Source organism: Streptomyces sp. NPDC051677, assembly GCF_044453465.1.
GTDB lineage: Bacteria > Actinomycetota > Actinomycetes > Streptomycetales > Streptomycetaceae > Streptomyces.
In genome coordinates, this window is the sequence record NZ_JBITCT010000002.1 from 1 (window position 1) to 344402 (window position 344402).

Consider the following 344402-nt stretch of genomic DNA (forward strand, 5'->3'; position numbering starts at 1 on the left):
AACGTCACCCGCAGCCGCCTCGGACGCCTCGTCCGACAAGGCTTCCTCACCCAACCCGGACGAGGTCGCTACGAGAAACGGACTTAACGTCCACTGAGATGGGTGCGCTCCTCTGCATTGCGCGATGGGTAGTCTGGTTGACCAGTCGACTTGGCCAATTCGATAGATGGCGCTCATGGCGTACGAAGTGAAGGCACCCCGAAGTACGTACGCCTCGCCCAGACGGTCCAACGCCGCATCGAGGCTGGTACGTACCCGTCTGGCACGAGGGTGCCTAGCGAGAACCAACTGGCGCAAGAATTCGGGATGTCCCGCCCAACGGTCGTGCGAGCAGGTCCTTCACAACTCGGTCGTGGCCCGCGCCAGTCACCGTGATTGCTCATCAGCTGAGGGACCGAGGTTCAGCCCGAATTGAGCCGCGAGGTCCTACCAGGCGGGTCCACTGTCGGGAGCGGACCACTGCTTCAGCGCGGCCATGGAGTGTGTACTGCGTGCTACCCCGCAGACGCGGGGACTACGGACATCTGCCGGTGCCGGTCGTCCAAGACAGCGAGGTCCCCCGCGGGTGCACGGACGACTTGCCCTTGGCGTTGCCGGTGGTCATCTTGACCGAGCTACCCCTGCCGGCGCGGGGACGACTGGTACTCGATCTGCGCGCGGACCACGTGGGTGGAGCTACCCCCGCGGGCGCGGGGACGACATGTACCCCGGCGGAGTCTCCCCCAGCACCTTCGAGCTACCCCGCGGACGCGGGGACGACCGGCCGGAGTTCACGCGCGCGGTCGGTTCGGGCGAGCTACCCCCGCGGACGCAGGGACGACTCGGCGACCAGGTCAGCGTCGCGGGCACCGCCCGAGCTACCCCCGCGGGCGCGGGGACGACGCGGCGATCGCACCCGCCGAGTGCCTGACTCCCGAGCTACCCCCGCGGGCGCGGGGACGACGGGGGCTTCACCCTCGCCGCCGAGATCGCCGGGGAGCTACCCCCGCGGGCACGGGGACGACGCGGCCGAGGCGTGCGGGAAGTGCAAGACGCCGGAGCTACCCCCGCGGGCGCGGGGACGACGCGTGATCCGTGGACTCGGGGTACTGGATCCCTGAGCTACCCCCGCGGGCGCGGGAACGACACCTTGCCGTTTGGCATGTAGAGCCGCATCCGCGAGCTACCCCCGCGGGCGCGGGGACGACGTCGCAGGGTCGGTGAATTTCAGGGTGATGTACGAGCTACCCCCGCGGGCGCGGGGACGACGGCCCGAACGTCTCCACGACGCGTTTGTTCGCCGAGCTACCCCCGCGGGCGCGGGGACGACGCTCGCGCGGCTCCGGGACGGAACTGACCCCAGGAGCTACCCCCGCGGGCGCGGGGACGACCGCGCTCTGCGAGGCACGGCATGTGAGCACCCCGAGCTACCCCCGCGGGCGCGGGGACGACGCTCGCGCGGCTCCGGGACGGAACTGACCCCAGGAGCTACCCCCGCGGGCGCGGGGACGACCGCGCTCTGCGAGGCACGGCATGTGAGCACCCCGAGCTACCCCCGCGGGCGCGGGGACGACGTGTCGGTCCACCTTCGTCGGGGTCTCGGTAGCGAGCTACCCCCGCGGGCGCGGGGACGACCCGAGGTCCGGGAAGGGCAGCAGAACGTACGGGGAGCTACCCCCGCGGGCGCGGGGACGACCCGCCGAAGCCCTTCGAGAGCGGGATCCATGCCGAGCTACCCCCGCGGGCGCGGGGACGACCTGACCGACGGGGACCGCCGGGCCGTCCGAGACGAGCTACCCCCGCGGGCGCGGGGACGACGCCCGGTCGGAGGAGCCGGGGCAGGTCCCGCTCGAGCTACCCCCGCGGGCGCGGGGACGACTGCTGGACCGCGAGGCACGACGTCATCGCGTGTGAGCTACCCCCGCGGGCGCGGGGACGACACCGCGCCGGTGACGCTGAACGGGGCTGTGAACGAGCTACCCCTGCGGGCGCGGGGACGACCACCACCCGGACGTCACCGTCCTCATCGCCGACGAGCTACCCCCGCGGGCGCGGGGACGACCCGCGGGCGCCGATCCGCAGGGGCCGGATCCGCGAGCTACCCCCGCGGGCGCGGGGACGACCTGGTCGCCCTGTGGTGTGCGGCCGGAATCGTCGAGCTACCCCCGCGGGCGCGGGGACGACCCACGGTGGCGCCCAGGGAGGCCGCGGAGAAAGGAGCTACCCCCGCGGGCGCGGGGACGACGATCCCGCCACGTAGCCGGTGGCCGGGTTGATCGAGCTACCCCCGCGGGCGCGGGGACGACTTACTCCGCCTGTGCTTGGACACGAGGACGCGAGAGCTACCCCCGCGGGCGCGGGGACGACACCTTTTGACCTGCACAGTTGTCAGGTGATCGGGGTGTTTTGCTTGACGTCGTTCGTAGGGCGCCAGGGTTCGGAAGCGGTGCCTCGGGGGCGTGCCATGAGGGTGAGGCCGTCGAAGTCGATGGGGGTCCAACGATCTTGTCCGGCCGTGCGGACCGCCCATCCCTGTTCTGTTGAGGCAGGCTCGATCATGACGGCCTGTCCGTTGCGGATGCGTTCGCTGAGGACGGTCCAGAGCTTGTCGCGGATGCGCCGGTTCGGGGTTCCGACGTAGGTGCCGGGGGCGACTTCTATGAACCATCGTGTGAGGTGGCCTCGTAGGCCCGGAGGGGCGGCGATCAGTACGACGACTGTGGTGGCGACGCTCATGCGTTCGCCCCCTGTCCATAGTTGTCGTCGGGTTTCAGCGAAGGCGGTATCACGTCGAGGTGGTGATCTTCTGCGAAGGGGGTGCCCCAGTTGCGACCACTGCTGACGATTGTGTCTCCCTCGCCCCAGAGGCCCTTGAGGTCTTCGTCGAGGAGACTTGCGCCTTCGGGGATGAGGAGGTTCTTGATGTCTGCGACGACGCGGGGAAGGAGCGTGCCGTGCACGACGGCGTCGCGAAGGGCGGTGCGGGCGTCGCGTTCTGCGGTGAGGCCTTTGGCTGCGAGGTCGAAGGCCAGGGGGATGGTGAATTCTGCTTTGTACAGGTCGGCGATGTCCAGGACGAAGGAGAGGGCGGAGCCGGTGTGGACGAAGCCGAGGGCGGGACTCGCGCCGATGCCGGTGATCACGGCGTGGCAGATGCCGTAGAGGGCGGAGTTGGCGGCGGACAGCAGGCGATTGACGTCGTCGCCGGCGGCGAAGGCGTCGCCTGGTTTGTAGTCGCGTTTGTTCCAGGGCACGTTGGTGCGCTGTGAGTGCTGGGCGTAGAGCTTGCGAACGCGGGTGCCTTCGCGGCCGCGGAGTTGTTGGAGCGTGAGGCCAGCGGTGTCTTCGTCTGGAAAGCGCAGGTCGTACATGCGGCGGGCGATCGCGACGCGTTCCTTGGGTCGGGTGACGAGCCAGGCCTGCCTGAGCTGGAGTTGGGATCCTCGGGCTGTGCTGATGCCGGAGGCGTACAGGCGTACGCCGTGCTCGCCGACCCAACACACTGAGGTGGCGGAGTCGGCGAGCAGGGCGATGGCGGCGTGGGTGATGCGACTGCCGGGTCCAATGAGGAGGACGGCGAGGTAGGCGGCGGGGACGTGGACGACGCGGGCCTTGTTGACCAGGACGATGGCGTTGTCGTCGCGGTCGATGTGGCAGCGTTCGGCATAGAGGCTGGAGATGCGGTCCTCCAGCCGGTGGACGTCCTGTGGGCCGGTTTTCCACCAGGGGTCAGCCACGCGGTTCCTCCGCTGGGAGTGGGGCGAGGGTGAGCAGGCCCTGGCCGTATCCCTTGGCGGGGCCGATGCCGCCCAGCAGGGCGTTGCGCAGGGCGTCGGAGTCGGCAACGCGCAGCCGTCCTTGGAAAGTGGCGGTGGAGATGGTGAGGCGGGGGCCGTTGGGGCGCTTGTTGAAGCGCAGAAGGTCGCGGGAGATCAGGGATACGGCCGGGGCCGGGTCCAAGGGGACGTCCAGGGTGATGCCGGGAGCGGGCTCGGCGGTCGGTGCGGCGGGGATGGTGAAGCCGTTGCGTTGAGCTTGCTTGAGCAGCCAGCCGATCTGCTGGGCGGCAGTGCGGTGCGCGACGCGGAAGCCTCGGTACCGGCCGGGGGTGTCGGGGTTGTCTGCGCCGGCTTTGAGACGGGCGGTCTGTTCATCGCTGGGTTTGACGGGGCGCTGCACTGACTGGACCGGGTTGGCGGTAAGTCTGAAGGCGAACTCCCGTCCGACGACGATTCGTTGGAGCAGGGGCGTGTAGTCGGCGATGAGTGCTTCGCCACCGTCGGCGTCGGGCCAGCCGGCCTGTTCGACCAGGTGTTCCCAGGAGGGCCGGCTTTGGGTGAGCACGAGGATTTCGGCACGGTGAGCGGTGTTGGCCTCCAGCCGCCACAGGAGGCGTTCCGTGACGGGCTGAACTGCGAGGCCGCTCAGGATGGTTGCGTGCATGCGGTGGGGGTTGGACAGAAGTGCCAGCCCACTGCGGCGGCGTGGGTTGAGGGCGATTTTCGACAGGTACGGCATGGTGTCACCAGCCCAGCAGGGCGAAGGGGTCGTGACCGGGGCCCGTCTGGTCAGGTGCGGGTGGGAGGCCGGTTGCTGCCTCGTGGCCCGTGGGGATGGTCACCCAGCGATGCCGTACGGTGCGCCGGCGGAAGACGGTGCCGCTCTTGAGGTCGTAGGTGTCGGGCACGTCGTCGAGGTGGAGGTCGCCCGTTGGGTCCTCAAGGGTGACTTCGAGCGTCACTTGCGGGGTGCGGATCTGGCGACGACGGTGCTCGGAGGCCTGCCAGGGCACGTCGCCGAGGACATCGTTCAGGTCGGCGTGGTGGCGCAAGCCAAGGCTGAGGGGGCCGGTTGGGGGGCAGGAGCGGCGTCCGAGTGAGAGGGGGAAGGCCGGGTGGCGTACGGCGTGTTCCAGGCTCTGCAGGAGAGCGGCGGGACCGTGCAGGGCGGCGGTGAAGACTGCGTCCTGGAGGTAGTAACGCTGGGTGACGCCAGTGTACTTGGCTGGACTTGTCTTCTTCTGGACGCCCTTGGCGTCGACTTTCGCAGAGGGCAACGGAAGGCCTCGGTGGTCGCTGACGGTGTGGTAGTCGCGGAGCAGCGTGCCGGGCTGGTCGACGCGCACGCCCAGGCGCAGACCGAGCAAGTCGGTCAGAGAGGCGTCACGGGGGCGTCCTTCTGCTGCGGCGAGCAGGCCGAGGACCCCGGACTTGGTGGGCTGGGGCAGGGTGTCGCGGCGGTTGTAGCCGGATGGGCCGCCCCAGGACTGCAGGGGCGCGGCCAGCCGAAGGACGAGTACGGCCTGGTCGGTGGTCATCGGGCACCGGCCTGTGCGATCGGGGCCTCCGGAGCCTGGCCGTCGGCCAACCACGTGCCGACGAGGTCGCCCACCTGGTCGAGGAGGGCGGGGAAGGGCAGGGAGCTGCCGAAGGTGTCGGTGAGTTTGTCGGCTTCGAGGGCGTAGGTGGCAACGGTGCGGCTCGGAACGGTGCCCCAGGTCTGGCCGACGGAGGCGAGTTCGCCCGCCAGGCGTGCAGCGGATTCGGCGGCAAGGCCGCTGTGGCCGGCCACGGGTTCTTCGAAGGCGGAGACCAGGTTGACGGGCTGGTCGGTGCGTGCGGTGATCAGGACCAGGTGGGGCAGGGTGCGGTGGGCGAAGGAGTTCTGATGCCCGGTGGGCATGGATCGGGTGAAGGCATCGACGAAGCGGACGGCTGCTTCACGGGTGGCTTGCGCAGAGCTGAGGTTGTCACGCAGCTGGTGCACGCCGAGGACGGCGTAGCGGTAGAGCGTGGAGGAGTTGAACTCCACGGTGCCGATCATGCCCGCGCCGCTGTCCTCGATGTTCTCGTCGTCCACGGCCGTGTAGTAGTCGAACTCGGTGCGCACCGCATGGGTGGACAGGGCGTGGGCGACCTGGACGGCGGCGTCGACGTTCAGGGCGGGCAGGTCGGCGACCATGCGGCCGAAGAGCGCGACCTCGGTCGGGTGTCCGGTGGACAGGGCTGAGACCACAGACAGTTTGGCGACCTCCGCCTTCAACTCCTTCTCCGGCAGAGCGAGCAGCTCTCCAGCGCGCCCGTCGAGGAGGGTGACGAAGCTGTTGAGCTGCCGCTTCCCGAAGAAGAGGAGGTACGCGGACTGTTGCTCCTTTTTGGAGGACTTCGTGATGCCGAGTGGCTCCAGCAAGGCGGCGGCCAGGCGGTCCGCGTCGGCGGCTTCCAGACCCGCGCCGCCTTCGGACGCGGGCTGCGCAAGCCGCTTCGCGAGCAGGGCGGCGATCCGCTTAGTACGGGTGGCGCGGTCCGTGGGTGCCTCAGCCTTGGCGAACTCGATCCGGGTGGCGCGCTTCCACGCCTGAGAAGAGACGCGGGCACGGCGCGCACCGCCGTAGAGGGCCTGCTTCGGAGTTCCGGAGTCGTCACGGTTGATGTTCGACGGCGGCAGGCTCTGCAGGATGTGTACCTCGATGAACAGGGGGGGCTGGGACATCACGGGACTCCTTGGGTGGTGAAGACGTCCCATACGCGAGCGTGTGGGACGAAGGCGAAGGTTGAAAATCGCGCTCCCGTTCACGGTGGAAAGCGGCAGGCGTGGTGCGGGTGCCTGTCGACGACGGTCGGGGCACGCGCAGTGCCCCGGCTCCGGTGCGTGCCGGGAGTTGCCCTTTGTGCGCCGCCTCCTCCGATGGGCCGGGCGGGGCCCTGGCCATCGGCTGGTCAGGCGGGCGGCGTCGTGGTGTCGGTGTGAAAGTCGCGGTCCCACCGGCTGCGGATACGGGACTGCTCGTCTGGCCGTCGAGGGTCGTCCCAGTACCGCAGGGCATGACGCAGTGCGTCGTAGTCAAGGCCGATGTCTTGCTTACGCAGCAGCGGCGCGAGTCTTCGCAGGTGCTGGGCCAGTTCCCCGGCGTCGAGGGAGGTGAGCAGGGCTCCGAGTCTGCGTTCGACAGCCAAGCGGTCGGCGGCGGAGTCCCTCTCTTGGCCCTTGGCGTTGGCGCTGGCGAGGAGGCGGCGGCAGGCACTCCCAGGGCTGTGCCCGGGGGTGTGCACGCTAGTTTCTCGGCCCTGCTGGTGCACTCCGAAGATGGTGAGGGCGGCGTGCTCGGCCATGAGGTCCCGGGTTAGCGCACCCTTGTTCCGCAGCGAGGCGCCGATGCTCGTGCGGTACAGGCTCCACATGGCGGGCACCGTGCCGGCCTGACGGCCTGCCCCGGAGCGCAGCGCCGCCAGATGGACGCCCGCCTCGGCGAGTTGAGGGTCGAAGCCTGCCCAGTAGGGCTGGGCCGGCGCGGTTTCGCCGGAGTATGCGTCCTGTGGGGTATCTGCGGAGGAAGGGGCGTAGTACTGAAGGCCCCAAGCCCGCACAACCTGGCCGTTGTCTGCGCTCAGCCAGTCCCGCAGATCGTAGTAGAGGCGCGTGTAGTCGAGGCCGGTGTCTGTGCGATGCAGCAGGGGGATCAGCCCTCTGAGGTGCTGCACAAGCTCGTCGAGTTCCTGTGCGGTCGCGGCAGCCATCAGCCGACGCTCTGCGGCGTTGGACGACAGAAGTCCCTCGCGCAGGCCGCGCACCGCCGTGCCCAGTCCCACGCCCGGACGGTGGACCGGATCTGCCGAGGCGCTCTGGTGCAGACCGAACAGGGTGAGCGCGGCGTGCTCGGCCCGGTAAGAGTCGGGCAGCAGTTGACCGGACTGGTGGTCGTCGGTGAGCTGCACACGGTGCAGGTGCCGCATGGCGGGCGCGCCGCCCGGCTCACAGCCCAGCCCCTCCCGCAGCGCGCACAGACCACGCTCGGCCCACACCGGCACCGACTGGCGCCTGCCCTGCTCCTGCGAGCGTGCCGTTGCCGCCTGCGCGAATTCCTCCCAGAAGAAGGGGCGGTATCGCCGGTTGGACGTCGCTGTCACACCCATGCGGCATCCTCATCCTTCACGCCTCGTGCCTCGGCGGCCAGAGGCAAGATCTCGTTGAGCCTCTTGCGGAACACCCCCGTGGCCTTGCCACTGCGAAAGACGACCTCCTTGCCGTTCACCTTCTCCGTACGCCCCACCACAGCCCGCGCCGGGACGGCCGCCAGCAGCGTGTCCGCCTCTCGTACGGCTGCCTCGAACAACGTCAGCTCCCAGGCCCGCTGGGCCGTCTCCAGCAGGTCGTAGTCGTCGCCGATGGTGCGCAGCCCGGAGAGCAGACGCCGCATGACGGCGTCCACGGAGTGCAGCAGGCGCGTGGAAGGCCGTTCCCCCTTGTCTCTCGGCAGCGCCTCCCCGCCTGCGGCGCGCCGCAGGTCGGCGTACAGGCCGTCCAAGGCTCGCCCGGTTCGGTCGGCCTGCTCGGCGCATTCCAGCAGGGCCGCACGCAACCATTCGTCGGCGGCAACGAGGGAGACGACGGGCAGCGGGAGCGTGTCGGCGATGGCGTTCTCAACCACGGCAGACTGGTTGCCGTACTCCAGGGCGAAGGTCTCCACCCCCAGCGGGAAGTCGGCGGCCAGCACTTCGTCCGCACGCAGAGCACCGATCTGCCGCAGCAGCACGGACGTGTAGGGGCCGTCACCGGCCTCAGGCAGAGCGAGAGCGAGCAGAGCGCCCAGACCCTGCCAGGCCGCTCGGCCGGAGACATGCCGGCGCGGTCTGCGCGCCAGCTGCCCTGGCTTCGGCTTCGCCGTGTGGTTCCACGCCGTGTGAGGCTCGGTCTCGGGAGTCTGGGCCAGGCGATCCCCTGAGCAGACGATCACCTGCCGCACGCGCGCCCCCTGCCCGGTCTCCTCACGGATCAACCGGATGCGGCGCGACTGGAAGGTCAGCAAATCCAGCAGACCGCCAGCGGGACGGGTGGACCATTCGGGCCCGGCCGGGGACTTGCCGCCGGACGAGGCTGGGCGCTCGTCCCACGCCCACTGGGGACGGTCGGCCTTGTCCAGTCCGTCGGGCAGGATCGGCGTGTTCAGCAGCAGCGTCTCATACAAGGTACGGCCGATCGGGACGATCACCCCTAGCTGGCCGAGCGGGCCAGTGGGATTTCCGACCGTCTTGCCCGCCCTCGCCTGCGCGTCGCCGACGGCCCCGGTCTTGATGGCGGCGGTGTCCCAGCACTGGGCGTGCAACAGCCACAATGCCGCCTGCGCGCTCGTCAGATCCAGGTGGTCGGCCTCGCTTAGCGCGCTAAACAGCGGCACGTTGTTCCCAGAGGCGATCGACGGCACCAGCAGCGTGGAGGGCTTCGTCTCACCGCTCAGCGCAGTCAGACCCGCGACCTGCCCAAAGGGCCGCTCGCGGTCGAAGAGCCGGAAACGACTGCCGTACCGCCCGGTGAGGTAGTCGGTGAGTCGGTCCGCCTCCTCGGGCGAGAACCGACCCCGTTCGAACCGCTTCCCCCATTCCCGCCGCGACCTGGGAGCTCCCAGCGCGTCCAGAACCACCGGCAGAAGCAGTTGACGCAGCACCGCGGGCAACATCGTCGCCACCGGCACATCCAGTCGACGAACCGCGTGCGAGCTCGTCAACAGCTGCAACAGCCCGACGTCCTCAGCCTCGCTGTCCACGTCAACGGCGGATAACCAGGCCCCCTGGACGAGATCGCCCGTTGTCCCCACTGCAATCCCCTCTCAGCACGTGCGGCGGCACCCCTGCCGAGGGGCATACCTGCCGACACCCCAACATGCCGCTTTTGAGGGCAAGTTAGATGCTTTAATCGACCTGCACACGGTGGCACCCAAGGTTCAGTGCTTGCAACCGATTCGCGTAGATCCGTTGAAAACCTCAGCCGACCGACGGGTACGCTCCCGACAGCGCGGTGCCCTGCCCTCCCCGACACGGGGGTGTTCCCGTTCAGTGCTTCACGTTGTCCCCGCTCCTGCGGGGGTGCCGCCAACAGACGGCGGGTGCCGCGCCCAGCTCACAAACTCGTGACCACCAGGCCGAGTGCGGCGTCGTAGCCGACTCTCTGTGCCCCTACCACCGCCCAGCCGTCTGCCTCCAAGACCAACGCCCGGACGTGGCGCAGCCACGGATGGTCGTGCCAGCCCGGCAACGCGGTCAGCAACCGGTCGGCCTCCTCGGTAAGGCGGGCGGGCAGCCGTACAGTGCCGCCCAACAGCCGTTCGACCACAGGTGCGTCCAGGGCTTCGCCGTGCGTACCGAGCCGCGTCCCGTCAACGGCCGTATAACCGCCCGCGACGCGCCGCACGATGACGGCCTCGAGGCTGCGCTGACCGTCGCGCACCACAGCGGCGAGCTCCTCCTCGCCGCGCGCGCGGCTTCCGGCGTAGTGCAGGCCCTCCAACGTCATCGTGGCCCACTCCCGCGGCCGCGTCAGCAAGAACTCCTCGGCCCTGCTCTCGCGTAGGGCCTCCTTGGCCAACCAGGCCTCGCGTGTGGCCGGCTCCCCCCACCCGGCAGGCGACAACTCCTCATCGCCGTAGGCGCGCGCGACCAGATCCGGCACGTCCTTCGGGATGCTCCAGCAACCGCCCGTCTCCCCCTCACCCGCCTCTCTGCCATCCGTCGCGGAACCGTCCTCAGCCAGCGGACCCGCCGCTTCCGCCACAAGCGCAGCAGCCCGCAGCAACAGCCATTCGCCGTAGATCGCCTTCGATGCCGGCAGGAAGTACGGCCGCCCCTGAACACTGCAGGCCAGGCCCGTCACCAGAACGCGAGGAACCCGGTGCGCCTCCGGCCTGCGCGTCCCCTCGTGCCGGTGCAGCCGACCGAGGCGCTGCAGCAGCAGGTCCACCGGCGCCAGATCCGTGATCAGGACATCAGCATCGACGTCGAAAGACTGCTCGGCGAGCTGGGTGGCGATCACCACCATGCGCTCAGGCCGCTCGTCGCCGGCATCCGGCCCCATCAGCCGCAGGCACCGCTCCGTCCGCTCCGCGCGATGTGCCGCGCACAGCCGCCCGTGCAGAAGGTGCAACTCTCCCTCGAAGCCATCTGCGCCCAGTGCCTCGTAGATGGCCTGCGCTCGGTCAACCTGATTCACGACAACGAGTACGACTCCGCCGTCCGCCACCACTCCTCGTGCCGCTGCGGCCACCACCGCCCCGTCCTTGTGAACGTCCGGCAGCCACTCCACGACAACGGACTGCGACTCCCGCCAGGACTGCACAGCAAACCGTGAACTGCCCACCGACGGTTTGCCGTCCACCGCAAACGCCGTAGTGACACACGGGTATCCGGCCGGCTCCGGCACCGGCTGCATCACATCCGCAGATCCCAGCACACCCGCGAGGTAAGCATCGACGAAGCTCTGCCGCTGCGCCGGCGGCAGCGTCGCCGATAGCAACACCACCGGCACCTGCGCCTGCCCCAGCCACCGCAGTGCCTCCAGCAGAAACTGCCGCATGTAGATGTCCGCCGCATGCACCTCGTCCACGATCACGACCTTGCCCATGAGCCCTGCGAAGCGCAGCATCACGTGTCGTGTGCGCGTCGCCGCGTAGAGCAGGTGGTCGACCGTCCCGACAGCGAACGGGGTCAGCAGACCACGCTTGGCACCCAGCAACCACTGGGGCGGCCCGCCACGCTCGCGCACTTCGTCCATTGTGGCTGGATGGGCGGGAGCAGAGGGCATGCCGAATTCGTCGTCCTCGTCGATCGCCCCGTACACGTCCCACGGATCGGAGACCGATTCCTCTGTCTCCCCCGCCTGGGCGGATGGCTTCGCCTCCCAGATTTCCCGCCACCGCGGATTGAAGCGGCGTTTGCCGTGCAACAGCGCCACCTGCGTCTGAAGCTCCGGGTCGAACGAGCCAACCCACTCCAATACCTGCTCGTACATCGGGTCGCTCGTCGCTTGCGTCGGCATCGCCACAAACACACCGTCAAGCCCGAAACGTGCCGCCAGGACCTCCGCCGCGGCCAGTGCCGCCTTCGTCTTGCCCTCCCCCATCGGTGCCTCAACCACGACCAATCCCGGCACCGGCAACGACCACGCCCGCTCAACCAACTCTTTCTGCGAGGCCCGAGGCGTCACCCCCAACCGCTCCGCCAGCGGCGCAAGCGACGCGCGCGGTAGAGACAGATCTCGCCAACCGCCCCTCAACCTCAGTCGCTGCCAGGCGGTCTCGGCCCTCCGGCGCGCCTCCGTCATCGAAACGTTCCGGGCGTCCGACAGACCCTGGAAGTGCCGGCTGTCACTCGCGATCCAGTCCGCCATCACGATCAGGCCCGAGAGCGCCAGCTGCTCCGCCTTGTTCAGGGCCCCGACCGGGCGCGTACCCGCCAGGTCCTCAAAGCCCACCGCGCGCGTGAATACATCCACCAGCGCCCGCTGCGCCTCCGCCCAGTCCGCGCCCTTGCCTTGCACCTCCCGGTGCTTCGGCCTCAGGTCATTCATGGATGGGTACGCCCCGTGATGCCCTGCCACCAACGGCCACACCCAGGCGGCGGCATCTTCGTCCTCCCACTCCGCTCGCATTCTCGGCAGCAGCATCGCCGCGCCTGCCACATCGTGCCGCCACTGCCTCCTTTTGTCGGTCGGTAACCGCCCCCACGACAGCCCCGCCGCGAGCACTGGCGCAGCCTCTACTGCATCAATTGCCTGGAATGCCGGACACGCCTTACCGCAATCGTGGATACCGCACACCCACATCAACCACGCCCGGCCCTGACCGCCGCTGATCTGGTCGAGGCGCCGGCGAAAGGACCGAGAGAGGTACCCGTCCCACATCGCGCCGGCCACAGCAGCCGTATCGAGGAGATGCCCAAGCAGAATGTGCGTCCGCCCACCATTCCGCGCAGCCGACTTGCCCCACAGACGCGACAGCCGCGCGACGACGTCATCCGCCAGACCCATCGACCGCATCAACTCGACAATCGACCGCTCGCCCTCCACCGCCCCCACCCTCCACACGCCCCGCCTACAGTTGAGCGGCACCATAAACGGCGCCACTGACAACGACCTTCAGGAACGCAACGCATGACTAAGCAGCATGTAAAGAAAAACAGGCACCCCCGCTAGCATTCGCGCAGGTCACGAAGCGTCGTCCCCGCGCCTGCGGGGGTCGTTCGGAGAACGGCTTCCGGCAGTTCCGGCTGAACCAGTCGTCCCCGCGCCTGCGGGGGTCGTTCGGCGATCCCGTCCTCGGACTTCATCGCGGTTGCGTCGTCCCCGCGCCTGCGGGGGTCGTTCGCGCCATCTCCCGCCCGGCCGGCGGCGACTGCGGTCGTCCCCGCGCCTGCGGGGGTCGTTCCGTTCTGCGTTTTCCTTCGGCGTCCGGCGGGAGGTCGTCCCCGCGCCTGCGGGGGTCGTTCGAGCCATGATCCGTTCGTGGACTTCTGTGGACAGTCGTCCCCGCGCCTGCGGGGGTCGTTCGTGGGCCAAGGGCCGTCTCATGCTGGGCCTGGAGTCGTTTCCGCGCCTGCGGGGGTCGTTCGGCGTGCGCCTGGTGCGGCGACCCGATCGCGCAGTCGTCCCCGCGCCTGCGGGGGTCGTTCGGGCTCGCACGAGTCCACCCGCGCGAACATCGTGTCGTCCCCGCGCCTGCGGGGGTCGTTCACGAGACAGCGGTGTGCGTGCTCTGGCATCCAGGTCGTCCCCGCGCCTGCGGGGGTCGTTCGGCGGCTGGTGGCGATGCACGACGCCAAGGTGTCGTCCCCGCGCCCGCGGGGGTCGTTCGTTCGGTTCAACGGCAACACCAGCCCCCTCGACGTCGTCCCCGCGCCTGCGGGGGTCGTTCGCCGCTCACGACGCTCGCCGTCGGCGCAGCCATGTCGTCCCCGCGCCTGCGGGGGTCGTTCGATCGCCCGGTCCGGGTGGAACGGCGTCGGGACGTCGTCCCCGCGCCTGCGGGGGTCGTTCGGCGATCCTCGACGGCTCCTCGAACAGCATCTTGTCGTCCCCGCGCCTGCGGGGGTCGTTCTGCCGCGGTCGCCCTGCTTCTTCTCGTCGCACCGTCGTCCCCGCGCGTGCGGGGGTCGTTCCTCGCACTGGCCTTGCTGGCGCGGTCGGTCACGGTCGTCCCCGCGCCTGCGGGGGTCGTTCCTCGCACTGGCCTTGCTGGCGCGGTCGGTCACGGTCGTCCCCGCGCCTGCGGGGGTCGTTCGGAGTCGGGCGACCAGATACGCGAGCACTGCGAGTCGTCCCCGCGCCTGCGGGGGTCGTTCCGCGCGGTCGAACCATTCGAGCTTTCCGCGCTGGTCGTCCCCGCGCCTGCGGGGGTCGTTCAGCCCTGAGGGCGCGCCGCTGATCGGCGGCGAGGTCGTCCCCGCGCCTGCGGGGGTCGTTCTAGGCGAAGGCCCGCCGGCGGGGGGACGCTTCGGTCGTCCCCGCGCCTGCGGGGGTCGTTCGGGCAACGCCGACAAGACCGCCATTGCCATCGCGTCGTCCCCGCGCCTGCGGGGATCGTTCGATCCTGGGGAAGATCTGGCCCGCCAAGCACCAGTCGTCCCCGCGTCTGCGGGGGTCGTTCGCTCCTCGATGAGCTCGCCGCGCTCGGCTGGATGTCGTCCCCGCGCCTGCGGGGGTCGTTCGGCGACAACCCCACCCGCGCCCTCCGGCGCCGCGTCGTCCCCGCGCCTGCGGGGGTCGTTCGGACGTCACCACCTACGCCAGCCTCGGCTGGAAGTCGTCCCCGCGCCTGCGGGGGTCGTTCGTCGATCGAGCCTGGATCCCCGTGGCTGTTCTCGTCGTCCCCGCGCCTGCGGGGGTCGTTCGGTGCTGGACTTCGGGTGCGGTGACGGCCGTGTGTCGTCCCCGCGCCTGCGGGGGTCGTTCGTTGACGAGCGCGGCGAACGCGGCACCGGTCTTGTCGTCCCCACGCCTGCGGGGGTCGTTCGCGCAACACCTTCCACCCGCCCATCCACGCCGGGTGTCGTCCCCGCGCCTGCGGGGGTCGTTCCGCATCGCTGTAGTGCGGTCCCCGGTAGACACGGTCGTCCCCGCGCCTGCGGGGGTCGTTCTAGTCGGCAGGCAGCCGCACCTTCTCCGCTCGGGTCGTCCCCGCGCCTGCGGGGGTCGTTCGGCGCTCACCTGGATCAGCGCGTTATCCGTGCTGTCGTCCCCGCGCCTGCGGGGGTCGTTCGGTTCTCGCCACCCTCGACGTTCAGCCGGTCGCGTCGTCCCCGCGCCTGCGGGGGTCGTTCCCTCGCAGGCCCTTCCCCGTATCCCGGTGCACAGTCGTCCCCGCGCCTGCGGGGGTCGTTCGGGCCAGGACTACACACCCTTGCCGATCCAGGCCGTCGTCCCCGCGCCTGCGGGGGTCGTTCGGCGTGACCGTGGCCGTCATCGAGCGGCTGGACGTCGTCCTCGCGCCTGCGGGGGTCGTTCCACCCGGGACGCCGCTTCCTCGGACGCGGTCCTGTCGTCCCCGCGCCTGCGGGGGTCGTTCGAGTCTGCGCGTGCTGTCACGTCGCGGTCTGGTGTCGTCCCCGCGCCTGCGGGGGTCGTTCGCGCAGCATCTCCAGACGGGACGGCGATCTGTCGTCGTCCCCGCGCCTGCGGGGGTCGTTCGAACGCGTTCAAGAACGCGATGGTCCTCGGACTGTCGTCCCCGCGCCTGCGGGGGTCGTTCGCGCTCCGCGAGCACATCGCCAACCTGCGCAAGGTCGTCCCCGCGCCTGCGGGGGTCTTTCGTGCTGGCGGTGGATTTCGAGGAGGGCCAGCGCGTCGTCCCCGCGCCTGCCGGGGTAGTTCGCTCGGTTGGTCCAACACCATCGACGACGTGCCGTCGTTGCCGCTCCCCCCTGAGAATAACTCCCGAGCCCGTAGAACGCTGTCGTCGATTCAGTCAGCCTATCGCGCAAGGACTGCCAGACGTCGCGTTCTAAATTCGCAAGCAACGCCGAGAGGAGTGAGGTCATCAGCCTCACTCCTTCACTTACATTAGCGACGCCTGTTCACCCACAGCCGATTCCTTAGGCTGTACATACTCGGCTGCAACTTTAGGGGCATTGCGTTCCACGTGGAGCCACCAGGCGAACTGATAGTTGCGACAAGTTCGAAAGCGATATGAATTACGGCGCGGCTCACTCTCGGGAATGCTGTGCTCGCCCCATTCGGTGATGGGGCGAGCATTGTCGAGACGCACGTACAAGCCGGGCACCAGGGCGGACCCCTCCCATTGCTCTCCAGGCGCGGCCTCGAAGGCAAGATGCGCGTTGTCGATCCACTTCCAGGGGTTGGGCAGAGCGCACAGGTACCAGGCCAGGGGCGGGTTGTGCTCGGTCAGTTCGAGGGTCTGATGCCGGCGCCGGATGTCCAACCGGGGGCGGTCGGGCTGGCCGAAGCTACGCAGGCAGTGCTGGTCGAGGGCTACGTGCCGGACGCCTGCCAGCCACATGATCCTGTACTGAGTCCGCGATTCAATTTGCACCTTTATTCGCTGCGACATGCGCTCCCCATTCACCCGTTCAATCGGCGAGAGATTCATTTCTCCCTACTACCAATTTTATCAAATTTCCCACCAATTCCAGATGCCTGTCATGTCGGAAGCCATTCGGATAGGGCATGTTGAATTCCTCTTCGAGAGCCTTCTCGTATTCCCTCTTGGGGAGTGGAATGGGGCGGCGGCAGGTGGCCTTGATGTTGGAGCCGCTGAGGTCGGTGACCTGCACACTCTCGAAGTAGCGGCGGAGCAGCGGCTCCAGGGTCTCGGGGGTGTGGAAGCGGAGCTTCTGCCACTTCCCTTTGACGAAGTTCATCTCGACGTTGTCCTCGTCGAGGAAGCTCATCTTTGTGGTGGCTGTCTGGGAGGTGACCCGCTTGGCCTGCTCGTCCCGGAGTTCGCGGGCGAGGTTGCGGGTGCCGAGGCACACGACCCCGTCCGCCGAGCAGAGGGCGTTGACGGTGGTCATCACCCAGTGCTGGTAGTCGAGGGAGGTGGTGGCGTTGATGACGGAGTCGAGGACCACCACGTCGTAAAGGCCGTTGGCCTGGATGTCCTTGTCGATGTCGCGGATCATGCCGACGACGGCGCGGATGTCGACGGCGTACGAGCCGTCCCGGCAGCGATAGGGCTCGTAGTCATGGATGTTGAAGCCCTTGGCGCGCAGGTGCTTGGCGTAGTCGCCGTACCCAGCACCGAAGTCCACGACCCGGTGGGTGGGCTTGAGCCAGGGCGTGACCAGCTGGTCCCAGGTCTCGGAGCCGTAGGCGAGCTTTCCGGCCTTGGCTTTGGAGGAGAACTTGCGGAGCCTCTTGGGCTGCACGATGTGCTGGTTCCACACCGGGGCCTTGCTCTCGATGGCGGTCCAGTCGTAGACGCCGTACTCGCCGGTGAGGTCTGCGTGGAGCTGGGCGGCGTCGGCGGACGTGACGGTCCAGGCGAGGAGGTCGAAGCGGTTGATGGAGGCGACGACGGCGTATTCGGCGTTGAGGACGATGCGGCCCTGGTCGTCGATGACGACACTGCCCCAGGGGCCGTGGCCGGCGGTCATGTGCCCGATGGCGTTGACGAAGGAGAGGTTCTTTCGTTCGGCGACCCTGATGGACTGCCACGGAATCCACGACCAGGCGCCGATCACGCCTGGCTCGGCGTAGACGATGCTGGCCTCGGTCTCGACCCGGTTGTGCAGCAGGTTGAACTGGATCTCATCCTGCAACCTGACCTTCGTACCCAGCATGACCGCGGGGGTGTGCGTCAGGCCGATGGCCTGGAGGCCCTTGGTTCTCTGGTGGCCTGCGACCAGCGTGCCGTCGGCGTTGAGGATGACGGGCTTCACGACTCCGTGGCGGCGCAGTGACGCCTGGAGCCTGATGAACGCCTCCTCACTGAGGCGGCGCGGGTTGTAGTCGGCGGGGCGAAGCCGGTCGAGCGGGTACGCCTCGTAGAACGTCGTGGTGGGGGCGCTGCTCATGCCGCGTCACCCTCCTCATGGGCCTGCTGCAGGACGTGCCAGCCGAAGCCGAGGTCGCTGTTGGTGTCGTCCACGAACTTCGTGTAGATCGCGTTGAGGGCTTCGACCTCTTCGGAGGTGATCCGGACGCGCTTGGACTCCCACTGGAGGTAGCCCCACTGGAGGTAGTCGACGGTGGCTACGGCACCGGTGCCCGCGCCGTCGGAGGTGAGTTCCAGCGTCTCAGGCAGGGAGGTGTCGTCGAGGAGCCGGTCCACGCTCTCGCGGTCGTAGCCGGTACCGGCCAGGTCCGGGATGTCGGAGAGGATCTCGGCCAGGAGCACGCTGTCGTATCCGGCGAGGTCGTTGGTCCGGTTGTCGACGATGACGATGCGGGCCGCCGCGTCGTCATCGACGTCGACCCAGGTGACGGCGATCTGCTCCCAGCCGAGCTGCTGGGCAGCCGCGTACGTGTGGTTGCCCGCCAGGATCTCGTTGTGGCGGCCCGTGTGGGTGCCCTTGTTGACGACGATCGCGCGGTACTGACCGTTGACGGTCAGCGATTCGGCGATCGAGGGGAGGTCACCGTTGCGAGGGTTCCGGTAGTACGGAACGAGGTCCTCGGCGGGGACGGCGAGCGGCAGGAGCAGTTCGGGGATGTTGGCGGGCGTCGGGGTCACTGGGCGTCCCTTGTGTAGGCCGTTCCCCGCGCCCTACAGCTAGTTCAGACTAGACGATCAGCTGGGCCGCGGCGGTCGCTGTGGCGAGGGCTCAGATGGTCCGTTCGTCGCCGACCGCCCACCCATCGCCGAGCGCGGTGGATGACGGCGGTCGCCAGCCCACAGGCGGGGAAGGCCAAGGGGCCGGCGAGAAGGACCCCGCCGCCGAGCTGTACAACGACCCAGGCGGCAACGGCGATGGCCGCCATGAGTAGGACGGCCAACGCGTCGGCGACGAGGCGCAGAAGGGTGTGCATCACCGGTTGTTGCAGCCGCAGATGCCGGTCGGTAGGCACCAGGAGTCACAGGATCGGCACCACACCGCACCGGGTACGGGAGGTGTCCGGCGTTCCGGCTCTGCGGGTGGTGCTTGCTTGGCGCTCATACTCCACGTCGCTTTCGTCGTGCGGGAGTTGTGGCTGGTTCGAGTTCCGTGAGGTGCAGGTCCGCGTCTGGATCGGGGTTTCCTGGTACTTCGAGGCCCGGGTCACGCTCAGCGAGGGCCCTGATCGGCGTTCCGTCCCGCTCGACGAGGAGACGTTCGTACAGCGCGCGATCCTCTGGGTGCCCGGCGAAGTCCTCTGTGTTCATGGCGCTCCTGAGTGCACGGGGACCCGCCCCCGGCGTGAGGCGGGGACGGGTCCGGTCGTGATCGTGGATCTTGGCGGCGCTCCGGCGGCTCCGCTCAGGTGCGGGGCCGGTGCCTGGCGGGTAGGGCGCGGGGGATTGGCCACCCGCCAGGCACCGAAGGGGAGTGCCGCATGCCACGGCACGTTGGTGAGCCGGTTCCTCGGCTGAGGCCGCCCCCACCAACGAGATAGACCGTATCACACAGAAGTGTTGGGATCTATCTCTAGCCATGGTGCAGCCCCGTACTCGAACCCGTCGAGGGGCGCTGTGCCGTGGGCTGTCGGCGCGTCCGTGAGGAACAGCCCCTGCTGGGCCGCCGCGGGCTTTGCAGTGAAATCCTCGGGCCTGGGTGCCTGGGGGTTGAATCGAGAGGGCGGTGCGGGCTCACGGACCGGGATGACGGCGACCACCGTGGACACGCCGATCGGGAATGCGTCGTCGGGCAGTTCCGTGATGGTTCCTCGCGCCTCCCGAGCACGTGCCCGGAAGTCTTTGGCCTTTCGGTCACTCCGGTAGGGGAGGCTGCCGTACATGACCGCCACGACCAGGCCGCCCGACTGTACGAAGCGCAACGCCCGCTGGACGTGTCGGATGTCCTGCCGGTCAGCGAACGGCGGGTTCATGACGACTCGCTGGTAGCGGCGCTGCACCTTCACGCTGAAGAAGTCGGCGGCCGTGACCTCGCGGGCGTAGCCGCCGGCGCGGATGTGCTCGGCGCGAGCGGCGTCGAGTTCGATGCAGTCGACAACGGCACCGCGGGCAGCTGCGGCCTTGGCGATGGCGCCGCGTCCGGCCGACGGCTCCAACACCTCGCAACCGGCTTCGAGTTCCGCAAGGTCCAGGAGCTGTTCGACAAGGGGCTTCGGCGTGGGGAAGTACCCGCGGTCGACGTCGGTGATCACCTCGCCGGTGGCGAGCAGTCCCGCGATGGCGTCGGCAGCGGCGAAGGGGAAGATGTGGGCGCGCTGGTAGCGGTTCCAGGTGCCACCGACTGCCTGAAGGGCCAGGTTGACCCGGTCGTACATTTTACGGTCGAGCTTGCCCTTGAGACGGAGCGCAGGACCTTCGACCGTGGCGGAGCGGATGACCTTGAGAACGTCGGTATCTATCTTCACGGTCGTTTCCTCACTCGCTGGCAGTCTTGGCCGCGGCGGCGAGCAGTGCCGCTTCGAGCTCGACCAGACGGGCCGTAACCATGAGATGGGTGCGCACGTACACCGAACTACCGGCACCCTTCATGAGGTCGGAGGCGGCGAGCAGGGTGAGGTTGTATGCCTCGTTCAGAGCGGCCCCATCGTTGTCACGGCGCGCCTTGAACAGGTGCGCCGCAGCCTCGCGGACGAGCTGGGCCACGTCGGAGTCGTACTCCTCAAGGGCGTTGGCCGAGGCCGGCACGTCGAACAGGTTGTGGTTAATGTTGCGCATGGTCCGGATGTCGTTCATCGCTGTGAGGCTCCATAGAGAAGGGGGCGGCCCGCTGGGGGCCGCCCCGGGACGGACGGGTCAGGCGGCGACGGCGACCGGCTCGGCCGCCGCCCCGGCCTCCATGTCGTCCCCCTCCCGCTCCGCGGGGCTCTCGGGCTCCACGTCGACGGCCGGGGCGGCCTCGGTCTGCGCCTCCGCGTCAGCATCGGCGTAGGCGTCGGCGGCCGGGGCAGTCTCGGTCTCCGGGACAGACTCGGCCTGCGCCTCCGGCTCGGCGTCGCCCGCAGCCGGGTCCAACTGGGCGAGTACGGCGTCGGCGTCGGCCACCAGGTCGGGCGCTGCGGCGTCGGGGTTGACCATGATCTCGCTCGCGTCCGCATGAGCCTTCGCCTGGCGGAGCTGGAACCGGGCCTTCTGCACGACGTCCGCGACCCGGTCCATCTGCTCAAGCCGCTTGCCAACCTCCCCCGCCAGAGCGCGGGCCAGCTCCATGGGGTCTGCCTTGCCGATGCTGTCCAGCAGCGTCCACATCCCCTCGATCGCGTCGAGGTCGCTCTTGGTCTTGGCCTGCGCGCGGCTCCGCTCGGCCTTCTCCTCGGGGGTCATCTCGTCGACGTCAACCATGGAGTCCTGCGTGGCCGCCTTCTCCTGCTTGCGCATGGCGTAGGCGATGTGGACGAGCTGGTTGTCGTTCTTGTCGCCCTTCTTCCAGTCCTGGAAGACGGCCTTCTGGTTGTCCTTCGAGAGCGCAGCGATCTGGACGGCGGCCTGGGTGCCGATGTGCCCGAGGTCGACGGCCGCCTGGATCTCCGGGCGCAGGGCGAGCAGGGCCAGGCGCTGGTTGACGAACTGGACCGACTTGGAGAACGTCTTGGCGACGCTCGCGGGCGTGGCCCCCTCCTCCTCGTCCATGACCTTCTTGAAGCCGCGCGCCTCCTCCAGCGGGAGCATGTCCTCGCGGTTCAGGTTCTCGGCCATCGCCTTCTTGAAGGAGTCCATGTCGGTGATCTCGGACTCGCCCTCGGGCAGGAGGATCTTCGCCTCGATGGTGATGTTGTCCGCGAGTTCGTTGGCGCGGAAGCGGCGCTCGCCAGCGACAAGCTCGTAGCCCTCCTCCACCTTCCGGACGACGATCGGCTGAAGGAGGCCGTGCTCCTTGATCGACTCGGCCAGCTCCTTCAGCGCGTCCTCGTCGAAGGTCTTGCGGGGCTGGTTCGGGTTGCGGTGGATCTGACGCATCCTCAGGGTGGCGTACTTGTGCGACATTTTGGGCTCCAAGTGGGCGGTGAGGGTTCCCTTCCCCCTCTTTCTGGTTCTATTCTATATGCATTCGACGTATGGGTCCACAATTTCGAGAAGTTTTCGCAGGTCAAACGCATGGACGCGGACCCCCACCAGGACCCGCGCCCAACCATTCACATAGATCAACTTGCGGCGGCGCTACTACTCACACGCCCCGAGTCGCGGCCAACCCGCACCGGGTCGACGATCGCAAGAGCACCCAGTACACCGCGCGCCACCTCGTCATCCAAGATGAGATTCTCCGCACCACCCGATTCCTCCAGTCGGGCCAGCACTCGGTTCAGCTCGATCCCCACCGCACCCTCCCCGCGTTGCACCGTTCGTCCACTGCGGCGAACCCGGCTATTTAGATCCCTACACAGTCGAGTTGGAGGCACATATCAGCCAAAGGGCGCCGGCCACGATCTCACGGCCTGGGAAATGAGATGGGGAGCGGCGACCCGCACGCTGAGTGCACTCTCTATGACTGCTGGCTATCGATCTTGCTGGAGCCGTCACCTAATGTCAACCAACCTAGACATTAGACTGCCCTCCGAGTAGCACCCGATAATTGGCGTGCGTCATGACCTGCCTCTTGCCGCCCTACCGGGCCCGTCACGCCACCGAGGAGTAGCCAGCACAATGCCGCTCGGCCCGGACACCCCTCTCTCCAACAAGCTCGCCGTGTTGCTCGGCAGGAAACGCGGAGCGAACGGGAAGACCCCCAGCACGCGTGCCATCGCCGCCGCCACGGCCGAGACGCCCGGCGGCAAGCCAGTGATGACCCACCAGGTCGTGAACGACCTTCTGAACGGCGTCAAGTCGGACCCGAAGAGTTCCCAACTGGTCGGGCTCGCAAGGGCATTCGACAGTCCGGTAGCTTACCTACTCCCCGGTTACAACGGACTCACCTCCCTATCGGTCTACGAGGAGTACCACGACGCCCGCGAGGCATTGCGACTCATCCACGACCTTGGCGAAACCGGGGCTGCCGAGCTTCTGGAGGCCGCACGTGAGATCCGTCTTCGGCACGGCCACAGCAATCTCACCGTCCCAGAAGTGCCCGAGCAGCTTCCCCCTGCCGCTGAACCACCACGGCCAGGCCGACGGCGGCGCCTCAGTTTCACCGAAGCAGCCGAACGCGCCGTATCTGATCTGGAAGGAAACTGAACACCATGGACGGCATCGTCTTCGGACTGTGCACTCTGTTCGGCTTAGCGGGCACCGCTCTCTCCGGCCGCGAGGCTTGGCGCCAGCGCACCCGAAACGAATACCGCATCGCCCGCTTCACGCGAGCAGCAGCCTTCGGCGTCTGCACCCTGGGCGTAGCCCTCGCGGTGCCGTCAATTGAGGACTTGGTCGAATCCGCCACCGGCATGAACAACGCAGCCAAGCTCGGCGCGCACATCTGCGCTGTCCTGTGGTGCGGCAGTCTTCAGCTCATGCTCGTGGACTGGTCGTACAACCAGGAAGTCCTGAAGGCCAGCCTGTACGCGCGCGTCGCATTCGCCGTGTGCGTCCTCGCAGCGATGCTGCCGCTGTTCGTCAACACCACCAGCGAAGGCATGGAGTTCACGACTGAGTACGCCAGTGTGCCAGGCGTCACCGTCTACCTCATGGTCTACCTGAGCTACGTCGCGATCACCTGCGGCGAGATCGCGTTCCTGTGCTCCGGAATGGCTCTCATTGCCCGGCGGGGCGGACACAGCTGGTCGACTCGCGGGCTCGCGTTGTCAACGGTGTCTGCGCTTCTCGGTGTGGCTTACGCCGCCAGCAAGGGCTCATACCTGGTGACTCACTATCTCCGTCACCCGTGGTCGTTGGACATCGAGGAGATCGTCTCGCCAGTTCTGGCCGGACTTGCCGTGATCACCCTGATCACAGGTCTTACCATGGCGATGGTCGGCAAGCGTCTCGCCTCCCGCAAGGTACCCGTCTCATCCACCTGACAGGCTGGACAGCTTGCGCCAGTGGAGGACGACGCGCCCTGGCTCGACGGTTCGGACGCCGCGGGCGCTCGCGGGGAACACCTCGACGTTCGCCAAGAGCAACATGGCGATGGCCTTCTTCGACGCGGTCGGCGCAGTGTTCCACCACCTCACCAGGTCCTTCGCGTTACCCAGCGAGAAGCTCGCCATCTGCTCCGCGTACCGAAGTCGCGAGCGCACGGTCTTCAGGCTCGCGGTGAGCTCACGATCGGCAGCCACGAACGCATCGCCGCTGATCTGTCGCTGGCCGTAGAGCGTACCGGCCTCAGCGCGCCGTGCCACAAGGTCCTCGACCTCCTTGCTGAGCTGCTCAACCTGCTTGCGCACGGTGGTCTGGGCCTTGAGGATCTGGGCCCGAACGCCGGGCTTGAGGAGCTCCGCCACAACGTACTCACCGACGTGGTTCTCCAACAGATCGGCCTCGATCCGCACTTCGCCACAGCCGCCACGACCAGTCTTGTCCTTCGGGCGGCACCGGTAACCAGGTGTGCCTGCGTTGGAACGAGCGCCCTGAAGAGCATTCGTGCACTTGCCGCAGGTGGCGGCCCCGTCGGTGTACACGTAGTCGTACGGGGGGTCCGCATCGGCCGTCTTGCGGCTTTTCTCGCGCGCCAGGAGGGCCTCGAACTCTTCACGGGTGATGACGCCCGGGTGGCCGGCGTCAACGAGCTCACCGTCCTCGTAGCGCAGCCCCGCGATCGCCGGGTTGCGGAAGAGCCGTCCGACCGACGCGTCCTTCCACTCCCCGCCGAGCGTGCCCCGGTAGCCCTCACCGCTCGCCCATACGGCGATGTCCTGGTTGGACATGGACTCATCAACCAGGGCCCGACTCACCATCTGGCGCAGCGGGCCCACTTCGTCATCACGCAGCCGCTGACGCGACTGATCGTCGAAACCGTAGAGCCGTGGCATGCGGTGGTCCGTTTCTCGTCTGTGCGCCCCTGTAGCCGCCCGATCCTAGGCCACAGCTCTCGTACCGGAGCTATGACTCTGGAGATCGACAGACCCAGGGCTACACAGATCGCCGCTCCGGCAGCGTCACCCCGAGCACGCGCCAGAGTGCAGCAGTGGGAACTCTCACCGTGCTGCCCAGAGGCAGCGTCTGCACGGGGAAGGACCCCTGCTTGATCAAGTTGTAAGCCTTGTGCGTGCCGATCCCGAGCGCCCGCGCAGCTGTCGTGACGTTCACGGTCGGCGGCAGCGCGAGTAGCTCTTCCAGGGTCATCTGGCCGACCCCGGTGTCCGTAGCTACAGAAGCGTCCTTCGATGTCATTCCCGTTGTCGCGTTCTCCCCCGCGCCAACTTGCCATAAGAATACCCCAACGCTGGAGTGTTGGGGCAAGATAGACATCGGTTCGACAAGGACCGGCACAGAAGATCTACAAACGAAGGCCACGAAGGGGAGATACGTGTTCAACCCCAGCTATACGCGGCGCTGCGCCTGCCAGGAGCCCGCAGTTGGCGACGACGGCACGCCGATACTCAAAGCCAACGGGTCGCCGAAGCTGCGCAAGCTCGGCGCGAGTTGCCCGAAGCTTACAGAGAAGGGTCACGGCACCTGGTACTTCTACTTCGAGCTCGAAGCAGGCGAGGGCGGAAAGCGCGAGCGCGTCCGGCGCGGCGGATTCGCCAAGAAGGATGACGCGAAGGCCAAGGCGGAGGAAATCTACCGCAAGGCCGTCGGCGGCGCCGACGTCCTCAGCAACGCCACAGTCGGAGAAGACATGCGCGTGTGGATCAAGAGGAAGCGGCGCCTGGCCCGCACGACTGAGCATGGGTACAAAGAGCACATCACCCTCTACCTCGAACCGCACCTCGGCCACATCAAGCGGCGGGACCTCAGATTGCGCCACGTCGAGGCCATGTACGACGCGATTGAGCGGCAGAACGCCGAGCGGCTCATCCACCACGCAAAGGTGGTCGAATTACAGGAGGCGCGCGACGCCGCGCACACGGCCTGGGTTCGTGCCGCGGGGAAGAAGGAGGAGCGTCGCATCACGCGCCGGGCCTACCTTGACGCCAACGCGGCTCTCCGCGAGGAGCGCAAGTCCAAGCGGAAGATCACCAGCGCAGCGACCATGCACCGCATCAACGCCACCCTCAGCTCATTCCTCGGCAGCGGCGTGAAGAGCGGCGACTACTCGACCAACTGGGCGCAGCTCGTCGAGCTGCCGACGGCCAAGCGGCCGAAGGCGCTCGTCTGGTCACCGGAACGGGTCGAGGAGTGGGAGCGCACCAGCAAGAAGCCCAGCCCGGTCATGGTCTGGACTCCCGAGCAGACGGGGGAATTCCTCGACTTCGTCTGCGATGACCGACTTCACGCCATGTGGCACACCTTCATCTTCCGGGGGCCCAGGCGCGGCGAGATGTGCGCGCTCCCCTGGCCGGAGGTCAGCCTCGCCAAGTCCTGGTTCCGCATCTCGGCACAGATCGTGGAGATCGCCTACCAGCAATACGACGAAGCCCCGAAACAGGACAGCGTCCGCACCGTCACCTTCGACTCACAGACGGGTCAGCTGATCCGGGAGTGGCGGGACACTCAGACCAGGGAGCGGGAGCAGTGGTCGGGCGAGGAGGCATGGGTCGAGTCCAACCGGGTCTGGACTCACGAGAACGGCGAACCGCTACACCCTGACTGGATCAGCCGCCGGTTCAACCGGCTTGTCGAACTGTCAGGGCTTCCGCCGATCCGGCTGCACGACACCCGGCATCTGTCCGCGACGCTGGCGCTGCTGGGCAACGCGGACATCAAGGTCGTCCAGGAGCGACTGGGGCACAGTTCCGCCAGATCACCTCGGACACGTACACGAGCGTCCTGCCTCAGCTCCTGACCGCCGAAGCAGAGTCCACCATCGCGGTCGTGCCCCGTGCGCCGAAGAAGAGACGTCGGCAGGACGAGGCCACCAAGCCGAAGGATTCGGCCGAGGCCACAGAGCCCGAAGGCGGCGGAGAGGACGACGGGCCGGATGGGGGTCTGCGTCCCGCTGCGTGACCTGCGTCCCGAATTTGTCCTGTCGATCATGAAAACATGATCACCATGGGCCGCCAAGGCCCTCACACACTCACCCCCAGCCAGGGAAACGCCTGGTCAGAAGGTTTCTCCTCGCGTAGCGAGCAGTGGGGCGGGTGGGACTCGAACCCACGGCCGACGGATTATGAGTCCGCTGCTCTAACCGGCTGAGCTACCGCCCCATAGCGGCGTGTCGCGTACATGTGTGCGCGCCGTCTGCCGCAGCATAGCCGCTCATACGATCTCACGCTTCGGCTGGTGGACCTTGCACGACCATGAGGACTGCGCCCTGGCCTGCACGGTTCCCGTCGGCGTGACACCGACATGAAAAAGGACCCCCACGGGGTCCTCGTTCACGATGCTCCCCCGACTGGACTCGAACCAGTAACCTGCCGGTTAACAGCCGGCTGCTCTGCCAATTGAGCTACGGAGGACCGAGCTCCCCCGACTGGACTCGAACCAGTAACCTGCCGGTTAACAGCCGGCTGCTCTGCCAATTGAGCTACGGAGGAATGCCTCGTTGCATCGAACGTACCTACCTGGGTATCCGCCAGGGGGCGCTCGCTCGCTGCGACACATACATTAGCGCAAGCTGGGGGGTGCTCCGCCAATCGGTTCCCCCGGCGCGGTCGTGCCAGGGACCTACACGAGGGAAGGTGGCCGTCGTGCGCTACAAGCTCACGTTCGTCGTCGGGCTGGCTCTGGGTTACGTGCTGGGCACGCGTGCCGGGCGCGAGCGCTACGAGCAGCTGAAGAAGTCCGCGCAGCAGGTCGCCCAGAACCCCGCGGTGCGCAACACCGCCGAGACGGCCGCCCACCAGGGCCGCCAGTACGCGGGCAAGGCGTACCACGTGGTCAGCGAGAAGGTCGGCGACCACATGCCCGAGTCGGTCGCCGGCCGGGTCCGCGCCCTGAAGGAGCGCAGCGCCCACAACGGCGGAGGCGACGACTGGGGCACCAGCAACACGTAACAGCATCTCCGCGCGATCTCTGCGCGCGGGCGCGACCAGCCAGAACGCACCCGCCCCGCAAGAACACACCCAGTCGTACGCTCGCCACGGCCAAACCCAAGCGGAGTGTGCGGCAGAATTTTCGGTATGGGGATAGTCGCCGGGTTGGACAGTTCGCCCGATTTCACTCGTATCGTCGTCTGCGACGCGGACAGCGGAGCCGTGCTCCGGCAGGGATATGCGCCGCATCCGATGGATGGCGCCGAGAGCGGTGGGCGGCCCTCCGATGTCGATCCGCAGGCCTGGCTGCTGTCCCTGGGCGAGGCCGCGGGCGGTGGGCTGCTCGAAGGGGTGCAGGCCATCGGGGTGTCCTCGCAGCAGAACGCCGTCGTGCCGCTGGACTCGCAGGGCAACACCGTGCGCCCGGCGATGGTCGGCGGGGACAAGCGGGCGCAGGTCGCGGCGGCCGACCTGGTCGACGCGCTCGGCGGACGCGAGGCCTGGGCGCAGGCGGTGGGATGCGTGCCGCAGGCGGCCCAGCCGGTGACCAAGCTGCGCTGGCTGGCGAAGAACGAGCCGGACGCCGCCGCGCGGACGGCCGTGCTGCTCCAGGCCCACGACTGGCTGGTGTGGCAACTGCTCGGGCGGCCGGTCAGGAGGACCACCGATCGGGGTGGGGCCTCCGGGACCGGGTACTGGTCGGCGGCCACCGGCGGTTACCGGCCGGATCTCGTGGAGCTGGCGCTCGGTCACCAGGCCATGCTGCCCGAGGTGATCGGGCCGTCCGACGCGGCCGGCACGACGCCGGAGGGGCTGCTGATCTCCGCGGGGACCGGCGAGACCATGGCCGCGGCCCTGGGGCTCGGGATCGGGCTCGGCGACGCGGTCGTGTCGCTGGGCGCCTCCGGGTCCGTGATGGCCGTGCACCCCGAGGCGCTCGTCGACCAGAGCGGGATGATCACCTCCCTGGCGGACGCGACCGGCATGCACCTGCCCGTCGTCACCACCCTGAACGCCGTACGGACCCTGCGGGGCGCCGCCGAGCTGGTCGGGGCGGCCGATCTCCAGGGGCTGTCGGACCTGGCGATGAAGTCGACGCCGGGGTCGCACGGGCTGGTCATGCTGCCCTATCTGGAGGGCGAGCGGACGCCGAACCTGCCGCACACCGCGGGGACGCTGGCGGGGCTGCGGCGCGAGTCGATGAAGCCGGAGCACTTCGCGCGGGCCGCCTTCGAGGGCATGCTGTGCGGGCTCGCCGACGCGCTCGACGTGCTGCGCGGCCGGGGCGTGGACGTGCGGCGGATCTTCCTGCTCGGGGCGGCGGCCGAGCTGCCGGCCGTGCAGGCGGCGGCGCCCGCGCTGTTCGGGGCGCAGGTCGTCGTACCGCAGCCGGCGGACTACGCGGCGATCGGGGCGGCCCGGCAGGCGGCATGGGCGCTCGGGGTGTCGCAGGGCACGCTCGATCCGCGGAATCCGCCGGCCTGGCAGGGGGCGGCGGCGCAGGTCCTGGACCCGGGTGAGGAGCTGGCCGTGGGGCAGGCGGTGCGACAGCAGTTCGTGTCGGTGCGGGAGCAGACGCATCCCGGGGCGTTTCGCCCGTAACGCCCTCCTCGGGTCCTTCGAGGAAGGCCTTGAAAACACTGCTGTCGGCTTAATCGGTTGAGGTAACGCGGGTGGAGTGTTCGACGATAGGGGCCAGGGGCAACCGAATGCCCAAGCCCCGCCCGTCGACTCCGAGAGACGTAGCGTGCTCATACGACTGCTGAGGACGTACCTCAGGCCCTATCGAAAACCCATCACCCTGCTGGTGCTGCTGCAGTTCCTGCAGACCTGCGCCACCCTCTACCTGCCCACGCTCAACGCCCACATCATCGACCAGGGCGTCGTCGAGGGGGACACGGGATACATCCTGTCCTTCGGCGGCGTGATGATCGGCATCTCGCTGGCGCAGGTCGTGTGCAACATCGGCGCCGTGTACTACGGCGCGAAGACCGCCTCGGCGCTGGGCCGGGACGTGCGCGCCGGCGTCTTCGACCGGGTGCAGTCCTTCTCCGCCCGGGAGGTCGGGCACTTCGGCGCGCCCACGCTGATCACCCGGACCACGAACGACGTCCAGCAGATCCAGATGCTGGCCCTGATGACGTTCACGCTGATGGCCTCGGCGCCCATCATGTGCGTGGGCGGCATCGTGCTGGCGCTCGGCCTGGACGTGCCGCTGTCCGGGGTGCTCGTCGCCGTGGTGCCGGTGCTGGGCATCTGCGTGACGCTGATCGTGCTCCGGCTGCGGCCGCTGTTCCGGTCCATGCAGGTGAAGGTGGACACCGTGAACCGGGTGCTGCGCGAGCAGATCACCGGCAACCGGGTCATCCGGGCCTTCGTGCGCGACGAGTACGAGGAGGGCCGGTTCCGGAAGGCGAACACCGACCTGACGGACATCTCGCTCAAGACCGGCAACCTGCTCGCGCTGATGTTCCCGGTGGTCATGACCACGGTGAACCTGTCGTCGATCGCGGTGGTCTGGTTCGGCGCCCACCGGATCGACAGCGGCGGGATGCAGATCGGTGATCTGACCGCGTTCCTCGCCTATCTCATGCAGATCGTCATGTCCGTGATGATGGCCACCTTCATGTTCATGATGGTGCCGCGCGCGGAGGTGTGCGCCGAGCGCATCCAGGAGGTGCTGGACACCTCGTCGTCCGTGGCGCCGCCGGTGGCGCCCGTCACCGAGCTGCGCCGGCACGGGCATCTGGAGATCCGGGGCGCGGGGTTCCGCTATCCGGGCGCCGAGGAGCCCGTCCTCAAGGCCGTCGAGCTGGTGGCGCGGCCCGGGGAGACGACCGCCGTGATCGGCTCGACCGGCAGCGGCAAGTCCACGCTGCTGGGGCTGGTGCCCCGGCTGTTCGACGCCACCGAGGGCGAGGTGCTCGTCGACGGGGTGGCCGTCGCGGAGGTCGACCCGGTGCTGCTGGCGAAGACCGTCGGGCTCGTGCCGCAGAAGCCGTACCTGTTCGCGGGCACCGTCGCCACCAACCTGCGCTACGGAAATCCGGACGCCACCGACGAGGAGCTGTGGCACGCGCTGGAGGTGGCGCAGGCCAAGGACTTCGTCAGCAAGCTGGAGAACGGCCTGGACTCCCCCATCGCGCAGGGCGGCACGAACGTCTCCGGCGGTCAGCGCCAGCGGCTCGCGATCGCCCGTACGCTCGTCCAGCGGCCGGAGATCTACCTCTTCGACGACTCCTTCTCCGCGCTCGACTACGCGACCGACGCGGCGCTGCGGGCGGCTCTCGGGCGGGAGACCGCCGAGGCGACCGTCGTGATCGTCGCCCAGCGGGTGGCGACCATCCGCGACGCCGACCGGATCATCGTCCTCGACGAGGGCCGGGTCGTCGGCACGGGCACGCACCGCGAGCTCATGACGGACAACGAGACCTACCGGGAGATCGTGCTCTCCCAGCTCACGGAAGCGGAGGCTGCCTGATGGCCGGGCCCATGGGGCGCATGATGGCCGGCACCGGTCCCGACAACCGCTCGCTGGACTTCAAGGTGTCGGGCAGGCGGCTGCTCGCCCAGTTCAAGCCGGAACGGCTCACCCTCTACGCGATGCTGGCCTGCGTGACGCTGAGCGTCGGCCTCAGCGTGGTCGGGCCGAAGATCCTCGGAAAGGCCACCGACCTGGTCTTCGCGGGCATCATCGGACGGGAGATGCCGGCCGGGACGAGCAAGGAGCAGGTCCTCGACTCGATGCGGGAGCGCGGCGAGGGCGGCGTCGCCGACATGCTCAAGAGCACCGACTTCACGCCCGGCAAGGGCATCGACTTCGACGCGGTCGGCGAGGTCCTGCTGTTCGCGCTCGGCGTGTTCCTCGTCGCCGGTCTGCTGATGGCGGTGGGGACGCGCCTGGTCAACCGGGCCGTCAACCGCACGATGTTCCGGATGCGCGAGGACGTGCAGACGAAGCTGTCGCGGCTGCCGCTGTCGTACTTCGACAAGCGCCAGCGCGGTGAGGTGCTCTCCCGAGCCACGAACGACATCGACAACATCGGGCAGACGCTCCAGCAGTCGATGGGCCAGCTCGTCAACTCGCTGCTGACCATCATCGGCGTGCTGGTGATGATGTTCTGGGTGTCGTGGCTGCTCGCGCTGGTCGCGCTGGTGACCGTGCCGCTGTCGTTCGTCGTCGCCACGCGCGTGGGCAAGCGGTCGCAGCCGCACTTCGTGCAGCAGTGGCGCACCACCGGCAAGCTCAACGCGCACATCGAGGAGATGTACACCGGGCACACGCTGGTGAAGGTGTTCGGCCGCCAGGAGGAGTCGGCCGAGCAGTTCGCCGAGCAGAACGAGGCGCTGTACGAGGCCGGGTTCAAGGCGCAGTTCAACAGCGGGGTCATGCAGCCGCTGATGATGTTCGTGTCGAACCTGAACTATGTGCTGGTGGCGGTGGTGGGCGGGCTGCGCGTCGCGTCCGGCTCGCTCTCCATCGGCGACGTGCAGGCGTTCATCCAGTACTCGCGCCAGTTCTCGATGCCGCTGACGCAGGTCGCGTCGATGGCGAACCTGGTGCAGTCGGGCGTCGCCTCGGCCGAACGTATCTTCGAACTCCTGGACGCGGAGGAGCAGGAGACGGATCCGGTGGCGGCCGAGCGGCCGAAGGAGCTGCGCGGGCGGGTGGCGCTGGAGGGCGTGTCCTTCCGGTACGACCCGCAGAAGCCGCTGATCGAGGACCTGTCGCTGACGGTGGAGCCCGGCCACACGGTCGCCATCGTCGGCCCGACGGGCGCCGGCAAGACGACGCTGGTGAACCTGCTCATGCGGTTCTACGACGTCTCCGGCGGGCGCATCACCCTCGACGGCGTCGACATCGCGCGGATGTCCCGCGACGAACTGCGCGCCGGGATCGGCATGGTGCTCCAGGACACCTGGCTGTTCGGCGGCACCATCGCGGAGAACATCGCGTACGGCTCGGCGCGCGAGGTCACCCGCGGTGAGATCGAGGAGGCGGCGCGGGCCGCGCACGCCGACCGGTTCGTGCGCACCCTCCCCGACGGCTACGACACCGTGATCGACGACGAGGGCAGCGGGGTCAGCGCCGGCGAGAAGCAGCTGATCACCATCGCGCGGGCGTTCCTGTCCGACCCGGTGATCCTGGTGCTCGACGAGGCCACCAGCTCCGTCGACACCCGCACCGAGGTGCTGATCCAGAAGGCGATGGCGAAGCTGGCGCACGGGCGTACGTCGTTCGTCATCGCGCACCGCCTGTCGACCATCCGGGACGCCGACACGATCCTGGTGATGGAGAACGGCTCGATCGTCGAACAGGGCGCGCACGCCGACCTCCTCGCGGCCGACGGGGCGTACGCGCGGCTGTACCAGGCGCAGTTCGCGCAGGCGGTGGCCGAGGTCGACTGACGGTCGCCTCGTCCGGGGCTTCTCGGGGGCCGCTCGCGTCGGGTGACGGCGAGCGGCCCTGTCAGTCGAGGTAGCCCCGCAGCTGGTCCGCGAAGGCGTGGTCGCGGAGTTTGTTGAGGGTCTTCGACTCGATCTGCCGTATCCGTTCGCGGGTCACGCCGAAAATGCGGCCGATCTCCTCCAGGGTGCGCGGGCGGCCGTCGGCGAGGCCGTAGCGGAGCTGGACCACCTTGCGCTCGCGCTCCCCGAGCGTCGACAGCACGGCCTCCAGGTGCTCGCGCAGCAGCAGGAACGCCGCCGACTCGACGGGGCTGGCAGCGTCGCCGTCCTCGATGAGGTCGCCGAGGGCCACGTCGTCCTCCTCGCCCACCGGGGCGTGCAGGGAGACGGGTTCCTGGGCCAGCCGCAGCACCTCTCCGACGCGCTCGGGCGCCAGGTCGAGCTGGGCGGCGACCTCTTCGGGCGTCGGCTCGTAGCCGCGTTCCTGAAGCATCCGGCGCTGGACGCGGACGACCCGGTTGATGAGCTCGACGACATGGACGGGGACGCGGATGGTGCGGGCCTGGTCGGCCAGCGCCCGGGACATGGCCTGGCGGATCCACCAGGTGGCGTACGTGGAGAACTTGTAGCCGCGGGCGTAGTCGAACTTCTCGACCGCCCGGATCAGCCCGAGGTTGCCCTCCTGGACGAGGTCGAGCATGGTCAGCCCGCGCCCGATGTACCGCTTGGCGACGGAGACCACGAGCCGCAGGTTGGCCTCGATCAGCCGCCGCTTGGCCATCCGGCCCATGACGACCAGCCGGTCGAGGTCGACGGCGAGTTCGCTGTCCAGGTCGGGTGCGCTGCTGAGCTTCTCCTCGGCGAACAGGCCGGCCTCCACGCGCCGCGCCAGCTCGACCTCCTCGGCCGCGGTGAGCAGCGGGATCCGGCCGATCTCGCGCAGGTACTGGCGGAACAGGTCCGAGGAGGGGCCGCTGTTGTCGGCGGTGCGGGCGCGGGGCGGTACGAGGGGCTCGGGGGCCTCTTCGAGGAGCTCGGCGGTCGGCTCGGCCTCCTGCTCGGCCTCCTGCTCACCCGCCGTCTCCGGCTCCGTCGCGGGTTCCGTCTCCGGGTGGTGTGCGGCACGGTCCTGTGGCGGGACCGCGACGAGGACGTCGGTCTCGGCGTCGGCTTCCGCGCCGTCGGCCGTGCCGGTGGTCTTACCGGTGGTCGTGCCGTTCGTACTGTCGGCAGTGCGGTCGGTGTGGGTCAGGGTCTGGGTCTGGGTCTGCACGGGGGCGACCTCCAGGATGATCGCTGCTGAGGTGAGCAGCAGCGGTACTACGGGGGCGGAGTCGGCGGCCACGCCGCTGTCGTCCGGGATCGGCCGCGCTCCGAGGACTCAGGCACCGCAACCCAGTGTGGAGTACGACACATCACCGCCACGAGGGGCGTGCGGTGACTTTTTGCGTCCGACCCGTGACCGCCACGCGGTCACGGCCGTAAACCCGGATGCCCGCCCCACCCCTGGTCTGGGACGATGCGCCGGTGTCCGCCTCCCGGTACGAAACACACGTGACGGTCCACTGCCCCGGCCCGACCGAGTCGCGGCGGCTGCGCCGCTGGGCGGCCGCGGCCGGTCTCAAGCTGACGCACATCGTGCTGGCCCGTGGCCGGATGCGCGAGCAGCCCATGCTCACCCTGTCAGGTTCCCGGACGTACCCCGAGGAATCCGCTCGGGCGCGAGGCGTGGTGGCACGGCTCGTGGCGGACGGCTTCCACCCCGTGCGCGTGAAGATCGAGTCGACGCCGTGGGCTCCGGAGGTGCCACGCGAACCGTGCGGCGGCGGGCAGTACTTCGAGCACCACCTGAAACTGCTGCTCGACGCGGACGCCGACCTGACCGCGCTGGCGGCTCGGGTCGTCCCGTACGGCGCCCATCTGTCGTGGAACGCACGGCGGGTGGCCGGGGGCGGGCGGCACGAGCGTTTCGTGACCCAGCGATGCAACGGGGTGGACGCCGAGGGGGCGGGGCGGGCGCTGGAGGAGTTGCTGACGGAGTTGCGGGTGTTCGAAGTGCTGGATGCGGAGCGGGAGTTCGTGCTCTACGACAGTGACCTGTCGGTGGACGACGGGTGGATCGAGGAGACCGTGGGCGTGCGAGGGGTGCGGGGATGAGCGGGTCGTGGCAGGACTGGAGATGGTCGGGCGGCGAGTCGCCCAGGGAGCCACTTGACGACCGGGCACGCCTGGCCCAGCAGCTCCCGCGCACCGTGCGGACCGTGCCGGGCGAGGAGGTGACGCAGCGGCTGATCTTCGACCCGGCCATGAAGCAGTACCCGAACGCGTACCGCGCCGCCGACCCCGCGTTCGCCGACCCGGCGAAGACCGAGGCGTGGCGGGCGGCGCGGCGCAGGGCGCTGGACCTGGTCCTCGCCGCGATCTCCGACTCGGAGTGGGTGGACTCGCTGGTGCTGCGCGGCAGCGTGCTGATGTCGGCGTGGTTCGGGGGCGCCGCCCGCGAGCCGGGTGATCTGGACTTCGTCGTCATACCGCAGCAGTGGGGGATCGACGACCCGCGGACGGCCCGGATGCTCGACGCGATCGCGGCGGCGGCCGAGGCGCTGGCAAGCGCGCGCGGGCCGCATCTGGGGATCTCCGCGGCGGGCGCGGCGGTCGAGGACATCTGGACCTACGAGCGGGTGCCGGGCCGACGCATGGTGCTGCCGTGGTCCGCGCCCGGCCTGCCCGGCGGCCATGTCCAGCTCGACTTCGTCTTCAACGAGAAGCTGCCCGAAGCGCCCGAGCCGGTGGAGCTGCCGGGCGGGTCGGTCCTGCTCGCGGCGACCCCGGAGCTGTCACTGGCCTGGAAGCTGATGTGGATCATCAACGACATGTACGCGCAGGGCAAGGACCTGTACGACGCGGTACTCCTCGCCGAGCGGTATCCCCTGCCGTACGAACTGCTGCACGAGGTGTTCCGGCTCTCCGGCGAGTGGCCGGACCCCTCCCGCGAGAAGATCCTTTTCGAGGGCGTGGTCGAGGGGGTGGGGTACGTCGAGTGGAACCACTTCGTCGACGAGTACCCGCAGTTCAGGGACGATGAGCGGGAGTTCGCCGAGCGGCTGGTGCGGGCGGTGGGGGCGACGTTCGAGGGGCTGTCAGAGGGCGGCGGCGCCGTGCTCTCGTAGGGCCTGGTCGTACTGCTGCAGCACCCACAGCTCGTTCTGCACGGCGGCCAGTTGGGCGGGGTCGCCGCCTGCGCCCAGCCGGGTCAGCTGGGACTGGACGTCGCGGATGCGGCGCTCGACGGCGCGGCGGCGGACGGTGACCAGTTGGGCGCCGGCGTACATCTCGTCCACCGTCTTGCGCATGATCGGCTCGACGGCGAGTTCGGTCACCATGGCACGGACGGTGTCGTCGGGGGCGGCCTCGCGGACACGGATGAGGTACTCCTGGCCGTCCTGTACGCCCCACTCGGCGCCGCCCGCGTCCAGGACCGTCTGGCGTACGGCCGCGTAGGGGGCGGCGGTGAACTCGTCGACGCCGTACGCGTCGAAGGCCGGGGAGACCAGCTCCGGGCGCTGCAGGGCGAGCTTCAGCAGCTCGCGCTCGGTGGCGTAGACGGGGTTGCGGAGGGTGAGGGCGGGGCCGGCGGTGGCGGGGCGCGGGGCGGCGTCGTACTGCTGGCGGCTGCGGCTGCCCGGTGCAGGGCCCTTGCCGCCGCCGTCGCGGGCCCAACGGGCCAGCTGCGCGACCCTCTTGACGACGAACTGGGTGTCGAGGATGCCGAGCATGCCGGCGAGTTGGACGGCGACCTCGTGCTGGGCGCCGCTGTTCTTGATGCGGGCGACGATGGGCGCCGCCTCGTCCAGCGCGGCGGCGCGGCCCGCCGGGGTGTCGAGGTCGTAGCGGACGACGATCTGGCGCAGCGCGAACTCGAAGAGCGGGGTGCGGGGTTCGACGAGGTCGGCGACCGCCTCGTCGCCCTTGGCGAGCCGCAGGTCGCAGGGGTCCATGTTGTCCGGCGCGATGGCGATGTACGTCTCTGCGGCGAACTTCTGGTCGTCCTCGAAGGCGCGCAGGGCTGCCTTCTGGCCTGCCGCGTCACCGTCGAAGGTGAAGATGACGCGGGCGCTGCCGTTGTCCATCAGCAGCCGGCGCAGGATCTTGATGTGGTCGCCGCCGAAGGCCGTGCCGCAGGTCGCGATGGCCGTCGTCACTCCGGCGAGGTGGCAGGCCATCACGTCGGTGTAGCCCTCGACGACGACGGCCCGGCTGGTCTTGGCGATGTGCTGCTTGGCGAGGTCGATGCCGTACAGGACCTGGGACTTCTTGTAGATCGCCGTGTCGGGCGTGTTGAGGTACTTCGGCCCGTTGTCGGCCTCGTAGAGCTTGCGGGCGCCGAAGCCGACGACCTCCCCGCCGATGTCGCGGATGGGCCACATCAGACGGCCCCGGAAGCGGTCGATGGGACCGCGCCGGCCCTCCTGGGCGAGCCCGGAGAGGAGCAGTTCCTTGTCGCTGAAGCCCTTGCCGCGCAGGAAGCGGGTGAGGTGGTCCCAGCCCTGGGGGCTGTAGCCGACGCCGAAGTGGACGGCGGCGGCCTGGTCGAAGCCGCGCTCGGCGAGGAAGATCCGGCCGGTGTCGGCCTCGGGGCTGGTGGCGAGCTGTTCCGCGTACCACTCGGCGGCGATCTTGTGGGCCTCGACCAGGCGGATGCGTTCGCCGCGCTGGTGGGAGGGGTTGTAGCCGCCCTCCTCGTAGCGCAGGGTGATGCCGGCCTGGCCGGCGAGGCGCTCGACCGCCTCGGAGAAGGTGAGGTGGTCGACCTTCATCACGAACGTGATGGTGTCGCCGCCCTCCTGGCAGCCGAAGCAGTGGAAGAGTCCCTTGCTCGGACTGACCTGGAAGGACGGCGACTTCTCGTCGTGGAACGGGCACAGGCCCTTGAGGTTGCCGCCGCCCGCGTTACGCAGCTGGAGGTACTCGGACACCACGGCGTCGATCGGGACCGCGTCCCGTACCGCCTTCACGTCCTCGTCGTTGATCCGTCCAGCCACGAGGTGATTCTACGGGGCGGCTCCGACACTCCCGGGGCCCCTACGAGGCCAGGTCCTCCAGGGGAACGCGCGGGTCGGCCAACGCCTCCGTGTTCACCGGGGTTCTCGACGTGATCAGCTTCTGGATCGGCTCTGTGACGTCCCACACGTTCACGTTCATCCCGGCCAGCACGCGGCCCTCCTTGACCCAGAACGCGATGAACTCCCGTTTGCCGGCGTCGCCCCGGATCACCACCTCGTCGTACGTCCCCGGCGGGGCCCAGCCGCTGTACTCCATGCCCAGGTCGTACTGGTCGGAGAAGAAGTAGGGCACGCGGTCGTAGGCGACGTCCTTGCCGAGCATCGCGCGGGCGGCGGCCGGACCGCCGTTGAGCGCGTTGGCCCAGTGCTCCACCCGCAGCCGGGTGTCGAAGAGGCCGTGCGGGAAGGACGCGACGTCGCCGGCCGCGTGGATGTCGGGGTCGGAGGTGCGCAGCTGGGCGTCCACCGAGATCCCGCCGCCGTGGGCGCGGTCGGCGAGGGTGAGGCCGGCCGCCTCCGCGAGGCCGGTGCGGGGGGCCGCGCCGATCGCCGCGAGGACGTCGTGCGCCGGGTGCTCCTCGCCGTCGTCGGTGCGGGCGGCGAGGACCATGCCGTCCTGGCCGACGATCTCGGTGAGCCGGGCGCCGAAGTGGAAGCGGACGCCGTGCTCGCGGTGCAGGTCGGCGAAGAGGCCGCCCAGCTCCGGGCCGAGCACTCCGTGCAGCGGGGTCGGCTCCGGTTCGACGACGGTGACCTCCGCGCCGTACTCGCGGGCCGCCGCCGCGATCTCCAGGCCGATCCAGCCGGCGCCGGCAATCACGATGTGGCCGTTGTCACGGCCGAGGGCGGCCAGGACGCCCTTGAGCCGCTCGGCGTGCGCGAGCCGCCGCAGGTGGTGCACGCCCGCCAGGTCGGTGCCGGGGATGTCCAGCCGGCGCGGCTCGGCGCCGGTGGCCAGGAGCAGCTTGTCGTAGTGGACGAGCGTGCCGTCGTCACCGAAGCGGACCGTCTTCGCGGTGCGGTCGATCGCGTCGACGGTCTGGCCCAGGTGCAGCTCGATGTCGTTCTGCGCGTACCAGGCGGGCTCGTGCACGAAGACGCTCTCGCGCGACTCCTTGCCGAGCAGGTAGCCCTTGGAGAGCGGCGGACGCTCGTAGGGGTGGTCGCGCTCGTCGCAGATCAGTATCACGCGGCCGGTGAAGCCCTCCGCCCGCAGCGTCTCGGCCGCCTTCGCGCCGGCCAGGCCTCCTCCGACGATGACAAATGTCTGATCCGCGTCGACCACGTGATGCCTCCTCGTAAGCGTGCCGCCACATGCGAGCGTCCCGCACGCAGCGTGATGGGGGAAGGGGGACGTGCCCGATCAAGGCACGCCGGGGCTCGTTCGGGCCCGTTTGGGCGCACCGGACCGCCCTCGGTCGGCGTCTCGGTCAGGGTCTCTGCTGCCCCGTCAGACGGGCGTGCAGCGAGCGGGCGGAGGCGTCGGTGAGGGAGGCGATCTGGTCGACGACGACCCGCTTGCGCGCGCGGTCGTCGGGGGCCCGGTCGAACAGGGCGCGGAACTGGGGGTCGAGGCCGTCGGGGGCGCGCGCGGTGAGGGCCTCGGCGAGCTCGCTGATGACGACGCGCTGGTCGGCGCGCAGGCGTTCCTGCTCGGCGCGCTGCATGACGTACCGGTCGGCGACCGCCTTGAGGACCGCGCACTCCAGGCGCGTCTCGTGCGGGACGACGAGTTCGGCGCCGTAGCGGGTGAGGCGGCCCCCGCCGTGGCGCGCGCGGGTGGCCGCCTCGGCGGCGAGGCAGAAGCGGCCGATGAGCTGGCTGGTGGCGTCCTTCAGGCCGGCCTGGGCGACCGCCGTGCCGTCGTAGCCGTGCGGCCACCACTCCTGGTCCAGGAGACGGTCGAGGGCGGCGGCGAGTTCGGCCGGATCGGTGTCGTCCGGAACGTAGCGGCCGACGGCGACCCGGAAGACCTCCTGGCGTTCCGGTTCGGCGTGCAGGCAGCCCGGGTCGATGTGTCCCGCGTGCAGGCCGTCCTCCACGTCGTGCACCGAGTACGCCACGTCGTCCGCCCAGTCCATGACCTGCGCCTCGAAGCAGGTGCGCGTCCCGGGGGCCTCCTTGCGGACCCAGTCGAAGACGGGCCGGTCGTCCTCGTAGACACCGAACTTGGGGGACGCGGGGTCGGCGGGGTGGGCCCCCCGGGGCCACGGGTACTTGGTGGCGGCGTCGAGGGCGGCCCGGGTGAGGTTGAGGCCGACGGAGCCCTCGGCGGTGAAGCGCTTGGGCTCGATGCGGGTGAGGAGGCGCAGTGACTGGGCGTTGCCCTCGAAGCCGCCGCAGTCCTGCGCGAAGTCGTTCAGGGCCTGTTCGCCGTTGTGGCCGAACGGGGGGTGGCCCAGGTCGTGGGAGAGACAGGCGGCCTCGACCAGGTCGGGGTCGCAGCCCAGGGCCGCGCCGAGCTCGCGGCCCACCTGGGCGCACTCCAGGGAGTGGGTGAGGCGGGTGCGGGGGGTCGCGTCCCATGCTTCGGTGCGCTCGCCCGGTGTGACCACCTGGGTCTTGCCCGCGAGTCTTCTCAGCGCCGAGGAGTGCAGGACGCGGGCGCGGTCTCGTTGGAAGGCGGTACGGCCGGGGCGTTTGTCGGGCTCCGCCGCCCAGCGTTCCGTTGACGGCAAGTCGTAGGGCATGTTTCGACAGTAAGCGGACGTAGTGACAATCGGGCGCCTACTCGACTGCCGGGTTCGGCGGTTTGGCGGCTTATAGGTTGTTTGTTGCTGATCGCGCTCACGCGGCGGAGCCGCACATCGGCACAGCCCCGCGCCCCTTTCAGGCGGCGTTGCTCTTGCCGTCTGCCTGCAATGCCTGGTCGTAGCGGTGGAGCAGGAGGTCGGCCATCGCGGGGTGGGTGCCCAGTGGCTGCGAGGCGATCCAGGGGGCTGCTTGCGCGCACTCCGTTGCGAAGCGGCCGGGGGCCGTGAAGTAGGAGGCGACGGCCACCCTTTCCCGGCCCCTCGCCGCCAGTGCGCGCAGGGCTGTGGGGACCGTCGGGGTGGCTGTGGAGGCGTAGGCGGGGATCACCGGGACGCCCAGGCGGTGGGCCAGGAGGAGGGCGGTGCGGCGGGTGTCGACGGCCGAGTCGGGGTCGCGGGAGCCGGCCGCCGCGAGGACCACCGCGCTCGTCCGGCGTTCCGCCTCCGTCATGTCCGTGCGCCAGCCCGCCTCGGTCAGACGGGCGTGGAGCGTCTCCACCAGCAGGGGATGCGGGCCGAGCGGGGCCGCCACGCGCGTGCGTACCCGAGCCTTGGCGGCCATCTCGGGGATGTCCCGCTTGACGTGGTAGCCGCGGGCCAGCAGGAGGGGGACCAGGACGGCGTCCGCCGTGTCGTGGGCGTCGAGGTCGGCGAGGGTGTCCGTCAGCAGCGGCTCGTTGAGCTCGATGTGGCCGAGGTGCACCGGCAGGCCGGGGCGCTGCTCGCGGACGCGGTCCAGGAGCGTGCGGACGGTGCTCAGGGCGCGCGGGTCGCGGCTGCCGTGGGCGACGACGACCAGCGCGGGCGGGCCGGGTCGGCGGCGGCCGTCGAGGTGGACGAGGCTTGGCTGGCTCATGCACCGATCGTGACGGCACGAGGTTGCACTGCCGTTGCCTGACCGTCACGAGTTCTTTCCGGGGGTTCACGGCGGGCGGGGCGGCGGTGTGAGGCGTCGCTCGAACGCAGAAGCGAACCGGAAGCGCAGCGGACGCGAAACCGGATCTCTGTTCGCTGCGTCTTCCCAGGCCGAAGGGGTTGTCGACCCGGGGGGACACCGTATGAACATCCGTCGACCGCGGCTGCCGCGCACCCGTGCGGGACGGCGGCGGCTGGTGCAGGCCGTGATGGCGGGATGTGTGCTGGCGCTGCTGCCGTCCACCTGGATGTGGGTGACGACGGCGGACCGGCTCGGTACGACGGCGGACGCGCCGCGCACCGAGGTCGCCGTCGTGTTCGGCGCGGGCCTGTGGGACGGCGAGCCGTCGCCGTATCTCGCGCACCGGCTGGACGCGGCGGCCACGCTGTACCGGGAGGGCCGGATCAAGGTCGTGCTCGTGACAGGCGACAACAGCCGGGAGGACTACGACGAGCCCGACGCGATGCGCGCCTACCTGACGAAGCACGGGGTGCCCGACGCTCGGATCGTCAGCGACTACGCCGGTTTCGACACCTGGGACTCCTGCGTCCGTGCCAAGAAGATCTTCGGCGTCGACCGGGCCGTGCTGATCAGCCAGGGGTTCCACATCCGGCGGGCCGTCGCGCTGTGCGAGGCGGCGGGGGTGGACTCGTACGGTGTCGGCGTCGCCGCGAAACACGACGTCACCTGGTACTACGGGGGCGCCCGGGAGGTCTTCGCGGCCGGCAAGGCGGCCCTGGACGCGGTGTTCGAGCCGGACCCCCGGTTCCTCGGGCCCAAGGAGCAGGGCGTGACGAGGGCGCTGGCCGGCGGCCGGTAGCGGGGGCGGAGGCGGCCGGGTCCGGCGGGGCGTGGCGTGGCGGGCCCACACGGCAGACGCCGCACGACAGACGCCGCACGCCAGGCGCCGCACGCCAGGCGCCTCACGGCGGGCCGGGGTCGGCCGGGAGGGCACCACCACACCGCCGTAACAGGAGACCGCACGGGGTGTAACACGGCCGACGCACGCTGAGGCGTATGCGGACCACCTCGACACCCACCCACTGCCCGTACTGCGCCCTGCAGTGCGGGATGGCCCTGTCGCCCCTGCCCACGGGGGGTGTCGAGGTGGTCGAGCGCGCGGACTTCCCGGTGAACCGGGGCGCGCTGTGCGGCAAGGGCCGTACGGCGGCGGAGGTGCTCTCGTCCCGGGTGCGGCTGACCTCCCCGTTGGTGCGGTCCGGCGACGCGCTCGTGCCGGCCACCTGGGACGAGGCGCTCGACCGGATCGCCGGGGAGCTGGCGCGCGTGCGGGACGGGCACGGGGCCGACGCGCTCGGGGTGTTCGGCGGGGGCGGGCTGACGAACGAGAAGGCGTACGCGCTCGGCAAGTTCGCACGGGTCGTGCTCGGCACCTCGCAGATCGACTACAACGGGCGGTTCTGCATGTCGTCCGCGGCGGCGGCCGGCATCAAGGCGTTCGGCCTCGACCGGGGGCTGCCGTTCCCGCTGGAGGACATCCCCAAGACGGGGTGCGTGATCCTCGTCGGGTCGAACCTCGCCGAGACCATGCCGCCCTCGCTGCGGTTCTTCAACGAACTGCGGGAGAACGGCGGCACGTTGATCGTGATCGACCCGCGCCGCACGAAGACCGCGGAACAGGCCGACCTGCATCTCGCACCCCGGCCCGGGACGGATCTCGCCCTCGCCCTCGGCCTGTTGCACCTGATCGTCGCCGAGGGGCGCGTCGACGAGGAGTTCGTGCGGGAGCGGACCGTCGGCTGGGAGGACGCGCGGGCCGCGGCCATGGCGCACTGGCCGGAGTACGTGGAGCGGATCACGGGGGTGTCCGTTCCACAACTCCGGGAGACAGTGCGGCTGTTCTGCGAGCCCGAGACCGCGATGGTGCTCACCGCGCGCGGACCCGAGCAGCAGTCCAAGGGAACCGACACGGTCGGCGCGTGGATCAACCTGTGCCTGGCGACGGGCCGGGCGGGACGCCCGCTCAGCGGCTACGGCTGCCTCACCGGCCAGGGCAACGGGCAGGGCGGGCGCGAACACGGCCAGAAGGCCGACCAGCTGCCCGGCTACCGCAAGCTGGACGACCCGGCGGCGCGGGCGCACGTGGCCGAGGTGTGGGGCGTCGACCCCGACTCGCTGCCCGGCCCGGGACGCAGCGCCTACGAGCTGCTGGACGCGCTGGGCACGGACATCCGCTCGCTGCTGCTGATGGGGTCGAACCCGGTGGTGTCCGCGCCGCGGGCGGCCCATGTCGAGGAACGTCTGAAGTCCCTTGATTTCCTTGCCGTCTGTGACGTCGTCCTGTCGGAGACGGCGGCCCTCGCGGACGTCGTCCTGCCGGTCACCCAGTGGGCGGAGGAGACGGGGACGACGACCAACCTGGAGGGGCGGGTGCTGCTGCGCCGGCAGGCGATCACCGCCCCGGCGGGCGTGCGCAGCGACCTGGAGGTGCTGCACGAGCTGGCGGCCCGGCTGGGCGTCGAGAAGGGCTTCCCGACCGAGCCCGAGGAGGTCTTCGAGGAGCTCCGGCGAGCCAGCGCGGGCGGCATCGCGGACTACTCCGGAATCAGCTACGCACGGCTGTCCGAGGGCACAGGCGAGGGCATGTTCTGGCCCTGCCCGGCCGAGGAGGAGACGGACGCGGGGGGCGCGAGGGACGTGGCGAACGCGGGGGCCGCTGGGGCTGTGGCGGACGCTGGGAACGCGGGGGCCGTGGGGAACGCGGGGGCCGCTGGGGCTGTGGGGGCTGTGGCGGACGCTGGGAACGCGGGGGCCGTGGGGAACGCGGGGGCCGCTGGGGCTGTGGGGGCTGTGGGGGCCGCTGGGGCTGTGGGGGCTGTGGCGGACGCTGGGGCCGTGGGGGACGCGGGGGCCGTGGGGAACACGAGGGACGCTGGGGACACGAGGGACGGGGGGCGGGTCGGGCGGGGGCCGGGCGGCATGCCGCGGCTCTTTCTCGAGCGGTTCGCCACGCCGGACGGGCGGGCCCGGTTCGTGCCGGTCACGCACCGGCCGGCCGCCGAGGAAACGGACGACGACTACCCCGTGCTGCTCACCACCGGACGGGTCGTGTCGCAGTACCAGTCCGGCGCGCAGACCCGGCGCGTGGACGAGCTGAACGCCGCCGCGCCCGGCCCGTTCGTCGAGCTGCACCCCCGCCTCGCGGCGCGGCTCGGGGCGGCCGAGGGCGACCCGGTGGCGGTCGTGTCCCGGCGCGGGCGGGCCGTCGCGCCCGCCCGCATCACCACCGGAATCCGCCCGGACACCGTCTTCATGCCGTTCCACTGGCCGGGCGAGGGCCGCGCCAACACCCTCACCAACCCGGCCCTCGACCCGACCTCCCGCATGCCGGAGTTCAAGGTGTGCGCGGTCCGGGTGGAGAAGGCGGCGGCTCTCTAGACTAGGACGCCTCGCGGGGCAGGCGCAGGGCCAGGCCGTCCAGGACGACCTCCAGGCCGTAGGTGAACTTGCCCTCGCGCAGCGCCACCGGGTCCGTCGCCGCGGCGGCGCTCGCGGCGTAGTCGTCGGCGAGGTGGTCGTAGGGGGCGGCGGCCTGCTGGGCGGCGGGCATCAGGCGGGCGATGAAGTCGACCTCGGTCTCGCCGGAGCGGGCGACCGTGGTGAGCCAGGCAGCCTCGGTGGTGCTGACGCCGATGACGTAGCTGAGCAGCGGCTCGATCGCGCGGCCCGGCTCCTCGAAGCCGGCCGCCGTGAACAGGGCGGCCAGGCTCTCGGAGAAGGCCATCAGGTTGGGGCCGAGGTAGGCGAGGCCGGCCTGACCGAGGACCGAGGACAGCCAGGGGTGCCGTAGCGCCGTCGCACGGAAGGAGGCCGCGGCCTCGGTGACGGCGGCGCGCCAGTCGGGGCCGTCGGCGGGCGGGACGTGGATCTCGGCGGCGACCTCGTCCACGGCCAGCTCCATCAGCTCGTCCTTGGTGGCGACGTGCCGGTAGAGGGAGGTCGCGCCGGCGTTCAGGCGGGCGCCGAGCTTGCGCATGCTCAGCGCCTCGATGCCGTCGGCGTCCAGCATCGCGACCGCCTCGCGGACGATCGCGTCCTGGCTGAGCGCGGGCTGGTCGGGCTCGCGCTTCTGCCGGGTCCATACGGACGGGACAGGCTGCGGGTTCTTCGTCTTGGCGGCCACGGCTCCACTCCAGGTGCTCGGTCAGTCGGTCAAGGGGCTCAACGGGTCAACGGGTCAACGGGTCAACGGGTCAACGGGTCAACGGGTCAACGGTGTGGCGTACGTCGTGCGCTTCCAGCGTACAGAGTTAACCGCTTGCGCACATCGTTCCGGAATGCGTACAGTGTTCGCAACGGACGGAACACCGTACGCAGCCGCTGAAGTCATCGAAAGGACCGGACTTCCCATGCCGGATACCCGCAACCCACGCCGTTGGTGGATCCTCGTCGTGCTGTGCCTGAGCACTCTGGTCCTGACGATCGACAGCATGGCGCTGACCGTCGCGGTGCCCTCGATGACCGAGGACCTCGGCGCGAGCGCCCAGGACACGCAGTGGATCCTCGACTCCTACATCCTGGTCTTCGCCGGCCTGCTGCTGACCTCCGGAAGCCTCGGCGACCGCTTCGGCCGCCGGAAGGTGATGCTGATAGGCCTGCTGCTCTTCGGGGCGGCCTCACTGGCCGCGACGATCTGCACGAATCCCGGTGAGGTGATCGCCGTCCGCACCGCGATGGGCGTCGGCGGCGCGCTGATCATGCCGTCCACCCTCTCGATCCTCATCACCGTCTTCGACGAGGAGGAGCGCGGCAAGGCGATGGCGGCCTGGGGATCGGTGTCGATGCTGGGCCTGGTCGGCAGCCCCGTGCTCGGCGGTGTCCTGATCGACCACTTCTCCTGGCACTCGATCTTCTTCATCAACGTCCCGGTCGTCGCGCTGGCCGTCGTCGCCGCCGTGGTCCTGATGCCGGAGTCGAAGGCGCCCTGGCAGAAGCCGGACCCGCTGGGCGCGGTGCTCTCCGCGGTCGGCATGACCGCCCTGGTGTGGTGGATCATCGAGCTCCCGCAGCACGGCGCCTTCGGCGGCCGCTCGACCGTCAGCCTCGTGGTCGCCGTCGTCGGTCTGGCCGGCTTCGTGATCTGGGAGAACGTCACCTCCGCCCCGATGGTCCCGCTGGTCCTCTTCAAGCACCGCAACTTCAGCGGCGGTTCGCTCTCGCTGGCCCTGGTGCAGATCGGCAACGGCGGTCTGCTGCTGGTCCTCACCCAGTACCTGCAGTTCGTCCTCGGCTACTCCCCCGTCAAGGCGGGCCTCGCCTTCCTGCCCCTGGCCGTCGCCGCGCTGATCGGCAACGGCATGGGCGCCAAGTTCGCCGCACAGTACGGCAACCGCTACGTGATCCTGTCCGGCATGCTCGTGATGGTCGCCTGCTTCGCCCTGCTGACGACGGTCGACGCCGACTCCGGCTTCACCGTCCCGGCGATCGCCCTCGGGCTGCTCGGCCTCGGCGCGGGTCTGGCGATGCCGGCCGCGGTGGGCGCGCTGATGGGCACCATCCCCGCGGACAAGGCGGGCGTCGGCTCGGCCCTGAACGACACGATCCAGCAGGCCGGCACGGCTCTCGGCATCGCGATCCTCGGCTCCCTCCTCACCAGCGGCTACGCCGCCGAGATGCCGGCCGACGCCCCCGAGGCGGCCCGGCAGTCCATCGGCGGGGCGCTGGCGGTGGCCGGCGGGGACCAGAGCCTGGTCCGGGCGGCCCGCGAGGCCTTCACCGCCTCGATGACGACGACCTTCACGGTCAGCGCGATCGGTGTGCTGGCGGCGGCGGTCCTGGCCACCCTGGTGATGCGGGACCGCAAGCCGGAACAGCCGACGGCCTCGATCGACACGTCGGTGGAGGAGCAGGAGCTGGTCGCCTGACCGGCTGGACGCCCGTACCGAGAAGGCCGGCACCCTACGGGGGCGCCGGCCTTCGGCACGGCCGTCAGCCGATGGTCGTCAGCCTGCGGCCGTCAGCCCGCGGTCGTCAGCCGGCTGCCGTCCAGCCCGGGATCGCGGGCAGCACCTTCTGCGCCACGCGCAGCAGTGCCGCGTCGTCCGGACGCACGCTGTCCTGACGCCAGATGGCGAGTTCGTAGGAGCCGCCGCCGTCCTTGGTGTCCGGGGCGACGACCAGGGTGCGGGCGATGCCGCCGGGAGCGGTGTCGGACTTGCCGCCGCCCAGGTTGAACTGGATGGCGATCGTCTGGCCCGAGTAGAGCACCGCGGGGTGACCCAGGATCGTCTTCTTCTCCGCCTCGTTCAGCAGCTCCTCCGTCCCGCCGACCGGGAAGTCGTCGTAGGACCGCGAGAGCTGCACGGTGTAGGTGTCCAGCTGGACGGTCCCCTCGGGGGTCGGGGTCTGCGAGCCGCCCACCTCGACCGTGCCGTCACTGCCGTAGGCGGTCCGCGCGTGCTCGCGCGGGGTGCCGAGGAGCGTCGGCAGGTCCGCGCGGTTCAGCGCCGTGCACAACTGGGTCCCCGAGACGCGGTGCGCCGCCTTCGCGGCCCGGTCGGCCTTCTTGTCCTTGTCGTCGGCGGTGCAGGTCGCCGGCTCGTCGGCGGCCTTGGCATCGTTCTTCTGGATCACGAACAGCCCGCCCCCGAGCGCCCCGACCACGACCAGCGCCGCGATGGCCTGAGCCCATGCGTTCGGGCCCTTCTCGGGCGCGGAAACTTCCTCGACCATGTCCCCCATGTCCCCTATTACCCCCGGTACCCCCTGCTCGCGCCGGATGCGCGCTGGGGGAGCGTAGCGGGTGATCCAGCCACGCGGAAGGGAGTTGTTTCGGGGCGCAGCCGCCCCGCGCCGTGTGTACGCTCCGCTCCCTGGAGGCGCGCCGTGGCAGTCCTCGGCCGGTAGGCGCGGCGACCGCGCGGGTTCCGGGAGCGGATCGCCTCAGGACTTGAGTTCGGCGTCGGTGTAGTAGCCGCCCGCGACCAGGACGTACTCGTAGTTGCTCTTGTCGACGGTCGTCGGCTGGAGCAGGTAGGACGGCACGGTCTTGACGCCGTTGTTGTAGGCCCTTCTGTTGTTGATCTTCGGCGTCTTGCCGGTGAGGATGTCGTCGGCCATCTCCGCGGCGACCCCGGCGAGCAGGCGGAGGTCCTTGTAGACGGTCTGCGACTGCTCACCCGCGATGATCGACTTCACCGAGGCCAGTTCGGCGTCCTGCCCGGTGATGATCGGCAGGGGCTTGTTTCCGGAACCGTAGCCGTCCTCCTTCAGCGCGTTCAGGACGCCGATGGAGATGCCGTCGTACGGCGACAGGACCGCGTCGACCGTCTTGTTGCCGTACGACGCGGAGAGGATGCCCTCCATGCGCTTCTTCGCGGTGGGGCCGTCCCAGCGCAGGGTGGTGACCTGCTTGAGCGCGGTCTGGCCGGACCGGATGACCAACTGCTTGCCGTCCAGGTACGGCTGGAGAAGGTGCATCGCGCCGTCGAAGAAGTACTTGGTGTTGTTGTCGTCCGGGGAGCCGGCGAACAGTTCGATGTTGAACGGGCCCTTGCCCTTCTCCAGGCCGAGCTTGTCGATGATGTAGCGGGCCTGGAACCGGCCGACCTGCTCGTTGTCGAAGGACACGTAATAGTCGACGTTCGGGGTGCCGAGGATGAGCCGGTCGTAGGAGATCACCGGGATCTTGGCGTCGGCGGCCTGCTGGAGCACGCCGTTCAGCGATTTGTTGTCGATGGCCGCGATGATCAGTGCGTCGACGCCCTCCTTGATCAGGCTCGCGATCTGTGAGACCTGGGTTTTCGGGTCGTCCTGGCCGTAGACCAGCTTGGCCTGGTATCCGTCGCCCTTCAGGTCGTTGACCATGCTCTTGCCGTCGGTGAGCCAGCGCTCGGAGGCCTCGGTCGGCATGGCGATGCCGATGGTGCCGCCGGCCTTCTTGGAGCTGCCCGTGGTGCTCTCGCCGCACGCGGACAGGGTGAGGGCCAAGGAGGCGGCGCCGGCGATCGTGGCGAGCGCGGCTCTTCGGTTGCGCATGGTGATCGTTCCTCGTTCTTCTCGTCGTTGAGAGTGACGGCGTACCCGCGGACCGGACTCACGTGGAACGGCGCGCCGCGGCGGATCCGCCCACGGTCGCCGACGCCGTCGGGGACTGGGTGTGCACGTTCGGGAACGGGGAACAGGCAGCGGGTCGCGCTGGGACGACTGCGGGTCGGAACACCTGTGCATACGTCAGGCCGCACCATGGCGTTCCTGTCGCGTATGTACCGATTCCGGTGGTGCGCAGAGCGCTTGCCTTTCAGCCGTTCGAAATACCGTCACATGGTCGCAAGTTTGGCGCGAGATTAGGAGGGGGCGTGCAGAGTGTCAACTGTCCGAACAGAAACGGTTCCAGAAAGTACTGAAACCGCGGCGGCGACGACACGGCGGCCGCCCCGGTCCCGAGGACCGAGGCGGCCGCGTCACGTGCCCAGGAGCCTGCCCAGGAGCGCCCAGGAGCGTGCCCAGGAGCAGGTCGTCAGCGAGGTCAGTTCACGTTGACCGCGCTCCAGGCCGCCGCCACCGCGTTGTACTCGGTGCTGCCGTTGCCGTAGAGGTCCTTCGCCGCGTTCAGGGTCGCCGTCCTCGCGCCCGCGTAGTTCGTCGAGGACGTCATGTAGACCGTCAACGCGCGGTACCAGATCGCGCCGAGCTTGTCGCGGCCGATGCCCGTCACCGTGGAGCCGTTGTACGTCGGGGAGTTGTACGTCACGCCGTTGATCGTCTTCGCGCCGCTGCCCTCGGCCAGCAGGTAGGCGAAGTGGTTGGCGACGCCCGAGGAGTAGTGGACGTCGAGGTTGCCGACCGAACTGCTCCAGTAGTCGGCGGAGTTGCCGTCCTTGCTCGGCTTGTCCATGTAGCGCAGGGCGTCCCGGCCGAAGCCGGAGCGGACGATCTTCTCGCCGATGAGGTAGTCGCCGACGTCGGAGGAGTTCCCCGCGTAGAACTCCACGAGCGATCCGAAGATGTCGGACGTGGCCTCGTTCAGGCCGCCCGACTCGCCCGAGTAGGTCAGCGCGGCCGTCTTGGACGTCACGCCGTGGGACATCTCGTGGCCGGCCACGTCCAGGGCGACCAGCGGGCCGAGCTGGGCGCCGTCGCCGTCGCCGTAGGTCATGCAGAAGCAGCTGTCGTCCCAGAACGCGTTGTTGTAGGCGTTGCCGTAGTGGACGCGGTTGTAGGAGCCCTTGCCGTCGTTGCCGATGCCGTTGCGGCCGTGCACGTTCTTGTAGTAGTCCCAGGTCACGTCGGTGCCGTACTGGGCGTCGACGGCGGCCGTGGAGCGGTCGGCGCTCGCGCCCGTGCCCCAGTGGTTGTCCGCGTCCGTGAACAGGGTCGCGGGGGCGCGGCTGATGCAGATGCCGAAGATGCACAGGTCGGTCTTGTTGGCCGCGTCACCGGTGTAGGTGTTGCCGCGCGTCGGGTCCTTGAGCTGGTACGTCGAGCCCGAGAGGGTCGTCTCCAGCGGGACCGTGCCGCCGTACAGGGACTTGCCGTCGCCCGTCGCCGTCTCGATGGTGTCCCAGGCGTCGATCTGCGCGCCGGTGCGGGCATCGGTGAGCACCGCGCGGGCGACCGGGTTGCCGAGCGAGTCCAGGGCGACGACGTTCGTCCGCCAGGCCAGCTTCGGGGCGCCGTGCAGGGCGTCGACGACCAGCTGGGGCTTGGCCTTCACCTGCTTGAGCGGCTGGCCCAGGTTGGCCGCGCGCAGGGCGTTGACGGCCACGTCGGCGGCCTTGGGCGCCGACAGCTTAGGCGTGATGCTCGCCAGCGAGATCGCCGCCCGCGTCGCCCGGTTCGCGCTGCGGTAGCTGCCGTCGGGGGCCAGGTGGACGACGAAGTCCCCGCCCAGGACGGGGAGTCGGCGGTAGGTGCGGTCGTAGCGGACGTGCTGGACGCCGTCCTCGTCGACGACCACGTCACGGACGGAGGCGCCCTGCACGGAGGTGAGGCCCAGGGCCGCAGCGTGGTCGGCGAGGGCCGCCGCCGCGTTGTCCAGGGCGGTGGCCCGGGTCGGTCTGTCGGCCGCGTCGGCGACCGGGGAGAGTACGGCGGCCAGGAGCGTGGCCGTGGTGGCGGCGATGCCGGCGGTGGCGAGACGGGAACCTCGGACGTGCTGCCGTATCCGACTCATCAGTGTCTTCGGTCTCCTCGGGAAGGCGCCGTGGGGGCGCGTGTGGGGGTGGCGCTGACGTCGTCCTGGCATTTAAGGGGCCCTGACATGTCATGTCCATAGCGCCTACGCGGAAGACCGGTGTGGGGGCGGTGAGGGGAGAGAATCGTTTCTGTGACCGCCCCTGAACTCCCCTTCTTCGTCTACGGCACCCTCCGCCCCGGCGAGGTCAACCACGACGCCCTCCTGCGCGGCCGCACCCTGCGCGAGGAGCCGGCCCGGCTGAGCGGCGCGGTGCTGTACGACGGGCCCGGCTACCGTTCCTAGGGACTGAGCGGGAGTGAGTCCTGTTGCCAGGTCTCGTGCTCGGCCGAACGCCCCGGACGGTGTTGGGCGTTCTGGTTGCCCGCGTTCGCTCCGCGTCCGGGCGGCACGGATCGTGTCCGTGGTCCGGGGATGCGGGGGCGGGTTCCCTCACGCCCGGGAACACCTGGTCCGGCCTGGACGGTCCGATGCCCCACCGCATCACTCCGGTGCTGTGGGGGCGGTGCCGTCCGTCGCCGGATCGGGTGTCGCTGGGCGCGCCTTCCGATCGCCACGGCGGCAGCATCGTGGCGGGTGGTCTTCCTGGTCGTGGTGGTGAGGGGTTTCTGCCAGTGCTGGGCGCCCCACCGGCTGGTGTACGCCGGGTCGACGGCGATGACCGCGATGCCTGCCTGGTCGGCCATCGAGGACAGTCGGGCGCGGAGTTTCCCGGTGGGCATGCCGGAGATCAGCTGCCGGAAGCGTTTGCGGCGGCCGTGTTTCTCGCGGGTCTTCTCGGCGGCGAAGTCCAGGTCCTCCACCGCGATCGCCTTCACACCGCACGTGCGGGCCCAGTGCAGGAGGCGGGTGAGGGCGTGGCGGACCTGGGCGTCACGGTGCTCAGCGGCGCCGGTCAGGTCGTAGAAGAAGCGGCGCGGGCTGCCGGTCGGGTTGCCGTGGGCGTCCAGGCGCCAGGCGGCGAGGTGGTCGGCGTTCATGTCGACGCCGATCACGCCGTGGGCGAGCGCGGCCTCGACGGGGAGGGTGGGGGTGGGCGGGATCTGCCAGGCGGCGGTCAGGTACCAGCGGTTGCGGCCGGTGTCGTAGTGGATGCGGTAGGCGATCGCCCGGTCGGCCGCGACGCGGTCCGCCCATTCGGCGCCCCGGTGCGCGAACGCGACCCGGCAGGCCAGGACGTACCGGCCGTGCGGGGCGTTGGCCAGACGAGCAAGCGGGGCGGGCAGCTTGACGCTCACCTCGCCCTCGGGGCTGACGCGGATCGTCTCGTTGCCGTAGCGCTTGCCGGACTCCCCGTCCGCCTGGCAGAACCAGCGCTGCGCCTCCCACCGCCCGCGCCACGCAGACGTGGTGAGCTGAGCCGCCTCCAAGTGGTGGCGGGTGCGGGCCAGCCGTTTGCCGCCCCGCACGACGTGCACGAGTCCGGCCTCCCGGTCGGCCCGCGCGGCGGCCAGCCGGTCCTGCAGCACCCGCAGCCGCCGGGACTTGGCATGCCACTCCCGCCGCGACCGGTACCCCCCGGGCGCCTTCTTGGTTCCCTTCTGCCCGACCGGCAGGGACAGCCGGTCTTCGAGGGTGCGGATGCCGGCTTCCAGAGTCTGGATGTGCGCCGACTGGCCACGTCGGGCCAGCGCCCACTGCTCGTGCGAGGCCTTGGTGATACTGCCCGCCCACCGTGACGACGACAGCGGCGTCAGCTCCCGCTTGCGCACCGCCCACGCCTGACCGGAATGGTCCAGGCCGTCCCGGCAGCGCGCCTTGAGATCCTTCGAGGCCAGCGACCCCAGATGCGCTCCCACCAGCCGCAGCGCCTTCTCATCGCCGGGTGTCAACTGCTTGAGGCGGGTCCGCACGGCCACGCCACTGGGGCCGAACGCGACGAACGGCACGGCGATGCTCCTCAGTTCACCCACCCCGTCACCCCCGCCCGGCCCCACCCGAAGATCCCGTCGCCATGGGAAACGAGCCCCGCCCATGAAGGTCACGCATTCGATGAGAGAACGCCAGTACCCCGCTGAAACCGACACCACCGCCCAGGCACGTGACACACAGACCAGCAGCACTCACTCCCGCTCACCAAAACGCTCTTGAACCCACTCCAGCGGCAGCAGCTCCAAACCCCTACGCGGTCGAACAGCCGGGCGCTGCGGGCGCGTCCGTCGTCGGGGAGCTCGTGACGGCCCTCCCGGCGGTGTACGCACGGCTGCTCGCCGAGCTCGACCGGCTGGAGGAATACCGGCCGGGCGACCCGCGCAACCTCTACGAGCGCGTCGCGCGGGCGGTGCTCCGCGAGGACGGCTCGGCTCCCGTGCGCGCCTGGGTGTACGTCGCCGCGCCCGCCGTCGCCGCCCGACTGCGGGCCCAGCAGAACCCGGTCGAGGGCGGGGACTGGCTCGCGCCACGGTGACCCACTCGCGCGGCGGTGGCCGGTCACCCGTTCACACCCGCTGCGGAAGCTTTTCCTCACCTTGCCGCCAGTACGGCGATGACCTGCTGAAACGCAGGCAACGGCAGCCGTGCGCCATCGAATCTGACACCCATTCATCCCATTCCTGACGCGACATCAGCAAGCGCGCACGCGCCAGTGCGACTTACCTCGGAAGGGCACAGCACGTCGAAGACGCTCGAAGACGCTCGAAGACCTCGAAGGCCTCGACATCTCGACATCTCGAACAGCTCGTGAGGAGCACCGATGCGACGCACCACCCGGCTGCTGACCGGCACCGCGCTCGCCGTCACCGCCGCGGCCGGGTTCGCCGGACCCGCCCACGCGGCCGGTACGCGGGCCGGAAACCTGGAGGTGTACCCCTCCACCGCGGTGCCGGGCGGGCAGGTGTCGGTGAACACGGCGGCGTGCGGGAACGGCCGGGCGGCGGCGGGCGACGCCGGCGCGGTGGGCGCCGGTCGCTTCACCCTCGCGCCCAGCTCGCACGAGGCCGAGGCCACGGGTCAGTTCCAGGTGCCGCCGAGCGCGCAGCCGGGGACGTACGAGATCGTCGCGGAGTGCGGCGGGGACGGACGGCGGATCACCGGGGACCTGGTGGTCACGCTGGCCTCGGACCGGCAGCAGGTGGCTCCGCACGGAAGTGTGAAGACGGGGGTCGGCGGCGCACTGGGCCCCGACCCCGTACAGACCGCGGCCGGTGTGGCGGCTCTCGCCGTCGCCGCCGCGGGCGGTACCTGGCTCCTGCATCGCCGGGCGAGAGGCGACGGGTTCTGACGGACACCCTCCGCTGTCCGTCAGCCGGTACCGCATGTCCCCTCCCCCTCCGGGTCCGACGCCCCTCGCGGCCCGGAGGGGGGCACGGGGCGTCATCGAGAGGAGTTCCACGATGCGCCGCGAAGTCGGCAACACCGCGATAGCGGCCGTGACCGCAGTCGCCCTCTGCTCCGGCGCCTGGCTGCTGCACAGCGGCGCCGAGACGCATCCCCCGCCGCAGCCGTCCGCGGCCCAGGCCCGCTCGGGGAGCACGGACGTACGCTCCGTCCCGGCCCTGCCGCCGTCGCCGCCCGTCCGCATCCGCATCCCCGCGATCAGGGTGAACGCCCCCCTGATGGGCCTGGGCCTGACGGCCGGCGGCAGCCTGGACGTGCCGCCCCCCGGGAGGAAGAACCTCGCCGGCTGGTACGAGGCCGGCGCCACGCCCGGAGAGACCGGCACCGCGATCGTGGCCGGCCACGTCGACAACGCCGACGGCCCCGCCGTCTTCTACGACCTCGGCGCGGTGCGCAAGGGCAGCACCGTGGAGGTGGACCGGCGCGACGGCAGCGCAGCCCTGTTCACCGTCGACGCCGTCGAGGTGTACGAGGCCAGCCGCTTCCCCGACGACAAGGTGTACGGCGCGGCCGACCGGCCCGAGCTACGGGTGATCACCTGCGGGGGCGGCTACTCGAAGTCGACCGGCTACCAGGGGAACGTGGTCGTGTTCGCACACCTCACCGGGAACCGCTGAGCACAGGTCGGGCCGTCGCCCGGGCGCAGTCCAGCGCCTCGTCGGGCCATCGCCCGGGCGATCGACCGCGCGCAGGCCAGCGCCTCGGTGTGCGTGGTGTCGACCTCCAGGTCGTAGACCACACCCCGGTGCACGAGCTCCGCCTGCTGCTCGGCTCACCGGGAACCGCTGAGCACGGGGCGGGCCATCGCCCGGGCGATCGTCCGCGCGCAGTCCAGCGCCTCGGTGTGCGTGGTGTCGACCTCCAGGTCGTAGACCACACCCCGGTGCACGAGCTCCGCCTGCTGCTCGGCCATCCCCCGTACCCGGTCGCCGCGCGCGATCTCCCGGCCCGCCGCCACCGCGGCCTCGCACCGGACGCCGACCCAGAGCACGTCGAGTCCGGCGAGGGCCTCGCGCCACCCCTCCTGGGACCGCGCGCCGCCGAGGAAGACGTCGTCGATGATCACCCGGGCGCCGGCGTGGGCCATCGCGGCGATGCCCGTCACCCACGCCGCCTGCAGCGTCATGAACGCGTCGTCGACGCTCACCTCGCCGTCCGCTGCGAACTCGATCCCGGTGCCCGCCCCGGGCATCGCCTCGATCAGCGAGTCGACGCCGAAGGCCAGCCAGGGCTCCGGCAGGACCTCCTGCAGACACCGCACGATCCCCGACTTGCCGGAGCTGGAGCCGCCGTTCAGCACGATCACCTGAGTCGTCGCACGCGTCGTCACGCGGGTCACGGTAAGGGGCCGGCCCCGACTCCCCCACTCGTTTTCAGGCGACCCACTGGTCGTACGCCAGGTTCGCGACCAGTGCGAACACCACCGTCAGCAGGACGACCCGGACGAAGCCGCTGCCCTTCTTCAAAGCCGTGTGCGCGCCGAGCATCCCGCCCGCGAGGTTGAAGACGGCCAGCACGGCCGCCAACTGCCACAGCACGGCGCCCTGCCAGGCGAAGGTCGCGAGCGCGCCCGCGTTGGTACAGCAGTTGACGATCTTGGCGGTGGCCGAGGCGGTGACCAGGTCGAGGTGGAGGACGGCGGTGAGGGCGAGCACCAGGAAGGTGCCCGTGCCGGGGCCGATGAGACCGTCGTAGAAGCCGATGCCGAGGCCGGCGAGGGCGATGGCCGCCAGGATCCGGCGGCGGGAGGCCGGGCCGGTGGCGGGGGCCGTGCCGAAGGCGGGGCGCAGGATCACGAAGGCGGCCACGCCCAGCAGCACCACCATGATCACCGGTTTCAGCACCTCCGTGCTCATCCCCGCGGCGAAGAAGGCCCCGCCGGACGACCCGGCCAGCGCCGCCAGCCCGATCCGCACCGCGATCCGTACGTCCACGGGCGTGCGCCGCGCGTACGTCACCGCCGCGCCCGACGTGCCGACGATCGCGACCGCCTTGTTGGTGCCGAGCGCGGTCGCCGCCGGCGTCCCGGCCGGGAGGCCGAGCAGCAGCACGGGCAGGAGCAGCAGCCCTCCCCCGCCGACCACCGCGTCGATCCAGCCGGCCGCGAGAGCGGCGAGGCAGAGCAGCGCCAGCATGGTCAGGGATATGTCGGGCATGGTCAGGAACCCTATGCGACCGCGGCCGGGACCTGTGTGACGGCCGTGGGGAGCAACCCTCACACCCACCCCCCGCCCCCGCTGAGGGCAGCGTTCCTCGCGGGAAACAACCGTGATGCGGCCGGGTAACGTCGGCACCGCACGCTCCTGGACATGACCTCGAATTCGCGTGTGGTGGTGATCGGCGCCGGCCTCGCGGGCGTACGACTCGCCCGCCGGCTCGGCGAGCTGGGCACGCCCGCGCTGCTGATCGGCGAGGAGCAGCACCGGCCGTACAACCGGGTCCTGCTCGCCGAGGTGCTGGCCGGCCGGTACGCCCCCGAGGTGATCGCGCTGCCCGCGCCCGCCGGACTGGTCCGGGCCCGGGTCACCGGGATCGACCGCGACCGGCGGACGGTGGCCTGCGCGGACGGCTCGGAGATCGCATACGACACGCTGGTCCTGGCCACCGGCTCCAATCCGGTGCTGCCGCCCCTGCGCGGCCTGTTCAGGGACGCATACCTCGCCTCTGCCCGCCGGGCTGAGGAGCCGACCCGCTCTTCCGGCCGGGGGTCCGGGGGTTGTCCCCCGGGAAGGCACAGCACCCCTGACCACGTGCTGCCGGAGGGCGTCCACGCGTTCCGCACCATGGACGACTGCCTCGGTCTGTCGAAGGCGGTACGGCCGGGAGTGCGGGCGGTCGTCATCGGCGGCGGGCTCCTCGGAGTCTCCGCGGCCCGCGCCCTCGCGATGCGCGGCGCGCAGGTCGTCCTCGCGCAGCAGGCCGAGCGGCTCATGGAGCGCCAGCTCGACCCGGGCGCCTCGAAGCTGGTGCTGCGGCACCTGAAGGACCTCGGCGTCGAGGTCCACACCGAGTGCCGGGTGCGCGACGTGCGCTGCGTCGGCGGGGCCGTCCGCTCGGTCGAGATGGCCGACGGTTACACCCTCGGCGCCGATCTGGTGGTGCTGGCCTGCGGGGTCTCCCCGCGCGCCGGTCTCGCCAAGGACGCGGGGCTCGCCGTCCACAAGGGCATCCTCGTGGACGACGAACTGCGTACCTCCGACCCGCACATCCGCGCGATCGGCGACTGCGCGCAGCACGACGGCAACGTGTACGGACTGGCCGCCCCGGCGCTCGAACAGGCGGACGTCCTCGCCGAGTCGCTGACCGGCAGCGCCGCATCCCGCTACTCCGGCACCCGCGCCCTGACCCGGCTCACGCTCGCCGGGAACAGCGCCTTCGACCTCGCCGCGTTCGGCGAGACGGAGCCGCTCCCCGGCGACGACGTCGTGCAGCTCGCCGACGCCACCCGGGGCACCTACCGCAAGGTCGTCGTCCGCGACGACCGTCTGGTCGGCGGGGTCCTCGTCGGCGAACTCGGCACCGTCGGCGCGCTCGCCCGCGCCTGGGAGGGAGCAGAGCCGCTCCCCACCGATGGCGGCCCTTTGCTCCACCTGCTCACCAACGATGGAGGCTCCTGATGACCGCCACCCTGGGGGCCACCCCCACGATCGTGCTCGTCGGCCACGGCATGGTCGGCCAGCGCTTCCTCGAAGCGCTCGCCGAGCGCGGCCTGACCGCCACGCACCGTGTGGTCGTGCTCTGTGAGGAGCCGCGTCCCGCGTACGACCGCGTGGCGCTCACCTCGTACTTCTCGGGCAAGACGCCCGAGGACCTCTCCATGACCGACATGGCGTTCATCGAGACGCACGGCATCGAGCTGTACGTCGGCGACCCGGCGGAGACGATCGACCGCGAGGCGAAGCAGGTCACCGCCCGCTCCGGCCAGGTCTTCGAGTACGACACCCTCGTCCTCGCCACCGGCTCGTTCCCCTTCGTGCCGCCGGTTCCGAACAAGGACGCCGTGGGCTGCTTCGTCTACCGCACCATCGACGACCTGCTCGCGATCGAGGAGTACGCCAAGACGGCGACGACCGGCGCGGTGGTCGGCGGCGGGCTGCTCGGACTGGAGGCGGCCGGCGCGCTGAAGGGTCTCGGACTCACCTCCCACATCGTGGAGTTCGCGCCCCGCCTGATGCCCGTCCAGGTCGACGAGGGCGGCGGCGCGGCCCTGCTGCGCACCATCGAGGACATGGGCCTGTCCGTCCACACGGGCGTGGGCACGCAGGAGATCGTCGTCGGCGAGGACGGCGCGGTCACCGGCATGAAGCTCTCCGACGGCTCCGAACTCTCCACCGACCTGGTGGTGTTCAGCGCCGGCGTCCGCCCCCGCGACCAGCTCGCCCGCGACTGCGGTCTGACGGTCGGCGAGCGCGGCGGCATCACGGTCGACGAGCAGTGCCGCACGGTCTCCGACCCGCACGTCTTCGCGATCGGCGAGTGCGCGCTGGCCTCCGACGGCCGGGTGTACGGCCTGGTCGCCCCCGGTTACGAGCAGGCCGAGACGGCCGCGGCCACCATCGCCGAGGACGAGGCGGAGTTCACCGGCGCCGACCTGTCCACCAAGCTGAAGCTGCTCGGCGTGGACGTGGCGTCCTTCGGCGACGCGCACGGCGCGACCGACGACTGTCTCGACGTCGTCTACTCCGACTCCCGCTCGGGCCTGTACAAGAAGCTGGTCATCGGCCGCGACGGCACCCTGCTCGGCGGCATCCTGGTCGGCGACGCGGAGGCGTACGGCACGCTGAAGGCGTTCACCGGTTCCGTCCCGCCGGTCTCGCCCGAGTCACTGGTGCTGCCCGCCGGCGCCGGCGAGTCCGTCCAGCTCGGCCCGACCGCGCTGCCGGACGACGCGATCATCTGCTCCTGCAACAACGTCCGCAAGGGCACGATCCGCGCCGCGGTCACCGACCACCAGTGCACCACCGTGCCCGAGGTGAAGAAGTGCACCAAGGCCGGTACGACCTGCGGCAGTTGCGTCAAGGTCCTCGGCCAGCTCGTCACCGCCGAACTGGAGGCGTCCGGCGTCGAGGTCGACAAGGGCCTGTGCGGCTGCTTCGCGCAGACCCGCGAGGAGCTCTACGAGATCGTCCTCGCCCTGCGCCTCAACACCTACCAGGACCTCCTCGACCGCTACGGCCGCGAGGACGCCCGGGGCGGCGACGGCTGCGACATCTGCAAGCCCGCGGTCGCGTCGATCATCGCGTCCCTCGCCCCGACGATCGGCGCGAGCGGCTACGTCCTGGACGGCGAGCAGGCGGCCCTGCAGGAGACCAACGACCACTTCCTCGCCAACCTCCAGAAGAACGGCTCCTACTCGGTCGTCCCGCGCATCCCCGGCGGTGAGATCACCCCCGAGGGCCTCATCGTGATCGGTGAGATCGCCCGCGACTTCGGCCTCTACACGAAGATCACCGGCGGTCAGCGCATCGACATGTTCGGCGCGCGGGTCGAGCAGCTCCCGCTGATCTGGACCCGGTTGGTCGACGCCGGCTTCGAGTCCGGCCACGCCTACGGCAAGTCCCTGCGCACGGTGAAGTCCTGCGTCGGCCAGACCTGGTGCCGCTACGGCGTCCAGGACTCCGTCCGCATGGCGATCGACCTGGAACTGCGCTACCGGGGACTCCGCTCGCCCCACAAGCTCAAGTCGGCGGTGTCGGGGTGCGCCCGCGAGTGCGCCGAGGCCCAGTCCAAGGACTTCGGCATCATCGCCACCTCGGGCGGCTGGAACCTCTACGTCGGCGGCAACGGCGGCGCCACCCCGCGCCACGCCGACCTGCTCGCCCAGGATCTCAGCGACGCCGAGCTGATCCGCCTCATCGACCGGTTCCTGATGTTCTACATCCGCACCGCCGACCGCCTGGAGCGCACCTCGACCTGGCTGGAGCGGATCCCCGGCGGCCTGGACCACGTCCGCGACGTGGTCGTGGAGGACTCCCTCGGCATCTGCGAGGAGTTGGAGTCCCTGATGAAGGACCACGTCGCGCACTACGCCGACGAGTGGGCGACCACCATCAACGACCCCGAGAAGCTCGCCCGGTTCGTGTCCTTCGTCAACGCGCCGGACACCCCCGACCCGGTCGTCGGCTTCGTCCCCGAGCGCGACCAGATCAAGCCCGACCTGCCGCTGCTGACCATCGGCCACCGTCCCCTGGAAGGGAGCACCCAGCGATGACCCTGGCAATCGAGACCACCGACCTCAAGGTCCACCTGCGGCTGGAGGAGGGCGGCGAGGACTGGTTCACGGTCTGCGACCTCGGCCAGCTGCTCCCCGGCCGGGGCGTGGCCGCCCTGCTGCCCGACGGCCGCCAGGTCGCCCTGTTCCGCGACCGGGCGGGCGAGCTGTACGCCGTCGACAACCGCGACCCGTTCGGCGGCGCGGCCGTCCTCTCCCGCGGCCTGACCGGCGTCCACCAGGGCCGCCCGTTCGTCGCCTCCCCGCTGCTCAAGCAGCGGTTCGACCTGCGGAGCGGGGAGTGCCTGGACGACGAGACGGTGCGCATCACGACGTACGAGGTGCGGACGGCCTGACGGGCAATGGCTTCCGGGCGGACGGCCTGACGGGGGTCTCCGGGCGGACGGCCTGACGGGGGTTTCCGGGCGGACGGCCTGACGGGCGCGCCCGTCCTGTTGTCGCCTGCCGTCGTACCTGCCGGCGCACCTGCCGTCTGCTATCGGCGGCCGGGCGCGGCGGTCTCCAGGGGTCTGGCCGACCGGGGCGCGGGCACTCCGGGCAGGGCCGGTACCGCCGGCAGCCGGACCACCGCGTCGAGGCCGCCGCGCGGCGCAGGCCGCAAAGTCACCTCGCCGCCGCTCGCGTGGGCGAGGCGCTGCACCAGGGCGAGGCCCAGACCGGTACCGCCCTTGGGGGCGTCCGGGGCGCGCCAGAAGCGGTCGAAGGCGCGCCGACGCTGCTCCTCGGTCATGCCGGGGCCCTCGTCCATGACGTGCAGCTCGACCCACGCCGGACCGGCCGGACGGCTCGGATGCCGGTGCGGGAAACGGCGCTCGTGGGGCGTTCGGGGGGTCTGGTGGCGGGGGTCGATCGAGACCGTGGAGCCCGGCGGCGCCACCCGCAGGGCGTTGGAGAGCAGGTTGTCGAGGATCTGCTCCACCGCGCCGGGCAGCGCCAGCACCTCGCCCGCGTAGTCCCCGGCCAGCGCCAGCCAGACGCCGTGCTGCTCGTACAGCGGCGTCCAGGCGCGGTGGCGTTCCGCGCACACCCGGCCCAGGTCGACCGTCTCCCGTTCGGCGGCGCTCTCGTCGAGCCGGGCCATCGCGAGCAGCCCCTCGACCATCCGGGCCAGCCGGTCGGTCTCGGTCAGCGCGGCGGTGAGCGAGCCCCGCGCGTTCAGGGCGATGTCGTTCTCCAGGTTCTCCAGCCGCAGCCGCAGCGCCGCGAGGGGCGTCTTCAGCTGGTGCGAGGCCTCGCCGGCGAAGGCCCGCTGGGACGCCAGGAGGTGTTCCAGGCGGGCGGCGGTGCGGTTGAAGGTCGCGGCGAGGCTGCGGACCTCCGGCGGCCCCTTGGTGATCGCGACCGGCGTGGCGGCGCCGCCGACGGCCAACTCGTGGGTGGCGTGCTCCAGTTCACGGATGGGACGGCCGGTCCAGCGGGCGATGACGAACCCGAGGGCGGCGACCGCGGTGAGCGCGGCGAGGCCGCCGAGCGCCAGCAACAGCCACACGTGGTGGACGCGTTCGGACACCATCCGGGTCGGCAGGGTGATCCGGACGGCTCCCTGCTCCTCGACGCCGTGCCGGACCGGGGTGGCCACCGCCAGATACTGCACCCCGCCGATGGTGGAGGTGCGGACGTCGGCCGTCGCCGTCCCCTGGAGCGCGGCGGCGATGCCCGGCCAGGAGGCCAGACCGCGCTCCTCGCTCGCGGTGAGCGGATGCGAGCTGGCCAGCAGCGAGCCGCGCTCGTCGACGATCAGCACCTTGCCGCCGATGCGTTCGGCGCAGTGCGCGGCCCGCTCGGGCAGGTCCTGCGCCGCCCGGCCGGCCGAGATGGACAGCGAGGCGAACGCCGACACCGACTCGGCCTCGTCCTTCGCCGCGTTGATCACCCGCTCCCGCTCGCCCCGCGAGTACACGAAGCCCAGCGGGATCTCCAGACAGACCAGGACCAGCGCGGCGAGCGTGAGGTAGCTGAGCAGCAGCCGACGGGTCACCGGTAGGCCGCCGTGGGGTGGGGCTCGTCGAACTGGTGGGCCGAGGTGAAGTCGTGGGACGAGGTGAAGTCGTGAGCTTGGGTGAAGTCGTGGGCTTGGGTGAAGTCGTGGGCTTGGGTGAAGTCGTGGGTCCGATGGGGGTACGGGGGCGGGGGCTCGTATGCGGGGGGCATGGAAGCCTGCTGCGGCGCGGGGGCATGCTGCGGCGCGGGCGCCTGCGGAGTGCCCGGCGAGGTGGTCTGCACGGCCAGCCGGAAGCCCACCCCGCGCAGGGTCTGGATCCAGGCAGGGTGGCCCAACTTCCTTCGCAGGGTGGCCACATGGACGTCGAGCGTCTTCGTCGGCCCCTGGTAGTGCGGGTCCCACACCCGGTCGAGGATCTGCTGCCGCGAGTACACCGCCCCCGGATCCTCGCTGAGCAGCGCGAGCAGCTCGAACTCCTTGGGCGTCAGCGTCACCGCCTCCGGCCCGACCCAGACCTGCCGGGTCCGCCGGTCGACGACGAGGGGGCCGACGGCATCGCCAGTGGGTTGAGGCTGAGGTTGAGGCTGTGGCGAGAACTGGGGCTGCTGCACTTGCGGCTGGGGTTGCGGCTGTGGCTGTGGCTGTGGCTGGGCGTTGTAGCCGGGGGCCGTCTCAGTGAAGTCCCGCTCCTGCAGCCCCCGTTGGGTCCGTCGGGTCACCGCGCGCACCCGGGCCACCAGCTCACGCATGCTGAAGGGCTTCGCCAGGTAGTCGTCGGCGCCCAACTCCAGCCCCAGGACGCGGTCCGCCTCTTCGCCTCTCGCGCTGAGGATGATGATGGGGACGTCGGAAGCCTGACGGATGCCCCGGCAGACGTCGATGCCGTCGATGTCGGGCAACCCCAGGTCGAGCAGGACGACATCGCCGTACGGGCCCCTCAACCCCTCGTTGCCGGTGCCGACGTGATGCACCGTCAGGCCGAAGTTGCCAAGGCCCTCGACGAGCGGTTCGGCGATCGTCCGGTCGTCCTCGATGAGCAGGACTCGTACACCCATGCGTTCCCGTCTCTCCCGTGAACCGAATTCGCGTGTTCCGTGGATCCGTTGCTCCGCCACGCTACAAGAACGGTAAGAAAAACGCCGCACACCCCCCGGACAATGTGAGCAGCGGCTCAACTCCGGACGAAAACTGTCCCATTTTTGTCGCCGGTTTAGTGTTCCTCTAACCTTCGCCTGGCAAAGGCCCCTCTACGGTGATGAGGAACTGGTCGGACCCCCACGACGACCAGCTCTGACCTGGGAGGATCCATGAAGGCACTGCTGGACCGCGCCCGCTCGTTCAAACGACGGGTCGACTTCGAAAGCGGTGAATACCGGCGACTGGCCGAAGGCCAATATCCCGAGGCATTGTTCATCACCTGCTCGGACTCGCGGGTGATACCCGCCCTGATCACGGGCGCACGGCCCGGTGAGATATTCGAGCTGCGAAACGCAGGCAATATCGTTCCGCCGCACGGCCGGCAGGGCGCCTCGGGCGAGGCCGCCACCATCGAGTACGCACTGGAGGTGCTCGGCGTTCAGGACATCGTGGTGTGCGGCCACTCCCACTGCGGCGCGATGGGCGCCCTCAAGTCCGGCGACGACCTCTCCGCCCTGCCCGGCGTGGACGCCTGGCTGCAACTGGCCCGCCCGAGGCTGGCGCCCGTCCTGGACGGCGACGTCGAGGACCCGTCGATGCCGGACGTCGCCCAGCTGAACGTCGTCAACCAGCTGGCGGCGCTGCGGAGTTACCCCACCGCACGTCGGCATCTCGACGCGGGACGGCTGCGACTGCACGGCTGGTACTACGAGGTGGACACCGGCCAGGTGCACGAGCTGGACGCGGACGGCCTGTTTCGGGTGCACGCGGCATGAGCGGCGCCCACGCGACGAGGACCCGCGGCATGCGGGCCCGCGACCCCAGGGCTCCCGAGACCCCCACGGAGGACATGGCCGGTCACCCGGCGAAGCCCCAGCAGAGCCGGCAGGGACCGCGGGACGCCAAGGGTCCGAAGGCCGATCTCGCCACCGAGATCACCGCGTCCCTCGTCGTCTTCCTGGTCGCGCTGCCGCTGTGCATCGGCGTGGCCGTCGCCTCCGGCGTCTCCCCCGAGCTGGGCATCATCTCGGGCGTCATCGGCGGTCTGGTGGTGGGCGCGGCGCGCGGCAGCACGCTCCAGGTGAGCGGCCCGGCCGCCGGTCTCGCCGCGCTGGTCGCGGAGACCGTGCTGGAGCACGGCGTGGCCATGCTCGGCGTGATCGTGCTCTTCTCCGGGCTCCTCCAGATCGTCCTCGGCCTGGTGAGACTGGGCCGGTTCTTCCAGGCGATCTCGCTGGCCGTCGTCCAGGGCATGCTCGCGGGCATCGGTCTGCCGCTGATGTTCAGCCAGGCGTACCCGGCGATGGACGCGAAGGCCCCCGGCACCCCGCTGGAGAACATGGCCGGCATCCCCGGCCTGCTCGCGGACACGGTCGCCGACCCGCAGGCGCTGATCGCGGCGGGCCTGGGCGTCGTCACCGTCGTCCTGAGCTTTCTGTGGAAGAAGGCGCCGGGGCCGATCAAGAAGGTGCCTGCGGCCCTGGTCGCGGTGGGCATCGGCATCGCGGTGGCCGCGGCGCCGGGCGTGGACGTCAAGACGCTCCAGGTCGGCAACCTGCTGGCCTCGGTCGACGTCCCCGGACCGGAGCAGTTCGCGGGACTGGCGGACGCCGGGATCATCACCGCGATCCTCACCTTCACCGTGATCGCCTCGGCGGAGTCCCTGTTCACGGCCGCAGCGGTGGACCGTATGCACGACGGACCACGCACCCGCTACAACCCCGAGCTGATCGCCCAGGGCGCCGGAAACACGCTCGCGGGACTCGTCGGCGCACTGCCCATCACGGCGGTGGTGGCCCGTAGTTCGGCGAACGTCCAGGCGGGCGCCAAGACCCGGCTCTCCCGCACCCTGCACGGCCTGTGGCTGCTGGCCTTCGCCCTCCTGCTCCCCCAGGTGCTGGCCCTGATCCCGATCTCGGTCCTCGCGGGCGTGCTCGTGCACAGCGGCTGGAAGCTCTTCGCGCCCGACGAGTTCCCGAAGATGTGGCGGCAGGACCGCGGCGAGTTCGCGGTCATGACGCTCACCACGCTGGTCATCGTGGCGACGGCGCTCCTGGAGGGCGTCCTGATCGGCCTCGCGGCGGGCATCGTGCTGGCCGCGGTGCGCATGTCGCAGACGGTCATCCGGCAGCACATCGAGGACGACACCGCGAAGGTGGTGATGGCCGGCAACGCGACCTTCCTGCGGCTGCCCCAGGTCATCGAAGCACTGGAGTCCGCCGTCGAGGCCGGCAAACCCCGCATCCGGCTCGACCTCACCGGCGTCACCCACCTCGACCACGCCTGCCGCAGCCAGGTGGAGGAGTTCACCGCCCAGCAACGCGGCAAGGGCCTGCGGGTGGAACTGCTGATGCCGGGCCCGGCGAAACAAGCCCCTGCGGGGGCCGAGGGGCAGGTGGGGTCCGTGGGGCCGGTGCAATCAGTAGGGCCAGTGGGGTCCGTGGGAGCGATGGGAGCAACGGGAACAGCAGAAGCAACGGGAGCAACGGGAGCAACGGGAGCCATGGGGCCGGCGGGCGAGGGCATGGCCCCGGTGGCCGAACGCCCCGCGCCCCCGCAGCCCGACTCACTGCCGCGCCGCCGGCCCGTCCCGGCATCGGCCACCGCATCCGTCGCCGCGTCCGTCGCCACCTCCGCCCCCGGCCCCACCGCAGAGTGGTTCTACCTGGACACCACCGCCATGCCGGAGGACTTCGCGCAGAGGTACGTGGAGGAGTACGCGGACGCATACCTCCCGGATCACCCACAGGGCCACGAGCAGAACCACGGGCAGGGCTACGAGCAGAACCACGGCCAGGACTACCGCCAGGGCCGCGAGCAGAACCACGGCCGGGACTATCGCCAGGGCCGCGAGCAGAACCACGGCCAGGACTACCGCCAGGGCTACGAGCAGAACCACGGCCAGGACTACCGCCAGGGCTACGAGCAGAACCACGGCCAGGACTACCGCCAGGGCCGCGAGCAGGACTACGGCCGGGACTACGACCAGAGCCACGGAGGGGGGTACGCGCAGGGCTACTCCTCCTACTGACAGGGCCCGGGCGGACGGCGTAGGTACAGGTCACGTGCGACCGGCAGGCCGCACCACCCCCGTGCTCCCGCACCCCCGAACCCTCCGACGAAGCTGCAACCCCGGTGCGCGGTCCGGTGTCCCCCAGGACATCGGCCGCGCACCGCAGCGCGGTCGGCGGAGATCGGGGAACGATCATGAACCTTTCGCACGCCTCGCGCACCGCGGCCGTCCTCGCCGTGGCGGCGGTCACCACACTCACCGGAACCTCGGCACTGGCGTCGACACCGACACCGACACCGACACCGGCATCTGCGCCGGCACCGGCACCGGCGCCCGCGCAGGGCCGGGCGATCGACGCCGCCCAGGCCCACCGCAGCGCCCCCTACGCCTGGGCCACCCGCAGGGGCAGCACCATAGGCATCTACGGCATCGACATGCACGGCCAGAGCTTCACGGTCGGCGGCACGGTACGGATGGCCCTCTTCAGCGACGCGGGCCCGCGCGGGATCCCGGTCTGGACGAAGGACGCCACCGCCCGCCGGATCAACGGCCGCCCCGGCGGCTCCTTCAACGTGACGACGGGCCTGCTGGACTGCACCGCATACGGCTACGCGAAGGACTCGACGATGATGGTGTGGGACATCGCCACCGACACGTGGTCCAACAAAGTCCGCGTCTCCACGGGCTGCAACCGGTAACCGGCGCGGCCGAGTTCAGGCCGCTCGTTCGGCTCAGGCGCTCTGGCGGCTTAGGCACTCAGGCGGCTCAGGCTGCTCAAGCGGCTCAGGCCTTGAGCGCGGCGGCGTAGGACACCCCGGTCAACTCCTCGGAGGCGGCCCACAACCGCTCCCCCGCCCGGTCGTCGAGGGTCCAGGGCGCCCGCCGCGACGGTGCGGGCGCCCCGCGCCACATCGCGAGGGACGGTCCCGTGAACGAGTCCGGGCGGACATCGGGCGCGGTCGCCGCGTACAGGGTGGGCAGCGCGCCGGCCTCCGCCGACTGGGCGATCACCCGGTTGCCGAGCGCCATCAGCCGCTCGGCGGCCCGGCGCCCCTCGGCGCGCGGCCCGGCCGTCTGGAGGTTGGTCGCCGCGTACCCCGGGTGCGCTGCGGCCGCCACGACGCCGGACCCGGCCGCCGCGAGCCGACGCGCGAACTCGTGCGTGAACAGCAGGTTGGCCGTCTTGGAACGGCCGTAGGCAGTCCAACGGCGGTAGCGCCGCTCGGAGTTGAGATCGTTCGCATCGATGTTGCCCAGCAGGTGGGCCATGCTGGAGACGGTCACAACCCGCGCCCCGGACCGCACCCCGGACGACCGGCCCTGCGCGGCGAGCAGCGCGGGCAGCAGAAGCCCGGTGAGGGCGAAGTGCCCGAGATGGTTCACCCCGAACTGCGTCTCGAACCCGTCGGCGGTCGTGCCGTACGGCATCGCCATCACCCCCGCGTTGTTGACGAGCAGATCGAGCCGCTCGTACGGCAACGACTCGGCGAACTCCCGTACGGAGGCCAGGTCCCCGAGATCGAGCCGCCCCAACTCCACGCCCGCGCCTGGTAGTTCACCACGCAGCCGCGCGACGGCATCCCGCCCTCGCGCCTCACTCCGGCAGCCGAGCACGACCCGCGCACCCTTGCGGGCAAGCTCCCGCGCGGCGACGTACCCGAGCCCGCTGTTGGCCCCGGTGACGACAGCGGTACGACCGCTCTGATCAGGCATGTCACGCACACTCCAGCCGGCCATGACCGCACTCCTTCCATTGCACCCGCGCTCTCGCCGCAGCCTACGGCGACGACTCCAGACTGGATTGAAAGGAACTCGACAGCCAATCGGAGGAACACGGTCGGGCGGCGGCTCGTTACTCGCCAACGAAGTTCAAAGCAGAAGCAAAGCCGCACACCCACTGCGGCCACAGCTCACGGTGTTACGCCGTTCGCCGCCCGCACCCCACCCCGGAGGCACGTAACCATGACCCCCACCCCCTTCGCATCCCCGTCCCGCCGCACGTTCCTCGGCGGCACCGCCCTGGCCGCCCTCACCCTCACGGCCACGACGACCCCCGCCACAGCCGGCGCCACCACCCCCACCCCCTCCTGGCCCACCGAGTACCCCCTCCCCGACGGCTGGCTCCCCGAGGGCATCGCCATCGGCAGCAAGCCGTACGCCTACCAGGGCTCGCGCGCGAACGGCGGCATCTACCGCACCGACCTGCGCACCGGCGAGGGCAAGGTCCTGTACGCGGGCGGCGCCGGACAGGTCGCGGTCGGCCTGAAGCTCGACCACGACGGGCTGCTGTACGTGGCGGGCAGCACAGGAGTGGCACGCGTGGTCGACGCCCGCACCGGCACATTGGTGACGACCCATCAACTAACTGAAGCCGCAGGTCACTTCATCAACGACGTGACCCTGCTCGGCGACCGCGCCTGGTTCACCGACTCACGGGACGCGGTCCTGTACGGCGTCCCGCGCGGCCGCGCCGGCGGCGAGGTCCGCGCGCTCCCCCTCACCGGCGACTGGGTCCAGCTCCCCGACGTCAACAACGCCAACGGGATAGTCGGCACGCCGGACGGCCGCGGCCTGATCGTCGTCAAGAGCACACCGGGCGAGCTGTACAACGTGAACCTCAGGACGGGCCACGCCACCAGGATCACGCTGGTCGGCGCGCCGGACGTCGTCAACGGCGACGGCCTCTACCGCATCGGCCGCACCCTGTACGTCGTCCAGAACCGCCTGAACCTCATCAGCGTCTGGTCCCTGGACCGCACCGCCACCACCGCCACCCTGACCCGCACGATCACCGACCCCCGCTTCGACGTCCCCACCACTGCCGCCCGCTACGGCAACCGCCTCTACCTGGTCAACGCGCGCTTCACCAGCCCACAGCTCCCGGAGACGACGTTCACGGCGGTGGCGGTGACGATCCGACGCGACGAGGCAGCCAGTAGGTAGCCAGGCAGGCAGGCAGCCAGGCAAGCAAGCAGGCAGGCAGGCAGGCAGGCAGGGATGTCATCATGAACGCATGACGACCATCACCGCCTGCCGAAAGGCAGATGGCGCGTAGCCGCCCCGGCGCGCTGCGCGCCAACCAATCTCCCGACCCCCGCACCCGCGAGACTCCTCAGCCGGTACGCATCCACGGCCTCTCCGCCCACACCAGCCTCGCGATCCACCGCGTCGAGGACGAGAGCGGAACCTACTTCCTCTCCCCCGGCGCGACAGCGAGCGCACTGCGCCGCTACCGCAAGTTCGTGACGACCCCCGGCCGCGGCACTCTCTACCCCCGCGCCTCCGCATGCCCCGCCTGCCCAGGCTGCGGCCTCGACGACGTCCGCCACGCCCGAGACGTCCTGGCCGAGACGTTGCGCCTGCTCCCACCCAGAGCCCGAGCCGAACTGGGCCGCGCGGTAGCGGAGTTGGACCGCCGGTATCTGCTACGCACTCTGCCCGCACCCCGGTCGGGACCGGGCCCCTGGTGGCACCGTCGCCTGGCGGAGGGAGCGGAGGGCTGGTGACCGTCCGACCCAGGCGATGCACACAGAAAAGTCACAGATCAGCTACGTCACTTACACAGCCCTTAAATCGGCCATACCGTTCGTCCCCTCGCATCACAGATCGGGGGACCGCTATGAGCAATCCGTACACCGCCACGAACACCGCGCCCACCCAGAACCCCACGCCCCGCTGGGCCCGGAAGAGATACGTGCTGCCGGCCCTCGCTCTGGCCCTGTTCATCGGCGCGGGCATCGGCGCCGGCGACGGCGACAAGAAGACGGAGGCAAAGCCGACCTCGGCCGCACCCCAACCGACGGTGACCGTGACGACCACAGCCACGGAGACCGCCACACCGGAACCGGCGGCCACAGTGACGGCCACGGCCACAGTGAAGGTGACGGCGACGAAGACGGTGACGGTAACGGCGAAGGCCGCGGCGAACGACACGGCCGCCGACGACTCGGGCGGCTCGGACGACTCCGGAAGCGTCTACTACGAGAACTGCACAGCCGCCCGCGCGGCCGGCGCCGCTCCCGTACACGTCGGCGACCCCGGATACAGCCGCCACCTGGACCGCGACGGCGACGGAGTCGGCTGCGAATGAGAACCCGGGCGCTCAGTGGCAGGCGGGCAGGTGCTGGGCTTGGACGTAGCCCCAGCGTCCGGAGTTGGGGGCATAGCCGAGGATCCAGGACTTCGGGTGGTGGGTTCCGCAGCGTTGGGTGGTGATGTAGAAGGGATCGCCCGCCCGGACGTTGCCGATGGCGAAGGCCTTGGGGGCGTTGCGCAGTGTTCCGACGTGATGGGTGCCGATGCGCAGCATGGTCCGCTTGTCCTTCCCCGCGTGTGGGGCGCTGATCACCACGTCCTTGCTCGTCCCGCTGCCTCCGACGGCGCGTAGATCGGGCAGCGGCTGCCCGTGCTTGTTGTAGGCGCGTGGGTCGGCCAGACAGGACTTGGCAATGACCCCCCAGCTCGGCTCGCCGACCTTCGCGTAGTCGAGCACGAGCGCGTAGTCCTTGTAGGTGTACCGAACGCCGACGTTGTACGCCTTGCCGCGGGGCGAACGCCGTTGCTTGGTCCAGCCCCAGTCCGGAACCCCCGGCCTGGGGTAGTTGGCGTGGACCACGCAGCTCGCCCGGGTGAGAGTGGTCGCGTGCGTGTAGTGGTCACCGTTGGCGTCTTCGGCATCGGCGGTCGCGGCTAGGACGGACAGGGATGTTGCCAACGCGGTGGCGATGACGGCGAATTGCTTCCACGTTTGCATGTGGGCTCCTGACGGCGAAGTTGACCGTGACTGCCCACAGGGGGCGTTGCGTGCGAGGGAATCGCATCCGTTGCAGGTCCGCCGGGGACCCACAGGCCAATCAGCCAGACGAGTGACATGACCGTGGGGCGGCACCCCGTACCCCGGGATGCCGCCCCACATCACGTTCGACCGACGACCGTCAGTCCCGCCGGATCAGCTCTGGGTCAATGCGCCGCCCGATCAGCGGCAGGGATCCGAAGGCGGCGACCACGACGACCCCAAGAGCGCAGGCCAACAGCAGCGGCACACCACCCCCGTCCCAGAAGACCTCGCCACCGCCGCTGACGAGATAGCTGGACTCCGCCGCCTTCCCTGCGACGACCGCCAGCCCCAGACCCACGGCCAGTGGCAACACCACCTGCGCCACCTGCACAGCCCTCAACGTACGAGGCCGCGCACCGAGGAGAGAAAGAGCGGTCACCTGCGGTCGGCGCTCGACCGCACGGTCGGTGGCAGCTACAAGGTAGGCGGCTACGCCGATGATGAGGCCGAGGACCATGCCCATGGCGAGGATCGTCTTGACGACGGTGATCTGTTGAAGGGCTGTCACCACGACACCGGGCGTATCCACCTCGGCGGTGGGATCGACTCCGCCGATACCGTCCAGGACTGAACGGACGGAATCGGGCGCCGAGCTGCTGGCCAGCATGAGGGTGGCCCCCTCAGCTCGGAAGCCGTCAGGCAGGAAGGATGGAGGGATTACGACATCTCCACTACTCAGTGGAGAAATTCCTGTTTCATCATGGAAGATCACTTCTTCCTTCGGTACCCGTACAGTCATCACGCGCAGCTCCCCGCTCGCGTTCCTGAGATGGAACGGGAAACTTGCACCAGGCCGGCTGTCTTCGTTGTAGGTCTCCCTAGGGTTCACCACCCGGAAGGGCCGCCCGTCCGTACAGCGTCCGATGTACGGCACAGTCCCGCGAAGTTGACCGCATGTGGCGATCATGGCGTAGATCACTGGTGGGAATTCGGCTTCCGGAGATGACCAAGAACTGGCATACACCCCGTGTCCACGGACACCTTCTACCGCCTCGAAGGCCCGCTGCCGCGCCTGGGTGACACCGTCCAAAGAGAGTCCATATGACTGGACAGGCGAGGTGTGCTTGGAGACCTGATCCAGTTCGATGAGTACCCCCTGCGCGAGCGACGCCGCGTAGACGAGCAGTACGAGACCGGTCGCGACGCGCAAGGCCCCGCCTGGTTCCACCTCGTTACGTCTCATAGCCAGGCCGAGCGACAGGGAACTGGTGCGTGCCACCGTCCGGGACAGGCTCCGCGAGAGGATCGGGAGCGACAGCACGAGTCCGACGCCCACCAGCACGACGGAAAGCGGCATCAGGATCGACGAGACAGAGGTGTCCCGGGGCACGTGCCCCGTCGCGCCGGCCACGCAATACCCGGTGATGATGCCCAGTCCTGGAAGCAGCGGCAGCAGCCCCCACTTCGCGGGCGGTTTCTCCACCGCGCCACGCCTCACGGCCAACGGGTTCGCAGCAGCCTTTCTGGCTCCGACCGCGCCCGCGAACCAGGCGAGCGCCGGACAACCGATCAGGCAGATGAGGGTGGCAGACAAGGACAGCGATCCGTCGGACGGATACCACCGGAAGCCGGGAAGACCCACACGGGAAATGAGTTGATTGGCCATCGCATAGACGCCCAGGCCGAAGACCGCTCCGAGCAGTGCCGCTGCGACCGTCTCAGCCGCGTTGACACGCTGGACACCCTTCTTGCTCAGCCCGACCAACCGCAGTGCGGCGAGCCGTCGGGCCCGCGCTGCGGCCGACAATCGCGCGCATACCGACAGGTACACGGCCAGTGGAAGCAGCACGACACCCGCAAGCGTGAACCGCACGATATCCAGCGTCGAGGGCTCCACGGTTTCATCGTTTGTATATGGCATCCCGTAGAACTTCACGGGATGCCCGCCCTTCAGCTGGTCCCGAGCGACACCGATGTACGCGTACAGCTCATCGGGATGGGCCAGCCCTTGCGCGCCGATGAGTCCCCGTTCCCGCCCCGGCACGAGTTGGGCGAGTCCCGGCTCCTTCCTGAGCTCTTCGTGCAGTCGCGGCGACACGAACGTCTCGCCCGGAGCCGGCAGTTCACTCAGACCCGGTGGAGGGGCAATGGCGTAGGCACCTGGCGCGTGGAAGACGCGGGTCATGGGGCGGGAGCCGTACGGGTCCGTCAGGCTGACCTCAAGAGGTGCCCTGTTGGCGCCGACACAGAATTGGCGACCGCCGCGGCAATCCCCCTCACGTGCTGCCTTACGTCCGTCCTGCGCTGCCAGGATCCCTGGGATCGCAAGCACCATGGCCAAGCAACAGACACCGACGGCACTACCTCCGGCCATGAGGAGGAAACGCACACGGTTGGCCCGCCCACTACCCAGCAACAGCCGTAGGCCCAGCAAAAGTTCCTTCATGTCACCTCCCGCGCCGAGAGGACACCGTCGCGCATCGCGTATTGGCTGTCGGCCCGGGAGGCCACCTGGGCATCGTGGGTGACGAGCACCACGGCCGTTCCCTGGGAACGCGCCAGGGACAGGAACTCCTCCAGTACAGCGGTGGCGTTCGCGCTGTCCAGCGATCCCGTCGGCTCATCAGCGAACACCACTGCCGGCCGATGCACCAACGCCCGTGCGACCGCGACGCGTTGGCTCTGGCCTCCCGAAACCTGCGAGGGCCGTCGCTGCCGCAGGTCGGCGAGGCCCAGCCGACCGAGAACCTCCCCGGCGGCGGTCAGCGCCTCTGTTTTGCGCTGCCCTGCCAGACGCAGCGGCAGGGCGGTGTTCTCCTCCACGGTCAGCTCCGGGAGCAGTTCGCCGTATTGGAAAACGAATCCGAAACGCTCACGGCGCAGCTTGCTGAGTTCCTCATCGTCAAGTTCGCCGAGGGCGCGTCCCTCGAAGCGGACTTCGCCGCTTGCCACGGACAGGACTCCAGCGAGGCAGTACAGCAACGAGGACTTGCCGGAGCCGCTCTGCCCCGTGATCGCCACGACTTCGCCACGGCGCAGGCTGATTTCGGCGTTCCTGACAGCGGGCGTCTCACCGTAGAAGAGATCGACGCCCTTGGCGGACAAGACTTCTGACGTGTTGATGATGGCTCCCCTATGACGACAGGGAGCCCAAATGCGGGGCATCTGGGCTCTATGTACAGAAGGCTCTTAGTGAGCGGCCAAGTACTTCGCCGTGGGGGAGCAATTGTCAGGATGCAGACTGCCGCGGTCACGGCAGGCCCTAATCTCTGCCTTGGTGGTATAGCGCTGGGCGCCGTCCCAGTTCGAGTGGTGCAGGAAGACCGTCTTCCCTTGCTGGCCGTTGTAGCGCACCCAAGCGTGCCCCTCGACGCGAACCTGCATGTAGACGTTGTGACCGTCCTGCACGTCGGTGTCCTTCAGTTTGCCCTTCCACTCGAACGCCCCGTGGTTCTGATCTGCTGGATTGAAGCGGTATTCACCCTCAAGGAAGCGAACGCCCCCGGACTTCAACAACGGGATGGCTGGCCAGCCCCCCGCACCAACCGCCGTCCCCGCCCCCATGAGAAACGCCCCCGCTGCCAGCACTCCGGCCAATACCTTCCGCATTGCGCACCTCTCTGCGCCCGGCGGCCCCTTCGACCACCACTGACAACAGAAAGTAGTCGGTTGATCACGTGCTGAAACCTTCAGTCGTCCACCCACCATCACATCAGGTGATCGAAATCCAGACACCCGCGCTCAGATACAGAGCTGATCGAGCCATCGGAAGACCGACAACACAAGAGGACGGCACCCCCGCACAGGGTGCCGTCCTCCTTGGTGCGCCGGAGCCGCCGCCGATCGGTGAGGGTCGGGGACCGACGGCGGCTCCGGGGTTCGGTGGGCGCTCGGGGACTTAACCCGTCAGGGCAGCCTCCGGCTCAGCGGTGGTCGCTTCCTGCCGACTGGGTGGCCGCCCGGCCCGCCTCCAACCGGGCCACCGGGATGCGGAACGGGGAGCAGGAGACGTAGTCCAGGCCCACCTCGTGGAAGAAGTGGACGGACTCCGGGTCGCCGCCGTGTTCGCCGCAGACGCCGAGTTTCAGGTCGGGGCGGGTCGCCCGGCCCGCCTCGGCCGCGGCCTTGACCAGTGAGCCGACGCCGTCCTTGTCGATCGTCTCGAAGGGGCTGACGCCGAAGATGCCCTTCTCGAGGTAGGCCGTGAAGAAGGAGGCCTCGACGTCGTCGCGGCTGAAGCCCCACACCGTCTGGGTGAGGTCGTTCGTGCCGAAGGAGAAGAACTCGGCCGCCTCCGCGATCTGGGCGGCGGTGAGGGCGGCCCGCGGGAGTTCGATCATCGTGCCGATCGCCAGCTTGAGTTCGACGCCCGTCGCCGCCTCGACCTCCGCGACGACCTGGTCGGCCTCCTCGCGGACGATCTCCAGCTCCTGGACGGTGCCGACCAGCGGGATCATGATCTCGGCGCGCGGGTCGCCCTTGGCGTTCTTGCGTTCCGCCGCCGCCTCCGCAATGGCCCGGACCTGCATCGTGAACAGGCCGGGGATGACGAGACCGAGGCGTACGCCCCGCAGGCCCAGCATCGGGTTCTGCTCGTGCAGACGGTGGACCGCCTGGAGCAGGCGCAGGTCGTTCTCGTGGGACTCCTGGCGGGACTCGGCCAGCGCCACGCGCACCGACAGCTCGGTGATGTCGGGCAGGAACTCGTGCAGCGGCGGGTCCAGGAGACGGATCGTCACCGGGAGGCCGTCCATCGCCTCGAAGAGCTCGACGAAGTCCTTCTTCTGCAGCGGCAGGAGCTGCTTCAGCGACTCCTCGCGCTCCTCCTCCGTGTCCGCCAGGATGAGGCGTTCCACCAGCTCACGCCGGTCGCCGAGGAACATGTGCTCGGTGCGGCACAGGCCGATGCCCTGGGCGCCGAAGCGCCGGGCGCGCAGCGCGTCCTCGGCGTTGTCGGCGTTCGCGCGCACCCGCAGCCGTCGCTTGCGGTCGGCGAAGGCCATGATGCGGTGGACGGCCTCGACGAGCTCGTCGGCGTCGTCGGCGCCGGCGTGCATCCGGCCTTCGAAGTACTCCACCACGGGGGACGGGACGACCGGGACCTCGCCCAGGTAGACCTTGCCGCTCGACCCGTCGATGGAGATGACGTCGCCTTCCTCCACCACGTGGCCGCCCGGCACCGTCATCCGGCGGCGCTTGGTGTCGACCTCGAGCTCCTCCGCGCCGCAGACGCAGGTCTTGCCCATGCCGCGGGCCACCACTGCGGCATGCGAGGTCTTGCCTCCGCGGCTGGTCAGGATGCCCTCGGCCGCGATCATGCCGTCGAGGTCGTCGGGGTTGGTCTCGCGGCGGACGAGGATGACCTTCTCGCCCGAGCGCGACCACTTCACGGCGGTGTACGAGTCGAACACGGCCTTGCCGACGGCCGCGCCCGGCGAGGCCGCGATGCCCCGGCCGACCTTCTCCACCTTCGCGTCCTCGTCGAAGCGGGGGAACATCAGCTGGGCGAGCTGGGCGCCGTTGACGCGCTGGAGGGCTTCCGTCTCGTCGATGAGGCCCTGGTCGACGAGCTGGGTCGCGATGCGGAAGGCCGCGCCCGCCGTGCGCTTGCCGACGCGCGTCTGGAGCATCCACAGCTGACCGCGCTCGATGGTGAACTCGATGTCGCAGAGGTCCTTGTAGTGGTTCTCCAGCGTCTCCATGATCTGCATCAGCTGGTCGTACGACTTCTTGTCGATGTGCTCCAGTTCCGCGAGCGGGACGGTGTTGCGGATGCCCGCGACGACGTCCTCGCCCTGGGCGTTCTGGAGGTAGTCGCCGTAGACGCCCTGGTGGCCGGAGGCCGGGTCGCGGGTGAAGGCGACGCCCGTGCCGGAGTCGGGGCCGAGGTTGCCGAAGACCATCGAGCAGACGTTGACGGCGGTGCCGAGGTCGCCGGGGATGCGCTCCTGGCGGCGGTAGAGCTTGGCGCGGTCGGTGTTCCAGGAGTCGAAGACCGCGTGGATGGCGAGGTCCATCTGCTCGCGCGGGTCCTGCGGGAAGTCGCGGCCGGCCTCGGACTTGACGATCTTCTTGAAGCGGGTGACCAGCTTCTTCAGGTCCGCCGCCTCCAGCTCGGTGTCGACGGTGACCTTCTTCGCGGTCTTCGCGGCCTCCAGCGCGTCCTCGAAGAGCTCGCCGTCGACGCCGAGGACGGTCTTGCCGAACATCTGGATGAGGCGGCGGTAGGAGTCCCACGCGAAGCGGTCGTCGCCGGCCTGCTTGGCCAGGCCCTGGACGGACTTGTCGGAGAGGCCGATGTTCAGGACGGTGTCCATCATGCCGGGCATCGAGAACTTCGCGCCCGAGCGGACGGAGACGAGGAGCGGGTTGTCGGCCTGGCCGAGCTTCTTGCCCATCCGCTCTTCCAGGGCGTCGAGGTGCGCACTCACCTCGTCACGCAGTGCCGCGGGCTCCTCGCCGCTCGCGAGGTAGACCTTGCAGGCCTCGGTGGTGATGGTGAAGCCCGGAGGGACGGGAAGGCCCAGGTTGGTCATCTCGGCGAGGTTGGCGCCCTTGCCGCCGAGGAGGTCCTTGAGGTCCTTGTTGCCCTCGGTGAAGTCATAGACGAACTTCACGCCCTCAACGCTCGCGGCCTGCTCGGTTACCGGGAGATCTTTGTTTTCCGACACGGGTCTCGACTCCTCGAGGACGCGGTGGCTGCCCTGACGGCCAGGAACATACCCAGATCAAAGGCGTCTGGGTACGTCTACTCGCGCGTCATGTGCTCGTAACCAGTCGTCCGCCAGCGGATCGAAAGTCAAGGCTTGGCAAGCCCAGGGCAGCGGATGTTTTCACTTCTTGAACGCAAGCACCTCCGATGGGCTCCATTTTACGCTCACATGAGCGCCGCTCGGCACGATTGTCGCTCGATTGATTTCGATCGATGAACGATCAAGGGGTGGCACTCAGTGCCACCCCTTGGAGAAGTGCAGCGACCCATGATCCGCTCATCTGAGCACTTCCCCCCTCAGGGGTGGCGAGAATCACGCTTCAGCAGGCGGGCGGATTTCACCATGCGGACGCGTCTCCGGACGGAAACCCGCCCGTCATGCCGCCCGACACGGCACCCGTCGCGCCGCCCGACATGGCACCCGTCGTGCCGCCGGTCATGCCGCCCGCCATACGAGCGTGCCTCACACCCCCAGTGCCAGCAACCGCTCCTCCACCCGCTCCGGTGCGTACAGGTGCTCCACGACCAGCGCACCCGCTCCCACCAGCCCCGCCCGCTCCCCCAGCCGCGAGGTCACGACGTCCAGATGGGCCGTGGAGCGGGGCAGCGCCCGCTGGTAGAGCAGCTCGCGCACGCCCGTGAGGAAGGCGGTTCCGGCCAGATCCCCGGCGATCATCAGGACCCCGGGGTTGAGCAGCGTCACGACCGTCGCCAGCACGTCACCGACGCGGCGCCCCGCCTCACGGGCCAGCGCCGCCGCCTCGGGGTGCCCGGCGGCGAGCAGGTCGCGCACATCCGAGCCCGAGGACGCCGGTATGCCCGACTCCGCGAGCCGTCGCGCCACGGCGCCACCGCTGGCGACGGCGGCGAGACAGCCGTAGGAGCCACAGCGGCACAGTGCCTCCGCTCCCACCCGGATGTGCCCGATGTCGCCGGCGCCGCCGTCCACGCCACGGAAGATCGAGCCGTCGACCACGACCCCGGCGCCGATGCCCGTGGACACCTTGACCAGCACGAACGCCGAGCAGTCCACGTATCCGGTGCGCTGTTCGCCGTACGCCATGAGGTTGGCGTCGTTGTCGACGAGCACCGGGACCGCCGGCGCCCCGGTGCGCTCCGTGAACGCTCGCGCGAGGCGGCCCCGTATGTCGTAGCCGTCCCAGCCGGGCATGATCGGCGGCTGGACGACCCGGCCGGTCTCGCTGTCGACGGGGCCGGGGACGGCGAGTCCGATGCCGCAGACCTCGTCCGGCCGGTGGCCCGCCTTCTCCAGCAGCTCGGCGAACCAGCCGCCGAGTTCGCCGAGGACGGCGTCCGGGCCGTCCTCGATGACCAGGGTGCCGCCGCGCTCGGCCAGGATCTCGCCGGTCAGGGTCAACACGGCCGCCCGAGCGTGCCGGGTGTCCAGGTCCGCGGCCAGGACGACCGCGTGGGCGTCGTCGAACTCCAGGGTGATCGAGGGGCGGCCGCCGAGCGGGGAGTCGACCGGGCCGCCGGCGCCCTCGCGCAGCCAGCCCGCGCGGAAGAGACGCTCCAAGCGCTGGCCGACGGTCGCGCGGGAGAGGCCGGTGGCCTGCTGGAGGGCGCCTCGTGTCGTCGCCCGCCCGCTGCGCACCAGTTCGAGCAGATCCCCGGCGCTGGCCTGACTGCCCGCCCTGCCGGTCCGTCCCGAACGCCCGGTCATGCGCACCCCCTTGTGTTTCCCAAGCTTGCATTACATATTGAGTTTTGCGTGTTAAATAGACGTAACCCTACGGTAGCCGCTGCCGAACCAGTCGGCCTTGTCGTCTTCGGGGAGCCCCGAGTGGATCGCACCGCCCAGCTCATCGCCCGCCCGGCGGAGTACGCCGTTGCATACGATCCGGCGGCTCCGCCGGGCGCGCGGCGCCTCAGGGCACTGCGAGCCGGGGCGGCAGCCGTGCTGGAGGGCAACTGGACCGGCACGTCGACCGTGCCGTCGCGCCGGCTGTACCCGCACCAGTGGTCCTGGGACTCGGCGTTCATCGCGATCGGGCTCAGGCACGTCTCGCCGCGCCGGGCGCAGACGGAGCTGGAGACGCTGCTGGCCGCCCAGTGGGACGACGGACGTGTCCCGCACATCGTCTTCAACCCCTCCGTACCGCTCGACGCGTACTTCCCGAGCCCCGACTTCTGGCGCTCCTCGACCGCGGGACGCGCTGCGGGCGCCCCGCGCACCGTACAGACCTCCGGCATCGTGCAGCCACCGGTGCACGCGCTCGCGGCCTGGCTGGTGCACCGCGCCGACCCGGGGCTCTCCCGGGCGCGCGGCTTCCTCGCCCGGGTCTATCCCCGGCTCGCCGCCTGGCACCGGTACCTGCTGCACCGGCGGGACCTCGGCGGGGGCGGGCTGGTGTCGGTCGTCCACCCCTGGGAGCAGGGCATGGACAACGCGCCGAGCTGGGACGCGCCGCTCGCCCGGGTCACCCCGGCCCCGGCACGCTCCTTCCGGCGCGCCGACCTCGACCACGGCGCGGCCCAGGACCGTCCGACGGACCTGGACTACGGGCGGTACGTGCGGCTGGCCACGGAGTACCGAGACGGCGGCTATGCCGACGGGGGCGGGGAGTTCGCCGTCGAGGACCCTGCCTTCAACGCGCTGCTCATCGCCTCCGAACACGCCCTCGCACGGATCGCACAGGAGCTGGGCGCGGCGGCCGGCGCCCGCCACGCGCGCGCGGAACGCCTGACGACGGCCCTGGTCGAGCGGCTGTGGGACCCGGCGGCGGGCATGTTCTTCTGCCGGGACGTGCAAGGGGTGCGGGACGCCGGACAGGGCGGTCCGGGCGGTCCCCTCGGTGGTCCGGGCGGCGGTCCCGCCGGTGGTCCGGGCGGCGGTCCCGCCGGCGGTCCCGTCGGTGGTCCGGGCGGTGGTCCGGGCGGGGGTCCCGTCGGCGGTCCCGCCGGTGGTCCGGGCGGGGGTCCCGCCGGTGGTCCGGGCGGGGGTCCCGCCGGTGGTCCGGGCGGGGGTCCCGGCGGTGGTCCGGGCGGCGGTCCCGTCGGTGGTCCGGGCGGGGAGCTGATTCGTGAGCGTGGGGTCTCCGGGCTCGTGCCCCTCCTCCTGCCCGGCCTGCCGCGCGAGGTGGTGACGGCCGTCGTGGGCGCCCTGCGCGGCCCGCACTTCGGGCTCGGCACGACCACCCGCCTCGTCCCCAGCTACGACCTGCTCGGCGAGGCCTTCGACCCGCACCGCTACTGGCGCGGCCCGGCCTGGTTCAACACGAGCTGGCTGCTGGAGCGCGGTCTGCGGCTGCACGGCCACCAGGCCGACGCCGACGCCTTGCGCCGGGCGGTGCTGGACATCGCGGCCGGCTCGGACTTCGCGGAGTACGTCGATCCGTACACCGGCGAGGCCTGCGGCGCGACCGGCTTCAGCTGGACCGCCGCGCTCACGCTCGACCTGCTGCACCGAAGCGAAGCGATTGCCTTCAAGGGAGGGGACCGGGGATGACGGACCGGCATCATCTGCTCGTGTACGGCGGGACGTTCGCCGCCGTGGGCGACCGCGGGGACATCAGCGGCGTACGGGGCTCCGGCACGGCCTCCGGGTCCCCGGAGGGGTTATTCGTCCGGGACGCCCGGCACCTCAGCCGCTGGCAGCTGACGGTCGACGGCGCCGTGCCGGAGGCGCTCGCGCCGGTCGCGGACGGCGACGTCACGCGGTGCGTGCTCGTGCCGCGCGGCGGACGCAACGAGCCGCCGTCCTGCACGCTGTTCCGTGAACAGGCCGTCGGCGACAGCTCGTTCGTGGAGTCGCTGCGGGTCGTCAGCAACCGGCCGGTGCCGACGACGGTCCGGCTCGCGGTCACCGCCGACGCCGACTTCACCGACCAGTTCGAACTCCGCTCCGACCACCGCACGTACGCGAAGACCGGGGTCGTGCGCCGCCGCCAAGTCCTCGACGACGGAGTGGAGTTCACATACCGGCGCGGTGAGTGGAAGTCCTGCACGACGGTGACGGCCGAGCCCGCGCCGGACGGCGTCGAGGAGACCGGCACCGGGGCCCGCCGTCTGGTGTGGACGCTGGAGCTGGAGCCGCACGGCTCGGCCGAGCTGACCCTGCGGGTGATGGCCCGGCCGCACGGCGAGAAGCGGGCCCTGCGGGTGCCCCGCTCCCCGGCCGCGGTGGCGGAACAACTCCGGGTGCAGGAAAGCGAGTTCATGGAGGGCGTGGCCTTCCCGACCGGCTGGCCCGAGCTGGCCGCCGCCTGCGTCCGCGGGCTCGCGGACCTGGCCGCGCTCCAGGTGCAGGCGACCGGACCGGACGGCGAGGAGCTGCGCGTTCCCGCGGCGGGCGCCCCCTGGTTCCTGACCCTGCTGGGCCGCGACGCCCTGCTCACCTCGCTGTTCACCCTCCCCTACCGGCCGCGCCCGGCCGCCGCCACGCTGCTGGCGCTCGCCGCCGGGCAGGCCACCGAGACCGGCCGGGACTCGGTGTCCCAGCCCGGGAAGATCGTGCACGAGGTGCGGCACGGCGAACTGGCCCACTTCGGACAGGTCCCGTTCGGCCGCTACTACGGTTCGGTGGACGCGACCCCGCTGTTCCTCGTCCTGCTCGGCGCGTACGTCGAGCAGACCGGCGACGCGGCGACGGCCCGCCGCCTGGAGCCCAACGCCCGCGCGGCGGTGGGCTGGATGCTGGACCACGGCGGGCTCACCTCCCGCGGCTACCTGGTCTACCGCGCCGACAACGGCGGCCTGGCCAACCAGAACTGGAAGGACTCCCCCGGCGCCATCTGCTCCGCGGACGGCGCCCGCGCGAGCGGGGCGGTGATGGCGGCGGGGGCTCAGGGGTACGCGTACGATGCGCTGCGCCGTACGGCGTGGGTGGCGCGCACGGTGTGGCAGGACGAGACGTACGCGGCGCTGCTGGAGCAGGCCGCCGCCGATCTGCGGGACCGTTTCCAGCGGGACTTCTGGATGTCGGACCGCTCGTTCCCGGCGCTCGCGCTGGACGGCGAGGGCCGTCAGGTCGACGCGCTCGCCTCGGACGCCGGGCATCTGCTCTGGTCGGGCCTGCTCGACAAGGAGTACGGGGAGGCCGTGGGCCGACGGCTGGTGGAACCCGACTTCTTCTCCGGCTGGGGCGTGCGCACCCTCGCCGCCGGCCAGGCGGCGTACCACCCCCTGTCCTACCACCGCGGTTCGGTCTGGCCGCACGACAACGCGCTGATCACGCTGGGGCTCGCCCGCTACGGCCTGCACGACGAGGCCCGTACGGTCGCCCACGCGCTGGTCGACGCGGCGACCGCGACCGGTCACCGCCTGCCCGAGGTCCTCGCGGGCTACGGCCGCGACACACACGCGCAGCCGGTACCGTACCCCCACGCGTGCGTACGGGAATCCCGCTCGGCGGCGGCCCCGTTGGCGCTGCTCACGGCAGTCGGGGGCGCGTGACGTTCCCTCCCCGGGGGTGCTTGGCGTGACGTTTGCGCGGTGTTTGCCGAGCACTGGCCGAGGGGGCTGAACGCGGGCGAAGGGCAGGCCGTACGAAACTGTGGCGGATCCGACCCCCATCGGATCCGCCGAACCGCCGGGCTTCGTACGGAAGGACCCTCGGGTGCCTGTCTCCACTCACTCATCCCAACACCCCGCTCCAAACCCCCCCGAGGACGACCCCGCGACGACCCCAGACCCGCAAACCCTGACGGGAACCGCCGACCCGGCGAAGCCGACCCCGGAGCCGAAAGCCCCAAAGACGAAGGCTGCCGAGACGAACGCGCCAGAAACGGCGACCCCAGAACCTACGTCCCCGGTGACAGCGGAGTCCATGACAGCGCCCCCGGAGACAGCGGAGCCGGGGACAGCATCCCCGGGCGGTGCGGCCCCGGAGCCCGCCGCGGCCGAGTCGGGCGCGGCGGAGCCGAAGCCCCCGGCGGAATCGGCCGCGGCGGAGCCGAAGACCCCGGCGGAGTCGGCCGCAGCGGAGCCGAAGGCACCGGCGGAGTCGGCCGCAGCGGAGCCGAAGGCACCGGCGGAATCGCACTCGGCCGAGTCGAAGGCCCCGCCAGAATCGGGCCCGGCGGAGCCGAAGGCACCGGCGGAATCGGGCGCGGCGGAGCCGAAGGCACCGGCGGAATCGCACTCGGCCGAGTCGAAGGCCCCGCCAGAATCAGGCGCGGCCGAGTCGAAGGCACCGGCAGAGCCGAAGGCTCTCGCGGAATCGGACGCGGCCGAGTCGGGGACAGCGTCCCCGGGCGGGGCGGCCCCAGAGCCCGCCGCGGCCGAGTCGGGCCCGGCCGAGCCGAAGACCCCGGCGGAATCGCACTCGGTCGATTCGGAGGCCCCGCCAGAATCGGGCCCGGCGGAGCCGGAGGCCCCGGCAACGTCGGAGGCCACGCCAGAATCAGGCGCGGCGGAGCCGGAGGCACCGGTGGGATCGGGCGCGGCGGAGTCGGAGGCGGCGGCGGGATCGGGCGCGGCCGAGCCGGAGGCACCGGCGGAATCGGCCGCGGCGGAGCCGGAGGCCCCGGCAACGTCGGAGGCCACGCCAGAATCAGGCGCGGCGGAGCCGGAGGCACCGGTGGGATCGGGTGCGGCGGAGTCGGAGGCGGCGGGGTCGGTTTCTGCGGGCGGTGAGAGTTCGCGTGGGCGGGCGCGGGGGGTCAGGGCTCGGGTTGGGTACTGGTGGGGGTGGCGGGGGCGGCATCCTCGGGTTGCTCGGGTGGTGTGGTGGGCCGGGACCGTGCTCGCTCTGGTGCTGGTGCTCGGGGCGTTGGTGATGCCGAATCGTCTCTTCGCGGTTCAGGTGAACCGGTTCCTGCGGCTGCCCGGTGAGGCGATCATCGGTGCGGCCGTGCTGCTGGCGCTGCCGCGCCGGCCGCGGGTGGCGCTGGCGGCGCTGGCCGGCGCCGCGCTCGGGGCGCTGACCGTGCTGAACCTGCTCGACATGGGGTTCGTGGAGTACCTGGGCCGCGACTTCAACCTCGTCCTGGACTGGGGTCTGCTGGACGACGCCCAGTCGTACGTCGCGGACTCGATGGGCGGGACGGTCGCGCTCGCGGCGGCGATAGGCGTCGTCCTGCTCGTCGTACTGGTCATGGTGATCATGGCGCTGGCGGCGGTCCGGTTGAGCGGCATCCTGGTGAGCAACACCCGGCAGGCGACCCGGGGCACGCTGATCGCGGGCACCGCCTGGATCACGTGCTCCGTGCTCAGTCTGCAGTACGCCGGGATGCCGGTCGCCTCCGACCGGGTCGCGCACACGGTCGCCTCGGAGGCCCGGCGGGTGCGTGACACCCTGCGGGACGAGGCCGCGTTCGGGAAGGAGGCCCGCGCCGACGCGTTCGGCGCGACCCCGGCCGACCAGCTCGTGCCGGACCTGCGCGGCAAGGACATGATCTTCACGTTCATCGAGAGCTACGGCCGCAGCGCCATCGAGGACCCGGTCATGGCGCCGGGCGTCGACAAGACCCTCGACGTGAGCACGCAGGCCCTGACGAAGGCCGGCTTCCACGCGAAGAGCGGCTGGCTGACCTCGGCGACGTACGGCGGCAGCAGCTGGCTCGGTCACTCCACCACGCTGTCCGGGCTGTGGGTCGACAACCAGCAGCGCTACCGCACGGTGATGGCGAGCGATCACCTGTCCCTGACCAAGGCGTTCAAGAAGACCGGCGCCTGGGACACCGTCGGGATCATGCCGGGTGTGCAGAAGGGCTGGCCGGAGCAGAAGTTCTACGGCCTGGACAAGGTCTACAACGCCTTCCAGATGGGCTACCAGGGGCCGAAGTTCAGCTGGTCGACCATGCCGGACCAGTACGCCCTGGAGGCGTTCCAGCGGCTGGAGCACAGCCGCACGGACCGCGACAAGCCGCTGATGTCGGAGATCATCCTGACCTCCAGCCACCAGCCCTGGGCGCCGATCCCGAAGATGGTCGGCTGGGACGACCTCGGCGACGGCTCGGTCTTCGACGGCATCGAGAAGGCCGGCAAGAAGGCGTCCGAGGTCATCGCCAACAGCGCGAAGTCCAAGGAGGAGTACGGCAAGTCCATCGAGTACTCGGTGACCGCCCTCACCCAGTGGCTGGAGCGCTACGGCACCGACGACACCGTCCTGGTCTTCCTCGGCGACCACCAGCCCATAGCCCGGGTCAGCGGCAACAACGCCAGCCGGGACGTGCCGATCTCGATCGTCGCCAAGGACCCGAAGGTCCTCGACAAGATCGCCGCCTGGAACTGGACGGACGGCCTGAAGCCGGCCCACAACGCGCCGGTGTGGAAGATGAGCTCGTTCCGCGACAAGTTCCTGACGGCGTACGGGTCCACCCCGCACCCTTCCGGGAACTGACCCCGGTCGCCGGAATTGACCCCGGCCGCCGGAACCGACCTCAGCCGCCGGAGGTGTCCAGCTCCGCGTCCTCGCTGATCCCCGCGCAGTCGTAGGGGTCCTTCAGCCAGCCGTCCGGCAGGACGACCCGGTTGTTGCCGGAGGTGCGGCCGCGGGGGCCGTCGGCGCCGGTGGGCCAGGGCTGGTCGAGGTCCAACTCGTCCAGCCCTGCGCTCAGTTCCGCCAGCGAGGAGGTGATGGCGAGGCGCCCCCGCATCTCGGAGCCGACGGCGAAGCCCTTCAGGTACCAGGCGACGTGCTTGCGGAAGTCGATGACCCCGCGCGCCTCGTCGCCGATCCACTCGCCGAGCAGGGTGGCGTGCCGGACCATCACGTCGGCGACCTCGCGCAGGGTCGGCGCACGGAAGTCGTCCCGTCCCTCGAAGGCCGCCACCAGGTCGGCGAACAGCCAGGGCCGGCCCAGGCACCCGCGGCCCACGACCACCCCGTCGCAGCCGGTCTCGCGCACCATCCGCAGCGCGTCCTGCGCCGACCAGATGTCGCCGTTGCCGAGGACGGGGATCTCCGGGACGTGCTCCTTCAAACGGGCGATGGCCTCCCAGTCGGCGGTGCCGCCGTAGTGCTGGGCGGCCGTACGACCGTGGAGTGCGATCGCCGTGACGCCCTCCTCGACGGCGATGCGGCCGGCGTCGAGGTAGGTGATGTGGTCGTCGTCGATGCCCTTGCGCATCTTCATCGTGACCGGGAGGTCGCCGGCGCCGCTCACCGCCTCGCGCAGGATGGCGCGGAGCAGGTTCCGCTTGTACGGGAGGGCCGAGCCGCCGCCCTTCCTGGTCACCTTCGGGACCGGGCAGCCGAAGTTCAGGTCGATGTGGTCGGCGAGGTCCTCTTCCACGATCATGCGGACGGCCTTGCCCACGGTGGCCGGGTCGACGCCGTACAGCTGGATCGAGCGCGGCTTCTCGGTCGCGTCGAAGTGGATCAGCTGCATGGTCTTCTCGTTGCGCTCGACCAGCGCCCGGGTCGTGATCATCTCGCTGACGAAGAGACCCTTGCCACCGCTGAACTCTCTGCACAGCGTGCGGAAGGGCGCGTTGGTGATCCCGGCCATGGGGGCCAGGACGACGGGCGGCTGGACGGCGTGCGGGCCGATCTGCAAGGGGGACACGGGCGTGGGCATTGCTCCATTCTCACGCACCGGACGGAGTGCCGCGAAAATCATTAGTTAGGCGTACTATTCACGCATGCCCGAGCTCAGCCCCCGACGACGCCTCCTCGTCCTCGCGATCTGCTGCATGAGTCTGCTGATCGTGAGCCTCGACGTCACCGTCCTGAACGTGGCGCTGCCCTCGATGCAGAGCGACCTGCACGCCACCACCGCCGGCCTGCAGTGGACGATCGACGCGTACACGCTGGTGCTGGCCGCGCTGCTGATGCTGGCGGGCTCGACCGCCGACCGGATCGGCCGCAAGAAGGTCTTCATGGCCGGCCTGGTCGTGTTCTCGCTGGGCTCGCTGCTGTGCTCCGTCGCGCCGAGCCTGGAGCTGCTGATCGCGGCCCGCATGGTGCAGGCGGTCGGCGGCTCGATGCTGAACCCGGTCGCCATGTCGATCATCACCAACACCTTCACCGACCCGCGCGAGCGCGCCCGGGCGATCGGGGTGTGGGGCGCGGTGGTGGGCATATCGATGGCCGCGGGCCCGCTGCTGGGCGGACTGCTGGTGGAGTCGGTGGGCTGGCGCTCCATCTTCTGGCTCAACCTGCCGGTCGGCCTGCTGGCCCTGCTGGCGACCCTGCGCTACGTCCCCGAGTCCCGTGCGCCGAAGGCCCGCCGTCCCGACCCGGTAGGCCAGCTGCTGGTCATCGCCCTCTTCGGCTCCCTGACCTACGCGATCATCGAGGCGCCGGAGTCGGGCGCCGCGACGAGCGGCCCCTTCGCCGCCGTCGCGCTGGCCGCGCTCCTCGGCCTCCTGTGGTACGAGCCCCGACGCGACGAACCCCTCCTCGACCTGCGGTTCTTCCGCTCGGCTCCGTTCAGCGGGGCGACGGTCGTGGCGATCAGCGCGTTCGCCGCGCTGGGCGGGTTCCTCTTCCTCTCCACCCTGTACCTGCAGAACGTGCGCGGTCTGGACGCCCTGCACGCCGGTCTCTGGATGCTCCCCATGGCCGTGCCGACGTTCCTGTGCGCCCCGCTGTCCGGGCGGCTCGTCGGCAGCCGGGGCCCACGTCTGCCCCTGCTCATCGCGGGCGTCGCGATGTCGACGAGCGGTCTGCTGTTCGCCGCCTTCGACGCGGAGACGTCCGATGTGACGCTGTTCCTCGGGTACGTGCTGTTCGGCGTGGGCTTCGGTTTCGTGAACGCGCCGATCACGAACACGGCGGTGTCGGGCATGCCGCGCAGTCAGGCGGGGGTCGCGGCGGCCGTCGCCTCCACCAGCCGCCAGCTAGGCCAGACCCTGGGCGTCGCGGTCGTCGGCGCCGTCCTGGCGGCGGGCGTGAGCACCTCGTCGTACCGCGACACGTTCGCCTCCGCCGCCGTCCCCGGCTGGTGGATCCTCACCGGCTGCGGCCTGGCCGTCCTCGTCCTGGGGGCCGTCACCACGGGCCCGTGGGCCAGGCGCACGGCGGAACGCGCCGCCCAGCGCCTGCAGGCCCCGGAGATCCGGGAGACGACGAGCGTCAACGCATGAGCGCGCCCTGATCCGACGCAGTGCTCACATCGCTGTCGGAGAAGTCGAAGAGGGCGAGGGCGGCCACCCCGATGCCGAGCAGCGCCACCGTGCCTCCCCCGCCTGCGGAGACGGCCGCGAGCGGGGAGGCGCCGAGCACGGCCGCGGTGAGGCCGCAGACGAAGCCCAGCACGAGCGAGATCAGGACGCAGAACGCGAAAGCGATGAGCCTCTTCTGGTTGGCGCTCACCGATGCTCCTTCTTCTGGAGCAGGTGGCCGGTGAGCGCGGACGGGCCTCGACCGGCCACCCGCGCAGGCGGATGACATGTGCTCCCCCGTTCCCCCGCGTCAACCGACGCAGCTCTCAGAGGAGTTGGCCAAGTCGCCTTGCGCTCAACTCATTTGTAGCCCAACTCAGTTATGAGCCAACTCTTTTGCGAAGGTAGCACAGCGCCGGGCGCCGCGACATGCCCCGAAGTCATCGGGACAGCGGTCCGCCGACAGCGCCCCGGGCGAGTGCGTACAGCTTCTCCAGGCGTTCTCGGGTCTCCTCGTCCGTCGGGACGTACGTCACCATGCGCGCCCCGTGATCCGGGTTCAGCCAGAGGTCGGTGTGGGTGACGGTGAGGAGGCCGACGTGGGGGTTGCGGAACTGCTTGGTCTTGCCGCGGGACCCCACGACCTCGTAGCGCTCCCAGTTCTCGCGGAACTCCGGGGACTCCGCCTGCAGACGCTTGACCAGCATCTTCCAGGCCGGTTCGGAGAGGTGGCCGGCCATGGAGGCACGGAGTTTCGCGGCCATCAGGCGCATCGACTCGTCGAGGCGGACGACCGACTCGCGCCACTGCGGATGGGTGTGGATGAGGATCATGCAGTTGCGGTCCTCGGGCGGCACGGCGTCGAGGTCGCACAGCAGGTGGGCGTAGGTGCGGTTGTAGGCCAGGATGTCGTAGCGGCTGTTCTGGACGCAGGCGGGCATGGGGTCGAGCTGGTCGAGCAGCGTGCGTACGGCGTCGGAGATGCCGGTGCAGGAGGAGGCCGGGGTGGGGTCCGTGGAGCCGGCGAGCTGGAAGAGGTGGGCCCGCTCGCTCGGGTCGAGCCGCAGGGTGCGTGCAAGGGCGTCCAGGACCTGCACCGAGACATGGATGTCCCGGGACTGTTCGAGCCACGTGTACCAGGTGACGCCGACCGCCGAGAGGTGCGCGACCTCCTCGCGCCGCAGTCCTGGCGTGCGGCGGCGTGCTCCGCGCGGGAGGCCGACCTGCTCGGGCTTGATGCGCTCGCGGCGACTGCGCAGGAAGGCGGCGAGCTCGTGCCGCCGGACCTCCGAGCCGGCGGTCTCGCGGGCCGGCGTCCCGGTGGGCGTCTCGTAGGCCATCGTCGTCATGCCTCCAGCGTGCCGCCGCCCGGACCCTGTTGCCAGGTACTCCTTGTACCAGGATAAGAACACTCTGGTACCCGGCTGAAGGGCGGCGCAAGCTCGACGGCGTGACCGAGACAACGACTACCACCACGACCACCGCCACGACCACCGCCACGACCACCCGCCCACCGGGCGACCGTACTTCGGCGCCGGCCCACGCTCTCGGCTCCCTCGGGCTGTTCACCGTGCTGCTCGCCGCGGCACTCCCCCTCATCGACTTCTTCATCGTCAACGTCGCCCTGCCCACCATGGGCCAGGACCTCGCCGCGAGCGAGTCCGTCCTCGAACTCGTCGTCGCCGGATACGGGCTCGCGTACGCCGTGCTGCTCGTCCTCGGCGGTCGGCTCGGCGACCTGTTCGGCCGGCGCCGGCTCTTCCTCGGCGGCATGGCGGCCTTCGGCCTGACCTCGCTGGCCTGCGGACTCGCGCCCGACGCGTGGTCGCTGGTCGCGGCGCGGGTCGCGCAGGGCGCGTCGGCCGCCGCCATGGTCCCGCAGGTGCTCGCCACCATCCAGTCCACCACCGAGGGATCCCGCCGCGCCAAGGCCATGAGCCTCTACGGGGCCACCGCCGGGCTGTCGATGGTGGCGGGCCAGATCCTCGGCGGGGTGCTGGTCTCGGCGGACATCGCGGGCACCGGCTGGCGTTCGGTGTTCCTCGTGAACGTCCCGGTCGTCGTCGTGGGACTGGTCCTCGCCGTCCGCACGGTCCCCGAGACCCGCTCCCAGCATCCCGAACCGGTGGACGGGCCGGGCACGGCCCTGCTCGCCGTCGCCCTGCTGACGCTGCTCGCCCCGCTCACCGAGGGCCGCGCGGCGGGCTGGCCCCTCTGGACGTGGCTGTCCCTGGCGGCGTTCCCGCTGGTCGCAGCGGCCTTCTACGTCGTCGAGCGCCGCGCCGACCGCAACGGCCGTACCCCTCTGATCCCCCCGAGCCTGCTCGCACTCAGCACACTGCGGCGCGGTCTGACGCTCATGGTGCCGTTCTCGATCGGCTTCAGCGGGTTCATGTTCGTCGTGGCGGTGGCCCTGCAGAGCGGGGCGCGTCTGGGCCCGGTCCAGGCCGGTCTCGCCCTGGCCCCCATGGCCGTGGCGTTCTTCGTGGCCTCGCTCGCCGGCCCCCGGCTGGTGACCCGGTTCGGGGCGCGGGTGGTGACGGCCGGGTCGATGCTCCAGGGTGTCGGAATCCTTCTGATCGTGCTGACCGTGCGCGCCGACTGGCCGGACATCGGCTTCGTCGAGCTGCTGCCGGGCGCGGCGGTCGCCGGTGCGGGGCAGGCGCTCCAACTGCCCGTCGTCATGCGGATCGTGATGTCCGAGGTGCCGCCGGCCCGTGCGGGCGTCGGCAGCGGCGTGATGGTGACCACCCAGCAGACGTCGCTGGCGCTGGGCGTGGCCACCCTCGGCACCCTGTTCCTCTCCCTGGTCCCGGGGATGGGCATGCGGGACGCCCTGGTGACCACGCTGGCCGTGCAGTTGGCCGGGGTGGTCGTGACGGGGCTGCTGAGCCTGCGGCTGCCGCGCAAGGTGGGCTGAGTCCGGCGGCGTTCAGGGAACGGCTTGGACAACGCGTGGGGCCGGACCCCCTGTTGATGTTGGTCTTGCTGCACACTCCTTCCTGCACACTGCTTGCTGCGCGGGCAGACCCGATGCCCAGGACGCTCGGACGCTGGAGGCGTCATGCTGGAGATCAACACGAGCAAGGTGAGCCGCTGGGACCAGCACGGACGGGAGCACGTCGTCAGGGTGCAGCGGGCCGGAGTGCAGCGCACGATCAGATGTGACACGTGCGGCTGGCGCAAGGGGGCGCAGTTCCTGCCCTGGCTGAAGGCGGAGGAGCACCTCGCCGAGGCCCACCAGGCGACGGTGGACCCCTCGGAGGGCCGCGAGTCCGGATGACTTCCGGGCCTCGATGACTTCCGGGCCTCGATGGCTTTCGGGCCTCGATGACTTTCGGGCCTCGATGACTTTCGGCCGTCCGGGGAGTCGTATTCCTGAAGCGAAGGACTCCGCGAGGACGCGCACCGGAAGGCCGGCCATGAGCACTCTGCACAGGACCCTGCGACAGTACGTCGACGACGGCACCGTCCCGGGAGCGGTGGGCCTGGTGGCCCGCGGCGACGAGGTGGAGGTGGTGACCGTCGGTGCGCAGGACGCCGACGGCACGGCCCCGATGACCCGGGAGTCCCTCTTCCGCATCGCCTCGATCACCAAGCCGGTCACGGCGGCGGCGCTGCTGACGCTGGTGGACGACGGGACGGTCGGCCTCGACGCGCCGGTGGCCGAGTGGCTGCCGGAGCTCGCGGAGCCCATGGCAGTCCGGACGCCGTCAACTCCCGTCGACGACCTGGTCCCGGCGGCCCGTCCGATCACGGTCGAGGACCTGCTGAGCTCGCGCCCGGGCTGGGGCTTCCCGTCGGACTTCGCCCTCCCCGCCGTGCAGGCCCTCTTCGCCGTGCAGAAGGACGGCCGCTTCCCGCAGGCCTATCCCGACCCGGACGCCTGGCTGACGGACCTGGCCCGCGTCCCCCTCCTCCACCAGCCGGGCGAGGCCTGGCTGTACGGCACGGCGTCCGACCTGCAGGGCATCCTGATCGCCCGGGCGTCGGGCCGCAGCCTGCCCGAGTTCCTCGCGGAGCGGCTGTTCGAGCCCCTGGGCATGACCGACACGGCGTTCGAGGTCCCGAAGGGGAAGCGGGACCGTTTCACCACCGCGTACCGTCCCGACGGCGTGGGCGCGCTGGTGGTGTCCGACACCCCGGACGGCGAGTGGAGCAGCGTGCCGAGGTTCCCGTCGGGCGGCGGGGGCCTGGCATCGACCGCCGACGACTGGCTGGCCTTCGCCCGCCTCCTGCTGAACGCGGGCGAGGCCCGCGGCCGTCGCATCCTCTCCCCCACCTCGGTGAGCCGTATGACGACCAATCACCTGACGGCGGCCCAGCGCGACCTCGGCGCGCTCTTCATGGAAGGCCAGGGCTGGGGCTACGGCGGCCAGGTCGACGTCTCCCCCATCGACCCGTGGAACGTCCCGGGCCGCTACGGCTGGGTCGGCGGCACCGGGACGACGGCCCACATCGTCCCGCAGACGGGCACGGTCACGATCCTGCTGACCCAGGTGGCGATGGAGAACCCGACCCCGACCCCGCTGATGCGGGACTTCTGGCGGTGCACGGCCAAGTAGGGGCCAGGGAGCAGGGGTCAGTGGCAGTGGCCGTGCCGGCCGAGGGTCTCCACGGGGATCGCGCCGGGACGGGTCCACTGCGGTACCGGGCGGCTGGTCGGACCCCAGGTCGGGTTCCCGTCCGCGTCCGAGCGCCAGGACCAGCACGAGCTGCCGCCCGTGGGCCAGTCCTCCGGGTTGTCCTCCCATGCCTCGCCGCGGCCGTAGGGCGTCATGTCGAGCAGGCCCAGGGACCCGTTGACGCGCTCGTTGCCGCGGCCCGTCGTGGAGTAGGTGAGGAACACGCGGTCGCCGTCGCGCAGGAAACAGGTGAGGTATCCCATGCTGCCGCCGGCCGGACCGTCCACGCCCCGCACCGAGTACCAGGGCTGGGTGTAGCCCATGAACTCGACGAAGGAGGCCACCTCGTCCCACGGGCCCGTGGTCAGGACCGCGAACGACACGCCTCGGGCGTTGAGGTAGGCGGCGTCCTGCAGATGCCAGGCGGTGGTGGTGCAGCCCTCGCACTGCCCCTGGTGCGGCGTGCCGTCGTACCACATGTGCTTGTAGACCACGAGCTCGTCGCGGCCCTGGAACAGGTCGAGGAACGGGACCGGGCCGTCGGGTCCGACGACCTCGACCGTCCCGTCGAACTCCACCATCGGCAGCCGGCGGCGGGCCGCGGCGATCGCGTCGCCCTCGTGAGTGTGGGCCTTCTCCCGGACGAGCAGCTCGTCACGTGCGGCCTGCCAGGCAGCCAGGTCGACGACGGGCGGGCGGCCGGGCGGTGCGGTGGTCGGGTCGGTGGTCAAGGCTTCCTCCGGGGTGTCTCGTACCGGGTGAGCGTCGTACGACGTCGTACGACGCTCACCAGAACAGACTCACGACTCCGCCGAAACTCATCGGGTGGCGCAGCACGGAGTATCCCAAGAGGAGATGTGCGATACGTCCCCTTACGCTCCGAATATGCCCCCTACGCGTGCACGTACCGGCGTCATGGTGACGCTTCTCGGCCTGGTGGCGGTGCTCGGGATCGTGTGGCTCATCAGATCCGCCACCACGAACAGCGAGAACACCTCCGGCGTGGACACCCACACCAACTCGGCCGGCACGCCCGACGGCGGCGAGACCGGCGGCGGTGACGGTGACACCCCGGACGGGAACGGCGACGGAACGGCCACTGACGGCGGGGGGACGCCGAACGGGGGTAAGACGCCGGGGGGCGGGGGCCATCGGTCTGTCCACCTGAACGGCGTGAACCTCCAGGGCGGCGGAGACCGCGAGGGCTGCGTGACCGTCATCAACAAGACAGCCACCCCTGCGGTCATCGAGAGCGTCTCCTTCGTCTTCGTCGACCGGCCGCCGACGAAGACGACAGTCAGCTCCGACAACGGCGCGCACTGCTTCCCGGACGAAGCCCCGCCCGACCGCGACACCCCCTGCGACGGCCTCCGGCTGATCGAGGGCAAGCAGTGCCTGACGGGCGCGGTCCTCGCACCGGACGCCGGCCCTGGCGAGTACACCGTCGAGGCAGTGGTCCATACACGGTTCCAGTGCGACAACGACAAGATCGATCCGTGTGATGCCCTGAAGGGCAAGGTCAGCCCACCGCCCAGCCCACAGAACCCGGCGCTGATCCGTAGCGAGGGGGTCACCGAAGACGAGTCGCCCCTCCGGGCAACGATCGTGGTCGAAGGCAAGAGCTCCTCCCCGCCCGAAGACTCGTTCTCACCCGAGACCCCCTCCGTCCCCGAGATCTCCCCCTCCTCCGAGTCCGACAGCCCGCCGCTGCCCGACAGCTCCCCCTCCTCGGAGGGCGGAGAGGACGAGGAATGACGGCGACGGACCCGCCCGAACCCGGGTCCGCCGTCCCGGCCCGGGTCCGGCAGCTCGCGGAGGCGCTGGGCCCGGCGACGCTGGCGACGGCGCTGCTCTTCTACTTCGGCTATATCGCCACCCGCGCGCGGTACGCCTACTTCGGCGTCCCCGTGGACATGACCGGCCGGTCCAACCAGGACCTGATGCTGGACGGCCTGGAGGTGGTCTTCGTCCCGGCGACCATGATCTTCCTCGGCATCATGACGCTCGTCGGGATCCACGCCCTCACCCTGTGGCTGCTGAACCGCAACGCCGACGCGGAGGACGACAGCTCCGCCGCCGCCTTTCTCGCGTACGGCTTCCTGTTGGTCGGCGTCCTGCTGATCGGCAGGGCGCTGATCGGCATCTTCCTCCAGGGCCCCGAGGTCAGTGTGATCATCGGCGCCACCCCGCTGTCGCTGGCCTTCGGGCCGGCGGCGGTGGCGTACGGCGTCTGGATCCACGGCCGGCAGCGCGGGCGTCCGGTGCTGTCGCTGCGCCTGGCCAGGAACGGGGCGATGTGCGCGATCGCGCTGGGCGTGGCAGGGCTGTTCTGGGCGTCCACGCAGTTGGCGTGGGCGTACGGCACGGGCCGGGGCAAACAGGACGCGGACGCTCTCGCCGACCGTCCCGAGGTCGTCGTCGACACCAAGGAGCCGCTGGACCGGCTGCCCACCGGGGTGGGATCGAGCAAGCTGGGCGCGGCCGGGGAGAGCGGCCGGACGTTCCACTACCGCTACCGGGGGTTCCGGCTGCTCATGGCATCCGGCGGGCGGCTGTTCCTGGTGACGCCGCAGTGGCAGGCCGGCCGGGACCAGACGGTCGTCCTGCCCTACGGGGACGACATCCGGGTTCAGCTCCTCCCACAGTCCTGATCGTCAGGCCCTCGGCCCTTGAGCCCGCAGTCCGTGCAGCAGCAGGTCCACCAGGGCGCGGAAGTCGTCCTGCGCCCCGGGCCGTTCCCACTCCTGGAAGTAGGCGGGGTCATGGAAGCGGGCGGTGGCCTGGAAGACGGCGCGGGCGGTGGTCGCCGGGTCGGGGGCCGTGAACGCGCCCGCGGTCACGCCCGCCTCGACGATCCGGGCCAGCTGGCCGGTGAGGTCGTCGAGGTGTTCGCCCACCACCGAGCCGCTCTCGCCGGTCAGCACCATGTACGTGGCGAACAGCTCGGGGTCGCCGCCCGCCTTGCGGCGCTTGGCCTCGTAGAGCGCCGCGAGCCAGTCGCGCAGCCGGGTCTCCGGGTCGCGGGTCTCGTCGGCGGTGATGCCGGAGAGGGTCTCGGACGTGCGGTCCAGCCACCGCTTCGTGACCGCCTCGCGCAGCGCCGCCTTGGTGCGGAAGTGGCGGTAGACGCTGCCGTGGCTGACGCCGAGCGCACGGGCCACGTCGACCACGGTGGCCTTGGCCGGGCCGTGGCGTCGCAGCACGTCCTCGGTGGCCTCGAGGATGCGCTCGGCGGTCAGGGTCTCGGTGGTCGGTGGCATGGTCAGACCGTACCCGCAGAGCGGGTCAGCGCTCGCTGTCGAGGTGCGCCATCGCGGCGGCCGCGTAGCGCTCGCCGGCGGCCGCGTCGGCCGGGACGGCCTCCTCGATCGCGGCTCGGTCGGCGGCCTCCAGGACGACGTCCAGCGCGCCCAGCGACTCCGCGAGCCGCTCCCTGGTCCGCGCGCCGATCAGCGGCACGATGTCCTCGCCCTGGGCCAGCACCCAGGCGATCGCGATCTGCGCGACGGAGACGCCCTTCTGCTCGGCGATCTTCCGCAGGGCCTCCACCAGGTTCAGGTTGTGCTGGAGGTTGTCCCCCTGGAAACGGGGGGAGTGGGCCCGGAAGTCGTCGGCGGCGAGCTTGCGGTCGGCGGTGAAGTGCCCGGAGATCAGCCCGCGCGACAGCACGCCGTACGCGGTGATCGAGATCCCCAGTTCACGGGTCACCGGCAGGATCGACTTCTCGATGCCGCGGGAGATCAGCCCGTACTCGATCTGGAGGTCGGCGATCGGCGCGGTGGCGGCGGCCCGGCGGATCGTCTCCGCGCCGACCTCGCTGAGGCCGATGTGCCGGACGTATCCCTTCTCGACCAGTTCGGCAATCGCGCCGACCGTCTCCTCGATCGGCACGTCGGGGTCGAGCCGCGCGAGGCGGTAGACGTCGATGTGGTCGACTCCCAGGCGCTGGAGGGAGTAGGAGGCGAAGTTCCGCACGGCGGCGGGTCGACCGTCGTAGCCGGCCCAGGAGCCGTCCGGCCCGCGCAGGGCGCCGAACTTCACACTGGTCAGGGCCTGTTCGCGGCGGGCGGCGGGCGCGGTGCGCAGCGCTTCGCCGATCAGCAGCTCGTTGTGGCCCATGCCGTAGAAGTCGCCGGTGTCCAGCAGGGTCACGCCGGCCTCGAGGGCGGCGTGGATGGTCGCGATCCCCTCGGCCCGGTCCCCGCCGCTGTACAGCGCGGACATACCCATGCAGCCGAGGCCGAGGGCGGAGACGTGGGGGCCGGTGGTACCGAGGGTGCGGGTGGGGAGCATCATGCCCACCAGCATGGCATGACAGCTGACAGATTTCAATATCTGTCAGTCCATACTTGTCGACGCGACAGGCTTCACCCGCGCCCGGACAATGTGATTTGTCGGCGAACAGTCACCTCCGACCGGTTGGGCTGAGATGGTGCGGTCCGAACTCGACTGGGACGTGGTCCGCAACACCGGCCGGGTGGTCGCCGAGGTCAACGCCGACATCCTGCTCATGGTCGAGGTCGAGGACCGGCTCACCCTGGAACGCTTCAACAGGCAGGTCCTGGCAGGGTCGTTGGGGAAACAGCCGTACCCGTACAGCATGCTGATCGACGGCAACGACCCGCGCGGCATCGACGTCGGCATCCTCAGCCGCCACCCGATCACATCGATCCGCTCGCACATCTTCGACCTGCGGCCCAATGGCGAGCCCGTGTTCAGCCGGGACTGCGTCGAGTTCGAGATCGCCGTCAACGGGACCCCGTTGTGGATCCTCGGCAACCACTTCAAGAGCAAGCGGGGCGGCGGTTCGGCCGGCGCGGCACTGCGGCTGGCCCAGGGCGAGCGGGTCGCCCAGATCTACGGGGATGCCCTGCAGCGCTCGCCACGCGTGTTGGTCGCCGGCGACCTGAACGACTCCCCGGACAGCCCGGCGGTCAAGAAGCTCGCCGCCACCGGCGTGAAGGACGCGATGAGCCACCCCTCCTACACGGGCGACCTCGGCACGTTCGGGACCGGCCACTCGCTCGACCAGAAGATCGACTACCTGCTGTGCTCGCCGGAGCTGTTCGGCAAGGTGCAGCACGTGGACGTGGAGCGGCGCGGGGTGTGGGCGCCGAAGTCGTTCAAGTCCTTCGACACGGTGACGTCAAAGGCGGACGAGGCGTCGGACCATGCGGCGCTCTACATGGACGTCGACTTGTAGCAACAAGCGCGAGGCCGGCCCCGACGGGTTTCCCCGCCGGAGCCGGCCTCGTACGCATGACGCGTGCCGCAGGCGACCAGGACGTGTCCTAGCAGCCGATCAGACGGCCCGCGAGGTAGCCCTCGATCTGGTCGAGGGAGACTCGCTCCTGCTTCATGGAGTCACGCTCACGGACGGTCACCGCGTTGTCGTCCAGGGTGTCGAAGTCGACCGTCACGCAGTAGGGCGTGCCGATCTCGTCCTGGCGGCGGTAGCGGCGGCCGATGGCGCCGGCGTCGTCGAACTCGATGTTCCAGTTCTGGCGGAGGGCGGCCGCCAGACCCTTGGCCTTCGGGGACAGCTCCGGGTTGCGGGACAGCGGCAGGACCGCGACCTTGACCGGGGCGAGACGGTGGTCGAGGCGCAGCACCGTGCGCTTCTCCAGCTTGCCCTTGGCGTTGGGGGCCTCGTCCTCGACGTAGGCGTCGAGCAGGAACGCCAGCAGCGAGCGGCCGACGCCGGCCGCGGGCTCGATGACGTACGGCGTCCAGCGCTCGCCGGCCTCCTGGTCGAAGAAGGAGAGGTCCTGGCCGGAGGCCTTGGAGTGAGCGTTCAGGTCGTAGTCGGTGCGGTTCGCGACGCCCTCGAGCTCGCCCCACTCGTTGCCGCCGAACTGGAAGCGGTACTCGATGTCGGCGGTGCGCTTGGAGTAGTGGGAGAGCTTCTCCTTCGGGTGCTCGTACCACCGCATGTTCTCTTCACGCAGGCCCAGGCCGGTGTACCAGTTCCAGCGCTGCTCCATCCAGTACTCCTGCCACTTCTCGTCCTCGCCCGGCTTGACGAAGAACTCCATCTCCATCTGCTCGAACTCGCGGGTGCGGAAGATGAAGTTGCCGGGCGTGATCTCGTTGCGGAAGGACTTGCCCATCTGGGCGATGCCGAACGGCGGCTTGCGGCGCGAAGTGGTCTGCACCTGGGCGAAGTTGGTGAAGATGCCCTGGGCGGTCTCGGGGCGCAGGTAGGCGATGGAGCCGGTGTCCTGCGTGGGGCCGAGGTGGGTGGAGAGCAGACCGGAGAACTGCTTGGGCTCGGTGAACTGGCCCTTGTTGCCGCAGTTGGGGCAGTTGATGTCCGCCATGCCGTTCTCCGGCATGCGGCCGTGCTTGGCCTCGTACGCCTCTTCGAGGTGGTCCGCGCGGAACCGCTTGTGGCAGGAGGTGCACTCGGTCAGCGGGTCGGAGAAGGTGGCGACGTGACCGGAGGCGACCCAGACCTCGGGGGCCAGGATGACGGACGAGTCGATACCGACCACGTCCTCGCGCGACGTGACCATGTAGCGCCACCACTGGCGCTTCAGGTTCTCCTTGAGCTCGACACCCAGCGGTCCGTAGTCCCAGGCGGCACGCTGTCCGCCGTAGATCTCACTGCAGGGGAATACAAAGCCACGGCGCTTGCTCAGGCTGACGATGGTGTCGATCTTGTCGGCGGCCACGGTGCTCTCTTCATAACGACGACGGGCGACGAAGCGAGATGCTTCCAGCGAAGACTTCAGGGTACCGGCGGGGCCTCCCCCTCGACCAAATCGGTGGCCGTTCGCGGGGGCCATACCGCAGCCCTTCGGGGCTTACCGGGCCCTTACGCCGCCCTCACCCGGATCCTTGTTGACAACGGTTTCCATATTTGTTGAAAATGACTGTCATGAACGTACGACGACTCATATCCGGTACCGCGGTCGCCGCGGCCACCGCCCTCGGCCTCGGCGCCCTGTCCGCCTGCTCCTCCGACAGCGCGGCCGCGGCCAACACGGACAAGTTCGACGTCGTCGCGTCGTTCTACCCGATGGCCTTCCTCGCCGAGCAGATAGGCGGGGACCACGTGCACGTCACCAGCCTCACCGAGCCCGGCCAGGAGCCGCACGACCTGGAGATCAGCGCCAAGCAGACGGCCGCGCTCCAGGAGTCCGACGCGGTGCTCTACCTGAAGAACCTCCAGCCCTCCGTCGACTCCGCGGTGTCCCAGTCCGAGATCAAGACCAAGATCGACGCCGCCTCCCTCACCACGATGGAGAAGCACGGCAACGAGGTCGGCGGCCACGCGGCCGAGCACGACGACCACGAGAACGAGGAGCTGGCCGGCCTCGACCCCCACATCTGGCTCGACCCGGTCCGCTACTCCCAGGTCGCCCAGGGCGTCGGCAAGGCCTTCGAGAAGGCCGACCCGGACCACGCCGCCGACTACAAGACCAACACCGCGGCCCTCGTGAAAAGGCTCGACGCCCTGAACACGCAGTTCAAGACCGGGCTCGCGCACACGAAGACCAAGGTCTTCGTCACCACCCACGCCGCCTTCGGCTACCTCGCCGAGCGCTACGGCCTGACCGAGGAGGCCATCACCGGCCTCGACCCCGACTCGGAGCCCAGCGCCGCCCGCGTGAAGGAGCTTGAGAAGATGGCCGAGGCCGACGGCGTCACGACCGTGTTCTACGAGACGCTCGTCAGCGACAAGACCGCGAAGACCATCGCCTCCGACGCCGGACTGAAGACGGACGTCCTCGACCCGATCGAGGGCATCGTCAAGGGCAAGTCCAGGGGCACGGACTACTTCTCGGTCCAGGAGGCCAACCTCAAGGCGCTGCAGACGGCCCTGGGAAGCACATGACCAGTACGGAGGACGACGACATGGCCGAGCCCGTCATCACGATGCGCACAGTACGCGCGGACCTGGGCTCGCGCCCCGTTCTGCGGGGCGTCGACCTCACCGTGCGGCGCGGTGAGGTCGTCGCCCTGCTCGGCGCGAACGGCTCCGGCAAGTCGACGGCGGTGCGCAGCGTCATCGGCCAGGTGGCGATCGGCGACGGCGAGATCGAGCTGTTCGGCACCCCGCACCGCCGGTTCCGGGACTGGGCGCGGATCGGCTACGTCCCGCAGCGCACGACGGCCGCGGGCGGCGTCCCGGCCACCGTGACGGAGGTCGTCTCCTCGGGCCGCCTCTCCCGCACCCGCTTCGGCGTCTTCCGCAAGGCCGACCGGGAGGCCGTACGGCACGCCCTGGAGCTCGTCGGCATGGCCGACCGCGCCAAGGACAACGTCGACGCCCTCTCCGGCGGCCAGCACCAGCGCGTGCTCATCGCCCGCGCCCTCGCCGCCGAGCCCGAGCTGCTGATCATGGACGAGCCGATGGCGGGCGTCGACCTGGCCAGCCAGGAGATCCTGGCGCAGACGCTGCAGGCGCAGGTCACGGCGGGTACGACCGTCCTGCTCGTCCTGCACGAACTGGGCCCCCTGGAGCCCCTGATCGACCGGGCCGTCGTACTCCGCGACGGCTGCGTCCTGCACGACGGGCCGCCCCCACAGGCCCTCGGCCAGCACGCGCTTCCCGGCCACGACCACGTACACCCGCACGCACCCGCGGGCGCCGAACCGATCCGCACGGGACTGCTGAGCTGATGGACTTCCTGAACTACGCCTTCATGCAGCGGGCGCTGCTCGCCGCGATCCTCGTGGGCATCACCGCCCCCGCCGTCGGCATCTACCTCGTCCAGCGCCGCCAGGCCCTCATGGGCGACGGCATCGGCCACGTCGCCATGACGGGCGTCGGCCTCGGCTTCCTGCTGTCGTGGTCCCCGGTGTGGATGGCCACGGCGGTCTCCGTCCTCGGCGCGGTGGTCATGGAACTGATCCGCTGGTACGGCAGGACCCGCGGCGACATCGCCCTCGCCATGCTCTTCTACGGCGGCATGGCCGGCGGCGTGATGTTCATCAACCTCGCGCCGACGGGCTCCAACGCGAACCTGACGTCGTACCTCTTCGGCTCGCTCTCGACGGTGTCGGAATCGGACGTCACCGCGATCTGCCTGCTCGCCGCCTTCGTGGTCCTGGTCACCCTCGGCCTGCGCCGCCAGCTCTTCGCCGTCAGCCAGGACGAGGAGTTCGCCCGGGTGACGGGCCTGCCCGTGCGCGCGCTGAACCTGCTGACGGCGATCACGGCGGCGGTGACGGTGACGGTCGCGATGCGGGTGGTGGGCCTGCTGCTGGTGTCGGCCCTGATGGTCGTCCCGGTGGCCGCCGCCCAGCAGCTCAGCCGCAGCTTCGCCGCCACCTTCGCGATCGCCGTCGCGATCGGCGTGACGGTGACCATCAGCGGCACCGTGACCTCGTACTACCAGGACGTCCCGCCCGGCGCGACGATCGTGCTGCTCACCATCGCCGCGTTCGTCGCGCTGAGCGTGCTGGCCGCTCCGCTGGCCCGCCGCCGCGCCCGCGCACTGGCGGCGGCGCAGCCCGCCGGGGACCCCGCCGAGTGCGCAATTCCGGCCACCAGGAAGGCCGGGGACGGGATCGGCGTCTGACCGCGCACAGGCCGGACTGGCACAATGGCCGGGCAAGCGGCAGACGTGAGGAGGCAACGGTGACTACTGCTGGACCGCCCGTGAAGGGCCGTTCCACCCGGCAGCGTGCCGCCGTGGCAGCGGCGCTGGACGAGGTCGACGAGTTCCGCAGCGCCCAGGACCTGCACGACATGCTCAAGCACAAGGGCGACTCGGTCGGCCTGACCACCGTCTACCGCACCCTGCAGTCCCTCGCCGACGCCGGCGAGGTCGACGTCCTGCGCACCTCCGACGGCGAGTCCGTGTACCGCCGCTGCTCCACCGGCGAACACCACCACCACCTGGTCTGCCGCGTCTGCGGCAAGGCCGTGGAGGTGGAGGGCCCGGCGGTGGAGAAGTGGGCCGAGGCGATCGCCGCGGAACACGGCTACGTCAACGTGGCCCACACGGTGGAGATCTTCGGCACCTGTTCCGACTGCGCGGCCTCCGGCGGTTGAGCGGGGTGCGGTGACCCCGGGGTGACGGTCCCCGGGGGCTGCCGCCCCCAGGCCCCCGGTGGCTACGAGGTGGCCGGGTTCCCCGCGATGTCCCGCTCCATGGCGAGGAGGTCCTCGTTCGGGACGGCGCCGCCGAAGCGGCGGTCGCGGGAGGCGAACTCCACGCACGCCCGCCACAGGTCGCGGCGGTCGAAGTCCGGCCACAGCACGTCCTGGAAGACCATCTCCGCGTACGCGCTCTGCCAGAGCAGGTAGTTGGAGGTGCGCTGCTCGCCGCTCGGCCGCAGGAACAGGTCGACGTCCGGCATGTCCGGGTAGTACAGGTACTTCGCGAGGGTCTTCTCGGTGATCTTGGACGGGTCCAGCCTGCCCGCCTTGACGTCCTCGGCGAGCGCCTGCGCGGCGTCCGCGATCTCCGCGCGCCCGCCGTAGTTCATGCAGAAGTAGAGCGTGAGCCGGTCGTTGTCCTTCGTCTGCTCCTGGGCGACCTGGAGCTCCTTGGCGACCGACTTCCACAGCTTGGGCATCCGGCCCACCCAGCGGACGCGGATGCCGAGCTCGTCGAGCTGGTCGCGGCTCTTGCGGATGAAGTCGCGGTTGAAGTTCATCAGGAAGCGCACCTCGTCGGGCGAGCGCTTCCAGTTCTCGGTGGAGAAGGCGTACAGCGAGATGTTCCGCACGCCCATCTCGACCCCGCCCTGCAGCACGTCGAGGACCTGCTCGGCGCCGACCTTGTGGCCCTCGGTGCGCGGCAGGCCGCGCTGCTTGGCCCAGCGGCCGTTGCCGTCCATGACGATCGCCACATGCTCGGGCACCAGCTCACCGGGGAGCTTCGGCGGGCGCGCGCCGGACGGGTGCGGCTCCGGCGTGCTGTACTCCCGACGCTGCCGTCCCAGGAACCCGCGTACGACCATGTGTCTCTCGTCTCCTTCGTGCCTGTTGCTCTACGTGCTATTTCTCTACGTACCGGAGGGAGCGCAGGCCGCGCTCCAGGTGCCAGTGCAGGTAGGCGGACACCAGCCCGCTGCCCTCCCGGACGTGTCGCGGCTCGCACGCGTCCGCCGTCTCCCAGTCTCCCGTGAGCAGCGCGCCCAGCAGGACCAGGGTCTGCGGCGAGGGCACGACGCTGCCGGCCACCCGGCAGTCGGCGCAGACGGAGCCGCCGGCGGCGACGGAGAAGAACCGGTTGGGGCCGGGCATTCCGCACTTGGCGCAGTCGCCGAAACTGGGGGCGTAGCCGTTGACGGCGAGCGAGCGCAGCAGGAACGCGTCGAGGACCAGGTGCGGCGCGTGCTCGCCCCGGGCCAGCGTCCTCAGGGCGCCCACCAGCAGCAGGTACTGCTGCACGGCCGGCTCGCCCTCGTGGTCGGTGAACCGCTCGGCGGTCTCCAGCATGGCCGTGCCGGCGGTGTAGCGGGCGTAGTCGGTCACGATGCCGCCGCCGTACGGCGCGATGATCTCGCTCTGCGTGCACAGCGGCAGCCCGCGTCCGACGAGCTCGCTGCTGCCCCGCGCGAAGAACTGCACGTCGACGTGGGAGAAGGGCTCCAGCCGGGCCCCGAACTTGGACTTCGTCCGCCGCACCCCCCGCGCCACGGCCCGCACCCGCCCGTGCCCGCGGGTGAGCAGCGTGATGATCCGGTCGGCCTCGCCGAGCTTCTGCGTCCGCAGGACGATGCCGTCGTCCCGAAAGAGACTCATCGCACACCACCGAAACGCTCGCCCCGAAGCACACCCCGGCCCACCACACCCGGCACCCGGGTGCCCGGCACACTGCCGTCGTCGCGGAACAGGCTCATACGGCCCATTCTCGCTTACGCGGAGGGGGTGGCAGGACCGGGCCGACGGGATCCGTCGCGCCTCAGGCGAGCCAGGCGCCGTGCTCGTTGGCATCCCACAACTGGTTGAACCGGCGGACCAGCGACTGGACCTCGGCGGCCCGCGAGTTCACCGCCGTCGACGTGCTCATGTTCAGCCCGTCCGTGCGGACCTCGTACGACAACGCGTGGTCGAAGACGATGCAGTCGAATACCGAGCCCCGGCGCAGGTGGAGCGGCAGATCCTCCAGGGCCACCACCTTGACCTGGATGCCCAGCTCCCGCTGCTCCTCGCAGATCGGCAGGAGGGCGGCGAACTCCTCGGGCTGCTTCACGATGAACAGCCGTCGGACCGAGACGCCCCGTTCGAGGATCGCGTCGCGCTGGGCGTCCAGATAGCGTCCCGCCGGCTCGGTGCTCCAGAATCCGATGTCGACGACCGTGGTGCTGATGGCGTCGATGCTCGTGCTCGCGCATCTGGTGAGGGTCACGAGCCAGTCGTGGTTCTCGCCCGCGGACTCGGCACTGAGGTCGGCCAGGTCCTCTATCTGCCTGGCAAGGCGGTCGATCTCGGCGTGCATGAACGCGTGCAGGATCTCGGGTCCCATGGAGACGACCCTGGTGGCGCTCTCGGCGAGCCGCGGCACCCCGTCCCCGCGCAGCTTCTCCACCTCGTTGAAGAGCTTGCTCGCCGTCCCCAAGTCGGCGAACCGTCGGTCCACGGACTCCTGCACGGCGTGCAGCTCGTTCAGGAAGAAGATCAGGATCTGCACGATCAGCGTGATGCCGCCGCAGAGCACGGCCAGCACGAGTTGCCACGGGCCGTCCTCGCCGTACGGGTCGATGACGAGGGTCAGCAGGTAGACCATGCCGCCCACCACGACGGCTGGCAGCGCCTTCATCGTGTCTGCGGCTGGGTCGCAGGGTCCGGGCTCGGCTCGGTGGCGGCCTCCCACAGGTCGTTGAAGCGTCTGACCTGCCCGTCGACCCGACGGGCGTCCGCGTCGAGCCTGGTCTGGAGGTTGCTTCCCTGCCGGTCCGGTTCGAACTCCAGGTACAGCGCGCTGTCGAAGATCACGATGTCCCGTGCCGCGGTGTGCCGCTGCGGGGAGAGGACCATGAAGCGCACCTTGATGCCGAGGTCACGCTGTCCCTGGCAGAGCGCCATGAACCTGTCCATGAAATCGCGTTCGCCCTCCTCGGCAGCGTTGATCATGAAGAGACGCCGGATGTTCACGCCGGGTCCCAGCAGCGCCTGTTTCTGTGCGTCCAGGTAGTGCCCCGCCGGGTCGGTGTCCCAGAAGGGCCGGTCGACGGAGCTGCTGGTGGCGTCGATGGTGCGCCGGGCGCATTCGGTGAGCCTGATGAGCCACTCGTTGTTGTCCCGCTGCCAGTGGGCGGTCATACCGGTCAGGTCGGTGACCACCGAGGCAAGGCTCTCTATCTCGGCACGCGCGAAGGCCCGCACTATCTCCGGGCCCTGGCGTCCCACCTGGGTCGCGCTCTGGATCAGACGCCTCGCGTCACTGGTGCTCATGCCCGCCTGATCGAGCTCCTTCAACAGCCCGGCGGCCTCGCTGAGCTGCGTGAAGTGGTCGTGCAGCTCCCGCGTCCGGGCGCGCTGGCCGGTCTCCACCGAGTCCAGGCGTTTCTCGAAGTCGACCATGTACTGCACGATCAGCGCCGAGCCCCCGATGACGATGGACATCGCGAGCTTCCACAGTTCCTCCTGGGACTGGTCGATCAGGTTGGTGATGACATAGGCGACCGTGCCCACCACCACGGTGATCAGCGTCTTGAGCACGACGGGCGCTATCTGCACCCCGCTCCTCGTGCCCGGCTCTCCGTCCATACCCGCCCCTCCCCGCCAGGTGTTCGTAGATGGTGCCCGGTCAGCGCGAGGTCGGCACCTCGTTCGGCGACACGATTGCGTGGAGCGCCAGTTGATCGCGGATGCGCTGCGCCAGGGTGTGCCACTGCCTGCTGTAGCCCGGGTTCTTCTCCAGGTCCTCCCAGGCGGCGTGCAGGGTGCGGTCGACGCGGGCCCGCGGCATCCACAGGTGCAGCAGGTGGTCGACGAGCGGGCGCAGCACCTTCAGGACGGCCCGGTCGTCAGAACCGATCCGCAGTCCGTCGAGCTTGTCCGCGACGGTCGTCAGCAGCCAGTCGTGCAGGGCGAGGTCCTCGCACAGGCCGGCCGCGGCGGCGGGCGCGGTGCCGCGCGGCAGCCGCAGTTCAACCAGCCGCAGGCCGTGGTCGGCCTTGGTGAGGAGGAGGGACGCCCCCTCGCCGTCGGCGGCCGCTGCCGCCGTCCAGCGCAGGCTGGTGCCGGCGGTGGTGAGGGGGGCGTCGTGGTCGAGGATCCGATGCTGCCGGGAGATCCTCGCCAGCAGGCTCTCGGCGATCGATCCGAGGTCCAGCTCGCCCGGCCGGTCCGCCGTCAGGAAGCCTTCCGTGACCGACTTCCCGGGCAGTCGGCCGACCGGGACCAGGAAGCCGGGGCGGACCAGGTAGTAGCCCCAGGGCTGTCGCCGGTCGGGGCCGCAGGCGGGTGCGCAGAAGTACGCCGTGGACTGCAGGACCCGGCCCTCGGTGAGCGCCGCGCGGGCCGACACCGTGCCCACCGCGCGGCTGCGGGCCCCGGTGGCGGTGGGCAGCCGGCAGTCGACGCCGGTGAGGACGTCCGGGGAGACGGCGTGCCGGTTGGGGTGCCGGGAGACCCGTACGCGTTCGTCGGCGCGCAGCCGCAGCAGGTGTACGGCCGCCCGCTCGTCCACGGCGTCCCGGGTGGGCAGCAGGCAGGTGCGCACCTCCCCGCAGACGAGGACGGGACCCGAGGCAGTGCCCAGACCGCTCATGTCACAGCCCCGGCGGGAACACGTAGGAGGTGCGGTCCACCGGCCCGGCCGGCATGGCGAACCCCTCCGCCGTGGACCGGTCGGCGACCTGTCGGAGGGCCTCCGCCTCGACGTGGACCTGGTCGAGGATCACGCGTACGGCGTGCTCGACGGGCAGAAAGCGGGTGGGGAGCACGCTGCAGGTGAGGTACGCCGTGAAGGGCGCGGCCTGCGCGTTGAGGCGGAGCACGGGAGGCAGCGCGTCCCACTCGGCCGGGAATGCCTCGTCGTCCCAGGGGGTGGGCGTGAGCACGGCGCGGCCGTTGTCGCGCAGCAGTCCGAGGCGGACCAGCTGCCAGACGGAGGCGAGGAAGGCGCAGGACCAGGTGCGGTCGTCCTCGGGTCCGTTCCACAGTTCGACGTCCATGAAGACGGAGTGGCCGCGCGCGCCGGTCTCGCTGGGCGGCTGCCAGACCGTGCCGGTGGAGTCCAGGGCGGCGGAGGTGCGCTGGGCGGGGGCGCGTCGGCCGTTGGCGAGCCAGCCGGTACGGCTGACGGGCGGGCGGAAGCCGTTGCTGCCGGGCGGCGGCGACTCCACCAGGCGGTGCAGGACGGACTCGGCGGGTTCGGCCCGGTCCCGGTGCGCGGGGTCGGCTGCGGCACAGCCCGACTCGCGGGCCAGGTAGTCGATGGTCAGCCCGGCCTCGGCGGCGGCCTGAAGGAGCGGCGGGATCAACTCGGCGGGGGTGGCGAGCCGGGAGAAGTAGTCGTCGATCAGGAAGCAGGTGCTGATCCGGGGCCGCCGGCCCGCCGGGAGCGGTCCGAGGGCGGCCCGGGCGGCGTCCGCCCAGGGCCGTACGGCGGCGAAGTGGCGGCGCAGCCGGGAGGGCCCTTCTGCGAAGTCCTCCATGTACAGGTGGCCCAGTTCCAGGGAGAGGTGGGAGAACGGCAGGGATTCCGTGCGCGGTTCGGCGCTGGTCTCGCGGAAGACGGCCGTGGGCCGGTTCACAGCTCTCCCCAGTACCTGTCGTCGGTCAGCCTCTGGGCGAGGTCTCCCATGGCCTGCCAGGTCGCGTCGTTGGCGATCCTGCGGTCGTGCACGTCCTCGTCGGTGATGAGGCGCTCCTGCCACTGCAGGACGGGTTCCAGCGGAATGGAGGTCAGCGCCCGGGTCCTGCCGATGCCACGGCCGGCGGCGAGTTCCTCGAGTTCCTTGTCGCAGGTGCGCATCCACGCGTACTGCGCGGGCGTCACCTGCGACCACAAGGGCGACTCCAGATCCGGTACGGCCGCCCGGACGAAGCGGATCGAGCCGTTCAGCGCGTCGCGCCGGTGCCCCATCGCGACCCCGGCCTGCAGCATGCCCTGCTTTCCGTACACGAGTTCCGCCGCGGCCATCACGTGCTGGCGGGTCCAGCGGTGATGGACGAGCCACCGCGTGGTGAGCCCGCCGAGCCCGCCGCGGGGTGAGGTGGCGACGAGTGCCAGGTCCATCGCATAACTGCGTCCGGCGCTCAGGTCGACGACGATGACGTCGAATTCGCGTTTCAGGCCCAGGACGAGATCGACGCAGCGGTGGAGGTTCTCCTCGTCGGTGACGAATTCCCCGCCGGTGCGGTCGCCGGGCAGCAGGACCAGCCGGCCGGATCCGCCGGGCCGGTCCCGCAGGTCGGGGTGTTCGGTGCGGGCCCAGACGTCGACTCGCAGGGGTGTGCCGGTGTTGCCCTGCAGATACGAGTGCAGACCGCGCCCCTCGGCCTCGGAGAGGACGTCGGGCAGGTCGAACACGGCGGCCGCGGTGGGCGATCCGAAGTCGAAGTCCAGGTAGCAGACGTCGTCCCCGTCGAGGGCGCGGTGGTAGGCGAGGTTGGCGCTGGTCACGGAGCGGCCGGTGCCTCCCTTGTCGGAGGCGGCGAAGACGAGCACGGCTCATCCCTTCCAGGAGCCGGAGTCGCCCCGGGCGCGGGCGAGTTCGTGGAGCCGGGTGAGAACGTGGAGGGCCAGGGCGTGGGCGGTGCCGGGTTGTCTGTCGACCAGTTGCCGGGCGCGGCGCAGGTCGGCCTCGATGCCTCTGATCAGTTCGCCCTGGCTGCTCTTCGGGGCGGGGGCGCTCTGCTCCATCTGCTCCTTGCCGAAGAGGTGGGCGGCCTCGCTGATCGCCGCCTGGGCCAGCGTCGACATTTCGGCGCTGCGGATCGGGTGCTGGGAGTAGAGGGCGTGCGCGGCGACCATGCACTCGGTGACGCGCTCGGTGACGCTCCAGGACAACGGCTGCCGCAGGAGGGGCGATTCGGGGTAGACGGCGTGCACGTCGTCCCACAGGCCGACGCCCTCGCCGTCGGTGATCCGTCGCGCCCAGAGGTGGTCGAGGGTGTCTTCGGCGAGCCGCAGCAGGCGGTCGTGCGAGGCGATGTTCCTCGACAGCGAGCACAGTTGGACGGTCCGCTTGAGCAGGTGCGCGGAGAAGTCCGTCATCGTCCACTTCATGGCCGGGCCGAGCTGCTCGCTGCCCAGCAGCGGCAGGCTGACTCCGGGGTTGTGCAGGCCGATCGCCGGGTCGTCACGGGTGGTGCCGCTGGTGATCCGGCCGCGTTCCGCAAGGCGTTCCATGACGGCGACGGTGCGCGTGAGGTCGTCGTCGGTGGCGCGGCGACGCATCAGGTCGTAGACGAGGATGGAGGCGACGGAGAGGGAGAAGTACTCCGACTCCAGCTGCTGGAGGGTGGTGCGCCAGGGGATGTCCTCCAGCGGCCAGGTCGCCTCGTCGAAGCGGGCGATGGCGGACCAGTACTGCTGGGTGATCTCCCAGCGCAGTCGCAGCGCCTCGGCCAGCCTCTGCTGTTCGGCGGTGAGCAGGCCGAGGACGAGGGTGCGCTCGGAGAAGAGGTCCACGATGCCGTCGAGGGCGACGACGGTGAAGTACAGGTAGGGCACGGGGCGCGCGACGCCCTCGGGCTGTTTGCCGATGTCCTCGGCGGTCTTGGGCTCCACGTCGACCTCGGGTGCGCCCTGCACCAGGCTCCAGGCCCAGCCGCACTCGAAGAGACGGCCTTCGTTGCGGAGTTCGTCGGTGACGTCGGCGTCGAGGCCGAGGGTGACGCTCTCGGCGATGAGGGAGCGCAGCGAGTCGCAGCGGTCCTGGAAGCGCACGAGGACCTGCCGGTCGGAGAGCCGGCCCCGGCCGAGGAGCCGGGCGAGCGCCTGCCCCTGCCCGGAGGAGACGTCGACGACGTTGACGGTGAAGGAGCGCAGCAGACTCACCATGGCGGCGGTGAGCCGGGCGCTGGTGGCGTCCCTGAGCTGGTCGATCTTGGCGAGAGTGGAGGCCCGCGCGGTGTTGCTCCGGTACACCTTCAGGAAGCCGAGGGCAGCCAGGCACAGGGTGATCGACAGGGAGTAGGAGTCGACGACGCCGACGTTCCGCTGTTCCTCGGAGAGTTCCCGCTCGGGGTCCTCCGGGGCGAAGCAGTAGCCGCCGGCGAAGGCGGGGCCGTCCTGTCCGCGGTGCCGCTCCATGAAGTCGCCGAGGATCTCCACGAGTTTGGCGGGGATCTGTGTGGAGTCACCCGCGTTCTTCAGGGCCCGTTCCACGTCGAGCTGGATGGTGTCGGGGGCGTCCAGGCGGAACGCCTCCACTTCGGTGGCCGGGTACAGGAGGCAGAGCAGCCGCTCCGCGTCGGCCACGCTGCTGAGCCCGCCCCACTCACCCCAGGACCAGGTCCCCGAGTCGAAGGAGTGACGGGCCAGGGCCTGCCAGATCTCCAACAGGTGCTGACGCGGTTTGATCTGCATTCTGTGCCCCCTCACAGATCGCTTCACCCCGCCGAAGGGCCCTTCAGGAGTTACCCGTCCCACGGAAACCGCAAGCAAGAATCATGGACGTGTAGCCCGGCCGCACCTCCCCCGGCTCTCCGATCCGGTAGATGCGCAGGCCTTCGGCATAGCCCTTGATGCTGTCACGGATGTCGGATTCGCTCACGTCGCACGCGGGAAAGAGGGTTTCTCCCGCCCAGTAGCCCTCGGAGTGTTCCATGAACGCGGCCGCGAAAGGCGCACCCGGTGTCAGGGATCGCAGGAAGCACTCCACTCCCTTGCGGAACTTCTCGTAGGAGGTGGAAAGGGATTCGGCGACGAAGAACATGGTGCCGAGCTGCCACTGTTCCGGTCGGTCGACGAGGGCGAAGATATCGCCCTGCTCGACCCGGGCGACCTCGCCGAAGCGCTCCCACGGACCGCCGGGCATCGTGGCGTAGGCGTCGTCCAGGCACAGTTCCCGCCAGAAGGCGTCCCAGCCGTGGTCGTGCCTGTCGAACTGCTGCTTCAGGTAGTGCAGGTTCGGCGTCGACCGGTCCAGCAGGGTGATCTCGTCGCACCAGGGCAGCATCATGAAGCTCGGATAGAGATTGGCTCCGGCGCCCACGTCGATGCCCCGGACCCGCGGGCCTGGAGATCCACGGAAATGATCACTGAAGTGGGCGCGGACGATCGACATGATCTCCGCGTCGACAGCGAGCACGGTGCGGTAGTTCTTCCGGACGTACGCCACGGGGTCGAAAGCGTCCCACCGTGCCTCTGCGTTCAACTGCGCCGGATTTTCCGATGATCCGAAAGGCATGCCCCACGGTATCAACACCCCCAGGGACTTGAACGGCCCGTATCACCCGGCAATTCTGGTCCGATGCAAGCACTTCACCCTCTGGCCGTTTCGGTGAACAAGGCCGTCGAGACGGATCTGGCCGAGCTCGTCCGTGTGGATCACGAGGCCTTTCCCGAAGATCCGTATCCCGAGTCCGTCCTGCGCCAGTTCATGGACACCTACACAGACCATCTGCTGCTGGCGAAAAGTGACGGCGTCCTGTGCGGATACGTGCTGGCCACGCCGCCGTGCGAAGGACTGAGCTGGATCTTCAGCCTGGGCGTGGCGCCCGGCAAGAGGCAGCAAGGGCTGGGCCGGCAGCTGATGAAGGACGTGCTGGAGAACCTGCGGAAGGAGGGCGCGCACACGGTCAACCTCTGGGTCGACCCGCGCAACACCGCCGCCATCGGCCTCTACGAGTCCCTGCGCTTCGTGCCCGTCGGCGAGCCCCACGAGGACTACTTCGGCCCCGGCAAACACCGCCGCCTCATGAGACTGACCCTGTAAGGCAACCGATTCCGCCCATCCGGTGGTCTGGGGGGCGAGGAGGGTGCTTGATGCAGGCGGAACTAGAGGAGCGGTTCCAGGAGTTCGTCAGAGCGCGGTGGTCCCGGCTCGTACGGACCGCGTATCTGCTCACGGGGGACGTCCACCACGCGGAGGACCTGACGCAGACCGCGCTGGCCAAGGCGTACCGGTCGTGGCGGCGGATCTCGCGTGCCGACAACCCGGAGGCGTACGTCCGGCGGATGCTGGTCAGTTGCAACAGTGACCGGTTCCGCAAGCGGCGGGTCGCCGAGGCGCTGACCGCGGCGCCGCCGGAGCGGGCGGGGCGGGACGAGGGCGCGGGGCGGGTGGAGGAGCGGGGCTCCCTGCTGGCCGGGCTGGCCGAACTGCCCCCGAAGCAACGGGCGGTGGTGGTGCTGCGGTACTGGGAGGACCTGTCCGAGGCGGAGGTGGCCGAGGTGCTCGGCTGCTCGCCCGGCACGGTCAAGAGCCAGGCCTCGAAGGGGCTGGCGAAGTTGCGTACATATCCGGGGCTGGCTCCCGCCGGTCGCGCGGTGTCCGGCGGCCAGAGTCGGGCTCAGGGGCAGGGAGGCAGCCGTGGGTGAGGCAGAGAATCCGGAAAACCCAGAAAACCAGGAGGACTTCGGGTTCGAGGAGCGGATGCGTGAGCTGCTCGCGGAGGACGCGTACACCGTTCGGCCCTCCCCTGCGCCGTACCCGGCGATCCGGCGCCGCGGACTGGCCGAGCGGCGGCGGCGCGCGGCGGTGACCGGCGCGGCGCTGGCGACGCTGGCCGCGGTGCCCGTGGGGGCGTACGCCGTGGCCGGGGGGAACGGGGGGCGGGACGCCGACACGACGGCGGCGAGGCCGTCGGTCAGCGCCTCGCACAGCCCGGCCGGCGCCCCGGCCTCCACACCTGCCGGGCCCGCACGGCCGGCCACCGACGGGCAGTTGTTCGACGGGATCACGTTCGCGCAGGCTGCGGGCGGGCTGCAGAAGTGCATCGACTGGGACCGGAAGAACATGCAGTCGGCGCTCGGCGACGATGGTCTGGGCAAGGCTTCGGACTACCGGATCATCCTGGCGATCAAGAGCACCGGTGACTCCAACGCGCCCGGCGACGGCATGTACGTCGTCGCGGCCAAGGAGCGGCCGGCCGGCTACCGGGTGATCTGCAACGTCAGGGGCGGCGAGGGCGCGGGCATCAACTCCGGTTCGAACGACGGCGGTCCGCCGGACGCGGGCCCGGTCGTGGCCGACATCAACGGCGGCAAGCTGTACCAGCAGTCGTTCCTCGACAAGGGCAACTGGAAGCTGCCGTTCCGCTGGGGGTTCATCGGCACGGTCGAGCCGTCGGTCGCCAAGGTGACCGTCTCCTACGGCGACGGCAGCCCCGTCACCGCCGCCCTGGACCACGGCTGGTTCGTCGCCGCCGGCATGCTGAACCAGCAGGTCACCGTCGCCCCGCACATCAAGGGCTACGACGCGGCCGGCAAGCTCGTCTACGACTCCGACGACGACAAGTCCTACGAGCGGACGCTGCCGTAGGGGACGTTCATGGGACGGTCACGTCCGTCCCGGTGTCACCAGGCCCGACTCGTAGGCCACGATGACCAGTTGCGCCCGGTCGCGCGCGCCCAGCTTGCCGATGATGCGGCTGACGTGGGTCTTCGCGGTGAGCGGGCTGAGGCCCAGCGCCTCGGCGATCTCCGTGTTGGTCAGGCCGCGCGCGACCAGGGCGAGCACCTCGCGCTCCCGTTCGGAGAGCTCCTCCGGGCCGCCTGCCGTGGGCGGCCCGGAGGGGCTGCGCAGGAACCGGGCGATCAGGCGTGCCGTCGGGCCGGGCGACAGCAGCGCCTCACCCGCGGCGACCGTGCGGATCGCGTCCAGGAGGTCGGCGGGCCGGGTGTCCTTCACCAGGAAGCCGGAGGCGCCCGCGCGCAGCGCCTCGACGATGTTCTCGTCGGTGTCGTACGTCGTCAGGACCAGCACGCGGACCCCGGCGAGCTCCTCGTCGGCGGCGATCAGCCGGGTGGCCTCGATGCCGTCGAGGTCGGGCATGCGGATGTCCATCACGACCAGGTCGGGACGCTCCCCGCGGGCCACCGCCACCGCCTCCCGCCCGGTGCCGGCCTGGCCGACCACCGCCATGTCCGGCGCGGACTCGACGAGCATCGCGAACGCGGCCCGGACCAGCGTCTGGTCGTCCGCGAGCAGCACCCGGATCGGGCTCATCGGCCGGCCTCCGTCGGCAGTACGGCACGCACCTCGAACCCCTCCCCCTCGTCGTTCCTCGGTCCGGCCTCCAGTGTGCCGCCCACGCTGCGCGCCCGTTCCCGCATTCCGACGAGTCCGAACCCGGGCGCCTCGGCGCCGACGCCCGCACCGTCGTCGGTCACCGTCACCCGCAGGGCGCCCTGTTCCTCGTACACCCGCACCCCGACCGCGAGGTCGGCCCGTCCGCCGTGCCGGACCGCGTTCGTCAGCGCTTCCTGGACGATCCGGTAGGCGGCCGCGCCCACCGCGGGCGGCACCTCCCCCGCCCCCACCGACAGGTCGACGCTCGCCCCCGCCAGCCGGGCCGCCTCCGCGAGGTCGGACAGGCCGTGCAGGCCGGGCAGCGGGCCGCGGGCGTCGGGGGCGCCGTTCTCGCGCAGCACCTCCAGCGTCGTACGGAGTTCGCCGCGCGCGCTGCGGCAGGTCTCGGCGATGTCGTCGAGGGCCTTGGCGACGGCCGTGCGGTCGAGGCGGTCGGGGTCGGCGGCCAGGACGTGGGCGGCGACGGAGGTCTGCACGCCGACGAGGGTGATGGTGTGCGCGAGCAGATCGTGCAGGTCACGGGCGATGCGCAGGCGTTCCTCGGCGACGCGGCGGCGGGCCTCCTCGTCACGGGTGCGTTCGGCGCGTTCGGCGCGTTCGACGATGGCGGCGACGTACTGGCGGTAGTAGCGGGCGCTCATGCCGCAGAAGAGGACGGCGATGACCCAGCCGGAGATCCGCAGCACCTCCAGCACCCCGTCGGGGTTGGTGAGCGCGTTGACGATCAGCGTCACGCCGAGGACGCAGACGCCGGTGAGCAGCGTGCGGCGGGCGGTTCCGGTGCCCGCGATCGTGTAAAGCGCCACCATGGTCCCGGCGACGGGCGCCGCGTGGTCGTTGTCGAGGGCGTGGTACGGGACGATGCAGGCCACCACGGCGAGCAGGACCGGCATCGGACGGCTGCGCCGCCACACCAGGGGCACGTGCGCGGCGAGCAGCAGCGTCCAGCCGAGCGCGTCGGGGCGCGGCCCGTCGCCGCCGAGGAGGCCGAGGGCCGTGGCGAGGGCGGCGATCGCGGCGGCCAGCAGCGCGTCGGTGCGGGTGCGGTGCGGGGCCGTGCGGGGGTCGCGGTTGATCACCGTCATGATGCGTTCGGCCCGTCGGGAACGCCCTGGTGTCGTGGTTGCCTGCACGGCCTCATCCTGCGGCACGCGGACGCCCCTCCGACAGGGAGGGGCGCCCGGGTACTCACGTGAACTGCCGCTCGTGGTCGGCGACTTCGGGTTCCGGTGCCCGCGACAGACGGCCCGGCCACCACACCCGCCGCCCCAGCGCCACGCTCGCGCTGGTCACCAGGTAGGTCCGCACGAGGAAGGTGTCCAGGAGCACGCCCACCGCGATCACGAAGCCCAGCTCGACGAGTTGGACGAGCCCCATGTTCGTCAGCACGGCGAACGTCGCGGCGAGGACGAGGCCCGCGGAGGCGATGACCCCGCCGGTCGTGCGCAGCGCGGTCAGCGCGGCGGTGACGGGTTCGGCGCCGCGCACCGACTCCTCCCGCATCCGGTGCATCAGGAAGATGCCGTAGTCGACGCCGAGGGCGACCAGGAAGACGAAGGACAGCAGCCCCAGCCCCGGATCCGTGCCCTCGAAGCCGAACACCGGCCCGAACACCAGTCCGCCGATGCCGAGCGCCGCGCCCCACACCGCGACCACGGCGGCGACCAGCATCAGCGGCGCGACGAGCGACCGCAGCAGCACGATCAAGATCAGCAGGACGGCGACGAGGACGATCGGCACGACGATCAGCCGGTCGCGGGCGTTGGTGTCCACCAGGTCGATCTGCTGGGCGCTGGGCCCGCCGACGTAGGAGCCGGTCAACCGGTCCCTGAGGGCCTCGATGGTGGCCGTCTCGGCCGCCGACTGCGGCGGCGCGGAAGCCGTCACCGCGATCTCCGTCCAGCCGTCCCCGGTGCGGCCGGCGCGGGCGTCGGCGACGCCGTCCGTGTCGCGGATCGCGGCGAGCACGGCGTCGGTCCGGCCGGCCGGGGTCATGACCTCGATGGGCTGGGCGGACCGCTCCGGGAACGCCCCGGCGAGGGTCTCCATGGCGGCGACCGACTCGGGCCGGTCGACGAAGGCGTCCTGATCCTTGACCGCGCCGGGCAGGTTCAGCGCGCCGAGCGCCAGCGTGCCGAGCAGGACGGCGCCGGCCGCCAGGACGGTCCGGGGGCGCCGGCCGGCCGAGGAGCCCATCGCGGCGAACAGCGACCGGCGGGTCCTGGGCGTGCTGCCGAAGGCGGGCACCAGCGGCCAGAACACCCGGCGGCCCAGCACGACGAGGAGCGCGGGCAGCAGGGTCAGCATCGCGACGAGCGCGCACAGCACCCCGGCGGCGCCCAGCGGTCCCATCCCCCGGCTGGAGTTGAGGTCGGCGGCGAGCAGGCACAGCAGTCCGGCGGCGACGGTCCCGGAGGAGGCGAGCACGGCGGGCCCGCAGCCGCGCAGCGCGGCCAGCATCGCGTCGTACGGCCGCTCCACGCGCCGCAGCTCCTCCCGGTAGCGGGAGACGAGCAGCAGGGCGTAGTCCGTGCCCGCGCCGAAGACGAGGATGGTCATGATGCCCGAGCTCTGTCCGGACACCGAGGTGCCGAAGGCCTGGTGGAGGCCGTAGGCGACGCCCATGGACAGGAAGTCGGCGATCCCGGCCACGACGAGCGGCACCAGCCACAGCACCGGGCTGCGGTAGATGAGGATCAGCAGGACGGCGACCACGGCGACGGTGGTGTAGAGCAGCGGCCCGCCGAGCGACTCGTACACCTTGCCCGCGTCGGTGGACAGCGCCCCCGCCCCGCCGACCTCGACGGTCAACCCGTCGTCGCTGTGGGCGACTTGGCGTACGTCGTCGACGAACGCGTTGCGCTTGTCCTCGTCGGTGCCGGGCTCGTTGGTGACGACCAGGTACATGAGGGTGGCGCCGTCGGCGGACGGGACGCCCTGCGGCGCAGCGGTCAGCGCGTGGTCGCCCGCGATCCGCGCGACCTGCTCCCCGGCCGTCGCCCGGTCGGCGGCGGTGAGCCCGCCGGCCCGGTGGTAGACCAGCACCAGTTCGGTGCTCTCGCCGCCGGGCAGCTGATCCTGCAGCTTGGCGACCCTGGTCGAGTCGGCGCTCGCCGGCAGGTAGTCGGTGATCCGGTCGTGCTGCACATCGGCGAGCTTGGCGGCGAACGGCGAGGCGAACGCCAGCACAGCCACCCACAGCGCGAGCATCACCCAGGGGATGCTCTTCCTTTTCCCGGCCCCCATAAGACGGGCCCTCCCTTCGACACGGTCGTCCGGTTGCGTTCTCCAGACTTCCGGTACGCAGGGGGCGGTTCGTCGCACGCGAGGGCGAGTTCGGGGGTACTTCCGGGGGCGGCCGGGCGGCCGCGTTACTCCCTGGGGAGTATCAGGGTCGGGTCGGCTCGGCGTCAGGACGGGGTGCGGGCCGCCGCCAGCAGCCGGGTCACGTCGTCCGCGCAGATCGTCAGAGCCGCGCCCACCGTCGCGAGGACCTCGCGCTCGGCGGGGGTGTACGGGCCGTCCGCGAGGGCGATGCGGGCGCCCTGCAGCAGGATCGATTCACGGCCGGCCGACGCGAGGTGCGGGGCGAGGGGGTCGAGGGCCTCGTGGAGCTCTATGGCGAGGCCCGCGCCGTACGGTTCGCCGTAGCTGTGGCCGGTGTCGGCGGCGAGGGCGTCGACGAGGGCGGCGAGCTGTTCCTCGGTGCAGTCGCTGAAGCCGGCCGCGCGCACGGCGCCCGCCGCCGTCTCCAGGGACGTCCGGGCGCAGGCGCCGCCCGCGGACAGGACCGCGAGGGCGACGGTGTGGACGGCGTCGCGGAGCATCGCGGAGAAGCGGATGGTGGTGGGGTGGTCGAGGACGTCGGCGCCGAAGTGACGCCGGCAGGCGGCGCACTCGACGACCGGGCCGGTCTCGCCGCGCGGCACGACGGGCACGCCGAGGACGGTGAAACGGCGCCGGCCGGTCAGCCGCTGGTAGTTGCGGTCGCCGCCGCAGCCCGGGCAGAAGAACTCTCCGTCGCCCACGGTCGTCCACGCGGTGCGGGTGCCCAGGATGCGGGCAAGCCTGGTGACACGGCCGTCTCGTCCCCGTCCTGGCAGCACGTCGCACCTCCGTAGGCGGCGCGGCACCATCGCCGCGTCTGCGTGATGTTAGCCACATCAGGGAGGACTAGTCAGCACCCAGGACGAGACCTTTCCGTGACCTCCACGCCCCGGTGGCCGAAAACGACAGGGCCCTGGTCGCCGTATACGACGACCAGAGCCCCTAGGGCCTGTCCGGCGGATCATGCCGCAGACGCGGGGAATGGCACGCCTGCCTGCGGCGTTGTCGTCGGTTGCCGATGCTCCGCGTCGACGCCCTCCTCCGCCGTGCAGTCAGACGCACCATTCCCCGCTCACCTGCGTTGATCAGGTGCCGCTGCTTTCCTGCGACTTGATCCGCCGGACAGGCCCTGAACCGCCGGTCAGGCTGGTCAGCGGGTCGCGCGGTTGACGGCCGAGACGACCGCCTTCAGCGAGGCACGCGTCGTGTTCGCGTCGATGCCGATGCCCCACAGGACCTTGTCGTCGATCGCGCACTCGATGTACGAGGCGGCCTGCGCGGACGCGCCCTCGCTCATCGTGTGCTCCTGGTAGTCCAGCAGGCGTACGTCGATGCCGATGCCCTGGAGCGCGTGGAAGAAGGCCGAGATCGGACCGTTGCCGGTGCCGACCAGCGTCATCTCGGCGCCGTCGACCTCGGCCTCGACGGTCAGCGTGTCCACGCCGTCCTTGTCGGTCGTCGACTGCCCCGCCTTGAGCTGCATCCGCCCCCAGGCGTTGTCGGGGTTGGGCAGGTACTCGTCGCGGAAGACGGCCCAGATGTCGGAGCCGGTGACCTCGCCGCCCTCGGCGTCGGTCTTGGCCTGGATCAGCTTGGAGAACTCGATCTGCATCCGGCGGGGCAGGTCCAGCTTGTGGTCGTTCTTCAGGACGTACGCGATACCGCCCTTGCCGGACTGCGAGTTGACGCGGATGACGGCCTCGTAGGAGCGGCCGACGTCCTTCGGGTCGATCGGCAGGTACGGGACCGCCCACTCGATGTCGTCGACGGTGACGCCCTTCGCGGCCGCGTCGGCCTCCATCGCGTCGAAGCCCTTCTTGATGGCGTCCTGGTGGGAGCCGGAGAAGGACGTGTAGACCAGGTCGCCCACGTACGGGTGGCGCGGGTGGACCTCCATCTGGTTGCAGTACTCCCACGTACGACGGATCTCGTCGATGTCGGAGAAGTCGATCTGCGGGTCGACGCCCTGCGAGAACAGATTCATGCCCAGGGTGACCAGGTCGACGTTGCCGGTGCGCTCGCCCTGCCCGAACAGGCAGCCCTCGATGCGGTCGGCGCCGGCCATCAGCGCCAGCTCGGCCGCCGCCACGGCCGTGCCGCGGTCGTTGTGGGGGTGGACGGACAGCACGACGTGCTCGCGGCGGGAGAGGTTGCGGCCCATCCACTCGAAGCGGTCGGCGTGCGTCGACGGGGTCGAACGCTCCACCGTGGCCGGCAGGTTCAGGATGATCTCGCGGCCCGGACCGGGCTGGTAGACGTCCATCACCGCCTCGCAGACCTCCAGCGCGAAGTCCAGCTCGGTGTCGGTGAAGATCTCGGGGCTGTACTGGTAGCCGAACTCGGTCTCCGGGCCCAGCAGCTTCTCCGCGTACTCCATCACCAGGCGGGTGCCGTCGACGGCGATCTGCTTGATGTCGTCCCGGGAGCCGCGGAAGACGACCCGGCGGAAGACGGGGGCGGTGGCGTTGTACAGGTGGACGGTGGCGCGCTTGGCGCCCTGCAGGGACTCCACGGTCCGCTCGATCAGGTCCTCGCGGGCCTGGGTCAGCACGGAGATCGTGACGTCGTCCGGGATCGCGCCCTCTTCCTCGATGATCGAGCGCACGAAGTCGAAGTCGGTCTGACCGGAGGCGGGGAAGCCGACCTCGATCTCCTTGTAGCCCATCTTGACCAGCTGGTCGAACATCCGGCGCTTGCGCTCGGGCGACATGGGGTCGATCAGGGCCTGGTTGCCGTCCCGCAGGTCCGTGGAGAGCCAGCGGGGGGCGGTGGTGATCCGGTTGTTCGGCCACGTGCGGTCGGCGATGTCGACCTGGTCGTACTGTCCGTACTTGTGGACCGGCATCTGGCTGGGCTGCTGGCGGTTCGCCATGGGGCGTTGGCTCCTCGGGGTGACCGGAGAATCTCCGGACGGAAGGACGGCCGACGCGCAACACCAAGCACCGCGGGGAGGGGGTCGGCCTCGACTACAGGCCCTCGCCGCGGCAGCTAAGGAGAAGCAGCCCGAAACGCATAGTGCTCCGCAGCCTAGCCGAGGCGCTGGTGTCACGCGGGTCCGTATCAGTATGCGGGACCACCGGAAACAAACACAGGAAAAGGGACGAAACGTGCTCCATACCACTTGAAGCCACGGAACGGCCATGTTTGTCACCGTTTTTCACCGATCATGGTTGCCTGTGGTGACAGCGGGATAACGCAGTGCAAGGGTGCCGGGCATGACGACTCACGGGGGCTTCGAGCCCGTCTTCTGCACCGTCGTACCGCCGCACATCCTCGACCGTCTGGCCCGGAGCGACGATCCGGCCCTCGCCGGTCCCGCCCGGCGCACCATCCTGCGCGACAGCGAGCTGCGCGCCCTGCGCCAGGTGAACACCGAGTACGGCCTCATGGCCGCCCCGACGGCGAAGGCGCCGTCGGACCAGCCGCTGCGCACCGTCTACGACTGCGAGCACGGCACCGACCTGCCCGGCGCCAAGGTCCGCGCAGAGGGCTCCGAGCCCGGCCAGGACGCCAGCGTCAACCGCGCCTACTCCGGCCTCGGCGCCACCTTCGAGCTCTACCTCAAGGCCTACCGGCGCCACTCCATCGACGGCGACGGGCTGCCCCTCGACGCCACCGTGCACTACGACCAGGGCTACAACAACGCCTTCTGGAACGGCGAACAGATGGTGTTCGGCGACGGTGACGGCGAGATCTTCGTCGACTTCACCTCCTCCATCGACGTCATCGGGCACGAGCTCACCCACGGCGTCACGCAGTACACGGCGAACCTGACCTACAACGGCCAGCCGGGCGCCCTCAACGAGTCGATGTCCGACGTCTTCGGCTCGCTCATCAAGCAGTACTCCCTCGGCCAGACCGCCGCCGAGGCCGACTGGCTGATCGGCGCGGACCTGCTCGCCCCGGGCGTCACCGGCACCGCCCTGCGCTCCATGAAGGCGCCGGGCACCGCGTACGACGACGACGTCCTCGGCAAGGACCCGCAGCCCGCGACGATGGACGGCTACGTCCGCACCGGCCGCGACAACGGCGGTGTCCACATCAACTCGGGCATCCCGAACCACGCGTTCTACCTGGCCGCCACCGCCCTCGGCGGCCATGCCTGGGAGAAGGCGGGCCAGATCTGGTACGACGTCCTGACCGGCGGCGAGCTCACGGAGAGGGCCTTCTTCACCGACTTCGCGGGGCTGACGGTGAAGGCCGCCCGCGAGCGCTTCGGCGACGGCGGGGAGGAGTTCCAGGCCGTGGAGAAGGCATGGGAGCAGGTGGGGGTGCGGATTCTGTGACCGCGGGATAGACAGGGACCCATGCGTATTCAGGTGCGGCGCACGGGCGGGTTCGCGGGCATCGAGCGGCAGGCCGAGGTGAACACCTCGGGGCGGCCCGACGCCGGCGACTGGCACGCCCTGGCCGAGCAGGCGGTCGCCGCCGGTCAGGGCCGGCCGCCCATGGGCGTCCCCGACGGGTTCCGTTACGAGATCACGGTGGACGGAAAGACGGTGTACGCGGCCGATCCCCGGCTCACCCGGGAGCAGCGGGAGCTGATCTCGCGGGTGCTGAAGGAAGGGGCCTGACCGGTCGCCCGCGCCGGGCGTGAACTGCCACTTCACGCCCGGGCGTTGACTTCCTTACCCGCGGGTAAGGATGATCCCGCCCATGGCGAACGATCCGCGTGCCGCGGCCCATCCGATTCCCCCGATCCCCCCGTTCCCGGCCGACTTCCTGTGGGGGGTGTCCACCTCCGCCCATCAGATCGAGGGCGCGGTCGGCGAGCGCGAGCCGTCCGTGTGGGACGCCTTCACGGCCGAGCCGGGCCGGGTGAAGGACGGCTCGACAGCGGCCGTGGCCTGCGACCACTACCACCGCTACGGCGAGGACGTGGCCCTCCTGGCGGGCCTCGGGGTGGACGCCTACCGCTTCTCGATCTCGTGGCCGAGGGTGAACTCCCCCGGCGGCCTGGACTTCTACGACCGCCTCGTCGACGCACTGCTGACGGCGGGCGTGCGCCCCGTCCCCACCCTCTTCCACTGGGACCTCCCGGCGAACCTGGACTGGCTGGAGCGGGACACGGCGTCCCGGTTCGCGGAGTACGTCTCGGTGGTCGTGGACCGCCTCGGCGACCGCGTCAAGAAGTGGATCACCCTCAACGAGCCTGCCGAACACACCCTGTTGGGTCACGCGCTCGGCACCCACGCCCCCGGCAGGCAGCTGCTCTTCGACGCGCTGCCGGTGGCCCACCACCAGCTCCTGGCCCACGGCCTCGCCGTCCAGGCCCTGCGCGCGGCCGGCGCCGCCGACATCGGCGTCGCCAACTCCCACGGCCCGACCTGGCCGGCCTCCCAGGAACCCGCCGACCTGGAGGCCGCGGCCTTCTACGACGTCCTGCTGAACCGCCTGTTCGCGGAGCCGCTCCTGCTGGGCGAATACCCCGACGGGCTGGGCGAGTTGATGCCGGGAGACGTGGCGTCCGACCTGAAAACGATCTCCGAGCCGCTCGACTGGTACGGGATCAACTACTATGCCCCGACGAGGGTGGGCGCCCCGCAGGGCACCGAGATCGAGTTCGGCGGGATCACCATGCCGGCCGAACTCCCCTTCTCCGTGCGGGAGATCGAGGGAGCCCCGGTGACCGACTTCGGCTGGCCGGTGGTCCCCGAGGGCCTCACCGAACTCCTGACGACCTTCAAGGACCGCTACGGCGACCGCCTCCCGCCGGTGGTCATCACCGAGAACGGCTGCTCCTACGAGGGCCTCGACGACCAGGCCCGCATCGCCTACCTCGACGGCCACCTCCGCGCCCTGCACAAGGCGCTGGAGGCGGGCGTCGACGTGCGCGGCTACTTCGTGTGGTCGCTGCTGGACAACTTCGAGTGGGCGGAGGGGTACGCGCGCCGCTTCGGCCTGGTCCACGTCGACTTCGCGACCCGGGCCAGGACCCGGAAGGCGTCGTACGCCTGGCTGCGGGACGTGCTGCGGGCGCAGAGATCGCAGGCCCGGGGATGACGACGGCCGACCGGGCCCCGGTCGCCGCGCTGGCCTAGCCCGGCATGGGGGTCCCCCCGGTTTGAGCGAATTCGAAAACTGGGGGAGGGTCCGCCGGGGCTGGACGTCGGCCCTGTCGCTGGCCAACGGGGCGATCTGGGTGGGCTGGTACGGCCCCCTGCAGATCCTGCTGGCCTCCCAGGCCGAGGACTTCGCGCCCGGCTCCGGCATGTCGAAGGAGACGATGCCGGCCTGGGTGACGGGCGCCGGCGCGGTGGTCTCGCTGGCCGCGAACCCACTGTTCGGCGCGCTGTCGGACCGTACGACGTCCCGCCGGGGCCGGCGCACGATGGGGGTCCCCCCGCTCGAACGAAGTTGGGAGTGGGGGAGGATCGTGGCCGGGGCGGCGGGCGGCGCGCTGTCCCTGCTGCTGCTCGCGGGCGCGGGCGGCGTCTGGACGCTGGCGGCGGACTGGTGCCTGGTCGTCCGGAGGGGCTAGAGGGCTCCGGCCACGCGGGCCGCGTACACGCTCGGGTACAGCGGGCGGTAGCCCAGCTCACGGCGGATGCGGTCGGTGGACGTCAGCTGGAAGAAGGGGTCGGGGTCGGTGCGCTCGTAGAGCTCGGCCGGGACGTCGACGCCGTTCAGCTCGTGCAGTTCGACCGCGGTGACGGGGGCGTCGTCGGCGATGTTGTAGATCCGGCCGGCGATGCCCGGCGCGTGCAGGATGCGCAGCAGACCCTGGGCGACGTCCGCGTGGTGACCCATGTGCAGCCGCTGGGTCGCCGCCCAGTTCTTGGCCCACATCAGCGACTGGGCGAGGTGCGGGTCGCCCTCGCCGTAGACGAAGGGAAGCCGGGCGACGCGCACGTCCAGGCCGTCCATGGCGAGCAGCTCCCGCTCGGCCTGCGCCTTCGACTCCGGGTAAGCGCCCCACATGGTGCCGCCGGGCCGGGACTCGTCCTCCTCGGTCAGCAGGCGGCCCCGCCCGCGGCCGTACACCAGCCCCGTGCTGACCTGCACGAAGCGCTGCACACCGTTCGCCAGCGCGGCGCGGCCCAGTTCGACGGCCGCGTCCCGGTTGACGGCCCACGCCTCCTCGTCCGGCACCCCGCGGAAGGACGCCGCGACGTTCACGACCGCGTCCACCCCGGCCACCGCCTTGCCCAGCGCCTCCGAGTCCCGAAGATCCCCGGTCACGACCTCGGCGCCCAGCTCCGCGAACCGCTGCGCGCGGGCGGCGTCACGCACCAGGACCCGCACCTTCTCCCCCGGCCGGGCCTGCGCCAGCAGCCTCGGCACGAACCGTCGGCCGACCTGTCCCGTCGTGCCCGTCACCAGTGTCGACATCGTCATCCGCTCCTCTTGGTCCAGTGGCCGTGTGCTCTGGTGCCACCAGCCTCGGCGGGGGCGGGGAGGACCGGGAGAGACCTCTCGATCAGGGGACCGGCAGTCCCTGGATAAGGCGGGCGGCCTGCCGCAGTCTGGAAGGGTGAACCGACCCGAACTCGCCGACTTCCTGCGCCGCGGCCGCGCCCGCCTGACCCCGTCGGCCGTGGGCCTGACCGCGGGCGCCCGCCGCCGTACGCCCGGCCTGCGGCGCGAGGAGGTGGCACAGCTGGCCGGGATGTCGGTCGACTACTACACGCGGCTGGAGCAGCGCCGTGGCCCGCGCCCGTCCCGCCAGATGCTGGCGGCGCTGGCCCGCGCCCTGCGGCTCACCGACGACGAACGCGACCATCTGTTCCACCTGGCCGGCGAGGAGCCCCCGCGCCGCGAGACGGCGTCGAAGCACGTCTCGCCCGGGCTGCTGCTGATCCTGGACCGGCTGTACGACGCGCCCGCGCAGGTGGTGACCGACTGCGGCGAGGTCCTGGCCCAGAACGCGATGGGCAGGGCGCTGACCCTCGACGTGATGTCCCGCCCCCGACGCGAGCGCAACCTGCTCCGCCGCTACTTCCTGGACCCCGACGCCCGCGGTCTGTTCCCGGAGGAGGACCGGCCGGACCACGCCCGCGCCCAGGTGGCCAACCTGCGCGCGGTGACCGCGGCCCGCCCCGACGACCCGGAACCGGCCGCGCTGGTCGCCGAACTCCGCGCGGGCAGCGAGGAGTTCGCGCGGCTGTGGGACGCACACGAGGTGGCCCTGCGCCACAAGGCGACGAAACGCTTCCTGCATCCGCTGGTGGGCCTGCTGGAACTGGACTGCGAGGTCCTGCTCAGCCACGAGCACCACCAGCTCCTGGTCATCCACACGGCCCGCCCGGGCACCGACACCCACGAGCGACTCCAGCTACTACGGGTGCTGGGACTCCAGGACATGTCCCCACAAACGGTCTAGACACCCCCGCAACCGGTTCAGAAACCCAGCTTGCGCAGCTGCTTCGGGTCGCGCTGCCAGTCCTTGGCTACCTTCACGTGGAGATCGAGGCTGTATCAATATGCGGCTACCGCCGCGCGGCGGGGGTGCCAAGCAGCGCCTCGACCTGCCTGCGGGACTCGACGCCCCATCGCAAACCCTAGAAACCCAGCTTGCGCAGCTGCTTCGGGTCGCGCTGCCAGTCCTTGGCTACCTTCACATAGAGGTCCAGGCTGTATCAATATGCGGCTACCGCCGCGCGGCGGGGGTGCCAAGCAGCGCCTCGACCTGCCTGCGGGACTCGACGCCCCATCGCAAACCCTAGAAACCCAGCTTGCGCAGCTGCTTCGGGTCGCGCTGCCAGTCCTTGGCTACCTTCACGTGGAGATCGAGGAAGACCGGGGTGCCGAGGAGGGCCTCGATCTGTTTGCGGGACTTGATGCCGACGTCCTTGAGGCGCTTGCCCTTGGGGCCGATGATGATGCCCTTCTGGCTGGGGCGCTCGATGTAGATGTTCGCGTGGATGTCGAGCAGCGGCTTCTCCGCCGGACGGTCCGCGCGCGGGAGCATCTCCTCGACGACCACCGCGATGGAGTGCGGCAGCTCGTCCCGGACGCCCTCCAGGGCCGCCTCGCGGATCAGCTCGGCCACCATCACCTGCTCGGGCTCGTCCGTCAGGTCGCCCTCGGGGTACAGCGGCGGGCTCTCCGGCAGCATCGGGATCAGCAGGTCGGCCAGCAGCTCGACCTGCTGGTCGCCGACCGCCGAGACCGGCACGATCTCCGCCCACTCGATGCCCAGCTCCTTGCCGAGCTGGTCGATCGCGATGAGCTGCTCGGCGAGCGCCTTGGATTCCACGAGGTCGGTCTTCGTCACGACGGCGACCTTCGGCGTCCGCTTGATCCCGGCCAGCTCCTTGGCGATGAAGCGGTCGCCGGGGCCCAGCTTCTCGTTCGCCGGAAGGCAGAAGCCGATCACGTCGACCTCGGCCCAGGTGGTGCGGACGACGTCGTTGAGCCGCTCGCCGAGCAGCGTGCGCGGCTTGTGCAGGCCCGGCGTGTCGACCAGGATCAGCTGGGCGTCGGGGCGGTGCACGATGCCCCTGACCGTGTGCCTCGTCGTCTGGGGCTGGTTGGCGGTGATCGCCACCTTCTTCCCGACGAGAGCGTTCGTGAGGGTGGACTTGCCCGCGTTGGGGCGGCCCACGAAGCAGGCGAAGCCGGCACGGTGTACGGACTCGGCCGACTGCTCGGATGACTGGTTACGAACGCTCATGGCCCCCATTCTCCCTGATCCACGAAGCCCCGCCGTACACACGAGCGGCAACGCCCCGCACCGTGAGCTCCCGGAAACCTCCACGCAACGAAACGTCACGGAAACACATCCGTGCATTACCGGAAACGCGGGGCGGTGAACCTCTGACGAGCCCCCGCATCGTTGGAGACCCCGTGACTCTGGCCGCCGCCCAAGCGAACACCGGCGACACCGCCTGGCTGCTCGCCGCCACCGCCCTCGTCCTGCTGATGACCCCGGGCCTGGCCCTCTTCTACGGCGGCATGGTCCGCACGAAGAGCGTCCTCAACATGCTCATGATGAGCTTCGTGTCGATCGCGCTGGTCACGGTGGTGTGGCTGGCCGCCGGCTACTCGCTCGCCTTCGGCGACGACATCGGCGGCGGGCTGATCGGCGGCCTGAAGCACGCGGGGATGGCCGGTCTCGGCCCGGACAGCGTCCAGGGGACCGTCCCGACCCTGCTGTTCGCCACCTTCCAGCTCACCTTCGCGATCATCACGGCCGCACTGATCAGCGGCGCGGTCGCCGACCGGGCGAAGTTCGGCGCGTGGCTGGTCTTCGTCCCGGTCTGGGCGCTCCTCGTATACGTTCCCATCGCCCACTGGGTCTGGGGTCCGGGCGGCTGGATCCTGGACCGGCTCGGCGCCCTGGACTTCGCCGGCGGTCTCCCCGTCGAGATCGCCTCCGGCGCCTCCGGTCTGGCGTTGTGCCTGGTCCTGGGCCCGCGGCTGGGCTTCAAGAAGGACGCGATGCGACCGCACAACCTGCCCATGGTGATGCTGGGCGCGGGCCTGCTCTGGTTCGGCTGGTTCGGCTTCAACGCCGGCTCCGCCCTCGGCGCGAACGGCCTGGCGGCCGCCGTCTTCCTCAACACCCTCGCCGCCGGCTGCACCGGCCTGCTGGGCTGGCTCTTCGTCGAACAGAAGCGCGACGGCCACCCGACGACGCTGGGCGCGGCCTCGGGCGCGGTCGCGGGGCTGGTGGCGATCACCCCGTCGTGCGGGTCGGTCTCGCTGCTCGGCGCACTGGTCGTGGGCCTCGCCGCCGGCGTCGTCTGCTCCTACGCCGTGGGCTGGAAGTTCAAGCTGAACTACGACGACTCCCTCGACGTGGTCGGCGTCCACCTGGTCGGCGGCGTCATCGGCACGCTCCTCATCGGCGTCTTCGCCGTGGACACCATGACCGGCGGCGCCGAGGGCCTCCTGTACGGCGGCGGGCTCGCCCAGCTCGGCAAGCAGCTGGTCGCGGTGGTCGTCGTGGCCGCGTACGCCTTCACCGTGACGTACGGCCTCGGCAAGCTGCTCGACAAGACGATCGGCTTCCGTGCGGACGAGGACCAGGAGCACACCGGCCTGGACCTTACGGTGCACGCCGAGACCGCATACGATCACGGCGTCCTGGGCCACGGCGCCCCGGTCGGCTCGCACTCCGTCCTCTCCGCCCAGAAGGTCAATCCACCGGCATGAAGCTCATCACCGCGATCGTCAAGCCCTACCGCCTCGACGAGGTCAAGACGGCCCTGCAGGAGATCGGCGTGCACGGCCTGACCGTGACCGAGGCCAGCGGGTACGGCCGGCAGCGCGGCCACACCGAGGTGTACCGGGGCGCCGAGTACCAGGTCGACCTCGTGCCGAAGGTGCGGATCGAGGTCGTCGTCGAGGATGCGGAATCGGATGCCGTGATGGACGCGATCGTGCGGGCCGCACGGACCGGGAAGATCGGGGACGGGAAGGTGTGGGCGCTCCCCGTCGAAACGGTCGTTCGGGTGCGGACGGGTGAGCGGGGGCCGGACGCGCTTTAGCGTCCGGCGGGTTGGCCGATTTTTGTCTGCGGGTCCGCTGTGGCCGGCCGCGCCCGGCGGCGGAGCCGCACCATGTCACGGCCCCGCGCCCCTGAGGAGTTGCGCCGCAGCCTGATCAGCAGCCATACCCCTGCTGCCGTCACCGCCACCGCTACTGCCGTCGCCAGCCAGGGCACCGCCAGGAACGACGCTGTCGCCGACTCGCTCGTGTTGTCGGCGGTCGCCCTGAGTTCGACGTCCGTCCAGTCGAGCTGGGGGGCGTTGCTCCAGCGTTCGGTGAGGCGGACCCGTTGGCCGGGGAGCAGCTGGGACGGGAGTCTCTTCAGGTCTCGGGTGAGGAGGGTGCGGCCGAACAGACCGCTCGCCGTCAGCTCCACCTTGGGTTCCAGGGTGACGTTTCCTGTGTTGTGCAAGGTGTAGGAAATCGTCGCCGTGCTGTCGCCGAGGCCGGGGATCAGGGGCTGGTGGTGGCTGATGTGGACGTTCTCGACGGCGAGTGCGGGCAGGGTGGGTCCGCCGACCTGGAGGTAGACCCGGGCGCCCACGGCCCGCTGGACGCCGAGCGCGACCCCGCCGTCGCCCTTGTCGACCCGTTCGTCGAGCGCGACGATCGCGCCGGGATGGTCGCCGGGCTCGGCGCCCTCGGGGACCTTGACGCTGAACGGCACGGTGACCGTCTTGCCGCCGGGCACGGTGACGCGGTCCTTGGGGAGCTGGGCCCATGCGCCCACGCCCCGCATCTTCTCCCCGAGCGACTTCACGGCGAACCCGCCGTCGCGGGCGGTGTTGTAGGCGTCGGCCGCGTACAGCCGGAAGGTGAGGGGCTCGTCCGTCTTGTTGGCGACGACGACCTTGTCCTGGATCGTCTGCCCGGGATCGGCCGAGACATAGAAGTAGGGCCGCGCGGCGACGGCCGAGGAGACGGGGTAGACGGACCAGCTGCCGTTGTCGGCGGCGTGGACCGGTGGGGCGAGGAGCAGACAGAGGAGAAGTGGCAGGAGAAACGGCAGCAGAACCGGCAGGAGGAACGGCTGGAGGAGGACGTGCGGTTTGCGCATGGGCATGGGTGCGGACCCCCCACGGGCGGGCTGCGACGGCTGGTGGACGGGCGGGTGCGGACCTGTGGGGCGGGCGCCCGGCCACCGGTGGACGTGGTGCGTACGCTCAGGTGAGCGTGAGGGTCAGGACGCCGGCGTAGCTGCCCGGAGGCGTGAACGACGGTACGTCGAGGGAGAGTTGGGCGTTGGCGGTGAACTCGCCGCCGGTGGCCGTGCCGTCGGGCGTGGACGCCAGGGTCGCCCCCGAGGCGCCGACCGTGCCCGCCGAACCGGCCTGACAGGTGCTCGGGCTGCCCGCCTTGGTCGTGCAGGCGGGCGTCCAGCTCAGCTTGCCGGCGTCGATCTTGGCGCCGGGGCCGGTGAAGTCGGTGACCTTGCCGGTGAGGGACCAGCCCGCGGGTCCGCCGCGGAAGTCCTTGACCGTCACCGCGTTGAGGCTTCCGGTCGAGGCCTGGCCGGAGCCGAAGTCGACCGCGGACATCGCCACGGCGTCCCCGGCCTGGGACATCGACAGCGTGCCGGCCTTCACGGTGGTCGTCAGCTTCTGACTGCCCGCGGGTACGGGCGTGTCGTCGATGACGACGTACGCGGCGGGCGGGGTGCCCAGGTCGGCGCTCCAGGTGGCGCCCTCGTACGCCACGATCCCGGTGGTGGTGAGGTCGTTGACGACGAGCGAGCCGGAGACGGCTCCCTGCGCGTTGGCGGTCAGGGTCGTCTTGTCCCCGGTCTCGCCGGACCCGGACCGGCCGGCGACGGTGACCGCGGCGCCCGCCGTGAAGCCGCTGCCGGTGACCGTGACGCTCGCGCCCGGGCTGCCGGAGGCCGAACCCAGGTTGATGTTCCGGGTGTTGGCCGGCGGGTTGTCGGCCGCGGTGACGGTCTCCGACACCGGGGCGGGCGGGTTGGTCACCGTGCAGGGGGTGTCCAGTTCCAGGATGTAGCTGGTGTGGATGTTGTAGTCGCCGGGCGAGAGGCTGATCGCGCCGGGTGCGGTGACCGTGAAGGCGCCGGTCATGGAGAACGACGGGAAGACGCCGCGGCCGGGCACCGGGTCGTTCTTCTTCGGACCCGCGACGGTGACGGCGCCGCTCTGCGCGCCGCCGAGCGTGACCTTTCCGGTCGGCGTCATGATGTCGGCCGGCAGGGCGAGGTCGGTGGGGTTGTTGGCGGCGGGCGTGACCACCGTGTAGGTCACGTTGACGGTGTCGCCGACCTTGGGGCTGGGGTTGTCCACCGTGATCTTGGCGGTGGTGGTGCCGTCGATCGGCGGGAGGCCGGCGATCGCCGGCGGGATGCAGTGCGTGGGGAAGTCCACGTTGGTCGCGGCGCCGGCCGGACAGGCCAGCGCCCCGCCCGCGGTGACCGCGAGCGCGGTCGCCCCGAGCAGTGACGCCCAGCGCCGTCTTCGCGAACCTCGGGAACTTCCGGAACTTCGGGGTGAACCCATGATTGCCCCCTCCTCCGGGGTGCGGGCGCAGCGGCTCTTCTGCGCCGACAGGGGGCATTGAGGTGCGGATCGCACGAGAAGTCAACAGACGCGACGAGGTCAACTGATGGACCGTCAGCTTCCTGGTCCCGCTGGGAAACTGACGGCCCGTCTGCTCAGTTTTCAACCGCTATCAGTTGAACACGAACGGCCCCGGCGACTGGGCGGCGTTCGTCGTACAGGTGACGGTGATCCCGAAGACGACCATCTTCAGGGAGCCCTTGTAGAAGTCCAGCTTGTCACCGGAGGCGACGGTGCCGTTGAGCGGACCGACCGTGATCGGGTCGCCGACGGCCATGGCGGGGTTCACCGTGCCGCTGAAGACGCGGGCGGAACCGGTCGAGTTCGCCATCGTGAGGGTGGAGGCGATGGTGTTGGCGTTGATCATGATCGGCGCGGTGATCGCGGTGGATGTGAGTTTGATGGTGGCGGCCGTGCCCGTCTGGGTGGCCGTGAGGGTGGCGGCGCCGCCCCCGAACAGACCGCAGTTGGCGGTCACGGTGGCCGTCGTCGGGGTGACGGCGGCGGCTGAGGGTGCGAATGCCAGCCCGGTGACCGCGAGGGCCCCTGCCAGCAGTGCCGCACCTGATCCGATTCGCTTGCCTCTCATGGCGTTTCCGGCTCCTTCCCGGATGTGGGGAGACGGACGGCCGTGACGGGACGGGTGGGTGCGGACACCGGTGCCGGTGGGGGGTGAATCTGACGGTCCGTCGGAAATTACGGTTCCATTGACGCGTCAGGGACGAGAGGAGGGCAAGGCTGAATTCCGGCCTTAGTTGGGCCGGTGCGTTCTCGATCCGGCGGAGACGGGTGGGGGCCAGGGCAAGCGGGGGCCAGGGGGCGGAGCCCCCTGGTGCGTCAGCCGGCGGAGACGGTGAGCCGCACGCTCCCGTCCGGCCCTGCCACGAACACCGGCGTCTTCGCCCCGCCCAGATCGGCGACGGCGGCCCGGTCCTCGTCGGCGACGCCCTCCGCCTCGGTGACCACGGCCGCCGCCTCCAGCGACTTCGCCCCCGAGGCCACCGCCATCGCCACCGCCGTCCGCAGCGCGCTCAGCCGCAGCGACGGCAGATCCACCGTCCCGGCGACATACGTACGTCCCGTCTCGTCCCGCACGGCAGCCCCCTCGGGCACGCCGTTGCGGGCCCGCGCGGAACGGGCCAGGGTGACGATCTTGCGGTCCTCGGGGTCGAGCCCGTTGCTGTCGGTCATGCCCCGAGCATACGAAGAACCGCCCCCGAGGACGGAGCGCCCCCTCGGACTCAGTCGGCGATGATGACGTTTCCCAGGAAGGCCGGGCCCTGACCGTTGACGACGAGACTCATGGTGTAGTCGCCGGCGGGCAGATGGAAGGTCGTCGACCGGGACGCCGACTCCCCCGCCCCAGGGCCGAACGCCTTTGCCCTGTGCGGGAAACGACGAAAGGCCGCAGCGCATGGACTGGATGCCCCTGCTCTCCACACTGACCGGCGCCGTCATCGGCATCGCCGCCACGCTGATCGCCGATCGCAACCGATGGCGGCGCGAGGAGTCCCGGCACGCGCTCCAGGTGCGACGCGAGGTGTACACGGAGTTCGTCTCCGCGCTCAAGACAGCGGGTGAGGAGATACGCGCCGTAGCGCTGGGCGATCACATGTCAGGAGCGGCGCGTGACGCAGCCGTCCGGGAGGCCTTCCGCGGCACCGGCCTGTACACGGCGAGCGAACGCCTCTGGCTCGTGGGCCCGCCCCAGGTCGTGACCGCCGGGAACGAGGCGTTCCACAGCCTGCGCCGACTGCGCGACGCCTACGCCCGGGGCGTCGCCGTCGGCTCCCCCGAGGACGCGCCCCTGATCGCGCAGCGGCGTACGGCCATGGCCCGGATGCGCGACCTGATGCGCGAGGACCTGGGCATCGGGCCCCTGGGCGTCGAGTGAGCGCCTGCCGTGGCCTCAGGGCCGGTCGAGACGGAGCCGCTCCGCGCGCGGCAGACCGGCGACGACCAGGTCGTACGAGTCCTCCACCAGCTCCCGGACCAGCCGGTCGGGGAGGTCGCCGTCGACCGTCACCGTGTTCCAGTGGCGCTTGTTCATGTGGTAGCCGGGGGCGATCAGGCCCGGGTGCTCGGTGCGCAGGCGCACCGCGTCGTCCGGGTCGCACTTGAGGTTCACGGTCAGCGGCCGCGCGTCCAGCGTCGTCAGGGCGAAGAGCTTCCCGCCGACCTTGAAGACCGAGATCTCCGGGCGGAACGGGAAGTCCTCCACGGCCGCGTTGAAGGACAGACAGAAGGAGCGAAGCTCCTGGGGCGTCACTCGGGCTTCTCCTCCTCAGGCGGTTCCGCCGGGTCCACCGGCTCCACCAGCACCGTCACGATCTTGTTCCGGCGGCCGGCCGCCGCCTCCGCCGTCAGCCGCAGGGCCCGGCCGTCCGGCAGGTCGACGGTGCTCGACGCGCCCGCGATGGGGACCCGGCCCAGGGCCTTGGCCAGCAGCCCGCCCACCGTCTCCACGTCCTCGTCGTCGTACTCCTCCAGGCCGTACAGCTCGCCGAGGTCGGTGATGTCGAGGCGGGCGGTGACCCGGTGGCGGTCGTCGCCCAGGTCCTCCACCGGCGGGAGTTCACGGTCGTACTCGTCGGTGATCTCGCCGACGATCTCCTCGAGGATGTCCTCGATGGTGACGATGCCGGCCGTGCCGCCGTACTCGTCGATGACGACGGCGACGTGGTTGCGGTCCTGCTGCATCTCGCGCAGCAGATCGCCGGCGTTCTTGGTGTCGGGGACGAACGCGGCCGGCCGCATGGCCGTCGAGACCAGCTCGCCCTCGGCGTCCCGGCTGATGTGCGTCTTGCGGACCAGGTCCTTCAGGTACACGATCCCGACGATGTCGTCCTCGTTCTCCCCGGTCACGGGTATCCGGGAGAAACCGGAGCGCAGGGCGAGGGTCAGGGCCTGGCGGATGGTCTTGTAGCGCTCGATGACGACGAGGTCGGTCCGCGGGACCATGACCTCCCGGACGAGGGTGTCGCCCAGCTCGAAGACCGAGTGCACCATGCGGCGCTCGTCGTCCTCGATCAGGGACTCCTTCTCGGCGAGGTCGACCAGCGCGCGCAGCTCCGCCTCGGAGGCGAACGGGCCCCGGCGGAAGCCCTTGCCGGGGGTCAGCGCATTGCCGATGAGGATGAGGAGGGACGGGATCGGACCCATGATCCGCGCCAGCGGGAGCAGGACGTACGCCGCCGCCGTCGCCGTGTTCAGGGGGTGCTGACGGCCGATCGTGCGCGGGGAGACGCCGACCGCGACGTACGACACCAGGACCATGACGCCGATCGCGGCGAACAGGGCCGGGGCCGTGCCGTCGATCTCCTTCAGGCAGGCGTAGGTGACCAGCGCGGCGGCGGCCATCTCGCAGGCGACGCGGACCAGCAGCGCCACGTTCAGATAGCGGGTGGGGTCGGCGGCGATCTGCGCCAGCTTGGCGCTGCCGCGTCGGCCGCCGCGTACGGCCTCCTCGGCGCGGAAGCTGGACACGCGCGCGAGGCCCGCCTCCGCGCAGGCGGCGAGCCAGGCGACGACGACCAGGGCGATCGCGCCGGAGACCAGGGCGAGGCTCATGACACGGTCGGGGCCGGCGAGGGGCCGGTCAGGCCCTTCTCCGCACGCCACCCGTCCACGATGGCCGCCTGCAGACCGAACATCTCGGCCTTCTCGTCGGGCTCCTCGTGGTCGTAGCCGAGCAGGTGCAGCACGCCGTGGACGGTGAGCAGTTGGAGCTCCTCGTCCATGGTGTGCTGCGTGGCTGCCTCCTCGCCCTGCTTCTTCGCGACCTCCGGGCACAGCACGATGTCGCCGAGGAGGCCCTGCGGGGGCTCGTCGTCGTCCTTCGACGGCGGACGCAGCTCGTCCATCGGGAAGGACATGACGTCCGTCGGCCCCGGCAGGTCCATCCACTGGATGTGCAGCTGCTCCATGGCGTCGGCGTCCACGACGATCACCGAAAGCTCGGAGAGCGGGTGGATGCGCATCCGCGCGAGCGCGTAGCGGGCGATGTCGAGGATCGCCTGCTCGTCGACCTCGGTTCCGGACTCGTTGTTGACGTCGATCGACATGGTGCTGGCTTGTCTACTTCCGCTTGTTACGGCTGCCCTTGTGGGTGCCGTTCTCCGTACCGTTGTGGCTGTCGTACTGCTCGTACGCGTCGACGATACGGCCGACCAGCTTGTGCCGGACGACATCCTGGGACGACAGGCGGGAGAAGTGGACGTCGTCCAGCCCCTCCAGGATGTCCTGGACCTGACGCAGACCCGACTTGGTGCCGTTCGGCAGGTCGACCTGTGTCACGTCACCCGTGATCACGATCTTCGAGTCGAAGCCGAGGCGGGTGAGGAACATCTTCATCTGCTCGGGCGAGGTGTTCTGGGCCTCGTCCAGGATGATGAAGGCGTCATTGAGCGTGCGGCCGCGCATATACGCCAGCGGCGCCACCTCGATCGTCCCCGAAGCCATCAGCTTCGGGATCGAGTCCGGGTCCAGCATGTCGTGCAGCGCGTCGTACAGCGGGCGCAGGTAGGGGTCGATCTTCTCGTAGAGCGTGCCGGGCAGGAAGCCGAGGCGCTCGCCGGCCTCGACCGCCGGGCGGGTCAGGATGATGCGGTTGACCTGCTTGGACTGCAGGGCCTGGACCGCCTTGGCCATGGCCAGGTAGGTCTTGCCGGTGCCGGCGGGGCCGATGCCGAAGACGATCGTGTGCTTGTCGATCGCGTCGACGTACCGCTTCTGGTTGAGGGTCTTGGGTCTGATGGTGCGGCCGCGCGAGGACAGGATGTTCTGTGTCAGTACCTCGGCCGGGGTCTCCTGGCCGTCACTCGTCCCGTTCTCACTCGCCCGCAGCATGGCGATCGAGCGTTCCACTGCGTCCTCCGTCATCGGCTGCCCGGTGCGGAGCACCAGCATCATCTCGTCGAACAGGCGCTGGATGAGGGCGACTTCCGCTGCGTCGCCGACCGCGCTGATCTCATTGCCCCGGACGTGGATGTCGGCCGCCGGGAAGGCCGTCTCTATCACGCGCAGAAGCGAGTCTCCGGACCCCAGCACCGTCACCATGGGGTGCTGGGCGGGAACCGTGAACTGTGCTCTCGCCTTGCCCTGCGCGGGCGTGTGAGCTGTGGGTGTCTGAGTCATAGGCCGGCCCGAAGGCCTCTACGTCCTCCCGGATGCGTCTCGCCTGCCACGAGGGCGGCCTGGCGAGTTCAAGGGTACGCCAGGGGGCTGACAACGCCGTAGGACTTTTTACCGGGTCCGGTGACCCGTGCCGGACTATGCCGAGCGGCCGAAACCGATCGTCGGGACGGCTCTGCGCAGCGGCCACGGGGCGGCCTCGTCCTCCGCCAGGAGCGGCGCCGGGAGCAGGCCGTCCAGGAACGCGTACCGGCGCAGTGCCTCGGGGTCCTGGCCCTCGACCGACTGGACCTTGCGCCACCAGGCCGCGATCTCGGACCAGCCGGGGGCGGAGAGGGAGCCGCCGAACTCCTGGACGGAGAGGGCGGCGGTGAGGCCGGCGAAGGCGAGGCGGTCGGCGAGGGGCCAGTCGGCGAGGGTGCCGGTGACGAAGCCGGCCACGAAGACGTCCCCCGCGCCGGTGGGGTCGAGGGCCTCGACGGCGATGGCCGGGACCTCGGCGCTCTCGCCGGTCCGGCGGTCCACGGCGTACGCGCCGTCCGCGCCGAGCGTGACGACCGCGAGCGGTACGTGCGCGGTGAGGGCGTGGGCGGCGGCGCGGGGGCAGGTGGCGCCGGTGTAGCGCATGGCCTCCTCCGCGTTCGGCAGGAAGGCCTCGCAGTGCTGCAGGTCGGCGAGGCCTGCGAGGTTCCAGGCGCCGGTGTCGTCCCAGCCGACGTCGGCGAAGATGCGGGCGCCGCGGGCGGCGGCCTGCTCGATCCAGGGGGCGCGTCTGCCGGGGGTGAGGGAGGCGACGGCGGCGCGGGCGGGGGGCGGACAGGTGGGGGTCGGTTCCTGCGGGGGCGGCTCGTGGCCGTGCGAGACCATCGTGCGCTCCCCCTCGTAGGCCATGGAGACGGTGACCGAGGAGTGCCAGCCGGGGACCGTGCGGGAGGTGCTGAGGTCGATGCCCTCGCCCCGTTCGAGGGCGTCCCAGCAGTACTCGCCGTAGTGGTCGTCGCCGAAGGCCGCCGCGAGGGAGGTGCGCAGGCCGAGGCGGGCGAGTGCGGTGGCCATGTTGGCGACGCCGCCGGGGCTGGACCCCATGCCGCGCGCCCAGGACTCCGTCCCGCGCACCGGGGCGGAGTCGAGCCCGGTGAAGATGATGTCGAGGAAGACGGGGCCGGTGAGGTAGACGTCCCACGGCGGATCGTCGGGGGCGCGGTGGGCGGCCAGGGGGTCGACCCCGGCGGCCGGGCAGCCGCGGCCGCTCTGGCCGGCCGGACCGGTCGGACTGCTCAGGCCGGCCTGGCGGGTCTGGTGGTGGTGTCCCTCTCCGGTGGACGCGGTCACGGTGCGCTCCCTGACGTGGTGCCGATCTGGCCAGTGTGCACCACACCACCGACAACCCGCGGCCAGTCACACACCCCACCGACACACCGAAAGGCGCACCCGCACCCCCTCACAACCCCACCAGCCGCCCACCGCCCCCGACCGGCCATTGCGGCCCACGCCCCGGGATCACCTCGGGGGCCAAGGAGGGGCGGGTGGTTACCAGCGGGGGGTGGGGGGTGTGGACCAGTCGGGGTCGGCCGCTCGCATGGCCGCTGCGTCGTCGCGTTCGCGCAGTGCGCCGTCGTCGTCGAGCCAGCGTTGGTGGAGGAACGCCAGCTTGGCGTGGTCGAGTTCGACGCCGAGGCCGGGTGCGTCGGAGACGGTGACCTTGGCGTCGGTGAAGGTGAGGCGCTCGGTGAGGACGTCCTCCGACTGCCAGGGGTAGTGGGAGTCGCAGGCGTGGTGGAGGTTCGGGACGGTCGACGCGACGTGGGTCATCGCGGCCAGGCTGATCCCGAGGTGGGTGTTGGAGTGCATGGAGACGCCGACGCCGAACGTGCGGCAGATCGCGGCGAGTTGCTGAGTGTTGCGCAGTCCGCCCCAGTAGTGGTGGTCGGAGAGGACGACCTGGACGGCGTCCCGGGTGAACGCCTCCTTGATCTCGGCGAACGTCGTCACGCACATGTTGGTCGCGAGCGGCACGTCGGTCCTCGCGGCGACCTCGGCCATGGCCGGGGTGCCGAGGGCCGGGTCCTCCAGGTATTCGAGGATGCCGCCGATCTCCTCGGCCACCCTCAGTGAGGTCTCCACGGACCAGGCGCCGTTGGGGTCGAGGCGCAGGGGGTGACCGGGGAACGCCTCGGCCAGGGCGCGGACGGCGGCGATCTCCTCGTCCGGCGGGAAGACGCCGCCCTTGAGCTTGAAGGAGGTGAAGCCGTAGCGCTCCTTGAAGCGGCGGGCCTGCTCGACGACTCCGGCCGGGTCGACGGCGGCGCCCCAGTCGTCCTTCTCCGCCGCGACGCCCTCGGGGTGGTCGGCCCACTTGTAGAACAGGTAGGCGCTGTACTCGACCGCGTCGCGCACCTTGCCGCCGAGCAGCGCGTGCACGGGCAGACCGAGCGCCTTGCCGAGGGCGTCGAGGCAGGCGACCTCGAAGGCGGAGACGACGGACAGGCGCAGCTTGTCGGCGGTCTGGACGCCGCGCAGCCCGCCGACGTCGACCTGCCCGAAGACCCGGGAGCTGTCGACGGCCACCTCGTCGGCGACGGTGAACAGGCCGTTCAGGTCGCTCACCGGGCGGCCGTGCAGCTTCTCGGCGAACGGGCGGGCCAGTTCCAGGTACTTGGTGTCGCCGTACGTCTCGCCGACGCCCGTGACCCCGTCCGCCGTCTCGACCTCCACGATCAGTCGGGGCGTGTACGGCTGGTGCACGCCCTGGGTGTTGAGCAGGGGCGGGTCGGCGACCAGGATCGGGGTCAGGCGGACGTCCGTGATCGTGAGGTCGCGGCTCACAGGGCGGCTCCTACGAGGTCGAGGCCGGCGGTCAGCAGGGTCGTGAGGTCGGCCAGATCGGCGGGCGAGGGGTCGGTGAGCGGGGCGCGGACGGGTCCGACGGGACGTCCGCGCAGCCGGGCCGCGGCCTTCACCAGGGACACCGCGTATCCGGGCGCCCGGTCGCGGAGCTCGACGAGCGGGACGTAGAAGTCGCGCAGCAGCCGCTCCACGGTCTTGTCGTCGCCGGCCCGCAACGCGCCGAAGAAGGCGTTCGCGATCTCGGGGGCGAAGGCGTGGACGGCGGAGGAGTAGGCGGGGACGCCGACGGTGGCGTAGGCGCGGGCCTGGATCTCGGCGGTGGCGGCGCCGTTGAAGAAGAGGAAGCCCTCGGGCGCCGCGAGAGTGAGGCGCTGGAGGCGGTCGAGGTCGCTGTGGCCGTCCTTGAGGCCGATGACGGTCGGCAGGGCGGCGATGCGGCGCAACGAGGTTGCCGTGAAGGCGACTTGACCGCGCTGGTAGGCGATGAGGGGCAGCCGGGTGCGGGCGGCGATCTGCTCCAGCTGGGCGACGAGACCGTCCTGCGGGGCGGCGACGAGGTAGTGCGGGAGGACGAGAAGGGCGTCGGCGCCGGCTTCCTCGGCGATGCGCGCGAACCGCACGGCCTGGGCCCAGCCGTAGCCGACCCCGGCGATGACGGGCACGCGGCCGGCCGCTTCCTCGGCGGCGATCGTCACCACCTGCCGGTACTCGTCCTCGTCGAGGGAGAAGAACTCGCCGGTGCCGCAGGCGGGGAAGACCGCGCCGGGGGCGGTCGCGATCTGGGCCGCGACATGCGTGCGGAAGCCGTCGGGGTCGAGGGCGCCGTCGTCGTGGAAGCTCGTGAGCGGGAACGACAGCACGCCGTCCGCCATCCCGGCCCGCAGCCTTCGCACCACGGCCTCTGTGTCCGTACCGCCGTCGCCACTCACCCTGGATCATCTCCCCATGTAGACGGAATCTACGTATGAAGACAGAGATTAGATACGTGCACGCCGGTCGTCAATGAGGGTCGCCAATGGGGGCGCCCATGGGGGTCGTCAATGGGGCGTCCGACCCGCCTACGATCGGCTCATGGCGGAGACAGGTGGCGGGGGCGGCGTCCGCGAGGTCAAGTCGGCGGCGCGCACGGTCGAGCTGCTGGAACTGCTCGCGGCGCGCGGCGACCGGCCGGCGCGGCTGCAGGAGCTGGCGGACGAGCTGGGCGTGCCGCGCAGCTCGATGTACGCCCTGTTGCAGACCCTGATCAGCCGGGGCTGGGTGCGCACGGACGTCACCGGCTCCCTCTACGGCATCGGCATCCACGCCCTGCTGACCGGCACCAGCTACCTCGACTCCGACCCGCGCGTCCGGCTGGTGAGGCCGTATCTCGACGAGGCGTCGGAGGCCCTGGGCGAGACCATCCACCTGGGCCGGCTGGACGGCCGGGGCGTCGCGTACCTGGCGACCCGCGAGTCGCACGAGTACCTCCGCACCATCAGCCGGGTCGGACGCCGGCTGCCCGCGCACGTCGGCGCGCTCGGCAAGGCGCTTCTCGCGCAGCGGCCGGACGAGGAGCTGCCCGAGGGGCCGTACGAGGCACTGACCCCGCACTCCCACACCGACCGGGAGTCGTTGCTCGCCGACCTCGCCGGGGTGCGGGCGCGCGGGTACTCCGTGGACCGCGAGGAGGGCGTCCTCGGCATCGTCGGCTTCGGCTTCGCCCTGCGCTACGACATCCCCGCCCAGGACGCGATCAGTTGCTCCGTGCCGGTGGCCCGGCTGACGCCGGAGCACGAGGAGCGGATCGTGACGGTGATGCGGGAGATCAGGGCGAAGATCGAGGCGACGGCGCCGGGTTCCGGCGGGACGGCCCACTGGCGTTAGCGGTCCGCCCGCCGACGTGAGGGGCCCCTCCACCAGCGCGAGGCATCACGTCTACCCGGACTCCCCCACCCCAAACGCGCCTCAAACGTAAAGTGATCCACATCACCCACCCCGCCCTTCTTCCGCAACCGCGTGCTTGATACAAATTGGCCGCGCGTTCCTGTCCGTCGACGGTCGGCGCCCAACCCCCCTTTCTTGAGCCGTCCCTTTCGCATGCCCTGGAACGCCCGTGTTCGCCCCTCGCACCACCGTGCCCTGGCCCGTCGTCGCCCTTTTCACGGCCGGGTACCTCGCCCCCTACCTGCTGCCGACCGTGGTCGGCCGACTGGACGCCGGACTGCCGCTGTCCGCCACCGAGGCGGGCGCCGTCGGCAGCGCCCTGCTGCTGAGTTCGGCCGCCGCCGGGTTCCTGCTCGCCTCCCGCGTGGAGCGGATCGGGGCGCGGACTCTCGCCCGGATCGGACTGACCCTCGCCGTCCTCGGCTACGGCGGCGCCGCCCTCGCCGGTGACGTGCCGTCCGTCGTCGCGGGCGCGGTCCTCGGCGGCATCGGATCCGGTACGGCCACGACGGTCGCCGCCACCCGCATCGCCGCACAGCCCGACCCGCACCGCGCCTCCACGCTGGGCCTGCTCGCGGTCTCCGCGCTCGCGGGCGCCGTCTATCTGACGGTGCCTCACCTCGGCGCGGGACACGGGCAGCCGCTCGCCGCGATCGCGCTCACCGCGCTGGCCGTATGGCCGCTGACCGGACGGCTGCCCCACCGGACGGCGCCGGCCCGCACCCGCCCCGAGGACCGTCCCGCCCGCCTCCCCCACCTGCGCTCCGGCCTCGTCCTGGCCGCCGCGATGCCCTGCTGGTCGCTGGTGCAGAACTCCCTGTGGGGCGTCAGCGGACGCATCGGCCTGACGCAGGCTCACCTCTCCGAGACCGCCGTCGGCGTCGTCTTCGCGGTGGCGCTGGGCGCCGGACTCATGGGCGTGCTCGGCGCGAGCGCGCTCGGGACGCGGCTGGGGCGGGCGGCGCCGATCGGCGCCGGGACCGTCCTCATCGCCGGCTGCGTCGTCGCCAGCGCGTCCGCGACCGGGCCGGTGAGCTTCGCGGCCGGCGAGATCGCCTGGAACGTCCTCTACCCGATCGTGCTGTCGTACCTGATCGGGCTCGCCGCCTCGCTCGACCCGCGCGGGCGCTGGGCGGTGCTCGTCGGGTCGGCGGGCTCGCTGGGGACGGCGGCCGGGCCGCTCACCGGAAGCGTGCTGTCGGCGCAGGCCGGGTTCCCGGTGATGGGGCTGGCGCTGGGCGCCGGACTGCTCGTCGTCGCCGTCCCGATGACCGCCGTCGCCCTGCACACGGGCGGACGTCCGGTGCTCGCGGGCGGGGTGCTGCGGCGGGGCGGCCGCAGCCCGGAGCAGCCGGTGGTGCAGATCGCGGTGGAGGCCCCGGCCGTGCCCGACCAGGACGCGTACGACACGGCCGGACCCCGGCCGGCGAGCGCCGCACCGGGGTCAGGAACCTGACAGTGCAGGGCCGGTGGCCCGGACGCCTGGCTGGTTGTTGCGGATGAACGCCTCGGCTAGTTGTTGCGGATGAACGTCTTGGCCAGTTGGTCGCCGAGGGTCACTGCCGCGCTGTGGCTCTCGATGGGGGACACCTTGGAGTTCTTGAAGAGGATGTAGGTGACGCCGGAGTCGGTGCCGCCGTTCTCCGGGTCCGGGTCGATGCCGAGCGCCTTGGCCGTCGCGTACGAGGCCTCGCCGATGATCTTCGTGGGGCCGGTGTCGCCGACGACCGCGTACTCCACCTTGTTCTGGTAGATCACGGCGACGACCCCGCCGCCCTTGATGCCCGCGGAGCCGTAGTTCCAGATGGAGCTGGAGCTGGGCACGACGACGTAGGGCAGCGAGTCGGCGCGCAGCGCCTTGCCGTCCGACTGGTGGAAGGCCGTGTCGTCCTGGTACCAGGGGTCGGTGTCCTCGCTGCACTTGGAGGTGCGCTGGCCGTCGCAGTCGACGTCCATGTCGGCCTTCCAGAAGACGGCGCCGTTCTTGCCGCAGACCGGGACGGAGGCCGATGTCTCGTCGTCGGTCTTGTACTTGCCGTTCGAGATCTGCGAGCAGGACGTCACCTTGGCGAGCAGGTCGGCCGCGCTGACCGAGCCCTCCTGCGTCGAGGCGGGGCCTGCGGAGGCGTTCGCCGGGAGGGCGGCGCCGAGGAGGGCGGCCGCCGCGGCCGCGGTGAGGGGCAATGTTCGAGAACGCACTGTGGGGGGACCCTTCTTCTGATAGGAAAGTTTCCTTACCGAGTGCTACAAGGTGGACCTGCCCCACGGGCCCCGTCAACCCCCTTGCCTTGAGGGGATATTGGCCGGAAAGGAGCCTGAGCCGATCGGTCCGGACCATTGACCGCGCCCGGTCCGGCCGGGACTCTGTTCCCCATCCCTCAGCCCAGTGCGTGAACCTCATACACACATGTGAACGACGGTCGAGTCCTGAAGGTGGGAAAGCCATGAGACGTTTCCGTGCCACACCGGCCCTGCGTCCCGTTCTCACGGCGGGAGCACTCGCCGCGGCGGGTCTGCTGACGGTCTCGGCCGCGGCCCCGCCCACCGCCGCGCCGCCCCCGTCCGTCACCCGCCCGGCAGCCGCCACCGACTGGTCCACGGCCATGGTCGACTCGACCACGGCCCGCTTCACCCCGAGCACCATCGGCGGCTGGTCGTACCCCGTCGGCCTGTATCTCTACGGCCAGTACCTCACCTACCGGCGCACGCACGAGCCGCGGTACCTCTCGTACATCCGGACCTACGTGGACCGCTTCGTGCACGGCGACGGCAGCATCGACCAGAAGTTCAACAGCCTCGACAGCATGCAGGCCGGCCGGCTGCTGGTGATCCTGCACCACGAGACCGGCGACGACCGCTACCGCATCGCGGCCCGCACCATCCGCGACCGGCTGGACACCTACCCGCGCACCTCCGACGGCGGCTTCTGGCACGCCGACACCAGCAGCCGCGCCCACCAGCTCTGGTCGGACGGCGTCTACATGGTGACCCCGTTCCTCGTCGAGTACGGCAGGGAGTTCGGCGACTCGGCGTACGCCGACGACGAGGCAGCGAAGCAGCTCGCCGTCTACGGGCGCCACCTCCAGGTTCCGAACGGGCTGCTGCGGCATGCCTACGACGAGTCGAAGACCGTGAGCTGGGCCGATCCGCATACGGGTCTCGCCCCCGAGCACTGGTGCCGAGCGGTCGGCTGGTACTCGATGGCCCTCGTCAACGTGCTCGACGCCCTCCCCACGGACCACGCCCGCCGTTCCGAACTCGTCGGCATCCTCCGGCGCCTGGCCGCCGGCCTGGAGCGGTACCAGGATACGAAGACCGGGCGCTGGTTCCAGGTGATCGACAAGGGCAGCCGGAGCGACAACTGGACCGAGACCTCCTGCTCCAGCATGTTCACCTACGCCCTCTCGCGCGGCGCCCAGCGGGGATACCTCGACGCGCACTACCGGTCCGTCGCACGGCGCGGCTACGAGGGCGTCCTCGCCAGGATCTCGCTCGGCTCCGACGGCCGCACCGCGCTCACCGACATCTCCATCGGCACCAACGTCGGCGACTACGACTTCTACGTCGCACGCCCCCGGGAGACCAACGACCTGCACGGTCTCGGCGCATTTCTGATCATGAACGAACAATTGCGAGGTGATTAGTGTCATGAACACATCAAGAAGGGCACTGCTGGGCGCCGCTCTCGGCGGAGCCGCCGGAGCGGCCGTCGGCCTGCCCGCCACCACGGCGCACGCTGCCTCCTGGCAGCAGAAGTGGGCGCCGTCGGCGAGCGCCGACGGCCTCGGCGCCTTCGAGACGATCGAGGACGACCGCGCCGACTCGCACCCCGCCGGGCATCCGCACATCTTCGCCACCGGCAACAACTGGCGCTTCAACATGCACACCGTCGACCGAGACACCTCCACCGACCGGCAGCGTCACGAGGTCACCGGGCTGCGCAACGGCAGCGGCAGCAACTACCTCAAGTGGAACGAGGGCCAGACCTGGCGGGTCACGTACTCGATGTACATCCCCAGCTCCCTGAAGGCCACGACGACCTTCACCCACATCATGCAGATGAAGCAGCCCGGCGCCGGCAGCTCGCCGCTCGTCGTGCAGTCGCTGCGGCGCGTGAACGGCGTCCAGACCATCGAGTTGAAGCTCGCCATCGACGACATCCTGGTCGGCCGGACGGATCTGGAGCCGCTGCACAACAAATGGATCGACGTCGACTTCCAGATCAAGGTCGGCAACGGCTCGGCGGGTACGGTCCGCTGGATCCTCAAGAACGGGTCCACGACCGTCATCGACAAGTCCAAGACGGGCGTCGACACCTTCCTCGCCGACCGCGTGCGGCCCAAGTGGGGCATCTACCGCTCGCTCGGTGACACCTCCGGGTCCCTGCAGGACTGCTACCTGCTCCTCACCAACCTGCGCGGCTACCAGCTGGTGTGAGGAACCTCCCCCATGAAACCCCCCACGTACCACAGGAGTTGGGTGGCATCCGCGTTCGTCGCGGTCCTCGCGTTCGCCGTCGTCCTCGGACTGAGCCACCCCTCGGCCCTCGCGGCCCCGAACCCCCGTCCCCAGGCAGGCGTCTACGACGTGCGCGACTACGGCGCCAAGGGCGACGGCTCGACCAATGACACGCCCGCGATCAACAAGGCGATCACGGCCGCCAACGACGCGGGCGGCGGCACCGTCCGCTTGGGCTTCCAGTCCGTCACCGGTTACTGCCTGACGGACAGTCACAACACGTCGGGCGGCAGCCTGCGAGTGTCGAACTCCGGCTCGACCGAGGACTGCGCCACGGCCGCGAAGCCCCTCGGCGTGGCGAAGCCCGCCGGCCCGGCGAAGCCTCTCGACCTGGACAATCCCCGGCAGGACTTCCTCCGGGCGTCCGTCGGCGGCCTCTTCCTGCACTGGGGCCTGCGCACCGCCCCCGCCCACACCAGCTGCACCGCCTGGGAGAACGACGTCACGAACGGCGGCTGGAGCCCCGACTACTGGGTGAACGAGGCGCAGAAGCTGCACACTCAGTACCTGGTCCTCGCCACGTTCCACAGCCGCCTCGGCTACGCCCGCCCCTGGCCCTCGAAGATCCCCGGCAGTTGCACCACCAAGCGGGACTTCGTCGGCGAACTGATCACCGCGGCCAAGGCCAAGGGCCTGAAGGTCATCCTCTACATGACCGACGACCCCCAGTGGCACGACGAGGGCGGCCACGAGTGGCTCGACTCGGCGGCCTACTCCGCCTACAAGGGCACGAACGTCGACCTCACCACCCGCGACGGGTTCGGCCGCTTCAGCTACGACAACTTCTTCGAGGTCATGGACCGCTACCCCGACCTCGGCGGTTTCTGGATCGACAACGACAACGCGTACTGGGAGAGCCACGACCTCTACGCGCAGATCCAGCAGAAGCGTCCGAGCTACACCCTCAGCAACAACAACGAAGACACGCCGATCATGGACATGATCAGCAATGAGCAGAAGACGGGCATGACTCCGTCGTACGACTATCCGCAGGCCGCCTACACGGCCCAACCCCGGCTGACGGAGGCCGACTTCAAGCTCCCGTCCACCGGCGCCTGGTGGTACGACGGCTCGAACCCGTCCGTCGACAGGAAACTCACCCTCGGCCGGCTCATCACCAACGCCGGCTCCTCGGTGAAGGCCCTGATGGCCGAGACCGCCCAGGTCAACGGGAAGTTCCCGAGCAACCAGAGCGCCTTCAACACCTTCGCCGACTCCTACCTGGACCCCATCTGGCAGTCCCTGCACGGAACCGAGGGCGGCGGCTACATGTACGGCGGCCTCAAGCCCGGGTTCTGGAACGACGGCGCACACGGGGTGACGACGGTCAGCAAGACCGACCCGAACCTCCAGTACGTCCATGTCCTGACCCCGCCCAGCACGACCACCCTGCGCATCCGCGACAACGGCTACCGGATCGCCTCCGTCACCAACCTCCGTACGGGAACGGCGATTTCGTGGTCGCAGTCCGGAGGGGTACTCACTCTGACCGGGCTCGGCTCCTGGGACCCGTACGACACCGTCTTCAAGGTGACGACCGCCGGCCGCCAGGGCATCCTGTCGGGCGTCACGATGTCCGCGAGCGCCTCGGCGAGCGGTCATGGCGCGACGGCCGCGGGCGACGGCGACTACCTCACCTACTGGGACAGCGACAAGACGCTCCCCGTGAGCCTCACCTTCGACCTCGGGTCGGCGAAGAAGGTGCAGTACATCGGGCTCAACCAGCGGGAGGACTCGGTCGCCTACGCCCGTTCCGACACCGAACAGTCGGCACGGATCAAGGCGTACAGGGTGTTCCTCAGCTCCGACGGCAGCACCTGGGGCAGCGCCGTCAAGACCGGTGAGCTCCCCAGCCGGCGCGGAATCCAGGGCATCGACCTGACCGCGGCCGACGCTCGTTACGTCCGCCTCGAAGTCGACTCCACCTGGGCCGCGTCCAGCGACTCCACCCGCTACAAGCGGCTGCGGATCGACGAGGCATGGATCGGCACCTCATACGCCACACCCGCGAACGGAGGACAGTCATGACCCGCATCAGATCACTGGTCGTGGCGGTGGTCGCGCTGATGATCGCCTCGGCGATCCCACTGCTCGCCTCCGCCCGACCCGCCGCCGCGTCCGACAACGGCCAGTCCGTGCGGCCCGCCATGGGCTGGAGCAGCTGGAGCTTCGTCCGCCGCAATCCCACCGAGGCCAAGATCAAGGCCCAGGCGGACGCCATGGTGGCGAGCGGCCTCAAGGACCACGGCTTCGTCTTCATCAACCTCGACGACTTCTGGCAGAAGTGCGACTCCAACGGCTTCGTCGTCGACTCCTACGGCCGCTGGGCCGTCGACACCGCCAAGTTCCCGTCCGGCATGAAGGCGCTCGCCGACTACATCCACGGCAAGGGCCTGAAGTTCGGCTTCTACGTCACCCCCGGCATCGCCAAGAACGCGGTCACCGCGAACACACCGATCGAGGGGACCTCGTACCACGCGAAGGACATCGCCGACACCTCGAAGACCGAGAAGAACTACAACTGCAAGAACATGTACTACATCGACTACGAGAAGCCCGGCGCCCAGGAGTTCGTGAACTCGTGGGCGCGGCAGTTCGCCTCCTGGGCGGTCGACTACCTGAAAATCGACGGCGTGGGCAGCGCGGACATCCCGGACGTGCAGGCCTGGGACAAGGCACTGCGCGCGTCCGGACGGCCCATCAACTTCGCGCTCTCCAACAACCTGCCGATCGCCAACGCCTCCACCTGGCGGCAGCTGTCGAACAGCTGGCGCACCCAGGGCGACGTCGAGTGCTACTGCGGGCCGGGCTCCAACGGCAGTGGCTACCCGCTGACCGACTGGTCGCACGTCTCCGGCCGCTTCGACTCGGCCGCCTCCTGGCAGCAGTACGCCGGTCCGGGCGGTTGGAACGACCTGGACTCGCTGGAGCTCGGCAACGGCGACCAGGTGGGCCTGACGGCCGACCAGCGCCGCTCCCACTTCACCCTGTGGGCGATGGCGGCCTCCCCGCTGCTGCTGGGCACCGACCTCACCCACCTCGACTCCGTCGACAAGGCGATGCTGACCAACGACCGGCTGATCGGCGTCGACCAGGACGGCGTGGCAGCCAAGCGGATCGTGAACAGCGGGGTCAAGCAGGTGTGGAGCAAGAAGGAGAGCGACGGCCAGTACGTCGTGGCCCTCTTCAACACCGGTACGTCCGGCAGCACTTCGGTGAGCGTGAACTGGTCGCAGGTCGGCTTCAGCGGCTCCGGCGACGTCACCGACCTGTGGTCCGGCTCCCACAAGGGCGTGATCGCGGACTCCTACAGCGCGACCCTGCGTCCCGGCGAGACCCGGCTGATCCGGGTGAAGCCGGTGAGCACGGCCGGCACGCTCAGGACCGCCGCCGCGTCCCCCGGGATGGCCGTCGCCCCCTACGAGTACCTCGGCTGGGGCAGTCCGCAGAACCCCACCTCGGTGATGTCCGCGACCGGCGTCAAGTGGTTCACCCTCGCGTTCATCCTCTCCGACGGCACCTGCAACCCCAAGTGGGACGGCTCGCGCCCGCTGACCGGCGGAAACGACCAGTCGAAGATCAACGCGATCCGGGCGGCCGGCGGTGATGTGATGGTGTCCGTCGGTGGCTGGAGCGGGGCGAAACTCGGCGAGAAGTGCTCCAGCGCCTCGGCGCTCGCGGGCGCCTACCAGAAGGTGATCAACGCGTACGGCCTGAAGGCCCTCGACATCGACATCGAGAACACCGAGTGGTCCAACGCCACCGTACGGCAGCGTGTGGTGGACGCGCTGAAGATCGTGAAGGCGAACAACGCCGGTCTGAAGACCGTCATCACCTTCGGCACGACGACCTCCGGCCCGGACTCCACCGGCGTCGACATGATCAAGCGGGCGGCCGACTCCGGCCTGGCGAACGACGTCTGGTGCATCATGCCGTTCGACTTCGGCGGCGGCAGCACGAACATGGGCACGCTCACCACCCAGGCCATGGACGGACTCAAGAGCCGGGTCAAGTCGGCGTACGGCTACAGCGACGCCACCGCCTACGCCCACATCGGGCTGTCGTCGATGAACGGCAAGACCGACGACTCCGGTGAGCGCGTCCGCGTCGCCGACTTCAAGACGATGCTCGCCTACGCCCAGCAGCACCACATCGGACGCCTCACCTACTGGTCCGTCAACCGTGACCGTGCCTGCGCTTCCGGCACCGACGGCGACGCCTGCAGCGGCGTGTCACAGCAGCCGTACGACTACCTCAAGGTCTTCGCCCAGTACACGGGCTGAGGGGACAACCATGAAACGCACCAGAGCACTTCCCTGGGGCCTCTCCCTGGCCCTCGCGCTGCCCCTGGCCGGCCTGACGTCCGGCGCGGCACACGCGGCCACCGACTACCAGGCCGAGGACGCGACCGTCTCGCAGGGCGCCGTCGCCACCAACCACACCGGGTACACGGGCACCGGCTTCGTCGACTACACCAACATCCAGGGTTCCTATGTGGAGTTCACGGTGAGCGCCGCCGCCGCGGGCACCTCGTCCGTCACCCTCCGGTACGCCAACGGGACCTCCACCGACCGGCCCCTGGACATCTCCGTGGACGGCACGGTCGTCGCCTCCGGCGTCTCCTTCCCGGCCACCGCCGACTGGAACACCTGGGCGACGAAGAGCGTGAACGTCCAACTCGGCGCGGGGTCCCACAGGATCCGCGCGACCGCCACCACGGCGAACGGCGGCCCCAACCTCGACCGCCTCAGCGTCGCCGCCGCCGCCGACACCCAGGCGCCTTCGCGGCCCGGTCGGCCGAGCTGCTCGGCCATCGGCGAGGACGGCCTCACCCTCTCCTGGGGCGCGTCGACCGACGACGTCGGCGTGCGCGCGTACGACCTCTACGAACACGGCAACAAGCTCGGCGAGGCGGCGGGCGACGCGACGTCCAAGGCGCTCACCGGCCTGCGCCCGAACACCGCCTACAACCTCACCGTCATCGCCCGCGACGCCGCCGGGAACGCCTCACAGGCCAGTGAAGTCGTCGACTGCACGACCCGGCCCAGCTCCGACACCACCCCGCCCACCCGACCCTCCGCGCTCACCTCGTCGAACGTCACGGCCACCGGCGCCGACCTGAGCTGGAGCGCCTCGACCGACGACAAGGCCGTCGTCGGCTACGACGTGCGCAGCGACACCACGGTCTACAAGAGCGTCGCCGGCACGTCGACGTCGACCACGCTCACCGGGCTCGCCTGCGACAGCCCGTACACCCTGAACGTGGTGGCGCGCGACGCCGCCGGAAACGTGTCGCCGCAGAGCAGCACGGTCACCTTCACGACGAAGGCCTGCGCCACCGACGGCGGGGTCCCGTCGTCCATCGGGACCGTCTCCAGCGGCTGGACCATCCCCTGGGGCATCCACTGGCTGCCCGACGGACAGACGGCGCTGGTCACGGAGCGCGACGACTTCCGGGTCTGGAAGGTCACCAAGGACGGCACGAAGACCCGCGTCGGCGCCGTGCCGAACGCCGTCACCACGGACGGCGAGGGCGGGCTGCTGGGCGTGGCCGTCGACCCGAAGTGGGCGACCAACCACCACGTGTACTTCATGCACACGGCCGCCGAGGGCAACCGGGTGGTCCGCATGACCTACGACGGCAGCTCCCTCACCGACTACACGATCCTCCTCCAGGGCATCAAGAAGAACCGCTACCACAACGGCGGACGCCTCGCCTTCGGCCCCGACGGCTATCTGTACGTCTCCACCGGCGAGGCCCAGACACCCGCACTGGCCCAGGACAAGACGTCGTTGAACGGCAAGATCCTGCGGATGACCACGGACGGCAAGGCCGCCCCCGGCAACCCGTTCGGCACTTATGTCTACAGCTACGGCCACCGCAACCCGCAGGGCCTCGCCTTCGACCGCAACGGGCGGCTGTGGGAGGCCGAGTTCGGCAACAGCTCCAAGGACGAGCTGAACCTGATCAAGCCCGGCGCCAACTACGGGTGGCCGACCTGCGAGGGCACCTGTGACGTCGCCGGCATGACCGACCCGAAGAAGACCTGGAACGTCTCCGAGGCCTCACCGAGCGGGATCGCCATCGTCCGCAACGTCGTCTACATGGCGTCGCTGCGCGGCGAACGGCTGTGGCGGATCCCGATCAACGGCGACACGGAGACCGTCGGCACGGCGACCGCTTACTACGTGGGCGCCTACGGGCGACTGCGGACCGTCACCAAGGTGCCGGGATCCGACCAGCTCTGGCTGTCGACGACCAACTGCGACAACAACGGAGGAGCGGCGGACGGATCGGACAAGATCTTCCGCATCGGCATCGAATAGCAGACCGAACAGAAGACCGCACAGAAGCCGGACCGCTAGAAGACGTACGCGTCGACCTCTGCGAGACACCGGGCCCGTCGCTCCTCGTCGTCCTCCAGGAAGGAGGCGACGAAGGAGTTGCGGGCCAGCTCCCGCAGCCGCTCCTCGCTCAGGCCGAGGGCGGTGCGTACGGCGTCGAAGTTGTCGCCCGCGTAGCCGCCGAAGTAGGCGGGGTCGTCGGAGTTGACCGTGCAGACCAGGCCCGCGTCGAGCATCGCGGGCAGCGGGTGGTCGGCGAGGGCGTCGACGGTGCGCAGCCGCACGTTGGACAGCGGGCACAGCGTCAGCGGGATCCGCTCCCGCACCAGCCGCTCCACGAGAGCGGGGTCTTCCATGCAGCGCAGCCCGTGGTCGACGCGCTCGACGCCGAGGACGTCGAGGGCCTCGGTGATGTACTCCGGCGGCCCCTCCTCGCCGGCGTGCGCGACGCGCCGCAGCCCCAGCGCGGCGGCGGCCTCGTACACCTCGCGGAACTTCACCGGCGGATGCCCGACCTCGGCGGAGTCCAGCCCGATGCCGACGATCCGGTCGAGGTAGGGCTTGGCCGCGTCCAGCGTCGCGAGGGCCGACTCGGCGGACTCGTCGCGCAGGAAGCAGAGGATGAGCCGGGTGGAGACGCCGTGGTCGGCCTCGCTGCTGCCGAGGGCCCGCCACAGGCCCTCCACCACCGTGCCCATGTCGACGCCGCGCGCGAGGTGGGCCTGCGGGTCGAAGAAGATCTCCGCGTGCCGCACGCCCTGCGCGGCGGCGCGGGCGAGGTAGGCGTGCGCGAGGTCCTCGAAGTCCCGCTCGGTGCGCAGGACCGCCATGAGCTCGTAGTACAGGTTCAGGAAGGACTGCAGGTCCTCGAACCGGTACTTCTCGCGGAGCTCTTCCGTGTCGGCGTACGGCAGCGCGACGCCGTTGCGGGCGGCCAGCTCGAACGCCAGCTCCGGCTCCAGGGTGCCTTCGATGTGCAGGTGCAGTTCAGCTTTGGGGAGGGGCATCAAAGCATCGTACGGCCGCTTCAGCGACGTTTCGGAACCGGCACCCTCAGGAGGTCGTGCGCCACGGTCAGCTCGCCCTCGAATCCGGCGGCCCGCGCCTGCCGCTCGAACTCTTCCGGCTCGGAGTAGCGCTGGCTGAAGTGGGTGAGGACGAGGTGGCGGACTCCGGCGTCCCGGGCGGCGCGGCCGGCCTGGCCGGCGGTCAGATGCCCGTGGTCGACGGCGAGCGGCTCGTCGTCGTCGAGGAAGGTCGACTCGATGACGAGCAGATCGGCGCCCTCGGCGAGGGCGTGCACCCCGTCGCACAGCCGGGTGTCCATGACGAACGCGAACCGCTGACCGCGGCGGCGCTCGCTGACGTCGTCGAGGAAGACTCCCCCGATGGACCCCTCCCGTTGGATCCGGCCGACGTCTGGGCCCTTGATGCCGTGCGCGGCGAGGCGGTCCGGCAGCATGCGGCGGCCGTCGGGTTCGACGAGCCGGTAGCCGTAGGACTCGACGGGGTGGGACAGCTTGACGGCTTCGAGGGTGTAGGAGGCGGTGGTGGCGAGGGGGCCGTCCGCGTCGACCGGAGCCTCGGTGACGCCGACGGTCTCGCGGTAGGCGGTGGAGTAGCGCAGCCGGTCGAAGAATCGCTGCCCGGAGCGCGGGAAGTGCGCGGTGACCGGGTGCGGGACCTGGTCCAGGTTGATGCGCTGGATGACGCCGGCGACGCCGAGGGAGTGGTCGCCGTGGAAGTGCGTGACGCAGATCCGGTTGAGGTCGTGCGCGGCGACGCCGGCGCGCAGCATCTGGCGCTGGGTGCCCTCGCCCGGGTCGAAGAGGATGCCCTCGCCGTCCCAGCGCAGGAGGTAGCCGTTGTGGTTGCGGTGCCGGGTCGGGACCTGACTGGCGGTCCCGAGGACCACGAGTTCGCGTACGGACACGGCGGCTTACCCGGGGGGCCAGTGCAGGCCGCGGCCGCCGAGGACGTGCGCGTGGGCGTGGAACACGGTCTGGCCGGCGCCGGCGCCGGTGTTGAAGACGACGCGGTAGCTCTCCAGCTTGTCCTCGTCGGCGACGGTCTGCGCCTCGCGCAGGAGGTCCGCGGCGATCGTGGGTTCGGCGGCGGCGAGTTCGGCGGCGTTCGCGTAGTGCACCCGGGGGATGACCAGGACGTGGGTGGGCGCCTGGGGGTTGATGTCCCTGAAGGCGATGGTCGTCTCCGTCTCGCGCACGATCGTCGCCGGAATGTGCCCTTCGACGATCTTGCAGAACAGGCAATCGCCCTGCGCTTCCCCTGCCATGCGGGTCTCCTTTTGGCCGGTGATCTCTTGCCGGGGCATCGTATCCGGGGGCTGCCGTCCTGGGTTTGCCTGCCTTTCCCGCAAGCGAGTCGGGGTCAGGGCAGCGGGGGCGCCGTCTTGGCGGGGGTCGACTCCAGGGCCGTCAGAGCCAGCCGCACCGCTTCGTCCAGTTGGACATCGCGGCCCGCGCCGTAGTCCTGGGGACGGCAGACGACCTCGACGTCGGGGTCGACGCCGTGGTTCTCCACGCCCCACTCGTAACCCTCCAACCACGTCGCGTACTTGGGCTGGGTGACGAGCGTCCCGTCGACGAGGTGGTACCGGCTGTCGATGCCGATCGTCCCGCCCCAGGTGCGCGTGCCCACCACCGGCCCGATCCCGAGCGCCTTGATCGCCGCGTTGACGATGTCGCCGTCGGAGCCGGAGAACTCGTTGGCGACGGCGACGACGGGCCCCCTGGGCGCGTCCTCCGGGTAACTGGACGCCCGCATGCCGCGCGGCACGTCCCAGCCGACGATGCGCCGGGCGAGCTTCTCGACGACCAGCTGGGAGGTGTGCCCGCCCCGGTTCTCCCGGACGTCCACGATCAGCCCCTCGCGGGCGACCTCGACCCGCAGGTCACGGTGGATCTGGGCCCAGCCGGGCGCCTGCATGTCGGGCACGTGGAGATACCCGAGCCGTCCGCCGGAGGCCTGGTGCACATACGCCCGCCGGTCCGCGACCCACGCGTGGTAGCGCAGCGCCTCCTCGTCGGCGACGGGGACGACGACCGCGTGTCGCGGCTCTCCCCCGCCGGACGGCGAGATCGTCAGCTCGACGACCTTGCCCGCCGTGCCGACGAGCAGCGGTGCGGGCCCGGTCACCGGGTCCACGGGATGGCCGCCGACGGCGACGACGGCGTCCCCCGCCCGCACCGCGACGCCGGGTGCGGCGAGCGGCGAGCGGGCGTCGGGGTCGGAGGTCTCCGAGGGCAGGACGCGGTCGATGCGCCAACTGCCGTCCTCGTGACGGGAGATGTCCGCGCCGAGCAGACCCTGCCGGGCGCCGCCGCCCCCGCGGCCGCCGCGTGGCATGACGTAGGCGTGCGAGGTGCCGAGTTCGCCGTGCACCTCCCACAGCAGGTCGACGAGGTCGTCGTGGGTCGCGACGCGCTCCAGCACCGGCCGGTAGCGGTCGAGGACGCCGTCCCAGTCGACGCCGCCCAGGTCCGCCCGCCAGAAGTTGTCCCGCATGATCCGGCCGGTCTCGTCGTACATCTGCCGCCACTCGGCGGTCGGGTCGACGGTGCGGCGGATCCGGCCGAGGTCGACGGTGACGTTGCTGTCGCTGTCCTCGTCGCCGGAGGCGCGCCGGTCGCTGGGGACGACCTTGAGCTTGCCGTCGGTCCACAGCAGCAGCCGCTTGCCGTCGCCGCTGACCTCGAAGCCGTCGGCGTCGGCGGCGAGGTGCTCGATGCGCTGCTGGGCGAGGTCGTAGCGCTCCAGCTCGGTGTCGGGATCGGGGTCGTCCGGGGTGGCGCGGGAGGCGCCGAGGACGCCGCGCACCGGGTAGCGCAGCCACAGCACGCCGTCCTTCGCCGCGGCCAGGCCGGCGTAGAGGCCGGCCTCGACCGGGAAGGGCACGATCCGGTCGGCGAGGCCTTCGAGGTCGATACGGGTGGTCGGGGCGCCCTCGCTGTCGGGCGTCTCCTCCTTGTCGGGGGCCTCGAAGGGGCGGCCGTGGCGCTGCGGCCCGAACGGGGACGGGGTCGTCGCCGCGAGGGTGATGAGGTGCGGGCGGGCGCCGGCCACGAAGGACAGGTCGAAGGCGTGCTGGTCGTAGACCGGGTCGAAGGCGCGCGTGGAGAGGAACGCGAGGTGCTTGCCGTCGAGGGTGAAGACGGGCGCGTAGTCCCTGAAGCGCAACGGGGTCGCCTCGGTGACGGACAGGTCGGTGACGCCTGCGAGCTTGATCTGGGAGAGCGGGCGCGGGCCCGGGTGCGACCAGGCCAGCCAGGCCGAGTCCGGCGAGAAGGCCAGGTCGCCCACCTCGCCGTCGGGGCTGCTGTCGACCTCGCGGACCTCGCCGGTCTCCCGCTCGACGAGCAGCAGCCGACCGTCGTGGACGGCGACGGCGGCCCGGCTGCCGTCGGGCGCCATGGCGAGTTCGAGGACCCGGCCGAGCTGTCCGGCGGCGAGCCGGCGCGGGGTGGCGCCGGGGGTCGTGCCGGTGGCCGGGGCGAACTCCAGCGCGTCCTCGCCCTCCGCGTCCGTCACCCACACCACCCACTCCTCGCCCTCCGTGCGGAAGGTGCGGGGCAGGCGGGCCCGTACGCCGGGTTCGGCGGCGAGCGCGCGGGCGGGTCCGGAACGGTGGGTGACCCAGTGGACGGCCCCGCGGATCTCCACGGCGCTGCCGCGCGCGGTGTGGTCGGGCGCGGCCCCGCCCAGCCAGCGGGCGGCGCTCACCTGGTAGGGGCGGCGGTCGGTGCGCTGGCCGCCGAGGCGGACGTCGAGCCGGCGCGGTTCGGCGCCGTCCAGGTCGTCCAGCAGCCACAGCTCGCCGGCGGACATGTACACGATCCGGGTGCCGTCGCCGGCGGCCTGCCGGGCGTAGAAGCCGTCGAGCGGGGTGTGCCGGCGCAGATCGGAGCCGTCGGCGAGGGAGGAGTACAGGGCTCCCGTGCCCTCGTGGTCGGACAGGAACGCGAGCCTCTCCCCCGCCCACACGGGGGACTCGATGTTGCCGTCCAGCTCCTCGTGCAGCCGGACGAACTCGCCCTGGCCCTCCCGGTCGATCCACAGCTTGCCCGCCGTGCCGCCCCGGTAGCGCTTCCAGTGGGCGGCCTCGCGGCCCATCGGCGCGGACAGCAGCACGGTGTGCGGGCCGTGGGCGACCGCGCCGACGGGCCCGTACGGCAGGGTGGTCGCGGGTCCGCCGTCGACGGGGACGGCGCGGGCCCAACTGCGGCGCAGGGTCGCCTGGTCGTGGGTGCTGACGGCGAGGACCTGGCCGTCGGGGGTCCAGCCGCGCACCCGGGTCTGCCAACTCCCCCAGTACGTCAGGCGGGTGGACGGCCCTCCGTCGACGGGGGCGATGTGCACCTCGGGGGCGCCGTCGCGGGTGGAGGTCCAGGCGACGGTGGCGCCGTCGGGCGAGATCCGGGGCATGGAGACCGGCATGTTGTCGGCGCTGACCCGCCAGGCGCGGCCCCCGTCGAGGGGCGCCAGCCAGACGTCGTCCTCGGCGGCGAAGGCCACCAACTCGCCGTGCAGGTGCGGGAATCTGAAGTATGCGGCAGGCGTCGCGGACTGTGTCACCAGATCACTGTATTCAGCTACGGCACCGCAGGTCAGGGGTTTCGATCACTTCCCTGTCCCGGCTCCGCCCGCGTCCACGGTCTCGGTGACGGTCACCGTGACCGTGACGGTCGGCCGGCCGCCGGGCTGCGCGGAGCCGGACGGCTTGACCGGCGACGGCGTCGCCGACTTGCAGTCGCCGAGCCCGCTCACCCGGAACAGCTGTTTCTTCCCCACCACGGCGGTGAGATCCCCGCGCACGCACGCACCGTCGACCGCCCGCATGATCTTCCCGGTGACGGTGATGTCCTTCCCGTCACCGGTCTCCCCCTGACAGTCGACGGAGACCAGGTCGTCCTGACGCTCCCCGGTGCAGGTCAGCCAGCGCACGTTCACGTCCCGGCGGCCGATCTCGGCCGTGGCGGCCTGGTCCGTCGTGTACGCCACGGACATCGTGCTCACCCCGCCGCCCGGCTCGCAGGCCACCGCCGCGCCCACGACCACGGGAACGAGCCCGACAAGCCAGATCCGTCTCAACGCCCCCATGCAGGGCAGCGTGCCACCCGGGAAAAGGGTGGGGAAGACCTCATGCAGCCGTTCCACGGTGACCTCATGCGGTCGCGGTCCGCGTCGTGCTCGGCCGCGCTCAGCCGCGCAGCAGCAGCCACTCCTGAAGTTCCACCAGGTTGCCCTCCGGGTCCTTGAGGTGGGCGACGCGCATGCGGTCGGTCATCGGAGCGGGGCCGTGGAGCAGGGTCGCGCCGCGGGCGGTGAGCTGCGCGCAGTAGACGTCCAGGTCGTCGACGCGCAGCACCACCAGCGAGCGGTGGCCGGCCGTCGCGTCGCCCAGTTCGCCGAGGACCTCGGCCATCATCGCCCGGTCCTGCAGGGCGATCCCCGCCGAGCCGGTCGCGGGACTGAACTTCTCGTACGGCCCGTTCGCCGCCCCCGACTGCGGCTTGAGGCCGAGGATTTCGGCGTAGAAGCGGTAGCAGGCGGCGAAGTCGGTGACGAGCAGCCGTACTTGGGCGAGTTCCACGACGTCCCCCGTGTTCAGGACCAGCGGCCGGTGCGACCCAGCAACAGGGCGGTCGCGGCCGTGCCGGCGGTCGACGTACGCAGCACGGTACGACCGAGGCGGTACGCCTTCGCACCCGCCTCCTCGAACACCGCCAACTCCTCGGGCGAGACACCGCCTTCGGGGCCGACGACCAGCACGATCTCACCGGAGGACGGGAGTTCGGCCGTCGCGAGCGGCCCGCTGCCGTACACCCAGTCCTCGTGCAGGACGGCGCCGAAGTCGGCCCCGGCCAGAAGTGCCGCCACCTGCTTGGTCGTCGCCGCCTCGGCGACCTCGGGGAAGCGGATCCGGCGGGACTGCTTGCCGGCCTCGCGGGCGGTGGCCCGCCACTTGGCGAGCGCCTTCAGCCCACGTTCGCCCTTCCACTGGGTGATGCAGCGCGAGGCCGCCCACGGCACGATCGCGTCGACGCCGGTCTCGGTCATCGTCTCGACCGCCAGCTCACCCCGGTCGCCCTTGGGGAGGGCCTGGACGACGGTGATGCGGGGCTGCTCCTGCGGCTCCTCGTAGACCGTCGACCCCATGACGACAAGGCGGTCCTTGCCCTCGACGGTCTTGACGACACCGTCCAGATACCGGCCACGCCCGTCGGTGAGAATGACGTCCTCGCCGGGCCGCAGGCGCTTCACCGAGACGGCGTGCCGCCCCTCGGGGCCGTCCAGGACGACCTCGCCACCGCTGAAGTCCGGGATGACCAGGGGATCGAGGACGAACATCGGCGCGGTCATCGGCCGTCGCCTCCCGCCCGTCCCGCCGGGAACTCCGACAACGCTGTCCGCGCCTCGGCGAGTTCGGCCGCCAGGACCTCCACCAGCCGCCCGGCGGGCAGCTCCCGGGCCAGCCGGTGGCCCTGTCCCGCCCACAGGGCCATGCCCTGCGCGTCGCCCGCCTTGGCGGCCGCCTTACGCAGCGGCGAGGTGAGGTGGTGGACCTCCGGGTAGGCGGCGGGCGCGTACGGGCCGTGCTCGCGCAGGAAGCGGTTGACCAGCCCACGGGCCGGACGGCCGGAGAAGGCGCGGGTCAGCTCGGTGCGCACGAAGAGGGGGTTGGTCAGCGCCTGCTTGTGCACGGCGTGCGCGCCGGACTCGGCGGTGGCGAGGAACGCGGTGCCCAGCTGGGCGGCGCTCGCGCCGGCCGCGAGGACCGCGGCGATCTGGCTGCCCCGCATGAGACCGCCGGCGGCGACGATCGGCAGGTTCACGGACTCGCGGACCTGGGCGATCAGGGAGAGCAGTCCGATGCCGGAGCCGTCGTTCTCCGGGGTGTCCCGGTGGGTGCCCTGGTGGCCGCCGGCCTCCACGCCCTGCACGATCACCGCGTCCGCGCCGGCCCGCTGCACCGCGAGGGCCTCCTCGACGGTGGTCGCCGTGACGAGGGTGAAGGTTCCCGCGCGCCGCAGGGACTCCAGTACCTCGGGGCCGGGCACGCCGAAGTGGAACGACACCACCGGCACCGGGTTGTCCAGCAGCACGGCGAGCTTGGCGTCGTAGCCGTCGTCGCGGCCGCTGTCGGGGTCGCCGAGCTCCGTCTCGTACCAGGCGGCCTCGCCGGCCAGCTGGTGGGCGTAGACCTCGACGGCGCCAGAAGGGGGCGCGGCGTTAGCCGCTCCAGTGGAGCCGGTGCTTGCACCGGGGTATTCCGGCTGCGGCATGAAGAGGTTCACGCCGAACGGGCGGGCGGTGAGACTCCGCAGCTGCTTGATCTCCTGGTACACGCCGTCGGCCGTCTTGTACCCGGCGGCCAGGAATCCGAGCCCGCCGGCCTCGGCCACGGCGGCGGCGAGCTTCGGGACGGAGACGCCGCCCGCCATGGGGGCCTGCACGATCGGGTGCGGGAGGAGATCGGTCAGTGCGGAGGACATGACGGCATGTTGTCACGTCCTTTGAACAAGTCCGAATCCGACCGCCGGTTGGCATAGGCCTCTGGCAGACATGCAGGAAGGGCACCCTTGCGGGGTGCCCTTCCGGGACAGCTCAGCGTGTGCGCGGGCCGCCTCAGCGCCCGTTGAACGCGTCCTTCAGCCGCGAGAACAGACCCTGCTGACCGGGCTGGAACTGCCCCGTGGGCCGCTCCTCGCCGCGCAGCTTGGCCAGCTCGCGCAGCAGCCGCTCCTGCTCGGGATCCAGCTTCGTCGGCGTCTGCACCTCGACGTGCACGATCAGGTCGCCGCGCCCGCCGCCCCGCAGATGCGTGACGCCCCGGCCGTGCAGCGGGATCGACTGCCCGGACTGGGTGCCGGGCCGGATGTCGACCTCCTCCAGCCCGTCCAGCGTCTCCAGCGGCACCTTCGTGCCGAGGGAGGCCGCCGTCATCGGAAGCGTCACCGTGCAGTGCAGGTCGTCGCCGCGCCGCTGGAACATGTTGTGCGGCAGCTCGTGGATCTCGACGTACAGGTCACCGGCGGGACCGCCGCCGGGGCCGACCTCGCCCTCGCCCGCGAGCTGGATCCGGGTGCCGTTGTCGACACCGGCGGGGATCTTGACCGTGAGGGTGCGACGGGACCGTACCCGGCCGTCGCCCGCGCACTCCGGGCAGGGGGTCGGGACCACCGTGCCGAAGCCCTGGCACTGCGGACAGGGCCGGGACGTCATGACCTGGCCCAGGAAGGACCGCGTCACCTGCGACACCTCACCGCGGCCGCGGCACATGTCACACGTCTGGGCGGTGGTCCCCGGCGCCGCGCCCTCACCGCTGCAGGTGGCGCAGACGATCGCCGTGTCGACCTGGATGTCCTTCGTCGTGCCGAAGGCCGCCTCTTCCAGGTCCACCTCCAGCCGGATCATCGCGTCCTGACCGCGCCGCGTCCGCGACCTCGGGCCCCGCTGGGACGCCGTGCCGAAGAACGCGTCCATGATGTCGGAGAAGTTCCCGAAGCCACCGGCCCCGAAGCCGCCTGCGCCACCGCCGCCCGACTGGGACAGCGGGTCGCCGCCGAGGTCGTAGACCTGCTTCTTCTGCGGGTCCGACAACACCTCGTAGGCGGCGTTGATCTCCTTGAACCGCTCCTGGGTCTTCGGATCCGGGTTGACGTCCGGGTGCAGCTCGCGCGCGAGCCGCCGGAAGGCCTTCTTGATCTCTTCCTGCGACGCATCGCGGCGCACGCCGAGGACGGCGTAGTAGTCCGTGGCCACTTACGACTCCGCCAGGATCTGTCCGACGTACCGTGCCACCGCTCGTACCGCTCCCATCGTTCCCGGGTAATCCATGCGGGTCGGTCCGACCACGCCGAGTTTGGCGACTGCCTCGCCGCCCGAACCGTAGCCGACCGACACCACCGAAGTGGAGTTGAGTCCCTCATAGGCGTTCTCGTGACCGATGCGTACGGTCATGCCCGAATCCCCCGCCTCGCCAAGGAGTTTGAGGAGCACGACCTGCTCCTCCAGGGCCTCCAGGACGGGCCGGATGGTGAGGGGAAAGTCATGTCCGAAGCGGGTGAGATTGGCGGTGCCGCCGATCATCAGCCGCTCCTCGTTCTCCTCGACGAGCGTCTCCAGCAGGGTGGAGAGCACCGTCGTGACCGTACCGCGGTCATCGGCCTCGAAGGCGTCCGGCAGGTCCTCCACCAGACGCGGCACGTCGCTGAAGCGACGGCCCGCGACCTTGCTGTTGAGCCGCGCGCGTAGATCCGCCAGCGAAGTCTCCCCGAAGGGCGCCGGGCAGTCCACCAGCCGCTGCTCGACCCGCCCGGTGTCCGTGATCAGCACGAGCATCAGGCGCGCGGGCGCGAGCGAGAGAAGCTCCACGTGCCGCACGGTCGAACGGGTCAGCGACGGGTACTGCACGACGGCGACCTGCCGGGTGAGCTGCGCCAGCAGCCGCACGGTCCGCGCCACGACGTCGTCGAGATCGACGGCGCCGTCGAGGAAGTTCTGGATGGCCCGCCGCTCAGGACCGGTCATCGGCTTGACGCCGGCCAGCTTGTCGACGAACAGGCGGTAGCCCTTGTCCGTGGGGATACGCCCCGCACTGGTGTGCGGCTGGGCGATGTACCCCTCGTCCTCCAGGGCGGCCATGTCGTTGCGGACCGTCGCCGGGGACACGCCGAGGCTGTGCCGCTCGGTGAGCGCCTTCGACCCCACGGGCTCCTCGGTGCCGACATAGTCCTGGACGATGGCGCGCAGCACCTGGAGCCTGCGTTCACTCAGCATTCCGCGCACACCTCCAGCAGTCGTCCCCCAGTCCCCTGGGCGCCTTGCCTGGCACTCTTCACATCCGAGTGCCAGCGTTCCCCGGCCCAGTGTACGGCTGTGGGGTACACCGAGGGCAAGGTCGGCCCCGGTGCAGCGTCGTAGGGCTAGCGTCGCGGTATGACGGTGACTTGGGAAGAGCTCGGGTGGGAGCGGGTCGCGGCCGGGGTCGGGCGGCGCCGGCTGCCGGGCTGGGACTGCACGGCGGGGCTGGTCGTGGGGGCGGGCGCGGCGCTGATGATCGACGCGGGATCCAGTCTCGCGGAGGGCGTGCGGCTGCGGGCGCAGGCCGAGGAGCTCACCGGCGGACGTGTGACTCATCTCGCGCTCACCCACCCCCACTTCGACCATGCCTTCGGCGCGGCGGCGTTCGCGGGCGCGGAGGTCTTCGGGGCGGTGGGCGTGGACACCGTGCCGGGTGAGGAGCTACGGGCGGACGCGGTGCGCAACGGCCTGGACGAGTCGGCTGCCGCGGAGGCCGCGGACGCGCTCGTCCGGCCCCGGCACCTCGTCTCCGGCGAGTGGACGCTCGACCTGGGCGGCGGCCGGCAGGTGCTGCTGGCGAACGTCGGCCCCGGCCACACCGCGCACGACCTGGCGGTCCTCGTCCCCGGCGAACCCGAGGTCGTCTTCTGCGGTGACCTGGTCGAGGAGTCCGGCGAGCCGCAGGCCGGCCCGGACGCCGTCCCCTCCCGCTGGCCCGACGCCCTCGATCGGCTGCTGCGGCTGGGCGGCGAGGACGCGCTGTACGTGCCCGGCCACGGGGCGGTGGTGGACGCGGCGTACGTGAGGGCGCAGCGCGACGTGCTGGCCGCCCGTTTCGGCGTGTCGCCGTAAACCCGTCTCACGGCTTCTCCTATCGTCATCCGAATGCGCCAGTACTCCGCCGACCTGACCCCTCCCTGGAAGAAGCCGAAGCCCGTCCCCGAGGTCGCGGCGGAGCCCGGCCTGGTGGTGGAGGAGCCCGGCACCGGGTTCTGCGGCGCGGTGATCCGCTGCGAGGCGGGCACGGTCACCCTGGAGGACCGCTTCGGCAAGCACCGGGTGTTCCCGCTGGAGCCGCGCGGCTTCCTGCTGGAGGGCCGGGTGGTGACCCTCGTGAGACCGCCGTCCGCGGGGCCCGTGCGTCCCACCCGTACCGCCTCCGGTTCGGTCGCGGTCCCGGGCGCACGCGCGCGGGTCGCCCGCGCCGGGCGCATCTACGTCGAGGGCCGGCACGACGCCGAGCTGGTCGAGAAGGTGTGGGGCGACGACCTGCGCGTCGAGGGCGTGGTCGTGGAGTACCTGGAGGGCGTGGACGACCTGCCGTCGATCGTCGCCGAGTTCGCCCCGGGCCCGGACGCCAGGCTGGGCGTCCTCGTGGACCACCTCGTCCCCGGCACGAAGGAGTGGCGCATCGCCCGGTCGGTCACGAGCGAGCACGCTTTGGTCGTCGGCCACCCGTACATCGACATCTGGGAGGCGGTGAAGCCGGCGTCGCTGGGTATCCCGGGGTGGCCGCGCGTCCCGCACGGTCAGGACTGGAAGACGGGCGTGTGCCGGGCCCTGGGCTGGCCGTCGGACAACACCGGAGCGGTGTGGCAGGCCATCCTGAAACAGGTGGACTCGTACAAGGACCTGGAGCCGGAGCTCCTCGGCCGGGTCGAGGAACTGATCGACTTCGTGACCGCCGCCGGCCCGTCTGGGGGTCCCCCCTCTGGGGGAGCTTGAGGACGAGGCCGTCCAGGCCGAAAAGCGGGGGTCCGGGGGCGGCAGCCCCCAGGGTCGGAACGGGAAGGGGCGGCGGGGGGAAGAGGCGGCGGGGGGAAGAGGCGGCGGGGGCGAAACCCTCAGTCCACCAGGTCCCGGACCACCGCGTCCGCCAGCAACCGGCCCCGCAGGGTCAGCACCGCCCGCCCCTCGTCGTACGGCCCCCGCTGCAGCAGTCCTTCCGAGAGCGCCCGGCCTGCGGCCGCGAGCCCCGCCTCCCGCAGCAGCGCCAGCGGAACCCCCTCGCGCAGCCGCAGCTCCAGCAGGATCCGCTCCACGCGCCGGTCCTCGTCCGACAGGAGCTCACGTCCGGCGCCCGGCGAGCGCCCGCCCGCGAGGGCAGCCGCGTAGGCCCCCGGATGCTTCACGTTCCACCAGCGCACCCCGCCGACGTGCGAGTGCGCCCCCGGCCCCGCGCCCCACCAGTCGGCGCCCCGCCAGTACAGCTCGTTGTGCAGACAGCGGCCCGCCTCGGAGGCAGCCCAGTTGGAGACCTCGTACCAGTCGTAGCCCGCGGCCGACATCACCTCGTCCGCGATCAGATAGCGGTCGGCGTGCACGTCGTCGTCGGTCATCGGGACCTCGCCCCGGCGGATCCGGCGGGCGAGCTGCGTGCCCTCCTCGACGATCAGCGCGTACGCCGAGACGTGGTCGGGGCCCGCGCCCAGCGCCGCGTCCAGCGAGGCCCGCCAGTCGTCGTCCGACTCGCCCGGGGTGCCGTAGATCAGGTCCAGGTTGACGTGGTCGAAGCCCGCCGCCCGCGCCTCCGCCACGCATGCCTCGGGGCGGCCGGGGGTGTGGGTCCGGTCCAGCACGCGCAGCACATGCTGCTTCGCGCTCTGCATGCCGAAGGAGATCCGGTTGAAGCCGCCCTCGCGGAGGGCAGCCAGATAGGCGGGGTCGACGGACTCCGGGTTCGCCTCCGTCGTCACCTCCGCGTCCGCCGCGAGACCGAACTCGTCGCGGATCGCGCCCAGCATCCGTACGAGGTCGGACGCGGCCAGCAGCGTCGGAGTGCCGCCGCCGACGAAGACCGTGCGGACCTCGCGCGGGTCGTCGCCGAGGACCTTGCGGGCGAGGCGGACCTCGTCGATCAGGGTGTCGGCGTAGTTGTCGCGGGAGGCGAGAACACCGCCCGTGCCGCGCAGCTCGGTGGCGGTGTAGGTGTTGAAGTCGCAGTAGCCGCAGCGGGTCGCGCAGTAGGGGACGTGCAGATAGAACCCGAGGGGGCGGTCGGCGGCGTCGGCGAGCGCGTGCGCCGGGAGCGCGCCGTCGTCGGGGACCGGCTCGCCGTCGGGAAGTGCGGAAGGCATGCGCCCATTGTCCCGCACGCCCGCACCGGCCCCGGGCGCCCTGCGACGCACGACGCTCGAAAGCGCCGTCTCCCTGCTCCGCCGGCCCGGTCGACACGGCCTACTCGGCCTACTCGGCCTACTCGGCCTACTCGGCCTACTCGGCCTACTCGGCCTACTCGGCCTACTCGGCCTGGAGTACCAGCAGCGCCAGGTCGTCCTCCGGGGGCAGCTCGCCGAACTCGTGCACCAGGTGCCGGATCCGTTCCGCGATCAGTTGCGCGTCCAGCCCTGCGCAGCCCGCCAGCGCGACGGCCAGACCGTCCTCGTCGTCGAACTGGCGGGAGCCCGAGCGCCGCTCCGTCACCCCGTCGGTGACGCACAGCAGGCTGTCCCCGGGCCTCAGCTCCAGGCTGTCGCTGGTGTACATGACGTCCTCGATGACCCCGAGCAGCGTCTGCGGGTGCGCGGCCGTGGCGACCGAGCCGTCCGGGCCCAGCAGCAGCGGCAGCGGGTGACCGGCGGAGGCGAGGGTGCAGCGGACGCCGCCCTCGAAGGGGGCCAGTTCGCCGTAGAGGAGGGAGAGAAAGCGGGTCTGCGGACCGTCGCCCGGTCCGGCGGGGCCGACGAATGCGCGGGCGGCGGCGTCGGCGGCCTCCGTCGCGTCGTCGAGGAGGAGTTGGTTGAGGCGGTCCAGGACGTCTGCGACGCCGTACCCCTCGCGGGCCAGCAGCCGCAGCCAGGGCCGGGCCAGGCCGATGACGACGGCCGCCTCCGGGCCCTTGCCCTGGACGTCGCCGATCGCGAAGCACCAGCGGCCGTCGCCCGCCGGGAACAGGTCGTAGAAGTCGCCGCTCGGGCCGCCCTGTTCACGCGGCTCGTAGACGAGGGCGCTGTGCACCCCGGGGATCTGCGCGACCGCGCCGGGCAGCAGCCCGCGCTGCAGGACGGCGCTGATGGTGACCTGGCGGGCGTACTGGCGGGCCGCGCCGATGGCGAGCGCCACCCGACGGCCCAGGTCCTCGACGAGCCCGGTGACCTCGTCGGGGAAGACGAGCAGCCCGGCCCGCCCGATGACCAGGGTGCCCAGCGGACGGCCGCCCGCGATCAGCCGGTACGCGAGGGCCGCGCCCGGCCCGCCGAGCGCCGCGCCGGGCCAGGGAAACGGCTCGGGCCCGGAGCTCGGACCGCCGTCGGGCGGACACGGCGGACACGGCGGGTCCTTCTCCAGGGCCCGGCGCAGCTCCTCGATGAGGTTCTCGCTGCCGTGCCAGACCCGGGCCAGCCGCGGCCCCGGCCCGCCGGTCCACTCGCCGCGCCCGCTGACCTCGTCCTCCAGCCACACCGCGCACCAGTCGGCGAGCCGCGGCACGAGCAACTGCCCGGTCAGCGCGGCCACCAGGTCCTCGTCGAGCTGTCCGGCGAGCAGGTCGGAGGCCTCGGCGAGGAAGGAGAGCGCGCCCCGGTTGAGCCACTCCCGGTCCCGGCGGCCGACCGGCTGCCGCGGCTCGGGGGCGAGGGCTGCGAGGAGACCCGGGGCGGGGCCGAGGAAGTCGTCCGCGCCCTCGCAGCGCTCCGAGTGCTCCCACTGCTCCGAGTGCTCCGAGTGGTGCTTGGGGTCGTGCTCGTGGTCGTGCTCGTGGTCGAAGGGGTGGCCGCCGAGGGCTTCGAGTTCGATGTCGTAGGGCGCGGCGCTCGGAAGAAGGCGGGCCCAGACCGTCTTCGTCCCCCTGCGGTACGTCACCCCCCAGGCGTCGGCGAGCCCGGCGACGATGCGCAGCCCGCGGCCGTACTCCGGTGTCTCGTACGGCGGTTCGGGGGCGCCGTCGTCGCGCGGGGCGCGGGAGGGGTGGTGGTCGGAGACCTCGACGACGACCGCGAGCCGACCGCCGGGGTGTCCGGGCTCCTCCTCCTCCAGCCGGCACCCCAGCTCGACGTCGGTTCCGGCGTGCACGACGGCGTTGGTGACGAGCTCGCTGACGACGAGCGTGGCGTCCTGCACGAGACGCTCGCCGAGTTCCTCGCCGCCCGGCAGGCCGAGGCCGGCCCACTCCGTCAGCGCGGCGCGGACCAGGTCGCGGGCGGCGCCGGGCGCGAGGGGACTGCCGGCCAGGTTCGCGTGGGTGTACGGGAGCCGGCCCGGATGCGCGGGCGCGCCGCCGGCCCGGGAGGCTGTCTCCCGTTGCGTCGGAATGGCCCCCATGCGCAGCTCCCCGGACGGTTCGGATGCCCACAGGGTGACAGACCGATCTCGGCCATGAGCGCTGGGTTACCGAACTCGGCCGTCCTGGGCGAGAACCGTGCTACGCGTGCGTACACATGTGTACGCATGTGCTCGAAGAGGGGCGGTTGAGGGGCGGAATCCGAGCATGCGCACTCCACCCCCCGCTCCCGCGCGCCCGCGCTACGCCTCGCGCGCTCCGGCGTACATCTCGTCGATGAGGTGCTTGTACTCGCGCTCCACGACGGGCCGCTTCAGCTTCAGGCTCGGCGTGATCTCGCCGTGCTCGACGTCGAGGTCCCGGGGCAGCAGCCGGAACTTCTTGATGGTCTGCCAGCGCTGGAGGCCCTCGTTGAGCTGCTTGACGTAGCCGTCGACCAGCTCGACCGTCGCGGGCGCGGCGACGACGTCCGCGTACGACTTTCCGGCCAGCCCGTTCTCCTTCGCCCAGTCGAGGATCGACGGCTCGTCGAGCGCGATGAGCGCCGTGCAGAAGTTCCGGTCGGCGCCGTGCACGAGGATGTTGGAGACGTACGGGCACACCGCCTTGAACTGTCCCTCGACCTCGGCGGGCGCGATGTACTTGCCGCCGGACGTCTTGATGAGGTCCTTCTTGCGGTCGGTGATGCGCAGGTAGCCGTCGGGCGAGAGCTCGCCGATGTCGCCGGTGTGGAACCAGCCGTCGGCCTCCAGGACCTCCACGGTCTTCTCGGGCAGCCCGTGGTAGCCCTCCATGATGCCGGGGCCGCGCAGCAGGATCTCGCCGTCGTCGGCGATGCGCACCTCGGTGCCGGGCAGCGGCTTGCCTACCGTGCCGGTGCGGTAGGCCTCGCCCGGGTTGACGAAGGAGGCGGCGGAGGACTCCGTCAGGCCGTAGCCCTCCAGGATGTGGATGCCGGCGCCCGAGAAGAAGTAGCCGATCTCCGGGGAGAGGGCCGCCGACCCGGAGACGCACGCGCGCAGCTTTCCGCCGAAGGCCTCGCGGATCTTGGCGTAGACGAGCGCGTCGGCGACCTTGTGCTTCGCGCCCAGCCCGAAGGGGACGGAGGCTGTGCCGGTGCGCCGGAAGTTGTCCTGCGCCTCCTTGGCGTACTCCCGGGCGACCTCGGCGGCCCACTGGAAGATCTTGTACTTGGCCCCGCCGCCCGCACGGGCCTTGGCGGCGACCCCGTTGTAGACCTTCTCGAAGATGCGCGGGACGGCGGCCATGTACGTCGGCTGGACGACCGGCAGGTTCTCGATGATCTTGTCGACGCGGCCGTCGACGGCGGTGACGTGACCGACCTCGATCTGGCCGGAGGTGAGGACCTTGCCGAAGACGTGCGCGAGCGGCAGCCACAGGTACTGCACGTCCTCGCCGCTGATCAGCCCGGTCGCGGCGATCGCCTTCGCCATGTACGACCAGTTGTCGTGCGGAAGGCGGACGCCCTTGGGGCGGCCTGTGGTGCCGGAGGTGTAGATGAGGGTGGCGAGCTGGTCCCGGGTGATCGCGCCGACCCGCTCCTTGATCAGCTCGGCCTCCTCCTCCAGCCGGGCCGCGCCGCGCTTCTCCAGCTCGTCGAGGGTGAGGATCCAGTCCTCGGCGGTCTCGACGCCCGCCGGGTCGATCACGACCACATGGGTGAGGGCGGGCAGCTCGGCGCGCTTCTCGACGGCCTTGGCGAGCTGGGCGGCGTCCTCGGCGATGAGGACCTTGCTCTCGGAGTCCGAGAGGATGAACGCCGACTCGTCCGCGTTGGTCTGCGGATAGACGGTGGTCGTGGCGGCCCCGGCGCACATGATGCCGAGGTCGGCGAGGATCCACTCCAGCCGGGTGGAGGAGGCGAGCGCGATGCGCTGCTCCGGCTGTACGCCCAGTTCGATGAGGCCGGCCGCGATCGCGTAGACCCGCTCGGCGGCCTGCGCCCAGCTCAGCGACTCCCAGTCGTCGGGGCCCTCGCCGGACGCGGCCGGCACCGGGTACCGGTACGCCTCCGCGTCGGGCGTGGCCGCAACGCGCTCCAGGAAGAGGCCCGCGACGGACGGCGGACGGTTCTCGATCAGGGTCTGTGTGTCGCTCACGACATCCTCCGGGGCCCGCGGCGATGCGGCTGGCTTGGTTAAACGGCTGGCTTGTTTAACTCGCGAGTAACTATCGGGCAGGGACAGAGTAGAGGCCGACCGGCCCGGACGTAAGGGGCCACAGAGGGTGACTTTCCGCTGGACAAGGACACGGGGCCCGTCACACTTTCGCGTGACGGGCCCCGGAAATCGGCGTCCCTGGCGGCTATTTCTTGCCCTTGCCCGAGCTCGCGTTGTCGTCGCTGCTCAGGACGGCGATGAAGGCCTCCTGCGGAACCTCCACGGAACCCACCATCTTCATCCGCTTCTTGCCTTCCTTCTGCTTCTCCAGCAGCTTCCGCTTCCGGGAGATGTCACCGCCGTAGCACTTGGCGAGGACGTCCTTGCGGATGGCGCGGATGGTCTCGCGGGCGATGACCCGGGAGCCGATGGCCGCCTGGATGGGCACCTCGAAGGCCTGCCGCGGGATGAGCTCGCGCAGCTTGGCGACGAGCCGCACCCCGTAGGCGTACGCGGCGTCCTTGTGGGTGATCGCGGAGAACGCGTCCACCTTGTCGCCGTGCAACAGGATGTCGACCTTGACCAGGCTGGACGTCTGCTCGCCGGTGGGCTCGTAGTCGAGCGAGGCATAGCCGCGGGTCTTGGACTTCAGCTGGTCGAAGAAGTCGAAGACGATCTCCGCGAGGGGCAGCGTGTAGCGGATCTCCACGCGGTCCTCGGAGAGGTAGTCCATGCCGAGCAGGGTGCCGCGCCGGGTCTGGCACAGCTCCATGATCGAGCCGATGAACTCCGAGGGCGCGAGGATCGTGGCGCGCACGACCGGCTCGTACACCTCAGAGATCTTCCCCTCGGGGAACTCGCTCGGGTTGGTGACGACGTGCTCGCTGGCGTCCTCCATGAGGACGCGGTAGACCACGTTCGGCGCGGTGGCGATGAGGTCGAGGCCGAACTCGCGCTCCAGCCGCTCACGGATCACGTCGAGGTGCAGCAGGCCCAGGAAGCCGACGCGGAAACCGAAGCCGAGGGCTGCGGAGGTCTCCGGCTCGTAGACCAGCGCGGCATCGTTGAGCTGCAGCTTGTCGAGGGCCTCGCGCAGCTCGGGGTAGTCGGAGCCGTCCAGCGGATACAGACCGGAGAAGACCATCGGCTTCGGGTCCTTGTACCCGCCGAGGGCCTCGGTCGCGCCCTTCGCCTGGCTGGTGACGGTGTCACCGACCTTCGACTGGCGGACGTCCTTCACGCCGGTGATCAGATAGCCCACCTCGCCGACGCCGAGGCCGTCGGCCGAGAGCATCTCGGGCGAGTTGGTGCCGATCTCCAGCAGCTCGTGGGTCGCGCCGGTCGACATCATCCTGATGCGCTCGCGCTTGTTGAGCTGCCCGTCGATGACACGGACGTACGTCACGACACCGCGGTAGGAGTCATAGACCGAGTCGAAGATCATCGCGCGGGCGGGGGCGTCGGCGACACCGACCGGTGCCGGGATCTCCTTGACGACCTTGTCGAGCAGCGCGTCGACGCCGAGACCCGTCTTGGCGGACACCCGCAGCACGTCGTCCGGGTCGCAGCCGACGAGGTTCGCGAGCTCCTCGGCGAACTTCTCGGGCTGCGCGGCCGGCAGGTCGATCTTGTTCAGCACAGGGATGATCGTGAGGTCGTTCTCCATCGCCAGGTAGAGGTTGGCGAGGGTCTGGGCCTCGATGCCCTGGGCGGCGTCGACGAGGAGGACGGTCCCCTCGCAGGCCGCGAGCGACCGCGAGACCTCGTACGTGAAGTCGACGTGCCCCGGGGTGTCGATCATGTTGAGGATGTGCGTGTTGCCGGGCTCGTGGGTCGGAGCCCAGGGCAGACGCACCGCCTGGGACTTGATCGTGATGCCGCGCTCGCGCTCGATGTCCATCCGGTCGAGGTACTGAGCACGCATCTGCCGCTGCTCGACCACGCCGGTCAGCTGGAGCATCCGGTCGGCGAGCGTGGACTTGCCGTGGTCGATGTGCGCGATGATGCAGAAATTGCGGATCAGAGCCGGGTCGGTACGGCTCGGCTCGGGCACATTCTTAGGGGTCGCGGGCACGCAGGGTCCTGATTCTTGAGATATCCGCAGGGTCAGCGGCTCGGGTCGGATCGATACGTAGGCTCCATGGTCCCACGGGCGGCGACCGGGGACCGGTTTGGGCCACTCCCGGGGCCGCTGGTAGCCTGGGCAGCTGTGTCTCATGCCCTCTCAGCGCGGGGCACATCGGAAACCTGAAATAGAAGAGGCTTACTTCGTGGCGAACATCAAGTCCCAGATCAAGCGGATCAAGACCAACGAGAAGGCTCGGCTGCGCAACAAGGCCGTCAAGTCCTCCCTGAAGACCGCGATCCGCAAGGCCCGTGAGGCTGCTGCCGCGGGTGACGTCGAGAAGGCCACCGAGTACCAGCGCGCTGCCGCGCGTCAGCTCGACAAGGCCGTCTCGAAGGGCGTCATCCACAAGAACCAGGCCGCCAACAAGAAGTCGGCGCTTGCTTCCAAGGTCGAGACCCTCAAGGGCTGAACCCCTTATCTGATCTGATCGCCGGAGGGATCCAGAGCGGGCCCTCTCTCATCCGCTCCCGTCCGGCGCCCCCGAGCCTGTACGCGGCCTGCGTTCGCCACGCGGGTACGGGCTCACCAGCTTGATCAGCGTGACCCGAAGGCCCCGGTCCCTCGCCCTTCCCCAGGGTGGAGGCGACCGGGGCCTTCGGCATGCCGGTTCGGCATGCCGGTCACGACCAGAATTCGTTGGTCTTGTCCATGTCCTCCAGGCACTCGTCGAGGTCACTGATCTTGTCCCCGACGATCCGGAAGACGATGCCGCCGTTCTCGTCTATGTGCTTGGAGCCCCGATCCGCGGTGAAGCGGTGCATGGACATGACGTGCCCGCGGCCGTCGACGAACAGGTTGAGCAGCTCGACCCGGAACGAGCCGCCCGTCTCGGAGTAGAGCCGGCCGTAGTAGTCGTTGAGGACCGAGTCGATCCCCTTGTAGTCCCCCGAGAGCGGGTGCGAGCCGGGTACGTGGTGCGTACAGTCTCCGGTCATCAGCCCGCGCAGGGTGTCCATGTCTCCCCGCTGGAAGGCCTCGTAGCCCTCGCGAACGAGCTTGGCGTGCGGGTGTTCAGCCATGGTGATCGCCACCTTTCCGTGTTCGGCGACAGACGGCTGATGCGCACGATTCTCCTCCCTGCGGTGCCTACCGTCCTCCGGAGCGGGCCGCCCGCGCGATCGCCACGACGGCCTTCTCCAGGGCGTACTCGGGATCATCGCCCCCGCCCTTCACACCCGCGTCCGCCTCGGCCACCGCACGCAGCGCGACGGACACCCCGTCCGGCGTCCACCCCCGCATCTGCTGCCGCACCCGGTCGATCTTCCACGGCGGCATGCCCAGCTCCCGCGCGAGGCCGGCCGGCCGGCCGCCGCGCGCGGACGACAGCTTCCCGATCGCCCGTACGCCCTGGGCGAGCGCGCTGGTGATCAGCACGGGCGCGACACCGGTGGCCAGCGACCAGCGCAGCGCCTCCAGCGCCTCCGCCGCACGCCCCTCCACCGCCCGGTCGGCGACGGTGAAGCTCGACGCCTCGGCCCGGCCGGTGTAGTACCGCCCGACGATCGCCTCGTCGATGGTCCCCTCGACATCGGCGACCAGCTGGGACACCGCCGACGCCAGCTCCCGCAGATCGCTGCCGATGGCGTCGACGAGCGCCTGGCAGGCCTCGGGCGTGGCCGACCTCCCGGTCGCCCGGAACTCCTGTCTGACGAACGCCAGCCGGTCCGCCGGCTTGGTCATCTTCGGGCAGGCCACCTCGCGCGCCCCCGCCTTGCGCGCGGCGTCCAGCAGCCCCTTGCCCTTGACCCCGCCGACGTGCAGCAGCACGAGCGTGATCTCCTCGGCGGGCGCTCCGAGGTACGCCTTGACGTCCTTGATCGTGTCGGCGGACAGGTCCTGCGCGTTGCGTACGACCACGACCTTGCGCTCCGCGAAGAGCGACGGGCTGGTCAGCTCGGCGAGGGTGCCGGGCTGCAGCTGGTCCGAGGTCAGGTCACGTACGTCCGTGTCGGCGTCGGCGGCCCGGGCGGCGGCCACCACCTCCTGAACGGCACGGTCGAGCAGGAGGTCCTCCTGGCCCACGGCGAGCGTCACCGAGGCGAGAGGGTCGTCATTCGCAGTCTTCCTGGCCATTGCGACAAGCATGGCACGGGCCACTGACAACGCGGCCCGCGGACGTCTCCCCTACGGCTCCTCGCGCCAGCCCTCCCACTCGCCCGCGAACGCGTCCAGCTCCCCCGCGTCGAGCCGCCCGTCCTCGTCCCGCAGCACGACCAGCCACTGCGCGTCCTCCGCGTCGTCTTCGCCGGCCAGCGCGTCCCGGACGATCTGCGGCTCCTCGCGCACACCGAAGCGCTCGGCGAGCTCCTGAGCCGCCTCCTCCGCGGCATCACGATCGGGCAACACCAGCACATGTCTCACATCACTCACCCAGCCATTTTCCGGCACGCACACGGGAGGTGGCGGCCGGGTCGGCGGACAGGGGGCGACCGTCGGGCCGGCATGCGGGGGTGACGGCCGGGTTGGCGCGCAGGGGGAACGGCCAGGTCGGCGCACAGGGGGGCATCGGGTCGGGGGGTATCGGGTCGGGGGTATCGGGTCGGGGGGTATCGGGTCGGGGGGTATCGGGTCGGGGGGTATGTGGGCTGTGGGTCAGGCCTTGGGGACGATCTGTACGTCCAGTTCGATGCGAATGCTCGGCCCGACCACCGCGATGCCCCGCGCCAGCATCGACTGCCAACTGACGGTGAAGTCGTCCCGGTGCAGCTCGGTCCGCGCCCGGCAGGCCGCCCGCACCTCGCCGCCCATGCCGTTGCCGAGCCCGAGGTACTCCACGTCCAGCGTGACCGTCCGCGTCACACCGTGCAGCGACAGCGCCCCGGTGACGGCCCACCGGCTGCCGCCCTTGTGCACGAAGCGCTCGCTGTAGAACTCGAGCGTCGGGAACCGCTCGACGTCCAGGAAGTCCGCGGACCGCAGATGGTCGTCCCGCATCCTGACGTTCGTGTCGATGGACGCCGCGTCGATCACCACGTGCATCGCCGACTGCTCCACCCGCTCGGCGATCCGCACCGCCCCCGCGAACGCGTTGAACCGCCCGTGGATCCGGGCGAGCCCGATGTGCCGCGCCGTGAACCCGATCGAGGAATGAGTCGGCTCGATCTCCCAGTCCCCCGGCGCCGGCAACTCCGGCGGCCGCGCGACCTGCAGCGTCACATCACCGAGCGAGGCCAGAGCGTTCTCCCCGACCGTCGCGGTCGCCCGGTAGGGCGTGTATCCCTCGGCGGACACCGCGAGCCGGTACTCCCCCGCCGGCACCGTCGTCATGAACGCCCCGAACGGATCCATGCCGCCGCTGACGACCTTGCGCCCCATCGCGTCGCTCACGGCGAACTCCGCGTGCGGCACCGGCTCGTTGACCGGGTCGAGCACCCGGCAGCTCAGCACTCCGGCGTTCGCCGGGGTATGGACCGCAGCGAGGGGACTCGTCCGCTGCACCCGGTTCGTACGGTTTCCCAGCCAACGGCCCAACATCCACGACACCTCTGCGCGACTTGACATCACTTGTTGTCGAAGAGGTATTCGATCACTGATGCGGCTTTCGAGGCAAGACACGCCCACATCACGGGAAACCAGCAGATGTGCTGGTACTACGCACAAGTAGCCCCGTGTGACCGGAATCTACCCGTCCGATCGCCGACCCCGATCCGTCAGCCGATCCGTCGCCCGGACCGTCGGCACCCGCTCCAACTCGATCCCGAACGTCTCCCGATACACCCCCAACACCTCGTCGTCGCCCGCCAGTTCGCTCTCCTCCCTTACGCTCTCCTTCCTTACGCTCTTGCCGCCGGACGTCACCTTCAACCGGCGTCCGCTCAGCGTGACCCTCCCTCCGTCCTCCGTGACCCGCGAACAGATCAGCGACCGCGTGAAGTGCGACTCCGGAGAGGTGCTGTGCCACCAGGCTCCCGCCACGAAGTCACCCAGCACCCGGGGCCGCACCTCCAACCGGTACACACGAGCACCGTCCCGCAGGACGTCCAGGTCCCCCACCTCCGTCCCCCCGGCAGCCGCTCCCTTCACTTCCGCCCCGTCCGGACCGGCCTCGACGATCCGGAACACCCCACCGGGATCCTCCTGTCCAACCCCGCGCTCCCACCGGAGCGGGTAGTGGCTGTGCGCCCCGAACCCGACATCGGCCAGCCACTGCCCCGCGTCCACGGTCCCCACCAGCAACGCGAGATGGTCGTACGGAATCCCGAGCCGCCCCTCCTCTCCGTACACCCGCGCCGCCAGCAGCGTGACCTCGAAGCCCAGCCCCGCGAGCAGCGCCCCGAACGCCCCGTTCAGCTCGTAACAGAACCCTCCCCTCCGCGCCCCGACGACCTTCTCGACCAGCCGCCTCTCCTCCAGCACGATCTCCTCCCCGAGATGAACCGACAGATTCTCGAAGGGCACGACCCGCAGATGCCGCAGGTGCAGCTCCCGCAGGAGGCCGACCGTGGGCGCGAGGGCGCCGACCGGGCTAGCAGTGGAGGTCGTGCGGGTGGCGGTGGCGCCGCTCCACTCCGGGGGCTCGACACCGAGGCGGCGCAGGTAGGCGTCGATCAGACGGGCGTCGAGTGGAGCGGGATGGGCTGGAGCCGGGCGGAAGGGAGCCGGACGGGAGAGAGCCGAGCGGGAGGGAGCCGGGTGGGCCGGAGCTGCATGGGGCGGAGAGGCGTCGAACTGAGACGCTCCCTGCGGAGAGCTTCCCTGCGGAGAGCTTCCCTGCGGAGCGCCTCCCTGCGGAGAGCTTCCCTGCACAAGGCCTCCGTGCGGAAGGCCTCCGTGCGGAAGGCCTCCGTGCGGAGAGGCGTCGTGTGGAGAGGCGTCGTGCGGAGAGGCGTCGTGTGGAGAGGCGTCGTGCTGTGCGGCGGGGGTCCGGGGCAGCTCGCCCTCGGTCTGGGCGGGATTCATGCCCTCAGTCTCGCGCCACTCGCACCTCCCCGCCCGTGCCCGCGACGACCGCCAGTGCCCCGTCCTGGTCCGTCCGCATCACGGCCGCCCCTCCCGCGCGCAGCGCCGCGACCGTACTGGGCGCCGGGTGCCCGTACGGATTGTCCGCACCGCACGAGATCAGCGCCAGCCGTGGGGACGCCACGCGTATGAGGTCCGGGTCCTGGTACGCCGAGCCGTGGTGAGCCACCTTGAGCACGTCCACCCGGTGCAGCAACGCGGCCGCCGGCGAACGCAACAGCGCCTGCTGGGCCGGGGGTTCGAGGTCGCCGAGCAGCAGCATCCGCAGCCCGGCCGACCGCACGAGCAGCGTCACGCTCGCGTCGTTCGGCCCGTCCGGTTCCGGTGCCGGACGCGGTGGCGGCCACAGCACCTCCCAGTCGAGAGCACCGAGCCGCCGCCGCTCCCCGGCCACGGCCCGCGTCACGGGAACATCCCGCGCCGCCGCCTCCTTCCGTACGAATTCCACCTGATCCACGGGCTCCTCGAACCCCGTCGTCTCGATCGCCCCCACCGCCCGGCCCCGCAGCACCCCCGGCAGTCCGGCCACGTGGTCGGCGTGGAAGTGAGTGAGGACGACGAGCGGCACCCGGGTGATACCGAGCGAGTGCAGGCAACGGTCGACCAGCGTCGGATCCGGCCCGGCGTCCACCACCACGCCGGTCCCCTCGCCCGCCGCGAGGACGGTCGCGTCACCCTGCCCCACGTCGCACATCGCCAGCCGCCATCCCGGCGGCGGCCACCCCGTCAGCACCCGAGTCAGCGGCGGCGGTTGCACCACCACGAGCAGAAGCAACACCCCGCAGACCCCGCACAGCCACGGGTGCCGCAACAGTCGCCGCCCGAGCAGCACGACCCCGGCCGTGACAAGGGCGAGCAGCAGGGCGCCGCCCCAGCTCCCAGGCCAGTCCACTCCCCCGCCGGGCAGCGCCGCTCCGGTCCGCGCCACGCCCGCGATCCACCCGGCAGGCCAACTCGCGCACCACGCCAGCGCCTTGGCCACCGGCATCGCCACGGGCGCCGTCGCCAGCACCGCGAAGCCCAGCACCGTCGCCGGAGCGACCGCGAACTCCACAAGGAGATTGCAGGGCACCGCCACCAGACTCACCCGCGCCGACAACACAGCGACCACCGGCGCACACAGGGCCTGCGCGGCTCCCGCGGCCGCCAAGGCCTCCGCCAGCCGCGGGGGCACCCGGTGCCGTCGCAGCACGGCACTCCAACGCGGCGCCAGCGTCAGCAAGGCCCCGGTGGCCAGGACGGACAGCAGGAACCCGTAACTCCGGCCCAGCCAAGGGTCGTACAGCACGAGCAGCAGCACCGCCGTCGCCAGCGCCGGGATGAGGGACCTGCGGCGGCCGGTCGCCAGGGCGAGCAGCACGATCGCTCCGCAGGCCGCGGCGCGAAGCACACTCGGGTCGGGACGGCACACGACCACGAAACCGAGCGTGAGCGCTCCGCCGAGCAGCGCAGTCGCTCGCAGGGGGACGCCGAGGCGAGGCGCCAGGCCGCGGCGCTCGACCTGCTGGGCCAGCCCGGGCGGGCCTAGGAGCAGCGCGAGGATGATCGTGAGGTTGCTCCCGGAAACGGCCAGGGTGTGGGCCAGATCCGTCTCCTTGAAGGCCTCGTCCAGTTCGGGCGTGATCCGCGAGGTGTCCCCGACGACCAGCCCTGGCAGCAGCGCCCTGACGTCCTCGGGCAGTCCGTCGGTGGCCGCCCGCAGTCCCGCCCGCAACCGCCCCGCCAGCCGCTGGGCGGCCGACGGTTCCCGCACGACCGACGGTTCCGCACGGTCCCGTACCCGCAGCACGGCCGCGATCCGGTCCCCGCCGGCCAACGCGGGCGCCAACCGCCCGGTCACCCGTACCCGAGTGGACGGCAACAGCCCAAGCCACGGCCCCGCCCCAGGCTTCGCTCCGGAACCTTGCACGCCCCCGGCCACGGCCGGGCCGCCGGCCTCCGCACGCCCACCGTCAGCCAGCCCCCAGCCACCGGCCTCTGCACGCCCACCGCGCGACGGCTCCCGCCCATCGAGCGCCGCAGGCCGCCCGCTCGCGTGCCGGCCCGATCCGACGTCCACGAGTACCAGCACCGGAGCCCGCGTCGCCACCGTCGCCCGGGTGCCTCCTTCGACGCTGCGCACGCCTTCGACGCTGCGCACGCCTTCGACGCTGCGCACCCCTTCGACGCTGCGCACGCCTTCGACGCTGCGCACCTCCCCGTTGATCAGGACGGAGTCCGGTGTCACGTGGTCCCCTCTGACTCTGGGGCGGGTGAGCCGTGGGTCGGAGGTGATCTCCACTTCGGCGGTGACGGTCGCGTACTCCCGCGCCAACACCGGCACCGGCCCTCGGCGCAGATCGGCCCCGTGCAGCCCGGCGGACGCGGCAGCCGCGGCCACACAGAGCAGCGTCGCGGCGACCGTGACACACGGCCAGGCCTTCCGGCCGCCAAGGCCCCGAACGACGGCAGGCCGAGAGCTGCCCACGCCATGGCCCACGCCATGGCCCGTGCCACGGCCCGCTTCACCTCGGGTGGCCCACCGTTCGGTGCGCGCAGCTCCACGCCGCCCCACGACGAGAAGGACTCCGGCGGTCATGAGGCAGACGGTCACGACACCGCCCACCAGCCCGGGTGGCGCGTCCAACGTCAGCGCCGCCGTCGCCCAGGCCGCGAGCGCGGGTGGCACGAGCCGTAGATCCACCGGCCCTTCCTGGCGCGGGTTGGCATCGCCCAGTCGTTTCCCGGAAGCTGCATGCACGGCTTGGCGGGTGCGGAAGTCAGGTCCGGCTCGGACACCGGCGGCCTCGGCGTCCTCCCTGTCGCCCGTCCCGGGCGCCGTGCGCGCAGCGTCTTCGCCCCTCATGGCCGCACGAGATTCCGCAGGTCGGCGAAGCGCCGCTCGCCGATGCCGTTGACCTCGCGCAGTTCGTCCGTTGAGCGGAAACCGCCGTGCTGGGCGCGGTAGTCGATGATGTGCTGTGCCAACACGGGTCCCACGCCGGGCAAGCTGTCGAGTTGATCCACGGTCGCCGAGTTGAGGGAGACGGGAACCGAGGGCCCGGCTCCCGTCCCGGCACCTGCGGCGCCCGTTGTTCCCGTACCTGCCCCCGCTCCCGCACCGGCAGCCCCGGCCGGCGCGGGCCCTCCGACGACGACCTGCTCCCCGTCCACGAGGAAACGGGCGCGGTTGAGACCGTCGGTGTTGGTCCCCGGTCGCACTCCACCGGCCGCGCCCAACGCGTCGACCACTCGTGAACCGGCCGGAAGGCGATGGATCCCGGGCTTCCTCACCTTGCCGCTGACGTCCACCACGATCTCGGCCCCGGCCGTGCTCGCCATACCCGGCGGGCCGACGGAAGCGGCCGACCCCGCAGCCGGGCTCTGCTCACCTGCCTCGTAACGAGCAGCGGCTCGCACCACCTCCGGGGCCCGCACCGGCTGAGCCCGGCCGACCCAGAAGTGCTGCACGGCGAATACGGCGGCGGCGACCAGCAGCACCGTGAGCGCGAGCACACTCCTTCGTTCCAGGCCGCAACGCGCCTGCAACCACACCGGCATCCGCTCCCGCAGAGCCAGCCCAGCCCGCTCCTGCCAAACCCGAGCAGCACGAGGAGGCACCCCCTCACGAACCTCGTCGAAACCGGCACCGAGACCGGGAGCGGGAGCGAGACCGGGAGCGGGAGCGAGAGCGAGACCGGGCTCGAATCCGGGACCGCGGCGGTCGACGTCACAGTCGCGGTCGACGTCACGGTCGCGGTCGACGTCACGGTCACGGTCGCGGCCACGGGCGCTCTCGACGTCGCGGTCGTAGGCGTGATGGTCGTCGTCGGCAGCGATGACAAACCGCTCGTCCTCACCCCCACTCACACCGCCCTCCCCCACACCGGGCGCCTCGGGTGCCCTCAGCCGTCCGTCCGGCGGCCCCATCCCCGACTCCCCCCGCTCCCGCGCTCGTTCGGCGAACAGCACCTGAGCCCGGCGGCGGTTCTGCTCCGCCGAGGCATGGCGGTGGCCGGTCCGGCCGCCGCCAGATGGACGGAGACGATGGGAGCGGCCGTCGGAGCCGGGGACCCGGCCGGGGCCACTGGTCGCGTTCGTGCTGCGTGAGCGTGATCGAAGTGCCATGCGACGAGGATGGGACACTTCGCCGAACCGCGATGATCTTGCTCAATTTCCGGGGATTACTGCCCAGTTGTGGATAACTCCACCACCCGGACGAGTGAGGGAAGCCGGGAACCCTCGGCCTCAGCGCGGCGAGACCACCACGCCCAGCAGCCCCGGCCCGGTATGCGCCCCGATGACCGCACCGACCTCGCTCACGTGCAGGTCGGCGAGCCCCGGCACGCGTGACCGCAGACGGTCCGCAAGGGCGGCCGCCCGGTCGGGAGCGGCGAGATGGTGCACGGCGATGTCGACCCTCGCGCTGCCCGCCCGGTCGGCCACGAGCTCCTCCAGGCGGGCGATGGCCTTCGACGCCGTCCGCACCTTCTCCAGAAGGTCGATGCGCCCCCCGTCCAGTTGGAGCAGCGGTTTCACCGCGAGCGCCGAGCCCAACAGAGCCTGGGCAGCGCCGATCCGGCCGCCGCGGCGCAGGTAGTCCAGAGTGTCGACGTAGAAATAGGCGGAGGTGCCGGCGGCCCGCTTCTCCGCTGCGGTGACCGCCTCGTCGACCGTGCCGCCCGTCTCGGCGGTCTCGGCCGCCGTGAGCGCGCAGAAGCCCAGCGCCATCGCGACCATGCCGGTGTCCACCACGCGCACCGGCACCGGCGCCTCACGCGCCGCGACGACCGCCGCGTCGTACGTGCCGGACAACTCGGCGGAGAGGTGGAGGGAGACGATGCCGGTGGCGCCGGACTCGGCGACTCTGCGGTACGTCTCGGCGAAGAGCTGGGGGCTGGGGCGCGAGGTGGTGACGGGGCGTCGCTTCTGCAGCGCTTGGGCGAGGGAGCGGGTCGAGATCTCGTTGCCCTCTTCAAGAGCCTGGTCGCCGAGGACGACGGTCAGGGGCACCGTGGTGATGCCGTGACGCTCCGTCGTCCGCTGCGGCAGGTAGGCCGTTGAATCCGTGACGATCGCGACATGGCGGGACATGACCTGGAGGTTACCTGGCGTAGCCCCCGTGCGGCAGCCCGGCCCCTCGCAGCCGCTGAGCCCTTGACCGAATCAAGTGCCGCGGCGTGGCAGCACCTGACCCGGGACCGGATCACACCCTCCACCGGGGCCTCCCCGGCGGCGGCCGCGGCACCGCGCCGCGTCGCGCCGCGTCAGGTGGTGCTCTCGGGGCGCGGCTTCTTCTGCCACGGGTAGGTGGGCCGCGGTCCCGGCGCAGTGATGGCGGGCCGGGTCGGCTCTTCCGGGGTGCGTGCGCCGGGAGTCTCCGGCCAGGTCTGTCCTGCGGTCCCACTGTCGGTGGCCGGTGCCTCGGGCCACGAGGGCGGCGAAGGCGGTGATGTCTGGGTGGAGTCCGCTGTGGTCCAGTGCCGCAGGGCACCGGCCTCGACGTCTATCTGGGCGCTGAGGGTGTCGAGGTCGTCGTCCGCGAAGCGGCGGGCCCTGTCCCGGGCCGCCCAGCGCAGCGAGTCCGCCGATGCCGTGATGCGCTCGGTGCGCTCCCTCAGCGAGGGCAGCCGCTCGGTGAGCTTCGCCCGGTCCGGCTCGGACTCCAGGCGCTTGAGTTCGTCATCCAGTTCGTGCCCATGCGCGCTGAGCCTCTGGAACAGGCCGAGGGACTCCTTGAGGGACTCATCCTCGGCGACGCCCGCGTGCAGCGCGTCCTGCGTGGCCCGCATCGACGTGCGCAGCTTGAGCCGCATCTGGGCGATCTCACCGGCCGGTCCGAGCTGGGCGAAGGACTTGGCCCGCAGGGTGTGGTCCTCGACCGTGCGGCGGGCCTGGGTGATGGTGCGGTCGACGCCTCGCTTGGCGGCGCCGATCACCTTCACCGTGGCGTAGGCGCCGAGCACGAGGAAGAGCACGAAGAGCAGGGCGACGATTGTGATCACTGCTTCCACCAGCTCCTCCTCCGGCCTGACACGACACATCCGGCGCCACGATTCGCGCGCCGCACTTAAAACCGTAAACGACGCGGGCAGGCCCGGAGTTCCAGAAGAACCCCGAACCTGCCCGTAGGGGACTACCCGGAGACGTGCTCACGGCCCGTGATGGTCTCGTCCCCGCCAAGGTCACGCCTCCGTGACCGTCCCGGTGCTGCTCACGCCGTAACGATGTTCACCAGCTTCGGCGCCCGCACGATCACCTTGCGGATACCGGCCCCGCCCAGCGCGGCCACCACGGCCTCGTCGGCCAGCGCCGCCTTCTCCAGCTCCTCGTCGGAGATGGCCGGGGACACCTCCAGGCGCGCCTTGACCTTGCCCTTGATCTGCACGACGCAGGTCACGCTCTCGTCCACGACGTACGCCGGGTCGGCGACCGGCAGATCCTGGTGGACCACCGAGTCGGTGTGGCCCAGCCGGCGCCACAGCTCCTCGGCGATGTGCGGGGCCAGCGGGGCGACCAGCAGCACCAGGGCCTCAGCCACGGAGCGCGGCAGCGCGCCGCCCGCCTTGGTCAGGTGGTTGTTCAGCTCGGTGATCTTCGCGATGGCAGTGTTGAAGCGCAGGCCCTCCAGGTCCTGGCGGACCCCGTCGATCGCCTTGTGCAGGGCCCGCAGGGTGTCCTCGCCGGGCTCGGCGTCGACAACGGTCAGCTCGCCGGTGTTCTCGTCGACGACGTTGCGCCACAGCCGCTGCAGCAGCCGGTACTGGCCGACCACCGCGCGCGTGTCCCACGGGCGCGAGACGTCCAGCGGGCCCATCGCCATCTCGTACAGGCGCAGGGTGTCGGCGCCGTACTCGGCGCAGATCGCCTCCGGAGTCACGGCGTTCTTCAGGGACTTGCCCATCTTGCCCAGCAGCCGGGAGACCTTCTCGCCCTGGTAGAAGTACGCGCCGTCGCGTTCCTCCACCTCGGCGGCAGGCACCGGGAAGCCGCGGCTGTCACGGTAGACGTAGGCCTGGATCATGCCTTGGTTGAACAGCTTGTGGAACGGCTCCGCGGAGGAGACGTGCCCCAGGTCGAACAGCACCTTCGACCAGAAGCGCGCGTACAGCAGGTGCAGCACGGCGTGCTCGGCGCCGCCGACGTACAGGTCGACGCCACCGTGCGGCTGGCCCGCGCGCGGGCCCATCCAGTACTGCTCGATCTCCGGGTCGACCAGCTTCTCGCTGTTGTGCGGGTCCAGGTAGCGCAGTTCGTACCAGCAGGAACCGGCCCAGTTGGGCATGGTGTTGGTCTCGCGACGGTACTTCTGCGGACCGCGGCCGTCGCCCAGGTCCAGCGTCACGTTGACCCAGTCCTCGTTGCGGGACAGCGGCGTCTCGGGGGACGTGTTCGCGTCGTCCGGGTCGAAGGTGCGCGGCGAGTAGTCCTCGACCTCCGGCAGCTCCAGGGGCAGCATCGACTCGGGCAGCGAGTGCGCGACGCCGTCCTCGTCGTAGACGATCGGGAAGGGCTCGCCCCAGTAGCGCTGCCGGCTGAACAGCCAGTCGCGCAGGCGGAAGTTGACGGTGCCCTCGCCGATGCCCTTGCGCTCCAGCCACTGCGTGATGCGCGCCTTGGCGTCGACGACGCCCAGGCCGTCCAGGGAGATCTCCTCGTTGGAGGAGTTGATGATCTTCGCCTCGTACGACCCGAAGGCGTTCTCCCAGGTCGAGGTGTCGGTGCCGCGGTCGTCGGTCGGCTCGACGATGCAGTGGATCGGCAGTTCGAAGGCGCGCGCGAACTCGAAGTCGCGCTGGTCACCCGCCGGGACGGCCATGATCGCGCCGGTGCCGTAGCCCATCAGGACGTAGTCGGCGATGAAGACGGGGACCTGCTCGCCGTTGACCGGGTTGGTCGCGTTCACGCCGGTGAAGACGCCGGTCTTGTCCTTGGCCTCGGCCTGGCGCTCGACGTCGGACTTCGAGGCGGCCTGCGCGCGGTACGCGGCGACGGCCTCGGCCGGGGTCGCGTGGCCGCCGGTCCAGACGTCGTGCGTGCCCTCGGGCCAGGTGTCCGGGGTGAACTTGTCGACCAGCGGATGCTCGGGCGCCAGCACCATGTAGGTCGCGCCGAACAGGGTGTCGGGGCGTGTGGTGAAGACGGTGATCTGCTCGCCGTCCACCGGGAAGTCGACGCGGGCGCCCTCTGAGCGGCCGATCCAGTTGCGCTGCTGCAGCTTGATGGCCTCGGGCCAGTCCAGGGCGTCCAGGTCGTCCAGCAGGCGGTCCGCGTACGCGGTGATGCGCATGTTCCACTGGCGCAGCTTGGCCTTGAAGACGGGGAAGTTGCCGCGCTCGGAGCGGCCGTCGGCGGTGACCTCCTCGTTGGCCAGCACGGTGCCCAGGCCGGGGCACCAGTTGACCGGCGCGTCGGAGGCGTAGGCCAGGCGGAACTCGCCCAGGACGTCGGCGCGCTCGGTGGCGGTCAGCTCGCTCCACGCGCGCGCGTGCCCCGGTACGGCACGCTCACCGGACTCGAACCGGGCGACCAGCTCGGCGATCGGGCGGGCCTGGTTCGCCTCGTCGTCGTACCAGGAGTTGAAGATCTGCAGGAAGATCCACTGGGTCCACTTGTAGTAGTCCGGGTCGATCGTGGCGAACGACCGGCGCTTGTCGTGGCCCAGGCCCAGCCGGCGCAGCTGGGACTTCATGTTGTTGATGGCGGCCTCGGTGGTGACCCGGGGGTGCTCGCCGGTCTGCACGGCGTGCTGCTCGGCGGGCAGGCCGAAGGCGTCGAAGCCCAGGGTGTGCAGGACGTTGTGGCCGGTCATGCGCTGGAAGCGCGCGAAGACGTCGGTCGCGATGTAGCCCAGGGGGTGGCCGACGTGCAGGCCCGCACCGGAGGGGTACGGGAACATGTCCATGATGAACTTCTTGGGCCGCGCGACCAGCTCGGCGTCACCGGCCAGGTCACCCTTCGGGTTCGGCGCGGCGTACGTGCCCTCGGCGTCCCAGAAGTCCTGCCAGCGTGCTTCGATCTCGGCGGCCATGGCAGCCGTGTAGCGGTGCGGCGCGGCCTCCGCCGGGACAGCGGCGGCAGCGGGGTTCGTCTCGCTCATGGTCCTCAAAGCTCCATCGATCGTCTCTGCCAGCGGCGTGTCGTCCAGGAAACGAAAAATCCCCTCGCACAGGAGGGGACGCCGCGCCGATTCCGAACCGTCCGTTCACCGGCGGTCGGGACTGATCAGCGCGGCTCGCTAAGCAGAAGGCGTACAGCACGCATGGCGCTAGGGTACCGCAGGCCTTGAGCACGCCGCGACGCGCTTACGTATGCATGGTCGCGACAACGTTGCTGCTACCGGAAACGGCGGGTCGGGACTGAACCAAGGTCAAAGGTTACTTCGCGTAACAGCTACTAAGGGACATCACAACAGCCACATCGTCGTTTCATAACAACGCAATAACTCAAACCTCGTACCCATCGGTATGGAGCCACTTAGAGTTCGGCAGCGGGACCGCTTTCCCGAAACTGCGCGGAGTTGCCCCCATGAACCCTCGTCCTAGTAACAGCTCGCTCCCCAAGCCCGGCCGGTCGGCCTACGGGTTGGCGACGGCTGCCGTCCTGGTCCTCATACCCGTGATCGTCCTGGTGGGCGGCGACCAGCTGCAGGCATTCCTCAACTTCGGTGCGGGTGTCCTGTCGCTGGTCTGCCTTACCTGTTCGGTCATCTGGGGCCTCGTCGCCCAGGACCGGTTGATCCTCAACACCCGCCAGCGGATCATCGCCCAAGGCATCCATCGCGTGACCGCCGTCGGCTCGATCGCGTTCCTGCTGGTGCACATCACCATCAAGCTGGCACTGGAGCACACCGTCCTGATCGCCGCGCTGATCCCCTTCAGCCTCGGCATCAAGGGCAGCGCAGGACTCATCGGCCTCGGCTCCCTGGCGGCCCTGCTCATGATCTTCGTGGGCGTCACCGGCGCGCTGCGCAACCAGTTCGCCGCACCGGCCGAGGTCGCCGCTCGCTGGCGCGCGATGCACATGCTGGCCTACCCGGCCCTGTGCGCGGCCCTGATCCACGGCCTGTACGCCGGACGCGCGGCGAAGCCCTTCTTCATGGTGTCGTACGAGCTGTGCCTGGCCGGGGTCATGGCCGCCCTCGCCCTGCGCGCCGCCCCGCGCCCGTTCAAGCGCAAGGTCGCCGACCGGCTCACCGAACTGCTGGGGGGCTCCCAGGAGCGCTCCATGGACGGCCTCGACGCGTCACGCGCGCGCGTGACGGAGACCGGGTCGTCCGCACTGCCCGGCTACGAGGGCCGCTCGGGTCGCTCGCCGCTGACCGACACGATGGGCTCCACCCGGATGAACCCGCCGGCGTCGCCGATGTACGACAGGCCCGCCACCCCGGAGCCCGCCAACGGCTTCGCGGCCGCCTACCGCGCGGTCAACACGCCTCCGCGCGGTCAGCAGCAGCCCTTCCCGGCCGACCAGACGGCGCGCATGAACATGCCGTTCGACGTGCAGGCCACCGAGGCGATCCCGCGCGTCGACAACGGCGGCAGCACCTCGGGCAGCTGGCCGATCCCGTCCCCGCCGCCGGTCGGCGAGGCGCCCCCGTCGGCCTACGACCCGCTTCAGGACACGGGATTCAACATCCCGGTCTATGGCAATTCGGGCAACCCCGGGCCTCCCGGACGTGACATGTACGACACCGGTGAGACGAATCCCCCCTACGGCACGTACAACCAGAACGACACGTACAACAGCGGTCCCGCCAATGAACCATCGCCCGGGGCGTCGTTCGACGCACCGGGTTCGGGCGAACCTTGGAACACGCCTTCCGGAGGCTATAGGTGAACGAGGCCCTGCCCGACGTCCCAGAAGTCCGCGTGGTCGGTCTTCCGCAGCTCACGTCGGGCTTCGACCTTGTCGAGAGACTCGACCTGCCCATGCACCTGAAGGTGCATGGGCCGCTCGAACCCCTGGGCGGAGAGGCGCTCGCGAAGCTCTCCGAGAACATCAACCTGAAGGGCCGCGGCGGCGCGGGATTCCCCTTCCACAAGAAGCTGCGCTCGGTCGCCGAGGCGGCGATCAAGCGCGGCGTACGGCCGGTCGTCGTCGTCAACGGCAGTGAGGACGAACCGGCCTGCCGCAAGGACACGGTGCTCATCAACCGTGCCCCGCACCTCATCCTGGACGGCGCACTGCTGGTCGCGGAGGCGTTGGGCGCCCGCACGCTCGTGGTGGGGGTCACCCGCGAATCCACCCAGCGCTCCATGGAGGCGGCGCTCGCCGAACGCGGCCTCAGCAACGGCCGTAGATCGGCGCTGAAGGCGTTCGTCCAGCGCAACCCGATCCGCATGGTCACCGGCGCCGCCGCGTCGCTGATCCGCTCGATCGACGGCGGCCCGCCGATCCCGCCCGGCCGCAAGGTCAGCGCCTCGCAGAACGGCGTCGGCGGCGCGCCCACCCTGCTGTCCAACGCCGAGACGTTCGCCCAGCTGGCCATCGCCGCCCGCATCGGCCCGGAGCGCTACGGCAACACCGGCCTGTACGACGAGCCGGGCACCGTCATGCTGACGGTCTCCGGCGCGGTCGCCCGCCCGATGGTCATCGAGGTCCCCACGGGCGTGCCGCTGCGTTACGTCCTGCAGCTGGCCGGCGCCCCGCCGGTGCCCCAGGGCGTGCTGACCGGCGGTTACCACGGCAAGTGGATCGACGCGGCGACGGTCAACGAGGCGATCGTCTCCCGCAATTCCCTCGACGCGGTGGGCGGGGCGCTCGGCGCCGGCGCCATCCTGCCGATCAGCCAGGAGACCTGCCCGCTGGGCGAGTCGCTGCGTGTGGCGCAGTGGCTGGCCGACGAGAGCGCCGGTCAGTGCGGTCCCTGCTACCTCGGCCTGCCGGCCGCCGCGCGCGGCATGGAGGACATCCTCAACGGCGGCGGCCCGGCCGCCCTGGAGGCGCTCAAGCAGGTCGCCAAGAACGTCAAGCGGCGCGGTGCGTGCTCGCACCCGGACGGCTCCGCGATGTTCCTGGAGTCGACCATCAAGGCGTTCACCGACGACCTGGCCGCGCACGTCCTCGGCAATGGCTGCGGACGGCCCGTGGAGGGCGTTCTGCCGCTCTTCGAGGCGGGCATGGCCCCGGCGGGCATCACGAGCGGCAGCGCGCCGGAGGAGAGCGGCACCAGCCGTCAGAAGATCTTCGTCGACTGGACGCTGTGCCGCGGGCACGGCCTGTGCGCCGACATCCTCCCGGAGGTCTTCCAGCTCGGCGCCGACGGCTTCCCGACGGTGGCGCAGGCGAAGGTGCCGCAGTACGCGGAAGCCAAAGCTCTACGCGCGGTGCGCCGCTGCCCGGCACTGGCCCTGCGCATCGAGGAGGACACGCGCGCGCAGGCGCCCTCCCGCAACCTCCCGGTCCTCTCCCAGGGCCGCGGTCGCCGCGCCCTGGGCCGCTAACGCGTAACGACGACAGGGGCCGCCTGACTACAGGCGGCCCCCTCGCGTTTCTCCGGCCGGACCTGACGGAATGTCCGGAACGCAAAAAGATCCCGCCGGATCGAATCCGATCCAGCGGGATCTGCTGTGGAGCTAAGGAGAATTGAACTCCTGACCTCCTGCATGCCATGCAGGCGCTCTACCAACTGAGCTATAGCCCCTCGCGGTCATGCGGTGGAACCACATCTTGACCGTGTCGCCAGGTTTCCCCGGCGGCGACGCCAACTTTACCGGTCCGGCGGCGGACCACCAAATCGTTTCCACCCTGTCCGCTTTCACCCGAAATAAGAGGTGAGGCGGTGTGCGGGGTCAAGCGGTGACGAAGGAATAGAACCGCTTGAGCGTGCAGTGCTCCTCGAGAAGCCGGCCATAGATCGGCTCGCCCTCCAGCTCGCGGTACGTCTCGATCGGGTCGCCTTTTATGATCAGCGCCCGCGCGCATTCCTCGCACCAGTACTGGTAGTCGGGGTTGACCGGCTCCATGTCACGGACGATCGGAGTCCCGCTCCCGCACCAATCACACTTTCGCCTGTGTGCACCCATCGATCAGCTCCAGCTGTGGCCGCAGGCCGTGCACACGTAGGAAATCCCGCCGTTGTCACCGAGAACCTGGGCCACATGGGCGGAACCGCAGGAGGGGCAGCTGAGCCGGGTGGCCTTGTCCCGTGTCACCACCGCTTCGGAGAGGTGACCGACCTCTCCGAAGATGCTCGCAGGCATCGCTACTCCCTCCCGTCGGGCCGCGCCCCCTTCCGGCCGTTTGATTCTGCCACGGCCGGGCCAATACGGTCAGCGACGCCTCAGTACCAGTCCGGACACGGCACCGAGGACGGCTGTCGTAGCGAGCGCGAACATGCATGTGAGAAGCGCTTCCGAAGAGGTATACGCCTCCGGCGCCCCAAGTGACTCAAGCCGGTTGAAGAAGAGTGTGCCGAAGACCGCAACGCCGATCAGCTGCCCGAGCTGGGTGACGGTGGCGAGCAGCCCGCTGGCGTCCGCCGCGTCCTCGGGCCGCACCGCCGCCAACGCCCCGGTGAGCGACGGACTGAAGGCGAGGGCGAGCCCGCCGCCCACGCCGGCGTACGCCGCATACAGCCACGCGCCCCCGTGGTCGCCGCCCTTGAACGCCAGCCCCACGCCGGCCACGGACAGCGCGGTGAGCGTGAACCCGGCGGGGATCAGGGCTCGTTGCCAGGAGGCCGGCCACCTGCGCCAAGTCATTCCGACCACCCCGAAGACGACCGCGGTGGGCGCGAAGGTGAGGCCGGTGCGCAGTGCGCTGTACGCCAGGCCGCCCTGGACGTGCAGGGTCATCACGAACATAAAGCCGCCGTTGACCGCCATGACGGCCATGACCCGCAGGACGGCCAGCCCCATCCCGGGGTGACGCAGCACACGGGGCGCGATCAGCGGGGCGCCGCCACGCCGGGCGAGCCGAGCCTCGTAACGGCAGAACGCGACGAACACGAACGCGCCGACGGCCAGCGACGCCCAGGACCACACCGGCCAGTCCTCCTCCTGCCCGAGCACGAGCGGCACCGTGATCAGCGACACGGCAGCGCCCAGGAGCACAAGACCGGGCCAGTCCAGACCGCGCGCCCCTTTTCGCGCCCCTGCACCCGCCGTTTCTCGATCCGCTCCCCCGCCACGCGGCAGGACGCGCCTGCCGACGGCCAACAGGACGAGGCCCACCGGCACGTTCACGAGGAACACCGGACGCCAGCCGGTGCCCAGCAGGTCGGCGCTGACCAGAATCCCGCCCAGCACCTGCCCGGCGGCCGCGCCGACGGCGAGGACCGCCGCGTAGACGCCCAGCGCCCGCACCCGGGCCTCGCCGGTGAAGGTGCGCTGGATCAGGCTGAGCACCTGCGGAATCATCACCGCCGACCCGGCGCCCTGCACCAGCCGGAACACGATCAGCTCGGTGCTGCCCTGCGCCAGCCCGCAGGCGAGCGAGGCGGCCGTGAAGAGGGCGAGCCCGACGAGGTGGACGCGGCCGTGCCCGTACCGGTCGCCGAGCCGCGCGCCGGTGATCAGCAGCACGGAGTACGTGATGACGTAACCGGCGACGACGAGTTGGAGGTCGGCGCCGGAGGCGTTCAGGTCGGAACCGATCGTGGGGGCTGCGACGTTCACGATGAAGACGTCGAGCAGTGCCATGAACTGGGCTGCGAGCACGACCGCGAGCAGCCGCCGAGGCCGATTGTCAGTGCCAGGGTCTTTACTGGCAGCAGGACTTGAAGCGGGTGGCACGGTCGCGGGGACCGGCCCTGTTCCGGACGTCGTCGTCATGCCGTCGAGCGTGACGAGAATCCCGTACGGGTGCCGAGAGCCCGCTGATGCTGGTACTGACAGCACCTGGCAGGGAACGGGTGGGGGATCGACCATGGGGGACGTGACGATGGGGACGAAGACGAGGTCGGAGACGGGGAGGACGGCCGGGCCGGGGACGGCACATCGGCGCCGACCCGAGCTGGCGGCCTTTCTGCGCAGCAGGCGGGCCCGGGTGACACCGGGGGACGTCGGGATGCCGCCCGGGCTGCGGCGCCGCACACCGGGGCTGCGCCGCGAGGAGGTCGCCCAGCTCTCGGGCGTGGGCGTGACCTGGTACACATGGCTGGAACAAGGGCGGCCGATCAACGCCTCCGCGCAGGTCCTGGACGCCGTGGCGCGCACGCTGCGGCTCGACCCGCCGGAGCGCGAGCATCTGTACCACCTGGCGGAGGTGCCCTACGCGGCCACGCCGGAGGCGCCGGTGCACAGCGTGGGCCCGGAGATCCGGGGCATCATCGACGCCCTGGCACCCCGGCCGGCGGTGGTCTACAACGCGCGCTACGACATCCTCGCCGCCAACCCCGTCTACCGTGACCTGTTCATCACACCGGTGAAGGCCTGCGCCCCGGGGCCGGACAACGCCCTCTGGCGGCTGTTCACGGTCCGGGAGGAGGACTGCCCGCTGATGTTCCGGGACAAGGAGCTGCCGATCATGGTGGCGACCCTGCGGGCCGCGTACGGACTGCATGCCGGTGAGCCCGTCTGGGAGGACTTCATACGCAGGCTGTCGCAGGCCAGCCCGTTCTTCGCACGCCTGTGGGAGTCCGGTGACGTGGCGGAGCCCGGCCGCCGCGTGAAGGTCTTCCGGCACGCGGCGGTGGGCGAGCTGCGGATGACGTCCACATCGCTGTCGATCAACGGCATGCCGGAGTGCCGGATCGTGGTCTACACACCGGACGACGAGGAGACGGCCCGGCGCGCGGCCCTGTTGCGGAAGGAGGCAACAAAAAATCCCGCCCCCTGAGGGACGGGATCTTCGCGAACCGATCTCGACCGGTCTTTGACAACTCAACAGAGTGTCGATCAACCGACCAGCCGATCTGTGGAGCTAAGGAGAATTGAACTCCTGACCTCCTGCATGCCATGCAGGCGCTCTACCAACTGAGCTATAGCCCCTTCTGTCCTCCCCGCTCCGCGGGGCGAACAAGAAGAACTTTAGCCTGCGACCTGCCGGAAAGTGAAATCCGGGTCCCGGTCGCCCCACGGCGGTCAGTCGTCGTCGCCGAGCACGGGCTCGGGCAGGGTGCCGGCGTTGTGCTCGAGGAGACGCCAGCCCCGGGCGCCCTCACCGAGGACGGACCAGCAGCAGTTGGAGAGACCGCCGAGGCTCTCCCAGCTGTACGCCTCCAGGCCGAGGAGACGGCCGATGGTGGTGCGGATGGTGCCGCCGTGGCTGACGACGACGAGCGTGCCGTCCTCGGGCAGCTTCTCGGCGTGCCTCAGCACCACGGGGGCGGCGCGGTCGGCGACCTCGGTCTCCAGCTCGCCCCCGCCGCGGCGGACCGGCTCACCGCGCTTCCACGCGGTGTACTCCTCGCCGTGGCGAGTGATGATCTCGTCGTGCGTCAGCCCCTGCCAGACGCCCGCGTACGTCTCCCGCAGGGCCTCGTCGTGGGTCACCTCCAGGCCGGTGAGCGCGGCGAGCTCGGCGGCCGTGTCGGCGGCCCGCGACAGGTCCGAGGCGACGATGGCGTGGGGCTGGAGGGAGGCGAGCAGCCGCGCGGCCCGGCGGGCCTGGGCCACGCCGGTCTCGGTCAGCGCGACGTCCGTCGAGCCCTGGAAGCGGCGCTCCACGTTCCAGGAGGTCTGGCCGTGCCGCCAGAGGATGACCCGGCGGCCACGACCCGGCCCCCGGTCGGGGGCTCCGGCGGGGGCACTCACCGAAGCTCCCCGAATCCGGCGGCCTCGTCCTCCTCGGCCTGCAGCTTGGCGTGTTCCTGGGCCTTGCCGCGGGTCGCCTTGGCGTCGGCGGGCAGCTCCAGCTCGGGGCAGTCCTTCCACAGCCGCTCGAGGGCGTAGAAGACGCGCTCCTCGCTGTGCTGGACGTGCACGACGATGTCGACGTAGTCGAGCAGGATCCAGCGGGCGTCGCGGTCGCCCTCACGGCGTACCGGCTTGGCGCCGAGCTCCTTCTGCAAGCGCTCCTCGATCTCGTCGACGATCGACTTGACCTGGCGGTCGTTGGGAGCGGAGGCCAGCAGGAAGGCGTCCGTGATCGACAGCACGTCGCTGACGTCGTAGGCGATGATGTCGTGCGCGAGCTTGTCGGCGGCCGCCTGTGCGGCGGCGGTGATGAGCTCGATGGAGCGGTCGGTGGCGGTCACTACGTGGCTTTCCGTCGGCGGACACTTGTCCTCAAGGGTCTCACGGACCGCCGACGGCACCCCACGTGATTAAGGGATCACCCGGACGCCGAGGGCTTGTAGTCCTCGCCCAGGACGACCGCCACGTCCGCGTTCCCGGGGACCGTGCCCTTCTTCACGGCGCCGTCGTCCAGGCCCAGGGTCTTGGCGACCTCGGTGGCGTTCTCCTTGTCGGCGGCGTCCGCGTAGAGCACCTGGGAGGTCGCCTTCGTGCCCGACGGGGCGCCGGCCTCCAGGAAGGTGAAGCCGCCGTTGAGGAGCACCACGCGCGCGTCCTCGGTGTTGGCCTTGGCGCCGCTGGCGTTCTGGACGGAGACGCTGACGGCCGCGTCCTTGTCGGGGCTCTTCGCGGTGCCGCCGAGGACGTTCTTGACGACGCTCGCGCTCGCGTCGGCGCTGAGTGTGCCGTCGGTCTGGACGGGCAGCAGGGCGGTCTTGTAGTCGCCGCCCTTGGCGAGGTCGGCGAGCTTGGCGAGGAAGGCGCCGAGATCCTTGTCGGTCAGCGAGGGGTCGAGGATCTGCGCCAGGGTCTGGACGGTGACGGTGGCGCCCTGCGCGTCGGAGGACACCTTGCGCAGCACGCCCTGCATGACCTGGCCGAACCGCTCCAGCTGGGCCTTCTGGGCCTCGCCGGTGGCGCGGTAGGTGGCGTAGGCGACGGCCATCTTGCCGCTGAGGGTCTGGTCCTCGCCCTTGTTGACGAGTGGGGCCTCGCCCTTCTTGGCGCCCGGGGCGGGCACGGCCGTGTCGGTGTCGACCTCGATGTTGCCGACGAGGTCGACGAGGTTCTGCAGGTAGGGGGTGTCGAGGCGCCAGGTCCCCTGGATCTGGGTGCCGAGGACGGTGTCCAGGGCGTCGCGCGTGCCGGCCGAGCCGTCGTCGTCGACGGACTTGGCGAGGGTCGTCGTGGTGCCGTCCTCGTCCGTGAGGACGAGGGAGTTGGGCAGCAGGACCGTGGTGGCCTGCTTGGTGGTGGTGTTGTCGACGAGCAGTGCCGTGGAGGTGCCGCCCCCGGCGGTGTTGTGCAGGTGGACGACGACCACGTCGCGTTTCTGGGCGGCGGTGGCGGTCGAGGTGCCGGTGTCGGAGTCCGAGGACGACGACAGGCCGGGCAGCTTCCCGGCGTACCAGAGGTAGCCCACCCCGCCGGCCGCGAACACCGCCAGGACCACGACGAGGGCGACCAGGCGGCCGCGGGCGCGGCGCTTGGCCTCCTCGCGGCGCTCGGTGCGGTTCTCGGTGAAGTTCAGCCAGTCGATGACGTCCTCGGAGTCACCGTCCGGTTCCTCCACGAAGGCGAACTGCTCGGTGTGGTACTCCCGTTGGGCCGCCGCATGGTCAGACTCGGCTTCGTTCGCGTTGCCAACGCCGTTCCCGTTGCCGTTCCCGGTCTCGGTCCTGGTCTCGTTCCCCACCGGGCCGGCCTGTTGCGGGATGTAGGCGGTCTGCTCGGCGGCGCGGGGCTGTTGGACCCTGGGCTGCTGTCCACTGGTGGCGTTCTGCCCGTAGGGGTCGTACGGGGCCTGGGTCGCGGTGCCGTAGGGGTCGTAGCCGACGGGCGCCTGCCGACCGGTGTCGTAGGCGGGGGTGGGCGGCTGCTGACCGGTGTCGTACGGGTCGTAGGCGGGCGTCTGCTGCCCGCCCGTGGCGTACGGGTCGTAGCCATAGCCCTGGTGCTGACCCTGGTTCTGGTGCGGCTCGCTGCCCTGCTGCCCGTACGGGTCGTAGGCCTGCTGCGGCACCTGCTGGGGCGGGACCTGCCGGTAGACGGGCTGCCCGTACTCGTCATAGCCGACGAGTTCGTACGGGTCGCCGCCGTACCCCGCGTCGTATCGGTCGTTCACCGGTACCCCTCTCGGCTCACTCGCCGCGGTACAGCTCGCGCTTGTCGATGTAGCGCACAACACCGTCCGGCACCAGGTACCAGACGGGGTCGCCCTTGGCGACTCTCGCACGGCAGTCGGTGGAGGAGATGGCGAGCGCGGGGACCTCGACGAGCGAGACGCCGCCCTCCGGGAGACCGGGGTCGGACAGGACATGGCCCGGCCGGGTGACCCCGATGAAGTGCGCGAGGGAGAACAGCTCCTCGCTGTCCCGCCAGGTCAGGATCTGACCGAGGGCGTCGGCGCCGGTGATGAAGAAGAGGTCGGTGTCGGGGTTGAGGGCCCGCAGGTCGCGCAGGGTGTCCACGGTGTAGGTGGGGCCACCGCGGTCGATGTCGATGCGGCTGACCGAGAACTGCGGGTTCTCGGCGGTCGCGATGACCGTCATCAGGTAACGGTCCTCGGCCGGGGAGACACTGCGGTGGGTCTTCTGCCACGGCTGGCCGGTCGGGACGAACACGACCTCGTCCAGGTGGAACTGCGCGGCGACCTCACTGGCCGCCACGAGGTGTCCGTGGTGGATCGGATCGAACGTCCCGCCCATGACGCCGAGGCGGCGCTTGCCCGGGTTCGACGGGCCGGTAGGCATGTCCTGCTCTCCCATGCGTGCAGACCCTACCGGCCCGGTCCCGGCGCCCCGGCCGGCGGATGCCCGGAGCGCCCCGCTATGTCTGACTGCCCGTCTGTGAACACGTGGTGTCTCAGCGGTCGCGGTTGAAGCGGGTGGTGATCCACAGCAGGAGCAGCAGGATGAGGAAAGCGCTGCCGCCGGTGATGTACGGGCTGAGGCTCTCGTGGTTGCCGCCGTGCTCCTCGCCCTCGGCGGCGAGGGTGACCAACTGGGCAGCGGCGCTGTGAAGGCTCATCTTCGGCAGGACCTATCCGGTGAGGGTGGGATAAAGATGTCGGCCCATCGTAAGCGGGCGACTCGGCGGCGATCACGCCGACTCCGCCATTGGGAACCTTCCCGACGGCTCAGTCGTCCTTCCGCTTGTAGCCCCGCAGCAGGAACCACGCGGTGAGCACACAGCCCAGGATCATCACGACCAGTACGACGCGGAGCAGATTCCCCGCCCCCTGCTGGGCGGCGGCTTCGGTGAGCCAGGCGGCTGCGGGTTGGTGCTCCATGACGTGGGACTCCTTCGGTGTAGTGCCCGTCCAAGGTAACTCCGCCTAGGCTGGGCCCTGCTTCGGGGGCGCAAAGGGCCGCACAAGGGTCCGTAAAGGGTCAGGTACAGGCCACACAGACGCACATGGGGGAAGACATGTCCGACGACGGCCACGACAACGACGGCACGGGCCACGAGAACGTGCCGAGCAGGCAGCGCAGGCGCTTCCCCGGAATCTCCTCGCGTGCGTACGAGCACCCGGCCGACCGCTCCGCGCTGGTGGCGCTGCGCAAGCTGAGCGGCTTCGACACGGTGTTCAAGGCGCTCAGCGGGCTGCTGCCCGAGCGAAGCCTCAGGCTGCTGTTCCTGTCCGACTCCGTGCGGGTCTCCGACCAGCAGTTCACGCACCTCAACGACATACTGCGGGACGCCTGTTACATCCTGGACCTGGAGAAGGTCCCGCCGATGTACGTCAACCAGGACCCACAGCCCAACGCGATGTGCATCGGTCTGGACGAGCCGATCATCGTGGTCACCACCGGGCTCGTCGAACTGCTCGACGAGGAGGAGATGCGGGCGGTCATCGGCCACGAGGTGGGGCACGCCCTGTCGGGGCACGCCGTGTACCGGACGATCCTGCTGTTCCTCACTAACCTGGCGATCCGAATCGCCTGGATCCCGCTGGGCAACCTCGCGATCATGGCGATCGTGACGGCGCTGCGCGAGTGGTTCCGCAAGTCGGAGCTGTCCGCGGACCGCGCGGGTCTCCTCGTCGGCCAGGATCTGAAGGCCTCGATGCGCGGTCTGATGAAGATCGCCGGCGGCAACCACCTGCACGAGATGAACGTGGACGCGTTCCTGCAGCAGGCCGAGGAGTACGAGGCGGGCGGCGACCTGCGCGACTCCGTGCTGAAGATCCTCAATGTGCTTCCCCGCACCCACCCCTTCACCACCGTGCGTGCGGCCGAGCTGAAGAAGTGGGCCGAGTCCCGCGACCACCAGCGGATCATGGACGGCCACTACACGCGCCGCAGCGAGGACAAGGACACCTCCGTCACGGACTCCTTCCGCGAGTCCGCCTCCCACTACGCGACCAGCGTCAAGAGCTCCAAGGACCCGCTGATGAAGCTGGTCAGCGACCTCGCGGGCGGGGCGGGCGACCTGGGCGGCCGGGTGCGGCGCGGCTTCGGCGGATTCACGGGCCCGACGCCGTCGGACGACCAGTCGCCGCGCAACGGCTCGGACGGCCCGACGGACACCCCTCCTCGCGACGAGAACTGACCGCCCTCGCTACGAGGCTACGAAGCTACGAGAACCTGCGGCCCTCGCGACGGGTACCGCTCACGCCTTCGGCTGAGCGCTCGGCGCCAGGGCGCCGCACAGAGGCGTCGCGCCACCGGTTGCGTAGGGGTCCGTGCCGGCCGGGCCGCCCGCCTTCGCGGTCTGGCCGGCCAGCAGGGGGCGCAGGTGGTTGGTGGAGTCCTCGGCGCAGGACAGGGGGCCGGCCTGGACGTAGGACACGATCAGCTGGACCTGGTGGGTGCGCAGGTCCTCGCGGTCGAAACGGAAGTGCAGCTCGCGGCGGACGGTGAAGAGGGAGGCCGGAGCCGTGGCGGCGGCGCCGGTGGGCCGGAGCGCGTATACGAAGGTGTGGTCGGCGGTGACCTCGAGGGTCGTGGAGTCGGTCTCGGCGGCCTGCAGCGTGCCCTGGACGCGGATGCTGGTGTCGGCCAGCTGGGCCTGGGAGGGGTCGAAGCGGACCAGCCAGCCGGTCGGCGCGTGCCTGCCGTCGGCGTCCGGGTGGCTGAAGCTCTCGTCGAACTGGTCGAGCTGGTCGGCGTCGATCAGGGCGCGCACGGGCCGCACCTGCTGCCCGGTGAGCACCTCCGGGAAGAGGGAGGAGTGCACGATGTAGTCCTTGGCCGTGGTCAGGGCGGTGACGACCTGGCCGTCGGAGAAGTGCTCGGTGCGCCGCGAGGCGGGCAGCGGAATGCCCTCGGCGCCGATGCGGAACTGCGCGGCGGGACTGCGCGCGAACAGGGACTCGGGGTCGGCCGCCCCGGGCACGACGCCCTGCGGGGAGAGCGGGATGACGGTCATCCGCAGGGGCTCGACGGGCCCGCGCGCCATCGCGCTCTGGTAGGGGCTGCGTAGACCCATGTATACGGCGGTGCCGAAGGCGATGGCGATCAGCAGCACCAGCATCAGCGCCTGCCGGGACAGACCCCGCCGCAGGGGCGGGCGGCGGCGGACGGCGGGCGCGTGGTCGGCCATGCGCTCGTGCGCGGAGTACTCCTGGAGGCGGGCAGCACGGACGAACGATTCGTCGAAGACGACGGATCGGTATTCGTCCTCTCCACCTCCCGGAGTGCCCTCGGGTGTCCCCTCCGGTGGGTCTCCAAGCCCGGCCATACTTTCAGAGTAGGTCGCACGGACCCCAGGTAAACGCCCCGCTGTACGACAAGTTCTGACAGGTTCTCACCAGCTTCGGCCCCGCACGCAGGCCCCTCGCACGGCCCTGCGTCGCACATGTGTTCAGGGCGTGCGCGGGACCGCGGAGACGGGTGGCTGGGAGTAGCTGGCGGAGGCCGACGGAGGCGGCACGCTCCCCTGCTCCAGGCCGGTCGTGGCGGGCGGCGGCACCGGGTCGCGGCTGCCCGAGGACGCGCCCCGGTAGACCGCGGCGAAGGCCAGCGCGACCATGCCGACGCCCATGACAACGGCGAGCATCCAGGCCACGGGGCGATGCCAGCGGACCTGCCTGCCGTAGGTCCCTGGGGCGCCGTAGCGGCCTTCGAGGAGGTCGGCGTCGTCCAGGTCGTCGAGATCCGGATCATGGCCGAAAACGCCGGGTCCGTCGGGGCCGTAGGCGTCGTCGTAGCGGTCGCCTCGGGCGCGGGCCCTGCGGGCCTCGGCCTCAGAGGCCTCGGCTCTCGCCTCCGCGGCGGCCAGGAGGCGTTCGACGGCGGTCGGCTCGTGCACCACAGCCGCCTGTACGAAGGCCTCGTCGAAGACCACGGAAGCGAACTCTTCGTCCGACACTCCGCGGTCGTGGTCGTCGTCGGGCTCCCAGCCGTCAGGGAACGGCATACCCCCCACGTCCTCCGGCACGGATCCAGAGTAGACCTGGGGGGTCAATTTGGGCAGACGGTATGGAAATTCATCCGCCGGATGAGACGCCTGTCACGGCGCCCGTCCGGCCCGGCGAACGCCTCAGCGCCGTACGTGCCCGTCCCCCGTGACGATGTACTTGGTGCTGGTCAGCTCCGGCAGGCCCATCGGGCCGCGGGCGTGCAGCTTCTGGGTGGAGATGCCGATCTCCGCGCCGAAGCCGAACTGGCCGCCGTCGGTGAAGCGGGTCGAGGCGTTCACGGCCACCGTGGTGGAGTCGACCAGCTGGGTGAACCGGCGGGCCGCCTGCTGCGACGTGGTGACGATGGCCTCGGTGTGGCCGGAGGTCCACAGCCGGATGTGCTCGACGGCCCGGTCGAGGGAGTCGACGACGGCGGCGGCGATGTCGTAGGAGAGGTACTCGGTCTCCCAGTCCTCGGGCGTGGCCTCGACCACGGTCGCCTTGGAGTCCTTGGCGTAGGCCAGCACACGCTCGTCGGCGTGCACGGTCACACCCGCCTCCGCGAGGGCGTCGAGGGCGCGAGGCAGGAACACGGGGGCGATGTCCTGGTGGACCAGGAGGGTCTCGGCGGCGTTGCACACGCTCGGCCGCTGCGCCTTGGAGTTGATCAGGATGTCGATGGCCATGTCGAGGTCGGCGTGGGCGTCGACGTAGACGTGGCAGTTGCCGGTGCCGGTCTCGATGACCGGGACGGCGGACTCCGTGACGACGGTCTGGATGAGCGAGGCGCCCCCGCGCGGGATGAGGACGTCGACCAGACCGCGGGAGCGCATCAGCTCGCGCACGCTGTCGCGGCCCTCGCCGGGCACCAGCTGGACGGCGTCGGCGGGCAGCCCGGCGCCGCCGACGGCGTCGCGGATCACCCGGACGAGGGCGGTGTTCGATTCGTAGGCGGAGGACGAGCCGCGCAGCAGGACCGCGTTGCCGGACTTCAGGCAGAGGGCGGCGGCGTCCACGGTGACGTTCGGGCGGGCTTCGTAAATGATGCCGACGACGCCGAGCGGGACCCGGACCTGGCGCAGGTCGATGCCGTTGGGGAGGGTGGAGCCGCGGACGACCTCACCGACCGGGTCGGGCAGCGCCACGACGTCCCGCACGTCGGCGGCGATGGCCCGCACCCGCTCCGGGGTGAGGGTCAGCCGGTCGACGATCGACTCGCTGGTACCGGCCTCGCGGGCCTTGGCGATGTCCTTGGCGTTGGCCTCGACGATCTCGCTCGTGCGGACCTCCAGCGCGTCCGCGATGGCGAGCAGCGCATCGTCCTTGGCGGCCCGGGGCAGCGGCGCGAGGTCGGCGGCGGCCGCCTTGGCGCGATAGGCGGCGCGGGTGACCGGGGACATGGAGTCGTACGGCGAAAGCGTGGTCATACCGGAAGGGTAGTGCGCCACACGGACCCGTCCACCCTTTGTTCCACCCCGCGAGACACCCCCGAGACGGACCCGGGGCGCCCCGAAGCGGGCCCGGGCGCCCCTGAGGCGTCCTCCGGGCGCGCCGCCCCGCGACACGTTCACCAAAAGTGTCAATAGGGGTGAACCCCGACAGGGGTCGCCGGCGCCGGGCCGTAGCCCTCCGCGATGCGCTGGTGGTAGGTCTGGCGGTCGATGACCTCCAGGCCGACGATCTCCCAGGGCGGCAGCCCCGCCGTCTGGCGGTGCTCGCCCCACAGGCGCAGGGCGACGGCGGCTGCGTCGTGCAGGTCGCGGGCCTCCTCCCAGTACCGGATCTCGGCGTGATCGCCCGCGTATCTGCTGGTCAGGAGGAAGGGGTGGTCGTGGGCGAGCTGTTCGAGCGCGCGCCGGACCTCCTTCACCGGGGCCTCCTCGCCGGAGACGCTGAGGGTGACGTGCCACAGGCGGGGGAGGTCCACGGGCTGCTCGCCCTTCGTGTCGGCGGCCTCCTGGGCCCGGTACCGCTCACCGGCCGCCACGCTGGTCAGGGCGCGCTCCTCGCCGGGCGCCCGCGACGCCGAACCCGCCGGGCGTGACGCCGCCGGCCCGGCGGTACGCGAAGAGGCCGAGGACGCCGAGGACGCCGACGCTGCCGACGACGACTTCGAACCGGTCCCGCCGGTACTCCCACGGGCCGCTGCCACCCCAGGGCGCACTCGTCTCACGACGGCCTCCTTTACGCAGCGCTCGTGCGGAATGCGTCCCGCGGCAGCCCGCCGGAGTCCCGCAGCCAGTCCCTGAGACAAAGTTGAGCAGGCCGCACGGCTCCGTGGGGCGGTTTCACGGAACGTCCCCCACCGGTACGGACCGTTCGAGCGGGTTTACGGGTGCAGGATCACCAGGTCGTCCCGGTGGACGACCTCGCGTTCGTACTCCGCGCCGAGCTCCCGCGCCAGGTCCCGGGTCGATCGGCCGATCAGTCGGGGGATTTCCTTGGCGTCGAAGTTGACGAGGCCGCGGGCCACCGCGCGCCCGCGGGCATCGCGCAGTTCGACGGGGTCGCCCGCGCTGAACTCGCCCTCGACGGAGGCGATCCCGGCCGGCAGCAGCGAGGTGCGCCGCTCGACGACCGCCCGCACGGCCCCGTCGTCCAGGGTCAGCGACCCCTGCGGGGTGGACGCGTGCTGGAGCCACAGCAGCCGGTCGGCGGAGCGTTTGCCGGTGGGGTGGAAGTAGGTGCCGGTGTCGCCGCCGGTGAAGGCGTCGGCCGCGTGGACGGCGCTGGTGAGGACCACGGGGATGCCGGCGGCGGCCGCGATCCGGGCGGCCTCGACCTTGGTGACCATGCCGCCGGTGCCGACGCCCGCCTTGCCGGCGCTGCCGATGTCGACGTGCGCGAGATCCGTGGGGCCGTGCACGTCGGCGATCCGCGAGGTGCCGGGCTTGCTGGGGTCGCCGTCGTAGACGCCGTCGACGTCGGACAGCAGAACCAGCAGGTCGGCGTGGACGAGGTGGGCGACGAGAGCGGCGAGCCGGTCGTTGTCACCGAAGCGGATCTCGTCGGTGGCGACGGTGTCGTTCTCGTTCACGATCGGGAACGCACCCATCGCGAGCAGCTTGTCCAGGGTGCGGGAGGCGTTGCGGTGGTGGGCGCGCCGGCTCATGTCGTCGCTGGTCAACAGCACCTGGCCGACGCGGACGCCGTAGCGGGCGAAGGAGGCGGTGTAGCGGGCCACCAGCAGGCCCTGTCCGACGCTCGCGGCTGCCTGCTGGCGGGCGAGGTCCTTGGGGCGGCGGCGCAGGCCCAGGGGGGCGAGGCCGGCGGCGATGGCGCCCGAGGAGACGAGGACGATCTCCTTCTCTCCCCCGCTGCGGCTCTTGGCGAGGACGTCGACGAGCGCGTCGACCCGGTCGGCGTCGAGGCCGCCGGAGGCGGTGGTCAGCGACGACGAGCCGACCTTGACGACGATCCTGCGGGCCTCGCCCACGGCCTGCCTTGCCCCTGCCACCTTGTTCTTCGCCCCTCACGTAGGTCGACGCCTGCCCGCCAGGCAATCTACGCGAACGGGGGCGCACGCCGCGCGCGGGTTTCACTGCGCGGACAGCGGCGGAGCGGTGACGGCTCGCAAACTGATCTTCAGTGACGCCGCGCACAAGATCCTCACCCTGCCGGACACCGAAGTCTTCTCGAACGGCGTGCAGACGCTGCGGCGGCTGACCACGCTCATCGGCAGGCTGAAGATCGCGGTCGTGGAGATGGGCGTCGGCGCCCAGACCGGCGTGACCTACGACCCGGCGCGGCTGAAGCCCAGGGAGCCCACCGTGCGCGCCTAGACCGCCGGGTCCGGCCGACGGTGAGCCTCCCTCACACCGCCGCGGTGCCCCCCGGTCTGACCGTGCGCCGGCGGAGTCTGCTGAGCCTTCTGCGGACCTTGCGGGTGAAGCCTCGCAGGAAGGCTTCGGTGGGGTCCTTGCGCCAGCCGGGGTAGGCCTTGGCCTCGCGGGGTTCGGCGAGGTAGACGCGGTCGGGGAGGCCGGCCTCGGCGGAGCCGTAGTGCGGGTAGGCCAGGTAGAGCTGGGTGTTGCGCTTCTTCAGGACGGGGGTCGGCTCGGTCTTGGCCTGGATGAACTCGAGGACGTCCACGAGGAGGTCGGAGCGCTGCCGGGCGACCAGCTCCAGGCGCAGCCGCTCATGGACGTTGAGGCGTTGGGCCACGCCCTCGTTCCAGTAGGCGTCCATCAGCGGCTTGGCCAGCTCCAGCTTGGTGCGCCGGATCTCCTCGTCGTTCCTGAGGAAGATGGGCCCGAACTGCGGCAGCACGGTGACCAGGAACGGGCGGACCATGAGCACGTCACGCTTGGCGCCGGGCGGGACCAGGCGCTCCAGCAGGCCCATCAGGGCGCGCGCGGAGTCGAAGCGCAGCGTGTAGCTCCCGGTCTTCGTCACCTGCTTGCCGTCGGTGCGGCCCACCAGGTAGTAGCAGGTGTAGTCGGCGACCACGGAGATGCCGTCGGCCCGCAGATAGGCCTCCATGGTGAACAGTGCGTCCTCGCCCGTCCACAGGGACTCGTCGAAGCGCATGTCGTGCCGGGTCAGCAGCTCGCGGCGGAACAGCTTCTGCGCGCTCAACGTGAACTTGATGTTGGAGGAGAACACATCCGTACGCCCGACGTTCTTGCCGAACATCGACTTGGCCGCGTTGCGGTTGACACCCTGGATCTTGCCGAGGACGACGTCCGTGCCGTTGGCGTCGGCCATGGCGACCATGCGCTCCAGGGCTTCGGCGCCGAGCCGGTCGTCGGCGTCGAGGAAGAACACGTAGCGACCGGTGGCCTTGCCGAGGCCGACGTTGCGGGGGCCGCTGGGGCCGCCGGAGTTCTCCTGCCGGATCACCGTGACGGGCATGGGGGCGCGGGCGGCGAACTCCTCCAGGTACTCCCCGGTGCCGTCCCGGGAGCCGTCGTCCACGGCTATGACCTCGATGCGGGCCGGGTCCAGCGTCTGTGCCTCGACCGATGCCAGGCATTCGACCAGGTACGGCATCGCTTCGTACGCCCCGATGACCACGGTGACGTCAGGCTGCGCAACGGTCACTGTTCCCTCTCACCACGCAACTGTCCCCCAATGAATGCTCTGGACATCCGATAGACGACGGATGAACACAGAGGGTTGCCTCGGTTTCTCCACGTGTTCCGTATCACAGGATGCACGAAAGGCCGGGCCCCCGGAGATTATCTCTCCGAGGGGCCCGGCCTCAGCACACGTCCGTCAGGCGGGCGTCAGACAGCCGTCACGCCCTTGGGCAGCTCCGCCTCGTCGTCCGGCGGGCCGTCCAGCGGGTCCATCGTCACGGCGCCGTGGGACTCCTGGCCGACGTTGCGCGCCTCGGCCTTCAGAGCGAGATCGGTGAGCGCGGTGTCGAACCGTTCGAGGGACGTGGGCTGGTCGGGCCCGAGCAGGTACTCCTTGAGTTCCTTGCGGTCCTTGGCCAGCGGATCGGCGCCCGGGTCGCGCACCGCGTCCAGCAGCTGGTCCAGCTCGACGGCGCTGTTGCTGAGGAGCACCGCCGCGCGCACCGCGGTGTTCTGCCGCCTGAACTCCTCCGCGCCCAGCTCCGCGGAGTCCGTCACCGCATACGGCTTGCCGCTCGCGATGAAGTCGGAGACCACGCTGGAGATGTCGGAGACCATCGCCTCGGAGGCGTTGAAGCAGTCGTACAGCCGGGGTCCCGCGCCGGTGATCACCCGGTGCTCGAAGGAGGGGAAGGAGCGCCAGTAGGTCTCGTTCCACTCGGCGCGCAGCCGGGCGGCCTCCTCGTGCTTACGGACGTCGACGATGCCGTCGCGGCTCGTCACCGCCTCGTCGGCGCGCTCGTCGAAGGCCAGCGAGAGGCCGTCCAGGCGGGCCTTGAGGCGGGTCAGCTCGGCCTTGGCCTTCGCCTGGGCCGCCGGGTCCGCGGTGAAGCGGGGGTCGGCCGCGCGCTGGGCGGCGGCCTTCTTGATCAGGGCGGTGATCCGCCGGTGGGCGGTCGCCGCCTTGGCGCTGCGGTTGCCGGTGAAGGGGTGGTGCTTGTACAGGACGCGGACCGGAGGCTCGGCCGCGAGCAGCCTCGTGACGATGTTCTCGCCGGCCAGGATGAGCGAGGTGTTGCCCGGGTTGTCGTCCCAGCCCTCCCAGGTGGGCGCGTAGAGAACCGTGGGGATCCTGTCCTGCGGAGGGCCGTCCTGCGCGGCCGCGATCGGCGCCAGCTGCGGGCGGCCGACCTCGACGACGTCCTCGTCGCGGATGCCGACATCGGCGATGGCGTACCGGTCGCGGCCGGCGCGGCCGGCGACCCACACCTCGTCGTAGGCCTTGGTGAACGGGTTGACGCTGGCGGCCTTGTCGCTGTCGCCGTGGCCGATGAAGACGTGCTTCATGGTCGGCACACGCAGCAGGTGGATGTTCTTGCCGACGTTCGCGCAGTACAGCGCGACCCGCACCATGGACAGGTCCAGGTTCATCAGGTGGATCCCGCCGGGCACGCAGATGACCGGGACGGAGGTGGGCGCCATCTTCTCCAGGACGGTGCGCTCACGCAGGAGGATCAGCGGCCGGGCCTCCATCTGCTCCATGGTCTCCAACCACATGTTGACCTGGTAGGCGGAGTCGTCGGAGCCGGAGAAGTACAGCACCGTCTCCGGCCGGTACTCGCGCAGCCAGGCGCTGACCGCGGCCAGGACCTTGGGGGCCCTGGGCGGGAGCCGACGCCCGCGCAGGTGCGGCACCAGCGCGAGGACGTACAGCGCGCCCAGGCCGAGCGTGACGGCGATGCCGACGTAGCCCGGGCGCACCGAGTCGGTGAGCGCGCACACGAGCAGGCCCACGACGGCCGCGAGGTCGAGGTGGAGCATCTTCACGGTGGCGCCGCGCAGCAGGAGGCGCGGTGGGGCGTCCGGTATGCGCAGCCGGGAGGCCATGTCGACGTTCCTGGTCACGACCGGCATCTGACGGCGCTTACCGATCAGGGTGGCCAGCGCGCCGTGCGGGGCCTGAAGACCGAAGAACACCGTGAAGCACGCGATCGCCGCGTAGAAGACCGGCTCCTGGGAGAGGTCGAGTCTCGCCAGCAGCAGGATCAGCAGCAGCTCGCGGACCAGGAACCGGGTGGACAGACCGGCCCGCACCTTGGACAGCAGGCCGATGAGGCGACTGCCCTTGCGGTGGAGGTAGAGGTCCGCCAGGTACGTCACGGCGGCCGCGGCGGCGAAGGCGGGGGCGCTCGGGACGAGCGCGGCCGCCATGAGGCCGGGGTAGCCCAGCATCATGAGGACCGCCGCGGCCAGTTCGGCCGCGGAGCCCACCCGGGCTACGCGAATAGCGGTGGATATCACGGGGAAACCTGCTCTGGGAGGGGGCCGGTCATAGGTGCCTAAAAAGTCCGGAAAATCCTTTGTGAAGGTTTCGGAGGTTTTTCGGATGTTTCGAACGCTTTACGGGTTCAGGCCTCTGTGAATTCTCCGTAAACAGGGAGCCACAGAGGCCTGAAATTCACTGGCTATTTACGCTTGATTATGCCACGCCGTCCTGTCGGTCCAGGACGCCGGCCAGGGCCTGCTCGAAGCCGGAGGCCTTGCCCGCGGCCGCCGTCGGGTCCTGCTGACGGACGTCGATGACATGGCCGGTGAGCTCGGAAAGCAGCACGTCAAGAGAGGTGCGGGCGACCGCCTCGGAGGAGAGCAGGCTGCCCGCGGGCTCCTGGCCGAAGGCCTTGGTGCGCATGGGCGTCGCCGTACGCTCCGGATTGACGCAGTTCACCCGGATGCCGTCACCGGCCCACTCGTCGGACAGGGCCTGGGTGAGGTTCACCATCGCGGCCTTGGTCGACGAGTAGAGGCTGTACTCGGCGCGGCCGCGGGTGTAGCTGCTCGAGGTGTACAGCAGCAACTGGCCCTTCGTCTCGGCGAGGTACTTGTAAGCCGAACGTGCGATCTGCACCGGTGCCAGGTAGTTGACCTTCAGCGCTTCCTCGATGGTCGCATTGTCGGTCTCGGCCAGCTTGCCGATGCGCAGCACGCCCGCGGTGTTGACGACGTAGTCGATGCGCCCGGTCTCGCTGTACGCCTTGGACAGGGCGTCGTCGACCTCCTCCGGGTTCTCCACGTGTGTGCCGGTGGTGGAGCGGCCCAGGGCGTAAACCTTGGCGCCGTAGGACCCGGCGAGTTCGGCGATGTCCTTGCCGATGCCGTACGAACCGCCGAAGACGACCACGGTCTTGTCAGTGAGGAGCTCGCGGTAGACCTCCTCGCCCATCTGCTCGGGGGCGGCCGAGGAGGCCAGTTGGAACAGCTTGTCGGCGATGAACACGTCGACTGGCTGGGTCACCTTCATGTTGTACTCGTCGCCCGCCACGACGTGGATCGGCACGTCGGGCAGGTAACGCAGTACGACCGTGCAGTCGTCCGTGGCCTGGAAGTTGGGGTCGCCCGCCGCCACCTCGTACGCCCGGCGGATGGTGGACAGCTTGAACGCCTGCGGGGTCTGGCCGCGGCGCAGCCGGGAGCGGTCGGGGATCTCCGTGATGAACTCGCCGTCCTCGCCGTGCGTGCGCGTGACGATGATGGTGTCCGCGGACGGGATGGCGACGTCGACGGCCTGGTAACGCTCCAGCGCCGCCACGCAGTCGTCGATGACGCGCTGCGAGAGCAGAGGGCGTACGGCGTCATGGAAGAGGACGTTGAGGTCCTCGCCGTCGGCCAGCCCCTCGCCCAGGGCGGCGATGGCGCGTTCGGTGGTCTCGTTGCGCGTGGAGCCGCCCTCGATGATCGCCCGGACCTTCTCGAACCCGGCCTTGGACACGATCTTCTCGACGTCGGGCACGTAGCCCGGAGCCATCAGCACGATGATGTCGTCGACCGAGTCGGCCTTCTCGAAGGTGGCCAAGGTGTGTTCGATGACGGCCTTGCCGGCGATCTTCAGCAGCTGCTTGGGGATCGACAGACCCACCCGCTGGCCGGTGCCACCGGCCAGGATCACTGCGGTGGTACGGGGCTTGGCTATGCGCTGAGACACAGAGGACCTACCTTGGGACGACAGGGACGGTGAAAGCGTCCCACTTTCGGTTACCGCGATGCAAGGTGAGCGCCGTTCGCTGCAAATATGCTCGCAACCTGGCATTCACCTTCCACCGCAGGCGATTGCTAAGCCGTCGACGCGGCTTCCCATGGAAGCCCCCTGGAAATCCTGTGAGTAACTCCACAAGGCGTAACCCATTGCCGAGAGTGACGAGAATGACGGCAGTGACAGCGGCGGTGACCAGGCTGACTCTAACGTCTGTGGACGGGTGTCAGCGCCGCCGCAGCCGTTTGAGGCAGCGGTGTCCGAGTACGCGTGCGAGTTCCTTCGACGAAGTCCGGCGCACGGGGCGCGCTGGGGCCCGGGCGGGGTCGGCGACCACCGCCGCCGGCCCCCATACAGGGCCTGAGCGGCCACCTCGGGCACGATCCGGGCGTCCCCGGCCTGCCGGGCCGCCGATCATTCGTACGCCCATCCGTTCGATGGGGAGATCTTCACGTCCCGTGAGGTCGGACTACACGTGTTCTTCATATACATGACCAGGCCGCTGCGGATCGGTTCCGGCCGGCCTCGAATAGAGCCCGTCGGACAGGTCATTGCCGCAGAATTCCACACGTTCCGCGAGGGCAGCCTTTACGGGGGGTCTGAGCCTCGTTACCCGTCCCGGCCGGTCCCTCTTTTTGCTGCCATTGGCCGAACTCAGGATTCGCGTGCATGACAAGTGACGGGACAAAGAAGGACCCGTTGCGGGCTCACCGCAACGGGTCCGACAGGTGAAGGGAAGAGGGCCGGATGGGCTGGATGGGCTGGATGGGCTGGACGAGCTCGGAGGGCCAGGAGGGCCAGGAGGACTAGAAGGGCTCGAAGCCCTCGAACTCCTGGGCCGCCTCGTCGCGTTCGGCCTGCTTGTCCCGGCGGCGCTGGGTCGCGGGGCGCGGCTCCTCGAAGCGGTGGTCCTCGCCGCGGCGGCCGAGCATCTCGGCGCCGGCCGTCACGGACGGCTCCCAGTCGAAGACGACCGCGTTGTCCTCGGGGCCGATGGCGACGCCGTCGCCGCCGCGGGCGCCCGCCTTCATCAACGCGTCCTCCACACCGAGGCGGTTGAGCCGGTCGGCGAGGTAGCCGACGGCCTCGTCGTTGTTGAAGTCGGTCTGCCGAACCCAGCGTTCGGGCTTCTCGCCCCGGACGCGGAACAGACCGTCCTCCTCCAGGCTGACGATGAAGCCGGTGTCGTCGACCGCCTTGGGACGGATGACGATCCGGGTCGCCTCCTCCTTCGGCTTGGCCGCGCGCGCCGCGCCCACCATCTCGGCGAGGGCGAAGGAAAGCTCCTTCAGCCCCATGTGGGCGACCGCGGACACCTCGAAGACGCGGTAACCGCGAGCCTCCAGATCCGGCCGCACCATCTCCGCGAGGTCCTTGCCGTCCGGCACGTCGATCTTGTTCAGGACCACCAGCCGCGGCCGGTTGCCGAGACCGCCGTACTGCTTGAGCTCCTCCTCGATGATGTCGAGGTCGGAGAGCGGGTCGCGCTCGGATTCGAGCGTGGCCGTGTCGAGGACGTGCACCAGCACGCTGCACCGCTCGACGTGGCGCAGGAACTCCAGGCCGAGGCCCTTGCCCTGGCTGGCGCCCGGAATGAGGCCCGGCACGTCGGCGATCGTGTACACGGTCTCGCCCGCCGTCACCACGCCCAGGTTCGGGACGAGGGTCGTGAACGGGTAGTCCGCGATCTTCGGCTTGGCGGCGGACAGGACGGAGATCAGCGACGACTTGCCCGCGCTGGGGTAGCCGACGAGGGCCACGTCCGCGACCGTCTTCAGCTCCAGGACGATGTCGTGGAGGTCGCCGGGCTCGCCGAGCAGCGCGAAGCCGGGCGCCTTGCGGCGGGCGGAGGCCAGGGCGGCGTTACCGAGGCCGCCGCGACCGCCCTGGGCTGCGACGTAGGACGTCCCGTGGCCGACCAGGTCGGCGAGCACGTTGCCGGCCTTGTCCTGGATCACCGTGCCGTCCGGAACCGGCAGGACCAGGTCCTGGCCGTCCTTTCCGGAGCGGTTGCCGCCCTCGCCGGGCTTGCCGTTGGTGGCGCTGCGGTGGGGCTTGTGGTGGTAGTCGAGGAGCGTGGTGACCGACTGGTCGACGACCAGGGTCACATCGCCGCCACGGCCGCCGTTGCCCCCGTCGGGACCGCCGAGCGGCTTGAACTTCTCACGGTGGACGGAGGCACAGCCGTGGCCCCCGTTACCCGCGGCGACATGCAGTTCGACGCGGTCCACGAAGGTGGTCATGGTGGGTGCCTCCAGCACTACGAAAACGTCAAGTCGAGCTATTGCTCTGTCTACTGCTCTAACACGCGAAAGGCGGACCCGCCTTCCCGTAGGGGAAGTGAGGTCCGCCTCGCGAAACGCTCGGTCTGAGCCGTGAATCAGGTGACGCAGGTGATGCGACTGATTCAGGCGACCGGGACGATGTTCACGACCTTGCGGCCACGGTGGGTGCCGAACTGCACCGAACCGGCCTGCAGGGCGAACAGCGTGTCGTCGCCGCCACGGCCGACGCCCGCGCCGGGGTGGAAGTGCGTGCCGCGCTGGCGGACCAGGATCTCACCCGCGTTGACGACCTGACCGCCGAAGCGCTTCACGCCGAGCCGCTGGGCATTGGAGTCGCGACCGTTCCGGGTGGACGATGCGCCCTTCTTGTGTGCCATGTCTCCTCAGTCCCTTACTTCGCAGCCGCGGGGATCTCAGTGACCTTGATCGCCGTGTACTGCTGGCGGTGGCCCTGACGACGGCGGTAGCCGGTCTTGTTCTTGTAGCGAAGGATGTCGATCTTGACGCCCTTGTGGTGGTCCACGACCTCGGCCTGGACCTTGATGCCGGCCAGCACCCACGGGTCGCTGGTCACAGCGTCGCCGTCGACAACGAGCAGGGTCGAGAGCTCGACCGTGTCGCCAACCTTGGCAGTGGAAATCTTGTCAACCTCAACGATGTCGCCGACAGCAACCTTGTGCTGGCGACCACCGCTGCGCACGATGGCGTACACGCGGATCTCACTCTCTCGCTCTGGGACGGCACCCCCGAAGTCCAGCCACCCGGGAACGAACACGGACGGCCTCTCCCGACCACCGAGGTACCGGCGACCAGGAGGAAAAGGTTTACGGGGATGTGGCATGCCAGTCGACACGCCGAGGGTCAAGGCTACGGGGCGTGCCTTCGGGGGTCAAACCGGGCCGGGGCCCAGCCCCCTCTCCCTCACCTCTGCTCGTCTTCCGGGTTCTCGGCCTCCTCGACGGCGAACCCGGACGTGTCGAGCTCGAAATCGAAGGGGGCGGGGATTCGCACGGGCCGCCCGAAGGGAACGTTGGTCCGCGACCGGTACCCCTTGGGAGACGGATCCCAGAGGACGTTGACCTCCCCGACCCGCATATCCAGCAGCAGATACACGGGCACGACCCTCCCGTACGTCTCCATCTTGTCGAGCCAGTCGACGTCCTTGGTGGAGTCCGAGGTCAGCTCGGCGGCGAGCGAGAGAGCGGTGCCGTCGGCGTGCCGGCCTTCGGCGTCGAAGGCGGATTCGTCGGCGACGTGCAGGTCAGGCCCGTATGCGCGCTCGGAGCCGGGGAAAGCGAAGAGGAAGGGGGCCACGTCCACGCCGTGCCCTTCCGGGGCATGCGGCTCCAGCTGACGCCGGAGCGACTTCATGACCTTCATGTAGCGCAGTTTCGGCCCCGGCGAAACGACGATCTTCCCCCGGACAAGCTCGGCCTTGTATCCGGCCGGGGTGTCCAGTTTCTCGACGATCCGGAGTATGTCTCCGAAGGATCCGCTCGGCGGGACGTCAATGCCCCGGGGGTGCACGGACATGCTGGTCACCACGATCCTCCACTGGTCACAGAGCGTGTCGCTTGATCAAGCTAGCGGCGGGGTGTGACAGCCGCCCGCCCCTCGTCACGCTCCCCCACCCACCTCGCACCACAGAAGCTTCCCGCCACCCCCGGATGGGGCGTCGCGGAGCGGATACCCGCCCCACGTCTCGGCGTAATGGCATACGAGAAAGAGCCCGCGCCCACCCTCGGCGTCAGAGCCCGCCGGAACAGGGAGACGGCGGGACCCGGACCGATCGTCGAAGGGGGGCGGGATGTGGGGGTTAGCGTCCCAGACGCTCACCCGGAGCCGACTACGGCCGAGACCGCGCAGGCGAAGGGCGGCGGGGCCGGTGGAGTGCCGGTAGGCGTTGGTGACGAGTTCCGTGGCCAACAGTTCGGCGGAGTCTTGGAGGTGGCGCATGCCGTGCCCGACGAGAACGGCACGGAGGGTGACACGGGCGATGCGCGCGGCGCGGGGATCATGGGGCAGTTGAAGCACGTACGCCCAAGTTGGAACCGCTTCGCACTCCGACGGGGATACGGTGACCATGAACGCCTCCTGCGGTGGGGGAAGTTGGTTCGCCGGTTCGCTCGACGACCCGGCCGGGCGGTGGCAGTGCCGCGCACACGTGAGGTGCGGCGCGGTGCGCTTCCGGGTTATCGGCGGGGATGGTTGAGCGGCTTGGTCCCTGACCGTAGAACACTTCATGGACTACATTCCATGGAGTGCAGGGAAAATAGTCCATATTGCATTCGTGTGGGTGAACCGCACGACGTACGTACGAACGGGAAGTCGCAGCCAATGCCGCAGCCCAGCCCTCTCCCCACCGCCCGGCGCCGGCGCCTCGGAGTCGAGTTGCGCAGGCTTCGTGAGCGGGCCGACCTCACCGCCACCCAGGCCGCGGCACTACTCGGGGCCACGCAATCGCGCGTAAGCAACATCGAGGCGGGGCGTTATGGAGTCAGCGCCGACCGCGTCCGCACCATCGCCCGGCACTACGACTGCACCGACGAGCCTTTGACCGAGGCTCTCGCCGCAATGACCGGCGAACGGCGGCGCGGTTGGTGGGAGGAGTACCGGGACATCCTGTCCCCCCACGTACTGGACCTGACCGAGGTCGAGCACCACGCCACCGCGCTACGCGTGGCCCACGTCATCAACATTCCCGGCTTGCTCCAGACCGCCGGCCACGCCCGTGCCCTCTTCGGCCACACGGTGCCACCGCTGAAGCCACATGAGATCGAGCACCGCGTCTCCCACCGGATCAAGCGCCAGGAGATCCTGCACCGCGAACAACCGCCGCCCTACACGGCGATCATCCACGAGGCCGCACTCCGCATGCACGTCGGCGACGGCGCCACCGTCCGGACACAGCTCCAGCACCTCAATGAGATCAGCGAACTGGACCACGTCACGATCGCTGTCATCCCCTTCGTCAGCGGCCCCTTCCACACCTCGGGTCAGGGTGTCGACTACTTCCACGGCCAGGTACGACAACTGGACACCGTCCAGCTCGACACCGACCACGGCGCGGAACTCATCGATTCCCCAGCCCAGTTGGAGCGCTATCGCCTGATCCTGGACCGCACGACCCAATCAGCCCTGCCACCGGCCAAGTCCCGCGACTTCATCTCCCAACTCGTCAAAGACCTCTGAAGGAGCCCTCCGTGCCCGAACTGCACTGGCAGAAGTCCACGTACAGCCAGGAGGCCTCCGCGTGCATCTACCTTGCCGCCGCCTCCGCCGGAACAGTCCTCCTCCGCGAAAGCGATGAACCGGAAACCGTCGTAACCCTCGGTACGCGCCAATTCGCCGCACTGATAACCGCCTTCCGGGCACGTACATAAGCAACGGAGCACCAGACCAGACATTGCTACGCCGGAAATCGTTCACGCGCCCGGAATGCGATCCCTCTCATCAGCGAAAGGAAGGCTGCGCGACCATAGTGCAGACGGGTAAGGTTAGGGTATGACTCCTGAAGACAACGCTGCAGATCTGATTAGAATGTCGGATGGCGAGAACACCTTCCGCGTGCGAGTCTTGGGGCGGCGCAGCCCCGGAATCCTGCCGACACACGACTTGCTCGATGCACAAGCCATTATTGAGAGCAGTTTCATCAGCGGGCGACTCGATATCTGTTTCTACCCCGCAGATCTGGAATCCTGGTCCCGCACCCTGGATGCCCTCGACGCAGGCCGCGTCTCGGATTGGCTGGACACAGGAAATGGCCCGGTCATCAAGATTGACTTTTCCGAAGATGATCCCAATCTTCCCATCATTCACGTCGAGGACGCATCTGCTTCCGGAACCTCCGCGATCATCCCTATCGCCGCAGGGGAGGGATGGATCGAAGAACAACGCTGGCGGCTGAGCGAAGTTCTCCGGACATGGCCGAGCCAGGTCAGGAGGACTTCACCAGGCGCCTACGAATGGCGTCACTGAACTGCCGTGAACATGTTCAACCGAACACGGAAACCAAAACGAGTGCGGGCAACACCTCCCCAGAGGGAGCCACCGCAGTGCACGGCAATAATCCACGAAGCCGCCCTACGAATGGGCTTCGGCGGCCGGGAAGTGGCTCGCGCCCAACTAGACCACGTCATGAAGATGAGCGAACAACCCCACGTCGCCGTCCGGGTGATCCCGTTCTACGGCACAGCCTTCCCCACCGTCGGCCACGGCCTGGACTACGCGCACGGACCGGTCCCCGCCCTCAACACCGCCCAGCTCGACGCGGCCCACGGCAGTGAACTTATCGACTCCGTCGCACAGTTGGCCAAGTACCGACTCATCCTGGACCGCATGGAGCAGGCCACCCTGGAACCCGCCCCTTCCCGCGACCTAATCCACCGCATCACCCAAGACACCTGAAGGCCAAGCCATGACCGAACTCAACTGGCAGAAATCCACATACAGCGAGGAAGCCTCATCGTGCATCTATCTCGCCGCTACTCCCACCGGAACGATATTTTTGCGCGAAAGCGACGACCCGAAGTCAATCATCGCCACCAACATGCGCCCACTCACCGCGCTGATAGGAAACCTGCGAGCGCCGGAATAAGCAGGGCCCACCGTCCCAAATCTTCGGCACAACGAATTACTGATCCGACCACAGGCGACGGCAATGCACCTTGGCAGGATTTCGTCGATCACACTCACACAGGTCCGAATTCAGCAGATTAGCGATAGCTAGCATTTCGCCGAAACGCATTCGCGCGTCTCGCAACCTGAGGTTTTCTGATCAGCCTCAGTCGGCCACCATGGGCGTTACTCCGCACCACCTCTACGCGTACGGGGTCCGGTTTGCCTCGTCAAACCGGACCCCGCCCTGTCGGCTGTCCTACCCCTTGCCATCGTCAAGGTAGCGGGGTTCCGCCTGGATTCCGAACTGTCGGGCGACTCGGACGACGCCATCCACCGCGTCTGTCAGCGCTGCTTGAAGCCTGCGCAACTCGGGAATGCGCCGTTCGATATCGGACGCGGCGTCGACCGCCCGCCAAGCGGTCTGGTACCCATCCTCCAGCGGCAGAACTGCCTCAGCGATCTCAACGCGCGCATCCAATGTGAGGCCAGCCCTCCCCTGCATGCCCATGTTCAGCTGGGCACTCACCGAGATGAGGTCGCCGACCAGCCGCATATGAGCCACCCCCACCTTCTTGCTCAGCAAGATCTCAGCGAGAACGGCGTCCAGCGCTCTTCTCCCTCAATCAAGGCGCTCCCTATCCCCATGTTCTCTTCAGGGCGACCATGCCTCGCGCGCCCGCCGGTATGTCGACGTCTTCCTCGGCGTTGTCGTAGTCCTTGTTGCCGGTCGACCCCGGAGCCCGGTTCGAGTGCCGGGCCCGCGAGGACGTTCAACGGCAAGCCTCAGGGGGAGTCCTCTGCATCCAGGATCAACGTGTAGTTCGGGATCACCTCGGTTCCCCTGACTCGCCGTTCCCCACCCTCAGGCACCGGAGCACTCAGCGGCACCAAGCCCATGAGGCACGCAGAGCACCAGAACGCCGCCATCCCGTTCTCTGCATCCTGGGAACGAACAACGAAAGCAAGCCGCAGGGCGAGAGTCCCACAGTGAGGGCAAGGGCGCGTTTCGACGGACTGAGGGCTCTCATATGCCCTCTGGTATTCATCCATCCACGCGGCGAAATCGCTCATTCCACTCCCTTTCCTACAGTCTCCCACCAGTTGTCCTCAAAAGCGTGGGCCTCTGTCTCCCAGATGTTGCCGGCATCGTAATCCTTCGGATAGGGAGCTCCGTTGCGCAAATCCTCGACATGCTTCCGTTCGTGTACAAGCGTCCTCGCAAGTTGCTCCTCACTCCGGAAAGCATCGCGAGTCAGGGTAACCCGCCTGTTAGGAGCGGTGGAGCCGTAGAATCCCGCTTTCGCCTTATCGATTTTTATGTTGAGATCAGATATCTCGATGCCGTACTTTTCAGCAACCTGGCAGACGCACTCCATCGTCATGGGCAACTTCTTGGCACTGCTAAAACGGCCGCCTCCGGCCTGCCTCATGAGGCTATCTGATTCGTCCCCATCCACCGTCTTGTTCTTCTTGAGGGCCGCCGCGGCCTTCTTTCTGGCCTCCGCCAGTTTCTCCGTGGCCTTGGCCAGCCCCATCCTCGCCTTGCCCAGGGCCTTGTTCGCCTTGAAGAGGCCCTTCGCACCGCCGATCAGGTCCTTGACCAGGCCGGTCACTCGCTTGACGAGTCTGAGGCCCTTGGCCCACTTCCACGGGGCACCGTACTTGGCCATGATCTTGCCGGCCAGGCCGCCCGCGAAGCTGCCTGCGATGTTGAGCAGGGTTTCGCCGCAGGCACCGACGTCACCGCTGGAGATGCAGTCCAGGGCCGCGTCCACGCCCAGGATGTCCCGGGCTATCTTGATCAGCGCCTTGCCAGCGGACTGCATGCGCCGCTTGGCGGAGGACTGTTGGGACTGTGCCGCCGCCACGTCCCCAGACGCCACGCTGACGTCGGACTGCGCCTGGCTGACATCCGAGACGGAAGGGACAGAAGGCGCACCGGGGCAGTGCATCTTGCTTTCCCGGCAGTCGACGACCATCAGTCCAGAGGGGTCCGCCTCCGTGACCGGCGAGTTGTTGGCGTAAGCATAGCCGTTGATCTGTTGCGGTTGGGTGTAGTCGATGATCGGGTCGACCGAGATGAACTTGCCGATCGTCGTGTCGTACTCCCGGGCTCCCAAGTGGGTCAGGCCGGTCGAGGCGTCGATCGTGCCGCCGACGTAGCCCTTCTCGCCGGGCCAGGGGCCGAGTTTCTCGCCGCGTTCGACACCGAAGGGGTCGAAGCGTCGCTGGGAGATCGCGCCGGTCGCAGCGTCGATCGCCAGCTCGCCCGTGCCGTGGTGGTCGGCGGCGACGAAGGAGAGCTTCGCCGCTGTACGGACCGCGACGGTCTGACCGGCGTATTCGTAGTAGCGGGTGGCTTCCATCTTGGTGCCGTCGGCCGACAGCTTCAGTTCGGTGCCCGGCAGGTAGACGGTCGTGCCGGACGGGTCCTTGCGCACGAGGCGGTTTCCGGACGCGTCGTACACGTAGCTGGTCTTCGAGCCGCTCGCCTCGGTGACTTCGCTGACCTTGCCCGCGTCGTTCCAGGTCAGGGACTGGGCATTGCCGCCGATGGTGCGCTTGGTGGTGTTGCCCGCGTCGTCGTACTCGTACGTCGACTGCCTGTCCCCGGTCGGGGTCTTCTCCACGACCTTGGTGACCTGGTGCGGTCCGTCGCCGAGTGCGCCCGCGCCGCCATACTCGTAGCTGCGGGTGATGTTCTTGGCCGCGTCGAGACCGGTGTCGTGGTTGGTCTCGGAAACCCGGTTGCCGATGGCGTCCGTCTCGTACGACATCCAGTACGGGGCCGGGCCGCCTAGCGCGCTCGAACCGGCTGCGGCGTCACAGGCCGTGGGGCCGGTGCCCTCCACCGGAGTGGTGGTGCCACGGGTGCCTGAGCCGGCCGCGGTCGTCGCAGTGGCCGCCGGAGTCCAGGCGTCCGACAGTCGCTGCCGGCCGTCGTACGCGAAACACTGCACGTCCGGCGTCGAGGTGTTCGCCGTGTCCGCGATGGACAGGACGTTGCCCGCCTGATCGTAGGAGTAGTGCGAGTCCTTCGCCGGGGCGGTCGCGCCGTAGACGTCGACCACCGAGCGGGTCAGCCGGTCGGTGCCCGTCTCGTAGTTGAAGGTCTGCCAGGTCTTCTTGCCGCTGCCGTTGGACAGTTCCAACTGCTGGAGTTGGCTGGTCCTGGAATAGACGGTGTTGGTGACGTACGAGTTGACGTTGCCTGTCATCGACGTCGGCCGCTGCAGGTCGTCGTACGTGTAGACCAGACTCTCCGCCGGCAGATCGCCGATGGCGGGCATGCCTGCGGTCTGGACCGTTCCGTCGGTGTGATACGTGGTGGTGAAGGCGTACGTGCCGGCCAGGGAACCCTGGGAGGCGGGGATCTGATAGGCGGTTTTCAGCGGGCGGTAGAGCGAGTCCATCGACTGGACGACCGTGGCGAAGTACTCCGTCGGCGAGATGTAGCTGAGGAAGCCGTAGGCCTGGCCCAGCCAACCCGCCTTGTCGTACCTGGTCTCGCTCAGCTTGGTGCCGGTGCCGGCGTCGCCCTGCCACGTCGAGAGAACGCGTCCGAGCTCGTCGTAGACCGTGGAGGTCTTCTTGTTGCGTCCGTCGTACGTGGCGATCGGGCGGTCCAGCTCGTCGTACTCCGTGCGTGACGTGCCCGCGTCGGGATCGACACTCAGCTTCTTGCGGCCCAGCTGGTCGTACTCGTAACGCCACACGTTGTTCTTGGCGTCGGTGACCGTCTCCAGCAGGCCCGCCGTGTTGTAGGTGTACTTCGTCGAGTCGTACGGCACCCCTGCACCGGGCGAGGAACCCTGGTAGTGGCGTATCTCGGAGACGTTGCCCTGGCCGTCGGTGATCGTCGTCGTGGGCACGCCGCCGGTCGGCGGGTTCACATGGGTCGACTCGCCGTCGTAGGCGGTCGTGGTGCGCCACTGCTCGGCGCCCGAGACTGCGAAGATGTCAGCCGTGGTCCGGCCCAGGCCGTCGTACTCGATCAGGTTCTGTGAGCCCACCTGGCTGTCGCTCACGAGGAACAGCTCGCCCTCGGCCGCACCGGCCGCGTTGTAGGTCGAGTTGGTCTTCCTCACGTTGCCGGTCGCGTCGTAGAACGTGTCGGCGACCATGCGGGTGCCGTCGGGACCTTCGGTCTGGATCTGCCGGGGCCTGAGCATGCTGTCGTAGAGCTGGTACTCGGCGCCGTAGGTGCCGTCGTTCTCGATCTTCTCCGTTTTGATCGAAGTGACCTTGTCCTTGCGGACGTTGTACGAGTACTTGATGCTCGGCGTCTGCTTGCTCGCCCGGTCCGCCAGCCATACGGAGGTCAGGCGACCCAAGGCGTCGTAGGCGAGATCGGTGCGCTTGCCGTTGGGGTCGGTCTGGCCGGCCGACATGCCCCACGCCTGAGCGAAGTCGGTCATGGTGGTGTGGCCGAGCGCGTTGGTGACGACCGTCTTCGACAACAGGCCGTTCGTCTCGGTGTAGACAGTCTTCGTCTCGCTCGTCGTCCCGTACTGCTTGGCGTCCTGCTGGGACAGCGGGCGGCCGAAGTCGTCGTAGGTGGTGGCGCCGGTGACCTGGTACGTCGCCGTGGTGCCGTCGTGCGACGTCATCCGCTCGGTCTTGGTCGCGTCGCCCTTCGTGGGCGCCGTGCCGAACGCACCCTTGTCGTAGGAGGTGCGCTCGTCCGCCAGTACCTGGGTCCTGCGGTCGGGGGTCGTCGCGCACTTCACGGTGACGGACTCGCTGCGCGCGGGCAGCGAGAGGATGTTCTTCGCAGCGTTGTCCGCGTAGGTGGTACGGGTGCAGGTGTCGTCCTTGGCGGTGGAGACGTCGCCCAGGTCATCGACCTCCAGGACGCGGCCGGTGCCGTTGGACGTGTCGTACGTCGTCGAGGACTTCGTCTCGCGCCAGGTGCCGTCGGACTTCAGGCTGAAGCCACGGCCGGTCTGACTGCGCACGATCGCCGCGTGGGTAGTGCCCCAGCTCTTGGTCTGGGTGGCCGTGTAGTGCTTCCACGGGGTGTCGATCGTCTTGGAGACCAGCTTGCCGCCGTCGTAGGTCGCCGCCTCCAACTGGTGGCCGGTGAACTCCTCCGCATCCGTGTAGGAGGCTCCCGTGGAGTCTTTGAAGGTCACCGAGCGGGTATTGCCGTCGGCGTCCTTGTCGCCGTCCATGCCTTGCAGGTACGTGTAGTCGACTCGGGTCTTCTGCTTGTCCGAGCTGCCGCTCGTGACCTTGACCTTGCCGTAGCCTTGCCAGCCACCCCAGGTCAGGTACTTGTCATCTGTGATGCCGTCCGGCTTCGTCTTACGCCACGCGGCGTCGCCCTGGTAGTCGTAACGGGTGACCATCGAGTCGCCGCCGCCCGTGCGGTCGGTCTCGATGACCGCCGACACGACGTACTTGTGGAACCAGTCCGTGATCGGATCCACGTAACCCGGCGGGGCCCACTTCACCGGATAGCAGCGTTTGGTCGACTCGCCCGGCTTGGGCAGCGAGGCTTTCGCGCAGTCGACGGGCGCGTAGGTCACGTCGAGTTGGGCGCCCGTCTCGCTGAGGACCATCGAGAGGCGGAAGCGATGGAACGGGGCGATGTTGTCGCCGACGGCGTCGACCCGGTTGGCGAGTTGCTCCCCGAAGAGCTCCACCGAAGGCAGTTTCACCGCCGTACCGGCCCGGCCCTCATGGTCGATCTTCGACAACCACAGCGTTTTGGAGTCGTCGCCGTTGTCCGTGAACAGGTGTGTGAAGCTCCAGGCGTCCACGTCCGAGTAGGTCGTGGCGTCCTTGCGCATCTGCGTGACGATCGACGTCAGCCGCTTCGTCGTCCAGAACGTCTGGACCGGCGAGGTGCACTTCGTGCCCGACTTGCACTCCTGGTCCACCGGAACGTCCGGCCAGTAGGAGGCGTTCGCCTTGGTGCGCTTGCTTTCAGCGCAGTCGAAGTCGCTTGTCGGCAGGCAGCGTTCCGCGGTGTTGAAGACGACCCGGGCCGGAGCCTTCGCGGCGTAGACCTTCGTGTCCTGCTGACCGTAGTCGATGCGCTTGAGGTAGCCGCCGCGGTGATACGCGGTGCCGTTGACGTCCGTCTTGCCGTTCAGCGCGTAGTAGTTGGTCTCGCGGTCGTAGAAGTAGGACATCACGTTGCCGTGCGTGTCCTTGACGTAGTCCAGGCTCCAGCGCCACGCCTGCTGGCAGTACGCGCTGGTGAAGGTGGCGTTGTAACAGGGCTCACCGGAGTCGTCGCCGAACACCGGGGCCGTCCAGACCGAGTTGGTCTCCTCGTTGCCCGTGGCCCAGCCCGGCAAGCGGTTCAGACCGAAGTAGTACTCGGTGCCCTCCGGGGTGGTGATCTTCCAGTGCTCGCCCTTGTCGCCAGCGCTGCCGTCGTCGCCGTTGGTGGCTCCGGTCAGCCTCTCGACCTTGGTGCCGTCATCGGACGACAGATGCCACTTGTCGGTCGTGTCGTCCTTGACCAGCTCGCCCGACATGCCGTTGAGCATGATCGTGGCGTTCTCGAACGCCCAGCACTGCTCGCCGGAACCGTCGTGCCCGTCGTCGGAACAGGGCTTGTAGCGGCGCTCGATGTAGCCGGGATCGTAGGAGAAGCCCTCACCGAGCCAGGAGCCCTGGTTGTTGGTGGCCGACGTACGGCCGTCCGCCGACTGGGAGGAGTAGCCGAGACCCACCGTGGGGACCAAGCCGCCGGGAGTGGGGACCGAGGTCAGCGGATAGCTCCAGCTGAACCCGCCCGAGGAGGGTGCGACATTCCAGCTCGACGAAGGGGCGAGGGCTGTGGCCTTGTACGTGCCCTGCGCACTCGACGGACCCGCCGCCACCGCCACCAGAGACGTCGCGTCGGCCGCCATCGTGGACACCCCATCGACCGGAGCCGGGGCGGCTGTCACGTCGGCGGAGACGGTGCCCGCCTCCACGTCGTTCACCGTCGGCAGCATCGTGGGCTGCTGCGGACACGCCTTGCTGCCCGGGATGGCGACCAAGGCGCAGGCGGGCAGCTGGACCAGTTGGAGACGAGAGGCGTAGGAGCCGCCGAACCCCTCGGCGAACTCCGAGTAGTCGACCGTCAGCCGGACCTTGGCGGCCTTGCCCACGTCATCGGCGCGCGCAACGTCGAGGAGGACACCCGCGCCGAGTTGAGCGGTGCGCTTCGGGTCGAGGACATCGACACTGACCTTGTCCACGGCATTCGCGGCCTTGCTCTGAGGCTTTCCGAGGCTGACCGGCAGTCCGCCGGCCTTTGCGGTTCGCCCGAGCTGCACCTCGGTGCCGCCCTGCTCGGGCCACACTGCCTTGTCGAGCCCCGTGACCGCGGCCTTGTGCGCCGGGTCGGAGGGGCGGGACCTCGCTTTCGCGTCCGATCCCTTGGCGGGATCGCCGTCGTCCTGGACGCCGGGGCGGCTGGTGCGGCCCCGGGCGCCGTCGTCGAGCGCCATGGCCTGGACCGAGGACGCGGACAGCGCGAGCGTGAGCCCGAGCACTGTCGCGGCGAGCATCGGTCTGGGCATGCGGCGGCTCAGTGAGCGGCCACGGAAGAACATCGGACAACTCCCTGATCGATGGAGCACGTCGTGGAAAGGGAGGGTGTGCCGGGACGCAACCGTCCCGGCACACCGAGGGAATGGCGATCCGTCACATGTCAGGCGCGGCCGTCAGGCTGGCCATCCGCTCCACCGTGATCGGGTCGGCGGCTCCGCTGTAGACGCGCACCTCGTCGATGGCCCCGGCGAAGTACTCGCTGTCTCCGAGCAGGGATCGGCCCACCTGCAGACCGCCGATGGCGGGCCACAGGGTGTCGTCCGTGCCGTAGGCGCCGGCGACGAGCTCGCCCTCGACGTACAAGCGAATGGAGTTGGCGAAGGCGTCGTAGACGACCGCCAGATGCTGGCCGGAGCCACCGGTGTCGGGGAGTTCGTGGTCGTTGGTGAAGGTGACGATCTCCGGGGCGGCCTCGTCCGTCTTGGCCACGGCCAGCTCCCACTGACCGGTCGCCGCCTGGTAACGCACCTGAACGCGGTTGGCGTTGGTCCCCGGCAGGGACAGCACCGTCTGTGACCTCTCCGCCTCCGGGGTGGTGAGCTGGGCGCGAGCGGTCACGGTGAAACTGCTGTTGCCGGTAACCGGGGCGGTGGCGGTGGACGCGTAGTCCCCGTCGCCGTCCAGGAGCAGGTTGCCGTCACCGACCAAGGCTGCGTTGTCGAACACGTCGGCAGGACGGTAGATCGCCGCATTGCCGGACAGCGTCAACGCCTGACCGCCGCCGGTCTCGGCAGAGGCTCCACTGCTCGCGTCGTCGAGCTGCCAGTAGCCCTTCCGCTCCGGCCTGACAGTCATCAGCTCGGCGACCTGCGTCGGCGGCAGGACCCGATCGAAGACCCGGACCTCGGCCAGGTCACCGGTGAAGTTGTCCCGGTAGCCGCTCTTGGCCGTCGTGCGGCCGATCTGCAGCGGACCGTACGACCTCCAGGTGGAGAGCCGTTGGCTGACGCCCTTCAGGTCCTTGTTGATGTAGAGCTGGAGCTGCGGGCCGCCGCTCTTCTGCGCGTCGTACACGCCGGTCAGCAGCACCCACTGGTCCTTGACCACGGAGACGCCGGTGGAGACGGCTTTCCATTCGCCGAGTGAGGTCACGTCGTTGACCGGTACGGAGAACTTCCAGGTCCGCGCGACCGTGTCGTAGCCGAGGGTGAAGCCGGGCTCGCCGGTTCCGTCCTGGCTGATCACCGTCATGTTCTTGTCCAGCGCGGTGGGCCGCACCCAGGCGCTGACGCTGAAGCTCTTGGCGGTGTCGAGCACGGTCTCGCCGGCGTCGAGGTAGGACTGGGCGGTGCCGTCGAGGCGGGCCGCTTTGTCGGCCTTGCCGCCCGGGCCGTCGACGCCGAACCTGACAGCGGTGCCGGCGGTCGCCGAGAACTCGCCGCTCTCGTCGTGTGCCTCGACGTCCCCTTCCTCGTCGGCAAGGTTCCACTGGGCGCGGACCGGGGTGCCCTCGCTCACCAGGAAGTCGTAGTAGTTCTCGCTGGAGTGCGCCGCCTTGTCGACGGCGAGCACCCGCAACACGTGCCGGCCGGACCGGGTCGGCATCCACTGCGTGGAGACCGAGCCTCCCCCCGAGGCCGGGGTGAGTGTGGCCAGGGCGGCGTCGTCGAAGGAGTACTGGTACTTGACGACGTCGGTGTCAGGGATGGAGTCGTTCGGGTTGGGCGCGAAGATGAAGGTGCCGTACGTGCCCACGCCGTCGTGGTAGACGGTGTCCGACGGATACTGCTTGGACAGCACGTTAGGCTTGCCGGGCCACGTCTTGTCGTAGACGAACTCGCAGCGCTGCGTGCCTTCCGAGCTCCAAGGGCCGTAGCCGTCCCCGTCGTAGGCTCGTGCGCTCCAATAGACGGGAGTGTTCTGCGGGATCGACGACTTCACGGTGTGCGTGAACTTGGTTGCTGCCGTCGGGGAGAGCCAGTCCGGGGTGGTGTACGTGTACGAGCCTCCGCTCCACTCGACCTTGAACTCGACCTTCACCTTGTCGGTCTGGCCGTTGCCGTGGTCGGGGTCGCTCGCGATGGCCTGCAGCTTCGGCGGCGTGTCGGTGTACGTACGGCTCGCACCCCACTTGCAGAGGCCGCCAGGGTCGGTTGACATGTCGGAGGTCTTGATCTGGCGCGGCAAGGAGTTGTACTTGACTGACAGGTACGCGTTGCCGCAGATCCGCTTCCACTCCGCGAAGCGAGACTCGTCGGCCGCCCGCAGACCGAGCGTCATCGAGTTCCAGCCACCCGCGGCGGCCGTCTTGATCTCGCTCGTCAGCTCGCCGCTCGCACCGCTCTCGAAGTGCAGGTTGGCCTGACTGGAGCAGGAGGTCGGGGAGATCGCCTTGTCGACGGTCTGCAGATAGTCATCCCAGTCGTCCGACGTGTTCGACCAGTTACTGGACGACGAGAGCGAGTAGTTCTGCCCGCCGATCCGGTACAGCTGGATCGGCTCAGCGGTCGGGGAGGCGCTGTAGATGTGCTCGACCCGTGCGGAGAAGGTCGCACCCAGGATCTGCTTCCTCTTGTAGAAGGACAGCGGCATCGTGAACATCACGCGGCGCACGCCGACTCCGTTGCAGGACACCGGGTTGTAGTCGGTGGGGCACTTGCCGGCGCCCGCGCTGCCCGAGTACTTCCAGTCCTGCTCACTCGGCATCCCAGACATCACGCCCGTCCACGCCGTACGCGAAGTGGTGCGCTGGATCGGGTCGATGACGACCGGGAAGACGGTGTCGGCTCCCTTGAGGAGATCCTGGTCGGGGATCAGGCTCAGCTTGCCCTTGCTCACCTCCACCTCAAGCGGCGCCACACGTCCGCCGCCGCCCGGACCCCCCAGGGAGGGCTCGGAGACGTGGTCGACCTCAGGACCCTCGGTAGCGGCCGTGTTGGTGTCGTCCCGGCCCGCTGCTGCCGCCTTCAGCGCTTTCCCGACGGCTTGTGGCCCCTGCTCCTTGGCGGCGGCTTCTTCCACCGCCGCCGAGTCCCACATCGAGGGCTTGCCCGCCTGGAAGACCGTGCCGCCCACCGCGGCGTCCTCCGCGACGATCGCCCCGGCGGCATCCTCCGCGACCTTCAGGCCCTCAGTGGTCATGCCTAGGTCGAGGCGGGCCAGCTTCGGGTCGGCCGCAGCCTCGGGCGTCTTCACGACCAGCAGGTGACCGAAGCCGTCGGCCTCGGCGCGCACGGTCAGGTCGACGCCGGGCAGGGCGTCGACGTAGGTGGCCGTGTCCCCTTCGACCGTCGGCGTGGGCAGATCTCCATACGGCCAGGTCAACGCGAACTCACGGCCCGCCCGCTCCATCGCCACGAACGGCTTTCCCGCATCACCGGCGGAGAAGCTGAGGTCCACCGTGGCCGCCTTCGGCCCCCAACTCCCGTCCGCCCGCTTCACCAGCCTGGCATCGACGTCCACCCACTTCCCAGCCTGGACCGTGCGCACCGGCTCGGTGTACTCGCGGGCCGTGAAGGTGCCGTCAGGCTCGGCGAAGACATCCCTGCGCTCGGTACGCAGCCCCTCGACCTCCGTCTGCTTGCCGCTCTCCTTCGCCACGGCCATCGCCTGCTGCTCGGTCACCATCGGCTGGTCGGCGACAGTCTGTGCCTGATCCCGAGCCGAGCTGCCCCCGTTGACCGGGAGAGCCGCGGCCCCGGCCACCACCGCGCCGGTGACGGCCGCCGCAGCGGCGGCGCGGAGTGCCAGGCCTCGCCGTGTCGATCTGGGTCTGCCTGCGGACACGCGTCCACTCTCCACTCGGCTCCTGTCTGTCTGCGAAGTCCGTTCGCCGGAAGGCCCTTTCCAGCGGATGGCACGTGGTCGACGAGAACTCATCGGACCGCCGCCCCGAAGGCGACGCCACCCGCGGGAATACCGCCCTCACCGGGCTTCCACGTCTGCGTCGGCGCACCACCCGAGGCCACATTCCACGGAAAGCCGTGGACCGCCCTCCCATCGACCGGGCCGTAAGGCAGGCCCACGTACAGCAGCGACGGACTGGTGCCGAGGCTGATCCCCGCGTACGTCCGGGCCGCAGGACCGGAAGGGATTCCGCTGCCGGGCTCGATCCAGGCGTCCGACGCTCCAGGCGCTCCGATCAGCGAAAAGACCTGGACACCGCCCGTCTCCGGGGCCTCCTCCGTCGATTCCTCGCCGGGTACGCCCACGGCAAGGCGCATCGTGGTCGCCGTACTCACCGCATTGGGCGTGGTGTTCACTGCTGCGAGCTGCTGGCCGAAGAAGTCACCGGGTTCGGCCTTTTCCTCGACGCCTTCGGCGTTCTGGTCGATCCAGTTGAGCAGGACGACCGTGCCGTCGGCCTTCATGTGGTAGATGTGCACCGCCCCAGCGTCGACCGTGGTGCCGAGGTCCTCCCCCGGCACCCCTACGGCGAGGACGGAGTCAGTGGCGGTGGCCGCTCCCGACGGACGGTAAGGAGCCATCGCAAGGGCGGAGCCGTACCGGTCGTCCGTCTGGGCCGCGGTGTCGGAGGTTCCCGTACGGCCCTGCCCCATGCCGTAGAGGGGGTTGGGGACGCCGTCTGTGTTGAGCGACGGCTGGAGGGCCTGAAGGCCGCCCGCGAAGGCGACCGTTCCGATGCTCTCCCCGGGAGCGCCGACCACGAAGTACCGGCTGGTGGCGGCGACCGAGGCACCGAAGCGGTCGTACGCCTCCGCGTCCTCCCACATCCCGGGACTGTTCTGGTGGAACGACGTCACAACCGGAGTAACCCCTGCCGCATACGCCGCGAGCCCCATGTCCGTGAGCCCCGAGCTGTCCTCCCCCGGCACCCCGATGACGAGGAACGGCACACCCGTCGCCGACACCCCGCCCGCGACGGAGTAGCCGACCCAGTCCTCGGCCTCGTAGACGTCGGCCATGTTGCCGTCGGCGCCCTGGCGGAAGCCGAGCGAACCTGTGGTCCCCTGGCCCAGTCCCGCCGTCGAGCCGTAGATGAGCTGCACGAGGCCGGCGTCCTGGATCGACCCGACGTCCTCGTACGGCATCCCGACAGCGATGTCACTGCAGCCGTCGAGGTTGGCGTCGTACACGGTGAGCGCGAAACCGAACTGGTCGCCCGCCTCGGCGACGTCGGAGACGTTCGGCGTGTCCTGCGACAGCGTGGTCACGCCCTTGCCGCCGCCGAGCACGATCTGGATCGCGCCGGCCTTCTCCTGGCCCGACACCGTCGCCAGAGGGTCCGCGATCGCCGTGTCGCGTACGCCGTCGCCGTTGAAGTCGGAGTCCACTCCGCCCGTGCACCCGGCCGCGTACGCCGAAGTCGAAGGACCGATTCCGCATGCACCTGACATGAGAAGCGCAGCCGATACGACACCGGCAGCCCTACGCCCCCAGGCCGCCCTCAGAACCATCCCCCAGCCCATCCCCCGGCCCGCTCTCCACCCCGTCCTCAGCCCCATCCCCAGACCCATCCCCGGACCCGCCCCCGTCCCGAACACCAGAAGTCACCGCCCCCGAACAATCAGTTAAGAGAACTCGATCCTTTACTGGCCCCCGAGGGGACGCCAGGCGCATATTTCCGACTTCAACACTTTCACCAGATCACAGTTCCATCACAGAACCCCCACACCACTCGTCGAATATCCGTCGACGCACCGATATGCCCCAATCACCCCTCCACCCCCTTCGGTTGAACTTCTCTTGACCGTCATAGAAGCCCACAGGTTTCACATACGATCCATCAATCGACATCGCCGTCAATCAAGATCATTTTTTGATCACCACTGATCAAAACCCTTGGGGGGGACCAGAGTTATGGCTGGAAAGAGGCGTGCCGAATATGGCCGGAGACGGTTCATACGGCTGGCCGGCGGCACTGCCGCGGGGGCGGCGGCCGTGGGGGGCGGGGCCGTCACCGCGATGGCCACGGGTGTCTTCGAGTCGCCCACGCCGACCGACCCGTTCGCCAACATGCCTCGGTCGATCGCGCTGAGCCTGCCGGCCGGCACGGGCGGGGAGGCGCTTCCCGTGCCGCCGCTGCCGGACCCGCTGGAGGGCGGCAGCGTCAGCGCGCCGAGTCCCGGTACGCGCATCCCGTACACGGGTGGCACGCCGACCGAGACGGACGTCCCGACCACTCTGCCGTTCGAGTTCAAGAAGGCCGGCTACCAGATCGTCCCGGATCTGCCGGAGGCCCTGCGGCCGTGGCGGAACCGGCCCACGACCTGGGCGAACGCGAACCTCTCCTCGGGGACCTACCACCTCAACGCCGACGGCGTGTACATGAAGTACACGGAGAGCGGGAAGTCCTACGACCACCCCGTGGGCCAGATCCAGTTCGGCCTCGGCTGCCTCACCAGCTACCGCGTCGAGACCGACCCGACCCGCAAGGCCACGTTCCTCCGGCGCGCCAAGGCCCAGGCCGACCGGCTGATCGCCAAGCGCGTCGAGACCCGCGGCGCCTGGTACTTCCCGTACCCGTTCGACTTCACCCACGCCGAGCACAGCGGTGTCGTCTACAAGGCGCCCTGGTACTCCGGCATGGCCCAGGGCGAGTCGATCAGCCTCTTCGCCCAGCTCGCGGCGTTGGAGGACGGGCTCAGCGCGGACGACCGGGCCCGGTACAAGTCGGCCGCCGACGGCGCCTTCGCCTCGCTGCTGCGCGCCGACAACGCGAACCCGTGGGTGGTGAACAAGGACAAGGCGGGCTACCTCTGGATCCAGGAGTACCCGTTCAAGACCCCCGGCACGGGCGACTACACGTACAACGGCATGATCTTCGCCATGTTCGGCATCTGGGACTACTTCCGGCTGACCGGCAACGAGCTCGCCGCACAGCTGTACGACGGCGCCTGCACGACGATCGCCCGGTACTTCACGCTGCTGCGCAACCCGCGCTGGTTCTCGTACTACTGCCAGACGCACCGGATCCCGGCGCACACGTATCACCACCACCACATCGCGCTGTGGCAGCAGCTGCACTGGCACACCAACAGCTCGGTCTTCGCGCACCAGTTGGACATGCTGATCGAGGACGTCCCGCCGGGCGTGAAGTCGGGCTCGGCGATCGCCATCGCAGCCGGCACGCACACCCTGTACAAGCTCAACACCGACGCCGACGGCAGCTGGGACAAGGCCAAGGCCGACAAGATCCTCAGCTCGAAGAAGGTCGTCTTCGCGCGGGCCACGCAGGCGCCGATCGACGTGCGCCGGCGTATCCAGGGCGCGGGCATCTGGTATCGGATCAGCGCCGGCGCGTACAAGGGCTACTGGGTCGGCGAGTCCTACCCGAAGGTCTTTCTGCGCGGTGAGCACGTCAGCGTCACCTACCGGGTGGCCCGCACCCTCACCATCGCGGCGAACGCGTCCGTCGAGGCGATCAACTACGGCGCCAACGGCGTGGCCGGCACGCTCAAGACGCTGAAGTACTCCGAGCCGCACACCCTCCAGTTCGACCGCCGGGCGGTCGTCAACGGACGGCCTATGGTGCGGATCACCTCGGAGGAACTCGCCGGGTACTGGATTCCGGCCAACCAGGTCACCACCGACGGACACTGAACCGACGGACACTGAACCGACGGACACTGATCGGCACATTGCCGTACCAGGGCCGTAGCAGGGGCCGCCCGCGTCGTGCGGGCGGCCCCTCCCCGTATGCTCGCCAGGCGTAGCCAGACACCGGAAGGCGGAGAAGTGAACTACAGGGTCCAGCCCAGCGCCCAGGTCGACGCGAGTGCCGAGATCGGCGACGGGAGCAGTGTGTGGGACCTCGCGCAGATCCGGGAGGGCGCGCGGCTCGGTGCGGGCTGTGTGGTCGGGCGCGGGGCGTACGTCGGGTCCGGTGTGCGGATGGGCGACAACTGCAAGCTGCAGAACTACGCGCTCGTCTACGAGCCGGCCGAGCTCGGTGACGGCGTCTTCATCGGCCCCGCCGTGGTCCTCACCAACGACCACAACCCGCGCTCCGTGGATCCCGAGGGCAAGCAGAAGCGGGGCGGCGACTGGGAGGCCGTCGGCGTGAAGATCGCCGACGGGGCGTCCATCGGGGCGCGCTCGGTGTGTGTCGCGCCGATCACCATCGGCCGTTGGGCGATGGTCGCCGCGGGCGCCGTCGTCACCAAGGACGTGCCGGACTTCGCGCTGGTCGTGGGTGTCCCGGCCCGTCGCGTCGGCTGGGTCGGACACGCCGGTGTGCGGCTGGTCGAACGGGACGGCGAGCCGGGCGTGTGGGAGTGCCCGCAGACCGGCTCCCTCTACGAGGAGAAGGACGGGGCTCTCGTCGAGCGCGCCCTGTAGAAGCCGTCCCGGCGGATGCTCCGGCAGCCGCCCGAGTTGATCCGGTTTCGACCCGTGTAAACGTAAGATTCACGAAATCGTTATGCGAGTGAGTCGAAGCCCGGAGCCGCGTTCTGACCACGGCCTGACCACGGCCTGACCACGGCATGGACACGACTCGCTCACGGCGGGGCAACCCACCACGGACCTGGTGCGTCCAACGCTCTGCCTACCATTTCCTTGCCCATTTCTTTTGCTCAGCCGCCCCACAGCCCAGAAGCTCACAAGCCCGCCCCCCAGAAGAAGAGTGCTCTGTGAAAGTCATCAGCATCGTCGGTGCCCGTCCTCAGTTGGTGAAGCTCGCGCCCATCGCGGCGGCGTTCGCCGAGACCGAGCACGAGCACGTCATCGTGCACACCGGGCAGCACTACGACGCCGACCTCTCCGACGTCTTCTTCTCAGGACTCGGCATCCCCGACCCCGACGTCCACCTCGGCGTCGGCTCCGGCAGCCACGGCGTGCAGACCGGCGCCGTCCTCTCCGCGCTCGACCCGGTCCTCGAGCGTGAGCAGCCCGACTGGGTGCTCGTCTACGGCGACACCAACTCCACCATCGCCGGCGCGCTGTCCGCGGTGAAGATGCACCTGCCCGTGGCGCACCTGGAGGCGGGCCTGCGCTCCTTCAACCGGCGGATGCCGGAGGAGCACAACCGCGTCCTCACCGACCACAGCGCCGACCTGCTGCTCGCGCCCACCGAGGAGGCCGTGCGCCACCTCGCCAACGAGGGCCTCGCCGACCGCACCCGCCTGGCCGGCGACGTGATGGTCGACATCTGCCTGCGCATCCGCGACCAGGTCCGCGCCGGCGAGTTCGCCGCGCCGGAGCTGCCCGAGGGCATCGACCCGGCGAAACCGTTCCTGCTGGCGACCCTGCACCGCCCCGACAACACCGACGACCCCGAGCGGCTCGCCGCGATCGTCGACTCGCTCGCCAAGCTGCCGGTGCCGGTGGCGCTCGCCGCCCACCCGCGGCTGGTCGCCCGCGCCGAGGAGCACGGCATCGACCTGTCCCAGGGCAACCTGCACGTCGGCCGCCCGCTGCCGTACGCGAGCCTGGTCGCCGCCGTGCTGGCCTCGGTCGGCGTGGTCACGGACTCCGGCGGTCTGCAGAAGGAGGCGTTCCTGCTGGAGCGCATCTGCACCACCATCCGTCCGGAGACGGAGTGGGTGGAAACCGTGAACACCGGCTGGAACGTCCTTGTACCCGACCCGCACACGCTGTCGCCCCAGGAGTGGGCCGAGACCGTGACCCGTGCCGTGCCGACCGACGACCCGGGCACGCCGTACGGCGACGGCCGCGCGGCGCACAACGTCGTCCGTCTCATGGAGGAATGGAAGGGGGGCAGCCGGCCCGCATGACATGAAGCAGCGGAACCGGGGCCGTCTTCGGCCGCCTTCGGGCGGCCCTGCGCGAGCCACAGTCCGTGCATGTCAGCGTGCTAGCGTCAACCGCTATGTCATCGTCTCCCCCGTCCGGGCCGCCTGCGGAAGGCAAGCGACCGCACGCCATCTACCTCGCCATCGGCTTCCCGCCGGCCGCCAAGAGCTCCACGTACCGGATGCGGGAGACCGCCAACCAGTTCGTGAAGGCCGGCTGGGACGTCACGGTCGTCAACATCGCCCGGGAGTCCTGGGAACTCGACTCGGGCATCGACCTCTCCCTGCTGGAGCAGGTCGACCCCCAGGTGAAGATCGTCGAACTGCCGCTGGCCCGCGAGGACCTCGAGACGGACATCCGCCTCTTCGACGAGGCGCGTGCCCTGGACCCCAACGGCTGGGTCGCCAAGCTCCGCCGCCGCCAGACCGAGACGTTCCCGGAGCCCAACTTCGGTGAGTGGCGCGGCGACCTGGAGCAGGCGGTGCTGCGCATCCACCAGGAGCACCCGGCAGACCTGCTGCTCGCCTCCTGCGTGCCGTACGTGAACCTCGCCGCGGCCTGGAAGCTGTGGGAGGAGGCGCAGGTGCCGTACGCGGTGGACTTCCGCGACGGCTGGTCTATCGACGTCATCGACGGCGTCGAGGCCTTCGCCCGCGACTCGGCGGAGGGCCTCTGGGAGCAGAAGATCCTCGACCACGCGGTGTCCCTGTGGGTCGTCAACGACCCGATCGCCGAGCACTACCGCAAGCGCTACCCGGAGTTCGCGAGCCGGGTGCACGTCGTGCGCAACGGCTACGACGCGGACAGCTCGCCGGGCCGGGCGCACAACCCGGACCCCGGGGCCGGTCTGGTCTTCGGCTACCTCGGCACAGTCAACTTCACCGTGCCGCACCTGGAGACGGTGCTGAACGCCTGGCGTGCCGCCCGGGAGAAGGAACCGCTGCTGGCGAACGCGCGCTTCGAGCTGCGCGGCCACCTCGGCAACGGCGCCACCCGCGGTGCGAACCGGCACGCCGAGGTCTTCAAGGAGGCCGAGGCCGACGGCGTCGTCTTCGGCGGTCCCGCCGCCAAGGCCGAGGTCTCCTCGATCTACGCCAGCTGGGACGCGATGGTGCTGATCCTCATCGGCGGCCGGTACGTCACCTCGGGCAAGGTGTACGAGTACATGGCGACCGGCCTGCCGATCGTGTCGGCGCACGCCGCCGAGCACGACGCCTCCAACGTGCTGCGAGGCCACCCGCTGTGGACGGGCGCCCCCGGCATCGACGAGGCGGGCCTGACCGAGTCGTTCATCAAGGCCGCCCACATGGCGGTGGAGACGACCGACGAGGAGCACGCCGAGGCGATGGCCCACGCCGACCAGTTCACTCGTGAGGCGCTGATGTCCGTCGCCGTCAAGAACCTTGTCGAGGAGCTCGCCAAGTGACCGAAGTCCTGCTCGTGGCGTACGTACGGCCGCAGCTCGGCGTTCTCGCCGACGCGGTGCGCAAGTTCAACGCCCAGGGCGCGCGCGTGCACCTGGCGGGCATGTTCGACCTGGAGGCCGAGGGCCTCCCCGAGGAACTCGCCCAGGTCGGGCTCGCCAGCACGCACCAGCTGCCGCGCACCCTGAAGCACCGCAGCCAGGCGGTCCGCCGCCGGCTCGGCAAGGCCCCGCGCGGCCTGCGCAACTGGACGCAGATCAAGAGCGACCGGTGGCTGCGCTCGCACGGCCGCAAGGCCGACGTGCTCGTCGCCCTGGACGTGGCGACCGTGTACACGGTGTGGCGGCTCGCCGAGTACAACCGCACCGCGGCGGCCAAGTTCGGGCTCGCGCCCGCGCTGAAGGCCGTCGAGGAACTGAAGGCGCAGGGCGGGGTCACGGAGCGCCGTTCCTCGGTCCTGCCGCCGCTGCACGCGGTCACCCGTGGCATGAAGCGCAAGGTCGACCAGCTGCCCGCCCAGATCGTGCGGACGGCGACCCCGAGGCCGCTGATGCGGTCCGGCGTCGGCGCCCGGCTGTGGCGCTCGGCGGTGACCGCGCCCGGCATGCCCGTCAGGGTGCGCGCCGCGACCTCGCGGTACGTCGCCGAGGGCATGCAGTGGGCGGGTCGCACCAGCGGCGCCGCGCTCACCCTGGCGGACGCCGCCGCGAAGATCTCCGACCTCAAGATGCGGGCGGACCTCTACTACGAGGGCTGCATGCAGGAGCTGAGGAAGGGCATCAGCCCCCGGTACCTGGGCAAGGCGGTCGCGGCCCAGCTCGCGAACGCCGACTCGCTCTTCGCCAAGGGCAACACCGACGACTCGGCCGAGGCGATCAACCGCGCCCTGTTCCTGCACTTCCACCGGGTGCTGCACATCGACCAGCTGTCGTCGCCGCTGGCCAAGGACGCCGAGGGCTTCGTGGCCCCGCTGCACCGCTCCAAGGCGTTCCAGGCGCTGAGCCGCCCCCGCGGCCGCAAGGCGCCGGCCGCGCCCGCCCCCACCGACCGCCCGCTGCGGCTGCTGGTGACGACGAGCGCCAACGACAACTTCCTGCACCTGATCAAGGAGCACTTCGCCGATCACCCCGGCGTCGAGCTGCGGTACCTCGACCTGGCGGCGAACAAGCACCTGAAGCGGATCTCCTGGGCGGCCCCGCGCATGCTCAAGGACCGTCTGGCGGACGGCACGAGCGACTACCAGGAAGAGGTGGAGCGTCTGATGCGCCCGCACCTCGACTGGGCCGACACCGTCTTCCTGGAGTGGGCGGCGGGCCCGGCCGGCATGCTCACCTCGATCGACCCGGGCGACACCCGGATCGTGGTGCGCCTGCACAGCTACGAGGCGTTCACGCGCTGGCCGCACATGACGGACTTCTCCCGGATCGACGACCTGATCTTCGTCGCCCCGCACGTGAAGGACCTGACCGCCACACTCGTGCCGATGCTGCGGGGCGAGCAGGCTCCGAAGTTCCACCTCATCGACAACGCCATGGACCTGTCGGGCTTCAACCGGACGAAGCCGGCCGACGCCCGCTTCAACCTCGGTCTGGTCGGCATCAGCCAGGTCGCCAAGGACCCCAAGTGGGCCCTGGACGTCCTGGAGCGGGTCCGCAAGCACGACGAGCGCTACCGGCTGCTGCTGGTCGGCGGCGACATGGACCCGAAGACCAGCCAGGCCACCCGGCTGTACCTGAACGAGTTCGAGGAGCTGCTGGCCCCGCTGGAGGAGTCCGGCGCGGTGGTCCGGCTCGGCCCGACGGACGACGTCCCGTCGAAGCTCGTCGAGATCGGTACGATCCTCAGCTCCTCGGTGCGTGAGGGCTGCCACGTCGGTCTGATGGAGGGCGCGGCCAGCGGCGCCGTCCCCGTCGTGCGCGACTGGCCGTTCTACGCGGGCAAGCCCAACAGCGCCCGCACCCTCTACCCCGAGGGCTGGGTCGTCGCCTCTCCCGCCGAGGCCGCCGAGCGGATCCTCAAGGTCACGGCCACGGAGGAGTCCTGGCGCGCCGCGGGCGAGCTCGCCACCGAGCACGCGCTCACGGTGTGGGACTGGCCCGTGGTGCAGAAGGACTTCGAGAAGCTGTTCCTCGAAGACGACTGAGACGACTGGTGACATGAGTGAGGGCCCCCGGGAACGTTTCCGGGGGCCCTCACTCATGTACGTGGCTCACGGGTGCCGCAGTCGCCACCCCGCCCACGCCGACTCCACCATCTCCCGCACGCCGTGCCGTGCGCTCCAGCCGAGTTCCTCGCGGATGAGGTCGGCGGAGGCCACGACCCGGGCCGGGTCGCCCGGGCGACGGCCGGTCACGCTCGGCTCGGCGTCCGTGCGGCCGGTGACGTCCCGGATGACGTCGATCATCTCGGTCACCGAAACGCCCTCGCCGCGGCCGATGTTGAGGACCAGCCGGGTCTCGGGGTCGGCGGCCAGCCGGCGCGCGGCTGCGACGTGCGCGGAGGCGATGTCCTCGACGTGGATGTAGTCGCGGACACAGGTGCCGTCGGGCGTCGGGTAGTCGGCGCCGAAGACCCGCGGCGCCTCACCTGCGTCGAGACGTTCGAAGACCATCGGGACGAGGTTGAAGACGCCGTCGTCGCCCAGTTCGGGCGTGGCCGCGCCCGCCACGTTGAAGTAGCGCAGCGAGGCCGTGGCGATGCCGTGCCGGGCGCCGACCGCCGCGACCAGCCACTCGCCGGCGAGCTTGGTCTCGCCGTAGGGGTTGATGGGCGCGCACGGCGTCTTCTCGGTGACGAGGTCGACGTCCGGCATGCCGTACACGGCGGCGGAGGAGGAGAACAGGAACCGGCCGACGCCCGCGGCGACCGCCGCGTCCAGCAGGACCCGCATGCCCTCGACGTTCTCGCGGTAGTAGTAGAGCGGCCGGTCCACGGACTCGCCCACCTGCTTCTTGCCCGCGATGTGCACGATGCCGGTCACGGCGTGCTCGCGCAGCACCCGCGCGACGGCGTCGCCGTCGAGCACCGTGCCGACCTCCAGCGCGACGCCGTCCGGGAGCCGCTCGGCGCGGCCCGTGCTCAGGTCGTCGAGGACGACGACCCGCTCACCGGCGTCCGTCATCGCCTTCACCACATGCGAGCCGATGAAACCGGCACCGCCCGTGATCAGCCAGGTCATGGGAACCCTTTCTGCACCAGGGCCCCGCCCCGGGATACGGGGACGGGGCCACGGAGTTGTTCGCGTACGAGCGTTCAGCCGCCGATGACGACGCGGCGGACGCCCTTCCAGGCCTCCGGGTCCGTCGTACGGCGACCGTCGACCAGGACGGTGACGTCCGGCAGGTCGGCCGGGGTCAGCGTGCGGTACTCGGCGTGGTCGGCCTGCAGGATCGCCGCAGTGACCTTCTCGCCCGCGTGCGGGGTCAGACCGTGCGCGGCGAGCTCCTCATCGGTGTACATCGGGTCCGAGACGAACGGGACCGCGCCACGCGCCTTGAGGGCCTCGACGGTCGGGAAAACACCCGAGAAGGCCGTCTCCTTCACTCCACCGCGGTAGGCGGCGCCCAGCACGAGCACGCCCACGCCGGTCAGGTCGCCGTAGGCGGCGGCCAGCAGGTCGACGGCGTACTCGGGCATCGCGGCGTTCGCCTCACGGGCGGAGCGCACGACGGTCGCCGCCGGGTCGTTCCACAGGTACATCCGCGGGTAGATCGGGATGCAGTGGCCGCCGACGGCGATGCCCGGCTGGTGGATGTGGCTGTAGGGCTGCGAGTTGCAGGCCTCGATGACCTTCTTGACGTCGATGTCGTTCTGGTCGGCGAAGCGCGCGAACTGGTTCGCCAGACCGATGTTGACGTCCCGGTAGGTCGTCTCGGCGAGCTTGGCGAGCTCGGAGGCCTCGGCGGTGCCCAGGTCCCACACGCCGTTGGCCTGCGGGAGGTCGGCGCGCTCGTCGAAGTCGAGGACCTGCTCGTAGAACTCCACGCCGCGGGCCGTCGACGCCTCGTCGATGCCGCCGACCAGCTTGGGGTAGCGGCGCAGGTCGGCGAAGACCCGGCCGGTCAGGACGCGCTCCGGGGAGAACACCAGGTGGAAGTCCTCGCCGGCGGTCAGGCCCGAGCCCTCGGCGAGCATGGGCGCCCAGCGGGTACGGGTGGTGCCGACCGGCAGCGTGGTCTCGTACGAGACGAGGGTGCCGGGCTTGAGGCCCTGGGCGATCGCCTTCGTCGCGGAGTCCATCCAGCCGAAGTCCGGGGTGCCTTCGGCGTCCACGAACAGCGGGACGACCACGACGACGGCCTCGGACTCGGCGACCGCGGACGCGGTGTCCGTGGTCGCGCTCAGCAGCCCGGCGTCGACGGCCTGCTTCAGCTTGACGTCCAGGTCGTGCTCACCGGGGAACGGCTCGGCGCCGGCGTTGACCAGCTCGACGACCTTCTCGTTGACGTCCGCGCCGATGACCCGGTGGCCCTTGGAGGCGAACTGCACGGCCAGCGGGAGGCCAATCTTGCCGAGTGCTACTACACAGATGTTCATGGAGGGTCGCTACTTCCTTTTGGAACCGGTCGGCTTCTTGAAACCGGCGGACTTCAACTTTCTGACGCCGACCGCCCGCACGCGGACGGCCAGGGACTTCAACTTCTCGACGGGAGCTGCCAGCGCCCGGAGGACCAGGGTCCTCCTCGGCGGATGCATCTGGGCCGTGTCGATCACGACCCGCCCCTTGTCGTTCACGATGGCCGACGCCCGGTAGGGGTCCCCCTCCCGGCCCCACTGGCGGGCCAGCGGCATGGGCAGATCCTGGCCCCGCACGGGTACCTCGTACGTGTCGCCCGCCACGTCCAGGTATACCCGCACGCCCCGCTTCGCGGTGACGTAGTCCAGCGGAACCCGGGCGTGCAGCACCGTGCCGGCGCCGTCCGCTCCGGGCTCCGACCGTATCTCGCCCACCGGCGCGGGCAGTCCGTGGTCCGCCTTCAGCCGGCGCGCCCCGGGCTTGTCCGCCGACTTCGGCATGGCCTTCCTGGCGAGGCGCAGCACCGCGCCGTCGACGTCGCCGACGACCTGCACCCGCACGGACACCGTGTAGGCGAGCGCCTCGCCCTGCTGGTCCCAGGCCGAGGTCAGCAGCCGGACGCCCTTCGCGAGCGGGGCGGCCACCGACTCGTCGAGCACCTCGTAGACCCGGTCGGACAGGCCGATGCGCGGGTCGCGGAAGCCGGGGTAGCGGACGTGGGCACGGCCGCCCTCGGCGACGAACGTGGGCGCGCCCTCGTCCAGCTCCGAGCTGATCGCCTCGACGAGCTCGTCGATCGCACCGGCCTGCGCCAGCGCGATGCGCACCCGCCGCTTGACGTCCATCGCGTCGCGGATGCCGTCGGTGAAGTAGACGTCGGCGAGCCGCGCGATGCCCGCGCAGATCTGCCGCTGCACCTCGCGCTCCAGGTCGGGGAAGTCGTCCTGGACGAGCTTGGCGAGCTCCCAGGTGAAGTGCCGGCGCAGCACGTGGTCGCGCTCGGGGCCCGCCTCGATGAGACCGGCCGTGAAGTCCATGATCTCGGCCGCGGCCCGCAGCCGCGCCAGGTGGTCGGCGCGGTAGGTGATGTTGCTGGCGTCGCCCCGCTTGACCGCGTAGTAGCAGGTGTATTCGGCCACCACCGAGATCTTCTTCGCGCGCACGCACGCCTCGATGGTGAACGGCTGGTCGCTGCCCACGGGCAGGTGCTCGGGGAAGCGCAGCTTGTACTTCTCGACCAGGTCCCGGCGGAACAGCTTGGTGTTGGCCAGGGTGAACGGCAGCGCGGAGTCGTACAGGCTGACGTCCGGGTCGTTCTCCTTGTACAACGCCTGGTGCACATAGCGGCCGTTGGTGCCGACCATCTTGCCGACCACCACGTCCGAGCCGTGCTTGTCGGCGCACTTCACCATGCGCTCCAGCGCTTCCTCGCCGAGGTAGTCGTCGGAGCCGATGAAGTACACGTACCGGCCGGTGGCCACCTCCAGCGCCCGGTTGCTGGGCGCGGCGGGGCCGCCGGAGTTGGGCTGGTGGATCACCTTGACGGTGTCCGGGTACAACGCCGCGAAGCGGTCCAGCTCGGGACCGCTGTCGTCGGTGGAGCCGTCGTCGACGGCGACGATCTCCAGCCGCTCGCGGCCGATGCTCTGCCCGACCAGCGAGTTCAGGCACTCGGTCAGGTACGGCATCGTGTTGTAGACGGCAACGATGACGCTGACGTCAGGCGCAGCACTCATTCTCCGGCTCCTGGTCTCCGACAGCCGACGGCCGGCTGGGTCCTGCGGGGAAAGTCTCACAGAACATAGGAGTCCCGCCGAGCACGCACCGTTCCCCCGATGTGTGATGCTCAGCTGCCATCTGCGGCCAGGTCCTCCGGCTGAAGGGACACGCTGTGACCCGTGGTCGCCGACTCCAGCACCGCGGCGGCCACCTCGACGGTGCGCATGCCCTGGCGCAGGGTGCAGATGTCGGCGGCCTTGCCGAGCACCGCGTCCCGGAACAGCTCGTGCTCGACCTGCAGCGGCTCGCGCTTCGGGATGGCGTACCGGATCATGTCGCCCTCGGAGACACCGCGGAAGGCCCGCAGGGCCTCCCACTCGGTGGTCACCGCGGCGTTGGAGTGGAACGTGAGGTCGGCGGTGAGGGTGTCGGCGATGAAGCAGCCGCGCTCACCGGTGACCGAGGTGAACCGCTCCTTGAGCGGGCTGAGCCAGTTCACCAGGTGGTTGACCATGGTGTCGTCGTCGAGACGGCCCACCGCGGAGACCATGTCCTCGTGCTCGCGGCCGCTCTTGGAGACGGTGTGCGCGGCGATGGACACGTACTGACGGCCGGTCACCCAGCCGGTGAGGTCGATGTCGTGCGTGGCGAGGTCCTTGACCACGCCGACGTCCGCGATGCGGTGCGGGAACGGGCCCTGGCGGCGGGTGACGACCTGGTAGACGTCACCGAGCTCGCCGGCCTCCAGCCGCGCGCGCAGCGACATCAGCGCCGGGTTGCAGCGCTCGATGTGACCGACGCCGGCCACCAGCGAGCGCGACTCGAACGCCTCGACGAGGCGACGGGCGCCCGCCACGGTCTCCGCGACCGGCTTCTCGATCAGCGCGCAGACGCCGGCCTCGGCGAGCGCCAGGCCGACCTCCTCGTGCAGGTGCGTGGGACAGGCCACGACGGCGTAGTCCACACCGAGGGCGATGAGCTCCTCGACGGTGTTCAGAATCGGCACGCCCTGGGCGGCGCCGAACTTGTCGCCCATCGGGTCGACGACGGCGACGAGCTCGACGCCGTCCAGACCCGCCAGGACACGGGCGTGGTGACGCCCCATGGAACCGAGGCCGACGAGACCCGCTCGCAGCGACTTCCCGGTGCTCACAGCTGCTCCCCCAGAGCATTGACGGCGGTGACGATGCGCTCCAGGTCCTGCGCCGACAGGGCCGGGTGCACGGGCAGCGACACGACCTCGGCGGCCGCGCGGTCCGTCTCGGGCAGGTCCCAGGTGCGACCCGCCTTCTGGTCCGGCTCCCAGTACGGCTTCAGCCGGTGGATGGGCGTCGGGTAGTACACGGCGTTGCCGATGCCGGCCTCGGACAGCTTGGCCATGGCGGCGTCGCGGTCGCCCTGGATGCGCACCGTGTACTGGTGGTAGATGTGCCGGGCGCCCTCGGCGAGCGTCGGCGTGACCACGTTCGGCGCGGTGATGTGCTCGGTGAGGTACGCGGCGTTGGCGATGCGCTGCTCGGTCCAGCCGTCCAGCTTGCGGCGCTGGACGCGGCCGATGGCGGCGGAGACGTCCGTCATGCGCACGTTGGCGCCGACGATCTCGTTGGCGTAGCGCTTCTCCATGCCCTGGTTGCGCAGCAGGCGCAGGGTGCGGGCGGTCTCGGCGTCCCCGGTGGAGATCATGCCGCCCTCGAGGCTGTGCATGTTCTTCGTCGGGTAGAAGCTGAACGTGCCCACGGCGCCGAAGGCGCCGACCGGGGTGCCGTTCAGGGCGGCCGCGTGGGCCTGGCAGGCGTCCTCGACGACGGCGAGGCCGTGCTGCTCGGCGATCGCCATGATCTTGTCCATGGCGGCCGGGTGCCCGTACAGGTGCACCGGCATGATCGCGGCGGTGCGCGGCGACAGGGCCGCCTCGACCGCGGCCGGGTCCAGGCAGTACGTCTGCGGGTCGATGTCGGCGAAGACCACGTCGGCGCCGACCAGCCGCACCGCGTTCGCGGACGCGGCGAAGGAGAACGACGGCACGATGACCTCGTCGCCCGGGCCGAGGCCGAGGGCGAGCAGCGCCAGGTGCAGCGCGGAGGTACCGGAGTTGACCGCGACGCAGTGGCGTCCGGCGACCACCTCGGAGAACTCCTCCTCGAACGCGGCCACTTCTGGCCCCTGGACGACCATGCCGCTGCGCAGCACGCGCACCGCGGCGTCGATCTCCTCCTCGCCGATCACGGGTTTGGCGGCCGGAATGAACTCATGGGCGTCGGTCATCGACATCCCCTCCTCTACGGCGACCTCGAAGGCGCACCACGTCATGCATGGTCGGGAAGGGACCGTGCCGATGTGCAGCACGGCCGCATCCCTGGTTGTCCGCCGGTGCCTGTTGGGCGGGCGGACGGCTTGTGCACAGGGCCCCGCCCCGTGCGGGTTCCTTGCGGGAAGTCAGCCGTGTCCGGCTGGAAGACCGGATGCGCTCATCGGCTGTGGTCACGGTGTGCATGTCTTTGGCCACCGGGACCAGAGTGCACGTTACCAGCCCGGAGACGGCGATTTTCCCCAGGGTTATCACAGCGAAACCCACCGCCCGGGTGCCCTCCATCACAAGCGGAACACAGAGTAACTCTGCCATGAACGCAAGGCGACGCGGGCATGTGGGGGCGGGGACGGCACCGGCGCGGGCGCCCGGATGCACCGGGCGCCCGCGCCGCCGCTGTCGGCCCGAGCCGGACGTCAGTCCTCCGTCGAGGCCGAGACGGCCGGGGCGCTCGTCTGCGCCGCCGCCGTCTTCTTCGCCACCGTCTTCGCCGCCTTCTTGGCCGTCGTCTTCTTGGCGGCGGTCTTCTTCGCGACCGTCTTCTTGGCCGCCGCCGTCTTCTTGGCAGCGGCCTTCTTCGCCGTGGCCTTCTTCGCCGTCTTGCGGGCGGCCGTCTTCTTCGCCGGAGCGGCGTCCGCCTCCTCGGCGGGCGCCTCGGTGTCCGCGGCCTCCTCGGCCGAGGGCTCCGTCGCGGCCGACGGGACGACCATGACGGCCGTCTCCTCGGACGCGGTCGGCGCGGTGGCCTTGCGCACGGCGCGGCGCCGCGGGCGGGCCGGGGCCGCGCTCTCGGCGACGGGCTCCTCGGCCTGCCCGGCCTCGGCCTGCTCCCCCGCAGCGACCTCGGCGGCGGGAGCCTCCACGACGGGAGCCTGCGCGGGCGCCGGCTCCGCGACCGTCACCACGGCGGCCTCGGCCCCCGCCGGCGAACCGGCCGGCGCGGACACCTTGCGGGTGGCGCGACGGCGCGTACGGCCCTTGGGCGCGGCCTCGTCGACCACCGCGGCCGGAGCCTCGACGACCGGGTCCTCGACGGCGACCGGCTCGGCGTGCGCGGCGACGGCCTCGGCCGGCTGCACCGGACGCCCGGCCTCCGCCTCGGCGGTGACCTCCTGCGCGGTGGGCGCCTCCACGGCCGCTTCCACGACCGGCTCGGTGACCTGCTCGGCGACCGGCTCGACGGGCTCCGCCGTGGCGAACGTCTCGGAGACGCCCGCCCTGCGCGACTGTCCGCCGCGCGGCGCACCCGCCGGAGCGGACGCCCGGCGGCTCGCCCGACGACGGCCCCGGCCACGCGTGGCAGCGGCCTCCGCCTCGGCGATGCTGCTGTACAGCTCCTCGTCGGCCGCGAACTCGGGCGCGGCGAGCGCGACCGGCTCGGCCACCTCGGCGACGATCTCGGCCTCGGTCTCCGCCTCCAGCTCGACGCTCACGAGGGGCTCGACCACTTCGGCCGCCACCGTCTCGTGGTCGTGCTCGTGGGCGTCGCCGCCGCGGCCGCGCTTCTTGCGCTTGCCACCGCCGCCGACGGCGGCTGGCTGCTCCATGTGGACGATGACACCGCGCCCGTTGCAGTGCACACAGGTCTCGGAGAACGACTCCAGCAGCCCCTGCCCGACCCGCTTACGGGTCATCTGCACGAGCCCCAGCGAGGTCACCTCGGCGACCTGGTGCTTCGTACGGTCGCGGCCCAGGCACTCAAGGAGCCGGCGCAGCACCAGGTCCCGGTTGGACTCCAGCACCATGTCGATGAAGTCGATCACGATGATGCCGCCGAGGTCGCGCAGCCGCAGCTGGCGCACGATCTCCTCGGCCGCCTCCAGGTTGTTCCTGGTGACCGTCTCCTCCAGGTTGCCGCCCTGGCCGGTGAACTTGCCGGTGTTGACGTCGACGACGACCATCGCCTCGGTCCGGTCGATCACCAGCGAACCGCCGCTGGGCAGCCAGACCTTGCGGTCCAGCGCCTTGGCGAGCTGCTCGTCGATCCGGTACGTGGCGAAGGCGTCGACCTCGGACGTCCACCTCGACAGCCGCTCGGCCAGGTCGGGCGCGACGTGCGAGACGTACCCGTGGATCGTCGACCAGGCCTCGTCACCGCTGACGACGACCTTGGAGAAGTCCTCGTTGAAGATGTCGCGGACGACCCGGACGGTCATGTCCGGCTCGCCGTACAGCAGCGTCGGGGCGTTGCCGCTCTTGGCCTTCTTCTGGATCTCCTCCCACTGAGCCTGGAGCCGCTCGACGTCACGGCGCAGCTCGTCCTCGCTGGCGCCCTCGGCGGCGGTGCGCACGATGACGCCCGCGTCCTCGGGGACGATCTTCTTGAGGATCGTCTTCAGCCGGGCCCGCTCGGTGTCGGGCAGCTTGCGGCTGATGCCGGTCATCGAACCCTCGGGCACGTACACGAGGTAGCGGCCCGGGAGGGAGACCTGGCTGGTCAGCCGGGCGCCCTTGTGTCCGATCGGGTCCTTCGTCACCTGGACGAGGACCGACTGGCCCGACTTGAGGGCGGCCTCGATGCGACGCGGCCCGTTGGCCATGCCGAGCGCCTCGAAGTTGACCTCACCGGCGTAGAGCACCGCGTTGCGGCCCTTGCCGATGTCGATGAAGGCGGCCTCCATCGACGGCAACACGTTCTGGACCTTGCCCAGGTAGACGTTGCCGACGTACGAGGTGGCCTGCTCCTTGTTGACGTAGTGCTCGACGAGCACGCCGTCCTCCAGGACGCCGATCTGGGTGCGCTCGCCGCTCTGGCGGACGACCATCACCCGCTCGACGGCCTCGCGGCGGGCCAGGAACTCGGCCTCGGTGATGATCGGGACACGACGACGCCCCTGCTCACGGCCTTCCCGGCGGCGCTGCTTCTTGGCCTCCAGGCGCGTGGAGCCCTTGATGGACTGCACCTCGTCGGACGGCTCGGAGGGCTTGCGCGGCTCGCGGACCTTGACGACCGTGCGCTCGGGGTCTCCGTCGCCCGGCTCGGCCTCGGTCGAGGAGTCCCCGGCCCGGCGACGGCGACGACGGCGACGACGGCTTCCGGCGGTGGAGCCACCGGCCCCGTCCTCCGCGTCCTCGGCGTCCTCGTCCTCCTGCTCGGCGGTGTCCTCGGCGTCCTGCACGGCCTGCTCGGCGGCGAGTTCGTCGGCCTCGGCGTCCCCGGACTCCCCCTCGCCGTCGGCGGCGTCGCCACGACGACGGCGACGGCCGCCACGGCGACGACGGCGACGCGAACCGGTCTCCTCGCTGTCGTCGTCACCCTCGACGACGTCCTCGGCGGCCTCGTCGGCCTCCTCCGGCTCCTCCTCGGCGGCGGGCGCGGCGGTCACGGCGGGCGCCGGAGCGGCGGCGGTCTCGGTCTCCTCGACCGCGGGGGCGCCCCGGCGGCGACGGCGACGGCGCGAACCGGCCGGCTCCTCCACCAGGGGCTCCTCGGCCTCCTCCGGCTCCTCGGCCTCGACGGCCTCCTCGGCCACGGCGGCGGCAGCCTCGGCGGCGGCCCGCTGCGGCGTCTGGAACTGCGGCTCGGCGAACACGGGCGCCTGGAACACGGCGACCGCGGGCCGCGCCGGACGACGCGGCGCGTCCTCCTCGCCGTCGCCCTTCACCGGCTCGGGCGCGGAGAACCCACCGGCGGCCCGACGGACCACACGCCGACGCCCACGCCGCGGACCGGCGTCCTCGTCGGCCTGAGCGGCAGGGGCCTCGACAGCCTTCGGCTCTTCGACGGCGACGGCGGGAGCGGCGGCGACCGGCTCGGCGGCGACCTCGGTCGCCTTCGCCACATCGGACGCCTCGGCCACGGCGGCGACCTCGGCCTCAGCAGGCGCGGCGACCCGGCGCGTGGCGCGACGGCGGGTACGGGGAGCGGCCTCGGCGGGCGCCTCGTCGGCCACGACCGGAGCCTCGGCCTCGGCGGCGGGCGTCTCGGCCTCCGGGGCGCCGGCGGGCGCGGTCGCCCGGCGGGTGGCCCGGCGTCGCGTACGGGGCGCGGGCGCCTCGTCGGCCACCGGGGCGGCGGGCGCGGACGCGGTCTCGGACTCTGCGGCGGGCTGTTCCACGACGGCGGCCTCCTCGGCGGCGGTCTCGACGACCTCGGCCGAAGCGGCTCCGGCGGGCGCGGACACGCGACGCGTGGCCCGGCGGCGGGTGCGGCGAGGAGCGGCGTCCTCGACGGGGGTCTCCTCGGCTGCGGGTTCCTCGGCGGCGGCCTGCTCGGCGACCGTCTCGGCGGCGACCACGGGCACGACCGTCTCGGCGGCCTCGGCGGCGGCCGGAGCACCGGCGGGCGCGGAGGCTCGGCGGGTGGCCCGACGCCGCGTACGAGGCGCGGCCTCGGCGGCTTCTTCGACCTCTGCGACCGCGGCGGCCTCTTCGGCCTCCTTGGCCTTGACGTCGGCGGTCCGGAGATCTTCCTCAGCCAGCTCCTCGACGGACTCCACGGCCGGTATGGCCGGCGTGGTGATCTCGGCCGGGGTGTCGGCGGCGGCGACCGGCGGACCCGCCGGCCGGGAGGCGGCACGGCGCCGACGACGCGGCGGCAAGGTGTCGCTGGGGGTGTTCGATTCGGAGTCCGTCACGGACTCTGTGGATTCGGTTGGCTCGAGCATGCGGGCGTTTCTCCCGTCAGGCTCCCGGGCGCCGCGCCTGGTCCGGCGTCGATCACGGAGGATCGATCGCCGTTGACGTCCGCGGCTCGCGCGATGCGCGGTGCCGCCGTCCGGGGCGCGGGCGCCGCACGGGAGCTCTCTGTGTCCTGTCTCGCCGGTTCCGTACGCCGAATGCGTACGGCCTGGCGAAAGTCTTCTGGTCGGTGCGCTGCCCGACCCAGGTGGCTCCCGAGTACGAGGGCGGCGCTACGACGTCCGTCCCTTCGCGGAACCTTCCCTACGCCGGCGCCTTCGCGGCGGCAGCGGGTACGGCCGTTGTGGGGGCCTGTGCTGCCTCGCGGTCGGGCGCGAGCGGGTCGGTCACCGTGCCGGTCTCTTCATCGAAAAGCCCCTGCGCCAGCCTGGTCACCGCTGCGGGGACCGGCGGCGCCAGGTCGGCCACGGCGCGGAGACCGGACAGGACGTCGTCGGGTCGTACGGCAGGCGTCACGTGCCGAACAACCAGCCGCAGTATCGCACAGGGCTGGTCGGTCGGCCTATCAGCAGGTTCACTGTGCGTTTCAAGTTGTACGACCGCGGCCCTGGCGTCGAAGGTGCGGACGCCGTTCTTGGTCATGCGCTGGACCTCGACGGTGTCGGCCTCGTTGAAGGCGTCCACCGCGCGATCGGCGTCGGCCGGGTCCACACCGGCCAGCCGCAGCTCCCAGACGGAGGCCGTCAGCCGGTCGGCGAGCCCCGAGGTCCGGGCCTCGACCGCGTCGACGACGTCGAGCCCGGCGGGCAGCGACTCGTCGAGGAGGATTCTCAGCTTCTCCGGGTCACGCGCCGCGGTCAGCGCGATCTCCAGGTACTCCGCCTCACTGCCCGTGCCGGTGGGTGCGGCATTGGCGTACGACACCTTCGGATGCGGCGTGAACCCCGCCGAGTACGCCATCGGCACCTCGGCACGGCGCAACGCACGCTCGAAGGCGCGCTGGAAGTCACGGTGGCTGGTGAACCGGAGGCGGCCGCGCTTGGTGTAGCGCAGTCGGATGCGCTGCACCGCGGGTGCGGGCGGCGGGCCTTCGGGCTGTCGCTTGCCCAGTGTCGTTCAGTCCTTCGTGAGAGCGGTCGTACTCCTACCAAGAGTACGTGTCTCGCCCTCCGATGGTTCCCGCCGGACGAGCGCCTCCCGCTCGCTCGGCTTCCTCGGCTCCCCGAACAGCATCCGGCGCACGTCCGCGCGGGCCTGCCGGGCCGTCTCCCGGGCGGCGGCCAGCGCCTGCCGGGCGGTGCGGCCCACGCTGCGCGCGGCCCGAGCCGCGGGACGCAGCACGGCGTCCCGGACGAGGCGCCCGACCGGGGTGAGGACGTTCCGGTACGCCCAGCGCACCGGCTCGACGAAGATCCACCGGAAGAGGGCGCCGAGGAACCGTCCGACGACGAGCGAGATCCGTCCGGCGATCCGCCAGGCGTGGCCGAGGGCGTCCCCCACCTCCCGTGCGAGAACCGCGAGGAAGCGCCCGACGGGGGCGAGCACCCAGCGCCACAGGGCCGACGCGGGCAGCACGACCAGGACCCGGGTGATCCAGTACAGGACGAAACCGATCCCCCTGACCAGCATCGCCAGGCCCAGCCACACCCCTCGCGCACACCAGGCGATCGCCCGCCCGACCGGCGCGAGGATCCACGCGTGGACCCAGCGGGCCGGAAGGACGACGAGGTACCGCGCCAGCCACGCCACACCGGCGTACGCGCCCACGCCGACGGCGGCGAGGACGGCGCCGACGCCCTTCAGCAGCCAGAGCACCGCAAGCCCGACGGGCGTCAGCACGCGCGCGTACACCCACGCCAGTCCGCCCCCCGTCCCCCGTGCCAGCCACGCGATGCCGTGCCCGACCGGAGTGAGGACGTACCGGTACGACCACACCGCCGGCACGACGAGCAGCACGTTCCCGAGCCACCCGAGCACCCGGCCCAAGGGGACGACGACGTACCGCCACAGCCCGATCAGCGGCCAGACGAACAGCGCCTTCGCCAGCCACAGCAGGGCCCGCCCCAGCGGCCTGAGGACCGTGCCCCTGAGGAACCGTGCGACGACGACGAGCGCGTCCCACGCCATCCGCACGGGCACGACCAGCACGAGCACGACGATCCGCACGGGCAGCCGGATCGCGACGACGAGACACCCCTCGGGCGCCTGGGCGGGCGGCTGCGCAGGCGGTGCGGCGGGCGGCTTCTGCAGGTCCATGTCGACGTAGACGCTACCGGCGCCCCGGCGGATGCACTGACCAGCCGGAACGCGGCCGTCAAGGCAGCGTCACCTCTTCCGGGCCCTGGCCGCCTTGCCCGCCCTGGACGCCTTCGGCCGACGGACCGCGGCGGCCGCCCGCGGGACGGCCTTGACGTGCGGGGCGGAGAACTCCCGGTTGGTCTCGGCCTGTTGACGGATGGCATCGGGCAGCTCCGGCATCGCCAGCAGCGCGTCGCAGGCCCGGACGGCGGCCGTGTGATCGCCGACCCAGTACGCGCAGATCGAGAACTCGAAGAGCAGACCCCACTGGTACACCCACGACTTGGTGAACAGCAGGTCGTCCGGCTCACGTGCGCCGACCACCCCGCCGAGCAGGGCGTACGCAGTGCGATAGCGGCTCTGCAGGCGCAGTCGCGAGGTCAGTTCGTAGACGGCTTCGAGGCGGGCGGGGCGGGACTCCCAGGCGCGGGAGAACGCGTCCATGGCGCCGGGCCAGTCGTCGGTCTTCTCCGCTTTGAGGATCCCGGCCTCCAGGAGCGAGCAGTAGACCTCCTCGCCCCAGCCGCCCAGCTCGGCCCGCCGCTCGTACAGCGCGATCGCCTCGTCCACGTGTCCCAGGTCGCGTTCGGTGTTGGCGAGGTAGAAGACGGTGCGCGGGTTGGTGGGATCGCGCTCCAACTCGCCCCGCAGCAGGCGTGCGTCGCGCTCGAACTTGTCGCTGCGGCAGCCGCCGTCCGCGTGGTCCTCGATGACGAGCGCGTCCAGGTTCTCCTGCCGGTCTGGCTCGTCGGTGCACGGGTACTCGTGGGTGACGCCCTCGTAGCGCCAGGCCCAGTCGCCGCGCATGAGGTGCTTGAAGCGGTGCTGGGTGCCCGGGGTGTCGTAGCGCAGCATGTACGAGCCCGCCGTCAGCCGGGGCAGCGGGGCGTCCTGGCGCATGACGTGATCGGCGTCGAGGGTGAGCAGGTAGTCGGCCTTGCCGCGGGCGTGCTGGATGTTCTGCGTCCGGTTGTGCCCGAAGTCGACCCAGGGTTCCTCGTGGAGCTCGCCCGGGATGCCGTCGAGCACCTTGCGGATCAGCTCCTGCGTGCCGTCCGTCGAACCGGTGTCGGAGATCACCCAGTAGTCGATGAGGGGGCGTACGGACTCCAGGCAGCGTTCGATCACCCGTGACTCGTCCTTGACGATCATGCACAGGCACAGGGTCTGCTGTTTCACGGGCGTCAAGGTGACACAGGCCTGGTGCGGGGCCGCCCATCCACGCGGGAAGCGGGCCGCAACGCTCCCCGAACGGCCGCGAAAACACCCACGTGGGCGCCCCCGGCAGAGAATGACCCATCAGCACGCACCGATTAGTCCGATACGTCGATAAACAGACGCTTTCGGGTCATCCGCCTCGCCGGAGCCCGTTCCTCGGGTCAGGCTCGCCCTCAGGTTCGGGGACCACCCGGACCGGTCGATGCAAGGAGCACGAGAATGCGACCTGAGTTCGGACCGTACTCCCTCCTGGGGCCGGTGACGCGGCACAGATGCAAGAAGGCCGGCATGGTGGCCTCGCTCGCCGTGGTCCTGGCGGCGGGCGTGATCAGCCCGGCCGCCGCGGCGGCGCGCAGCGTCACCGACTACGCGCGGTCGGAGGCCACCCCCAGCGGCGGCGACAAGTGCAAGCAGCCGGCCCATCACAAACCCCGGGCGGCCGAGGCGGCCGCCAAAGACCAGTGCAAGGGCCCGACCGGCCCCAAGGGCGCTACGGGCCCGACCGGCCCCAAGGGCGCTACGGGCGCGACCGGAGCCACGGGGGCCACCGGAGCCACGGGGGCCACCGGAGCCACCGGAGCCACCGGAGCCACCGGAGCCACGGGATCCACGGGATCCACGGGATCCACGGGCGCCGCCGGCCCCTGCATCGACCTCGACGCGGCGCAGGACTCGGCCGACTTCGAGCTCCGGGCCGCACTGTTCAACACGCGAGCGTTCGCGGGTGTCCGCGGCCTCATGGGCACCACACCCCAACCCTTCCTGTGGACCGATCTCAGCACGCACCCCAACTACCCCATGGGTGGTGTGGATTCACAGGGCGCCCCTGTCGGCTTCGCCTGCGCCATCGGAGTCAACGCCCACCCCCAGAACGCCGCGGCCCCCATCAAGTTCGACATCATCACGACCTTGGGCCAGGTCTGGGAGACCACCTGCGTAGAGCAGAACACCCAGCCCAATGCCACCCTGAACTGCGATAACGCACAGGGCCTCCCCCAGCCCTGGGTGAGGGTCAACCTTCAGCCCGCGGCCCTCGCCACCAACAGCGGCACAGCCGTCACACCCAGCTGACGGGCCGCCAACACACCAACGGGGTGTGCGGAGGTCCGGTCGACCGGCCCTCCGCACACCCCTGACGGCTCATGACCGCGAGTCAGTGACTGTGCCCGCTGCCCGCCGGCTGCTTCACCGTCAACGGCAACAGCTTCTTGCCCGTCGGACCGATCTGAATTGTCGTGTCCATGGCGGGCCAATCCGACACTGCAATGCGGGCAAGCTGTGAGGCCTCAGATACAGCTAGACCGTTCAGCCTGTCAGGTCGTTCACCAGCGCACGGATGCGCCGCTCAATCTCGTCCCGGATCGGACGGACGGCGTCAACGCCTTGGCCGGCCGGATCGTCGAGTTGCCAGTCGAGGTATCGCTTCCCCGGGAAGACGGGGCAGGTGTCTCCGCATCCCATCGTGATGACGACATCGGACGCTTGTACGGCTTCCGCCGTGAGGACCTTCGGTGTCTCGGCGGAGATGTCGATGCCGACTTCGTTCATCGCTTCCACCACCGCCGAATTGACCGTGTCGGCAGGGGCGGAGCCAGCCGAGCGGACTTCCACCTTCTCCCCGACGAAGTGAGTGAGGAAGGCGGCGGCCATCTGGGAGCGCCCGGCGTTGTGGACGCAGACGAACAGAACGGAGGGACGCGGGGTGGGGTCGCTCATGCCGGGGGTTCCTTGGAAGACGGTTCAGCGAGGAGAAGCAGCGAGTTCGGTGTCGCCTCGCGGCATGACGATGTCGGTTTCGGCAGGAGCGGCGGGCCCGAAGAGCAACGCCACCAGACCCAGGCCGACGGCAGCACCCGCCAGTTGCGCCGCGATGAACGGCGCGACGGAGGCCGGGGCGATTCCGGCGAAGGTGTCGGTGAACGTCCGGCCGATGGTCACCGCAGGGTTCGCGAAGGAGGTGGAGGAGGTGAACCAGTAGGCGGCCCCGATGAAGGACGCCACAACGGCCGGAGCGAATCGCTCATGACCCGTCCGGCTCAGGCCGAAGATCAGCAGAATCAGTCCGGCAGTCGCCACGACTTCCCCGAGCCATAGGTGCCCTGCGAAGCGGTCATGAGTGGACCACTTCACCAGGGGTTCGGAGAACATGGCGTCGGACAGGACTGCACCGGCGACGGCCCCCGCGATCTGCGCCGGAACGTACGCCGCCACCTCCCGCAGACTCAGCCCGTCTCCGCTCCTCCGACTGGTGAACCACGCTGCGAGGGTGACGACCGGGTTGAAGTGCGCGCCGGAGACCGGCCCGAGGAGCACGATCAGCACGGCCAGGCCGAAGACCGTGGAAGTGGAGTTGGCGAGCAATTGGACCCCCACGTCCCGCGAGAGTTCGGTCGCCTGGATCCCCGAGCCGACGACCACCGCCACCAGCGCAGCCGAACCGACCGTTTCCGCAGCGACGCGACGACCCAGGGGCGCGCTCACGCGGTTACCTTCGCCGTCTGCGGCATGGCCAGGAATCCGGCCAATCGGTCGAGCGCATCGGGCAGCACCCAGTAGTAGACCCAGGTACCGCGGCGCTCACAGTCGATGAGCCCCGCCTGCCTGAGAAGCTTCAGGTGGTGCGAGATCGTCGGTTGGGAGAGGTCGAAGGCAGGGGTCAGCTCACAGACGCACACCTCGCCGCCCTCCCGCGAGGCGATCATCGACATCAGCCGCAGACGCACCGGGTCACCCAGGGCTTTGAAGATCTTTGCCAGGTCGGCCGCCTGCTCCTCGCCCAGGGGCGCCGTGGCCAGTCCCTCGCAGCAGGAACCATCCCCGTCCTGACCGAGGATCTTCAACTCTTGATTCGACATGCTTCTATGTTGACGTTTTTCGAACCAAGGCGCAAGGTTGAATCAACGAACGTCAATACAAGCCGTTCAGGGCACCGCCATGCCCAGTCACTCAGGAGTGGTTCATGTCCGAGCAGTCCACCCACATGCGGGAAACCGTCCGTCAGCGCTACGCGGCAGCGGCCGTGCAGGTCACCGAAGGCGGCACCGCTTGTTGCGGGCCTCAGCCCATCGAGGTCGGCGAGAACTTCGGCTCGACCCTGTACGCCGCTGACGAGCGCGAGATCCTGCCCGCAGAAGCCGTGGCCGCCTCCCTCGGCTGCGGCAACCCCACCGCCGTCGCCGAACTGCGCGAGGGCGAACGCGTCCTCGATCTCGGCTCGGGCGGCGGCATCGACGTCCTGCTCTCCGCCCGCCGCGTAGGCCCCACCGGCAAGGCGTACGGCCTCGACATGACCGACGAGATGCTCACCCTGGCCCTGGCCAACGCCGAGAAGGCCGGCGCGACGAACGTCGAGTTCCTCAACGGCACGATCGAGGCGATCCCGCTGCCCGCGCACACCATCGACGTCGTGATCTCCAACTGCGTGATCAACCTGTCCACCGACAAGCCCGCCGTCTTCGCCGAGACTTACCGCGTCCTCAAGCCCGGCGGCCGGATCGGCGTGTCCGACGTGGTCGCCGACGACTCACTCACCCCGGCCCAGCGCGCGGAACGCGGCGACTACGTGGGGTGCATCGCGGGCGCCCTCTCCTTCGAGGAGTACCGCGCAGGCCTGGAAGCGGCAGGGTTCACCGACGTCGAGATCATCCCGACGCACGCGGTCGCCGACGGCATGCACTCCGCGATCGTCCGAGCGTCCAAGCCGACGACTCCGCAGCCCGGCATCCAGACGAACGCGTCGGCCGACTCTTGCTGCGGCGTGAACGCCTGCTGCACCGACGCCGAGACGTCAGCAGATCCCTCCGTCAGCGTCAGCACGGCCAAGGCTGCATCGGGCTGCGGTTGCCAAAGCTGATCCAGACACGACCGAGCCCCCTCCCGATCAAGGAGGGGGCTCAGAAGTTCACAGATGCCGTTCTCAGGCAGTCGACGGGGTCAGACCCACTCCACCTCGGAGAGGATCCTCGGCGAGCCCCCAGGCGGCGGCAGCGGTGTTCTGGTCGCGTCCAGTGCCTGGCTCTGCCGCCCCGGCAGCACTCCCAGCGTGCCCAGCGCCGCGACCACCTCATCCTCTGTGACCTCCGCCACAGCCTCAGCGATCCGCCGCAGCGCCTCACTCACCTCAGTGCCCGTGTCCGTGCACGTGTCCGCTGGTCGCAGCGTCCTTCTTGACCGTGAGCGGCAGCATCTTCTTGCCGCTGTTGCTCAGTTGTGGCCATGTGTCGAACTGGGGACATACCCCGCAGTCGAAGCACGGCGTCCAGCGGCAGTCCTCGACCTCGGTTTCGTCGAGGGCGTCCTGCCAGTCCTCCCAGAGCCAGTCCTTGTCGAGGCCCGAGTCCAGGTGGTCCCAGGGCAGGACCTCCTCGTAGGTCTTCTCGCGCGTCGTGTACCAGTCGACGTCGACGCCGAAGGCGGGCAGCGTCTTGTCGGCGCAAGCCATCCAGCGGTCGTAGGAGAAGTGCTCGCGCCAGCCGTCGAAGCGGCCGCCGTCCTCGTAGACGGCCCGGATGACCGCGCCGATGCGGCGGTCGCCGCGCGAGAGCAGGCCCTCCACGATGCCCGGCTTGCCGTCGTGATAGCGGAAGCCGATCGAGCGGCCGTACTTCTTGTCGCCGCGGATCTTGTCACGGAGCTTCTCCAGGCGCGCGTCCGTCTCCTCGGCGGAGAGCTGTGGGGCCCACTGGAAGGGGGTGTGGGGCTTCGGGACGAAGCCGCCGATCGACACCGTGCAGCGGATGTCGTTCTGGCCGGAGACCTTGCGGCCCTCGGCGATCACGTTCATCGCCATGTCGGCGATCTGCAGGACGTCCTCGTCGGTCTCCGTCGGCAGACCGCACATGAAGTACAGCTTCACCTGCCGCCAGCCGTTGCCGTACGCGGTGGAGACCGTCCGGATCAGGTCCTCTTCCGAGACCATCTTGTTGATGACCTTGCGCATGCGCTCCGAGCCGCCCTCGGGCGCGAAGGTCAGGCCGGACCGGCGGCCGTTCCTCGTCAGCTCGTTCGCCAGGTCCACGTTGAAGGCGTCGACGCGGGTGGAGGGGAGGGACAGGCCGATCTTGTCCTCCTCGTACCGGTCCGCGAGGCCCTTGGCGATGTCGCCGATCTCGCTGTGGTCCGCGCTCGACAGGGAGAGAAGGCCGACCTCCTCGAAGCCGGTCGCCTTCAGGCCCTTCTCCACCATGTCGCCGATGCCCGTGATGGAGCGCTCGCGCACCGGGCGCGTGATCATGCCGGCCTGGCAGAAGCGGCAGCCGCGCGTGCAGCCGCGGAAGATCTCCACCGACATGCGCTCGTGGACCGTCTCGGCGAGCGGGACCAGCGGCTGCTTGGGGTACGGCCACTCGTCCAGGTCCATGACCGTGTGCTTGCTGACCCGCCACGGCACGCCGGACTTGTTCGGCACGACCCGCGCGATCCGGCCGTCCGGCAGGTACTCGACGTCGTAGAACGCCGGGATGTACACCGAGCCCGTCTTCGCGAGGCGGAAGAGGACCTCCTCGCGGCCACCCGGCCTGCCCTCCGCCTTCCACTCGCGGATGATCTTCGTCATGTCGAGGACGGCCTGCTCGCCGTCGCCGATGATCGCCGCGTCGATGAAGTCGGCGATCGGCTCGGGGTTGAACGCGGCGTGGCCGCCCGCGAGGACGATCGGGTCGTCGATCGTGCGGTCCTTGGACTCCAGCGGAATGCCGGCGAGGTCCAGGGCGGTCAGCATGTTCGTGTAACCCAGCTCCGTCGAGAACGACAGGCCGAACACGTCGAACGCCTTCACCGGGCGGTGGCCGTCCACCGTGAACTGCGGGACGGCGTGCTCCCGCATCAGCGCCTCCAGGTCCGGCCACACGCTGTACGTGCGCTCGGCGAGGACGCCCTCCTGCTCGTTCAGGACCTCGTAGAGGATCATGACGCCCTGGTTGGGCAGACCGACCTCGTACGCGTCCGGGTACATGAGCGCCCAGCGGACGTCGCAGGACTCCCAGGGCTTGACCGTGGAGTTGAGCTCGCCGCCCACGTACTGGATCGGCTTCTGCACATGCGGGAGCAAGGCTTCGAGCTGCGGGAAGACCGACTCGACAGACATCGCGGGGTTACCTTCGTGAGCTGACAGGGACAGGGGTGACCATCAAGCCTAACCCGCCCGGAGGACTCCCCCGCCCGCGAAGACTGCGGTGCTAAACCTGCATCGAGCCGTTGGTCTTCTTCCACTTCTTGGGCAGTGCCTCCTCCACCCGCTCCGCACGCCGCTCCTCACGGGCGTACAGCACGCCGTAGGTGAAGGCGCTCTCCCCCGCCGCGTGCGCCACCGCGGACAGCTCGCGCAGGGTCGTGCGGGCCATGACGCTGTCCTGGTGGTCGCCGAGCAGGCTCTGGAGCGACTTCATGGACTTGACGAGGGCCTTGGCCGGCTTTCCGAGGGCCGGGTGGGCCGCCTCGGCCGCGTACCGCGTCCGCTTGGCCTTCTTGCGGGCCTCGTGCAGTCCGAGGTCGCGGTCGGCGCCGGGCGGCTGCTCCATGCCCTCCTCGATCAGCGCGGAGACCTTCCCGAAGTCCTTGCGCACGGCCTTGGCGAGCACCTTGTCCGGCTTCTTGGCGGCCGCCTTGAGCGTCGGCGGGTCGGCGACCACGGCGTCCAGGCTGTCGAGGAGCGTCAGATAGCGCTGCGAGTCGAGTACGCCGAGCAGCCGGCGGCGGGAACCGTGCTCGCCGGCCTTGGCCCAGGTGCGCAGCCGGTCGTGGATCGGGCCGGAGACCAAGGCGGAGGGCAGTTCGTCGAGGGCCGCGCCCAGCCGCTCGGCCAGCACCTCGTGGTCGCGGCCCACGCCCAGCTCCCCGGCCAGCCATTTCAGCTCGACGGCGATCGGGTCGGTGACGTCCCGGTCGAGGACCTTGCGGAAGGAGCGGAACGTGCTGCGCAGCCTGCGGGTGGCGACCCGCATGTCGTGGATCGACTCCTCGGCGTCCCGGCGCACGGCCGGGTCCAGCTCGACGATCGCGTCCCGCTGGGCACGGATGTACGCCAGGACGTGGTCGCCGGCGGTGACGGGCTCGGCGGGGCCCGTGTCCTTCGGCCGCGGATGCCCGCCCTTCGTCTCCGCCAGCGCCCGCTCCAGCTTCGACGCCGACTTCGACGGCCGTACGCCCGCCTTGCGCAACCGCTTGTCCACCTTGTCGAGGAGGGCCGGGTCGCCGCCGTCGGCGAGCTCCACCTCTATCTCGGTCCACTGGGCGGTGCCCTGACCGCCGAACAGCCTGTCCGCCCGTACGGCGTCCACGCTGGCCTCGGCGAGCAGCCGGCCCTTGGCGTCGACGAGGTCGCGGACGTCCCGGCTGGAGCGCAGCCGCACCACGGGCACCAGCTGTCCCTCCCGCACGCGGGAGCGGACCAGCTGGGCGAGCTCGTCGGGTACGGCGTCGGAGAGCGGGGCCCGGATCTCGTCCCGGATGCCCGGGCCGACCGGCAGTTTCAGGTGCCAGCCGGCGTCGGAACCTCCGGTACGACGACGCAATGTGATCGAGGCCGTGGCCAGCCGCAGGTCGGAGGTGTCGTAGTAGGTCGCGTCCAACTCGGCGACGCCCTTGTCCAGGACGGACGTGATCCCCGCGGCGCCGGTCAGGTCGGGCAGACCACTGTCGTCGGATTCGTACTTGCGCTCGATCTCGCGTTTCGTCTCCGCCATGATTCGAATCTAGTCGCACTCGGGCCCGAACGGCAGGGCGCACCGGACCCGAATCACGCCTGAACTCAGGGAAACCAGAAGGTGTCCGACGCCTTACACCTCCTGGATCCCCTACGCCGACATGGGCCGCTGCACCCGGATGGACTGCAACAGCCCCACCGCCACCCACACCGAGAACATCGACGAGCCGCCGTAGGAGACGAACGGCAGCGGCAGGCCCGTCACCGGCATGATCCCCAGGGTCATCCCTATGTTCTCGAAGGACTGGAAGGCGAACCAGGCCACGATGCCGGCGGCGACGATCGTGCCGTACAGCTCCGTCGTCTCCCGGGCGATGCGGCAGGCGCGCCACAGCAGAATGCCCAGCAGGACGATGATCAGGCCCGCGCCCATGAAGCCCAGTTCCTCGCCCGCGACGGTGAAGACGAAGTCCGTCTGCTGCTCCGGGACGAACTGGCCCGTCGTCTGCGAGCCGTGGAACAGTCCCGCCCCCGTGAGGCCGCCGGAACCGATGGCGATGCGTGCCTGGTTGGTGTTGTAGCCGACGCCCGCGGGGTCGAGGCTGGGGTTGGCGAAGGCGGCGAAGCGGGCGATCTGGTACTCGTCCAGGATGTGCAGCTGCCAGACGGCGATCGCACCGGCCGCGCCCGCGCCGAGGAGCCCGAAGACCCAGCGGTTGGAGGCGCCGGACGCCAGCAGCAGGCCCAGCACGATCATCACCATCACCATGACCGACCCGAGGTCGGGCATCAGCATGACGATCAGCATGGGCACGGCCGCGAGGCCCAGTGCCTGGACCACCGTGCGCTGGTCGGGGTAGGGCTTGTCGCCCGCGTCGACCCGGGCCGCGAGCAGCATCGCCATGCCCAGGATGATCGTGATCTTCACGAACTCCGAGGGCTGGAGCGAGAAGCCGCCGCCGAGCACGATCCAGGAGTGCGCGCCGTTGACGGTCGAGCCCAGCGGGGTCAGCACCGCCAGGATCCCCATGAGGGAGAGGCCGTACAGGACCGGTACCGCGTTGCGCAGGGTGCGGTGGCCGAGCCAGATCGTGCCGATCATCAGGGCGAGCCCGATGCCCATGTTCATGAGGTGACGGATGAGGAAGTAGTAGGGGTCGCCCTGGTTGATCTCGGTGCGGTTGCGGGTCGCCGAGTAGACCAGGAGCGAGCCGATCAGCGACAGGGCGATCGCCGACAGCAGTATCGGCCAGTCCAGCCGCCGGGCCAGCGAGTCACGGGCGAAGACCCGCGTCCAGCCGGCCCGCTCGGGCCCGTATCCGGAGACGGAGAAGCTGTTCGCGCCGGTCATGTGCACATCCTCCGGCTTCCCCTCTTCCGCCGTCGCCTGCGGGTGTCGCGGTTGGTGTTCGTGTTCTGCTGCACGGTGGCCCCGGGCTGCGTCTCGTCCGACTCCGGCGCGGTCTGCTGGCTGGCGCGCTGCTCCTTCGCCGGGTCCTTGGAGACCTTCGGGGACTTGATCGTGCCGTCCGCCTGCACCTTCGGCAGGGCGGTCTGCGGGGTGGGCAGCAGGGCGTTCTTCTTGTCGATCTTGCCGTCGTCGGAGACGCCGTACATCGCGTTGTAGATGTGCCGCACGGCCTCACCGGAGGCGCCCGAACCGGTACCGGCCTGAGCGATCGTCATGACGACCGTGTAGTCCTTGCTGTACGTGGCGAGCCAGGACGTCGTCTGCTTGCCGTAGACCTCCGCGGTACCGGTCTTCGCGTGCAGCGGGATCTCGTCCTGCGGCCAGCCGCCGAACTTCCAGGCTGCGGTACCGCGGGTGACCACGCCCTCGAGGGCGGTGTCCATGCCCTTGATCGTCGCCTGGTCGACGGGCAGCTTGCCCTTGACCTTGGGCTTGATCTCGTGGACGGACTTGCCGTCGGCGCTGACGATCGCCTTGCCGATGGTCGGGGTGTACATGGTGCCGCCGTTGGCGAGCGCCCCGTAGATCACGGCCTCCTGGATCGGCGTGACGAGGGTGTCGCCCTGGCCGATGGAGTAGTTGATCGAGTCGCCCTCGCGCATCTTGTTGCCCTCGAGGCAGTTCTCGTACGCGATCTTCTCGACGTAACTGCCGTCCTTCTTGCCGGACTTGCACCAGGAGTCCTTGTTGGCCTTCCAGTAGGACTCCTTCCACTGGCGGTCCGGGACGCGGCCGGTGACCTCGTTGGGGAGGTCGAGGCCGGTCTCCTTGCCGAGGCCGAACTGATGGGCGGCCTTGTAGAAGTAGTCCTTGGGCTCACCCTTCTTCGGGTTGATGCCGCCGTCCTTCTTCCACTCCCGGTCGGCGAGACCGTAGAAGACGGTGTCGCAGGAGACCTCCAGGGCCCGGCCGAGCGAGATGGGGCCGAAGCTCTCCCCCTCGAAGTTCTTGAAGACCTGGCCGCCCACCGAGTACGAACTGGTGCACGGGTAGCCGCCGTCCCACTCGTAGCCCGCCTCGACCGCGGCGGCCGTGGAGACCACCTTGAACGTCGAACCGGGCGCGGACTGACCCTGTATGGCCCGGTTCAGCAGCGGGTAGTCGGAGTTCTTCCCGGTGAGCTTCTTGTAGTCCTTGGCGGAGATCCCGCCGACCCAGGCGTTGGGGTCGTAGGTCGGGGCGGACGCCATGGCGACGACCCGGCCGGTCTTGGCCTCCATCACCACGACCGCTCCGGAGTCGGCCTTGTAGTTCTCGCCGGTGATCTTGTCGAACTGGGTGCGGGCGATCTTCATCGCGTTGTTCAGCTCGTACTCGGCGACCCGCTGAACCCGGGCGTCTATGCTCGTGACGAGGTTGGAGCCGGGCTGAGCCGCGTCCGCCTCGGCCTGACCGATGACGCGGCCGAGGTTGTCCACCTCGTAGCGGGTGACGCCCGCCTTGCCGCGCAGTTCCTTGTCGTACTGGCGCTCCAGGCCGGAGCGGCCGACCTGGTCGGAGCGCAGGAACGGCGAGTCGGTGTCCTGGGCCTTGGTGATCTCCTCGTCCGTGACCGGGGAGAGATAGCCGAGGACCTGGGCGGTGTTGGCCTTGCCGGGAGCGGCGTAACGGCGCACGGCCTCGGGCTCGGCGGTGATGCCGGGGAAGTCCTCGGCACGCTCACGAATCTGCAGGGCCTGCTTGGCGGTGGCCTCGTCGGTGATGGGGATCGGCTGGTAGGGCGAGCCGTTCCAACAGGGCTGCGGGGTCTTCGCGTCGCACAGCCGCACCTTCAGCATGACCTCTGCGGGCTTCATGCCGAGGACGCCCGCGAGCTTGGCCAGAACCGCCTTGCCGTCGTCCGGCTGCTTCAGCAGGTCCGTGCGGGAGGCGGAGACCACCAGCCGCGTCTCGTTGTCGGCGAGCGGCACACCCCGCGCGTCCAGGATCGAGCCGCGCACGGCGGGCTCGACGACCTGCTGGACGTGGTTGCCGGAGGCCTCCTTGGCGTACGCGGCGCCCTCCCGGATCTGCAGGTACCACAGGCGGCCGCCGAGGGTGCCGAGCAGGGAGAGGACGAGGATCTGGATCACGACGAGCCGGATCTGGACCCGTGGTGTCCGACCGGTCTCGGGAATGTTGGTCACTGCGGCTGTCTCCCCCTCTCAGTGCGCGGACGCGTGGGCGAACGTGTGTGCACGGACGTGCGTACGGCCCCGCGTACGACTGTGCGTACGGCTGTGTGTGCGTACGCATGATGAACGACCGGCCTGTGAGGCCGCGTTCCGCCCGAACTTCCCCGTTCGGGTGAACCTTCCAGCGAACTCGCCCGCGCTCACAGCCGCTTGACCCCCTTGATGCGCCCCGCCCGGGTCGCCCGCGACTTGGCCGCCTTCAGCTTCAGCCCGCCGCGCTGGCCGCCGATCCTGAGACCCGTCCCGGAGGAGAGCCAGCCGGAGGAGATGTCGGGACTCTTGGCGGAGTTGGTCTCCGCGAGCGGATCGTTGTCGGCGCGCCGCGCCAGGAACATGATCGCCGGGACCACGAACGGGGCGAGCAGCAGGTCGTACAGGGCGGACGTGAACAGCAGCCCGGTCAGGCCGACATGGCGGGCGGCGGTGTCGCCGACGAGGGCGCCGACCCCCGCGTACAGCAGAGTGGAGCCGATCGCGGCGCCGACGACCACGACCATGGGGCCGGTGGCCGACTTGATCTGCCCGGTCTCGGGCTTGATGAGGCCGGCGAGGTAGCCGATCACGCACAGCACCAGGGCGTAGCGCCCGGCGGCGTGGTCGGCGGGCGGGGCGAGGTCGGCCAGCAGGCCGGCGCCGAAGCCGATGAGGGCGCCGCCGACATGGCCGTAGACCATGGCGAGGCCGAGGACGGTGAGCAGGAGGAGGTCGGGGACGGCGCCGGGGAGGTGAAGGCGGGCGAGCACGCTCACCTGGATCACCAGGGCGACGACGACCAGCGGGACGGAGAGCAGGATCCGGTTGACGCGCATGGGGGTTGTCAGCTCCTACTGCTGCTGGCCGTCTACGGGTGCGTTCGCGCTCGGAGTGACCGTGACGGTCACCGTCGGCGTGGGAACCGGTTTGGGCTTCGAGGGGAGCACGGTGTCGCGCGGGTCCTTCTTCGGGGCCTGGACGACGACGCCGACGATGTCGAGCTTGGTGAAGCTGACGTACGGCGTGACGTAGAGGGTGCGGGTGAGGTCGCCGCCGGAGGGGTCGACGCGGGAGACGACGCCGACGGGGACGCCGGGCACGAAGGGCTTGTCGGCCTGCGAGCCGAAGGTGACCAGCCGGTCGCCCTTCTTCACGTCGGCCTTGCCGTTGAGGAGTTCGACGCGCAGCGGCCGGTCGCCCTGCCCGGAGGCGAAGCCGAGCTCGTCGGACGCCTCCATGCGGGTGCCGACGGTGAAGTCGGGGTCGGAGGCGAGGAGCACGGTCGCGGTGTCGGGCCCGACGGTGGTGACCCGTCCGACCAGCCCGTCCCCGTTCAGGACCGTCATGTCGCGCTTGACGCCGTCGTTCGCGCCGACGTCGATGGTGATGGTCCAGGAGAAGCCCTGGGCCGCTCCTATCGCGATGACCTCGGCGCCCTTGATGCCGTACTGGCCCGCGCCGGCGATCTTCAGCATCTTGTCGAGCTGCGCGAGGCGGCTGCGGTTGCGGTCGTCGCTGCCGAGTTTCGCCTTGAGGGCCGCGTTCTCCTTCTCCAGCTCGGTGAGCCGGTCATGGCGTTCGCCGGAGTCACGGACGGCGGAGACGGCGTTGCCGACGGGATCCACCGCCGACGACACACCGTCCTCGATCGGACCGAAGACCGCGGCCGCGGCCTGCCGGGCGCCGTCGACCGGGGAGTCCTCCCCGCCGCGGATGTCCACCGTGATCAGCGCGAACGCGATGGCGATCAGCAGCACCAGGAGCAGCCGGCTCTCTCGTGTGTCCCTCACGTGCGGCGGCCGTGCCCTTCCTCGAGAGAAAAAACCAGGAATTCGGGTAGCCCCGGGCCAAGATGACCAAGGGCGCTTTGTGGGAGCTTATGCCTCGATATCAACGATCCGCCGCACGAGAGGAGATCATCCCGTACGGCGGAATCGAAGCGTTACGTCATCTGCGGGGCGCGGCGTCCAGGACCTGCTGCAGGGCCTCGAACTCCTCGACGCACTTTCCGGAGCCGAGCGCCACGCTGTCCAGCGGGTCCTCGGCGATGTGGATGGGCATGCCGGTCTCCCGGCGCAGCCGCTCGTCCAGACCGCGCAGCAGGGCTCCGCCGCCGGTCAGAACGATTCCGCGGTCCATGATGTCGCCGGACAGCTCCGGCGGACACTTGTCGAGCGTGGTCTTCACGGCGTCCACGATCGCGTTGACCGGCTCCTCGATCGCCTTGCGCACCTCGGCGGCCGAGATGACGACGGTCTTGGGCAGGCCGGAGACGAGGTCCCGGCCGCGGATTTCGGTGTGCTGGTCGTCGTCGAGGTCGTACGCCGAACCGATCGTGATCTTGATCTGTTCGGCGGTCCGCTCACCGAGGAGGAGGCTGTACTCCTTCTTGATGTGCTGGATGATCGCGTTGTCCAGTTCGTCGCCCGCGACACGGATGGACTGGGCGGTGACGATGCCGCCGAGCGAGATGACCGCGACCTCCGTGGTGCCGCCGCCGATGTCCACCACCATGTTGCCCGTGGCCTCGTGGACCGGCAGGCCGGAGCCGATGGCCGCGGCCATGGGCTCCTCGATGATGTGCACCTGACGGGCGCCGGCCTGGGTCGACGCCTCGATGACGGCGCGGCGCTCGACGCCCGTGATGCCCGAGGGCACGCAGACGACGACCCGCGGCCGAGCCAGATACCGCCGCTTGTGGATCTTCAGGATGAAGTAGCGGAGCATCCGCTCGGTGATCTCGAAGTCGGCGATCACGCCGTCCTTCAGCGGACGCACGGCAACGATGTTGCCGGGGGTGCGTCCGATCATCTTCTTCGCTTCGGCGCCGACCGCGAGGATGCCACCGGTGTTGGTGTTGATCGCGACGACGGACGGCTCGTTGAGTACGATCCCGCGACCCCTGACGTACACCAGCGTGTTGGCGGTCCCGAGGTCGACAGCCATGTCACGGCCGATGAACGACATTGAGTTCCCCATCAGGATTCGACTGGCCTTCCATGAGCTTTGAGGGCTTTTCAGGTCGGCGTGGTGGGTGCTGTGACGTGAAGGCTTCCATCGTAAACGCGCCTGCACGAACACTGCGGAGCGGTCTCCGCCATTGTTTGCAGATGCTGTGTGGGTTCGCTTCTGGAGACGGGCGTTCGGGGGCTCGCGTTCCCTCGATCGCCCGTTTCAGCCGCTTCCGCCGCTCCGCCAGTTGGGCCAGTTGGGCCAGTTGGGCCACTCGGCCGCGGTCGGTGTCAGACGCGACCGGGGAAGAAGATCTTCACCTCGCGCTCGGCGGACTCCTCGGAGTCGGAGGCGTGGATCAGGTTCTCGCGGACGATCACGCCGTAGTCGCCGCGGATGGAGCCGGGGGCGGCGGCGATCGGGTCGGTCGGACCGGCGAGCGCGCGCACGCCCTCGATGACCCGCTCGCCCTCGACGATCAGCGCGACGACGGGGCCGGAGGCCATGAACTCCACCAGCGGCTCGTAGAAGGGCTTGCCCTTGTGCTCGCCGTAGTGCGACTCCAGCGTGTCCTGGTCCAGGGTGCGCAGCTCCAGCGCGGTGATCTGCCAGCCGGCCTTGCGCTCGATACGGCTGATGATCTCGCCGGTCAGGCCACGACGGACCGCGTCGGGCTTGAGCAGGACGAGGGTGCGCTGGCTCACGAGGTGACTCCTTCTACTGCCGGATTCCACAACCGGTTCGTACGGCCGGTGTGTGCGGTGGGATGAGGTTACAGGGCGTGTCCCGGTGCCTGTTACGCAGCGTCAGCAGTATCCGGAGAGGTTGCTGCGGCCTGCGCGGCGAAGCGGGCCTTGGCCTCGTCGATCTTCCTGCCGAAGTGGACGGACGCCCACCACAGTGCCCCGAACAGCACCCCCATGAAGAACATGATCGGGACGAAGAAGCCGGACGCGACGAGGGCGACCTGCAGCGCCCAGCCGAGGGCGACGCCCCCGGGCCGGGTGACCACGCCACACAGCAGGACGCTGAGCAGCATGGCGATGCCGCAGACCGTCCACACCGTGGACGTGGACAGGTCGGCGTCCTTCATGGCGACCAGACCGGCGAAGCCGATGATGAAGAACTCGCCGATCAGGGTCGAGGAGCAGAGCGTGCGCATGGCGGGGACCTCAGCCCTTCCCGAGAAGCAGTCGGGCCTCGCCGACGGTGATGACGGACCCGGTGACCAGCACGCCGCCGCCGGCGAACTCGCCCTCCTCCTCGGCGAGCGTGATCGCCGCCTCCAGGGCGTCGGGCAGCCGCGGCTCGACCTGCACGCGGTCGTCGCCGAACACCTCGACGGCGATCGCCGCCAACTCGTCGGCGTCCATCGCGCGGTGGCTGGAGTTCTGGGTGACGACGATCTCCGCGAAGATCGGCTCGAAGGCCTCCAGCAGGCCCCGCACGTTCTTGTCGCCGCTGGCCCCGACCACGCCGATCAGCCTGCTGAAGTCGAAGGCCTCGCCGACGGCCTCGGCGGTGGCACGGGCGCCGGCCGGGTTGTGCGCGGCGTCCAGGACGATCGTCGGGGAGCGCCGTACGACTTCGAGGCGGCCCGGCGAGGAGACGGCCGCGAAGGCCTTGCGGATCGTGTCGATGTCGAGCGGCTCGGGCCGCTGGGAGCCGACGCCGAAGAACGCCTCGACGGCGGCGAGCGCGACGGCCGCGTTGTGCGCCTGGTAGGGACCGTGCAGGGGCAGATACACCTCGGGGTACTCGCCGCCCAGCCCGCGCAGGGTGAGCAGCTGTCCGCCGACGGCGACCTGCCGGGCGACGACGCCGAACTCCAGCCCTTCCCGGGCCACGGTGGCATCCACCTCGACGGCCTTCTTCAGCAGCACCTGGGCCGCGTCGACGGGCTGCTGGGCCAGGATGACCGTCGCGTCCTGCTTGATGATCCCGGCTTTCTCGACGGCGATCGCGGCGGGCGTCTCCCCGAGCCGGTCGGTGTGGTCCAGGTCGATCGGCGTGACGACGGCGACGTCACCGTCGATGACGTTCGTGGCGTCCCACGAGCCGCCCATCCCCACTTCCACGACGGCGACGTCGACGGGCGCGTCCGCGAAGGCGGCGTACGCCATGCCGGTGAGCACCTCGAAGAAGGACAGCCGGTACTCCTGCTGGCCGTCGACCATCTCGACGTACGGCCTGACGTCCTGGTACGTCTCGATGAACCGCTCGGCGGAGATCGGGGCGCCGTCCAGGCTGATCCGCTCGGTGATCGACTGGACGTGGGGGCTCGTGTACCGGCCGGTGCGCAGCTCGAAGGCGCCGAGCAGGGCCTCGATCATGCGGGCCGTGGACGTCTTGCCGTTCGTCCCGGTGATGTGGATCGAGGGGTACGAGCGCTGCGGGTCCCCCAGCACGTCCATCAGCGCGGCGATGCGGCCGACGGACGGCTCCAGCTTGGTCTCGCCCCAGCGGGTGGCCAGCTCCGCCTCGACCTCGCGCAGGGCCTTGTCGACCTCGGGGTCCTCGGGACGCCCCGGCACGTCGGCCTGCGGCGCGCCGCCCTGGGTACGGAGGGTGCGGCTGCCTGCCTCGATGACCGCGAGGTCGGGGTCGCGGTCGGTCTCGGCGGCGACGATCTCGTCGAAGGGGTCGCTTTCAGTCACAGGGCCAGTCTACGGACGGCCGCTGACAGACGTAGGCGAAGGCCCCCGGAACCGTACGGGCGCCGGGGGCCTTCGCCTACACGCTGGTCGTCACGCCTCGGGCAGGCGCTCCAGCTGGGTCTGGATGCGGGCGATGTCCTCGTCCGCCTTGGCGAGGCGGGTGCGGATCTTGTCGACCACCTGGTCAGGGGCCTTCGCGAGGAACTCCTCGTTGCCCAGCTTGGCGTTGGCCTGGGCCTTCTCCTTCTCGGCGGCGGCCAGGTCCTTGGCGAGGCGCTTGCGCTCCGCGGCCACGTCGATCGTGCCGGACAGGTCCAGCGCGACCGTGGCGCCCGCGACCGGCAGGGTCGCCGTCGCCGAGAAGTCCTCGCCCTCCGGCTGGAGACGCAGCAGCTGGCGGACGGCGGCCTCGTGCGCGGCGAACGGCGTGCCGTCCAGCGTGAGGCGGGCCGGGACCCGCTGCCCCGGCTGCAGACCCTGGTCGGCGCGGAAGCGGCGGACCTCGGTGATCACCGACTGGAGGCTCTCGATCTCCCGCTCGGCGGCCGCGTCCCGGAAGCCGCTGTCCTTCGGCCACTCGGCGACGACGACCGACTCGCCGCCGGTCAGCGTCGTCCAGAGCGTCTCCGTGACGAACGGGACGATCGGGTGCAGCAGCTTCAGGGTGACGTCGAGGACCTCGCCGAGGACGCGGCCGGAGACCTTCGCGGGCTCGCCGCCCGCCATGAACGTCGTCTTGGACAGCTCGACGTACCAGTCGAAGACCTCGTCCCAGGCGAAGTGGAACAGCGCGTCGGAGAGCTTCGCGAACTGGTAGTCCTCGTAGAGCGCGTCGACTTCGGCGACGACCGAGTTGAGGCGGGAGAGGATCCAGCGGTCGGTCGCCGACAGCTTCGAGGCGTCCGGCAGCGGGCCTTCGACCGTGGCGCCGTTCATCAGCGCGAAGCGCGTGGCGTTCCAGATCTTGTTGGCGAAGTTGCGCGAGCCCTGGACCCAGTCCTCACCGATCGGGACGTCGACGCCGGGGTTGGCGCCTCGGGCGAGGGTGAACCGGAGCGCGTCGGAGCCGTACTTGTCCATCCAGTCCAGCGGGTTGACCGCGTTGCCGAAGGACTTCGACATCTTCTTGCCGAACTGGTCGCGGACCATGCCGTGCAGGGCGATGGTGTGGAACGGCGGGGTGCCGTCCATCGCGTAGAGGCCGAACATCATCATCCGGGCGACCCAGAAGAAGAGGATGTCGTAGCCGGTGACCAGGACGGAGTTCGGGTAGAACTTCGCGAGCGACTCGGTCTGTTCGGGCCAGCCGAGCGTCGAGAACGGCCAGAGACCGGAGGAGAACCAGGTGTCGAGGACGTCGGTGTCCTGACGCCAGCCCTCGCCGGCCGGGGCCTCGTCGTCGGGGCCGACGCAGACGACCTCGCCGTTCGGGCCGTACCAGACCGGGATGCGGTGGCCCCACCACAACTGCCGTGAGATGCACCAGTCGTGGAGGTTGTCGACCCAGTCGAAGTACCGCTTCTCCATCTCCTGCGGGTGGATCTTGACCCGGCCGTCGCGGACGGCGTCGCCGGCGGCCTTCGCCAGCGGGCCGACCTTGACCCACCACTGCATGGACAGGCGCGGCTCGATGGTGGTCTTGCAGCGCGAGCAGTGGCCGACGGAGTGGACGTACGGCCGCTTCTCGGCGACGATCCGGCCCTCTGCACGCAGGGCGGCGACGATGGCGGAGCGGGCCTCCAGGCGGTCCAGACCCTGGAAGGGTCCGTGGGCCGTGATGACGGCGTGCTCGTCCATGATCGTGAGGGACGGCAGGTTGTGGCGCTGGCCGATCTCGAAGTCGTTCGGGTCGTGCGCCGGGGTCACCTTGACGGCGCCCGTGCCGAACTCGGGGTCGACGTGCGTGTCGGCGACGACCGGGATGAAGCGGTCGGTCAGCGGGAGGCGGATCTCCTTGCCGACGAGGTGCTTGTAGCGCTCGTCGTCGGGGTGGACGGCGACGGCCGTGTCACCGAGCATCGTCTCCGCGCGCGTGGTGGCGACGACGATGGTGTCGTCCCCCTCCCCGTACTTCATGGAGACGAGCTCGCCGTCGTCGTCCTGGTACTCGACCTCGATGTCGGAGATCGCGGTCAGACAGCGCGGACACCAGTTGATGATGCGCTCGGCGCGGTAGATGAGTTCGTCGTCGTAGAGGCGCTTGAAGATGGTCTGAACGGACTGGGACAGGCCCTCGTCCATGGTGAAGCGCTCGCGCGACCAGGCGACGCCGTCGCCCAGGCGGCGCATCTGGCCGCTGATCTGGCCGCCGGACTCGCCCTTCCAGCGCCAGACGCGCTCGACGAACGCCTCGCGGCCCAGGTCGTGGCGGGACTTGCCCTCCTTGCCCAGTTCACGCTCGACGACGTTCTGCGTGGCGATGCCGGCGTGGTCCATGCCGGGCTGCCACAGCGTCTCGTAGCCCTGCATGCGCTTGCGGCGGGTGACGGCGTCGATGAGCGTGTGCTCGAAGGCGTGTCCCAGGTGCAGGCTGCCCGTGACGTTCGGCGGGGGGATGACGATCGTGTACGGAGGCTTGTCGCTCTTCGCGTCGGCCTCGAAGTAACCGCGCTCTACCCAGCGCTCGTACAGCGGCCCCTCTACGTCGGCCGGCGCGTACTGGGTCGGCAGTTCGGTGGGGGGCGCTGATGGCTGCTGCTGAGCGTTCTCGGTCACGGGGCCAGTTTAGGGGTGTCACCGGGCCGTCCCGAAACGTGTTTGCCGTGTAACGGTCGGGCCCCCGCTGCCGTGCAGGTGTTGGCTTTGAGCCAGGATGTGAAAATCACATAAGCATCTGGAGGGGAACCCAGAAATGAGTCACAACCAGCCGGGCCCGTACGGCGGGCAGCCCCAGCAGCCCGGACCGTACGGCCAGCCCGGTCCGTACGGCCAGCCGCCGCAGGCGCCCCAGCCCGGCTACGGCTACCCCCAGCAGCCTCCCGCCCCGCAGCCCGGCTACGGCTACCCGCAGCAGCCCCCGCAGGGCGTCCCCCCGCAGACGCCGCCCTACGGCCAGCAGCCGCCGTACGGCCAGCCCCCGACCCCTCCCTACGGGCAGCCGCCGTACGGCCAGCCTCCCTACGGTGTCCCGCAGCCCCCGGCGCCGAGCGGCGGCGGTGGCAAGAAGGCGGCCGTCATCGTCGGCGCGGTCGCGGTCGTCGCGGCGATCGGTGTCGGCGCGTACTTCGTGATCGGCGGAGGCGGCGGCGCGGGCGGTCTGAAGGACGACGGCGCACACAAGCTGGACACCCCGGCGACCGTCCTCAGCGACTACAAGCGGGCCTCCAAGGAAGGCGCGGGTGCGAGCGACGACTCGGCCGCCGACCTGGAGAAGAGCGGCGTCAAGAACGGCAAGAGCGTGATCGGCGTCTACTCGACGGCGGACCTGAGCGGGTACGACCCCAACGACCCGAGCACCGCTCCCGACGCGTCCGAGCTCGCGACGGCCAAGGGCATCACCTACGCCGGCGCCTACGGGACGATCGCCGACCCCGAGAAGGCGCTCGACGCGTTCTTCGCCAACTTCAAGGCGTCGTCCGAGAAAAGCTCCTCCTCCAGCAGCGGCACCGCCTCGGGCACCGAGCTGGTCGGCGAGCCGGAGGAGGTCGACCTCGACGGCGCGGTCATGAAGTGCCAGGCGGCCAAGGGCACCGACAAGACCACCAAGCAGGAGAAGACCGACTGGTTCTGCGCGTGGGCCGACTACAGCACCATCGCCATGGTCTCGCCCGGCGACGTCACGAAGAACATCACCAAGGACGTCGCGATCGACATCACCACGAAGCTGCGCAACGAGGTCCGCGTCAAGGCCTGACGGTCTGCGCTGCTGCCTCAACGACGAAGGGGCCCCGGTCGGTTGACCGGGGCCCCTTCGGTGTACGGGGGTGGATCAGGCGGTCTTCTGCTCGCCCGGGCCGCGGCCGCCGCGGGCGTCGCGGGGGATCAGCGTCGGGTTGACGTTGGACAGGACGACGTCCGCGGTGATGACGACGCGGGCCACGTCCTTGCGGGACGGGACCTCGTACATGACCGCCTGGAGGACCTCCTCCATGATGGCGCGCAGGCCGCGGGCGCCGGTCTGGCGGAGGATGGCCTGGTCGGCGATGGCCTCCAGGGCCTCACGCTCGAAGTCCAGCTCCACGCCGTCGAGTTCGAAGAGCCGCTGGTACTGCTTCACCAGCGCGTTGCGCGGCTCGATCAGGATCTGCAGCAGCGCCTCGCGGTCCAGGTTGTGGACCGAGGTGATGACGGGCAGACGGCCGATGAACTCCGGGATCATGCCGAACTTGACCAGGTCCTCGGGCATGACGGCCTCGAACTGGTCCTTGGACTCCAGCTCGCGCTTGGAGCGGATCGTCGCGCCGAAGCCGATGCCCTTGGCGCCGGCCCGGGTCTCGATGATCTTCTCCAGGCCCGAGAAGGCGCCGCCCACGATGAACAGCACGTTCGTCGTGTCGATCTGGATGAACTCCTGGTGCGGGTGCTTGCGGCCGCCCTGCGGCGGAACCGAGGCCGTGGTGCCTTCCAGGATCTTCAGCAGGGCCTGCTGAACGCCCTCGCCCGACACGTCGCGTGTGATGGAGGGGTTTTCACTCTTCCTCGCGACCTTGTCGATCTCGTCGATGTAGATGATCCCGGTCTCGGCCTTCTTGACGTCGTAGTCCGCGGCCTGGATCAGCTTCAGCAGGATGTTCTCGACGTCCTCGCCGACGTACCCCGCCTCGGTCAGCGCCGTGGCGTCGGCGATGGCGAACGGAACGTTCAGCATGCGCGCCAGGGTCTGGGCGAGGAGCGTCTTGCCCGAGCCCGTGGGGCCGAGCAGAAGGATGTTGGACTTCGCCAACTCGATGGCGTCGTCGCGGCCTTGGGCGCCGCCGTTCTCACCGGCCTGGACGCGCTTGTAGTGGTTGTACACCGCGACCGACAGGGCCTTCTTGGCGGGCTCCTGACCCACCACGTAGCCCTCGAGGAACTCGTAGATCTCGCGCGGCTTCGGGAGTTCCTCCCAGCGGACCTCGCTCGTCTCCGCGAGCTCTTCCTCGATGATCTCGTTGCAGAGATCGATGCACTCGTCGCAGATGTACACACCGGGCCCTGCGATGAGCTTCTTGACCTGCTTCTGGCTCTTGCCGCAGAACGAGCACTTGAGCAGATCGCCGCCGTCACCGATGCGTGCCACGGTGTGCTTCCCCTTCGCCTGGGAGACGCCTGGACGCTTTCGAATCCAGCGGCTCCTGGTGCTGCCTTATTCCGACGGTACCTTGCCTGGGCCCCCGTTCGGGTCCCCCTTGGCACGGTTCACTGCGACGTGGACCGTGTCACACCGTGCCGAGGAGGGCCCGAACGGGACGAACCCGTGCGTCAACGCAGAGAGCCGTTGTTCATCTTCCGGGTGGAGATGATCTGGTCGATCAGGCCGTACGCCAGCGCGTCCTCGGCCGTGAGGATCTTGTCGCGCTCGATGTCCTCGCGGATCTTCTCGATCGGCGTGGTGGAGTGCTTGGCCAGCATCTCCTCCAGCTGCGCGCGCATCCGGAGGATCTCGTTGGCGGCGATCTCCAGGTCGGAGACCTGACCGCGGCCGGTCTCACTGTACGGCTGGTGGATCAGCACGCGCGCGTTCGGCAGCGCCATGCGCTTGCCCGGCGTACCGGCGGCCAGCAGGATCGCGGCGGCGGAGGCCGCCTGGCCCATGCAGACCGTCTGGATGTCGGGCTTCACGAACTGCATCGTGTCGTAGATCGCGGTCAGCGCCGTGAAGGAGCCGCCGGGGCTGTTGATGTAGACCGAGATGTCCCGGTCGGGGTCCATCGACTCCAGGCACAGCAGCTGCGCCATGACGTCGTTGGCGGAGGCGTCGTCGATCTGCACGCCCAGGAAGATGACGCGCTCCTCGAAGAGCTTCGCGTACGGGTCGTACTCGCGCACGCCCTGGGAGGTGCGCTCGACGAAGCGCGGGATGACGTAGCGGGACTCGGCGCGGGGGCCGGTGTATTCGGCCTCGGTGCGGGCGTAGAGGCCGCTGCCGGGGAAGTCGTTCACGGTGTCTCCTGGAGAGAGGGCTTGAGGCGGTGGGCTGGAGGGGCTGGACGGGGCGCTGACGGCTTCCGAGGCCCTGGGTGGCTCCCGGATGACCCCAGGGAGGCCTGAGGCTCCTGAGGGGCCCCAGGAGGGCCCGAGGGGCTTCCTGGAGCTCCGGGAAGGGCTCCGGGGAGCGCCCTGTGCGGCCCTGCTGCCGTCAGCGGCCCTCAGGCCGCGCCGGTACCGCCGCCGCCCGGCATGCCGGCCGCGGTGGGCATGATGTCGTCGATCAGGCCGTACTCCTTGGCCTCGATCGGGTCGAACCAGCGGTCGCGGTCCGAGTCGATGGTGACCTGCTCCACCGTCTGGCCGGTGTGGAAGGCGGTCAGCTCCGCCATCCGCTTCTTGGTGTGCAGCAGCCGCTCGGCGTGGATCTTGATGTCCGACGCGGAGCCGGCGAGGCCGGCCGAGGGCTGGTGGATCAGGATCTCGGCGTTCGGCAGCGCGAAGCGCTTGCCGGGGGTGCCCGCGCTGAGCAGGAACTGGCCCATCGAGGCCGCCATGCCCATGGCGATGGTCACCACGTCGTTCTTGATGTACTGCATGGTGTCGTAGATCGCCATGCCGGCCGTGATCGATCCACCGGGGCTGTTGATGTAGAGGTAGATGTCCTTCTCCGGGTCGGAGGCAAGGAGCAGCAGCTGTGCGGTGATCTTGTTGGCGATGTCGTCGTCGACCGCCTGGCCGAGGAAGATGATCCGCTCGCCGAGCAGCCGGTTGTAGACCTGGTCGCCGAGGCCACCACCGATAGGGTCGCCGGCGGCTGTGGGCATCAGATTCGTCACGTATCCACCTGCTCGTCTTACGACGGCGCCGGGCCGTCTCACGTGTACTGCCGGGGGCAACGGGGACTCCCCTGCCCTCGTATTCATGGACCCTAACGCGCGGGTCCCTTCGGGGAATCCCGGAGAGAGGAGTGTTCGCCGGGGGCGTAGTCGCCGGGGACGCAGCGTGATCCCCGCGCCCCGGGGGCAGGCCGTCCCGGCGTACGACAGAAGGGCCCCGGAGCGAATCCCGCCCCAGGGCCCCTCGTGTCTGCGTCGGATCTGCCTCAGAAGTGACGCGAGGCCGCTCAGGCCTCGGGCTTCTCCTCGGGCTCGTCGGCGCTCTCGACGACCTCGACCGTCTCCGTGGCGGCCTCGTCCTCGTCCTCGTCGTCCAGGTCGATGACCTCGCCGTTGGTGTCCTTCACCGTGGCGGACTCGACGACCGTGGCCAGCGCCTTGCCGCGGGCGACCTCGCCGACCAGGAGCGGAACCTGGCCGCCCTCGACGACCGCCTGGGCGAACTGGTCCGGCGACATGCCGGAGGAGGCGGCACGGCGCATGAGGTGCTCGGTGAGCTCCTCCTGGTTGACGTTCAGCTTCTCGCGCTTGACGAGCTCGTCGAGCACGAACTGGGTCTTGATGCCCTTGACCGCGGCCTCACGGGTCTCGGTCTCGAACTCCTCGGCGGTCTTGCCCTGGATCTCCAGGTACTTGTCGAGGTCAAGGCCCATCTGGCCGAGCTGGTGGTGCTCAAGGTTGTGCTTGCGGGTGTTGATCTCGTCCTCGAGCAGCTTCTCGGGGACGGGCACCTCGACGAGCTCCAGCAGCTTCTCCAGGACGCGCTCCTGGGCCTGCGTGGCCTGGTCGTACTGCTTCATGTTCTCGAGGCGCTTGCGGCTGTCCGCCTTCAGCTCGTCGAGGGTGTCGAACTCGGAGGCGAGCTGCGCGAACTCGTCGTCCAGCTCGGGGAGCTCACGGGCGGCGACCTGGGTGACCTTGACGGTGACCTCGGCCTCCTTGCCGGCCGCCGAGCCGCCCTTGAGCTCGGAGGTGAAGGTGGCCTCGCCACCGGCCTCCAGACCCTTCACGGCGTCGTCGATGCCTTCCAGCAGCTCGCCGGAGCCGATGGTGTAGGAGACGCCGCTGGCGACGCCGTCCTCCAGGACCTCGCCGTCGACCTTGGCCTCCAGGTCGACGGTCACGACGTCGCCGTCCTCGGCGGCGCGCTCGACCGGGGAGGTCGAGGCGAAGCGCTCGCGGAGCTGCTCGACGGACTTGTCGATGTCCTCGTCCGACACCTCGACGGCGTCGACCTCGACCTCGATGGAGGAGAAGTCCTCGGGGAGCTCCAGGGCGGGACGGACGTCGACCTCGGCGGTGAAGTTCAGCGTCTCGCCGTCCTTCAGCTCCGTGATGTCGACCTCGGGCTGGCCGAGGACGTCGATCTCGGCCTCGTTGACCGCCTCCGTGTAGAACTTCGGCAGCGCGTCGTTGACGGCCTCCTCCAGCACGGCACCGCGGCCGAACCGCTGGTCGATGACCCGGGCGGGGATCTTGCCCTTACGGAAGCCCTTCACCGTGACCTGCTGGTTGATCTTCTTGTACGCCGCGTCGAGGCTGTCCTTGAGCTCCTCGAAGGGCACCTCGATGCTGAGCCGAACCCGAGTCGGGTTCAGGGTCTCCACGGCGCTCTTCACGGTTCGGTCTCCTTGGGGGCTGACTTCTTGGGTTCTGCCGGAGCCAGACTGGCCCGGCGGATTTCGCCGCCCGGAGGACTTCAGTGGATGAGGACACACGGGCGTGCAGCTTGCATAGTAACGGCAGCGAGGACACGCCCCAAAGGCGATCAAGCGAGGTGACCGCACAGGTGTGTCGGTCGGTGGTCGGGGTGGCGGGATTTGAACCCACGGCCTTCCGCTCCCAAAGCGGACGCGCTACCAAGCTGCGCCACACCCCGTCTGGTGCGACACGTAGGGTACATGCCCGCAGGCCGTCTGACCGCCGCTTTTGCCGAGCGTCGGGGCGGGTCGCGGCGGGGCCGGGAAACGGGGTGTGCGACACAGGGCGCCGACCCGCTACGATGCCTGCAGTGCCGCGGTCGGCTGACCTGCGGCGCGTCCTGTGCGGGCGTAGCTCAATGGTAGAGCCCTAGTCTTCCAAACTAGCTACGCGGGTTCGATTCCCGTCGCCCGCTCCACATGACTCAGGGCCAGGTCAGAGGATCATTCCTCCGCCTGGCCCTGATCGTTTCCGGGGGCTCCGATCAGCCCGCCGTGTCCCCCTCGTGCCCCTTGGGCTTTCGATCTTGCTTCTTCTTGGCCTTGCGAGCCTTCTTCCGCCCCTTGTCGACGAGCCCGCTCACGGCATCGGCGATCAGCCGGTCACGGTCGGCACTGGCGTGCTGATAGATCAGCGCAGCGCGAGCACTGCTGTGACCCATCCGGGACATCAGCTCGCGCGTGCTGGCACCGGTCGACGCGGCGAGGGTGTTGCCCGTGTGGCGGAGATCATGGAAGTGCAGGCCCTTGATTCCGGCGCCCGAACACGCCTTGTGCCACAGCCGGTTGAAGTGGTTCCGGCGAGGAGTCGCCCCCTTGGCACCGACGAACACCCGACCGTCGGCACCGCGTTCGGCGTACACCGCCAGATGCGCCCGGATCTCCGGGAGGATCGCGGCCGGAATGGCGACCGTGCGCTTGCCGGCCGCGCTCTTGGGTGCCTTGATCTCACGCTGCCCGTTGTTCAGTTCGGCGACGGCTCGGCGGACCCGGACGGCCCCACCGTCAAGATCGACGTCACGGCGGTGCAGTCCGATCAGCTCGCCGAAGCGGAGACCGAGGAAGCCGGCCATGAGCACGAGGGCTCGGTAGCGCGGCTGGATCGCGTCGGCCAGGTCGTACACCTCTTGCACGGTCGCGGTAGGCCGCTCAGGAGTGTGCACGGTGCTTGCTCCCTTGATCGAGCACGGGTTACGCCTGATCAGCAGGTCGCTCACGGCTGTGCGCATGATCCCGCGCAGCAGGGCGTACGCGTTCGCAACGGTGGTTGGGCCGGTACCGGCGGCGAGTTTGTCAGCGCGCCAACGGCGGACGAGCGGAGGCGAGATCTCAGCGACGTTGAGCGCGCCGAAGGTTGGTTCGAGGTGGTGACGCAGGAGCGACCCGTAGAGCTGCCGCGTGGTGGTGGCCAACTCCCGCTCCCTGATCCACGCGGCTGCGTACTCGCTGAACGGCACCTTCCCGGCGTCCGGGTCGTGCCAGTCGCCGCGGCGCATCTCGGTCTGTTTGTCGGCCAACCAGTCGTCAGCGTCCCGCTTGGTGGCGAAGGTGTCCGGGGCGGGCCGTAGGAGCCCGTCAGGGCCGACGTAGCGGGCCTGATAGCGGCCGGACGGGAGCTTGCGGACGCGGCCGAACTGTCGACGTTTGCCGGCCATCAGGCAGCCACCCCCCGGAGGGCAGAGCCACGGCGACGGGGCTGCACAGTGTTGACCGCTATGTACGCCTCTACGACGCTCTGCCGGATGCGAACGTATCGGCCGACCTTGACGTACGCGATCCGGCGCTCTTCGACCAGGCGACGCGGGAAGCGTTCCCCGCTGTCCTCCCAGGTGCCGAGCAGTACGGCGACTTCCGCCACATTCAGCAAGCGGTCAGTCATCCTCGTGCCTCCTCGAATCGTCGTTGAGCAGTTCTTCGCGTGCCGTCTCGCGGTTGAGTTGGATGTCGCGACGGATGTTGGCGGCGAGCCAGGATTCGCCGGGGGTGTGACCATGGCCGGCGTAGGTCCAGTGAGCGAGGGTCAGGGTGGTCGCCTCCGTGTCGTCGGGGTCTGGCAGGCCGAGGGCTTCGCGCTGTTGGGCTGCGCGGTAGTCGGCGCGGGTCTGGCGAAGCGCGCCGAGGGTGGTCGAGTACTGGCGGGACTTGGTGGAGAAGTGGCCGCGGAACCCGAGCATGTGAGCCCAGTCCCGGAGCTTGCGTTCCGGGTAGAGCGGGTGGAGGTCGAGGCAGGCCGAGATGAGTCGGCGGGGGTGCTCGGGCACGTCGAGTAGGTCGAGGGCTTCCTTGTTGCCGATGCGGCGGTCGACGGTGCCGGTGGTCTCGGCTGCTTTGGTGGCGTACTTGGCGAGGTAGGAGGCGACGGCCTGTTCTGTGATCTCCTCACCGTCGCCGAAGGCCCGGATCGTGCGGACGTCGAGTTGCGTGCCCCAGCGCAGCACGCGGGCGGGCTGGTCACCGGCCGGCTTGACGTCGACCGCGACGCGAGCGGCGGCGGCCTGGATCGCGCCGGTGAGGAGGTCCAGGGTGGCCCAGGCCGGGGGCGGCGAGTCCGGCCCGTCGGGACCGTCGAAGCGGATCACGGCATGGAAGTGGATGCCGCCGCGCTTCTGGTACTCGGCGACCTTGCCGAAGGCGACGCGGGACTGTTCGCGGGCGTCCTTCTGCGTGAGTCCGGCCCGCTTGGCGATCTCCCGGCGCAGGTAGATCGTGAAGTAGCGCCACAGGTCGGAGGCGTGGTTGTTCCACAGCACCGCGCCCGCGTAGTCGTACGACTCGGGGTCGAGGGGCGTGCCGAGGTCGGGGGCGTCCTCGTCGTGGCGGGCGCCGCAGCGGCAGGGCCGGTTTCCGGGGCGGTTGTGGACCGGCCCGAACGACGGTGCGGTGAGCGTCGCGAAAACCCGCGGGTGGTCCCGGACGGTGTGCGGGGTGCCCTTGGCGGGGTCACCGACGAGGCCGGCGCGGATCAGGTGGTAGGTGTCGCCCGCGTAGGTCCAGGCGCAGGACGGGCAGCGCGAGGCACGGCGGTTGCCGCAGGCGATGCGGAGCATGCCGCCTGGCTCTTCATCGGTGTTGTAGTAGTGCAGGACGGTCTTTGTAGCGGGGTCGATGGTCTTCGTTCCGCCGATGAGGCGGATCGGGTCGGAGCAGCCGCCGGTACGGCGGATCTGGTCTTGGACGCGGTCGAAGCCGGTGGACCCGGCCAGCCTCAGCACGTCGGCGAGGGTGGCCGGGTCCAGGCCCGCCGCAGTGGCGGTGTTGGTCACGCGAAGACCTCCTGACGGGTGGTCAGGAATGCCGTGCCGATCCAGCGGGTGTACGCGGGAGGGATCGCCTCGGTGAGTTCTTCGCGGACATCGGTCCAGGTGATCCCCATGGCCTTCTGCATCTCGGGCACGGTGGCCTTCCCGCCCCCTTTGCCGTACGCGGCCACGTAGGGGCCTTCACGACGTACGCCGTGACGGTGACCGCGCACGTAGCCCCGGTGGCGGGGGTGAGCCAGCCGCACGGTGGCCCAACGGCCGAGTTCGAAGTTGCGGTGGCGCAAGACGCCGAGGCCGAACATCTCGCCGCACAGGGACACGTCCTTGCGGATGGCCGCCTTGCCGTTGGGCTGTTCGATCACGTACGGCAGCCCGGAGGCGTCGAGGAGTTCACGGGTGGGGGCCACCAGGTCTTCATGGGTGCCGCCCCACCCCTGGGAAGCGTTGGTGCCCACGGTCAGACCGCACTTGTCCTGACAGGGCGGGGAGCCGTGCACGAGGGTGTACCGCTCGATCTCACCCGTGGCAATCAGGTGGGCGAGGTACTCCAGGGCGTCACCCCGGTGGTATGGGAAGGGATAATTGGGCCGAGGGGCGACGTCGCAGCCGTCGACCGCAAACCCGGCCAGGTGGTAGCCCATAGCGGCACCGCCGGCGCAGGAGAACAGGTCCAGGACTCGGGGGTTGGTGGTCATCGCTTGCCCCCGTTCCGGTGGGCGGGGCCGTGGTTGTCGGTGTAGTCGTCGACCAGGGCCTTGACGTCGCTGTCGCCGTTGGCGTGGTCCTCGGCACCGCAGCCGCCACATACGTAGTCGCCCTGGGAGCGGGTGTACTTCGTGCCGCCACGGACGCGGAGGCCGGGGCTGTCCTCGGTCGGGGTGAGGTCGGAGGGGAGCTTGCGGAACATGCCCGTCACCTCCCAACCGGGGCGGTCAAGGTGGTGACGGCCGCGACGGTGCCGACGCCCTTGCAGGCGGGGCAGGTCACACGGAGGGTGACGCGGGTGCCGTCGAGGTGGCGGGTGCCGGTCGTGACCATGGCCGAGGCGAAGCCGGCGCAGTCACGGCAGACGCGCGTGATCCGGACGTGCTGAGGCATGATGAGACTTCCCTTTCGGGTCCGTTGGATCTGGATGGGTGGAGCCGTCCGGGGCGGCGGATACTTGGCGGTTGAGGCCGTCCCGGAGGGCGTTACTTGTGCTTGGACGCGCGGTTGATCGTGTAGCTCAGGCCGCCGGTGGCCGACAGGACCGCGACGGCAGCGCCGGCGATGACCTGGACGACGAAGGCGAGCACCAGCAGCACAGCGACCGATCCCGTGACGATCAGGACTGTCAGGACGATCGGGCCCTTGTAGGAGCGCGGGGCTTCCTGAACGATCACGACCTTGCGGACATCGGTGCCGGCGGGGATCTGCCGGTAGAGATCGGCGGGGATGTGGCCGGCGCGGAACTGGTCTTCGGGCAACTGCACAGGTCGGCCCTCCTCAGGTGCACTTGTGGGTGCGGGCGGCGAGTTCGGCGGCGGAACGGTCGCGGTACTCGGTGGAGAAGCCGCAGTTCGGTGCGGTGCACGCGGCGGTGTGCTTGGTCTGGCCCCGGCCGTTGTTGAATGTGCCGACCTTGACCGGGCCGATTCGGATCACGTCGTAGAAGCGGTTCGGTCGCATCGGGTGAACCTCCTTGTCTGTCAGGCGAGTTGGGCGGCGATTGCGCCGGCGAGGTCTTCCGGGATGCCGAGGCGGGCGCGCAGAGTGGCGGTGTCGATGTCGGATCCGGTTCGGGTTCGGTGATCGGCGGCGACCTTGCGGGCGTGGTCGATCAGAGCCGGGGGCACCGACGGGCCGGCGGTTTGCGGCAGCGCCGCAGGCGGCTCGGTGGGGAGGACTTCCGGGACGGGCGTCGGTGCCGGTGGGCGGTCGCCGGTAGGCACCGACGGCGCTTCGGCCACGGACTCGGGCTCGGGCTGGAGGGCGGGGGTGTGGACCAGGAGGGTTCCACCGAGGAAGGCCAGAGCGGGCCAGCCGGCGACGAGGATGCGTAGCCAGGCGGGCACGTTGCCCAGGTTCAGGAGTCCGGCGGTCGCGACGTTCGCCCCGAGCGAGGCAGTCAGGGCGATCACGAACCAGGTCCAGGCGGAGCGGTCCCGGCGGGCCGTGCGCAACCGACGCCAGGCGGCGACAAGAAGCAGGTCGACCGAGATCGGGTAGGCCCAAGCCTTCCAACCGGTCTGCCCGGCAGCGGCGGCGAGGTCGTGCAGGTGAGCGAAGGACAACGCGCCGGCGATCACGGCTTGCACGAGTACGGCATCGGGGCGGATCGAGCGAGACACGGGTCTTCACCTCCTTCGCGGGAATCGGGCCAGGAGGCGGGCGGCGGACGTTCGGCCGCCCGGCCCCAACACGGGTTCAGTAGATGCTGATGCGCGTGACTGGCCGGGATCCCGCAAGCGGTACCGGAGAGCCTTCGTCGTGGCCGAAGCCCTCGCACCAGCAGCGTTTTTTGAGGCAGACGACGGTGTGGACGTAGGTCCAGCGGCAGTCCGTCACGTCGTAGGTGATGCAGCCCTTTGCGTCGCGGGACTCGCGGGCCAGCGAGAGGTAGCCCCACATCTCACGGGCGTAGAGGTTGGCGGCGGCCAGAGCGACGCGCGAGGGCACGTGACCGTCGACCTCTATGGCGATCAGTTCCTCGCAGACGCTCCACACGTCGGTGACCGTCAGCGAGCGGTAGCCGTTCTGACTGGTGTAGCGCTCCACAGTCGGTTCCTTTCCGAAGTGTCAGTCGGTCGGGGCTTCGCCGGATCCCCAACAAGTCAGGCACACGGCCGCCTGCTGGTGATCGGTGGCGCGGCCCTTGCGGGGTCCGACGCGGATGGTCTCGGTGATCTCGCCCTTGCCGTCGCAGTCCGAGCACTTCGCCACCTGCGGTTTGGTGCGCTTGCGCGGTGCCATGAGCGATCTCCCCTACTCAGTGACCGGCTGCGCACGGACGAGCGGCGGAACAGGTTCCGGCGTCGGTGCAGGCTGCAGGGCCGGGCGGAACGGAGTCAGGAACGGCAGGTCCGGGGTCAGGTGTGCGTACTCACGGCAGACGGCCGCCGCTTCGTCCGGGGTGATCTCAGGGGTGCGGATGCGGGACCAGCCGCCCGAGGTGTCGCCGGCTACCGCAACGCCGGGACGGTCCGGCCGTATCCCGGTCACAGCAACCACGGCATCCGGGGCGATGTCTCCCAGACCCATTTCCGCCGTCTGCTTGTCGTTGACACGGTGCACGATCCGGCCAGTGAGCTGGGCGCGCAGGGCGGTTGCGCCCCTGCCAAGGTCAGAGCCGAAGCGCTGCCCGCACGCCTCCAGATAGATCCCGATCGCGCGGGCCATCTGACCGAGCCGGACCAGTTGTGTGACCGTGTGGTCGCGGGCCGCTTCATCCTTCTTCGAGGTCACGAGGAAGAGTTCCGCCACCTCGTCGATCAGGACCACCAGCGGCACCGGACGGACATCGTCCGGCAGTGCCCACAGGTCGGAGACCCCGTGCAGGGCGAGCAGGTCGAAGCGGTCTTCCATTTCCTTGACCAGGGCGTCGACCATGCGGCCGGCGCTCTCGGGGTCGGTGGCCAGCGCGGACAGCCGGGGCGCGTAGGGGCGTTGCTCGACGCCACGCTTGCAGTCGATCCCGACCAGGCCGACCGGCAGTCGAGCCAGCCCCTTGACCAAGTTCCGCTGAAGCATGGACTTGCCCGACTGGTTCGCACCCAGGATCAGGGAGTGCGGGATCTTGCGGTAGTCCCGCTCGAACACTGTGCCGTCCTCCCGCAGGGCGATCGGGACGACCAAGTCACGAGGCGTGGCAGAACGCGGCATCCGAACCCGCTTGAGCACGTCGTAGCCGGTCATTCGCAGTTCGACGTATCCCGGCTTGACCTCAGCCACGGTCACCGAACGGACACCCCAGGCGTGCCGAAGACGCTCACAGGAGGCGGCGACGTCGGCGGGTTCGAGGCCGGCGGGAAGACGCAAGGTGACTCGCAGGCCGGTCGAAGTCGGGCGGACCCGGCGCACCTTCGGCGGCACCGGACGGACCTCCTGGCGGGCCAGGTTACGGGTCACGAAGGCCCGCATCCTCGACGGCTGCACCGTCAGCCCGCACACCTCCATCGTGGAGGAGTACGTCACGGTGAACCGACCCCAGGTAACCGGCAGACCGACCAGCGACCAGTACACGCGCGGGGCACGCACCTTCGCGTAGCCGAGGCCGCCGGCACCGGCTGCTAAGCCCCCGGCCTCCACCCACATGGACAGGTCCGTCATGGTCAGGCACCCACCGTGAGGGCGACCGCGCGGAACGAGATCCCGTGACGCTTCTGGCCGTTGAACTCGTTCTCCCAGTCACGGGCCTTGAGGCCGATTACGCGCACCGGCATGCCCGGCGCGAGGCCCTCGGGAACGCCGGTCTCCGGGACGGTCACCTGGTAGAGGTTGCCCTCACCCTCGTCCGAGATCAGCAGGCCCACGGTGGAGAGGCCAGCACCGGTCTCCCGGTCGATGGCCCGCTCACCGGTCTTCTGGCTGACGACCTTCGGCACGGGCGCAGTTGCCACGAACACCACGGCGGTCGACACGTCAATCTTGAAGGACGGCATTATGGAGTCTCCCCTAGTGGGATGAGCCCCGGGCTGCGTTGTGATCTTGGCGGATGCACGTAGCCCGGGGTGTCTTGTTGTTCCGACACCACCGAAGCTACCCGCAGAAAAACTGCGAGTCAACAGAAAACCTGCGACTAGCAGAAGAAGTCTGCCTCTGCGAGACTGAATGCGACGAGAAGGAGGAGAAATGAACAACTTTGGTCTTTTTGTTCGCTTCACGCTTCGCGAGGGTGCAGGCGAGGCATTTGACGCCCTGATCCGGGAGACCGCAGCGGGCATCCAGGCTCACGAGCCCGGCACGCTGGTGTACGCGTGCCACGAGGTCGAGGGTGCGCCCAATGAGCGGATCTTCTTTGAGCTGTACGCCGACCATGAGGCGTTCGAGGAGCACGAGCGTCAGCCCCACACGCGTCACTTCCTCACGGAGCGCGGCAAGTACGTCGAGAAGACCGAGGTTGACCGGCTTCAGCCGTACGCCGGCAAGTACCCCACCGGAGCCGAGGCGTGACCGGGTCCGACACCAAAACACTCGGTCAGCGAATCAAGGAGCTGCGCCGCGACGCAGGCATGTCGCAGAGCGACCTTGCCGCCGCAATGGGACGCTCCGAAAGCTGGGTATCGCAGGTCGAGAGGGGTGTACAACCCGTTGAGCGGCTGTCGATTCTTCAGGCTCTTGCCGACGCACTCAACGTGCCCGTGCGCGAGGTACGGCCGGATGCCGCGCCGGCTGAGCAGGCCCAGCCCGAAGAGATCCATCGGAGCAACGACCTCGAAGGACTTCGCGTAGCCCTCACGGGGCACCCCGCCTTGGGAAGCCTGTTCGAGCAGTCACCGGCTGCACCGGTTCCTTCCCTGGCCGACTTTCGCCAGCGCGTGGAGGAGGCTTGGACGCTCGCGCACGCTTCGAGCTACGCGGCATTGAGCGAGCACCTCGCCCAGTTGCTTCCGAGCATCGAGGCCGCAGTACGCCACGCCCCGGCCAGCGACCGCACAGAGCTTCACTCCCTCCGCGCCAAGGCGTACCAGGTGGCCGCAGCGAGCTTCACCCGGCAGGACCAGGCCGACGCGGCATGGGTCGCGGCCGACCGGGCTCTACAGGCGGCCGAACTCGCGGGCCAGCCGTTGGAGGTCGTGGCGAGCCTGTTCCGCATGGCGCATGCCTTCATGCGGCAGCAGCACATGGAGCAGGCCGAGCAGGCAGCGCGGTCCGCCGCAGCCGTCATGGCACCGAGAGCGGAGGCCCCCACATGCCCGCCGGAAGAGCTCTCGCTCTTCGGTGCCATGAACCTCGTACTCGCAGTGATCAATGCAAGGGAAGGGAACCGAGGGGGGACCCATGAGCACATTGAGCGGGCCCGAGGAATCGCAGCGCGGTTGGGCGAGGACCGGAACGACTTCGACACTGAGTTCGGGCCGACGAACGTGGAGATCCACGCGGTGAGTACGGCTGTGGAGCTGGGGGACGCCGGATTGGCCCTGGAGGTGGCCCAGCAGGTTGACGCGTCGGGCCTCTCGCCTGAACGGCAGTCGCGTTTCCTGTTGGACGTGGCGCGAGCACACGCGCAGCGGCGACACGTCGGCGAGGCCACAGCCGCGCTCCTGGAGGCCGAGAGCTGGGCACCTGAGCAGATCCACGACCATCACCTAGCCCGCGAGGTCATCCGCGATCTAGTGCAACTCTCAGAACCCCGCGTACCCGAGGCCCTGCGCCAGTTGGCCGAGCGGAGCGCTATCGGCTAGCCGATCTTGTTACAGATTTCCCTACCTCATCAAGCCCCGGCTGCGCTCCGCTCCGCCGGGCGCGCTCCCGGCTCCGCCGCGGGCGCCGCTCCTGCCTTCGGCCCGCTCCGCCCGCGCTGCGCCGACGCGCGCCCTGGTAAGGGATGGCCGGCGGCATGAGGCCAGAACACGTCGCGGCTGGGGGCGACCGCTCCGAGACTTTAAGGTCTGCTGACCTGCGGGGACCCCTCCGAGAGCAAGAAAGGGGGCCGAGTGCCTGCTTCGCACGGTGAGGGCACTAGCCCTCTCCATTGGCACAAGTGTAATTGCCCCCTTTCATGCCCTCGCCCCGCAGATCACCAGACCTCAAACTCTCTCCCCCGGCCGCGTGGGCACCGATCAGGCCGCTTCTGGCCCCGGAGGACACCGGAGCCCCGCGGGGGCGGGAGAAGGGCATACATGCCCCTTGCGTGCCCGATCGAGCGGCACGCGACGGGGAACAACGGGGAGTTGCGGTGAGCATCCCGGGAACACGCAGGTCAGCGTCTTGCCAGCTCAGGCCGCATCCGCATACGCGATCTTCCAAACTAGCTACGCGGGTTCGATTCCCGTCGCCCGCTCTGTACGGCCCGGGCCGGGTCGGAGATGTACTTCTCCGACCCGGCCCTCGTCGTGTTCGGGCGTATGTCCGGAACACGGTGAGGGCCGGCCTCAGAAGCTGATCGAGTTGATCGTGTCGGCGAGGGAGTTCAGGAAGCGGTTGATCGACGGGGCCATGCCGGTCGAGGCGAGGAAGAAGCCGAAGAGGATCGCGACTATCGCCGGGCCCGCCTTGATCGACCCTCCCCGGATCAGTACCACCAGGATGATCGCCAACAGCAGCACCACTGACAGTGAAATGGCCACAACTGATCACACACCCTCGATCGGTCCGCACTCCCGAGAACCATCGTGCCACCAACCCGGCCTCCCTATGCGGCCCGTGACGCATCATCGCGCGGACCTTCCGAGCACGGGTGCGCCGCACGGCAATTCGACGGCCCATCCGCACCGGAAATTGGGGCAGTTGGTTTCCGTCTCCACACAACGTGTGCGCAGGTAATTCGAATAACGACGGCAAGCACGTCAACTACAGGCACACAACCGGCGTTATGCACCTTTTAGTCGGGATGAATCGTGACATCGAGGGCAGGCGTGAGATGCTCGGAGAGCAATAACGAGGAATGACCTGGGGTGTTTTACGAATACGCGCACGCGACGCTAGGGTGCCTCGAATGTTCTCCGCCGCCCCGTCCCTCGTTCCGAGCCAGAACGATCAACACGATCAGCACGACGAACACGATCCACACGATCCGTCCAAGGACAGATCCGCCGAGCAGCCGTCCCCGCGGCCGGTCACGAAGCGTGACGCGTTCTTCGACAACGCCAAGTACCTGGCGATCGTGCTGGTGGCGATGGGGCACACCTGGGAGCCGCTCAAGGGCGACAGCCGGGTGCTCACGGCGGCGTACGTGCTGGTGTACACGTTCCACATGCCGGCCTTCATCCTCATCTCCGGCTTCTTCTCCCGCAGTTTCGACGGGAGTCCCGGCAAGCTGAAGCGGCTGGTGACGGGCGTCGTCGTGCCGTACATCGTCTTCGAGACCGCCTACCCGCTCCTGAAGACGTACGTCGACGGCTCCCCCCAGGACATCAGTCTGCTCGACCCCTACTACCTGACCTGGTTTTTGTGCGCGCTGTTCATCTGGCGGCTGACCACGCCCATCTGGAAGCTGGTCCGGTATCCCTTGCCGCTCGCACTGGGCATCGCCATGGCGGCGTCCGCCACCCCGAACATCGGTGACGACCTGGACCTCCAGCGCGTCCTTCAGTTCCTGCCGTTCTTCGTGCTGGGGCTGAGCCTGAAGGCGGAGCACTTCCGGCTGGTGCGTCGGCGCTCGGTCCGGATCGCGGCGGTGCCGGTGTTCGTCTTCGCGCTGGCCTTCTGCTGGTGGGCGGTGCCGCGGATGAACAGCGGATGGCTCTACCACCGCAACTCCGCGCAGGAATTGGGCGTGCCGTGGTGGGTCGGTCCGGTGATGCAGCTCGCCCTGTTCGGCTGCTCCCTGCTGCTGACCGCCTGCTTCCTCTCCTGGGTACCGGGCCGCACGATGTGGTTCACGGCGCTCGGCGCGGGCACGCTCTACGGCTATCTGGTGCACGGTCTGCTGCTCAAGACCGCCGACTACCGCGGCTGGTTCGATCACCCGGCTCTGCACCGCCCGCTCGGGGAGATCGCCGTCACGGCCCTCGTGGCCGTCATCGTCACCCTGTTGTGCACCAGGCCGGTTCGGCGGGTGCTGGGGTTCGTGGTGGAACCGAAGATGGAGTGGGCCTTCAAGCCGGACGCCGTCACACTCGCCCGCGAGCGCGAGAAGCGCGAACGGGGCGAGAAGCGCGAGCAGGGCGGCAAGGGGGAGAAGGTCGGCGTCTAGTCGCCCGTCAGGGAGACAGGCCGAGGAGTGCGCGCATGTGGGTGTACTTCTCGGTCAGGCGGGCCCGGGTCGGCGCGTCCAGGACCGCCAGCCGGGCCGGGTCGGCGTTGTGCGCCAGGTCCGCTTCCTTCACCAGCAGCGCGCCCGGCGTGGCCAGGATGCGCGCCGCGTACGCCTCCGGCGTCTCCCCCGCCCGTCTGGTGACCGAGAGGACGACCGCCTTGGTGCGGTCGCTCAGCGCCGCGCCGTCCAGCCAGGCCGCGGACAGGGCGTCGTCCTCGACGGCGTCGTGCAGCCAGGCGGCCGCGATCTGGTCGGCGTCGCCACCACGCGCGCGTACGCCCTCCGCGACCGCCTGAAGGTGCTCCGCGTAGGGCCGGCCCGCCTTGTCGGTCTGCCCCTCGTGGGCGGCGCGGGCGAGGGCCTCGACCTCGGCCAGGGTGAGCATGGGTGTCCCCTTACGGCTCAGGAGGATTGCGTCTCAGGGCTCAGGGCTCAGGGGAGTGCGTCTCAGGACAGCGGGGCCATCTGGGCCGTCGGGCCCTCTCGGCAGACCAGCAGCAGGGCCCGGTCGTCGTTGACGTCCTTCGCCACCGCCTCGATCAGATGCCAGGCGGCGCCCTGGAAGCCGCCGGCGACATAGCGGTCGGCCTCGCCGGTGAGACGGTCGATGCCCTCGACGATGTCCCGGTCGGAGGTCTCCACCAGGCCGTCGGTGAAGAGCATCAGCACGTCACCCGGGCGCAGGGAGCCCTTCACCGGGTCGAACTGGGCGCCGTCGTACACCCCGAGGAGGGGCCCCTCGGCGGCCTTCTCCTCCCAGCGGCCGCTGCCCGCGCTGAGCTGGAGGCCCGGCGGGTGGCCGGCGGAGTAGAGCTCGTAGTCGCCGGAGTCGAGGTCGAGGACCAGGTGGATGGAGGTCGCGAAGCCCTCGTCCCAGTCCTGGCGGAGCAGATAGCCGTTGGCGGCCGGGAGGAAGGCGTGCGGGGGCAGGGAGCCGAGCAGGCCGCCGAAGGCGCCGGACAGCAGCAGCGCGCGCGAACCGGCGTCCATGCCCTTGCCGGAGACGTCCGTGAGGACGACCTCCATGGTGCGGCCGCCGTTGGTGCGGGCCGCGACGACGAAGTCGCCGGAGAACGACTGGCCGCCCGCCGGCCGCAGCGCCATCTCGCGGTGCCAGCCGGGCGGCAGGCTCGGCAGCTTGCTCTGCACGCGGATGCGTTCGCGCAAGTCGAAGAGCATGGTGCCGCCGCGCCGCCAGGGCACGCCGACCCGGCTGCGGAACTGGGCGATGAGCAGGCCGAAGAAACCGCATGCTGCGACGACCAGGACGACTCCGGGCGTCACGCGTGAAGGGCCCTCGGTGTAGGGGCCGAGCTGCACCGACTCCACGATGAGGGCGGTGGCCGCCGCCGCGTACAGGCCGAGCAGGCTCGACGGGCGCAGCAGCAGGCCGCCGGCGACGATCGGCAGCACCAGGGCGGCCGGTGAGCACCACACCGAGTTGGCGAGCGTGGTGGCGGCGATGAGCGGAACGGTGAGCAGCAGGAAGGCCAGCGCGATCCAGTCGGAGCCGTCGCCGCGGAAGTAGTCCACGGCGCTTCTGCGCACGCCGGTGCGGACCCGGTGCATCCAGTGCTTCAACCGGGCCGCCAACGTCTCGGCTTCCGCGCGCCGCTGTCGTCCTGCTGCCATTAGTTCGGGACCCTATCCATCGAACCCGCCGCTTGGCACGGGAGGTCCCACTTGTCCCCCGTCCGAGGCTCAACTTCACAGTGAACTTCACGGAAAGCGCTCGCGTCGCCAGGAGGGAGAAATTCCCTGGCTCGTCCCGCATTGGGCTGCTAGGCATGAACTCATGACGACTGAGGCGGGGCGCGACGAAACCCGGGCGGCGGACGGCCTGCGGGTGCTGCGGCGGGACGAATGGGACGAGTGGTACGACACTCTGCTCCGCGCCTTCGGCGGGGTCGAGGAGCCGGCCGAGGAGCGCGAGCTGTTCAGGGCGCTCACCCCGTACGAGCGCTCCCTCGGGGTGTGGGACGGCGGCGCGTGCGTGGCGACGGCCGGGGCGTACGACTTCCGGCTGACCGTGCCGGGCGGGGCCTCGGTGCCGGCGGCGGGCGTGACGATGGTCGGCGTGAGCGCGACGCACCGGCGGCGCGGGCTGCTGACGTCGATGATGCGGCGGCAGCTGGACGACGTGCGGGCGTGGGGCGAGGCGCTCGCCGTCCTCACGGCCTCGGAGCCCGCGATCTACGGGCGGTTCGGGTACGCGGCGGCGAGCTTCGGACTGCACGCCGAGATCGACACCGGTCGGGTACGACTGTCCGTCCCGGCCGGCACGGACGACGTACGGCTGCGGTACGTCGATCCCGGCGTGGAGCTGGACGCGTGCGAGGCGGTGTACGCGCGGACCGTGCCCCGGCGGGCCGGGATGCTCGCGCGGCGGCCCGGGTGGGAGCGGCTGGCGCTGCTCGATCCGGAGAGCGGGCGGGGCGGGGCGTCGCCGCTGCAGTGCGTGCTCGCCGAGCGGGACGGCGAGGTCACCGGATACGCCCGATTCCGGATACGGCCCGAGTGGAGGGACAGCGGGCACAACGGGCAGGTGCAGCTCCAGGACCTGGCGGGGCTCGACCCCGCGTCGGAGGCGGCGCTGTGGCGGTTCCTGTTCGGGATCGACCTCACGACCTCGCTGAAGGTGCGGGGGCGGCCGCTGGACGAGGCGTGGCAGCATCTCGTCTCCGACATCCGGCGCTGCGAGCTGCGGGTGCGGGACTCGTTGTACGTGCGGCTGGTGGACGTGGGCGCGGCGCTGGAGGCGCGGACGTATCAGGCGCCGGTCGATGTGGTGCTGGAGGTCGAGGACGCCTTCTGCCCCTGGAACTCGGGGCGGTGGCGCCTCTCGGGGGATGCCAAGGGCGCGGTGTGCGGGCGTACGTCCGACGCCGCCGATCTCGCCCTGTCCGTACGGGAGTTGGGGGCGGCGTATCTCGGCGGGGTGAGCCTCGGGGCGCTCGGGGCGGCCGGGCGGGTACGGGAGCTGCGGCGCGGGGCGCTGGCCGAGGCGGCCGTGGGGTTCGGGACGGGGGCGGCGCCGTGGCTGCCGCACGGGTTCTGAGCGGGCGCCGTACCTGGTCTCGGTGACGTCAGTTCTGCTGGCAGGTCGGGCACCAGAAGACGTTGCGGGCGGCCAGGTCGGCGGTGCGGACGGCGTCTCCGCAGAGGTGGCAGGGCTGGTGGGTGCGCCGGTAGACGTACACCTCGCCGCCGTGGTCGTCGACGCGGGGCGGGCGGCCCATAGCCTCCGGGGTGTGCTGCGGGCGGACCGTGTCGATGCGGTTGTTGCGGACGCCCTCGCGCATGAGGGCGACGAGGTCGGTCCAGATCGCGTCCCACTCGGCGGGGGTGACGGTCCGGCCCGCACGGTACGGGTCGATGCCGTGCCGGAAGAGGACTTCGGCGCGGTAGACGTTTCCGACGCCGGCGATGATCTTCTGGTCCAGGAGGAGGGCGGCGATCGTCGTACGGCTGCGGGAGATCCGCTGGTACGCCCGCTGCGGTTCGGCGTCCTCGCGCAAGGGGTCGGGGCCCAGACGGTCGTGTATCGCCTGCTTCTCGGCGTCCGTGATGAGCGCGCAGGTCGTCGGGCCGCGCAGATCGACGTACGACGTGGCGTTGGCGAGGCGCAGTCGGACCGTGTCCGTCGGCGGGGGCACGGGTGCGTCACCGAAGGCGACCTTGCCGAAGAGTCCGAGGTGGATGTGGACCCAGTCGGTGTCGCGGAAGCCGAGGAAGAGGTGCTTGCCGTGGGCCTCGGTGCGGGTGAGCTCCGCTCCGCTGAGGAGTTCGGCGGCGTCGGAGAACTTGCCCTGGGGGCTGGTCACGCGCGGCGCCGTGCCGGAGAAGCGGTCGGCGTAGTCCGACGCCAGCCGGTGGATCGTGTGCCCCTCTGGCACGGCGCGTGTTCCTTCCAGCCCCCGGGAGGCGGTCAGTCCTGCTGCGGGTGGTGCGCGGGAATGGCCGGCAGGTCGCCCGTCGTCTCGTAGTCCGCGAGCATGTCGATGCGGCGGATGTGCCGTTCGTCCTCGGAGAACGGGGTGGCCAGGAAGGTCTCGACGAACTTCGTCGCCTCGTCCTGGGTGTGCATGCGGGCGCCGACCGCGACGACGTTGGCGTTGTTGTGCTGGCGGCCGAGGGACGCGGTCTCCTCGCTCCAGGCGAGGGCGGCACGGACGCCCTTCACCTTGTTCGCGGCGATCTGCTCGCCGTTGCCGGAGCCGCCGATCACGATGCCGAGGGCGTCGGGGTCCGCGGCCGTCTTCTCCGCGGCGCGCAGGCAGAACGGCGGGTAGTCGTCCTGGGCGTCGTAGATGTGCGGGCCGCAGTCGACCGGGTCGTGACCCGCCGCCTTGAGCCATTCGACGAGGTGGTTCTTGAGTTCGAAGCCGGCATGGTCCGAGCCGAGATACACGCGCATGGGATGAGTGTGACACGGGGGTCGCGGGGTAGCAGCGCCGGGTGCCGCGTCCGTTGAACTGTGAGCGATGCTACAGAAGCTCAGGAAAACCTCAAGTAACGATATTGAATCAAAGGTTCCCGAATCCATCCACCTCAGATTCACTGGACCGGCCTGTACGCCCCTCACCCCCTCGCACGTCCCCATCCCCCCCACGATTCACCTGATTCCGCTGTTTCCCCCGTTTCCCTCCACACGGCGCAAAGGAAGACCGTCCCCATGACTTCGCAGCCGACCCTCACCCAGGCCGACCGCGGCCCCGGAGGTCCCGGAGAACCCGGTCCCGGACTTCAGGCAGGGCTCAAGAACCGGCATCTGTCGATGATCGCCATCGGCGGCGTCATCGGCGCCGGACTGTTCGTCGGTTCCAGTTCCGGAATCGCCACCGCCGGACCCGGCATCCTCCTCTCCTACGCCCTCGTCGGCACGCTCGTGGTGCTGGTGATGCGGATGCTCGGGGAGATGTCCGCGGCCAATCCGACCTCCGGATCGTTCTCCGCCCACGCCGACCGCGCGCTCGGACGCTGGGCCGGGTTCTCCATCGGCTGGCTGTACTGGTTCTTCTGGGTCGTCGTGCTCGCCGTGGAGGCCACGGCCGGCGCCAAGATCCTCGAAGGGTGGATCCCCGCCGTCCCGCAGTGGGGTTGGGCGCTCATCGTGATGGTGGTGCTGACCGCCACCAACCTCGTCTCCGTCGGGTCCTACGGCGAGTTCGAGTTCTGGTTCGCCGGGATCAAGGTCGTCGCGATCGGCGCGTTCATCGTCATCGGCGGGCTCGCCGTCTTCGGCGTGCTGCCCGGTGTCGACAGTGACAAGGCCGGCCTCGGCAACCTCACGGACCACGGCGGCTTCCTGCCCAACGGCCCCGGCGCCATCCTCACCGGCGTGCTGCTCGTCGTCTTCTCCTTCATGGGCAGCGAGATCGCCACCCTCGCGGCCGGCGAGTCCGAGAACCCGCAGCGGGCCGTGACGAAGTCCACGAACAGCATCATCTGGCGGATCGGCGTCTTCTACCTCGGATCGATCTTCGTCGTCGTCACGCTGCTGCCCTGGGACGACGCGTCCATCAAGGAGCAGGGCTCCTACGTGGCCGCCCTCGACTCCCTCGGCATCGCGCACGCCGGTCAGATCATGAACTTCATCGTGTTGACGTCCGTGCTGTCCTGTCTCAACTCCGGGCTCTACACGGCCTCCCGCATGGCCTTCTCGCTCGGTGAGCGGGGCGACGCGCCGAAGGTGTTCGCCCGGACGACGAACCGTGGCGTTCCCCTCGCGGCGATCGTCGCCTCCGTGGTGTTCGGGTTCGTCGCCGTCTTCTTCAACTACCGGTTCCCGGACTCCGTCTTCCTCTTCCTCGTGAACTCCAGCGGGGCGGTGGCCCTGTTCGTCTGGCTCGTGATCTGCTTCTCGCAGCTGCGGATGCGGAAGATCATCCAGGCCGAGGCGCCGGAGAAGCTGGTCGTGAAGATGTGGCTGTACCCGTACCTGACCTGGGCGACGGCCGCACTGATCGTCTTCGTGCTCGGTTACATGCTGACCGACACGGAGGGGGAGAGCAGTGGGCGGACGACCGTGCTGTTGTCGTTGCTCGTCGCGGCGGTCGTGGTCCTCGTCGCCTTCGTGAAGGAGTGGGACAGGCGGCAAGGGCGGCGGGCCTCCGCCGTCGGCACGGTCGAGACCGTGGCCCAGAACAAGGACATGGAAAAGGACAAGGTCGAGTAGTTCTTGGGAGCCGATGTGAAAGGGGTCCGCTGGAGCGGGCCCCTTTCGCGCTTCGCCCCTGCCTGCGCCGTCACATCACGCCTTCCTTGCGAGGAGGCCCCGGCGTTCACGCCGGGGAGGAATCGCATCCGGGTGTCGCGACGCGGAGCGTCGCCATATCCGGTTCAGGGCGCGGAGCGGCCGCACCGCTGTCGGTATCGCTGAGGTGGTGCGAACGTGTGTGCCTGCGATCGCTGGTCGGGGTGGTGGCTGTGGGATCGGGGTGCGTTTGTGCGGCTGTCGTACGTATGGTCCTTCGGAGGGTTCAGGACGGCACGGTGTCCTGGCCGGGGAGCATGAGGGGGCGGGATGGCGCGGGCGAGGGCGGCTGCGGAGGCCGGGCATGCCCGGTACACCTACCGGCTGCGGGTGTCGTCCACCGCTCGCACGGCCCTGGCGGCGGAGTGGGACCGATGCCGCTGGGTGTGGAACGAATGCGTCGCCAAGTCCAGGGCCGTACAGGCGCACAACAAGGCGACCGGCCGGAAGACCACATGCGGTCCGGCGCAGCTCGACCGGATGCTGACCGAAGCACGCGCCCGTACGCCGTGGCTCCGTGAGGGCTCGTCGGTTGTTCAGCAGCAGGTCATCCGTGACTTCGGCCGTTCCCGAGCCAGGGCGCAGACGGACATCCGCGAGCGCCTGCCCACGGCGCGCCGGGCGGGGATGCCGAAGTGGAAGACCAAGCGCGAGGCACTGCCGACCCTCAACTACACGAAACGCGGGTTCCGGTTGAAGGACGGCCGGCTGCACCTGGCCGGGGGCATCGTGGTAACGGTGGTGTGGTCGCGGGAACTGCCGACCGAGCCGTCCTCGGTACGCCTCTACCAGGACAGCCTCGGGCACTGGTACTGCTCGTTCGTCGTGCCCGCCCAGGTCCAGCTCCTGCCGGAGACCGGCCGGGTGCTCGGTGTCGACTGGGGCGTCAAGGAGACCGCGACCACCACGTCCGACGCGCACGACCTGCCCCATGCCGGGCACGGTCAGAAGGCACAGGCAAAACTGACCCGGTACGACCGGATGATGGCCCGCCGCAAGCCGAAGAAGGGACAGCCAGCAACGAAGGGCTACCGCTATGCGAAGAAGCTGCGGGCGAAGGCGCATAAAAAGGTCGCGAGGCAGCGTGAGGACACCGGCCGCAAGTGGGCCAAGAAGGTGGTCCGCGACCACGACGCCATTGCTGTCGAGGACTTCCGTGCGAAGTTCCTGGCCAGGACGACCATGGCCCGCAAGGCCGCTGACGCCGCCATCGGCGCGGTCAAGGCCGCTCTGATCGAGATGGGCCGCAAGCACGGGCGGAACGTCCGCCTGGTACATCCTGCGCACACCACGATGGACTGCGCGCGCTGCGATGCGAGAGCCAAGCATCGCCTGCCGCTGGGTGAGCGCACCTACACCTGCACCGCGTGCGGAACCGTGTCCCCCAGGGACAAGAACTCCGCCCGCGTGATGCTCGTCCGGGCTGGTCTCAACCCGGCTGGCGCCGATGGCGCAAGACCTCCCGGAGCGCTGCTCCAGGAGGCGGCCTGAGCCAGGAATCCCCTCCCCTGAAGGGAGGGGAGGATTCAAATCACGGTGAAGCTGTCCTTGACCTTCTCGTACGTCTTCAGGGCCGTCGTCTCGGTGTCGGGCTGGTACCAGGTGTTGATCTGGTACGACTTTCCGCTGTCGTTGAAGCCGAGGAGCCGGGCGTGCCAGGGGGTGCCCTGGAGGGTGAAGGTGTACTCCCAGACGACCGCCGGCCTGCCTCGGAACGTCGTCTCCTCCAGACGGATCTTGCGGTAGTCCTGCCCCTGGTGGGCGTTGTGCTCGGAGGTCCGCCAGGTGTCCATGAGGTCGCCGCGGGCCAGGGACGACTTGGCGACGAGTTCCTGGGCGCCGTCGGGCGACGTGTAGTGCACCTCCGCGCCCGTCTTGACGTCCCGCCGCCAGCCCTTGGGCGTCGCCCAGGCGAACCCGCCCGCCTCCTGGTGCGCGCCCGGGGGCAGGCTCGGCGGCCTGAAGGTCCCCTCGACCGTGGGCGAGGCCGCAGGGGTCGAAGGGGTGGAGGTGGGGCTGGTGGCCGAGGCGGTGGTGGCCGTCGCCGTGGCGGGGGACGGATGCGGCGAGGAGCCGCCGGCCTGGTCGCCGCTGTCGTGCGAGCCGGGGGCCGACGCCAGCACGACCGCGACGACCGCGCCGACGGCGACGACCCCGACGGCGGCGAGCACGCCGGTACGGCGGCCGGCGAGGAACGGGGCACCGCGACCCGGGCGGTGGCTGCCGCCCCTGCGTCGCCGGGCCCCGGACGGGACGGCCGGGCCGGTCAGTTCACCGCCCGGCGGTATCTCGCGCCGCCGGGTCTCCGCGTCCGGGCGGACGTGTGCGTGCGGGTCCGCGTGCGGGTCCGCGTGCGCGTCCGCGTGCGGCACGGGGCCGGCCTGCCCGGCGGGAGCCCCCTCCGGCGCCGGCCTGCGTTCCGTCTGCGCGTCGGCCCGGACGAGGGAGACGCCCGGGCGCGGGCGTGGGCGTGGGCGTGGCGTCGGCGACGCTGAGGGCGACGGCGAGGGTGACGACGACGGCCAGGGCGAGGGCGAGGGCGAGGGCGAGGGCGAGGGCGAGGGCGAGGGCGAGGGCGAGGGCGAGGGCGAGGGCGAGGGCAACGACGGTGACGGGCTGGGCGACGGGGGCTCCGAGCCGGACTCCGAACGCATCTCCGAGGCCGCCTCGGTGGAGGCTTCGGAGGGCGCGGGAGGGGCGGGAGGGGCAGGAGGGGCGGATGCGCTGGGCAGTTCGGGTGGAGTTGATAGGGCTGGTGGCGCTGGTTGGGCTGATGGTTGGGCTGATGGGGCTGGTGGCGCTGGTTGGGCTGATGGGGCCCCTTCGGGCACTTCGGGCCCTGGACGCGCGTCTTCGGGGCGCTCCGCATCGGGTTGCCTCCGTTGCGGGCGCCTGGGGTCACGTGGGTCGGGGGGACTGATGGTGTTCAGGAGTGCGCGGGTCGGCGGCTCTCCCCCAGCGCCGTGGATCCTCTCGGCGCCCTCACCGCCGGGCGCCTCATTCGGCCTCTGCGCCTCCCCTGGGCCCGGTGGCCCCGGCGCCTGCTCCCGCCTGTCCTGCCCCTCCGTTCCGCCTCCGTCCACCGTCAGTGTCGGTGTGGGCGGCGGGTGGGCGATGGGGTCGAGGGCGGACTCCAGGTCGGTGAGGGCTGCGCGGACCGTGGGCTCCTTTTCCAGGAGGGAGGCGAGGATGTCGCGCAACGGGCCTGCGTTGGAGGGGAGTTGGGGCTCCTCGTAGAGGACGGCGTGCAGGGTCGCCAGCGTGGTGTCGCGGGCGAAGGGGGAGTGGCCGGCCAGGGCGGCGCAGAGCGTGGCGCCCAGGGACCACACGTCGGACGGTGGGCCCTGCGGGCGGCCCGCGATGCGTTCGGGAGCCATGTAGTCGGGGGAACCGACCAGCATCCCCACCATGGTCAACGCCTTCGCGTCCTGGATCGCGGCGATGCCGAAGTCGGTGAGGACGATGCGCCGACCGCCCCGCTCCCTTCCCCCCGCGTCCTCCACGAGCACGTTGCCCGGTTTGATGTCGCGGTGCAGGACCCCCCTCGCATGGACCTGGCGCAGGGCCGTGACCAGGCCGAGGCCGATGCGGGCGGTCTCACCCGGGCCCAGTGGTCCTTCCTCTGCCATGATCCGCTCCAGGGAGCGGCCGGCGACCAACTCCATGACGATCCAGAGGCGTTCCCCCTCGTCCACGACGTCGTAGACGCGCACCACGTTGGGATGGTCGATGCGGGCGGTGGCCCTGGCCTCGCGCAGGGTGCGTTCACGGCGGGTACGGGTGTCCTCCGGGTCGAGGCCGTCGATGCGCATTTCCTTCACCGCGACCTGCCGGTCGAGCACCTCGTCGGCGGCTCGCCACACCCGCCCCATTCCCCCCTGCCCGATGCTCTCGACCAGCCGATAGCGCCCCGTCACCAGCAACCCTGGAAAACCGCCGTTCCCCGAGTTCTCCGGATTCCCCGTGTTTCCCGAATTTCCCGGCAATCCGCTGCACCCCCTCGACTGCTCTGCATTGCCCGGCCCCTGAAACACAATAGTCACACTTAGTGCCGTACCAGCATAGTGCGGAGAAATCTTGTGGTACCTCTTCAAGTACTGCGAATTCAGGCGCAGCCAAGGGGGACGAACATGAGTTCTCGTCGTGCGACGACCATCGCCGGATCACTGGTCATGGCATCTTTCTCGGCAGTGTTGATCCTTTCCTTCCCTGCCGGGGCGGACGACCAAGGACCAGGCAGCAGCAAGGGGGGAAAGCCCGTCGACGAGGCGCCCGCGGGCGTGAAGACGACGACGCTGCTGCCGGAGCGGATCTCGGTCGACAACAGTTCCAAAAAAACGGCGATCACCGCCACGGTGAAGAACGAGGGGACCAAGGACAGCGGACAGATAAGGCTTTTGGTCGTCGGGTTCGACGGGCTCACGGTCAAAGGCGTCCAGGGATGTTCCGCCATCGCGGAGAAAGATCTACCGGAAGGATCCAACAGCGGTTTCTCCTGCCCCATCGACAATCTCGCGACCGGGGCGTCGAAGTCGTACGCCGTCGACGCGACCTTCGATCTGAGCAAGACCGGGAAGATCTGTCTGCCCGTCCAGAGCAGTGACGGGAAGAAGACGTTCTGGCAGCAGGGCCCGGTGCCGTTCGGCACGACGAACCCGTCGCCGAACGCGCCCGCCACCCCGCTGCTCCTCGGCACCGACAACACGCCCGTGGGTCCCGGCGGCGACGAGCTGCCGAAGACCGGCGTCGGACGGGACCTGCTGCCGCTCGGCGCGGCCGGAGCGACACTGCTCGCCGCGGGCACGGCCGGGCTGTGGTGGTCCCGGCGGCGGCCGGAGAGCTGAGCTCGCCGGGAGGAAGCGAGGAGGTAAAGGGGAGGAAGTAAAGGGGAGGACGAAAGATGACAGCCGGCCACCTGACCTGCGCCAGGTCGACCGGCTGTCATCTTCGGGACCGGCCGACGTCCGTCGAAGTCGGTTGAAGTCCGTTACCGGGGCTCTCGCGGAAAGCCCCGGCGTTCACGCCGAGGACTTGACGAGCTTCCAGGCCGTCGGCAGCAGACCCATCGCCAGGATCGCCTTGACCGCGTCGCCGATCAGGAACGGGGTGAGGCCGGCCGCGATCGCGGCGGAGGCGGAGATGCCGGCGGCGTAGGCCAGGTACGGGACGCCGACGGCGTAGATGATCGCCTCGCCCAGCAGCATCGCGCCCGCCGTGCGCAGCATGGAGCGGTCGGCGCCGCGGCGGGCCAGGGCGCCCACGGCGGCGGACGCGAGGATCATGCCGAGGATGTAGCCGAAGGAGACGGAGACGCCGGAGGCGCCGTCGGCGAACCAGGGCACGCCGGCCAGACCGGCCAGCGCGTAGACGGCGAGGGCAAAGAACCCGCGGCGGGCGCCGAGGGACGTGCCGACGAGCAGCGCGGCGAAGGTCTGGCCGGTGACCGGGACCGGGCTGCCGGGTACCGGGACGGCGATCTGGGCGGCGAGGCCGGTGAGCGCGGCGCCTCCGAGGACGAGCGCGAGGTCCCGGACACGGGAGGCGGGGAGCAGGTCGGCGAGGACCTGCCCGGGGAGAGCGGGGGCGGCGGCGGTGCTGCTCAAGGGGGACTCCGCGGGGTCGGGAGGGAGCGGGACACGGTGACGCTACCCCAGGGGCGTGCGGCCGCTCACCGTCAGTAGTCGACAAACGGGCGTTCGGGAGCTTGGTGGGCTCCGGACAAAGCGTGGGGGTTACACGCGGTACGAGGTGACCCTGGTCACTGAGGTGGGGTGGCTCGGGATACGGAAGCGCCGTGAGCGGCCTCTGTAGGGTTTCACCAATCGAGTTCGATCGAGTTCAATCAAGCACGATCGAGCGGCGGCCGTCTCGCCCGTCGGTCGCCTGCTGGGCAGGGCTGGTCCGCTTTGCTAGCTTCGAGCCATGGTTGCCCAGGCCCAGGCCCTGAACTTCTCGTCGCGTCGCCATGTCGACCTGCGGCGCGTGGGCGCGGCCGCCTGTCGCCGTCCGGTGTGAGGCGGGCGGAGCCGATCATCCGGCGCGCCGCGCTCCACAGACGGCGCAGTGTCGGACCGGCTCCCGACTTCCGAGGAAGTTCCCCATGCCCCGTACCGCGGCACCACCCCTGCCTGCCTCCTCCGTCCCCCGGCTCGCCGACAGCGACCGGCGGCGCACCAGCGCCAGCGTGATCCTGCGGTCCGTGCTGGAGCACGGGCCGGTCGCGCGCTCCACCATCGCCCGGCTGACCGGGCTGTCCCCCGCCTCCGTCACCGAGCACTGCGCCCGGCTCACCGGGCTCGGGCTGGTCCGGGAGGCGGCCGTGCCCCGGCGCAGCAACGGGGTGGGCCGGCCGCACGTTCCGGTGGATCTGGACGACTCACGGTTCCTGGTGGGCGGGGTGCATGTGGCGGTGCCGTACACGACCGTCGCGCTGCTGGACCTGCGGGGACGGGTGGTGGCGCGGCGGGAGTTGAAGCATCGCGGTCTCGACCCGGGCGCGGTGCTGGCGCGGGCCGGCGACGGCCTCGGTGCGCTGCTGGGCGAGGCTCCGGGCCGCCGGGCCCTCGGGGTGGGGGTCGCCGTGGGCGGCTGGGTGGACCGGGATTCGGGGATCGTCGTCGAGCATCCGCTGCTGGGCTGGCGGGACGTGCCGGTGCGGGAGGCGGTCGCCGTGCGCACCGGGCTGCCGGTCCATGTGGACGGGCACGCACGGGCGTTGGTCAACGCGGAGCGGTTGTTCGGGCGGGCGCGCGGCAGCCGCAGTGTGCTGCAGCTGTTCGTGGGGAACGTGGTCGACGCGGCGTTCGCCACCCACGACGAGGTGCATCACGGGCCGCGTTCACAGGCGGGCGCGATCGCGCATCTGCCGTTGGCCGGCGGCACGGAGCCCTGCGACTGCGGTCGGGTCGGCTGCCTCCAGGCGGAGTTGAGCGAGCGGACGCTGTGCCGGCGGGCCCGGGAGGCGGGGGTGATCGACGGGGTGAACCCGATGCACGTCCTCGCCGCGGCGGACGCCGGAAACCCGGTGGCCGTACGGCTGTTGCGGGAGCGGGCGCGGATGGTGGGGCGGGCGGCCGGGCTGCTGCTGGACGTGCTCAATCCGGAGCGGGTCGTCGTCGCCGAGGTGGGGGTGCTGTTCCGGGAGGACTGCCTGGCCGCGCTGCGGGACGAGGTCGGGGCGGGGCGTTCCGCCGCTGTCTCGCGGAGCAGTTTCCCCGAGTCCGTGCTCGCCGTGGCGGGCGGGGCGGTGGCGCTGGATGTGCTCTACCGGGATCCGCTGGCCTCGTCGCCGGGCGTCTCACCTGAGCCGAGTTAATTCAGAAACTCCGAATGTTGACAGGCGCGGCACGAGAACAGGAACATCGTTCCATGAGCTGTCGCACCTTCTGTTGCTGACGCCCCGGCGCGCCGGGAGCGCGCCCCTTCTCCTGCTTCCCCTGCCTTTTCCTGTGTGAATTCCTCGTGAATTCGCTTTCTCGGGCCCTGTCGTGCCCGGAATCACTTCTGCCTTTTTTCACCGCTTTCCCCTGGGGGTCCTCCCATGCCTTCGTCCTATGACCGGCGTCTCTTCCTCGCCTCCCTGCTCGGCGCCGCCGCCGGTGTCGCGGGGCTCAGCGGCTGCGCCGAGAGCAGTGCCGCCACCGGTGACGAGGGGGCCTCGGCCGCGCCGCTCGCCGCCAAGGTGCCGGCCGGCACCAGCCTGAAGGTCTCCTCATACCAGAGTGTCCAGCAGTTGCAGTTCAAGCTGGCGAAACTGCCCGAGCTGCCGTTCACGGTGTCGAGCTGGGTGAACATCGGGGCGGGTCCCGATGTCATCAACGCCTTTCGCTCGAAGTCCCTGGACCTCGCCAACAACGCGGGCATTCCGCCGATCCAGGCGCATTACCAGGGCTTCGACGCGAAGATCGTCGCGATCGGCCTCACCCGCAAGCCGAACTATCTCTTCGCCACCAAGCCCGGCAGCGACATCCGCACCGTCGAGGACTTCCGGGGCAGGAAGCTGGCGTTCTCGCAGGGGCAGGCGCAGGGCGTCGTCCTGCTGCGGGCGCTGAAGAAGGCGGGCCTGACGTACGACGACGTGAAACTGGTGCCGTTGACCAGCAACCAGTTCCTCACCGCCCTGCAGTCCGGCCAGGTCGACGTCGCCCCGCTCGCCAACCAGCAGGCTCCGGCCTATCTCCAGCAGTACGGGTCCAAGGGCGCCCGCGCGATCACCACCGACGTCGTCGACCTGCTCAACCTGCTGTGGGCGCCGGTGTCCGTGCTGAACGACAGGGCGAAGGCGGCCGCGGTCGCCGCGTACATCCCGCAGTGGGCGCAGGGCCAGGTGTGGCAGTTCGAGAACCCGCAGGTCTGGAACGAGGAGTTCTACGTCAAGACGCAGAACCTGCCCCTCGACCAGGCCAGGTCGATCACCCGCCTGGCCAACAAGCCGCTGTTCCCGCCCAGTTGGGACGAGGCGATCGCGTGGGAGCAGGAGACGGCGGACCTGCTCGCGGAGGGCGGCTTCGTGAAGAAGTTCGACGTCTCCTCGCTCTTCGACCACCGCTTCGAGGGCGTCGCCGCGAAGTCCGTGGCCGCCGAGTACCGGAAGTGACGGCCATGACCACGACCGTGACCACGACTGGAACCACGTCCGGGACCACGACGGGGACCGCCGCCCCCGTCGTCACCGCCGACGAACGCTCCCGTGCCCGTCGCCGCCGGCGTCGCGGGCTCACCCCCGGCAAACGGCTGCCCGCCGCCCGCCTCGCCGGGCCCCTGCTCCTGATCGCCGTGTGGGCCGCCGCGTCGGCCGCCGGCCGGCTGGACACCGGGGCGATCCCCGCGCCCTGGACGGTGGTGCGCACCGGTGCCCGGCTGTGGACCGACGGGACGCTGCCCACCGACGTCCTCACCTCGCTGGAGCGCGCCGGTTACGGCTTCGCGATCGGTCTGGTCGCCGGGGTGGCGCTCGCGCTGGCGTCCGGGCTGACCCGGACCGGGGAGGCGCTGATCGACGGGACCGTGCAGCTCAACCGGGCGATCCCGACCCTCGGCCTGATCCCGCTGTTCATCCTCTGGCTGGGCATCGGCGAGACCTTCAAGATCGCGATCATCGCCATCGTCGTCTACATCCCGATCTACCTCAACACCCATGCCGCGCTGTCCGGCATCGACCACCGGTACGTCGAACTCGCCGAGGTGCAGGGCCTGTCGAAGGTCGCGTTCATCCGGCAGATCGTGATCCCGGGCGCCCTGCCCGGATTCTTCGTGGGACTCCGGCTCGGGGTGACCGGCTCCTGGCTCGGTCTGGTGGTCCTGGAGCAGATCAACGCCACCAGCGGCCTCGGCTACCTGATGTTCCAGGCCCAGAACTACGGCCAGTCGGACGTCATCCTCGTCGGCCTCCTGATCTACGGCGTCTTCGGTCTCGTCTCCGACAGCGCGGTCCGTCTCATCGAAAGGAGGGCACTGTCATGGCGCCGCACACTGAGCAGCTGACCCGCCCCGCCGCCGTCCGACTGCGCGGCCTGACCCGGTCGTTCGACGGACGGCCGGTCCTCGACGGCATCGACCTCGACATCCCCGACGGACAGTTCGTGGCGCTCCTCGGGCACAGCGGGTCCGGCAAGAGCACCCTGCTGCGGGCGGTCGCCCACCTCGACCACGAGGTCGTCGGCAGCGGTGCGCTCACCGCGCCGGAGCGGGTGTCGGTCGTCTTCCAGGACTCCCGGCTGCTGCCCTGGCGGCGGGTGCTGGACAACGTACTGCTGGGGCTGGACGGCAAGGAGGCCGAGCGGAAGGGACGCGCGGCCCTCGCCGAAGTGGGGTTGGCGGGCCGCGAGCGGGCCTGGCCCGGCGAGCTGTCCGGCGGAGAGGCGCAGCGCGCCGCGCTCGCCCGCTCGCTGGTCCGCGAACCCGAACTCCTGCTCGCGGACGAGCCGTTCGGGGCGCTGGACGCCCTCACCCGGATCAGGATGCACGGACTGCTGCGCGAGCTGTGGGAGCGCCACCGGCCCTCCGTGCTGCTCGTCACCCATGACGTGGACGAGGCGATCGTGCTCGCCGACCGGGTCCTCGTCCTCGACCACGGCCGTATCGGCCTCGACCTGACCATCGACCGCCCGCACCCGCGCTCGTACCGGGACCCGCTGCTCGGCGAGTACCGCGAACGGCTGCTCGCGGCCCTGGGCGTCACGGAGGACCTCACGTGACCACGGCTGACCACGACCGACAGCTCCACCTCAACGCGTTCCTCATGAACACCGGCCATCACGAGGCGTCCTGGCGGCTCCCGGAGAGCGATCCGTACGCGCACGTGGAGCTGGACCACTACGTCCACCTGGCCCGGATCGCCGAGCGCGGCACCTTCGACTCGCTCTTCCTCGCCGACGGACCGCAGCTGTGGGGCAACCTCGCGCAGCGCCCGGCCGGCGCGCTGGAGCCGCTCACCCTGCTCACCGCGCTGGCGACGGCGACTCGGCACATCGGTCTCATCGCCACCGCGTCGACCTCCTACAACTCGCCCTACAACCTGGCCCGCAAGTTCGCCTCCCTCGACATCGTCAGCGGCGGCCGGGCGGGCTGGAACATCGTCACGACGGCCGGGGCGGAGGCCGCCCGCAACTTCGGTCTGGACGCCGAGCCCGCGCACGCCGAGCGGTACGCCCGTGCCGCCGAGTTCCTCGACGTGGCGCTGAAGCTGTGGGACAGCTGGGAGGACGACGCGATCGTCGCCGACAAGGCGTCCGGGGTCTGGGGCGACGACGCCAAGATCCATCCGCCCCGGCACCGGGGTACGTACTTCAGCGTCGAGGGCCCGCTCAACGTCCCGCGCTCGCCGCAGGGTTACCCGCTGCTGGTGCAGGCGGGGTCGTCCGAGGACGGCAAGGCGTTCGCCGCTCGGTACGCGGAGGCGGTGTTCACCGCGCAGCAGACGCTCGCCGACGCGCAGGCCTTCTACGCCGACCTCAAGGCACGTACGGCAGCGGCCGGTCGCGCTCCCGAGCACCTCAAGGTGCTGCCCGGCATCGTCCCGGTGCTCGGCTCCACGGAGGCCGAGGCGCGGGCCGCCGAGCAGGTGCTGGAGGACCACATCGTGCACCGGCACGGGGTCGCCAACCTGGAGCGGCTGCTGCAACTGCCGGACGGTTCACTGGAGCTGGACGGCGAACTGCCGGCCGGACTGCCCTCCGAGGACGCCGTCGAGGGCGCCAAGAGCCGCTACACCCTCGTGGTGGAGCTCGCCCGGCGCGAGCGGCTCACCGTCCGGCAGCTGATCGGGCGGCTCGGCGGCGGGCGCGGGCACCTCACCTTCGCGGGCACGCCCGAGCAGGTCGCCGACAAGATCCAGACCTGGTTCACCCAGGGTGCCGCCGACGGCTTCAACATCATGCCCGCCGTCCTGCCCTCCGGTCTGGACGCCTTCGTGGACCACGTCGTACCGCTCCTGCGCGCCCGCGGCCTGCTGCGCACCGAGTACGGCCCGCGCACGACCCTGCGCGAGAGATACGGCCTCCCGCGCCCCGCCAACCAGTACGCACCCGCTCCCGCTCCCGCGCCCGCCCTCGTCTGACCCTCCTCCGAAAGGCCCCTCCCATGAGCATCGAGATCCGCAAGGTCACCGCGAACATCGGCGCCCAGGTCTCGGGCGTCGACCTCGCCAAGCCCCTCGACGAGGAGACCCAGACCGCCCTGCGCGACGCGCTCAACGTCCACAAGGCCCTGGTCTTCGACGACGTGAACCTGGACGACGAGGGCCAGCAGGCCTTCGTCCGCCACTTCGGCGACCTCACCACCGCCCACCCGACGGTGCCGGCCGTCGACGGCGCCCCGAACGTGCTGCCGGTCGACAGCGAGCGCGGCCGCGCCGCCAACCACTGGCACACCGACGTCACCTTCGTCCTCAACCCGCCGCAGGCCAGCACCCTGCGCAGCCTGGTCCTCCCGCCGTACGGCGGCGAGACCCTGATCACCAGCTCGGCGGCCGCCTACCGCCAGTTGCCGGAGCCGCTCAGGCAGCTCGCCGACAGCCTGTGGGCCGAGCACACCAACGACTACGACTACGCGGCGCCGCAGGAGACGGTCGACGAGGAGCAGGCCGCCGCGCGCGCCCAGTTCACCTCGATCAAGTACCGCACGGTCCACCCGGTGGTCCGCGTGCACCCTCTGACCGGCGAACGCGGCCTGTTCATCGGCGGGTTCGCGCAGCGCGTCGTGGGCCTCTCGGTCGCCGAGTCCCGCAAGATCCTCGACCTGCTCCAGTCGTACGTCACCCGGCCGGAGAACATCCTGCGCCACCGCTGGTCGCCGAACCAGCTGGTCCTGTTCGACAACCGCATCACCCAGCACTACGCGGTCGACAACTACGACGGCCGGCCCCGTCGGCTGCACCGGGTGACGGTCGCCGGCGACATCCCGGTCGGCGTCGACGGCAAGGAGAGCTACGCGATCGAGGGAGACGCGGCGCACTACACGTCCGTAGCCGCCTAGCCACGCTCCATAGGGGTTTCCCCCCTTCCCCGTGGGGGTTTTCCCCCAGCTTCCCGTCCACCGATCGGTGGACGGGAAGTTCAACCGGGTGCCTCTGTCCGGCAACTGCCCTGGTCAACCAGGCTTTTGGGCATGAACTCACTCACTGTGCGCATGGCGCGTTCCAGCGCGCGGCACCCCTGGCGGGCGATCGTCGGCTGGCTGGTGTTCGTGGCGCTGTGTCTGGCGGTCGGCAGTGCCGTCGGGATGAACAGCGCGAAAACAGCCGACTACCGGGTCGGCGAGGCCGGGCGGGCCGAGGCCATGGCGGCCGAGGGGAAACTGGAACGCAGGTCCACCGAGCAGGTGCTGGTCTCGGCGCGGTCCGGGACCCTCGACGCGTCCGCCGCCGGGGCGGCCGTCCGCGAGCTCACCGCCCGGATGGAGCGGCTGCCCGAGGTCGCGGAGGTCGCCGCGCCGGTCCGGTCCGCCGACGGGCGGATCCTCATGGTCGAGGTGGCCCTGAAGGGCGAGGAGCGGGACGCGAAGGACAAGGTCGACGCGCTCACCGCGCAGACCGGGGCCGTCCAGCAGGCCCACCCCGAGCTGCTGCTCCAGGAGACCGGAAGTCCGTCCATCAGCAAGGGAGTCGACGAGCAGCGCGGTGACGATCTCGCGCTCTCCGAGAAGATCACCCTGCCGGTCACGCTGCTGACCCTGCTGGTCGTGTTCGGCTCGCTCACCATGGCCGCCGTGCCGCTGCTGCTCGCGCTGTCCTCGATCGCGGCGGCCGTGGGGCTGTCGATGGCGGCCTCGCACCTCTCCCCCGACACGGGGATCGGCACGAACGTCATCCTGATGATCGGCCTCGCCGTCGGCGTCGACTACACGCTCTTCTATCTGAAGCGCGAGCGTGAGGAACGGGACCGCAGCGGGGGGCGGTTGAGCTCCGAGGCGCTGGTGGAGCTGGCCGCGGCCACCTCGGGCCGGGCGGTGGTGGTCTCCGGGTTCGCGGTCGTCGCCTCGACGGCCACCCTGTATCTGGCCTCGGACGTGATCTTCTCCTCACTGGCCACCGGCACCGTCGTGGTCGTGCTGGTCGCGATGGCCAGTTCCCTGACGGCGCTGCCCGCCCTGCTGACCGTGCTGGGAAGGCGGGCCGAGCGCAGGGCGGCCCGCCGGGCCGAGCGGGGCAAGCCCGCCCGCCGCACCCGCGGCGAGGGCGGCGGCCGGGTCTGGACGGCGCTGCTGCGTCCCGCCTCCCGGCACCCGCTCGCCACGCTCTGCGTCTCCGTCCTCGCCCTGCTCGCGCTCGTCGTCCCGCTGGCCGGACTGCACCTCACGGAGATGAGCCGGGACACCCACTCCCGCGAGATCCCCGCGATGCGGGTGTACGACCGGCTCAACGCGGCGTTCCCGGAGCACCGGGTCACCCACCAGGTCGTCGTACGCGCCGAGGCGGCGCAGGCCGAAGCGGTCGGCGGAGCCCTGCGGGAGCTGGCCCGGCGTGCGGAAGCCGACCCCCTGTTCACCGGCGCGCACCGGCTGCGCACCTCCGCCGACCACCGGATCAGCACCCTGGAACTGCGTGTGCCGTACCTGGGCGACTCCGAGCAGGCCTACGACTCCCTGGACCATCTGCGCGACGACTACCTGCCCGCCACCGTCGGCCGGATCAGCGGCGCGGAGTACGGCGTGAGCGGTGACGTCGCCCGGTACACCGACTATCCGGCGCACCAGAACAGCAGAATCCCGCTCGTCCTCGGGGCGTTGCTGCTGGTGACCTTCCTGATGACGCTGTACGCGTTCCGTTCCGTCACCCTCGGCCTGATCGGCGTCGCGCTGAACCTGCTGTCGGCGGCGGCCGCGCTCGGGCTGCTGGTGCTGGTGTTCCAGCACACCTGGGCCGAGGGGCCGCTGGACTTCCACTCCACCGGCTCGATCGGCTCGCGGGTTCCGCTGTTCCTGTTCGTGATCCTCTTCGGGCTGTCCATGGACTACCAGGTGTTCGTGGTGAGCCGGATCAGGGAGGCCGTGCTGGCCGGGACCCCGACCCGGCAGGCCGTCCTCGACGGGGTCCGCCGGTCGGCCGGCGTGGTGACCAGCGCGGCGGTCGTGATGACGACCGTGTTCGTGAGCTTCGTCTTCCTGCACATCATCGAGATGAAACAGATCGGGTTCGTGCTCGCGGCGGCCGTCCTGCTGGACGCCTTCGTCGTACGCATCCTGATCCTGCCGTCGGCGATGCTGTTGCTGGGCGAGCGCAGCTGGTGGCCGTCGAGGCCGCCGGTGCGGGCGGCGGCTGCTCCGCAGGCCCAACTGCCCCCCGACCGGCCGGTGGTCGACGTACGTTGATCGGCATGACCGTTCTCGCCGGCGCCTCTGCCGACACCTTATGGGCCACCTCGCTGCGCCGCTGGAACACGATCTGCTGGGTGCTGTTCGCCGCGATGGCCGCCGGGATCGTCTCGCAGGGCCGGCCCGGCGAAAGGTACGGGGCGCTGGCGCTGCTGGGGTGCGCGGTGCTGAGCTACGCGCTCCTGGACCGCTTCCCGGGCAACCCCGTGGTCCGGCCGCACGGCTACCTCATGGTGCTGGTGCTCGCGCTCGGCGGGCTGGCGTATCTGCGCAGCAGTTACGCGTCGCTGTTCATGGTGACGCTGCCGCACTACTGGATGTTCGGGCGGACCCCGAGGATCTCCATGGGGTTCCTCGGACTCGCCGCCGTCGCGACGCTGCTGGGGAGTTGGCTGCAGCAGGGCGGCTGGACGGCGGAGTTCCTCGGCGAGACGATCGTGGGCACCCTGATCGTCGTCGCGGTGGGGGCGCTGATCGGGCTGTGGGCGCATTCGGTGGTCGAGCAGAGCACCGAACGCGCCCGGCTGATCGAGGAGTTGGAGCAGACGCAGGCCCAGCTGTCCGAGGCGCACCAGCGGCAGGGCGCGGCGGACGAGCGGGAGCGGCTGGCGCGGGAGATCCACGACACCCTCGCGCAGGGCTTCGCGTCGATCGTGGTGCTCGCGGAGGCGGCCCGGGCCCAGATCGCGGCCGATCCGGCGCGCAGCGCCCAGCAGTTACGGTCGATCGAGTCGACGGCCCGCGAAAACCTCGCGGAGGCACGGGAGTTGGTCGGGGCGGGCGGGCAGCCGGGCGGGGTGGCGGCGGGCTCGGTCGCCGTGACCCTGCGGCGGATCCTGGACCGGTTCGCCGAGGACACCGGGCTCGCCGTGCACGCCGAGCTGGCCGACCTCGACTGCGACCAGCAGACCCGGATCGCGCTGCTGCGCTGCACCCAGGAGTCCCTGGCCAACGTGCGCAAGCACGCCCGGGCCTCCACGGTGGGCGTGGTGCTGGCCCGGCGGCCGTACGCGGTGGAGCTGGAGATCACCGACGACGGCGCCGGGTTCGCGGTGGAGGAGTCGCGGGGCTTCGGACTGGACGGGATGCGCAAGCGGACGGCGGAACTGGGCGGACGGCTGACGGTGACCAGCTCGGTCGGGGACGGGACGCGGGTCCTGGCGATGATCCCGGCGACGATCGCGCAGGAGACGTCGGAAGAGGGGTCGGCATGAGCGAGGCGGCGACGCTGCGGGTGGTGGTGGTCGACGACCACACCGTCATGCGGGCCGGGGTGATCGCGCTGCTGGCCGGGGAGGACGGCATCGAGATCGTCGGCGAGGCGGGCGACGGCCGTGCCGCCCTCGACCTCGTCGAGCGGCACGACCCGGACGTGGCCCTCGTCGACCTGCGGATGCCGGTCCTCGACGGGGTCACGACGACGACCGAGATCGTCGCCCGGCACCCCCGCACCCGGGTGCTGATCCTGACGACGTACGACACGGACTCGGACATCGAGCGCGGGGTGGAGGCCGGCGCCATCGGCTACCTGCTGAAGGACACCACGCGCGAGCAGCTCGTCGACGCGATCCGGGCGGCGGCGCGCGGCGAGACGGTGCTCGCGCCCCGGGTGGCGGAGAAGCTGGTCGCCCGGATGCGGCGCCCGGTGCAGGAGGCGCTGACGGCCCGGGAGACGGACGTCCTCGGCGCGGTCGCCGACGGGCTGACCAACGCCGAGATCGGCCGGCGCCTCGTCATCTCCGAGGCCACCGTCAAGACCCACCTGCTGCGTCTGTTCGCCAAGCTGGACGTGAACGACCGGACCCGGGCGGTGGTGGTGGCCATGGAGCGGGGACTGCTGCGCCGGCCGTGAGACGGCCCGCCGGCCGGTGTCACAGGTTGCTGAAGTCGGGGCCCTTGGTGCGGGTGCGCTTGATCTCGTAGAAGCCGGGGACGGAGGCGACCGCGAGGGTGCCGTCCCAGAGGCGGGCGGCCTCCTCGCCCTTGGGGGCGGGGGTGACGACGGGGCCGAAGAAGGCGATCTGCTCGCCGTCGGGGCCGGGCACGGCGATGACCGGGGTGCCGACGTCCTGGCCGACCTTGTCGATGCCCTCCTTGTGGGAGGCGCGCAGCTCGGCGTCGAACTCGAAGTCCTTCTGCTCGGCGTAGTCGATCAGGTCGGCGGGCAGGCCGACGTCGGCGAGGGCGCCGGCGATGGCCGACAGGGTGGGGCCCTCGCCCTCGTTGTGGATGCGGGTGCCGAGCGCGGTGTAGAGCGGGCCGAGGACGTCGGCGCCGTGCTTCTGCCAGGCGGCGGTGACCACGCGGACCGGCTGCCAGGCCTTGACCGCGAGCATCTCCCGGTACTCCTCGGGCAGCTCGTCGAGCTTGTTCTCATTGAGGACGGCGAGGCTCATGATGTGCCAGCGCACCTCGATGTCACGGACCTTCTCCACTTCCAGAACCCACCGGGAGGTCATCCAGGCCCAGGGGCACAGCGGGTCGAACCAGAAGTCGACGGGGGTCTTCTCGGACATGTCTCTCCTCAAGAGATCCGCAAGATACGGGACGTCCCACGAACAACACCGCCGTCCGTGCCGCGCATTCCCTACTGCCCGAGGTCAGGAGTGCGTGGCAGGATCGCTCCTGTCCAGAGCCTTGAGGCCGCTAACGAGGGAGTACCGCCCGTGCCCGGTGAGAACCTGTCCCGCGACGAGGCCCGGGAGCGGGCCGCCCTGCTGTCCGTCGACGGGTACGACGTGTCCCTCGACGTGCGTTCGGCGATCGCCGGCGGGAACGGCGAGCCGGGCGTCTTCCGGTCGGTCACCACGATCCGCTTCCGCTGCAACGAGCCCGGCGCGTCGAGTTTCGCGGACCTGATCGCGCCGAGTGTGACGTCCGTCTCCCTCAACGGCCGCGATCTCGACCCCGGCGAGGTCTTCGACGGCGCCCGGATCCTCCTGGAGGACCTGGCCGCGGAGAACGAGCTGGTCGTCGACGCGCAGTGCGCGTACTCCCGCACCGGCGAGGGCCTGCACCGCTTCGTCGACCCCGAGGACGGCGAGGTGTACCTGTACACCCAGTACGAGCCGGCCGACGCCCGCCGGGTCTTCGCGAACTTCGAGCAGCCCGACCTCAAGGCCCCGTTCCGGTTCGAGGTGCGCGCGCCCGAGGAGTGGACGGTGTGGAGCAACGGCGTCGGCGAGCGCGCGGACGGGGTGTGGCGGTTCGCGGAGACGAAGCCGATCTCGACGTACATCACGTGTGTCGTGGCCGGCCCCTACCACTACGTGACGGACTCCTACAGCCGTGACCTCGGTGACGGCACCACGCTGGAGATCCCCCTCGGCGCGATGTGCCGCAAGGGTCTGGCGCCGTACTTCGAGGCCGAGGACGTGTTCCTGGTCACCAGGCAGGGCCTGGACTTCTTCCACGAGCACTTCGACTACCCGTACCCCTTCGGGAAGTACGACCAGGCGTTCGTGCCCGAGTACAACCTCGGCGCGATGGAGAACCCGGGTCTGGTGACCTTCCGGGAGGAGTACATCTTCCGGGGGAAGGTGACGCGGGCGTCGTACGAGGCGCGGGCGAACGTCATCCTGCACGAGATGGCCCACATGTGGTTCGGCGACCTGGTCACCATGGAGTGGTGGGACGACCTGTGGCTGAAGGAGTCCTTCGCGGACTTCATGGGCGCGTTCGCCCTCGTCGGCGCGACCCGCTTCACCGACGGCTGGATCACCTTCGCCAACCGCCGCAAGGCCTGGGCCTACCGCGCCGACCAGCTCCCCTCCACCCACCCGGTCACCGCCGACATCCGCGACCTGCAGGACGCCAAGCTCAACTTCGACGGCATCACCTACGCCAAGGGCGCCTCCGTCCTGAAGCAGCTGGTGGCGTACGTCGGGCAGGACGCGTTCCTGGAAGGCGCCCGCCGCTACTTCAAGCGGCACGCGTACGGCAACACGCGCCTCGGCGACCTGCTGTCGGTGCTCGGCGAGACCAGCGGCCGGGACATGGGCGCCTGGGCGCGGTCCTGGCTGCAGACGGCGGGCGTGAACGCGCTGACCCCGCAGGTGCTGCTGGACCCGGAGGGCCGGGTGAGCGAGCTGGCGGTGGTCCAGGAGGCAGCTGTGATCGCCCCGGCGGAGCACCCGGAGCTGCGCCCGCACCGGGTGGCGATCGGCCTGTACCGCCTTCAGGAGGGCGCTCTGGTGCGGTACGCGCGCGCCGAGGCGGACGTCGACGGGCCGCGTACGGTCGTGACGGAGCTGGTGGGCGAGGCCGCCCCGGAGCTGGTGCTGGTCAACGACGACGACCTGACGTACTGCAAGATCCGGTTCGACGCGACCTCGCTGGCCACGCTGCGGGAGCACCTGGGCTCGATGACCGACCCGCTGGCCCGCGCCCTGTGCTGGTCGGCGCTGTGGAACCTGACCCGGGACGCGCTGCTGCCCGCGCAGGACTTCGTCGACCTGGTGCTGCGGTTCGCGGGGCGCGAGTCCGACATCGGGGTGCTGCAGATGCTGCACGCGTGGGCGGACTCGGCGCTGGTGCACTACGCGGCGCCGGACTGGCGGCTGCGCGGCGGCGCCCTGCTCTCCGAGGGCGCCGAGCGCGAGCTGTACGCCGCCGAGCCGGGCAGCGAGCACCAGTTGGCCTGGGCGCGTTTCTACGCGCAGACGGCCGAGGACCCGGGGGACTTCGAGCTGCTCCAGGGCCTGTTGGACGGCGCGGCCGCCATCGACGGGCTGGACGTCGACCAGGAGCTGCGCTGGGTGTTCCTGGAGCCGTTGGTCGCGCACGGGTTCGCCGACGAGAAGGCGCTGGAGGCCGAACTGGCCCGCGACGACACGGCGTCCGGCAAGCGGCACCAGGTGCGCTGCCTCGCCGCCCGCCCGTCGGCGGCGGTCAAGGCGCAGGCCTGGGCCCAGCTGGTGGAGTCGGACGCGCTGTCCAACGCGCTGGTGGAGGCGACGATCGCGGGGTTCTCCCAGCCCTCGCAGCGGGAGCTGCTCGCGCCGTACGCGGAGAAGTACTTCGCGTCGATCGGGCGCATCTGGTCGGAGCGCTCGATCCAGATCGCGATGCACGTCGTCAGGGGCCTGTTCCCGTCGCTGCAGGACTCCCCCGGGACGCTGGAGGCGGCGGACGCGTGGCTGGCGGCGCACGAGTCGGCCGCGCCGGCGCTGCGGCGGCTGGTGCTGGAGGCACAGGACGACCTGGCGCGGTCGCTGCGGGCACAGGCGTGTGCGGCGGAGGCCGGGACCGGGGCGGAGGCGGGCACCGGGGCGGAGGCGGGGGCCGAGGCTCAAGCCGACTGAATCTTTGGCCATGAATTCCGCTGACGGTCACCGTTACGGAATTCAGTCAATCGGACCCGTAACCCCTGGCTCACCCATGCGAGACCAGGGGTTTTCGGTGCCTACTCGGCATCCGAACACCCGTCCTTTAGGGCGAGCTTGTCCGGATTTGTCGACGGGCGTGTAACAGCGGTTAAGACGCCGGCCGGGCGCGGAATCCCCGTTGCATGAACCCCAACACCCCGCTCCCCCAGGTTCCCTCGGCGTCCCCCCGCGCCATCCGTCATCTGTCGGACGTCCAGCGCCGCGTCACGACGGCGGCCCAGCTCCGCGCGCAGGGCGTCCCGCAGGCCGAGGCCAACGAGCAGTGCCGCCCCGGCGGCCCCTGGCAGCAGCTCCTCCCCGGCGTGTACCTGCTCCACCCGGGCCCGCCGACCAGCGAGGAGCGACTGCACGCGGTGCTGATGTACGCGGGCCGCGAGACGTCGGCGCCCGCGGTGCCGGCCCAGCCGGGCGCCGGGGATCCGCACCGGCCGGTGTACCAGGAGGCGATGATCACGGGCCTGGCGGCCCTGAACCTGCACGGCCTGTCGGCGGCTCCGCCACTGCTCTCCCTGGAGCACATCGACGTCCTGGTCCCGCGCCGGCGCCGACTGCGCTCGACGGGCTGCGCGCACGTCATCCGCACGGCGGCCCTGCCGGCGCCGGAGCAGGCCACGGGCGTCCCGGTGGCGCCGGTGCCGCGCGCGCTGGCCGACGCGGTGGCACAGCTGACGGACGCGGGGGCGGTACGGCGGCTGCTGTCGGAGGCGGTGCGCGGCGGCCACTGCGAACCGGCCTCGGTGGTACGGGAGTTGAACGACGCGAAGCTGCTGAGCCGGCCGCACGTGGTGGACGCGGTGGACTCGCTGCTCGCGGAGGGCCGCGCGATCGCGGAGAACCGCCTCTACACGATGGTGCGCGAGTACGGCCTCCCCGACCCGGTGTGGAACGTCGACCTCCGACTGCCGGGCGGCCCCCACCTGGGCGGCCTGGACGCGTACTGGCCGGAGCAGGCGGTGGCGGTGGAGCTGGACACGCGGGCGCCGCGCCAGGACGAGGACGCCCTGTGGTCGGAGTACGCGCGCAAGCGCGAGCACCTGGAGCGCCTGGGCCTCACGGTCGTGTACATCACCCCGAAGAAGCTCAGGCACTCCATGGAACAGCAGGCGGCGGTGGTCCGCACGGCCCTGATGGCCTCGAACGACAGGGACCCGGCCGCGTACGTCGTGGTACTGCCCCGCTAGGGGCGCCCACGACGTCGACCGACTCGCGCGCACTCAGCCGTAGTCAGCCGTGGTTCGTGTTGTTGGTGGTGTTCGTGGTGTTCGTGGTGTCTTCCGGGGAGGTGAGGCTCAGCGGGGCTCCCGCGTAGACCTGGTCGATCAGGGCCGCGTAGGACGCGATCATCCTCGTGCGGCTGAAGCGTTCCCGGCTCGCGGTGAGGGCCGGGGTGTAGGCGGAACGGTTCGCCGCCGCCTCCGTCCAGGCCGCCGCGATCGCGTCCGGGGCCGGCGGGGTCACGAGGCCGTGGCCCGCGACGATCGCCGCGCTGTCGCCGACGTCCGTGGCCACCGGCACGGCCCCGCACATCATGCCCTCGATGAGGCACAGCGGGGCCGCCTCGCCCCAGGCGGAGGTGAGCGCGACCACGTCGGCGGCCGCGTAGACCGCCTCCATGTCCTGGCGTACGCCGAGCCGGTGCAGCCGCCCGTGGTCCTCGTCGCCGAACGCCGTCGCGATGTCCGCGTCCAGGCCCGGGTTCGCCGCCGTCATGCCCGCCCCGCACATCAGGACGTGTCCGTCCGGCACGGCGGCCAGCCACGCCCTGGCCGCCGCCAGGAACAGGGGGACGTTCTTCATGCCGTCGTAGCGGGCCGCGAAGACGACGACCGGGGCGCCGGCCGGGATGTCCAGGGACGTCCGGACCGCGAGGCGTCGGGCCGCGTCCGGGCGGAAGCGGATCAGGTCGACGCCGTTCGGGATCACGTGGAGCAGGGCGGACGGGACGCCGGCCGCCTCGTACGCGGCCCGGGTCGACTCGGCGCAGCACACGGCGGCCGCGACGGTGCCGTCGGCGATCGCGGCCTTGAGGTCGTCGAGGGCGCGGCCCTGGTTCTCGGGGTCGGAGCGGTGCAGACAGACCACGACCGGGCGGCGCGGCAGGCCCGCCTGACGCAGGAGGGCGAGGGGCTGTTCCTTGAGGGAGAGGATGACGTCCGCGTCGGCCGTCGCCCGAGCGGTGTCGGCCAGCTCGGGGCCGGTGAAGACGGCCGGATCCGCCCCCCGTGTTCCGAACGTACGCCCGAGAGACGTGATGCCCACGTCGGCCGCCGTCAGCTTCCGGTAGCAGGCGTCGTCCTCCATCCGCTGACGGGTGGCCTCGCGGTGCACCTCGCCGTGGACGCTGAGCACCCTGTGGTGCTGGCCGCCCTCACGCAGTCCCAGCACCACGTCGCTGTGCACGATCCGGGCCCCTCCGGAGAAGAAGCCCTCGTAGACCGAGAGCACCCGCAGTCCGTTTCCCCTGCGCACACGATCACCCGCCTTGCACCGATATCAAGCCATCCCCCGTGAAGTGCGGGTTAGCCGATATGAGGCGGTACGGACATTTCGTACGGATGAACGCGGTGTCACATGTCCGCGCATGCTGCGTGACGCGCAGGTCACTCGTGGGCCGGTCCCGGGCCCGCGGCCGTCAGGCCTCCGACTGCACGGACACCCGTCCGTCCACCGGTCGCTCGCGCCACAGCTTGAGCGCCACGTCGACCAGGCGCACCCGGGTGAGCTCCGGGACCGCGTCCAGGTCGTGCCAGGCGGCCAGGTCGGTGGAGCCGTTCACCTCGTAGCGCAGTTCGCCGCCGATGATCCGGCCCTCGTAGACGATGCGCAGACCGTGGTGGTCCCGGGAGCCGCGCAGACCCTCGCGGCGGACAACACGGCGGGAGGAGTCCATGCCGAGGAGGCCGGTCACCTCGACGCGGTAACCGGTCTCCTCGTCCAGTTCACGCACGACGGCGTCGAGGGGATCCTCACCGTGTTCCATGCCGCCGCCGGGCAGCACCCACTCGGGGGTGCCGTCGGCGGCCGGTGAGCGAGCGAGCAGAACCTGGCCGTCGCGGACACAGACGGCGTAGGCCGCCACCCTCAACTTCTTGCGCATACGGGGACGTTAGCCCTTCGAGGCGGATCAGGAGGGGCAATATCGCCCACATCCCGGCCACCTCCCGCGCACACCCTTCACGAAGACTCCCCACAGGTAACTCGTAGAGGGTTTTCCCCATACATCCATATCGATTCGGTCAACTCTCCCCAAACACCAGTCCGTTAGGTAAAGCTTTGCGGTCATCCGGGACCGCGTTCCGGACGACCGTGATCAGGCAGGAACGTCCTGATCATGTGGTGCTCGTTCCTTTACCTACAAGGGATGCCGATGACCCTCACCCCCCAGCGTGAACCGATATCGGGCGCAAGACGCGTGGCCCGCATAGCCGTGGCCGCCGGCCTGGTGGCCGCGCTGTCCGCGGCCGGGCCGATACCCATGGCCTTCGCCGGCGACACCGGCCAGGCCCCGGTCGCGGCCGACCCGGGCGTGAAGTCCGCCCACGAAAAGCTCGGCTCCGACGACGCCACCCTGCTCGCCGAGGCCAAGGCCGACGGCGACAAGAACGTCACGCTGATGGTCGCGACCGCCCCCGGCCAGACCGAGCAGGTCGCCAAGGAGCTGGACGCGGTCAAGGGCGGCTCGGTCGGCCAGTCCTACGACAAGGTCGGCTACGTCCGCGCCACGATCCCGACGGCCAAGGCCGACTCGGCGATCGCCGCCGCGGCCAAGCTGACCTCGGTGCACGCCATCGACCTGCGTCAGGACATCGTCCTCGACGACCCGACGCCGGACGCGGACGCCGCGAAGGGCGCCAAGTCCGCGCAGTCCGCGGCGAAGACGAAGACCTACGCGGCGCCGAACAAGAACACCCCCGCCAAGAACCCGTACAACCCGTCCTTCGAGACGGGCGCCGTCGACTTCGTGAAGAAGAACCCGAAGGCGGACGGCCGCGGCGTCACCATCGGCGTCCTCGACTCCGGCGTGGACCTGGCGCACCCCGCGCTGCAGAAGACCACCACCGGCGAGCGCAAGATCGTCGACTGGGTGACGTCCACCGACCCGATCCTCGACGGCGACGCCTCGTGGCGCCCGATGACGACCTCGGTCTCCGGGCCCAGCTTCACCTTCGGCGGCCGGACCTGGACGGCGAAGGCCGGCTCGTACCAGATCAACCTCTTCCGGGAGTCCGCCACCGCGGGCGGCGACGCCAAGGGCGACGTCAACCGCGACGGCGACACCACCGACGCGTGGGGCGTCCTGTACGACGCCGCGGCCGGCACGGTCACCGTCGACGTGAACAACAACGGCGACTTCACCGACGACACCGCGATGAAGCCGTACAAGGACGGCTACCAGATCGGGTACTTCGGCACCGACAACCCGGCGACCGACGTCGTCGAGCGGCAGCCGTTCGTCGTGCAGATCCGCAAGGACGTGCCGATGGACCCGTTCGGCGGCGACTGGGTCGGCAAGAAGGCCGACTTCGCCAACATCGGTCTCATCGCCAGCGAGCACGGCACGCACGTCGCCGGCATCACCGCCGCGAACGGCCTGTTCGGCGGCAAGATGAACGGCGCCGCGCCCGGCGCGAAGATCGTTTCCTCCCGTGCCTGCATCTTCGGCCCGGGCTGCACCAACGTCGCCCTCACCGAGGGCATGATCGACCTGGTCGTCAACCGCGGCGTCGACATCGTCAACATGTCGATCGGCGGTCTGCCCGGTCTGAACGACGGCAACAACGCGCGCGCCGAGCTGTACACGCGCCTCATCGACACCTACGGCGTCCAGCTGGTCATCTCGGCGGGCAACGAGGGCCCCGGCGCGAACACCATCGGCGACCCCGGTCTGGCCGACAAGGTGATCTCGGTCGGCGCGGCCATCTCCAAGGAGACCTGGGCCTCCAACTACGGCTCGCAGGTGACGAAGAAGTACGCGCTGCTGCCGTTCTCCTCGCGCGGCCCGCGTGAGGACGGCGGCTTCACGCCGACCCTCGTCGCCCCCGGCGCCGCGATCAACACCACCCAGACCTGGCTGCCGGGCGCCCCGGTCGCCGAGTCGGGCTACACGCTGCCGGCCGGCTACTCGATGCTCCAGGGCACCTCGATGGCCTCCCCGCAGGCCGCGGGCGCCTCGGCGCTGCTGATCTCCGCCGCCAAGCAGCACCGGATCGCCCTCACCCCGGCGACCCTGCGCACGGCGCTGACCTCGACCGCCGACCACATCAAGGGTCTGCAGGCGTACGAGGAGGGCTCGGGCGCCATCAACATCGTGGACGCCTGGAAGTCCATCAGGAAGGGCGCCACCGCCCACGACTACGCCGTGAAGGCCCCGGTCGACACCGCGCTCGACCAGGCGCTGAAGACCCCGGGCTTCGGCACCGGCGTCTACGACCGCGAGAGCGGCCTGAAGGCCGGGCAGAAGAAGACGTACGACGTCACCATCACCCGTACGTCCGGCGCCGACAAGGCGATCCGCCACAAGCTGCGCCTCGAGAACAACGCGGCCGGCACCTTCAGGATCCTCGGCTCGGACGAGGTGAAGCTGCCGCTGAACAAGCCGGTGACGGTCAAGATCCAGGCCCAGCCGAAGGCCGCGGGCATCGCCAGCGCGATCCTGGAGGTCGACGACCCGAAGACCGAGGGCCTCGACAAGCAGATCCTCAACACGGTCGTCGTCTCGACGCCGGTGAAGCACACGTTCCACGTGTCGAACACCGTGCAGCGCAACAGCTTCCAGTCGTACTTCCTGACCGTGCCGCAGGGCGCCAAGTCCTTCGAGGTCGCGATCGGCGGGCTGAAGGACAAGAGCCAGACGCGGTTCATCTCGATCCACCCGTACGGCGTCGCGGTCGAGGACAGCTCCACGATCTACTGCTACAGCAACTACCCCAACACCAACGGCTGCCGGCCCGACGCCCGTTCGTACCAGAACCCGCAGGCCGGGGTCTGGGAGATCGAGGTCGAGTCGCGCCGCACCTCGCCGCTGCTCGACAACCCGTACAAGCTGGACGCCACCGTCTACGGCGTGGCCTTCGACCCGGAGACCGTGACCGTGCCCGAGGCGAAGGTCGGCGCCCCGACCGCCGCCTCCTGGAAGGCGAAGAACAACTTCGCCGCCTTCGACGGCAAGCTGGCCGGCGGCCCGCTCGGCTCGTCCAAGACGGCCCGCCCGACCATCGCCGACGGCGCGACCCAGACCACCACGGTCGAGGTCCCGGCGGGCGCCAAGTCGCTGGACGTCTCCATCGGCAACGTCTCCGACGCCTCCGCCGACCTGGACCTGACGGTCTACGACGCGAACGGCGACCAGGTCGCGCAGCAGGCCGACGGTGACGCGGAGGAGGCGGTCTCCATCCCGTCGCCCGCCGCCGGCACGTACACCATCGAGGTCGCGGGCTACTCGGTCCCGGCCGGCACGACGGCGTACGACTACGTGGACGCGTTCCTGTCGCCCACGCTGGGCACCGTCACCGTCGACGAGTCGACGCCGGTGAAGCTGGCCACGGGCGCCTCGACGACGGTCGCCGCGACCGTCACCGCCGCGGCCGTCGCACCGGAGGGCCGGGTCCTGTTCGGCCAGGTCCAGCTGGTGAACGCGCGGGGCACCGTCGCGGGCCTCGGCAAGGTGACGATCGAGAAGGTCACTCCGTAACACCCTGAGCGCGAGCACAAGGGGAGCACGAGCACAAGGGGCGGGCGGCCATCCGGGCGCCCGCCCTTCGTTCGTTCGCGGCCCAGGACAGGTCCTATTCGCAGGCGACGCCCGCGGTGTCGGGGAGTGTGTCGGTGAGAGCCTCTCGCTCGGTGGCGATCTCGGATGCGCCGACCGCCCAGACCTCGGGGGTGTCGGCCCCCTTCGCCAGGGCGACCAGGACGTGGTCGCCCTCGTCGAGCAGCGGATCCATGCCCTCCTCCACGACGAAGTCGACCTGGGGAGCGCTCTTGGCGGGCTTGTACGCGTGCGTGACGCGCAGGGTGACGCGTTCACGGGCCGTGCCGGGCAGCCGGTGGACGTCCGTCACGTCGCCCTCCACGACGAGCCGGGCGCAGGCGAGGTAACCGGGGTCGCGCAGGGGACTGCCGGCGCCCGAGGACGCCTTGGCGCCCGCCTCGCCGCCGCCCGCCTCGCCGGCGGAGGCGTCGCTGGCCGAAGCCTTGTCGTCGGCGCCGTCGCTCACCCCGTGCCCGCCCTGGACGACCACCCACCCGGCCCCGAAGACCAGCGCCCCGGCGGCGGCGACGCCCACGGCGCGCAGGGCCAGGGGGCGGAGCCGGCGGGGGGCGGACAGTCGGCGTACCGGTGCGGGGGCCGCCTCGGCCGCGGGCTCCCGGCCCGGTTCCGTCAGGGCGTCCGCGACGAGGCCGAGCTGCTCGCGCAGCAGTGCGAGGTCGGCGGTCGCCGAGCGGTACTCCGCCAGGAACGCGGCGTCCGCGAGGCTCTCGTCGGCCGGCCGCTCGTCGGTGATCGCCGCCATCAGCGCGTCCGGCCCGGCGCCGCCGCTCTCGCGTCCGGCGCGGTCCTCGTGTTCCGCGGTCACGTCACACCACCTCGTCCTCGTGCAGGCGGGCGCGCAGGGCCCGTACCGCCGTGTGCAGGCGGCTCTTGACCGTGCCCTCCGGAACTCCCAGCTCCTGGGCGATCGAGCGCACCGGCAGGTCGGCGTAGAAGCGCAGGACGACGACCTGACGCTGGGCGTCGGGCAGGTCGTCCAGGCCCTGGGCGACGGCGAGGGAGAGCACGCTGGTGTCCTCGCCGGAAGGGTGCTCGTGCTGGCGCAGCGAGGCCAGCCGCTCCCCCAGCCGCTCCTGGCGGCGCTTGGCGCGGTGCCAGTCCATGGCGAGGTTGGAGGCGACGACCGCCGCCCACGCGGAGACGTCGCGCGGGGCCTCGTACCCCTTCGCGGCGCGCTCCAGCAGCCGCAGACGTACCTGCTGTACCCCGTCCGGCAGGTCCGACTGCGGAACCCCGCCCAGCGCGAGCACCGCCCGCACCCGGCGCTCCTGCGCCGCGTCCAGAGGATCGTCGCCGTGCACGACCCGGTCCCCTTGGGCGCGGCGGGCCTTTCTGCGCAGCAAAGCCACCCCTCCTCCCACCCCACTGTGTCTCTACGACGCCGCAGGGCGCGGAAACGTTCGGCGGGACGGCCGGGGATTGTGCGGAGGCGTGCGTCACACTGGCACGGGCGGCGTCCCATTCCTCGGGCATGCGGGACAAAAAATTGGACAGGCGGGCCGGGGTCGGCCGCATGATGGAAAAGCCTCGGCCAGGCAACATGCATGTAAAGAGACACGCAAGAGACACAGAGGAGTCGCCGTGAGGGTCGGAATCGTCGGAGCCACCGGTCAGGTCGGCACGGTCATGCGCAGGATCCTCAAGGAACGCGCCCTCTTGAATGGACACAGCCTGGTCACCGAGCTGCGCCTGTTCGCGTCGGCCCGCTCCGCCGGCACGACCCTGGACGGCGTGACGGTCGAGGACGCGGCGACGGCCGACTACTCGGGCCTGGACATCGTCCTGTTCTCCGCGGGCGGCGCGACCTCGAAGGCGCTGGCCGAGAAGGTCGCCTCGCAGGGCGCGGTAGTGATCGACAACTCGTCGGCCTGGCGCAAGGACCCGCAGGTCCCGCTGGTCGTCTCCGAGGTGAACCCGCACGCGGTCGCGGACCGCCCCAAGGGCATCATCGCCAACCCGAACTGCACGACGATGGCCGCGATGCCGGTTCTGAAGCCGCTGCACGCGGAGGCCGGCCTGGAGGCGCTGGTCGTCGCGACGTACCAGGCGGTGTCGGGCTCGGGTGTCGCGGGCGTGGCGGAGCTGCACGGCCAGGCGCAGAAGGTCGTCGCCGACGCGGACAAGCTGACGCACGACGGCGGCGCGGTCGACTTCCCCGAGCCCGGCGTCTACAAGCGTCCCATCGCCTTCAACGTGATCCCCCTCGCCGGCTCGATCGTCGACGACGGTCTGAACGAGACGGACGAGGAGCAGAAGCTCCGCAACGAGTCCCGCAAGATCCTCGAGATCCCCGAGCTCAAGGTCTCCGGCACCTGCGTCCGCGTCCCGGTCTTCTCCGGCCACTCCCTCCAGGTCAACGCCCGTTTCGCGCGCCCCCTGTCGGTGGAGCGCGCCACGGAGCTCCTGGGGGGCGCCCCGGGCGTCGCCCTCTCCGACATCCCGACCCCCCTGCAGGCCGCCGGCCAGGACCCGTCCTTCGTGGGCCGCATCCGCCGCGACGAGACGGTCGACAACGGCCTGGCCCTGTTCATCTCCAACGACAACCTCCGCAAGGGCGCCGCTCTGAACGCGGTGCAGATCGCGGAGCTGGTGGCGGCCGAGCTGAAGGGCTAGCCCCTCCTGACCTCGTAGAGGAAACAGCCGTACTCGACGGCCCGGACGTGGACGAGCACCACGGCCGGGTCGTCGAACGCGTTCCGGAAGGCGTCGTCGTCCGGGGCGTCGACCAGCTCCCCGCCCAGGATGTGCCCGTCGGCCGAGTAGCGGCGGACCGTGCGGTGCTCGTTGGCGAAGGGGTACCCGTCCGCGTCCGGGCCCGTGCACTCCTCGGCGTGGATGAAGACGGGGCCCTGCTCGTCGTAGGCCCCGGGGCAGGCGCCGGTTTCGGCGGCCCAGCGGCGCAGGGGCGCGTAGGAGACGAGCGCGATGCGCTCGCCCGGCTCACTGCGGCGCAGACAGCAGCGCAGGGGCGCCCCGCCCTCCTCGTCGGTGAACGGGACGGCCGGGCGGCCCGCGTCGTCGGCCGTGCGCAGCTCCTTGAGGACCGTCGGGTCCATGGGTCGTGCGGTGTACGTCGTCATGGGTCCACGGTCGCGCGCGCCGGGCCGCCCCACCGGCGGGAAACGGACATCGCGTTCCCCGCGGATGCCGTGGAAGGATGGCGCAACCCACACATAACGAGGAGATGACCGCGTGCCTGGCACAAACCTGACTCGCGAAGAGGCGCAGCAGCGGGCGAAGCTGCTCACCGTTGACTCGTACGAGATCGATCTCGACCTGTCCGGCGCGCAGGAGGGCGGTACCTATCGGTCCGTGACCACGGTGCGTTTCGACGTGGCCGAGGGGGGCCCCTCCCGCTCGAGCGAAGCCGAGCGTGGGGGAGGCGCCGAGTCCTTCATCGACCTGGTGGCCCCGACCGTCCACGAGGTGACGCTGAACGGGGACGCGCTGGAGCCGGACGACGTCTTCAAGGACTCCCGGATCGCGCTCTCCGGACTGCTGGAAGGCCGTAACGTCCTGCGCGTGGTCGCCGACTGCGCCTACACCAACACCGGCGAGGGCCTGCACCGCTTCGTCGACCCGGTCGACGAACAGGCCTACCTGTACACGCAGTTCGAGGTGCCGGACGCCCGTCGCGTGTTCGCGTCCTTCGAGCAGCCGGACCTGAAGGCGACCTTCCAGTTCACGGTGAAGGCCCCCACCGGCTGGACGGTCATCTCCAACTCGCCTACGCCGGAACCCAAGGACGACGTCTGGGTGTTCGAGCCGACCCCGCGGATCTCCACCTACATCACCGCGCTCATCGTCGGCCCGTACCACAGCGTCCACAGCGTGTACGAGAAGAACGGGCAGTCGGTGCCGCTGGGCATCTACTGCCGGCCCTCCCTCGCCGAGTTCCTCGACTCGGACGCGATCTTCGAGGTCACCCGGCAGGGCTTCGACTGGTTCCAGGAGAAGTTCGACTACACGTACCCGTTCAAGAAGTACGACCAGCTGTTCGTGCCGGAGTTCAACGCGGGCGCGATGGAGAACGCGGGCGCGGTCACCATCCGCGACCAGTACGTGTTCCGCTCCAAGGTCACCGACGCGTCGTACGAGCTGCGCGCGGAGACGATCCTGCACGAGCTGGCCCACATGTGGTTCGGCGACCTGGTCACCATGGAGTGGTGGAACGACCTGTGGCTGAACGAGTCGTTCGCCACCTACACCTCCATCGCCTGCCAGGCGTACTCACCGCAGTCGCGCTGGCCGCACTCGTGGACCACGTTCGCCAACTCCATGAAGACGTGGGCGTACCGGCAGGACCAACTGCCGTCCACCCACCCGATCATGGCCGAGATCCGCGACCTGGACGATGTCCTGGTCAACTTCGACGGCATCACCTACGCCAAGGGCGCCTCCGTCCTGAAGCAGCTCGTGGCGTACGTCGGCATGGACGAGTTCTTCGCGGGCGTGCAGGCCTACTTCAAGCGGCACGCCTTCGGCAACACCCGCCTGTCCGACCTGCTGGGCGCGCTGGAGGAGACCTCCGGACGCGACCTCGGCACCTGGTCGCAGAAGTGGCTGCAGACCGCCGGCATCAACATCCTGCGCCCGGAGATCGAGACGGACGCCCACGGCGTCATCACGTCCTTCGCCATCCGCCAGGAGGCCCCCGCGCTCCCCGCCGGCGCGAAGGGCGAGCCCACGCTGCGCCCGCACCGCATCGCGGTCGGCCTGTACGACCTCGACGACGACAGCGGCAAGCTGGTGCGCGACGAGCGTGTCGAGCTGGACGTCGACGGCGAACTGACGGCCGTCCCGCAGCTCGTCGGCAAGCGCCGTCCGGACGTCGTCCTGCTCAACGACGACGACCTGTCGTACGCCAAGGTCCGGCTGGACGAGCAGTCCCTCGCGTTCGTGACCGAGCACCTCGGCGACTTCGAGTCGTCGCTGCCGCGCGCCCTGTGCTGGGCGTCGGCCTGGGACATGACCCGGGACGCCGAACTGCCCACCCACGACTACCTGTCCCTGGTGCTGTCCGGCATCGGCAAGGAGTCCGACATCGGCGTGGTCCAGTCGCTGCAGCGGCAGGCCAAGCTCGCCGTCGACCTGTACGCCGACCCGAGCGCCCGCGAGGCCCTGCTGACCCGCTGGACGGACGCCACGCTGGCCCACCTGCGGTCCGCGGCGGCCGGCAGCGACCACCAGCTGGCATGGGCGCGGGCGTTCGCGGCCACGGCCCGCACCCCGGAGCAGCTCGACCTCCTGGAGGCCCTGCTGGACGGCACGCAGACGGTCGAGGGCCTGGCCGTCGACACCGAGCTGCGCTGGGCGTTCGTGGAGCGCCTCGCGGCGGTCGGCCGGTTCGACGAGGCGGAGATCGCCGGGGAGTACGAGCGGGACAAGACGGCCGCCGGCGAGCGTCACGCGGCGACCGCCCGGGCCGCCCGGCCGACCCCGGAGGCCAAGGCGGAGGCGTGGGCGTCGGTCGTCGACTCCGACAAGCTGCCGAACGCCGTGCAGGAGGCCGTGATCGGCGGCTTCGTCCAGACCGACCAGCGTGAGCTGCTCGCGCCGTACGCCGACACGTACTTCGAGGTCGTCAAGGGCATCTGGGACGCCCGTTCGCACGAGATCGCCCAGCAGATCGCGATCGGCCTCTACCCGACGGTCCAGGTCTCCCAGGAGACCCTGGACAAGACGGACGCCTGGCTGGCCTCGGCCGAGCCCAACGCGGCCCTGCGCCGCCTGGTCTCCGAGTCCCGCTCGGGCGTGGAACGCGCGCTGAAGGCCCAGGCGGCGGACGCGCGCTGACCGCTTCCGCGAGTCTGAGGGCGCCCGGTGTCGCACCGGGCGCCCTCACCCGTCTTCCGGCGGCCACGGGTACCCGAGTCGTTCGGCGCGTTCGCGGGTGCCGCCGCAGAAGACGGCGTAGGTCCTCGGGTCCTCCTCGGTCAGTCGGCGCAGGGCGGCGGCGGCCTGCGCCTCGGGCGGCGCGCCGTCGTCCGGGACGACCCAGCGGAAATGGAGCGCGTCGCCGTCCGCTTCCCCGGCGCCGAGTCCCGGCGCGTACCAGAAGGTGACCACGGCGGTGTCCGGGTCGAGGAAGCCGCTGCCGATCCAACCCCGGCGCGCGTCCCACCGGGCGAGCAGCTCCGGCCGTGCGACCAGGCCCGCCTTGATCAGCCGGGCCATGGTGCGGGCCGGCCAGGACCAGTCCCGGTCCGCTTCGGCGCGGGCGATCTCCGCGTCGTAGGCGGCGGCGTCGAAGCGTTGCGCCGGCAGTTCGGGCGCCGGCCCGCGGGTGCCCGGCGGGGCGGGTCGCTGCCAGTCCTCCCACACGACCTGGTCGCCGTCACGGCGGATGGTGACGTGGAGCGCGCCGCAGCACCCCTCGGTGCAGGAAGCCTCCGCGAGCTGCACCCGGCGGGGCTCGGGACCGGCCCGGAGCAGGCCGTCGTCCAGGAGACGCTCGGGGCTGTGCGCGGGGCCGTGCGGGAAGACGGCCGGGACGAGCGGACGTCCGTCGAGGAGGATGCGGGTCTCGACGGGTTCGCGGTCCACGGGGTCGCCGGCCACGACCTCGATGCGCAGCCTGCCGTCGGCCGGGCGGCTGAAGGGCCGCCGCCCGGTACGGCGGATCCAGCCGGCCCACAGCCGTCGGGCCGCCGCACCCGTGTCGTGCATGTCGAGCGCGTCGTGCGTGGCGTGCGTGTCATGCGTGGCGTGCGTGTCGAGGTCGGTCGGGCGGGTCCAGGAGGGCTCGGCCAGCAGGCGGCCGAGGGTGGTCAGGAGTGTCTCGCGGCGACCGGAGCCGGTGGGCCAGTCGAGCAGCGCTCCGGTTCCGCTGCTCAGGCCGAGGGCGAGGGAGAGAAGCATGGCGTGGTGTTCGAGGGTCGGGGGCAGGAGACCAGCCCGGTTGACGACGGTGTCGTACACGCCTGTCGCGTCGCGGTAGGCGAGGAGTTCGGCCGCTTCGTCGCGGGCGGACGCCATCCGGACGAGGAGGCGGCCCGCCCGGGCGAGCAGGGCCGTGTCGGCGGGGTGTTCGGCGAGCAGGTCGGGCAGGAGGGCGGCTTCCGCGATGCGGCGGGCGGTCGCGGGGCCGAGGAGGCGGGGTTCGGCGGGGAAGGCCACCAGCTCCCTGCGGACGGCCTGCCCGTCCTGGGCCGCCAGGGCGCGGACGAGCGACCGCAGTTCGGCGCGGCGGGTGGAGACCACGAGGTCGACGACGGCGGCGGACCGCCGGTCGAGCGTGTCGAGGGCCTGGACCGCCGGGCCGTTGAGCGCCCGGAGCAGGCCGAGGGTGGAGAGGTACGGGACGTCCTCGGGCTCGCCGAGGCGGGTGAGGAGAGCGAGGCCCACGGTGACGGTGGGCACGGTGGTGCCGGTCCGGGTCAGCCGTCTGGCCAGGGTGCGGGCGGCGGCGTGCTGATCGGCGGGGAGCGGCAGGTCGGCGACGGTGGACTGGATCAGGTACCGGTGACAGCTCCACACGCCGAGTTCCGCGAAACGGCGGTGCAGGGCGGCCGGGTCGTCCGGCAGGGGGTGCAACGCCTTGGCGAGGACGGCTGGCGCTGCCTTGCGGGACAGCGGCGCCGCGTCCGCGCCGGGCAGGGCAGGCGGGTCGGGAACGACGGGGAGGTCGAAGCCGCGGCCGGACGGGAGGCCGTCCGGGGACTCGTGCACCAGGTGCAGGGCGTGGTCGTACAGGGCGGGCGGGAGGCGGAGCGCGGCGCGTGCGGCGCGCTCTTCCTGGGCGCTCACCGAGCGGTGAGGAACTCGATTCCGTAGGTCATGCGCGGCAGCCTGCCAGCCGGGCTCGCGCCCTGTCGACGGAATTATCGGAGCCGCGCCTGCCCGGCCCCCACCCCCGGGAACACGCCGAGGGCGCAGGCCTCAACCACGTACGCGTGCGCGTACGGGAGTGCGGCCGACGCCCTCGGAGAGGAGTCGGGCCAAGCTCTAGGCCTTGGCCTGCGCCTTGCCCTTGACGGCGATGTTGGAGCTGGTGGTGTCGTCCCGGTCCTTCGACCGGTCGAGGACCCACACCAGTCCGGCGATCGCCGCGAAGATCGCGATCGGGGCCAGGACGTAGAGGCCCAGCGTCTCGCCGACGCTCAGACCCGGGCCGGGGGCGTCGCCGTCGTCGCGGGTCAGCGCGAGGGCGGGGGACGACATGAGCAGCATCATCAGCGTCGTACCGGCGGCCAGGGCGCCGGCGCGCAGGGCGTTCTTCTTGTCCACGGTGCCCAAGTTAGCGAACGGTGTCGGAGGGCGCGCGCCCGGGGTGCCGTATGAGGACCGGGGTCGCGATCACGTGCCCTGGAAGTGGGCCGTGGCCACGACGGAGCCGTCCGCGGCCAGCAGCCGGGCGCCCGACACCGTGTCCGGGTCGACCCGCATGGGGGCTCCCCAGTGCCCCTGGCCGGCGTCGTCGAGGGAGAACTCCCCGATGCGGACCGACGTGCCGTCCGTACGCTCCAGTCGGCAGCTGACCTTCACGGCCTCCGGGTATCCGTCGCCCGAGCCTGTGACCTCGGACCCTGACCCGGCTCCGACTCCGACTCCGGCTCCGGCTCCGGGTCCGGCTCCGGGTCCGACTCCGGCTCCGGGTCCGGGTCCGGGTCCGGCTCCGGGTCCGACTCCGGCTCCGGGTCCGGGTCCGGGTCCGGGTCCGGGTCCGGGTCCGGCCTGGGAGTCGGGTCCGGCCTGGGAGTCGGATCCGGACGCGTCCCGGCCTAGGTCGACCGACATGTAGACCCAGCCCGGAGATCCGGTATAGGCGAAGATCCGGCCCACCGGGCGGTGGTCGGGGGCCAGCAGAGACGCCGTGAGCAGGTCGTGCTCCGAGCCGGGAGGCTCCGAACTCCGTGCGGTGGGAGCCGACGCTCCCTCGATGGCCGTCCCGACGGCCCAGCCGCCGAAGCCGAACCCGAGGGCGATCGCGGCGGCGGCCGCGACCGCCACGGCGGCCCGTGGTCGCCGTCGTCGCGCCGTCCGGTTCAGGCCCAGCCGTTCCGTCACCCGTGTCTCGAAGCCGACGGGCGGCTCGCTGTCCGGAAGGAGGGAGAGCAGCTCGTCTCCGACGAGCGTCAGCTGCTCCACGTGCTCCCGGCAGGCGGGGCAGCGGTCCAGGTGGGCGATGGCCTCGGCGCGCTCCTGACCGGGGAGGATGCCCAGCGCCAGCTCGTCGGCGACGGCCCTCAGCCACGTGCAGTCCCTGTCAGTCATGATCGGCTCGCTCGGGTCCCAGAACCGTCCGCAGTTTCCCCATCGCCGTCCTGATCCGTGTCTTCGCCGTGCCGAGGGGGATCCCCTCGACCTCGGAGATCTGTCGTGCGGTCATCCCGTAGATGCCGGCCATGACCACGGCGCGTGCCTGCTGGCGCGGCAGGTCCGCCACCGCGGCCCTGATCCGCGAAGCCGTCTCGTCGGCCACTGCCCACTGTTCGGGCGTCCGGGTCACGATGCCGAGCAGAGCGTCGAGGTCCTCGGGGGAGACCGGGGTCGCCTTGCGCGCGCGGACGGCGTCGATCGCCAGGTTGTGCGTGATGGTCGCCAGCCAGGTCTTCACCGAGCCACGCCGGGAGTCGTAGACCTGCGCATGACGCCACGCCCTTTCGAAGGCCTGCTGGGCGATGTCCTCGGCGAGCTGGGGGTCGTCGACGACGGCGACGGCGATGCCGAAGACCATGCGCTGGAACCGGCGGACGAACGCGAGCGCGATCTCCGGGGCGCCGCTCGCCATTCCCGCCAGCAGCGTCTCGTCCGAGAGTCGGCCGAGTGGTAGGCCCAATCTCCGCATACCAGTGGATACGGCGAACCTCGCCGAACGGATTCCCCCCGTTCCACGCGGGACCATATCCCCATTCTCGTACCCCTTTGGGCAATCTCCTGGTGCGGTCCGTCCGTATGTCTGGTCAGGAACGATTTCTCACGGAGGGCCGAGACATGGCGACGACGCTCATGACGACGACGCTCATGACATTCGTGCGCAGGACCGCCGGGCCCGGGCTGGCCGCCGGAGCACTGGCGGGCATCCTCGTGGCATGCGGGGGCGGAAGCGGAGACGGAGGCGGCAACGGCGGCAGCTCGTCACCGTCGGCCCCAGAACAGAGTGGCAAGCCGGGTACCACCCAGGTGGACGTGAAGCTGGTCGACTTCAAGATGGAGCTGTCCAAGACGACGTTGAAGGCGGGCACCTACACGTTCGTCGTCCACAACAACGGCCATCACGACCACGCCATGGAGATCGAGGGTTCCGGAACGGAACAGAAGACGCGGACGCTGGCGCCCGGAGAGTCGGCGAACCTCACCGTCTCGCTGAAGGACGGCACGTTCCAGGTCTACTGCCCCGTCGACGGCCACAAGGACCTCGGCATGAAGACCCAGCTCACCGTGGGCGGCGCCGCCTCGACGGGCAAGAACTCCGACACGACCAACGGCAATGGCTACTGAGCGGGCTGCTGGGCGGGTTGCCGGGCGCACGATCGCGATCGTCGCCCTCCGGCTGGCCTCGGCGGGAACGGTCGTGGCCATGGGCGCGATCCATCTCAGCCTCTGGTACGACGGCTACCGTTATCTGGACACGATCGGCCCGCTGTTCCTGCTCAACGCGATCGGGGCCGGGCTGCTCGCGCTGTCGCTGCTGATCACCCCCACCCGCCTCCTGCCCGTCCTCGCCGCGCTGGGGACGCTCTTCACGGCCGGCACCCTGGCTGCCCTGGTCGTCAGCCTCACCTCCGGCCTCTTCGGGTTCCAGGAGACCCTCGACGCGAACCTGGTGAAGCCCACCCTCGCCGTCGAAGCCGCGGGGTGCGTGCTGTTGGCGGCACTGGCCTTGCTGAGCAGACGCGGCCGGACATGACCGGTGAGTCTCCGACCGCCGCGCGGTGCTCCAGAAGTGCTCAGCAGGAGCCCGACGCGTCGTCCCACCCCCGCAGGACCTCGATCAGCGCCCGCAGTCTCGGCGAGGCCGCCAGCTGTTCCAGGGTGACGGGGCGGCCGTCCGCGTCCGCGATCGGCAGACGCCAGTTCGGGTACTGGTCCCAGGTTCCGGGCAGGTTCTGCGGGCGGCGGTCGCCGACGCCGTCCGGGAGCCAGACGCCGATCATGCGGGCGGGGGTGCGCACCAGGAACCGGTGCACGGCCTGGACCTCGGCCTCCTCCGAGGAGCGGTCGCTGCCGCCGCCGGCGCCGGCCAGCAGTCCTAGGCGGGTGAGCAGGCCCAGCCACTCCGCGGTGTCCTTGGCCGCCTCGGCGCGCTCCTCCTCCAGAGGCCCAGTCAACAGGCCCAGCCGGTCGCGCAGTTCGACGTGCTCGCCGGTGAGGCGGGCGGCGGTGGACGGCAGGTCGTGGGTGGTGGCGGTGGCCAGACAGTCGGCGCGCCAGCGGTCGGGGGGCAGGGGGTGTCCGTCGCCGTCCCAGTCCCGTTCGAACCACAGGACGGACGTGCCGAGGACCCCGCGCTCACGCAGCGCCTCCCGGACACCCGGCTCGACGGTGCCGAGGTCCTCGCCGATCACCACCGAACCGGCCCGCGAGGCCTCCAGCACCAGCACGGCGAGCATGGCCTCGGCGTCGTAGCGGACGTAGGTGCCCTCCGTGGGCGGCTCGCCCTGCGGGACCCACCAGAGGCGGAACAGGCCCATGACGTGGTCGATGCGCAGGGCGCCGGCGTAGCGGAACAGGGCCTTCAGCAGCCGCCGGTAGGGGGCGTAGCCGGACGCGGCCAGCCGGTCGGGGCGCCAGGGCGGCAGACCCCAGTCCTGGCCGCGGGCGTTGAAGGCGTCCGGCGGGGCGCCGACCGACATCCCGGCGGCGAAGTACTCCTGCTGAGCCCAGGCGTCGGCGCCCTCGGGATGCACGCCGACCGCCAGGTCGTGGACGATCCCGACGGACATGCCCGCGTCGCGTGCGGCGCGCTGGGCGGCGGTGAGCTGGGCGTCGGTGAGCCAGGCGAGACGGGAGTGGAAGTCGACGCGGTCCATCAACTCCCCGCGGGCGCGGTTGGTCTCGGCGGACCGCGGGTCGCGCAGACCGGACGGCCACTGCCGCCACTGCGGTCCGTGCACCTCGGCGAGGGCGCACCAGGTGGCGTGGTCCTCCAGGGCCTGGCCCTGCTCGGCGAGGAAGTCGCAGTAGGCGGCGCACCGACCGGGCCCGAGCGGCACCCGGGCGACCAGTTCCAGGGCCTCCCGCTTGAGCTCCCACACGGCGTCCCGGTCGATCAACTCCCCTTTTTCCAGCACGGCTTCCCGCAGCCGCGCAGCACGCTCGGACAGCGATCCCATCCGGTCGCCGTGCTCCTGGACGGCGTACGCGTACTCGGGGACGTCCTCGACCCGCAGATGCACCGGGTCGGGGAAGCGGCGGGAGGAGGGCCGGTACGGGGAGGGGTCGGTCGGGGCGCCGGGCACGGCCGCGTGCAACGGGTTGACCTGCACGAACCCGGCGCCGAGCGCCCGTCCGGCCCAGGCGGTCAGCTCACCGAGGTCGCCGAGGTCGCCCATGCCCCAGGAGCGGCGGGAGAGCAGCGAGTACAGCTGGACGAGGAGTCCGTACGACCGTCCCGTGGGCGTGGGCAGGCGCGGCGGGGCGACGACGAGGTGAGCGCGACCGGTCCGCCCGTCGGGGGCGGTGACGGTCAACTGATGGACACCGAGCGGAAGGTGTTCGACCTCGGCGAAATCGAGGGGCTCGCGGACGTCCCCCTGCTCGGTCTCGACACGCAGCCGACTGCCCTCGGGGAGCGCGGCGAGCGCCTCCGCCCGGCTGCCGCTCCAGCACACCACGGTCGGCGGCAGCAGCCGCTCGCTCAGTTCCGCCTCCCGGGCAGCGAGTGCGGCGCTGACGGCCCGCGGGTCGCCCGCGTCGACGCCGAGGGCGGCCAGGGCGCGGGTGACGGCGGCGGCCGAGGCCGTGACCGTACGGTCCGGGGAGGGCTGGAAGGACGTGCCGACGCCGTGCAGCGCGGCGAGCCGGGCGAGCTCCTCTCCGGGCGGCGCGGTCATCGCTAGGGCCTCGTGGAGTCGGAGCCCACGACGCCGAGCGGCGGCTCACTGGTCAGCGGCTCGGCATCGGGCAGCGGGGGCTCGCTGGTCAGCGGGGGTTCGGCGGCGGGGCTCTCCGCACTGAAGGCACGGAGCGGGGCTTCGTCGGGCTGGGCGCAGTGGTCCGCGCGTTTGGATTGGGCCGGTGCGATCACGGAGGCCTCCTTGTGGGGGTTGCGGCATCGCTTACCGCAGCCCTACCCAGCGGACGCGAGGACAGACGTCGTCCATCCTCACAGAAGGGACGGAGCCGATCACCTCAGCGACGCGGTGAACTCCGCCCAGGCAGTCGGGGTGAGCCGGAGTATGGGGCCGTCGGGGGTTTTGGAGTCTCGGACGGCGACGGTGGCGGGGGTGTTGCGGGCGACTTCGACGCATTCGTTTTGAACGTTGCTGTAGCTCGACTTCAGGAACTCGAACTCGGGCATGCTTCACATCTCCTTGCGCAGGTTGTCGATGAACGTCACGGCATCACGTGGAGCCAGGCTGAGCCGAGACGTCCGGTCGAACAAAACGCTGTAGGTACTGCTCTCGCTCTCATTCTCCGCCCAGACCATGCCAGTGACGGTGTCGCTCTGGACCACGTCGAGCGCCTCACCCTCCGCGAAGGAGAGGATGCTGAACGGACCCGAGATGCAAGGGTGTGCGCCAGCTCGGAACGGAAGCACCTGAAGGCGCACGTTCGGCAACTCGGCGTGCTCCAGGAGCCGTTCCAGTTGGGCTCGCATGACTTCGGGTCCCCCGATCTGCTGTCGGAGCGCCGCCTCCCAGATCACCGCGTGCAAGTGGAGCGGGCGCTCGCCGGACAACCGCTCTTGGCGCCGCTGCTTGACCTCGACCCAGCGCTCGATCTCATCGGGATCATCCCAGTCACCCTCGGCGACAGCCAGGGCACGTGTGTACTCGGGGGTGTGGAAGAGGCCGGGGATCAACGCTGACTGCCAGTTCCGGATACGGCTGGCGATGTCCTCCATGGCGATGTACTCAGCCGTCGCGCCGGCGTCGAGGCGATTGCGCCACCATCCCCTGGCCCTGCGGCGTTCGCGATCCAGCCTTGCCAGTTCCAGCAGGCGAGCGAGGCTCGTGGGTTCATCCAAGCCGTAGAACTCGCACAGCACCCGGATGTCCGGGTCTCGCATCGGCACCCAGCCCCGCTCCATCTTCACGATCTTCGTGCCGGTCGCGTTGATCGACTCGGCGGCCTGCTGCTGCGTCTTGCCGGCGGCGTCACGCAGACGCAGCAGTTCACCACCGAGCCGACGTCCCAAGACCGTTGACGCTCGATTACCTGCGGAGAGGGTTGCTCGCTTCACGGTCACAGTGTGTCCGCGGAACATCACGGAGTCGACCGCTTAATCAGTTCGGGGAAGAACTTCCCCGAACTGATTGCCCCCAAAGCAAAGAACCCGCTACGTTCAGTCCCCATTCGCACACTCAGCGCATCCACCCGGAGGCCCCCATGCCCGACCCCCTCCTCGAAGAAGACCTGGTCGACTACACCCCCCTCCCCCGCAACGTCACCCTCGCCCGCCACCGCGCCGTCCGGCTGGCCGTCGGCTGGGGGTTCCACTCCCGCGCCGGGGACGTCGAGGTCGTCACGTCCGAGCTGATCACCAACGCCCTGTTGCACGGCAGCCTCCGCGACCGACTGATCCGCGTGCGCCTCACCGCCACCGGGGCAACCCTCCGCGTGGAGGTCAGCGACCCGCGCGGGGAGCGGCAGCCATGCCCGCGCGAGGCAACCTGCGAGGACCAGTTCGGGCGGGGCCTGACCCTGGTCGGGATGCTCGCCGACGGCTGGGGTGTGCACCCGCGCCTCGGGGTCGGCAAGACGGTCTGGGCCGAGTGGGGACTCGCCCTCGCCCTCTGCGACGGCGATCCGCTGATGCCTGGGAAGGTGTGACGGTAATGGCGCTAGCGTGGGCACGTGCCGCAAGGGCGCGCTGCGAACGGAAGGGGCAGCCGATGACCATGCCTTACGCGGACGGGACCGCTCCGCTCATTCCGCGGCCCGAGCTCACACTCCCTGCTCTGCGGCAGGCGGTGGCCACGGTCGCGCCGTCTCGTCTGCCCGAGTTCTTCGAGGACCTGCAGCGAGCCTTCGTGAGAGCCGGGGACGAGGACAGCGTCGTACCGATCCGGATGTTCTACCGGGAGTGGGGCGTCGTCGTCGAGATCGAGAGGTACCCCGAGACCGCTCGCCGCCTGCACGCCGCCGAGCAGGCCGTCAGCGATCCGGACCCCGCCGTACGCGACCGTGCCATCCGCGAGGCCGGTGACATCGTCCGCGCGGCGCACCACGAGGTCGCCGGTGGCTGACTGGCACTGGGAGCCGTTCCAGGACGACCTGCTGGACGGGCTTCCGGAGGCGGCCCGCGCCGAGACCGAACGCCTCGCCAACGAGATCGCCGTACGCGAATCCATGGTCTTCCTGGAGGGCTCCGCCTACACCGGGCCCGGGCCGGGCGTGCGCACCGACAGCCGTGGGCTGCTGATGCTCACCGACCTGACGGACGTACCCGGCGAGCGGATCGTGGTGGTCCAGGTGAGCTGGTTCGGCTGAGGCGGCGCTCCCCGACAACCTCCCCCGCTGCACGACCCGGCCATCCCGAAGGGCCCCGTGGCTGTGCCGGTCTGGGGGCGGCGCCACGGGGCATGCAAAAGCCCGGACCGTCTAGGCGGAGATGCCGTCGATCCGGGCCAGGGCGTCGTCCGCGCCGTACGGCCCCTCGGCCGCCTTCAGCCGCTGCATGGCCGTCAGGCGGACCGCGAAGTGCACCGCGGCCGCCGCCGCGGCGATGTCCAGGATGTCGGCCGTTATCACCTGAAGCACGGCGTCCCGGACCTCTCCGAGGCTTTCGGCGTCCTGGTAGCGCTGCGAGGCGTACCGATTGAACAGGGTCGTGGTGACGAACATGCCCCACCACAGGTTCACCGGCCAGAAAGAGACCTTGTACGGCTCGCCGTCGGCCGGCAGCCGCGTGCTGGCCCCCCACATATCGACGGCGATCCGATAGGGCATCCAGAGGTTCGCCAGCGGGATGAACCAGGACCCGATCGCCCAGCTAGGGCCGTTGCGGAACCTGTCCGGCCCGAGCACCCCGGCGTCCCGGCGCATCCAGTGGAACCAGACGATGAAGACGATTGCGCAGGCAAGAAACGTGACGTTCTGGAGCTGTCCTGCCGTCTGGTACAGCGCGTCGGCACCGTCCAGCTCCTGCTGAGAGGCAAAAGCGAGGCCCCGGTCCTCATCGATCAGCGTGTATGCCCGGACGCCGGCGTAGACGGCGGACAGGTCGCTGAGGGCGACGGCCGCGAGCAGCGCCGACAGACCGGCCAGGAGGCCGCGCGGCGACCGCGGTACCCGGTTGGGCAGCGCGGGCCGCGGACGGAGATCGCTGGATGCGGACATGGCGGTGGACCCCCCACAGGCACGGAACGGGAATCGCCCGCGGAAGAGCGCGCGCTGAGGGAAGATACGCCAGCTGTGGGCGGGCCGTCCATGGCGAATTCGCAGGCCCGGCACGGGGCGTGGGACTGAAGGACGGCTCACATGGAGCTGTTCAGTCGCCGAGGTCCCCCATCTGAAGCGCTCAGTCACACCAGCAAGATCACGATCTACAGCTGGAGCATTGAGAGGACAATTCAAGCTGCGCCCGAGCGCTGCCGCTCAACCGAATCTACCGGTCGTAAGGCGGTTCGAGCAGGGGGTGCGGTCTCCCGAGGTGGCCCGCTACGAGTGACGCGGAAGTCGGCGTACGCCTGGCATGCCGCGTGGTGTCAGGGCTGCAGGGCTGCCCTGGCCTCCATGGGAGCCGGTGGCCTGCCGGGCCCGGCTTAGAGATGCTCAGGTGGAGCGGTTACAGATCGAGCTGGAGGCCGGGCCGCCTGGACCTCGCCCAGACCTCAGCGGCAACTACTGCCGTCAGACATCCCAGTGGCCCCCGCCGGAATTGATTCCGGCGGGGGCCACTACGCACTCCTACACGCCATCTCTGGTGAATCTACGGACCGTCATTAAAACGCGAGGTCGTCTATTTTTCTGACCTCACACCTTGGTTTTGATCCCTAATCAGACATGCCAGGACGGACTCTGCGGACTCATCCAGAATAGCGATCACGCGCCACGGATCGGATATTATTGACAGCAGGCCGACTCGCCCTTCGGCTTGACTCAGAGCGCGGAACAGAGAATTCCACCCAACCCGCGATTCTCGAAACTCCGGCAGCGACTCAAACCTGTATCTATAGATTTCTAGCAGCTCGCTTGCATGGGGAAACGTGACCTCGATATCCGCATCCGGATCACTGAAGAGCGCCTGCGTCAATTGCTCGACAATCTGTGCAGGAGCATCCACGCCAGCCTGCGCAATGAGCTGAGCTACCCTTCGCCTAGCGATCGACTGCACGGTCATTGCGGTCTCCAAACCGGATACGGGTTGCCTTGCATAGGTCCTTCAATCAGCACTTCGAATTCGCCCCTCAGATCGGGGTCTGCCCAAGGCTCATCATTGACGTGAATATGTGGGCGTCCCGCCGGAATTCTAGACTCAAGAACGACACCCACTCCAGTTTCCCACGGGTGGCCGCACGACGAGCCGCAGCTTCACTCGTGGACCAACTCGTGTAAGGACTTTCAGTATCACCAAGCTGGTGCGCTTCTGCTGAAGCAGTGCCTCCGCGAGGAACAGCTGATCCGTCAACTGCCGCATCAAACCCCGGATGACCTTCCGGAACGCCTCGATAGACGGTAGTGCCACCACCGCAATTATGAACCAGTACCGGCGTAGCCCCCGCCAGCACATAGTATGCGTGGATGTCCTCGATGGTGAGGTCGTGTGTGCGTTGGCGCTTGGTGTAGTGACTGACCGCGGTGATCTGGACGTGGGTGCCGGCGCTGGTGCGGAGCAGTTGGCCGACTTGGAGGTCGCCTGCCTTGACCCATTTCTTCAGGTCGGGGACCCAGAAGGGGTGCGTGTCCGTGGCCACGATGCTGGAGTGTTCCCCGTCCACGGAAATAACGATCTTCGTGAAGTCCTTGTCGCCCTCTGTAGTGATCGTCTGGGCGACACGCTTGTCGACAGTTTCACCCGTCTCTGTGTCTGTTGTGACTACGACATCACCAACTTCGACGTCCTCGATGGCCTTTTGCGTGCCATCGGCGAGAAGGACACCCGTTCCAGGCAAGAAGCTATGGTGGCACCCGAATAGCTTCGAAGCCACTTCTCCTACGATTCCTGCTTCTTGGAGCATGTAGCCAGCGCCGCCCCATGCGGCACCTGAAAGAGCGCCCTCTCCCTGGTCTGCGAGCTGTCCTGCAGTGCTGTGATCAGCATCTTCAGTCAGGTAGTTGCCTACGGCACTACCCGCTGCTCCCGCGAGGCCACCGCAGCCAGCTGCAGCGCCGAAACCAACGCCACCCGATGCCAGGCCTGCGCTTAGAGCCGAGCTTTAGCAGAGCCCACCAACAGCAAATTCAGTGCCCATCTGGACGAGTTCTTTGTGGTCAGGCGCCCAGCCCTTAGCTGCATCCCACGCCTTTCCCAAGCCCCATCCCGAGCTGCCGCCGTGGCCCCCTCCGCTGTGGCTGTTCCCTCCGCCGTGGTAGGTGCCGGACTTGCTCTTCTTGTTGCTGGGGGTGCTGCCCGAGCCGGCGTAGTCATGCATCGCCCTCTCGGCTCCTGC

General features: G+C 70.3%; 289 protein-coding genes, 7 tRNA genes, 7 pseudogenes and 2 CRISPR repeat arrays. Of the genes and pseudogenes, 107 read left to right on the plus strand and 196 right to left on the minus strand.

What is annotated here, in order from left to right; genetic code table 11:
• Window positions 1-175 precede the first annotated feature (175 nt).
• Window positions 176-333 (plus strand): annotated as a pseudogene (locus ACIBAF_RS03010) (GntR family transcriptional regulator); the annotation flags it as partial.
• 217 nt (window positions 334-550) lie between these two features.
• Window positions 551-2346: a CRISPR direct-repeat array (repeat unit 28 nt; unit sequence GAGCTACCCCCGCGGGCGCGGGGACGAC).
• Window positions 2347-2367: 21 nt separating this feature from the next.
• Here the strand turns inward: ACIBAF_RS03010 and cas2e are convergent.
• The 16 genes from cas2e to ACIBAF_RS03090 all read right to left on the minus strand — a co-directional run bounded on the left by cas2e (window position 2368) and on the right by ACIBAF_RS03090 (window position 22125).
• On the minus strand, window positions 2368-2715 hold the full coding sequence (gene cas2e, locus ACIBAF_RS03015; protein ID WP_399461348.1) for a type I-E CRISPR-associated endoribonuclease Cas2e: 348 nt from the start codon (window positions 2713-2715) through the stop codon (window positions 2368-2370).
• A complete protein-coding gene (cas1e, locus tag ACIBAF_RS03020; protein ID WP_399461349.1) occupies window positions 2712-3716 on the minus strand; it encodes a type I-E CRISPR-associated endonuclease Cas1e in 1005 nt (334 codons plus the stop codon). The genes cas2e and cas1e overlap by 4 nt, the downstream gene beginning before the upstream one ends.
• Window positions 3709-4497, minus strand: coding sequence for a type I-E CRISPR-associated protein Cas6/Cse3/CasE (cas6e, locus tag ACIBAF_RS03025; RefSeq protein WP_399461350.1), 789 nt, complete (start codon window positions 4495-4497; stop codon window positions 3709-3711). Before cas6e ends, cas1e begins: the two co-directional genes overlap by 8 nt.
• Window positions 4498-4501: 4 nt before the next feature.
• Window positions 4502-5296 carry a type I-E CRISPR-associated protein Cas5/CasD gene (gene cas5e, locus ACIBAF_RS03030; RefSeq protein ID WP_399461351.1) on the minus strand — a complete coding sequence of 265 codons (795 nt, stop codon included), beginning with the start codon at window positions 5294-5296 and terminating at the stop codon, window positions 4502-4504.
• Window positions 5293-6471: a type I-E CRISPR-associated protein Cas7/Cse4/CasC gene (gene cas7e / locus ACIBAF_RS03035; RefSeq protein ID WP_399461352.1), complete on the minus strand. Its 1179-nt coding sequence runs from the start codon at window positions 6469-6471 to the stop codon at window positions 5293-5295. The genes cas5e and cas7e overlap by 4 nt, the downstream gene beginning before the upstream one ends.
• A gap of 227 nt (window positions 6472-6698) precedes the next feature.
• Window positions 6699-7892, minus strand: a complete 1194-nt coding sequence (gene casB, locus ACIBAF_RS03040) for a type I-E CRISPR-associated protein Cse2/CasB (protein WP_399461353.1) — start codon at window positions 7890-7892, stop codon at window positions 6699-6701.
• The gene (gene casA, locus ACIBAF_RS03045) at window positions 7883-9571 is read right to left on the minus strand and encodes a type I-E CRISPR-associated protein Cse1/CasA (RefSeq protein WP_399461354.1); all 1689 of its coding nucleotides are present in this window, start codon (window positions 9569-9571) and stop codon (window positions 7883-7885) included. The genes casB and casA overlap by 10 nt, the downstream gene beginning before the upstream one ends.
• A 302-nt stretch (window positions 9572-9873) precedes the next feature.
• The gene (gene cas3, locus ACIBAF_RS03050) at window positions 9874-12813 is read right to left on the minus strand and encodes a CRISPR-associated helicase Cas3' (protein ID WP_399461355.1); all 2940 of its coding nucleotides are present in this window, start codon (window positions 12811-12813) and stop codon (window positions 9874-9876) included.
• Window positions 12814-12960: 147 nt separating this feature from the next.
• Window positions 12961-15612: a CRISPR direct-repeat array (repeat unit 28 nt; unit sequence GTCGTCCCCGCGCCTGCGGGGGTCGTTC).
• A 184-nt stretch (window positions 15613-15796) separates the two neighbouring features.
• The gene (locus ACIBAF_RS03055) at window positions 15797-16348 is read right to left on the minus strand and encodes a hypothetical protein (RefSeq protein WP_399461356.1); all 552 of its coding nucleotides are present in this window, start codon (window positions 16346-16348) and stop codon (window positions 15797-15799) included.
• Window positions 16329-17774 carry a methyltransferase domain-containing protein gene (locus ACIBAF_RS03060; protein WP_399461357.1) on the minus strand — a complete coding sequence of 482 codons (1446 nt, stop codon included), beginning with the start codon at window positions 17772-17774 and terminating at the stop codon, window positions 16329-16331. Before ACIBAF_RS03060 ends, ACIBAF_RS03055 begins: the two co-directional genes overlap by 20 nt.
• Window positions 17771-18433, minus strand: a complete 663-nt coding sequence (locus ACIBAF_RS03065) for a ParB N-terminal domain-containing protein (protein ID WP_399461358.1) — start codon at window positions 18431-18433, stop codon at window positions 17771-17773. Before ACIBAF_RS03065 ends, ACIBAF_RS03060 begins: the two co-directional genes overlap by 4 nt.
• Before the next feature lie 420 nt (window positions 18434-18853).
• The gene (locus ACIBAF_RS03070; protein WP_399461359.1) at window positions 18854-19063 is read right to left on the minus strand and encodes a hypothetical protein; all 210 of its coding nucleotides are present in this window, start codon (window positions 19061-19063) and stop codon (window positions 18854-18856) included.
• 236 nt (window positions 19064-19299) lie between these two features.
• A complete protein-coding gene (locus ACIBAF_RS03075) occupies window positions 19300-20127 on the minus strand; it encodes a class I SAM-dependent methyltransferase (RefSeq protein WP_399461360.1) in 828 nt (275 codons plus the stop codon).
• A gap of 100 nt (window positions 20128-20227) precedes the next feature.
• The gene (locus tag ACIBAF_RS03080; RefSeq protein WP_399461361.1) at window positions 20228-20545 is read right to left on the minus strand and encodes a hypothetical protein; all 318 of its coding nucleotides are present in this window, start codon (window positions 20543-20545) and stop codon (window positions 20228-20230) included.
• A gap of 60 nt (window positions 20546-20605) precedes the next feature.
• Window positions 20606-21793 carry a ParB/RepB/Spo0J family partition protein gene (locus ACIBAF_RS03085; protein WP_399461362.1) on the minus strand — a complete coding sequence of 396 codons (1188 nt, stop codon included), beginning with the start codon at window positions 21791-21793 and terminating at the stop codon, window positions 20606-20608.
• Window positions 21794-21951: 158 nt separating this feature from the next.
• A complete protein-coding gene (locus ACIBAF_RS03090; protein ID WP_399461363.1) occupies window positions 21952-22125 on the minus strand; it encodes a hypothetical protein in 174 nt (57 codons plus the stop codon).
• A gap of 325 nt (window positions 22126-22450) precedes the next feature.
• Here ACIBAF_RS03090 and ACIBAF_RS03095 point away from each other — a divergent pair, with 325 nt between their 5' ends.
• Window positions 22451-22978 (plus strand): hypothetical protein, encoded by a 528-nt coding sequence (locus ACIBAF_RS03095; protein WP_319671741.1) that lies wholly within the window; start codon window positions 22451-22453, stop codon window positions 22976-22978.
• 5 nt (window positions 22979-22983) lie between these two features.
• Window positions 22984-23757, plus strand: coding sequence for a hypothetical protein (locus tag ACIBAF_RS03100; RefSeq protein WP_399461364.1), 774 nt, complete (start codon window positions 22984-22986; stop codon window positions 23755-23757).
• Here the strand turns inward: ACIBAF_RS03100 and ACIBAF_RS03105 are convergent.
• Window positions 23746-24708, minus strand: coding sequence for a recombinase family protein (locus ACIBAF_RS03105; RefSeq protein ID WP_319671739.1), 963 nt, complete (start codon window positions 24706-24708; stop codon window positions 23746-23748). The two genes, ACIBAF_RS03100 and ACIBAF_RS03105, sit on opposite strands and share 12 nt — an antisense overlap.
• A 100-nt stretch (window positions 24709-24808) precedes the next feature.
• Entirely contained in the window at window positions 24809-25021 is a 213-nt protein-coding gene (locus tag ACIBAF_RS03110) for a DNA-binding protein (RefSeq protein ID WP_399461365.1), read from the minus strand.
• Window positions 25022-25205: 184 nt separating this feature from the next.
• On the opposite strand from ACIBAF_RS03110, the gene ACIBAF_RS03115 reads away from it, so the two are divergent.
• On the plus strand, window positions 25206-26627 hold the full coding sequence (locus ACIBAF_RS03115; RefSeq protein WP_399461366.1) for a tyrosine-type recombinase/integrase: 1422 nt from the start codon (window positions 25206-25208) through the stop codon (window positions 26625-26627).
• 287 nt (window positions 26628-26914) lie between these two features.
• On the opposite strand, the gene ACIBAF_RS03120 is transcribed toward ACIBAF_RS03115, so the two are convergent.
• From ACIBAF_RS03120 to ACIBAF_RS03130, 3 genes are all read right to left on the minus strand, one after another.
• Window positions 26915-26988, minus strand: a tRNA-Ile gene (locus ACIBAF_RS03120).
• A 179-nt stretch (window positions 26989-27167) separates the two neighbouring features.
• A tRNA-Asn gene (locus ACIBAF_RS03125) sits at window positions 27168-27240 on the minus strand.
• 5 nt (window positions 27241-27245) lie between these two features.
• Window positions 27246-27318: transfer RNA gene (locus ACIBAF_RS03130), tRNA-Asn, on the minus strand.
• Window positions 27319-27471: 153 nt separating this feature from the next.
• On the opposite strand from ACIBAF_RS03130, the gene ACIBAF_RS03135 reads away from it, so the two are divergent.
• The 4 genes from ACIBAF_RS03135 (at window position 27472) to ACIBAF_RS03150 (ending at window position 33165) form a co-directional block, all read left to right on the plus strand.
• Window positions 27472-27777, plus strand: a complete 306-nt coding sequence (locus ACIBAF_RS03135) for a YtxH domain-containing protein (RefSeq protein ID WP_143688256.1) — start codon at window positions 27472-27474, stop codon at window positions 27775-27777.
• 126 nt (window positions 27778-27903) lie between these two features.
• On the plus strand, window positions 27904-29358 hold the full coding sequence (locus ACIBAF_RS03140) for an FGGY-family carbohydrate kinase (RefSeq protein WP_399461367.1): 1455 nt from the start codon (window positions 27904-27906) through the stop codon (window positions 29356-29358).
• A gap of 145 nt (window positions 29359-29503) precedes the next feature.
• Entirely contained in the window at window positions 29504-31237 is a 1734-nt protein-coding gene (locus ACIBAF_RS03145; RefSeq protein WP_399461368.1) for an ABC transporter ATP-binding protein, read from the plus strand.
• The gene (locus tag ACIBAF_RS03150) at window positions 31237-33165 is read left to right on the plus strand and encodes an ABC transporter ATP-binding protein (RefSeq protein ID WP_399461369.1); all 1929 of its coding nucleotides are present in this window, start codon (window positions 31237-31239) and stop codon (window positions 33163-33165) included. The genes ACIBAF_RS03145 and ACIBAF_RS03150 overlap by 1 nt, the downstream gene beginning before the upstream one ends.
• 61 nt (window positions 33166-33226) lie before the next feature.
• Here the strand turns inward: ACIBAF_RS03150 and ACIBAF_RS03155 are convergent.
• Window positions 33227-34554 (minus strand): annotated as a pseudogene (locus ACIBAF_RS03155) (RNA polymerase sigma factor).
• Window positions 34555-34656: 102 nt separating this feature from the next.
• Here ACIBAF_RS03155 and ACIBAF_RS03160 point away from each other — a divergent pair.
• Both ACIBAF_RS03160 and ACIBAF_RS03165 read left to right on the plus strand, forming a co-directional pair.
• Window positions 34657-35322 (plus strand): hypothetical protein, encoded by a 666-nt coding sequence (locus ACIBAF_RS03160; RefSeq protein WP_399461370.1) that lies wholly within the window; start codon window positions 34657-34659, stop codon window positions 35320-35322.
• Window positions 35319-36335, plus strand: coding sequence for a nucleotidyl transferase AbiEii/AbiGii toxin family protein (locus tag ACIBAF_RS03165; protein WP_399461371.1), 1017 nt, complete (start codon window positions 35319-35321; stop codon window positions 36333-36335). The genes ACIBAF_RS03160 and ACIBAF_RS03165 overlap by 4 nt, the downstream gene beginning before the upstream one ends.
• Here ACIBAF_RS03165 and dnaG read toward each other — a convergent pair.
• The 4 genes from dnaG to ACIBAF_RS03185 all read right to left on the minus strand — a co-directional run bounded on the left by dnaG (window position 36306) and on the right by ACIBAF_RS03185 (window position 41837).
• Window positions 36306-38207 (minus strand): DNA primase, encoded by a 1902-nt coding sequence (gene dnaG, locus ACIBAF_RS03170; RefSeq protein ID WP_399461372.1) that lies wholly within the window; start codon window positions 38205-38207, stop codon window positions 36306-36308. The two genes, ACIBAF_RS03165 and dnaG, sit on opposite strands and share 30 nt — an antisense overlap.
• 40 nt (window positions 38208-38247) lie before the next feature.
• The gene (locus ACIBAF_RS03175) at window positions 38248-39513 is read right to left on the minus strand and encodes an NAD(P)/FAD-dependent oxidoreductase (RefSeq protein ID WP_399461374.1); all 1266 of its coding nucleotides are present in this window, start codon (window positions 39511-39513) and stop codon (window positions 38248-38250) included.
• 145 nt (window positions 39514-39658) lie between these two features.
• Window positions 39659-40918, minus strand: coding sequence for a deoxyguanosinetriphosphate triphosphohydrolase (locus ACIBAF_RS03180; RefSeq protein ID WP_399461375.1), 1260 nt, complete (start codon window positions 40916-40918; stop codon window positions 39659-39661).
• Between the two features lie 139 nt (window positions 40919-41057).
• Window positions 41058-41837 (minus strand): sirohydrochlorin chelatase, encoded by a 780-nt coding sequence (locus ACIBAF_RS03185; protein ID WP_399461376.1) that lies wholly within the window; start codon window positions 41835-41837, stop codon window positions 41058-41060.
• A gap of 202 nt (window positions 41838-42039) precedes the next feature.
• Between ACIBAF_RS03185 and ACIBAF_RS03190 the strand changes: the two genes are divergently transcribed.
• Window positions 42040-42717 carry a vancomycin high temperature exclusion protein gene (locus ACIBAF_RS03190; RefSeq protein ID WP_399461378.1) on the plus strand — a complete coding sequence of 226 codons (678 nt, stop codon included), beginning with the start codon at window positions 42040-42042 and terminating at the stop codon, window positions 42715-42717.
• Window positions 42718-42914: 197 nt separating this feature from the next.
• A complete protein-coding gene (locus ACIBAF_RS03195; RefSeq protein ID WP_399461379.1) occupies window positions 42915-45296 on the plus strand; it encodes a molybdopterin oxidoreductase family protein in 2382 nt (793 codons plus the stop codon).
• A gap of 1 nt (window position 45297) precedes the next feature.
• Here the strand turns inward: ACIBAF_RS03195 and ACIBAF_RS03200 are convergent, their stop codons facing one another.
• Window positions 45298-46041 (minus strand): TetR/AcrR family transcriptional regulator, encoded by a 744-nt coding sequence (locus ACIBAF_RS03200; RefSeq protein WP_399461380.1) that lies wholly within the window; start codon window positions 46039-46041, stop codon window positions 45298-45300.
• A 226-nt stretch (window positions 46042-46267) separates the two neighbouring features.
• Here ACIBAF_RS03200 and ACIBAF_RS03205 point away from each other — a divergent pair, with 226 nt between their 5' ends.
• On the plus strand, window positions 46268-47782 hold the full coding sequence (locus ACIBAF_RS03205; RefSeq protein WP_399461381.1) for an MFS transporter: 1515 nt from the start codon (window positions 46268-46270) through the stop codon (window positions 47780-47782).
• A 106-nt stretch (window positions 47783-47888) separates the two neighbouring features.
• Here the strand turns inward: ACIBAF_RS03205 and ACIBAF_RS03210 are convergent, their stop codons facing one another.
• The 3 genes from ACIBAF_RS03210 to ACIBAF_RS03220 form a co-directional block, all read right to left on the minus strand.
• Window positions 47889-48590 carry a DUF6215 domain-containing protein gene (locus ACIBAF_RS03210; protein WP_399461382.1) on the minus strand — a complete coding sequence of 234 codons (702 nt, stop codon included), beginning with the start codon at window positions 48588-48590 and terminating at the stop codon, window positions 47889-47891.
• Between the two features lie 210 nt (window positions 48591-48800).
• Window positions 48801-49895: a multiple monosaccharide ABC transporter substrate-binding protein gene (chvE, locus tag ACIBAF_RS03215; RefSeq protein ID WP_399461383.1), complete on the minus strand. Its 1095-nt coding sequence runs from the start codon at window positions 49893-49895 to the stop codon at window positions 48801-48803.
• 490 nt (window positions 49896-50385) lie between these two features.
• On the minus strand, window positions 50386-52032 hold the full coding sequence (locus tag ACIBAF_RS03220) for a M4 family metallopeptidase (protein WP_399461384.1): 1647 nt from the start codon (window positions 52030-52032) through the stop codon (window positions 50386-50388).
• Between the two features lie 153 nt (window positions 52033-52185).
• Here ACIBAF_RS03220 and ACIBAF_RS03225 point away from each other — a divergent pair.
• Window positions 52186-52329 (plus strand): annotated as a pseudogene (locus tag ACIBAF_RS03225) (gamma-glutamylcyclotransferase family protein); the annotation flags it as partial.
• A gap of 5 nt (window positions 52330-52334) precedes the next feature.
• Here the strand turns inward: ACIBAF_RS03225 and ACIBAF_RS03230 are convergent.
• Window positions 52335-53942, minus strand: coding sequence for an IS200/IS605 family accessory protein TnpB-related protein (locus ACIBAF_RS03230; protein ID WP_399461385.1), 1608 nt, complete (start codon window positions 53940-53942; stop codon window positions 52335-52337).
• A 125-nt stretch (window positions 53943-54067) separates the two neighbouring features.
• Here ACIBAF_RS03230 and ACIBAF_RS03235 point away from each other — a divergent pair, with 125 nt between their 5' ends.
• The 3 genes from ACIBAF_RS03235 (at window position 54068) to ACIBAF_RS03245 (ending at window position 56006) form a co-directional block, all read left to right on the plus strand.
• The gene (locus ACIBAF_RS03235) at window positions 54068-54460 is read left to right on the plus strand and encodes a gamma-glutamylcyclotransferase (protein ID WP_399461603.1); all 393 of its coding nucleotides are present in this window, start codon (window positions 54068-54070) and stop codon (window positions 54458-54460) included.
• Between the two features lie 285 nt (window positions 54461-54745).
• Complete coding sequence (locus tag ACIBAF_RS03240; RefSeq protein WP_399461386.1) at window positions 54746-55273, plus strand: hypothetical protein; 528 nt, start codon at window positions 54746-54748, stop codon at window positions 55271-55273.
• A gap of 112 nt (window positions 55274-55385) precedes the next feature.
• Window positions 55386-56006: a class F sortase gene (locus tag ACIBAF_RS03245; RefSeq protein WP_399461387.1), complete on the plus strand. Its 621-nt coding sequence runs from the start codon at window positions 55386-55388 to the stop codon at window positions 56004-56006.
• Window positions 56007-56062: 56 nt separating this feature from the next.
• On the opposite strand, the pseudogene ACIBAF_RS03250 reads toward ACIBAF_RS03245, so the two are convergent.
• The 3 genes and pseudogenes from ACIBAF_RS03250 to ACIBAF_RS03260 form a co-directional block, all read right to left on the minus strand.
• Window positions 56063-56161: pseudogene (locus tag ACIBAF_RS03250) on the minus strand (chloramphenicol phosphotransferase); the annotation flags it as partial.
• Window positions 56162-56695 carry a chloramphenicol phosphotransferase CPT gene (gene cpt / locus ACIBAF_RS03255; protein WP_399461604.1) on the minus strand — a complete coding sequence of 178 codons (534 nt, stop codon included), beginning with the start codon at window positions 56693-56695 and terminating at the stop codon, window positions 56162-56164.
• A gap of 67 nt (window positions 56696-56762) precedes the next feature.
• Window positions 56763-57545: a sulfite exporter TauE/SafE family protein gene (locus ACIBAF_RS03260; RefSeq protein WP_399461389.1), complete on the minus strand. Its 783-nt coding sequence runs from the start codon at window positions 57543-57545 to the stop codon at window positions 56763-56765.
• Window positions 57546-57698: 153 nt separating this feature from the next.
• On the opposite strand from ACIBAF_RS03260, the gene ACIBAF_RS03265 reads away from it, so the two are divergent.
• The 3 genes from ACIBAF_RS03265 to nirD are packed head-to-tail and all read left to right on the plus strand — an operon-like array spanning window position 57699 to window position 61956.
• Complete coding sequence (locus ACIBAF_RS03265; RefSeq protein ID WP_399461390.1) at window positions 57699-59006, plus strand: NAD(P)/FAD-dependent oxidoreductase; 1308 nt, start codon at window positions 57699-57701, stop codon at window positions 59004-59006.
• Window positions 59006-61600 (plus strand): nitrite reductase large subunit NirB, encoded by a 2595-nt coding sequence (nirB, locus tag ACIBAF_RS03270; RefSeq protein ID WP_399461391.1) that lies wholly within the window; start codon window positions 59006-59008, stop codon window positions 61598-61600. Before ACIBAF_RS03265 ends, nirB begins: the two co-directional genes overlap by 1 nt.
• Window positions 61597-61956 (plus strand): nitrite reductase small subunit NirD, encoded by a 360-nt coding sequence (gene nirD / locus ACIBAF_RS03275; protein ID WP_399461392.1) that lies wholly within the window; start codon window positions 61597-61599, stop codon window positions 61954-61956. Before nirB ends, nirD begins: the two co-directional genes overlap by 4 nt.
• Before the next feature lie 140 nt (window positions 61957-62096).
• Here the strand turns inward: nirD and ACIBAF_RS03280 are convergent, their stop codons facing one another.
• Entirely contained in the window at window positions 62097-63599 is a 1503-nt protein-coding gene (locus ACIBAF_RS03280) for a sensor histidine kinase (RefSeq protein ID WP_399461393.1), read from the minus strand.
• On the minus strand, window positions 63596-64618 hold the full coding sequence (locus ACIBAF_RS03285; RefSeq protein ID WP_399461394.1) for a response regulator transcription factor: 1023 nt from the start codon (window positions 64616-64618) through the stop codon (window positions 63596-63598). Before ACIBAF_RS03285 ends, ACIBAF_RS03280 begins: the two co-directional genes overlap by 4 nt.
• Before the next feature lie 252 nt (window positions 64619-64870).
• On the opposite strand from ACIBAF_RS03285, the gene ACIBAF_RS03290 reads away from it, so the two are divergent.
• The 3 genes and pseudogenes from ACIBAF_RS03290 to ACIBAF_RS03300 all read left to right on the plus strand — a co-directional run bounded on the left by ACIBAF_RS03290 (window position 64871) and on the right by ACIBAF_RS03300 (window position 68411).
• The gene (locus ACIBAF_RS03290) at window positions 64871-65476 is read left to right on the plus strand and encodes a carbonic anhydrase (protein ID WP_399461395.1); all 606 of its coding nucleotides are present in this window, start codon (window positions 64871-64873) and stop codon (window positions 65474-65476) included.
• Window positions 65473-67392, plus strand: a pseudogene (locus ACIBAF_RS03295) (SulP family inorganic anion transporter); the annotation flags it as partial. The gene ACIBAF_RS03290 and the pseudogene ACIBAF_RS03295, both read left to right, overlap by 4 nt.
• Window positions 67393-67907: 515 nt before the next feature.
• The gene (locus tag ACIBAF_RS03300) at window positions 67908-68411 is read left to right on the plus strand and encodes a hypothetical protein (protein WP_399461396.1); all 504 of its coding nucleotides are present in this window, start codon (window positions 67908-67910) and stop codon (window positions 68409-68411) included.
• An 85-nt stretch (window positions 68412-68496) separates the two neighbouring features.
• On the opposite strand, the gene ACIBAF_RS03305 is transcribed toward ACIBAF_RS03300, so the two are convergent.
• A complete protein-coding gene (locus tag ACIBAF_RS03305) occupies window positions 68497-69450 on the minus strand; it encodes an oxidoreductase (RefSeq protein WP_399461397.1) in 954 nt (317 codons plus the stop codon).
• 225 nt (window positions 69451-69675) lie between these two features.
• Here ACIBAF_RS03305 and ACIBAF_RS03310 point away from each other — a divergent pair, with 225 nt between their 5' ends.
• The 3 genes from ACIBAF_RS03310 (at window position 69676) to ACIBAF_RS03320 (ending at window position 71803) form a co-directional block, all read left to right on the plus strand.
• Complete coding sequence (locus ACIBAF_RS03310) at window positions 69676-70656, plus strand: SMP-30/gluconolactonase/LRE family protein (protein ID WP_399461398.1); 981 nt, start codon at window positions 69676-69678, stop codon at window positions 70654-70656.
• A 101-nt stretch (window positions 70657-70757) separates the two neighbouring features.
• The gene (locus ACIBAF_RS03315) at window positions 70758-71219 is read left to right on the plus strand and encodes a hypothetical protein (RefSeq protein WP_399461399.1); all 462 of its coding nucleotides are present in this window, start codon (window positions 70758-70760) and stop codon (window positions 71217-71219) included.
• A gap of 113 nt (window positions 71220-71332) precedes the next feature.
• Window positions 71333-71803: an excalibur calcium-binding domain-containing protein gene (locus ACIBAF_RS03320; RefSeq protein ID WP_399461400.1), complete on the plus strand. Its 471-nt coding sequence runs from the start codon at window positions 71333-71335 to the stop codon at window positions 71801-71803.
• A gap of 12 nt (window positions 71804-71815) precedes the next feature.
• Here ACIBAF_RS03320 and ACIBAF_RS03325 read toward each other — a convergent pair whose 3' ends face one another.
• The 6 genes from ACIBAF_RS03325 to ACIBAF_RS03350 form a co-directional block, all read right to left on the minus strand.
• On the minus strand, window positions 71816-72466 hold the full coding sequence (locus tag ACIBAF_RS03325; RefSeq protein WP_399461401.1) for a hypothetical protein: 651 nt from the start codon (window positions 72464-72466) through the stop codon (window positions 71816-71818).
• 181 nt (window positions 72467-72647) lie between these two features.
• Window positions 72648-74936: an FtsX-like permease family protein gene (locus ACIBAF_RS03330; protein ID WP_399461402.1), complete on the minus strand. Its 2289-nt coding sequence runs from the start codon at window positions 74934-74936 to the stop codon at window positions 72648-72650.
• Window positions 74933-75655, minus strand: coding sequence for an ABC transporter ATP-binding protein (locus ACIBAF_RS03335; protein ID WP_399461403.1), 723 nt, complete (start codon window positions 75653-75655; stop codon window positions 74933-74935). Before ACIBAF_RS03335 ends, ACIBAF_RS03330 begins: the two co-directional genes overlap by 4 nt.
• Before the next feature lie 24 nt (window positions 75656-75679).
• Entirely contained in the window at window positions 75680-76099 is a 420-nt protein-coding gene (locus ACIBAF_RS03340; RefSeq protein WP_399461404.1) for a hypothetical protein, read from the minus strand.
• Between the two features lie 314 nt (window positions 76100-76413).
• Window positions 76414-79161, minus strand: coding sequence for a pyruvate, phosphate dikinase (ppdK, locus tag ACIBAF_RS03345; RefSeq protein WP_399461405.1), 2748 nt, complete (start codon window positions 79159-79161; stop codon window positions 76414-76416).
• 504 nt (window positions 79162-79665) lie between these two features.
• Entirely contained in the window at window positions 79666-80886 is a 1221-nt protein-coding gene (locus ACIBAF_RS03350) for an ROK family protein (protein ID WP_399461406.1), read from the minus strand.
• Window positions 80887-81006: 120 nt separating this feature from the next.
• Between ACIBAF_RS03350 and ACIBAF_RS03355 the strand changes: the two genes are divergently transcribed.
• The 3 genes from ACIBAF_RS03355 (at window position 81007) to ACIBAF_RS03365 (ending at window position 87507) form a co-directional block, all read left to right on the plus strand.
• Window positions 81007-82671, plus strand: coding sequence for an MGH1-like glycoside hydrolase domain-containing protein (locus ACIBAF_RS03355; RefSeq protein ID WP_399461407.1), 1665 nt, complete (start codon window positions 81007-81009; stop codon window positions 82669-82671).
• On the plus strand, window positions 82668-84617 hold the full coding sequence (locus tag ACIBAF_RS03360; protein WP_399461408.1) for a glycogen debranching N-terminal domain-containing protein: 1950 nt from the start codon (window positions 82668-82670) through the stop codon (window positions 84615-84617). Before ACIBAF_RS03355 ends, ACIBAF_RS03360 begins: the two co-directional genes overlap by 4 nt.
• A 1126-nt stretch (window positions 84618-85743) precedes the next feature.
• The gene (locus ACIBAF_RS03365) at window positions 85744-87507 is read left to right on the plus strand and encodes a CDP-alcohol phosphatidyltransferase (protein ID WP_399461605.1); all 1764 of its coding nucleotides are present in this window, start codon (window positions 85744-85746) and stop codon (window positions 87505-87507) included.
• 40 nt (window positions 87508-87547) lie between these two features.
• Here ACIBAF_RS03365 and dusB read toward each other — a convergent pair whose 3' ends face one another.
• Complete coding sequence (dusB, locus tag ACIBAF_RS03370) at window positions 87548-88687, minus strand: tRNA dihydrouridine synthase DusB (RefSeq protein ID WP_399461409.1); 1140 nt, start codon at window positions 88685-88687, stop codon at window positions 87548-87550.
• Between the two features lie 64 nt (window positions 88688-88751).
• On the opposite strand from dusB, the gene ACIBAF_RS03375 reads away from it, so the two are divergent.
• Window positions 88752-90197, plus strand: a complete 1446-nt coding sequence (locus ACIBAF_RS03375) for an MFS transporter (RefSeq protein WP_399461410.1) — start codon at window positions 88752-88754, stop codon at window positions 90195-90197.
• On the opposite strand, the gene ACIBAF_RS03380 is transcribed toward ACIBAF_RS03375, so the two are convergent.
• Both ACIBAF_RS03380 and ACIBAF_RS03385 read right to left on the minus strand, forming a co-directional pair.
• A complete protein-coding gene (locus ACIBAF_RS03380) occupies window positions 90187-90426 on the minus strand; it encodes a hypothetical protein (RefSeq protein ID WP_399461411.1) in 240 nt (79 codons plus the stop codon). The genes ACIBAF_RS03375 and ACIBAF_RS03380 overlap by 11 nt on opposite strands.
• 229 nt (window positions 90427-90655) lie before the next feature.
• Window positions 90656-91564: a helix-turn-helix transcriptional regulator gene (locus ACIBAF_RS03385; RefSeq protein ID WP_399461412.1), complete on the minus strand. Its 909-nt coding sequence runs from the start codon at window positions 91562-91564 to the stop codon at window positions 90656-90658.
• Window positions 91565-91665: 101 nt separating this feature from the next.
• On the opposite strand from ACIBAF_RS03385, the gene ACIBAF_RS03390 reads away from it, so the two are divergent.
• The 3 genes from ACIBAF_RS03390 to ACIBAF_RS03400 all read left to right on the plus strand — a co-directional run bounded on the left by ACIBAF_RS03390 (window position 91666) and on the right by ACIBAF_RS03400 (window position 94780).
• Entirely contained in the window at window positions 91666-93135 is a 1470-nt protein-coding gene (locus tag ACIBAF_RS03390) for an MFS transporter (protein ID WP_399461413.1), read from the plus strand.
• A gap of 144 nt (window positions 93136-93279) precedes the next feature.
• The gene (locus ACIBAF_RS03395) at window positions 93280-93498 is read left to right on the plus strand and encodes a hypothetical protein (RefSeq protein ID WP_399461415.1); all 219 of its coding nucleotides are present in this window, start codon (window positions 93280-93282) and stop codon (window positions 93496-93498) included.
• A 139-nt stretch (window positions 93499-93637) separates the two neighbouring features.
• The gene (locus ACIBAF_RS03400) at window positions 93638-94780 is read left to right on the plus strand and encodes a serine hydrolase domain-containing protein (protein WP_399461416.1); all 1143 of its coding nucleotides are present in this window, start codon (window positions 93638-93640) and stop codon (window positions 94778-94780) included.
• Between the two features lie 17 nt (window positions 94781-94797).
• On the opposite strand, the gene ACIBAF_RS03405 is transcribed toward ACIBAF_RS03400, so the two are convergent.
• Entirely contained in the window at window positions 94798-95571 is a 774-nt protein-coding gene (locus ACIBAF_RS03405; protein WP_399461417.1) for a DUF899 domain-containing protein, read from the minus strand.
• Between the two features lie 154 nt (window positions 95572-95725).
• Between ACIBAF_RS03405 and ACIBAF_RS03410 the strand changes: the two genes are divergently transcribed.
• Together ACIBAF_RS03410 and ACIBAF_RS03415 are read left to right on the plus strand one after the other, a co-directional pair.
• Window positions 95726-96595: a hypothetical protein gene (locus tag ACIBAF_RS03410; protein WP_399461418.1), complete on the plus strand. Its 870-nt coding sequence runs from the start codon at window positions 95726-95728 to the stop codon at window positions 96593-96595.
• Entirely contained in the window at window positions 96592-97491 is a 900-nt protein-coding gene (locus ACIBAF_RS03415) for a hypothetical protein (RefSeq protein WP_399461419.1), read from the plus strand. The genes ACIBAF_RS03410 and ACIBAF_RS03415 overlap by 4 nt, the downstream gene beginning before the upstream one ends.
• Before the next feature lie 3 nt (window positions 97492-97494).
• Here the strand turns inward: ACIBAF_RS03415 and ACIBAF_RS03420 are convergent, their stop codons facing one another.
• Both ACIBAF_RS03420 and ACIBAF_RS03425 read right to left on the minus strand, forming a co-directional pair.
• The gene (locus ACIBAF_RS03420; protein ID WP_399461420.1) at window positions 97495-98100 is read right to left on the minus strand and encodes a TetR family transcriptional regulator; all 606 of its coding nucleotides are present in this window, start codon (window positions 98098-98100) and stop codon (window positions 97495-97497) included.
• Window positions 98101-98125: 25 nt separating this feature from the next.
• The gene (locus tag ACIBAF_RS03425; RefSeq protein WP_399461421.1) at window positions 98126-99136 is read right to left on the minus strand and encodes an aldo/keto reductase; all 1011 of its coding nucleotides are present in this window, start codon (window positions 99134-99136) and stop codon (window positions 98126-98128) included.
• Window positions 99137-99269: 133 nt separating this feature from the next.
• On the opposite strand from ACIBAF_RS03425, the gene ACIBAF_RS03430 reads away from it, so the two are divergent.
• The gene (locus ACIBAF_RS03430) at window positions 99270-100043 is read left to right on the plus strand and encodes an endonuclease/exonuclease/phosphatase family protein (RefSeq protein ID WP_399461422.1); all 774 of its coding nucleotides are present in this window, start codon (window positions 99270-99272) and stop codon (window positions 100041-100043) included.
• An 88-nt stretch (window positions 100044-100131) separates the two neighbouring features.
• Here the strand turns inward: ACIBAF_RS03430 and ACIBAF_RS03435 are convergent, their stop codons facing one another.
• Window positions 100132-101514, minus strand: coding sequence for a glycine--tRNA ligase (locus ACIBAF_RS03435; protein ID WP_399461423.1), 1383 nt, complete (start codon window positions 101512-101514; stop codon window positions 100132-100134).
• A gap of 206 nt (window positions 101515-101720) precedes the next feature.
• Between ACIBAF_RS03435 and ACIBAF_RS03440 the strand changes: the two genes are divergently transcribed.
• From ACIBAF_RS03440 to ACIBAF_RS03455, 4 genes are read left to right on the plus strand one after another with little or no spacing between them, the layout of a single operon-like run.
• Entirely contained in the window at window positions 101721-102680 is a 960-nt protein-coding gene (locus tag ACIBAF_RS03440) for a metal ABC transporter substrate-binding protein (protein WP_399461424.1), read from the plus strand.
• A 20-nt stretch (window positions 102681-102700) separates the two neighbouring features.
• Window positions 102701-103468 (plus strand): metal ABC transporter ATP-binding protein, encoded by a 768-nt coding sequence (locus ACIBAF_RS03445; protein WP_399461606.1) that lies wholly within the window; start codon window positions 102701-102703, stop codon window positions 103466-103468.
• A complete protein-coding gene (locus ACIBAF_RS03450) occupies window positions 103468-104370 on the plus strand; it encodes a metal ABC transporter permease (protein WP_099937367.1) in 903 nt (300 codons plus the stop codon). The genes ACIBAF_RS03445 and ACIBAF_RS03450 overlap by 1 nt, the downstream gene beginning before the upstream one ends.
• Window positions 104371-104429: 59 nt before the next feature.
• On the plus strand, window positions 104430-104846 hold the full coding sequence (locus ACIBAF_RS03455) for a Fur family transcriptional regulator (RefSeq protein WP_399461425.1): 417 nt from the start codon (window positions 104430-104432) through the stop codon (window positions 104844-104846).
• 62 nt (window positions 104847-104908) lie between these two features.
• Here ACIBAF_RS03455 and ACIBAF_RS03460 read toward each other — a convergent pair whose 3' ends face one another.
• From ACIBAF_RS03460 to ACIBAF_RS03500, 9 genes are all read right to left on the minus strand, one after another.
• On the minus strand, window positions 104909-105760 hold the full coding sequence (locus tag ACIBAF_RS03460) for an isoprenyl transferase (RefSeq protein ID WP_399461426.1): 852 nt from the start codon (window positions 105758-105760) through the stop codon (window positions 104909-104911).
• Window positions 105761-105797: 37 nt separating this feature from the next.
• A complete protein-coding gene (gene recO, locus ACIBAF_RS03465; protein ID WP_399461427.1) occupies window positions 105798-106547 on the minus strand; it encodes a DNA repair protein RecO in 750 nt (249 codons plus the stop codon).
• A 160-nt stretch (window positions 106548-106707) separates the two neighbouring features.
• A complete protein-coding gene (locus ACIBAF_RS03470) occupies window positions 106708-107565 on the minus strand; it encodes a hypothetical protein (RefSeq protein ID WP_399461428.1) in 858 nt (285 codons plus the stop codon).
• Window positions 107562-108515: a hypothetical protein gene (locus tag ACIBAF_RS03475; RefSeq protein WP_399461429.1), complete on the minus strand. Its 954-nt coding sequence runs from the start codon at window positions 108513-108515 to the stop codon at window positions 107562-107564. The genes ACIBAF_RS03470 and ACIBAF_RS03475 overlap by 4 nt, the downstream gene beginning before the upstream one ends.
• Window positions 108516-108555: 40 nt before the next feature.
• A complete protein-coding gene (locus tag ACIBAF_RS03480) occupies window positions 108556-109521 on the minus strand; it encodes an SCO2521 family protein (protein WP_399461430.1) in 966 nt (321 codons plus the stop codon).
• 1 nt (window position 109522) lies between these two features.
• Window positions 109523-110509 (minus strand): SCO2522 family protein, encoded by a 987-nt coding sequence (locus ACIBAF_RS03485; protein ID WP_399461431.1) that lies wholly within the window; start codon window positions 110507-110509, stop codon window positions 109523-109525.
• Window positions 110506-111426, minus strand: coding sequence for an SCO2523 family variant P-loop protein (locus tag ACIBAF_RS03490; RefSeq protein ID WP_399461432.1), 921 nt, complete (start codon window positions 111424-111426; stop codon window positions 110506-110508). The genes ACIBAF_RS03485 and ACIBAF_RS03490 overlap by 4 nt, the downstream gene beginning before the upstream one ends.
• Before the next feature lie 3 nt (window positions 111427-111429).
• Window positions 111430-113292, minus strand: a complete 1863-nt coding sequence (locus ACIBAF_RS03495) for an SCO2524 family protein (RefSeq protein WP_399461433.1) — start codon at window positions 113290-113292, stop codon at window positions 111430-111432.
• Window positions 113293-113335: 43 nt separating this feature from the next.
• Window positions 113336-114115 (minus strand): SCO2525 family SAM-dependent methyltransferase, encoded by a 780-nt coding sequence (locus ACIBAF_RS03500; protein WP_399461434.1) that lies wholly within the window; start codon window positions 114113-114115, stop codon window positions 113336-113338.
• Window positions 114116-114178: 63 nt separating this feature from the next.
• On the opposite strand from ACIBAF_RS03500, the gene ACIBAF_RS03505 reads away from it, so the two are divergent.
• From ACIBAF_RS03505 to ACIBAF_RS03515, 3 genes are read left to right on the plus strand one after another with little or no spacing between them, the layout of a single operon-like run.
• Window positions 114179-114643, plus strand: coding sequence for a GNAT family N-acetyltransferase (locus ACIBAF_RS03505; protein WP_399461435.1), 465 nt, complete (start codon window positions 114179-114181; stop codon window positions 114641-114643).
• A gap of 50 nt (window positions 114644-114693) precedes the next feature.
• Window positions 114694-115248: a SigE family RNA polymerase sigma factor gene (locus ACIBAF_RS03510; RefSeq protein WP_399461436.1), complete on the plus strand. Its 555-nt coding sequence runs from the start codon at window positions 114694-114696 to the stop codon at window positions 115246-115248.
• Window positions 115241-116191 carry a hypothetical protein gene (locus ACIBAF_RS03515; RefSeq protein WP_399461437.1) on the plus strand — a complete coding sequence of 317 codons (951 nt, stop codon included), beginning with the start codon at window positions 115241-115243 and terminating at the stop codon, window positions 116189-116191. Before ACIBAF_RS03510 ends, ACIBAF_RS03515 begins: the two co-directional genes overlap by 8 nt.
• 18 nt (window positions 116192-116209) lie before the next feature.
• Here the strand turns inward: ACIBAF_RS03515 and ACIBAF_RS03520 are convergent, their stop codons facing one another.
• From ACIBAF_RS03520 to leuA, 5 genes are all read right to left on the minus strand, one after another.
• Window positions 116210-116878 (minus strand): response regulator, encoded by a 669-nt coding sequence (locus tag ACIBAF_RS03520; protein WP_399461438.1) that lies wholly within the window; start codon window positions 116876-116878, stop codon window positions 116210-116212.
• Window positions 116875-118095: a sensor histidine kinase gene (locus ACIBAF_RS03525; RefSeq protein WP_399461439.1), complete on the minus strand. Its 1221-nt coding sequence runs from the start codon at window positions 118093-118095 to the stop codon at window positions 116875-116877. Before ACIBAF_RS03525 ends, ACIBAF_RS03520 begins: the two co-directional genes overlap by 4 nt.
• Before the next feature lie 55 nt (window positions 118096-118150).
• The gene (locus ACIBAF_RS03530) at window positions 118151-120208 is read right to left on the minus strand and encodes an MMPL family transporter (RefSeq protein ID WP_399461440.1); all 2058 of its coding nucleotides are present in this window, start codon (window positions 120206-120208) and stop codon (window positions 118151-118153) included.
• A 164-nt stretch (window positions 120209-120372) separates the two neighbouring features.
• The gene (locus ACIBAF_RS03535) at window positions 120373-121068 is read right to left on the minus strand and encodes a TerB family tellurite resistance protein (RefSeq protein WP_399461441.1); all 696 of its coding nucleotides are present in this window, start codon (window positions 121066-121068) and stop codon (window positions 120373-120375) included.
• Between the two features lie 371 nt (window positions 121069-121439).
• Window positions 121440-123161 (minus strand): 2-isopropylmalate synthase, encoded by a 1722-nt coding sequence (gene leuA / locus ACIBAF_RS03540; RefSeq protein WP_399461442.1) that lies wholly within the window; start codon window positions 123159-123161, stop codon window positions 121440-121442.
• 343 nt (window positions 123162-123504) lie between these two features.
• Between leuA and ACIBAF_RS03545 the strand changes: the two genes are divergently transcribed.
• The 4 genes and pseudogenes from ACIBAF_RS03545 to ACIBAF_RS03560 form a co-directional block, all read left to right on the plus strand.
• Window positions 123505-124575: a M4 family metallopeptidase gene (locus ACIBAF_RS03545; RefSeq protein WP_399461443.1), complete on the plus strand. Its 1071-nt coding sequence runs from the start codon at window positions 123505-123507 to the stop codon at window positions 124573-124575.
• A gap of 21 nt (window positions 124576-124596) precedes the next feature.
• Entirely contained in the window at window positions 124597-124863 is a 267-nt protein-coding gene (locus ACIBAF_RS03550) for a protealysin inhibitor emfourin (protein ID WP_399461444.1), read from the plus strand.
• Between the two features lie 82 nt (window positions 124864-124945).
• Entirely contained in the window at window positions 124946-126292 is a 1347-nt protein-coding gene (locus ACIBAF_RS03555; RefSeq protein ID WP_399461445.1) for a GH1 family beta-glucosidase, read from the plus strand.
• A 61-nt stretch (window positions 126293-126353) separates the two neighbouring features.
• A pseudogene (locus ACIBAF_RS03560) lies at window positions 126354-126755 on the plus strand (hypothetical protein); the annotation flags it as partial.
• Window positions 126756-126766: 11 nt separating this feature from the next.
• On the opposite strand, the gene ACIBAF_RS03565 reads toward ACIBAF_RS03560, so the two are convergent.
• Window positions 126767-127621 carry an NAD-dependent epimerase/dehydratase family protein gene (locus ACIBAF_RS03565; protein WP_399461446.1) on the minus strand — a complete coding sequence of 285 codons (855 nt, stop codon included), beginning with the start codon at window positions 127619-127621 and terminating at the stop codon, window positions 126767-126769.
• A 142-nt stretch (window positions 127622-127763) separates the two neighbouring features.
• Between ACIBAF_RS03565 and ACIBAF_RS03570 the strand changes: the two genes are divergently transcribed.
• The gene (locus tag ACIBAF_RS03570; RefSeq protein WP_399461447.1) at window positions 127764-128612 is read left to right on the plus strand and encodes a helix-turn-helix transcriptional regulator; all 849 of its coding nucleotides are present in this window, start codon (window positions 127764-127766) and stop codon (window positions 128610-128612) included.
• A 339-nt stretch (window positions 128613-128951) separates the two neighbouring features.
• Here the strand turns inward: ACIBAF_RS03570 and era are convergent, their stop codons facing one another.
• Window positions 128952-129905 carry a GTPase Era gene (era, locus tag ACIBAF_RS03575; RefSeq protein WP_399461448.1) on the minus strand — a complete coding sequence of 318 codons (954 nt, stop codon included), beginning with the start codon at window positions 129903-129905 and terminating at the stop codon, window positions 128952-128954.
• A 173-nt stretch (window positions 129906-130078) separates the two neighbouring features.
• Between era and ACIBAF_RS03580 the strand changes: the two genes are divergently transcribed.
• Together ACIBAF_RS03580 and ACIBAF_RS03585 are read left to right on the plus strand one after the other, a co-directional pair.
• Complete coding sequence (locus tag ACIBAF_RS03580; RefSeq protein ID WP_399461449.1) at window positions 130079-131389, plus strand: ammonium transporter; 1311 nt, start codon at window positions 130079-130081, stop codon at window positions 131387-131389.
• Complete coding sequence (locus ACIBAF_RS03585; protein ID WP_399461450.1) at window positions 131386-131724, plus strand: P-II family nitrogen regulator; 339 nt, start codon at window positions 131386-131388, stop codon at window positions 131722-131724. Before ACIBAF_RS03580 ends, ACIBAF_RS03585 begins: the two co-directional genes overlap by 4 nt.
• Here ACIBAF_RS03585 and ACIBAF_RS03590 read toward each other — a convergent pair.
• The 4 genes from ACIBAF_RS03590 to ACIBAF_RS03605 form a co-directional block, all read right to left on the minus strand.
• A complete protein-coding gene (locus ACIBAF_RS03590) occupies window positions 131721-132782 on the minus strand; it encodes a WxL protein peptidoglycan domain-containing protein (RefSeq protein WP_399461607.1) in 1062 nt (353 codons plus the stop codon). The genes ACIBAF_RS03585 and ACIBAF_RS03590 overlap by 4 nt on opposite strands.
• A gap of 106 nt (window positions 132783-132888) precedes the next feature.
• Window positions 132889-134229 carry a beta-xylosidase gene (locus tag ACIBAF_RS03595; RefSeq protein WP_399461451.1) on the minus strand — a complete coding sequence of 447 codons (1341 nt, stop codon included), beginning with the start codon at window positions 134227-134229 and terminating at the stop codon, window positions 132889-132891.
• Window positions 134230-134401: 172 nt separating this feature from the next.
• Window positions 134402-134878 carry a hypothetical protein gene (locus ACIBAF_RS03600; protein WP_399461452.1) on the minus strand — a complete coding sequence of 159 codons (477 nt, stop codon included), beginning with the start codon at window positions 134876-134878 and terminating at the stop codon, window positions 134402-134404.
• A gap of 248 nt (window positions 134879-135126) precedes the next feature.
• Window positions 135127-135480 (minus strand): cytidine deaminase, encoded by a 354-nt coding sequence (locus ACIBAF_RS03605; RefSeq protein WP_399461453.1) that lies wholly within the window; start codon window positions 135478-135480, stop codon window positions 135127-135129.
• Between the two features lie 223 nt (window positions 135481-135703).
• Here ACIBAF_RS03605 and ACIBAF_RS03610 point away from each other — a divergent pair, with 223 nt between their 5' ends.
• Complete coding sequence (locus tag ACIBAF_RS03610; protein ID WP_399461454.1) at window positions 135704-136183, plus strand: hypothetical protein; 480 nt, start codon at window positions 135704-135706, stop codon at window positions 136181-136183.
• A gap of 15 nt (window positions 136184-136198) precedes the next feature.
• On the opposite strand, the gene ACIBAF_RS03615 is transcribed toward ACIBAF_RS03610, so the two are convergent.
• The 7 genes from ACIBAF_RS03615 to ACIBAF_RS03645 all read right to left on the minus strand — a co-directional run bounded on the left by ACIBAF_RS03615 (window position 136199) and on the right by ACIBAF_RS03645 (window position 143141).
• On the minus strand, window positions 136199-136558 hold the full coding sequence (locus ACIBAF_RS03615) for an MmcQ/YjbR family DNA-binding protein (RefSeq protein WP_399461455.1): 360 nt from the start codon (window positions 136556-136558) through the stop codon (window positions 136199-136201).
• Window positions 136555-137859, minus strand: a complete 1305-nt coding sequence (locus ACIBAF_RS03620; RefSeq protein WP_399461456.1) for a hemolysin family protein — start codon at window positions 137857-137859, stop codon at window positions 136555-136557. Before ACIBAF_RS03620 ends, ACIBAF_RS03615 begins: the two co-directional genes overlap by 4 nt.
• Window positions 137856-138353: an rRNA maturation RNase YbeY gene (ybeY, locus tag ACIBAF_RS03625; RefSeq protein WP_399461457.1), complete on the minus strand. Its 498-nt coding sequence runs from the start codon at window positions 138351-138353 to the stop codon at window positions 137856-137858. Before ybeY ends, ACIBAF_RS03620 begins: the two co-directional genes overlap by 4 nt.
• 13 nt (window positions 138354-138366) lie before the next feature.
• On the minus strand, window positions 138367-139425 hold the full coding sequence (locus ACIBAF_RS03630) for a PhoH family protein (RefSeq protein ID WP_399461458.1): 1059 nt from the start codon (window positions 139423-139425) through the stop codon (window positions 138367-138369).
• Between the two features lie 135 nt (window positions 139426-139560).
• On the minus strand, window positions 139561-140703 hold the full coding sequence (locus tag ACIBAF_RS03635) for a carbohydrate kinase family protein (protein ID WP_399461608.1): 1143 nt from the start codon (window positions 140701-140703) through the stop codon (window positions 139561-139563).
• A 249-nt stretch (window positions 140704-140952) separates the two neighbouring features.
• Window positions 140953-142248 (minus strand): glucarate dehydratase family protein, encoded by a 1296-nt coding sequence (locus tag ACIBAF_RS03640; RefSeq protein ID WP_399461459.1) that lies wholly within the window; start codon window positions 142246-142248, stop codon window positions 140953-140955.
• Window positions 142245-143141, minus strand: a complete 897-nt coding sequence (locus ACIBAF_RS03645) for a 5-dehydro-4-deoxyglucarate dehydratase (protein WP_399461609.1) — start codon at window positions 143139-143141, stop codon at window positions 142245-142247. Before ACIBAF_RS03645 ends, ACIBAF_RS03640 begins: the two co-directional genes overlap by 4 nt.
• Before the next feature lie 199 nt (window positions 143142-143340).
• On the opposite strand from ACIBAF_RS03645, the gene ACIBAF_RS03650 reads away from it, so the two are divergent.
• Entirely contained in the window at window positions 143341-144132 is a 792-nt protein-coding gene (locus ACIBAF_RS03650) for an IclR family transcriptional regulator (protein WP_399461460.1), read from the plus strand.
• 229 nt (window positions 144133-144361) lie between these two features.
• Complete coding sequence (locus ACIBAF_RS03655) at window positions 144362-145648, plus strand: MFS transporter (protein ID WP_399461461.1); 1287 nt, start codon at window positions 144362-144364, stop codon at window positions 145646-145648.
• A 56-nt stretch (window positions 145649-145704) separates the two neighbouring features.
• Here ACIBAF_RS03655 and ACIBAF_RS03660 read toward each other — a convergent pair whose 3' ends face one another.
• Window positions 145705-146391 (minus strand): glycoside hydrolase family 75 protein, encoded by a 687-nt coding sequence (locus tag ACIBAF_RS03660; protein ID WP_399461462.1) that lies wholly within the window; start codon window positions 146389-146391, stop codon window positions 145705-145707.
• A 245-nt stretch (window positions 146392-146636) separates the two neighbouring features.
• Here ACIBAF_RS03660 and ACIBAF_RS03665 point away from each other — a divergent pair, with 245 nt between their 5' ends.
• The 5 genes from ACIBAF_RS03665 to ACIBAF_RS03685 are packed head-to-tail and all read left to right on the plus strand — an operon-like array spanning window position 146637 to window position 155037.
• On the plus strand, window positions 146637-147836 hold the full coding sequence (locus ACIBAF_RS03665; RefSeq protein ID WP_399461463.1) for a glycoside hydrolase family 105 protein: 1200 nt from the start codon (window positions 146637-146639) through the stop codon (window positions 147834-147836).
• 4 nt (window positions 147837-147840) lie between these two features.
• The gene (locus tag ACIBAF_RS03670; protein WP_399461464.1) at window positions 147841-148629 is read left to right on the plus strand and encodes a Tat pathway signal sequence domain protein; all 789 of its coding nucleotides are present in this window, start codon (window positions 147841-147843) and stop codon (window positions 148627-148629) included.
• A gap of 12 nt (window positions 148630-148641) precedes the next feature.
• Complete coding sequence (locus tag ACIBAF_RS03675; RefSeq protein WP_399461465.1) at window positions 148642-150738, plus strand: discoidin domain-containing protein; 2097 nt, start codon at window positions 148642-148644, stop codon at window positions 150736-150738.
• Window positions 150735-152993: an alpha-galactosidase gene (locus ACIBAF_RS03680; RefSeq protein ID WP_399461466.1), complete on the plus strand. Its 2259-nt coding sequence runs from the start codon at window positions 150735-150737 to the stop codon at window positions 152991-152993. The genes ACIBAF_RS03675 and ACIBAF_RS03680 overlap by 4 nt, the downstream gene beginning before the upstream one ends.
• Window positions 152994-153003: 10 nt before the next feature.
• Window positions 153004-155037: a PQQ-dependent sugar dehydrogenase gene (locus tag ACIBAF_RS03685; RefSeq protein WP_399461467.1), complete on the plus strand. Its 2034-nt coding sequence runs from the start codon at window positions 153004-153006 to the stop codon at window positions 155035-155037.
• Window positions 155038-155072: 35 nt separating this feature from the next.
• On the opposite strand, the gene ACIBAF_RS03690 is transcribed toward ACIBAF_RS03685, so the two are convergent.
• The 10 genes from ACIBAF_RS03690 to hrcA all read right to left on the minus strand — a co-directional run bounded on the left by ACIBAF_RS03690 (window position 155073) and on the right by hrcA (window position 165855).
• Window positions 155073-156062 (minus strand): adenosine deaminase, encoded by a 990-nt coding sequence (locus tag ACIBAF_RS03690; RefSeq protein WP_399461468.1) that lies wholly within the window; start codon window positions 156060-156062, stop codon window positions 155073-155075.
• 20 nt (window positions 156063-156082) lie between these two features.
• Window positions 156083-156988: a ribonuclease Z gene (locus ACIBAF_RS03695; protein WP_399461469.1), complete on the minus strand. Its 906-nt coding sequence runs from the start codon at window positions 156986-156988 to the stop codon at window positions 156083-156085.
• A gap of 6 nt (window positions 156989-156994) precedes the next feature.
• Window positions 156995-157348 carry a histidine triad nucleotide-binding protein gene (locus tag ACIBAF_RS03700; RefSeq protein ID WP_399461470.1) on the minus strand — a complete coding sequence of 118 codons (354 nt, stop codon included), beginning with the start codon at window positions 157346-157348 and terminating at the stop codon, window positions 156995-156997.
• Window positions 157349-157443: 95 nt separating this feature from the next.
• On the minus strand, window positions 157444-160647 hold the full coding sequence (locus ACIBAF_RS03705; RefSeq protein ID WP_399461471.1) for a S41 family peptidase: 3204 nt from the start codon (window positions 160645-160647) through the stop codon (window positions 157444-157446).
• A gap of 45 nt (window positions 160648-160692) precedes the next feature.
• Window positions 160693-161172, minus strand: coding sequence for a hypothetical protein (locus tag ACIBAF_RS03710; protein ID WP_399461472.1), 480 nt, complete (start codon window positions 161170-161172; stop codon window positions 160693-160695).
• Window positions 161173-161272: 100 nt separating this feature from the next.
• Window positions 161273-161665 (minus strand): VOC family protein, encoded by a 393-nt coding sequence (locus ACIBAF_RS03715; RefSeq protein WP_399461473.1) that lies wholly within the window; start codon window positions 161663-161665, stop codon window positions 161273-161275.
• Window positions 161666-161679: 14 nt separating this feature from the next.
• A complete protein-coding gene (locus ACIBAF_RS03720) occupies window positions 161680-162435 on the minus strand; it encodes a 16S rRNA (uracil(1498)-N(3))-methyltransferase (RefSeq protein WP_399461474.1) in 756 nt (251 codons plus the stop codon).
• Complete coding sequence (locus tag ACIBAF_RS03725; protein ID WP_399461475.1) at window positions 162432-163568, minus strand: nitronate monooxygenase; 1137 nt, start codon at window positions 163566-163568, stop codon at window positions 162432-162434. Before ACIBAF_RS03725 ends, ACIBAF_RS03720 begins: the two co-directional genes overlap by 4 nt.
• Before the next feature lie 133 nt (window positions 163569-163701).
• Window positions 163702-164838, minus strand: a complete 1137-nt coding sequence (gene dnaJ, locus ACIBAF_RS03730; RefSeq protein WP_334579929.1) for a molecular chaperone DnaJ — start codon at window positions 164836-164838, stop codon at window positions 163702-163704.
• A complete protein-coding gene (gene hrcA / locus ACIBAF_RS03735) occupies window positions 164839-165855 on the minus strand; it encodes a heat-inducible transcriptional repressor HrcA (RefSeq protein WP_319336734.1) in 1017 nt (338 codons plus the stop codon). It abuts the gene before it with no gap.
• 159 nt (window positions 165856-166014) lie between these two features.
• Between hrcA and ACIBAF_RS03740 the strand changes: the two genes are divergently transcribed.
• Complete coding sequence (locus tag ACIBAF_RS03740; RefSeq protein WP_399461476.1) at window positions 166015-166731, plus strand: MBL fold metallo-hydrolase; 717 nt, start codon at window positions 166015-166017, stop codon at window positions 166729-166731.
• 33 nt (window positions 166732-166764) lie between these two features.
• Complete coding sequence (locus ACIBAF_RS03745; protein ID WP_399461477.1) at window positions 166765-167604, plus strand: DUF3097 domain-containing protein; 840 nt, start codon at window positions 166765-166767, stop codon at window positions 167602-167604.
• A 119-nt stretch (window positions 167605-167723) separates the two neighbouring features.
• On the opposite strand, the gene hemW is transcribed toward ACIBAF_RS03745, so the two are convergent.
• The 4 genes from hemW to lepA all read right to left on the minus strand — a co-directional run bounded on the left by hemW (window position 167724) and on the right by lepA (window position 175291).
• Window positions 167724-168956, minus strand: a complete 1233-nt coding sequence (gene hemW, locus ACIBAF_RS03750) for a radical SAM family heme chaperone HemW (protein ID WP_399461478.1) — start codon at window positions 168954-168956, stop codon at window positions 167724-167726.
• Between the two features lie 163 nt (window positions 168957-169119).
• Window positions 169120-171138, minus strand: a complete 2019-nt coding sequence (locus ACIBAF_RS03755; RefSeq protein WP_399461479.1) for a SpoIIE family protein phosphatase — start codon at window positions 171136-171138, stop codon at window positions 169120-169122.
• Window positions 171139-171339: 201 nt separating this feature from the next.
• Entirely contained in the window at window positions 171340-173217 is a 1878-nt protein-coding gene (locus ACIBAF_RS03760; RefSeq protein WP_399461480.1) for an AMP-dependent synthetase/ligase, read from the minus strand.
• Window positions 173218-173422: 205 nt separating this feature from the next.
• Window positions 173423-175291 carry a translation elongation factor 4 gene (gene lepA, locus ACIBAF_RS03765; RefSeq protein ID WP_399461481.1) on the minus strand — a complete coding sequence of 623 codons (1869 nt, stop codon included), beginning with the start codon at window positions 175289-175291 and terminating at the stop codon, window positions 173423-173425.
• A 196-nt stretch (window positions 175292-175487) separates the two neighbouring features.
• Between lepA and rpsT the strand changes: the two genes are divergently transcribed.
• Window positions 175488-175754: a 30S ribosomal protein S20 gene (gene rpsT, locus ACIBAF_RS03770; protein WP_020127768.1), complete on the plus strand. Its 267-nt coding sequence runs from the start codon at window positions 175488-175490 to the stop codon at window positions 175752-175754.
• A gap of 211 nt (window positions 175755-175965) precedes the next feature.
• Here rpsT and ACIBAF_RS03775 read toward each other — a convergent pair whose 3' ends face one another.
• From ACIBAF_RS03775 to ACIBAF_RS03795, 5 genes are all read right to left on the minus strand, one after another.
• Window positions 175966-176364, minus strand: coding sequence for a nuclear transport factor 2 family protein (locus tag ACIBAF_RS03775; RefSeq protein WP_399461482.1), 399 nt, complete (start codon window positions 176362-176364; stop codon window positions 175966-175968).
• Between the two features lie 67 nt (window positions 176365-176431).
• Window positions 176432-177418 (minus strand): DNA polymerase III subunit delta, encoded by a 987-nt coding sequence (gene holA / locus ACIBAF_RS03780; protein WP_399461483.1) that lies wholly within the window; start codon window positions 177416-177418, stop codon window positions 176432-176434.
• A 51-nt stretch (window positions 177419-177469) separates the two neighbouring features.
• Window positions 177470-177715, minus strand: coding sequence for a hypothetical protein (locus tag ACIBAF_RS03785; protein WP_327315004.1), 246 nt, complete (start codon window positions 177713-177715; stop codon window positions 177470-177472).
• Window positions 177716-177937: 222 nt separating this feature from the next.
• The gene (locus ACIBAF_RS03790) at window positions 177938-178819 is read right to left on the minus strand and encodes a YceI family protein (protein WP_399461484.1); all 882 of its coding nucleotides are present in this window, start codon (window positions 178817-178819) and stop codon (window positions 177938-177940) included.
• A 147-nt stretch (window positions 178820-178966) separates the two neighbouring features.
• Window positions 178967-179896: an arylamine N-acetyltransferase gene (locus ACIBAF_RS03795; RefSeq protein WP_399461610.1), complete on the minus strand. Its 930-nt coding sequence runs from the start codon at window positions 179894-179896 to the stop codon at window positions 178967-178969.
• A 96-nt stretch (window positions 179897-179992) separates the two neighbouring features.
• Here ACIBAF_RS03795 and ACIBAF_RS03800 point away from each other — a divergent pair.
• Window positions 179993-180079, plus strand: a pseudogene (locus tag ACIBAF_RS03800) (hypothetical protein); the annotation flags it as partial.
• A 169-nt stretch (window positions 180080-180248) separates the two neighbouring features.
• Here ACIBAF_RS03800 and ACIBAF_RS03805 read toward each other — a convergent pair.
• The 5 genes from ACIBAF_RS03805 to leuS form a co-directional block, all read right to left on the minus strand.
• The gene (locus ACIBAF_RS03805) at window positions 180249-183149 is read right to left on the minus strand and encodes a ComEC/Rec2 family competence protein (protein WP_399461485.1); all 2901 of its coding nucleotides are present in this window, start codon (window positions 183147-183149) and stop codon (window positions 180249-180251) included.
• On the minus strand, window positions 183146-184153 hold the full coding sequence (locus tag ACIBAF_RS03810) for a helix-hairpin-helix domain-containing protein (RefSeq protein ID WP_399461486.1): 1008 nt from the start codon (window positions 184151-184153) through the stop codon (window positions 183146-183148). Before ACIBAF_RS03810 ends, ACIBAF_RS03805 begins: the two co-directional genes overlap by 4 nt.
• A gap of 378 nt (window positions 184154-184531) precedes the next feature.
• A complete protein-coding gene (locus ACIBAF_RS03815) occupies window positions 184532-185377 on the minus strand; it encodes a DegV family protein (RefSeq protein ID WP_399461487.1) in 846 nt (281 codons plus the stop codon).
• A gap of 173 nt (window positions 185378-185550) precedes the next feature.
• The gene (locus tag ACIBAF_RS03820; protein ID WP_399461488.1) at window positions 185551-186297 is read right to left on the minus strand and encodes a hypothetical protein; all 747 of its coding nucleotides are present in this window, start codon (window positions 186295-186297) and stop codon (window positions 185551-185553) included.
• Between the two features lie 200 nt (window positions 186298-186497).
• Window positions 186498-189383, minus strand: a complete 2886-nt coding sequence (gene leuS, locus ACIBAF_RS03825) for a leucine--tRNA ligase (RefSeq protein ID WP_399461489.1) — start codon at window positions 189381-189383, stop codon at window positions 186498-186500.
• A gap of 428 nt (window positions 189384-189811) precedes the next feature.
• On the opposite strand from leuS, the gene ACIBAF_RS03830 reads away from it, so the two are divergent.
• Window positions 189812-191122: a cytochrome b/b6 domain-containing protein gene (locus ACIBAF_RS03830; RefSeq protein ID WP_399461490.1), complete on the plus strand. Its 1311-nt coding sequence runs from the start codon at window positions 189812-189814 to the stop codon at window positions 191120-191122.
• A complete protein-coding gene (locus ACIBAF_RS03835) occupies window positions 191119-192729 on the plus strand; it encodes an NADH-ubiquinone oxidoreductase-F iron-sulfur binding region domain-containing protein (RefSeq protein ID WP_399461491.1) in 1611 nt (536 codons plus the stop codon). The genes ACIBAF_RS03830 and ACIBAF_RS03835 overlap by 4 nt, the downstream gene beginning before the upstream one ends.
• A gap of 127 nt (window positions 192730-192856) precedes the next feature.
• Here the strand turns inward: ACIBAF_RS03835 and ACIBAF_RS03840 are convergent.
• The 4 genes from ACIBAF_RS03840 to ACIBAF_RS03855 all read right to left on the minus strand — a co-directional run bounded on the left by ACIBAF_RS03840 (window position 192857) and on the right by ACIBAF_RS03855 (window position 194946).
• Window positions 192857-192929 (minus strand) — tRNA-Ala (locus ACIBAF_RS03840).
• A gap of 148 nt (window positions 192930-193077) precedes the next feature.
• On the minus strand, window positions 193078-193311 hold the full coding sequence (locus tag ACIBAF_RS03845; RefSeq protein WP_003976229.1) for a hypothetical protein: 234 nt from the start codon (window positions 193309-193311) through the stop codon (window positions 193078-193080).
• Between the two features lie 3 nt (window positions 193312-193314).
• Complete coding sequence (locus ACIBAF_RS03850; RefSeq protein WP_107472648.1) at window positions 193315-193488, minus strand: hypothetical protein; 174 nt, start codon at window positions 193486-193488, stop codon at window positions 193315-193317.
• Window positions 193489-193557: 69 nt separating this feature from the next.
• A complete protein-coding gene (locus ACIBAF_RS03855; RefSeq protein WP_399461492.1) occupies window positions 193558-194946 on the minus strand; it encodes an MFS transporter in 1389 nt (462 codons plus the stop codon).
• A 208-nt stretch (window positions 194947-195154) separates the two neighbouring features.
• Here ACIBAF_RS03855 and ACIBAF_RS03860 point away from each other — a divergent pair, with 208 nt between their 5' ends.
• Entirely contained in the window at window positions 195155-196066 is a 912-nt protein-coding gene (locus ACIBAF_RS03860) for a helix-turn-helix transcriptional regulator (RefSeq protein WP_399461493.1), read from the plus strand.
• Between the two features lie 79 nt (window positions 196067-196145).
• Here the strand turns inward: ACIBAF_RS03860 and ACIBAF_RS03865 are convergent.
• The 7 genes from ACIBAF_RS03865 to ACIBAF_RS03895 all read right to left on the minus strand — a co-directional run bounded on the left by ACIBAF_RS03865 (window position 196146) and on the right by ACIBAF_RS03895 (window position 200476).
• A tRNA-Ala gene (locus tag ACIBAF_RS03865) sits at window positions 196146-196218 on the minus strand.
• A gap of 93 nt (window positions 196219-196311) precedes the next feature.
• A complete protein-coding gene (locus ACIBAF_RS03870) occupies window positions 196312-196983 on the minus strand; it encodes a histidine phosphatase family protein (RefSeq protein ID WP_399461494.1) in 672 nt (223 codons plus the stop codon).
• Window positions 196980-197426 carry a ribosome silencing factor gene (gene rsfS / locus ACIBAF_RS03875; RefSeq protein ID WP_319336687.1) on the minus strand — a complete coding sequence of 149 codons (447 nt, stop codon included), beginning with the start codon at window positions 197424-197426 and terminating at the stop codon, window positions 196980-196982. The genes ACIBAF_RS03870 and rsfS overlap by 4 nt, the downstream gene beginning before the upstream one ends.
• A 77-nt stretch (window positions 197427-197503) precedes the next feature.
• Complete coding sequence (locus tag ACIBAF_RS03880) at window positions 197504-199309, minus strand: LytR C-terminal domain-containing protein (protein ID WP_399461495.1); 1806 nt, start codon at window positions 199307-199309, stop codon at window positions 197504-197506.
• 16 nt (window positions 199310-199325) lie between these two features.
• Window positions 199326-199952, minus strand: a complete 627-nt coding sequence (gene nadD, locus ACIBAF_RS03885; protein ID WP_079662324.1) for a nicotinate-nucleotide adenylyltransferase — start codon at window positions 199950-199952, stop codon at window positions 199326-199328.
• 97 nt (window positions 199953-200049) lie between these two features.
• Complete coding sequence (locus ACIBAF_RS03890; RefSeq protein WP_399461496.1) at window positions 200050-200214, minus strand: hypothetical protein; 165 nt, start codon at window positions 200212-200214, stop codon at window positions 200050-200052.
• 109 nt (window positions 200215-200323) lie between these two features.
• Entirely contained in the window at window positions 200324-200476 is a 153-nt protein-coding gene (locus ACIBAF_RS03895; protein WP_399461497.1) for a hypothetical protein, read from the minus strand.
• 137 nt (window positions 200477-200613) lie between these two features.
• Between ACIBAF_RS03895 and ACIBAF_RS03900 the strand changes: the two genes are divergently transcribed.
• Complete coding sequence (locus tag ACIBAF_RS03900; RefSeq protein WP_399461612.1) at window positions 200614-201738, plus strand: M48 family metallopeptidase; 1125 nt, start codon at window positions 200614-200616, stop codon at window positions 201736-201738.
• A 60-nt stretch (window positions 201739-201798) separates the two neighbouring features.
• Here the strand turns inward: ACIBAF_RS03900 and ACIBAF_RS03905 are convergent, their stop codons facing one another.
• The 5 genes from ACIBAF_RS03905 to proB form a co-directional block, all read right to left on the minus strand.
• Complete coding sequence (locus tag ACIBAF_RS03905; RefSeq protein WP_399461498.1) at window positions 201799-202869, minus strand: hypothetical protein; 1071 nt, start codon at window positions 202867-202869, stop codon at window positions 201799-201801.
• Between the two features lie 123 nt (window positions 202870-202992).
• Window positions 202993-203568: a hypothetical protein gene (locus ACIBAF_RS03910; RefSeq protein ID WP_399461499.1), complete on the minus strand. Its 576-nt coding sequence runs from the start codon at window positions 203566-203568 to the stop codon at window positions 202993-202995.
• A 102-nt stretch (window positions 203569-203670) separates the two neighbouring features.
• Window positions 203671-204957 carry a glutamate-5-semialdehyde dehydrogenase gene (locus ACIBAF_RS03915; protein ID WP_399461500.1) on the minus strand — a complete coding sequence of 429 codons (1287 nt, stop codon included), beginning with the start codon at window positions 204955-204957 and terminating at the stop codon, window positions 203671-203673.
• Between the two features lie 152 nt (window positions 204958-205109).
• Window positions 205110-205703 (minus strand): hypothetical protein, encoded by a 594-nt coding sequence (locus tag ACIBAF_RS03920; RefSeq protein WP_399461501.1) that lies wholly within the window; start codon window positions 205701-205703, stop codon window positions 205110-205112.
• Between the two features lie 156 nt (window positions 205704-205859).
• Window positions 205860-206966: a glutamate 5-kinase gene (gene proB, locus ACIBAF_RS03925; RefSeq protein ID WP_399461613.1), complete on the minus strand. Its 1107-nt coding sequence runs from the start codon at window positions 206964-206966 to the stop codon at window positions 205860-205862.
• 127 nt (window positions 206967-207093) lie between these two features.
• On the opposite strand from proB, the gene ACIBAF_RS03930 reads away from it, so the two are divergent.
• Window positions 207094-207312: a hypothetical protein gene (locus ACIBAF_RS03930; protein ID WP_399461502.1), complete on the plus strand. Its 219-nt coding sequence runs from the start codon at window positions 207094-207096 to the stop codon at window positions 207310-207312.
• Between the two features lie 31 nt (window positions 207313-207343).
• Here ACIBAF_RS03930 and ACIBAF_RS03935 read toward each other — a convergent pair whose 3' ends face one another.
• The 8 genes from ACIBAF_RS03935 to ACIBAF_RS03970 form a co-directional block, all read right to left on the minus strand.
• The gene (locus ACIBAF_RS03935; protein ID WP_399461503.1) at window positions 207344-208573 is read right to left on the minus strand and encodes a glycosyltransferase family 2 protein; all 1230 of its coding nucleotides are present in this window, start codon (window positions 208571-208573) and stop codon (window positions 207344-207346) included.
• A 185-nt stretch (window positions 208574-208758) separates the two neighbouring features.
• Complete coding sequence (locus ACIBAF_RS03940; protein WP_399461504.1) at window positions 208759-210852, minus strand: hypothetical protein; 2094 nt, start codon at window positions 210850-210852, stop codon at window positions 208759-208761.
• Between the two features lie 178 nt (window positions 210853-211030).
• The gene (locus tag ACIBAF_RS03945) at window positions 211031-212530 is read right to left on the minus strand and encodes a D-ribitol-5-phosphate cytidylyltransferase (RefSeq protein ID WP_399461505.1); all 1500 of its coding nucleotides are present in this window, start codon (window positions 212528-212530) and stop codon (window positions 211031-211033) included.
• Window positions 212531-213384: 854 nt separating this feature from the next.
• Window positions 213385-214821, minus strand: a complete 1437-nt coding sequence (gene obgE / locus ACIBAF_RS03950) for a GTPase ObgE (protein ID WP_399461506.1) — start codon at window positions 214819-214821, stop codon at window positions 213385-213387.
• Window positions 214822-214985: 164 nt separating this feature from the next.
• The gene (gene rpmA, locus ACIBAF_RS03955; protein WP_010041940.1) at window positions 214986-215240 is read right to left on the minus strand and encodes a 50S ribosomal protein L27; all 255 of its coding nucleotides are present in this window, start codon (window positions 215238-215240) and stop codon (window positions 214986-214988) included.
• 14 nt (window positions 215241-215254) lie between these two features.
• The gene (gene rplU / locus ACIBAF_RS03960; RefSeq protein ID WP_007381993.1) at window positions 215255-215575 is read right to left on the minus strand and encodes a 50S ribosomal protein L21; all 321 of its coding nucleotides are present in this window, start codon (window positions 215573-215575) and stop codon (window positions 215255-215257) included.
• Window positions 215576-215784: 209 nt separating this feature from the next.
• A complete protein-coding gene (locus ACIBAF_RS03965; protein ID WP_399461614.1) occupies window positions 215785-216396 on the minus strand; it encodes a Uma2 family endonuclease in 612 nt (203 codons plus the stop codon).
• An 84-nt stretch (window positions 216397-216480) separates the two neighbouring features.
• Window positions 216481-216948, minus strand: a complete 468-nt coding sequence (locus tag ACIBAF_RS03970) for an ATP-binding protein (RefSeq protein WP_399461507.1) — start codon at window positions 216946-216948, stop codon at window positions 216481-216483.
• 252 nt (window positions 216949-217200) lie between these two features.
• On the opposite strand from ACIBAF_RS03970, the gene ACIBAF_RS03975 reads away from it, so the two are divergent.
• The 5 genes from ACIBAF_RS03975 to ACIBAF_RS03995 all read left to right on the plus strand — a co-directional run bounded on the left by ACIBAF_RS03975 (window position 217201) and on the right by ACIBAF_RS03995 (window position 219460).
• The gene (locus ACIBAF_RS03975) at window positions 217201-218055 is read left to right on the plus strand and encodes a helix-turn-helix domain-containing protein (protein ID WP_399461508.1); all 855 of its coding nucleotides are present in this window, start codon (window positions 217201-217203) and stop codon (window positions 218053-218055) included.
• Window positions 218056-218066: 11 nt separating this feature from the next.
• Entirely contained in the window at window positions 218067-218246 is a 180-nt protein-coding gene (locus ACIBAF_RS03980) for a DUF397 domain-containing protein (protein WP_399461509.1), read from the plus strand.
• Between the two features lie 121 nt (window positions 218247-218367).
• Window positions 218368-218841, plus strand: a complete 474-nt coding sequence (locus ACIBAF_RS03985; RefSeq protein ID WP_399461510.1) for a DUF5959 family protein — start codon at window positions 218368-218370, stop codon at window positions 218839-218841.
• Window positions 218842-218853: 12 nt separating this feature from the next.
• The gene (locus ACIBAF_RS03990; RefSeq protein ID WP_399461615.1) at window positions 218854-219270 is read left to right on the plus strand and encodes a DUF5753 domain-containing protein; all 417 of its coding nucleotides are present in this window, start codon (window positions 218854-218856) and stop codon (window positions 219268-219270) included.
• Between the two features lie 10 nt (window positions 219271-219280).
• The gene (locus ACIBAF_RS03995) at window positions 219281-219460 is read left to right on the plus strand and encodes a DUF397 domain-containing protein (protein ID WP_399461511.1); all 180 of its coding nucleotides are present in this window, start codon (window positions 219281-219283) and stop codon (window positions 219458-219460) included.
• Window positions 219461-219739: 279 nt separating this feature from the next.
• Here ACIBAF_RS03995 and ACIBAF_RS04000 read toward each other — a convergent pair whose 3' ends face one another.
• The 4 genes from ACIBAF_RS04000 to ACIBAF_RS04015 all read right to left on the minus strand — a co-directional run bounded on the left by ACIBAF_RS04000 (window position 219740) and on the right by ACIBAF_RS04015 (window position 232274).
• Window positions 219740-220066, minus strand: coding sequence for a hypothetical protein (locus tag ACIBAF_RS04000; RefSeq protein ID WP_399461512.1), 327 nt, complete (start codon window positions 220064-220066; stop codon window positions 219740-219742).
• Window positions 220067-220550: 484 nt separating this feature from the next.
• On the minus strand, window positions 220551-227009 hold the full coding sequence (locus tag ACIBAF_RS04005; RefSeq protein ID WP_399461513.1) for an RHS repeat domain-containing protein: 6459 nt from the start codon (window positions 227007-227009) through the stop codon (window positions 220551-220553).
• 124 nt (window positions 227010-227133) lie between these two features.
• Complete coding sequence (locus ACIBAF_RS04010; protein ID WP_399461514.1) at window positions 227134-230766, minus strand: LamG domain-containing protein; 3633 nt, start codon at window positions 230764-230766, stop codon at window positions 227134-227136.
• An 89-nt stretch (window positions 230767-230855) separates the two neighbouring features.
• Window positions 230856-232274 carry a VCBS repeat-containing protein gene (locus ACIBAF_RS04015; RefSeq protein ID WP_399461515.1) on the minus strand — a complete coding sequence of 473 codons (1419 nt, stop codon included), beginning with the start codon at window positions 232272-232274 and terminating at the stop codon, window positions 230856-230858.
• A gap of 631 nt (window positions 232275-232905) precedes the next feature.
• On the opposite strand from ACIBAF_RS04015, the gene ACIBAF_RS04020 reads away from it, so the two are divergent.
• From ACIBAF_RS04020 to ACIBAF_RS04040, 5 genes are all read left to right on the plus strand, one after another.
• On the plus strand, window positions 232906-234543 hold the full coding sequence (locus ACIBAF_RS04020; protein ID WP_399461516.1) for a D-glucuronyl C5-epimerase family protein: 1638 nt from the start codon (window positions 232906-232908) through the stop codon (window positions 234541-234543).
• Between the two features lie 135 nt (window positions 234544-234678).
• On the plus strand, window positions 234679-235281 hold the full coding sequence (locus ACIBAF_RS04025) for an acyltransferase (protein WP_334579894.1): 603 nt from the start codon (window positions 234679-234681) through the stop codon (window positions 235279-235281).
• Window positions 235282-235574: 293 nt separating this feature from the next.
• On the plus strand, window positions 235575-236678 hold the full coding sequence (wecB, locus tag ACIBAF_RS04030) for a non-hydrolyzing UDP-N-acetylglucosamine 2-epimerase (RefSeq protein ID WP_334579893.1): 1104 nt from the start codon (window positions 235575-235577) through the stop codon (window positions 236676-236678).
• Window positions 236679-236878: 200 nt separating this feature from the next.
• Window positions 236879-238123 (plus strand): glycosyltransferase, encoded by a 1245-nt coding sequence (locus tag ACIBAF_RS04035; protein WP_399461616.1) that lies wholly within the window; start codon window positions 236879-236881, stop codon window positions 238121-238123.
• Window positions 238120-240264, plus strand: a complete 2145-nt coding sequence (locus ACIBAF_RS04040) for a glycosyltransferase family 1 protein (protein WP_399461517.1) — start codon at window positions 238120-238122, stop codon at window positions 240262-240264. Before ACIBAF_RS04035 ends, ACIBAF_RS04040 begins: the two co-directional genes overlap by 4 nt.
• Window positions 240265-240330: 66 nt before the next feature.
• Here the strand turns inward: ACIBAF_RS04040 and galE are convergent, their stop codons facing one another.
• The 9 genes from galE to ACIBAF_RS04085 form a co-directional block, all read right to left on the minus strand.
• Window positions 240331-241299 (minus strand): UDP-glucose 4-epimerase GalE, encoded by a 969-nt coding sequence (galE, locus tag ACIBAF_RS04045; protein ID WP_399461518.1) that lies wholly within the window; start codon window positions 241297-241299, stop codon window positions 240331-240333.
• A gap of 74 nt (window positions 241300-241373) precedes the next feature.
• Complete coding sequence (locus ACIBAF_RS04050; RefSeq protein ID WP_399461519.1) at window positions 241374-242657, minus strand: nucleotide sugar dehydrogenase; 1284 nt, start codon at window positions 242655-242657, stop codon at window positions 241374-241376.
• A 9-nt stretch (window positions 242658-242666) separates the two neighbouring features.
• Entirely contained in the window at window positions 242667-244373 is a 1707-nt protein-coding gene (locus ACIBAF_RS04055) for a glycosyltransferase family 2 protein (protein WP_399461520.1), read from the minus strand.
• A gap of 110 nt (window positions 244374-244483) precedes the next feature.
• Window positions 244484-245509, minus strand: coding sequence for a Gfo/Idh/MocA family protein (locus ACIBAF_RS04060; protein WP_399461521.1), 1026 nt, complete (start codon window positions 245507-245509; stop codon window positions 244484-244486).
• Entirely contained in the window at window positions 245506-246621 is a 1116-nt protein-coding gene (locus ACIBAF_RS04065) for a DegT/DnrJ/EryC1/StrS family aminotransferase (protein WP_399461522.1), read from the minus strand. Before ACIBAF_RS04065 ends, ACIBAF_RS04060 begins: the two co-directional genes overlap by 4 nt.
• 459 nt (window positions 246622-247080) lie before the next feature.
• A complete protein-coding gene (locus tag ACIBAF_RS04070) occupies window positions 247081-251271 on the minus strand; it encodes an Rne/Rng family ribonuclease (RefSeq protein WP_399461523.1) in 4191 nt (1396 codons plus the stop codon).
• A 277-nt stretch (window positions 251272-251548) separates the two neighbouring features.
• Window positions 251549-252313, minus strand: coding sequence for a TIGR03936 family radical SAM-associated protein (locus tag ACIBAF_RS04075; RefSeq protein ID WP_399461524.1), 765 nt, complete (start codon window positions 252311-252313; stop codon window positions 251549-251551).
• 48 nt (window positions 252314-252361) lie between these two features.
• The gene (locus ACIBAF_RS04080; RefSeq protein ID WP_399461525.1) at window positions 252362-253501 is read right to left on the minus strand and encodes a hypothetical protein; all 1140 of its coding nucleotides are present in this window, start codon (window positions 253499-253501) and stop codon (window positions 252362-252364) included.
• Window positions 253502-253570: 69 nt separating this feature from the next.
• Window positions 253571-254722: a glycosyltransferase gene (locus ACIBAF_RS04085; protein ID WP_399461526.1), complete on the minus strand. Its 1152-nt coding sequence runs from the start codon at window positions 254720-254722 to the stop codon at window positions 253571-253573.
• Between the two features lie 258 nt (window positions 254723-254980).
• Here ACIBAF_RS04085 and ACIBAF_RS04090 point away from each other — a divergent pair, with 258 nt between their 5' ends.
• Entirely contained in the window at window positions 254981-255832 is an 852-nt protein-coding gene (locus tag ACIBAF_RS04090; protein ID WP_399461527.1) for a hypothetical protein, read from the plus strand.
• Window positions 255833-256066: 234 nt separating this feature from the next.
• Here the strand turns inward: ACIBAF_RS04090 and ACIBAF_RS04095 are convergent, their stop codons facing one another.
• Genes ACIBAF_RS04095 through ACIBAF_RS04105 form a run of 3 tightly spaced genes read right to left on the minus strand, consistent with a single transcriptional unit; the run spans window position 256067 to window position 257616 of the window.
• Window positions 256067-256477: an arsenate reductase ArsC gene (locus ACIBAF_RS04095; RefSeq protein ID WP_399461528.1), complete on the minus strand. Its 411-nt coding sequence runs from the start codon at window positions 256475-256477 to the stop codon at window positions 256067-256069.
• A gap of 24 nt (window positions 256478-256501) precedes the next feature.
• Window positions 256502-257242 carry an aquaporin gene (locus tag ACIBAF_RS04100; protein ID WP_399461529.1) on the minus strand — a complete coding sequence of 247 codons (741 nt, stop codon included), beginning with the start codon at window positions 257240-257242 and terminating at the stop codon, window positions 256502-256504.
• Window positions 257239-257616, minus strand: a complete 378-nt coding sequence (locus ACIBAF_RS04105; protein WP_399461530.1) for an ArsR/SmtB family transcription factor — start codon at window positions 257614-257616, stop codon at window positions 257239-257241. Before ACIBAF_RS04105 ends, ACIBAF_RS04100 begins: the two co-directional genes overlap by 4 nt.
• A gap of 104 nt (window positions 257617-257720) precedes the next feature.
• Here ACIBAF_RS04105 and arsM point away from each other — a divergent pair, with 104 nt between their 5' ends.
• The gene (arsM, locus tag ACIBAF_RS04110) at window positions 257721-258614 is read left to right on the plus strand and encodes an arsenite methyltransferase (RefSeq protein ID WP_399461531.1); all 894 of its coding nucleotides are present in this window, start codon (window positions 257721-257723) and stop codon (window positions 258612-258614) included.
• Window positions 258615-258694: 80 nt separating this feature from the next.
• On the opposite strand, the gene ACIBAF_RS04115 is transcribed toward arsM, so the two are convergent.
• From ACIBAF_RS04115 to ACIBAF_RS04170, 12 genes are all read right to left on the minus strand, one after another.
• Window positions 258695-258847, minus strand: a complete 153-nt coding sequence (locus ACIBAF_RS04115) for a hypothetical protein (protein ID WP_399461532.1) — start codon at window positions 258845-258847, stop codon at window positions 258695-258697.
• Window positions 258848-258881: 34 nt separating this feature from the next.
• Entirely contained in the window at window positions 258882-260846 is a 1965-nt protein-coding gene (locus tag ACIBAF_RS04120; protein WP_399461533.1) for a TIGR03960 family B12-binding radical SAM protein, read from the minus strand.
• Window positions 260847-260937: 91 nt separating this feature from the next.
• Entirely contained in the window at window positions 260938-262443 is a 1506-nt protein-coding gene (locus ACIBAF_RS04125) for a CHAD domain-containing protein (RefSeq protein ID WP_399461534.1), read from the minus strand.
• Between the two features lie 111 nt (window positions 262444-262554).
• Window positions 262555-263754 (minus strand): rod shape-determining protein RodA, encoded by a 1200-nt coding sequence (rodA, locus tag ACIBAF_RS04130; RefSeq protein ID WP_399461535.1) that lies wholly within the window; start codon window positions 263752-263754, stop codon window positions 262555-262557.
• Complete coding sequence (mrdA, locus tag ACIBAF_RS04135; RefSeq protein ID WP_399461536.1) at window positions 263751-266000, minus strand: penicillin-binding protein 2; 2250 nt, start codon at window positions 265998-266000, stop codon at window positions 263751-263753. The genes rodA and mrdA overlap by 4 nt, the downstream gene beginning before the upstream one ends.
• A 188-nt stretch (window positions 266001-266188) precedes the next feature.
• Entirely contained in the window at window positions 266189-266857 is a 669-nt protein-coding gene (gene mreD, locus ACIBAF_RS04140; RefSeq protein WP_399461537.1) for a rod shape-determining protein MreD, read from the minus strand.
• 15 nt (window positions 266858-266872) lie between these two features.
• Window positions 266873-267811, minus strand: coding sequence for a rod shape-determining protein MreC (gene mreC / locus ACIBAF_RS04145; protein WP_399461538.1), 939 nt, complete (start codon window positions 267809-267811; stop codon window positions 266873-266875).
• Window positions 267812-267968: 157 nt separating this feature from the next.
• The gene (locus ACIBAF_RS04150) at window positions 267969-268988 is read right to left on the minus strand and encodes a rod shape-determining protein (RefSeq protein ID WP_020127820.1); all 1020 of its coding nucleotides are present in this window, start codon (window positions 268986-268988) and stop codon (window positions 267969-267971) included.
• Between the two features lie 275 nt (window positions 268989-269263).
• Window positions 269264-269677, minus strand: a complete 414-nt coding sequence (gene ndk / locus ACIBAF_RS04155) for a nucleoside-diphosphate kinase (RefSeq protein ID WP_399461539.1) — start codon at window positions 269675-269677, stop codon at window positions 269264-269266.
• A gap of 92 nt (window positions 269678-269769) precedes the next feature.
• Window positions 269770-270135: a DUF4233 domain-containing protein gene (locus tag ACIBAF_RS04160; protein ID WP_399461540.1), complete on the minus strand. Its 366-nt coding sequence runs from the start codon at window positions 270133-270135 to the stop codon at window positions 269770-269772.
• Window positions 270136-270145: 10 nt separating this feature from the next.
• Window positions 270146-271630, minus strand: a complete 1485-nt coding sequence (locus ACIBAF_RS04165; protein WP_399461541.1) for a bifunctional folylpolyglutamate synthase/dihydrofolate synthase — start codon at window positions 271628-271630, stop codon at window positions 270146-270148.
• Between the two features lie 90 nt (window positions 271631-271720).
• A complete protein-coding gene (locus ACIBAF_RS04170; RefSeq protein ID WP_399461542.1) occupies window positions 271721-274345 on the minus strand; it encodes a valine--tRNA ligase in 2625 nt (874 codons plus the stop codon).
• Between the two features lie 136 nt (window positions 274346-274481).
• On the opposite strand from ACIBAF_RS04170, the gene ACIBAF_RS04175 reads away from it, so the two are divergent.
• Window positions 274482-275483, plus strand: coding sequence for a hypothetical protein (locus ACIBAF_RS04175; protein ID WP_399461543.1), 1002 nt, complete (start codon window positions 274482-274484; stop codon window positions 275481-275483).
• A gap of 75 nt (window positions 275484-275558) precedes the next feature.
• On the opposite strand, the gene clpX is transcribed toward ACIBAF_RS04175, so the two are convergent.
• The 5 genes from clpX to ACIBAF_RS04200 all read right to left on the minus strand — a co-directional run bounded on the left by clpX (window position 275559) and on the right by ACIBAF_RS04200 (window position 280474).
• Complete coding sequence (gene clpX, locus ACIBAF_RS04180) at window positions 275559-276848, minus strand: ATP-dependent Clp protease ATP-binding subunit ClpX (protein WP_079662266.1); 1290 nt, start codon at window positions 276846-276848, stop codon at window positions 275559-275561.
• A 182-nt stretch (window positions 276849-277030) separates the two neighbouring features.
• A complete protein-coding gene (locus tag ACIBAF_RS04185) occupies window positions 277031-277711 on the minus strand; it encodes an ATP-dependent Clp protease proteolytic subunit (RefSeq protein ID WP_399461544.1) in 681 nt (226 codons plus the stop codon).
• A 206-nt stretch (window positions 277712-277917) separates the two neighbouring features.
• Complete coding sequence (locus ACIBAF_RS04190; RefSeq protein ID WP_399461617.1) at window positions 277918-278523, minus strand: ATP-dependent Clp protease proteolytic subunit; 606 nt, start codon at window positions 278521-278523, stop codon at window positions 277918-277920.
• A 299-nt stretch (window positions 278524-278822) separates the two neighbouring features.
• Window positions 278823-280214: a trigger factor gene (gene tig, locus ACIBAF_RS04195; RefSeq protein ID WP_399461545.1), complete on the minus strand. Its 1392-nt coding sequence runs from the start codon at window positions 280212-280214 to the stop codon at window positions 278823-278825.
• Between the two features lie 183 nt (window positions 280215-280397).
• Window positions 280398-280474 (minus strand) — tRNA-Pro (locus ACIBAF_RS04200).
• Window positions 280475-280640: 166 nt separating this feature from the next.
• Here ACIBAF_RS04200 and ACIBAF_RS04205 point away from each other — a divergent pair.
• Window positions 280641-280714, plus strand: a tRNA-Gly gene (locus ACIBAF_RS04205).
• Window positions 280715-280780: 66 nt separating this feature from the next.
• On the opposite strand, the gene ACIBAF_RS04210 is transcribed toward ACIBAF_RS04205, so the two are convergent.
• The 13 genes from ACIBAF_RS04210 to ACIBAF_RS04270 form a co-directional block, all read right to left on the minus strand.
• A complete protein-coding gene (locus tag ACIBAF_RS04210) occupies window positions 280781-281950 on the minus strand; it encodes a tyrosine-type recombinase/integrase (RefSeq protein ID WP_399461546.1) in 1170 nt (389 codons plus the stop codon).
• Window positions 281950-282174, minus strand: a complete 225-nt coding sequence (locus tag ACIBAF_RS04215) for an excisionase family DNA-binding protein (RefSeq protein ID WP_399461547.1) — start codon at window positions 282172-282174, stop codon at window positions 281950-281952. The genes ACIBAF_RS04210 and ACIBAF_RS04215 overlap by 1 nt, the downstream gene beginning before the upstream one ends.
• Window positions 282167-283558 carry a replication initiator protein RepSA gene (gene repSA / locus ACIBAF_RS04220; protein WP_399461548.1) on the minus strand — a complete coding sequence of 464 codons (1392 nt, stop codon included), beginning with the start codon at window positions 283556-283558 and terminating at the stop codon, window positions 282167-282169. The genes ACIBAF_RS04215 and repSA overlap by 8 nt, the downstream gene beginning before the upstream one ends.
• The gene (locus tag ACIBAF_RS04225; RefSeq protein ID WP_399461549.1) at window positions 283555-284250 is read right to left on the minus strand and encodes a DNA methylase; all 696 of its coding nucleotides are present in this window, start codon (window positions 284248-284250) and stop codon (window positions 283555-283557) included. Before ACIBAF_RS04225 ends, repSA begins: the two co-directional genes overlap by 4 nt.
• The gene (locus ACIBAF_RS04230; RefSeq protein ID WP_399461550.1) at window positions 284247-284462 is read right to left on the minus strand and encodes a hypothetical protein; all 216 of its coding nucleotides are present in this window, start codon (window positions 284460-284462) and stop codon (window positions 284247-284249) included. The genes ACIBAF_RS04225 and ACIBAF_RS04230 overlap by 4 nt, the downstream gene beginning before the upstream one ends.
• A gap of 5 nt (window positions 284463-284467) precedes the next feature.
• On the minus strand, window positions 284468-284653 hold the full coding sequence (locus ACIBAF_RS04235; protein WP_399461551.1) for a hypothetical protein: 186 nt from the start codon (window positions 284651-284653) through the stop codon (window positions 284468-284470).
• Between the two features lie 92 nt (window positions 284654-284745).
• Window positions 284746-285027: a hypothetical protein gene (locus ACIBAF_RS04240; RefSeq protein ID WP_399461552.1), complete on the minus strand. Its 282-nt coding sequence runs from the start codon at window positions 285025-285027 to the stop codon at window positions 284746-284748.
• A gap of 13 nt (window positions 285028-285040) precedes the next feature.
• A complete protein-coding gene (locus tag ACIBAF_RS04245) occupies window positions 285041-285223 on the minus strand; it encodes a mobile element transfer protein (RefSeq protein ID WP_399461553.1) in 183 nt (60 codons plus the stop codon).
• A 20-nt stretch (window positions 285224-285243) separates the two neighbouring features.
• The gene (locus ACIBAF_RS04250; RefSeq protein ID WP_399461554.1) at window positions 285244-285885 is read right to left on the minus strand and encodes a DUF2637 domain-containing protein; all 642 of its coding nucleotides are present in this window, start codon (window positions 285883-285885) and stop codon (window positions 285244-285246) included.
• A 76-nt stretch (window positions 285886-285961) separates the two neighbouring features.
• Window positions 285962-286312, minus strand: coding sequence for a hypothetical protein (locus ACIBAF_RS04255; RefSeq protein ID WP_399461555.1), 351 nt, complete (start codon window positions 286310-286312; stop codon window positions 285962-285964).
• A gap of 21 nt (window positions 286313-286333) precedes the next feature.
• Window positions 286334-286507, minus strand: a complete 174-nt coding sequence (locus tag ACIBAF_RS04260) for a hypothetical protein (RefSeq protein ID WP_399461556.1) — start codon at window positions 286505-286507, stop codon at window positions 286334-286336.
• 12 nt (window positions 286508-286519) lie between these two features.
• Window positions 286520-287863, minus strand: coding sequence for an FtsK/SpoIIIE domain-containing protein (locus ACIBAF_RS04265; RefSeq protein WP_399461557.1), 1344 nt, complete (start codon window positions 287861-287863; stop codon window positions 286520-286522).
• A 2-nt stretch (window positions 287864-287865) separates the two neighbouring features.
• Entirely contained in the window at window positions 287866-288195 is a 330-nt protein-coding gene (locus ACIBAF_RS04270) for a hypothetical protein (RefSeq protein WP_079662253.1), read from the minus strand.
• A gap of 190 nt (window positions 288196-288385) precedes the next feature.
• Here ACIBAF_RS04270 and ACIBAF_RS04275 point away from each other — a divergent pair, with 190 nt between their 5' ends.
• Entirely contained in the window at window positions 288386-288706 is a 321-nt protein-coding gene (locus tag ACIBAF_RS04275; protein WP_399461558.1) for a putative quinol monooxygenase, read from the plus strand.
• Entirely contained in the window at window positions 288703-289938 is a 1236-nt protein-coding gene (locus ACIBAF_RS04280; RefSeq protein ID WP_399461559.1) for a helix-turn-helix domain-containing protein, read from the plus strand. Before ACIBAF_RS04275 ends, ACIBAF_RS04280 begins: the two co-directional genes overlap by 4 nt.
• Window positions 289939-290628: 690 nt before the next feature.
• Here ACIBAF_RS04280 and ACIBAF_RS04285 read toward each other — a convergent pair.
• On the minus strand, window positions 290629-290823 hold the full coding sequence (locus tag ACIBAF_RS04285; RefSeq protein WP_108999428.1) for a hypothetical protein: 195 nt from the start codon (window positions 290821-290823) through the stop codon (window positions 290629-290631).
• A 368-nt stretch (window positions 290824-291191) separates the two neighbouring features.
• Between ACIBAF_RS04285 and ACIBAF_RS04290 the strand changes: the two genes are divergently transcribed.
• A complete protein-coding gene (locus ACIBAF_RS04290; protein WP_399461560.1) occupies window positions 291192-292391 on the plus strand; it encodes an acyltransferase family protein in 1200 nt (399 codons plus the stop codon).
• Window positions 292392-292398: 7 nt separating this feature from the next.
• Here ACIBAF_RS04290 and ACIBAF_RS04295 read toward each other — a convergent pair whose 3' ends face one another.
• On the minus strand, window positions 292399-292839 hold the full coding sequence (locus ACIBAF_RS04295; protein ID WP_399461561.1) for an HD domain-containing protein: 441 nt from the start codon (window positions 292837-292839) through the stop codon (window positions 292399-292401).
• Window positions 292840-292901: 62 nt separating this feature from the next.
• A complete protein-coding gene (locus tag ACIBAF_RS04300; protein WP_079662247.1) occupies window positions 292902-294086 on the minus strand; it encodes a PP2C family protein-serine/threonine phosphatase in 1185 nt (394 codons plus the stop codon).
• Between the two features lie 163 nt (window positions 294087-294249).
• Between ACIBAF_RS04300 and ACIBAF_RS04305 the strand changes: the two genes are divergently transcribed.
• Window positions 294250-295512, plus strand: a complete 1263-nt coding sequence (locus ACIBAF_RS04305) for a GNAT family N-acetyltransferase (protein ID WP_399461562.1) — start codon at window positions 294250-294252, stop codon at window positions 295510-295512.
• A gap of 28 nt (window positions 295513-295540) precedes the next feature.
• Here ACIBAF_RS04305 and ACIBAF_RS04310 read toward each other — a convergent pair whose 3' ends face one another.
• A complete protein-coding gene (locus ACIBAF_RS04310) occupies window positions 295541-296350 on the minus strand; it encodes an Fpg/Nei family DNA glycosylase (protein ID WP_399461563.1) in 810 nt (269 codons plus the stop codon).
• A gap of 32 nt (window positions 296351-296382) precedes the next feature.
• Window positions 296383-296871 carry a ribose-5-phosphate isomerase gene (locus ACIBAF_RS04315; protein WP_399461564.1) on the minus strand — a complete coding sequence of 163 codons (489 nt, stop codon included), beginning with the start codon at window positions 296869-296871 and terminating at the stop codon, window positions 296383-296385.
• A gap of 258 nt (window positions 296872-297129) precedes the next feature.
• Between ACIBAF_RS04315 and ACIBAF_RS04320 the strand changes: the two genes are divergently transcribed.
• Both ACIBAF_RS04320 and ACIBAF_RS04325 read left to right on the plus strand, forming a co-directional pair.
• Entirely contained in the window at window positions 297130-298632 is a 1503-nt protein-coding gene (locus tag ACIBAF_RS04320) for an amino acid permease (RefSeq protein WP_399461565.1), read from the plus strand.
• Window positions 298633-298980: 348 nt separating this feature from the next.
• On the plus strand, window positions 298981-300201 hold the full coding sequence (locus ACIBAF_RS04325) for an RNA-guided endonuclease InsQ/TnpB family protein (protein WP_399461566.1): 1221 nt from the start codon (window positions 298981-298983) through the stop codon (window positions 300199-300201).
• A 35-nt stretch (window positions 300202-300236) separates the two neighbouring features.
• On the opposite strand, the gene ACIBAF_RS04330 is transcribed toward ACIBAF_RS04325, so the two are convergent.
• Entirely contained in the window at window positions 300237-302582 is a 2346-nt protein-coding gene (locus ACIBAF_RS04330; protein WP_399461618.1) for a serine/threonine-protein kinase, read from the minus strand.
• 258 nt (window positions 302583-302840) lie between these two features.
• Between ACIBAF_RS04330 and ACIBAF_RS04335 the strand changes: the two genes are divergently transcribed.
• Window positions 302841-303554, plus strand: coding sequence for an LPXTG cell wall anchor domain-containing protein (locus ACIBAF_RS04335; RefSeq protein WP_399461567.1), 714 nt, complete (start codon window positions 302841-302843; stop codon window positions 303552-303554).
• A gap of 174 nt (window positions 303555-303728) precedes the next feature.
• Here the strand turns inward: ACIBAF_RS04335 and ACIBAF_RS04340 are convergent, their stop codons facing one another.
• A complete protein-coding gene (locus tag ACIBAF_RS04340; RefSeq protein WP_399461568.1) occupies window positions 303729-304313 on the minus strand; it encodes a biotin transporter BioY in 585 nt (194 codons plus the stop codon).
• Window positions 304314-304810: 497 nt separating this feature from the next.
• Here ACIBAF_RS04340 and ACIBAF_RS04345 point away from each other — a divergent pair, with 497 nt between their 5' ends.
• The 9 genes from ACIBAF_RS04345 to ACIBAF_RS04385 all read left to right on the plus strand — a co-directional run bounded on the left by ACIBAF_RS04345 (window position 304811) and on the right by ACIBAF_RS04385 (window position 315373).
• The gene (locus ACIBAF_RS04345) at window positions 304811-306025 is read left to right on the plus strand and encodes an ROK family protein (RefSeq protein WP_399461569.1); all 1215 of its coding nucleotides are present in this window, start codon (window positions 304811-304813) and stop codon (window positions 306023-306025) included.
• Window positions 306026-306250: 225 nt separating this feature from the next.
• A complete protein-coding gene (locus ACIBAF_RS04350; RefSeq protein ID WP_399461570.1) occupies window positions 306251-307306 on the plus strand; it encodes an ABC transporter substrate-binding protein in 1056 nt (351 codons plus the stop codon).
• 5 nt (window positions 307307-307311) lie between these two features.
• Window positions 307312-308193, plus strand: coding sequence for an ABC transporter permease (locus tag ACIBAF_RS04355; RefSeq protein WP_399461571.1), 882 nt, complete (start codon window positions 307312-307314; stop codon window positions 308191-308193).
• Complete coding sequence (locus ACIBAF_RS04360) at window positions 308169-308906, plus strand: ABC transporter ATP-binding protein (protein ID WP_399461572.1); 738 nt, start codon at window positions 308169-308171, stop codon at window positions 308904-308906. Before ACIBAF_RS04355 ends, ACIBAF_RS04360 begins: the two co-directional genes overlap by 25 nt.
• A complete protein-coding gene (locus tag ACIBAF_RS04365) occupies window positions 308903-310267 on the plus strand; it encodes an LLM class flavin-dependent oxidoreductase (RefSeq protein WP_399461573.1) in 1365 nt (454 codons plus the stop codon). Before ACIBAF_RS04360 ends, ACIBAF_RS04365 begins: the two co-directional genes overlap by 4 nt.
• A gap of 23 nt (window positions 310268-310290) precedes the next feature.
• Window positions 310291-311184 (plus strand): TauD/TfdA dioxygenase family protein, encoded by an 894-nt coding sequence (locus tag ACIBAF_RS04370; protein ID WP_399461574.1) that lies wholly within the window; start codon window positions 310291-310293, stop codon window positions 311182-311184.
• A 132-nt stretch (window positions 311185-311316) separates the two neighbouring features.
• On the plus strand, window positions 311317-313518 hold the full coding sequence (locus ACIBAF_RS04375) for an MMPL family transporter (protein WP_399461575.1): 2202 nt from the start codon (window positions 311317-311319) through the stop codon (window positions 313516-313518).
• 5 nt (window positions 313519-313523) lie between these two features.
• Window positions 313524-314735: a sensor histidine kinase gene (locus tag ACIBAF_RS04380; RefSeq protein ID WP_399461576.1), complete on the plus strand. Its 1212-nt coding sequence runs from the start codon at window positions 313524-313526 to the stop codon at window positions 314733-314735.
• The gene (locus tag ACIBAF_RS04385) at window positions 314732-315373 is read left to right on the plus strand and encodes a response regulator (RefSeq protein ID WP_399461577.1); all 642 of its coding nucleotides are present in this window, start codon (window positions 314732-314734) and stop codon (window positions 315371-315373) included. Before ACIBAF_RS04380 ends, ACIBAF_RS04385 begins: the two co-directional genes overlap by 4 nt.
• A gap of 19 nt (window positions 315374-315392) precedes the next feature.
• Here ACIBAF_RS04385 and ACIBAF_RS04390 read toward each other — a convergent pair whose 3' ends face one another.
• Window positions 315393-316037 (minus strand): DsbA family protein, encoded by a 645-nt coding sequence (locus ACIBAF_RS04390; RefSeq protein ID WP_399461578.1) that lies wholly within the window; start codon window positions 316035-316037, stop codon window positions 315393-315395.
• 150 nt (window positions 316038-316187) lie between these two features.
• Here ACIBAF_RS04390 and pepN (ACIBAF_RS04395) point away from each other — a divergent pair, with 150 nt between their 5' ends.
• Together pepN (ACIBAF_RS04395) and ACIBAF_RS04400 are read left to right on the plus strand one after the other, a co-directional pair.
• Window positions 316188-318824: an aminopeptidase N gene (pepN, locus tag ACIBAF_RS04395; RefSeq protein WP_399461579.1), complete on the plus strand. Its 2637-nt coding sequence runs from the start codon at window positions 316188-316190 to the stop codon at window positions 318822-318824.
• Window positions 318825-319030: 206 nt separating this feature from the next.
• A complete protein-coding gene (locus tag ACIBAF_RS04400; RefSeq protein WP_399461580.1) occupies window positions 319031-320089 on the plus strand; it encodes a hypothetical protein in 1059 nt (352 codons plus the stop codon).
• Window positions 320090-320132: 43 nt separating this feature from the next.
• On the opposite strand, the gene ACIBAF_RS04405 is transcribed toward ACIBAF_RS04400, so the two are convergent.
• Both ACIBAF_RS04405 and ACIBAF_RS04410 read right to left on the minus strand, forming a co-directional pair.
• The gene (locus tag ACIBAF_RS04405) at window positions 320133-321353 is read right to left on the minus strand and encodes a glycosyltransferase (RefSeq protein WP_399461619.1); all 1221 of its coding nucleotides are present in this window, start codon (window positions 321351-321353) and stop codon (window positions 320133-320135) included.
• Between the two features lie 187 nt (window positions 321354-321540).
• Window positions 321541-322005, minus strand: coding sequence for an NUDIX hydrolase (locus tag ACIBAF_RS04410; RefSeq protein WP_399461581.1), 465 nt, complete (start codon window positions 322003-322005; stop codon window positions 321541-321543).
• Between the two features lie 270 nt (window positions 322006-322275).
• On the opposite strand from ACIBAF_RS04410, the gene ACIBAF_RS04415 reads away from it, so the two are divergent.
• A complete protein-coding gene (locus tag ACIBAF_RS04415) occupies window positions 322276-325599 on the plus strand; it encodes a S8 family serine peptidase (protein ID WP_399461582.1) in 3324 nt (1107 codons plus the stop codon).
• 94 nt (window positions 325600-325693) lie between these two features.
• On the opposite strand, the gene ACIBAF_RS04420 is transcribed toward ACIBAF_RS04415, so the two are convergent.
• Together ACIBAF_RS04420 and ACIBAF_RS04425 are read right to left on the minus strand one after the other, a co-directional pair.
• The gene (locus tag ACIBAF_RS04420) at window positions 325694-326485 is read right to left on the minus strand and encodes a hypothetical protein (RefSeq protein ID WP_399461583.1); all 792 of its coding nucleotides are present in this window, start codon (window positions 326483-326485) and stop codon (window positions 325694-325696) included.
• 1 nt (window position 326486) lies between these two features.
• On the minus strand, window positions 326487-327029 hold the full coding sequence (locus ACIBAF_RS04425; protein WP_399461584.1) for an RNA polymerase sigma factor: 543 nt from the start codon (window positions 327027-327029) through the stop codon (window positions 326487-326489).
• A gap of 232 nt (window positions 327030-327261) precedes the next feature.
• Here ACIBAF_RS04425 and ACIBAF_RS04430 point away from each other — a divergent pair, with 232 nt between their 5' ends.
• Window positions 327262-328293 carry an aspartate-semialdehyde dehydrogenase gene (locus tag ACIBAF_RS04430; RefSeq protein ID WP_399461585.1) on the plus strand — a complete coding sequence of 344 codons (1032 nt, stop codon included), beginning with the start codon at window positions 327262-327264 and terminating at the stop codon, window positions 328291-328293.
• Here ACIBAF_RS04430 and ACIBAF_RS04435 read toward each other — a convergent pair.
• Window positions 328290-328760 carry a DUF1203 domain-containing protein gene (locus tag ACIBAF_RS04435; RefSeq protein ID WP_399461586.1) on the minus strand — a complete coding sequence of 157 codons (471 nt, stop codon included), beginning with the start codon at window positions 328758-328760 and terminating at the stop codon, window positions 328290-328292. The two genes, ACIBAF_RS04430 and ACIBAF_RS04435, sit on opposite strands and share 4 nt — an antisense overlap.
• Window positions 328761-328872: 112 nt before the next feature.
• Between ACIBAF_RS04435 and pepN (ACIBAF_RS04440) the strand changes: the two genes are divergently transcribed.
• Complete coding sequence (pepN, locus tag ACIBAF_RS04440; protein WP_399461587.1) at window positions 328873-331476, plus strand: aminopeptidase N; 2604 nt, start codon at window positions 328873-328875, stop codon at window positions 331474-331476.
• Between the two features lie 45 nt (window positions 331477-331521).
• On the opposite strand, the gene ACIBAF_RS04445 is transcribed toward pepN (ACIBAF_RS04440), so the two are convergent.
• From ACIBAF_RS04445 to ACIBAF_RS04460, 4 genes are all read right to left on the minus strand, one after another.
• Window positions 331522-333429 carry a hypothetical protein gene (locus tag ACIBAF_RS04445; RefSeq protein WP_399461588.1) on the minus strand — a complete coding sequence of 636 codons (1908 nt, stop codon included), beginning with the start codon at window positions 333427-333429 and terminating at the stop codon, window positions 331522-331524.
• A 198-nt stretch (window positions 333430-333627) separates the two neighbouring features.
• Window positions 333628-333909: a hypothetical protein gene (locus tag ACIBAF_RS04450; RefSeq protein WP_399461589.1), complete on the minus strand. Its 282-nt coding sequence runs from the start codon at window positions 333907-333909 to the stop codon at window positions 333628-333630.
• Window positions 333910-333978: 69 nt separating this feature from the next.
• Complete coding sequence (locus ACIBAF_RS04455) at window positions 333979-334896, minus strand: hypothetical protein (protein ID WP_399461590.1); 918 nt, start codon at window positions 334894-334896, stop codon at window positions 333979-333981.
• Window positions 334889-335470 carry an RNA polymerase sigma factor gene (locus ACIBAF_RS04460; protein ID WP_399461591.1) on the minus strand — a complete coding sequence of 194 codons (582 nt, stop codon included), beginning with the start codon at window positions 335468-335470 and terminating at the stop codon, window positions 334889-334891. The genes ACIBAF_RS04455 and ACIBAF_RS04460 overlap by 8 nt, the downstream gene beginning before the upstream one ends.
• Before the next feature lie 146 nt (window positions 335471-335616).
• On the opposite strand from ACIBAF_RS04460, the gene ACIBAF_RS04465 reads away from it, so the two are divergent.
• A complete protein-coding gene (locus tag ACIBAF_RS04465) occupies window positions 335617-336123 on the plus strand; it encodes a cupredoxin domain-containing protein (RefSeq protein ID WP_399461592.1) in 507 nt (168 codons plus the stop codon).
• Window positions 336113-336532, plus strand: a complete 420-nt coding sequence (locus tag ACIBAF_RS04470; protein WP_399461593.1) for a hypothetical protein — start codon at window positions 336113-336115, stop codon at window positions 336530-336532. The genes ACIBAF_RS04465 and ACIBAF_RS04470 overlap by 11 nt, the downstream gene beginning before the upstream one ends.
• 40 nt (window positions 336533-336572) lie before the next feature.
• On the opposite strand, the gene malQ is transcribed toward ACIBAF_RS04470, so the two are convergent.
• The 4 genes from malQ to ACIBAF_RS04490 all read right to left on the minus strand — a co-directional run bounded on the left by malQ (window position 336573) and on the right by ACIBAF_RS04490 (window position 339985).
• Entirely contained in the window at window positions 336573-338678 is a 2106-nt protein-coding gene (malQ, locus tag ACIBAF_RS04475) for a 4-alpha-glucanotransferase (RefSeq protein WP_399461594.1), read from the minus strand.
• Window positions 338679-338680: 2 nt separating this feature from the next.
• The gene (locus ACIBAF_RS04480; RefSeq protein ID WP_399461595.1) at window positions 338681-338872 is read right to left on the minus strand and encodes a hypothetical protein; all 192 of its coding nucleotides are present in this window, start codon (window positions 338870-338872) and stop codon (window positions 338681-338683) included.
• 99 nt (window positions 338873-338971) lie between these two features.
• The gene (locus ACIBAF_RS04485) at window positions 338972-339145 is read right to left on the minus strand and encodes a DUF397 domain-containing protein (RefSeq protein WP_399461596.1); all 174 of its coding nucleotides are present in this window, start codon (window positions 339143-339145) and stop codon (window positions 338972-338974) included.
• 3 nt (window positions 339146-339148) lie between these two features.
• Window positions 339149-339985 carry a helix-turn-helix domain-containing protein gene (locus tag ACIBAF_RS04490; protein ID WP_399461620.1) on the minus strand — a complete coding sequence of 279 codons (837 nt, stop codon included), beginning with the start codon at window positions 339983-339985 and terminating at the stop codon, window positions 339149-339151.
• A 191-nt stretch (window positions 339986-340176) separates the two neighbouring features.
• Here ACIBAF_RS04490 and ACIBAF_RS04495 point away from each other — a divergent pair, with 191 nt between their 5' ends.
• The 3 genes from ACIBAF_RS04495 (at window position 340177) to ACIBAF_RS04505 (ending at window position 341280) form a co-directional block, all read left to right on the plus strand.
• Window positions 340177-340620 carry an ATP-binding protein gene (locus tag ACIBAF_RS04495; protein WP_399461597.1) on the plus strand — a complete coding sequence of 148 codons (444 nt, stop codon included), beginning with the start codon at window positions 340177-340179 and terminating at the stop codon, window positions 340618-340620.
• Between the two features lie 62 nt (window positions 340621-340682).
• Window positions 340683-341036, plus strand: coding sequence for a hypothetical protein (locus tag ACIBAF_RS04500; RefSeq protein ID WP_399461598.1), 354 nt, complete (start codon window positions 340683-340685; stop codon window positions 341034-341036).
• Entirely contained in the window at window positions 341029-341280 is a 252-nt protein-coding gene (locus ACIBAF_RS04505) for a hypothetical protein (RefSeq protein ID WP_399461599.1), read from the plus strand. Before ACIBAF_RS04500 ends, ACIBAF_RS04505 begins: the two co-directional genes overlap by 8 nt.
• Before the next feature lie 111 nt (window positions 341281-341391).
• On the opposite strand, the gene ACIBAF_RS04510 is transcribed toward ACIBAF_RS04505, so the two are convergent.
• The 3 genes from ACIBAF_RS04510 to ACIBAF_RS04520 form a co-directional block, all read right to left on the minus strand.
• A complete protein-coding gene (locus ACIBAF_RS04510) occupies window positions 341392-342129 on the minus strand; it encodes a DUF4328 domain-containing protein (protein WP_399461600.1) in 738 nt (245 codons plus the stop codon).
• Window positions 342130-342751: 622 nt separating this feature from the next.
• Window positions 342752-343132, minus strand: coding sequence for a hypothetical protein (locus ACIBAF_RS04515; RefSeq protein WP_399461601.1), 381 nt, complete (start codon window positions 343130-343132; stop codon window positions 342752-342754).
• A gap of 67 nt (window positions 343133-343199) precedes the next feature.
• Complete coding sequence (locus ACIBAF_RS04520) at window positions 343200-343904, minus strand: polymorphic toxin-type HINT domain-containing protein (RefSeq protein WP_399461602.1); 705 nt, start codon at window positions 343902-343904, stop codon at window positions 343200-343202.
• Between the last annotated feature and the right edge of the window lie 498 nt (window positions 343905-344402).

What these genes read in the sequence shown, in the direction of transcription:
- cas2e (WP_399461348.1), bottom strand. Translation starts at nt 2,715, where the DNA reads ATGAGCGTCGCCACCACAGTCGTCGTACTGATCGCCGCCCCTCCGGGC.
- cas6e (WP_399461350.1), bottom strand. Translation starts at nt 4,497, where the DNA reads ATGCCGTACCTGTCGAAAATCGCCCTCAACCCACGCCGCCGCAGTGGG.
- cas5e (WP_399461351.1), bottom strand. Translation starts at nt 5,296, where the DNA reads ATGACCACCGACCAGGCCGTACTCGTCCTTCGGCTGGCCGCGCCCCTG.
- cas7e (WP_399461352.1), bottom strand. Translation starts at nt 6,471, where the DNA reads ATGTCCCAGCCCCCCCTGTTCATCGAGGTACACATCCTGCAGAGCCTG.
- casB (WP_399461353.1), bottom strand. Translation starts at nt 7,892, where the DNA reads ATGGGTGTGACAGCGACGTCCAACCGGCGATACCGCCCCTTCTTCTGG.
- ACIBAF_RS03055 (WP_399461356.1), bottom strand. Translation starts at nt 16,348, where the DNA reads ATGAATCTCTCGCCGATTGAACGGGTGAATGGGGAGCGCATGTCGCAG.
- ACIBAF_RS03060 (WP_399461357.1), bottom strand. Translation starts at nt 17,774, where the DNA reads ATGAGCAGCGCCCCCACCACGACGTTCTACGAGGCGTACCCGCTCGAC.
- ACIBAF_RS03070 (WP_399461359.1), bottom strand. Translation starts at nt 19,063, where the DNA reads ATGAACACAGAGGACTTCGCCGGGCACCCAGAGGATCGCGCGCTGTAC.
- ACIBAF_RS03075 (WP_399461360.1), bottom strand. Translation starts at nt 20,127, where the DNA reads ATGTACGACCGGGTCAACCTGGCCCTTCAGGCAGTCGGTGGCACCTGG.
- ACIBAF_RS03080 (WP_399461361.1), bottom strand. Translation starts at nt 20,545, where the DNA reads ATGAACGACATCCGGACCATGCGCAACATTAACCACAACCTGTTCGAC.
- ACIBAF_RS03085 (WP_399461362.1), bottom strand. Translation starts at nt 21,793, where the DNA reads ATGTCGCACAAGTACGCCACCCTGAGGATGCGTCAGATCCACCGCAAC.
- ACIBAF_RS03095 (WP_319671741.1), top strand. Translation starts at nt 22,451, where the DNA reads ATGCCGCTCGGCCCGGACACCCCTCTCTCCAACAAGCTCGCCGTGTTG.
- ACIBAF_RS03100 (WP_399461364.1), top strand. Translation starts at nt 22,984, where the DNA reads ATGGACGGCATCGTCTTCGGACTGTGCACTCTGTTCGGCTTAGCGGGC.
- ACIBAF_RS03105 (WP_319671739.1), bottom strand. Translation starts at nt 24,708, where the DNA reads ATGCCACGGCTCTACGGTTTCGACGATCAGTCGCGTCAGCGGCTGCGT.
- ACIBAF_RS03110 (WP_399461365.1), bottom strand. Translation starts at nt 25,021, where the DNA reads ATGACCCTGGAAGAGCTACTCGCGCTGCCGCCGACCGTGAACGTCACG.
- ACIBAF_RS03140 (WP_399461367.1), top strand. Translation starts at nt 27,904, where the DNA reads ATGGGGATAGTCGCCGGGTTGGACAGTTCGCCCGATTTCACTCGTATC.
- ACIBAF_RS03150 (WP_399461369.1), top strand. Translation starts at nt 31,237, where the DNA reads ATGGCCGGGCCCATGGGGCGCATGATGGCCGGCACCGGTCCCGACAAC.
- ACIBAF_RS03160 (WP_399461370.1), top strand. Translation starts at nt 34,657, where the DNA reads ATGCCCGCCCCACCCCTGGTCTGGGACGATGCGCCGGTGTCCGCCTCC.
- ACIBAF_RS03165 (WP_399461371.1), top strand. Translation starts at nt 35,319, where the DNA reads ATGAGCGGGTCGTGGCAGGACTGGAGATGGTCGGGCGGCGAGTCGCCC.
- ACIBAF_RS03180 (WP_399461375.1), bottom strand. Translation starts at nt 40,918, where the DNA reads ATGCCCTACGACTTGCCGTCAACGGAACGCTGGGCGGCGGAGCCCGAC.
- ACIBAF_RS03185 (WP_399461376.1), bottom strand. Translation starts at nt 41,837, where the DNA reads ATGAGCCAGCCAAGCCTCGTCCACCTCGACGGCCGCCGCCGACCCGGC.
- ACIBAF_RS03190 (WP_399461378.1), top strand. Translation starts at nt 42,040, where the DNA reads ATGAACATCCGTCGACCGCGGCTGCCGCGCACCCGTGCGGGACGGCGG.
- ACIBAF_RS03195 (WP_399461379.1), top strand. Translation starts at nt 42,915, where the DNA reads ATGCGGACCACCTCGACACCCACCCACTGCCCGTACTGCGCCCTGCAG.
- ACIBAF_RS03205 (WP_399461381.1), top strand. Translation starts at nt 46,268, where the DNA reads ATGCCGGATACCCGCAACCCACGCCGTTGGTGGATCCTCGTCGTGCTG.
- ACIBAF_RS03210 (WP_399461382.1), bottom strand. Translation starts at nt 48,590, where the DNA reads ATGGTCGAGGAAGTTTCCGCGCCCGAGAAGGGCCCGAACGCATGGGCT.
- chvE (WP_399461383.1), bottom strand. Translation starts at nt 49,895, where the DNA reads ATGCGCAACCGAAGAGCCGCGCTCGCCACGATCGCCGGCGCCGCCTCC.
- ACIBAF_RS03220 (WP_399461384.1), bottom strand. Translation starts at nt 52,032, where the DNA reads ATGAGTCGGATACGGCAGCACGTCCGAGGTTCCCGTCTCGCCACCGCC.
- ACIBAF_RS03240 (WP_399461386.1), top strand. Translation starts at nt 54,746, where the DNA reads ATGCGACGCACCACCCGGCTGCTGACCGGCACCGCGCTCGCCGTCACC.
- ACIBAF_RS03245 (WP_399461387.1), top strand. Translation starts at nt 55,386, where the DNA reads ATGCGCCGCGAAGTCGGCAACACCGCGATAGCGGCCGTGACCGCAGTC.
- ACIBAF_RS03260 (WP_399461389.1), bottom strand. Translation starts at nt 57,545, where the DNA reads ATGCCCGACATATCCCTGACCATGCTGGCGCTGCTCTGCCTCGCCGCT.
- ACIBAF_RS03265 (WP_399461390.1), top strand. Translation starts at nt 57,699, where the DNA reads ATGACCTCGAATTCGCGTGTGGTGGTGATCGGCGCCGGCCTCGCGGGC.
- nirB (WP_399461391.1), top strand. Translation starts at nt 59,006, where the DNA reads ATGACCGCCACCCTGGGGGCCACCCCCACGATCGTGCTCGTCGGCCAC.
- nirD (WP_399461392.1), top strand. Translation starts at nt 61,597, where the DNA reads ATGACCCTGGCAATCGAGACCACCGACCTCAAGGTCCACCTGCGGCTG.
- ACIBAF_RS03285 (WP_399461394.1), bottom strand. Translation starts at nt 64,618, where the DNA reads ATGGGTGTACGAGTCCTGCTCATCGAGGACGACCGGACGATCGCCGAA.
- ACIBAF_RS03290 (WP_399461395.1), top strand. Translation starts at nt 64,871, where the DNA reads ATGAAGGCACTGCTGGACCGCGCCCGCTCGTTCAAACGACGGGTCGAC.
- ACIBAF_RS03300 (WP_399461396.1), top strand. Translation starts at nt 67,908, where the DNA reads ATGAACCTTTCGCACGCCTCGCGCACCGCGGCCGTCCTCGCCGTGGCG.
- ACIBAF_RS03305 (WP_399461397.1), bottom strand. Translation starts at nt 69,450, where the DNA reads ATGGCCGGCTGGAGTGTGCGTGACATGCCTGATCAGAGCGGTCGTACC.
- ACIBAF_RS03310 (WP_399461398.1), top strand. Translation starts at nt 69,676, where the DNA reads ATGACCCCCACCCCCTTCGCATCCCCGTCCCGCCGCACGTTCCTCGGC.
- ACIBAF_RS03315 (WP_399461399.1), top strand. Translation starts at nt 70,758, where the DNA reads ATGGCGCGTAGCCGCCCCGGCGCGCTGCGCGCCAACCAATCTCCCGAC.
- ACIBAF_RS03320 (WP_399461400.1), top strand. Translation starts at nt 71,333, where the DNA reads ATGAGCAATCCGTACACCGCCACGAACACCGCGCCCACCCAGAACCCC.
- ACIBAF_RS03325 (WP_399461401.1), bottom strand. Translation starts at nt 72,466, where the DNA reads ATGCAAACGTGGAAGCAATTCGCCGTCATCGCCACCGCGTTGGCAACA.
- ACIBAF_RS03330 (WP_399461402.1), bottom strand. Translation starts at nt 74,936, where the DNA reads ATGAAGGAACTTTTGCTGGGCCTACGGCTGTTGCTGGGTAGTGGGCGG.
- ACIBAF_RS03335 (WP_399461403.1), bottom strand. Translation starts at nt 75,655, where the DNA reads ATGCCCCGCATTTGGGCTCCCTGTCGTCATAGGGGAGCCATCATCAAC.
- ACIBAF_RS03340 (WP_399461404.1), bottom strand. Translation starts at nt 76,099, where the DNA reads ATGCGGAAGGTATTGGCCGGAGTGCTGGCAGCGGGGGCGTTTCTCATG.
- ACIBAF_RS03350 (WP_399461406.1), bottom strand. Translation starts at nt 80,886, where the DNA reads ATGACCGGGCGTTCGGGACGGACCGGCAGGGCGGGCAGTCAGGCCAGC.
- ACIBAF_RS03360 (WP_399461408.1), top strand. Translation starts at nt 82,668, where the DNA reads ATGACGGACCGGCATCATCTGCTCGTGTACGGCGGGACGTTCGCCGCC.
- dusB (WP_399461409.1), bottom strand. Translation starts at nt 88,687, where the DNA reads ATGCCCACGCCCGTGTCCCCCTTGCAGATCGGCCCGCACGCCGTCCAG.
- ACIBAF_RS03375 (WP_399461410.1), top strand. Translation starts at nt 88,752, where the DNA reads ATGCCCGAGCTCAGCCCCCGACGACGCCTCCTCGTCCTCGCGATCTGC.
- ACIBAF_RS03385 (WP_399461412.1), bottom strand. Translation starts at nt 91,564, where the DNA reads ATGACGACGATGGCCTACGAGACGCCCACCGGGACGCCGGCCCGCGAG.
- ACIBAF_RS03395 (WP_399461415.1), top strand. Translation starts at nt 93,280, where the DNA reads ATGCTGGAGATCAACACGAGCAAGGTGAGCCGCTGGGACCAGCACGGA.
- ACIBAF_RS03400 (WP_399461416.1), top strand. Translation starts at nt 93,638, where the DNA reads ATGAGCACTCTGCACAGGACCCTGCGACAGTACGTCGACGACGGCACC.
- ACIBAF_RS03410 (WP_399461418.1), top strand. Translation starts at nt 95,726, where the DNA reads ATGCCCCCTACGCGTGCACGTACCGGCGTCATGGTGACGCTTCTCGGC.
- ACIBAF_RS03415 (WP_399461419.1), top strand. Translation starts at nt 96,592, where the DNA reads ATGACGGCGACGGACCCGCCCGAACCCGGGTCCGCCGTCCCGGCCCGG.
- ACIBAF_RS03420 (WP_399461420.1), bottom strand. Translation starts at nt 98,100, where the DNA reads ATGCCACCGACCACCGAGACCCTGACCGCCGAGCGCATCCTCGAGGCC.
- ACIBAF_RS03425 (WP_399461421.1), bottom strand. Translation starts at nt 99,136, where the DNA reads ATGATGCTCCCCACCCGCACCCTCGGTACCACCGGCCCCCACGTCTCC.
- ACIBAF_RS03430 (WP_399461422.1), top strand. Translation starts at nt 99,270, where the DNA reads ATGGTGCGGTCCGAACTCGACTGGGACGTGGTCCGCAACACCGGCCGG.
- ACIBAF_RS03440 (WP_399461424.1), top strand. Translation starts at nt 101,721, where the DNA reads ATGAACGTACGACGACTCATATCCGGTACCGCGGTCGCCGCGGCCACC.
- ACIBAF_RS03445 (WP_399461606.1), top strand. Translation starts at nt 102,701, where the DNA reads ATGGCCGAGCCCGTCATCACGATGCGCACAGTACGCGCGGACCTGGGC.
- ACIBAF_RS03450 (WP_099937367.1), top strand. Translation starts at nt 103,468, where the DNA reads ATGGACTTCCTGAACTACGCCTTCATGCAGCGGGCGCTGCTCGCCGCG.
- ACIBAF_RS03460 (WP_399461426.1), bottom strand. Translation starts at nt 105,760, where the DNA reads ATGGTCGTACGCGGGTTCCTGGGACGGCAGCGTCGGGAGTACAGCACG.
- recO (WP_399461427.1), bottom strand. Translation starts at nt 106,547, where the DNA reads ATGAGTCTCTTTCGGGACGACGGCATCGTCCTGCGGACGCAGAAGCTC.
- ACIBAF_RS03470 (WP_399461428.1), bottom strand. Translation starts at nt 107,565, where the DNA reads ATGAAGGCGCTGCCAGCCGTCGTGGTGGGCGGCATGGTCTACCTGCTG.
- ACIBAF_RS03475 (WP_399461429.1), bottom strand. Translation starts at nt 108,515, where the DNA reads ATGGACGGAGAGCCGGGCACGAGGAGCGGGGTGCAGATAGCGCCCGTC.
- ACIBAF_RS03480 (WP_399461430.1), bottom strand. Translation starts at nt 109,521, where the DNA reads ATGAGCGGTCTGGGCACTGCCTCGGGTCCCGTCCTCGTCTGCGGGGAG.
- ACIBAF_RS03495 (WP_399461433.1), bottom strand. Translation starts at nt 113,292, where the DNA reads ATGCAGATCAAACCGCGTCAGCACCTGTTGGAGATCTGGCAGGCCCTG.
- ACIBAF_RS03500 (WP_399461434.1), bottom strand. Translation starts at nt 114,115, where the DNA reads ATGCCTTTCGGATCATCGGAAAATCCGGCGCAGTTGAACGCAGAGGCA.
- ACIBAF_RS03505 (WP_399461435.1), top strand. Translation starts at nt 114,179, where the DNA reads ATGCAAGCACTTCACCCTCTGGCCGTTTCGGTGAACAAGGCCGTCGAG.
- ACIBAF_RS03510 (WP_399461436.1), top strand. Translation starts at nt 114,694, where the DNA reads ATGCAGGCGGAACTAGAGGAGCGGTTCCAGGAGTTCGTCAGAGCGCGG.
- ACIBAF_RS03520 (WP_399461438.1), bottom strand. Translation starts at nt 116,878, where the DNA reads ATGAGCCCGATCCGGGTGCTGCTCGCGGACGACCAGACGCTGGTCCGG.
- ACIBAF_RS03530 (WP_399461440.1), bottom strand. Translation starts at nt 120,208, where the DNA reads ATGGGGGCCGGGAAAAGGAAGAGCATCCCCTGGGTGATGCTCGCGCTG.
- leuA (WP_399461442.1), bottom strand. Translation starts at nt 123,161, where the DNA reads ATGGCGAACCGCCAGCAGCCCAGCCAGATGCCGGTCCACAAGTACGGA.
- ACIBAF_RS03545 (WP_399461443.1), top strand. Translation starts at nt 123,505, where the DNA reads ATGACGACTCACGGGGGCTTCGAGCCCGTCTTCTGCACCGTCGTACCG.
- ACIBAF_RS03550 (WP_399461444.1), top strand. Translation starts at nt 124,597, where the DNA reads ATGCGTATTCAGGTGCGGCGCACGGGCGGGTTCGCGGGCATCGAGCGG.
- ACIBAF_RS03555 (WP_399461445.1), top strand. Translation starts at nt 124,946, where the DNA reads ATGGCGAACGATCCGCGTGCCGCGGCCCATCCGATTCCCCCGATCCCC.
- ACIBAF_RS03565 (WP_399461446.1), bottom strand. Translation starts at nt 127,621, where the DNA reads ATGTCGACACTGGTGACGGGCACGACGGGACAGGTCGGCCGACGGTTC.
- era (WP_399461448.1), bottom strand. Translation starts at nt 129,905, where the DNA reads ATGAGCGTTCGTAACCAGTCATCCGAGCAGTCGGCCGAGTCCGTACAC.
- ACIBAF_RS03585 (WP_399461450.1), top strand. Translation starts at nt 131,386, where the DNA reads ATGAAGCTCATCACCGCGATCGTCAAGCCCTACCGCCTCGACGAGGTC.
- ACIBAF_RS03590 (WP_399461607.1), bottom strand. Translation starts at nt 132,782, where the DNA reads ATGCGCAAACCGCACGTCCTCCTCCAGCCGTTCCTCCTGCCGGTTCTG.
- ACIBAF_RS03595 (WP_399461451.1), bottom strand. Translation starts at nt 134,229, where the DNA reads ATGGGTTCACCCCGAAGTTCCGGAAGTTCCCGAGGTTCGCGAAGACGG.
- ACIBAF_RS03600 (WP_399461452.1), bottom strand. Translation starts at nt 134,878, where the DNA reads ATGAGAGGCAAGCGAATCGGATCAGGTGCGGCACTGCTGGCAGGGGCC.
- ACIBAF_RS03605 (WP_399461453.1), bottom strand. Translation starts at nt 135,480, where the DNA reads ATGACCGACAGCAACGGGCTCGACCCCGAGGACCGCAAGATCGTCACC.
- ACIBAF_RS03610 (WP_399461454.1), top strand. Translation starts at nt 135,704, where the DNA reads ATGGACTGGATGCCCCTGCTCTCCACACTGACCGGCGCCGTCATCGGC.
- ACIBAF_RS03620 (WP_399461456.1), bottom strand. Translation starts at nt 137,859, where the DNA reads ATGAGCCTCGCCCTGGTCTCCGGCGCGATCGCCCTGGTCGTCGTCGCC.
- ybeY (WP_399461457.1), bottom strand. Translation starts at nt 138,353, where the DNA reads ATGTCGATCGACGTCAACAACGAGTCCGGAACCGAGGTCGACGAGCAG.
- ACIBAF_RS03630 (WP_399461458.1), bottom strand. Translation starts at nt 139,425, where the DNA reads ATGACTCAGACACCCACAGCTCACACGCCCGCGCAGGGCAAGGCGAGA.
- ACIBAF_RS03645 (WP_399461609.1), bottom strand. Translation starts at nt 143,141, where the DNA reads ATGGCGGACGGCGTGCTGTCGTTCCCGCTCACGAGCTTCCACGACGAC.
- ACIBAF_RS03650 (WP_399461460.1), top strand. Translation starts at nt 143,341, where the DNA reads ATGGCGGAGACAGGTGGCGGGGGCGGCGTCCGCGAGGTCAAGTCGGCG.
- ACIBAF_RS03665 (WP_399461463.1), top strand. Translation starts at nt 146,637, where the DNA reads ATGAGACGTTTCCGTGCCACACCGGCCCTGCGTCCCGTTCTCACGGCG.
- ACIBAF_RS03670 (WP_399461464.1), top strand. Translation starts at nt 147,841, where the DNA reads ATGAACACATCAAGAAGGGCACTGCTGGGCGCCGCTCTCGGCGGAGCC.
- ACIBAF_RS03675 (WP_399461465.1), top strand. Translation starts at nt 148,642, where the DNA reads ATGAAACCCCCCACGTACCACAGGAGTTGGGTGGCATCCGCGTTCGTC.
- ACIBAF_RS03680 (WP_399461466.1), top strand. Translation starts at nt 150,735, where the DNA reads ATGACCCGCATCAGATCACTGGTCGTGGCGGTGGTCGCGCTGATGATC.
- ACIBAF_RS03685 (WP_399461467.1), top strand. Translation starts at nt 153,004, where the DNA reads ATGAAACGCACCAGAGCACTTCCCTGGGGCCTCTCCCTGGCCCTCGCG.
- ACIBAF_RS03690 (WP_399461468.1), bottom strand. Translation starts at nt 156,062, where the DNA reads ATGCCCCTCCCCAAAGCTGAACTGCACCTGCACATCGAAGGCACCCTG.
- ACIBAF_RS03700 (WP_399461470.1), bottom strand. Translation starts at nt 157,348, where the DNA reads ATGGCAGGGGAAGCGCAGGGCGATTGCCTGTTCTGCAAGATCGTCGAA.
- ACIBAF_RS03710 (WP_399461472.1), bottom strand. Translation starts at nt 161,172, where the DNA reads ATGGGGGCGTTGAGACGGATCTGGCTTGTCGGGCTCGTTCCCGTGGTC.
- ACIBAF_RS03720 (WP_399461474.1), bottom strand. Translation starts at nt 162,435, where the DNA reads ATGACCGCGCCGATGTTCGTCCTCGATCCCCTGGTCATCCCGGACTTC.
- ACIBAF_RS03725 (WP_399461475.1), bottom strand. Translation starts at nt 163,568, where the DNA reads ATGTCCTCCGCACTGACCGATCTCCTCCCGCACCCGATCGTGCAGGCC.
- hrcA (WP_319336734.1), bottom strand. Translation starts at nt 165,855, where the DNA reads ATGCTGAGTGAACGCAGGCTCCAGGTGCTGCGCGCCATCGTCCAGGAC.
- ACIBAF_RS03740 (WP_399461476.1), top strand. Translation starts at nt 166,015, where the DNA reads ATGACGGTGACTTGGGAAGAGCTCGGGTGGGAGCGGGTCGCGGCCGGG.
- ACIBAF_RS03745 (WP_399461477.1), top strand. Translation starts at nt 166,765, where the DNA reads ATGCGCCAGTACTCCGCCGACCTGACCCCTCCCTGGAAGAAGCCGAAG.
- hemW (WP_399461478.1), bottom strand. Translation starts at nt 168,956, where the DNA reads ATGCCTTCCGCACTTCCCGACGGCGAGCCGGTCCCCGACGACGGCGCG.
- ACIBAF_RS03755 (WP_399461479.1), bottom strand. Translation starts at nt 171,138, where the DNA reads ATGGGGGCCATTCCGACGCAACGGGAGACAGCCTCCCGGGCCGGCGGC.
- ACIBAF_RS03775 (WP_399461482.1), bottom strand. Translation starts at nt 176,364, where the DNA reads ATGGCTGAACACCCGCACGCCAAGCTCGTTCGCGAGGGCTACGAGGCC.
- holA (WP_399461483.1), bottom strand. Translation starts at nt 177,418, where the DNA reads ATGGCCAGGAAGACTGCGAATGACGACCCTCTCGCCTCGGTGACGCTC.
- ACIBAF_RS03790 (WP_399461484.1), bottom strand. Translation starts at nt 178,819, where the DNA reads ATGTTGGGCCGTTGGCTGGGAAACCGTACGAACCGGGTGCAGCGGACG.
- ACIBAF_RS03805 (WP_399461485.1), bottom strand. Translation starts at nt 183,149, where the DNA reads ATGAGGGGCGAAGACGCTGCGCGCACGGCGCCCGGGACGGGCGACAGG.
- ACIBAF_RS03815 (WP_399461487.1), bottom strand. Translation starts at nt 185,377, where the DNA reads ATGTCCCGCCATGTCGCGATCGTCACGGATTCAACGGCCTACCTGCCG.
- leuS (WP_399461489.1), bottom strand. Translation starts at nt 189,383, where the DNA reads ATGAGCGAGACGAACCCCGCTGCCGCCGCTGTCCCGGCGGAGGCCGCG.
- ACIBAF_RS03830 (WP_399461490.1), top strand. Translation starts at nt 189,812, where the DNA reads ATGAACCCTCGTCCTAGTAACAGCTCGCTCCCCAAGCCCGGCCGGTCG.
- ACIBAF_RS03845 (WP_003976229.1), bottom strand. Translation starts at nt 193,311, where the DNA reads ATGGGTGCACACAGGCGAAAGTGTGATTGGTGCGGGAGCGGGACTCCG.
- ACIBAF_RS03850 (WP_107472648.1), bottom strand. Translation starts at nt 193,488, where the DNA reads ATGCCTGCGAGCATCTTCGGAGAGGTCGGTCACCTCTCCGAAGCGGTG.
- ACIBAF_RS03860 (WP_399461493.1), top strand. Translation starts at nt 195,155, where the DNA reads ATGGGGGACGTGACGATGGGGACGAAGACGAGGTCGGAGACGGGGAGG.
- nadD (WP_079662324.1), bottom strand. Translation starts at nt 199,952, where the DNA reads ATGGGAGAGCAGGACATGCCTACCGGCCCGTCGAACCCGGGCAAGCGC.
- ACIBAF_RS03890 (WP_399461496.1), bottom strand. Translation starts at nt 200,214, where the DNA reads ATGAGCCTTCACAGCGCCGCTGCCCAGTTGGTCACCCTCGCCGCCGAG.
- ACIBAF_RS03895 (WP_399461497.1), bottom strand. Translation starts at nt 200,476, where the DNA reads ATGGAGCACCAACCCGCAGCCGCCTGGCTCACCGAAGCCGCCGCCCAG.
- ACIBAF_RS03900 (WP_399461612.1), top strand. Translation starts at nt 200,614, where the DNA reads ATGTCCGACGACGGCCACGACAACGACGGCACGGGCCACGAGAACGTG.
- ACIBAF_RS03905 (WP_399461498.1), bottom strand. Translation starts at nt 202,869, where the DNA reads ATGGCCGGGCTTGGAGACCCACCGGAGGGGACACCCGAGGGCACTCCG.
- ACIBAF_RS03915 (WP_399461500.1), bottom strand. Translation starts at nt 204,957, where the DNA reads ATGACCACGCTTTCGCCGTACGACTCCATGTCCCCGGTCACCCGCGCC.
- obgE (WP_399461506.1), bottom strand. Translation starts at nt 214,821, where the DNA reads ATGACCACCTTCGTGGACCGCGTCGAACTGCATGTCGCCGCGGGTAAC.
- rpmA (WP_010041940.1), bottom strand. Translation starts at nt 215,240, where the DNA reads ATGGCACACAAGAAGGGCGCATCGTCCACCCGGAACGGTCGCGACTCC.
- ACIBAF_RS03965 (WP_399461614.1), bottom strand. Translation starts at nt 216,396, where the DNA reads ATGTCCGTGCACCCCCGGGGCATTGACGTCCCGCCGAGCGGATCCTTC.
- ACIBAF_RS03970 (WP_399461507.1), bottom strand. Translation starts at nt 216,948, where the DNA reads ATGGTCACCGTATCCCCGTCGGAGTGCGAAGCGGTTCCAACTTGGGCG.
- ACIBAF_RS03975 (WP_399461508.1), top strand. Translation starts at nt 217,201, where the DNA reads ATGCCGCAGCCCAGCCCTCTCCCCACCGCCCGGCGCCGGCGCCTCGGA.
- ACIBAF_RS03985 (WP_399461510.1), top strand. Translation starts at nt 218,368, where the DNA reads ATGACTCCTGAAGACAACGCTGCAGATCTGATTAGAATGTCGGATGGC.
- ACIBAF_RS03990 (WP_399461615.1), top strand. Translation starts at nt 218,854, where the DNA reads ATGTTCAACCGAACACGGAAACCAAAACGAGTGCGGGCAACACCTCCC.
- ACIBAF_RS03995 (WP_399461511.1), top strand. Translation starts at nt 219,281, where the DNA reads ATGACCGAACTCAACTGGCAGAAATCCACATACAGCGAGGAAGCCTCA.
- ACIBAF_RS04005 (WP_399461513.1), bottom strand. Translation starts at nt 227,009, where the DNA reads ATGCCCAGACCGATGCTCGCCGCGACAGTGCTCGGGCTCACGCTCGCG.
- ACIBAF_RS04020 (WP_399461516.1), top strand. Translation starts at nt 232,906, where the DNA reads ATGGCCACGGGTGTCTTCGAGTCGCCCACGCCGACCGACCCGTTCGCC.
- ACIBAF_RS04035 (WP_399461616.1), top strand. Translation starts at nt 236,879, where the DNA reads ATGCGGGAGACCGCCAACCAGTTCGTGAAGGCCGGCTGGGACGTCACG.
- galE (WP_399461518.1), bottom strand. Translation starts at nt 241,299, where the DNA reads ATGACCTGGCTGATCACGGGCGGTGCCGGTTTCATCGGCTCGCATGTG.
- ACIBAF_RS04050 (WP_399461519.1), bottom strand. Translation starts at nt 242,657, where the DNA reads ATGAACATCTGTGTAGTAGCACTCGGCAAGATTGGCCTCCCGCTGGCC.
- ACIBAF_RS04055 (WP_399461520.1), bottom strand. Translation starts at nt 244,373, where the DNA reads ATGAGTGCTGCGCCTGACGTCAGCGTCATCGTTGCCGTCTACAACACG.
- ACIBAF_RS04065 (WP_399461522.1), bottom strand. Translation starts at nt 246,621, where the DNA reads ATGACCGACGCCCATGAGTTCATTCCGGCCGCCAAACCCGTGATCGGC.
- ACIBAF_RS04070 (WP_399461523.1), bottom strand. Translation starts at nt 251,271, where the DNA reads ATGCTCGAGCCAACCGAATCCACAGAGTCCGTGACGGACTCCGAATCG.
- ACIBAF_RS04080 (WP_399461525.1), bottom strand. Translation starts at nt 253,501, where the DNA reads ATGGACCTGCAGAAGCCGCCCGCCGCACCGCCTGCGCAGCCGCCCGCC.
- ACIBAF_RS04090 (WP_399461527.1), top strand. Translation starts at nt 254,981, where the DNA reads ATGCGACCTGAGTTCGGACCGTACTCCCTCCTGGGGCCGGTGACGCGG.
- ACIBAF_RS04095 (WP_399461528.1), bottom strand. Translation starts at nt 256,477, where the DNA reads ATGAGCGACCCCACCCCGCGTCCCTCCGTTCTGTTCGTCTGCGTCCAC.
- ACIBAF_RS04105 (WP_399461530.1), bottom strand. Translation starts at nt 257,616, where the DNA reads ATGTCGAATCAAGAGTTGAAGATCCTCGGTCAGGACGGGGATGGTTCC.
- arsM (WP_399461531.1), top strand. Translation starts at nt 257,721, where the DNA reads ATGTCCGAGCAGTCCACCCACATGCGGGAAACCGTCCGTCAGCGCTAC.
- ACIBAF_RS04120 (WP_399461533.1), bottom strand. Translation starts at nt 260,846, where the DNA reads ATGTCTGTCGAGTCGGTCTTCCCGCAGCTCGAAGCCTTGCTCCCGCAT.
- ACIBAF_RS04125 (WP_399461534.1), bottom strand. Translation starts at nt 262,443, where the DNA reads ATGGCGGAGACGAAACGCGAGATCGAGCGCAAGTACGAATCCGACGAC.
- rodA (WP_399461535.1), bottom strand. Translation starts at nt 263,754, where the DNA reads ATGACCGGCGCGAACAGCTTCTCCGTCTCCGGATACGGGCCCGAGCGG.
- mreD (WP_399461537.1), bottom strand. Translation starts at nt 266,857, where the DNA reads ATGCGCGTCAACCGGATCCTGCTCTCCGTCCCGCTGGTCGTCGTCGCC.
- ACIBAF_RS04150 (WP_020127820.1), bottom strand. Translation starts at nt 268,988, where the DNA reads ATGTCGTTCATCGGCCGTGACATGGCTGTCGACCTCGGGACCGCCAAC.
- ACIBAF_RS04160 (WP_399461540.1), bottom strand. Translation starts at nt 270,135, where the DNA reads ATGCGCACGCTCTGCTCCTCGACCCTGATCGGCGAGTTCTTCATCATC.
- ACIBAF_RS04175 (WP_399461543.1), top strand. Translation starts at nt 274,482, where the DNA reads ATGAGTCACAACCAGCCGGGCCCGTACGGCGGGCAGCCCCAGCAGCCC.
- ACIBAF_RS04190 (WP_399461617.1), bottom strand. Translation starts at nt 278,523, where the DNA reads ATGCCCACAGCCGCCGGCGACCCTATCGGTGGTGGCCTCGGCGACCAG.
- ACIBAF_RS04210 (WP_399461546.1), bottom strand. Translation starts at nt 281,950, where the DNA reads ATGGCCGGCAAACGTCGACAGTTCGGCCGCGTCCGCAAGCTCCCGTCC.
- ACIBAF_RS04215 (WP_399461547.1), bottom strand. Translation starts at nt 282,174, where the DNA reads ATGACTGACCGCTTGCTGAATGTGGCGGAAGTCGCCGTACTGCTCGGC.
- ACIBAF_RS04225 (WP_399461549.1), bottom strand. Translation starts at nt 284,250, where the DNA reads ATGACCACCAACCCCCGAGTCCTGGACCTGTTCTCCTGCGCCGGCGGT.
- ACIBAF_RS04230 (WP_399461550.1), bottom strand. Translation starts at nt 284,462, where the DNA reads ATGTTCCGCAAGCTCCCCTCCGACCTCACCCCGACCGAGGACAGCCCC.
- ACIBAF_RS04235 (WP_399461551.1), bottom strand. Translation starts at nt 284,653, where the DNA reads ATGCCTCAGCACGTCCGGATCACGCGCGTCTGCCGTGACTGCGCCGGC.
- ACIBAF_RS04245 (WP_399461553.1), bottom strand. Translation starts at nt 285,223, where the DNA reads ATGCGACCGAACCGCTTCTACGACGTGATCCGAATCGGCCCGGTCAAG.
- ACIBAF_RS04260 (WP_399461556.1), bottom strand. Translation starts at nt 286,507, where the DNA reads ATGGCACCGCGCAAGCGCACCAAACCGCAGGTGGCGAAGTGCTCGGAC.
- ACIBAF_RS04265 (WP_399461557.1), bottom strand. Translation starts at nt 287,863, where the DNA reads ATGACGGACCTGTCCATGTGGGTGGAGGCCGGGGGCTTAGCAGCCGGT.
- ACIBAF_RS04270 (WP_079662253.1), bottom strand. Translation starts at nt 288,195, where the DNA reads ATGCCGTCCTTCAAGATTGACGTGTCGACCGCCGTGGTGTTCGTGGCA.
- ACIBAF_RS04275 (WP_399461558.1), top strand. Translation starts at nt 288,386, where the DNA reads ATGAACAACTTTGGTCTTTTTGTTCGCTTCACGCTTCGCGAGGGTGCA.
- ACIBAF_RS04290 (WP_399461560.1), top strand. Translation starts at nt 291,192, where the DNA reads ATGTTCTCCGCCGCCCCGTCCCTCGTTCCGAGCCAGAACGATCAACAC.
- ACIBAF_RS04295 (WP_399461561.1), bottom strand. Translation starts at nt 292,839, where the DNA reads ATGCTCACCCTGGCCGAGGTCGAGGCCCTCGCCCGCGCCGCCCACGAG.
- ACIBAF_RS04300 (WP_079662247.1), bottom strand. Translation starts at nt 294,086, where the DNA reads ATGGCAGCAGGACGACAGCGGCGCGCGGAAGCCGAGACGTTGGCGGCC.
- ACIBAF_RS04305 (WP_399461562.1), top strand. Translation starts at nt 294,250, where the DNA reads ATGACGACTGAGGCGGGGCGCGACGAAACCCGGGCGGCGGACGGCCTG.
- ACIBAF_RS04315 (WP_399461564.1), bottom strand. Translation starts at nt 296,871, where the DNA reads ATGCGCGTGTATCTCGGCTCGGACCATGCCGGCTTCGAACTCAAGAAC.
- ACIBAF_RS04320 (WP_399461565.1), top strand. Translation starts at nt 297,130, where the DNA reads ATGACTTCGCAGCCGACCCTCACCCAGGCCGACCGCGGCCCCGGAGGT.
- ACIBAF_RS04325 (WP_399461566.1), top strand. Translation starts at nt 298,981, where the DNA reads ATGGCGCGGGCGAGGGCGGCTGCGGAGGCCGGGCATGCCCGGTACACC.
- ACIBAF_RS04330 (WP_399461618.1), bottom strand. Translation starts at nt 302,582, where the DNA reads ATGGGGCGGGTGTGGCGAGCCGCCGACGAGGTGCTCGACCGGCAGGTC.
- ACIBAF_RS04335 (WP_399461567.1), top strand. Translation starts at nt 302,841, where the DNA reads ATGAGTTCTCGTCGTGCGACGACCATCGCCGGATCACTGGTCATGGCA.
- ACIBAF_RS04345 (WP_399461569.1), top strand. Translation starts at nt 304,811, where the DNA reads ATGCCCCGTACCGCGGCACCACCCCTGCCTGCCTCCTCCGTCCCCCGG.
- ACIBAF_RS04350 (WP_399461570.1), top strand. Translation starts at nt 306,251, where the DNA reads ATGCCTTCGTCCTATGACCGGCGTCTCTTCCTCGCCTCCCTGCTCGGC.
- ACIBAF_RS04355 (WP_399461571.1), top strand. Translation starts at nt 307,312, where the DNA reads ATGACCACGACCGTGACCACGACTGGAACCACGTCCGGGACCACGACG.
- ACIBAF_RS04360 (WP_399461572.1), top strand. Translation starts at nt 308,169, where the DNA reads ATGGCGCCGCACACTGAGCAGCTGACCCGCCCCGCCGCCGTCCGACTG.
- ACIBAF_RS04370 (WP_399461574.1), top strand. Translation starts at nt 310,291, where the DNA reads ATGAGCATCGAGATCCGCAAGGTCACCGCGAACATCGGCGCCCAGGTC.
- ACIBAF_RS04375 (WP_399461575.1), top strand. Translation starts at nt 311,317, where the DNA reads ATGAACTCACTCACTGTGCGCATGGCGCGTTCCAGCGCGCGGCACCCC.
- ACIBAF_RS04380 (WP_399461576.1), top strand. Translation starts at nt 313,524, where the DNA reads ATGACCGTTCTCGCCGGCGCCTCTGCCGACACCTTATGGGCCACCTCG.
- ACIBAF_RS04385 (WP_399461577.1), top strand. Translation starts at nt 314,732, where the DNA reads ATGAGCGAGGCGGCGACGCTGCGGGTGGTGGTGGTCGACGACCACACC.
- ACIBAF_RS04390 (WP_399461578.1), bottom strand. Translation starts at nt 316,037, where the DNA reads ATGTCCGAGAAGACCCCCGTCGACTTCTGGTTCGACCCGCTGTGCCCC.
- ACIBAF_RS04400 (WP_399461580.1), top strand. Translation starts at nt 319,031, where the DNA reads ATGAACCCCAACACCCCGCTCCCCCAGGTTCCCTCGGCGTCCCCCCGC.
- ACIBAF_RS04410 (WP_399461581.1), bottom strand. Translation starts at nt 322,005, where the DNA reads ATGCGCAAGAAGTTGAGGGTGGCGGCCTACGCCGTCTGTGTCCGCGAC.
- ACIBAF_RS04415 (WP_399461582.1), top strand. Translation starts at nt 322,276, where the DNA reads ATGACCCTCACCCCCCAGCGTGAACCGATATCGGGCGCAAGACGCGTG.
- ACIBAF_RS04435 (WP_399461586.1), bottom strand. Translation starts at nt 328,760, where the DNA reads ATGACGACGTACACCGCACGACCCATGGACCCGACGGTCCTCAAGGAG.
- ACIBAF_RS04455 (WP_399461590.1), bottom strand. Translation starts at nt 334,896, where the DNA reads ATGACTGACAGGGACTGCACGTGGCTGAGGGCCGTCGCCGACGAGCTG.
- ACIBAF_RS04460 (WP_399461591.1), bottom strand. Translation starts at nt 335,470, where the DNA reads ATGCGGAGATTGGGCCTACCACTCGGCCGACTCTCGGACGAGACGCTG.
- ACIBAF_RS04465 (WP_399461592.1), top strand. Translation starts at nt 335,617, where the DNA reads ATGGCGACGACGCTCATGACGACGACGCTCATGACATTCGTGCGCAGG.
- ACIBAF_RS04470 (WP_399461593.1), top strand. Translation starts at nt 336,113, where the DNA reads ATGGCTACTGAGCGGGCTGCTGGGCGGGTTGCCGGGCGCACGATCGCG.
- malQ (WP_399461594.1), bottom strand. Translation starts at nt 338,678, where the DNA reads ATGACCGCGCCGCCCGGAGAGGAGCTCGCCCGGCTCGCCGCGCTGCAC.
- ACIBAF_RS04485 (WP_399461596.1), bottom strand. Translation starts at nt 339,145, where the DNA reads ATGCCCGAGTTCGAGTTCCTGAAGTCGAGCTACAGCAACGTTCAAAAC.
- ACIBAF_RS04495 (WP_399461597.1), top strand. Translation starts at nt 340,177, where the DNA reads ATGCCCGACCCCCTCCTCGAAGAAGACCTGGTCGACTACACCCCCCTC.
- ACIBAF_RS04500 (WP_399461598.1), top strand. Translation starts at nt 340,683, where the DNA reads ATGACCATGCCTTACGCGGACGGGACCGCTCCGCTCATTCCGCGGCCC.
- ACIBAF_RS04510 (WP_399461600.1), bottom strand. Translation starts at nt 342,129, where the DNA reads ATGTCCGCATCCAGCGATCTCCGTCCGCGGCCCGCGCTGCCCAACCGG.
- ACIBAF_RS04515 (WP_399461601.1), bottom strand. Translation starts at nt 343,132, where the DNA reads ATGACCGTGCAGTCGATCGCTAGGCGAAGGGTAGCTCAGCTCATTGCG.